This is a genomic window from Pseudonocardia sp. CA-142604, assembly GCF_050948475.1.
GTDB classification, from domain to species: domain Bacteria; phylum Actinomycetota; class Actinomycetes; order Mycobacteriales; family Pseudonocardiaceae; genus Pseudonocardia; species Pseudonocardia alaniniphila.
Genome location: NZ_CP192045.1, coordinates 6074168 through 6460000, shown reverse-complemented (window position 1 = coordinate 6460000; position 385833 = coordinate 6074168). Strand labels below are relative to the sequence as shown.

The 385833-nt window shown below is 69.7% G+C and carries 335 protein-coding genes, 2 rRNA genes and 1 pseudogene (2 of these 338 only partly in view); 164 read left to right on the top strand and 174 right to left on the bottom strand.

The window, feature by feature from the left end; all coding sequences use genetic code 11:
• Together ACQPZQ_RS29280 and rrf are read left to right on the top strand one after the other, a co-directional pair.
• Positions 1-1889: ribosomal RNA gene (locus ACQPZQ_RS29280) — 23S ribosomal RNA — on the top strand; it begins 1227 nt to the left of the window's first position.
• Between the two features lie 110 nt (positions 1890-1999).
• Positions 2000-2116: ribosomal RNA gene (gene rrf, locus ACQPZQ_RS29275) — 5S ribosomal RNA — on the top strand.
• Between the two features lie 91 nt (positions 2117-2207).
• On the opposite strand, the gene ACQPZQ_RS29270 is transcribed toward rrf, so the two are convergent.
• From ACQPZQ_RS29270 to ACQPZQ_RS29260, 3 genes are all read right to left on the bottom strand, one after another.
• Positions 2208-2693: a glutathione peroxidase gene (locus ACQPZQ_RS29270; protein WP_433286017.1), complete on the bottom strand. Its 486-nt coding sequence runs from the start codon at positions 2691-2693 to the stop codon at positions 2208-2210.
• A 488-nt stretch (positions 2694-3181) separates the two neighbouring features.
• Positions 3182-5092 carry an APC family permease gene (locus ACQPZQ_RS29265; RefSeq protein ID WP_433286016.1) on the bottom strand — a complete coding sequence of 637 codons (1911 nt, stop codon included), beginning with the start codon at positions 5090-5092 and terminating at the stop codon, positions 3182-3184.
• 287 nt (positions 5093-5379) lie between these two features.
• On the bottom strand, positions 5380-6942 hold the full coding sequence (locus ACQPZQ_RS29260) for a Na+/H+ antiporter (RefSeq protein WP_433286013.1): 1563 nt from the start codon (positions 6940-6942) through the stop codon (positions 5380-5382).
• A 448-nt stretch (positions 6943-7390) separates the two neighbouring features.
• Between ACQPZQ_RS29260 and kdpF the strand changes: the two genes are divergently transcribed.
• The 6 genes from kdpF to ACQPZQ_RS29230 all read left to right on the top strand — a co-directional run bounded on the left by kdpF (position 7391) and on the right by ACQPZQ_RS29230 (position 15258).
• Positions 7391-7483, top strand: a complete 93-nt coding sequence (kdpF, locus tag ACQPZQ_RS29255) for a K(+)-transporting ATPase subunit F (RefSeq protein ID WP_433286012.1) — start codon at positions 7391-7393, stop codon at positions 7481-7483.
• Entirely contained in the window at positions 7483-9156 is a 1674-nt protein-coding gene (kdpA, locus tag ACQPZQ_RS29250) for a potassium-transporting ATPase subunit KdpA (protein ID WP_433286010.1), read from the top strand. Before kdpF ends, kdpA begins: the two co-directional genes overlap by 1 nt.
• Before the next feature lie 85 nt (positions 9157-9241).
• Entirely contained in the window at positions 9242-11332 is a 2091-nt protein-coding gene (gene kdpB / locus ACQPZQ_RS29245; RefSeq protein ID WP_433286008.1) for a potassium-transporting ATPase subunit KdpB, read from the top strand.
• Between the two features lie 5 nt (positions 11333-11337).
• A complete protein-coding gene (locus tag ACQPZQ_RS29240) occupies positions 11338-11955 on the top strand; it encodes a potassium-transporting ATPase subunit C (protein ID WP_433286006.1) in 618 nt (205 codons plus the stop codon).
• Positions 11956-12028: 73 nt separating this feature from the next.
• Complete coding sequence (locus tag ACQPZQ_RS29235) at positions 12029-14557, top strand: DUF4118 domain-containing protein (RefSeq protein WP_433286003.1); 2529 nt, start codon at positions 12029-12031, stop codon at positions 14555-14557.
• On the top strand, positions 14554-15258 hold the full coding sequence (locus tag ACQPZQ_RS29230) for a response regulator (RefSeq protein ID WP_433286001.1): 705 nt from the start codon (positions 14554-14556) through the stop codon (positions 15256-15258). The genes ACQPZQ_RS29235 and ACQPZQ_RS29230 overlap by 4 nt, the downstream gene beginning before the upstream one ends.
• Here ACQPZQ_RS29230 and ACQPZQ_RS29225 read toward each other — a convergent pair.
• The 4 genes from ACQPZQ_RS29225 to ACQPZQ_RS29210 all read right to left on the bottom strand — a co-directional run bounded on the left by ACQPZQ_RS29225 (position 15234) and on the right by ACQPZQ_RS29210 (position 17687).
• A complete protein-coding gene (locus ACQPZQ_RS29225; RefSeq protein WP_433285999.1) occupies positions 15234-16133 on the bottom strand; it encodes an alpha/beta fold hydrolase in 900 nt (299 codons plus the stop codon). The genes ACQPZQ_RS29230 and ACQPZQ_RS29225 overlap by 25 nt on opposite strands.
• A gap of 208 nt (positions 16134-16341) precedes the next feature.
• Complete coding sequence (locus tag ACQPZQ_RS29220; RefSeq protein WP_241034089.1) at positions 16342-16548, bottom strand: helix-turn-helix domain-containing protein; 207 nt, start codon at positions 16546-16548, stop codon at positions 16342-16344.
• On the bottom strand, positions 16548-17027 hold the full coding sequence (locus ACQPZQ_RS29215; protein ID WP_433285997.1) for a DUF2975 domain-containing protein: 480 nt from the start codon (positions 17025-17027) through the stop codon (positions 16548-16550). The genes ACQPZQ_RS29220 and ACQPZQ_RS29215 overlap by 1 nt, the downstream gene beginning before the upstream one ends.
• A gap of 114 nt (positions 17028-17141) precedes the next feature.
• Positions 17142-17687, bottom strand: a complete 546-nt coding sequence (locus ACQPZQ_RS29210) for a methylated-DNA--[protein]-cysteine S-methyltransferase (protein WP_433285995.1) — start codon at positions 17685-17687, stop codon at positions 17142-17144.
• Positions 17688-17881: 194 nt separating this feature from the next.
• On the opposite strand from ACQPZQ_RS29210, the gene ACQPZQ_RS29205 reads away from it, so the two are divergent.
• A complete protein-coding gene (locus tag ACQPZQ_RS29205; protein WP_433285993.1) occupies positions 17882-18592 on the top strand; it encodes an RNA polymerase sigma factor in 711 nt (236 codons plus the stop codon).
• The gene (locus ACQPZQ_RS29200) at positions 18589-19383 is read left to right on the top strand and encodes a methylated-DNA--[protein]-cysteine S-methyltransferase (protein WP_433285992.1); all 795 of its coding nucleotides are present in this window, start codon (positions 18589-18591) and stop codon (positions 19381-19383) included. Before ACQPZQ_RS29205 ends, ACQPZQ_RS29200 begins: the two co-directional genes overlap by 4 nt.
• A gap of 83 nt (positions 19384-19466) precedes the next feature.
• On the opposite strand, the gene ACQPZQ_RS29195 is transcribed toward ACQPZQ_RS29200, so the two are convergent.
• The 4 genes from ACQPZQ_RS29195 to ACQPZQ_RS29180 form a co-directional block, all read right to left on the bottom strand.
• Positions 19467-20108, bottom strand: a complete 642-nt coding sequence (locus tag ACQPZQ_RS29195) for an SGNH/GDSL hydrolase family protein (RefSeq protein WP_433285990.1) — start codon at positions 20106-20108, stop codon at positions 19467-19469.
• A 320-nt stretch (positions 20109-20428) separates the two neighbouring features.
• Positions 20429-21772, bottom strand: a complete 1344-nt coding sequence (locus ACQPZQ_RS29190; protein WP_433285988.1) for an MFS transporter — start codon at positions 21770-21772, stop codon at positions 20429-20431.
• 40 nt (positions 21773-21812) lie between these two features.
• A complete protein-coding gene (locus ACQPZQ_RS29185; protein WP_433285986.1) occupies positions 21813-23231 on the bottom strand; it encodes a PfkB family carbohydrate kinase in 1419 nt (472 codons plus the stop codon).
• Positions 23228-24211, bottom strand: a complete 984-nt coding sequence (locus tag ACQPZQ_RS29180; protein WP_433285984.1) for a LacI family DNA-binding transcriptional regulator — start codon at positions 24209-24211, stop codon at positions 23228-23230. Before ACQPZQ_RS29180 ends, ACQPZQ_RS29185 begins: the two co-directional genes overlap by 4 nt.
• A gap of 195 nt (positions 24212-24406) precedes the next feature.
• Here ACQPZQ_RS29180 and ACQPZQ_RS29175 point away from each other — a divergent pair, with 195 nt between their 5' ends.
• Positions 24407-25339, top strand: coding sequence for a LysR family transcriptional regulator (locus tag ACQPZQ_RS29175; RefSeq protein ID WP_241034094.1), 933 nt, complete (start codon positions 24407-24409; stop codon positions 25337-25339).
• A 17-nt stretch (positions 25340-25356) separates the two neighbouring features.
• Here the strand turns inward: ACQPZQ_RS29175 and ACQPZQ_RS29170 are convergent, their stop codons facing one another.
• Positions 25357-26946, bottom strand: coding sequence for a FadD7 family fatty acid--CoA ligase (locus tag ACQPZQ_RS29170; protein WP_433285982.1), 1590 nt, complete (start codon positions 26944-26946; stop codon positions 25357-25359).
• Positions 26947-27214: 268 nt separating this feature from the next.
• Between ACQPZQ_RS29170 and oxc the strand changes: the two genes are divergently transcribed.
• The 6 genes from oxc to ACQPZQ_RS29140 all read left to right on the top strand — a co-directional run bounded on the left by oxc (position 27215) and on the right by ACQPZQ_RS29140 (position 34671).
• Complete coding sequence (oxc, locus tag ACQPZQ_RS29165; RefSeq protein ID WP_433285980.1) at positions 27215-28960, top strand: oxalyl-CoA decarboxylase; 1746 nt, start codon at positions 27215-27217, stop codon at positions 28958-28960.
• A 741-nt stretch (positions 28961-29701) separates the two neighbouring features.
• Positions 29702-30778, top strand: a complete 1077-nt coding sequence (locus ACQPZQ_RS29160; RefSeq protein ID WP_433285978.1) for a Gfo/Idh/MocA family protein — start codon at positions 29702-29704, stop codon at positions 30776-30778.
• Positions 30775-31773 carry an SDR family NAD(P)-dependent oxidoreductase gene (locus tag ACQPZQ_RS29155; RefSeq protein WP_433285976.1) on the top strand — a complete coding sequence of 333 codons (999 nt, stop codon included), beginning with the start codon at positions 30775-30777 and terminating at the stop codon, positions 31771-31773. Before ACQPZQ_RS29160 ends, ACQPZQ_RS29155 begins: the two co-directional genes overlap by 4 nt.
• 33 nt (positions 31774-31806) lie before the next feature.
• Positions 31807-32943: a DegT/DnrJ/EryC1/StrS family aminotransferase gene (locus ACQPZQ_RS29150; RefSeq protein WP_433285974.1), complete on the top strand. Its 1137-nt coding sequence runs from the start codon at positions 31807-31809 to the stop codon at positions 32941-32943.
• A gap of 31 nt (positions 32944-32974) precedes the next feature.
• Entirely contained in the window at positions 32975-34102 is a 1128-nt protein-coding gene (locus ACQPZQ_RS29145; RefSeq protein ID WP_433285972.1) for a DegT/DnrJ/EryC1/StrS family aminotransferase, read from the top strand.
• Positions 34099-34671 carry an acyltransferase gene (locus ACQPZQ_RS29140; protein ID WP_241034101.1) on the top strand — a complete coding sequence of 191 codons (573 nt, stop codon included), beginning with the start codon at positions 34099-34101 and terminating at the stop codon, positions 34669-34671. Before ACQPZQ_RS29145 ends, ACQPZQ_RS29140 begins: the two co-directional genes overlap by 4 nt.
• Here the strand turns inward: ACQPZQ_RS29140 and ACQPZQ_RS29135 are convergent.
• The 3 genes from ACQPZQ_RS29135 to ACQPZQ_RS29125 form a co-directional block, all read right to left on the bottom strand.
• Complete coding sequence (locus ACQPZQ_RS29135) at positions 34565-35983, bottom strand: glycosyltransferase (RefSeq protein ID WP_433285971.1); 1419 nt, start codon at positions 35981-35983, stop codon at positions 34565-34567. The two genes, ACQPZQ_RS29140 and ACQPZQ_RS29135, sit on opposite strands and share 107 nt — an antisense overlap.
• A complete protein-coding gene (locus ACQPZQ_RS29130) occupies positions 35980-37353 on the bottom strand; it encodes a lipopolysaccharide biosynthesis protein (RefSeq protein WP_433285970.1) in 1374 nt (457 codons plus the stop codon). Before ACQPZQ_RS29130 ends, ACQPZQ_RS29135 begins: the two co-directional genes overlap by 4 nt.
• 257 nt (positions 37354-37610) lie before the next feature.
• Entirely contained in the window at positions 37611-39137 is a 1527-nt protein-coding gene (locus ACQPZQ_RS29125) for an ArnT family glycosyltransferase (protein ID WP_433285968.1), read from the bottom strand.
• Between the two features lie 261 nt (positions 39138-39398).
• On the opposite strand from ACQPZQ_RS29125, the gene ACQPZQ_RS29120 reads away from it, so the two are divergent.
• Positions 39399-40259 carry a polysaccharide deacetylase family protein gene (locus ACQPZQ_RS29120; RefSeq protein WP_433285966.1) on the top strand — a complete coding sequence of 287 codons (861 nt, stop codon included), beginning with the start codon at positions 39399-39401 and terminating at the stop codon, positions 40257-40259.
• On the opposite strand, the gene ACQPZQ_RS29115 is transcribed toward ACQPZQ_RS29120, so the two are convergent.
• The 5 genes from ACQPZQ_RS29115 to ACQPZQ_RS29095 all read right to left on the bottom strand — a co-directional run bounded on the left by ACQPZQ_RS29115 (position 40232) and on the right by ACQPZQ_RS29095 (position 47493).
• Positions 40232-41695: a glycosyltransferase gene (locus ACQPZQ_RS29115; protein WP_433285964.1), complete on the bottom strand. Its 1464-nt coding sequence runs from the start codon at positions 41693-41695 to the stop codon at positions 40232-40234. The two genes, ACQPZQ_RS29120 and ACQPZQ_RS29115, sit on opposite strands and share 28 nt — an antisense overlap.
• Before the next feature lie 586 nt (positions 41696-42281).
• The gene (locus tag ACQPZQ_RS29110; protein WP_433285962.1) at positions 42282-43055 is read right to left on the bottom strand and encodes a DUF2470 domain-containing protein; all 774 of its coding nucleotides are present in this window, start codon (positions 43053-43055) and stop codon (positions 42282-42284) included.
• Positions 43056-43251: 196 nt separating this feature from the next.
• Positions 43252-44646, bottom strand: coding sequence for an amidohydrolase family protein (locus tag ACQPZQ_RS29105; protein ID WP_433285960.1), 1395 nt, complete (start codon positions 44644-44646; stop codon positions 43252-43254).
• Between the two features lie 39 nt (positions 44647-44685).
• On the bottom strand, positions 44686-46086 hold the full coding sequence (locus ACQPZQ_RS29100) for a purine-cytosine permease family protein (protein ID WP_433285958.1): 1401 nt from the start codon (positions 46084-46086) through the stop codon (positions 44686-44688).
• A gap of 276 nt (positions 46087-46362) precedes the next feature.
• Complete coding sequence (locus ACQPZQ_RS29095; protein WP_433285956.1) at positions 46363-47493, bottom strand: LLM class flavin-dependent oxidoreductase; 1131 nt, start codon at positions 47491-47493, stop codon at positions 46363-46365.
• Between the two features lie 202 nt (positions 47494-47695).
• Between ACQPZQ_RS29095 and ACQPZQ_RS29090 the strand changes: the two genes are divergently transcribed.
• Together ACQPZQ_RS29090 and ACQPZQ_RS29085 are read left to right on the top strand one after the other, a co-directional pair.
• On the top strand, positions 47696-49252 hold the full coding sequence (locus ACQPZQ_RS29090) for a GMC family oxidoreductase (protein WP_433285954.1): 1557 nt from the start codon (positions 47696-47698) through the stop codon (positions 49250-49252).
• A 73-nt stretch (positions 49253-49325) separates the two neighbouring features.
• A complete protein-coding gene (locus tag ACQPZQ_RS29085) occupies positions 49326-50585 on the top strand; it encodes a Zn-dependent hydrolase (RefSeq protein WP_433285953.1) in 1260 nt (419 codons plus the stop codon).
• Positions 50586-50678: 93 nt separating this feature from the next.
• On the opposite strand, the gene ACQPZQ_RS29080 is transcribed toward ACQPZQ_RS29085, so the two are convergent.
• From ACQPZQ_RS29080 to ACQPZQ_RS29070, 3 genes are all read right to left on the bottom strand, one after another.
• A complete protein-coding gene (locus ACQPZQ_RS29080) occupies positions 50679-50942 on the bottom strand; it encodes a hypothetical protein (protein ID WP_433285952.1) in 264 nt (87 codons plus the stop codon).
• A gap of 208 nt (positions 50943-51150) precedes the next feature.
• A complete protein-coding gene (locus ACQPZQ_RS29075) occupies positions 51151-51309 on the bottom strand; it encodes a hypothetical protein (RefSeq protein WP_433285949.1) in 159 nt (52 codons plus the stop codon).
• Positions 51310-51493: 184 nt separating this feature from the next.
• Positions 51494-54013: a DUF4118 domain-containing protein gene (locus ACQPZQ_RS29070; protein ID WP_433285947.1), complete on the bottom strand. Its 2520-nt coding sequence runs from the start codon at positions 54011-54013 to the stop codon at positions 51494-51496.
• Between the two features lie 277 nt (positions 54014-54290).
• On the opposite strand from ACQPZQ_RS29070, the gene ACQPZQ_RS29065 reads away from it, so the two are divergent.
• Positions 54291-55031 (top strand): hypothetical protein, encoded by a 741-nt coding sequence (locus ACQPZQ_RS29065; protein WP_433285945.1) that lies wholly within the window; start codon positions 54291-54293, stop codon positions 55029-55031.
• Between the two features lie 4 nt (positions 55032-55035).
• On the opposite strand, the gene ACQPZQ_RS29060 is transcribed toward ACQPZQ_RS29065, so the two are convergent.
• Positions 55036-56319 (bottom strand): MFS transporter, encoded by a 1284-nt coding sequence (locus tag ACQPZQ_RS29060; RefSeq protein WP_433285943.1) that lies wholly within the window; start codon positions 56317-56319, stop codon positions 55036-55038.
• Between the two features lie 137 nt (positions 56320-56456).
• A complete protein-coding gene (locus tag ACQPZQ_RS29055) occupies positions 56457-59258 on the bottom strand; it encodes a helix-turn-helix transcriptional regulator (RefSeq protein ID WP_433285941.1) in 2802 nt (933 codons plus the stop codon).
• A gap of 469 nt (positions 59259-59727) precedes the next feature.
• Here ACQPZQ_RS29055 and ACQPZQ_RS29050 point away from each other — a divergent pair, with 469 nt between their 5' ends.
• From ACQPZQ_RS29050 to ACQPZQ_RS29025, 6 genes are all read left to right on the top strand, one after another.
• Positions 59728-60453, top strand: a complete 726-nt coding sequence (locus ACQPZQ_RS29050) for a LamB/YcsF family protein (protein ID WP_433285939.1) — start codon at positions 59728-59730, stop codon at positions 60451-60453.
• A 10-nt stretch (positions 60454-60463) separates the two neighbouring features.
• On the top strand, positions 60464-60724 hold the full coding sequence (locus ACQPZQ_RS29045; protein WP_433285937.1) for an acetyl-CoA carboxylase: 261 nt from the start codon (positions 60464-60466) through the stop codon (positions 60722-60724).
• Positions 60721-62079 carry an acetyl-CoA carboxylase biotin carboxylase subunit gene (locus tag ACQPZQ_RS29040; RefSeq protein ID WP_433285935.1) on the top strand — a complete coding sequence of 453 codons (1359 nt, stop codon included), beginning with the start codon at positions 60721-60723 and terminating at the stop codon, positions 62077-62079. Before ACQPZQ_RS29045 ends, ACQPZQ_RS29040 begins: the two co-directional genes overlap by 4 nt.
• Before the next feature lie 13 nt (positions 62080-62092).
• On the top strand, positions 62093-62983 hold the full coding sequence (locus tag ACQPZQ_RS29035) for a 5-oxoprolinase subunit B family protein (protein WP_433285933.1): 891 nt from the start codon (positions 62093-62095) through the stop codon (positions 62981-62983).
• Positions 62980-63957 (top strand): biotin-dependent carboxyltransferase family protein, encoded by a 978-nt coding sequence (locus ACQPZQ_RS29030; protein ID WP_433285931.1) that lies wholly within the window; start codon positions 62980-62982, stop codon positions 63955-63957. Before ACQPZQ_RS29035 ends, ACQPZQ_RS29030 begins: the two co-directional genes overlap by 4 nt.
• Positions 63958-64036: 79 nt before the next feature.
• On the top strand, positions 64037-64432 hold the full coding sequence (locus ACQPZQ_RS29025) for a DUF5313 family protein (protein WP_433285929.1): 396 nt from the start codon (positions 64037-64039) through the stop codon (positions 64430-64432).
• Positions 64433-64442: 10 nt separating this feature from the next.
• Here ACQPZQ_RS29025 and ACQPZQ_RS29020 read toward each other — a convergent pair whose 3' ends face one another.
• On the bottom strand, positions 64443-64823 hold the full coding sequence (locus ACQPZQ_RS29020; protein WP_433285927.1) for a hypothetical protein: 381 nt from the start codon (positions 64821-64823) through the stop codon (positions 64443-64445).
• A 676-nt stretch (positions 64824-65499) separates the two neighbouring features.
• On the opposite strand from ACQPZQ_RS29020, the gene ACQPZQ_RS29015 reads away from it, so the two are divergent.
• The 3 genes from ACQPZQ_RS29015 (at position 65500) to ACQPZQ_RS29005 (ending at position 68614) form a co-directional block, all read left to right on the top strand.
• On the top strand, positions 65500-66696 hold the full coding sequence (locus ACQPZQ_RS29015; protein WP_433285925.1) for a nitroreductase family protein: 1197 nt from the start codon (positions 65500-65502) through the stop codon (positions 66694-66696).
• 20 nt (positions 66697-66716) lie between these two features.
• Complete coding sequence (locus tag ACQPZQ_RS29010) at positions 66717-67625, top strand: GNAT family N-acetyltransferase (protein WP_433285923.1); 909 nt, start codon at positions 66717-66719, stop codon at positions 67623-67625.
• Positions 67626-67792: 167 nt separating this feature from the next.
• Complete coding sequence (locus ACQPZQ_RS29005; protein ID WP_433285921.1) at positions 67793-68614, top strand: helix-turn-helix domain-containing protein; 822 nt, start codon at positions 67793-67795, stop codon at positions 68612-68614.
• Positions 68615-68622: 8 nt separating this feature from the next.
• Here ACQPZQ_RS29005 and ACQPZQ_RS29000 read toward each other — a convergent pair whose 3' ends face one another.
• Positions 68623-69456 (bottom strand): mycofactocin-coupled SDR family oxidoreductase, encoded by an 834-nt coding sequence (locus ACQPZQ_RS29000; protein ID WP_433285919.1) that lies wholly within the window; start codon positions 69454-69456, stop codon positions 68623-68625.
• Between the two features lie 156 nt (positions 69457-69612).
• On the opposite strand from ACQPZQ_RS29000, the gene ACQPZQ_RS28995 reads away from it, so the two are divergent.
• On the top strand, positions 69613-70059 hold the full coding sequence (locus ACQPZQ_RS28995; protein ID WP_433285918.1) for an ester cyclase: 447 nt from the start codon (positions 69613-69615) through the stop codon (positions 70057-70059).
• 4 nt (positions 70060-70063) lie between these two features.
• Here the strand turns inward: ACQPZQ_RS28995 and ACQPZQ_RS28990 are convergent, their stop codons facing one another.
• The gene (locus tag ACQPZQ_RS28990) at positions 70064-70684 is read right to left on the bottom strand and encodes a TetR/AcrR family transcriptional regulator (protein ID WP_433285916.1); all 621 of its coding nucleotides are present in this window, start codon (positions 70682-70684) and stop codon (positions 70064-70066) included.
• A 209-nt stretch (positions 70685-70893) separates the two neighbouring features.
• Here ACQPZQ_RS28990 and ACQPZQ_RS28985 point away from each other — a divergent pair, with 209 nt between their 5' ends.
• Positions 70894-71742, top strand: coding sequence for a helix-turn-helix transcriptional regulator (locus ACQPZQ_RS28985; protein ID WP_433285914.1), 849 nt, complete (start codon positions 70894-70896; stop codon positions 71740-71742).
• A 25-nt stretch (positions 71743-71767) separates the two neighbouring features.
• Here the strand turns inward: ACQPZQ_RS28985 and ACQPZQ_RS28980 are convergent, their stop codons facing one another.
• Positions 71768-72703 (bottom strand): alpha/beta hydrolase, encoded by a 936-nt coding sequence (locus ACQPZQ_RS28980; protein WP_433285912.1) that lies wholly within the window; start codon positions 72701-72703, stop codon positions 71768-71770.
• A gap of 36 nt (positions 72704-72739) precedes the next feature.
• A complete protein-coding gene (locus ACQPZQ_RS28975; protein WP_433285910.1) occupies positions 72740-74236 on the bottom strand; it encodes a flavin-containing monooxygenase in 1497 nt (498 codons plus the stop codon).
• A 224-nt stretch (positions 74237-74460) separates the two neighbouring features.
• Here ACQPZQ_RS28975 and ACQPZQ_RS28970 point away from each other — a divergent pair, with 224 nt between their 5' ends.
• A complete protein-coding gene (locus ACQPZQ_RS28970; protein ID WP_433285908.1) occupies positions 74461-75204 on the top strand; it encodes a dienelactone hydrolase family protein in 744 nt (247 codons plus the stop codon).
• A 60-nt stretch (positions 75205-75264) separates the two neighbouring features.
• Here ACQPZQ_RS28970 and ACQPZQ_RS28965 read toward each other — a convergent pair whose 3' ends face one another.
• From ACQPZQ_RS28965 to ACQPZQ_RS28940, 6 genes are all read right to left on the bottom strand, one after another.
• On the bottom strand, positions 75265-75696 hold the full coding sequence (locus tag ACQPZQ_RS28965; protein WP_433285906.1) for a PPOX class F420-dependent oxidoreductase: 432 nt from the start codon (positions 75694-75696) through the stop codon (positions 75265-75267).
• A 69-nt stretch (positions 75697-75765) separates the two neighbouring features.
• On the bottom strand, positions 75766-76569 hold the full coding sequence (locus ACQPZQ_RS28960) for a family 1 encapsulin nanocompartment shell protein (RefSeq protein WP_433285904.1): 804 nt from the start codon (positions 76567-76569) through the stop codon (positions 75766-75768).
• Complete coding sequence (locus ACQPZQ_RS28955) at positions 76566-77549, bottom strand: Dyp-type peroxidase (protein ID WP_433285902.1); 984 nt, start codon at positions 77547-77549, stop codon at positions 76566-76568. The genes ACQPZQ_RS28960 and ACQPZQ_RS28955 overlap by 4 nt, the downstream gene beginning before the upstream one ends.
• Before the next feature lie 301 nt (positions 77550-77850).
• Positions 77851-79380: a heparan-alpha-glucosaminide N-acetyltransferase domain-containing protein gene (locus tag ACQPZQ_RS28950; RefSeq protein WP_433285900.1), complete on the bottom strand. Its 1530-nt coding sequence runs from the start codon at positions 79378-79380 to the stop codon at positions 77851-77853.
• Positions 79381-79579: 199 nt separating this feature from the next.
• On the bottom strand, positions 79580-80866 hold the full coding sequence (locus tag ACQPZQ_RS28945; RefSeq protein ID WP_433285898.1) for an MFS transporter: 1287 nt from the start codon (positions 80864-80866) through the stop codon (positions 79580-79582).
• 11 nt (positions 80867-80877) lie between these two features.
• Positions 80878-82278, bottom strand: coding sequence for an MBL fold metallo-hydrolase (locus tag ACQPZQ_RS28940; RefSeq protein WP_433285896.1), 1401 nt, complete (start codon positions 82276-82278; stop codon positions 80878-80880).
• 405 nt (positions 82279-82683) lie between these two features.
• Between ACQPZQ_RS28940 and ACQPZQ_RS28935 the strand changes: the two genes are divergently transcribed.
• Entirely contained in the window at positions 82684-83349 is a 666-nt protein-coding gene (locus ACQPZQ_RS28935) for a metalloregulator ArsR/SmtB family transcription factor (protein ID WP_433285895.1), read from the top strand.
• Between the two features lie 125 nt (positions 83350-83474).
• Positions 83475-84422, top strand: coding sequence for an endonuclease/exonuclease/phosphatase family protein (locus ACQPZQ_RS28930; protein ID WP_433285893.1), 948 nt, complete (start codon positions 83475-83477; stop codon positions 84420-84422).
• Positions 84423-84450: 28 nt separating this feature from the next.
• Here ACQPZQ_RS28930 and ACQPZQ_RS28925 read toward each other — a convergent pair whose 3' ends face one another.
• Complete coding sequence (locus tag ACQPZQ_RS28925) at positions 84451-85491, bottom strand: PucR family transcriptional regulator (RefSeq protein ID WP_433285891.1); 1041 nt, start codon at positions 85489-85491, stop codon at positions 84451-84453.
• Between the two features lie 95 nt (positions 85492-85586).
• Here ACQPZQ_RS28925 and ACQPZQ_RS28920 point away from each other — a divergent pair, with 95 nt between their 5' ends.
• From ACQPZQ_RS28920 to proS, 4 genes are all read left to right on the top strand, one after another.
• Positions 85587-86483 carry an alpha/beta hydrolase gene (locus tag ACQPZQ_RS28920; RefSeq protein ID WP_433285889.1) on the top strand — a complete coding sequence of 299 codons (897 nt, stop codon included), beginning with the start codon at positions 85587-85589 and terminating at the stop codon, positions 86481-86483.
• 189 nt (positions 86484-86672) lie between these two features.
• Entirely contained in the window at positions 86673-88511 is a 1839-nt protein-coding gene (locus ACQPZQ_RS28915; RefSeq protein ID WP_433285887.1) for an ABC transporter ATP-binding protein, read from the top strand.
• Positions 88508-90235 carry an ABC transporter ATP-binding protein gene (locus tag ACQPZQ_RS28910; protein WP_433285885.1) on the top strand — a complete coding sequence of 576 codons (1728 nt, stop codon included), beginning with the start codon at positions 88508-88510 and terminating at the stop codon, positions 90233-90235. Before ACQPZQ_RS28915 ends, ACQPZQ_RS28910 begins: the two co-directional genes overlap by 4 nt.
• A gap of 169 nt (positions 90236-90404) precedes the next feature.
• Complete coding sequence (gene proS, locus ACQPZQ_RS28905; protein WP_433285883.1) at positions 90405-91823, top strand: proline--tRNA ligase; 1419 nt, start codon at positions 90405-90407, stop codon at positions 91821-91823.
• A gap of 79 nt (positions 91824-91902) precedes the next feature.
• On the opposite strand, the gene ACQPZQ_RS28900 is transcribed toward proS, so the two are convergent.
• Positions 91903-92760 (bottom strand): SDR family NAD(P)-dependent oxidoreductase, encoded by an 858-nt coding sequence (locus tag ACQPZQ_RS28900; protein ID WP_433285881.1) that lies wholly within the window; start codon positions 92758-92760, stop codon positions 91903-91905.
• Between the two features lie 110 nt (positions 92761-92870).
• Between ACQPZQ_RS28900 and ACQPZQ_RS28895 the strand changes: the two genes are divergently transcribed.
• Positions 92871-93467 (top strand): CGNR zinc finger domain-containing protein, encoded by a 597-nt coding sequence (locus ACQPZQ_RS28895; protein WP_433285879.1) that lies wholly within the window; start codon positions 92871-92873, stop codon positions 93465-93467.
• Between the two features lie 22 nt (positions 93468-93489).
• Here ACQPZQ_RS28895 and ACQPZQ_RS28890 read toward each other — a convergent pair whose 3' ends face one another.
• From ACQPZQ_RS28890 to ACQPZQ_RS28880, 3 genes are all read right to left on the bottom strand, one after another.
• On the bottom strand, positions 93490-94488 hold the full coding sequence (locus tag ACQPZQ_RS28890) for an LLM class flavin-dependent oxidoreductase (protein ID WP_433285877.1): 999 nt from the start codon (positions 94486-94488) through the stop codon (positions 93490-93492).
• A gap of 101 nt (positions 94489-94589) precedes the next feature.
• The gene (locus tag ACQPZQ_RS28885; protein WP_433285876.1) at positions 94590-95534 is read right to left on the bottom strand and encodes an MBL fold metallo-hydrolase; all 945 of its coding nucleotides are present in this window, start codon (positions 95532-95534) and stop codon (positions 94590-94592) included.
• The gene (locus tag ACQPZQ_RS28880; protein ID WP_433285874.1) at positions 95531-96484 is read right to left on the bottom strand and encodes a fumarylacetoacetate hydrolase family protein; all 954 of its coding nucleotides are present in this window, start codon (positions 96482-96484) and stop codon (positions 95531-95533) included. Before ACQPZQ_RS28880 ends, ACQPZQ_RS28885 begins: the two co-directional genes overlap by 4 nt.
• A gap of 173 nt (positions 96485-96657) precedes the next feature.
• Here ACQPZQ_RS28880 and ACQPZQ_RS28875 point away from each other — a divergent pair, with 173 nt between their 5' ends.
• Entirely contained in the window at positions 96658-97407 is a 750-nt protein-coding gene (locus ACQPZQ_RS28875; protein WP_433285872.1) for a hypothetical protein, read from the top strand.
• Positions 97408-97452: 45 nt separating this feature from the next.
• On the opposite strand, the gene nthA (ACQPZQ_RS28870) is transcribed toward ACQPZQ_RS28875, so the two are convergent.
• Genes nthA (ACQPZQ_RS28870) through ACQPZQ_RS28860 form a run of 3 tightly spaced genes read right to left on the bottom strand, consistent with a single transcriptional unit; the run spans position 97453 to position 99692 of the window.
• Positions 97453-98046, bottom strand: a complete 594-nt coding sequence (gene nthA, locus ACQPZQ_RS28870; RefSeq protein WP_433285870.1) for a nitrile hydratase subunit alpha — start codon at positions 98044-98046, stop codon at positions 97453-97455.
• Positions 98043-98708, bottom strand: a complete 666-nt coding sequence (gene nthB, locus ACQPZQ_RS28865) for a nitrile hydratase subunit beta (protein ID WP_433285868.1) — start codon at positions 98706-98708, stop codon at positions 98043-98045. Before nthB (ACQPZQ_RS28865) ends, nthA (ACQPZQ_RS28870) begins: the two co-directional genes overlap by 4 nt.
• Positions 98709-98765: 57 nt before the next feature.
• Positions 98766-99692: an NmrA family NAD(P)-binding protein gene (locus ACQPZQ_RS28860; protein WP_433285866.1), complete on the bottom strand. Its 927-nt coding sequence runs from the start codon at positions 99690-99692 to the stop codon at positions 98766-98768.
• A 139-nt stretch (positions 99693-99831) separates the two neighbouring features.
• On the opposite strand from ACQPZQ_RS28860, the gene ACQPZQ_RS28855 reads away from it, so the two are divergent.
• The gene (locus ACQPZQ_RS28855) at positions 99832-100278 is read left to right on the top strand and encodes a winged helix-turn-helix transcriptional regulator (RefSeq protein WP_433285864.1); all 447 of its coding nucleotides are present in this window, start codon (positions 99832-99834) and stop codon (positions 100276-100278) included.
• Between the two features lie 48 nt (positions 100279-100326).
• Here the strand turns inward: ACQPZQ_RS28855 and ACQPZQ_RS28850 are convergent, their stop codons facing one another.
• Together ACQPZQ_RS28850 and ACQPZQ_RS28845 are read right to left on the bottom strand one after the other, a co-directional pair.
• The gene (locus ACQPZQ_RS28850; RefSeq protein ID WP_433285862.1) at positions 100327-101547 is read right to left on the bottom strand and encodes a globin domain-containing protein; all 1221 of its coding nucleotides are present in this window, start codon (positions 101545-101547) and stop codon (positions 100327-100329) included.
• Between the two features lie 82 nt (positions 101548-101629).
• Positions 101630-102340, bottom strand: coding sequence for a helix-turn-helix transcriptional regulator (locus ACQPZQ_RS28845; protein WP_433285860.1), 711 nt, complete (start codon positions 102338-102340; stop codon positions 101630-101632).
• An 83-nt stretch (positions 102341-102423) separates the two neighbouring features.
• Between ACQPZQ_RS28845 and thpR the strand changes: the two genes are divergently transcribed.
• The gene (gene thpR, locus ACQPZQ_RS28840; RefSeq protein WP_433285858.1) at positions 102424-102975 is read left to right on the top strand and encodes an RNA 2',3'-cyclic phosphodiesterase; all 552 of its coding nucleotides are present in this window, start codon (positions 102424-102426) and stop codon (positions 102973-102975) included.
• Between the two features lie 35 nt (positions 102976-103010).
• On the opposite strand, the gene ACQPZQ_RS28835 is transcribed toward thpR, so the two are convergent.
• Positions 103011-104513, bottom strand: a complete 1503-nt coding sequence (locus tag ACQPZQ_RS28835; protein WP_433285855.1) for an amino acid permease — start codon at positions 104511-104513, stop codon at positions 103011-103013.
• A 539-nt stretch (positions 104514-105052) separates the two neighbouring features.
• Between ACQPZQ_RS28835 and ACQPZQ_RS28830 the strand changes: the two genes are divergently transcribed.
• Positions 105053-105898 carry an SDR family NAD(P)-dependent oxidoreductase gene (locus ACQPZQ_RS28830; protein WP_433285853.1) on the top strand — a complete coding sequence of 282 codons (846 nt, stop codon included), beginning with the start codon at positions 105053-105055 and terminating at the stop codon, positions 105896-105898.
• Between the two features lie 25 nt (positions 105899-105923).
• Here ACQPZQ_RS28830 and ACQPZQ_RS28825 read toward each other — a convergent pair whose 3' ends face one another.
• Together ACQPZQ_RS28825 and ACQPZQ_RS28820 are read right to left on the bottom strand one after the other, a co-directional pair.
• The gene (locus tag ACQPZQ_RS28825; RefSeq protein WP_433285851.1) at positions 105924-106808 is read right to left on the bottom strand and encodes a DMT family transporter; all 885 of its coding nucleotides are present in this window, start codon (positions 106806-106808) and stop codon (positions 105924-105926) included.
• Positions 106809-107024: 216 nt separating this feature from the next.
• Complete coding sequence (locus ACQPZQ_RS28820) at positions 107025-110276, bottom strand: BTAD domain-containing putative transcriptional regulator (protein ID WP_433285849.1); 3252 nt, start codon at positions 110274-110276, stop codon at positions 107025-107027.
• Between the two features lie 107 nt (positions 110277-110383).
• On the opposite strand from ACQPZQ_RS28820, the gene ACQPZQ_RS28815 reads away from it, so the two are divergent.
• The 3 genes from ACQPZQ_RS28815 (at position 110384) to ACQPZQ_RS28805 (ending at position 113715) form a co-directional block, all read left to right on the top strand.
• On the top strand, positions 110384-110962 hold the full coding sequence (locus tag ACQPZQ_RS28815; protein WP_433285847.1) for a dihydrofolate reductase family protein: 579 nt from the start codon (positions 110384-110386) through the stop codon (positions 110960-110962).
• A gap of 445 nt (positions 110963-111407) precedes the next feature.
• Positions 111408-112598 (top strand): heparan-alpha-glucosaminide N-acetyltransferase domain-containing protein, encoded by a 1191-nt coding sequence (locus ACQPZQ_RS28810; protein ID WP_433285845.1) that lies wholly within the window; start codon positions 111408-111410, stop codon positions 112596-112598.
• Positions 112534-113715, top strand: coding sequence for an acyl-CoA dehydrogenase family protein (locus tag ACQPZQ_RS28805; RefSeq protein ID WP_433285843.1), 1182 nt, complete (start codon positions 112534-112536; stop codon positions 113713-113715). The genes ACQPZQ_RS28810 and ACQPZQ_RS28805 overlap by 65 nt, the downstream gene beginning before the upstream one ends.
• Positions 113716-113810: 95 nt before the next feature.
• Here ACQPZQ_RS28805 and ACQPZQ_RS28800 read toward each other — a convergent pair whose 3' ends face one another.
• Positions 113811-114968: a macrolide family glycosyltransferase gene (locus tag ACQPZQ_RS28800; RefSeq protein ID WP_433299406.1), complete on the bottom strand. Its 1158-nt coding sequence runs from the start codon at positions 114966-114968 to the stop codon at positions 113811-113813.
• Positions 114969-115182: 214 nt separating this feature from the next.
• Here ACQPZQ_RS28800 and ACQPZQ_RS28795 point away from each other — a divergent pair, with 214 nt between their 5' ends.
• From ACQPZQ_RS28795 to ACQPZQ_RS28785, 3 genes are all read left to right on the top strand, one after another.
• Complete coding sequence (locus tag ACQPZQ_RS28795) at positions 115183-115938, top strand: IclR family transcriptional regulator (protein ID WP_433285841.1); 756 nt, start codon at positions 115183-115185, stop codon at positions 115936-115938.
• A gap of 225 nt (positions 115939-116163) precedes the next feature.
• Complete coding sequence (locus ACQPZQ_RS28790) at positions 116164-117846, top strand: alpha-keto acid decarboxylase family protein (RefSeq protein WP_433285839.1); 1683 nt, start codon at positions 116164-116166, stop codon at positions 117844-117846.
• A gap of 351 nt (positions 117847-118197) precedes the next feature.
• Entirely contained in the window at positions 118198-118809 is a 612-nt protein-coding gene (locus ACQPZQ_RS28785) for a VC0807 family protein (protein WP_433285837.1), read from the top strand.
• 3 nt (positions 118810-118812) lie between these two features.
• On the opposite strand, the gene ACQPZQ_RS28780 is transcribed toward ACQPZQ_RS28785, so the two are convergent.
• A complete protein-coding gene (locus tag ACQPZQ_RS28780) occupies positions 118813-119361 on the bottom strand; it encodes a MarR family winged helix-turn-helix transcriptional regulator (protein WP_433285835.1) in 549 nt (182 codons plus the stop codon).
• A gap of 113 nt (positions 119362-119474) precedes the next feature.
• Here ACQPZQ_RS28780 and ACQPZQ_RS28775 point away from each other — a divergent pair, with 113 nt between their 5' ends.
• Together ACQPZQ_RS28775 and ACQPZQ_RS28770 are read left to right on the top strand one after the other, a co-directional pair.
• Complete coding sequence (locus ACQPZQ_RS28775; RefSeq protein WP_433285833.1) at positions 119475-120695, top strand: cytochrome P450; 1221 nt, start codon at positions 119475-119477, stop codon at positions 120693-120695.
• Positions 120696-120932: 237 nt separating this feature from the next.
• A complete protein-coding gene (locus ACQPZQ_RS28770) occupies positions 120933-122447 on the top strand; it encodes an FAD-dependent oxidoreductase (protein ID WP_433285831.1) in 1515 nt (504 codons plus the stop codon).
• Here ACQPZQ_RS28770 and ACQPZQ_RS28765 read toward each other — a convergent pair.
• The 3 genes from ACQPZQ_RS28765 to ACQPZQ_RS28755 form a co-directional block, all read right to left on the bottom strand.
• Positions 122397-123284, bottom strand: a complete 888-nt coding sequence (locus ACQPZQ_RS28765; RefSeq protein WP_433284948.1) for an IS3 family transposase — start codon at positions 123282-123284, stop codon at positions 122397-122399. The two genes, ACQPZQ_RS28770 and ACQPZQ_RS28765, sit on opposite strands and share 51 nt — an antisense overlap.
• Positions 123281-123565, bottom strand: a complete 285-nt coding sequence (locus ACQPZQ_RS28760) for a transposase (protein WP_433284946.1) — start codon at positions 123563-123565, stop codon at positions 123281-123283. The genes ACQPZQ_RS28765 and ACQPZQ_RS28760 overlap by 4 nt, the downstream gene beginning before the upstream one ends.
• A 136-nt stretch (positions 123566-123701) precedes the next feature.
• Positions 123702-124436, bottom strand: coding sequence for an IclR family transcriptional regulator domain-containing protein (locus tag ACQPZQ_RS28755; RefSeq protein ID WP_433285829.1), 735 nt, complete (start codon positions 124434-124436; stop codon positions 123702-123704).
• Positions 124437-124579: 143 nt separating this feature from the next.
• Between ACQPZQ_RS28755 and ACQPZQ_RS28750 the strand changes: the two genes are divergently transcribed.
• The 6 genes from ACQPZQ_RS28750 (at position 124580) to ACQPZQ_RS28725 (ending at position 130539) form a co-directional block, all read left to right on the top strand.
• A complete protein-coding gene (locus ACQPZQ_RS28750) occupies positions 124580-125845 on the top strand; it encodes an aromatic ring-hydroxylating dioxygenase subunit alpha (RefSeq protein WP_433285828.1) in 1266 nt (421 codons plus the stop codon).
• The gene (locus ACQPZQ_RS28745) at positions 125842-126318 is read left to right on the top strand and encodes an aromatic-ring-hydroxylating dioxygenase subunit beta (protein ID WP_433285826.1); all 477 of its coding nucleotides are present in this window, start codon (positions 125842-125844) and stop codon (positions 126316-126318) included. The genes ACQPZQ_RS28750 and ACQPZQ_RS28745 overlap by 4 nt, the downstream gene beginning before the upstream one ends.
• Entirely contained in the window at positions 126315-127307 is a 993-nt protein-coding gene (locus ACQPZQ_RS28740) for a PdxA family dehydrogenase (protein ID WP_433285824.1), read from the top strand. Before ACQPZQ_RS28745 ends, ACQPZQ_RS28740 begins: the two co-directional genes overlap by 4 nt.
• The gene (locus ACQPZQ_RS28735) at positions 127304-128314 is read left to right on the top strand and encodes a 2Fe-2S iron-sulfur cluster-binding protein (RefSeq protein ID WP_433285822.1); all 1011 of its coding nucleotides are present in this window, start codon (positions 127304-127306) and stop codon (positions 128312-128314) included. Before ACQPZQ_RS28740 ends, ACQPZQ_RS28735 begins: the two co-directional genes overlap by 4 nt.
• A gap of 54 nt (positions 128315-128368) precedes the next feature.
• Entirely contained in the window at positions 128369-129739 is a 1371-nt protein-coding gene (locus ACQPZQ_RS28730; protein WP_433285820.1) for an MFS transporter, read from the top strand.
• Positions 129740-129930: 191 nt separating this feature from the next.
• A complete protein-coding gene (locus tag ACQPZQ_RS28725; RefSeq protein WP_433285818.1) occupies positions 129931-130539 on the top strand; it encodes a CBS domain-containing protein in 609 nt (202 codons plus the stop codon).
• A gap of 130 nt (positions 130540-130669) precedes the next feature.
• Here the strand turns inward: ACQPZQ_RS28725 and ACQPZQ_RS28720 are convergent, their stop codons facing one another.
• The 8 genes from ACQPZQ_RS28720 to ACQPZQ_RS28685 form a co-directional block, all read right to left on the bottom strand.
• On the bottom strand, positions 130670-131605 hold the full coding sequence (locus ACQPZQ_RS28720; RefSeq protein WP_433285816.1) for a hypothetical protein: 936 nt from the start codon (positions 131603-131605) through the stop codon (positions 130670-130672).
• Positions 131598-132215: an RNA polymerase sigma factor gene (locus tag ACQPZQ_RS28715; RefSeq protein ID WP_433285814.1), complete on the bottom strand. Its 618-nt coding sequence runs from the start codon at positions 132213-132215 to the stop codon at positions 131598-131600. The genes ACQPZQ_RS28720 and ACQPZQ_RS28715 overlap by 8 nt, the downstream gene beginning before the upstream one ends.
• Before the next feature lie 162 nt (positions 132216-132377).
• Positions 132378-134012, bottom strand: coding sequence for an MDR family MFS transporter (locus ACQPZQ_RS28710; protein WP_433285812.1), 1635 nt, complete (start codon positions 134010-134012; stop codon positions 132378-132380).
• Positions 134013-134061: 49 nt separating this feature from the next.
• A complete protein-coding gene (locus ACQPZQ_RS28705) occupies positions 134062-134547 on the bottom strand; it encodes a MarR family winged helix-turn-helix transcriptional regulator (protein WP_433285810.1) in 486 nt (161 codons plus the stop codon).
• Positions 134548-134630: 83 nt separating this feature from the next.
• Positions 134631-135809, bottom strand: coding sequence for a pre-mycofactocin synthase MftD (gene mftD, locus ACQPZQ_RS28700; protein ID WP_433285808.1), 1179 nt, complete (start codon positions 135807-135809; stop codon positions 134631-134633).
• A gap of 1 nt (position 135810) precedes the next feature.
• Positions 135811-136626, bottom strand: coding sequence for a mycofactocin-coupled SDR family oxidoreductase (locus ACQPZQ_RS28695; RefSeq protein ID WP_433285806.1), 816 nt, complete (start codon positions 136624-136626; stop codon positions 135811-135813).
• A 133-nt stretch (positions 136627-136759) separates the two neighbouring features.
• Positions 136760-138988: a sensor histidine kinase gene (locus tag ACQPZQ_RS28690; protein ID WP_433285804.1), complete on the bottom strand. Its 2229-nt coding sequence runs from the start codon at positions 138986-138988 to the stop codon at positions 136760-136762.
• Positions 138976-140358 (bottom strand): hypothetical protein, encoded by a 1383-nt coding sequence (locus tag ACQPZQ_RS28685; RefSeq protein WP_433285802.1) that lies wholly within the window; start codon positions 140356-140358, stop codon positions 138976-138978. Before ACQPZQ_RS28685 ends, ACQPZQ_RS28690 begins: the two co-directional genes overlap by 13 nt.
• 196 nt (positions 140359-140554) lie before the next feature.
• Here ACQPZQ_RS28685 and ACQPZQ_RS28680 point away from each other — a divergent pair, with 196 nt between their 5' ends.
• Both ACQPZQ_RS28680 and ACQPZQ_RS28675 read left to right on the top strand, forming a co-directional pair.
• A complete protein-coding gene (locus tag ACQPZQ_RS28680) occupies positions 140555-140761 on the top strand; it encodes a hypothetical protein (protein ID WP_433285800.1) in 207 nt (68 codons plus the stop codon).
• 41 nt (positions 140762-140802) lie between these two features.
• A complete protein-coding gene (locus tag ACQPZQ_RS28675) occupies positions 140803-142101 on the top strand; it encodes a hypothetical protein (RefSeq protein WP_433285798.1) in 1299 nt (432 codons plus the stop codon).
• A 45-nt stretch (positions 142102-142146) separates the two neighbouring features.
• On the opposite strand, the gene ACQPZQ_RS28670 is transcribed toward ACQPZQ_RS28675, so the two are convergent.
• The 3 genes from ACQPZQ_RS28670 to ACQPZQ_RS28660 form a co-directional block, all read right to left on the bottom strand.
• Positions 142147-142785, bottom strand: a complete 639-nt coding sequence (locus ACQPZQ_RS28670; protein WP_433285796.1) for an HD domain-containing protein — start codon at positions 142783-142785, stop codon at positions 142147-142149.
• Positions 142786-142816: 31 nt separating this feature from the next.
• Positions 142817-144295: a catalase gene (locus tag ACQPZQ_RS28665; protein WP_433285793.1), complete on the bottom strand. Its 1479-nt coding sequence runs from the start codon at positions 144293-144295 to the stop codon at positions 142817-142819.
• A gap of 295 nt (positions 144296-144590) precedes the next feature.
• On the bottom strand, positions 144591-145238 hold the full coding sequence (locus ACQPZQ_RS28660) for a response regulator (protein WP_433299404.1): 648 nt from the start codon (positions 145236-145238) through the stop codon (positions 144591-144593).
• Between the two features lie 784 nt (positions 145239-146022).
• On the opposite strand from ACQPZQ_RS28660, the gene ACQPZQ_RS28655 reads away from it, so the two are divergent.
• A complete protein-coding gene (locus ACQPZQ_RS28655; RefSeq protein WP_433285791.1) occupies positions 146023-148767 on the top strand; it encodes an AAA family ATPase in 2745 nt (914 codons plus the stop codon).
• A 79-nt stretch (positions 148768-148846) separates the two neighbouring features.
• Here ACQPZQ_RS28655 and ACQPZQ_RS28650 read toward each other — a convergent pair whose 3' ends face one another.
• The 3 genes from ACQPZQ_RS28650 to ACQPZQ_RS28640 all read right to left on the bottom strand — a co-directional run bounded on the left by ACQPZQ_RS28650 (position 148847) and on the right by ACQPZQ_RS28640 (position 150299).
• The gene (locus tag ACQPZQ_RS28650) at positions 148847-149026 is read right to left on the bottom strand and encodes a DUF7455 domain-containing protein (protein WP_241034194.1); all 180 of its coding nucleotides are present in this window, start codon (positions 149024-149026) and stop codon (positions 148847-148849) included.
• A 4-nt stretch (positions 149027-149030) separates the two neighbouring features.
• On the bottom strand, positions 149031-149267 hold the full coding sequence (locus ACQPZQ_RS28645) for a hypothetical protein (protein ID WP_433285788.1): 237 nt from the start codon (positions 149265-149267) through the stop codon (positions 149031-149033).
• A gap of 282 nt (positions 149268-149549) precedes the next feature.
• Complete coding sequence (locus ACQPZQ_RS28640; protein WP_433285786.1) at positions 149550-150299, bottom strand: hypothetical protein; 750 nt, start codon at positions 150297-150299, stop codon at positions 149550-149552.
• 161 nt (positions 150300-150460) lie between these two features.
• On the opposite strand from ACQPZQ_RS28640, the gene ACQPZQ_RS28635 reads away from it, so the two are divergent.
• Entirely contained in the window at positions 150461-150865 is a 405-nt protein-coding gene (locus ACQPZQ_RS28635; protein WP_433285784.1) for a response regulator, read from the top strand.
• Positions 150866-150995: 130 nt separating this feature from the next.
• The gene (locus tag ACQPZQ_RS28630; RefSeq protein WP_433285782.1) at positions 150996-152975 is read left to right on the top strand and encodes a GAF domain-containing protein; all 1980 of its coding nucleotides are present in this window, start codon (positions 150996-150998) and stop codon (positions 152973-152975) included.
• Between the two features lie 9 nt (positions 152976-152984).
• Here the strand turns inward: ACQPZQ_RS28630 and ACQPZQ_RS28625 are convergent, their stop codons facing one another.
• Entirely contained in the window at positions 152985-153638 is a 654-nt protein-coding gene (locus ACQPZQ_RS28625; RefSeq protein ID WP_241034199.1) for a response regulator transcription factor, read from the bottom strand.
• A gap of 151 nt (positions 153639-153789) precedes the next feature.
• Positions 153790-155850, bottom strand: coding sequence for a phosphocholine-specific phospholipase C (locus ACQPZQ_RS28620; RefSeq protein ID WP_433285780.1), 2061 nt, complete (start codon positions 155848-155850; stop codon positions 153790-153792).
• Between the two features lie 304 nt (positions 155851-156154).
• Here ACQPZQ_RS28620 and ACQPZQ_RS28615 point away from each other — a divergent pair, with 304 nt between their 5' ends.
• Positions 156155-156532, top strand: a complete 378-nt coding sequence (locus ACQPZQ_RS28615) for a cupin domain-containing protein (protein ID WP_241034201.1) — start codon at positions 156155-156157, stop codon at positions 156530-156532.
• Between the two features lie 378 nt (positions 156533-156910).
• On the opposite strand, the gene ACQPZQ_RS28610 is transcribed toward ACQPZQ_RS28615, so the two are convergent.
• Positions 156911-158020 (bottom strand): YibE/F family protein, encoded by a 1110-nt coding sequence (locus ACQPZQ_RS28610; RefSeq protein ID WP_433285778.1) that lies wholly within the window; start codon positions 158018-158020, stop codon positions 156911-156913.
• Between the two features lie 274 nt (positions 158021-158294).
• Positions 158295-159698: a DHA2 family efflux MFS transporter permease subunit gene (locus tag ACQPZQ_RS28605; protein WP_433299402.1), complete on the bottom strand. Its 1404-nt coding sequence runs from the start codon at positions 159696-159698 to the stop codon at positions 158295-158297.
• Between the two features lie 1662 nt (positions 159699-161360).
• Here ACQPZQ_RS28605 and ACQPZQ_RS28600 point away from each other — a divergent pair.
• Positions 161361-161720: a DoxX family protein gene (locus tag ACQPZQ_RS28600; protein WP_433285776.1), complete on the top strand. Its 360-nt coding sequence runs from the start codon at positions 161361-161363 to the stop codon at positions 161718-161720.
• Positions 161721-161744: 24 nt separating this feature from the next.
• On the opposite strand, the gene ACQPZQ_RS28595 is transcribed toward ACQPZQ_RS28600, so the two are convergent.
• The gene (locus ACQPZQ_RS28595) at positions 161745-163082 is read right to left on the bottom strand and encodes an MFS transporter (protein WP_433285774.1); all 1338 of its coding nucleotides are present in this window, start codon (positions 163080-163082) and stop codon (positions 161745-161747) included.
• Positions 163083-163226: 144 nt separating this feature from the next.
• Positions 163227-163871, bottom strand: a complete 645-nt coding sequence (locus ACQPZQ_RS28590; protein ID WP_433299400.1) for a TetR/AcrR family transcriptional regulator — start codon at positions 163869-163871, stop codon at positions 163227-163229.
• A 134-nt stretch (positions 163872-164005) separates the two neighbouring features.
• On the opposite strand from ACQPZQ_RS28590, the gene ACQPZQ_RS28585 reads away from it, so the two are divergent.
• Together ACQPZQ_RS28585 and ACQPZQ_RS28580 are read left to right on the top strand one after the other, a co-directional pair.
• The gene (locus tag ACQPZQ_RS28585; RefSeq protein ID WP_433285771.1) at positions 164006-164863 is read left to right on the top strand and encodes a shikimate dehydrogenase; all 858 of its coding nucleotides are present in this window, start codon (positions 164006-164008) and stop codon (positions 164861-164863) included.
• Positions 164847-166718: a TIM barrel protein gene (locus ACQPZQ_RS28580; protein WP_433285769.1), complete on the top strand. Its 1872-nt coding sequence runs from the start codon at positions 164847-164849 to the stop codon at positions 166716-166718. The genes ACQPZQ_RS28585 and ACQPZQ_RS28580 overlap by 17 nt, the downstream gene beginning before the upstream one ends.
• A 14-nt stretch (positions 166719-166732) precedes the next feature.
• Here the strand turns inward: ACQPZQ_RS28580 and ACQPZQ_RS28575 are convergent, their stop codons facing one another.
• On the bottom strand, positions 166733-167521 hold the full coding sequence (locus ACQPZQ_RS28575; protein ID WP_433285767.1) for a helix-turn-helix domain-containing protein: 789 nt from the start codon (positions 167519-167521) through the stop codon (positions 166733-166735).
• A 196-nt stretch (positions 167522-167717) separates the two neighbouring features.
• Here ACQPZQ_RS28575 and ACQPZQ_RS28570 point away from each other — a divergent pair, with 196 nt between their 5' ends.
• Entirely contained in the window at positions 167718-168794 is a 1077-nt protein-coding gene (locus ACQPZQ_RS28570) for an SDR family oxidoreductase (protein ID WP_433285765.1), read from the top strand.
• A 405-nt stretch (positions 168795-169199) separates the two neighbouring features.
• Here the strand turns inward: ACQPZQ_RS28570 and ACQPZQ_RS28565 are convergent, their stop codons facing one another.
• Complete coding sequence (locus ACQPZQ_RS28565; protein WP_433285763.1) at positions 169200-171872, bottom strand: ATP-binding protein; 2673 nt, start codon at positions 171870-171872, stop codon at positions 169200-169202.
• Between the two features lie 92 nt (positions 171873-171964).
• A complete protein-coding gene (locus tag ACQPZQ_RS28560; protein ID WP_433285761.1) occupies positions 171965-172933 on the bottom strand; it encodes an alpha/beta fold hydrolase in 969 nt (322 codons plus the stop codon).
• A gap of 167 nt (positions 172934-173100) precedes the next feature.
• On the opposite strand from ACQPZQ_RS28560, the gene ACQPZQ_RS28555 reads away from it, so the two are divergent.
• The 13 genes from ACQPZQ_RS28555 (at position 173101) to ACQPZQ_RS28495 (ending at position 184101) form a co-directional block, all read left to right on the top strand.
• The gene (locus ACQPZQ_RS28555) at positions 173101-173574 is read left to right on the top strand and encodes a GNAT family N-acetyltransferase (RefSeq protein ID WP_433285759.1); all 474 of its coding nucleotides are present in this window, start codon (positions 173101-173103) and stop codon (positions 173572-173574) included.
• A gap of 76 nt (positions 173575-173650) precedes the next feature.
• Entirely contained in the window at positions 173651-174400 is a 750-nt protein-coding gene (locus tag ACQPZQ_RS28550) for a GntR family transcriptional regulator (protein ID WP_433285757.1), read from the top strand.
• 128 nt (positions 174401-174528) lie between these two features.
• Positions 174529-175518 carry a phosphate/phosphite/phosphonate ABC transporter substrate-binding protein gene (locus tag ACQPZQ_RS28545; protein ID WP_433285755.1) on the top strand — a complete coding sequence of 330 codons (990 nt, stop codon included), beginning with the start codon at positions 174529-174531 and terminating at the stop codon, positions 175516-175518.
• Positions 175519-175604: 86 nt separating this feature from the next.
• Positions 175605-176441, top strand: coding sequence for a phosphonate ABC transporter ATP-binding protein (gene phnC, locus ACQPZQ_RS28540; RefSeq protein ID WP_433285753.1), 837 nt, complete (start codon positions 175605-175607; stop codon positions 176439-176441).
• The gene (gene phnE, locus ACQPZQ_RS28535; protein ID WP_433285751.1) at positions 176438-177256 is read left to right on the top strand and encodes a phosphonate ABC transporter, permease protein PhnE; all 819 of its coding nucleotides are present in this window, start codon (positions 176438-176440) and stop codon (positions 177254-177256) included. The genes phnC and phnE overlap by 4 nt, the downstream gene beginning before the upstream one ends.
• Positions 177253-177708, top strand: a complete 456-nt coding sequence (locus tag ACQPZQ_RS28530; protein ID WP_433285749.1) for a phosphonate C-P lyase system protein PhnG — start codon at positions 177253-177255, stop codon at positions 177706-177708. Before phnE ends, ACQPZQ_RS28530 begins: the two co-directional genes overlap by 4 nt.
• Before the next feature lie 159 nt (positions 177709-177867).
• A complete protein-coding gene (gene phnH / locus ACQPZQ_RS28525) occupies positions 177868-178530 on the top strand; it encodes a phosphonate C-P lyase system protein PhnH (RefSeq protein ID WP_433285747.1) in 663 nt (220 codons plus the stop codon).
• A gap of 1 nt (position 178531) precedes the next feature.
• Positions 178532-179620 (top strand): carbon-phosphorus lyase complex subunit PhnI, encoded by a 1089-nt coding sequence (locus tag ACQPZQ_RS28520; RefSeq protein ID WP_433285745.1) that lies wholly within the window; start codon positions 178532-178534, stop codon positions 179618-179620.
• Positions 179617-180516 carry an alpha-D-ribose 1-methylphosphonate 5-phosphate C-P-lyase PhnJ gene (locus ACQPZQ_RS28515; RefSeq protein WP_433285743.1) on the top strand — a complete coding sequence of 300 codons (900 nt, stop codon included), beginning with the start codon at positions 179617-179619 and terminating at the stop codon, positions 180514-180516. The genes ACQPZQ_RS28520 and ACQPZQ_RS28515 overlap by 4 nt, the downstream gene beginning before the upstream one ends.
• The gene (locus tag ACQPZQ_RS28510; RefSeq protein WP_433285741.1) at positions 180513-181370 is read left to right on the top strand and encodes an ATP-binding cassette domain-containing protein; all 858 of its coding nucleotides are present in this window, start codon (positions 180513-180515) and stop codon (positions 181368-181370) included. The genes ACQPZQ_RS28515 and ACQPZQ_RS28510 overlap by 4 nt, the downstream gene beginning before the upstream one ends.
• A gap of 11 nt (positions 181371-181381) precedes the next feature.
• Positions 181382-182122, top strand: a complete 741-nt coding sequence (locus tag ACQPZQ_RS28505) for an ATP-binding cassette domain-containing protein (protein WP_433285739.1) — start codon at positions 181382-181384, stop codon at positions 182120-182122.
• A gap of 40 nt (positions 182123-182162) precedes the next feature.
• Positions 182163-183359: an alpha-D-ribose 1-methylphosphonate 5-triphosphate diphosphatase gene (locus ACQPZQ_RS28500; protein WP_433285737.1), complete on the top strand. Its 1197-nt coding sequence runs from the start codon at positions 182163-182165 to the stop codon at positions 183357-183359.
• Positions 183360-183465: 106 nt separating this feature from the next.
• Positions 183466-184101 carry an NUDIX domain-containing protein gene (locus tag ACQPZQ_RS28495; protein WP_433285735.1) on the top strand — a complete coding sequence of 212 codons (636 nt, stop codon included), beginning with the start codon at positions 183466-183468 and terminating at the stop codon, positions 184099-184101.
• Here the strand turns inward: ACQPZQ_RS28495 and ACQPZQ_RS28490 are convergent.
• Entirely contained in the window at positions 184098-184970 is an 873-nt protein-coding gene (locus ACQPZQ_RS28490) for a helix-turn-helix transcriptional regulator (RefSeq protein WP_433285733.1), read from the bottom strand. The genes ACQPZQ_RS28495 and ACQPZQ_RS28490 overlap by 4 nt on opposite strands.
• 122 nt (positions 184971-185092) lie before the next feature.
• On the opposite strand from ACQPZQ_RS28490, the pseudogene ACQPZQ_RS28485 reads away from it, so the two are divergent.
• Positions 185093-186301 (top strand): annotated as a pseudogene (locus ACQPZQ_RS28485) (MFS transporter); the annotation flags it as partial.
• Between the two features lie 189 nt (positions 186302-186490).
• On the opposite strand, the gene ACQPZQ_RS28480 reads toward ACQPZQ_RS28485, so the two are convergent.
• A complete protein-coding gene (locus ACQPZQ_RS28480; protein ID WP_433285731.1) occupies positions 186491-187288 on the bottom strand; it encodes a helix-turn-helix domain-containing protein in 798 nt (265 codons plus the stop codon).
• A gap of 103 nt (positions 187289-187391) precedes the next feature.
• On the opposite strand from ACQPZQ_RS28480, the gene ACQPZQ_RS28475 reads away from it, so the two are divergent.
• The 7 genes from ACQPZQ_RS28475 to ACQPZQ_RS28445 all read left to right on the top strand — a co-directional run bounded on the left by ACQPZQ_RS28475 (position 187392) and on the right by ACQPZQ_RS28445 (position 194121).
• Complete coding sequence (locus ACQPZQ_RS28475; RefSeq protein ID WP_433285729.1) at positions 187392-188267, top strand: phytanoyl-CoA dioxygenase family protein; 876 nt, start codon at positions 187392-187394, stop codon at positions 188265-188267.
• Complete coding sequence (locus ACQPZQ_RS28470; RefSeq protein WP_433285727.1) at positions 188264-188569, top strand: hypothetical protein; 306 nt, start codon at positions 188264-188266, stop codon at positions 188567-188569. The genes ACQPZQ_RS28475 and ACQPZQ_RS28470 overlap by 4 nt, the downstream gene beginning before the upstream one ends.
• A gap of 342 nt (positions 188570-188911) precedes the next feature.
• On the top strand, positions 188912-190171 hold the full coding sequence (locus tag ACQPZQ_RS28465) for an ABC transporter substrate-binding protein (RefSeq protein WP_433285725.1): 1260 nt from the start codon (positions 188912-188914) through the stop codon (positions 190169-190171).
• Between the two features lie 67 nt (positions 190172-190238).
• A complete protein-coding gene (locus tag ACQPZQ_RS28460; protein WP_433285723.1) occupies positions 190239-191168 on the top strand; it encodes a carbohydrate ABC transporter permease in 930 nt (309 codons plus the stop codon).
• Positions 191158-192063 (top strand): carbohydrate ABC transporter permease, encoded by a 906-nt coding sequence (locus tag ACQPZQ_RS28455; RefSeq protein ID WP_433285721.1) that lies wholly within the window; start codon positions 191158-191160, stop codon positions 192061-192063. Before ACQPZQ_RS28460 ends, ACQPZQ_RS28455 begins: the two co-directional genes overlap by 11 nt.
• Before the next feature lie 26 nt (positions 192064-192089).
• Positions 192090-193451 (top strand): alpha-L-fucosidase, encoded by a 1362-nt coding sequence (locus ACQPZQ_RS28450; protein ID WP_433285719.1) that lies wholly within the window; start codon positions 192090-192092, stop codon positions 193449-193451.
• Between the two features lie 4 nt (positions 193452-193455).
• Positions 193456-194121: a FadR/GntR family transcriptional regulator gene (locus ACQPZQ_RS28445; RefSeq protein ID WP_433285717.1), complete on the top strand. Its 666-nt coding sequence runs from the start codon at positions 193456-193458 to the stop codon at positions 194119-194121.
• A 74-nt stretch (positions 194122-194195) separates the two neighbouring features.
• On the opposite strand, the gene katG is transcribed toward ACQPZQ_RS28445, so the two are convergent.
• The 13 genes from katG to ACQPZQ_RS28380 form a co-directional block, all read right to left on the bottom strand.
• Positions 194196-196418, bottom strand: a complete 2223-nt coding sequence (gene katG, locus ACQPZQ_RS28440; RefSeq protein WP_433299398.1) for a catalase/peroxidase HPI — start codon at positions 196416-196418, stop codon at positions 194196-194198.
• A gap of 163 nt (positions 196419-196581) precedes the next feature.
• Entirely contained in the window at positions 196582-197715 is a 1134-nt protein-coding gene (gene pqqE, locus ACQPZQ_RS28435; protein ID WP_433299396.1) for a pyrroloquinoline quinone biosynthesis protein PqqE, read from the bottom strand.
• 10 nt (positions 197716-197725) lie between these two features.
• A complete protein-coding gene (gene pqqD, locus ACQPZQ_RS28430) occupies positions 197726-198046 on the bottom strand; it encodes a pyrroloquinoline quinone biosynthesis peptide chaperone PqqD (protein ID WP_433285716.1) in 321 nt (106 codons plus the stop codon).
• A gap of 5 nt (positions 198047-198051) precedes the next feature.
• Positions 198052-198756, bottom strand: coding sequence for a pyrroloquinoline-quinone synthase PqqC (gene pqqC / locus ACQPZQ_RS28425; RefSeq protein WP_433285714.1), 705 nt, complete (start codon positions 198754-198756; stop codon positions 198052-198054).
• Positions 198757-198761: 5 nt separating this feature from the next.
• The gene (gene pqqB, locus ACQPZQ_RS28420) at positions 198762-199652 is read right to left on the bottom strand and encodes a pyrroloquinoline quinone biosynthesis protein PqqB (protein WP_433299394.1); all 891 of its coding nucleotides are present in this window, start codon (positions 199650-199652) and stop codon (positions 198762-198764) included.
• Positions 199653-199807: 155 nt separating this feature from the next.
• Positions 199808-199903 carry a pyrroloquinoline quinone precursor peptide PqqA gene (gene pqqA / locus ACQPZQ_RS28415; protein WP_241034237.1) on the bottom strand — a complete coding sequence of 32 codons (96 nt, stop codon included), beginning with the start codon at positions 199901-199903 and terminating at the stop codon, positions 199808-199810.
• Between the two features lie 53 nt (positions 199904-199956).
• Positions 199957-201651, bottom strand: a complete 1695-nt coding sequence (locus ACQPZQ_RS28410; RefSeq protein ID WP_433285712.1) for a PQQ-dependent dehydrogenase, methanol/ethanol family — start codon at positions 201649-201651, stop codon at positions 199957-199959.
• 13 nt (positions 201652-201664) lie between these two features.
• Positions 201665-202129, bottom strand: coding sequence for an MSMEG_3727 family PQQ-associated protein (locus ACQPZQ_RS28405; protein ID WP_433285710.1), 465 nt, complete (start codon positions 202127-202129; stop codon positions 201665-201667).
• Positions 202130-202418: 289 nt separating this feature from the next.
• Entirely contained in the window at positions 202419-203282 is an 864-nt protein-coding gene (locus ACQPZQ_RS28400) for an IniB N-terminal domain-containing protein (RefSeq protein ID WP_433285708.1), read from the bottom strand.
• Positions 203283-203496: 214 nt separating this feature from the next.
• Positions 203497-204333 (bottom strand): hypothetical protein, encoded by an 837-nt coding sequence (locus tag ACQPZQ_RS28395; RefSeq protein WP_433285705.1) that lies wholly within the window; start codon positions 204331-204333, stop codon positions 203497-203499.
• A gap of 498 nt (positions 204334-204831) precedes the next feature.
• Positions 204832-205461 (bottom strand): nitrile hydratase subunit alpha, encoded by a 630-nt coding sequence (gene nthA / locus ACQPZQ_RS28390; protein ID WP_433285703.1) that lies wholly within the window; start codon positions 205459-205461, stop codon positions 204832-204834.
• The gene (gene nthB, locus ACQPZQ_RS28385; RefSeq protein WP_433285702.1) at positions 205458-206126 is read right to left on the bottom strand and encodes a nitrile hydratase subunit beta; all 669 of its coding nucleotides are present in this window, start codon (positions 206124-206126) and stop codon (positions 205458-205460) included. The genes nthA (ACQPZQ_RS28390) and nthB (ACQPZQ_RS28385) overlap by 4 nt, the downstream gene beginning before the upstream one ends.
• A gap of 42 nt (positions 206127-206168) precedes the next feature.
• Positions 206169-207263 (bottom strand): LLM class flavin-dependent oxidoreductase, encoded by a 1095-nt coding sequence (locus ACQPZQ_RS28380; RefSeq protein WP_433285700.1) that lies wholly within the window; start codon positions 207261-207263, stop codon positions 206169-206171.
• 322 nt (positions 207264-207585) lie between these two features.
• Here ACQPZQ_RS28380 and ACQPZQ_RS28375 point away from each other — a divergent pair, with 322 nt between their 5' ends.
• Entirely contained in the window at positions 207586-208431 is an 846-nt protein-coding gene (locus ACQPZQ_RS28375; protein WP_433285698.1) for an LLM class flavin-dependent oxidoreductase, read from the top strand.
• Positions 208432-208443: 12 nt separating this feature from the next.
• Here the strand turns inward: ACQPZQ_RS28375 and ACQPZQ_RS28370 are convergent, their stop codons facing one another.
• The 6 genes from ACQPZQ_RS28370 to ACQPZQ_RS28345 form a co-directional block, all read right to left on the bottom strand.
• Positions 208444-209787, bottom strand: a complete 1344-nt coding sequence (locus ACQPZQ_RS28370; RefSeq protein ID WP_433285696.1) for a multidrug effflux MFS transporter — start codon at positions 209785-209787, stop codon at positions 208444-208446.
• Between the two features lie 266 nt (positions 209788-210053).
• Entirely contained in the window at positions 210054-211016 is a 963-nt protein-coding gene (locus ACQPZQ_RS28365) for a VWA domain-containing protein (protein WP_433285694.1), read from the bottom strand.
• Between the two features lie 20 nt (positions 211017-211036).
• Positions 211037-211969 (bottom strand): AAA family ATPase, encoded by a 933-nt coding sequence (locus ACQPZQ_RS28360; RefSeq protein ID WP_433285692.1) that lies wholly within the window; start codon positions 211967-211969, stop codon positions 211037-211039.
• The gene (locus ACQPZQ_RS28355; RefSeq protein ID WP_433285690.1) at positions 211966-212775 is read right to left on the bottom strand and encodes a mycofactocin-coupled SDR family oxidoreductase; all 810 of its coding nucleotides are present in this window, start codon (positions 212773-212775) and stop codon (positions 211966-211968) included. The genes ACQPZQ_RS28360 and ACQPZQ_RS28355 overlap by 4 nt, the downstream gene beginning before the upstream one ends.
• A gap of 28 nt (positions 212776-212803) precedes the next feature.
• Positions 212804-213640: a mycofactocin-coupled SDR family oxidoreductase gene (locus ACQPZQ_RS28350; protein WP_433285688.1), complete on the bottom strand. Its 837-nt coding sequence runs from the start codon at positions 213638-213640 to the stop codon at positions 212804-212806.
• Positions 213641-213681: 41 nt separating this feature from the next.
• Positions 213682-214509 carry a mycofactocin-coupled SDR family oxidoreductase gene (locus ACQPZQ_RS28345; protein WP_433285686.1) on the bottom strand — a complete coding sequence of 276 codons (828 nt, stop codon included), beginning with the start codon at positions 214507-214509 and terminating at the stop codon, positions 213682-213684.
• A gap of 151 nt (positions 214510-214660) precedes the next feature.
• Between ACQPZQ_RS28345 and ACQPZQ_RS28340 the strand changes: the two genes are divergently transcribed.
• Entirely contained in the window at positions 214661-215350 is a 690-nt protein-coding gene (locus ACQPZQ_RS28340) for a MerR family DNA-binding transcriptional regulator (protein WP_433285684.1), read from the top strand.
• 79 nt (positions 215351-215429) lie between these two features.
• Here the strand turns inward: ACQPZQ_RS28340 and ACQPZQ_RS28335 are convergent, their stop codons facing one another.
• The gene (locus tag ACQPZQ_RS28335; RefSeq protein WP_433285682.1) at positions 215430-216110 is read right to left on the bottom strand and encodes a TetR/AcrR family transcriptional regulator; all 681 of its coding nucleotides are present in this window, start codon (positions 216108-216110) and stop codon (positions 215430-215432) included.
• Positions 216111-216885: 775 nt separating this feature from the next.
• Here ACQPZQ_RS28335 and ACQPZQ_RS28330 point away from each other — a divergent pair.
• The 10 genes from ACQPZQ_RS28330 (at position 216886) to ACQPZQ_RS28285 (ending at position 228326) form a co-directional block, all read left to right on the top strand.
• Positions 216886-218400: an APC family permease gene (locus ACQPZQ_RS28330; protein ID WP_433285680.1), complete on the top strand. Its 1515-nt coding sequence runs from the start codon at positions 216886-216888 to the stop codon at positions 218398-218400.
• 51 nt (positions 218401-218451) lie between these two features.
• Entirely contained in the window at positions 218452-219084 is a 633-nt protein-coding gene (locus ACQPZQ_RS28325; protein ID WP_433285678.1) for a GNAT family N-acetyltransferase, read from the top strand.
• Between the two features lie 26 nt (positions 219085-219110).
• Positions 219111-219527: an ester cyclase gene (locus tag ACQPZQ_RS28320; RefSeq protein WP_433285676.1), complete on the top strand. Its 417-nt coding sequence runs from the start codon at positions 219111-219113 to the stop codon at positions 219525-219527.
• Positions 219528-219697: 170 nt separating this feature from the next.
• Positions 219698-220144, top strand: coding sequence for a hypothetical protein (locus tag ACQPZQ_RS28315; RefSeq protein WP_433285674.1), 447 nt, complete (start codon positions 219698-219700; stop codon positions 220142-220144).
• A 664-nt stretch (positions 220145-220808) separates the two neighbouring features.
• Positions 220809-223205 carry a sensor histidine kinase gene (locus tag ACQPZQ_RS28310; protein ID WP_433285672.1) on the top strand — a complete coding sequence of 799 codons (2397 nt, stop codon included), beginning with the start codon at positions 220809-220811 and terminating at the stop codon, positions 223203-223205.
• A gap of 61 nt (positions 223206-223266) precedes the next feature.
• A complete protein-coding gene (locus ACQPZQ_RS28305) occupies positions 223267-223692 on the top strand; it encodes a roadblock/LC7 domain-containing protein (RefSeq protein ID WP_433285669.1) in 426 nt (141 codons plus the stop codon).
• On the top strand, positions 223689-224066 hold the full coding sequence (locus ACQPZQ_RS28300) for a DUF742 domain-containing protein (protein ID WP_433285667.1): 378 nt from the start codon (positions 223689-223691) through the stop codon (positions 224064-224066). Before ACQPZQ_RS28305 ends, ACQPZQ_RS28300 begins: the two co-directional genes overlap by 4 nt.
• The gene (locus tag ACQPZQ_RS28295) at positions 224047-224628 is read left to right on the top strand and encodes a GTP-binding protein (protein WP_433285665.1); all 582 of its coding nucleotides are present in this window, start codon (positions 224047-224049) and stop codon (positions 224626-224628) included. Before ACQPZQ_RS28300 ends, ACQPZQ_RS28295 begins: the two co-directional genes overlap by 20 nt.
• Before the next feature lie 518 nt (positions 224629-225146).
• On the top strand, positions 225147-227069 hold the full coding sequence (locus ACQPZQ_RS28290; RefSeq protein WP_433285664.1) for a hypothetical protein: 1923 nt from the start codon (positions 225147-225149) through the stop codon (positions 227067-227069).
• A 186-nt stretch (positions 227070-227255) separates the two neighbouring features.
• Positions 227256-228326, top strand: a complete 1071-nt coding sequence (locus ACQPZQ_RS28285) for a carbon-nitrogen hydrolase family protein (protein WP_433285662.1) — start codon at positions 227256-227258, stop codon at positions 228324-228326.
• Between the two features lie 177 nt (positions 228327-228503).
• Here ACQPZQ_RS28285 and ACQPZQ_RS28280 read toward each other — a convergent pair whose 3' ends face one another.
• From ACQPZQ_RS28280 to ACQPZQ_RS28195, 18 genes are all read right to left on the bottom strand, one after another.
• On the bottom strand, positions 228504-229535 hold the full coding sequence (locus ACQPZQ_RS28280; protein WP_433285660.1) for a helix-turn-helix domain-containing protein: 1032 nt from the start codon (positions 229533-229535) through the stop codon (positions 228504-228506).
• 216 nt (positions 229536-229751) lie between these two features.
• Positions 229752-230303, bottom strand: a complete 552-nt coding sequence (locus ACQPZQ_RS28275) for a DUF2165 domain-containing protein (RefSeq protein WP_433285658.1) — start codon at positions 230301-230303, stop codon at positions 229752-229754.
• A complete protein-coding gene (locus ACQPZQ_RS28270; RefSeq protein ID WP_433285656.1) occupies positions 230300-232855 on the bottom strand; it encodes a Pls/PosA family non-ribosomal peptide synthetase in 2556 nt (851 codons plus the stop codon). The genes ACQPZQ_RS28275 and ACQPZQ_RS28270 overlap by 4 nt, the downstream gene beginning before the upstream one ends.
• Positions 232856-233517: 662 nt before the next feature.
• Positions 233518-233727 carry a hypothetical protein gene (locus ACQPZQ_RS28265; protein ID WP_433285654.1) on the bottom strand — a complete coding sequence of 70 codons (210 nt, stop codon included), beginning with the start codon at positions 233725-233727 and terminating at the stop codon, positions 233518-233520.
• Positions 233724-234221: an acetyl-CoA carboxylase biotin carboxyl carrier protein gene (locus ACQPZQ_RS28260; RefSeq protein ID WP_433285653.1), complete on the bottom strand. Its 498-nt coding sequence runs from the start codon at positions 234219-234221 to the stop codon at positions 233724-233726. The genes ACQPZQ_RS28265 and ACQPZQ_RS28260 overlap by 4 nt, the downstream gene beginning before the upstream one ends.
• A gap of 1 nt (position 234222) precedes the next feature.
• The gene (locus ACQPZQ_RS28255; protein WP_433285651.1) at positions 234223-235758 is read right to left on the bottom strand and encodes a hypothetical protein; all 1536 of its coding nucleotides are present in this window, start codon (positions 235756-235758) and stop codon (positions 234223-234225) included.
• Positions 235755-237158 carry a 3-oxoacid CoA-transferase gene (locus ACQPZQ_RS28250; RefSeq protein ID WP_433285649.1) on the bottom strand — a complete coding sequence of 468 codons (1404 nt, stop codon included), beginning with the start codon at positions 237156-237158 and terminating at the stop codon, positions 235755-235757. The genes ACQPZQ_RS28255 and ACQPZQ_RS28250 overlap by 4 nt, the downstream gene beginning before the upstream one ends.
• A gap of 107 nt (positions 237159-237265) precedes the next feature.
• Positions 237266-238843: an ABC transporter substrate-binding protein gene (locus tag ACQPZQ_RS28245; RefSeq protein WP_433285647.1), complete on the bottom strand. Its 1578-nt coding sequence runs from the start codon at positions 238841-238843 to the stop codon at positions 237266-237268.
• Positions 238844-239145: 302 nt separating this feature from the next.
• Positions 239146-240537, bottom strand: a complete 1392-nt coding sequence (locus ACQPZQ_RS28240; RefSeq protein ID WP_433285645.1) for an FAD/NAD(P)-binding protein — start codon at positions 240535-240537, stop codon at positions 239146-239148.
• 370 nt (positions 240538-240907) lie between these two features.
• Positions 240908-241891: a 2,3-diaminopropionate biosynthesis protein SbnA gene (gene sbnA, locus ACQPZQ_RS28235; RefSeq protein WP_433285643.1), complete on the bottom strand. Its 984-nt coding sequence runs from the start codon at positions 241889-241891 to the stop codon at positions 240908-240910.
• A 1817-nt stretch (positions 241892-243708) separates the two neighbouring features.
• On the bottom strand, positions 243709-244371 hold the full coding sequence (locus ACQPZQ_RS28230; protein WP_433285641.1) for a class I SAM-dependent methyltransferase: 663 nt from the start codon (positions 244369-244371) through the stop codon (positions 243709-243711).
• A gap of 210 nt (positions 244372-244581) precedes the next feature.
• On the bottom strand, positions 244582-245850 hold the full coding sequence (locus ACQPZQ_RS28225; RefSeq protein WP_433285639.1) for an MFS transporter: 1269 nt from the start codon (positions 245848-245850) through the stop codon (positions 244582-244584).
• 95 nt (positions 245851-245945) lie between these two features.
• Positions 245946-246386 carry a RidA family protein gene (locus ACQPZQ_RS28220; RefSeq protein WP_433285637.1) on the bottom strand — a complete coding sequence of 147 codons (441 nt, stop codon included), beginning with the start codon at positions 246384-246386 and terminating at the stop codon, positions 245946-245948.
• Positions 246387-246430: 44 nt separating this feature from the next.
• Positions 246431-247309, bottom strand: a complete 879-nt coding sequence (locus tag ACQPZQ_RS28215; protein ID WP_433285635.1) for a fumarylacetoacetate hydrolase family protein — start codon at positions 247307-247309, stop codon at positions 246431-246433.
• On the bottom strand, positions 247306-247977 hold the full coding sequence (locus ACQPZQ_RS28210; RefSeq protein ID WP_433285633.1) for a cyclase family protein: 672 nt from the start codon (positions 247975-247977) through the stop codon (positions 247306-247308). Before ACQPZQ_RS28210 ends, ACQPZQ_RS28215 begins: the two co-directional genes overlap by 4 nt.
• Positions 247978-248089: 112 nt before the next feature.
• Positions 248090-248794 carry a GntR family transcriptional regulator gene (locus tag ACQPZQ_RS28205; RefSeq protein WP_433285631.1) on the bottom strand — a complete coding sequence of 235 codons (705 nt, stop codon included), beginning with the start codon at positions 248792-248794 and terminating at the stop codon, positions 248090-248092.
• A gap of 149 nt (positions 248795-248943) precedes the next feature.
• Positions 248944-249954 (bottom strand): amidohydrolase family protein, encoded by a 1011-nt coding sequence (locus tag ACQPZQ_RS28200; protein ID WP_433285629.1) that lies wholly within the window; start codon positions 249952-249954, stop codon positions 248944-248946.
• Between the two features lie 26 nt (positions 249955-249980).
• Positions 249981-251273 carry an MFS transporter gene (locus tag ACQPZQ_RS28195; protein WP_433285627.1) on the bottom strand — a complete coding sequence of 431 codons (1293 nt, stop codon included), beginning with the start codon at positions 251271-251273 and terminating at the stop codon, positions 249981-249983.
• Between the two features lie 859 nt (positions 251274-252132).
• On the opposite strand from ACQPZQ_RS28195, the gene ACQPZQ_RS28190 reads away from it, so the two are divergent.
• Positions 252133-252423: a hypothetical protein gene (locus tag ACQPZQ_RS28190; protein WP_433285625.1), complete on the top strand. Its 291-nt coding sequence runs from the start codon at positions 252133-252135 to the stop codon at positions 252421-252423.
• A gap of 23 nt (positions 252424-252446) precedes the next feature.
• Here the strand turns inward: ACQPZQ_RS28190 and ACQPZQ_RS28185 are convergent, their stop codons facing one another.
• Both ACQPZQ_RS28185 and ACQPZQ_RS28180 read right to left on the bottom strand, forming a co-directional pair.
• Entirely contained in the window at positions 252447-253517 is a 1071-nt protein-coding gene (locus ACQPZQ_RS28185; protein ID WP_433285624.1) for a 2,3-butanediol dehydrogenase, read from the bottom strand.
• Between the two features lie 121 nt (positions 253518-253638).
• Complete coding sequence (locus tag ACQPZQ_RS28180) at positions 253639-254022, bottom strand: DUF302 domain-containing protein (RefSeq protein WP_433285622.1); 384 nt, start codon at positions 254020-254022, stop codon at positions 253639-253641.
• A 367-nt stretch (positions 254023-254389) separates the two neighbouring features.
• Between ACQPZQ_RS28180 and ACQPZQ_RS28175 the strand changes: the two genes are divergently transcribed.
• Complete coding sequence (locus ACQPZQ_RS28175) at positions 254390-255940, top strand: helix-turn-helix domain-containing protein (protein WP_433285620.1); 1551 nt, start codon at positions 254390-254392, stop codon at positions 255938-255940.
• 105 nt (positions 255941-256045) lie between these two features.
• Positions 256046-256687, top strand: a complete 642-nt coding sequence (locus ACQPZQ_RS28170) for a DUF4331 family protein (RefSeq protein WP_433285618.1) — start codon at positions 256046-256048, stop codon at positions 256685-256687.
• 130 nt (positions 256688-256817) lie between these two features.
• Here the strand turns inward: ACQPZQ_RS28170 and ACQPZQ_RS28165 are convergent, their stop codons facing one another.
• From ACQPZQ_RS28165 to ACQPZQ_RS28155, 3 genes are all read right to left on the bottom strand, one after another.
• A complete protein-coding gene (locus tag ACQPZQ_RS28165; protein ID WP_433285616.1) occupies positions 256818-259817 on the bottom strand; it encodes a Pls/PosA family non-ribosomal peptide synthetase in 3000 nt (999 codons plus the stop codon).
• 1013 nt (positions 259818-260830) lie between these two features.
• Positions 260831-261241, bottom strand: coding sequence for a hypothetical protein (locus tag ACQPZQ_RS28160; protein ID WP_433285614.1), 411 nt, complete (start codon positions 261239-261241; stop codon positions 260831-260833).
• A gap of 297 nt (positions 261242-261538) precedes the next feature.
• Positions 261539-262369: an enoyl-CoA hydratase/isomerase family protein gene (locus ACQPZQ_RS28155; protein ID WP_433285612.1), complete on the bottom strand. Its 831-nt coding sequence runs from the start codon at positions 262367-262369 to the stop codon at positions 261539-261541.
• Between the two features lie 114 nt (positions 262370-262483).
• Between ACQPZQ_RS28155 and ACQPZQ_RS28150 the strand changes: the two genes are divergently transcribed.
• The gene (locus tag ACQPZQ_RS28150; RefSeq protein ID WP_433285609.1) at positions 262484-263041 is read left to right on the top strand and encodes a hypothetical protein; all 558 of its coding nucleotides are present in this window, start codon (positions 262484-262486) and stop codon (positions 263039-263041) included.
• Between the two features lie 12 nt (positions 263042-263053).
• Here the strand turns inward: ACQPZQ_RS28150 and ACQPZQ_RS28145 are convergent, their stop codons facing one another.
• From ACQPZQ_RS28145 to ACQPZQ_RS28125, 5 genes are all read right to left on the bottom strand, one after another.
• On the bottom strand, positions 263054-263365 hold the full coding sequence (locus ACQPZQ_RS28145; protein ID WP_433285607.1) for a PadR family transcriptional regulator: 312 nt from the start codon (positions 263363-263365) through the stop codon (positions 263054-263056).
• Positions 263366-263469: 104 nt separating this feature from the next.
• Entirely contained in the window at positions 263470-264897 is a 1428-nt protein-coding gene (locus ACQPZQ_RS28140) for a DHA2 family efflux MFS transporter permease subunit (protein ID WP_433285605.1), read from the bottom strand.
• A 135-nt stretch (positions 264898-265032) separates the two neighbouring features.
• On the bottom strand, positions 265033-265806 hold the full coding sequence (locus ACQPZQ_RS28135) for a GNAT family N-acetyltransferase (protein WP_433285603.1): 774 nt from the start codon (positions 265804-265806) through the stop codon (positions 265033-265035).
• 41 nt (positions 265807-265847) lie between these two features.
• A complete protein-coding gene (locus ACQPZQ_RS28130) occupies positions 265848-266876 on the bottom strand; it encodes a HoxN/HupN/NixA family nickel/cobalt transporter (RefSeq protein ID WP_433285601.1) in 1029 nt (342 codons plus the stop codon).
• Between the two features lie 209 nt (positions 266877-267085).
• Complete coding sequence (locus ACQPZQ_RS28125; RefSeq protein ID WP_433285599.1) at positions 267086-267511, bottom strand: MarR family winged helix-turn-helix transcriptional regulator; 426 nt, start codon at positions 267509-267511, stop codon at positions 267086-267088.
• 80 nt (positions 267512-267591) lie between these two features.
• Between ACQPZQ_RS28125 and ACQPZQ_RS28120 the strand changes: the two genes are divergently transcribed.
• On the top strand, positions 267592-269397 hold the full coding sequence (locus ACQPZQ_RS28120; protein ID WP_433285597.1) for an ABC transporter ATP-binding protein: 1806 nt from the start codon (positions 267592-267594) through the stop codon (positions 269395-269397).
• A gap of 1774 nt (positions 269398-271171) precedes the next feature.
• Here the strand turns inward: ACQPZQ_RS28120 and ACQPZQ_RS28115 are convergent.
• Positions 271172-274720, bottom strand: coding sequence for an indolepyruvate ferredoxin oxidoreductase family protein (locus tag ACQPZQ_RS28115; RefSeq protein WP_433285595.1), 3549 nt, complete (start codon positions 274718-274720; stop codon positions 271172-271174).
• A 119-nt stretch (positions 274721-274839) separates the two neighbouring features.
• Here ACQPZQ_RS28115 and ACQPZQ_RS28110 point away from each other — a divergent pair, with 119 nt between their 5' ends.
• Entirely contained in the window at positions 274840-276054 is a 1215-nt protein-coding gene (locus ACQPZQ_RS28110) for a PucR family transcriptional regulator (RefSeq protein WP_433285593.1), read from the top strand.
• A gap of 27 nt (positions 276055-276081) precedes the next feature.
• Here the strand turns inward: ACQPZQ_RS28110 and ACQPZQ_RS28105 are convergent, their stop codons facing one another.
• The 8 genes from ACQPZQ_RS28105 to ACQPZQ_RS28070 all read right to left on the bottom strand — a co-directional run bounded on the left by ACQPZQ_RS28105 (position 276082) and on the right by ACQPZQ_RS28070 (position 285376).
• A complete protein-coding gene (locus ACQPZQ_RS28105) occupies positions 276082-276741 on the bottom strand; it encodes a methionine ABC transporter permease (RefSeq protein ID WP_433285591.1) in 660 nt (219 codons plus the stop codon).
• A 34-nt stretch (positions 276742-276775) separates the two neighbouring features.
• Positions 276776-277744 carry a methionine ABC transporter ATP-binding protein gene (locus tag ACQPZQ_RS28100; protein WP_433285589.1) on the bottom strand — a complete coding sequence of 323 codons (969 nt, stop codon included), beginning with the start codon at positions 277742-277744 and terminating at the stop codon, positions 276776-276778.
• Positions 277745-277818: 74 nt separating this feature from the next.
• Positions 277819-278712, bottom strand: a complete 894-nt coding sequence (locus ACQPZQ_RS28095) for a MetQ/NlpA family ABC transporter substrate-binding protein (protein ID WP_433285587.1) — start codon at positions 278710-278712, stop codon at positions 277819-277821.
• A gap of 287 nt (positions 278713-278999) precedes the next feature.
• Complete coding sequence (locus tag ACQPZQ_RS28090; protein WP_433285585.1) at positions 279000-280625, bottom strand: ABC transporter substrate-binding protein; 1626 nt, start codon at positions 280623-280625, stop codon at positions 279000-279002.
• A gap of 234 nt (positions 280626-280859) precedes the next feature.
• The gene (locus tag ACQPZQ_RS28085) at positions 280860-280988 is read right to left on the bottom strand and encodes a hypothetical protein (RefSeq protein ID WP_433285583.1); all 129 of its coding nucleotides are present in this window, start codon (positions 280986-280988) and stop codon (positions 280860-280862) included.
• 93 nt (positions 280989-281081) lie between these two features.
• Positions 281082-282617 carry a PEP-utilizing enzyme gene (locus ACQPZQ_RS28080; protein WP_433285581.1) on the bottom strand — a complete coding sequence of 512 codons (1536 nt, stop codon included), beginning with the start codon at positions 282615-282617 and terminating at the stop codon, positions 281082-281084.
• 487 nt (positions 282618-283104) lie between these two features.
• Positions 283105-284193: a TerC family protein gene (locus ACQPZQ_RS28075; protein WP_433285578.1), complete on the bottom strand. Its 1089-nt coding sequence runs from the start codon at positions 284191-284193 to the stop codon at positions 283105-283107.
• A 319-nt stretch (positions 284194-284512) separates the two neighbouring features.
• Positions 284513-285376 (bottom strand): alpha/beta fold hydrolase, encoded by an 864-nt coding sequence (locus ACQPZQ_RS28070; protein WP_433285576.1) that lies wholly within the window; start codon positions 285374-285376, stop codon positions 284513-284515.
• 539 nt (positions 285377-285915) lie between these two features.
• On the opposite strand from ACQPZQ_RS28070, the gene ACQPZQ_RS28065 reads away from it, so the two are divergent.
• Positions 285916-286095, top strand: coding sequence for a hypothetical protein (locus ACQPZQ_RS28065; RefSeq protein ID WP_241034478.1), 180 nt, complete (start codon positions 285916-285918; stop codon positions 286093-286095).
• A 126-nt stretch (positions 286096-286221) separates the two neighbouring features.
• Complete coding sequence (locus ACQPZQ_RS28060; RefSeq protein ID WP_433285574.1) at positions 286222-287571, top strand: MFS transporter; 1350 nt, start codon at positions 286222-286224, stop codon at positions 287569-287571.
• Between the two features lie 24 nt (positions 287572-287595).
• On the opposite strand, the gene ACQPZQ_RS28055 is transcribed toward ACQPZQ_RS28060, so the two are convergent.
• Positions 287596-288015: a DUF5313 family protein gene (locus ACQPZQ_RS28055; protein ID WP_433285572.1), complete on the bottom strand. Its 420-nt coding sequence runs from the start codon at positions 288013-288015 to the stop codon at positions 287596-287598.
• A gap of 58 nt (positions 288016-288073) precedes the next feature.
• Here ACQPZQ_RS28055 and ACQPZQ_RS28050 point away from each other — a divergent pair, with 58 nt between their 5' ends.
• From ACQPZQ_RS28050 to ACQPZQ_RS28040, 3 genes are read left to right on the top strand one after another with little or no spacing between them, the layout of a single operon-like run.
• A complete protein-coding gene (locus ACQPZQ_RS28050; RefSeq protein ID WP_433285570.1) occupies positions 288074-288553 on the top strand; it encodes a MarR family winged helix-turn-helix transcriptional regulator in 480 nt (159 codons plus the stop codon).
• Positions 288554-288596: 43 nt separating this feature from the next.
• Positions 288597-289358, top strand: a complete 762-nt coding sequence (locus tag ACQPZQ_RS28045; RefSeq protein WP_433285568.1) for an SDR family NAD(P)-dependent oxidoreductase — start codon at positions 288597-288599, stop codon at positions 289356-289358.
• A gap of 14 nt (positions 289359-289372) precedes the next feature.
• Positions 289373-289744 carry a MerR family transcriptional regulator gene (locus tag ACQPZQ_RS28040; RefSeq protein ID WP_433285566.1) on the top strand — a complete coding sequence of 124 codons (372 nt, stop codon included), beginning with the start codon at positions 289373-289375 and terminating at the stop codon, positions 289742-289744.
• Between the two features lie 20 nt (positions 289745-289764).
• Here the strand turns inward: ACQPZQ_RS28040 and ACQPZQ_RS28035 are convergent, their stop codons facing one another.
• Positions 289765-290124 carry an ArsR/SmtB family transcription factor gene (locus ACQPZQ_RS28035; RefSeq protein WP_433285564.1) on the bottom strand — a complete coding sequence of 120 codons (360 nt, stop codon included), beginning with the start codon at positions 290122-290124 and terminating at the stop codon, positions 289765-289767.
• Between the two features lie 267 nt (positions 290125-290391).
• Here ACQPZQ_RS28035 and ACQPZQ_RS28030 point away from each other — a divergent pair, with 267 nt between their 5' ends.
• Positions 290392-291621: a sodium:proton exchanger gene (locus tag ACQPZQ_RS28030; protein WP_433285562.1), complete on the top strand. Its 1230-nt coding sequence runs from the start codon at positions 290392-290394 to the stop codon at positions 291619-291621.
• 9 nt (positions 291622-291630) lie between these two features.
• Here the strand turns inward: ACQPZQ_RS28030 and ACQPZQ_RS28025 are convergent, their stop codons facing one another.
• Positions 291631-292032, bottom strand: coding sequence for a GlcG/HbpS family heme-binding protein (locus tag ACQPZQ_RS28025; protein ID WP_433285560.1), 402 nt, complete (start codon positions 292030-292032; stop codon positions 291631-291633).
• A gap of 275 nt (positions 292033-292307) precedes the next feature.
• Here ACQPZQ_RS28025 and ACQPZQ_RS28020 point away from each other — a divergent pair, with 275 nt between their 5' ends.
• The 6 genes from ACQPZQ_RS28020 to ACQPZQ_RS27995 all read left to right on the top strand — a co-directional run bounded on the left by ACQPZQ_RS28020 (position 292308) and on the right by ACQPZQ_RS27995 (position 298139).
• Positions 292308-292793 (top strand): diol dehydratase small subunit, encoded by a 486-nt coding sequence (locus ACQPZQ_RS28020; RefSeq protein ID WP_433285558.1) that lies wholly within the window; start codon positions 292308-292310, stop codon positions 292791-292793.
• Between the two features lie 2 nt (positions 292794-292795).
• Positions 292796-294505: a propanediol/glycerol family dehydratase large subunit gene (locus tag ACQPZQ_RS28015; protein ID WP_433285556.1), complete on the top strand. Its 1710-nt coding sequence runs from the start codon at positions 292796-292798 to the stop codon at positions 294503-294505.
• The gene (locus tag ACQPZQ_RS28010) at positions 294502-295086 is read left to right on the top strand and encodes a propanediol/glycerol family dehydratase medium subunit (RefSeq protein ID WP_433285554.1); all 585 of its coding nucleotides are present in this window, start codon (positions 294502-294504) and stop codon (positions 295084-295086) included. The genes ACQPZQ_RS28015 and ACQPZQ_RS28010 overlap by 4 nt, the downstream gene beginning before the upstream one ends.
• 29 nt (positions 295087-295115) lie before the next feature.
• Positions 295116-296981, top strand: a complete 1866-nt coding sequence (locus ACQPZQ_RS28005) for a diol dehydratase reactivase subunit alpha (protein ID WP_433285552.1) — start codon at positions 295116-295118, stop codon at positions 296979-296981.
• Positions 296978-297367, top strand: a complete 390-nt coding sequence (locus tag ACQPZQ_RS28000) for a glycerol dehydratase reactivase beta/small subunit family protein (protein WP_433285550.1) — start codon at positions 296978-296980, stop codon at positions 297365-297367. The genes ACQPZQ_RS28005 and ACQPZQ_RS28000 overlap by 4 nt, the downstream gene beginning before the upstream one ends.
• Positions 297368-297611: 244 nt before the next feature.
• Complete coding sequence (locus ACQPZQ_RS27995) at positions 297612-298139, top strand: sigma-70 family RNA polymerase sigma factor (protein ID WP_433285548.1); 528 nt, start codon at positions 297612-297614, stop codon at positions 298137-298139.
• Positions 298140-298170: 31 nt separating this feature from the next.
• On the opposite strand, the gene ACQPZQ_RS27990 is transcribed toward ACQPZQ_RS27995, so the two are convergent.
• From ACQPZQ_RS27990 to ACQPZQ_RS27960, 7 genes are all read right to left on the bottom strand, one after another.
• A complete protein-coding gene (locus tag ACQPZQ_RS27990) occupies positions 298171-298341 on the bottom strand; it encodes a hypothetical protein (protein WP_241034492.1) in 171 nt (56 codons plus the stop codon).
• A 21-nt stretch (positions 298342-298362) separates the two neighbouring features.
• Complete coding sequence (locus ACQPZQ_RS27985; protein ID WP_433285546.1) at positions 298363-299130, bottom strand: GAF domain-containing protein; 768 nt, start codon at positions 299128-299130, stop codon at positions 298363-298365.
• An 84-nt stretch (positions 299131-299214) separates the two neighbouring features.
• Positions 299215-300159, bottom strand: coding sequence for an LLM class flavin-dependent oxidoreductase (locus ACQPZQ_RS27980; RefSeq protein WP_433285544.1), 945 nt, complete (start codon positions 300157-300159; stop codon positions 299215-299217).
• A gap of 100 nt (positions 300160-300259) precedes the next feature.
• Positions 300260-300493 (bottom strand): ferredoxin, encoded by a 234-nt coding sequence (locus tag ACQPZQ_RS27975; protein ID WP_433285542.1) that lies wholly within the window; start codon positions 300491-300493, stop codon positions 300260-300262.
• Positions 300490-301797: an NADH-ubiquinone oxidoreductase-F iron-sulfur binding region domain-containing protein gene (locus ACQPZQ_RS27970; RefSeq protein WP_433285540.1), complete on the bottom strand. Its 1308-nt coding sequence runs from the start codon at positions 301795-301797 to the stop codon at positions 300490-300492. Before ACQPZQ_RS27970 ends, ACQPZQ_RS27975 begins: the two co-directional genes overlap by 4 nt.
• Entirely contained in the window at positions 301794-302429 is a 636-nt protein-coding gene (locus tag ACQPZQ_RS27965; protein WP_433285537.1) for a ferric reductase-like transmembrane domain-containing protein, read from the bottom strand. Before ACQPZQ_RS27965 ends, ACQPZQ_RS27970 begins: the two co-directional genes overlap by 4 nt.
• A gap of 747 nt (positions 302430-303176) precedes the next feature.
• A complete protein-coding gene (locus tag ACQPZQ_RS27960; protein ID WP_433285535.1) occupies positions 303177-305294 on the bottom strand; it encodes a glycoside hydrolase family 172 protein in 2118 nt (705 codons plus the stop codon).
• Positions 305295-305814: 520 nt separating this feature from the next.
• Here ACQPZQ_RS27960 and ACQPZQ_RS27955 point away from each other — a divergent pair.
• Entirely contained in the window at positions 305815-306513 is a 699-nt protein-coding gene (locus ACQPZQ_RS27955; protein ID WP_433285533.1) for a DUF998 domain-containing protein, read from the top strand.
• A 12-nt stretch (positions 306514-306525) separates the two neighbouring features.
• Here the strand turns inward: ACQPZQ_RS27955 and ACQPZQ_RS27950 are convergent, their stop codons facing one another.
• Entirely contained in the window at positions 306526-307563 is a 1038-nt protein-coding gene (locus ACQPZQ_RS27950; protein ID WP_433285531.1) for a Rieske 2Fe-2S domain-containing protein, read from the bottom strand.
• Between the two features lie 266 nt (positions 307564-307829).
• On the opposite strand from ACQPZQ_RS27950, the gene ACQPZQ_RS27945 reads away from it, so the two are divergent.
• Positions 307830-308738, top strand: coding sequence for a universal stress protein (locus ACQPZQ_RS27945; protein ID WP_433285529.1), 909 nt, complete (start codon positions 307830-307832; stop codon positions 308736-308738).
• Between the two features lie 56 nt (positions 308739-308794).
• Positions 308795-309364, top strand: coding sequence for an Rv1733c family protein (locus tag ACQPZQ_RS27940; RefSeq protein WP_433285527.1), 570 nt, complete (start codon positions 308795-308797; stop codon positions 309362-309364).
• 45 nt (positions 309365-309409) lie between these two features.
• On the opposite strand, the gene ACQPZQ_RS27935 is transcribed toward ACQPZQ_RS27940, so the two are convergent.
• The 7 genes from ACQPZQ_RS27935 to ACQPZQ_RS27905 all read right to left on the bottom strand — a co-directional run bounded on the left by ACQPZQ_RS27935 (position 309410) and on the right by ACQPZQ_RS27905 (position 315562).
• The gene (locus tag ACQPZQ_RS27935; protein WP_433285525.1) at positions 309410-309670 is read right to left on the bottom strand and encodes a DUF1876 domain-containing protein; all 261 of its coding nucleotides are present in this window, start codon (positions 309668-309670) and stop codon (positions 309410-309412) included.
• A 41-nt stretch (positions 309671-309711) separates the two neighbouring features.
• Entirely contained in the window at positions 309712-310185 is a 474-nt protein-coding gene (locus ACQPZQ_RS27930) for an Hsp20/alpha crystallin family protein (protein WP_433285523.1), read from the bottom strand.
• 128 nt (positions 310186-310313) lie between these two features.
• Positions 310314-311297, bottom strand: coding sequence for an Acg family FMN-binding oxidoreductase (locus ACQPZQ_RS27925; RefSeq protein WP_433285521.1), 984 nt, complete (start codon positions 311295-311297; stop codon positions 310314-310316).
• A gap of 377 nt (positions 311298-311674) precedes the next feature.
• Positions 311675-312325 (bottom strand): response regulator, encoded by a 651-nt coding sequence (locus tag ACQPZQ_RS27920; protein ID WP_433285519.1) that lies wholly within the window; start codon positions 312323-312325, stop codon positions 311675-311677.
• Positions 312326-312441: 116 nt separating this feature from the next.
• Positions 312442-313161: a type 1 glutamine amidotransferase gene (locus tag ACQPZQ_RS27915; RefSeq protein ID WP_433285517.1), complete on the bottom strand. Its 720-nt coding sequence runs from the start codon at positions 313159-313161 to the stop codon at positions 312442-312444.
• A gap of 133 nt (positions 313162-313294) precedes the next feature.
• The gene (locus tag ACQPZQ_RS27910; protein ID WP_433285515.1) at positions 313295-314857 is read right to left on the bottom strand and encodes an acetyl-CoA acetyltransferase; all 1563 of its coding nucleotides are present in this window, start codon (positions 314855-314857) and stop codon (positions 313295-313297) included.
• Between the two features lie 99 nt (positions 314858-314956).
• Complete coding sequence (locus ACQPZQ_RS27905; protein ID WP_433285513.1) at positions 314957-315562, bottom strand: TetR/AcrR family transcriptional regulator; 606 nt, start codon at positions 315560-315562, stop codon at positions 314957-314959.
• A gap of 193 nt (positions 315563-315755) precedes the next feature.
• On the opposite strand from ACQPZQ_RS27905, the gene ACQPZQ_RS27900 reads away from it, so the two are divergent.
• From ACQPZQ_RS27900 to ACQPZQ_RS27890, 3 genes are all read left to right on the top strand, one after another.
• Entirely contained in the window at positions 315756-316484 is a 729-nt protein-coding gene (locus ACQPZQ_RS27900) for an enoyl-CoA hydratase (RefSeq protein ID WP_433285511.1), read from the top strand.
• A 398-nt stretch (positions 316485-316882) separates the two neighbouring features.
• Entirely contained in the window at positions 316883-317410 is a 528-nt protein-coding gene (locus tag ACQPZQ_RS27895; RefSeq protein ID WP_433285509.1) for a DUF308 domain-containing protein, read from the top strand.
• Positions 317411-317550: 140 nt separating this feature from the next.
• Entirely contained in the window at positions 317551-318627 is a 1077-nt protein-coding gene (locus ACQPZQ_RS27890; RefSeq protein ID WP_433285507.1) for a class I SAM-dependent methyltransferase, read from the top strand.
• A gap of 23 nt (positions 318628-318650) precedes the next feature.
• On the opposite strand, the gene ACQPZQ_RS27885 is transcribed toward ACQPZQ_RS27890, so the two are convergent.
• Complete coding sequence (locus tag ACQPZQ_RS27885; protein WP_433285505.1) at positions 318651-319235, bottom strand: TetR/AcrR family transcriptional regulator; 585 nt, start codon at positions 319233-319235, stop codon at positions 318651-318653.
• 59 nt (positions 319236-319294) lie between these two features.
• Between ACQPZQ_RS27885 and ACQPZQ_RS27880 the strand changes: the two genes are divergently transcribed.
• Positions 319295-320818 carry an MFS transporter gene (locus ACQPZQ_RS27880; RefSeq protein ID WP_433285503.1) on the top strand — a complete coding sequence of 508 codons (1524 nt, stop codon included), beginning with the start codon at positions 319295-319297 and terminating at the stop codon, positions 320816-320818.
• 52 nt (positions 320819-320870) lie between these two features.
• On the opposite strand, the gene ACQPZQ_RS27875 is transcribed toward ACQPZQ_RS27880, so the two are convergent.
• Together ACQPZQ_RS27875 and ACQPZQ_RS27870 are read right to left on the bottom strand one after the other, a co-directional pair.
• Positions 320871-322058, bottom strand: a complete 1188-nt coding sequence (locus ACQPZQ_RS27875) for a cytochrome d ubiquinol oxidase subunit II (RefSeq protein ID WP_433285501.1) — start codon at positions 322056-322058, stop codon at positions 320871-320873.
• A 73-nt stretch (positions 322059-322131) separates the two neighbouring features.
• Positions 322132-323526: a cytochrome ubiquinol oxidase subunit I gene (locus ACQPZQ_RS27870; RefSeq protein ID WP_433285499.1), complete on the bottom strand. Its 1395-nt coding sequence runs from the start codon at positions 323524-323526 to the stop codon at positions 322132-322134.
• Between the two features lie 72 nt (positions 323527-323598).
• Here ACQPZQ_RS27870 and ACQPZQ_RS27865 point away from each other — a divergent pair, with 72 nt between their 5' ends.
• Both ACQPZQ_RS27865 and ACQPZQ_RS27860 read left to right on the top strand, forming a co-directional pair.
• On the top strand, positions 323599-323790 hold the full coding sequence (locus ACQPZQ_RS27865; protein WP_433285497.1) for a hypothetical protein: 192 nt from the start codon (positions 323599-323601) through the stop codon (positions 323788-323790).
• 323 nt (positions 323791-324113) lie between these two features.
• On the top strand, positions 324114-325172 hold the full coding sequence (locus ACQPZQ_RS27860; RefSeq protein WP_433285495.1) for a glycoside hydrolase family 172 protein: 1059 nt from the start codon (positions 324114-324116) through the stop codon (positions 325170-325172).
• 19 nt (positions 325173-325191) lie between these two features.
• Here ACQPZQ_RS27860 and ACQPZQ_RS27855 read toward each other — a convergent pair whose 3' ends face one another.
• Positions 325192-325809: a TetR/AcrR family transcriptional regulator gene (locus tag ACQPZQ_RS27855; RefSeq protein WP_433285494.1), complete on the bottom strand. Its 618-nt coding sequence runs from the start codon at positions 325807-325809 to the stop codon at positions 325192-325194.
• A gap of 217 nt (positions 325810-326026) precedes the next feature.
• Between ACQPZQ_RS27855 and ACQPZQ_RS27850 the strand changes: the two genes are divergently transcribed.
• Positions 326027-326533, top strand: a complete 507-nt coding sequence (locus ACQPZQ_RS27850) for a sigma factor-like helix-turn-helix DNA-binding protein (protein WP_433285492.1) — start codon at positions 326027-326029, stop codon at positions 326531-326533.
• A gap of 24 nt (positions 326534-326557) precedes the next feature.
• On the opposite strand, the gene ACQPZQ_RS27845 is transcribed toward ACQPZQ_RS27850, so the two are convergent.
• Positions 326558-327109, bottom strand: a complete 552-nt coding sequence (locus tag ACQPZQ_RS27845) for a TetR/AcrR family transcriptional regulator (RefSeq protein ID WP_433285490.1) — start codon at positions 327107-327109, stop codon at positions 326558-326560.
• 135 nt (positions 327110-327244) lie between these two features.
• Here ACQPZQ_RS27845 and ACQPZQ_RS27840 point away from each other — a divergent pair, with 135 nt between their 5' ends.
• The 4 genes from ACQPZQ_RS27840 to ACQPZQ_RS27825 all read left to right on the top strand — a co-directional run bounded on the left by ACQPZQ_RS27840 (position 327245) and on the right by ACQPZQ_RS27825 (position 332436).
• Positions 327245-328084, top strand: coding sequence for an oxidoreductase (locus ACQPZQ_RS27840; protein WP_433285488.1), 840 nt, complete (start codon positions 327245-327247; stop codon positions 328082-328084).
• 338 nt (positions 328085-328422) lie between these two features.
• Positions 328423-329940: an amidase gene (locus ACQPZQ_RS27835; protein WP_433285486.1), complete on the top strand. Its 1518-nt coding sequence runs from the start codon at positions 328423-328425 to the stop codon at positions 329938-329940.
• Positions 329941-330026: 86 nt separating this feature from the next.
• Positions 330027-331364, top strand: a complete 1338-nt coding sequence (locus ACQPZQ_RS27830) for a cytosine permease (protein ID WP_433285484.1) — start codon at positions 330027-330029, stop codon at positions 331362-331364.
• A gap of 46 nt (positions 331365-331410) precedes the next feature.
• Positions 331411-332436, top strand: a complete 1026-nt coding sequence (locus ACQPZQ_RS27825; RefSeq protein WP_433285482.1) for a formamidase — start codon at positions 331411-331413, stop codon at positions 332434-332436.
• A gap of 22 nt (positions 332437-332458) precedes the next feature.
• Here the strand turns inward: ACQPZQ_RS27825 and ACQPZQ_RS27820 are convergent, their stop codons facing one another.
• The gene (locus ACQPZQ_RS27820) at positions 332459-333286 is read right to left on the bottom strand and encodes an LLM class F420-dependent oxidoreductase (RefSeq protein WP_433285480.1); all 828 of its coding nucleotides are present in this window, start codon (positions 333284-333286) and stop codon (positions 332459-332461) included.
• 382 nt (positions 333287-333668) lie between these two features.
• Here ACQPZQ_RS27820 and ACQPZQ_RS27815 point away from each other — a divergent pair, with 382 nt between their 5' ends.
• Positions 333669-335291 carry an ABC transporter substrate-binding protein gene (locus tag ACQPZQ_RS27815; protein WP_433285478.1) on the top strand — a complete coding sequence of 541 codons (1623 nt, stop codon included), beginning with the start codon at positions 333669-333671 and terminating at the stop codon, positions 335289-335291.
• A 16-nt stretch (positions 335292-335307) separates the two neighbouring features.
• Entirely contained in the window at positions 335308-336231 is a 924-nt protein-coding gene (locus ACQPZQ_RS27810; protein ID WP_433285476.1) for an SMP-30/gluconolactonase/LRE family protein, read from the top strand.
• A 21-nt stretch (positions 336232-336252) separates the two neighbouring features.
• Here the strand turns inward: ACQPZQ_RS27810 and ACQPZQ_RS27805 are convergent, their stop codons facing one another.
• A complete protein-coding gene (locus ACQPZQ_RS27805) occupies positions 336253-336690 on the bottom strand; it encodes a hypothetical protein (RefSeq protein WP_433285474.1) in 438 nt (145 codons plus the stop codon).
• Positions 336691-336758: 68 nt separating this feature from the next.
• A complete protein-coding gene (locus tag ACQPZQ_RS27800) occupies positions 336759-337865 on the bottom strand; it encodes a cobalamin-independent methionine synthase II family protein (RefSeq protein WP_433285472.1) in 1107 nt (368 codons plus the stop codon).
• Positions 337866-338065: 200 nt separating this feature from the next.
• Between ACQPZQ_RS27800 and ACQPZQ_RS27795 the strand changes: the two genes are divergently transcribed.
• Together ACQPZQ_RS27795 and ACQPZQ_RS27790 are read left to right on the top strand one after the other, a co-directional pair.
• Positions 338066-338662 carry a hypothetical protein gene (locus ACQPZQ_RS27795; RefSeq protein WP_433285470.1) on the top strand — a complete coding sequence of 199 codons (597 nt, stop codon included), beginning with the start codon at positions 338066-338068 and terminating at the stop codon, positions 338660-338662.
• 395 nt (positions 338663-339057) lie between these two features.
• Positions 339058-340032 carry an amidohydrolase family protein gene (locus ACQPZQ_RS27790; RefSeq protein ID WP_433285468.1) on the top strand — a complete coding sequence of 325 codons (975 nt, stop codon included), beginning with the start codon at positions 339058-339060 and terminating at the stop codon, positions 340030-340032.
• 36 nt (positions 340033-340068) lie between these two features.
• On the opposite strand, the gene ACQPZQ_RS27785 is transcribed toward ACQPZQ_RS27790, so the two are convergent.
• The 3 genes from ACQPZQ_RS27785 to ACQPZQ_RS27775 all read right to left on the bottom strand — a co-directional run bounded on the left by ACQPZQ_RS27785 (position 340069) and on the right by ACQPZQ_RS27775 (position 343739).
• Complete coding sequence (locus tag ACQPZQ_RS27785; protein WP_433285466.1) at positions 340069-341688, bottom strand: ABC transporter substrate-binding protein; 1620 nt, start codon at positions 341686-341688, stop codon at positions 340069-340071.
• Between the two features lie 153 nt (positions 341689-341841).
• Positions 341842-342366 (bottom strand): VOC family protein, encoded by a 525-nt coding sequence (locus ACQPZQ_RS27780; protein WP_433285464.1) that lies wholly within the window; start codon positions 342364-342366, stop codon positions 341842-341844.
• Between the two features lie 5 nt (positions 342367-342371).
• The gene (locus ACQPZQ_RS27775) at positions 342372-343739 is read right to left on the bottom strand and encodes a Rieske 2Fe-2S domain-containing protein (RefSeq protein ID WP_433285462.1); all 1368 of its coding nucleotides are present in this window, start codon (positions 343737-343739) and stop codon (positions 342372-342374) included.
• Positions 343740-343960: 221 nt separating this feature from the next.
• Here ACQPZQ_RS27775 and ACQPZQ_RS27770 point away from each other — a divergent pair, with 221 nt between their 5' ends.
• The 7 genes from ACQPZQ_RS27770 (at position 343961) to ACQPZQ_RS27740 (ending at position 351178) form a co-directional block, all read left to right on the top strand.
• On the top strand, positions 343961-345007 hold the full coding sequence (locus ACQPZQ_RS27770) for a LysR substrate-binding domain-containing protein (RefSeq protein WP_433285460.1): 1047 nt from the start codon (positions 343961-343963) through the stop codon (positions 345005-345007).
• Between the two features lie 61 nt (positions 345008-345068).
• Positions 345069-345566 carry a Rieske (2Fe-2S) protein gene (locus ACQPZQ_RS27765; RefSeq protein ID WP_433285458.1) on the top strand — a complete coding sequence of 166 codons (498 nt, stop codon included), beginning with the start codon at positions 345069-345071 and terminating at the stop codon, positions 345564-345566.
• Complete coding sequence (locus ACQPZQ_RS27760; RefSeq protein ID WP_433285456.1) at positions 345563-346678, top strand: amidohydrolase family protein; 1116 nt, start codon at positions 345563-345565, stop codon at positions 346676-346678. The genes ACQPZQ_RS27765 and ACQPZQ_RS27760 overlap by 4 nt, the downstream gene beginning before the upstream one ends.
• Positions 346675-347748: an amidohydrolase family protein gene (locus ACQPZQ_RS27755; RefSeq protein WP_433285454.1), complete on the top strand. Its 1074-nt coding sequence runs from the start codon at positions 346675-346677 to the stop codon at positions 347746-347748. The genes ACQPZQ_RS27760 and ACQPZQ_RS27755 overlap by 4 nt, the downstream gene beginning before the upstream one ends.
• Positions 347748-348620: an alpha/beta fold hydrolase gene (locus ACQPZQ_RS27750; protein ID WP_433299392.1), complete on the top strand. Its 873-nt coding sequence runs from the start codon at positions 347748-347750 to the stop codon at positions 348618-348620. The genes ACQPZQ_RS27755 and ACQPZQ_RS27750 overlap by 1 nt, the downstream gene beginning before the upstream one ends.
• A gap of 69 nt (positions 348621-348689) precedes the next feature.
• A complete protein-coding gene (locus ACQPZQ_RS27745) occupies positions 348690-349715 on the top strand; it encodes a LysR substrate-binding domain-containing protein (RefSeq protein ID WP_433285452.1) in 1026 nt (341 codons plus the stop codon).
• Positions 349712-351178, top strand: a complete 1467-nt coding sequence (locus ACQPZQ_RS27740; RefSeq protein ID WP_433285450.1) for an aldehyde dehydrogenase family protein — start codon at positions 349712-349714, stop codon at positions 351176-351178. Before ACQPZQ_RS27745 ends, ACQPZQ_RS27740 begins: the two co-directional genes overlap by 4 nt.
• 47 nt (positions 351179-351225) lie before the next feature.
• On the opposite strand, the gene ACQPZQ_RS27735 is transcribed toward ACQPZQ_RS27740, so the two are convergent.
• Positions 351226-352530 carry an MFS transporter gene (locus tag ACQPZQ_RS27735; protein WP_433285449.1) on the bottom strand — a complete coding sequence of 435 codons (1305 nt, stop codon included), beginning with the start codon at positions 352528-352530 and terminating at the stop codon, positions 351226-351228.
• 330 nt (positions 352531-352860) lie between these two features.
• Between ACQPZQ_RS27735 and ACQPZQ_RS27730 the strand changes: the two genes are divergently transcribed.
• The 8 genes from ACQPZQ_RS27730 to ACQPZQ_RS27695 are packed head-to-tail and all read left to right on the top strand — an operon-like array spanning position 352861 to position 361153.
• Positions 352861-353970: an NDMA-dependent alcohol dehydrogenase gene (locus tag ACQPZQ_RS27730; RefSeq protein WP_433285447.1), complete on the top strand. Its 1110-nt coding sequence runs from the start codon at positions 352861-352863 to the stop codon at positions 353968-353970.
• A 5-nt stretch (positions 353971-353975) separates the two neighbouring features.
• Entirely contained in the window at positions 353976-354965 is a 990-nt protein-coding gene (locus ACQPZQ_RS27725; protein ID WP_433285444.1) for an LLM class F420-dependent oxidoreductase, read from the top strand.
• On the top strand, positions 354962-356098 hold the full coding sequence (locus ACQPZQ_RS27720) for an NDMA-dependent alcohol dehydrogenase (RefSeq protein WP_433285443.1): 1137 nt from the start codon (positions 354962-354964) through the stop codon (positions 356096-356098). Before ACQPZQ_RS27725 ends, ACQPZQ_RS27720 begins: the two co-directional genes overlap by 4 nt.
• 8 nt (positions 356099-356106) lie before the next feature.
• Positions 356107-357396 (top strand): phenylacetate--CoA ligase family protein, encoded by a 1290-nt coding sequence (locus ACQPZQ_RS27715; protein WP_433285441.1) that lies wholly within the window; start codon positions 356107-356109, stop codon positions 357394-357396.
• Positions 357397-357410: 14 nt separating this feature from the next.
• Positions 357411-357962, top strand: a complete 552-nt coding sequence (locus ACQPZQ_RS27710) for a UGSC family (seleno)protein (RefSeq protein WP_433285440.1) — start codon at positions 357411-357413, stop codon at positions 357960-357962.
• On the top strand, positions 357959-359035 hold the full coding sequence (locus tag ACQPZQ_RS27705) for a hypothetical protein (RefSeq protein ID WP_433285438.1): 1077 nt from the start codon (positions 357959-357961) through the stop codon (positions 359033-359035). Before ACQPZQ_RS27710 ends, ACQPZQ_RS27705 begins: the two co-directional genes overlap by 4 nt.
• Positions 359035-360141 carry a zinc-dependent alcohol dehydrogenase gene (locus tag ACQPZQ_RS27700; protein WP_433285436.1) on the top strand — a complete coding sequence of 369 codons (1107 nt, stop codon included), beginning with the start codon at positions 359035-359037 and terminating at the stop codon, positions 360139-360141. Before ACQPZQ_RS27705 ends, ACQPZQ_RS27700 begins: the two co-directional genes overlap by 1 nt.
• Before the next feature lie 10 nt (positions 360142-360151).
• Positions 360152-361153 carry an amidohydrolase family protein gene (locus tag ACQPZQ_RS27695; RefSeq protein ID WP_433285434.1) on the top strand — a complete coding sequence of 334 codons (1002 nt, stop codon included), beginning with the start codon at positions 360152-360154 and terminating at the stop codon, positions 361151-361153.
• A gap of 7 nt (positions 361154-361160) precedes the next feature.
• On the opposite strand, the gene ACQPZQ_RS27690 is transcribed toward ACQPZQ_RS27695, so the two are convergent.
• Genes ACQPZQ_RS27690 through ACQPZQ_RS27680 form a run of 3 tightly spaced genes read right to left on the bottom strand, consistent with a single transcriptional unit; the run spans position 361161 to position 363964 of the window.
• Positions 361161-361949 (bottom strand): IclR family transcriptional regulator, encoded by a 789-nt coding sequence (locus ACQPZQ_RS27690; RefSeq protein WP_433285432.1) that lies wholly within the window; start codon positions 361947-361949, stop codon positions 361161-361163.
• Between the two features lie 54 nt (positions 361950-362003).
• Entirely contained in the window at positions 362004-362681 is a 678-nt protein-coding gene (locus ACQPZQ_RS27685) for a response regulator (protein ID WP_433285430.1), read from the bottom strand.
• Positions 362681-363964: a GAF domain-containing sensor histidine kinase gene (locus ACQPZQ_RS27680; protein WP_433299390.1), complete on the bottom strand. Its 1284-nt coding sequence runs from the start codon at positions 363962-363964 to the stop codon at positions 362681-362683. The genes ACQPZQ_RS27685 and ACQPZQ_RS27680 overlap by 1 nt, the downstream gene beginning before the upstream one ends.
• 465 nt (positions 363965-364429) lie before the next feature.
• Between ACQPZQ_RS27680 and ACQPZQ_RS27675 the strand changes: the two genes are divergently transcribed.
• The 10 genes from ACQPZQ_RS27675 to ACQPZQ_RS27630 all read left to right on the top strand — a co-directional run bounded on the left by ACQPZQ_RS27675 (position 364430) and on the right by ACQPZQ_RS27630 (position 376331).
• Positions 364430-366040 (top strand): ABC transporter substrate-binding protein, encoded by a 1611-nt coding sequence (locus ACQPZQ_RS27675; RefSeq protein ID WP_433285428.1) that lies wholly within the window; start codon positions 364430-364432, stop codon positions 366038-366040.
• Positions 366037-367050 (top strand): ABC transporter permease, encoded by a 1014-nt coding sequence (locus tag ACQPZQ_RS27670; protein WP_433285426.1) that lies wholly within the window; start codon positions 366037-366039, stop codon positions 367048-367050. The genes ACQPZQ_RS27675 and ACQPZQ_RS27670 overlap by 4 nt, the downstream gene beginning before the upstream one ends.
• Entirely contained in the window at positions 367037-367912 is an 876-nt protein-coding gene (locus ACQPZQ_RS27665) for an ABC transporter permease (RefSeq protein ID WP_433285424.1), read from the top strand. The genes ACQPZQ_RS27670 and ACQPZQ_RS27665 overlap by 14 nt, the downstream gene beginning before the upstream one ends.
• Complete coding sequence (locus ACQPZQ_RS27660; protein ID WP_433285422.1) at positions 367909-368985, top strand: ABC transporter ATP-binding protein; 1077 nt, start codon at positions 367909-367911, stop codon at positions 368983-368985. Before ACQPZQ_RS27665 ends, ACQPZQ_RS27660 begins: the two co-directional genes overlap by 4 nt.
• Positions 368982-370004 (top strand): ABC transporter ATP-binding protein, encoded by a 1023-nt coding sequence (locus tag ACQPZQ_RS27655; protein ID WP_433285420.1) that lies wholly within the window; start codon positions 368982-368984, stop codon positions 370002-370004. The genes ACQPZQ_RS27660 and ACQPZQ_RS27655 overlap by 4 nt, the downstream gene beginning before the upstream one ends.
• Positions 370005-370019: 15 nt before the next feature.
• Positions 370020-371258 carry an acyl-CoA dehydrogenase family protein gene (locus tag ACQPZQ_RS27650; RefSeq protein WP_433285417.1) on the top strand — a complete coding sequence of 413 codons (1239 nt, stop codon included), beginning with the start codon at positions 370020-370022 and terminating at the stop codon, positions 371256-371258.
• Between the two features lie 13 nt (positions 371259-371271).
• Positions 371272-372315 carry an alpha/beta hydrolase gene (locus ACQPZQ_RS27645; protein ID WP_433285415.1) on the top strand — a complete coding sequence of 348 codons (1044 nt, stop codon included), beginning with the start codon at positions 371272-371274 and terminating at the stop codon, positions 372313-372315.
• Positions 372316-372531: 216 nt separating this feature from the next.
• Positions 372532-372807, top strand: coding sequence for a muconolactone Delta-isomerase family protein (locus ACQPZQ_RS27640; RefSeq protein ID WP_433285414.1), 276 nt, complete (start codon positions 372532-372534; stop codon positions 372805-372807).
• 79 nt (positions 372808-372886) lie between these two features.
• Positions 372887-374521, top strand: a complete 1635-nt coding sequence (locus ACQPZQ_RS27635; protein WP_433285412.1) for an ABC transporter substrate-binding protein — start codon at positions 372887-372889, stop codon at positions 374519-374521.
• Positions 374522-374759: 238 nt separating this feature from the next.
• Positions 374760-376331, top strand: a complete 1572-nt coding sequence (locus tag ACQPZQ_RS27630; protein WP_433285410.1) for a GMC family oxidoreductase — start codon at positions 374760-374762, stop codon at positions 376329-376331.
• 6 nt (positions 376332-376337) lie between these two features.
• Here the strand turns inward: ACQPZQ_RS27630 and ACQPZQ_RS27625 are convergent, their stop codons facing one another.
• Positions 376338-380024 (bottom strand): SpoIIE family protein phosphatase, encoded by a 3687-nt coding sequence (locus tag ACQPZQ_RS27625; RefSeq protein ID WP_433285408.1) that lies wholly within the window; start codon positions 380022-380024, stop codon positions 376338-376340.
• Between the two features lie 179 nt (positions 380025-380203).
• Here ACQPZQ_RS27625 and ACQPZQ_RS27620 point away from each other — a divergent pair, with 179 nt between their 5' ends.
• Positions 380204-380773 carry a hypothetical protein gene (locus ACQPZQ_RS27620; protein ID WP_433285406.1) on the top strand — a complete coding sequence of 190 codons (570 nt, stop codon included), beginning with the start codon at positions 380204-380206 and terminating at the stop codon, positions 380771-380773.
• Positions 380774-380906: 133 nt separating this feature from the next.
• Entirely contained in the window at positions 380907-382793 is a 1887-nt protein-coding gene (locus tag ACQPZQ_RS27615; protein ID WP_433285404.1) for a chloride channel protein, read from the top strand.
• Between the two features lie 19 nt (positions 382794-382812).
• On the opposite strand, the gene ACQPZQ_RS27610 is transcribed toward ACQPZQ_RS27615, so the two are convergent.
• The 4 genes from ACQPZQ_RS27610 to ACQPZQ_RS27595 form a co-directional block, all read right to left on the bottom strand.
• Positions 382813-383316 carry a MarR family winged helix-turn-helix transcriptional regulator gene (locus tag ACQPZQ_RS27610; RefSeq protein ID WP_433285402.1) on the bottom strand — a complete coding sequence of 168 codons (504 nt, stop codon included), beginning with the start codon at positions 383314-383316 and terminating at the stop codon, positions 382813-382815.
• Positions 383317-383353: 37 nt separating this feature from the next.
• Complete coding sequence (locus ACQPZQ_RS27605) at positions 383354-384829, bottom strand: xylulokinase (RefSeq protein ID WP_433285400.1); 1476 nt, start codon at positions 384827-384829, stop codon at positions 383354-383356.
• A gap of 43 nt (positions 384830-384872) precedes the next feature.
• On the bottom strand, positions 384873-385658 hold the full coding sequence (gene trpC, locus ACQPZQ_RS27600; RefSeq protein WP_433285398.1) for an indole-3-glycerol phosphate synthase TrpC: 786 nt from the start codon (positions 385656-385658) through the stop codon (positions 384873-384875).
• 111 nt (positions 385659-385769) lie between these two features.
• Positions 385770-385833, bottom strand: partial view of a TetR/AcrR family transcriptional regulator gene (locus tag ACQPZQ_RS27595; protein WP_433285396.1) — the final stretch only. The gene runs 566 nt beyond the window's last position; the window shows 64 of its 630 coding nt (coding positions 567-630); the start codon falls outside the window, past its right edge; it ends in the stop codon at positions 385770-385772.

Below are 385833 nucleotides of genomic sequence, written 5' to 3'. Positions count from 1 at the left end.
CACCGCCGAAGCCGTGGCAATGCCACTAGAGATCCGCCTGGTTCTTTTCGAGGAGCTGGGTGTAGTCGTGGTGTTGGGTAGGGGAGCGTCGTGCATCCGGTGAAGCGGCCGAGTGATTGAGTCGTGGAGGGTGTGCGAGTGAGAATGCAGGCATGAGTAGCGAATGCAGAGTGAGAACCTCTGCCGCCGAATGACCAAGGGTTCCTGGGCCAGGTTAATCCGCCCAGGGTGAGCCGGGACCTAAGGCGAGGCCGACAGGCGTAGTCGATGGACAACGGGTTGATATTCCCGTGCCCGTGACAGTGCGTCCGTGCTGAGGCCGGTGATGCTGACCATCCGAACTCGCTTGGAGTCCTTCGGGAGTCCTTGTCGGGGGAGCGTGGGACCCGATCCGGTAGTAGGCAAGCGATGGGGTGACGCAGGAGGGTAGTCCCGCCAGTGAATGGTAGTACTGGTGTAAGCCCGTAGCCCGACATCTAGGTAAATCCGGGTGTCATGCAGGGTGAGAGGTGACGCGTAGCCGATTGAGGCGAAGTAGGATGATCCCATGCTGCCGAGAAAAGCCTCTAGCGAGTGCTGTTGTGGCCCGTACCCTAAACCGACACAGGTGGTCAGGTAGAGAATACCGAGGCGATCGAGTGAACTGTGGTTAAGGAACTCGGCAAAATACCTCCGTAACTTCGGGAGAAGGAGGGCCGTCTGGTTTGAAGCTCTTCGCGGGCTAGGGCTGGGCGGCCGCAGAGACCAGGCCCAAGCGACTGTTTACTAAAAACACAGGTCCGTGCGAAGTCGCAAGACGATGTATACGGACTGACGCCTGCCCGGTGCTGGAACGTTAAGAGGACCTGTTAGCTCTTCGGGGCGAAGCGGAGAATTTAAGCGCCAGTAAACGGCGGTGGTAACTATAACCATCCTAAGGTAGCGAAATTCCTTGTCGGGTAAGTTCCGACCTGCACGAATGGCGTAACGACTTGGGCGCTGTCTCGACCACAGACTCGGCGAAATTGCACTACGAGTAAAGATGCTCGTTACGCGCGGCAGGACGGAAAGACCCCGGGACCTTTACTATAGCTTGGTATTGGTGCTCGGTTCGGCTTGTGTAGGATAGGTGGGAGACTGTGAAGCGGCCACGCCAGTGGTTGTGGAGTCGTTGTTGAAATACCACTCTGGTCGAATTGGGTGTCTCAACCTCGGGCCATGATCTGGTTCAGGGACAGTGCCTGGTGGGTAGTTTAACTGGGGCGGTTGCCTCCCAAAATGTAACGGAGGCGCCCAAAGGTTCCCTCAGCCTGGTTGGCAATCAGGTGTTGAGTGTAAGTGCACAAGGGAGCTTGACTGTGAGACTGACAGGTCGAGCAGGGACGAAAGTCGGGACTAGTGATCCGGCACCTCCTGGTGGAAGGGGTGTCGCTCAACGGATAAAAGGTACCCCGGGGATAACAGGCTGATCTTGCCCAAGAGTCCATATCGACGGCATGGTTTGGCACCTCGATGTCGGCTCGTCGCATCCTGGGGCTGGAGTAGGTCCCAAGGGTTGGGCTGTTCGCCCATTAAAGCGGTACGCGAGCTGGGTTTAGAACGTCGTGAGACAGTTCGGTCCCTATCCGCCGCGCGCGTAGGAGACTTGAGGAAGGCTGTCCCTAGTACGAGAGGACCGGGACGGACGAACCTCTGGTGTGCCAGTTGTCCCGCCAGGGGCACGGCTGGTTGGCTATGTTCGGAAGGGATAACCGCTGAAGGCATCTAAGCGGGAAGCTCGTTCCAAGATGAGGTCTCCCACCACCTTGCGTGGTTAAGGCCCCCAGCAGACCACTGGGTTGATAGGCCAGAGATGGAAGCCCTGTGAGGGGTGGAGTTGACTGGTACTAATAGGCCGAGGGCTTGTTCATGACAAGTTGTTTGCATCCACTGTGCGACCCTGAACACACAAAACACATTGTGTGGTCGGGGTGCGGAACTCTCGCATCCACTGTTTGTTCGGCCATAAGTTGATAGTGTTGTCGGTGGTTGTGGCGGAGGGGAAACGCCCGGTCCCATCCCGAACCCGGAAGCTAAGCCCTCCAGCGCCGATGGTACTGCACTCGTTAGGGTGTGGGAGAGTAGGTCGTCGCCGACATTCAACGTTTGTTGTGGGCCCCCGCCGGAAGGCGGGGGCCTACTTTTTTATGCATTTTTGAGCCAGGAGCCGCGTGGCGGTCAGCCGGCCCCTACGGCAGGGCGGCCTCGATCGCCTCGGTGATCTCCGGCGAGGTCGGCTCGGTGCGCGGACGGAACCGGCGCAGCACGATGCCGTCGGTCCCGAGGAGGAACTTCTCGAAGTTCCACTGCACGTCGCCAGCCGCGCCCTCGGCGTCGGGGGTGGTGGTGAGCTCGCCGTAGAGCGGGTGGCGCGTGTCGCCGTTGACGTCGATCTTCTCGGTGAGCGGGAAGGTCACGCCGTACGTGGCGGAGCAGAAGGTCGCGATCTCTTCGGCGGTGCCGGGCTCCTGGCCGCCGAACTGGTTGCACGGCACGCCGAGCACGATGAAGCCCTTCTCGGCGTAGCGCTCCTGGAGCTCCTCCAGCCCGGTGTACTGCGGGGTCAGCCCGCACTTCGAGGCGACGTTGACCACCAGCACGGCGCGGCCGCGCAGCGCCTCGAGATCGAAGGGCTCGCCGTTGAGCGCGGCGATCGGGGTGTCGTAGAGAGCCATGATCCTGAGCCTACGACCGGGCGCAGCGCTGCCGCCAAGGACGACCTTCCGGTCACAACGGCATCGCGAGGAGCTGCCCGCTGCGTAGGTTGGAGCTGCCGGGTGGGCCGTCCCGGCGATCACCGGGGCCGTTCATTGTCGAGCACGGGCCGGCGCCGAGGCGAGGGGACGGTGATGTGCCCGCCGTGAGTACCCGCGTTATCTCCGATCGAGATCCGAGACGGCCCCGGTCGCCGTACCCGGATACCGCGACTGCTTCTCTGGGGCACGTCGTCGAATGCGAAATGGAGATCGGAGTCACGCCCGGCCGGTTCTCGCAGGAAGGGCAGCGCCCGGCCAGCACGAGGATCGCCCACCCGTCGGCGCGCGGCACGAGGAGCAGGTAGAGGAACAGCGGTACCCCCGGCGTAGGCGGGAATGCGCCCAGCCGGGAAGAAGGCGTCTTCCGCGGATGAGCCATTCCTCGGCGCCGATCCCGTGGCGGTGGGTCACACGGTCTGCGTGGGTACGAGGGATCGGTTCTCGGTGGGGGTGTGCGCCGGTTCGCCGTGCCGCCGAGGAAGCAGCCGGAACCGCAGCCGGCAGACGACGGCGTCGGTATGCCGCTCGGCATAGCGGGCAACCACGGCGCCCCGCCGGTTGAACAGGACCCGCTGCCACCAGTGGTCGGGAGCGACCTCACCGACGAGCAGCAGCGCGCGTTCCCCCGCGGGCTCGGAGACGCTGCGCAGGTAGCGCGCGATCGCCGGCCCGAGCACACGGCTCGGCCTACCGCGTTCGTCGACGGCGGGGAGCAGGACCAGGGGGACGTCGGGGCGCCACTCCTGCCAGCGATCCTGGAATGCGTCGGCTTCCGTGCGGTCCTCGCTCTCCTCACCGAGCACCACGTGCACGGCGACCGTCCGGCCGCCCATCGACAGTGCCGCCGACAGGCTCTCCTCGGCCAGCCTGCTGATGCCGACCACGGGCACCACGACCACGGAGGGCGTGGGCCTGGGTGGCTGCGGGCACCGGTCGACCTCGAGCACGTGACCGATCCGGGCGTAGGAGTGCCGCACACCGACGAACAGCAGCACGAGGAGCGGGATCACCAGCACGATCAGCCACGCCCCCGCGGTGAACTTCTCCGCAGTGAGGACGATCGCCGCTGCCCCGGTCAGCGTGACGCCCAGCACGCTCAGCGCGGCTTTCCGGCGCCACTGCGGGCCGCGGTGCGTCCACCAGTGCCGCAGCATGCCGGCCTGGCAGAGCGAGAATCCGACGAAGACTCCGATGGCGAACAGCGGCACGAGCACGGCGACCTGGCCGGCGGAGAACAGGAGCAGCGCGGCCGACAACACAGCCAGCACGACGATCGACGCGCGGTAGACCTGCCGGTCACCCCGCAGACCGAACACGTGGGGCAGGGCTCCGTCGGCGGCCAGCCGTGCGGCGAGCACCGGGAGTCCGCCGAAGGAGGTGTTGGCGGCGAGCCCGAGCAGTACGACCGTGGCCAGCTGCACCACCACGTACAACGGGCCCGTCCCGATCGAGCCCTCGGCCAGCAGCGACAGCAGCGTGCGGTCCGTCACCGGACCCGCGTGGAACATCTCGACCAGTACGGCGAGCCCGATCAGCAAGGTGCCGAGAATGAGCCCGAGCCCCGCCTCTGCCCGCCGTGCCCGAGCACGGCCCGGGGAGCGGAACGACGGGGTGGCGTTCGCGATCGCCTCCACTCCGGTGAGGGCGGAACATCCGTTCGCGAACGCGGCGAGGACCAGCAGGATCCCGACGGCCTGCGGCGTGATCACCGGATCCGCCGGCGGCAGCGGCGCCATCGGGCCACCGCGCACCAGGCCCACGACGATGAGCACCACCAGCGATCCGACGAAGACCAGGGCGGGTAGCGCGAAGAGCTTCCCGCCGGTGACCACACCGCGCAGGTTCACGCCGGTCACCAGCAGCAGGACCGCGATGCACAGCTCCACGGTCCACGGCAGCAACTCGGGGAACGCGGACGTCAGCGCGGCCACCCCGGCGGCGACGGAGACGGCTACGTTGAGCACGTAGTCGACCACCAGCGACGCTGCAGCCACCAGGCCTGCCCGGCGTCCCAGGTTGTCGCGGGCGACGGTGTAAGCGCCGCCGCCGTCGGGATACGCGGCGATGACCTGCCGGTAGCAGACGACGAGCACGGCCAGCAGCCCGACGATCACGAGTGTGACCGGCACCGTGAGCCCGATCCCCGCAGCGCCCGCCACGCCCAGGGCGAGCACGATCGACTCGGGGCCGTACGCGCAGGACGCCAGCGCGTCCAGCCCGAGCGCGGCGATGCCGGTCGTCGCGGTGAGCCGGTGGCGGTCCTCTGCGACGGGCCGCACCGGCCGTACGCGCCGGAGACCGGCGGCGACCTGGGTCATCAGGAGCTTCTTCCCGCGGCAGAGAAAGCCGCCGTCATACCTGCGGAGGCGGCTGCACCCCGCGGCGGTGATCTTCCGACCACGGCCGATATCGGGCCGCTGTTCCTCACGACTTCTTGACGAGTGACGCAGCACACCCGGATGACTCATCGCGCACAGTGTCGTGGACCGCGGCCGCGGATCCCGTCATGAACCGGGAGTGAAGAGCCCGTCAAGACCGACCGCGTCGGCGACAAAGCGGACTTGGAGAGGCTGCCGCCGCTCCGGACAGCGCGGAAGACTGCTCTTCATGGGTCGTCGGACAGGCCGGCCTGCTCCAGGTCGAGGATGCGGTGGATACGGCGTCGGGTGCTGTCGCTGACGGCGCCCTGCTCATACAAGCGCTCGAGCTCGGCCGCTTCGACGTTCAGCAGGTCCTGGCGAAGGTGCCGGTACGCGATGGACGCCGCCGTCTCCACGGGATCCTCGCTACCGTGGGCCACGACCCGGGCGAGCCTGGCCTTCCAGCTTTGCCGGAGCTCCTGGATGGTGAACTCGGGTGCGGTCTCGGAGTCCTGGATGTCGTCGAGATAGTTCAGCGCCGCCTCGGCGAGCTGTGCACGGGCGGTGGCTTGTTCGTGGCTGAGATGGGTGGCCGTCAGCGCGATTCCGGTGCTGTTGACCAGCGGTGCGAGGGTGAAGCCCTGCACGATCAACGTGATCACGATGACCGCAATGGTGAGCACGAGAACCAGGTCGCGTTCGGCCTGCCCGACCGGGGAGCCCTCGGCCAGGGGAATCGACAGGGCGGCGGCGAGGGGGACGACCCCTCGTGCTCCGGCCCACGACACCACGACGGGCGCTCTCCAGGACAGCGCGCCGTCCGAGTTGTGCCGGGACAGCGCGGCGAGGGGGAAGATCCACAGCACCCGGACGACGACCAGCGTCGCGGCGATCGCCAGGGCCTGAAGGGGCCACTGGGACTGGCTCCCCGCGAGCCTGCTCACCAGCCCGGGTAGCTGCAGACCGATCAACCCGAAGATCACGCTCTCGAGTACGAAGACGATGGTCTGGAAGACGGCGTTCAGTTGCAGACGGATCCGGGCAGTGGTCAGCTTCCGTGCCTGCGTGCCGAGGATGACGCTGGTCACCACCACGGCGGTCACTCCGGACGCCGATATCGACTCGGCCGCCACGTAGGCGAGGTAGGGCGTCAGCAGACAGACAATCGTTTCGAGCACCGGGTCCGTCGTCCGGCGCCGGATCACGTAGGCGCCCAGCGCCACCAGACCCCCGACGAGAACGCCGCCACCGGCGAGCAGTGCGAAGGTGCCGGCGGTTGAGGCCCACGTGATCGATCCCGCAGCCACTGCCGCCGTCAGCGCGACCCGGAACAGCAGCAGGCTGGTGGCGTCGTTGAACAGGCTCTCCGCCAGTACCAGGGCCTGGATCCGGGGCGGGAGCGCGAGCCGTCGGCCCAGCGCGTTGACCGCCACCGGGTCGGTGCTGGCGAGGACCGCACCCAGCACGAACGCCATGCCGAACGGCAGTGGCGTCAGCAGGACCGTCAGGAACGCCACGGCCGCGGCGGAGACCGCGACCAGGCCGATCGACAGGACGGTGACGGACCGCCACACCGACCGAAGCTCGCGCCAGGGCAGTTCCTCGCCCGCGGCGAAGAGCAAGGGCGGCAGGACGACCAGGCTGACCAGCTCCGGCGTGACCTCGACGGCCGGGACGCCCGGGAGCAGGCCGATGACGACACCCGCCACGACCAGCAAGGACGGTGCGGGGAGCTGAAGGCGTCTGGCGAAGGTGGCCACCACGGTGGCAAGGGCGACCAGGAACAGGACTGTCTCGACGCTGTGCATCGACGGCGCGGGCCTCCTCGGCAGTTTGCGACACCACTGCCGACCAGACTTCCCGGCGCTCCGAGGGCAGCCTACGTGCGCGAGCCGGCGAGCGTGAACGTTTTTCCGGGTGCGCGTACGCGGATGGCGCGCAGATCGGGCCTCCGCCTAAGTCAAGGAAGAGCCATCTATCCATAAAGGACTGAACGCGTCGAGATGCCTGGTCCGGGGTGCGGTACGCGGCACGGCCGTCAAGGTTGCATCAAGGTCAACGGTCGATCGCGTCAAGACCGTGTTGACCTGTGTTACTCCTGGGCGCGGGCACACGACACTCCCGGCGGCCCGAGTCTGCCGCATGGGCGGGCCACGTTCACGTAAAAGGGGTTTTGATGGCCGACGTGGCCTTCGTGGTTCTGGTGATAGCCGGATTCGCGACGCTGGCTTTGATCCTGAGGGGGTTGGAGTCGCTGTGAACACGGTCTCCTACATAGTGGGCGGGCTTGTCGCACTCGGCTTGCTCGTCTACCTGTTCATCGCCTTGCTGCGACCGGAGCGCTTCTGATGTCGTCGACCGTTGCCGGCCTGATCCAGGTCGGCGCAATTCTGCTGGTCCTCGCACTGCTGTGGAAGCCCCTCGGCGACTACATGGCGCGGGTGTTCACGAGCGAGAACCACTGGCGTATCGAGGCCGCCTTCTACCGCCTCTTCCGGGTCGACGCCGCCACGGAACAGCGCTGGAGCACCTACGCAGCCGGTGTGCTGGGCTTCTCTTTCGTCAGCGTAATTCTGCTGTACCTGCTGCAGCGGATCCAGCCGCTGCTGCCGCTCGGATTCGACCGGGGCGTCGACGGCAACACCGTGCCGGCCGCGATGGCGTTCAACACCGCGGTCTCGTTCGTGACGAACACGAACTGGCAGTCCTACGTGCCGGAGACGGTGCTCGGTCACACGGTGCAGATGGCCGGGCTGACCGTGCAGAACGTCGTGTCGGCCTCGGTCGGGATCGCGGTTGCGATCGCGCTGATCCGCGGGTTCGTCCGCCACAGCACTGACCGGTTGGGCAATTTCTGGGTCGACCTGACCCGCACGGTCGTGCGCATCATGCTGCCGATCTCGTTCATTGCCGCGATCGTTCTCATGGCGATGGGCGTGGTGATGTCGCTCCGGTCCGGTATCGACGTCGTTTCCGTGGACGGCTCGACGCACACGCTTCCGCTGGCACCCGCGGCCTCTCAGGAAGCCATCAAGGAGCTCGGGACGAACGGCGGCGGGATCTTCAACGCCAACTCCGCGCACCCGTTCGAGAACCCGAACGCGCTGAGCAACTTCTTCGAGTATTTCCTCGAACTCGTGATCCCCGTGGCTCTCACCCGAACGTTCGGGACGATGGTCCGCAACACCCGCCAAGGTGTCGTACTCGCTGTGGTCATGGGTGTCATCTGGCTGGCGTTCGTCGCCCTGGCCTGGCTGTCCGAGGCCAACCCGAACGGCCCCGCGGCCATCGCGGCTGGTGGGGCGATGGAGGGCAAGGAGGTCCGGCTCGGGATCCCCAGCTCGATCCTCTTCGCGGTCTCGACGACCGGAACGTCGACCGGCGCCGTCAGCTCGATGCACGACAGCTACACCGGCGGAGCCGGCGGGATCACGCTGCTGAACATGCTGCTCGGTGAGGTCGCGCCCGGTGGGACCGGTACGGGTCTGTACGGCATCCTGGTGCTGGCGATCATCGCGGTGTTCCTGGCCGGGCTGATGGTCGGGCGCACCCCGGAGTACCTGGGGAAGAAGCTCGGCCGGGTGCAGGTGACAGCGGCCTCGATCTCGATTCTTGCGATGCCGGCGCTCGTGCTGATCGGCACCGGCCTGGCGATCGCGCTGCCGAGCACGCTGGACGCTCTCAACAACGATGGTTCGCACGGTTTCTCCGAGGTGTTGTACGCCTACACGTCGGCGTCGAACAACAACGGCAGTGCGTTCGCCGGAATCACCGTGACCAGTGACTTCTTCCAGTCCACGCTGGGGCTGGCGATGCTGTTCGGCCGTTTCGTGCCGATCCTCGCGGTGCTCGCGCTGGCCGGTTCGCTGGCGAAGCAGAAGCGGGTGGAGGCCAGTGCGGGCACGCTGCCGACGGACGGTGCTCTGTTCGGCGTCCTGGTCGGCGGCACGATCATCCTGGTCGCCGCCCTCACGTTCTTCCCGGCCCTGGCGCTCGGGCCCATCGCGGAGGCCCTCTCATGAGGACGGGCATCCGTGAGCGCACGTTCTTGTCCCCCATCACAGCCGCGGCACAACGGCGGCACACGAGCGTCAGCGAGGAGCGGGCGTGAGTCTCGAAGTCAAGGAGCGTGAGCGTCCGGCCGCGCCGGCCCCCGTAGCGGGCCAGGCGGTCAAGGCGGGCGCGTTCAGCCCGAGTCAGCTGTGGGAGTCGTTGCCGGAGGCGTTGCGCAAGCTGGACCCGCGTACGCAGTTGCGCAACCCGGTCATGTTCGTGGTGTGGGTCGGGTCCGTTGTCGTGACGGTGATGGCGATCATCCAGCCGTCGGTGTTCGCGTGGTGGATCGCGGTGTGGCTGTGGTTCACGGTGTTGTTCGCGAACCTGGCCGAGGCGGTGGCGGAGGGTCGGGGTAAGGCGCAGGCGGAGTCGCTGCGGCGTACGAAGAAGGAGACGGTCGCGCGGCGGCTGGGTTCGCATGGTGCGGAGGAGTCGGTGCCGGGCACCGAGTTGCGTATCGGTGACCTGGTGGTGGTCGAGGCGGGGGAGACGATCCCGGGTGACGGGGATGTCGTCGAGGGCATCGCGACGGTGGATGAGTCGGCGATCACGGGTGAGTCGGCCCCGGTGATCCGGGAGGCCGGTGGTGACCGCAGTTCGGTAACGGGTGGCACCACGGTGTTGTCGGACCGGGTGGTCGTGAAGATCACGACGAAGCCGGGTGAGTCGTTCGTGGACCGGATGATCGCGCTGGTCGAGGGTGCCTCGCGGCAGAAGACGCCGAATGAGATCGCGTTGACGATCCTGCTGGCGGTGCTGACGATCATCTTCCTGCTGGCCGTGGTGGCGGTGGCCCCGATGTCCACGTATGCCGGGGTGAACCAGTCGCTGATCGTGCTGACCGCGCTGTTGGTGTGTCTGATCCCGACGACGATCGGTGCGTTGCTCTCGGCGATCGGTATCGCGGGGATGGACCGGTTGGTGCAGCGCAACGTGCTGGCCACCTCCGGTCGTGCGGTCGAGGCGGCGGGCGATATCGACACGCTGTTGTTGGACAAGACGGGCACGATCACCTTCGGCAACCGGCAGGCGACGGAGTTGATCCCGGTGTCGGGCGTGCAGGTCGAGGATCTGGCGGCCGCGGCTCGGCTGTCGAGCTTGGCGGACCTGACGCCGGAAGGGCGCAGCATCGTCGAGCTGTGTGCCCGGGAGTACGGGCTGCCCGCCGAGGCGACTGCCGACGAGGCGGTGGCGGAGTTCGTGCCGTTCACCGCCCAGACCCGCATGTCGGGTGTGGATCTGACCGGCCGCTCCGTCCGCAAGGGCGCGGCGTCCGCTGTGGCCCAGTGGGCGGGCGGCAACGACAACTTCGAGGTGGAGGCGATCGTCGCCGAGATCTCCGACGGCGGTGGCACCCCGCTGGTGGTGGCCGACGCGAGCTCCCCCGACGGCAGCGGGTCCGCCCGGGTGCTGGGTGTGATCCGGTTGTCGGACGTGGTGAAGCCCGGTATGCGTGCCCGGTTCAGCGAGTTGCGGGCGATGGGTATTCGGACGGTGATGATCACGGGTGACAACCCGCGGACGGCGCGGGCGATCGCGGCCGAGGCGGGGGTGGATGACCATCTGGCCGAGGCGACGCCCGAGGACAAGATGGCGTTGATCCGTCAGGAGCAGGAGGGTGGGCGGCTGGTCGCGATGACCGGTGACGGCACCAACGACGCGCCGGCGCTCGCGCAGGCCGATGTCGGGGTGGCGATGAACACCGGGACGGCCGCGGCCAAGGAGGCCGGGAACATGGTCGACCTGGACTCCGACCCGACCAAGCTGATCGAGATCGTGGAGATCGGCAAGCAGCTGCTGATCACCCGTGGCGCGCTGACCACGTTCAGCATCGCCAACGACCTCGCGAAGTACTTCGCGATCCTCCCGGCGATGTTCGTCGTGGTGTATCCCTCGCTTGGGCTGCTGAACATCATGCAGCTCTCGACGCCGGAGTCCGCGATCCTTTCGGCGGTCATCTTCAACGCCCTGATCATCGTGGCGCTGATCCCGCTCGCTCTGCGGGGCGTCCGGTATCGGCCCACCAGCGCGGCCCACTTGTTGCGGCGAAACCTGCTGATCTACGGCCTGGGCGGTGTGGTCACACCGTTCCTCGGGATCTTCGTCATCGACCTGCTCGTCCGTCTGATTCCAGGGATCTGAGGTTCATGCTCACCACGCTGTGGCGCCAGACCGCCACCGGGCTGCGGGTCCTGATCGCGTTCACCATCCTCTGCGGGATCATCTACCCGCTGGTGGTGTACGGGATCGGACGCATCCCCGGACTCTCCGCCAACGCCGAGGGCTCGATCATCTACTCCGCCGATGGCACGCCTGTCGGGTCGTCGCTCATCGGCATCGACCCGGTGCCCGCGGACCCGGCCGCCGACCCCTACTTCCACACCCGGCCGGCAGCTTCGGCCGAGGACGTGCTCGGGCCGGGCGACACCACCACCTCCGGTGGTTCCAACAAGGGCGGGTTCGACCAGGACCTGCTCGACACCATCAACCAGCGGCGTGACCTGATCGCGCAGCGGGAGGGCGTGAACCCGGCGCTCGTACCGCCGGACGCGGTGACCGCGTCCAGCTCCGGACTCGACCCGCACATCAGCCCCGAGTACGCCGAGTTGCAGGCCGCTCGCGTGGCCCAGGTGACCGGGTTGTCGCAGGACGAGGTCCGTGACCTCATCGCGAAGGCGAGCACCGGACGGATCCTCGGCTTCCTCGGGGAGCCGACGGTCAACGTCACCGAGCTGAACCTCGCGGTGCAGGAGGCGGCCCGCTGAGTGATCCCTCCGTGCGCGGAGACCGCTACGGCGGTCTCCGCGCACGCCGTGCATGCCGGCGAGGACAGCGGATATGACAACACGACGCGGTGACCTGCGGATCTACCTCGGTGCGGCTCCCGGGGTCGGCAAGACGTACGCGATGCTCGGTGAGGCACGCCGCCGCCTCGAACGGGGCACCGACGTGGTCGTCGGGCTGGTGGAGACCCACGGCCGGACGAAGACGGCCGAGTTGCTCGCCGGCCTGGACGTCGTGCCGCGCCGGCCGGTGGGTGGCCATCCGGGCCTCGACGAGCTCGACCTCGACGGCGTGCTGGCACGTGCGCCCGAGGTCGTTCTGGTCGACGAGCTGGCCCACACCAACGCCCCGGGATCGCGCCACGCCAAGCGCTGGGAGGACGTCGAGGAGCTCCTCGAGGCCGGGATCGACGTCCTGACGACCGTCAACATCCAGCATCTCGAGTCGCTCAACGATGTCGTGGAGCGGATCACGGGCATTCGTCCACGAGAGACGGTGCCCGACGACGAGGTGCGCAGGGCCGATCAGATCGAGCTGGTCGACATCACGCCGGAGGCCCTTCGCAGGCGGATGGCGCACGGCAATGTCTACCCGGCGGAGAAGGTGGACGCGGCGCTCGCCAACTTCTTCCAGCCGAGCAACCTGACCGCGTTGCGGGAGCTGGCCCTGCTCTGGGTGGCTGACGAGGTCGACGTGGCTTTGCAGCGCTACCGCCGCGACAAGGCGGTGACGGAGACCTGGGAGACCAGGGAGCGGGTGGTCGTCGCGCTCACGGGCGACAAGGAGAGCGAGACGGTGCTCCGCCGGGCCGCCCGCATCGCGAAGCGCTCCGGCACGGCCGACCTGCTCGCCGTGCACGTGCTGCGCGGCGACGGACTCGCCGGCCCCCCTGCCGGGGCCGTCCCCCGCTTGCGCGGGCTCGCCGACGACATCGGGGCGAGCTTCCACACGGTCGTGGGCGGGGAGGACGTGCCGACCGCACTGCTGGACTTCGCCCGCGGCGCCAACGCCACCCAGTTGGTGCTGGGCACATCGCGGCGCTCCCGGATCGCCCGCATCTTCGACGAGGGGATCGGCTCGCGGGTTATCCAGGAGTCCGGCTCGATCGACGTCCACATGGTCACCCACGCCGGGGCGGGGCGCGGCGTGCACCTGCCGGCCTTCCACACCGTCCTGTCGCCGACCCGTCTGACGGCGGGCTGGGTGCTCGCGCTCCTGCTCCCGAGCCTCGCGACCGTCGCAGGGGCGATGCTGCAGGGAGTGCTCGGGATGGCGAGCGACGTCGTGATGTTCTTCCTGGCGACGGTCCTCGTGGCGTTGGTCGGCGGGCTGGGCCCCGCCCTTCTCGCGGCGGTGCTGGGCGGGCTCATGCTGAACTTCTTCCTCACACCGCCGCTGTACTCCCTCACCATCGGCGAGACCGAGAACCTGGTCACCGTGCTGGCGATGATGCTGGTCGGCGCGCTCGTGGCGCTCGTCGTCGACCGGGCGGCCCGGCGCGCGCAGCAGGCCGCGCGGGCGCGTGCCGAGGGCGCGCTGCTCGCGTCGTTCGCCCGCACCGTGCTCACCCGGACCGAACCGCTGCCTCGCCTGCTGGAGAAGGTGCGTGAGGCGTTCGGCCTGCACTCGGTGGCGATCCTGGAGCGCACCGGCCCGGACGACTGGCGGTGTGTCACGTCGTCGGGCCGGAACGGGTGCATGACACCGGAGGAGGCGGACGTCGACGTGGAGGTCGAGGAGAACCTGCACCTCATCGGTAGCGGGCGCTCCCTCGCGGCAGCGGACCGCAGGCTGCTGGAGGTGGTCGGAAGCCAGGCGCTCCTCGCGCTACGGAGTCAGCGGGCATCGGCGGCCGCCGAGGAGTCACGCAGTCGCGCCGAGGCGACGGAGCCGCACAGCGCGCTGCTCTCGGCGGTCGGTCACGACCTGCGTAGCCCCCTGACCTCGATCAAGGCGGCGACGGGCAGCCTGCTCGACCCGGATCTCGAACTGCCTCGAGCCGATCAGCGCGAGCTGATGACCACCATCGACGAGTCGGCCGACCGGCTCACCGGGCTCGTCGACAACCTGCTCGACTCTTCCCGCCTCGCCTCCGCCGCGGTCACACCGCTGCTCACGGCCGTCGGCTACTACGAGGTCGCGAGCCGGGCCCTCGTCGGGTTGAAAGGAATGGGCCGGGTGAAGGTCGACATCGACGAGACGCTGCCTGATGTCCTCGCCGACCCCGGGCTGCTCGAACGCGTGGTCGCGAACGTCGTCGACAACGCGCTTCGCTACGCGGGCGACGCGCCGATCGTGCTCCGGGCGAGTGCGTACGCCCGCCGGGTCGAACTGCGTATCGCCGACTCGGGGCCGGGGGTGCCGAAGAAGTCGAGGGACGCGCTGTTCGCGCCGTTCAAACGGGTGGGCGGGGCGTGGCCGAGTGACCGGGACGGCGCCACCGGTGTGGGCCTCGGGCTGTCGGTGGCCCGTGGCCTCACGACGATCATGGGAGGGACGTTGACTGCAGAGGACACACCCGGCGGCGGCCTGACGGTCGTCGTCTCGTTGCCCGAGTTCGAGGGCGGGGACCGGTGTCAGTGACCGCGCGCAGAATCCTGGTGGTCGACGACGACCTCCAGATCCTCCGCGCGCTGCGGATCAACCTCACGGCGCACGGCTACCACGTGATCGTCGCGCCTGACGGCAGATCCGCGCTGCGGGCCGCGGCCGACGCCCATCCCGACGTCGTCGTGCTCGACCTCGGGCTGCCCGACATGGACGGAACCGAGGTGATCGCGGGCCTCCGCGGCTGGACCAGGATGCCGATCATCGTGCTGACGGCACGGCACGCCTCCGGCGCAATGGTGAAAGCGCTGGACGCGGGCGCTGATGACTACGTCACCAAACCGTTCGGGATGGCCGAGCTGCTGGCCCGGCTTCGTGCCGCGGTACGCCGGTCGGCTGTGTGGAGCGCCGACAGCGGCGCGGCCTCGGAGCCCGTGGTCGAGACCGCTGCCTTCACAGTGGACCTCGCGGCCAAGAAGGTCATCCGTGACGGCGGGAACGTGCGGCTGACCCCGACCGAATGGGGTGTGCTGGAACTGCTGGTGCGCCACCGCGGCAAGCTCGTCGGGCAGCGGGAGCTTCTGCGGACGGTCTGGGGCCCCAGCCACGGCACTGAGACCAACTACCTGCGGGTCTACATGGCCCAACTGCGCCGCAAGCTGGAACCGGATCCCGCGCACCCCCGCTATCTGATCACCGAAGCCGGAATGGGTTACCGCTTCGAGCCCGAACGCTGAGGAGAGCTCTCGGCGAGGGCGCGGCCGAGGAAGCCGCGGATGTATCCGGTCACCGTGTCGAGGGCGCTTTCGAGCAGGAAGTGCCCTCCTCGGACGAGGTGGATCTCGGCGTCGGGAAGGTCGCGCCTGAAGGCCGTTGCGCCGTCGGGACCGAAGATCTCGTCGCCTGCGCCCCAGACCGCCAGCGTGGGCACCTGGCTCGTGCGGAAGAACTCCTGAACAGCGGGGTAGAGCGGCGGGTTGGTGGCGTAGTCGCGGAAGAGGTCGAGCTGGATCCGGTCGTTCCCGGGGCGGAGCAGTCCGGAGTGGTCGAGGAGCCAGGTGTCGGGGTCGACCAGGTCGGGCTCGGGCACGCCGGTGAGGTACTGCCAGCGGATGGCGTCGAGCTCGAATGCACCGCGGAGGGGCCGCTCGGTGTCGGGGCCGGGGTCCTGTGCGTACGCCCAGATCGGTGCCCAGAAGGCGGGGACGAAGCCGTCGTCGTAGGCGTTCCCGCTCTGACTGATGATGGTCTGCACTCTGCTGGGTTGGCGCAGTGCCAGGCGCCAGCCGATGGGCGCGCCGTAGTCCTGCACGTACATGGTGAATCGGTCGACGCCGAGTTGGTCGAGCAGGCCCTGGGTGACGTCGGTGAGTGCGTCGAACGTGTAGGTGAACTCGTCCGCCGGTGGCGTGGCCGAATGCCCGAAGCCGAGATGGTCGGGCGCGATGAGGTGATAGCGGTCGGCGAGTGCGGGAATGAGGTTGCGGAACATGCGTGAGCTGGTGGGAAAGCCGTGCAGGAGCAGGACCACTGGTGCGTCGGCGGCGCCGGCTTCCCGGTAGAAGACCTCGTGGCCGTTCACGGTCATGGTGCGGTGATGCACGTCGATCATGGCTGGTTGCCTCCTTTGACGTGATGGCTGCGTCGCGGGCGGCGATGTGACCGTCAAAGGCGATGTGGCTGCCCGGCGCGCCGGGCGGCGAATGTGAGCGTCCGGATCGAGCGGGCTCGGTGCGACGACGCCCGCGCCCGTGCCACGGTAGGCGCGGGCGCGGATGATCGCCACGTCGAGTGCAGCGTGGTGGGTCAGGGTGCGGTCGTCATGCCTCGACCCATTCGAGCAGATCGCCGGGCTGGCATTCGAGTACCCGGCACATGGCTTCCAGCGTGCTGAAGCGCACAGCCTTGGCGCGGCCGTTCTTCAGAACCGCCACGTTCGCGGGCGTGAGCCCGACGCGCTCGGCGAATTCACCGACGCTCATCTTGCGTTTGGCCAGTTCGACGTCGATGCGCACCACGATCGGCATCAGATGACCGATTCCATGTCGGTGCGCAATGTGGTGGCTTGCCGTAGCAATGCACGCATCACCACCATCAGGAGTCCGATCACAGCGACGCCGATCAACATCAGCAACAACACCATCGGCATTCCGGGGTCGTCCGCCTGCAAACCGACCCAGACGAATACACCCAGCAGTACCACCCACGCGGCAACGATGGCCCACACGATCACATCCACCCACACCAACGACGCCTTGGTGAAGATGCGGTCGTTCTTGACCATGGTGAGCAACTTCCAGGTGGCCACGATCACCACTTGGACACACAGCACCCAGAACACCGCCAGGGCTGTCAGCGGCCACCTCAGATGCGCATCGCGCGGGGACTCCTGCGCCATGTGTGCGATGCCTCCGGGCAGCGAGAGGGTCTGGAAGACGAGCAGGATCCCGAACAACAGCACGAGGAATACCCGGAGCGGGGTTACCGCTCGGTGCTCTGCGATCATGCATCGAGTATCGCTTGCTATCTATCGACTGTCAATCGACGCCTATCGATGCACGGCGTCCCCAGCGAGTGATCCCCGGAGTAGGGGACAGGTGACGATCGCGGCGAGAGCCGGTCAGCCTCGGTCGGCGAAGGACAGGGCGAGCTGTGCCGGTCGGCGGCCGCGGCTCTCCAGGTCGAGCAGGGCCCGTTTGACTCCGACGCCGCCTGCGTAGCCGGTGAGATTGCCGTCGGCGCCGACGACACGGTGGCAGGCCACCAGGATCGGCACGGGGTTTCGGGCCATGGCGACGCCGACACGGCGAGGGCCGTCCCCGGTGAGGCCGACGGCTGCGGCCAGGGCTCCGTAGGTGGTGGTCTCACCGTGCTCGACGCCATGGGCGAGGGCCTCGAGTACAGCGCGGCGCTCGGGGTCGAGCCTGTTCAGGTCGATCGGCACCGTGAAGCGGGTGCGCGTTCCGGCGAAGTACTCGTCGAGTTGGCGCCGTGCCTGGTCGAGCCACTGCCACGCTCTACCGGACCCCGCTTCACGCACTGAAGGCGCGTCGGTGGCCGTCGCGCGGAACCGTACGCGGGTGATCCCGGCGTCCGACGCGGACAGGGAGAGCCGGCCGATCGGAGTGTCGTGGACGACCGTCGGGTGCGCTGCTGGGGTGGACATGATCGTCTCCTTCCGGGGGCCGGGAGTGCTCCCGGCTTCGAAGATGCAGAACCCCGAAGCGCCGCAGCGGTTGCAGACGGGTCGATGCGGGCCCGATGGTGTGCCGACGGGTTTCGAGATGGCCCGGCCGGGAGGCGGCCGCGATTTTTCGGGCGTCGCTGCAACCGTTGCCGTGAGGCGGTGTTCTGTCAGACATGGTCGAAGACAACGACGGCGGGACGGCCTCGGCCGGTTCTCCCGACGACGGCTCGGTCGAAGACCACCTGTCCCGCGACCTGGTCGCCGATCTCGACGCCGGGTTCGCCGAACTCGTGCGCATGCACGGTGACCTCGTGTTCTCCGTCGCCCACAACCTGACACGCGGGACGGCCGACGCGGAGGACCTCGCGGCCGACACCCTGCTGCGGGCGTACCGGGCGCTGCGGGGCTACAGCGCCCAGCGGATCCGCGACCTGTCGGTACGCCCGTGGCTGATGACCATCCTGAGGAACGCCGCGCGCAACCGCGCTCGGGATGCCGCCCGCCGGCCCGCTCCGCCGCCGATGTCGGAGCCGCGTGACGCGTCGGACTCCGCGGCGGGGCCCGCTGAGCAGGCAGAGCGGGCGGAGACCAGGCGCGAGCTGGGTAGTGCGTTGGCCGAGCTGCCCGAGGTGCAGCGCACGGCGGTTGTCCTCCGCCATGTCGTCGGCCTGCCCACCGGGGAGGTCGCGCAGGTGCTGGGCTGCAAGGACGGAACGGCCAAATCGCACATCTCACGGGGACTACAGCGACTCCGAGCACTGCTCACCGAGACCATGACCGTCCCGGGCCCGCGCCGCGGCACCGACGCGCTGCCCAGGGTGGTTCCCGTGACCGTCAACCGCACGGCACAGCCGGTGCTCGCATCGGGGGAGAGACGTCGATGACCACCAATGACTCGCGATTCGACAGCGACCGACAGATCATCAGCGCGCTCGGTTCGCTGGCTGCGTCCGCGCCCGTGACGCTGCCCGACAGGGTCTTCGCCCGCTGGGCGAGCGCACCGAGCCGGCTCGGCGAGGTATTCGTCGCGTTCACGGGCGCAGGCGTGCAGTTCGTCTGCCCGTCGGAGTCGGTGCACGGCGACGTCGAGGAGTTCGCGCAGGAGTATCGGGCGCGCTTCGCCCGGCCGTTGCAGCAGGCCAGGACGGTGCCTGCCGGCGTACTGCCGGCGCTGCACGGCCGTACGGCCCGCAACCTGCGCCTCGACCTGGCCGGGCTGACGGCGTTCGAGCAGGCCGTGCTCAGCGCGACCCGCCGTATCCCGGCGGGACAGACGCGCCCCTACAACTGGGTGGCTCGCGAGGCCGGCAGCCCGAGGGCGGTCCGTGCCGTGGGAAGCGTCCTGGCCCGCAATCCGGTGCCACTGCTGGTGCCGTGCCACCGCGTCGTGCGCGCCGATGGTGCGATCGGGCAGTACCTCTTCGGGTCCGTGCACAAGGAGGAACTGCTACGCGGTGAGGCAGTCAACCTCGACGAGATCCGGTCCCTCGCCCGCGATGGCGTGCACTACCTGGCCAGCGACACCACCGGAATCGTCTGCTTCCCGAGCTGCAGTGACGCCCGCCGGATCACTCCGGCCCACCGGCAGGGCTTCACCACCCTCGCCGGTGCTGTGGCCGCCGGCTACCGGCCGTGCCGCACGTGCCGGCCCGGGGTGGCGGAGCTCGGTGCCTGAGGGCACGTCCACCCCGGACGGTCAGCGCGCCTCCATGCTGCTCGGTCGTGACGGCCGCCGCCCAGTGCTCGGCGGGATCTCGGTCAGTGCCGGCCCGCCACGAAGGAGCGGATCTCCCTGTCCCACACCGCCGCGATCTTGCGGTAGCCGTTCCTGTTCGGATGCAAGCCGTCGGAGAGGTCGCCGGGCCCGAGCAGCGTGGACGTGTCGACGAAGGTCATCGGCTGGCCTCGGCTCTCGTGCCGGGCCACCACCGCGGCGGCCAGCCGCTCGTACTCGGCGCGGGCCTGGGGATGATCGTGCAGCGGCGCCCACACACCGGCCACGAACACTGCCGCGTGCGACACGCCGTGGATGGTGTCCAGCAGCCTGTCGAGACGTGCGGCCGTGACCCGAGCGCTCACACCGCTGTTCAGGTCGTTGGTGGCGACCTGCAGAAGCACCACATCCGGGCGCTGCGCCCTCATCCACCCGGCGACCAGCGGCTGCATCTGCACCAGCGTCCATCCGGGATGACCCTCGTGGTGGCGGTCGGGCACCGACGGAGGACCCGTCTGCTGCGAACCCACCATCACGAACGCGATCCCGTCGCGGGCCAGGAGCGACTCGAGCGGGCCACGGAATCCGGCCGTGCCGGGACTGCCCACGCCCACCGTGCTGGAGTTGCCCAGAGCCATGATCCGCAACGGATGGGTGGCGACACCTGCGGTCGTGGCCGCACCCACGACCGCATCGTGCCCCGCAGCGTCGTGCGTCGCCGCGTCGAACATGACGGCGAACCCCACTGCAGCGGCCAGAACGGCAGCGAGGGCCGGCAGTGCACGACGGCCTGCTCGGGGCTCTCGCGGGTGGCCTCGTCGTCGCATGTCGCACCCATCAGCTCGAACACGTGCCACGGAAGTCGTCAGGGTCGATCATGCCGTTTCCGGGGCCGATGGTGCCCCCACCACCAGCGGCGTGGAAATGTTCGTTGCCTCGTCGTGGAGCCGTCGACATGGACGTGCCCGATGTCCGATGCGAGAAGTGGCCACGACCGCTCATCTCGTCAGGAGTGCTCGGGTGTTCGGGCATCCTCGTCGCGCAGCAGCGCCGCGACCTCCGCCCGCTCACGCGGCCCCCACGTCTCACGGGTCAGCAGGATGCCGATCAGGCCGACGACCGCGGCCCCGACGTACAGCAGCGCCGCGCCGGGCCAGCCGATGGCGCCGACCGCCACCGCTGCGAGCAGTGGCGCGAAGCCGCCCAGCGATGCGGCTACCTGGTAGCCGATCGATGCGCCCGAGGTGCGGGTGCTCGTGCGGAACTGTTCGGTGAGCAGCGAGCCCTGGGTGCCGGTCAGTGAGGCGTGGATGAGCCCGATGCCGATCACGAACACCGCCACGACCATGACGGGGTTGCCGCCTTCGGTCAAGGCGAACATCGGGAACCCGAACAGCATCGCGGCGATGCAGGCGACGATGTAGATCGGGCGCCGTCCGATGCGGTCGGTCAGGCTTCCCGCCGCGAACGTGACCCCGATGGCCACGATGCTCGCGGCCGTGATGGCGCCGAGCGCGACGGACCGCACGTCAGGATGCTGGGTGCTGATGTGGCTGAGCAGGAAGGTCGCGGTGGAGTAGTAGGCGAAGGACTCCACGATCCTCAGCGCGATGACGCGCAGAATGCCCCGCCAGTCGCGGCGCAGCACGGTGAGGAGCGGGTTCTTCTCGGTCCTGCCGGCTGCCTTCGCCTCCTCGAACTCCGGCGACTCACTGAGTCGGGCACGCACGATCAGGCCGGCGATCACGAGCACGGCGCTGACGAGGAACGGCACCCGCCACTTCCAGTCGCCCTCCAGGTTGGCGCTGAAGAAGAACATCGCGCTCGACAGGGCGATGCCGAGCGGGTTGCCGGCCTGGGGGATCGCGGCGTACATGCCGCGGCGGTTCCACGGGGCGTGCTCGTAGGCCATCGTCACCGCGCCGCCCCACTCCGCGCCGAAGGCCAGGCCTTGGACCATCCGGATCAGCACGAGAAGGATCGGTGCCAGCACACCGACCTGGGCATAGGTGGGCAGGACGCCGATCAGGAACGTCGCCCCGCCCATCACCAGCATGGCCGCGACCAGCACCGGCTTCCGGCCGAACCGGTCGCCGAGGTATCCGCCCAAGGCTCCGCCCAGCGGTCGCATCAGGAAGCCGACGGCCAGCGTGGCGAAGGACAGCAGCGTGCCGACGACGGGGTCGGTCTCCGGGAAGAACACCGCGCCGAAGTAGAGCGCGGACGCCGTTCCGTAGGCGATGAAATCGTAGTTCTCGACGCTCGTGCCGACCGCTGCGGCCAGTGCCGTCTTCCTGCGGTCGGGCGTGCCCCGCACCGAGGCGCGGACGGGTCGGGCGGTGTCGGTCATCGGGGAATCTCCGGCGATTCGCAGTGTCGTGTCATCGGGGTCAGCGCAGCATGTCGGCGCTGCGTTGCTCCAGGGCGCGCAGCTTCGCCACCCGCCGGACGGTGTCCACATCGTCGTCGAAGGTGGCCGAGAGGAAGCGGTCCACGATCTCCCCGACCAGGGCGCGGGGGACGAGCCACGCGCCCATGGCGATCGCGTTCGCGTCGTCGTGCTCGACCGCCTGGTGGGCGGAGTACGGCTCGTGTGCGAGCGCGCACCGGATCCCGGCGATCTTGTTGGCCGCCATGATGGCCCCGGCGCCCGACCCGCAGACGAGGATGGCGCGGTCCACGCGGCCGTCGAGGACGGGCTCGCACGTCGCCGCGGTGATGTCGGGGAAGTCGACGGGCTCCTCGCTGTCGGTCCCGCAATCCAGGACCTCGTGTCCGAGGCGTTCAATCGCAGCACGGACGAAGCCTTTGAGCGGGAACCCCGCGTGGTCGGCCCCGAGTGCAACCTTCATCGGATCGTCCTTTCTGTCGATGCGGCCCGGACCGCGGCTGTCCTCCACGGCGGATCGGGAGGGGATGGCGGAGGCTGAGCCCGGCCGTGTCACGGCGAGGGTGGCTGCCGCTGTGGCGAGCTCGATCCGTTCGACGACGGACGCTTCCCCGCCCATCGCCCACTGCGCGCAGATGTAGCCGACGAACGTGTCGCCGGCCCCTGTGGTGTCGACGACGTGCACCGCCGGAGCCGGGACGGTGCCGGTCTCCGCGCCTATCGCGAAGTGCGTGCCTGCGGCGCCGCGGGTGCAGATGACGCCCGCTCCGACGACGCCCCGCACGGCCGCCACGACTGCCGGGACGGTGCTTCCCTCGACGCCGAGGTGCCGGGCGATCACGCCGAGCTCCCCTTCGTTGACGACGAGCAGGTCGACGTCGTCGAGGATCTCGGCGCGTCCGGCCGGGGCCGGGGCGGCGTTCCACACGACCCGGGCGCCGTGATCACGGGCCGCGCGGGCGGCCGCGGCGGTGGCCTCGACGGAGATCTCGTTCTGGAGGACGAGGACGTCCGAGGGCCCGAGACCAGCGAGTGCGCGCTCGACGGCGTCGCCGCGCACCTCGCCGTTGGCCCCCGCCGAGAGGACGATGGAGTTCTCCCCGCGGGCGTCCACGGTGACGACGGCGCGGCCGGTCGCGACGCCTTCGAGCAGACGCACCCCGCTCACGTCGACGCCGCGGGCTGCGAGGTCGTCGAGGATCCGGGGGCCGGCATCGTGGGCACCGACCGCGCCCACCATCCGCGTCGGTGCTCCCGCCGCCGCGGCCGCGACGGCCTGGTTCGCACCCTTGCCGCCCGTGGACTCGTCGAGGCTCCGTGAGTGCGTGGTCGCCCCCGGCGCGGGCAGCTCCTCGACGCGCAGGACCAGGTCGAGATTGATGCTGCCGACCACGACGACGGTCCCCGCCGCTGTGCTCACGATCCGGCTCCGCGGCGGTCGACGAGCCGCGTCGGCACGGTGACCGACACGGGCCGGCCGCCCTCGACGGCATCGAGCAGGGCCGCCATTCCCTCCCGGCCCATCGCCGTCGCGTCGTTCGCGATCGCCGAGACGGGTGGGGTCAGCTCCTCGAACCACGCCAGGTCGTCGAAGGACATCAACTCGATCTTGTCGCGGACGCCGTGGCGCCGAAGTGCCGCGAGTGCCCCGAGGGCCATGAGCCCGTCGGCGGCGAGCACCGCGGTCGGCGCGGACCCGGAGGCGAGCATGCGGTCGACCGCGGCCGCCCCGCTCTCGGCGCGGAAGTCCCCCTCCTGCACGAGGCTCTCGTCGTCGGGCAGCCCGAGCTCTGCGCGCAGGTGCACGAAGGCGTCCAGCCGGTCGATCGCGGTCGACACGGGCGCCGGCCCGCCGACGTAGCCGATCCGCCGGTGACCCCGCGCCACGAGGTACTCCAGGGCGGAGCGCATTCCGCCCACGTTGTCGGAGGTGACGCTCGGGACGTCGAGACCGGGCAGGACACGGTCGACGAAGACGACCGGCAGCCCGGTGCCGATGAGCCGGTCGAGATGGACGCGGTCCTTCGACTGGGGCGCCATGAGCACGCCGTCGACCCGCTGCGCCGAGAAGGTGCGCAGGTAGAGCTGCTCCTGCGCGGCGTCCTCGTCAGCGTTGGCGAGCATCACGACGTAGCCACGGCGCAGCGCCTCCTGCTCGGCCGCGTGGGCGAGCTCGGCGAAGAAGGGGTTGCGCACGTCGGAGATCAGGATGCCGACGACGTCGGTCTTGGCTCGGCGCAGCGAGCCTGCACGTGCGTTCGGCAGGTACCCGAGCTGGGCCACGGCGGCGGCGACCCGTTGCCGCGACTCGGCCGAGGTCGCCGGGCTGCCGGCGAGGACCCGTGACACCGTGCCGAGGGAAACGCCGGCGAGCGCCGCGACGTCCCGGATGGTCGTCATGCACATCCCTTCCTGGAACCGGTTCCATGGAACCGGTTCCAGCGATGCTGGGGCATGCTCTCCTCGAAGTCAACGAATCGGGAGCCAGGAGGCGGTGACATCGTCTGCTGCGTTCACAGGATGATTGACGGTGGGCCAGGACAACCGAGCTGTGCGGCCTGGTACGGCGTGGTGCCCAGGCAGAAAGGAGTCCTCGTGCTGTTCCGCCAGCTGGAGTATTTCGTGGCGGTGGCGAGGGAGAGGCACTTCGCCCGGGCGGCGGAAGCCTGCTACGTGTCGCAGCCTGCGCTCTCGGCGGCCATCGCCAAGCTCGAGCGGGAGCTGAACGTCACGCTGATCAACCGTGGCCACAACTACGAGGGCCTCACCCCGGAGGGCGAACGGCTCGTCGTGTGGGCCAAACGGATCCTCGCCGAGCAGGACGCGTTCAAGGCCGAGGTGGCCGCCGTTCAGTCGGGCATCACCGGGACGTTGCGGCTGGGGACGGAACCCACGGCGTCGACGACTCTGGCGCTTCCCGTGGCCGCATTCTGTGCGGCGCACCCGCTGGCCAAGGTGCAGGTCAGCTCGCGGTTGGCGACGTCGGACCTGCACCGTCAGCTGCGCGAGTACGAGTTGGACGCCGCGATCGCCCACTTCGCTCCCGACGACCGGGAGAGCCTGCAGGTGGTGCCGCTGTACGAGGAGAGGTACGTGGTGTTGGTGTCGGCCGACCAGCTGGTGCCCCCGACCGACACCATGACGTGGGCCGACGCGGCCCAGTTGCCGCTCGCGTTGCTGACGCCGGACATGAGGAACCGCCAGGTCATCGACAGCGCATTCACCGACAGCGGGGTCGAGGTGACCCCGCAGGTGGAGACGGACTCGGTCGCTTCCCTCTATGCGCACGTCGGCGCAGGCGGGTGGGCGAGCATCGTGCCGCACACGTGGTTGCGTGCGATGCCGGTGATCGGCAGGACGAGAGCCGTCCGCCTGGTCGACCCGGTCGTCAGGGCGCAGGTCTCGGTGGCGATTCACGCGGCGACCCCTGGTTCGGTTGCGGCTCGGGCGTTCGTGAAGGCGGCAACGAGCTTGTCGCTTGCCGAGTTGTTCGACCAGCCGTTGCCGAACGAGCACCGCGTGATGTGAGACCGGACCCCGCGGTCTCAGCGTGCGTACCGGGCCTCCACCGCGCGCCGGTCGAGCCCTCCTTCGGCGGTACGAGGCAGGGCGTCGACGACCTCGAGCCGGTCGGGCACCTCGGCGGCGGACAGCCGGTGACGGCAGTACTGCAGGATCTGTTCGGCCCCGATGCCCTCACCTTCACACACGACCACGGCGGCGCCGACCCGTTGCCCCACGGTCGCGTCGGGAATGGCGAACACGGCCGCCTCGGTGACACCGGGACACCCGGTGAGGACGTCCTCGACGTGCTCGGGCGAGATCGTCTCGCCGTCGCGGTTGATGAGGCTGTTGATGCGTCCGGTGAGGAACAGGTAGCCGTCCTCGTCCAGCGAGCCCAGGTCGCCGGTGCGGAACCAACCGTCGGGAAAGCTGTGCGCCGTACCGGCCGGGTCGGCGAGGTAGCCGCGGGCCACCGTGGGGCCGTGCACCCACACCTCGCCCTGCGCTCCGGCCGGGCAGGTGTGCCCGTTCTGGTCCACGACACGAAGGTCCACTCCGGTCGGCCGGCCGGCCGACCCGTGCTTCAGCGGTCCCTCGTGCGGCAGTGGCTCGCTGGCCGCCATGTGTGTGGACTCGGTCATCGCGTACGCCGACAGCATCGGCGCACCGAGCGTGCGCTCCAGCGCCCGCTGGGTGGCCGCGTTGAGGGGTGCACCGCAACTGCGCACGAACGTCAGGGGCACGGCCTGCGGTCCTGGGTACTCGTGCGCCGACCTGTCGAGAAGGACCTCGTGGACGGTCGGGACCGCGGTGAACCACGTGGCGGCCACGGCCCGCATGTCGTCCCAGAACGTGGGTGCCGAGAACCGTCCCTGCTCGGGTAGCAACACACATCCGCCGCTGGCCAGCGAGGCGAGGAGCGCCGCGAACAACCCGTGGCTGTGGAAGAACGGCATCACCGCGACCGTCGCGTCACCCGGTCCGAGCTCGTAGGTGGCACAGATGCTCTGCACGGAGGCGGCGACGTTGGCGTGCGTCAGCGGGACCATCTTGGCCTGGTCGCTGGTCCCCACCGTGAACAGGACGAGGGCGTCGTCGGCCGAGAGTTCGTGGCCCCCGCCCCGGACCCGTCGCACCACACGCGCGCCGGTGTCGAGCACGGCCGTTGCCGTGCCGGCGGGGGAGATGCGCAGTTCCAGACTCCATGCCGGGACGTCGGGCTGGGCGATCGGGCGGGCCTCGGCCGGTGGTGGACCGAGGAGCACCGCCTGTGCCCCCAGCGCCTCGAGCCGGGCCGACATCTGTGATGCGGGCAACGCGGGGTCCACCGGAGCGACCACCAGCCCGGCCCGCGCCGATGCCAGGAGCGCGACGACGAACTCGGCGGTGTTGGCGCCGACGAGCCCGATCGCGTCTCCGCGGTGCAGCCCGGTGTCGGCGAGTCGGGTGGCGACATCATCGACCACGGTGGCGAGGGCGTGGTAGGACAGGTGGATCCGGTCCCCGGTGACGACGAGCGCCCTGGCACGAGGACGATGGCGCACGTGACGGTCGAGCAGATCGGTGAGGCCCGCGATCGCCGGCGTGCGGTATCGGTCCGCGTCGCGCACCGATGCCGTCGGAGCGGCCATGACCAGCACCTCCTCACGCCAGGTCCGCGAAAGCCGTCACGGGCGAGCCTGCGTGGGCGCGGAGCGCCCGTCCAATACGCACCGGCGACCGGCCGATAGCGAGCGTCTATCAAGGAAGCCGTACCCCCGCGGGACCAGCGACGATCATGAATCGATAGATGTTGTTTATCAGCTGGTCGGCTATAGGTCTTGGACGCGGGGACGCGCGCTGCGGAAAGTGATCCGCAGCATCGGAACAGGCCTAACTACCCAAGGAGGACCTCGGACAATGACCGCCCCTTCAGAGCTGGAGACCGCGGTGAACACCGACGTTCCGGCCGAGCCCACCGACGGGTATCACCTGGTGGTCGACGCGCTCAAGCTCAACGACGTGCGGACCATCTACGGAGTGGTCGGCATCCCGATCACCGACCTGGCCCGCCTCGCCCAGGCCGAGGGCATCCGCTACGTCGGCTTCCGGCACGAGAGCAACGCAGGACACGCGGCGGCGATCGCCGGTTACCTGACCAAGAAACCAGGCGTATGCCTGACGGTGTCCGCGCCGGGCTTCCTCAACGGGCTCGTCGCGCTCGCGAACGCCACCACCAACTGCTTCCCGATGGTCCAGATCTCCGGATCGAGCGAGCGGCACGTCGTCGACCTGAAGCAGGGCGACTACGAGGAGATGGACCAGCTCGCCGCTGCGCAGCAGTTCTGTAAGGCCGCGTACCGGGTGAGCCGCGTGGAGGACATCGGCCGAGGCATCGCCCGCGCGCTGCGCACCGCGATCTCCGGTCGTCCCGGCGGTGTCTACCTCGACATCCCGGCCGCGGTGCTCGGCTCCATCATCGACGCGGACAAGGGCGCCAAGACGCTGAGCCGTCTCGTCGACCCCGCGCCGCGCCAGCTGCCCGCGCCCGACGCGGTGGACCGTGCGATCGAGATCCTCGCGGGTGCCGAGCGGCCGCTGGTGGTGCTCGGTAAGGGCGCCGCGTACTCGCAGGCCGACGACCAGATCCGCGAGTTCATCGAGTCCACCGGCATCCCGTACGTGCCGATGTCCATGGCGAAGGGCCTGCTGCCCGACGACCACCCGCAGTCCGCGGCCACCGCCCGATCGCTGGCCCTGAAGAAGGCCGACGTCGTCATGCTCGTCGGTGCCCGGCTGAACTGGCTGCTCAACCACGGCCAGGCCCCGCAGTGGAACCCCGACGCCAAGTTCGTCCAGGTGGACATCGAGGCGACGGAGATGGACAGCAACCAGCCCATCGCCGCCCCGCTCGTCGGGGACATCGAGTCGGTGTTCGAGGCGCTCGCCGAGCGGACCAAGCCCGGCCAGATCTCGGCTCCCACCGCCTGGCGTGAGGAGCTGGCGGCGCGCTCGGCCCAGAACGTCGCCAAGATGGCGGAGCGCCTCAAGGTCGACAAGCACCCGATGCAGTTCATGGGTGCCCTGAAGGCCATCCGGGACGTCGTGCACGAGCGCCCGGAGACCTACATCGTCAACGAGGGCGCCAACGCTCTGGACCTCGCCCGCAACGTGATCGACATGCACGTGCCGCGCCACCGCCTCGACAGCGGCACCTGGGGCGTCATGGGCATCGGCATGGGCTACGCGATCGCCGCCGCCGTCGAGACCGGAGACCCCGTGGTGGCCGTCGAGGGCGACAGCGCGTTCGGGTTCAGCGGCATGGAGCTCGAGACGATCTGCCGCTACAAGCTGCCGGTCGTCACGGTCATCATGAACAACGGTGGTGTCTACCGCGGCGATGACGTCAACCCCCTGGGCGACGGCCCGGCGCCGACGACCCTGATGTCCGAGGCCCGCCACGACCTGATGATCGAGGCGTTCGGTGGCAAGGGATACCGCGCGACCACGCCCGCCGAGGTCACCGCGGCCCTCACCGAGGCGCTTGCCTCGGGCGGCCCGGCGCTCATCGACTGTGTGATCGACCCCTCGGCCGGCACGGAGAGCGGCAACATCGGGCACCTCAACCCGAAGGGCATCGGCAACTTCACCGGAAAGAAGAAGTAAGCGGCTCCATCGCGGGCCGCTCGACGGCCCGCTGATCGACGTCGACTCCGGTCCAGGCCGCTCGTCTGGACCGGAGTCGACGTCTTCACGGTCGAGCGCAACTGACATCGTCGACACAGGCCCAGCCGACGGCCGCCCGCCACGTCCGGGTGCTGATGCTCGCTCCAGCCGGCCGGGCCACACGCCGGCGATCTTCCTGATCTTTCGATCAATCGCGGCGGGCGTTGCCACCAGCCGCCCGCTACCCGGCGCAGCCGGTCCGGTGCAATCGTGATGAGTATGCGGAAAGTAACGGTTCCGCGATCACGGCGATAGGCTCAATGTGCGCGCAACGGCCATGAACGAGCGGCGATCCAACCGAACCCGGGTGCCGATCCGATCGTGTGCCGTCGCACGTGTCCTGTCATGAACCACGCTCTGATTCCTGCATCCGCACCGCGGTGCCCGGAGATCGGCGTCGTCCGGCGCCTGCACCCCGCTCCGGCCCTGCGGACCTGGGTCCGGCAGTCGGAGGGACGAGGCAGGGTCCGTCCCTGTTGACGTCGAGCCACCCGCTGCCCCCGGCCGGGACGCACGTTCGGGCATCGCCCCCCGTGAGAGTTCGTGCAGAGGCAGCCCGATGCGGCGCGTGCACATCGGGCGTGGGCGACTGCCGGGCGACCAGCGTCACGGCAACGGATCATGACGTGGCTCGTTGCTGCTGTAGCGATTGGCGCAAAGGTTGCGCCGGAGGAGGAACGCGTGGAGAACCGTCCTATCGGGCTCGCCGTCATCGGGGCCGGGTACTGGGGTCCCAACCTCGTACGTAACGCTCAGGCGACTGCAGGGTTCCAGCTGCAGTACCTGTGCGACGTCGACATCGAGCGAGCCCACCGAGTGCTCGGGCGGTACTCCACCGTCCGCGCCTCCGCCTCGCTCGACGAGGTGCTCGCCGACCCGGCGGTGGACGCGGTGGCTGTCGCGACGCCTGCCGCCACCCACCACGCAGTGGTGATGGCAGCGATCGAGGCGGGTAAGCACGTCCTGGTCGAGAAGCCGCTCGCCGCGAGCTTCGTGGAGGGCCGGGAGCTCGTCGAGGCCGCCGAGGAGCGCGGACTCGTCCTGATGCTCGATCACACCTACTGCTACACGCCCTCGGCCCAGTACCTGCGGGACCTGATCCGCGGCGGCGGGCTGGGAACCCTGCAGTACCTCGACTCCGTGCGCATCAACCTCGGCCTCGTGCAGCACGATGTCGACGTGCTGTGGGACCTCGCTCCCCACGACCTATCGATCTTCCTGTCGATCCTCCCCGATGACGTCACGCCGGTCGCGGTCTCGGCTCAGGGTTCGGACCCGGTCGGTGCCGGCCGCGCGTGTCTGGCGCATCTCAACGTGCAGATGAACACGGGCGCGATGGCCCACATCCACGTCAACTGGCTGTCCCCGACGAAGATCCGCACCATCGTGATCGGTGGTTCTGCGCGCACCGTGGTGTGGGACGACCTCAACCCGCTGCAGCGGCTGTCGGTGTACGACCGGGGGGTCGACCGCGCGGATCCGGCCGAGCTGGGCCGCGACGACCGCGCCGCCACGATCGTCTCCTACCGCACGGGCGATATGGTCGCGCCGGCGCTGAAGGACAAGGAAGCGCTGCGCTCGGTGATGGAGGAGTTCGCCGCCTCGATCACGGAGCAGCGTGCGCCGCTCACCGACGGCCGGTCCGGACTCCAGGTGCTGGCCCTGCTGGAGGCCGCCACGGCGAGCCTGCAGCAGGGTGGTGTATTCATGCCCGTCCTGACCGACCACACGCGCTCCCCCCAGGAGATCTCCCTGTGAGCACCAGCACCGGCCAGCCCCTGGCCGCGCAGCGCATCCTCGTCACCGGCGGTGCCGGCACGATCGGCTCCCACGTCGTCGACCTGCTTCTGGAGGCCGACGCCGCAGAGGTCGTCGTCCTCGACAACTTCGCGCGCGGGCGGATGGAGAACCTCGCCGAGGCGGAGGCCGTCGGCGGCGATCGCCTCACCGTCGTGACCGGCGACATCAACGACCCGGCACTCGTGCGTGATGTCATCTCGGGCATCGACGTGGTGTTCCACCTCGCTGCGCTGCGCATCACCCAGTGCGCCGAGCAGCCGCGGCTCGCGCTCGAGTCCCTTGTCGACGGCACCTTCACCGTGATCGAGGCCGCCGTGGCGGCCGACGTCAAGAAGGTCATCACCTCCTCGTCCGCGTCGGTGTACGGGCTGGCCGAGTCGTTCCCGACCACCGAACGGCACCACCCCTACAACAACGACACCTTCTACGGCGCCGCCAAGGCGTTCAACGAGGGCATGCTGCGCAGCTTCCACGCCATGAACGGGCTGGACTACGTGGCGCTGCGCTACTTCAACGTCTACGGCCCCCGGATGGACACCCACGGGCTCTACACCGAGGTCCTGATCCGGTGGATGGAGCGGATCTCCCGCGGCGAGCCTCCGCTGATCTTCGGCGACGGCGCGGCGACGATGGACTTCGTGCACGTCCGCGACATCGCCCGGGCCAACCTGCTCGCCGCGCGGGCGGACGTCACCGACACGGTCTACAACATCGCCACCAGCACGGAGACCAGCCTCAAGGGCCTGGCCGACGCCCTGCTCGCCGTCATGGATTCCGACCTGAAGGCCGTGCACGGTCCGGAGCGCGCGGTCAACGGGGTCACCCGGCGTCTCGCGGACATCTCCGCCGCCGCCAGGGACCTGGGCTGGACCCCCGAGATCGGTCTCTCGGACGGCCTGGATGATCTTGTCACCTGGTGGCGCCACGCCGCTCAGCCGGCAGTCGCAGGCTGAGCCGATGCGCCCCCGCTTGCAGAGAGGTGACCAATGATCCCCGTGATGCGTCCGCTCCTCGGTGAGGAGGAGGCCCAGGCCGTCGCCGACGTCGTTCGGTCCGGCTGGGTCGCCCAAGGGCCGCGGGTGGCGGAGTTCGAGAAGGAGTTCGCCGCGTCCGTCGGTGCGGCGCACGGTGTCGCGACGTCGTCGTGCACCACGGCGCTGCACCTCGCGCTGTACGTGCTCGGCGTCGGACCGGGCGACGAGGTGATCGTCCCGTCGCTGTCGTTCATCGCCTCGACCAACGCGGTGCGGTACTGCGGCGCGGTGCCCGTCTTCGCCGACGTCGACCCGCTGACCGGGAACATGACCGCCGACACGGTGTCCGCGGTGATCACCCCGCGTACCCGTGCCGTGATGGTGGTGCATCAGGCAGGCGTGCCCGCCGACGTGCCCGCCATCCGTGCGGTGTGCGGGGAGATCCCCCTGGTTGAGGACGCCGCCTGCGCGGCGGGCTCCACATTGGGCGGACGGCCGGTCGGCCACGGCGCCCTGATGGCGGCCTGGTCGTTCCACCCCCGCAAGCTGATCACCACCGGCGAAGGCGGGATGATCACCACCGACGACGCCGAGCGGGCAGCGAGGCTGCGGCGGCTGCGTGAACACGGGATGAGCGTGTCCGCGGCGGACCGGCACGCGTCCGGTCGCAACACGGTGGAGGAGTACGGGGAGACCGCGTTCAACTACCGGCTCACCGACATGCAGGCAGCGATGGGCCTGGTCCAGCTGCGGCGCCTGCCCGCCATCGTCGCCCACCGCAGGGAGCGCGCCGACCGCTACCGGGCCCTGCTGGCCCCGCTCGGGCTGCGCACGGTGTGCGACCCCGAGGGAGGCACGACCAACGTGCAGTCCTTCTGGGTGGAGCTCCCCGACGCGGCACCGCCTGTCAGCGAGGTGCTCGCAGCGCTGTCCCAGGCAGGTGTGTCGGCGCGCCGGGGGATCATGGCCGCCCACCTGGAGCCCGCGTACGCGGGGCATCCGCACGGGCCGCTGCCCGTCACCGAGCACCTGACCGCTCGGACGCTGATCCTTCCGCTCCACCACGACCTGTCCGACGCCGATCAGGACGTCGTCGTCGCGGCCCTCGCCGCGGCGATCGGCCTGCAGAGCGCCGTGCCGTCCCACTGATGACACATCCGACTACGCCCGAGGAACACTCGTGACCAGTACCCTCCCCACCACAGACCCGGTGCCGCTGCTGGACCTGGCGTCCGCCCACGCCGAGGTGGCCGACGAGATCGCCGCCGGCTGGGCCGACGTCCTGGCGCACACCGCGTTCGTCGGGGGCCCACGCGTGGCCTCGTTCGAGTCGGACTACGCCACGTGGTCCGGCATCCGGCACTGCGTGGGTGTCGGCAACGGCACCGACGCGCTGGAGCTGGCGCTGCGAGCGCTCGGCGTCCGTCAGGGCGACGAGTGCATCCTGCCGGCCAACACCTTCATCGCCACGGCCGAAGCGGTCGTCCGGGCGGGTGCCACGCCGGTCCTCGTGGACTGTGCCAAGGACACCTCGCTCATCGACGTCGACGCCACGGCCGCTGCGGTCACCGAGCGCACGCGCGTCGTCCTGCCCGTGCACCTCTACGGGCAGACGGCTCCGGTCGAGCAGCTGCGGGCGGTGCTTCCCGACGGTGTCGCGATTCTGGAGGACGCCGCGCAGTCGCAGGGCGCGCGGCGCAACGGGGTGGCCGCAGGCAAGCTCGGCGACATCGCGGCCACGAGCTTCTACCCCGGGAAGAACCTCGGTGCCTACGGCGACGCAGGCGCGGTGCTGACCGACCGCGACGACCTCGCCGAGGCCGTCCATCTGCTGCGTGATCACGGCTCGCCCCGCAAGTACGAGCACAGCGTGCTCGGGTTCAACAGCAGGCTCGACGCCCTGCAGGCCGTCGTCCTGTCGGCGAAGCTGCGCAGGCTCGACGCCTGGAACGTCGCACGTCGCGCCGCCGCCGCTCGCTACGGCGAGCTGCTGGCCGATGTGGACGGAGTGGTCACGCCGGTAGTGGCCGAGGGCAACGAGCCGGTCTGGCACCTGTACGTGGTGCGCGTGCCCGATCGCGCGCGGGTGCTCGCAGAGCTCTACGAGGCCAAGATCGGTGCCGGCATCCACTACCCCGTGCCGGTGCACCGCACCGAGGCCTTCGCGTACCTCGGCCATGACCTCGGCACCTTCCCGGTCACCGAGCAGCTCGCCGACGAGATCATCTCCCTGCCGATGTTCCCCGCGATCACCGCGGCGCAGCAGGAGCGCGTGGTGTCCGTCCTCGCGGCGGCGGTCCGGCGGTGACCCTCGCCGAGGAGGGCGTCCGCGTCCACCCGCACGGGCTCTGCGAGAGCACCGACGTGGGCGCGGGCACCCGCGTCTGGGCTTTCGCGCACGTCCTCGCCGGTGCGCGCGTCGGGCGTGACTGCAACATCTGCGACGGCGCGTTCGTCGAGGACGGAGCCGTGCTCGGCGACCGGGTGACGGTCAAGAACGGCACCCTCGTCTTCTCGGGCGTGACGTGTGAGGACGAGGTGTTCCTCGGTCCGAACGTGCTGTTCACCAACGATCTGCGGCCGCGAGCGGCGATCCGGCGTGGCGCCGACGAACTGCTTCCCACCACCGTGCGCCGCGGAGCCTCGCTCGGCGCCGGAGTCGTGGTCGTCTGCGGCATCGAGATCGGGGAGAGCGCGTTCGCTGCCGCAGGAGCCGTGGTCACGCGGGACGTTCCCGCGCACGCCTTCGTTGCCGGAAACCCGGCCCGTATCAAGGGTTGGGTCTGTGCGTGCGGGGAGCGACTGGGAGACGACTTGGCCTGCCCCGCATGCGGGACGCCGCACGAACGTGCGGGATCGGGCCTGCGTCGCCGCTGACGAAGCGGACCGGCTCGGGGTCGAACCACTCGGGCACACCGGAGACGAACCCGGGCCGGATCCGTTCAGCGCTGTTGAAGTAGTCCTCCTGCGCAGTGCCGCGGCGCCGGTTCACGGCGCGTTCGGCTACCCACGTGCCCACCGCGCTGGCCGTGCGGGCCACCTCGGCGAGCGACGGCGGCTGGTACTCGGCGAGGACCTTGTCGTACCAGTCCAGCTGCACCTGGGTGGCGTGCTCGAGGCTGTAGAACTGCCGCACGAGCGCCAGCGCGAAGTCGCCGTTCTCCTTGCGGAGCGCTTCGTCGCCGAGCAGTTGGTCGAGCTGCTCGACCAGGGTGTCCTCGCCGGTTCCGCCGTCGCCGATGCCGTAGAAGCCGCGCCACCGGAACTCGCGGGAGGACTCCTCGTCGAGGATGCGGAAGAAGCCGTGCTCGCCCTGCACCACGCAAGGCTTGCCGAAGGCCATGGCGCGCAGGAGCGAGCCGCCCATGCCCAGCATGACGTCGGAAGCGGCGTAGGCCGAGCGTGGGTCCGGACGCTGACCGGTCAGCACCACCACCTCGCGGCCGAAGCGGGTGTTGGTCTGGTCGGCGAGTGCCCGTAGATCGGGCATCGCCGGGCCGTCGCCCACGAGGACCAGACGCATCCGGTGGCGCGGTGCGACCCGGCCGGCCGCCCGGATCGCGGTCTCCAAGCCCTCCTGCTTGAGGACGCGGGCGAAGCGGCTCACGACCACCACGAGCAGCTCGTCGTCCTCGACGCCGATCTCGGCGCGGAAATCGTCGCCGGGATAGTCAGGGGTCTGCCCGACGCAGTCGGTGGGGATCTCCAGCACGCCGACCGCCCCGCTCCGCTGCCGGACGGCCGCGGCGATCACGGGGTTGCAGACCTGCAGGGGCACCGTCCCAGGCATGAAGTCCGGCACCGACATGCTGTTGATCGTCATCGTCATCGGGATGCCCTCGCTGCGGTGCGGCCCGAAGAAGGTGAGCAGCGACGGGGTGAGCTCGTACGCGTGCAGGATGTCCGGCCGGAACATGCGAGTGAGCTCGGAGAGCCTGCGGTAGGACGCCGCGGCTCGCTCCATGGTGTCGAGCTGGACGTGCATGTGGCGCACGCCGCGGTCGCGCAGGACGTCGACCAGTGCGCCGTCGGGTCCGGCGACGAGCACGTCGTGGCCCCGGTCGGCGGCCGCGCACGCGAGGTCGACGGCGTTCATCTGGCTGCCACCGAGGTCGAGCTGGTGGACGGCGACGAGGATGCGTAGCGGGCGAGCTACCTGCTCGCTGTTCACCGACGTAGTCGGGTTCACGTAATTCCTTCCGCTCTGACCCTGCCCAGCGGCTCGGTCACCGGTTCGGACTCAAGTTCTGGCTGCGCACCGTGATCGGCGTCGGCACGAAACGCGCGGATCAGGGGCACCGCGGCGATGGCGCACCCCACCACCTCTGCGCACAGGTACGCAACACCCACCCCGTCGACTCCCAGCGGCCTGACGAGGACCAGGGCGAGGACGACGACGATCACGGCGCTCAGCGTCTGCAGGACCACGACCCGGCCCATCTGCTGCTTCACCCGGGAGACCGAGATGTACATGCCGTGCACGATCGTGAAGGGCAGTGCGGCGGCCATGAGTCGCAGCAGGGACGTGCCCTCCTCGGCGTAGGTGTCGCCCAGCAGGGAGAGCAGCCATGGAGCGCCGATCAGCAGGAAGGGCGTGCCGGTGAACCCGATGAGCCACGAGAGCCGCCACGCGCGGCGCATCAGCGCAGGCCCCTGCCGGACGTCGTTCGACGCCTCCGTGATGTAGGACGAGGCGATGTTCCACAGCAGGACCGTGACGGCCTCGCTGATCAACCAGGGGAGGGCGTAGTAGGCGTTGGCCTCGGTGCCGAGCAGCGACACCACGATCAGCGGCATGCACAGCGGCACGATCACGGATGTGGCGCCCGTGGCGTACTCGCCGAGGAAGAGAGCGCCGAGGGCACGCCTGCTCGGCAGTGCGACGGCGCCCTCCTTGGAGCTGCGCCGGGGCAACACCCGCAGCAGGAGAGTCGGAGTGATGACCAGCACGGCGAGCGCTGCGGGCGTCGCCCACGCGAGCACGATGCCGTTGCGCATCGCGGTGACGGCGAACATCGCGACCAGGCCCAGCTTCACGCCCGAGAACAGGAACTGCTCGATCGGGACCCAGCGGGCTGCCTGCAGGCCGATCAGGGCCCAGTCCTGCAGCGCGAACAGGGCCAGTACGACGACGAGCAGCGGGAACGCGGAGCGCTCGGCCCCGGAGCCGAAGAGCGTGTCGTCGGCGAAGAAGAGCGCGAAGCCGCTACCGAGCACGGCGGCGATGAGGGCCGTCACCCCGTATCCCGCCAGCACCATCCTGCGTGACCGTCGGCCCGCCGATCCGAGGAATCGGGTGAAGAGCAGGCCGGTGCCGAGGCTGGCCACCACGCTCATCATCATCGCCGTGTTGATCAGCGCTGACGCGCGGCCGACCTCTTCAGCGGGGTAGCGCGCAGCGACTCCCCAGAAGACGAGGCCGAACAGCGCGGTCATCCCCGACGTGGCCATCAGCGCGACGGCGTTCAGCTCGAGCCCGCCGGGGAGCGGGATGCGCCGGCCACGCCGACGGTGCTGACCGCCGGGCAGGGGCTCGTCGGACCTGGGCCGGACCGCCATGAGGCGGACGGTGGCTTCCAGGTCGGGCCGACCGGGAGGGGCGGCGCTACTGCCTTGCGTCATGCCAGCTGGACTCTCCGGAACCGTGGCCGCGACCTCTGGCCGCTACCGGTTCCCGACCTCGCCGACACCGCTGCGGCAGGGGCGTACGGGCCTGACTGCGCTGTGCCTACATCGACGAGTTGGTTGTCGTCGAGGAGCACCGCGCGATCGTACAACCCCCCCGAATGACCGGATCATCCTGCTCCGGAGGCTCGTCAGGAGGCGGTGCCCGGCTGATCGAGAGCCCACACGTCGCACCCGTCGGACTGGCTGGAACGGACCTGCGTGGCGTTCGCGGCGAGCCAGTGCGACAGCACGCCGCCGGCGGGGACGAGATCGTCGTCGGGTGCCACGTAGAACCTCGCGCCCTCCTGCCGGAACTCCGCGAGACGAGAGGGGTCCTGCTGGTCGGCCGGGAGGCTCCACCCCTTCCGATCGGCGAGGTAGAAGATCACCGGCTCCTGGAAGTTGTTGGTCACGCCGTTCTCCGTGCTCAGGCTGGTCGTGCCGACCACGACGAGCTGGTCCGGCGCGGAGACCGCCGTCAGGCCGTCGGCGCACGTGCCGAAGGTGCCCGTCGTGGAGGTCATCGATCCGATGAGGACGTTGACCGACTGCGCGGCGAGCGCGACGACCGCAAGCCCGGAGACGACCGCGAACACGACCGACGACAGCCGCGGGCGCAACCACTCCGCCGCCGTGGCGAGGCCGAGACCGACGCAGATCGCGGCGTAGGGCAGCGAATAGACGTGGTACTGGATTCCCAGGTCGGAGCTGCTGTAGCGGCCGACGGCGAAGTAGTAGACGACGAGTGCGCCGGCGCCCGCCACCACGAGCGGGAATGCCGCCGTCCGTCGCCGCCACAGCCATGCCGCTCCGAGGACGGCCAGCGGGATGCCGACCACGCCGTAGATGAAGATCGCCTCGGTCTTGAGGTTGCCGAGGTAGAAGGCGGGGGAGAGCCACAGCTCGAAGCTGCCCCACTTGCTGTCGCCGCCGGAGATCACGCCGAAGGTGTTGCCGTACGCGGCGTGCAGCTGGGAGGCGTGCCACAGCCACAGCGCGGGGGCCACGAGGGCCGCGACACCGGCCACGTACACGGACTGTCGCCGGAGCCGCGAGGGCGCCGCAAGGACCAGCCAGATTCCCATGACCAGTCCGATGTGGAGGGACGTCGGCTTGACCAACGCTGCGGCCGAGGTGGCGGCAGCGGCGCCCACCAGCCAGATCCCACGGTCCTCTTGCACCCAGCGGCAGAACGCGAGCAGCGCCAGGAGGTAGAAGGCCAGCACCGTCGCCTCCGGCATGAAGGCGGTGCCGTAGCGCATGAAGGCCGGGGAGACGGCGAAGGCGACCAGTGCCCAGCGGGCTGCGCCGATCGGCAGCAGCCGCCGCGCCAGTCCCCAGAAGGCCGCTGTTGCGATCAGCATGAACGCGAGGGAGACCAGCCGGCCCAGCCACTCGTGCTCTCCGAAGACCTGATACAGAGCCGCCGAGAGCCACGGCATGAGTGGGAACTCGGTCTCGACGTACCCGGGACCTGAGCCGCCCCAGTTGATCTGCGGGAAGAACAGGTTCATCCCGCCTGTCGCGAAGTTCCGTGCCATCGACGCGGTGTCGGACTGCCGCCAGATGTCGCCCGGGTAGGCCATCGGACCGAACGCGCGCACCACCGACAGCACCGTGACGACGGCGACCACGGCCAGCGCCCACTTGCCGAGCGGCTCCCGTCCGGGCGGCAACGGAGCACGTTGGGCGGTCTGGGGTAGCTGGGCGGTTAGCACATAGGAAGGATCTTCATCCTTCGCTGTGGGGACGCTGAGCGAAGGCTCTGGGTTCTCAGTGCATCTTCAGCTTCGCCCCGTACCTGCTCCAGTGGCGGCCACGCCCGGACCCGGTCCGGCCGGGCCATAGGCTGCGGCGCGCAGAGCCGGTACCGAACCCGACCGGCCCCGCTGGACGTCCTGGAGCGACGGCCCGGAAATAGGAGAGGTGACTGCGACATGAATGCGGACTCGGCCGATGGGGCGTCGACCAGCAAGGCCCGGATCGGTGCCGCGTCGATCCGCCAGGCGCTCGCCGGCACGAGGGCGGCCCAGGTCGCGTACGGCTGTGCGGTGACCGGGCGCCTCGGCGTCGAGCGCTGGGCGCTCAGCAGGCGACGGCTCGAGTGGGCGCCGGTGGCACGACGCGGCCGCATCCTCGCCTACCACTCGATCGGAACACCGTCGTGGGGCGTGAACGACGTCCGCCCGCGCGACTTCGAACGGCACCTCCAGTTGGCGGCCGACGACGGCTGGACCTTCGCGACTCCGGCCGAGGTGATGGCCGATCCCGAGAAGCAGCAGTTGGCGCTCACGTTCGACGACGGCGTCACGAGCGTTCTGGAGAACGCCGCTCCGGTGCTGCGCCATCACGGCATCCCCGCCACGATGTTCGTGGTCAGCGGGTGGGCCGACGGGAAGCACCCTGACCAGTACCAGCACGTGCTGGACTGGAAGGGCGTCAGCGCGCTCCAGGAGTACGGCATCAGCCTCGCGAGCCACTCCGCCACCCACCCCGACTTCGGCAGGCTCGGAGCGGCCGAGGCGCGCGAGGAACTGGAGGTGTCGCGGCAGCGGATGGAGCAGATGCTCGGGCTGACCGTCGACGAGTTCGCGATCCCGTTCGGTCAGTCGCGTAACTGGACGGACGCGGCGCGGATCGCTGCCGAGGGTGCGGGGTACAAGGTCGTGTACGCGCAGGCCGTCGAGACCCGACCGGCCGGCACCGTTCCGCGGACGTTCATCACCCGCATCGACACCCCTCGGCTGTTCCGCGCCGCGCTCGCCGGCAGCTACGACCGCTGGGAAGAGTGGTACTGAGAGTCAGGCCACCAGACCTTCTTGAGGCGCCGGGCCCGGCGCAGGCCGATCAGGTAGGTCGCCGGGCCCTGGATCATCCCGAGCGCCTCCTGGAGACGCAGCCCTCGCGGGTACGGCGCCGCCGCGACCGAGTCCTTCGACCCCGTGCGGAACTCGGGGCCGAACACGTGGCGGACGCCGGCGGCTGCCTTCTTCAGAAGAAGGGCGCGTTCGTGCGGACGTGTGAGCAGCCGCTTGGCGAGCAGCGCGGTCAGCCCCCGCCCGTAACCGCGCATCTGCGCCTGCAGCCCGGCTCCGTCCGCCCGGTGGCGGTGGAAGGAGAACGCCGCAGGCTGGTACACGAGCGTGCCCCGGAGGGTGAGCACGTCCAGGAACAGGTCCAGATCCTCACCACCGGCGGCAGGGCTTCCCGCGCCGAGTGCCTCGTCGAACTCCCAGCCCGGCGGGAGCGCGCTCTTCCGCAGCGCCATGCTCGCGCCGGTGCCGTAGCTGCCCAGCTCGTACGGGAACAGCGGGGACGAGGTGGGTGACGCGGTGAGGTGGTAGACGCGCCGCTCGGTGCCCCGGCCGAACCCGGCTGCGCATTCGAACCACCACTGCCACAACGACTCGAGTTCGGCGGGCTCGACGAGCCCTGTCACACACGTGACCGCCGGATCCGCGAACTCGGCGCTGATGCGGCTGAGCCACGACGGCTGGACCATGACGTCGTCGTCGGTGAACGCGATGATGTCGCCCTTGGCGGCATACAGACCCCGGTTGCGCGCGTACGACAGACCAGGGCGATGTTCGGGCACGAGCCGGATGCGCGGCTCGTCGGCGTAGCGCTCGGAGATGAGGTCCGCCGTCCGCGGGTCGCTGGGCGAGTTGTCCACCACGACGATCTCGAAGTCGGGGTGGTCGGACTCCAGCAGGGCGTCGAGGGCGAGCGGGAGGGACGCCGGACGTCCACGCGTGGCGAGCACGACACTCGCCCGAGCCTCGGGGATCGTGGACGGGACAACGGCGCAGGGGCCGGCGAACCCGAGCAGCAATGCTTCGGGATCGACCTTCGCGCCTGCTGATCCCAGCTCGACGCCGTCACGGATCAGGTGAGCCCTGACGTGGTCCTCGAGCTCAGCGCAGATCACCTCGGCGAGCGTGGCCGGTGCGATCCGATCGGATTCGAAGTCGAGCCAGACCACGCCGATCGGGACGTCGTGCAACAGCACCAGCACCCGCACCCCGCAGTAGGGAATGCCGCTCTTCGACGGGAGGCGCTTGACCCCGGTCAGAGGTTCGGCGAGGTCGACGGTGACGACCTGGATCGGCTGGAAGGCCCCGTCGGCCGCCGGGGGCGTGCCGGGTTGTGTCCGGCGACCGTCACGGACGGAGGTTACCGACATCAGCTGGGCGGGCTTCGATGGTGCGGCAGCGGATTCGGGCTGGGTGCTCATGGCGGATTCCTCGATGGCGGGCCGGACGGTGAGCGAGCCGGACGGGGAGCGGGGGCCGGCGTCGAGCGGGCCGGACGGGGAGCGGTGGACTGGGGACGGGCCATCTCGCCGGGCGGGGAGCGAACCGGACGATCTGGCCGGAGGGCGACGGGACGACGATCTAGCCGGACGGGGACCGCGCGGGGCGGTCCGGAGCTGGGACGCGTGTCGCCGCGCCGCACCTGCGTGCACAAGGAGTGTCCACTACACCCACAGCTCCTTCTTCCGAGTGATACTTGACCATCGTGCCGTATGTGCGTGTGTTGGCATACCGACCGGTTCCGACCCGCCCTTGTGCCACCGGGGTGACCCCCGGTCACGGGGAGTGAAACCCGGCTATCCGGACTTTCGCTGACCGACTGCTCGGCGTTACCGCGGATCGAGTCCTGCCGCGCTCTGACAGCCGATCCCCCGGCGGGGTCGGGCCACAGCCGTTGCATCGCTCGAAATCAGCGGGACAACGATCGAGCGCGACGTCGAGATGCTGTGGTTCAACCTTCCAGCGTGGACGGTCGCGCTGACCGGTGCCCGGGCCTCGCCGACGCGCTCAGCCGGTGCGCTGGTCTCCGCTGAACGGGCACTCCGTCACCTGCGCGGCCCGGCGTTGGAGCCCCCTCATGGCCGTGGGCAGCTCCGCCGGGCCGCGCAGGGGCGCCGGGAAGTTCAGTCGGGCGCGCCGGGTATCGGCCGGGCAGTCGATGCGGAACGTGACCCCGAACCGGTCGACGCGGATGGGCGCCACCGCGTGTGCGCCCTGAAGCACAGCGGGGTCGAGCAGGTGGGCGAGCTGCACCACCTGTTCGGGATGCGCAGTCAGCAGGTGCTCGACGACCCCGTCGCTCTCGGCGGCCAGGGGGTCCGGGGTGGCGCGGGCGTAGGCGTCGGGATCGACCGGTTCGCCGTCGAGGCGCAGCTGGGCAACCGTGATCCGGAGGATCAGGGACGCGTCGGGCCGCAGCACTGTCTCGGCCGACCTATCCCAGTAGGCCGCGAGGAGCACTTCGAGTGCGGCACGGACGTCGTCGGCGACCTCGATGGTGCCGTGCAAGGTCACGGAGTCGAGAAGCCGGTCCGGGCCGGGTACTCCGCTCACCAGGGCGCTGCGCACCGTGCCGGGCACGATCTGACCGGCCACGCGCTCCGCGAGCGGTCCGTTCTCGTTCACCAGCAGCACGAGGGAGCCATCGGTGTCGACCGCGAGGGCGTCGAGTACGACACGCAGATCGGCTCCCACCTCGATCACGGAAGTCACGGCGTGCGACAGCACGGTGCGGGCGCGCTCGGCGGGGTCGGGGCCCGGCTGGACGGCTGGCGAGATCACGCAACTCCTCCGTGAATTAGGATCGCCTAACCTTAGCTGCCCGCCGTGAGATCGCAAGCGTTGCGATCGCCCGGGTCGTGACCGCGTCGGGGATGCCTACTGCTCCACCTCCGAGTACATGCTGAGCATGTTGCCGTCAGGATCTGTGAAGTCGAACTAGTCCACGGCCTACAGGAGTTGCCGCCGTGACGACCGGTCAGCGCGGCTCCGAGCTGCCACGCGCGGGCAGCCGGCCTCGCCCGCTGCGCCCCGTGACCTTCCCTCCCGAGACGACGATCTCCCCGCGGCTGAGGACGTCGCGGGGCCATCCGCGCACGGAGGTGCCGTCGTAGGGGGAGTAACCCGCACGGCTCTCGCCGCGGCTCCCGTCGACGACCCGCGTCTCGTCGGGGTCCCAGATCACGAGGTCGGCGTCGGACCCCGGAGCGATCGTTCCCTTGCGGGGGTACAGACCGAAGAGGCGGGCCGGGTTGGTTGCCGTGAGCTCCACGAAGCGCGCCAACGAGACGCGGCCGGTGAGCACGCCTTCCGAGAAGAGCATGGGTCGCACGGTCTCGAGGTCGGCGACACCGGGCCGGAGCTGCTCCAGCGAGGCTCCTGCTTCGAGCTTCTGTTCGAGCGTCCAGGGAGCGTGGTCCGTCGCCACGGTGTCGACGGTGCCGAACCGCAGGCCGGCCCAGAGGGCGTCGACGTCGTCCTGGCGCCGCAGCGGTGGCTGGCCGATGTACTTCGCCCCGTCCTCCCGCTGCAGGAGATCTTCGGTGAGGTAGAGGTAGAGCGGCCGCGTCTCGACGTAGACCGGCACACCACGGGCGCGGGCGGCGGAGCAGGCGGTGAGGGCCCGCCGGCTGGAGAGGTGCACGACGTAGATGGGCGTGTTCGAGACCTCGGCGAAGGCGATGAGCTGGGCGACCGCGGCCTCCTCCGCCGCGTCGGGGCGCGACTCGCCGAAGTGGCGGAAGTCTGCCAGCCCGCGCTCGAACAGCGAGGCCGTGCAGTGCCCGATCAGCTCGTCGTCCTCGCAGTGGACCAGGGTGAGGAAGCCGCGGCTGCCGGCTTCGGCCATGAAGCGGTAGTACTGGCGGCGCCGGGTCTGGAAGGCGCCGAGCGTGGCGAAGACCTTGATGCTGGTCTGGCCCAGCTCCTGGAGCGCCGCCAGCTCGCCGGGGTCGAGGTGTTGTTCCTCGGTCACCACGGGGTGCAGCAGGACGTCGACGACGGCCTGAGCCCGCACGTCCTCGGCCACCCGCCTGCACGCGTCGGCCAGTGCCTCGCCGGGGCGCGGGAAGGTGATGTTGCCGACCGTGGTGACCCCGCCCGCGGCGGCTGCCCTGGTGCCGCTCTCGAAATCGTCGACCCAGGGGTACGAGCCGTCGGCCAGTTCGGCGGGCGAGAGGTGTACGTGCCCGTCGATCCCGCCGGGGAGCACCAGGCACCCCTGTGCGTCGATCACGTGGGGCGCATCGATCGGGGAGGACGAGATGGCGGTGACGATCCCGCCGGTGATCGCGATGTCCGCGCGAACCACCGAGCCGTCGATGACGACGTCGCCGCCTCGGATCGTGGTGTCAACGTTCGTTGCGGTGCTCATCGCCTTTACCTTTCTCCTCCTGTGCCGCGGCGGCTCGGGTCAGGGCCGGACTGCGGCGCCTGCGTCCTCGGCGGCCGCGGCGCGCGCCGGTGCCGAGATCGGCTCGGCTGCCACACGCGCCCATTCGAACCGCGTGACGAGCAGTCGTGTGATCACGACGAACACCAGCCCGGTCAGGATCGGGGTGACGAGACATCGCAGCACCGCCTCCGGTAGGAGGAAGTACAAGCCTGCTCCGATTGCGGTGGACAGGACCGCCACCGGGTTGGTGCCACGCAGATACCAGTACCGGCCCCCGTGTACGAAGAGTTGCGGCACGTCGATACGCCACCGTTTGACCACGACGTAGTCGGCGACCAGCACTCCCGCGATCGGGGCGAACAGGCAACCGATGGCCACACCGGAGATGGTGTTGAACCCGTCGATGATCGCGGGGAACGCGGAGATGGCGATGCCGATGGCGCTCGCGACCACGGTGGACCAGAACCGTCCCAGCCTCGGGATCATGTTCACGATCGCGAGGCCGCCCGTATAGAGGTTCAGGACGTTGATCGTCCAGTTGTCGAGCACCACCACGATCAGGAGCGCGACGAACACCACGCCCGACGTGGTGATCCCCGAGATCACGTCGAAGGGGTTGGAGACCGTGCCCAGCGTGGCCGCCGCCCCGTACGCCCCGAGCACCGCCGACAGCAGAGCCCCGAGGATCGCGGCCGCCATCGTGCCGATCCACATGTCGGCACGTGTGCGGGAGTAGCGGCAGAAGTCGGCTGCGTCGGTCACCATCGTCAGCCATGCCGCTGCCACGGAGTTCGCCCACACGGCGATCCCGATCCAGCCCAGCGTCGACGAGCCGTTGAACGAGAAGACCTCGCTCGGGTGGAAGCCCGGAGCGTCATGCGATACGAGCAGGTACAGCGAGAATCCGAGGACGATGACCTTCAGTGGTAATGCAATGCGAGAAAGGTGTTTCAGTGGGCCGTAGCCCATGGTGGCGATGAGCACTTGGAACGCGGCGAAGACGAGGCTCGTCGGCACGAGGGGGAGCGAGATCCCCAGCCATGCATGAAGGACCGCGACGATCGCCAGTGCGCCGGCGATCGTCTGGAAGGCGAACTGGAATGTCGTGACGGCCACCCGCAGCAGGGACGCTATCCAGCGGGAACCGATCACCCCGTACGTCATCCGGGTGCTCACCTGGCCCGGGACGCCGTAGTCGACGCCGATCGTCGCCACGATGATGTAGGGCACGAACGCCACGGCGATGCCCAGCGTGACAGCGATGACCGCGCCCCAGAACGACAGACCGCCGGCGACGGCGAGACCGCCGATCAGAATCATCCCGGGGTTCACCAGGAAGTTGAATACGATCGAGAATATGTCGCTCCAGTGGGTGGTGCGCGCTTCTTCGGGAACCGGTTCGATTCCGCGTTGCTCCACGCCTCGCGGCTGGCGGAATCGTGGCCGCAACGACTCCTCGAAACGATCGGTATTCACCAATGAAGACCTCCGGGCGAGTCGGCTGTGGGCCGGTCGGACTCGTTCTCAGAAGGGCTCCGCCGGAGCCGATTGTCTTCGTTACCCTTGGTCAACTACATCGGGGTTGTCAAGGATCTCGGGCGAAATGACTGAATTGTCCGGTGGGTTGCGGTGCCGACTCCGCATGCCGGCCGGGGCGATGGTGGGGGGCGTGGTTCCCGTGCCGTCGGGTTTCGGCTACGCCAGCGGCTCAAGGGCGTGCAGCCGCGGCAGCACGTCCTTTCCGATCCGCTCGAACGATCGCAGCATCAGAGCGTGGTCGCCCACGATGTGCCGTACGAGCGCGTGGTCGAAGCCGATGGCGCGGTACTCCTCGAGTTGCTGCACCACCGACTCGGCGGATCCGACGAGCAGCCGATCCATGCCTCCGCCGCGGTAGCCCTCCGCGAGGATCCGATTCACCACGCTTTCCGCCTCGCGGTCTGATTCGCCGACGTAGATGTCACGGCGAAGCACGGGCAGCGGCGTGCGCCCATGGCGGACGGCCGCCTCCCGATATGCGTCCAACTGCTCCGCGAGCTCCGCGCGGGTCGAGTTCTGGCCGGCCAGCCAGCCGTCGCCGAGCCGCCCGGCCCGCTCGGCGGCGGCACGCACCGTGCCTGCGAGCCAGAGCGAGACGGGCACACGCGGTAGCGGCCCGGTCTGCACGTGGCTCAGCCGGTGGTAGCGGCCCTTCATGGTCACCGGCTCGCCGGTCAGCAGGGCTCGCAACGCGGCGACGAACTCCTCGGTGCGGCCCACGCGGGTGCGCTCGGCCATGCCGAAGGCGGCGAACCGGCCCTTGCCTTGCCCGAGCGCCAGAATGACCACCAGTGGCGCTTCGGAGAATGCGGCGATCGTGCCGATCTGCTCTGCCGACAGGATCGGATCGTAGAACGGGGCCAGCAGCACCGCCCCGAGCGTCATGTTTCCCGTTACGGGCATCAGGCGGGCAAGCGTGGGAACCGGGGAGAAGGCATTGGCGTAAGCCGGCGGAACGGCATGACTGTCGCCGACGACCAACATGTCCAGGCCCGCATCGTGGGCCGCGGTTGCGACAGCGAGCAGGTTCGTTGCCTGTTCGCGGGTGGACATCGCCCCCATGGGCCGTTCGATGAAGCCGCCGGGCGGTAATGCCGCGAGTGCAACCCGAAAATGTTCGAAGGTTTCCGGCGACGTGGGAAAGACGAACCGGAGTGATGTTCCGAGCTTCATCGAAGCCCCCTGGGCGGAAGATTCGTATCCGTTTGAATCCAGAACAGTATCCATATGTTTTTGGTGCTGCAATGTGACCGGTGCCACGACGACGTGCTCCGCGGGGCGGGTCACGCAGAGTCAGTCGTCACCGACCGGTCGTCACTAGGGCCCGATAACTCTGTTCGTCAACAGTTTCGGGAGGTTCCGGTGCTATGGCTAGGCTGCCCGACAGGCCGGTTCTGAGTACAGCTGGCGTGCGCTGGACGCTCAGTTTACGACAATGTTGACTGCTGATGCCTTGTCGCGCTCCGGTCGATTCTGCGACGGTGAGATCATGAACCGTCGATGGGAAGTGCCGGCCTACGACTACCTTGTTGTGGGAGCCGGAACGGCCGGTTGCGTGCTCGCTTCCCGATTGTCGGAGAACGAGGACACCCGGGTTCTTCTGCTCGAGGCGGGGGCGCGGGAGCCGTTGGAGGCGATGGCGGCTCCGACGTCCTGGTTCACGCTGCTCGGGACCTCGGCCGACTGGGCCACGACGTCCGTCGTCCAGGAATTCACCGGTGAGCCACACCTGCTGTCGCGGGGCCGCTGTCTCGGCGGATCATCGAGCATCAACGGATTGAACTTCCTGCGCGGGCATCGCTCGAGCTACGACGCGTGGGAGGCAGCCGGGGCCACGGGGTGGCGGTTCGCCGACCTTCTTCCCTACTTCCGACGCACCGAGCGCGCCGAGAAACGTGATCCTCGGACCCGGGGCACGGACGGGCCGATGACCGTGTCTGTGTCGGCCGAGCGCAATCCGGTTCTTGCCGCGTGCGTCGCAGCCGCTATCCAGGTGGGGCACCCGCCGGCCGACGACGTGAGCAGCGGGCTGGAGGAGGGGTTCGGCTGGTGCGACAACACCATTGTGGACGGGGTCCGGCAGAGCGTTGCCGACGCCTACCTGCGGCCGGTCCTGGATCGGCCGAACCTGGACGTCGTCACTGACGCCCTGGTGCATCGGCTCCGGCTGGAAGGCGGTCGGTGCACCGGGGTCGACTACTCGGTCGGCAACACGATGATCTCCGCGGAGTGCTCCCGAGAGGTGGTGCTCACCGCGGGCACGATCGGTTCGGCGCAGCTGTTGCTGCTCTCGGGTATCGGGCAGGCGGAGCATCTCCGGGAGGTCGGCGTCGACGTCGTGCACGACCTGCCCGGGGTCGGCGCGAACCTGCACGACCACCCGTTGGCGATGGTGACCTACAGCGCGAAGCGCTCGGTGCAGGCGATGCCCGGCAACCCGCCGAGTGAGGCGCTCGGACTGGTGCGCAGCGCTCTCGCTCTCGATGCCCCTGATCTGCAGATCCTCTTCGTCAGCGTGCCCATCCGCCCCCCTGCCCTCCCCGGGCCTGCCGTCGGCTACACGATCGCCTTCTCCGCGATCACCCCGCACAGCCGTGGGTCGCTTCGGCTGACGAGCGCGGATGCCACGGTCGCGCCGCTGGTGGATCCGAACTACCTCGCCGACGATCACGACGTCGCGACGATAACCGACGGCCTGCGGCTCGCCCGCGAGATCGGAAACGCCGAGTTTCTCGCGCCGTGGCGTGGCGAAGAGGTGCCTGCCGCTCCGGATGCCGGCGACCTCGCTGCTGTGCACTCCTATCTGGCGGCGAGCCTGATGCCCTACTTCCACTACGTCGGGACCTGCCGGATGGGCGTCGACGAGATGGCCGTCGTCGATCCGGAGCTTCGGGTGCGCGGGATCGACGGGCTCCGGGTCGCCGACGCGTCGGTGATGCCGTCGATCGTCTCCGCCAACACCAACGCCACGGTCTGCGCCATCGCCGAACGAGCGGTCGACTTGATCACCGGTCGTGATCCGGTCAAGGTGCTGATGTCGCCATGATCAGCGTATATACGGGTTGCACCCGTCGGCGCGCGGAGTCGGGCGTCGACGACCAGACCACTCAGGAGCGTGCATGACCAGTTCCGGGACTCCCGTGCCCACCGTCTCGGCGGCGCGGTTGCGTCGCGACCTCGAGCATGTCGCCGGCTACGGCGCCACGGCGAGCGGCGGCGTCAGCCGAACGAGCTTCTCCGAGGCTGATCGGCAGGTGCGGGCCTGGCTCGTCAACGAGTGCGAGCAGGCCGGGCTGGCGCTGCGCACCGACGGCATCGGCAATGTCTTCATACGGCTGGAGGCTCGGGACGCGGCCGTCGGCACGGCCCCGGTCTGGGCGGGCTCGCATCTGGACAGCGTGCCCGAAGGCGGCCGCTTCGACGGTGCGCTCGGGTCGCTGGCCGCGCTGGAGGTGGTGCGCAGGCTGGCCGAGGAGGACGTGCCCCTGCGGCGTCCGGTCGAGGCCGTGGTCTTCGCCGACGAAGAAGGCTGCTACCACCACCTGCTCGGCTCGACGGCCGTGGCGCACGGCTTCACAGCGGACGAGCTCGCCCGCCTGAGCGGGCGCGACGGCGACCTGCTGGTCGACGCGCTGGCGGGCATGGGCTGGGACCCTGCCGCGGCGACCGGGACGGCGGTGCGCCCCGGGGACGTCCACGCCTACGTCGAGCTGCACATCGAGCAGGGCTCGGTGCTCGAGTCGGCCGGAGCCGGGATCGGGGTGGTCACGGCGATCGTGGGGATGGGAGGTGGCCACATCGAGTTCCGCGGCCGCCAGGACCACGCCGGCACCACACCGATGCCGCTGCGGCGCGACGCGCTGCGCGGCGCCGGTGATCTGGTGGTGCGCCTGCCGGAGGCGGCCCGGTCGGTCAGCGAGACCGCCGTCGCCACGTGCGGCATCCTCCACGTGGAGCCCGGCGGGGCGAACGTCGTGCCGGGCCTCGCCCGCGTCCAGCTGGACTTCCGCGACTCCGATCGCAATCGGATCCTCGAGTTGGAGGAGGCCATCGTGGCCGCGGCGCGTGACGTCGCCGACCGCCATGGCCTGGAGATGAGCTACACCCGCGAGAGCATCACGGACCCGGTGCCGCTGAACCCGCGGATGCAGGATCTCGTGGCGACGGTGGCGGCTGACCAGGGCAGGAAGACCCTGAACCTGCCGTCCGGTGCCGGGCACGATGCACAGAACGTGGCGAGGCTCGCGCCCACGGGCATGATCTTCGTGCCGAGCGTCGACGGGCGAAGCCACTCGCCGGCCGAGCTGACCACCTGGGAGGACGTCGAGGCCGGGGCGAACGTGCTCCTGGCGACGGTCCACGCACTCGCCACCGAGTAGCTTCCCGCCGCGACCGAGCCCGGGCCACCTCGGTGAGGCGGCCCGGGCACGTCGGATATGCGTACCGCGAGGCAGCGCCCTGCCTCGACCGTGTCAGCGTCCGGTCGTCCCCTGCGGTCGCGCCGGTGCGGCGACAGCTGCGATGTCGATCTTCAGCTCGCGGAACGCGTCGATGTAGATCGCTACCTGCAGGGTCTCGTGGGGGGCGAGGATGACCGGCAGATCGGCGCCGATCAGGGGGAAGCAGCGAACCCGCAGCAGGTGGGGGCCTGCCTCCACCGGCATGCGCGTCGTCGCGCCGACGTGTAGGTCCGCGGCTCGCTCGTCATCGACGTACACGTGGAGCCGCCGGGCCACGCCCGCCGTCAGTCCCAGAGGCCGGTGCAGGACGAATTCAGCTGTCCGCTCCCTGGATGGAGCAGAGTCGGCACACATGGAAATTCACCTCTCGGACCGTCACGCGCGTTCTCGCGCTCCGGACAGCGTCTCGCCGCCGGCAGCGACTGAGTACCTTCCTTGACGTCGTTCAAACGGATCCTGCCCGAAACCAGACGACGTGGTGCTATCAGGGTCTGGTCGGCGCCCGATGGCTGCCGGCTCCCACCTGCAGCGGGTGCTTGCGTCGTCTCCCGCGCCGTTCACGCAGGACCGCACGAGCGCTGAGGACCGCGATGGTCGAGTAGCCGCTGAGCAGCACGGCGAGGAGAACGTGCGAGCTGGTCATGGGTGGCTCCCGTGGTAATGCGGCCAGAGGTCGGCGTGAATCGGCCCTGGGCGAGCCGCCGGCGTCCGCCAGGTGAGGGTGCGCGGCGGGGCCTGGCGCCCGGAAGGCGCATCGGCAGCATGTTGACGCCCGAGGTGGAGATCCCTGCGCGTTCTTGACGTCCGATCAGACCGATGGGAGCGGATTACGAGGTCAAGGCTGCGGGATGCGGGGCGGCGGGCAGGCTGATCACGATGGTGAGCCCACCGCCCGGTGTGTCCTCCGCGGTGATGGTGCCGCCCATGGCCTCGGTGAAGCCGCGCGCCACGCTCAGCCCGAGGCCGAGCCCGCTGTTCCCGCGGTCGCCGAGGCGCTGGAACGGGGAGAACATCCGGTTGAGCCGGTCGGCGGGCACCCCGGGACCGGAGTCGACGACGCGTAGCTCGACCATGTCGGCATACTTGCTCGCCCGTAGCTTGACGGGGGCGCCGGCGCCGTGGCGCAGCGCGTTGTCCACGACGTTGACGACGACCCGTTCGAGCAGGCCGGGGTCGGCGAGCACCGCAGGGAGCCGCTCGTCGATCTCGAGCCCGACGCGCTCCGTCGGCCGGTACGTCGGGTCGAGTCCACGCATCGCCAGCAGCGCCACCTCGTCGAGCCCGACCGGACGCAGCTCCGGTGCCACGGCCCCGGTCGCGATGCGCGAGGAGTCGAGCAGGTTGTTCACCACCGCGGTGAGCCGGTCGGCCGATTCCTCGATCGTTGCCGCGAGCTCCGAGCTGTCGTGCTCGGACAGCCGGAGATCGCGGTCACGCAAGCTGTTGGCCGACGCCTTGATCGATGCCAGCGGAGTGCGCAGATCATGGCCGAGGGCGGACAGCAGTGCGCTGCGCAGCTCGGTCGCGTCGGCCCGTCGGTGCGCCTCGGCCACCTCGCGCGTGGCCTGCTGGTTGCGCAGGGCGAGCAGCGCCTGACCGCCGACCGCTTCGAGTAAGCGCTGGTCAGCGGCAGGCAGCGGGGTGCCGCGGCCGACGAGGTGCACGTCGGGTTCGACCGCCACGTCGACGTCGGCCTGCTCGGGGCGCGCGCAGTCCGGCGGGCCGGAACATGCGGACGTCGTCCAGTGCCCGTCCTGGCGTTCGAGGATCGCCACCGTCGTCAGCCCGAACGCCTCGCGCAGCTTGTCCAGCAGCCGCGGGAGCGGTTCGGGGCGGGTGAGCACCGTGCGTGAGAGCGACGCGAGCAGCGCCGCCTCGGACCCTGCGGCGGCGGCTTGCTGGGCGCGCCGCGCGGCCCGGTCGACGACGAGGGCCACCAGTACCGCGACCAGAACCATCGCCACCAGGGTGATCACGTTCTCCCGTTCGGCGATCGTGAGCGTGTACAGCGGCGGGGTGAGGAAGAAGTTGAGCAGCAGGGCACCCGCACCGGCCGCGAACAGGGCGGGGCCGAGCCCGCCGACGAGCGCGACGACCACCGTGGCGAGGAAGAACAACACGACGTCGGTGGACAGGCCGAACACACCCTGGCCGAGTATTCCGGCCGCGGTTGCGGCCACCGGCAGGACCAAGCCGAGTGCCCATCCCGTGGCGCGGCGGGTGAGGGAGACGGCGCTGAACCGGTGGGGCAGCCGGATGCCTCGGCCGGCCTCGGGGTGGTTGACCATGTGGACGTCGATCTGCCCCGAGCGCTGCACCACGCGCGTGCCGATGCCCTCGATCAGCAGGCGGGCCGCGCGGGACCGGCGGGAGGTGCCCAGCACGAGCTGGGTGGCGTCGACGCCGCGGGCGAAGTCGAGCAGAGCTGCAGGCACGTCGTCACCGACCACGGTGTGGAACGAGGCTCCGACGTCCTCGGCGAGGCGGCGCAGGTTCGCGAGTGCGCTGACCGGTGCGGTGACCAGCCCGTCGCCGCGCAGGACGTGCACCGCGAACAGGTCGGCCGAGCTGGAGCGCTTGGCGATACGGGCGGCCCGGCGCAGCACGGTCTCGCTCTCCGGCCCGCCGGTCAACGCCACCACGACCCGCTCGCGGGTCTCCCAGACGTCGCTCACGTGCTGGTCGGTGCGGTAGCGCTGCAGTGCGACCTCGACCTCGTCGGCCACCCACAGCAGTGCCATCTCGCGCAGCGCCGTGAGGTTGCGGGGCTGGAAGTAGTTGGCCATCGCCGCGTCGACCTTCTCGGCCGGGTAGACGTTGCCGTGCGCCAACCGGCGCCGCAGTGCCTCGGGGGTGATGTCCACGAGCTCGACCTGCTCGGCGCGGCGTACGACCTCGTCGGGCACGGTCTCCCGCTGGTGCACGCCGGTGATCCGCTCGATCACGTCGTTGAGCGACTCCAGGTGCTGAATGTTGAGCGTCGTGAGCACGGTGATGCCGGCGTCGAGAATCTCCTCCACGTCCTGCCAGCGCTTCGCGTTCCGCGAACCGGGTGCATTGGTGTGCGCCAGCTCGTCCACGAGCACGACCTGCGGCGCCCGGGCGAGCACGGCATCGACGTCGAGCTCGGTGAGGACGACACCGCGGTGCGTGAGCCGGCGGCGGGGGAGTACTTCCAGTCCCTCGATCAAGGCGGCGGTCTTCGAGCGCCCGTGGGGCTCGACCAGGCCCACGACGACGACGGTGCCGCGCCCCGCGCGACGGTGGGCCTCACCGAGCATCGCGTAGGTCTTGCCGACGCCGGGCGCCGCCCCGAGGTAGATCCTCAGCTCGCCGCGCGTACCCATGACTTCACCTCGACTGCTCTCTTGCTCGCGATCACCTCGCGCCCGATGGCAGCGAAGTCGAGGGTTCGACAGCATGCGACTGCCGGAGTCTCCGGGAAAGGAACTTTGACGATTTCCTAACGACGCCACGGTTTAGGGGCGATCGGGTCAGTGGGCTACCCCGCCTGGCCGGTTGATCAGCCCAGGTTCGAGGAAGTTCGTCAAGATTCGGGCGTGCGGGGTCCGGAGAGCGCTTGTACTCCGGTTTAGCCGGGGAGAGCGCGGGGAGGCTGCGGTTGTGAGTATTCGACCGGCCGACCCGACCGTGCCGTGGGGCTCGTTGACAGCTGCGCTGGGAGCGGGTCGACGCGTGGACCGGGTCGAGCTGAAGACCATCCTGGACGTCGAGCTCGAACAGGCCCTGTCCGTGCTCGACGTGAGAGTTGATCGGCCGCAGCTCCGGCTCGTCCACTACCTGGACACGCCGGACCTCGCGCTGCACCGGCGCGGCATCATCGTGCGGACCCGCGTGACCGACGGCGTCGACGAGGATGTCGTCGTGAAGCTGCGCCACACGGAGCCGCAGGTCAGAAGGCGTGTTCGAGGCCTTGAACTGGAGCTGGACGTTCTCCCCGATGTGGCGATCTGGTCGGCGTCGATCAAGCGGCGCCTGCGCGCCGGGATGGTGCTGGACTCGATCGGACGGCGGCACCCCGCCCAGCGCCTGCTCTCGAGGAGGCAACGCGCGCTCCTTCGCGCCGCTGCCGGCGATGGATTCCACATCGATGATCTGGTGGTTCTCGGTCCGGTGAACGTGGTGCGGTTGACCTCGGGGAAGTTCGAGAATCGCATCGACGTGGAGTCGTGGATCTATCCGGACGGTTCGCACGTCGTCGAGCTGTCGGTGAAATGCCGCCCGACCCGCTCTCACCGAGTAGCCGCAGGCCTGCGCGAGCTCATCGCCGACCGGCGGATCGTGATGTCACGGCAGCAGACGACCAAGACACAGGTATTGATGCAGCATCTCGCGTCGCGGTAGCCGGCTAGGGGCCGTCGGGGGCGTGAGCCGCGCTGCGCGCCGGAGCGGACCCGACGGCGTTCAGCTCGCGGCTGCGGGTCTCCGGCGAGAACACGACCGTGACCACCGTGATCGCGATCAGCACGATCACCCACCAGTAGAAGGCCGCGGTGGCGTCGTGCTGTCCCAGGTAGGCCTGCAGGTAGGGCGCGGTGCCGCCGAATGCTGCGACCGTCAGCGAGTAGGGGATGGCCAGGCCCAGCGCGCGGATGCCGGTGGGGAAGAGCTCGGCGAACAGGGCCGGGAGGATGGAGAGGGTGCCGCCGATCAGCACGGTTGCGACGGCCGCTGCCACGAAGAGCTGCCATGCCTGGCCCTGGATCAGCCCTTGCAGGGGGAAGAGCAACACGGCGGACGAGATCATGCTGACCAGCAGTATCGGGCGGCGCCCGACGCGGTCGGCGGCTGCTCCCCACAACGGCAGGCTCACGGCGAACGGCACGGTGGCGGCGGCGGTTGCCCAGAGGGCGGCGGCTGGGTTCGTGTGTCGTTGCTCGATGGCGAACGGCAGGACGGCCGCGCCCCATGTGTAGAAGGCCACGGTCACGCCTGCGGTGAGGCCGATCACCTGGAGCAGAAGCACAGGCCGGGCGCACATCTGCCGCCACGGTGAGGTGCGCCGGCCCGGGGTGGCAGTACTGGTGAAGATCGGCGTCTCGTCCAGTCGTCTTCGCATGACGGTGCCGAACAGCCCGAGGACGCCGCCCAGCAGGAACGGGATCCGCCAGCCGAAGGTCACCATGTCGGAGCGGCTGAGCAGCGTGGCGAGAACCGCGCCCAGAGCGGTGGCGAAGAGGCCACCGAGCGAGCCGGAGACGTAGTTCAGGCTGGACCACCGGCCGCGCCGGGACGCAGGCGAGACCTCGGCGAGGTAGGTCTGTGCCGCCGGCAGCTCACCGCCCTGGGCGAATCCCTGGATGAGCCTGGCCAGGAGCAGGACGATCGGTGCACCGATGCCGATCGTGGTGGCCGTCGGGCTGACCCCGATGATCAGGCTGCCCGCTGCGGCGGTGACGACGGAGAGAGTCATGGCGGGTTGCCGTCCGACCTGGTCGGCCATCCACCCGAAGAAGAGGCCGCCGAAGGGGCGGGCGACGAACCCCACGGCGAAGACGGCCAGCGTGCTGATCAGGTCGCTTCCTGCGTCACCGCTGGCGAAGAACTGTGAGGCGAAGAATACGGAAAATGTGGCGTAGATGCCCAGGTCGTACACCTCGATGGCAATGCCTGCGCCGACCGTCGCCAACATGCCGAGTCGGCCGAATGCCGGGCTCGGCCGACACCTCGAAACTCCCATGACGCCATCCCCCTCGAGTCCGTCGAACGGCCCCACTTCATCAGGCGGAATAGTCGCTGTCGATGCCGGGGCGCAAGCGCGCAGATATGTCAATTCGTCCGTTTCCGTTCCGCGGCCATTCGGACCAGCTCCATTCTGGAGTTGATCCCGAGCTTGCCGAAGATGTGCCGGAGGTGGGCGTTGACCGTGTGGGGAGAAATGAACAGCGCTGTGGCCACCTCGCGGTTGGTCGCGCCTTCGACGACCAGTCGCAGCACTGCCGACTCGGATGTGGTCAGCTCGGGCCAGGCCGAACGCTGCTCACGGCCTGCCGAGCGCCGCACCCCGTGGGTCCGGAGCAGTTTGCGCACGCGGGCCGCGTCACGGTGGGCGTCCGCACGGAGGTAGAGCGTGAGTGCCCGATCCAGGTGGGCAACGGCCACCTGGGCGTCGGTGAGACCGGAGAGACGGCCGGCGTCCTCCAGCGCTGCGGCGCGCACGAGCGGTCGCGGGTCGTGCTCGTGCAGGAGCGCAGCTTCCACCGCGAGGTCGGCCCGCTGGTCGAGGACAGCGCGTGCGTGGAGGGCGGAGGCGCGCAGGAACGGGAACCCGGGCCGGGATCGGGCGACTGACTCGACGTTGTGCACCACGGACTCGGCGTCGCTGTGCCGTTCGGCCCGCAGCAGTAGCGCAACCAGAGCCGGGGCATCGGACGCTGACCGCGGATCACCGACCGGCAGCATGCCGGATGCCAGCGGGTCGATGTCGGCCACGTCGACCACGCAGGCGCCGGGCCTGTCGGCCGCGTCATCGAGCCTGGCGCGCAGCGCTCGACCCAGGCGGCGGGTCGGCGCGACGGGCGATTCGACGAGACGGAGCGTGAGACGGCGAGCCAGAGCGAGGTCTGCCGCGAGGCCGGTGTGCAGTGCGACCCCGCCCAGCACATGGGCGGTCACGCCCTCGAGGTAGCCGCCGGTGACCTTGTCGTCGCCGTCGATCTCCGCCATCTCCAGCAACGCTTCGGCCTCCGCCTGCGCGTCTCCGAGGCGTCCTGCAGCGAACAGCGCGCGGCTGCGGAGCATGGACCACACGCGGGAGTGCGTCGGGCTCGCTTCGTCGGTCGCGACCTTGATGCCGTGGTCGATCACCGCGAGCGCATCGTCCAGGCGCAGCGCGCAGGTCAAAACGAGGGCCCGCCAGGCGGAGGCTCTGTTGAGCGAGCCGCTCGGGAGATCGGTCCGACCGTCCGGCCGCACCGTGTCGTCGACGATCGCCGTCGCCTCATGAAAAGCCCCCCGCGCGATGAGCTGCATCGCCAGCGCCTGCCGGGCGAGATCTCTCGTGTCCGCATCGACGTCGACCCAAGTGGCACGGGCGACGGCGTGCCTCGCCGCTTCCATCGCCTCGACCCGATCGTCGGTGAGCTCGAGGGAGAAGGAGAGGAGCGCGAGTGCCTCGGTCTCGAGGGTTGGCGACAGGTTCCGGCGGCGCAGGCAGGAGCGGGCCTGTTCCGCGCTGACGACGGGGGTGTACGGAAGCGTGGCCGCCCCGAGGTCGAGTCGCGTCCTCACCTCTGTGGCGGTGGCCGCCAACTCGCGCGCGTGCGTGACCAGCAGCCTCTGCGCCTCTGCGAGGTGCGCTGCGCGAAGGAGGAGGTCGATCGTCTCGCTGACGACCCGCGGGCGGGACGGATCGCCCTGCGGCATCAGGTCCAGCGCGCGCCTGCTCAGTGGCACCGCGACCGACGGCGACGAGCGCCCGATCGACCGGCTCGCCTCTACGAGGAGCTCGACGGCGGCCGGGTCGCCGGGAGCCGCGAGCTCCATGACCAGCGGTGCCACGTCGGCCGGTGCGGCCCCGTGGCGCACCATCACCTCGACGGCCCGGCGTTGCAGCGCGGTGGTGATGGAGCTGGGCAACATCGTCCGTACCGCCTCGCGGACGAGGTCGTGGCGGAAGCTCAGACGCCCTGACTCGTCGACGATCAGGCCGGCTGTGATCGCGTTGCGCAGAACCGGCATCAGGTCGGTGGCAGGGCGGTCGAGCATGTCTGCGAGCTCGTCGAGCGAGAACCAGCGGCCCAGGACGGAGGCCATCTCCAGGACTGCATGGGCCTCGTGCGGCAGCCGGTTGAGATGGTCCTCGATCGATCCGACGAAGCGGCGGGGCAGGATCGCTCCGGCGAGAGCGACGACGTCGTCGCGCTTCTCCACCAACGACTCCTCGGCGAGCCCTCGCAGTAGCTCGACGAGCATGAAGGGGTTCCCGCGGACCCGATCCAGAAGCTGGAGGAGGGCCGTGTCCGGGCGCCCGTTCAGCGTGTCGGCGGCAATGGCGGCGACCGCTGCGGACGCCAGCGGACCGAGGGTCATCCGGGAGGAGCCGGGTCCGGCGACGTGGGTGACCCACTCCGCGAGCGATCTCCCGCCTTCGTCCCGGCGGAAGGCCAGCAGCCACAGGATTCTGTGTGAGCTCAGCATCTTCGACACCCAGGCCACCATTGTCAGCGTGGACTCGTCGGCCCAGTGGAGGTCGTCGAGCGCGATCATCACCGGACGGCGGATCGCCTCGGCCTCGAGAAGCTGGGTGATCTCCCACAGCAGCCAGAGCCGCTGCGCGGGTTCGTGCTCGGCCAGACAATCGCGCAATGAGCCGAACACAGCCCCCGCGCGGGGCGCCAGGGCGCTGAGCAGCACACTCAGGGGGACGGTTCGGGACGCCGGGCTGCCTCCGCCGGAGAGGATCTCGATCTCCCTCTCCCGGGCCTCCGCGGCCGCGGCGGCGAGCAGGCTGGTCTTGCCGATGCCGGCCTCGCCGTCGATGAGGATCACGCCGCCGCGCCCCCGCACGAGCTGGTCGAACGCCTGGCGGAGGGCAGCGAGCTCCGTCTCCCTGCCGTGGAGGACGACCACGGGAGAGCACGATCGAGCTCCGTGTGCGTCTGCCCCTGCCATCGCCACCTCCCCTCGGCACTCACGACAAGCGGTCGGCGCCGGTTCTTCCGCCCTGGTCGTGCGTCACACCGGCAGGGCGCTCGACTCGATGGTGGCGGAGCCGTGCGATGCGCGCGGCTTCCGGCGGCTGGCAGCCTCGGGCGTCCGGTGCTGGTACGACCTCGCGAGGGGGGAGGTCGTACCAGCACCCGTTCACGCTGCAGATGCTGCAGGTCGGCTCGCCGAGGCTCCGGCGGTGATCGGAGCGCGAGTCGAGTTCCCGGGTGGTGCGCACGGAGGCCGCGCGGTGCATCGGCCGGCGACCTGATCTTTCGTGCCGTTCGTGGCGATGTCTGCCCGACTGTGACGCGTGGGGCCCGCAGCGGGTGTGGCGGGGCTCCGCGCAGTGGGCAAGGATGGCGGAACTGCCTGAAGGGAGGAGGTCGGCATGGTGGACATCAACTGCGACATGGGCGAGGCATTCAGCATCTATCGCTGCGGCGACGACGAGGGCTTGATGCCGTGGATCACCGTCGCCAACGTGGCCTGCGGCTTCCACGCCTCGGACCCGCGCGTGATGCAGCAGACCGTGGCGCTGGCCAAGGAGCACGGCGTCCGGGTCGGAGCCCATCCGTCGCTGCCCGACCGCGAGGGCTTCGGCCGCCGTGAGATGAAGCTGGAGCGCGACGAGCTCACCGCGGCCGTCGTCTACCAGGTCGGCGCCTTGTCAGGCTTCCTACGCGGCCAGGGCATGGAGCTCAACCACATCAAGGCCCACGGCTCCCTGTACGGGATGGCGGCGCGTGACCCGGAGGTCGCCGAGGCTCTCGCCGACGCCGCCGACGTCTTCGGCGTGCCGCTCATGGGCATGGCGGGCACGGTGCACGAGCAGGTCTGGGGTGCGCGGAGTGCGGGGTTCATCTCCGAGTACTACGCCGACCTCGACTACCGCCCCGACGGCTCGCTGATCATCACGCGCGTGCACCAGCCGTTCGACCCGGCCGCGTCGGCGCGGGGAGCGGTGCGCGCGGTGACCGACGGGGTCGCCACGGCCGTCGACGGCTCCGAGATCCCGGTGCGTGCCGACTGCGTCTGCGTGCACTCCGACACCCCGAACGCCGTGGACGTCGCCAAGGCCGTCCACGAAGCTCTGCGCCCGCACATGTCAGCCTGAGAGGAGCCCCATGGCCCGGCACGAGGTCGTCTCGCCGATCCCCGGCGTGTTCTACCGGAGGCCCGACCCGGAGAGCGACCCGTTCGCCGCCGAGGGCCAGACCGTCGGCGAGGACGACACCGTCTGCCTCGTCGAGGTCATGAAGTCCTTCCACCAGGTGTCCGCGGGTGCGGCGGGCACGGTCGTGGAGTTCCTGGTGGAGAACGAGGACGTGGTCGACGCCGGCCAGCCGGTCGCGATCATCGAGGCATCCGCGGACGGGCAGGGGTGAAGCGCCTGCTCGTCGCCAACCGCGGCGAGATCGCGGTCCGCATCGTTCGTGCAGCCCGTGACCTGGGTATCTCCACCGTGGCTGTGCACAGCACGGCCGACGCGCAGGCCCCACACGTCCGGCTGGCCGATGCCGCCGTCGAGATCGGACCGCCGCCTGCCGGTAAGAGCTACCTGCTCGCCGACGCCATCCTCGACGCCGCCCGGGAGACCGGCTCCGACGCCGTGCACCCCGGCTACGGGTTCCTCTCCGAGCGGGCGTCGTTCGCCGCAGCGGTCGCCGACGCGGGCCTCGCCTTCGTCGGCCCGTCGGCCGCGGTGATCGAGCAGATGGGCGACAAGGTGCGGGCCCGCCAGGTGGCCGCTGCGGCGGGTGTCCCGACGGTGCCCGGCACGCCGGGCGGCGTCGCGGACGTCGACGCCGCGGCCAAGGCGGCCGCCGAGATCGGCTATCCGATCATGCTCAAGGCCGCGGCGGGCGGTGGTGGACGTGGCATCCGTGTCGTCACGGACGAGGTAGGGCTGCGCTCGGCGTTCCCCGCTGCGTCGAAGGAGGCAGCCAGCGCCTTCGGCGACGGTGCGATGTACCTCGAGCGGTTCCTCCGTCGCGCCCGGCACGTCGAGGTGCAGGTGCTCGGCGACGGACAGGACGTCGTGCATCTGTTCGAACGCGAGTGCTCGCTCCAACGCCGCAGGCAGAAGGTCGTGGAGGAGGCCGTCGCCCCCGGTATCGACGACGGCGTGCGGCAGGCCATGACCGCCGCGGCCGTGCGGCTCGCCCGGGAGGTCGGCTACAGCAGCGCGGGCACCGCCGAGTTCCTCGTCGACGACGAGACGGGCGAGTTCTTCTTCATCGAGATGAACACCCGCATCCAGGTGGAACACCCGACCACCGAGCTGATCACCGGCATCGACATCGTGGCCGAGCAGCTCCGGATAGCGGCGGGGGAGCCGCTGCGATTCGCGCAGGGCGCGATCGTCGCGCGCGGCTCGGCGATCGAGTTCCGGGTGTGCGCCGAGGACCCCGAGAAGGACTTCATGCCCTCGCCGGGCAAGATCGAACGGCTGGTGCTTCCGGCAGGGCCCTGGGTTCGCGTCGACACCTGGCTGGAGCCTGGTGGCACGGTTCCACCCTTCTACGACTCGCTGCTCGCGAAGGTCGTCGTCTGGGGAGAGGACCGGGAGACGGCGATCCGGCGCGGGCGACGCGCGTTGGGGGAGTTCGCCGTGGAGGGAGTGCCGACCACCGCTGCGCTGGGCGCGGAGATCCTCGGGCAGGACTGGTTCGCCGCGGCGGATTTCCACACCGGCGCGCTGGAGCACTGGTTGGGCGAACGGAAAGAGGCAGCGACGTGAAAGAGGCGGCGACGTGACGGTGACGAACGTGCAGGCCGCCCGCTACAGCTGGGGCGGCGACGAGTTCGTGTTCGTGGAGCTGGCCGAGGAGATGAGTCTCCAGACCAACTTCCGCGTCATGGCCATCACGAAGGCATTGCGCGAGAACCACCCCGAGGGCGTGCTGGAGATCTGCCCGGCCAATGCGTCCTACCAGGTTCGCTACGACCCGGACGTGCTCGAGCCACACAAGCTGCTGGGGCTGCTTCAGGATCTGGAGAAGCAGGTCGGCGACGCGCACGACATCGCGCTCCCCACCCGGGTCGTCGAGATCCCGGTCTTCTATCGGGACCCGTGGACCACGGAGACGCTCATGCGTTTCCGCGACCGCCACCAGGATCCCGACGCCACCGACATCGAGTACGCCGCACGGATCAACGGCTACGCATCGGTGGAGGAGTTCATCGACGCCCACGCCGGCTCGCCGTGGTTCGTCTCCATGGTCGGGTTCGTGGCGGGCCTGCCGTTCAAGTTCCAGATGGTGCCTCGGGAACGGGCGATCATCGTGCCCAAGTACCTGCGCCCGCGTACCGACACCCCGAAGCAGACCGTCGGCTACGGCGGCTGCTTCGCCTGCATCTACTCGGTGCGCGGCGCGGGCGGCTACCAGATGTTCGGCATCACCCCGGCTCCGATCTACGACCCCACCCAGCAGCTGCCCGACTTCACCGACTTCATGGTGTTCTTCCGGCCCGGTGACATCGTGAAGTACACCCCGATCGACCGCGAGCAGTACGACACCCACGTCGCCGAGGTCGAGGCGGGGACGTTCCGGATCCGGACGGCCCCGGCTGAGTTCGCGCTGCAGGAGTTCCTCGACGACCCCGACGGCTACAACGCCCGGCTGCTGGAGGTGCTGCGGTGATCGAGGTACGCAAGCCCGGCCTGTCCACGACCGTCCAGGACGCCGGCCGTACCGGGTACTACGACGTCGGCATCCCGCCGTCGGGGGCGCTCGACCAGTACTCCCTGCGGGCCGCCAACCTGCTCGTCGGCAACCCGGCGGGTGCCGCGGCCCTGGAGATCGTCTACATGGGGCCGGAGCTCGCATTCGAGGAGTCGGCGGTCGTCGCGGTGGCGGGCGCGAGCATGACACCGCGGGTGGGCGGCGAGGAGCGGCTCCTGTGGGAGTCCTTCCCCGTGGCCGCGGGCGACGTGCTCGACTTCGGCTACCTGACGGCGGGCGCGCGCGCCTACCTCGCCGTCTCGGGCGGAATCGACGTGCCCCAGGTACTCGGCAGCCGCTCCACCTACGGCCTCGGTGCCCTCGGCGGTTTCGCGGGGCGCCCCCTGCAGACCGGCGACAAGCTCCCCGTCGGCTCGTCATCCGGTGCGAAGCCCGGCCGCAGCGTGCCGCTCGACCTGCGGCCGTCCTACTCCAAGGACGTCGAGGTCCGCGTGATGATGGGCCTCTACGATCACCGCCTCACCGCCGCGGGACGGGAGAGCTTCCTCGGCACCACATGGACGCTCACACCGGTGGCCGACCGCATCGGCTTCCGCTACAAGGGCGCCGAGCTGGAGACCGTCGAGCGCGAAGCGCCGTTCGGTGCGGGGCAGGACCCGTCCAACATCGTGGACGCGCCGTATCCGATCGGTTCGATCCAGGTGCCCGGCAGTGTCGAGCCGATCATCCTGCATCGCGACGCGGTCTCGGGCGGTGGCTACATGATGGTCGCCACCGTCCTGTCCGGTGACCTCGACATGGTCGCGCAGTCGGCGCCCAACACCCGCACCCGGTTCGTCGCGGTCGATCTGGACGGCGCCCTGGCCGCGCGGGCCGACTACCGAGCCCGCACCGGCCGGTTGGTGGAGGCCCTTTCGTCGAGCCCGGGATGAGGCTGCGCCGGTCGCGGCACGCATCGCGACGCGATCTCGGGTGGCGGTCACATGCCGGTCGCCTGCCTACCGTGGCGCCATGACACCACGGCGGCCGGGTGTGGCGCGCTGGCTCTGGTACGCGCTCGGCGGCGGTCTCCCGCCCCGCTACCGCACCTGGGTGCTCCATGACGCCACCTGCCGGACCTGGCAGCTGCGGCACTTCGCCCGTGCCTTCGTCCAGATGAGCCTCGTGGCCGTCCCGGTCCTGCTGATCGTGCCCGGACCGCTGTGGATCCGGTTGGTCGGGATCCTCCTGGGCTGGTTGGTGGCGCTGCAGTACGCCCTGTTCAACATGCAGGAGTCCGTGGAACACCGGGTCCGTAAGGCCGGCTACCCGCCCGGCTACGCGCAGGCGGTACGGGACGACTCCACCTCGGATGAGCGCGCTGCGGCCGCGGCGCGGTACGCGGCACGCTATCGCCCGGGAGCATGACCCGGGCGAGTCACGCTACGAGTCGGGGGCGGGCCTTCTTGCTGCTGACGTGGCTGAGGCTGGCACGGCAGGCCGCCAACAGCCGGGCGGTAGCCGCGCTGCCGCCCTGGTTGCAGCGTGGGCATCGCATGGTCACCGTTCGCGCGAGTTCGTCGACGGCGACGGTCATCTCCGTCTCACAGTCGCGACACCAGCGGTGTCGCGTCACCGGGTTGACGTGCAGCGGTGACGATACGCACTGGTGGATCCACCGGCCGTGAACATGGCACGTGAGCCGGTTGTCGGGGTCGAGCCGGCCGGCGTCCTCGCCCTCGTCCTCTGCGGCCAGCCAGTGCGCCAAGGCGTGGTCGGTCGAGCCGCGCGCCTGGCTCCGGGTTTGCTGCTGGCTCATGCCGCCGACCTCCCCACCTTCTCCGGCCGTCCGCGCGAGGTGCGTGACGGGTCTCTGCTCTGCAGGAGCAGCATCGCGAGCGCGCGTGCCCCGCGCATCACCGCCAGCGGACGTCATCCTCGGGTGCTGCCGGGAGTCTTCGAGGTGATGCTGGCAGGTATCGGGTGGGCTTCCATTTCTTGCTGATCGCGGCGTGGGTAGCGCCGTTCTCCGCGATGTTCAGCCGGGCCGGCCCACGCTATGCCTCGGAAAGATGCGTTCGAGCAGATATGGTCACAGACGCATTCATCCTGCCCGGCCCCAGTGGGTCGTCGCCCGGATGGTGGCGACCCACTGGTCCATCAGTCCTCTGGTTCGGGTGATACCGGACATCATTCGGCGATCCTGCCGCCTGTTACTTTCACTACTAGGTGCCCCGCCGCCTTTGCTGTCGGAGATACCAAAAGGAAGTATGTAGACGTGTCGCCGTTCGAATCATGTCGTCCTTCGGATTGAGATGGCACTGCCTCCACTGAGCTGTCTTCGAGCGCCGTCACCGGGTTTGTAGGGGGTACCCGGTGATGGGCGAGTCGGCTGCCATCACGATCGTTGTCGACGGCCGGGCGCAGCGAGGCGTCGTACCGAGCGCGATATGCGGGACGGTCCTGCCCACGACGGATATGGAAGAGCGACCAACGTGAGTGAATTCGATGTCGGGCAGGTCGACGAGCTTCTCAGTACCACTCGGGCTGTGCGCAAGCGCCTCGATCTCGAAAGGGCGGTGCCCGACGAGATCCTGCTGCGCATGATCGACGTGGCGGAGCAGGCGCCATCCGGGGCGAATCAGGAGAGCCGCCGTTGGCTGATCGTCCGGGACCCGGACCTGAAAAGGAAGATTGCCGAACAGTACTGGGAAGCGGGCATCGCGCAACTCAACCAACTGGCGGCGAGGGCCGACGAACGTGGTGCACGGGTGGTCCGATCTGCTGTCCACCTGGCTGAGAAGCTGGAACGTGTGCCCGTGCTGGTCATTGCATCCATCTACGGGGCGCACGACGGCAGCGGCGGGCCGGGCCTGTTCGACTCGGTCATCCAGGCTGCATGGAGCTTCTGTCTTGCCGCCAGGTCGCGCGAGATCGGTACCGCATGGACGACGATGCATCTACAGCGCGCCGCCCAGGTCGCCGAGTTGCTCGGCATCCCTGGCGGCGTCACGCAGGTGGTTCTGTTCCCGGTCGCGTACAGCACGGGCGGCGGTTTCCATCGGGCCCCGCGCCGCCCGGCCGCCGATGTCACCTACTTCGATCATTGGGGCTTCACCGACCTGAAGATTCCCCTCGCACAGCGTGCCCACCCGGGCGAAGGGCGCGGAGTGAGCCTCGACGTCGACATCGATGCCACACCAGGGCGACTGTGGGACCTGGTCGCCGACATCACCCTGCCCGGAAAGTTCAGCGAGGAAGCGGTCACCGCGAGTTGGGACCATGGTCAGCGTCCGGGGCCGGGAAGTACGTTCCGCGGATTCAACATGACGTACGACACCGGTCACCCGGCGATCAACGACCTGTTCAGCGCGTCTGCCGGCCCCATGACCTGGGAGACCCCGTGCCATGTCGTTCGCTGGGAGCCCGGCCGTGCTTTCGCCTACAACGTGGGCCCGACAGCGGAGAAGCCATGGGCGCAATGGCGCTTCACGCTCCAACCGCTCGTCGCCGCAGGCACCAGGCTGTGTCATTCGATGGTGATGTGTGCCAACGATTCGGGCACCTCCGTCGCTGCCGGGCTGAATCCCGATCAGGCCGAGGCGATCATCACAGGCCGTTTACTCCGCGTCCGCGAGAACCTTCGCCTCACGCTGGACGGCATCAAGCGCCTCGCGGAAGCGGGCCGGTGAATACGCACGTGATACGACCGATGCAGCTCGACGATCTCGGCGCGGTCGTCGAGCTATTGCTGGAGACGAGTGTTCTTGGTATACGCCCCCGGCTGGTCGACCGGCTGACCGCGGGCGATGCCGAGAAGGCGGACATCGCGATCGTGGTGGAACGAGACGGCGTGGTGATCGGTGCGGCCGAGCTGGCGGCCGAACCGGCTTTTCCGGGCACGGTCTCCGGCCTCGTCGCCGTGGCGGAAGCAGAGCGGGGCCGCGGTATCGGCGCAGAGCTTGCCGGCATGCTGCTCGAACACCTCGAGCAGCAGAGTGATGCGGAATCGGCCATGTGTGCGATCCGCGATGATCTCCCCGGTGGTCGCGAGTTCGCTGAGCGGTTCGGATTCGTCGTGACGAACCACAGCTCGGTCTGGCGGCATGACCTGTCCGATCAGCTGTCGGAGTTGCTGGACCGCACGGCGTATGCGGTGGATCTCGCTCAAGTCCAGATCAGGTTCGTCGAACCGGTGGCAGAGAGGACGGCCGTCACGGAGTTCATTCGCACGTGCATGGCCGGCCTTGCCGTTCCGAGTGAGAACGTCCATGGCTTCGATCCGGGGGAAGCCTCCCACTTGATTCCTGACAGCGCTCGCGTTGTTCTGGCAGAGGCGCGGGAAGGGTTCAATCGGGCGTGTGGCGTCACGATCCTGGCGCCTGGGACCAACATCGATGCCTGGCACATCGCTTTCATCGGTGTGGATCCCGGGTGCCGGCGTCGAGGCGTGGCGGAAGCGTTGCTGTCCGCGTCGCTGCTGGATGCCTGGCAGATGGGAGTCCGGGAGGTCACGCTCGTCAACGACGATTCGAACGAAGCAATGGTGCGCCTGTGTCACAGGCTGGGAATGAAGAGGACCGCCGGGTACTGGAGCTTGGCGCGCCGGCGGGATCTGTGAGACCAACGCCCGGCGCGACTGCCCGATTCACGTGCTGAACGTTCGGGGGAGGAGAAAATGAGCACCGATCCTCGCGAGGGTGACCGGCTGTGCCCGCCTCGGGATCACCTTGCAGGGCGACGATGAGGCCCGCTCGAGGTAGCTACCGCCAGGTCGGAGGCGAACTGGTGGACGCGACCGTGGCGGGCGCGCGGCACGCCCGGATGGAACTGTTGAGTCGCCGCTCGGACGGCACCATCACGTGGCGATTCCGCCAACCGTCGCACGTGCTCATCTGGCTGCGTGAGGGCGTCCACGGGTTGCGGGTGAACGTCGCGGGCCACGGTGTCGAAGCGGCCGTCTCGGCAACCGATCGTCTCCTGTGCTTCGTCCCCTCCGGGACCGGAGTCGTCGGAGAGTTCTCGGTGGATGCGATCTGCCACTACGCGATCGTGTTTCTCAGTCCGGTGCCGCTGGCGACTCGGGGCGTCGAGGTGCCGACCAGGCCCATGATGGCCTTCGAGCACGAGGCGATGACCAGTGGTCTCCGTGATCTCGCCGAGCTGATTCCGTGCCCCGATGATCTGTTCGCACTGTGCCTCGATGGCTGGGCGATGCAGTCGCTGGCCCAGCTCTCCCTACTGGCGGGCACCACCGATCGGTCAACCGGCGGCACCGAGGGTCTTCCCGCAGCCAGCCTGCGTCGGGTCCAGGAGCACATCAGAACCGAGCTCGCCCGGCGGGTCACGATCGACGAGCTCGCCGGAATCGCCGGGTTCAGTCAACGGCACTTCATCCGCGCGTTCCAGCGCAGCGTCGGACAGACCCCGTTGCGTTATGTGCGCACGCTTCGACTGGAGGAAGCCACCCGTCGTATCGCGCAGGGCGAAAGCAGTATCACGTCGATCGCGATCGAGTGCGGTTTCAGTCACGTTCAGCATCTGAGCACCAGTTTCCGGCAGGCCACGGGTATGAGTCCATCGCAGTACCGGCGTCGCCACTGCGCGTGAGACGTGCATCAGGCGATGCAGAATCCGGCGTCGATCTTCAGTTCCAGCCCGGTGACGTACCGCGACTCGTCCGAGGCCAGGAACAGAACCGCGTTGCTCACGTCCTCGGCGTCGATCCACGGCGTGTACATCGGGTTCATGCAGGCGAAGCTCGCGGCCGCGCTCTGCCGCGTCGGTGCGTCGAGATGGGCCAGGAAATGCTTGTACGACGCCGCGTTGTGCACCATGGGCGTGTCGACGATGCTCGGGTTGACCGTGTTGACGCGTATTCGGTCCGGCGCCAGTTCGAGGGCGAGCGCACGCATCAGCCCGCTGACGCCGGCTTTGGCGGCAACGTAGTGCGCCAGATTGGGCAACGCGCGTATGCCCAGGGCGGAACTGGTCAGGATGATCGATCCGCCGTTGCCGCCGGCCCGGATGTGAGCGAGGCCTGCCTTGGCCGTGAGATACGCGCCGGTGAGGTTCACATCGATCATGTCCTGCCAGGTTTCTGCGGCCAGTGTGTCGGACGGCCCTGCGGACAGGATTCCTGCGTTGGCCACGACGATGTCGAGTCTGCCGAGGTCGGCGACGGTCTCGTCGAGCATGCCCTGGAGCGCGCCGAAGTCACGAACGTCCACCCGCCGCCCGAACGCCCTGCGACCGAGCGCCTTCACACCGTTGACGGTCTCCTCGAGGTCGGACGCGTCGGCCAGCGCGTAGGGAACCGAGCGGATCGATGCACACAGATCCACAGCGATGACGTCGGCGCCCTCATCTGCCAATCGAAGGGCGTGTGCGCGCCCCTGACCGCGGGCAGCCCCGGTAACGAGGGCAACTTTTCCCTCAACTCGTCCGGCCACGATCGTCTCTCCCTCGGTTCCCCACACTTCGGTGAAGGATGGATCAGTGCCGTTCTTCGCGCTTCCGCGGGAAAGCCATCGCGTGCACCGGAGTGCCGACCTACCCCGAAACGACCTGGGAAGTGCAGCGGGCCGGTGCACACTGGGGGAGTGGCCATGAGCGATGATGGAGCGAGCGAGGCGGCCAAGGCCGTTGTTCGCAGGAACACCGAGGAAGTGCAGAACAAAGGTGACTTCGACGTCTTCGACGAGCTGTTCGCCGACGACTTCGTCGACCACACGCCGCAACAGAACACCTCGCCCGACAAGCCAGGGGTGCGAATCCTCTACAGCGTGCTCCGGGCAGCATTCGCCGACTTCCATGCCGTCATCCACTGGCAGACAGCGGAAGGCAGCCTCGTGACCACGTACAAGACGTACCACGGAACGCATCGGGGTGAGTTCCTCGGCGTGGCGCCGACCGGCCGCAAAGTGCAGTTCGAGAGCGTGGACGCCATGCGGGTGGTCGATGGGAAGATCACCGAACACTGGGGGGTGGGAAACCTGCTCTCCCTCATGTGGCAGCTCGGCAACCCGCCCGGCTCGGACCAGCCGGAACGATGAAGCCTCAGAGCAGTGCTCGGCTCGCGGCGTTGCGGAGCCACTGTTCGGTTCTGGGATAGGTCCACCCGTTGTCGTCCACGAACGTGAAGTAGCCGGCGTAGCCGAAGTAGAACCACAGGATGTCGAGGGCCTCGTCGGTATCGACGTCCTCGCGGAGGGCGCCGAGATGGGCGAGGCGTTCCGCCACCGCGGCGAGGAAGCCGCGGTAGCGGGCGGTGCCGGTGGCGAGGCCGTCGGCCGCCGTCGGGTCGTGTGGTGCGGCGGCGAGCGCCACCCGCATGATGTCGCCGTAGTCCTGGCGCATCTCGCGGGAGAGCGTCGCCAGGAAGTGCAGGAGATCCGCAGGGTCGTCGAAGTGGTCGATCCGATCGCGAGCGACAGTCACCTCGGGTGCCACGGACCATACGTCGATCAGCGTGCGGAGCAGCCCTTGCTTGCCGCCGGTGACGGCGTAGACGGTGGCCGGGGAGACGCGAGCGGTGGCCGCGATCTCGTCCACCGTGGTCGCGAAGTAGCCCTTCTGTCCGAACAGCAGGCGCGCGGCGTCCACGATCGCGCGCTTGGTCGCCTCGGCGTACTCCTCCCGGCGGCTGACCTTCCGGCCGTCGCCGGGGTTCTCGTTCACGTGATCAGCTTAGCTCTCTAGTGGCTGGAGCCACACTCTAGTGAGTACAGTCGTTCTCGGATTGTAAGAGTTCCGGTCTACCGGTGGGAGGGGGTAGGAGATGGGTGTAGGTGAGGCGGCGGTAGCCGTGGCACGGGATCTCGAGGAGCGGCTTGGACCGGACCGGGTTGGCGGGGTCCGGGCAGCACCTGTTGGGAGTCCGAGACCCCGTGAACAGTGAGACGCAACGCCACCGCGCGCTGGGGGAGTTCCTCAAGGCCAGCAGACGCCGGCTCGCCCGCGACGACGTGGGCCTGCCCCCGATCAGAGGGAGAAGCGACGTCGGGCTGCGCAGAGAGGAGGTAGCCGTCCTCTCCGGCGTTAGTGTCACGTGGTACGTGTGGCTCGAACAGGGACGCCGGACCCAACCGTCCCGAAGCGTGCTGGATGCGCTTGCGCGCACCCTTCGCATGTCGGCCTCGGAGCACTCGTACGTGCTGTCCTTAGCCGGGTATGCGGACTCACCGCCCCACGCAGAACGGATTTCGTCGACTGTCCCGACTCACGTCCGCCGGCTGCTCGACATGCTTGGCGGCCTTCCGGCGTATGTGGCCTCCATTGATTGGCAACTGCTGGGCTGGACCGATGCCTACGCGGCCCTCTACCCGGCCGTGGCCACCGTCCCTGAGGCGGACCGGAACTTGTTGTGGCTCATGTTCACCGATCGTTCGATCCGAGAACTGTGCTCCGACTGGGAGTTCGTCAGTCGGTGTCTCCTCGCCGAGTTCCGCGCCGAAGCCGGTCCCAGCCTGTTCGAACCGCCCACTTCCGACCTGGTCGAGAGGCTCATCCTGGCCAGCCCGGCGTTCCGCGCCGCCTGGGAGGAGCACGATCTCGCCGGGTTCACCCATCCCGAACGCCTGATCCACCACCCGATCGGCGACCTGTACCTGGAACGCCACCGATTGAGATTCTCCAACCCGGCCGACCTGCACATGGTGATCTTCACGCCCGTGCAGTCAACGGCCACCTGCGCACTACTGCGTGAGATGGCCGCCGCGGGTGATGGATGCGCGTGACTGTGCTGACGGCGAAGCCGGTGGCTCAGCCGCGGAGGATCTCGCCGAACCGCGCGCAACTCTCGTCGATGGCTGTCTGTGCGGAAGGCGAGATGGCTCCCATGTCGAAGAAGCCGTGGATCATCCCGTCGTACAGCCGCACCTCGGCCTCCACTCCCGCAGCGCGCAGCGCCGTGCCGTAGGCCTCGCCCTCGTCGCGCAGCGGGTCGAACTCCGCGGTGACGATCACCGCCGGCGGCAACCCGGCGAGGTCGGTTGCGTGCAGCGGCGACAGTCGCGGGTCCTTCGCATCGTCCCAGGTGCCTGCGTAGTGGCCGTAGAACCAATCCATGCTCGGCTGCTCGAGCATGTAGCCCCTGGCGTTCTGCACCCGCGACGGGTACTCGCCTTCGGCGTCGACGGCCGGGTAGATCAGGAACTGCCCGACCAGCGGTGTGCCGTCGGAGTGCAACTGCTGGGCCACGGCAGCGGCGAGGTTGCCGCCCGCGCTGTCCCCCGCGACGGCCAGGCGCTCGTTGCCGCCGAGCTCGCCGAGGTGCCCGGCGACCCAGCGGGCCGCGGCCACAGCGTCGTCCGCCGCAGCGGGGAAGGGGTGCTCGGGCGCCAGGCGGTAGTCGACGGCGACGACGACGGCCCGGCTGCCCCGGCAGACGGTGCGGGCCATGTTGTCGTGGGTGTCGAGATCGCCGATGACCCAGCCGCCGCCGTGGAAGAACGCGACGGTCGGGAACGGGCCCTCCCCCTCGGGGCGGTAGATGCGGGCCTTCAGCTCGCTTGCTGCTCCCGGAACCGTGATGTCCTCGATGCTGCCGACGGGGACGACATGCTCGGGCTTGCGTGCTCCGTGGGTCAGCTCCAGGTACTGGGCGCGCCCGGCCTCGGGCGTCCCCTCGTACAGGGGAGGGGCGCCTGCCTCGGCGAGCTGGGCGAGCATTGCGGCGATGGGCGGATCGACGGGCACGGGATCTCCTGTCTTGCAGGTATGGAGTTCGAAGGGTCAGCTGTAGGCGAGCGACCCGTCGTCGAGGTCGGCGGCAGGGAGTATCTGGCGCTCTTCCGCGTATTCGTGCAGGTGCGTCCACGGCTCGCGGTCGCCCTGCTTGTACATCAGGTGCTGGGAGCGCATGACGTACCCGGCATTGAAGTTCTCCGGGTCGATCCATGGGAGCAGCGGCATGTCGGCGTCCTGCGGCCGCAGGGTCGGCACCACCACCGTGGCGTTCTTGTCCGCCACGTGGGCGAGAAGCCGGCAGACGAACTCGCTCACCAGGTCGGCGCGCAGCGTCCAGCTGGCCCGGAAGTAGCCGAACACGTAGGCCATGTTGGGCACGCCGCTGATCATGATCCCGCGGTAGGTGACGCGCTGCGTGAAGTCGACCGGCTCGTCGTCGACGGTGAACGCGATGTCGCCGAAGACGGATAGGTCGAAGCCGGTGGCCGTGATGACGATGTCGGCCTCGATCTCCTCCCCGGAGGCGACCCGGATACCGGTCTCGGTGAACGTCTCGATGGTGTCGGTGACCACCGACGCCTTGCCCTCGCGCAGGGCGGCGAACAGGTCGCCTTCCGGGACCACCGCGAGACGCTGTTGCCACGGCCGGTACCGGGGGTTGAAGTGCTTCTCGATGTCGAATCCCTCGGGCAGGAGCGGGCGCATCTCCTCGATGAGGAACTTGCGCAGCTCGTCGGGCGCCTCGAAGGACATCCGGGTGAGCTCGTTGAGCTGCGCGACGTGGGCACGCCGCAGGATCTCGTGGGTCCACTCCTCGGGGACGTCGAGCGCCCGGAGGGTGACGGCCAGTTCGTGCGTCTGGGGGCGGGAGATGAAGAACGTCGGTGACCGCTGCAGCATCGTGACGTGCTTGGCGGTCTGCGCGATGGCCGGGATCAGCGTGGCCGCGGTGGCCCCGGAGCCGATGACCACGACCCGTTTGCCCGCGTAGTCGAGGTCGTCCGGCCACTGCTGGGGGTGCACGACGAGGCCCTGGTAGCGGTCCGTGCCCGGCCAGTCGGGCGTGTAGCCCTGCTGCTGGCGGTAGTAGCCCTGGCACATCCAGAGGAAGTCGGTGGTGAAGCGCAGCTGCTCACCCGTGTCGACCCGCGTGACCTCGACCGTCCAGCGGCGGTCAGCGGTGGACCAGCGCGCGGAGGTGACGCGGTGCCGGTAGCGGATGGCGCCGGCCAGGCCGTTCTCGTCGATGACCTCGTCGAGATAGGAGAGGATCTCCTCCGCGCTGGCGATCGAGGGGCCGCGCCACGGCTTGAAGCCGTAGCCGAAGGTGAACAGGTCGCTGTCGGATCGGGCGCCGGGATAGCGGTGGGTCCACCAGGTGCCGCCGTGGCCGTCCAATGCGTCGAGGACCACGAACGACCGGCCGGGGAACCGGTCTTTCAGGTGGTAGGCGGCCCCGATGCCGGAGATCCCGGCGCCGACGATGAGGACGTCGACATGCTCGGTCGCCGTTGCGGTGGCTGCGGGTTCGGTCATCGTCATGCCAGAGCCTCCACTGTGTGTCCTACATCACTGACCGTACCCACGGTGCCATCAAAGCGACATAACGCTGCTCCAGTTCGACGGTCCGCGCGCTGTGAATCGAATCACGTTCTAGATTGGCGATCGGTCGGCGTGGTGGCCGACGGCTGATCACTTGAGCGTGGTGTGGTCGGCGTAGAGCATGACCTTCGACCCGATCGCAGACGTGAGACCTGGGAGCCCGCATGCCCCGCACGGAGATCACCATCCCCACCCCCGACGGCGACTGTCCCGCCACCTTGCACGTGCCGGACGGGGGCGGCCCCGCGCCCGCGGTGATCTTCTACGCGGACGCCGGTGGGGTGCGCGAGACCATGCGAGCCATGGCCGACCGCCTGGCCGCATCCGGATACGTCACCCTGCTGCCGGACTTCTACTACCGGTCCGGCGACTGGACGCCGTTCGATCTGGCCACGGTGTTCTCGGACCCGACCGAGCGGGCGCGCCTGATGAAGATGGTGCAGAGCCTGGACGCGGACGCTATCGCCCGTGACGCCGGCGCGTTCCTGGACTTCCTGGTCGGCCGCCCCGAGGTGTCCGGGACGACGGTGGGGACCACCGGGTACTGCATGGGCGGCCGCACCTCGCTGATCGTGGCCGGACGGCATCCGGAGCGCGTGGGCGCGGCGGCCTCGTTCCACGGCGGCCGGCTCGCCGCCACCGAGGATCCGGACAGCCCGTACCTGCTGGCCGACCGCCTCCGCGCCGCGGTGTACGTGGCGGCCGCGCAGAACGACGACTCGTTCCCGGCCGAGCAGTTCGAGCGGCTGAAGGGAGCCTTCGAGTCGGCGGGGGTCCGCTACACGATGGAGGAGTACCCGGCCGCCCACGGCTTCGCGGTGCCGGACAACCCCACCCACGACCCGAGCGCAGAGGAACGCCACTGGACAGCCCTGACAGCGCTGTTAGCAGCAAACCTCAGAAGCTGAGCGTTGCGGAGCCGTAGTGCTGTCGGGCGGGCGCCCACGACAGCGCTACGGCTCCACAGTTCAGCGGATCTGGGCTCCGTACGTCTTCTCCACCTGCAGTTTCATCAGCACTCTGCGGTCTTCCACCATGACCGCGCGGTACTCGTCCCAGTCCGGGTGCTCGCCCGCGGCCTTGCGGTAGTAGTCCACCAGTGCCTCGACCTCTGGGCCGTGGGGGTCGGTTCCCGGGCCGATGAGTGTGGCCGTGCCGTCGGCGGTGGCCCACGACCAGCCGTCCTGGCTGGTCACCTCGAGCGCGGCCCGTGGGTCCCGGCGCAGGTTCGCGGTCTTGGCACGTCCTTCGGTCATCGACACGTAGATCACGCCGGCGTCCCGGTCGTAGAACGGCGTGACGGGGGAGAGCTGAGGACGACCGTCCGACTTGATGGTGGCGAGGACACCGAGCCGGCTTTCGGCGAGCAGCGCGTGCGGGTCGAATTGGGTGGCGGTCATGCTCGGCAAACCCGTGATCGGATGTGAGCTATTCCTCAGCCGGAATCTTTGACCGTCCTCGACGGGTGATCACGTCGTCCGGGGGACGAACGGCACGGCGGCCTCCGCCGTGTAGTCGAGGAAGGTGAAGGCCTCCTCGACGTACAGCCGCACGGTGGTTTCGGTGTGGCTGAGGAAGCCGACCGAGACGTCCTGGACGAGGTGCAGCGCGAAGTCACCCCCGCGTGCGCTGAGCACGAGGGGCGAGTCGAGTGCGCGGGCCGGGAGGACGTCGCCGTCGAGGAGCCGGCGAAGGTGTTCCGTGACCGGGAGGCCGTGCTCGGTGCTGGCGGTGACCCGCACCCACTCCTCCTCGCCCAGGAGCAGGGCGTACCTGCCGGCCACACCGGCGTCGCGGAGCAGGGCGAGCGCGCGGGCCACCGCGTCCGGGTAGGAGGTCACCTCCGTCGGCGACGGGACGGTGCGTTCCCGGCTCGTCTCGCGTACGCCGGTGATTCCCGCCGCTGGGTAGCCCTCGACGATGGCACGGTCCTCGGCGAGCCCGAGGGCGACGGCTGCGTCACTGGCAGCGGTCCAGTCCCCGTCCTGCGATCCGCGCTCGACGTCGTCGATGTCGGAGCGGTCGAGCTCGAACTCGACACGCAGCTCCACCACGGGCACCGCCAGCCGTTGCCGCGCGCGGACGGCGCCGCCCGGTGACTCGACCGCTCGCAGGTGCCCGGTGCTGATCGCCGCGGTCGTCGCGTCCGCGTCCACGACGTCGACCACCCGGCGGCAGGCGACGGTGCTGGTGAACGCCTGTGCAACGGCTTCGTCGATCTCCTGCCAGGCGGCGTCGGAGATCGGGGCCAGGTCGCGATGCAGGTTGTTCACGGCAGTGTCCGTCCTTTGAGGGATCCGATGGTGAGCGACGTCGATGGCGGCGACTCCGCGAGCTGATCGAGCAACGGCACCGACGGTGCGAGGAAGAGCGACCCCGTGACGGCACGGGAGAAGTCGAGGATGCGGTCGTAGGTGCCGGGTGGGTCGCCGAGGAACATGTTCCGGAGCATCTGTTCGAGCACGTCGGGGTCGGAGGCGTAGCCGATGAAGTACGTGCCGAACTCCCCGGCGGCCGGGCTGCCGAACGGCATGTTGTCGCGAACGATCTTGCGCTCCCGGCCGTCCGCATCGGTGATCGTGGTGAGCACCTTGTGTGCGCTGGCGGGGGCCACGTCGTCGTCGAGTTCGACGTTGGAGAGCTTCGTCCGGCCGATGACCCGTTCCTGCGCCCCGACGTCCAGCGCGTCCCATGCGTCGAGGTCGTGCAGGTACTTCTGCACCATGACGTAGCTCGATCCCGCGAATACCGGGTCGTCCTCGCCCACGATCGCCGCGCTCGTCGCGGCCTCGCCGGTCGGGTTCTCGGTGCCGTCGACGAAGCCGAGGAGGTCGCGGTTGTCGAAGTAGCGGAACGCCTGCACCTCGTCGACGGCGGTGACGGCACCGCGCAGCGCCGCGAGGATCTGTGTGCTGAGCTCGAAGCAGAGGTCCTGCCGCCGGGCCCGGACGTGGAACAGCACGTCGCCGGGGGTGGCGATGGCGTCGTGGCGGTGCCCCCGGATGGCCTGGAACGGGTGCAGTGCCGTGGGAGCGGTGATTCCGAACAGGTCGGGCCAGACGCGGGCGCCGAACCCGACCACACAGGAGAGGCCCGCGTCGAGGTCGCGGAAGCCGACCGTGCGGACCAGGCCGGGCAGGTCGGCGCAGAACTCACGGACACGGGTGCGGCTCGCCTGATCCGGATGCACCGTCACGACGAGGAACACCGCCGAACGGGACAGCGGCGCGAGCACGGCCTGCGGTTCCGTCATCGGGTTGCCCGCACTGAGCCCTCGGGGACGCGGGGCGGGGCTGGGTGCGTGCCCACGCTGACACACCCCTCCAGGTCCGCGATGTGCTCGCTCATCCGGTGTCCTCTCTCGCATCCACAGCGGCGTGACATTCCACAGTGGCCGCAGAAGCGTCCGCCGGACATCGCACGAACGTGCGATCACCAGCCATGGGCGGCAGTCCGGCCAACCGCAGCGGAAGGCCACGAAGCTCCAGCACAAGCGGGTCGGGCAGGGGTGTCAAGCGCATCCGACGTGATGTAATCGGCACCCGTCCGGATCGTCAGTCCTCCTCGTCGACCGTGTCGCCGGCCGCCTCGTCCTCCTCCAGGGCGGTCTCCTCGTCAGGCTGCGGTGCGGCGGCCTCCGCATCGATGGCGGGCCCGGGCGGGGCGGTGGGCACTGGCGTAACAGCCGCGGCTGGTACCGGTTCGGCGTTCGCGACGGGCGCCACGGCCTCGTCCTGGTGTGCTCCGATGCGGCTACCGCCCACCAAAGCGAGGAGCAGTAGCCCGGCGCAGGCCAGGGGGACGAGGAACTGGGCCGCGCCTCTGGCGGTTCGCCGCCGCGCCGATGTGCCTCTGATGGCGCCTCGGCGACCGAGCCGAGCCGCGAGGTGCCGGCGTGTTGCGCCGGCCGCTGCGGCCACGATTCGCTCGAGCGGCCCCTGCCCGATCCATCGTCGCCACACCACCGCGAACGCCATCGCGCCCAGCACCATGACGAGGTATAGCGCGGCAGGCTGGTCCCGCAGCACGCCGGTGGCGAGCAGCACCAGGTGCGCCGAGTACAGCGTGAGGGCCATCGCGCCGGCGGCAGCCACCGGCGACAGCGCGCGGGCCACGACGGGCACGCGGGTCAGCAGCAGCGCCGCGCCGAGCATCGCACCGGCCGAGCCGAGGGTGTGCAGCAGGTCGACCGGTGTGTGTGAGTGCGGGGCCGGGAGCGCCAGGTACCACCACGAGATCGGCGACTGGGCTTCGGCAAGGAGAACCTGCGCCTCCCACAGCAGCGTGCTGACATCGGATGCCGCGGTGGAGAGCAAGGCGTCGAGCCCGCCGAGGGGGTACAGCAGCAGCGCGGACGCCGAACGGGCCGCGACGGCAAGGGCGACCCCGCCCCCGAGTAACCACCATCCGACTCGCCGGGAGGTCAGGTCGAGGCGCCCGATCGCGAGCCCCGCACAGAGGTAGGCGAGGTAGACCAGGAGCGGATACTCGCCGGTGACGAGCAGTTGGACGAGCAACCCGAGCGGATCCTGCACGAGAACGCCGAAGCTGGGGTCGAGTTCGGTGCGGGCGTAGGGCAGCCCCAGGGGTGCCGTCGCCACCAGCACGACCGGCCCCAGGACGATCAGCCCGGCGGCCACCCCGGCCAGTACCCGCGGGGGAAGCCCGATCAGCGGAATCGCGAGCAGGAACAGCAGGGCGTAGAAGGGGAGGATCCCTTCGACGTTGGTCAACGGCGCGAGCACTCCCAACGCCAGACCGATCGCCCCGATGAGCAGGGCCCGCACCACGAGCCCGCCCGCCACGGCGGTGCGCTCAACTCCCTGCACAACGTGCCTGCCGCCGGATATGAACGCCAGGCCGACGCCGGCGATGAGGACGAAGGTGGCCGCGGACCGCCCGGCGGCGACGACCGTGGCGGTGGTGGGATCGCCCTTCTCGTTGACGACGGCGACGACGTGCGTGGCCAGCATCCCGAACAAGGCGACGCCGCGGGCGACGTCCACCCCGATCACGCGCGACGAGCGCGGCACCGAGTCGGTGGCTTGTCGGATCGGGCGTGCGACCTGCGTCAATGGGGTCATCGAGGATTCCTCAGTCATCGTGGCGCAGCGGAGATCGGAGCGTCAGGTGGCCGGGGCATCGACCAGTGGTTCGCCGGTTCCGGCGGGCTTCTCAGTAGGTGAGCATCCGTCCTGGGCAGCGGTCGGAACCATCGAGCGCTCCCCCCGATCGCCGGGTGTGGACCCCCGGTTCAGGTAGGGAAGGACCCAGCGCAGGCGGTCAGTGCCGAACGCCCACGGGTTTCGGTGCCCGTCGTGGATGGGTCTCGCGTGTGCCGATCTGGCACCACAGGCCCGAGGCGGCGGTGAGTCCTGCTGCGACGAGGACAGCCGTGCCGAGCGAGGTGAAGGTGGCCGTGATGCCGCCGACCAGCGCGCCGACGGCGTAGCCGAGGTCTCGCCAGAAGCGGTAGCCGCCCAGCGCTGCAGAACGGGCCCTGGGGTCGACGCTGTCGCTGATCGCGGCGAGCAGGGCGGGGTAGACCAGAGCAGTGCCGACGCCGAGAAGGAACGAACCGGCGATCCCGGCGAGAAACGCCTCGGAGAGCCCGACGACGATGACGACGAGGCCGATCGCCTGGATCAACATGCCTGCGACGATCGGCGGTTTGCGTCCGATGCGGTCGGCGAGCAGTCCGGTGGCGATCATGCCGGCGGCCCACATGAACGGGTAGACGGCCTTGATGACGCCGACTCCGCTGAGTGAGACACCGGACTGGATGAGCAGGACGGGGAGCAGCACCCAGACGAGCCCGTCGTTGAGGTTGTTGACCAACCCGGCCTGGCTGATCGAGGCGAGGCTACGGTTGCGCCAGGTGACCTCGGCGAACATCTGCCGCATGCCCGGGGCCGGAGCCGTCTCGTCGGACGGATGGTGATGGGCTGCCTCGAGACGGGCGTGTGCTGCGGTGTCACGGACCAGCGTGATCGACAGGGCGAGCCCGGCAACGGCGTAGGCGACGCCGAGGAGTTCGGGAGCGGGTCGCAGGCCGTAGGCGGTGGCGAGGTAGCCGGTGGCGAGGGCGGTGATCGCGACGCCGAGGTAGCCGGCCGTCTCGTTGATGCCCAGGGCGAGGCCGCGCCGCGCAGGGCCGATGAGATCGATCTTCATGTTGACGGTCATCGACCAGGTCAGGCCCTGGTTGATGCCGAGCAGGATGTTCGCGCCGATCACCCATCCCCACGACGGGGCGTAGGCGAGCATGAGGGGGACGGGCAGCCCGACGACCCAACCGGCGATGAGCACGGTCTTGCGGGTGTAGCGGCCGACGATCGCGCCGCCGACGAGGTTCGTGATCGCCTTGGTGACCCCGAAGGCCACCACGAAGAGGGCGATGCTGAGGTCGCCGAGCCCGAACGCCTGCGATCCGACGAGCGGGGTGACGGTGCGTTCGAGCCCGACCATGCCGCCGACCAGCACGTTGACCAGCGCGAGCAGCGCGAACTGAGGCAGATTCTCGCGAAGCCCGAGCCGGACCGGCCTGTCGGTGGTGCGGTCGGGGCCCATGGCGAGCTCGTTCACGGACCCTGGACGAGATCGCCGCCTGTGGCGTCGGACCAGTCGTCGGGCCCGCCCTGCAGCACGGCCACCTCGTGGTGCCCGGCGCGTTCGAGCAGGCTCGCCGCGCCGGCCGCGCGTTCGCCGTGTCCACACATCACCACGGTCGGCACGTCGGTCAGTGCGGCCGTGACGTGGGTGAGCGAGCCGAGTTCGACGTGCACGGCGCCGGGCAGGTGCCCGGAGGTGAACTCCGCCTCCTGACGGACGTCGAGCACCCGGTGCTGCTGGTCGATCTCGGCGGGGCCGAGCAGGCGGATGCCAGTGGTGGGGAGTCCGGCAGCGGCCCAGGCGTCGGTTCCGCCTGCCAGCTCTCCGACGAGCCGCTCGACGCCGATGTTGAGGGCCTGCCAGATCAGCTCGACGAGGTCCTGGTCGGGGTCGCGCACCACGACGATGGGGACGTCGGCGGCGACCATCCAGCCCAGCCAGGTCGCGAACTGGGCGCGCAGCGGGATCGACACCGCCCCCTGGATGTGGGCGCGTGCGTAGTCGGCAACGGGCCGAACGTCGACCAGCACCGCACCAGCGGCCCGCCGCCGTCGCACGTCCGATACCGAGAGCTGGGGGAGCCGGCCTGCCGTGGTGGGGTCCAGCAGCGTGGGCCCGCGCCGGTTGACCTCGGCCAGCCGCAGGAAGTACGGAGGGTGGCTGCCCAACGATCCGAGCAACTGCTCGACGAACCGGTCCTCGTCGTCGATCCGCAGCAGCGGGTTGCTCGCCAGCTCGCGCCCGATCGTGGAGGTCCGCTCGGCGCCCGGCGGCGCGGAGCAGAACGAACCGGCGCCATGCGTCGGCCACACCGCCGTCGGGTCGGGCAGCTGCGCCAGCCGCTGCAGCGACCGGAACTGGGCCCGGGCCAGCTCTTCGGTCCGCTCGGGTCCGAGCAGGTCGGTGCGGGCCGCGGAGCCCACGATCAGCGATCCGCCGGTGAACACCCCGACCGGGGAGCCGCCGTCGCTGACGAGGAACGAGAGGTGCTCGTCGGTGTGCCCGGGGGTGCCCATGGCCGTCAGCACCAGCCCGCCGAGATCGACCTCGTCCCCGTCCGTCAGGCCGCGGTGGTCGAACTGGCGGCCCCCGGCTGCCGACGCCAGCACCTGCGCGCCGTCGTCGTAGGCCAGTTGCCGGGCGCCGGAGAGGAAATCGGCGTGCAGGTGCGTGTCGGCGGCGAACCGGATGCGCAGGCCCGCCTTGCCGATCGCCGCCCGGACCGCACGCAGATCACGCGGCGGATCCACCACGAGCGCGCCGCCGTCGCCGAGGTCCACCACGTAGGTCGAGTTGCCCAACCCGGTATCGACGAGCGGGAGCACCGCCTCCGGGGCACCCGCCACAGTCACGTCGTTCGAGTCACGCATGCGATCACCTCGGAGCGTGGGCGAGGAAGGGGAATCCGTAGACGGCGAACGCCCGGGCGTTCGTCTCTCCGTGGGTGGCCGCGACGGTGTCCCACGCGGCACCTACGTGCACATCGGTGAAACCTGCTTGTTCGGGAATCGCCTGCCGGCCCGCACGGGGCAGCCCACCGGCGATTCAACCGGTCCAGAGGTCGATGTCGTGCATCGCCTCGACCTGCTTCAGCCCGAGCTCTGCGGCGGTGGCATGGGACTGCAGCACGCCGGGAGCGACCGCTGTATCCCCCATCGATGCGCCTACCTTCCCGGATCTTCAAGCGATGATTTGAGAATGCGCGGCCGGCGGCGCCGTTGTCAAGTAATCGTGTGAACTTGACAGGAAGGCGTGCCGGGATCGACGATCGCGGCATGGGCGACCGCTTGGCGAAGGACGCACTGTTCGCCGCGTTCGCTGAGGTGGCCGCGGCGCTGGGATCCGGCAGGCGGGCAGAGATCGTGGACCTCCTGGCTCAGGGCGAGCGCTCGGTCGAGGAGATCGCAGGCGAGATCGGCCAGAGCGTCGCGAACACCTCCCACCACCTGCGCACCTTGGCTCGCGCCGGGCTCGTCGACACCCGCCGGGACGGCACGCGCATCTACTACGCGCTGGGCGGCGAGCACGTTCAGGACATGTGGGCGGCCGTTCGTGCCGTCGCCGAGGAACGGACGGCCGGGCTGGACCGGCTCGCGCTGGCCTACCTCGGTGATCGCAGCGAGCTCGAGGCCGTGGACCGGGCCACGCTGGTCGAGCGGATGAACCACGGCGGCGTGCTCGTGCTGGACGTCCGCCCGGCCGCCGAATACGCCGCGGGCCACATCGCGGGCGCCTGTTCCGTGCCGGTCGACGAGCTGCACCGCTGGCTGCGCGGCCTGCCCGATGACCTGGAGATCGTCGCCTACTGCCGGGGGCCGTACTGCGTCTACGCGGACGAGGCGGTGCGCGCGTTGCGCGAGCGCGGATATCGCGCCGCGCGGCTCGAAGACGGGTTTCCCGAATGGAGACGCGCAGGGCTCCCCGTCGCCGTCGGCCACTGAGCGGCCCCGCGGGGGAGGAGTACAGGCCGCAGGGTGTTCATGCCGCGTTCAGCCGGTGTCGGGGCGGCGCGCGGCACTCTCGTCAGTAGCGATCAGAGCTGGCGGAGTGATGGGGGCGCGCGCTCATGGTGCGGATCGGGACCTGGAACCTCGAGAACTTCTTCCGCCCCGGCGGTCCTGCCGGCCCGACGACACAGGATGCCTACGACGCCAAACTCTCGGCGCTGGCACAGACCATCACCGAGCTGGCACCCGATGTGCTCGCCGTCCAGGAGGTCGGTGAACCGGCCGCCCTGCAGGATCTGGCCAACAAGCTCGCCGGGTACGCCCACCTGGCCACCGCCGACCCCGATGAGCGCGGGATCCGTGTCGGGTTCCTCTCGAAGCTCGAGCTCCGCGACACCCACCAGGTGACCACGTTTCCCGCACCGCTGCGCCCCATCCAGGTCGACGACACCGCAGACGCGGTGGACGCGATGGGCCGACCCGCCCTCGTCGGCGCGGTCACCACCGCTGCGGGCACATCCATCACCCTCATCACCTGCCACCTGAAGTCGAAGCTGCTGACCTTCCCCGGCGGCGCCTTCTCCACCAGGGACGAAGGGCTGCGCGCCCGTTACGGCGCTTACGCCCTGGGTCGTCGCGCCGCGGAAGCCACCACCGTTCGCGATGCGGCCACCCAGCTTCTCGACGGGAAGGGCGAGGAGCGGGCGCTGATGGTGCTGGGTGACCTCAACGACGAGCCCGGTGCCGCCACCACACAGATCCTGTACGGGCCGCCCGGCTCCGAGATCGGCACGCGTGGCTATGACACCCCGGACCAGGGCGACGGTGCGCGGCTGTGGAACCTCTCGGCGCGCATCCAACCAGCGGACAACCGCTACTCGCGTATCTACCGCGGCACCAAGGAGCTGATCGACCACGTCCTGGCCAGCCACCTCGTCGCCCATCACGTCGACGACGGCGACCTGACCGCCGGCCCCGCTCCGGACTCCATCGACGACGACCCCAACAGCCGCCGTGACACGCCCGCCTCCGACCACCGCCCGCTCATCGCCACCATCGATCTCTGATCGCCGGAAGGCCTGACGAGTCGGTACCTCAGCAGTCGTCGTCGAGCAGCCGCCATGCGGTGAGGGCGAGCCGGGCCCGTGTCAGTCCGGTGGGCTCGGCGAGTTCGATGCCCAGGGTCTTTCCGATCTGTTCCAGCCGTCGGGCGACGCTGCTGTGGTGCAGGTGGAGAAGGTCAGCGGCCTGGCGTTGCGAGCCGGTCGCGCAATAGGCGTCCAAAGTGTCCAGATCTTCCGCGTTGACGGCCATTCGGGTGATCGCCGCCACGTCCGCGTTGTTCCGCGCGGCGTCCTGAGGCACGTGCGCGAGCAGCGCCAACGCCCCCAGTCCGTCGAAGTGGACGATCGGCTGTCTCGCGGTGGTGAAGCGCAGCGCGATGCGGGCTTCCCGCCACGAGCGGGCGGGGCTCTCGGCGGCGCCGATGCCCGCGCGCACACCCGACGGAAACCCGGTCGAGTCCGTTGTGGTGGCCAGGAGGACGCCCACGTCGGCAAGCGGTGCCGCTTTCACCGGGCGGCTCGGGCAGACCAGTCGGCCGACCTGTTCGAGTGGAAGCTGCGACCGCACGGCGACCACGTGGACGGGAAGGTCGGCGGCGAAACCCAGTAGGCGCAGCGCCCGAGCTCTGGCCCCCTCGTCGCTCTCAGAGCTGATCACCAGCTCGACGAGAGCGGGGTCGGCCATCGTGGTGCGGGCCGGGCCGTATTTCTCGATGACCGCCGCGGCGGCGATGGCGAGCCGGTCCAGCACCACCTCGTCGAGCGGGCTGGGCGGGCCGGGGCGTTCCAGCCACACCGTGCCGATCTCCTCCTCGTCGAGTGTGATCGGCGCGGAGGTGGACGCCGGTGCCGCTGGGGCCGACGTTTCCGTGCCGTCGGGCGAGACGCGGATCGCCCGCCCCGTGCCGCGGAGCCGAATCCCGGCCACGCACTCGGCAAGGCCTGCCGAGGCGCGGGCGAGCGCGGGGAGATCCACCCGCCTGCGCATCAGCGTGTCGTAGAACATCACGACCCGGATCGCACCTTCGACCTGCGAATCCAGCTGCGACAGCCGTTCGGCCAGTGCCTCCATGGCAGGAGGCTATGCGCCGCCCGGTGCGTGATCCAGGCGATATGCCCGACGGATGGCGGATGATCTTCTGATGATCGATCGCGAGGATCGTCGGCATGGATCCCGAACTGGAAGCATTCATCCCGTTGTTCCCCCGTGCCGACCTGACCGACCCGGTCACGGCGCGTAAGAGCTTCGCCGGTCTGGCCGCCGCGGTGCCGGCGCCCGACACCGCAGGCATGGAGATCGAGGACCGCGCGGTGCCCGCCGATCCAGGTGTCCCGGTTCGGATCTATCGCCCGCACGGCGCCCAGGCCGCCATCGTCTGGCTGCACGGCGGCGGATTCGTCATGGGTGATGTGGACACCGAGCACCCGTGGGCCGCCCGCATCGCCGGCCTGTCCGGCGTCATCGTGATCTCGGTGGGCTACCGGCTGGCTCCCGAGCATCCGTTCCCTGCCGCCCTGGACGACGCCTACGCCGTGCTGGTCTGGGCGGCCGAGCACGCCGCTGAGCTCGGCATCGACCCGTCGCGGATCGCGGTCGGAGGCCACAGTTCGGGCGCGGGGCTCGCGGCCGCGGTGGCGTTGCGGGCGCGTGACCAGCAAGGGCCGCCGATCTGCTTTCAACTGCTCAACCAGCCGGGGCTCGACGACCGGCAGGAGACGTGGTCGGCGCGCACCTTCACCGAGACGCCCTGGCTGACTCGGGACAAGGTCGCCGATGGGTGGCGGCACTACCTGGGCTCGGCGCCCGCATCGCCGTACGCCGCTGCGGCCCGGGCCGACGACCTGTCCGGCCTGCCGCCTGCCCACATCGCCACCGCGGAGTTCTGTCCGAACCGCGACGAGGACATCACCTACGCAGTGCGCCTGCTCCAGGCGGGCGTGTCGGTCGAGCTGCACCAGTGGCCCGGCACCTTCCACGGGTCGCAGGCGATCCTGTCCGCCGAGGTGTCCCAGCGGCAGAACGCCGAACTCGCCGCAGCCCTGCGCCGTGCACTGGCCGAGTGAGGTCGCCGGTCACGGTCACGGCAGCGCGCACTGCGGCTGACCGGAACATTTGTCCAAGCGATCGGCGCGCACCGGCCGCGACAGTGGCCTCATGACACTGCCCCTGGACGACGGCAACGCACTGTCCTCATCCACCATCGGCGCGGTCGGGTGCCTGGTCGTGCCGAGATCGACGAAGACGAGAGAGCGATGAACGCCACCGACCTCGCCGAGGCGAGGGAGCAGTCCACACCCCCATCGGATTCCCATTCCTCCGCGGCGCAGAGCATGGGAGCGCTGCTGCGCCCCTATCTCCCGAATCTCGCCGCCGTTGTCATCCTGCAGATCATCGGTGCGGTCGCGGGGCTGGCGCCATTGCTGGCCGTGGTCGAATTGGGTCGTACTCTGTTGTCGCCCGGCCCGATCGATCACGGTCACGTCTGGTTCGTCGTGATCGCCGGTGTGATCGGCCTGTTCGTCCGGCTGCTGTTCACGGCCGCATCGTCCGGGGTCGGCCATCTTCTCGACGGTCGGGCGCAACTGTCGTTCCGTCGGCAACTCGCCGCCCGGCTGGGGCGCGTGCCGATCGGCTGGTTCTCCCGGCGCCGGACGGGCGAGTTGGCGAAGATCGTGGGCGACGACGTGAGTGCCGTGCACCCGTTCATCGCCCACACGCCCGGCGAGCTCGTCTCCGCCTTCGTGGTGCCGCTGGTATCACTGATCTACCTGTTCACCATCGACTGGCGGCTCACGCTGATCACGCTGATTCCGATCGTGCTGGCAGTGGCGCTGGTCCCCCTGATGATGACCCCCGACCGGCTGCGCGAGCAGACCGATTTCGACGGGGCCATGGCACGGATTGCGAACTCGGTCGTCGAGTTCGTTCAGGGCATCGCGGTGGTCAAGGCGTTCGGCGGAGGCGAGCGCGCCCACCGTAAATTCCGCACGGCCGTCGACGACTTCGTCGGCTCCTTCTACCGGATGGTGCGCGGTCTTTCCGCGATCGCTGCCGGAATGCAGACGGCGCTGTCACCGCCGTTCGTTCTGCTCGTCGTGCTGATCGGCGGTGCGGCTCTGATCACGACCGGTGGCATGGCGCCGGCCGACCTGCTGCCCTTCCTGCTGCTCGGACTGGGGCTGACCGCTCCGGTGGCGGTCCTCGGCCACGGCTTCGACGATCTGCAGAACGCCCGGCGCGCGGTCGGCCGGATCCGGGACGTGCTCGCGGTGCCGTCTCTGCCTGAGCCCGTGCACCCGGTCGCGCCACAGGGTCACCGGGTGGAACTGCGTGACGTTCGATTCGGCTACGTCGCCGATCACGAGGTGCTGCGCGGGATCGACCTGGTGCTCGAGCCGGGCACGCTCACCGCGATCGTCGGGCCGTCGGGAAGCGGAAAGTCCACGCTGGTTCAGCTGTTGCCGCGGTTCTTCGACCCGACCGACGGTTCGATCGCGCTCGGCGGTGTCGATCTGCGCGAGCTCGGCAGCCGGGACCTCTACCGGATGGTGTCCTTCGTCTTCCAGGACGTTCGCCTGCTGCGTGCGTCGGTCGCGGACAACATCGCGCTGGCGGTGCCGCACGCCGATCTCGACGATGTGGTTCGCGCCGCCCGGCAGGCGAACATTCATGACCGCATTCTCGAGCTGCCGCGCGGATACGAAACGGTGATCGGTGAGGAGGTCGGGCTGTCCGGTGGCGAGGCACAGCGGATCTCGATCGCACGCGCATTGCTCGCCGACACACCCGTTCTCGTACTCGACGAGGCGACCGCCTTCGTCGACCCCGAGACCGAGCAGGCGGTGCGCCGGGCCCTGACGACGCTGGGGGGCGATCGGACGGTTCTGGTCATCGCCCATCGTCTGGAGACGGTCGCCGACGCCGACACCGTCGTGGTGCTGGAGAACGGGTCGATCGTCGAGCGCGGCAAGCCCGCCGAGCTGCTGGAACGGAACGGAAAGTTCGCCGAGTTCTGGCGGTCCCACCGATCGGCGGTCGCCGACGAGATCGAAACCCGCGTCGGCGTACTGCAAGGAGACGAGCTCCGATGATTCGCATGCTGCTGCGTGTACTGGGGCACGAGTACGCCCGGCCGGTGCGTCGCACCGTGGCCCTGATGACGACGACCGCGATAGTCGAGGGTCTGTCCTATGCATTGCTGGTTCCGGTGTTGCGGGCACTGTTCGGGAGCGATCCCGCGGATGCGCAGCCCTGGCTGATCGCGTTCGGGGCCGCGGTCGCGGTGTACGCGGTGCTGCGCTATGTCAGCGATCTGTCCGGATTCCGTGTCGGGACCACTCTGTTGCACGGCATGTATCAGCGTCTCGGCGATCATCTGGCCCGACTGCCCATCGGCTGGTACAGCGCGGGCCGCGTCGGGAAGGTGTCCGTCCTGGCCAGCACCGGTGTCCTGCAGGCGATGAGCGCGATCGCGCATCTGCTGGCACCGTTGATCTCCGCCAGCGTGACGCCCCTGACGATCGTCGTCGTGATGCTCGCCTTCAACTGGCAGATGGGGCTGGCCGCCCTGGTTGCCGTACCGGTCGTGGCGGCGGTCCAGATCTGGGCGGGACGCTCGATGGACGCCGCCGACGTCGATCGCGCCGAACGCGACCATGAGGCCACCGGGCGGGTCATCGAGTATCTCCAGGCCCAGCCGGTGCTGCGAGCCGGCGGCCGGACCGTCGAACGCTTCGCGTACCTCGACGACTCGTTGCGGGAAGTTCAGCGCGCGTCCCGCCGTTCCACGCTGTCGGCGCTGCCCGGTGTACTGGGCTTGGCGCTCACGGTGCAGGCGGTGTTCACCGTGTTGTTGGTCCTGGGCGCCTACCTCGCACTCGGCGGGAACGTCGGTGTGGCGGAGGTCTTGGCGATCCTGGTGCTGGCCGCTCGCTGTGCGGATCCGCTGTTGTCGCTGTCGGATATCGGCGGCCAACTCCGCGGCGCACGTTCGGAGTTGGTGAGGCTCGACACGGTGTTGCGCACCGAGCCGCTGCCGGAGGCTCGCGAACCGATCCACCCGGTAGGCCATGACCTGGAGTTCGAGTCCGTCGCTTTCCGGCACGGCGATCGCATGGTGATGGACGACGTGTCGTTGTCCGTGCCGGAGGGACAGCGGCTTGCCGTTGTCGGACCGTCGGGTGCGGGTAAGAGCACATTGCTTCAGTTGCTCGCGCGGTTCTACGACGTTGACGCGGGCGTGGTGCGTGTGGGCGGTGTGGACGTGCGCGCGATCAACACCGACGTGTTGATGGCGCAGATCGCAATCGTCTTCCAGGACGTCTATCTCTTCGAGGGCACGATCGAGGAGAACGTGCGTCTCGGTCGTCCCGATGCCGAGGAATCCGAGGTGCGGGCGGCGGCCACCGCGGCGCGCTTGGACGAGGTGATCGAGCGACTGCCCGGCGGATGGGCGACGAATGTCGGCGAGGGCGGCGCGCTGTTGTCGGGAGGTGAGCGCCAGCGTGTCTCGATCGCGCGAGCGCTCTTGAAGAATGCGCCCATCGTGCTGCTGGACGAGGTGACCTCCGCGCTGGACCCGGTCAACGAGTCGGCCGTCCACGACGGTATCGAGCGACTGATGGCGGGCCGGACGGTGGTGATGGTGGCGCATCGGATGCGCACCGTCCGACGCGCCGATCGCGTCGTCTTTCTGGATGGCGGCCGGATTGTGGAGGAAGGCAGCCACGACGAACTGTTGGTCCGGGGCGGCCGTTACGCGGATTATTGGCGAATTTCCATGACCCCGGCAGGTCGGGTCGAAAAGGTTCAGTGACGCCCCCTCGGCGGAGCTCGACCGGCTGTGCTGCGCCGCCGGTCGGGCGAACGTCCGGGCCCCTGCGGGTCGTCGTCGGATAAGGGGTTGCCCCGCTCGGCTAGCGTCGCTGCTGTCCGTCAGCCCGCATTCCACGACGTGCCATCGGCACGCAAGAAGAGGCAGCACCGTGGCCAAAGCCGTACTCACCCCGCAGGCGGAGAACTTTCCCGCCTGGTATCAGGACGTCGTTGCTCGCGCCGAGTTGGCCGAGAACGGTCCGGCGCGGGGGACCATGGTGATTCGACCGTGGGGCTACGCGATCTGGGAGCTCATGCAGGCCGACATGGACAGGCGGATCAAGGAAACCGGCGCCCAGAACGCCGCGTTTCCGCTGTTCATCCCCATGAGCTTCCTGGAGAAGGAGAAGCAGCACGTCGAGGGCTTCTCCCCGGAGCTGGCCGTGGTCACCCACGGTGGCGGGGAGCAGCTCGCCGAACCGCTCGTGGTGCGTCCCACCTCCGAGACGGTCATCAACCACTACTTCGCCAAGTGGATCCAGTCCCACCGGGACCTTCCGCTGATGCTCAACCTCTGGAACAACGTGGTCCGGTGGGAGCTTCGGCCGCGCCTGTTCCTGCGCACCACCGAGTTCCTGTGGCAGGAGGGGCACACCGCCCATGCCACCTATGAGGATGCGGTCGAGGAAACCGAGCGCATGCTGGAGGTCTACCGGCGCTTCATGGAGGAGTCGCTGGCGATCTCGCTCGTGGTGGGAGAGAAATCGCCGGGGGAGCGCTTCGCCGGCGCCGAGCACACCTTCACCTGCGAGGCGTTGATGCGCGACGGCAAGGCGTTGCAGATGGGGACCAGCCACAACCTGGGCCACAACTTCGCGCGCGCCTTCGACATCCAGTACCTGGACGCGGGCGGCGAGCGCCGGTACGCCGCCACCACGTCGTGGGGAACGTCCACCCGGATGATCGGCGGAATGATCATGGTCCACGGCGACGACCACGGGCTGCGCCTGCCCCCGGCGATCGCGCCGCACCAGGTGGTGGTCATGCAGCTGGACGAGGGGAGCGAGGTCGCGGAGGCGGCCACGCGTGTCGAGGCGGAGTTGCGTGCCGCCGGCGTCCGCGCGCATCTCGACGCCCGCACCCACACCTCGTTCGGACGCCGCTCCGTCGACTGGGAGCTGAAGGGCGTGCCCGTCCGGATCGAGCTGGGCGCGCGGGAGCTGGCCTCCGGCCAGGCCACACTGGTCCGCCGCGACAACCGCAGCAAGAGCTCCGTTCCGCTGGACGGCGCCGCGCGTGCCGCCGCGAGCCTCCTCGGCGAGATCCAGCGGACGCTGTTCGCGGAATCGCGCGCGTTCCGCGAGGAGCACACCTACCCGGTCACCGACTTCGACGAGTTCACGCAGCGCGTCGGCGACGGCGGGCTCTTCCTCGCCGCCTGGTCGGGCACCGAGGAGTCGGAGCAGGCGCTCGGCGAGGCCACCAGCGCCACGATCCGCTGCATCGTCGACGCCGACCCGCCCGCGCCCACCTGCCTCATCACTGGCATGCCCGCCAAGCACACCGTGTTGATCGGCCGCGCCTACTGACGTCGACCGCACACACCTCCTGGCCACCGCACACATGGCAGAACGTGTGTGCGGTGGCCACCAGATATGTGCGGCGAGGTCAGGCGGCCGGGGTGTCCACGGCGTTCGTCACCTCGGCCCACGTGCCGAGCTCGTCCAGACGGGACTGCAGTGCGGCGCGCATGTCGCGGGCCGCGGCGCTGCCGGTGGCCAGCCGCAACGGAGGCTGTTCGGCGTCGACGGCGGCCAGGATGGCGGTGGCGACCCGCTCGGGCGCGTTGAACGCCTCGGCAGGCAGCGCATCGATGGCCCGCTGTACTTCGCGGACGGTCTGGTCGTAGTCGCTGTCGGTGGTGGCGACGTCGAGGTTGGACAGGAAGGCGGTCGCGGTGGGACCGGGCTCGACGAGGGTGACCTTGATCCCCAGCGGCGCGACCTCGCCGACGAGCGCGTCGGTGAGGCCCTCGACGGCGTACTTGGTGGCGGCGAGCATGCCGACGCCGGGGTGGGCGGTCTGCCCGTAGTACGAGGAGCCCTGCAGCAGGTGACCCGAGCGCTGCTTGCGCAAGACGGGCAGGGTTGCGCGCAACACGTTGAGCACACCGAAGACGTTCGTGTCGAAGATCGCGCGGGCTTGGGCGTCGCTGGCTTCCTCGACGGCCCCGAACAGGCCGAAGCCTGCGTTGTTGGCGACCACGTCGATCCGGCCGAACCGATCGAGGGTGTGTTGCACCGCGGCGCGCACGGATTCCGCGTCACGGACGTCGGTGTCGATGACCAGTACGCGTTCGGCGTGTTCGGTGGCGAGGTCGCTGAACTGCCCGGTGCGGCGAGCCAGCACCGTGACGTTGTCCCCGCGCCCGAGCGCGGCGGTGGCCAGGGCTCGGCCGATGCCGGAGGTGGCGCCGGTGATGAACCAGGTGCGGACGGTGCCGGTGGCGGCTGCTGGTGAAGTCATGGTTAGGACCGTAAGCAAGTTGCCAGTAACGGGCAAGGTGTAGTTGTGAGCGTCACTCGTTTGCTCGTAACGTATTGGAGGTATCGTTGGCTTCTCGTGAGGAGGCAACAGTGAAGACCGATAACGATCGCAGCCCGACGGCGCCTCCGCCCTCGGCGGCCCTGGTGTTGGAGTTCGTCAACACGCACGCCGACGGCGGCGGCCGGATCGAGCAGTTCGACGACGCGGCCGGGCTGCGCGGGTGGCTCGACCGGGTCGAGCTCCCCGAGGAGCTGGAGGGTGACCTGGAGGTCACCGGCGCTGACGCGGCGAGCGCCCGCGAGCTGCGGGACGCACTGGTGACGCTGCTTCTCGCGCACTCCGGGGAGGCAAGCAGCCTCGGCGAGCCGCTCGCCGAGGCCGAGAGCTACCTGCAGCGGGTGGCGAGTCGTTACCCGCTGACGAGCGTGATAGGCGCCGAGGGAGTCACGTTGCGGGCCGATCAGACCGGCGTACCCGGGGTGCTCGCCTCGGTGCTGGCCGGCATCACCGAGCTCGCCCAGTCCGGGGCCTGGCCCCGGGTCAAGGCGTGCCGCAACCCGCCGTGTCACTTCGGGTTCTTCGACCGCACCCGCAACTCCTCGGCCGGCTTCTGCAGCCCGGGGTGTGCCTCGCAGGCGTCGATGCGCGCCTACCGGCAGCGCAAGAAGAACGCGGCAGCCCGGTAACCGCCCGACCCGGAGTCGGTGCTCAGGCGCCCGCGCCCTGCATCACGCCGGCCGTCAGCTCGGCCGAGCGAAGCCGGTTGTCGATGTCCTGCGAATGGTGCGCGATGATCAGCTCGTCGGCCTGCGTCGACTCGGCGAAGTCCTCGAGGAAGCGGCCGACCTGCGGCGGGGTGCCTGCCACGGTGTACTTCATCATGTTCGCGATCTGCTGCCCGTTGGGCGTCGTCAGAAAGGCGTCGATCTGGGCGTCGGTGTAGTCCGGGGTGCCCGGTGCGCGCGAGAGCATCCCCCGCACGCGTGCGCGGCGCACCGTCTCGAACTGCTTCTGCGCGTCGTCCTCGTCGTCGGCGGCGATGACGTTCGCACCGACCATGACGTAGGGCTCGGCGAGCTGCTCCGACGGCTGGAACTCCCGCCGGTAGGTGGCGACGGCGTCGAACAGCGCGTCGGGCGCGAAATGCGAGGCGAAGGCGTACGGCAGGCCCAGTGCGGCAGCGAGCTGGGCTCCGAAGAGCGACGACCCCAGGATGTACAACGGCACGTTCGTGCCCGCCCCGGGCACGGCCTGCACCCCCGGTACACGGGACTGGCCCTGCAGGTAGCCCTGCAGCTCCACCACGTCCTGGGGGAATCGGTCGGACGACGTCACGTCGCGCCGCATCGCGCGCATGGTCACCTGGTCGCTACCCGGAGCACGGCCGAGGCCGAGGTCGATGCGGCCCGGATAGATCGTCGCCAGGGTGCCGAACTGTTCGGCGATCGTCAGCGGAGCGTGGTTGGGCAGCATGACGCCGCCCGCGCCGAGCCGGATCGTGGACGTGTGCGCGGCCACGTACCCGATCAGGACACTCGTGGCCGACGACGCGATCGTCGGCATGTTGTGGTGCTCGGCGTACCAGACTCGGCGGTAGCCCAGCCGCTCAGCGGCCTGGGCGAGCCTCACGCTCCCCTCGAAGCTCTCGCGCGCCGTCTGCCCGGGCGCAACGGGTGCAAGATCGAGGATGGAGAGCGTCACGGGCATCAGTCGGGCCTTCGATTCGTCGGGAGCCGGGAGGACTCGGATGAGTCGCTCGTCAGTGAGTAACCCGTGGGAAGCGGGGTTCGTTCCCGTCCGTGTTCCGCTCAGGCTCTGCAGGTCAGGGGCTTCCCACCGTTGTAGGTGACCATGTCGGACAGAGCGGCGATGACGTCGATCGGTCCGCCGCGCTCCACCCCCGCGAGCTCGGCGTAGGCGCGATGCAGGTTGCCGACGATCCGCTCCGCGTCCGGCCAGTCGGCGAACCGGCCGAGGTCGGTGTCCTGTGCCGCCCGCAGTGGGGTGACGCCTGCGGCCCGGCCGCGCTCGGCGATGTCGAGCACGAACCGCAGGTAGTCGAGACTCGCGTCGAGCGGCGCCCGGTCGTGGAAGACGGGGCCGTGACCGGGGATCGTCGTGGTTGCACCGAGCGGGGCGACGACGGTCTCCAGGACGTCGATCGCTCCGGCCACCGAGCCCATGAGCAGGAACGGCGTGCCGCCGTTGAAGATCAGGTCGCCGCAGAACAGCGTGGAGCGCTCGGGGAACCAGACCAGCGAGTCGTTGGTGGTGTGCGCGGGGCTGCCGACGTGCCGGACTTCTGCGCGCAGGTCTCCGACGTGCAGCGTGACGCCCTCGGTGAAGGTGAGGAACGGCGGGTCGAGCGGCAACGAGCCCCAGTCGGGGTTCTCCCAGAACGGCATCTCACGGGGCGGGCCGAACGCGATCATCTCCTCGCGGGCGCGCTCGTGCGCGACGATCGTGGCGGAGCCGAACAGTGCGTTGCCCCAGGTGTGGTCGCCGTGGTGGTGGGTGTTGACCAGCGTGCGGACGGGTGCCGAGGTCACCGAGGAGATGGTGTCGACGAGCGCGCGCGTGCGGCGTTCGGTGGAGCAGGAGTCGACCGCGACGACGCCCTGCGGCCCCACGGCGAAGCCCGTGTTGTTGATCCACCAGGTGCCGTCCGGCTGGACGTAGGCATAGATCCCGTCCGACACCTCCTGCAACGTGGGCGGAGCGGGGACGGTGATGTCGTGCGTCTGGGAACTCACGGGCTCTCCTTCCGGAGCGGGTGGACGGGTGCTCCCTCGACCACCGGAGCGTCGATCGCACCGAGCCCGTCGACCTCGAGACGGACGCGGTCGCCCGGCACGAGGTACGGGTAGGCGTCGGCGCCGTGCACGCGGGAGAGCTCGAGGATGCAACCGGTGCCGACCGTACCGCTGCCGATCAGGTCGCCGGGCATCACGCGGGTGCCGCGCGAGGCGTAGGCGATCATCTCGCCGAAGGTCCAGTACAGGGCGTCGAGACGCCCGTCGCTGTACGGCTTCCCGTTCACCGACGCGGTCATCCCGGCCGCTGCGGGAAGTTCGTCCGGGGTGAGCATCCAGGGCCCACAGCTCGACGCCGAGTCCTTGCCCTTCGCAGGCCCGAGGTTCAGCTTCATCTCCTCGCCCTGCAGGTCGCGGGCGCTCCAGTCGCAGAAGAGCACGTACCCCGCGATGTGTGTGACGGCTGCGTCCGGCGTGAGGTCGGAGCCCTCCCGGCCGATGACAGCGGCCACCTCCAGTTCGTAGTCGAAGGCGTGGCTGCCGGGTGAGATCGCGACGGGGTCGTGGGCGCCGCGCAGAGCGGCCGGGTTGGTGAAGTAGAAGACGGGCTGGGAGTACCAGAGTGGGTCGACCTGCAGGCCGATCGCGGCACTGGCCGTGACGACGTGTTCCTCGAATGCCATGAAGTCGCGGATCGACGGCGGGCGCGGGACGGGCGGCAGCAGCGTGACGGTCGCGGGATCGACGCCCGGCTCCCGGAGCGCTGTCTCCGCGGCCGCACGGAGCCGGGTGCCGTCGTCGCCGAGCAGTTCGACCAGGCTCGTGCCCGCCGGCACGGGATGCAGACGGTCCTCGTGCCAGACGGCGGTACGGACGACGCCGTCGGCCCCGGTGTAGCTGCTCCAGCGCATCGGGTGCTCCTCGAAGTCGGGATCATGGCGTGGCGTCATGATCCTCCCGCGGGACCGCCGACGAATCATGACGCCTGATCTCATGCTCGCACGACGGTCTGGCGTGACAAATCGCCACGAGCGTCAGCAAAGTCTCCAGAACGGCGCGGACTGCTCGAATTCCCCGCTGCTAAGATCTCGTCCTTCGGCCATACTGGGAAAATGAATAGCGCATGCGCGGTATCGGCGGTGTCGTGATGGAGACGCTCGTCGACGAAATCGGCCCCGATATCTACCGGCTTTCCACCTACGTCGAGCAGGCAAACCTCGTGTTCAACCAGTACCTACTGGTCGCCGAGGAGCCACTGCTGTTCCATTGTGGAGCGCGGCAGCTCTTTCCGCTGGTCCGCTCGGCGGTCGATCGTGTGATCCCGGCCGAGAGCCTGCGATGGATCAGCTTCGGTCATGTCGAGTCCGACGAATGCGGTTCGATGAACGAGTGGCTGGCGGTGGCGCCCCGCGCCGAGGTCATGTACGGGCCTCTCGGTGTGATGTTGTCGCTCAACGATCTCGCCGACCGGCCACCGCGTGTCGTGGCCGACGGTGAGTCGGTCGACCTGGGCGGCAAGAGCGTCCGATGGATCGACACGTCGCACGTGCCCCACGGCTGGGAGGCGGGCATCCTGTTCGAGGAACGCAGCGAAACCCTCTTGTGCGGCGATCTCTTCACGGCCTCCGGCAGGCAACCGGCGTTGTCCGAATCGGACATCGTCGAACCCGCGATGGCTGCCGAGGCGAAGTACCACTACACGGCCCTCACCCCGAATACCGCCCCGACCGTCCGGCGGCTCGCCGACATGGCGCCGTCAACTCTGGCGCTGATGCACGGTCCGGCCTTCTCCGGTGATGCCCCCGGGGCGTTGGCGGGGCTGGCGCAGTTCTACGACGAGGAGTTGCACGCTGCGATCGACAGAGCAGGCTGATCGCCTGGCAAGGTCAGTGCCCGTGTGGGTGGTCGTGACCGGCGCTCACGGCGCCTCCACCTTGGCGACGCCGACCATGGCGTCTCGTGTCACGAGCCGGGCGAGCTGTTCCTCGGAGAGGTTCTCCGTGCCGGCGGGTCGTTCCGGCAGCACCAGCCAGCGCACCTCGCTGCTGGAGTCGTGAACGGTGATCTGGACGTCGTCGGCGAGGTCGAGGCCCATCTCCGAGAGCACGGTGCGCGGTTCCTTGACGATGCGTGCGCGGTAGGCGGGGTCCTTGTACCAGCTCGGGGGCAGGCCGAGCACCGACCAGGGGTAGCAGGAGCAGAGCGTGCAGACCACGACGTTGTGGACGGTCGGAGTGTTCTCGACGACGACGATGTGCTCGCCCTGGCGTCCGATGAAGCCGAGTTCGTCGATGGCGGCGGTGCTGTCGCCGAGCAGCCACTGCCGATAGTCCGGGTCGGTCCAGGCCTTCGCGACGACCTTCGCCCCGTTGAGTGGGCCGATGTTGACCTCGTACTCGGTGATGAGACCGTCCATCACGGCCGGGTCGATCAGGCCGCGTTCGGTGAGCAGTTGTTCGAGGGCCTCGGTGCGCAGCGCCGCGGGAACGGGCGCGGTGGTTCCGCTGGTCATGGCGTCTTTTCCAGATAGCTCTCGTAGAGCTCGATCGTGACGGCGAAGGGCTCGGCGCCGGTGCCCCACAGCTCGTGGGAGTCGAACTGCACCGTGTAGACGTGCTGGGGGTTCTCGCCCGTGAAGTGCGCGTTCGTGTCGGGCAACAGCGCGCTGGGCTGGATGAGCTGGACGGTTCCGGTGTGTCCGCGGACGTAGCCGGCCAGCCTGGTGTGCCCGGCGGGTGAGATGTTCTTGGCGCGCACCCGCTCACCCACCGCGAAGGCCGGCGGAGTGTCCACAGGGCGCAGCGAGCCCGGGGCCGTGGGTGTGTAGTCGGGCTTGGCGGGCCGGGGGATCGGTGGTTCCTCGACGTGTTCACCGCGCAGGTTGCGGGCGCGGGCGTCGAGCGCGCCGGGCGCAAGGATCGCACTGTCGGTGAGCATCGACTCGGAGGCGTTGAGCCAGCGACCGAAGTAGCCCTGGTCCAGGTACGCGGAACGGTTCAGGCGCTCGACCGCGTGCCGGAAGGCGTCGACGTTGAATCCCGACACCCCCTGCGACAACAGCGCCAACGCGAACGCCCGGCCCTGCCAGGGCTCGGCGAAGACCTGCTCGTCACGGTTCGGCGGATGGGTCGGCCCCCAGCCCGGGGTACCACCCATGTCGGCAATTCCATCCATGACGCCACCTCTCGACATTTTGTGAGCCGATGGAATTCGCAGGAAGATTTCCGATGTCTATTTCTCGGAACCGGGATCGGGCATGAAGTGCTGACGGTTTCGCTCGATGAAGTCGTCGAGCGTGACGGCGGGACGTCCGGTCAGTCGCTGGATGTCGTCCGTCACCAGGTGGGTGTTGTGCCGGCGCAGCGCGATGCTCTGGGCGGACAGGTGCGCGGCAGCTGTGGGATCGGCCTGCCCTGCGGCCGTGGCGTTCGCGATCAGCTCGCGCCATTCCTCCGGTGGGATGGGCTGGTAGTGGACGGGACGGCCGGTGGCCTTGCTGACGGTCTCGGCGATGGCGGCGTGACTGGCGCGCTGCGCTCCGCCCACCACGGTGGTGCGGTCGGTGACCGAACCCGGATCGGCCAGGAGCGCTGCACCCATCGCGCCGACGTCCGACGCGGCGATCCAGGAGGGTTCGAAATCACCAAATGAGTTGCGGATCTGGCCGAGCTCGCGGATCTGGCTCCCGTGCAGGGCGAGCAGGTTCTCCATGAAGAAGGCCGCGACCCTCAAATGGGTGCCTCCATATCCCGCCCACTCGAAGATCCGTTCGGTCACCCATTGGGCCCGTCCCTGTGGGCTGAGGCTGGCAGGGAAGGCTGCATCCAAGGACAGATCGACGACTCGCTGCAGACCCTGCTCGTGCCCTGCGGCTGCGAAAAGCCCGGCGGCTTCGGCGATTCCCGTGCGAACGGGGTAGGAGAAGTACGCGGCCTCAATCCCGTCCAGCGCTGCGAGGATACTGGTGTAGTCGGCGAAGTCGCCGACCACGACCTCGATTCCCATGCCGAGTAGTTCTTCGGATCGCTCATCGAGCCGGCGAACCATGGCTCTGACGGGTATTCCTCGGCCGAGCAGTTCGCCGGCAACGTGGCGGCCGGTGCCGCCCATGCGTCCGGTTGCTCCGGTTACCAGAATCGGTGGTTTCACACTTGTCATGACATGCAATGTATCTCCCTCGTGTCTTGTCTGCCCGGGATGAGTAGATCGTCACGACCGGGCAAGTGGTAGTAAACTGAAACCAGGTTAGGCCAAGGTGGTTTTGATTCGCAACCACGCTGAGGAGGAGGGGTCGCCGGTGAGCGCGAAGACGTGGACGAGCCCGGGCTGTCCGGTGGCGCGTGCTGTCGACATCGTGGGCGACAAGTGGTCGCTGTTGATCATCCGTGACGCCTTCGACGGCATCCGGCGCTTCAGCCAGTTCCAGCGCAACCTGGGAGTGGCGAGGAACATCCTCAGCGGGCGTCTGCAGAACCTGGTGGAGGCCGGTGTGCTGAGCGTGCAGCCGGCCTCGGATGGCAGCAGCTACCGGGAGTACGTGCTGACCGAGAAGGGGCAGGAGCTGTTCGATCTCGTGATCAGCCTGCGTCAGTGGGGTCAGGACCACGCCTACGAGCCGGGGGAGAAGCACGCCCGGCTGGTCGACGTGGCGACCGACGAGCCGGTGCCGAGGCTTGTCTACACCGCACCCGACGGCTCCCGGGTGCGTGCGAGCGACACGCGGGTGCGCAAAGCCGGCGAGTGAGCCTCGGCGCCGGCCAAGTCGGGCAGAGGTGGCTGCGCCGGGCTCCGGTCAGGCCGCCTGGGTGGGTGTCCATTGGTCGGCGCCGAAGACTTCGTAGCGGATCTGTTCGGTCGGCAGGCCGCGTTGGCGCAGGTTGCTGCGGATGGTTTGCATGAAGGGAACAGGCCCGCAGAGGTAGGCCTCGGTGTCGGGGCGGATGGGGATGTCGTCGGGTTGGACGTGGCCGGTGTGGAGTTCGATGCCGGCGGGTGCGGGCTCGGTGGTGGGGTGGGCGTACCAGACGAGGTGGCGGAAAGAACGCAGGCGGGCGCCGCTGGTGATGATGTCGGCGCGCAAGGGGTGGCGGGTGGCGTCGTTCTCGGCGTGAACGGCGACGACGTCGCGCGTGGGTTGGGTGCGCGCGATGTGGTCGAGGATGGCGGCGATGGGGGTGATGCCGACCCCGGCGCTGATCAGGACGAGCGGGTGGGTGCCCGGGCGCAGGGTCAGGTCGCCGTAGGGGGCGCTGAGTCGCAGCTGGTCGCCCTCGTGGACGTGGTCGTGCAGGTAGCACGAGACCAGGCCGGCGGGGGTGCCGGGAGTGGCGGGGCGGGCACGGCGGACGGTGATGCGCAGCGCTCCACCCGATGGGGCTTGGGAGAGCGAGTACTGGCGCAGCTGGCGCCCGATCCCGGGCAGGTCGACGGCCACGCTGACGTACTGGCCGGGAGTGAAGGCGGGTGCGGGCTGGTCGTCGGTGGGGGTGAGGACGAAGGAGACGGTGTCGTCGGCCTCGTCGTGGCGGTGCGCCACGGTGAACTCCCGCCAGGGCTGCTCCGAGGTGACCCCGGCTTCGGCGTAGAGGCGGGCTTCGCGCCCGATGAGGCGGACGGCGAACAGCCAGTACAGCTCGTCCCAGGCGGCGGCGATGTCGGGGGTGACCGCGTCGCCGAGGACGGTGGCGACGGCGTGGAGCAGGTAGTGCCCGACGACGGTGTACTGCTCCGGGCGGATGCCCAGAGAGGCGTGGCGCTGGGCGATGCGTTCGACCATGACGTCGATCGGGAGGCCTTCCCCGGCTCCGATCTGGGTGGCGGCGAATGCGGCGACGGCGCCGGCGAGGGCTTGGCGTTGGGCGCCGGTGGCTTGGGCGCTGCGGGAGAACACGTCGAGCAGTTCGGGGTGTTCGGTGAGCATGGTGTCGTAGAAGACACCGGTGATGGTCTCCAGGTGCTGGCGCACGACGGGCAGGGTGGCCCGCACGATTTCTTCGTTGGCCGCGGACAACATGACTTCCTCCATGAATGCGCAAGGGGGATCGCCGGTTCGCCTCGGGTGTCCGGCGAACCGTTCTGGAACGAGAAGAGCGGGGTTAGTTGCGGGGGATCAGGTCGGCGATGCAGATCCCGGGTCGGGCGAAAGGTGTGAGGGTGGTGGTGAGGCCGCCGTCGGCGGCGCCCTCGACGGTGGCGTCGAGAAGGCCGCGGTGCACGCCGCAGACCACGCCGGGGTGACGGCGGGCGACGTCGAGGAACGGACAGGCGTGCAGTTCGATCCGGCTACCGGTGGGGGCGGGCACCGCTACGGGTTCGAAGCCCAGTTCGGTGAACAGCGCCACCGCCCGATCCGTCGCCACTGACAACGAGGACGGCACCGCAGACGCCTCAGGGGTGGGAGAGTCGGGCACCTCGGGAGCGGCGGGGTCGGACACCGTTGTGGCCCACGCGCGCCCGGCCTGCTCAGGCAGGTTGTCGTGCCCGCCCTCCTGCTCTAGTCGCCCGGCCAGGATCTCGGCGAGCAACTGGTAGCCACCGGCCTGCACGCCCGGAGTCACGGACGCGTACAACGCCTGCGGGCGTCCCGGGCCCGAACGGGTCCCGGTGCGCTGGGCCACGAACCCGGCCTCGATGAGCACGTTGAGGTGGAACCGCACTGTGTTGACGTGCAGGCCGGTGCGCTGGGCCAGCGCCCGCGCGTCCACCGGTGTCGCGGACTCCCGCAGCGCGGCCAGCAACTGGCGCCGGCTGGCCACCGCGAGCGCGTCGTGGGCGGTCGGCGGGGCTGGGGGCGTCTGCTCGGGCACGATCTTGAATATAGACGATGCTGATCGTTTATACTCTGTGAGGACGGCGACAGCTTCGGCCGAGCAGCTGCGAGGATGTGACCGTGCGCTTGTTCGTCGCACTGACGCCGTCGGCCGACGCGGTCACCGAGTTGTGGACCGCGAGCGAGGCCCTGCGTGCTGAACAACCAGGGCTGCGATGGGCCCTCCCGGATCAGTGGCACCTCACTCTGGCTTTCCTCGGTGAGGTCGGAGAAGTGGCGACGTCGGACCTGGCGGAGCGGCTGGGGCGCGTTGCCGCTCGACATCCTCCGCTCGTGTTGTCACTGGGTGGCGCGGGGCGTTTCGGGAATCGGGTCCTCTGGATCAGGGTGCGAGGTGACACCGATCGGCTGCGCTGTCTGGCCGCATCCGTGCGCGCGTCGGCCCGGCGTGCTCGATTGTCCGTCGAGGACCGGCCGTATCGGCCACACCTCACGCTGGCCCGGGCGCGGGACGGGGCTGACCTGCAGCCCGCCGTTGTGGCGCTGGGCGGGTTCGAGGGCCGGGCGTGGACCGTCGACGAGCTGCATCTGGTGTGCAGCCACCTGGGTGCCGGACCGGGCGGCACAGCCCGGCACGAGACCCACGCATCCTGGCCCCTACGCGGGCGCTAGTGGAACGCCCGGGCCGATCACGACCTGCGGCATCGTCATGCGTCGTCCGGACGACCGGCCGCTGCCTCGGGCTCTTCAGCGCCACCGCGGGATGCGCCGCGTCCCGACAGCGCGATCTCGTCGCGCAGCGGGTCATTGCTCGTGGAGTCACCGCGGCGGGAGGCCGTGACGAAGTAGGCGATGACGAGCAGTACGAAGAACGGAATCCCGACCTTCCAGGCGATCTGCAGGCCGTCGATGAACGCGGTGGAGACGAGTACCGCGCCGAGGAACAGGAACGCGAGGCCGGTGGTGACGGGCGCTCCCCACATGCGGGCGGGGGAGTCGGGTAGCCCGTGCTGTCGGCGCAGCAGCCGGAACCGTGCGTGGGACGCCAGGATCATCATCCATACGACCAGCGCGCCGAACACCGATATGCCGAAGAGGGCGAGGTAGGCGTCAGCTCCCTGGTTGACCGAGAGTGCGGCGGCGATCGCGAGGCCCGCCGTGGACAGCACCAGGGCGTTTCGAGGCGCTCCCGATCGGCTGACCTTTCCGAGCGCGGCGGGTGCGTAGCCGTGGCCGGCCAGGCTGTGGAGCATGCGCGTCGTCAGATAGAGGTTGGTGTTGGCGCTGGACAGGGCGGCGGTCAGGATCACGAAGTTCATGAGCGAGGCGCCGCCGGGCACCTGGGCGGCGTCGAGTACCCGGACGAACGGGCTGGCGTCGAGGCTGCCGCCCTGTGCTGTCTGCGACCACGGCGCGATGGTCAGCACCACGGCGATGGCGAGGACGTAGAAGATGGCGAGCCGGACCACCATCTGACGTGCGGCTCGCGGGACGTCCCGGGTCGGGTTCTCCGCCTCGGCAGCGGTGACGGACACGACCTCCGTGCCGATGAAGCTGAAGACGACGAACACCATCGCGAGGAAGACCCCGCTGAGGCCCATGGGGAAGAACCCGCCGTCGGACGTGAGGTTGTCCACGCCGGTCGCGGGCGCACCCGGCAGTCCAACGGTGATGAGCAGGATGCCGAGCAGGATGAACACGACGATCGCCGAGACCTTGATCATCGACAGCCAGTACTCGAACTCACCGAAGAAGCGCACGGTGGCGGCGTTGACGACGATCAGCGCTACGGAGAACACGACGACGGCGAGCCACAGGGGCACCGTCGGCCACCAGTACTGCACGTAGATCCCGGCGGCGATCACCTCACCGCCCACGGCGATCACCTGGATCGTCCAGTACGTCCAGCGGGTGACGAAGCCGGCCCATCGGCCCAGGTAGGAATGCGCGATGGTGCCGAAAGCCCCCGCCGTGGGGTGCACCGTGACCATCTCGGCCAACGCCCAGGCGATCACCAGCGCAACCAGCGCAACCACGACGAAGGCGATGATCGTCGCCGGTCCCGCCTGCGAGATCGCCAGCGCGGACCCGAGGAAGAGGCCCGTGCCGATCGCTCCTCCGAGCCCGATCATCGTCAGCTGCCGGCCGGTCAGCCGGCGATGCAACTGGTGCTCGGCAGCGCCTGTCGTGACGCCGTCGGGCTCAGCCATTGCGTCCTGATTCCACGGCATGGCCTTCGTGGACGCGAGGCCGTGGTCGACCGGGATGCTGTCGGTGCGTGCCGGCGTCGTCGCCCGGTGATCCGTGGTGCGCGGTCGCGGTCATCCGGCTTCTCCTCGCCACCGGGTACCCGGCCCCGGCCACTCCACGGACCTTAAGGACGGGTTCAATGAAGGTCAACAATCTTCAACGACGTTGACAGCGACGCACGTGGGGGCACGCTGTTGATGACGCTCGCCGCCCGACGGGGGGACGCTCAGGCCCCAGCGGTCCACGAGCCGGATGCGTCGCTCCGCCGGGAAGAAATGGCCTGCGGGATACGCAACGTCAGCGCGGTGAGCCGCGTCCGAGCCATTCGAGTGCGAGACGGGTCGACCGAATCGGGGAATTCGGTCTCGGTCGGTGTCATCGGTGCCGGGTGGCGGTTGCTGTCGCCGCCAACGGGTGAATACGTCGAAGATCTGTCGATTCTCAGCGTCCTTTCAGTTCTCAGCTTCCATTCAGGACGCCTTCAATACGGTCCCCGACCATGTCCACTGCACTCATAACAGGTGGCAATACAGGGCTCGGCGCGGCATTCGCTCAGCGGCTGGCGGCCCAAGGCCACAACCTCGTACTGGTCGCGCGGAACCGCGAGCGGCTGGAGGGCGTGGCGGGCCGAATCCGCGCCGAACACCGCGTCGAGGTCGAGGTGCTGTCCATGGATCTGGCGGTGCCGGCCGAGCGCGCGATCGTGGAGAGGAGGTTGAACGGCTCAGTGGGTGGCCCGGTGGATATTCTGGTCAACAACGCAGGCGTGAGCACCCACGAATTGTTCGACCGCGCCACTCCCGCTGGGCTCCAATCCGAGATCGACGTCAACATCACCGCGGTGCTGCAGCTGACCCGCGCCGCGCTACCCGGCATGCTCGGCCGTGGCCAGGGCATTGTCATCAACGTCGGCAGTTTCGCGGGCTATCTGGGCAACCCCGGTTCGGCCTACAGCGCCAGCAAGGCGTGGGTCATGAGCTTCACGGATTCCATCGCCGCGTCGCTGGTCGGTACCGGCGTACAGGCGATTGCGATCTGCGCCGGTCAGATGCGCACCGGCCGGCACATCCGCGCGGGACGGCCGGTCGGATCCGCGAAGTCGCCGCTGTGGTTGGAGCCCGCTGACGTCGTCGACCGCTGCCTGAGTGACCTGCGTAAGCAACGGACGCTCAGCGTCCCGGGCGCGACGTATCGCACCGCTGTGAACCTGCTCGAGCTACCGCGCCGGTCCCTGCGCACGGTGGCCCGGCTGGCCGGCCACGGTCGTGAGCAGCAGGCGATCCGAGTGCGCGCTCCGAAGGAGCCCGAGTCGCCGACCGTGATCTTGCCGTCCGTGCATCGGTGACTCGTGCACCCGTTGGGCGTGGCGGTCATGCTGCCGAACGGGCGGCCTCCGGGCCCGCGAGGGACGCGCGTGCTGCGGTCGCGTGCGGCGCGATCACGCTCCGCGGGGACAGCAGGACGACGCCGACGGCCGTGGCGAGGACTCCCGCGAGGCCGATCACGAGATGGAGCGGCGTGGTGGAGATCGGCTCGCCGAGGGCCAGAACGGCCACCATGCCCGCGGCCAGCGGATCGACGAGCGTCAGCGTGGCGAGCGGAGCGCCGAGACCGCCGTCGCGGTATGCGTGCTGGGTGAGGACCACTCCGGCGGCGGCCGCCAACAGGCCCGCGCCGATGACGGTCGGCGCGGTATGGCCGAGCCACACGGCCTTCGCCGTGCCCGAGGTGAATCCGAAGCACAGCGCGGCGGCCACCGCGTAGAGGACCGGCGCCGCACGAGGCAGCATGTGCCTGATCGTGATGGCACCCGTGGCCAGTACGACGGCCAGCACTGCCACGGCGGCGGCGACGACCCAGTACCCCAGCACCGGCGAGACCGATGCTGAGTGGCGGGGGATCGCGGACAGCGCCGCAGGCAGGCCGAACACGATGCATGCGGCGCCGAGCAACGTCGGACGGTCGGGGGTCGTTCTGGTCATCCGAGCGTGGATCACCAGGGCGAACACCAGTGCCGTGACCCCGAGCGGCTGCACCAGGAGTAGAGCGCCGGAACCCAGCGCGGCGAGGTGCAGAAGGGCCCCGAGGCAGCTTGCCGCGATCGCGGTCCACCAACCGCGTCGCCGCACCAGCCGGGCAACCAGGCGGAGACCTCCCGACTGGTGGTCGGCGACCTCCCGATGCTGGAGCACCGCGGATGCGGAATAGCAGACGGCGGAGGCCAGGGCGAGGGCGACCGCGAGGAGGATCTGCACGAAGACGACGTTACTGACCCGCCGCTTCGGTGCGGCCATTCCGAAGGCAAGATATCGACAAAATCAGCGTCCACGGTGGGCGTGTCGAGGGCGGTTCGTCGAGTCTGCGGCCGTATTCGCACAATGTCGCGATCCTCGCAGCCACCGCGGCGACATTGCGACGGTGCACCTTTCGCGCCTCCATCCGGAGCAACGGCTCCCTCCGCGCGCCGCTCCTCATGCCCTCCCAGCGGGCAGTGGTGACACGGCGACCAGGGCCCGCACGTCGTCACGTGTGAGCCGGGCTCCGCGGGTGTGTTCGGCGGCGAAACGCTGCTCACCCAGCGCCGCCCGCACGAGTGTGGTGATCCGATCGATGTCGGCCCGTTCGGCGGGCGCTGCGGACTGCCCGTTCGCGCCACGCATCGTGTCGGCCGTGCCCAGGAGCCGAGCGGCCCGGTCGTGGTGCCCGGCGACGGCCATCGCGCCCGCCAGCCCGTCCACCGCGATCGTGAAGTCGCGGCCCGTGGTGAATCGCGCCGCCAGATCGAGGACCTCGAGGTGCGATGCGACCGCGCCTGCCGCATCGCCACGCTGCTCGGCGACGAAACCGAGTTCGGCCATGACCATGGGCAGGTGCGGGGGTGGGTTCTGCGCGGCGTCCTCGTGCGGGGTCAGGCTCAGCAGCCCGTGCAGATGGGTCTCCGCGAGATCGAGGCGGCCGTCTCGGCGAGCGGCGAAGGCGAGTCCGAGCATGGCGAAGATCCGCCCGGGCCTGTGCCCCTGTGCGACGGCCAGCCGCAGCGCCTGCTCGCAATGCACCACTGCCGTCGCGTGGTCACCCCGTTGCAGCGCGATCCAGCCGAGCCAGCCCAACCGGCCGGCGACCTCCGCCTGCAGACCCAGCTCCTCGGCGAGTCGCAGTCCCTCGCGGTGCTCCCGCTCTGCCCGATCATGGTCGCCGGTCATCTCGGCCAGCGCACCGAGCCAGCTGGTGGCCTCCAACCTCCCCCAGCGGTCGCCGACCCCCCCGAACAGCTCGGCGCTCCGCTCGGCCTCGCGTTCGAGGGCCACCACGTCGGCGCGGATGTGTGCGAGCTTCGCCCGGCAGGCGAGCGCCGCCGCCGTTCCCCACCGGTCGCCGAGCTCCTCGAAGACGGGCAGCGCCCGGTCCATCAGCTCCTCGGCCACGGCCAGGTCGCCGAGGTCGATCCCGGCGTAGGCCAGGAACCACTCGGCACGGGCCCGGCCTGCCGGATCCCCGGCGTCCTCGTACAGGTCCAGCGCGGCGCGGCGGCGCTCGTCCCGGTCGGCGAGGTCGCCGTGGAGAAATCCGATACCGGTGTGCCAGGCCAGGACACTGGCTCGAAGTGCGGTCGCCGCGGAGTCCGCGCCGGGGACGCCCAGCGCCGCGGCCAGCCACCGCCGGGCCTCCGGGACCCTGCCACGGAGGAACCAGTACCAGGTCGACGCGTTGACGAGTCGCAGAGCGCCCTCGGCGTCGCCGTCCCGGACAGCTGTGGTGAGAGCGGACCGCAGGTTGGCCGTCTCGGCATCCAGGCGCCGGAGCCACCGCCGCTGGTCGGAGCCGTACAGCTCGGGCTCCGCCCGCTCGACGAGATCGATGTAGAAGTGCTGGTGCCGCAACCGGACGTGCTGGGTCTCCTCCGCATCCCGCAGCCGGTCGAGGCAGTAGGCAGCCACCGACTCCAGCAGCTTGTACCGCGGCCCGTCCGGGCCGGCGGCGACGACCACCAGTGACCGGTCGACGAGGCGGACGAGCTGGTCGAGCACGCTCAGCTCGACGTCTGCGCAGACGTACTCGGCGGCCTCCAGCGTGCAGCCGTCGGCATGTACCGCCAGGCGACGCAGCACGGTCTGCTCCGGAGCGGTCAGGAGGTCCCAACTCCAGTCGATCATCGCCAGCAGGGTCTGCTGGCGCGGCGGTGCGCCCCGGTGACCCGTGGCCAGCAGCCGGAACCGGTCGTCGAGCCGGTCCACGAGCCCCTGGACGCCGAGCGCCCGCACGCGCGTCGCCGCCAGCTCGAGGGCGAGGGGGATGCCGTCGAGCCTGCGGCAGAGCACCCCGACGGCGGGAGCGGTCTCCGCATCGAGCGTGAACCCCCTGGCTGCGGCGGATGCACGGGCGACGAACAGCTGTACGGCGCCGGTCCGCCCCAGTTCCGGGAGCTTCGCAGCGCGGTCGGGCACGTCGAGCGGCGGAACGTTCCACACGACTTCGCCTGCGAGCCCGAGCGGCTCCTGGCTCGTCACCAGCAGTCGTAGACCCGGAACGGTGCGCAGCAGCTGCTCGGCCAGCGTGGCGACCGGTTCGACGAGGTGCTCGCAGTTGTCCAGCACCATCAGCAGCCGGCGGGGACGCAGTGCCTCCGTGAGCCGCTCGACCGCGGACACCGGCGCGGCCGACTCGGCTCCGGCCCGGACATCCAGCACGGTCATGATCGTCTCGGCGAGCAGCGGCACCACGTCCTGGTCCGCGACCGGGTCGAGCGCGGCCAGTTCGACGAGCCACGCTCCGTCCGGGAACGCGTCGTTCAGCCGTCGCGCCACCTGGATCGCGAGCCGGGTCTTGCCGACTCCGCCCGGGCCGGTGAGCGTCACCAGCCGGTCGGAGTCGAGCCGACTGCACACGTCGGCGACGGCGGCCTCCCGCCCGATCAGATCGGTGAGAGGTTCGGGCAGCCTCGTTTCCGGGTGAGGGGATGGCGGCGCCTGGGTGGCGGGCGCGGCCAGCGCCGGATCCTGGGTCAGGATCGCGCGCTGGAGGGCGGTCAGCTCGGCGCCGGGGTCGAGGCCCAACTCGTCGGCGAGCAGCACCCGCAGCTCGTCGTAGCTCGCGAGGGCTTCGCCCGGCCGTCCCGCGCGGTAGAGGGCGCGCATGTGTGCCGAGCGCAGCCGCTCCCGCATGGGGTGCTCGGCCAGCAGCGCGCTGAGCTCGACCACCATCGCGGCGTGCTCGCCCAGGTCGAGGCGGGCCTCCGCGCGCTCCTCCTGTGCCGTGAGTCGCTGCTCGGCCAGGCCCGCGGCCGCCGCCGCGACGAACGGCTCGTCCGCGAAGTCGGCGAACGCGGGCCCGCGCCAGATCGCCAGCGCGTCCGCCAGCACGGTTGCCCTCGTCCGCTGGTCCGATGTGCCTGCGGCGTCCGCGAGCAACGACCGGAACGTGCCGGCGTCGGTCGTGCCCCGGATCAGGTACCCGGCAGGAGTGTGGACGACCAGGTCCCGGCAGCCGGGCTCGGCGTCCTCCAGTGCCCTTCTGAGCTGCGAGACCTTCACCGACAGGGCAGCCGTCGGGTTGGCGGGCGGTCGCTCGCCCCACAGATCGTCGATCAACCGGTCGGAGGGCACCGGGCGTCCGTCATGGACGAGCAGGTCGGCCAGCAGGGCGCGAACTTTCAGTCCCGGGATCGCGACGGGCAGGTCATCGGCCGTCCACGCCGCCACGGGCCCGAGTACCCCGAATCGCACGGCCGACACCGTAACGGCCTTCTCAGGCAGGCCGTAAACCGGCGAGAAGGTTTCTGTAAGAGATCGTCGGCAGACTGCGGCACACACCGACCGACAGGAGCACGACCATGCGAAAGATCATCGCTTCGACCCACACCACCCTCGACGGCTACATCGACAACCCGCACCTGTGGTCGATGCAGTACATGAACGACGAGGCCCAGGCCTACGCGATGGAGCTCACCCTCGGTGCCGACGCCCTGCTACTCGGGCGGGTCACGTACGAGGGCATGGCGCAGGCCTGGCCTGCGATGGGCGGGAACCCCTACGCCAACCACGTCAACAGCATCGCCAAGTACGCGGTCTCCTCGACCCTGGACCCCTCGGCCCTGACCGCATGGGACAACTCGACCCTCATCCCGGGCGACGACCTCGTCGCCGAGGTGACGAAGCTGAAGGAGCAGCCCGGCAAGAACATCCTGATCTGGGGCTGCGGGCGGCTCACAGATGCGCTCATGGAGCACGGCCTGCTCGACGAGTACCGGCTCTGGGTCTCCCCCGTCATTCGCGGCGAGGGAGAGCGCTTGTTCCGCGACGGCGTCGCCGCCACTCTCGAACTGGCCGGGACGACCCAGTTCCGCAGCGGCAGCGTCGTGCTCGCCTATCGCCCGGTGAACGCGAACGCCGAGCCGGTGGCCGCGGGCTGAGGACGGACCCGCGATCGGCGTAGTCACCTGCCGACGATGTCGGCACTGCTGCGGCGTCTTACGGTTCTTCCGGTCGGCCCCCCTCATGATGGTCGCGGTGTCCGGGGGAATCCTCCGATCATTGAAGCTGTATATTGGGTCATCGAGGATCCGTAAGCGCCGCAAGGCGGACAATAATTCCGCGCTTGGTTTCGGTGATAGTGCCGGCACTGTCTTCACGTCCGGATGATCTGAAGCGAATTATCGGGAGCGTGTCAGGATCTCGCGTGTCCAAAAATGGTCGTCGATCACGAACGCCTAGCGGGATCCGGCGATCAGAACCCTCGTGGCGGCGGCACGGGAGGAAACCCCCTTCAATTCCGGCCATTTCGAGGGCGCGCGGGTGACCGGACGGTTGTCCGGAACGACGCGCCGCGGACTCGCACAACGAACCCGGATCGCGGGCGTGGACCTGGCCAGAGGGCTCGCGCTGCTCGGCATGATGGCCGCGCACGTGTTCGACGCCGCCGAGCCGTCGACCGTCACCACCGCGGCCGCTGATTGGTCGGTCACGACTTTTGCGCTGGTAGCGGGGGTGAGCCTGGCGCTCATGTTCCGTGGCAAGCGGGCGCGCCGAGAACGCGCAGCGGTTCGTGCCGGCATCGCGGTACACGCCGTGCTGGTCGCGGTGATCGGTCTGGCGCTCGGGTTCACCGGTCGTGCGGACATCGTCCTTCCCTGCTTCGCCGTGCTCTTCCTGCTCGCGATTCCGCTACTCGGGTTGCGGCCATGGACGCTGACGCGCATCGCGGCCGTGTCGTTGCTCGTCGCCCCACCGATGATCACGGCGACGCTCGCAGGCGCCGTCCCGGGGCCGGTCGACAACCCGACATTCGCCACCCTGGTCACGGATCCGGCCGGGCTGGCCATCGGGTTGTTCGTGACCGGCTTCTACCCCGTGATCGCCTACCTTGCCTATATCTGTGCCGGGCTCGCCATCGGCCGCATGGATCTGTTGTCCGTCCAGGTCGCATACCGGCTGCTTCTCGCAGGGCTCGGAACCGTGGCCGTGGGGATGTTGTGGTTGATGCTGCCACTACCGCATCCGCGGGGCTGGATGGTTCTCATCCACGATGTACACGGTCTCGGTGCGGCGATCGCGGTCGTCGGCGCGTCGCTGCTCGTGGTGCACGTGCCGGTGATCGCACGCCTGCTGTGGCCGATCAGGACAGCGGGAGCGATGCCGCTGACGCTCTACTCCGCACACGTGCTGGTGCTGGTCCCGGGTGTGCTGGAGCACGAACCCGCCGTGCTGTTCCTGTCGCTGATCGCCGGCGGGCTCCTGTTCGAGGTGGTGTGGCGGGCGCTGGCGAGGCAGCAGCAAGGCCCGCTGGAATGGCTGGTCGGGGCGGCCTCGCGCAGGGTGCGCCGTGCCGTCCGCGGGCCGCGAGGCGCGGCGGGGCCGGCCTCACACGCCGATCACGGTGAGTCGAGGCAGCCGACGCGGCGGCAGGGCTGCCGGCCGGCGAGCACAGTCGTCGCCGGCTCGGCTCGCCCTCGCCCCCGGTTCCCGCACAAGGAAGGAACGATCGATGACGACAGCCCCCTGGGTGCACGGCCGTGCCGGCGACGCCGATCTGGTGGTCGCCGCTCATGAGCTCCAGCCACTGCTGCGTCAGAACAGCGCCGCCAACGAAGCCGCGGGGCAGCTCACCGACGCGGTGGTCGATGCCCTGCACGACAAGGACCTCTTCGGCATGTGGGTCCCTGCCTCGCTCGGCGGCGTCGAGCTCGATCCCGTCTCGTCGCTGGAGGTCGTGCAGGCCCTCAGCGAGGCCGACCCGTCCACCGGCTGGGTGGTCACGACCACTGCGTTGGCCACGGGTACCGGCGGTGCCTACCTGGGTGACGCGGCGGTGGCGGAGATGTTCCGGGGGCGGCGTTTCCCGGTGGTGGCAGGTCAGGGCACCCGGCCGGGAAAGGCGGTGCGGGACGGTGAGGGCTACCGGCTCTCGGGGGCGTGGAGCTTCGCGTCGGGCATCAAGCACGCGCAGTGGATCCACACGCTCGGGATCGTGGAGGAGAGCGGCGAGCCGCTGATCTTCGTGCTGCCGGTCGACAAGGCCGAGCTGATCGACAACTGGGACGTGCTGGGCCTCAAGGCCACCGGCAGCATCGACTACACGATCGAGGACGTCTACGTCCCGGCCGTGTTCACCCACTCCGGACCCACCGAGACGCCGGTGCGCGGCGGCTCGCTGTTCACCCTCGGGATCACGCATATCGCGTTGATCGGCCATTCGGCGTGGGCGCTCGGGGTGTCGCGCCGGATGCTCGACGAGTTGTGCGCGCTGGTCCGTTCGAAGTCCGGTCGGCCGGGCACGATGGCGGCACATCAGGGCTTCCAGGCGATCTACGGTGAGGCCGAGGCCCGCTGGCACGCGGCCCGCTCCTTCGTCTACGAGACGTGGCGCGGTGCGAGCGAGACGATCAACTCCGGCGCGGCACTCAGCGTCGAGCAGAAGACGTTGCTGCGGCTTGCTCTGTACAACGCCACGTGGGCGGCGGAGGCGATCAGCGTCGTGGTCTACCGGGCGGGGGGCACCACCGCGTTGCGGTCGGGGGTGATGCAGCGCTACTTCCGGGACATGCACGCCGGAACGCAGCACGTCACCTCCGCCCCGGGTGTCATCGAGGCCTGCGGGCGCTATCTGGGCGGCCTGGCGCCTGCGCACGACTGGCTGCACATGGACCTGGTGCCGAAGGCGAGCTGACGGCCGTCTGCACGTCGGGCGGCTCGTGCCCTGACCATCGAGCATGGTCAGGGCACGAGCGTTGGCGCGGCCGGATGGGAGGCCGCGGCGTGAGATCAGATCCGGGCCTTCGCCAACTCGGCCTCCACGATGTCGGCCGCGGCGCCGGCACCGCCTGCCGCGCGCAACTCGTCGCGGAGCACCGCGAGGCGATCCCAGACGTCGATCGAACCCACGAGTGAGAGCAGCGCCTCCCGCATCGCCTCGGGAGTGGCGGACTCCGCCGGGATGGACACGCCGACCCCGAGCTGTTCGAGCATTGCCGCGTTCCCGAACTGGTCGACGGCCTGCGGCACGGCGATCATCGGAACTCCGTGGTACAGCCCTTCGGAACACCCGCCCATCCCCGCGTGCGTCACGAAGGCCCGCGCGCGGGCGAGCACTGCGACCTGCGGGACCCAGCGATGCAACTCGACGTTCGGAGGCAGCGGGCCGATCGTGGCCGGGTCGACATGGGAGCCGATCGCGATCACGACCTGCCAGGGCAGCGGACCGAACGCCGCGACGCAGTCGCGGTAGAACGCCGCTCGGTCCGTGTAGGCGGAGCCGAGCGAGACCAGCAGGACGGGCTTGTCCGACTCCGGCCAGTCCTCCTGCCGGCGCCGGTCCAGCGAGGGCCCGACGAAGGTGTAGACGTCGTCGTCGACGCGGTCGGCGTTGGGCTGCATCGCCCGCGGGATCAACACGATGCAGCGCGGCGGGCGACCGCTGAACGTGTCGACGTCGAGGTCGATCCCCAGCTCGGCGAGCCAGTGCGCGAACCGCGCCTGATAGCGCTCGTACTCCGGCTCGCCCAGGAACGTCAGCACGTCGGCCATGTCCTCCTCGTAGCCGCGCCAGGCCACGAGCGAGGGGGAGAGCTGCACGAGTGGGAGGCCCCAGCGGTGAGCCAGGGCCCGGCCCGGGTAGCCCGCGATGTCGTAGAGGACGACGTCCGGCCGGTCGTCGGTGAGCGCCGCCTCCAGCTGCGGCAACACGCGAACCGCGTCCTCGAAGAAGATCGACATGCCTTCGATGGGGTCGCTGGGCCACTGCTGGCCGCGCGTCTCGTCGGGCAGGCCCGAGGTGTAGACGAGTGGGGTGGCGCCCGTCGAGCGGACGGTGGCGGCGAAGGACTCGGGGATCGCGTAGGTGACGCGGTGGCCGCGGTCGACGAGCTCCGCGATGACCGGCAGGTTCGGGTTCACGTGGCCGTGTGCGCCGACGCTCACCATCAGGATGTGGGACACGAGGATTCTCCAGGTCTGCTATTCGGACGAGGGCAGGACGCAGACCCGCTCGGCGTGCGGGCGGGTGCGGCGGGAAGCCCGCTCAGCCGTACAGCTGCTTCTGGATCACGGCCGGGACTGTAGCGGAGCCGGAGAGGACGTCGAACCGAATTACCGGACCATCCGGGCGAACGAGATCAGCCGAGGTGTAGTGCAGCACGTGGCGGATGGCGCCGTGCTGCGTGTGCGCAGGGTAGGGGGCCAGTCGCACTATTATCACAATGTGACCAACGATTTCCTGCTCGACGGGATGAGCGCATCGTCTGGCTCGCCGGCCGAAGCGCGGGGAACCGGAGTCGGCGTGCTGGATCGCGTGGTGGCGATTCTGGACGCGGTCGAGACCACGCCGTTGAGGTCGAGTGAGCTGGCGCGGCACGTGGGGCTGTCGGTTCCGACGGCGCATCGGCTGGTGCGCGCCATGGTCGTGCACGGGCTCCTGCGGCGCGATGCCGAGGGGCGCCATTGGCTGGGCCAGCGGTTCCCCTCGTCACCGCTGGTGCGCACGGCCGAGCCCGTCCTGGTCGCGCTGGCTCGACAGACGGGTGAGTCGTGCCAGTTGTGGGTGCGGCGTGGAGTTCGACGGCTGTGCGTGGTGTCGATCGAGGCCGACAAGGAACTGAGGGCGTCGTTGCCTGTTTCGGCTCTTCTGCCCATTTCCGTGGGGGGATCGGCGGCCTTTGCCCTTGAAGCACCCGCTCCGGCGCCCGATCATCCCGGGTGGTTCGAGTCGGTGGCCGGACGGATAGCGGGCGTGTGTTCGGTGAGCGCCCCGGTGCGGCAGAACGGCGAGGTGCTCGCCGCCGTCTGCGTGTCTGCGCCGATAGCCCGAGCCGTCGAGGGGCCCGGGGTCCGGTTCGGGGATTCCGTAGTGGCAGCGGCGGCACAACTCGAAGGCGCCCTGCGCCACGGCCGGTGAGCAGGATCGCGGCCGTGCCCGCGTAATCCGCAGAGGCGCAGCAATCGGGAATCCGCCGCGTTTCGCCGTTTCCATCTGATTCCGAACCGCCATTGTCTGCGGTCTCTTGCTGGCCCTCGCATGCGCGCCTACCATCAGGATTTGGAGTCAATTCATCAAATAGTGAGAACGATGCCGCAGGTGCCTGCTGATCGGCCGCCCGAGAGGGGGCCTCGAGGAGCGAGTGTGACCACGGAACCTTCTGCCCGGGCGACGAATGCGCCGACCGTGGCCGAGTACCTGCTGTCCCGGCTCGTGGCTGCGGGTGCCAGGCACGTCTTCGGCGTTCCCGGCGACTTCAATCTCCGTCTGCTCGACGCCGTCGTGGATCACCCGGATCTGGAATGGGTGGGCACCGCCAACGAGCTCAACGGGGCCTATGCGGCCGACGGGTACGCCCGCGTCGGCGGTCTCGGCGTCGTGCTGACGACGTACGGGGTCGGCGAGTTGTCTGCTCTCAACGGCCTGGCCGGTAGCTTCGCCGAAGCGGTGCCGGTCCTGCACATCGTCGGATCACCGGCCACGGCGGTGCGGCAGGCCGGTGCCCCGGTGCACCACAGCCTCCTCGACGGGGACATGGACCACTTCGTCCGGGCCCTCGACGAGGTGACGTGTGCTTCGGCGGTGCTGACCGCGGAGACCGCCGCCATGGAGATCGACCGGGTGCTCTCCGTGGTGCTCGAGCGGAAGCGCCCGGGCAGCATCAGCGTGCCTGCTGATCTCGTCGACACGCCGATCACGCTCACCGCGAGCACCCCGTCCGCGGGTGCGCACCTGGCGGCGCCCGTGTCGGCTCTCGCGGAGTCCGCCACCGCGATGCTCGAATCGGCGAGGAGCGTGGTCGTGCTGGTGGACCACCTCGCCCGCCACGGTGTCACCGCCGAACTCGAGGCGCTGGTGGGCGTCGAGAACGTGGCTTCGGCGGTCACGGTGGCGGCCAAGGGCCTGATCGACGAGAGCGCGCCGGGCTTTCTGGGGGTCTACGTCGGAGGGCTCAGCGACGAGGCCGTGCGCTCCGCCGTGGAGGACGCCGACGTCGTCATCGGCGTGGGGCTGTGGTGGGCCGATCTGAGCTCGGGCGGGTTCACCGTGAAGCTGGATCCGGCACGGCTGATCGACGTGCAGCCTGCCCGGGTCGACGTCGCCGGTGAGATCGTCGACGGGCTCCCGATGGCGAACGCGCTCGCCACGCTCGGGGAGATCCTCGCCGACCGTGCTCCGCTGCCCGTGCGGGAGGCGCTCCCGGCGCCGTTCGTGGAGGAGCCGTCGTTGTGCGGTGCTCTCACGCAATCGGTGTTCTGGGAACGAATTCAGCGCTTCCTGCGCCCTGGCGACATCGTCGTGGTCGACCAGGGAACCTCGTCCTACGGGCTGGCGCCGTTGCGCCTCCCGCCCGGTGTCGACGTGATCGCGCAGTCGTTGTGGGCATCGATCGGGTATGCCCTGCCCGCCGCCCTGGGCGCTCAGCTCGCTGCCGGCGGGAAACGGCGCCTCGTGCTCGTGACCGGCGACGGCGCGGCGCAGATGACCATCCAGGAACTCGGCACGTTCATCCGGCGAGGCCTCGACCCGGTCGTGATCGTGCTCAACAACGACGGCTACACGGTCGAGCGGACCATCCGCGGACCGAACGCCGTGTACAACGACGTGGCCCACTGGAACTGGACGGCCCTGCCAGCGGCGTTCGGCGCCCCGGACGGGACGTCTGTGCATCGGGTCGGGACCACGTCGGAGCTCGACAAGGCCTTGGTCGCCTGCGAGGGGGCCGCAGGCGCTCTCGCCTTCGTCGAGGTCGTACTCGATCGTTTCGACGTACCCGATCTGCTCTGCCGGGCCACCGAAGCGGTGGCGAGACAGAACGGGGCGTGACAGGCGCTGCTTCCCCGGCTTTCCCCATAACCGGCATCGCCGTGGGACGTGCTCATGCGACCAGTCTCTCCGGTCGGCGCTGACTTGCCAGGGGTGACAGCGGGCCCCCGTTCCGCGGATTGGTCCCGTTCATCACCGATCGTGCAGCGTGCGACGCCGGGTTCCGGCTGCGAAGCAGCCCGTGCCGCCGGGTCGCCCGTGATGGCGGGTGCAGCGGCGAAAATGTGTCGCCCGGTGTGCAACCGAAACTCGCAGCGGTCCGTGTACTACGAGGGCGGCCCGTTGCGATCAGAGGAGTGCAGCCGGATGGTGGAGCACCGCACGACGATTCACCTTCCTCCGATCAGGGAGATGCTCAGGCAGGCGGGGCGGCCGCTGGTGGAGTTCACGCTCGTACCGCTGGCTCTGTTCTGGGTGCTGCTCAGCGAGGTCGGGTTCAACGCGGGGTTGATCGCGGGCTTGGGGTGGGCCGGGCTGGCGATCGGCAGGCGGCTGGTCGCGGGGCAGAAGCTGCCGACGATCCTGTTGATCACCACGACGCTGCTGGTGGTGCGTACGGTGGTCGGGCTGGAGACGGGTAGCGCGTTCCTCTACTTCCTGCAGCCCACGGTGCAGAACTTCGTCTTCTCGCTGATGCTGCTGGTGACGATCGGGCTCGACCGTCCGTTGCTGGCGAAGCTCGCCGACGACTTCTGTGCCCTGCCGAAGGGCATCAGCGGGCACCCGGGGATCAAGCAGTTCTTCAAGCGCGTCTCGTTGCTGTGGGCGCTGGTGTTCCTGATCAACGGCGTGACCACGATCGTCGTGCTGGCCACACAGACAGTCGGGAACTTCCTGCTCGTGTCGACCGCAGGCTCGTACTCGGTGGTGGCGATGGGCATCGCGCTGTCGGTCTGGTGGTTCCGCCGGGTACTGGCCGGGAACGGCATCCACCTGCGCATCGGGCAGGCCGCAGTCGTCTGACGTTCACCGCGTGGCGGGGCCTGGTTCGCTCAGTGCCGGGCGCGGCCACGGTCGCCCGTTCACGCGCTCGATGCCGGTGTTGAACCGCTTCAGGCAGGCGGCGAAGGTGGCGATGTCCTCGGGGTCCCAGTCGGTCATCACCTCTTCCATCCGTCGCACGAGTGCGCTGCGCTCCTGCTCGAGCCGGCGCTCGCCCTCGGCGGTGATGCGGAACTTGCGGGCCATCCCGCCGTCCGGGTCGGAGATGCGTTCCACCAGCCCGGCACGCAGCACGGCGGAGGTCTGGCGGTTGAGCGTCGAGGGATCCAGCCCGAACGCGTCGCTGAGCTGCCCGATGGACATCGGGCCTTCCACCCGGATGCGGCTGAGCAGGATGTACGCGCTGCGCTCCATGGTCCTGCCGCCCTGTCCGGTGGGCGGGGCCGCCAGGTGCAGGTGCCTCCCGAGCAGCATGGTCTCGTACTCCACCAGGTGCGCCGGTCTGTCGATCTCAGGTGTCACGTCCGGTCCTCCCGCCGTCAGCTCTCCCGTCGCGACGGGTCCGTGATGCATGGCAACAACCATATGCATCACGCACTCCTTATGCACGATGCATAACGTGTGTACGGTGCACATATCCATCGGTGTCGAGCCGGTGGTGCATGGAGAGGCCTGGAGGAACAGCGATGAGCGGCGCAGTGAGCTCGGTCGAGGAGAACCCTGCCGAGATTCCCGACTACCCCATGACCAGGGCGGCCGAGTGCCCGTTCGACCCACCGCCCACGCTGAAGGCGCTGCAGCAGGAGTGTCCGATGGCGAGGGTGCGGCTGTGGGACGGCAGCACGCCGTGGCTGGTCACCAGGTACGCCGACCAGCGGGCGGTGCTGGCCAACCGCAAGGTCAGCGCCGAGATGCATCGGCCGGGCTACCCGCGCCAGGCTCCCGGTAACGGCACCCTCAGCTTCATCGGCATGGACGACCCCGAGCACGCGCGGCTGCGACGGATGGTGAGTGCGGCATTCTCCGTCAAGCGGGTGGCGGCGATGCGGCCTGCGGTGCAGAAGATCGTGGACGAGGCGATCGACACGATGCTCGCCGGCCCCACGCCCGTCGATCTGGTCGAGGCGTTCGCGCTCCCCGTGCCCTCGCTGGTGATCTGCGATCTCCTCGACGTGCCTTACGACGACCACGACTTCTTCCAGAGCATCACCCGGACCCTGGTGAACCGGGGCTCCACGCCCGAGCAGCGGGGCGCCGCGCACGGGCAGCTCGCCGGCTACCTGGACGCGCTGGTAGGCGCCAAACTTGCCGACCGCGGTGACGACCTGCTGTCCGGGCTCGCGGCGCGGATCGAGGCGGGCGAGCTGACCAGGCAGGAAGCGACCGCGACGGCGGTGCTCCTGCTGATCGCCGGCCACGAGACCACCGCGAACATGATCGCCCTCAGCACGATCGCCCTGCTGGAACACCCCGACCAGCTCGACATCCTCCGCGAGACGGATGACCCGAAGGTCGTGGCGAGTGCGGTCGAGGAGCTGCTTCGCTACCTCAACATCACCCACGGCGGCCGCCGTCGCGTGGCTCTGGAGGACATCGAAGTGGCCGGGCAGCACATCCCGGCCGGCACGGGCCTGATCATGCCGAACGACATCGGCAACCGGGATCCTGAGGCATTCGCCGACCCCGACCGGCTGGACATCGGCCGCGACGCGCGCCACCACGTGGCGTTCGGGTTCGGGGTGCACCAGTGCCTCGGCCAGCCGCTCGCCCGGATGGAGCTGCAGGTCGTCTACAGCACCCTCTACCGGCGAATTCCCACCCTGCGCCTGGCCGTGGAACGCGAGCAGCTCCGGTTCAAGACGGACGGCTTCGTCTACGGCGTCTACGAGCTGCCGGTGACCTGGTGATGGGCCCCGGCGATCCGACCGACCGCGTTCGGGTTCCATTCCGGATATAGGCGGACGAAATGGGGTGGCCTGCGTGTGAACAGTCACAGCGGTGCCCGGCCACTGTCGCGCTGCACGCCCTGATCCTCACCTACCCTGAGATATCTCGGGCGCGCGAATTGCGGCTGCGGTGGGAAATGGTTCTGTCGACGCAGTGATCCCGGGCGAATTGTTTCTCGTCCTCGTCCGGAGGCCGGAATGCGCACAGGACCGCGGCAGGTGTTCGCGCAGCTCAGCTCGACGTGTCCACCGGCGCACCCCGTCCAGCTGGTCGACACCGCCGTGGTCCTCGGGGGGAGCGTGGCCGGGCTGCTCGCTGCGCGTGTGCTGGCCGATCACGCCCGGTCGGTGCTGATCATCGAACGCGACGCACCGACCGGTGGAGGCCGCCGGGGCGTGCCACACGGATTGCAGATACACCTCGTGCTCGCGGGTGGCAGGGTCCAGATCGAGCGGTGGTTCCCGGGTTTCGGTGAGCAGGCGGCCGCATTGGGCGCCGTGCTCGTCGATCCGGCGCACTCCGCCGCCTTCTCGGACGGTCAGCGCCGGGTCAACGCTCAGCACGACGTGGTCCTGAGCTGCAGTCGGCCGTTCCTGGAGAACCAGCTCCGCGTTCGCGCACTGGCGCTGCCCAACGTCCGACTCCTGACTGGCCAGGCCTGCGGGCTGGACATCGATGCCACCGCCGTGACGGGTGTGCGATACCGGCGGGACGGGGTCGAGCACGCCCAGCCCGCAGGCCTGGTGGTGGACGCGATGGGCCGGGCCAGCAGGCTCAGCGACTGGCTGGAGCACGCCGGATGGCAACGGCCACCGCTGCGGCGGGTGCCGACCGACGTCGACTACGCCACCGGATTCTTCAGCAGGAAGCCCGGCCTCCCGGACGTCGCCAACGTGATCGCCCGCCACCGCCCCGGCAGCCCCGTGTCGCGGGTCGGTATCGCCTCGCTCAAGGCGATCGAGGACGACCGGTGGCAGATCACGCTCGCCTGCTCCGGCGAGCACCGGACCGGCCGTGACGACCAGGAGTTCGTGGCGCTCTGCAAGTCGGAACTGCCGTCGTTCTTCGGCGAGGCCGTGAATGGTGAACCGGTCGGGCCGATCGAGACCTTTCACCATTCGGACAGCCGTCGTCGCGACTTCTGTGCCGACTCCATGCCTGCCCGGCTGGTCGGCGTCGGGGACGCAGTGGCCTCGTTCAACCCGGTTTACGGGCAGGGGCTGTCGGCGGCGGCGCTGCACGCGTCCTGTCTGGCGGCATATCTCCAGTCGAGCCCCCGCCTGAGCGTGCCGGCGCGGTCGTTCTTCGCGATGCAGAAGGTGGTCGTCGATGCGGCGTGGGAGATCTCGACCGCCGCGGACAAGGCCCGCCACCACCTCGACGGATCGGCGTCATGGCGGGAGCGGCTCGGACGCTGGATCCGGGCCGAGGTGCAGACCGCGTCGGCGACCGACGTGGTGGTGGCGCGGCGCTTCCGCGCGGTCACGGTCATGCTGGAACACCCCGCGGCCCTGTACGCCCCGCGCCTCGTGGCCCGAGCGGCGCTGGTCAACGTACGCAACCGGCTGGCGGACCGGCCCCGCGGTCGACGGCACACACCGGGTGGCCACGGCACACATGGCACAATGGGCTTGCCTGGGTTTCGTGGACACGTCGGTGTGTCAGGCCGCGGGTGCGGCGTGGGTGTGGGCTTGTTCGTAGTCGTTGGGTGAGTGGTAGTCCAGCGCGGAGTGGCGGCGGCGGGGGTTGTACCAGGTTTCGATCCACTCGAAGATTGCCTGTTCGAGGTGGCGGCGGTGGTGCCAGGGTCGGCGGTCGAGCAGTTCGGTTTGCAGGGTGGCGAAGAAGCTCTCGGCCAGGGCGTTGTCGTAGCAGTCCCCGACGGTGCCCATGGAGGCGTGCAGGCCGGCGGCGGCGAGCTGGGTGGTGAAGGCCCACGAGGTGTATTGGGCGCCGTGGTCGGAGTGGAACACGGTGCGTCCCGGGGTGGGGTGGCGGCGCTGGCAGGCCATGGTCAAGGCGTCGGTGATCAGCTCGGTGCGGGCGTGTTCGGCGATCGAGTAGCCGATGACCCGGCGGGAGTAGACGTCGAGGATGACCGCGCAGTAGACCCAGCCCTCGCCGGTGAGGTGCTGGGTGATGTCGGAGACCCAGAGCTGGTCGGGTGCGGCGGCGGTGAAGTCGCGTTCGACCAGGTCGGGGGCCGGGGTGGCGTGTGGGTCGCGGATGGTGCTGGGCCGGTGGCGGCGCGCCGCGGTGGCGCCGGTCAGGCCGCGGGTGCGCATGAGCCGGGCGACCCGGGCCCGGCCGATGCGCAGCCCGTGCTGGTGGCGGAGCTCGGCGTGGACCCGGGGCGAGCCGTAGGTGCGGCCGGAGCGGGCGTGCACGGTGCTGATGATCTCGGTGAGCTCGCGGTCGGCGCGGCGGCGTGGCGGGCTGGGCCGGTCCCGCCAGGCGTAGTAGCCGCTGGTCGAGACCCGCAGCACCCGGCAGGCCACCGCGACCGGAATGCGGTCGAGGGCCAGCTCGCGGACCACCGGGTAGATCATTTTGGGTGGATCTCCCGGGCGAAGAATGCCGCGGCCCGGCGCAGGATCTCGTTCTCGGTCTCCAGTCGGAACTTCTCCCGCCGCAACTCGGCCAGCTCGGAGCGGTCCTGGCTGCTCAGTCCGGGTTTGCGGCCCTCGTCGATGTCGGACTGGGTGATCCAGTTCCGCAGCGCCGAGGGCGAGACCCCCAGCTCCCGGGCCACCTGGGTCACCGACTTGTCGCTCTCCCGAGCCATCTGTACGGCGCGGCGCTTGAACTCCGGCGGGAACGGTGCAGGCATCCGAACTCCTTCCGTGCTGACCATCGTCAGCCACAGACAGGTGTCCGCGAAACCGAGGCAACCCCAACAACGTCTGTGCGGCGGCCACCAGATCTGTGCCGTGACTCGGATGGGGGCGGGGGCGGGGGCGGGGGCGTCAGAGCATTCGGCCCAGACGCGCTGAGTGTGCCGCGAGTACCGGCACGAAGTCGCGGTGCATCTCCTCGGCGCTCACCCGGGCGCTGGACGCGCTGACGCTCATCGCCGCGACCGTCCGCCCGCGTGCATCGAGCACCGGGACGGCGACCGCGCGCATCCCCAGCTCGAGCTCCTCGTCGCTGGTGCCGTAACCGTCGACCCGGGCTGAGCGCACCAGGCGGGTGAGCTCGTCCGGGTCGATGACGGTGCGGATCGTGCGCCGCTCCCGGCCGCCGCGGGCGAGGTAGCTCGCCACCTCCTCGTCGCCGAGGCCGGCGAGCAGCACCCGGCCCGTGGCCGAGCAGTGGGCGGGAAGCCGGGCGCCGATGCGGACGCCGGTCAAGACGATCCGCTCCGCCTCGGCACGCGCGACGAAGACGGACCAGCCGTCCTCCCACACCGCGAGGGACACCGACTCGTTCAGCGTGTCGCGCGCGGCCACGAGGTGGGGGTTGGCCAGCGCCGGAAGGGACGCGGTGTCGAGGTAGGCGCTGCCGAGCCGCAGCATGCGTGGGGTCGGACGGAAGTACTTGCCGTCGTGATCCAGATAACCGAGATCGGTCAGCGTGAGCAGGCAGCGTCGCGCCGCGGCGCGCGTCACGTCGGTCAGCCGCGCTGCATCGGCCACCGTGAGCGGCGAGGACGTCCTCCCGAACGCTTCGATCACGGCGAGCCCCTTGGCGAGGCCTGCCATTCCCTCGGGTGCTCGCCCGGCGCCTGCGTTCTTGACATCGCCGGAGTCGCTTGCCTCTACTGTTCGAGAAACCACCACAGCGTTCGTTATACGAACATGGATGGCGCCGGTCAAGGCGCCGCGCCTTGAAGAGGAGGTGCGCTGTGTCCACCACCGCAGCGCTGCCGGACTGGCCCGAGACCCTCACCCGGGTTCCGTACTGGGTCTTCCAGCGCGAGGACGTCTACGCGGCGGAGCAGGAGAAGCTGTTCCGTGGACCGTGCTGGAACTACGTCTGCCTGGAGGCGGAGGTCGCCTCACCCGGGCAGTACCGCACGAGCTACCTCGGTGACCTGCCGGTGATCGTCGCTCGCGACCAGGACGGCGAGCTCTACGCCTTCGAGAACCGCTGTGCGCACCGCGGGGCTCTGCTCGCCCTCGACAACCGGGGCACGGCCAAGGACTTCACCTGCGTCTACCACGCGTGGACCTACAACCTGCAGGGCGATCTCACCGGCGTCGCGTTCGAGGGTGGCATCAAGGGCAAGGGCGGGATGCCGGAGTCGTTCTGCAAGTCCGACCACGCACCGCGCAAGCTGCGCCTGGCCGTGGTGCACGGACTCGTCTTCGGCAGCCTCTCCGACGACGTCGACGACATCGAGGACTACCTCGGTGACGAGATCATGGATCGCATCGAGCGGGTGCTGGGCGGGCGCACGCCCGTGGTGATCGGGCGCTACACCCAGATGCTGCCCAACAACTGGAAGCTCTACGTGGAGAACGTCAAGGACTCCTACCACGCGAGCATCCTGCATCTGTTCTTCACGACGTTCGAGCTCAACCGGCTCTCGCAACGTGGCGGGATCATCGTCAGCGAGAACGGTGGCCACCACGTCAGCTATTCGGCGATCGACCGCGACGCCGAGCGCGACGCCTCCTACGCCGAGCAGAACATCCGCTCCGAGAGCGGCTTCCGGCTGGCCGATCCTTCGTTGCTGGACGGCTTCAGCGAGGTCGGCGACGACACCACTCTCCAGATCCTGTCGACGTTCCCGGCGTTCGTTCTGCAGCAGATCCAGAACTCGGTGGCGGTGCGCCAGATCCTGCCGCGCGCCGTCGACCGGACCGAGCTGAACTGGACCCTGCTCGGTTTCGCCGAGGACACGCCCGAGCAGCACACCGCGCGCCTCAAGCAGTCGAACCTCGTCGGATCCGCAGGCTACGTGTCCATGGAGGACGGCTGTGTGGGCGGCTTCGTGCAACGCGGGGTGGCCGGCGCGAGCGACCAGGCTGCCGTCGTCGAGATGGGAGGGGCGTCGGCGACGTCGAGCGAGAGCCGGGTGACCGAGGCGTCGATCCGGGGGTTCTGGAAGGCCTACCTGGCAGCCATGGATCTCAGCGCAGGGATCCGCGACGGGCTGCCGGCATGACCGACGCCTTCCGGGCCATCGCGCAGGCGCAGGCCGCCTACGCCCGCTGCATCGACGCCGATCGTCTCGAGGAATGGCCGGACTTCTTCACGGAGAAGTGCTTCTACACCGTCACCACCGCAGACAATCACCGCGAAGGGCTTCCGGCGGGGCTGATCTGGGCCGACAGCCGCGGAATGCTCGTCGACCGCGTCACGGCGCTGCGCGAGGCGAACATCTACGAGCGGCACTCCTACCGCCACATCCTCGGCCAGCCCTTCCTCGTCGATGACGGCCCCGACGACGCCGGCGAGGTGCGCAGCGAGACGCCGTTTCTCGTCGTGCGGATCATGCGTGACGGCGCCAGCGACCTCTTCGCCTCCGGCCGCTACCTCGACCGGTACGCGTTCGACGGTGATCGGCCGGCGCTGTCCGAGCGGGTGGTGGTCTGCGACAGCTCGCGTATCGACACTCTCCTGGCGCTCCCGCTGTGAGCCGCGTACTGCTCAGCGTCGGCGACCCGAACGGGATCGGTCCCGAGATCGCGGTGAAGGCCGCCGTCGCGCTCGCGGGTGAGCCGCACCTCGCCCCCGTGCTCGTCGCGGACCCGTACGTCGTCGAACCGTGGGTGCAGCAGTCCGGGCGGCGGCTGCGCGAGATCGATGGTCCGGCCGTCCCCGTCCCCGTCGCCGACGCGGTCGACGTCCTGGCGGTCGAGGCGCTTCCCGACGGTGAGCTGCTCCCCGGCACGGTCAGCGCGGAGGCGGGCGCCGCAACCGTCGCTTACCTCCGCGCGGCCGTCGGCGCGGTGCAGGCGGGGATCGGGCGGGCGATCGTGGCCTGCCCGCACTCGGAGACCGCGGTGAACGCGGCGGGCATCCCCTTCGGGGGTTACCCGGGGCTGCTCGCCGACCTGGCGTGCGTGCCGAAGGACCACGTCTTCCTGATGCTGATCGGCGGTGGTCTGCGGATCGTGCACGCGACCCTGCACGAGCGGCTGGGCGACGCGATCGATCGACTCACTCCCGAGCTGGTCGCGGCTGCCGCGAGCGCCGCTGTCGGCTACCTGGAGGGGGCCGGGGTCGTCAGCCCGCGGATCGGCGTCTTCGGCATCAACCCGCACGCCGGGGAGAGTGGCCTGTTCGGCCGCGACGACGACCGCATCACGGCCCCGGCGGTGGCCGCGCTCCGTGACCGGGCGATCGATGCGGTGGGGCCGCTCGGAGCCGACCTGATGCTCGGCCCCGACCGGCGCTCCGAGTTCGACGGTTTCGTCGCGATGTACCACGACCAGGGCCACGTCCCCGTCAAGCTCCTGGCGGGCCGCACCGCGTCGGCGCTGGCCGTCGGCGCCGGCATCATCTTCTCCAGTGTCGGTCACGGCGCTGCGTTCGACATCGCGGGCAGGGGCGTCGCCGATCCCGATGCGGTGCTGCGCGCCGTGCGGCTGGTCGGAGGCCGGGTCGTGGAGGTCCCGGCGTGAGCCACGACGTGCGGGTCGCCGGAAGCGAGATCGTCTTCGAGTGCGAGCCCGGCGAGACCGTGCTCGACGCGGCCGAGCGCGCGGGCTACGCGATGCCCTACTCCTGCCGCAAAGGTGTGTGCTCGACGTGCGAGGGCGGTCTCACCGCTGGTACGTGCGAGGTCAGGGGTCGTGGCACGGTCGAAGGCCCCGCGACGGGCGTGCTCCTGTGCCAGGCCCGGCCGGTCTCGGGCGTCGAGATCGCCCCGCCGCGCATCGTCAGGAGCGAGCCTCCTGCCCGGCGAGTCGTCGAGGCCAAGGTCCACAAGATCACGACGGCCGCGCCTGACGTCGCTACGGTCGCCCTGCGTTTTCCGGCGGGAGTCCGCGTCAAGTTCCGGGCGGGGCAGTACCTGACCGTGCGCCTGCCGGACGGCGACACCCGCAACTACTCGATGGCGAACCCGCCCCACCAGAACGACGGGGCACTGCTGCACGTCCGTCGTGTGCCGCGCGGCCGGTTCTCCGGTGAGCTGCTCGACGGGCTCACGAAGGGCGACACCCTCACCGTCGAGTTGCCGTTCGGCGAGTTCGCCCTCGACCACGACTCCGACCGGCCGGTGGTGCTCGTCGCGACCGGCACCGGATTCGCTCCGGTGAAGTCGATGGTCGAGGACCAGGTCAAGCGGAGCGGCGACCGGCGCCTGCACCTCTACTGGGGCGCCCGATCCCGCGAGGATCTCTACCTCGCCGAGCTGCCCGACCGGTGGGCGGAGAAGCACGACTGGTTCTCCTTCACCCCGGTGCTCTCCCGTCCCGATCCGGCGTGGCCCGGGCGGTCCGGGTACGTGCACCGCGCGGTGCTCGCCGACCACGCCGACCTCGGATCCCACGACGTCTACGCGTGCGGCAACCCCGATATGACGGCCGCAGCACGTGCGGATTTCGTCGCAGCCGGGCTCGATCCCGGTCGCTTCTTCTGCGACGCGTTCGTCGCCTCCGGCGACGCCCAGCCCGTCGCCGGCTGATTCCCGTTCCCACCACATCCAGGGGTCCGCCATGACCCCGGAGCGAGGTCAACGATGTCCCTCGACCCATCCACCCTGCGGCTGCCCGGCTTCGTCGACGAGCGCCGCGTGAGCCGGTTCCAGTACGGAGTGATCAGCCTGTGCGGGTTGGTCATGTTCCTCGACGGGTTCGACACCCAGGCCATCAGCTACATGGCTCCGCACATCGCCAAGGAGTGGGGCCTACCCACGGCGGTGCTCGGCCCGATCTTCTCCTCCGCCCTGGTCGGGCTGATGATCGGCTACCTCGTGCTGTCGCCGCTGTCGGACCGGTTCGGCCACAAGCGCGTCATCGTCGTGGCCGTGGCCGGGTTCGCGGTGTGCACGCTCGTGGCGGTCTGGTCCGCCGGCGTCACCGAGCTGATCGTCCTGCGGTTCCTCACCGGGCTCGGTCTCGGCGCCGCCGCGCCGAGCTGTGTCGCGATGACCGGCGAGTTCAGCCCGAAGCGCCTGCGCGCGACCTTCGTCCTGGCCATCTACTGCGGGTTCTCACTCGGCTTCGTCGTCGCGGGTCTGGTCGCGGGCTGGCTGATCCCGATCCATGGTTGGCGCTCGGTGTTCTGGGTCGGGGCGATCGCCCCGCTCGTCCTCCTGCCGCTGCTGCTGCGCTTCCTGCCCGAGTCGCCGGTCTTCATGCTCCGCCGCGGCCAGGACCCGCAGCGTGTCCACCGGATCTTCCGGCGCATCGATCCCACGCTCGCACCGACGGAGGCGCCGCGGTTCGACGTCGCCGGTGAGGACTCCGGGAAGCGCGCCGCTCTGAGCAGCCTGTTCACCCGGGACCGTGTGCTCGGCACCGCCCTGCTCTGGTTCGTCTTCGCGATCAACCTCGCCGAGTTCTACGCCATGCAGAGCTGGTTGCCGACGATCCTTCAGGGGCTCGACTACGACATGAGCGTGGTGGTCACCACCACGACGCTCACCACCGTGGGCGGCATCGCCGCGGCGTTCATCACCGGGCCCGCGATGGACAGGATCGGCGCCTACCGCACGCTGGGCGTGTTCTATCTCGCGGGAGCCGTGTTCGTCGCCGCGACCGGTATCGCGTTCGGCGCCCCGCTGTGGGTGCTGATGATCGCGAACTTCCTCGCCGGCTGCGCGATCAGCGGTGGGCAGAAGAGCCTGATCGCGCTCGCCGCGGTGTTCTACCCGGCCTCGATGCGGTCCACCGGGGTCGGCTGGGCGCTCGGGATCGGCCGCATCGGGGGGATCCTCGGCCCGATCATCATCGGCGCGGCGCTCTCGGCCGAGTGGTCGGCAGGCGCGGTCTTCTACGCGATGGCCGTCCCGGTGCTGGCGTCCGGGCTGGCGGTGCTGGTGCTGGACCGCCGCTACGGCACCAAAGAAGCCGAACCGACGCACGAGCCGGCCACGGCGGGAGCGTGATCGACGGCACAGAGCGTCGGGCTTCCGCGCACATGGCCGAACGTGTGTGCGGAGGCCGGTCGGTGTGTGCGGTCGGCGAACGACCTGGTGGAGCAGGGTCATTGGTCCGTGTACCGGGAGCCCCACGCCTCCGTGTGGGCAGGGCGAGTCGCGCCTAGCGTCCGAATCGAGGCGATTCCCAGGAGGCGACAATGCGCATTCGCGAGATCATGTCCAGCCCAGCCGTCGTCGTCCCACCGGAGATGCCGGTGAAGGACGCCGCGGCACTGCTCGCCTCGCACAGCTTCACATGCCTGCCCGTGGTGGCCGGGGATGGTCGCCTGGTCGGCGTCGTGGGCGAAGCGGAACTCCTGGAGAACCGCTTCCCGCCCGACCCGCGGCTTCCCCTGGACAAGCGTGCGGACCGGGATCCCGGCGACGTGGTTGCGGATGTGATGGAGCGCGACGTGCTCACGGCGCATCCGCAGGAGGGCGTCGCGGACCTGCTGACCGTGCTCCGGTCGGCGAACGTCAGGTCCCTCCCCGTCGTCGAGGACGGCGTGGTGATCGGCGTGATCACCTACCGGGACCTCGTGCGCGCGCTCGCCCGTGACGACGGCCTGATCGAGGCCGACGTGCGGCGCAGGCTCAACCTGTGCGGAGGGGTGGGCCGCTGGCGGGCGACGGTGCGGGACGGCGAGGTGACGATCTTCGACGAGCGCAGGGACCCCTCCGACCGGAACGCGGCGGTTCGCGTGGCCGAGTCGGTCATCGGGGTCACCCGATGCCGAGTCGTGGAGACGTCGACTCTCGGTGGGTGACGCCGACCCGGTGACACTGCGCCTCGCCGGGACGCGGGCCGGGCGCGGGTTCTACGACTCCTCGCACGTACTCGGTGGTGGGTCGGCTGATCGTGCTCCGCGCCGAACGGCCGAGCCGGTCAGCAGCATGTCACTGCTGTGATGACTTCGCCCCGTTCGAGGCGTCGTGCTCCGACGGGTCCGGCTTCTGCGCCTTGTCGATCTTGTCGCCCTCGTCGTCCGCCCTCCCGGGACCCCCGGCGGAGCGGTCGGACCGCGAGGGGTCGTGTGCCTGCCCGGGAGCGCTACCCGAGTGGCCCGGGGCCGTACCGGAGCCGTCGGATGCGGCGGAGTCGGATGCGGTGCCCGTATGGCCTGGCGCCGACTCGGATCTGCCCGGAGCGTTGCCGGACTGCCCGGACGCTGAAGTGCTGTGCATGTCGGCGCAGTAGGCCGCAACGGCGTCGGGGTCTCCCGCGGCGTCGACCAGCGCGGTGAACGCTTGGCTCTCCGCGGCCTTGCCGGCGTCGTCGGCTGCGGCGGTGGTCCAGGCGTGGCAGAGGCCGGCCAGGGATGGCCCGGTTGCGGGGTCGCTCTGTCCGCCCGCTTGTCCGGCTGCGCCTGCCGGCCGGTCGGAGCCGTCCGGCCGGGCCGTCTCGGCGGGCGCGGACGGGCGTCCCTCGGTGCTGGTGTGCGCGCCGGCAGCGGGTCGGTCCTCGGGAACTCCCGTGGACTGCGCGGCGAGGGCTATACCCCCTGTCGCGCCGGCCACCAGGGCGATCGCGGCGATGGCCTTGGCTGCCAGGATCTTGGAAAGGACTGTGCTGAGCATCGATGTTCTCCGAGGCAGGTGGCTGGGAAGCGACGCGGTTCTCGGTGCGTCGACGAAGGCCGCCAGTGCGGCGCCTTCGCCTGCAAGCTCGCTCGACGTGCCGGGGCCCGCGGCGACGTCGAGCAGGTGACGGAGCTCGGCAGGCCCGTCGCCGCCGTCGAGCAGTCGTTCGGTGGCGGTGCGGGTCAGCCGGACCGGATCGGAGGTGCGCACCTCGTGCCGTCCAGCGCCGTGGCCTCCTGAACCGTTACGCATGCTCGTCACCTGCTGACCACCGGTCCGTCTCCAACCGGCGCGCGAGGCGCCGGAGGCCGCGGTGCGCAGCGACCCGTACGGTGCCGGGGCGCTTGCCGAGCACCCGGGCCGCCGCCGGGGCGTCGAGCCCGACCACCGCGCGCAGCAGGACGGCCTCGGCCTCGGCCTGTGGCAGAGCCAGAATGTGCTCCATCGCCCAACGGGTGGACAGCGCCTCCATCCCCGCGTCGTACGGCTGCCGCGGTTCGGGCACGGCGGCGAGAACGGCGATATCGGCCGGCGACGCGGGACGCCTGGTTCGCGTGCGCGCCGCATCCATCGCCCGGTTGCGGCAGATCGTGCTCACCCAGCCGCGGAACCCGTCGAGATCACCGACGAAGCCTCGCAGGTCGCGCGTGACCTGCAGCCATGTCTCGGCCGTCACGTCCTCGGCCTCGCCGCCCACCAGCACGGTGGCGTAGCGCAGCAGCCGAGGCTGGAGATCCCTGTACAGAACCACGAACCCCGCCTCGTCACCGCGACGGGCCGCATGCAGCGCCTCGTCCAGGTCGGGTTCGGCAGGGTCCGGTTGGGGCCCGGGCGGGGCCATTTCGCCCGCGGCAGCGCGCACGCGTCCTCCACGTCGGTCGGGGACGGAAGGTGCGGAGCAATGGGGGAGCGCAACCGCTGACCGTCCGCCCCCTCAGCGCCGTGGACGCCGAGACCGTTACGCGGCCGGTCCGGCCATTTCGATCGAGGCTCGCGGGCCTGCCGGCGCAGCCAAGCGCCCGGCCTACGCGGCCCCGGCCTCGCGGACGGCCTCGCGCTGCATCTCGATGCCGGTCTTGGTCCGCAGCGGGACCTCCTTGATGGCGAGCACCGCAATCAGGGTGAGCACCGACAGAACGGCTGCGACCAGGAAGATCTGCGACGTGGCGTCGCCGTAGGCGGCCCTGACGATGTCGGCGAGGGCGTCCGGCAGTTCGTTGAGGCTCCCGATCCCGACGCTGCTGGCGTCGCCACCGGCCGGGACCGGTACACCGGCCGTGGTGATGCCGAGCACGGTCAGGTCGGTCACTCGCGCTGCGAGCACGGCTCCCAGCACCGACACACCCACCGTCCCGCCCAGCGAGCGGAAGAAGGAGACCGTCGAGGTGGCCGCACCGAGATCGGTGCCGGCCACCGTGTTCTGCACGGCGAGCACGAGGTTCTGCATCGTCATGCCCATTCCGGTACCGAGCAGGAAGAGGTAGACGCTGAGCAGAACCATGTTCGTCGCGTGGTCGGTGGTGGCGAGCAGTCCGAAGCCCGCGACCATGAGGATCGAGCCGCCGACGAGGAAGCCCTTCCACCGTCCGAGCCGGGTGATGAGCCGGCCGGACAGCGTGGACGAGAGCGTGGAGCCGATGATCATCGGGAGCGTGAGCAGCCCGGCGGCGGTGGGGGAGTAGCCGCGGGCGATCTGGAAGTACTGGCCGAGGAAGACGGCGCTGCCGAAGAGCGCCACCCCGACGGCGATGCTGCCGACGGTCGCCAGCGTGGTGGTGCGGTCGCGGAACAGCCGCAACGGGATGATCGGCTCCTTCACCTTCGTCTCGACGAACACGGCTGCGGCCAGCAGGGCGACACCGATCCCGGCGAGCAGCAGCGACGTTCTCGACCCCCACGCGAACTCGGTGCCCGCGAGTGTCACCCAGATCAGCAGGTCACAGACACCGCCGGCGATGAGGGCCGCGCCGACGTAGTCGATGTGGACGGGGCGCTTGATCACCGGGATGTTGAGGGTGCGCTGGACCACGATGAGCGACACCAGCGCGAGCGGGGCGCCGACGAAGAAGCACCAGCGCCAGCCGAGCCAGCTCGTGTCGACGATGACGCCGCCGATCAGTGGTCCGGCCACCGTGGCGACGGACATCACGCCTGCGATCGGCCCGGTGTAGCGGCCACGCTCCCGGGGGCTGATCATCGCCGCGATGGCGATGACCACCAGCGCCTGCAGCCCGCCGAGCCCCAGGCCCTGCACGGTCCGCCACGCGATCAGGGTGTCGACCGACTGCGACAGACCGGCGAGCACCGAGCCCACCGTGAAGATCAGGATGGCGAGCTGGACCAGCAGCTTCTTGCTGAACAGGTCGGCGAGCTTGCCCCAGATCGGGGTGCTGGCTGTGGACGACAGCAGGGTCGCGGTGATCACCCAGGTGTACTGGTGCTGCGTCCCGTGCAGATCGGTGATGATCGTCGGCAGCGCGTTCGACACGATCGTCGAGGACAGGAACGCGGTGAACATCGCCAGCAGCATCCCGGAGAGTGCTTCCAGGGTCTGCCGGTGCGTCATCCGGTCGCTGTCCTCGGCGGATGACGGTTCCGCTGGATCGCGGGGTAGGGCAGTGGGCTGGGTGTCGGACACCCCGTCGGTAGACGTGGCCAAGGTCGTTCTCCTCGTACTTCGAGTGTTCGGCGAGCGGCCGCCGGTCGCGTCAGCGCGCGGCGGGCGTCGTCGGGTGGGGGAGTGTCGGGCGGGACGGGGCCGGCGCCGACTGCCGAAGATCGTCGGCGAGCCGATGGAGCGACGTCACCAGATGGTGGGCGTCGTCGTCGTCCCAGTCCTCGAGCGCCTGTGCGACCCATCCGATCCACTCGCCCCGGTACCGGGCGATGGCATCGCGTCCTGCGTCCGTGATGCCCAGAAGCTGTGCCCGGCCGTCGACCGGGTCGGGCCGGCGGGCCACGAAGCCCGAGCGCGCAAGCGTCGCGACCTGCCGGCTCACCACCGACGGGTCGACGCAGAGGCGTTCGGCCAGCTCGCCCATGCGCTGCTCCCCGTGCCGGTCGAGAGCGACGAGCGTGGTGACGGACGCGCCGGGCAGATCACCGAACAGCGCAGCTTGTCTGGCGCCCCGTCCTGTACGGACGATCGTCCGCAGCGCCTCGATGAGATCCGCGGCGGTCGTCGACGCGATCACTGTCCCCCTCCATGGTTGATACATGCAAACTAACTCAAGTTAGTTGTATGTAGCAACCTTCAAAAGTGTGGTTCTGACGAGCCCTACTTCTGCACGGCCCGCGTGAAGCCCTCGGGGACGACGAGGTCGTCGGGGCTGAGCTCGTGGATCGAGGTTCGGCCCAGGCCGAGGAGGGTCTCGTCGATTCCGCTGCGGAGGATGGCGAGGACGTTGGCGACGCCCTTCTCGCCGCCTGCGGCCATGCCCCACAGGTAGGCGCGTCCGATCATGACGGCGCGGGCGCCGAGTGCGAGGGCTTTGACGACGTCGCTGCCGCGGCGGATGCCGCCGTCGAGGAGGATCTCGATCTGGTTGCCGACGGCGTCGGCGACGGCGGGCAGCAGCCGGATCGTGGCCGGGGTGGAGTCGAGGTTGTTGCCGCCGTGGTTGGACACCGAGATCGCGGTGGCGCCGATGTCGACCGCGCGACGGGCGTCGTCGGGGTGGGTGATGCCTTTGAGCATGAACGGCCCGCCCCACTGCTCGCGCAGCCAGGCGAGGTCCTGCCAGGTCGGCAGGGGAGTGGACATCCACTGTCCGTAGGCGCCGAAGAATGTGGGCACCTGTTCGCCGGGTGCGACGAGGTTGGGCACGCCGAGGTCGGGCAGCTTGCCGTGCTTGAGCCACTGCAGCAGGTAGGCGGGCTTGAGCGCCACCTGCGGGGCGTAGCGCGCCATCGCCTTGAGATCGAGCTTGTCGGGGATGAAGGGGCTGCCCCAGTCGCGGCGTGAGTCGAACACCCAGTCGAGCGTGACGATCAAGCCCTTCGCGCCTGCGGTGCGGGCGCGTTCGGCGCGGGCGAGGATGGCGTCGCGATCGCCGACCCAGTAGGTCTGGAAGAAGAGCTTGTCGTTCGCGGCGGCGACCTCCTCCACGGGCTTGGACGCGAACGAGGACAGGCCCATCGCGGTGCCCGCGCCCGCGGCCGCGCGGGCCACGGCGACCTCGCCGTCGGGGTCGACGGCCTGCACTCCGGTGGGGGAGATCAGCACGGGAAAGCTGACCTCTTGGCCCATCACGGTGGTGGCGAGCTCGCGGGCCGCGGGCAGGTCGGCGACGTGCGGACGGAAGCCCAGCTCGGCGAAGGCGGCGACGTTGTCGTCCATCGTGACGCCGGCTTCGGCGCCCGCCACGAGTGCGAGGTAGACGCCCTTGGGCAGTCGCCGCTTCGCGCGCCGCTGCGCTTCCGCGACCGTCTCGAACCAGTCCCTCGTGCTGGCCATCTCAGAACTCCGTCACGCCGGCGTCGGGCGCGATCTCGTGCGCCGTGACGTACTTCGACTCGTCGGAGGCGAGGAACAGCACGGTGTCGGCGACGTCCTCGGGTTCCGTGCCCTCGACGGGCAGGAGGTTCGTGAACATCCCGCCTAGGCGGGGGTCGCCCGCGATCACCCTGCCGAGCACGGCCTGCATGTCTCCGGAGCCCATCGGGGTGTTCACGCCGGTCGGGTGCACGCTGTTGACCCGGATGTGGTGCTGGGCCAGTTCGGCGGCGAACGCCTTGGCCATGCCGCGCACGGCGAACTTGCTGGTGGTGTAGGGGACCATGAACGGCTGCACCTTCAGGCCTGCGGCCGAGCTGATCAGGATGACGGAGCCGCCGCCCGCGGTGACGAGGTGCGGGGCGCCCGCCATGACGGTGTTCCACACGCCGGTGACGTTGGTGCTGATCGTGTCGTCGAAGATCGCCGGGGTGACCTCGTTCCACGGCGCCGGGATGCAGATCCCGGCGTTGGCCACCACGATGTCGAGCCGTCCCAGCTCGGCGACCGCGTCGTCCACGGCCGTGCGCAGGGCGCCCAGGTCGCGGACGTCCAGCTGGCCGGTGATCACCCGGCGGTCGTGCTTCTCGACCAGGCGGGCGGTCTCGTCGAGGTCCGCGGGCGTCGCCGAGTCGTAGGCGACGCCGGGCAGCGGCGCGCACACGTCGATCGCGATGATGTCGGCGCCCTCGTGAGCCAGTCGCACGGCGTGCGCCCTGCCCTGCCCTCGTGCGGCGCCCGTGATCAGCGCGACCTTGCCTGCGACGCGTCCTGACATCGTCTCTCGCTCCCTCGGGTCGGTGGCTGACGCCTGCACAAGCGTGGCACCGCAGCGCTACCGCGCCTTTTTGGCATCGAGTGCCACTATAGGGACGACTGTCCGATGTGCACCCACCGACACGGAAATGTGATCAGTGCCGGGAATGACGTCGCATCTCCGACTCGGACAGGCCCGACCGGTCGGCAGGCAGTGGCACGCAGCCCTCGACCGCCGTGCCGGCCCCCGGCCGCGAACGCACCTCGACCCGGCCGCCGACCGCGCGCATCCGGGCCTGCACGTTGCCCAGCCCGCGGCCCGGCGAACCGGACCTCGCACCCTGGTCGTATCCCGGGCCCTCGTCGCGCACGGTGAAGCACAGCCGACCGTCGACCGTCGCCAGGCGCACCAGGACGTCCGCGCCCGGCGCGTGTTTGCAGGCGTTGTTGACCGACTCCAGGCAGCAGAAGTACACGGCGGCCTCGACGGGGGCGGGGAACCGACGGCCGGCGTCGAGGCCTGCGACGTCCAGCACGACCGGCGGCACGCTCAGAAGCTCGCGCTCCAGCGCCGCCACCAGACCGCGTTCCGCCAAGACCGGTGACGACACGCCGGTTGCCGTGGCGGCGAGCACCGCCTCCGTACTCCCGATCTGCTCGGCGATCTGGTCGAGCCGGTTGCGTGCCTGCTCGAACTGCGCCGTCTCGACCTGGTGCTCGGCCAGGCCGAGGGTCAGACGCAGGGACACCAGACGATGCTGCGCGCCGTCGTGCAGGTCACGCTCGATCCGGCGTCGTTCGCTGTCCATCTCCGCGATCGTCCGGCGCCGCGACACCGCGATGTCCTCGGCGCGCGCGAGCACCGCCCGGAGCTGGCGGTCGAGCGCGATCCCGGCCCGGTTCGCCTGCATCACCACCCCGAGGCTGTCGGCGATGTCCGTCAGCAGGCGCCTGCGTTGCGCGTACAGGCCGACGACCGCGCCGCGGTCCACGGCGATCGACCCGATGCGCTCCTCGCCGTGATGTACGGGCACCTCGATGAGGTCGTCGATGCCCGGGTCGGTGCCGGCCTCGGCCCACGAGTAGGTGCGGTCGCGCAGCCCGGGCCGGATCACGGTCAGCCGGCACATGGTCGCCCCCAGGCCCCGTGCGACGGCCTCCGCGACCCGTGCCAGATCCGGTCCGTCCCGTGGGGTGGAGCGCGACAGCTCCGTGATTCCGGCGAGCACGTTGTAGGGGGTCGGCCGGGTTCCGTACAGCAGCCGGTCGACCAACCTCTCGGCGCGAACGTGCACGGGGAGGAACGACAGCGCTTCCAAGGCCGTTGCGAGCACCGCGACCACGACGACACCGCCGATGATGCCGGCGCTGACCATGACCCCGGCGATCACGCCGGCGATCGCCTCGACGACCGCGAACTCGCCGCCGACCAGCGCCACCACCAACGTCGCGGCCAGCCACAGGCTCAGCACGCGCTCCGCGGTCCACAGGCCGGTCCGTCGGGTGACCACCAGTACCGCTGCAGCGACCGCGGACGACGCGAACCGTGCGAACCAGAACAGCAGCGCTGTCGGCTGCTCGATCCCGCCTGCCGCCTGCGCCGTCTGATCGTGGACGAGGGGGCCGGTCCACCCGAGCTCCCACCACATCTGAGTGATCAACCCCAGCACGGCGGCCACCGGGAGCACGGCTGCCACCACGGTGAACAGCAGCCGGGCCTGGGTGCGCTGCTCGGAGGTCAGACCGGTGCCGACACGGTGTCGCGGTGTCACGGCCAGCGCGATCACCGGGACGAGGAATCCGAAGAAGACCACGCAGCCGAGCGTGCGCGGCAGCAGGGCGGTTCCGATGCTGACGAGCAGGAGCACGCCCAGACCTGTGGCGATCAGGCCCCGGCGCAGTCCGGAACCGGCCAGCGGGAGCTGCCCCGAGGGGAAGAGCAGCAAGGCCAGGACGTAGGACGCGCACGCGATAGCAGGCAGGACCACGAGGTACAGGCCCTCGACGGGCAGGCCCGTCGTCGCCTGGAGCGCGACCGCTCCCGCGTACGCCTGCAGGTTGAACGCGCCGGCCGACGCGATCATGGCGACGGCCAGCAGCCGGATGGGCCGGCCGTGACGATGTGAGGCCAGCAGAACTGCGGCGACGATGAGGTTGAGCACGCTGAACGAGTAGTCCAGGAGAGCCTGATCGAGCGGTTCGCTGAACGGCTTCGCTTCGAGCACGGCCCGGGCCCAGCCATCACCGCGCGCCGCGGCGTCGGCGAGCAGTACGAGGGCACCGCCCACGAGAAGGCTGATCGAGAGGACGACGCACGCCACGAGCACCACCGCGTACCCCACGGTGGCGGGCCGGGACGGGCCGAGCTCTCTCACCGCATCCACGCCTCCACGGAGGCCTGCCCGACCTGAGGCTCGAGCCGGTCGGGCAACCAGGCGTCGAGGATGACCACGCGCGCCGTCCCGTGCGCCGCCGCGCCGTCCGAGCCCGCGGTGGACGTGGTCGTATCGGCTTCGGCGGCGTGATCGATCAGTTCGAGCTCCCCTCCCAGCGCCGCGAGTCGCTCGGCGTCGCCGGCGAGCGCGTCACGCACCTGCTGGGCAGCGACGACGGGCGTCGTGTCCTCGACATGCACGCTCAACCGGCCGTCGGCATGTTCGAGGTGCACCAGCAGCTCGTGCTCGGCGGGACGGCCTGCGAGCTGCTGGATCGCCGAGGCGGTGAGGTAGTAGATCCCGGACTCGACCTCCCAGCTCAGCCGCCTGCCGAGGTCGCCGGTCAGCCGCACCGCCCGTGGCAGGTCCGCGGCCAGCTCCTCGAGAGCCGCCATCGGGCCCTGGTCGCGCAGAACCGCCGGGTAGACGCCACGGGCGATCACCCGGAACCGGTCGATCAGATCCTCGAGCCCGACGCGGGCCCGCTTCAGGGCATCCATCGCCGTTCCTGCCCGTTCCCGCCCCGGGGTGAGGACGGACCGCGCCCCGACCACCTCGTCCCGCAGTGCCGCGAGCCGATCGACGGTCGCGTACCCGAGCTCCACGACCAACCGGCGTCGTTCGATCTCGCGGGCGTGAGCGAGACGTTGCTGGGACGCCTCGAGCTCGGTGGCCAGGTCGTCGGCCCGGCGGATCCGTTCCGCCAGCTCGGCGTTGAGCGCGACGCTGCGCAGCAGCAGACCTGCCCCGTTCGCCACGTCGTGCATCAGCCTCTTGTCCTCCGGGGTGATCGCGGCGTCCGGCTTCCCGATGGCCAGCACCGCGCGCAGCACCGGCCCGTCGAGCACCGGCACGACGTAGTCGGTGTCAGGTCGGCTGAGCAGGACCGCGAGGCTCTCGACGGTCGGTGGTGCGGTGTCGTGGGGAGGCTGGGCCGCCGCGCTGACGAGGCGGTCGTCGACGGCCAGCCATACGACGGTCCGGCTCGCCCCGGTGCCGCTCGCCACCACCTCCGTGAGCCCGGGAAGGGCCTGCTCGAGGGAGCCCGCGCGGATACGTGCCGCAGCCGCCGCCAGCGCGGAATACGGAGTCACCTCGCGGTGGTGGGTCAACCGGCCGACCAGACGGTCGACCCGCGGCCGCACCAGCCCGAGACCCACCACGCACAGCGCGGCTGCCACGAAGGGCAGCAGCACGGCGAACGACGCGGCGGATCCGAGCACCGTGCCGCCACCCCGCACCACGACCGTCAGGACCACGGCCACACAAATGCTCACCAGCAGCGGCCGCGCCAGCTGCGCCACAATCGTCCGGTTCATCCCGCACCACCGGTCTCAGCCGGATCCGTCCGGCTGCTACACGCTAAACGCCCTTGTGGCCGTGGCCAAGGATGCTGCGGAAAGTAGGGTTTGCCCCCTCTGGCATGGGGTTCTCCCGAGTCGTTCGGGGGTGTACTCCATCGCGGCGTCGACGCCGAGCGGGCACCCTCATCTCGGAATGAACACAGGAGACGCCATGGCGAAGAACCTGAGCTCCGCCGAGCTCGACGCCGAGCACGTCGAGCTGCTGCCTGCCCGCACTCTCGTGACGACCTTGCTCATCCCGGCCCCGACGACCGGCACCGGCGTCGTCAGCGCGCTCAGCAGCGGCGTCGACAGCGCTGCTCAGACGCCGTGCAATGACGTTCCGTGGTGGTCTCCGAAGCCGCCGGGCTGCAAGTGATGACGTCTCGGACGACCCCCGGGCGTCCGAGGAGACCCCCGATGAGCCCCACCGACAGCGCACTCGTCGCTCGCGCATCGACCGCCCCCCGACCGGCCGATGGCACCGAGTTGATCGGGCAGTACTCCGGCTCGGGCTTCACCGAACCCCGTTACCTGGCCTGCCGCGGCGACGGGCAGGTCGTGCAGCTCTCCGAGCGGGTGTTCCGGCTGGCCAGGCTGGTGGACGGGCGCCGCGATCTCGACGAGCTGGCCGCGGCGCTCGGCGCCGAGATCGACCGGACGGTCACCGCGACGCAGGTGGCGTTCCTGCTCGACAACAGGCTCCGCGCGGCCGGTCTCGTCGCCTCCGACGCCGGGCCGTCGCTCCCGGCCTGTCCGGATCCGTTGCTGATGCTCAGGCATCGGGCGCGGCTCGTGCCCGGACGCCTCGTGTGGGCGATCGCCGGGGTGCTCGGGCCCCTCTTCGCCTCCCCGGTCGTGGCCCTGATGCTCGCCGGGTTCGTCGCCGTCGACGTCCTCATCCTCGCCGGTGGTGGCTTCAGGCAGATCCTGCCGGCCGTCCGGGCGTTCAGCGACCAGCCTGCGCTGACGGTCCCGGTGCTGGCGGTGATCCTCGCCGTGGCCGCGTTCCACGAGTGCGGCCACGCCGCCGCGTGCCGCTACGGCGGTGCCCGGCCCGGAGCGATGGGCATCGGGCTGTACCTGGTCTGGCCGGTGTTCTTCAGCACGGTCACCGACGCCTATCGCCTCGGCCGAGCGGCGCGGCTGCGCGTCGATCTGGGCGGGGTGTACTTCAACGCCGTCGCCATGACCGTGATCGGCGTGGCGTACCTGACCACCGGTTCACCATGGCTGCTGGTCGTGTTGGTGGCCCTGCACATCGAGACGATGTGGCAGTTCCTGCCCTCGGTGCGACTTGACGGCTACTACATCCTCGCCGACCTCGTCGGCGTCCCCGATCTGTTCGCCCGCCTCGGCCCGATCCTCCGCAGCGTGCTGCCCGGAGGCGGCGACCACCCACGGGTGGCCGAGCTGACACCGGTGACCCGCCGCGTCGTCGCCTGTTGGGCGGCGCTGACCATGGCGTTCCTGGGTTGCTGGAGCGTCATGGTCGTCGTGCTCGCGCCGCAGGTCCTGCCCGTCGTGTGGGCAGCGCTGCTCGGGCACCTCGGGACGACGGCCAGCGCAGTCCAGGCCGCGGACGTCGCCGCCGCCGCGCTCGGCGCTACCCAGCTGGCGCTGCTCGTCCTGCCCTACGCCGGCCTCACCCTGATCGCCGTCACCCTCGGACGCCGACTCTGGAGCACCGGCTTCCTCGGCGGATGGCGGCGCCCGTAGTGCGCAGGTTGCGGCCGCAGTTCTGTCGCGGTGTGTGGTCGACCCTCACTCGGGCCAATCGGAACTCATGATGATGTCGACGAAGTCCTCACGGACGAAGCCGGGCACGAAATGTGCGAGCACATCGTCGTTCATGGTGCCGAACGTGCTGGAGGGGCGATCCTTCATGCCGTCGGTGAAGGCGCGCAGGATTTCGCGTTTGAAGTTCGGCCGAGGATGCGCCTCGACCACCTCGGCGATGTTCTCAGGGCTGATCTCGTCGAGGTCCCAACCCAGGACGTCGGTCTCCACCCCTGCGCTGACGAGCGAGGTCTCAGGTTCGAGATGGTTCGGGACGCCAGGCGTGGTGTGGAGGGCGATACCCAGCCAGACGGCGCGGGCATCGGCCGAGCTGTGCCCGTGGTCGAGCAGGAAGTCCCGGGCCAGGTCGGCGCCGTCCACCTCGAAGCGCTGGTCGGTGCTCCGATAGCGCTCGGTCAGCCCGAGGTCGTGGAACATCGCACCGACGTAGAGCAACTCGGGGTCCACCTCGAGCTTGCGATGCCGGCCCTTCAGGCTGCCGAACAGGTACACGCGCCGGCAGTGGTTGAACAGCAGCGGTGAGCCGGCCTCGCGAACCAGGTCGGTGGCCCCACGGACCAGAGCCGTATCCGGGATGGTGACGTCCGCGATCGTTTCGTTCATCGATTGACCTTTCGTCGTCTTCCTCTCTGGATCAGTCGAGGGCCGCGATGGCTTCGGCGACGCCGGTGCCGTAGTCGGGGTCGGCTTTGGTGCAGTGGTCGATCCAGCGTTGTTTGATCTCGGTGGGGACGCCGATCATGGCGCGTGCGGTGTTCTGGCACAGTGCTTGTTGCTGGTCTGGGTTCATCTTTCGGTAGAGGTTGCCGGGCTGGCTGTAGTAGTCGTGGTCGTCTTGTCGGAAGTCCCAGTGGTCGGCGACTGCGCCGATGGGCTCTGGTGGGTTGCGGTAGCCGGGTTGTTCCTGCCACACCCCGTAGCTGTTGGGTTCGTAGTGCAGGGTGCTGCCGTAGTTGCCGTCGACGCGCATGGGGCCGTCGCGGTGGTAGCTGTTCACGGGTGCTCGTGGGGTGTTGACCGGGATCTGGTGGTGGTTGACGCCGAGGCGGTAGCGCTGGGTGTCGCCGTAGGAGAAGAGTCGTCCTTGCAGCATCTTGTCGGGTGAGAAGCTGATTCCGGGGACGACGGCGGCGGGGTTGAACGCGGCTTGTTCGACGTCGGCGAAGTAGTTGTCGGGGTTGCGGTTGAGTTCCCATTCGCCGATCTCGATCAGTGGGTAGTCGCTCTTCGGCCAGATCTTGGTGAGGTCGAAGGGGTGGTAGGGCACGGTCGCGGCGTCGGCTTCGGGCATGATCTGGACGCACAGTTTCCAGCGTGGGAACTCACCGCGTTCGATGGCCTCGTAGAGATCGCGTTGTGAGCTCTCGCGGTCTCCGGCGATGACGGCGGCGGCTTCGGCGTCGGTGAGGTTTTTGATTCCTTGTTGTACGCGGTGGTGGAACTTGACCCAGAATCGTTCGTTGTCGGCGTTGATGAAGCTGAAGGTGTGTGATCCGAAGCCGTGCATGAAGCGGTAGGAGGCGGGGATGCCCCGGTCGCTCATGATCATGGTCACGACGTGTAGTGACTCGGGCAGGGAGCTCCAGAAGTCCCATTGGTTCTTCGGGCTGCGCATGTTGGTGCGTGGGTCGCGTTTGATCGCGTGGTTGAGGTCGGGGAACTTGAGGGGGTCGCGGAAGAAGAACACCGGGACGTCGTTGCCGACGAGGTCCCAGTTGCCCTCCTCGGTGTAGAACTTCGCGGCGAATCCGCGGATGTCGCGGTCGGCGTCGGCGGCTCCGCGTTCGCCGGCGACGATCGAGAACCGGACGAACATCTCGGTGGTCTTGCCGACCTGTGCGAAGAGTTTCGCTTTGCTGTAGCGGGTGATGTCGTTGGTGACGGTGAAGGTGCCGAATGCTCCGGAGCCTTTGGCGTGCATGCGGCGCTCGGGGATGACCTCGCGGTCGAAATGGGCGAGTTTCTCCAGGAACCAGATGTCTTGCAGGAGCATCGGGCCGCGGGGGCCGGCTGTCTCGACGTTCTGGTTGTCGGGCACGGGCGCGCCTGCGGCGGTGGTCAGCTTGCGTTCGACCGGCCGGCCGTTGCCGGTGGTCGCATCGTCGTCGGGCATGGGCCTCTCCGTGTGTTCTCGTGGCTGGGTGGGTCAGATCGGAATCACCGGTGGCGGCGTGCGGCGCGGGTCGAGGAGGCTCGAGATCGATCGGTGCACCGATCGTCAACCTCCTTCTCCGGAGCGTCGACACATACCTCGCCGTGGGAGACCAGTCTTCGGCCGGTGGGTGCTCCGGCGCCCCCGGGTGAGTCCCGGGGTTCTCACCGCCGGCCACGGGAAAAGTCCGGGGTGGCGCACCCCCGGGAGTGGTGGGCGGCGCGGCGCACGGGTCCGCCCGGTTCGAGTTGCCGGGTCAGCTCTGGAGGTACCTGAGCACTGCGAGCACCCGCCGGTGCTGTGCGGCGTCCGACTGACGCAGGCCGAGCTTGCTGAAGATGCTCGTCACGTGCCGTTCGACCGCAGGCACCGAGACGACGAGATTGGCGGCGATGCCGGCGTTCGAGCGTCCTTCGGCCATCAGGGCGAGCACGTCGCGCTCGCGCGGAGTCAGATCGTCGAACGGGCTGCTGACGCGCTTGCGGATGACCAGCCGTTCGATGACGTCCGGGTCCAGGGCCGACTCGCCGGCAGCGACGCGGCACACCGCGTCGACCAGGATCTGGGGACAGGCGACCTTCTCCTTGAGCAGGTATCCCACGCCCTCCGGCCGTTCGCCGACGAGCTCGCGGGCGTAGTGGGCCTCGAGGAACTGCGAGAGCACGACGACGCCGATGTCCGGCATCGTTGCGCGGATCTCCAGTGCGGCGCGGAGCCCGTCATCCTCGAGGTCAGGGGGCATGCGGATGTCGGCGATCACGACGTCCGGATGGTGCGTGCGAGCCGCGTCGAGCAGGTCCGGTGCGTCGACGGCCACGCCCACCACGTCGACGCCGGCGCGTTCGAGCACGCGCACGATGCCCTCTCGGACCAGCGCCTGGTCCTCACCGACGACGACGCGCAGATGTCCGGTCATCGGCCGGGCTCGGAGTGTCCGACGGGCCGGTCGGCGGGGTGAACGGCCGGACCGTTCGGCCGGGCTGAAGCGTGACCGTGGCACCGGCGGTACGGGCACGGGTGCCCTCCCTCCTCACGCACGCCCACCTCCCGGTTACCGCGGTTCCTCCCTCTGAAATCGGAGCATATCGTCCGGTTACCTGCAGCCTTCCGTTCTCGGAACGTCGGTACGCGCACACTGACGCCGGGCCCACCGGGGATCGGTGATCCCGGACATCGCCCACACATCTGCGATCTTCATCATCGAGGCCGGCGAACCGAGTTGGAAATCCCGCAGCCGGTGTGGATCATCACCCACAACGCTCCCGAGGAGTCGCCGGCGCGGATCGCCGGTTTTGTCCATCACTGTGGGGATCGCCCTACGGGTGAGGGTCGGCCTGCCTCACGGAACATTTGAGCTAGCTCAATGGACATGGGTGCCGGCTGCGGCTGAGGATAGCGGGGTGAGAAACGAGTGACCGCCCAGGCGCCACCGTGTATCGGTCGCGGCATTGTCCATGGACGACATACCGTCGATTTCACTCATCAGCACGAGGTCGGTGGCCCGGGCCGGACACTCCGCTCGTGCTGTTGCACCGCTCCCCGAGTGCGGCTGCCACATTCTCGGCGTCACGCTGGAACGCCCACGGAATCTGCTGGCAGGCATCGCCACCCGCTCGCTCGAACGAGGGCACGTTCGAGACGTGAGGGTGGTAGGTAGGGAACTCGTCGGGGTGAGGCGGAGACTCGTGATGGATGGCGCGATCGGCCGCAGCCACCAGCGCTCGCTGCGGGGCCGGCGCAGCGAGTGCGTAGTGCTTGATCGACTGCTCGAGGCCGTGCTGGCAGGTGAGAGCCGGGCTCTGGTGGTGCGCGGCGAGCCGGGCGTGGGTAAGACCACGCTGCTGGAGTACGTCGTCGAGCGAGCGCCCGGCCGGGTGGCGCGTGCTGCAGGAATCCAGTCCGAGATGGAGCTGGCCTTCGCCGGCCTTCACCAGCTGTGCACGCCGATGCTCGACCGGCTCGACCGCCTTCCCTTGCCCCAGCGCGACGCGCTGCGCACGGCCTTGGGCCTCAGTGCCGGGAACCCGCCGGACTGCTTCCTGGTGGGACTGGCTGTGCTGGGCCTGCTGGCCGAGGTCGCCGATGGACAGCCGCTGATCTGTGTGGTGGATGACGCCCAGTGGCTCGACCACGCCTCGGCGCAGGCGCTGGCGTTCGCCGCCCGCCGCCTGATGGCGGAGTCCGTGGGGGTTGTCTTCGCGGCGCGTGACGGCGAGGCGGCGGAGCTGGCGGGTGTGGCGCAGCTGGTGGTCGCCGGGTTGCCCGATGCCGATGCGCGGGAGCTGTTGTGCTCGACGTTGCGCGGGCCGCTGGACGAGCGTGTGCGTGACCGGATCGTGGCCGAGACCAGGGGTAATCCGCTGGCGTTGCTGGAGCTGCCGCGTGGGTTGACACCGGCGGAGCTGGCAGGCGGTGTCGTCGTGAGTGGCACCGGCACGCTCGCCGGGCAGATCGAGGAGAACTACCGGCGACGGCTCGCGGCTCTCCCGGCCGAGACGCAGCGGCTGGCGCTGGTCGCCGCTGCCGAACCGCTGGGCGACCCCGTGCTGCTGTGGCGCGCCGTCTCCCTGCTCGACATCAGCGTCGCCGCGGCCGCTCCGGCGGCATCGGCCGGGTTGCTCAGGATCGGCAGGCGAGTGCGATTTCATCACCCCCTCGTTCGTTCGGCCAGTTATCGGGTGGCGTCCCCGGAGGAACGGCGGATCGCACACCGTGCGCTGGCGGAGGCCACCGATCCGGAGGCCGATTTCGATCGTCGTGCCTGGCATGCCGCGCAGGCCACAGCGGGACCGGACGAGGAGGTCGCGGCCGACCTGGAGCACTCGGCGGGGCGCGCGCAGGCACGTGGCGGGCTCGCCGCAGCAGCCGCGTACCTGGAACGGGCCGCGGAACTGACCGCCGACCCGGACTGCCGGGTGCAGCGTGCGCTGGCCGCGGCGGAGGCCACGCATCTGGCGGGGGTGCCCGACGCGGCACTCAAGCTGCTGTCTCTGGCCGAGGCGTGCTCGCTGACCAAGCTCCAGCGCGCCCGGGTGGACCTGCAACGCGCCCAGATCGCCTTCACCCTCAACCGCGGCAGAGAAGCCCCGCCCCTGCTGCTGCAGGCCGCCAAGCAACTCGAGCAACTCGACGTCGAACTCGCCGGTGAGACCTACCTGGACGCCCTGCTGGCGGCGATGTTCGCCGGCGCGCTCGCCGGCGGCGTCAGCGTGCAGGAAGCCGCCCACGCCGCCCGTGCCGCGTCTCCGACGACGCGGACCGCACGCGCGCCCGATCTGCTCCTCGAGGGCTTGGCGCTGCGGTTCAACGACGGTTACACCCCAGCCGTCCCGACGCTGAAGCGGGCGCTCCGCGCGTTCCGCGGCAACGGCCTGTCCGCGCAGGAGGGTTTGCGCTGGCTCTGGCACGCCTGCGTCACCGCGGCCCACCTCTGGGACTACGACACCTGGGAACTGCTCGCCACCCGCTTCGTGCGCACCGCACGGGAGGCAGGCGCCTTGACGATGCTTCCCCTCGCGCTCGGCCAACGCATCGGTGTGCACGTCTTCCTCGGTGAACTTGCCGAGGCCGCTTCACTGCACGACGAGCTGAGCTCGGTCACCGACGCGACCGGGCATCCCCCACCACCACTCGCCGCGTTGCTGATCGCGGCCTGGCGCGGTCGCGAAGCCGAGGCCTGCGCGCTGATCGAGGCGACCACCACGGAGGTGCTGCAACGCGGGGAGGGCGACGGGCTGATCAAGGCCCAGTGGGCCGCCGCGATGCTGTACAACAGCCTCAGCCGCTACGAGGACGCGCTCACCTCCGCAGAGCAGGCCGGCAGCCAGCCGCCGGTGCTGGGAGTCGCCCCGTGGGCGGCGTTGGCCGAGCTCGTGGAAGCGGCCACGCGCTGCGGGATGTCCGACCGTGCTGCTGAGGCGTTCGGTCAGCTCGCCGACGTCACGCGGGCGAGCGGCACCGACTGGGCGCTGGGGGTCGAAGCCCGCTCCCGAGCCCTGCTCAGCTCCGGTCAGGACGCCGAGAGCGCCTACTGCGAGGCGATCGACCGGCTGGACCGCACCCGCGTCCGCGGCGAGCTCGCCCGCGCCCACCTCCTCTACGGCGAATGGCTCCGCCGGGAGGGCCGACGGCTCAGCGCACGCGAGCAGCTACGCGCCGCCCACGAGATGTTCGCCGCCATGGGCGCCGAGGCGTTCGCCCAGCGTGCGGCTTCCGAGCTGCGGGCCACCGGTGACTCCCCACGTAAGCGCACGGTCGAGAGCAGCACGGAGCTCACGCCCCAGGAAGCGCAGATTGCGGGGCTGGTCCGTGAGGGACTCTCGAACCCCGAGATCGGTGCCCGGCTGTTCATCAGCCCACGCACTGTCGAGTGGCACCTGAGCCGGATCTTCTCCAAGCTCGACATCACCTCACGCAGGCAGCTCCGCCGCTGACGGCGGTCGCGGTGCCGGGCCCGAACATGACGCGAGCCCGGTCGCGGGAGGAGACCGGGCTCAACGGATGGGGCGATCCTCAGGGATCGATACTCAGCTCCGCGCCGATCTCGCGCAGCCGGGGCTCGTGCTGACGGGCGTGGTGCCTGCAGAAGAGGAGCTCGTTGCCGGCCGGGAGCAGCGCGCGCATCCGCGCGGCGGCGCTGCAGCGGTCGCAGCGGTCGAAGCGGGTCAGAACGGGGAAGTCCTGGATCGTCATGTCGTCACGCCGCCTCGAGCAGGGCCGCGCCGGAAGCTGTGAGCCGGGCCGGTCCGTGGTGCGAACCGGCGGCGATCAGACCGGCGGCGGTGAGCCGAGGACCGGTGAACTGGTCGCTGAGGAACCGCCCGTCCACGACCAGCGCGCCGCCCGTGTCGTCGGAGATCTCGCAGCGACCCGCGGCGACGGCGCGGAGAACGGCGCGGTCGCGGTAGCTGAGGGGGTTGGCGGTGGTGATCATCGTCGTTCTCCTTCCGGCTCTGTCGTTCCTGTGACCCTTGAAGGATCCGTCGCGGGCCCTGTCTCCTGCCATCCCGCTGCCCCCCGAACCACTGGAGCGAACCCGCCAACCATCAGTGGGGGTTGCCCCCCACCCGCACCGACTGCTGCCGGAACGGGCGGCTCGCAGGGTGGGAGGGGCGACTCGCGGGGGCACCCGCGAGTCGCCCGGCGAAGTACGCCTGGCGTACGACGAAACCGGCCTCGGCGAGGAGGCCGGTCTTGCACCGGGGAAGGAGCGCAGCTAGCGCTGCATGCGCGCGGCGGCGGCGAGGACGGCCGCCGCGTGCGCCCGGGCGTCGTCCGGGCTGTTCACGGTGCGGCACGGGATCACGAGGATCCGCGCACCGAGGAGGTGGACCCCTCCGGCCCAGGTCACCTTGTAGGGGTCACGCTCGGCGTATCCGGCGGGCCGGATCGGCTCGGGCAGCTCCACGCTCGCGCGCAGCGGCGTCTGCGCCTGCGCAGGCCCCGGACTTGTCGCCGGAACGCTTCGCAGGGTCACCGACTCACGCCGGCTCCCGTACAGCTCGATCGAGCACGGCTGTGCGTTCGCGCTGCGCGCGTTCACCTGGGTGTAGCCGGACGGTGACTCGGCAGGCTCCGTGCCTTGTTCGGTGCCGGTCGTGGTCGAGCGGACGATGGTCGGCCGGAACGGGGACGGGTGGCGCGCGCCCAGGGGCGCCGGCTGACGCTTGTCCGTGGACACCGTCGCCGCGGTCGTGACGGCGTCGATGATCTGGCGGACGATCTCGTTCTTCGCCTCGTCCGTGATGCCGGCCGAGTGCCAGTCGATCGACGAGGCGATCCGGGCGAACTCGTTCCCGTCGTCCTGCTCGGACGGATGGGGAGCAGGGGGGCGGACGAGCCGGTAGCCACGGGCGTCCAACCAGGCAGCCATGTGCGCAGGAGCGCGGGTGGCCGGCGCCTTGCTGGTGCCTGAGGCGAGGAGGAAGTCCGTCATCGCGTTGGCAATCACCGTGGCTGTATCCACGGGATGAGAGTGCGCTTCGCCCGCTCTCATGTCGTCAGGGCCTGCGGGCATCCGCTCTACCGGTTGGCAGGAACCCGCAGTGGGTGTCAGCCCGGCCCGCGGGCCCTCGCCGGGGCCGTGCTGGGCCCCGTCGGGCATCGCTCGTTCCGGCTAGCTGCAATGTGCGACGCGCCGACTACTGCGATGCTGAACATGTGCTGCGACGTTGCCTGATTGTTGACGACAACGAGCGCTTCCTCGAGATCGCCCGTCTCAGCCTTGAACGCCAGGGACTGGAGGTGGTGGGGACCGCGACGACTATCGCCGGGGCCCTGCTGGAGGCGGCCGTGTTGCGCCCGGATGTCGTGCTGGTCGACGTCGCCCTGGGGGAGGAGAGCGGGTTCGAGCTCACCCGGCGGCTGGTCGAGGACTTTCCCGAGCTCCGCGCCCGCGTTGTGCTGATCTCCACGCGTGGCGAGGAGGACCTCGCGGACCTGATTGCGTCCAGCCCTGCGGCCGGATTCCTCTCCAAGTCGCTTCTGTCAGCGAACGCCGTGCTCAACCTGGTGGACGCCGGAGGGCGCTGAGCGGAGGCATGAATGCCACGCGGGCAGCGGCATCTCGGCCTGCATTCGGCGCAGGCGCGCGTGGCGAACCGTGCGCAGGGTCGTCAGAGAGGCGGACCCCGGATTAGCGTCTCGCTGCGGGAGTCGTGAGATGGCACTTGTCCGGATTCGACCGTCCGTTCTCCGTCGGCTGAGCGGTTTGCTCGTCGGCGTTGTACTCGTGGCTGCGATCAGTGGGCTGATCGAGCTGCTCGACGGACACGTTCCCGTCATCAGCCTGCTGATTCTCTACCTGCTGGCGGTCCTTCCGGTCGCCCTCATCTGGGGTTCGACGGCAGCGGTCGCGGTGGCGGTCATCAGTTCCGGGGCCTACCTACTCCTGTTTCTGAAGCCGGCCCGCATCCGGGCCGACGATCCGCAGACCCTGTTGCCACTGGTGATCTTCCTCATCACCGCGGTCGTCGTCGGGCAGCTCGCGGCGCGGGCGCAGCGGCAGGCACGGGAGTCCGCGAGGCTCACCGAGGAGCAGACGGCGTTGCGGCGGGTCGCAACGCTCGTGGCGCAGGCGAGCCCGCCGTCGGAGGTCTTCGAGGCCGTCACGCGCGAGGTCGGCCTGCTGTGCGACGCCGACCTCGCTCGCCTGGAACGCTACAACGACGACGGGACCGTGACCGGTGTCGCCGCCTGGAGCCGGGTGCCGGTGCGGCTTGCCGTGGGCACGCGGTTCGCTCTCGAGGGACTGAGCATCGCCGCGCGGGTGAAGGAGAGCGTCGGTCCGGTCCGCGTGGAAGGCTTCGCAGGCGCCAGCGGCCCGATCGCCGAGGAGGCCCGGCAGCTGAGGATCCGTTCGTCGGTGGGCTCCCCGATCGTGGTCGCCGGGCACCTCTGGGGCGTGATCGCGGCCTCGACGCGCAGCCACGTCCCGTTCCCGGTCAACACCGAGGCACAGATGGCGGACTTCACGGAGCTCGTGGTCACCACGATCGAGAACGCGCAGGGTCGCGCCGAGATCAGCGAGCTCCTGGACAACCAGGCTGCACTGCGGCGGGTCGCGACCCTCGTCGCCCGCGGTGCGCCCACGGCGGAGGTGGTCGCCGAGGTCGGGGAGGAGGTCGGCCGTGTGCTCGGAGCCGAAGCCACGATGATCGTCCGGCTCGATCAGGACGGCCTGGTGACGGTGGTGGGCAGCACCGGTGTGCACGGCGAACGGCTGGCGGAGGGGACCCGGTGGAAGATCGAGCCCCCGCACGCCCTCGCGACCGCGCTGGCCACGGGCGAGCCGGCCATTCTCGACGACATCAGCGAGGTACCCGGCGAGTTCGCGGCGGCTATACGCGATACCGGCATCCGGTCCGCCATCGGCATCCCGATCGTCGTCGGGGGCAAGTCGTGGGGCGCTCTCGCCATCGCCACGCGAAACGCGCACTTCCCCGTCGGCACCGAGCACCGCATGGCGGCCTTCACCGAGCTCGTCGCCATCGCCGTCGCGGACGCGCAGAGCGCGGCGGAGCTCGCTGCCTCCCGAGCCCGGGTCGTCGCCGCGTCGGACGAGGCACGGCGGAAGATCGAGCGGAACCTGCACGACGGTGCGCAGCAGCGGCTCGTCACGCTGGGGCTCGAGCTGAGTCTCTTGCAGGGCTCGGTGCCTCCGGACCTGGACGACCTGCGATCCGGGATCGGCCGGATAGCCGCGGATCTCGCCGAGGTGCTCGACGAGCTGCGCGAGATGTCGCGCGGGATCCACCCGGCGGTCCTCTCCGAGGGAGGGCTCGGATCTGCCCTGCGCGCGCTCGCCCGACGCTCGACGGTGCTCGTCGAGCTCGACGTCCGCACACAGGCCCGCTTTCGCGAGCCGGTCGAGGTCGCGGCGTACTACGTCGTCTCCGAAGCGCTGACGAACATGACGAAGCACGCCGACGCGTCGCGCGTGACGATCCTCCTGGAGGAGCGGTACGGGAGCCTGTGGCTCGAGGTGCAGGACGACGGCGTCGGAGGCGCCGATCCGGCGCGCGGGTCGGGACTCGTCGGCATCCGCGACCGCGTGGAGGCCCTGGGCGGGACGTTCGAGGTCAGCAGCCCGATCGGCGACGGCACGCTGGTGCAGGTGACCCTTCCGATCCTGCCCCGGTGACGGTCGCCGTCAGCGGGCGTCCAGGAACGTCAGTACCGCGAGCACCCGGCGGTGGCTGTCATCGGTCTCGGGCAGGCTCAGTTTTGTCAGGATGCTGCGCACGTGCTTCTCCACCGTGCCCTCGCTGATCCAGAGCCGGCGTGCGATGCCCGCGTTGGAACGGCCTTCCGCCATCAGGGTCAGGACGTCGCGCTCGCGGGCGCTGACCACGGCGAGCGGGTCGTTGCGTTTGCGGGCGGCTACCAGTTCCTGCACGAGGGCAGGGTCGACGACGGAACCGCCGCGGGCGACCCGTTCGAGCGTCTCGATGAACTCGTTCACCTCGGTGACGCGGCTCTTGAGCAGGTAGCCGATGCCCTGGCCGCTGGCGAGCAGCTCCATCGCGTGCTCCACCTCGACATGGGCCGAGAGCACGAGGATCCCGGTGTCCGGCTGCTCCCGGCGGATCTCCCTGGCCGCCTCCAGCCCCTCGTTGGTCTGGGTCGGCGGCATCCTGATGTCGACGACCACGAGTTCGGGTGTCGTCTCGCGGACGAGCTCGAGCAGACGGGTGGCATCACCCGCCTGGCCGACGACCTCGAAGCCCGAGCGTTCGAGCAGGCTTGCCAGGCCCTCACGGAGCAGGACATCGTCCTCGGCGATGACCACACGTAGCTGGGTCATGGCCGCTCGAGCGCTGGTCCTGCGCGGGCGTGGGCGTGCGGATACGGCGCATAGCTCATAGGGGGATTATCCCGACGTCGGGGGCTCGCAGCGAGCCATCGGCACCTCTCGCCCCATTCGGCGGCTTCCTGGAGCACCGGAACCGGCCCTGTCAGCGCGCTCCGATCGCCGGATCGGTCATCGTGGTCCTGCCCGTCTCGACGTGCCCGGCCAGGCGCCGCAGGAAGGTGCCGTCCCCGTCGGAGACCACGGAGAGGTCGTACCAGCCGCCACTGTCCGCAGTGCGCGCCGTGTGGACGACACGCCCACCGCGCGCGATGCGATAGGCGGCGGACTGGTCCGTCTGGTTGACGTCGTTGACCGTGAGCCGGACGGTCCGGGCGCCGCTGTTGGTGAGCACGAGCTGCACCTCCGAGCCTGCCGAGCGGTGGCGCGCGGACACCTCGGGGCCCGCGTTGCTCGTGTGACCGGCCAACCGGCGCAGGAACCCGTTGGGACCGTGCACCGTGAAGTCGTAGGCCCCCCTGTCGGCAGCCGCGATGGTCCAGTCGTCCGACAGCTGCTTGCCGGCGCTGACGGTGTAGGTCCACGGTCCGTTCGTGTCGGTCGTCGATGTGACGTAGAAGCTCGCTCCCGCAGCGCCGTGGTTGGAGAAGGTGAGGTTGAGGCGGCCGCTCGTCAGGCACCCGTCGGCTGCCAGGTCGTAGGGCAGCGGGAGGGCGGGGCGACGGCCGGTCTCCTGCTTGGGCAGCATCGGATTGTCGGGCAGCGTGGGGACGTAGTCCTTGTGCCTGTTCTTGTCCGGTGGGGCGTAGGTGTTGGTCGCCGGGAGGGCCGGCACGCCCGCGTCGGCGCGGGAGAAATCAAAGGCCGAGGTGAGGTCACCGCACACGGTGCGCCTCCACGCGGTGATGTTCGGTTCGCGCACCCCGAAGCGCTGCTCGATGAACCGCAGGACCGAGGTGTGGTCGAACACCTCGGAACAGACCCTGCCACCCCTGCTCCACGGCGAGACGACGAGCATCGGGACGCGCGGACCGAGACCGTAGGGTCCCGGGACCTGGCCCGGCAAGGACGAGCCGAGGAGCTCGTCGCTCACGTCGACGGTCGACTTCCCCTGCGTCGCCGACGACGGCGGGTAGGGCGGCACCATGTGGTCGAAGAAGCCGTCGTTCTCGTCGAAGGGGATGAGCAGCGCCGTCTTGCTCCACACGTCCGAGTCGCGCGTCAACGCGTCCAGCAGCTTCGCGATGTACCAGGCCCCGTAGTTGGGTGGCCAGTTCGGGTGCTCGCTGTAAGCCTCGGGAGCGACGATCCAGGACACCTGCGGAAACGCGCCGGCTGCGATGTCGGCGCTCAGCACGTCGAAGAACCCGTCGCCGTTCTTGGCGTTCGTCCCGGTGCGGGCCTTCTCGTAGAGCGGCTGTCCTGGAACAGCGTTGCGATACTGATTGAAGAACAGCAGCGGGTTGTCGCCGTAGGTGCCCCGGTAGGCGTCGTCGATGTTGCCCCACTTGCCCTCGTCGGTGAGGCCGTCACCGATGTCCTGATAGACCTTCCAGGAGATTCCGGCCGCTTCCAGCCGTTCGGGGTACGTCGTCCAGCCGTAGCCGAGCTCATCATTGGTGACGACCGGACCGCCACCTTTTCCGTCATTACCCACATAGCCGGTCCACAGGTGGTAGCGATTCGGGTCGGTGGGGGCCATCATCGAGCAGTAGTAGGCGTCGCAGATCGTGAACGCGTCGGCGAGTGCATAGTGGAAGGGAATGTCGTCCCGGGTCAGGTAGGCCATCGTCGTGGTGCCCTTGGCGGGCACCCACTCGTCGTACTTCCCCTCGTGCCACGCCGCGTGGGTGCCGTTCCAGCTGTGGTCGAGGTCCTCGATGAACTGCAGCCCGAGGTCCTTGATGGCCGGCCGAAAGGGCAGCACGTCGTCCGAGTTGTGGGGCTGCTGCCACACCGACCGTCCGTCGGGAAGGGTGACGGGGTGGGGGTCTCCGAAGCCGCGCACGCCGCGCATCGACCCGTAATAGTGATCGAAGGAACGGTTCTCCTGCATCAGGATGACGATGTGCTCGACGTCCCGGATACTTTCGGTGCCGTGCTGCGGCTCGATAGCGGCGGCACGGGCGATGCTGTTGGAGAACATGGAGGCGACAGCTGTGCCGCCGGCCAATTGTACGAATCTTCGACGGCTCAAGGCGGTCATCGATTAGGTCTCCCGGGCTCGCATAATAATTCTCGGGATAGCCTCATCAGCGCTCACGGATTTCAGTTGACCGGTCGACGACGGCTGGGCGAACTTCCGGCGACCGGTCGTGTGATGCGTATTAACCGAATGTCCACTCGGGGTGGCTGCGTCTTATCTCCGTTCGGTCCGATCTGTGTGGAGATCGCCGGGCGACATCGGCGATCGCTGGCCACCGGCCGCCGGGAGAGTGAGTCTGTGTACTGCTCATGATCGATGCTGGACACTCGGAGGCCCTCGTTGTCGTCCAGGAAGGCCAGTTGCCATGACCGCACCTGAACTTCGGCCGGTGGATCTGACGGTCGTCGACACCAACACCGCCGAGTGGACGCTGTTCCCGATCCCTCAGATCGGAGTGGAACTGGACGCCCTACCGTTGATCGCGGATCCGGACACGGGCATGCAGGTGTTCAAGATGGTCTACCGCGCTGGTTTCACCAACCCCTGGCACCACCATCCCTGTGCGCATGGCATCTACGTGCTCGACGGCGTCCTCACCACCCACGGAGGGGAGTTCGGGCCGGGCAGCTTCGTGTGGTTTCCCGAGGGCGGGATCATGGAGCACGGGGCTTCTGCGGACGGCGACGTCACCTTTCTCTTCATCACCAACAAGCCGTTCGACATCCACTATGTCGAGCGTTGAGCGCTGAATCGAACCCAGGTGAGGTTGTCAAGACCAACGTGATGTGCCCCATTCGGTCTCGACGGGCGTGTGTCAACCACCGACATTGGTGACGGACCGTCGGGCGTCGAGGCGCGCCGGCGGTTCCATACACTGATCGACCGGATCCCGCTGTGCCCCCGAAGCATGCGCGTGACCTGCAGTCCCGACCTGCTCGAGACCCCGGCTCGAGCCGAAGGAGATCAACCTCGTGCTTGCTGACATCCTCATGCTCGTGCCCGCCTGCATCGCCGGAATCGGCGGAGCGCTGCTCGGCGACAAGCTCGGGCTCTGGATCAAGGGCGCACTCGCCGACCGCGGAAGCCGCTGAGAAGCTGACCGCGGCGGGGCCGTACGCCGTTATCCGGCCACGGCTGACCTGCCCCCGCGGTGGCTGCGGGTGACCACGGCGACGGCGAGCGCGGTGGTGAGTGGAACCGACGCGACGAGTCCGATGCTGCCCACCAGGGTGCGGACGACCTCGGTGGCGATCACCTGTGTCGTCAGCGTGTCGGTGAGTCCGCGTTCGGCCACGCTGAACAGCAGGAGGAGGGGGAGCGCGGCTCCCGCGTAGGCGAGTACGAGGGTGTTGACCGCGGACGCGACGTGGTCGCGGCCGATGCGCATGGCGGCGCCGAAGAGCGCGGTGGGGCGAAGGTAGGGGTCGGCGCGACGTAGTTCCCACACAGCACTGGTCTGGGTCACGGTGACGTCGTCGAGGGCGCCGAGGGCGCCGATCATGAGACCGGCGAGTACGAGCCCGCGCCCGTCGAGGTCGGTGCCGAGCGTGGACGCGAGGTTCGCGGTGTCCTCGTCCCTGCCGGTCAGCGATGTCAGCGCGGCGAACGCCGCACCGAGCACGCCGATGAGCAGCAGGCTGAGCAGCGTCCCGAGCGCGGCGGTCGACGTGCGCGCGGAGAATCCGTGGGTGAGATAGAGGACGCCGAACATGATGGCGCAGCACCCGACGACGGCGACGGCGAGCGGATCGCGGCCTGCGAGGATCGCGGGAAGCATGAAGGCGAGCAGCACCAGGGCTGTGAAGCCCAGCCCGACGAGCGCCGCGAGGCCGCGCCACCGTCCGAGCGCCAGCACGGCAGCGGCGAAGACGAGGGCGAGGACCAGCAGTGGCTGGTCGCGTTGGAAGTCGACGATCTGGTACGAGTCGGGGTCGCCGGGGTTCTCGCCGCTCCAGAGCATGATGACGTCGTCGCCGACACCGAACGGGGCCTTGCCCCGCACGACCGACACCAGCGTGACGATGCTCTGGCCGGCTCGCGGCCCCTCGGACATCTCGGTGGTGAGGGCGAGACAGCCGCTGCCCCCGGGCTGCCCGTCGGTGCAGTCCACCTCGGTCGCCGCGGTGACGTGCGCAGCGATCCGTACGGAGGGGTCCTGCGCCGAGGGCAGTCGGTCCTCGACGGGGTAGAGCACGATCAGGCCGACCACGGTGGCGAGGAGTGCCGGCACGAGCAAGGCTGCGATCGCGAACCGGACGCGTCGGTCGGCGGGCGCGGCGGGTCCGTGCCCGTGTCCGTGTCCGTGTCCTGGTTCGATCCCGCCGCGAGTGCTTCGGCCTCGATGCCGGTGCCGGGCGCCCACGTACTGCGGGGACGGATCCTGAGGGTGCACACGGCGATCCTCCCGCGCCGGTGCCGGCACCCTGCGACCGCCGGGCGCCACCTGTTCGAATCCTGGTGGCTGCCCGGCGGTGCTCAGCTGCGCTGTAGGTCCCCGCCCGTGATCAGGAGGCGGCCGAGGTGGCCGGTGCGGGGGTCGGTTCCGTGGCGGACGAAGGCCGCGCCACCAGGAACGACAGGCCGACGACGACGATCGAGATGACCGCTGCGACCAGGAACGCCGTGTGGGTGCCTGCGGCGTCGATCGCTCCGGTCGGATCCGCGGACCCGACCGTCATCACGGTGATGAACAGAGCCGTGCCGGCTGCGCCTGCCACCTGCTGCAGGGTGGTGACGATCGCGCTGCCGTGGGAGTAGAGCTCGCCGGGCAGCGATCCCAGCGCGTCGGTCATGAGCGGGGTGAACATCAGCGACAGGCCGATCGTGAGCACGACGTGGAACGCGATGATCATCCACAGCTGCGACTCAGCGCCGAGCGTGGTGAACAGCCACAGGGCGACGCACAGCACCACCGCGCCCGGCACGACGAGTGGGCGAGCGCCGAACCGGTCGAAGAGTCGCCCGACCACCGGTCCCAGCAGCCCCATGACCAGTCCGCCCGGAAGCAGCGCCAGGCCGGTGGCGAGGGTGGTGGCCCCGAGCACGCCCTGCAGGTAGAGCGGCAGCAGGATGAGCGCCCCGAACAGCGCCATCATGCTGATGATCACCAGGATGAGCGCCACGACGAACGGGCGGTGCGAGAAGGGGCGCAGGTCGAGCAGGGCCCGGTTGTCAGCCTGCAGCCGGAGCTGGCGTGCCACGAAGACGACCAGCGCGATCGCCCCGATCACGATCGGGATCCACGGCGTGATCCTCGCTTCACCGCGCAGAGCCTCGCCGATGCTGCTGAACCCGTAGAGCAGACCGCTGAAGGCCACGGCCGAGATCAGGGCCGAGGCCACGTCGAGGGGCACCCGGCGGGTGTCGGCTGGAATGCGCAAGCGGGCGGCGCCGATGGCAAGGGCGATCGCCGCGATGGGGAGCACGATCCAGAACATCCAGCGCCACCCGAGCGCGCCCAGGATCAACCCCGACACGGTGGGGCCGATCGCCGGAGCGACCGCGATGACGATCGTGATGGTGCCCATCGTGCGGCCTCGTCGATCGGCCGGCACCAGCCGCATCACCGTGGTGATCAGCAACGGCACCATGACGGCCGTGCCCGTGGCCTGCACGACCCGGCCGACCAGGAGCACTCCGAAACCCGGGGCGAGCGCTGCGATCAGGATGCCCGTGGTGAACAGCGACATCGCCGCGAGATAGATCGACCGCGGAGGAAATCGCTGGAGCAGGTATCCGGTGGTCGGGATGACCACGGCCATTGTGAGAAGGAATCCGCTGGTGAGCCATTGCGCGGTGCTCGCGCCGATCTGGAGGTCGGCCATGAGCGCCGGCAGTGCAACGCTCATGATCGTCTCGTTGAGGATCATGGCGAATGCGGATCCCACCAGCAGGGCGACCACGACCATGGCGCCAGGTGGCGGATTGGCGGACTCCACTGTCGATATCGGGGTCGCGTCCGAGGATGCGGCCGCTTCGCCCCCCGTCGGGCCGTGCTCTTCGGCAGTCACGCTTTCTCCGTTCACGTCGGTGTCCCCCCTGGCCGCCGGCGTCCCCTGGTGGCGGTACTACTGAGAATAGAACTGTCAGCGATCGGGCCGTCGCGGTGTGTGCCTGGTTGGGGAGCCGGGCGCGCCACGCCTCGCGGGAGCACAACCTAGAGGTCGCGCGTCGTCGATTCATCTCAATAACGCGTCTGTTCGCGCCGACCACATTGCGCTCCGCAGTGATTCCGCGGACGGCGAACGGCGGCCGGTCGGCCGGGCTCCGCTGACGAGGGCGCGGTGCGTCGATCAACATTTCGGGCCCCGCAGCAGTAGATGACCCGGTTCTCGACCCCGAACCGGTGATCATGCGGAACCAGCACCCCGTCGACCTGGATCCCGGCCCGACGGCTCCACCTTCCGGAAACCCGCGCGATCATCGCCCGGCGGGCCGGACCGCACGGGCGATCACCGACAAAGCCGACGCGTCCTGTCCCCGGGCGCGCCGGCCGGCGTGCTCGCCCGCTTCGGCGACCCCGTGACCATCGACCACATCGGCCCGGCTGGACGCATCCCGGTCGACAGTCCGGCCACGCGCTACCTCACGTCGTGCCGGGCACCTCGTGATCAAGCCTTCGGTCCGGTGGCAGCACACGGCCCGGCCGCATCCCGACTCCGCCCCGGCCGTCCGGTGCCCGAGATCGGCGCAACCCGCTGTCCCGGCCGATGCCGAGGCGACGATTGCCCCTGGATCTGGCTTCTGGCCGGCGGCCTGCGCGGGCGTTGATCAATCTTTCGGGCCCTGCGGCAGGGCATGACCCGGCTGCCGCTTCCGAACCGATGATCAAGTGGAATCAGTACCCGTGACCCCGGCCTTGGCGGTCCACCGTCCGGAAATCGCGGCAATCTGTTGTCCGAGGTGGGCCGAGTTGACCTTCGCCCCCGGACCTGGCATCTGGTCGCCTTGGCGGCGTTGATCAATCTTTCGGGCCCTGCGGCAGGGCATGACCCGGTTCCCGGCCCCCAACTGATGATCATGCAGAACCGCTGCCCCGACCCTGGCCTTGGCGGTCGAGCGTCAGGAGTCGGCGGGCGCTCTGTCGCCCGGGGTGGCGCCGAGGTGACGATTGCCCCGGGACCTTGCTTCTCGCCGGCGGCCTGCGCGGGCGTTGATCAACATTTCGGGCCCTGCGGCAGGGTATGACCCGGTTCCCGGCCCCCAACTGATGATCATGCGCTGCCCCGACCCGTCAGAAATCGGCGGCGACCCGTCGCCCGCAGGGGATGCCGAGCCGGGGGTCGCCGCCCTGTCCGAGGTGTGGTCGGGGAACTCTTATTCATCACTTCGGGTCCTGCAGCAGGGCATGACCCGGTTCTCGACCCCGAAACGGTGATCATGGGGTAGGAGAGGGTGGCGGAGTACGCCACCGGGTGCCACCACGGGTCGAGTCCGAGGCTCGGTTCGGGGAGCCCGGTGGATCACACCTCGGCCACGGATCACCCCGGTGCTTCGACGTTCCGGCGCGCCGGTCTAGGTTCTTGAATGTTCAAGTTCGGCGCCGCCGGGCTGCTCACGATGGAGTCCTGATGAACGTTGTCGGCTGGGTCCTGCAGATCGTGCTCGCCGTGGCCTTCCTGGCCTCGGGCGGGATGAAGGTGGCGAAGCCGAAGCCGGCGCTGGTGTCCGCCGGCATGGGCTGGGCCGAGGACTTCTCCGACGGCGCGATCAAGGCGATCGGTCTGATCGAGGTGATCGGCGCCGTCGGACTGATCCTCCCCTGGCTTCTGGGCGTGGCGCCCGCCCTCACCCCGCTCGCAGCGGTCGGGCTCGCGCTCGTGATGGCGGGCGCCGTGGTGGTCCACATCCGCCGCAAGGAGCAGTTCGCCCCCGCGTTGGTGTTGGGCCTGTTGTCCCTCGTCCTCGCGGTGATCCGCTTCGCCTCCTAGTGCCGACGGCCGGCGACCGCACGATCAGGCCGTCCGGACGCCTGGTGCCGCTGCCTCGGCCCGCTTCCGGCCGAGTTCGTGCATGGGGGTCTGGTAGGTCTCCCTCGCCGTCGCGGCTGCGAGGGCGGAGAGGACGCAGAGGACCGCGGTGAACACCGCGACCGGAACCCAGCCCGAGGTGCTCCCTCCGGCGAGGCCCGCGGCCACGGTGGGCGCGAAGCCGCCGATCGCGAAGCCGATCTGCGTGCCGATGGCCGTGCCCGACAGCCGGACCTGCGCAGGGAACATCTCGCCGTAGAAGGCGGGCCATACGCCGTTCGCCGCGCTGTAGACGATTCCGGAGAGCAGCACGCCGATGAGGAACACCAGCACGTACGAGCCGGTGGTGATCGACCAGAGGTAGCCGGCGGTGAGCACGGCGCTGCCCAGTGCGCCCGCGATGAACACGGGCTTTCGGCCGATCCGGTCGGCGAGCGAGGCCAGCAACGGGATCGCTGCCAAGGCCACGACGTTGGCGAGGATCGCCACCCACAGCATCGCGGAGCGGTCCAGTCCGGCGGTGTCCACGGCGAACGACAGCGCGAAGACGCCGAAGATCGTGCTGACGGCAGCAACGGTGGCGGCCACGACGACGCGCAGCACGTCGGCCCAGTGGTCGCGCAACAGCACCGCGAGCGGCATCTCGGCGCGGGTGTTGCGCTCGACCTCGGCGGCGAAGACCGGTGTCTCGTCGAGCGTGCGCCGGATGACGTAGGCGACGGCGACGACGATCGCCGACAGCCAGAACGGCACCCGCCACCCCCACGACAGGAGCATGTCCTCGGGCATCGCGGCGACGGGCAGGAACACCGCGGTTGCCAGGATCGACCCGGCCTGGGTGCCGCTGAGGGTGAAACTGGTGAAGAACGCCCGCCGGTGCGCGGGAGCATGCTCGAGGCTCATCGAGTTGGCCCCCGCCTGCTCTCCGCCGGCCGAGATCCCCTGCATCAGGCGCAGCACCACCAGCAGCACGGGCGCGAGTGTGCCGATCTGCTCGTAGTCGGGCAGGCAGCCGACGAGGAACGTCGAGACGCCCATCAGCAGGATCGTGAACACCAGCACCCGCTTGCGCCCGAAACGGTCTCCCACGTGGCCGAGCACGATCGCGCCGACGGGCCGGGCGACGTATCCGACGCCGAAGGTGGCCAGCGCGAGCAGCGTGCCGGTCGCGGGAGCCGACGACGGGAAGAAGATCTTCCCGAAGACCAAGGCCGCGGCCGTGCCGTAGATGAAGAAGTCGTAGTACTCGAGCGCGCTGCCGATCCAGGCGGCCAGGGCCGCCTTTCGGGGCTTGCCCGTGGCCGGTGCGGAGTCAGACGTCACGGAGGGCTCCCTGAGGGATGCGTCGTTGCAGGACAGGGGCGGGGGACCGCTATGGACCGAACGGTTATGTACCGTTTAGTGATGTACCGGATGGTGAGTTAGCGTCCCGTGCCTGTCAAGGGCTGCGACGAGCGGAGGCGGGCGTCAGCGCGCGGTGAGGTGGTCCAGCACCACGTCGGCCAGCAGCTTCCGGTAGTGCTCCCGGCGGGAGGGGTCGAGCATGTCGCGCCGGAAGATCGCGCTCCATGTGTGCCGATTGGCCGTCCGGAAGACGCAGAACGAGCTGATCAGCATGTGCACGTCCAGCGCGTCGACGTCGTCGCGAAACACCCCGGCGGCGCGGCCTCGTTCGAGAATGCTGGTCAGGACGTCGAGCGCCGGGCCGGCCAACCCTTCGAGGTCCAGCGACTTCCTCAGGTGCTCGGCCCGGTGGATGTTCTCGATGCTGACGAGACGGATGAAGTCCGGGTGGGACTCGTGGTGGTCGAACGTCAACTCGGTGAGCTGGCGCAGTGCGGCCTCCGGAGGGAGGTGCTCGACGTCGACCTCCTGTTCGAGGCTGCGGATGCCGGCGTAGGCGCGCTCGAGCACCGCGAGGTAGAGCCCTTCCTTGCTGCCGAAGTAGTAGTAGAGCATTCGCTTCGTCGTGCTGGTCTTCGCTGCGATCTCGTCGACCCTGGCGCCTGCGTAGCCGTGGTCGGCGAACTCGCGGGTGGCGACGTCGAGGATCTCCGCGCGAGTGCGGTCGGCGTCCCGGATGCGTTCCTCCGACGGGACAGACGATGTCACCACCGAGAACCCTCCTGACCAGCTGTTGACGGAGCCCTGACTCTAGGCCGCCCGGCCGGAGCCGCGTTGCCCCTTCCCGTGGACGCGCCCGGCAGGTACAACTAACGAACCAGTACGTTCAGAAAAGGGGCCCAGTGGATTACACGGTGGGACTGGTCGGCGCCGGAATCGGGCCCTCCCTGAGCCCTGCCCTGCACGAGCGTGAAGCGCGGCGGCTCGGCCTGCGCTATCGGTACGTGCGGCTCGATCTCGACGTGCTCGGCGTGCCTCCCGAGTGCGCAGGCGACGTCCTCGCTCGCGCGCAGGCGGAGGGCTTCCGCGGCGTGAACGTCACGCATCCCTGCAAGCAGCAGGTGCTTGCCCACCTCGACGACATCTCTCCGGACGCCGCGGCGATCGGCGCCGTCAACACCGTCGTGTTCACCGACGGGCGCGCGGTCGGCTACAACACCGATCGGTCCGGCTTCGCCCGCGGCCTGACCACCGGACTGCCGGGGAGCTGCCTCGACCGGGTCGTCCTGCTCGGGGCAGGAGGCGCAGGCGCGGCAGCGGCATACGCGCTGCGCGACCTGGGAACGACGGACCTCGTCATCGTCGACACGGACGCCGCCGCGGCCGCCCGGCTCGCCGGGAAGCTGGACGCCGATCACGGGACGCCGGCCGAGCTGTCACGGTTGCTGGCGCGCGTCGACGGTCTGGTGCACGCCACGCCCACGGGCATGGCGGCCCATCCCGGCCTGCCGTTGCCCGAGAACCTGCTGGCACCGCACCTCTGGGTCGCCGAGATCGTCTATCGGCCGCTCGACACCGCGTTGCTGCAAGCAGCCAGGAGCCGCGGCTGCGACACGCTCGACGGCGGTCGCATGGCCGTGTACCAGGCCGTCGACGCGTTCGCGCTCTTCACCGGAATCACGCCTGACGCCGACCGCATGATCCGGCATTTCGCCGAGCTCGTCGGCAGCGAGGAGGACAACCGTGCGCCCAGCCGATGAGCCTGCCGCCCGCCTCGGAATCGCCACGGTCTGCCTCTCCGGCACGCTCGAGGACAAGCTCGCCGCCGCGGCCGCAGCGGGCTTCGACGGCGTTGAGATCTTCGAGCCGGATCTCCTCGCCTCCCCGCTCTCGCCCGCCGAGATCCGGCTGCGCTGCGCGGACTCCGGCCTCTCGATCGACCTCTACCAGCCGTTCCGTGATCTCGATTCGGTCGACGCCGACCGGTTCGCGGCGAACCTGCGACGTGCCGAGCACAAGTTCGCCGTCATGCAGCAGCTCGGAACCGACACTGTGCTCGTCTGTTCCGCGGTCGCCCCCGACGCCGTCGCCGATCTGGACCAGCTCGCCGCCCAGATGCACGCCCTCGCCGAGCGTGCCGCCCGCCACGGGCTGCGGATCGCCTACGAAGCGCTGGCCTGGGGCACGCACATCAACACCTACGAGCAGTCGTGGGAGGTGGTGCGCCGCGGGGACCACCCCGCGCTCGGGCTCTGCCTCGACAGCTTCCACATCCTCTCCCGTGGCTCGGATCCCGCGGCAGTGCTCGGCATACCGGGGGAGAAGCTCTTCTTCCTCCAGCTCGCCGACGCACCGCGGCTGCGGATGGACGTGCTGCAGTGGAGCCGCCACCACCGGCTCTTCCCCGGCCAGGGCGCATTCGACCTGCCGGCCTTCCTCGAACCCGTGCTCACCGCCGGCTACATCGGCCCGCTCTCGCTCGAAGTGTTCAACGACGTCTATCGCCAGTCCGACCCGCGCCGGACGGCCGTGGACGCCATGCGCTCCCTTCTCGCCCTGCGCGAGCAGGTCGCCCGCCGCGCGGCGGTTCCCGCCCTGACCACCGCGGTGCCGCCCGCCCCGCCCGCACTCGCCGGCCACGCCTTCACCGAACTCGCGGTCGACGACACGTCCGGCCCGCGGATCGCGGAGGCCCTGCGCGCTCTCGGGTTCGCCCGTACCGGGAGGCATCGCACGAAGCCCGTGAACCTGTGGGAACAGGGCACCGCACGGGTTCTGCTCAACGCCGGTGCGCCCCACCCCGGAGCGGGGAACGTCGCAGTGGCCGCGCTCGCCGTCGAATCGACCGATCCGCCCCTGTCGGCTGCACGCGCCGCCGCGTTGTGCGCTCCGATCCTGCCGCGCGACCGCGGGCCGGCGGAGGCCGATCTCGCCGCCGTTGCCGCGCCGGACGGAACGTCGGTGTTCTTCTGCCGGACCGACGCCACCGGCGGCTGGCTCGCCGACTTCGACCGCACCCCCACCGCGGACGGCGGCCTGATCAGCGGCACGGACCACGTCGCCCTCGCGCAGCCCTACGACCACTTCGACGAGGCAGCGCTCTTCTACCGCGCCGTACTGGGCATGGACCCCGAGCCGACGAGCGAGATCGCGGCGCCGTTCGGGCTGGTCCGGGACCGGACGGTGACGGCGGGCGGGGTCCGTCTCGTGCTCACGGCAAGCCTGCTGCGGCGAGGCGAGTGGGCACCGGGCGTGTCCGACCCGCAGTACATCGCGTTCGCCACCCCCGACGCCCTCGCCGCGGCACGGGCGGCCCGCGCGGCAGGCGCCCCGATCCTCGACATCCCCGGCAACTACTACGAGGACCTGGACGCGCGCTACGCGCTCGAGCCCGATCTCCTCCACGAGATGCGGGCGCTCGGCGTGATGTACGACCGGACCCCGGAGGGGGAGTACCGCCACTTCGCCACCGAGGTCCTCGGCGGCCGGGTGTTCTTGCAGGTGGTGCAGCGTTCGCCCGGCTACGAGGGTCACGGTGAACCGGATTCGCCGGTGCGCATGGCGGCGCACCGCAGGCGCAGACTGGGAAGATCACCCGCGCTCGCCGCGGGCTGACCTCCGGGGCGGTCTCAGTAGCCGGTGTGGTTGCGGCCGTGGACGAACCAGATCGCTTCGACGGGGACCTCGCCGTTGTTGGTGAGACGGTGGGGCGTGGAGGAGTCGAAGGAGATGGCGTCGCCGGGGCCGATGCGATAGGCCTCGAACCCGAGGGAGACGTCGAGCGTGCCGCTGATGATGTAGCCGTACTCGATGCCCGAGTGGCGGGTGAGGTGCTCGCCGTGCACAGAGCTGCCGCCGACCTCGTAGCGCACGAACAGAAAGTCCACGTCCGACTCGTGTGCGGTGGACAGCTGGTCCCAGGCCACTCCGGAGTCGAGCACCAGTTGCCGGCGGTCGCCGGGTTGCACGACCGGGCCTGTCGCGCGCTGCGTCGGTTCATCCAGTTCGGCGAGGGCGCTACGGAAGTTGTGGGTGGGGTGGCCTGCCCCTGTGGTGTCGGTGCGGTTGCGGGGCCGGGCCGCCTCACCTGCTCCGACGTTGCTGAAGAGCTCGTCGATCGAGAGGTCGAGCGCGCTGCAGATCGCGTACAGCGTGTCGACCGACGGGCGGGACTTTCCGTTCTCGATCTGCGAGACGAGCGAGGCCGACACTCCGAGATCACGTGCGAACTGGCGCAGGGTCAGTCCGGCGGCCAGCCGTTGTGCGCGCAGCCGCTCGCCCACGCCGATGATGTCGCTCCGCCCGATGATGTCGCTCCGCCCGGTGGGTGTGGTCGCACGTGACGCTCCCCGGGCGCCGGTCGAGCGCCGCCGACGCGGTGCGCCCGAGTCCTCCGGGGAGCCGCTCGTCGCTGTCACGGATGCACCTCTGCTCGCTTTCGGGGCATTTGGGGGTGGTGTGGATCGCGCGTTCAGCATATGTGAACAGTGATCTGCGTGACAGTGGCCTGCATGAAACACCTCACTCGGCCGCGGAATGCCGCATCTGTTCAGTAATGCTTGACGCGGTGCTGGGGGGCCTCCGGATCAACGTACGGGAAGGTGGAGACGCAACGTGATCGACGACAGACGTGCGCTCGTAGTCGGAGTCACGGGGATCTCGGGTAACAACACCGCCCGGCAGTTGCTCGCCGAGGGGTGGGAGGTGCACGGGCTTTCCCGCAGCGGAACCGTGCCGGAATCGGCGATTCACCCGGTGGCCGCGGATCTGCTGGACGCCGCCGCCACGCAGCGGGCGATGGCCGAGGTGCGACCCACGCACGTCTTCTACTGCACGTGGCAGCGGCGGCCGACCGAAGCGGAGAACTGCGAGGTGAACGCCGCCATGATGACCAATCTGCTCGACCCCCTCATCCCGTCGGGTGATCTGGAGCACGTCGCACTGGTCACCGGCCTCAAGCACTACCTCGGCCCGTTCGAGGCGTATGCGCAGACGCCGATGGAGACCCCGTTCCGCGAGGAACTGCCGCGGCTGCCCAACCTGAACTTCTACTACGCCCAGGAGGACGTCCTGTTCGACGCCGCCGAACGCGGCGGCTTCACCTGGTCCGTGCACCGGCCCCACACCCTGATCGGCTGGGCGCTGGGCAATGCGATGAACATGGGCGTGACCCTGGCCGTCTACGGGGCCTTGAGCCGGGAGACCGGCGAGCCCTTCGTCTTCCCCGGCTCGCCGGAGCAGTTCAACGGGGTCACCGACGTGACCGACGCCCGGCTGCTGGCCAAGCAGCTGGTGTGGGCCGCGAGCACACCTGAGGCCTGGAACCAGGCGTTCAACACCGTGAACGGTGACGTGTTCCGCTGGCGGCAGCTGTGGCCGGTGGTGGCCGGGGGCCTGGGCGTGCCTGCGGCGCCGTACCCGGGGCACGCCCAGCCGCTGGCCGAGCGGTTCGCCGACGCGGCCCAGGTGTGGGATCGCATCGTCGCGAAGCACGATCTGGTGCCCACCAAGCTGGAGGAGCTCGCGTCCTGGTGGCACACCGACGGCGACCTGGGCCGCCCGACCGAGACCTTCGCGGACATGAGCAAGAGCAGGGCGTTCGGCTTCACCGCCGCCCAGGACACCCGCCGGTCCTTCCTCGACCTCTTCGAGCGGCTGCGCGCGAACCGGATCATCCCGCCGCTTGGCTGAGCCGGCTGCGGTGGTCAGAGGGTATGGAAGCGCCCGGTCCGCAGATCATGAAGCACGTCGACCGAACCCGCTTGCGCGAATGCTCGTAGGTGAGAACCGCCGACGTCCCGCCGCCAATGGCGGACGTCACCCGGGAGCCGGACATCGGTCGTGGAACGGGCGTCCCTGCTGTGATCCGGGCAGGTGCGCCGCCCACTGCGCGCCGTCGACGTGGCGGCGACCGCGACCGATCGGCGATGCAGGTCACACGGGTGCGGGGAGGGGCCGCTGTCGTGCCAGTGAAGCCGCCAGGGTGGCGTACCGGTACGAGACCTGCCCTTGCCGCGGCACCGTGTGTCGCAGGGCCGCGGTCGACGCGGCGGTCACACCTCGACGACGCTCCCCGGCGCCGAGTGGTGATGAGGCTCAGCGGAGGAGTTGCTTGCGGGAGGTGATCTGAAGCTTGCTGAAGATCCTTCTCAGGTGCCACTCGACCGTGCGGGGGCTGAGGAACAGCCGGGCTCCCACCTCCGAGTTCGACAGTCCCTCCCGGACGAGCCGCACGATCTGCGCCTCCTGCGCGGTCATCTCGCCGCTGGTCTCGGCGGTGCGGCTGCTGAGGCGCTGACCGGTGGCCTGCAACTCGCGGGACGCCCGCTCCACGAACGCCTCCATCCCCATCGCGGTGAACATCTCGTGCGCGGTGCCGAGCTGCTCACGTGCGTCGTGGCGGCGACGCTCGCGGCGTAACCACTCGCCGTAGAGCAGGTGGGTGCGGGCGAGCTCACCCCGAACGCGGGTGCGCCCGAGCCGGTCGATCGCCTCAGCGTAAAGACGCTCGGCCGTCTCGTCCTCGCTCACCAGCGCTCGCGAGCGGGCCTCGACTCCCAGCGCCCACTCGGTGCCGCTGGCGCGGGTCGCCTCCGAGAGCCGCGTGAGCGCCGCGGTGGCGCGCTCGCGCATCCCGCTACGGGCGGCCGCTTCGACGAGCTCGACCAGTACCCCCGGCGGTGCCAGGTCCGTCCCCGCCGGTTGGTCGCCGGCCTGCTCGGCCGCTGTCAGCGCGTCCTGCGACCGCCCGAGGCTGTTTGCGAGCAAGGCCCTCGCCCACCCGGTGATACTCAGCCCGACTTCCTCGCCCCGCTGCTCCAGCTGCCTGGTGGCGGCGGTCATCACCTCCACGGCCTCGGCTTCCCGGCCCTGCCAGGCGGCGAGCAGCACGGCTCCGTAGGGCACGACGGGGTTTCCGGTCGCTTCGCTGATCACCTCCACCTCGTCGGTCAGCGATGCGGCAGCGCTCAGCTCTCCGAGGAAGGAATGCACGACGATCCGCAGGCTGAGGGCGAGGGGGAGCACGGTGAGCGCGCCGGCGTCTCGGGCCAGCCCGACGTATCGGGTGGCGAGGACCTCCCAGCTCTCGTCGTCCCACAGGTCCCGGGCGGTGACGCAGGCGAGCCACCCCCAACGCAGCCCCACCGCCCCCGAGAGGCCCGGGCCGCGGAGGGCTCGCAGCGCCTGCTTCAGCATCGGCGCGCCCGCCGCGTATCCGTCGGCGAACCGTGTTGCGGCGCCTTCCAGGAGAAGGTCCGTCGCATCCGGATGTCCAGGCGCTGGGGGAGCGGCGCGTGCTGCCTCCGCTGCTTCACCGACACACGTGCCTGCGAGCCACGCCGCGGACAAGGCGTCCAGATGGGTCTCGCGTGCCAGCCTCGCGTCGAGTGGCTCGAGTTGCTTCGCCGCGCTCAGCAGCAGCGGGGGAGCGTCGCGGCCGCGTCGCACGGCGAACGCGATCTGGGCACGCAGCTGATCCGCCAGGGCGTGCTGAAGCTTGTCCAGCGGGCCCGCCATCGCCAGTGACAGCAGGCGCCTCGCCGCGTCGGGGGCGCCCGCCTGGTGCTTGGCCTGCGCAGCGGCCAGCGCGCGTTCGGCCCGGCGCACCGGGTCCTCCGTCAGCTCGGCAGACCGCTCCAGGAAGGCAGCCGCCGCGGCCAGCCCCCCGCGGGCGCTCGCCCGGGCGGCCGAGCGCTCGAGCTCCGTCGCGACGTCGTCGTCGGGTTCGCTCGTCGCCTGTGCGGCGTGCCAAGCGCGGCGATCGGGGTCCGCGTCGGGGTCGGTGACCGCCGCCAGCACGTGGTGCGCATTCCGGCGCTCCTCCGGCGAGGCGGCCCGGTAGACCGCGGAGCGGACCAGTGGATGCCGGAACCGCACTTGTGCACCGATCTGCAGCAGTCCAGCCGTTGTAGCAGGCGTCATCGCCTCGACCCCGATCCCGAGCCGCTCGGCCGCCCTCCAGACCAGCATCGGCTCTCCCAGGGGCTCCGCCGCCGCAACCAGCAACAGCCTTCGCGTCTCGGTCGGGAGCATCGACAGCCGCTGCCGGTAGCTCTCCTCGATCCGACTCGTGAGGTCCTTCGCGTCCGGCAAACCGAACCCACCAGCCAGTTCCGCCGCCGTCAGCCCCCGGGGCAGCTCCAGCAGCGCCAGTGGGTTGCCCCGGGTCTCTGCGACGATCCGATCGAGCACCTCTTCGTCCACCCGCCCGGGCAGCGCCGCGCCCAGCAGCGCTCGTGCTTCATCATCGGGCAGACCAGCGACCGTCAGCTCCGGAAGGCCCGTCAGCTCGGGTGCCTCGTCGGGCTCGCGGACGCCGAAGACGATCGCCACCGACTCCGACCCCAGCCGGCGGGCGGCGAAACCCAGTGCCTGCGCTGACGCACGATCGAGCCATTGCCCGTCATCCACGACACAGACCAGCGGCCGCTCTCGTGCGGCCTCGGCGAACAGGCCCAGCACCGCGAGGCCGACGAGAAATCGATTCGGTGCTTCTCCGCCACTCAGCCCGACCGCCGTGCGCAGCGCATCACGCTGATGATCGGGCAAGCCGCCTGCCGACTCCAGAATCGGTGCGCACAACTGGTGCAAACCGGCGAACGCCAGCTCCATCTCCGACTGCACTCCAGCTGCGCGCAGCACCCGCATCCCCGACGCCCGCTCGACCATGTGGTCCAGCAACGCCGTCTTGCCCACGCCCGGCTCACCGCGCATCACCAGCGCGCCGCTGCCGCCCCGCCGGATGGCGTCGAGCAGCCGATCGAGCACCTCACTCTCACTGCAGCGGTCGCGTAACACCAGGCCACACCACCACCGGCGTCGGCCATCGTCGAGCCCTGCAGGGGAAATGTGGGGCTTGTCTACCGTGGGTACCGGCGTCGGTAGCGGCCCGTGCTCTCCCCGGTTCTCCCCGGTGACCGGAGCCTCCGGTCTGCACACCGCCGTCCGGCGGTATGACGCCCGACCGTGCGGCGCAGGAAGGAGCGGATCAGCTCGCTGATCTCGTCGCCGTGGGTCTCCAGAGCGAAGTGTCCGGCATCCAGGAGGTGCATCTCGGCGGCGGGGAGATCGCGCAGGTAGGCCTCCGCACCGGCGGCGCCGAAGATGTCGTCGTTCTTGCCCCACGTGATGAGCGTCGGTGGTCGGTGGGTGCGGAAGTACTCCTGGAAGCTGGGGTAGATCTCGAGGTTGAACTGGTAGTCCCAGAACAGCTCGAGCTGAATCTCCTTGTTTCCCGGCCGGTCCATGCCCGCTTGGGCCAACAGCCAGGTCTCGGGGGCGATCCGGTCCAGCCGGTCCGTGGGAACTCCGTGCGTGTACTGCCAGCGAGTGACGTCGAGCGTCAGCAGCTCCCGCACGAGCGGCTCGTTCGCGGCCCGGTCGGTGGCGTGAGCGAACAGGATCTCCCAGAACGGGGTGAAGCCATCGACGTAGGCGTTGCCGCTCTGCGTGATCAGGGCGGTGACCCTGTCGGGCTGGCGGCCGGCGATCCGCAGGCCGATCGGGGCGCCATAGTCGTGGATGTAGAGGCAGAACCGCGCTATGCCCAAGTGGTCGAGCAGGCGCTGCGTGATCTCGGTGAGTTTGTCGAAGCTGTACTCGAACTCGGTGACAGCCGGCATGGCCGAGCGGCCGAAGCCGACGTGGTCCGGTGCGATCAGGTGGTATTCGTCAGCCAGCGCCTCGATGAGATTGCGGAACATGTGCGAGCTGCTCGGGAAGCCGTGCAGCAGCACGAGTGTGGGCCGGTCGGGGTGGCCCGCCTCGCGGTAGAAGATCTCCAGTCCGTCTATCGTGGCGGTCCTGTAGCGGGTGCCGAATGTCGACATGGGTTCTCCCATTCGGGGGTCATGGGGGCCGATGGCCGCAACACCGTCTCGTCGTGAGGGCGTCCACGAACCAGTGGCGGACACTGGCAACGCCACGTGCGCAGCTCGCGGCGTGAGACCGTGTCCTGGAGAGCGGGGTTCCGCTGCCGGATACGGGAGGTCGCGGCATGACGACTTCAGGCGTGCACCTTCGGGAGATCACCGACGACAACCGCGACGCGGTCTGCGCGCTGCGGGTCCGACGCGACCAGGAGCAGTTCGTCGCCTCGGTCGCCACCTCGCTCGACGACGCCGCCGACGAGCCCGAGGAGAATCCCTGGTACCGGGCTGTGTACAGCGGCGACGAGCCGGTCGGCTTCGTCATGCTCTCGTGGAACGTTCCCGACGATCGTTCCGGGTTCGGGAAGTACTACCTGTGGCGGCTGCTCATCGACGAGCGCCACCAGGGGCGCGGGATCGGCTGGGAGGTGCTGACGCAGGTCGTCGACCTGGTTCGAGCCGACGGCGCCACCGAGCTGTACACCAGCTACGAGCCGGGCGAGGGCGAACCATGGCCCTTCTACCAGCGGTTCGGTTTCGTGCCCACGGGCGAGGTCGACGACGACGAGATCGTCCTGCGTCTCACGCTGTCCGCTCGGTGAGCCCGCCGGACGGTGGATCCGACGTCCGAGAAATGTGGCAGGGTTCGTTGACCTGAGTCATCTAGAGTTCCGCCGCGTGAGCGAGGACAGTTCCGCCGTAGAGGTAGGCCAGCCGCGATGGCACCAGGTGATGACGGAGCTCAGTTCGGCGATCGCCGCCGGCTCCTTCGCGCCCGGCGAACGGCTGCCGACGGAAGCCGAGCTCGCCGAGCGGTTCAAGGTGAACCGGCTGACGGTCCGCCAGGCGCTGGCCGAACTCGCGCGGGCGGGCACGATCAAGACGGTCCACGGGCGCGGCTCCTTCGTCGCCGAGCTCCCGTACCGCTTCCGGCTGCGCGCCACGACGCCGAGCATCGTCGCGCAGATGCGGGGCACCTCCACGGTGATCACGCAGGACCTGCTGCGGCACGCGGTGGTGCCGCGCTCTGACCTGCCCGATCCTCCCGCGCTGCCCGACGACGAGCTGTTGCGGCTGGACACGCTCATGTCGGTGGACGGCGAGGCGTGGTCGCGGGACACGACATGGCTCTCGGCGAAGCGGTTCGGGGGCGTGCCCGCCGTCTGGACGCCCCAGACGTCGCTCACCGGCCTCCTGCTGGGCGCCTACGGAATCGTGCTGCGCCGATCGTGGCGTCGCCACTCGGCCGAGCCGGCGAGCCCGCAGGACGCGGCTGCCCTCGGCGTGCCACTCGGCGCGCCTCTCCTGGTGCTGGTCGGCGCCAACACCGACCCCGCGGGTGTCCCGCTGAGCCAGGTGCATCGCCGCTCGCGGGGGGACCGCGTCGAGTACGTGGTCGACTTCGACGCGGAGGATCAAGACGTATAGATATCAGTTGGTCGGTTGGCGTCGTTCATGAAGGAGTGAGCTAGCAGTCATGGTGTCGACCTACCGTCCGGAAGCGATCGTCGGCCTCGGCGCGCACCCGCGTGCCCGGCGATCGCCCGGAGGACACCATGCGCCCACGATCGCGCAACCGCTCCCGACTCCTACTCGCTGTGGCCGCAGCCGCCGTGGTCGCCGTGCTCGCCGCGTGCGGTGGCACGGGTAGCTCCCCGGCTGCACCCGGCGCTCTTCCCGATCGCGCTCCGAACGCGAAGGACGTGGTCCCGGGCCAGTTCTACCGCCCGACCACCCTGCACATCGCCACCATCTCGGGTGCCGACGAAGAAGCCACCACGGCCCGCTACACGGCACTCGTCGACTACCTCGGCAAGAAGCTCGGGATGAAGACCGAGTTCGTCCAGACCACCGACTACAGCTCGGTGATCGAGGCCATGCGCGCCGGCCGCGTCGACATCGCCCTCTACGGCCCCTTCTCCTACGTCATCGCGGCCAGCGAGGCCAACGCCGTGCCGCTGGTGGCCGTGCCGAACCAGGACACGGGCGAGCTCGGCTACCACAGCCTGATCATCACGAACGTCAAGTCCGGGCTGAACACGCTGCAGGACCTCAAGGGCCACTCGATGGCCTTCGCCGACCCGGCCTCGACCTCGGGCTTCCTGTTCCCGAAGCTGATCCTCGCCAACGCGGGCATCACGGACCCCGACCACTACTTCTCGACGACCAGCTTCTCCGGTGGCCATGACGCGTCGCTGGTGGCCGTTGCGCACAACCAGGTCGACGCCGCGGGCGTCTGCGACAGCTGCATCGCCCGCTACTACCAACAGGGCCTCGCCGACCCGTCGCAGATCAAGGTGATCGCCACGTCGGACGAGATCCCGCCGAGCCCGGTTGCGGCGCGCGGCGACCTCGACCCGGCCCTGCGGCAGCAGATCATCGACCTCTACGTCGGCCTGCAGAAGGACGCCCCCGAGGTGATGATGCAGACCGAGGGTGAGAAGACGCCGCCCAAGTACCCCTACGCGCCGATCACGGACGACAAGTACCAGGTGATCCGTGACCTCGCGGACAAGCTGCACGTCGACCTCAAAGAACTGGGCTGAGAGATATATAGATGTCTCGCACCCCGTCGTCTCGTGTTTCCGTGAACGATCCCGCCACGACGTCTCCCGTACCTAGCGTCGTCGCCATGAACCAGGGAGGAACGCCCGTCAGTGTGCGGGCCCTCCGCAAGACCTACGGCACCACCAAGGCCCTCGACGATGTCGGCTTCGAGCTGCCCGGGGGTGAGTTCGTCGCGGTGCTCGGCCCGTCCGGTGCCGGCAAGACGACCCTCCTGCGCTCTCTGACCGGGATGGTGCGCCCCGAATCCGGCAGCATCTTCATCGGCGACCAGGAACTGACCGCGCTGCGCGGCTCCGCCCGCCGTGCCGCGCAGAACGAGATCGGAATGGTCTACCAGCAGTTCAACCTGGTCGGGCGGCTGCGGGTGATCACGAACGTCCTGCTGGGCAGGCTCCCGCAGTTGTCCGCGTCGGCCTGGCTGACCGGACGGTTCCCCGCCGACGCCGTCGAGACCGCCTATCGCTGCCTCGAGCGGGTGGACCTGCTCGACCGCGCTCACCAGCGCGCCGACACCCTCTCCGGTGGTCAGCAGCAGCGGGTCGCGCTTGCCAGGGCGATGTGCCAGGAACCGCGCCTGCTGCTCGCCGACGAGCCCGTGGCCAGCGTCGACCCCAAGCTGGCCGAGCGGATCCTGAGCTACCTGCGCGAGGTGAACAAGGAGCAGGGCATCACGACGCTCGTGAACCTGCACACCGTGGCCATGGCCTCGCGGTTCGCCGACCGGGTCATCGGGATCAACGCCGGACGTGTCGTCGTCGACGGCCCGGCGTCGCTCCTCGACGACCCCGCGACCTTGCAGCGGATCTACGCCGGCACGACCGACGAGGAGGAACTCGTCGTCGCGCTGCCGGACTGGATGGACGCCAAGAGGGCCAGGCCCGCCTTCGGGGGCGCGGTATGAGTGCGCCCCCCACCGTCTCGGCTGCGGTGGCCTCCCGCGCGCTGCCGCTCGCGCCCCGCCGCTTCACCGCGCTGCGCACCGTCGCCATCGTCTGCGGCGTGGCCGTGCTGGTCTGGGCCTTCACCGGCACCGGGTTCTCACCGGTCGAGCTGGCCGAGGGGTTGCCGAACCTCTTCGACCTGATCGGCCGGATGCTGCCGCCCGACATCACGATCTTCCCCAGCCTGATCGAGCCTGCGCTGGAGACCGTCCGGATGGCGATCGTCGGCACGGCGTGTGCCGCGGTCGTGTCGCTGCCGCTTGGATTTCTGGCGGCCCGGAACGTGACCCCACACCCCGCGGTGCGAGCAGTCATCCGGCCGATTCTGAATGCGCTCCGCACGATTCCCGAGCTGATCTTCGCCCTCCTCTTCGTGGCGGCTGTCGGGCTCGGTCCGTTCGCCGGCGTGATGGCGCTGATCCTGGGCAACCTCGGCTTCCTGGGCAAGATCTACTCCGAGACGCTCGAGAGCGTCGACCCCCGGCCGGTGGACGCGCTCTCCGGCCTGGGCGCCACCCGCGCGCAGACCGCCTGGTACGCGGTGGTCCCGCAAGCCGTGCCGATCATGGCCAGCTTCGTGATCTACCTGCTGGAGATCAACTTCCGCGCCGCGACGATTCTCGGCGTCGTCGGTGCCGGCGGAATCGGGTTCGAGTTGACGGCCGCGATCCGGCTGTTCCAGTACCAGAACATGGCGATGATCCTCATCACGATCGGGGTCTGCGTCGCCTTCTTCGACTTCATATCCGCCTATCTGAGGAAACGACTGCTGTGACGCCACCCCCAACCCTGATCGCGGAACCGCCGTCCACCGAGGAGCGCGCCTCACTCCTCGCCGACGCCGCACCCGCGGAGCTGGTCGCGCTCGCCGACCGCATCACCGCTGCGGCGGATGTCCGAGTGGAGGCCCAGCCGCAGGTCGGCATGGTTGTTCTGGAGGTCCGCGAGCCGGTCGCCGGCGAACGGTTCCACCTCACCGAAGTGCTGGTCACCGAGGCCCGCGTCACCGTCGACGGGGCCCCCGGCTGGTCGATGCGCACCGGCGACGACCGGCTCGCTGCACTCGCCGCCGCCGTCTGTGACGGTGCCGTCGAGGCCGGGCACGCCCTGGCGGACGACGTCGTGCGGCTGTGTGCCACCACCGCCGCTGCGCACGCCGCCGAGCAGGCCGCCGAACAGGCCAGGGTGGCGGCGACGGCGGTCACGTTCGAGGAGCTGGACCGATGAGCGAGCTTGCGAGCGAGTCATCGACACAGCGCCTGCGCGAAGCGCCGGCCGAGGGCAGCGAGGGCGAGCGATGAGCGAGCTTGCGAGCGAATCAGTGTCACAGCGCCTGCGCACGGTGACGTCTTCCGAAGCGCCGGCCGAGGGCAGCGAGGGCGAGCGATGAGCGCCCAGACTCCCACCGGCCGGCTGCGGGCCCTCGACCACACCGACTCGCAGGCCACGTTCCGTGTGCTGCTCGACGCGCTCTCCCGGCCCGGCACCGTGCACCGCCTCCCCGAGGGCGTCGTGGACGTCGACGTGCCCGCGGCCGTGCTCGTCCCGCTGGCGCTGGCCGACCTCGAAGTGGACCTCGCCGTGCTGGAGCCCGCCGGGCCCGACTGGGCCGCCGCGCTGCGCGAGGCCACGGGGGCCCGGCCGGCCGCACCCGAGCGTGCCGACCTCGTGCTGGCCCTGCGCCCGCCGCGCCCCGACGAGATCCGCGGCCTGCGTCGTGGTACCCCTGACCGGCCGGACCTCGCCTGCCGCCTGGTGCTGGCCTGCGACCGCATCGACACAGGCGCTGCCGACGGCACGGGCTCCGCTGCGCATCTCGACCTCAGCGGACCCGGCGTCGACGGCCACGCGGCGCTCGCCGTGTCCGGAGTGCCGCTGGAGACGCTCGAGGCGCTCGTCGCGGTCAACCGCAGGTTCCCGCTCGGCGTGGACACCTACGTCGTCGACACCGAGGGCCGGGTCGCGGGCCTTCCCCGCAGCACCGCCGTCCGGATCACCTCCGGTGCGGGCACATGGGCCGCTGCTCCAACCACAGCAGGGAGGGACTGACGTGGGGTACGCCGCCGTCAAGGGTGGACTGGACGCGATCCTGGCCGCCGAGGACCTGGTCGCCCGGATGCGGGTGGACGACGCGAGCCCCTGGGTGAGCGAGGAGCAGCTGATCGGCAGGCTCCGGCTCGCCGTCGACCGTGTGCAGGGCGAGGGCGGTCTCGCATCAGCCGAGCTCGCGGCGCGGGCGATCAGGCAGGCCGAGGGCGACCTCATCGAGGCCTCGCTGCTGGTGCGCTCCTACCGCAGCACCCTGCCCCGGCTCGGCTACACCGTGCCGACCCCGACCTCGGAGATGGAGGCGGTGCGCCGGATCGTCCCGGCGTTCCGCGAGCCTCCCGGGCGCCAGCTGCTCGGCCGCACGCTCGACTACACCGAGCGCCTGGTCGACTTCCGGGACGAGGCCGCCGCGCGTGCCGCACTGGGCGAGCCCCCGGCGACCCCGCAGGAGATTCCGGCCGACGGTCGACCGGGCGGAGCCTCGGCGGAGCACGCATTGACTCAGCCGCGGCTGGCTGAGCTCCTCGCCGCACGCGGGCTGCTCGCCGACCGCCGCGTGGACGGCGACCCCGAGCCGGTAGACATCACCCGCGACCCGGTGACCGTGCCGGCCCCGCGGTCGGCCCGGCTCGCCGTGATGGCCCGCGGGGAGACCGGCGCGCTGGTGAACCTCTGGTACCAGGGCGTGATGGGTGACCGGCGCGGCGCCGAGGACATCACGCTCGGCGAGGTCCGCGTCGGAAAGCTGCCCGTGACCGTCCGGCACCCGCGCACCGGTGGAGCCGTCCGCGTCGGGTCGGTGCAGGTCACCGAGGTCGAGGCGATGTCCAACCTCAACCGCCCCGACGAGAACACCGCCGTCTTCGACATCGGCTACGGCCTGGTGCTCGGCCACAACGAGCGCAAGGCGATCGCGATGGCCGTGCTCGACATCGCGATGCACCGCGACCGGGCCCGCACGGGCCTGGAGCAGAACGTCATCGCCACCTGCGACGGCACCGACGCCAGCGGGTTCCTCGAGCACCTCAAGCTCCCCCACTACGTGACGTTCGGCTCGCAGCTCGAACGCAAGGAGGCGATGCGCCGGTGACCATCCAGGAGATGAGTACCGAGGTGCCTGCCGCCCGCTCCACCACCGACCTGCTGGACGAGGCCGACCGCTACAGCTTCGCCTTCCTCGACGAGCTGTCCAAGCGCGCCATCCGGCGGGCGATCCTGTCCGCCGTCGCCGTGCCCGGCTACCAGGTGCCGTTCGCCAGCCGGGACATGCCGGTGGCCCGCGGATGGGGCTCGGGCGGGCTGCAGATCACCCTCGGCATCGTCGGGCCCGACGACGTGGTGAAGGTGATCGACCAGGGCGACGACGCGGGCGTCAACGCCGCGAACCTGCGCAGGCTGATCCAGCGGACAACGGGCGTGACCACCACGCTGGACCGCCGCGAGGCCACGATCGTCCAGTCCCGCCACCGGATCCCCGAGGAGGGCATGCCCGACGGGCAGGTCCTCGTGCTGCAGGTGCCCGTGCCGGAGGCGCTCCGCGGGATCGAGCGCAGGCAGTCGGAGCTGCGGCGGATGCACGCCGAGGCCGACTACTCACGGATGTGGGTGGCGCTCTACGAGGACTACGTGCGCCACGGGGCGATCACGAAGTCGACCGGTTACCCGGTGCTCGTGAACGGCCGGTACGTGATGCAGACCAGCCCGATCCCGCGCTGGGACGTGCCACGGCTGCACCACCACGAGGGCCTGGCGCTGTTCGGCGCCGGACGCGAGAAGCGGATCTACGCGGTGCCGCCGTTCACCGATGTGGTGCCACTGACCTTCGAGGACATCCCGTTCGAGGTCGAGCGCATCCCCGGCGCGGTGTGCGCGCGCTGCGGCAGCACCGAGAGCTACCTGAGCGAGATTCCCCAACAGGACGCGCCGTCGCGCTGGGTCTGCAGCGACACCGACTGGTGCGACCGCCGTACGGAGGGTCAGTCATGAGCCGGGCCCAGGAGGCGGCCCAGAAGGCGGCGCTGCGGGTGGAAGGGCTGGGGAAGATCTTCGGCCCTGGTTGCCCGGAGTGCGTCGCCGCAACCGGGCCGGAGCTGGCCCGCGAGCTGTGTGCGGTGTGCGGGTCGATCGTGGCCTGCTGGGACGTGAGCTTCGAGGTCGCCGCGGGGGAGTCCCTCGGCATCGTCGGCGAGTCGGGTTCCGGCAAGTCGACGGCACTGCGCTGCCTCGCGGGGGACCAGGTCCCCACGGCGGGCCACGCCTACGTCCGCAGCGTCGAGGGCGGCACCGCCGACCTCTTCACGCTGCCCGCGGCCGACCGCAGGCGCGTCGGCGTCGAGGACGTCGGCATGGTCTACCAGGATCCGGCCGAAGGCCTGAGCCTCGACATCACCGCGGGTGGCAACGTCGTCGACCGGCTCGCGGCCGCCGGCTGGCGGCACTTCGGCCGGATGCGCGAGCGGCTTCTCGAGCTGCTCGCTCGCACCGAGGTGCCGACCGAGCGCGTCGACCACGTCGTGCGCACGTTCTCCGGCGGCATGCGCCAGCGCGTGCAGATCGCGAAGGTGCTCGCCAACCGGCCCGGCGTGCTCCTGCTCGACGAGCCCACCACCGGGCTCGACGCGTCGGTGGCGGCCGGGGTGCTCGACCTCATCCGCGACCTGCAGGAGGAGCTGGACCTCGCCGTGGTGGTCGTCAGCCACGACTTCCGCGTGATCGAGATGCTCACCCGGCGCGTGCTCGTGATGCAGCACGGCCGCGTGGTCGAGCAGGGCCTCACCGACCAGCTGCTCGAGGACCCCCAGCACCCATACAGCCAGCGGCTCGTCGCCGCGGCCCGATGAAGGGAACCCAGGTGACCCCTGTTCTCGACGTCCGCGGCCTCGCCAAGTCCTTCATCCTCCACGGCATCGGCGGCCGCGTCGTGCACGCCTTCTCCGGCGTCGACCTCACCGTCGCGCCCGGGGAGCTCGTTGCGCTGGCGGGCCGGTCGGGTGCCGGCAAGTCCTCGGTGATCAAGGCCGTGTATCGGACGTACCGGCCGACCGCGGGCTCGGTCATGTTCGCCCCCTCGACGGGGGAGCCCGTCGACCTCGCCGCACTGCCCGACGCCGATGTCGCCGACCTGCGGGAACGCGAGATCGGCTACGTCTCGCAGTTCCTGCGTGCCGAGCCCCGGCGCGGTGTGCTCGACGTGGTGGCGCGCGCAGGCGTGCGCCGTGGCATGGAGCCGGGCCGGGCCCGGGAGGCGGCCGCCGACGTGCTGGCTGCGCTCCGCCTCGACCGCGAGCTGTGGCAGACCTACCCGACGTTGCTGTCGGGTGGCGAGCAGCAGCGGGTCAACCTCGCGTCGGCGCTGCTCGCCCCGCCGCGGTTGCTGCTGCTCGACGAGCCCGTCTCGGCGCTGGACCCGGCCAACCGGGAAGCCGTGCTGTCGATGATCTCCACGCTCGTCGCGGGAGGCACCGCGGTGCTGACGATCCTGCACGACCACGAGGCGATCCGACGGCTCGCCAACCAGGTGGTGCTGATGGCCGACGGTCGCGTCGTCGACGCAGGGGACCCGGCCGAGGTGCTCGCGGAGGTGGCGCCATGACCGGCCGCCTCGCGTCCGCCGGGATCGACGGAGCCGCACGATGAGCCTGGCGATGGACCGGATGAGCACCACGGTCGGCACCTTCGCGGTCCGTGACGTTCGCGCGGTGCTGCCCGACCGCGTGCTCGACGGTGCGGTGGTCGTCTGCGAGAACGGGGTGATCACCGAGGTCAAGGAGGGTGGGGCGGCCCCCGTCGGCGCCATCGACGGCATGGGATCGCTGCTGATCCCCGGCATCGTCGACGTGCACTCGGACGCGCTCGAGGTGGAGGTCAACCCCCGCCCCGGCACGTCGTTCCCGATCGACTTCGCCCTCGGGGCGTTCGAGGCGCGTGTGCGGGCGGCGGGCGTGACCACCGTCTTCCACGGCGTGGGCTTCTACGACACCGGGGGCGGGCGCCACACGGGCCGGACGCTCGAGCAGGCCCGGTCGGTGTGCGCGGTGCTGCGGATCCGGATGGAGTCCGGCCGCGCCGGTGTCGCGCACCACGTGCTGCACCGCATGGACGTCCGCAGCCCGCTCGCTCTCGACGTGCTGCTCGAGTGCCTTCCCGCGCAGGCACCGGGGGTTCCTGCCCCGATGGTCTCGGTGGAGGACCACACGCCGGGCCAGGGCCAGTTCCGCGACATCGACCGCTTCGTCGCCGCCCGCGCGGCGGAGCAGCCGGGGAAGACGCGCGAGGAGATCGAAAAGCTCGTCCGCGACCGCATCACCGGCCGCGATGCGCTGCTGGTGAACCGCGACCGCAACGTGGAGCGGCTCGGGGATCTGGCCGCGTCCGGTCGCATCCGGCTGCTGGCCCACGACGTGGTGTCGGCCGAGGAGATCGCGGACGTCCGCACGCGCGGCGCCCGCGTGGCCGAGTTCCCGACCACTCTGGAGGCGGCGCGGGCCGCCCGCGAGGCCGGGATGCCCGTGGTGATGGGGGCACCGAACGTCCTGCGCGGCGGCTCGCACTCCGGCAACATCGGCGCGCGCGACGTTGCCGCCGCCGATCTGGTCGACGCCCTGGCCAGCGACTATGCACCGCCCGCTCTGCTCGCCGCGGCGATTCGGCTCGCAGCCGACGGCGTCCTTCCGCTGACCGACGCCGTCGGGCTCGTCACGGCGGGTCCCGCTCGCACTGCCGGTCTGCTCGACCGCGGGACGATCGCGCCCGGGCAGCGCGGCGACCTCGTGTTGGTCGACGACTCCGGACGCTGGCCGGAGGTGCTGCTCGTACAGACGGCCAACTGACGCCCTCCGAGGGCTTTTCTCTCCTCCAAACGGGCTTCCTGCCGCCTGACGGGTGGGTCTGCAGCAGCGAACGGGTAACCGTGAGCCGCGAGCCGAGGAGGAGACGATGGGCGGAGCCGGAGAGAAGTCTGCGCAGAACAACGGTCCGCCGCAGCGGGAGCGCGACGGACGGATCTCCACCGGCGACGGGGCCGACACCCGGCCTTCGAACGACGGGTGTCGGCGCCCGGCCCGACCCGTGAGCGACGCGGTGAGTCCTCACCGGGTGGGGACTCGGCTGGAGTACTTCCACGATCCCGCAGCGCCCCGGCCCACCGTCCTGGTGCCGGTGGCGTTCGCCGTCGTGCGGGACGACCGCGGCCGGGTCCTGCTGTGCCGCCGCGCTGACACCGGCAACTGGGAGATACCCGGCGGTTCGGTGGCCCCAGGTGAGTCGGCACTGGATGCGGTGCAGCGCGAGGTCGAGGAGGAGACCGGGGTGCTGATCGCCGTCACCGGGGCCTCCGGGATCTACACCGACCCGGAGTACGTGATCGCCTACCCGACGGGGGAGGTGCGCCAGCAGTTCGCGGTGTGCTTCCACGCCCGCCCGACGGCCGGTGCCATCCGGCCGGAATGCCAGGAAACGGCGCAGGTGGGCTGGATACGCCCCGATCAGCTCGACCGCTTCCCGATCCACCCCGGGGTCCGGGTGCGGTTGGACGAGGCGATCACCGATCCCGACCACGTCCACGTGGCCTAGGCCGACCAGGACTCCGACACCCGGCCGAGGGCACAGAAGTCGGCGCTGCCCTTGGCGGCGCTGTAGACCACCAGCCGGTGGTGGCAGGTCGCCGGAATGTCGAGCACGCGGTAGTCGAGATCGAGTCGACCGATCCTCGGGTGCTCGAACACCTTCCGCCCGCTGTGACACGGGCGCACGTTCCTGCGCTCCCAGCGTTGCGTGAAGTCCGCTGATTCCTCGCTGAGGTCGGCGACGAGCGACCGCAACCCCGGGTCGTCGGGCCGGTATCCGACTGTCGCCCGCAGATGTGCGACCGCGTCGTCGACGATCTCTTCCCAGTACGGGAACAGCCGTCTCGCCGCGGGGTTCACGAAGAGGTAGCGGACGTTGTTCGGACGAATGTCGTCGGGCCCGTGCCCGGTGGTGCCGGCGTCTTCGAGGAAGTGGCCGACGAACAGCGCAGCCGCGGCAGCGTTCCACGCGAGGACGTCCCCGACGCGGTCGATGACATACGCCGCCGACGGTGGTGCGACGAGGTCGAGCACGTCTCGGGCCTGCTGGAGGTGCTCGGCGGACACGGCGGTCGGGCGCCGGTTATGGCTGGGATCGGCCAGGGCGTGCAGATGGGCCTGCTCGTCGTCGTCGAGGCACAGAGCCCGCGCGAGCGCGTCGAGCACGCCGGCTGATGGTGGGCCGCCGCGGCCCTGTTCGAGGCGCACGTAATAGCCGAGGCTCACGCCGGCGGCGTCGGCGACCTCCTCGCGGCGCAAGCCCGGCGTGCGTCGGGGACCAGAACGGTCGATACCGGCCTCGACCGGCTCGAGGCGGCCGCGACGACCGCGCAGGAACGTGCCCAGCTCCCGCAGCTGGGCGTTCAGTGTCGCCATGTCCTCACCTCTCGTCGTCCGGGCGAACGGAGCGGGCCACTCCCGGATTCCGGATCAGGGTGACCATGTCCTGGTCACCCTGATCGCTGGCCGCCGCCGCGACCGGCTCGCAGGCTGGTGTCGTGTCCGATGATCTACCCGACGCCACCGACGGCGGTGCCGCGCACCGCGGCTCGGCCGGTCTGACCCTGGTCGCCGCCGCACTGGGATTCTTCGTACTGACGCTCGACACGCAGGTCGTGACAGTTGCCATGCCCGTGATCGGGACCGAGCTGAACGGCGACATCACCGCGCTGCAGTGGGTGGTCAGCGGCTACACGCTGATGCTGGCCGCGCTGCTGCTGTCGGCCGGGTCGCTGTCCGACCGGATCGGAGCAGGCAAGGCCTTCGCAATCGGGCTGGCGGCGTTCACCGTGGCTTCTGCGGCGTGCAGCGTTGCACCCGGCCTGGGAGTGCTGGTGGCGGCCCGGTTCCTGCAGGGCGCCGCCGGTGCTGTCGTGCTGCCGGCGTCACTGGCACTCGTACGGCAGGCATATCCGACGGCCGCCGCCAGAGCTCGGGCCGTGGCTGCGTGGACGGCCGTCGGCGGTGCGGCGATGGCCGCAGGTCCACTCGTCGGCGGGCTGCTGACCAGCACGCTCGGGTGGCGGTCGGTGTTCTACGTCAACCTCCCGATCGGGCTGGTGGCACTGATCGCGCTGATCCGGGGGCCTCGTTCGATTCCTCGCCCGACGCCGTTCGACCTTCCCGGCCAGCTGTCCGCAGCGCTGGCGCTCGCAGCCATCACGTATGCCGTGATCGGGGGCAGTGCGGCCGCGCTGGCGGCGTTCTGCGTGATCTCCGCCGTCTTCGTGGTCGTCGAGCAGCGATCCACGCACCCGATGGTCCCGCCGCGGTTGGTCCGTCGTCCCACAGTGGCGGTACCGACTGCCACGGGGCTCGCCCTCAACTTCGCCTTCTACGGCGCGGTCTTCCTGCTGGCCCTCTACTTCGAGCAGGTCCGCGGCTTGTCCGCGCTGGAGACCGGGCTGATGTTCCTGCCGATGACGGCACTGATCACCATGGTGAACCTGCTCGCGGGACGTCTCACCACCCGGTACGGGCCGCGGCTTCCGATGGCCGTCGGTCAGGTGGTGCTCGCCGGCGGAGCATGTGGGCTGCTCGCACTCCAGCACGACACCCCGCTCGTCGTGCAGGCAGCCGTCCTGCTGCCCTTCGGCCTCGGCGCCGGACTCGCCGTGCCCGCGTTGACCGCGGCGCTGCTCGAGTCCGTCGACGCGGACCGGGCCGGGCTCGCCGCAGGACTGCTCAACGCAGGTCGGCAGTTCGGCGGGGCGCTCGGCGTGGCCCTGTTCGGCAGCCTCGCCGGTGGGGCGGTCCTCACGGGGCTGCACACGGGCGCCCTCGTCGCCGCGACGGTGCTCGTGGTGACGACGGTCGCCACCGTGGTGTTCGTCCGCCCCCGGATGACGGTTCCCGGACCGCAGGACGAGCCTTTCGCCCGGAGCGGGGTCCCGGTGTCAGGTACCCGCGCGGATCGCCCGGGGGGAGCGGCCGAGCTCGCGGCGGCACGCCTTGTTGAACGCCTGCAGGTCGGTGATGCCGATGGAGGCGGCGATGGCGGGGATGGACATCGTGGTGGCGGTCAGCAGGTGGCGCGCCCTGGCCATCCGCCGCTGCCGGATGTAGCCGACCACCGGGACGCCGGTCTCGGCCCGGAAGAGCCGGGTCAGGTGGTTGTGCGACACGCCGGCCGCACGGGCGATCTCGGGGACGGCCAGCGGCTGCGCGAGGTTGGCCTCGATGTGGGCGATGGCGGAGGCGACGGCCGGGTGCCTCGCGCTGGCCGCGTGCCGCGTGCTGCTCGTGGCCGGCTCCGGAAGCTGGGCGACGCGCCAGAGCGCCGTCCAGACCTCGGCTGCCACTCGGGGTGACGCGCCGGGCGACGCCTCGATCGCGGAACGGAGGAGCTCCGACAGCCCGGCGGCCGCCGGACCGGCGTCCTGGACGACGGGCACCGACACGGCCTGGCCACGTGATGGGGTGCGGAAATGGGCGAAGAGGTGCTCCGACCGGCCCGTGTAGTCGAAGCGGACCTCGACTCCCGGCGGAACCAGGCTGACCGAACCGGGGTGGACGGGGTAGCTGCGCCCGCCGATGGTCAGCTTCGCCGAGTAGCCGTAGACGTGCAGTTGCCACAGGTCGGGCAGCCGGAAGACGTCGTGCAGGCTGCGGACCCCGTGCACGCCCACGCCGACGTTCACCGGCCCCGGCGGTTCGCCCAGGCGGAGCGGGACGCGCTCCACCCGGGCGATCATGGTGAAAAATTACCACCAGTGGCGAACCAGACCCACGCGCTGCGCGTTGATCCCTTCCTACGCTCGCCGAACGCAGACCAGTCGTCGGCGGCGAAGGAGAGACATGTCCCGTCCCCACCGCAAACACCTGCTCACGTCCGTACAGATGGCCCGGTTCGTCGCGCACGGCTCGTTGCGCATGGATGCCGTCGTGCCGGCGGAGATGAACGCCCAGGCCGTCGAGGTGCTGCGGGAGGGAATCCCGGCAGCGCCGTACGGGGCGTCGCTCGCCGAGGCGTTCGAGGAAGGGTCGTTCGCCCGGCGGCTGGTCGGGTTGCCCGAGATCGCCGGGGCGATCTACAGCCTCGTCGGGCCGGACCCCACCGTGGACCACCACGCCGTGCACATCCGCAGAGCACGAGAGGGCACGGCGCAGAACCTGCACGGCGACGCGATCATCGACGTGCGGCCCGATGCCTTCGACGTGCAGCTCATGTACTACCCGCAGGAGGTCACGCTGGACATGGGCGGCACGCTGTCCGTGCCGGGCAGCCATCTTCGCCGCACCAACGAGTCGGACACCGGCCGCTACCAGAACCTGCGTGGCCAGAGCCGGCTCACCTGCCTGGCAGGCACGGTCGTGTTCCTCCACCACGGCATCTGGCACGGCGGTCGGCGCAACGACAGTGACGTCGACCGGTACATGTTCAAGATCCGCTTCAACCCCACGGTCCGGCAGTTGCGGCTGTGGAACACCGACGATCTGTACGACCCGGCGGTCGCCACCGAGCTCGGCAGGCTCTTCCCCTGGTACGAGCACGCCACCGGGCGGCTGGAGATCTACAACCGGGTGAAGCTGTGGCAGGCCCTCGTGGGGGACGACAGCTACGACCCGGACTACTGGGTCACCCGGGTCACGAACCGGCCCACCCGCGTGGTGGCGCAGCGCAGCCTCAATCCGCACGCCCGTCAGCCCACCGCGGTGGGGGAGACGGCATGACCAGCACCCAGGGGACCGACCAGCAGCGAGCCTCGGAGTCCCTGCGTCAGCAGGTGCTGGTTCTCTACCTGTCGTCCTCGGCGCTGGACTCGGCTGTCGTCGGCTGGTCGGTCTACGACGGCACCGGTCGGACGAACCCGACCACGGGGGACAGCGACACGCCGCCCTACGAGAGCGGGCTGGATGCGCTGAGGGATGGCTGGCGGTTGATCCAGGCCGCGCAGCTCCTGCCGCCACAGCCGGGGCACGAGTACGACGTCTCCTTCCTCAAGCACGAGTTCTTCTTCGAGAAGCTGGTGTGACCTCCGCTGGAGGCGAGATGTCCCGAAGCCCTCCGGACCGATCCACGCTGCAACATCGGATGTATCGAACATTCCGTGTTGTGCGACTTCATGGTGCCGTGATCTCGGGAAATCCGGGGGATCGGCGCCTCTCGGCGAGCTGAGCACCACGTGGGCGATTGGCGTGCCGGAAATAGTCCCTGATAGAGAGCCTGTGGAAGCGATCTCCTGATCGGCGGGGTTGCGTGCGAAGGCGCACGGAGGGCGTGCGCGGCAAATATGTCTCGCCCTCTTGACGAGTAGGGCTGGCGACCGTCATTGTCCCCGGAACATCGGATGTCTCCATCAGCGTCGAGGAGCACCATGACGGTTCACACCACGTGGAAGCGGGCCGTAGGGGCCGCAGCTGCCGTGACTCTCGCCCTGGCTGTCGCCGCGTGCGGCTCGAACGGTGGCGGTGGCAGCACCACCACCGCGGACGGCCGCAGCAGTCTCGTCTGGAACATGTGGAGCGGGTCCACCGCCGAGGTCGAAGCCTGGAACCACCTCGGTGGAATGGTGACCGCGGCCCATCCCGACATTCAGCTCGAGTTCCAGACGAGCAGCTTCAATGACTACTGGACGAAGCTGGCCGCGCAGGCGAGCGGTGGAGACACCGGCTGCATCCTGGGCGTCCAGTCACTGCGGGCGCGCAGCATCGCGCCGCTGCTGGTCCCGCTCGACGACATGCTCGCCGGCGCGGGCGTCAACCCGGCCGACTTCGACCAGTCGATCTGGAGGGGCCTGCAGGTGGACGGCGAGCAGCTCGCCATCCCCTACGACTTCGGGCCCCTGGTCATGTTCTTCAACGTCGACCGGTTCCGGGAGGCCGGCGTGCCGGTGCCGTCGGTCGACTGGACGGTGGAGGACTTCCTCTCCGCGGCCCAGTCGCTGACCACGGGCGGCAAGTACGGGTTCGCGCTCTACCCCACGATCGACACCGTCATCCCGTGGTCGCTCTCCCTGAAGGGCACCGACCCCGTCACACCCGACGGGAAGATGGACCTCACGCAGCAGGGCTTCGTCGAAGCGGTGCAGTGGTACACCGACTTGGTCAACAAGCTGCACGTCGCGCCGCAGGTCGCGGCCACCAGCGACCCGACGCCCGCCCTCAGCACCTTCATCGCAGGCGACGCCGCCATGGTCGTCGACGGTCCGTGGCAGCTGGTGAACCTCCAGAAGCAAGCGGCCTTCGAGGTCGGTGTGCTGCCGATCCCCGCGGGCGACAGCGGCTCGCACAGCCAGGTCGCAGGCTCGGGCTTCGGGATCTCCCAGACGTGCGCGGACCCGGAGAAGGCGATGCAGGCCATTGCCGTTCTCACCGGGCCCGAGGCACTCGGGTACCTCGCCGATCAGGGACGCGCGTACCCGTCCCGCATCGCTGCGCAGGACGCGTGGTTCAAGCCGGAGCTGGCGGGCGCGAAGGAAGGCCTGAAGGCGGCGATCGACAACAGCGTGAGCTCTCCGGCGACGGAGAACTACACCCAGGTCTCGCAGCTCTTCACCCAGTACGGCGTGCAGGCGGTGAACGGCCAGCAGAGCGTGCCGGACTTCCTGAACACGGTGCAGCAGCAGACCGGATGACACCACGACCGGAGCGGACACGCCGCTGCCCGGCAGGGGCGGCGTGTCCGCGGGGAGGCGGTTGCACATGACGATGTCGGTCCCTGCCCCGCCCGCCGAGCTCCGGCGGGACGCCGGGCGCGGAGTGCGACGAGGTGACGGGCGGGCAGCACTGGGATTCCTCGCCCCGAGCACCACGGGGTTCCTGCTGTTCACCCTGATCCCGCTGGTGGGGTCACTGGCGATCAGCTTCTTCGCCTGGCCGGTGCTCGGGAGGCGCCGGTTCGTCGGCCTGGAGAACTTCACGGACCTGCTCGGCGACCCGATCTTCCACCAGATCATGCTGAACACGCTGATCTTCGTGGTGGTGTACGTCCCGCTGAACATCGTCGTGTCGCTCGGGCTGGCGCTGTGGATCTCGCCGCGCATCCGCGGGCGAGGGCTCTACCGGCTGCTCTTCTTCATCCCCACCGTCACGCCGATGATCGCCAACGCCCTGGTGTGGCGGCTGCTGTACCAACCGGGCGGCGTGATCGACCAGACGGTCCAGACCGTGTTCGGTGTCCCGGCGCCGAACTTCCTGGGCGACACCCGCTGGGCGATGGCAGCGGTGATCCTGATGTCGGTCTGGCAGGGCTTCGGCTACAACATGCTGGTCTTCTCGGCCGGACTCGACGCGATCCCGCAGAGCATCCAGGATGCGGCCGCGATCGACGGGGCCGGGCCGCTGCGCCGGTTCTGGAGCATCACGCTGCCGATGCTCTCGCCGTCGATGTTCTTCGCGATGATCATGACGCTGATCACCTCGTTCCAGGTGTTCGTCCAGCCCTACGTCCTCACACGCGGCGGGCCCGGCGTGACCACGGAGACGATGGTCCTGCACCTCTATCGGCAGGGGTTCGAGCAGTTCGACCTCGGCACCGCGTCGACGATCGGCTGGTTCCTCTTCATGATCATCATGCTCGTGACCGCGCTGCAGTTCCTGGGCCAGAAGCGGTGGGTGCACTATGACGGCTGAGACGCTCCCCCCGGGCCCGGCCGGGCTCGCCGAGGTGGACGCCGGCCGACGACCTGCCCGTACTCCACGCAGGCGCATGACCCCGCGGGCCGTGGTGTCGCAGGTGCTCCTGACCGCTGTTCTCGTGCTCTTCCTGATGCCGTTCGTCTGGATGATCGCGAGCGCGCTCAAGCCGCCGGCCGAGGTGTTCGGCAGCGGCGCGGGGCTGATCGGGTCGGAGATCCGGTGGTCCAACTTCGCCGAGGCGTGGAGCTACCTGCCGTTCGGCAGGTTCATGCTCAACGGGCTGTTCGTCGCGGTCACGGGCACGGTCGTCGTCTGCGTGACGTCGGTGCTGTCGGCGTACGCGTTCGCCCGGCTGCGCTTCCGGTTCCGCGACCGTCTCTTCCTGGTCTACCTCGGCACGCTGATGGTGCCGCAGGAGGTCACCGTCGTCCCGATGTTCATCCTCATGCAGCAGTTCGGGTGGGTGGACAGCTACGCGGCACTGATCCTCCCGTGGGCCTTCACCGCGTTCGGCACGTTCCTGCTGCGCCAGTTCTTCCTCTCGATCCCGAGCGAGCTCGAGGAAGCCGCGACGATCGACGGCGCCGGGAAGCTGCGGATCCTCCTGCAGGTGGTCGTGCCGATCGCCAAGCCCGCCGTGGCCGTTCTGGCCGCGTTCACGTTCATCAACTACTGGAACAGCTTCCTCTGGCCGCTGATCGTGGTGAACAGCCGCGAGATGGCCACGGTGCCGCTGGGGCTGAACCTGTTCCTCAGCCAGAACGGCAACCAGTGGCACCTGCTGATGGCCGCCTCGGCCATCTCGATGCTGCCGACCGTCGTCATGGTCGTGTTGCTGCAGCGCCACCTCGTCCGGGGCATCGCCCTGTCCGGCCTCGGCGGCCGATGACCGACACCCGCATGCGAAGGAGTCCCATGGCCACGCCCGTCGAGACCGGCAACCGGATCGAGACCGTCGACTGGAGCCGGCTGGCACGCCCGCTGCCCGGCTGGTTCTCCGACGCCAAGCTCGGCATCTTCATCCACTGGGGCGCGTACTCCGTGCCTGCGTGGGCAGAACCGACCGGTGAGCTCGGAGCGGTCGACGAGGCGACCTGGTTCGCGCACAACGCCTACGCCGAGTGGTACTGGAACACCATCCGGTTCGCCGACAGCCCGGCCCGCCTCCACCACCGGCAGACCTACGGAGATGCCCCGTACGACGACTTCCTCGACGCCTGGCGCGCCGAGCAGTTCGACCCGCAGGACTGGTGCGCCCTCTTCGCGCGGGCGGGCGCCCGCTACGTCGTCCCCACGACGAAGCATCACGACGGCATCGCCCTGTGGGACGCGCCCGGCACCGGCTCGCGCAACACCGTCCACAGAGGTCCGCGCCGCAACCTGATCGGCGACCTGGAGTCAGCCGTGCGAGCCGCCGGAATGCGGTTCGGCGTCTACTACTCGGGCGGCCTGGACTGGAGCACCAGCGACTTCCCGGTCATCGACACCGACGCGAACGTCCGGGCACTGCGGCCCAATGACGCCGCTTACGCCGCCTACGCCCACCTGCACGTCCGTGACCTGATCGACCGTTTCCGGCCGGACGTGCTCTGGAACGACATCGAGTGGCCCGACTTCGGCAAGCACAGTGGTCCTCTGGGCCTGTTCGAGCTGTTCCAGCACTACTACGCGACCGTTCCGGACGGCGTCGTCAACGACCGGTGGGGCGACACGCACCGCGACTACCGCACGAGCGAGTACCAGCACCACCTCGATGCGGAGGGCTCACCGGCCTGGCAGAACTGCCGCGGGATCGGTCTGTCGTTCGGCTACAACCAGGTCGAGGACGACCGGCATCTGATGAGCGGCCCGCAGCTGGTGCGCCACCTCGTCGACGTCGTCTCCCGGGGTGGCAACCTCCTGCTCAACGTCGGCCCGACGGCGAGCGGCCTCATCCCCGACGGCCAGCGCCGGACCCTGGAGTCGCTCGCCGGCTGGATGGCCGTGAACTCGGGGGTGGTGCACGGCTCACGTCCCCTCGACGGCGAGATCGCGGATCCGTCCGACACGCCCTGGATCCGCTGGACCCGCACGGACGCCCAGGTCTGGGCGGTGGTCGACGCGCCGGGCGGCGCCGCCGTCACCCTGCCCGCCCGCCCCGGTCGCCTTGATCTCGCGTCCGCCGCCCTCGCCGACGGCACACCGGTATCGGCAAGGGCTGACGGCGGTGGCCTCACGGTGGACCTTCCCGTCCGCACGGCCGAGACACCCGTGGCGGTCGGGTTCGCCGCCTCCTGAGCGCGTGGCGGTCACCGACGAGGCGATCCTCAGAATCAAGGCGATGATCCGGTCCGGGGAGCTGCAGCCGGGGGACCGGCTGCCCCCGGAGAAGGAGCTGAGCGACGCGCTCGGGCTCTCGCGCAGCTCGCTGCGCGAGGCGGTCAAGGCACTCGAGGTCATCCGCGTGCTCGACGTGCGCCAGGGCGACGGCACCTACGTCACGAGCCTGACCCCGGATCTGCTGCTCGACGCGATGTCGTTCCTGGTGGACATCCATCAGGACTCGTCGGCGCTGGAGCTGTTCGAGGTGCGCCGCATCCTGGAGCCCGCGGCCATGACGCTGGCAGCGCGCCGCGCGAAACCGTCGGACGTCGAGCACCTGCTCGGGTTGCTCGCCCAGGTGCACGGCACGACGTCGGTGGACGACCTCGTGGACCACGACCGCGTCTTCCACCGCTACATCGCGGAGCTGACCGGCAACGCTTACCTGGTCGGCCTCCTGGAGACGGTGTCGAGCGGCACGCTGCTGGCGCGCGTGTGGCGCGGGCTCACTGAGGAGGGCGCAGTGGAACGCACGCTCACCGAGCACCACGCCATCGTCGACGCGCTAGGCAAGGGCGACGCGGCCCTGGCGGCGGCGCAGCTCAGCGTCCACATCGACGGAGTCGCCCGCTGGCTTCGTGGCTGACGGCACACACCGCTTGGCCACGGCACACATGTCCGAACGTGTGCACGGTGACCAGGAGGTGTGTGCGGCCAAGCTCAGGCCAGGTCGTACCTGTCGAGGTTCATGACCTTGTCCCATGCGGCCACGAAGTCCTGCACGAACTTCTCCCGCGCGTCGTCACTCGCGTAGACCTCCGCGACGGCCCGCAGTTCGGAGTTCGAGCCGAAGACGAGGTCGACGCGGCTGCCGGTCCACCGGATCTCGCCGGTGGCGCGGTCGCGGCCCTCGAAGGTCTCCGAGGTCTTGGATGTCGGCTTCCACTCCGTGCCCATGTCGAGCAGGTTCACGAAGAAGTCGTTGGTCAGCGACCCGGGCGACGAGGTGAAGACGCCCAGCGGGGACCGCCCGGAGTTCGCGCCCAGCACACGTAGGCCACCTACGAGGACGGTCATCTCGGGCGCGCTCAGGTTCAGCAGGTTCGCGCGGTCGACCAGCAGGTGCTCCGACGGCAGCCGGTTGCCCTTCCCGAGATAGTTGCGGAACCCGTCCGCCGTCGGCTCGAGCGCGGCGAAGGACTCCACGTCGGTCTGCTCCTGGGAGGCGTCCATGCGTCCCGGGGTGAACGGGACCCGGACGTCGTGGCCTGCGTTCTCGGCCGCCTGCTCGACGGCGGCGCACCCGCCGAGCACGATCAGGTCGGCCAGCGAGATCTTCTTGCCCCCGGTCCGGGAGCTGTTGAAATCCTCCTGGATCCCCTCCAGGGTGCGCAGCACCTGCGCCAGCTCGTCTGGGTCGTTGACCTGCCAATCCCGCTGGGGTTCGAGGCGGATGCGTGCCCCGTTCGCCCCACCGCGCTTGTCGCTGATGCGGAACGTCGAGGCCGACGCCCACGCGGTGGAGACGAGTTGGGAGACGGTCAGCCCGGAGTCGAGGACCTGTCTCTCGAGGGCGGCGATGTCCTCCTCCCCGACCAGCTCATGGTCTACGGCGGGGATCGGGTCCTGCCAGATCAGCCTCTCTTTCGGGACCAGCGGACCGAGATAGCGCTGGATGGGGCCCATGTCGATGTGCGTCAGCTTGAACCAGACGCGGGCGAACGCGTCCGCCAACTGGTCCGGGTTCTCCAGGAAGCGCCGCGCGATCGGCTCGTAGACGGGGTCGAACCGCAGCGCGAGGTCCGTCGTCAGGATCGTCGGGGCGTGTGTCGTCGACGGGTCGTGGGGGTCCGGTACGGTGCCGGCCCCGCCACCGTCCCTGGGGATCCACTGCCACAGACCGGCGGGGCTCAGCTCCAGGTCCCACTCGAAGCCGAACAAGGTCTCGAAGTAGCTGTTGTCCCAGGTCGTCGGGGTAGGTGTCCACGTACCCTCGAGCCCGCTGGAGATGGTGTCGCCGCCCTTCCCGGTGCCGTAGCTGTTCCTCCAGCCCAGGCCCTGCTCCTCGATGGAGGCGCCCTCGGGTTCGGGCCCGAGGTATCTTTCCGGGTCGGCCGCGCCGTGGGTCTTGCCGAACGTGTGCCCGCCCGCGATCAGCGCGACGGTCTCCTCGTCGTTCGTCCCCATGCGCCGGAACGTCTCGCGGATGTCCCGGGCCGACGTGTAGGGGTCCGGGACCGTGTTCGGGCCCTCCGGATTGACGTAGATGAGGCCCATCTGGTCGGCGGCCAGCGGCTGTGCCAGCTCGCGGATGCCGGTGTGGCGCTGGTCGCCGAGCCAGATGCGCTCCGGGCCCCAGTAGACGTCCTCGTCCGGCTCCCAGACGTCCTCCCGGCCACCGGCGTAGCCGAAGGTCGTGAAGCCCATCGACTCCAGGGCACGGTTCCCGGCGAAGACCATCAGGTCGGCCCAGGAGATCTTGCGGCCGTACTTCTGCTTCACCGGCCAGAGCAGCCGGCGTGCCTTGTCGAGGTTGCGGTTGTCCGGCCAGCTGTTCAGCGGGGCGAAGCGCTGCATGCCGGTGGCCGGGCCACCTCGGCCGTCGCCGATGCGGTACGTCCCGGCGCAGTGCCACACCATCCGGATCACGAGCGGGCCGTAGTGGCCGAAGTCGGCGGGCCACCACTCCTGCGAGGTCGTCAGCACCTCGTCGACGTCCTTCGCCAGGGCGTCGAGGTCGACGGTCATGAACTCCGCGGCGTAGTCGAAGGCCTCGCCCATGGGGTCGGCGACGGCGGTGTGCTTCCGGAGGATCGACAGGTCGAGCCGGTTAGGCCACCAGTCACGGTTGCTCGCGCTCCCGGTCGGGCGACTGTCACCACCGGCCGCGGCGTGGATGCCGAGGCCCAGGCTCTTGTCGTATGTCCGGTATACGTCCGTCATGGTGGGGAACCGCCCTTGGCCCATCCCGACGCCGACGGCATGCGCGTGGTCCGTGTCGGTCACCGCTCTCCGCGGCCGGGCCTACAGCGGACTGGGCGCTGCGTCGGGTCGTCCTACCTCGTCATTCGTTCAGGCTCGCTCGTCACGGACCTGCACTACCAGCCTAAATACCCTGCCGCGCCGCGTCACGTCGAGCACGATCTCCTCCGCTCCCGCGAACCGCGTGCGGGCGGGCGATCAGCGGAAGGTCGTCGGGCCGCGAGTCGGCGTTGGCGGCCTCGACGGCCCGGGCCACCAGGTCGTGGTCGGGCGACAGATGGCAGACCGGGTCGGTACGGGCGGCGTCGCCGGTGAGCTGGAACGCCTGGCAGCGGCATCCGCCGAAGTCCAGCTCCCGCCGGTCGCAGTTGCGGCAGGGATCCGGCATCCAGTCCGTGCCGCGGAACGCGGTCATCACGGGGGACTCGGTCCAGATCCGCTCCAGTGTGTCTTCGCGCACGCTGGCCCGCGGCAACGGCAGGGACTGTGCAGCCGGGCAGGGCAGGACGTCACCGTTCGGCGTCACGGTCAGCTGCCGGGAGGCCCAGCCACCCATGCAGGGCTTCGGATACCGGCTGTAGTAGTCGGGGATGACGTAGATGACGTCCATGCGGTCCCGCAACCGCTCGCGAGCGGCCCGCACTACCACCTCGGCCGCCTCGAGCTGCGTGCGGCTCGGCAGCAGCGCGTCACGGTTGCGCCAGGCCCAGCCGTAGTACTGGGTGTTGGCCAGCTCCACCCGGTCGGCGCCGACCTCCTCGGCCAGCCCCAGCACGTCGGCGACGCGATCGATGTTCTGCCGGTGCAGCACCACGTTCATGGTGAGTGGCCAACCCAGCTCCTTGACCACGCCCATGGCCTCGATCTTGCGCTGGAAGGACGGCGTGCCGGCGATCCGGTCGGACACGGCAGGCTCGTCGGCCTGGATGCTGACCTGCACGTGGTCGAGGCCGGCGGCCCGCAGCTGCTCGGCCTTCGAACGAGAGAAGCCGAGGGCGCTGGTCACGAGGTTGGAGTACAGACCGAGGTCGTGAGCGACCGCCACGATCTCCACCAGGTCGCGCCGCAGCAGCGGCTCCCCGCCGGACAGGTGACACTGCAGAACTCCCAGGTCACGGGCCTCCGTCAGCACCCGCCGCCACTCGTCCGTGGTCAGCTCGTCGGAGTAATCGGCCATGTTCAGCGGGTTGGAGCAGTACGCGCAGGCCAGCGGGCAGCGGTACGTGAGCTCGGCCAGCAGTCCGAAGGGACTGGTCATCTCACCTGCGTCAGCCATCGGACAGCTCCACGCAGCGCCGGGCGACGAGCTGGGCCAGATACCGCCGCACCTCATCGTCGGGGACGGTCTGGTACCGCGCGCCCAGCTCGGCCACGATCTCGGCCACGGTGTGCCGCCCGTCGCACAGCTCGAGGATGTCGGCGCCGCTGCTGTTCAGCACCACCACCGTCTCGGGGAGCAGCAGGATGGGCTTCTTCCGGGTCGGGCAGAAGCCCATCCGGACATGGCGCGCCAACCGCGGCCGGTCCGAGCCGGACACGGCGCGGGTCACGGTTCCGGTCCGTGCCGTTCCGGTCTGGGTCGGGTCCATGGTGATCACTCCGGATAGGCCTGGTCGATGGCGTCCATCAGGCTCCACAGGACGTCGCACTTGAACGACAACGCGTCGACGGCGCGCGCCTGGGACTCGGCGGTCAGGCAGTGCGCTGTGACCACCTCGAGGGCGTGCTCGCAGTCGCGGGGGGCCTGCTCGAGGCGGGCGCGGAAGTAGGCGAGGCCCTCGGAGTCGATCCACGGGTACCACCGCTCGAACGCGGCAAGCCGCTCCGCCATCAGGTCGGGGGCGAACAGCTCGGTGAGCGAGGACGCCACCGCCTCCACCCACGGACGGGTCCGCGTGAAGTTCACGTAGGCGTCGACCGCGAACCGCACTCCGGGGACCAGGTGCCGGTGGTCGCGGATCTCCTCGCGGGTCAGCCCGGCGGCCTCGCCGAGGCGCAGCCACGCCTCGATACCGCCCTCCCCGGGGTGTTGGCCGTCGTGGTCGATGATGCGGCGGATCCAGCGCCGGCGGACCTCGACGTCGGGGCAGTTGGAGAGGATCGCCCCGTCCTTACGGGGGATGTTCTCCTGGTAGTAGAAGCGGTTGGCCACCCAGCCCTGGAGCTGCCGGCGGCTCAGCCGACCGGCGTTCATCCGGACGTGGAACGGGTGCTGGTCGTGGTAGCGCCGTGAGTGGGCCCGCAACGTCGCGACGAAGTCGTCGGCGTCGGTTCTCGGTGTCCTGGTTGTCGTCGTCATGGGCCCTATACCTCGACCTCGAGGCCGTCCGTGGCCACCTGCATACCGCTGTCCTCCACAATGCGCCGCTCGGGCGCGTCTTCAAGCAGGATCGGGTTGGTGTTGTTCATGTGAACGAAGATCGTGCGGCCCACGCCCAGCGACCGGAGCTGCGCCAGGCTGCCGTCCGGGCCGTCGATGGGCAGGTGGCCCATCTCCCGGGACGTCTTGCCGGCCAGGCCGAGCCGTACCAGCTCGTCGTCGCGCCAGCAGGTGCCGTCGATCAGCAGGCAGTCGCAGCCCGCGATCTCCGCGCGGAGCGCCGGCGTCAGCGACTGCACCCCCGGCAGGTACACGAGCGTGCCCCCGCTGCGTTCGTCGGTCAGCCGGTAGCCGACGACGCGGCCGTGGTCCACTCCGGCTCCGAACCGGGCCCGCTTGGTGGTGGGCACGTCGAACGCCCGGCAGGACAGCCCGTCGGCCGGGGCGAAGTCGCTGCCCGGGATCACCGCCTGCCACTCGACCGCGCAGTAGCGCTCGAGCGTGCGCAGGATCCCCGAGCCGTCGGACAGTGTCTTGTGCACCGCAGGCGTGGCATGAAGCCGCAGGGCGCGGGCCTCGCGTAGCAGAAGCAGGCCCAACGTGTGGTCCAGCTCGGCGTCGGTGAGCAGCACCGCCTCCACCGGGGTCGTCCGGTCGTCGCGCGGGTGCAGGCCGGGGAAGGCCTCGATCTGGGCGCGGACGTCGGGCGAAGCGTTGACGAGGAACCAGCGCTCGCCGTTGTCGACGCTCACCGCGACCGACGACTGGGTGCGCGGCGGAGCCGCCCCGCGGCGAACAGCGGCGCACACACCGCAGCCACAGTTCCACTGCGGAGAGCCGCCCCCCGCTGCCGAGCCCAGCACCCGCAGCAACATCGTTGTCACTCCTCTTCCACCGAGGAGCCGCCAGCCCGACGGCGTCGGCTTCTCGGACATGCGGGCCTTCGGCCCGGGCCGGCCATCCGTGGTCGTCCCGGGCCGCCGGAGGGCGCCGGACCCGGTCGTCAGGTCCGGCGCCGCCCCACGTCCCCCTAGTCGTCCAACTGGGCGATGTACATCGTCACCTCGGGCGCGACGCCGATCTCCTCGAACTCCGGCGTCTCCCACACAGCAAGCTGAGACTCCACGGATTCACCTCCTCTCCGCCTGATTCCGGCAGGCTCCCGTCACGGCCCTACGGCTAATCCGGGAGTGCGAAGACGATCAGGGCGCTTCCGTGGCCCGCGCCGAGCATGCCGGGGAGGAATCCCTCGGCCCACCCGCCCCAGCCGACCGGCACGGCGACGTACTGCTTGCCGTCGACCATGTAGGTGCTCGGGCTGCTGTGGTGGCCACTTCCGCATTGGAACTGCCACAGCAACTCACCGGTGCGGGCGTCGAGTGCGTTGAACTCGCCGGAGGGCTCGCCGGCGAACACCAGGTCGCCGCCCGTGGCCATCACCGAGGCGCACATCGGAAGCTCGTTGCGGAAGCGCCACTTCTCCTCGCCGTTGGCGTCGAACGCGCTGATGGACCCCGCCATGTCCTCGATGTCCACCTGCACACCCGCGCCCCAGTACGGGATGCTCTCCTTGAATTCCCGGCGCCGCCGGGTGGCCGTTGCGCCGGTGTCCTGCACCGGCACATAGAAGAGCTCGGTCTTCGGGCTGTAGGCCGCGTGGGTCCATTCCTTCGCGCCGGCCGGACCCGGGTAGAAGTGGACCGGTTCCCCCTCCTTGTCGGGGTAGACCCTGGCCGTCACCTGGCCGTCCCGCGTGATCGCTCCCCAGGTGATGCGGTCGACGAAGGGGGTGATCTGGACCAACTGGCCGTTCGTGCGGTCGAGGACGAAGAAGTATCCGTTCTTGTCGAAGTGGCCGAGCAACTTGCGCCCGCCCGACTCGAACAAGATGCACTCCGAGATGCTGTCGTAGTCCCACACGTCGTGCGGGGTGCACTGGTAGTGCCACTGGATCTGGCCGCTGTCCGCGTCGACGGCGACGATGCTGTCCGTGAAGAGGTTGTCGCCCTCGCGGACCTCGCCGTCGAAGTCGGGCGCCGGGTTGCCGGTGCCGATGTAGAGCAGGTTCGTCTCCGGGTCGAAGGTGCCGGTGACCCAGCAGTTCGCGCCACCACGCGCCCAGGCCTCGCCGTCGGCGGGCCAGGTCTCCGAGCCGGGCTCCCCGGGCTTCGGCACCATGTAGCAACGCCAGCGGTGTTCCCCGCTCTCGACGTCGAACGCGTCGAGGTGACCGCGCACGCCGAACTCACCGCCGGAACTCCCGACGATGACCATGTCCTTCACGACCAGTGGTGCGACCGTGGCGCTTTCCCCGGCCCGCACGTCTCCGTAGGTCTTGTCCCACACCCGCTTGCCGCTGGTGGCGTCGAGCGCGAGAACGTGGGCATTCGCCGTGACGAAGAAGACCTTTCCTTGAGCCACCGCGACCCCACGGTTCACGTTCCCGCAGCACAGGGACACGTCGTAGGGAATTGCGTGCTTGTACCGCCAGATCTCCACGCCCGTCTTCGCGTCGAGGGCCCATACCCAGCCGTCCCAACCGGAGACGAACATGATCCCGTCGACGACGATCGGCGTGGCCTCGAACGAATAGGTCGACGCACCCGCGATCATGCCGCTCGTGCCGGCCTGGAAGATCCACGCGGGACGGAGATTCTTGACGTTCTCCGTGTTGATCTGGTCCAGCGGGCTGTACCGCTGTCCGTTGTAGGCGCCGTAGTACGTGAGCCAGTTCTCGGGCTCCGAGCGTGCGTTGCGAATGCGCTCGTAGTCGACACCGGCGACCACGGGTGGCGCGATCTCTCCACCAGCGACCTTGCCGCTCAGCAATCCTTGGTCGATGGCTTCCCCTGCGTCTACGTATTCAACTGTCACCGACTGCTCCTTTCTACGGGCGCGGCTGTTCGGGGCGATCGAGGCGAGCTTCCGGCGGAACTTCCCCCAGCACGACGATGGCGCCGGTCAGTCCCCGGCCTTCGTCGTTGCCTGTGGGTGAGCTGTACCAGTAGTAGCCCGGGCCGTCGAGGTTGAGGCGCGCCCGCCCTCGTGAATGGTTCACCAGCCAGATGAATTTCCTGTCGCCATTGCTCGGCAATAGCGCACAGTGTGTGTTCAGGTCGTCGTTGATGAGCTCGAGTTCGAGGTCGCCGCCGTGGGGCATGACCAGGATCGACGGATCCCAGCACAGCTCATCGGGATTGATTCGAATTGTGGCCTGCATGGTGCCGTCGGATCGCTCGGTGGCCTGTCCGATGTTTCCGGTGGCCAACAGTCGACCCAAAGTCGCCTTGTTCTGTCCAGTCAATCCGAGCTTGTCGAGCAGGTCGGATCGATCCCCCGCAGTGGTCGTCATACCTCCACCTCCCGGCGCTCCAAATTTAAATTGTGAACGCTATCACAGCAATATATATCGGTCAACCCCCTGAAGGTCTTTTCAATTGCTTAGTCGGGTGACGTTCCCGATGGTCGAGTACGGGATGCACGCGACGGCTGCAAAGATCAATCATGGGGCCTGAAATGATCAATTAAACGATCAATCGGTGCTGCTCTACTGCATAAGTCGGTGGTCTACTCCGCCAATCCGCGGACGGTCATCCACTAGGTGACGGAACCAAGCGAGGCCGGCCGCCCGATGAACATGGTCAGGAGTCGATCCCCAGGCCGTTGTGGCTCTGGACGTCGGTGTGCGTGGTGTCGTGCGAGTCGATGTCGACATCGGTGTCCGCCTCGTTGAACGAGTCCGACGCGGCGTCGTTGTCGGTGGTGAAGGAGCCGTCGAACTCGGTGGAGCTCCTGGTCGACGCGTCGGTGTCGTTGAACGAGCCGTTGGCGTCGTAGTCGCCGGTGGCGGTGTCGCCGACGGAGAGGGCGCCGCCGTGGTTGACGCCGACGTCATTCAGCGCGGACCTGTCGGCGTCGCCGTCGCCGAACGCGAGGGTGTTGTCGTCGCCGCTGACCGCGTCGTTGCCGTCGCCGACGAGGTTGTCGTCGCCGCTGAGGTTGCCCTGGCCGACCTGGTTGTCGTCGCCGGTGACGATCTTGGAGTCCTGGATGTCGCCGTTGGCCGCGACGGCGCCGTCGCCGGTGGCGGCGGTGGAGTCGATGTCGATGTCCTGGTCGAAGTCGCCGCCCCCGGTGTCGATCTGCTGGTCGACCGAGTTGTCGATGACGGTGTCTCGGTTGTCGACGTAGTTGTTGGTGACGTAGGTGTTGAGGTAGCGGACGGCGGCTTCGTGATCGCTCTCGCCGTCGTGCTTCTGAGGGGCGGGCGGCGGCGGGGCGATGTGGCCCTGGGCGCTGGTGTGGCTCGCGCCGGCGGTGTAGTCGCGGTCGAGGTCGGCTTCCTGGTCGTCCTGGAGCAGGACGAGGGCATCGCGCACGTCGGCGGCCGAGAGGGCGCCACAGGTGGCGAGGTAGCCGTTGGGGTCGTCATTGAAGGCGGCCTTGGCCTCGGGGTCGCGCAAGAGGTCGAGCAGCAGATCGAGCAGCGAGGTCGAGGTGGTCATCTCGGGTCATCTCCCAAGTGGTTCGGCGGTTGCCGGTCGTCCTGGCGTTGCGGAGACGGTCGGGGTGCTGCGCCGTCCGGGCCATCGGGGATCGTCCGGTCCCGAGGCCGGGTCTCTCCGCGTTGTCAGGAGACGGAACCCCCACCAGTGCCAGCGGCGGCCCGCCCCCGCACCGCAGGAGCGGGCCGCCCTGGAAACGCGTACCCGCCGCCGGTCAGCTGTCGATGTCGAGGTCGTTGTGGCTCTGGTTGTCGGTGTGCGAGTGATTGTGCGAGTCGATGTTGTTGTCCGTGGAGAACTCGTTGAACGAGTCGTCCGCGCTGTCGTTGTCGGTGTTGAAGGAGTCATCGAACTCGGTGGAGTTCCTGGTCGACGCGTCGACGTCGTTGAACGAGCCGTTCGCGTCGTAGTCGCCGGTGGCGATAGCGCCGACGGAGAGGGCGCCGCCGTGGCTGATGCCGACGTCCTCCAGGGCCGACTTGTTGGCGTCGCCGTCGCCGAAGGCGATGGTGTTGCCGTCACCGCCAACGGCGGCGTTGCCGTTCCCGACGACGTTGTTGTCGCCGCTGAGGTTGCCGGCGCCGACCTGGTTCTCGTCGCCACTGACCACGGCGGAGTCCGTGATTCCGTCGTCGGCGACGACGGCGCCGTTGCCTGATGCGCCGAGCGCGTCGACGTCGACGTCCTGGTCGAAGATGCCGCTGTTGCGCACGTTCTGATCGAGGAAGTGGCCCGCGTCGGAGTCACGGTCGGAGTCGTAGTCGTTGCTCACGTACCGGTTGATGTATTCGACAGCAGCCTCGTGCTCGCTGCCCGCGTAACTCACGGGCACCGGCGGCGTCGTGAACTGTGCATCGAAGTGGCCGGCGGTGTACTGCGCGGTCTCGTTGTCCTCGATCAGCACGAGGGCATCGCGAACGTCTGCGGGGCTGAGGTTGTCGAGCCCGTACTGGCTCAGCGTCGCCTCGGGGTTCGCGGCGTACAGATCACGCGCCTGCTCGTTCACCGTAAGCTCCCGGAGGAACTCGAGCAGCGTCATGGGCTGGGCCATTCTGATCATCTCCGATGTTCGTGATGTTGTGTTCGGACTGACCGGTGTTCAGGTGAAAGCTATGGGCGGTGCGCCGGCGAACCATCGGGGATCCGCCTGGCTTTCCGTTGGGGTCGGGTGACGGGGCATGGGGGATTTCAGTAAATGTATAGGGGATTCGCCTTGTTTTGCAGTATGACCCGTTCGAGGGTTAACGGACCAGCAAATTACAGCGAGCGTGAGCCGGCGGAACCCGGTTCAGCGAAAGGGTTCGAAATATCGGGTGACATGAACACGAAGGGCTATCCCGCCGACATCGATCGGAGGATACGTGGCGTCACCTCGTCGTGAGGTGCGATGACGGCGAGTCCGACCGTGTGGGTCACTCGATCGCCGTGGCCGGGCAGGAACATCGGGGCTCAGGCGGCCCGGTCGGCCGGTTGGTTCGTCACCCTCGTAGCCGGCTGTCACCCGTTCCGGGGTCGCTCGCGCCGTGACACGTTACGCGGAGCGGAGCGCCTACCGCGTGGCCAGCTTGGCCACGCCGATCATCGCGTCCCGGGTGACCAGCTGCGTCAGCTGCTCCTCGGAGAGGTCCGCGGTGCCGGCAGGACGTTCGGGCAGCACCAGCCAGCGCACCTCGCTGCTGGAGTCGCGCACGATGATCTGCACGTCGTCGGCGAGCTCCAGGCCCATCTCCGACAGCACCGTGCGCGGCTCCCTCACCACCCGCGCGCGGTAGGCGGGGTCCTTGTACCAGCTGGGCGGCAGCCCGAGCACCGCCCACGGGTAGCACGAGCACAGCGTGCAGACCACCACGTTGTGAACCGTCGGGGTGTTCTCGACGACGACGATGTGCTTGTCCTGGGTGCCTGACAGGCCGAGCTCCGCGATGGCGTCGGTGCCGTTGTCGAGCAGCCGCTGCCGGAAATCCGGATCGGTCCAGGCCTTGGCGACCACCTTGGCGCCGTTGAGCGGGCCGATGTTGGTCTCGTAGTCGGTGATGATCTTGTCCAGCACGGTCGATTCGATCAGGCCGCGCTCGGTGAGCAGCTGCTCGATGGCCTCGGCGCGCAGCGCAGCCGGAAAGCGCCCGGCGGTTCCGGGATTGCCGTGCGCTCGGTCGGATTCATGCGCAAGCTCGCTCATGCGGCCTTCTCCAGGTAGCTCTCGTACAGCTCGATGGTGACAACGAAGGATTCGGCGTCGGCACCCCACAGCTCGTGCGAGTCGAACCGCACCGAATACACGTGCTGCGGGTTCTCGCCCTGGAAGTGCGCGTGCGTGTCCGGCAGCACGGCGGCCGGCTGGATGAGCTCGACCACCCCGATGCGCCCGCGCACGTAGCCCGCCAGTCTGGTGTGCCCGGCAGGCGCCATGTCCTTGGCGCGCACCCGCTCACCGACGGCGAAGGCGGGCGCGGAGTCCACGGCACGCCGCCATCCCGCGTCGGTCGGCGTGTAGTCGGGCAGGACGGGCTCGGGGATCGGCGGTTCCTCGACCTGCTCGCCGTTCAGGTTTCGGATACGGGCCTCGACGGCGCCGGGCGCCAGGATCGCGCACTCGGTGAGTATCAGCTCCGATGCGCTGAGCCAGCGACCGTAGTAGCCCTCGTCCAGATAGGCGGCCCGATCCAGCCGCTCGATCGCATGTCGGAACGCATCCAGGTTGTACCCGGTCATCACGCCCCGCGACAGCAACGCCATCGCGAACGCTCGACCGTGCCAGGGTTCTGCGAAGACCGGCTCGTCGTCGCGCGGCGGGTGCAGGGCGCCCCACCCCTGGGTGCCTCCCATGTCCGCGATCCCGTCCATGACTCCACCTCCCGTAGATCCACGACGACGGTCAGGCGCTCATCATGATTGCCCGTCGCGGGCGCGACCGGAAACGTTGGGCAGCACCTCGTTCAGCAGCAGGTGCGTCACGTCCGCCTGTTCCTCCTCGGTCGCGCCGCGGATCCGGGTGTTGAACACGATCCGGCGAAGGCCCAGCGACATCAACTCGCGCAACCGCTCGATGCAGTGCTCCGGCGGGCCGGCGATGCCGAAGCGGTCGACCAGTTCGTCGTTCATGGAGGCCGCGTGGCTGCTGTGGGTCTCCCCGTGCCGGGTCATGTCGTAGGAGGTTCTGGCCATGTCGAACTGCGCCCGCGTCTGGTCGTCCACCCCGGCGATCGGCTTGCGCGACTGCATCACCGACCAGCGCCCGGCCAGCGCCACACCCCCGGCTGCCAGCCGGCGTGCAACGGCGGCGTCCTGATGCGGCACCACGGTGACCATCGCGGAGCAGCTGAACGGTGTGCCGGCGAGACCGGCCTCGGCGCGAGCCGTGGTGACCATGTCCAGCATCGCGCGCAGCCGTCCGCTCTCCGCGCCGACGCCGAACGTGACGCCGTCCGCGAGCTCTGCGGCCAGCCGGACGACCTTCGGGCCGGACCCTGCCACGTCGACGGGCACCTTCGGTTGCGTGCCCGGCAGCCACCGGATCCGGCTGGACCGGGGCACTCGCTCGTAGCCCAGAGTGCCGAGCGGTGGCAGGTCGGTGAGGCCGTCGGTGTCGAAGGGAACGTCCTCGCCGCGCAGGTAGCCCTGCAGCTGCTGCAGGTAGCGGGCGAAGCGGGGGAGCGGTGCCGGGGCGTGGCCGAGGTAGGCGAGCGCGGAGTCGCCGCGGCCGATACCGAGCAGCACTCGTCCCTTCGAGACCTCCTGCAGGCTGGCAGCAGCGTCGGCGGTGACCGCGGCGTGGCGGGTGACGGGGTTCGTGACCGCCGTGCCCAGCTTCAGCCGCTCGGTCTCGGTGGCCGCCACCGTCAACGCGACCCAGCACTCCATCCAGAGGTTCTGCGAGTCGGTGATGAACATGCCGTCGAAGCCGGCGTCCTCGGCCTGGTGCGCCTGCTGTGCGATCTCCTCCACGCGCGCGTTCCACGCCGACGTCCAGATCTCAGTCATCACTGCCCGTTCTCGTCGGCCCGGCGTGCGTCGTGGCCGATCCGCGCTCTGCAGGCTTGCGGAATATGGCCCCGCGTCGACTCGGGACGAAATTCCATCGGCATATCACAAATCGCGCGTTCCTGGACGCATTCGTTATTTCGCATTCTTTTGCATACAGTTGCACCGTACGACCGGGCGAATATGCTGTCAAGGCTTCGAATCGCCGCTCCGGCGGCCACGTACGGGCCACGGCGACGTGGCACGCCGAAAGAGGAGGCCGGGTCCCATATCCCCCACCAGCGCACATCACGACAGCACGGCAGAGCGGATCGGCATCGTCGTGCGTGACCAGCCGGGCGAACGAGTTGCGGAGATCGCACGGCTGGCCGAGTCGGCAGGCTTCACCGACCTGTTCCTCCCGGAGATGGGCTACGCGGCCACCACGAGGATCACCGGGCGCGACCCGTTCATCGCCTCCGCCACCGCCCTGGCCGCAACCACCCGGCTGCGGGTCGGACCCGGTGTCGCGATCACCCCGGTTCGCGCTGCCCGGGCGATGGCGCTGCTCGCGGCGAACTGCCAGGAGGACTCGGGCGGCCGGTTCGTGCTCGGCTGCGGCATTTCGCATCGAGGCGCGCTCGCCGCCATCGGCGTGCCGTTCCCGGACTCTCCGATGGCCCACATGACGGCCTACCTCGCGGAGCTGCGCGAACTCTCGCAGAAGGACCTGACCTTCGGTAACGGGTTCCCGGTGCTGCTCGGCGCTCTCGGTCCGCGAATGCTGCGGCTGGCCGCCACGGCCGCGGACGGTGCCGTCCTGAACTGGCTGACCCCCGAGCACGCCGAGACCACAAGCCGCGTGATGGCCGAGGCAGCCGCCGAGATCGGCAACGTCCGTCCGGAGACGGCGCTCTACATCCGGGTCGGCGAGCCGGAGGCCGTGCTCGCCGAGGCGGACGCCTACCTCACGCGTTTCCCCAACTACCGCAGGCACCTCGACCGTCAGGGCCTTCGGACGGCCGAGGAGGTGGCCCGGCGCACCGCCGTCAGCGACCTCCGGCCGCCCGCCGTGCGCACTGCGATCGCCGGGTACCGGGCAGCGGGGATCTCCGTGCCGTGCCTGTCCCCGTCCGGGATGTCGATCGACCAGATCCGTGACCTCCTCGAGAGCCTGGCCGTCCGCTGATCGGTGCGCCGATCATGACGTGGGGTTCGCCTCGCTTCCCTTCGCGCAGACGTGGCGATCCACGAGCTGGGCGGCAGGGGACACGCAGGTTCTCTCCGCCATCAGTGCAGCGGACGGTTGCCGCCGGAACCCACGACGGCCGGGGACGCCGGCGGGAGCGAGGGTAGCGGCGCGGCGACCGACAAGCCGGGCCACGATCTGCGTCACCACAGCCCCGGCGAGGCACACGACGATCACGGTGGCCATCGGGGGAGTGCCGGCGATCACCGGGATCGTGCCCACCAGCGGAGCGCTGAACGCGGCGAAGCCGAACTGGGCCACCCCGAGGATCGCCGATGCCCGCCCTGCCGCGGCACGTTCCACCGACATGCCGACGGCGACGGCGTTCGGCATGACGAAGCCCCAGCAGCTGATGAAGAGGAACAGCGCCGGGAGCACGGCGGGCAACGGTGCTTCGGCGCGCAGCAGCGCGGCGAACACCAGCGCGAAGACGAGCATCACCGGCACCGACACGGACAGCACCTGGCGCGAGGACCAGCGGCGCAGTACGAACCGGTTGACGTTGTTCGCGATCACCAGCCCGAGGGCGTCCAGCGCGAATACCGCACCGTAGGCGGCCGGGCTCAGCCCGCGCTCGTCCTGGAGGAAGAACGAGAGTCCGGCAAGGTGGGCGATCATGGCCGCACCGCACAGGCCGAGCACGAGCGCGCTGACGAAGACCTCGCGCCTGCGCAGCAGCACCCAGAGGCTCAGGTGGGCGGTGGGCTCCGGCTGCGGGCGTCCGGCTTCGGTCACGGCGCGGTCCACACCGCCGATCCAGCGCGGATGCGTCTCCGGGAGGAGCAGGACGACCGCGGCGAGCCCGATGACCCCCAGGATCAAGGTGACCCCGAAGATCCAGCGCCACGACAGCCCCGACTCGAGCAGCCCCGCTCCGGCGATCGGCGCGACCATGGGCGCGATGGCCGTCGCGGCGGTGAGCAGGGAGTAGAACCGGGCGAGCTGGGTTCCGGAGTGCACGTCGCGAGCGATCGCCCGTGCGATCGCGATGCCGGTGGCGGCGGCGAAGCCCTGCACGAAGCGGGCGGCGATCAGCAGCTCGATCGTCCAGGCGCTCGCGCAGAGCACGGATCCGACCACGTACCCGGACAGGCCGACGAGGAGGGGACGGCGCCGGCCGTATCTGTCGCTGATCGGGCCGACGAGGAGCTGGCCGAGCGCCAGGCCGATCAACGTGGTGGCCAGCGTGGCCTGCACGGCTCCGGCCGAGGTCGCGAAGTCCTTCTGGATGGCGGGGAAGGCCGGGCTGTAGGCGTCCATCGAGAACGGGCCGAGCCAGGTGAGGAGGACTGCCACCGGCAGGATCCGGCGAAGCAGTCGGTGGGGCAGGACGGCCGACCCGGTTGCGGGGGTCGCCGAGTGATCGTGTCGACTCTGCGTGGTCAAGCACACACCCGATCTGCCGGCGCCTGATCGAATGTTGATCAAGCGGGATTCAGTTAGGGACAACAAGTAATAATCCGACCAGCAGCCTGAAGGACCTATGGATGCGGTACAGGATTTCCATCACACAACGGATCAATACTGTTCATGACGCGAGATAAGCGCCGCGCATGACGTGCTCAACCCAGCAGGCGGTTGACGGCGGGCGCGACGTCGCGGTGGGTCGCGACCGGGGCGAGGCGGCCACGTCCGAGACGGGCGATGTCGGCGCCGAGCGAGGTGTCGTGCTCGCCGTCGATCTCGAGCAGCACGTGCAGCTCGGGGAAGCGGCGTGCGGTCAGCCGGGGGTCGGGCCCGGCGTTGTGCACGGCGTCGGTGAGCAGCACGGCGGTGCGCCTGCGTGCCGACGAGCGGTGCAGCTCCGCGTGGGCCACCGCCAGCGCGAACTGCACGTTGGTGAGCCCGCGCGCCGGAATGCGCAGCAGCTGGTCCAGCAGCCGCGAGGCGGGAACGTGCGCGCCGAGGGGCTTCAGCAGCGCGGCGTCGGACCAGAACGCCACGAGGGCGAGCCGGCTGCCCTGCGCCGACAGGTCCGCCGAGAGGGCCGCGACGGTCGCGGCGGCGATCCGGACCTTCTCACCCCGCATGGAGCCGGACACGTCCACGACGAGCACGACGTCTCGCCGGGACTGCATCCGCTCACGCACGATGATGTCCGTGTCCTCGGGCACCGGACGCTCGGTGAGCACCTCGATGGTGCGGTCGAGGTCGATGTCGTCGGATCGGTACCGGTACGGCACGGACGAGAGCCGTCCGGAACCGCGTTCGGGGCGGTCGGCGCGTGGGCGCCGTCGGATCGCGAGCCTGCGCCCGATCCGCTGCGCCATCGCCGCGATCTCGGGGTCGGGAGCCACGTCCTCGAGCAGCTCGCCGACGTCACGCAGCTCCGCGCGCTGACCGGTGACCAGTGCGCCCTGGCCACCCGCCGGACCGGTTGCCGCGCCGTTCCCGCGGCTGTCCCCGTCGTCGACGACGAACGGGGCTCCCGTCCCCGTGCGGAACAGGGCGGGGGCGGCTGTCAGTTGCTTCGGCTTCCTGCGCAGGGGCGCGAGGCCGCGTGGAGGCCCGTCGGATCCGGGCATCCGGACGGCGTTGTCGACGTCTACGCGATGGGGACCCGGCGCTGCACGCCGGGGCGCGAGAAAAAATGGTTCTCCCAGATCTCGGTGATCACCTGCTCCGGTGTGGCCTCGCTGGCCTCGTCGACGGCGATCCGCGCCGACAGTGCGAGCAGCGCGGCGTCGAGCACGACACGCGGCCGATCAATCGCATCTGCTGTGCCGTAGCTGCCGAGCGCTGCGAGCTCGACGGCGATCGCGACCAGGTCGATCGCGCCCCGCACGCTGGACCCGCGGCGCAGGTCCGGGTGGGCGCGCGTGGCGCGGGTGAGTGCGACGCCGTCGGCGATGAGCCGGTCGTCGTCGCAGCCCGTGCGCACCGCGACGATGGCCCGCTCGTCGGCCTCGTCCTGGTATCCCACGGCGAGACGGCACCAGCGGTCGTAGACGGAGTCGGAGATCCGGGCCGTGCCGATGTCGTCGAAGGGGTTCATCGACGCGAGCACCCGGAACGTGGGCAGCCCCGTGATCAGCCCCACCCGCGGAACGGTGACCTCGCGCTCTGCCATCGCGGCGAGCAGCACGTTGAGCGTGTCCTCGGGGGCGCGGTTGAGCTCCTCGATGTAGAGGAACCCGCCGCTCTGCATCGCCTCGACGAGCGGGCCCGGCACGAAGTTCTCCGCCGAGTAGTCCTCCCGCAGCACGCGCGCGGGGTTGTGGTGGCCCACGAGACGGGCGGGCGTCAGCTCGGCGTTGCCCTCCACCAGCACGAACGGCACGCCCCACTGACCGGTGATCGCGCGCAGCAGCGTGGACTTCGACGTGCCCGGCGGGCCTTCCAGCAGGATGTCGCGCCCCGCCGTCACCGCGGCCAGCACGAGATCGAGTTCGCGTCGCCTGCCCACCACCCCGCGCGCGATCGCATCGCGTCGCGATCCGTTCGCGCTCGGGGTGGCAGGTGCTGCTGGAGTGGTCACCGCTGGAGGAACCCGGCGTCCACCGGCAGCGAGACGCCCGTGACGTAGCGGGCCTCCTCGGAGGCGAGCCACACGATGGCATTCGAGATGTCCACCGGCTCGACCATCCCCACCGGCAATGCGTTCTGCAGGTTGATCGCGCCGTCATCACTCGACAGCACCTCGGCCATGAAGTCGTTGACGATCATCGGGGTGTTCACCCCCGTCGGGTGCACGGTGTTGACCCGGATGGAATGCGGGGCCAGCTCGTTGGCGAGGGTGCGCATCAGGCCGACGACGCCGTGCTTGGCCGATACGTAGTGGGCAGTGCCCGGCATCCCCTTGACCCCCGCGGTCGAGCTCGTGATCACGATCGAGCCTCCGTTGCCCGCCTCGATCATCGAGGGTACGGCCGCCTTCACGGTCTTCCACACGCCCGTGAGGTTGACCGCGATCATCTCCTCCCACTGGTCCTCGGTCATCGTCCAGGTGTTCTCGGCGAACCCGGCGATGCCGGCGTTGGCGCAGACCACGTCGAGGCGGCCGAACTCGCCGACCCCCTCGTCGACCAGGGCCTGCAGGGCTGCCGAGTCGCGTACGTCCGCCTCGCGCGTCAGGATCCGGCGGTCGAGGTCTTCGACGAGCTTCGCCGTCTGCTCGAGATCCTCCGAGACCGCCATCGGGTAGGGCACGGTGTCGAGCTGGTGGCAGATGTCGAACGCGATGATGTCCGCGCCCTCCTGCGCCAATCGCACGGCGTGCGAGCGGCCCTGCCCACGTGCCGCACCCGAGACGAGAGCGACCTTGCCCTCGAGACGTCCTGCCATGATTCGTGCTCCTCTTCGTCGAGTCTGATCAGCCGGCGTTCCGGGCGTTCATGCCGGCGGCGACCGCGACGGTCTCGCCGGTGATGTAGCGGGCCTCGTCCGAGCACAGGAAGGCCATCGCGTTCGAGATGTCGACGGTCTCGACCCACGGGATCGGAATCGAGTTCAGGCTCTGGAAGGCCGGGGCGGCGTCCTCACGGGAGGGACCTGCCACGTCGGGGACGAACAGCTTGTAGGCCGCCTCGTTCTGGATCATCGTCGTGTCGACGCCGGTGGGGCAGACGGCGTTGACCGTGATGCCGTTCCCGGCGACCTCCTGGGCGAGCGACTTGACGAGCCCGATGACCCCCCACTTCGTGGCGCAGTAGTGGGCGATGTTGGGCGATCCCGTCTTCCCGGCCATCGAGGATGTCGCGACGATCCGGCCGTAGTTCTGTTCGAGCATCGCGGGCAGCACCGCGCGCATGGCGTGGAAGACCCCGGTCAGGTTCGTGTCGATCATCTCCTGCCACTTCCGGTCGTCCATGTCCGCGACAGTGGAGAAGGAGAAGATCCCGGCGTTGGCCAGGAGGAAGTCGATGCGGCCGAGCTCGGTGCGGGTCTGCTCGGCGAACGAGTCGATCTGCCCGCGGTCCCGCACGTCGGCGGTGACCCCGAGGCAGCGGCGGTCGAGATCCTCGACGAGCCGCACGGTCTCCTGCAGGTCGTCAGGCTTCGACATCGGGTACGGCACCGAGTCGAGCTGGGAGGCGATGTCGCAGAACGCGACGTCGGCCCCCTCCCGCGCGAACGTCAGCGCGTGGGACCGCCCCTGTCCGCGTGCGCCTCCGGTGATCAGCACGACCTTGCCGTCGAACTTGCCCATCGCTCCTCCTCGAGTTCGTGGGTACTGCGGGTGGGGACCGGTCAGCGGGCCAGTGCACCCCCGTCGACCGCGAGGCAGTGGCCCGTGACGTGGCGAGCGGAGTCGGAGAGCAGCCACAGCAGCGCCCCGGTGACCTCGGCGGGCGCGATGACCTCGACCAGGAGCTGGTCGTGCAGCCAGCGCTTGTGCACGTCGTCGGGGGTGAGGCCGAGCTCGTCGGCGAGCCCGGCGAGCATCGGTGAGTCGACGGCGCCGGGCAGGATCGCGTTCACGGTGACGCCGTCGTTCGCCAGTTCGATCGCCATCGCCCGCGTGAGCCCGACGACGCCGTGCTTGGCGGCCACGTAGTGCGCGAACTCCGGCACCGCGCGCACCCCGCCCGTCGAGGCGATGTTGACGATGCGGCCCCGCGGCGAGCGCCGCAGCAGCTCCGCGGCGGCCTTCGTGGTGCGCCAGACCCCGGAGAGGTTCGTGTCGACGACCGCTGTCCACTGCTGCTCGGAGAGCTCCCAGAAGGGCGCGCTCGTCAGGACCGCCGCGTTGTTGACCAGCACGTCCAGGCGCCCGAAGGCCTTCTCGACGGCGGCGACGGCCGCGGTGACCTCACCGGGGTCGCGCACGTCTGCCACGAGCGGCACGGCACGGCCGCCGAGCCGCTCGACGTCAGCGACCACCTCGTCGAGCTCGGCCCGAGTGGCGAGCGGATAGCTCGGGACGTCGAGGTCACGGCAGACGTCGAGAGCGGCGATCGTGGCTCCGGCTTCGGCCAGGGCGAGGCAGTGCGAGCGGCCCTGGCCGCGGCCCGCGCCGGTGACGAGCGCGACCTGGCCGGTGAGATCCGGCAACGATGCGGTCCGCGGGTCGCGCACCGGCACCTCCCCCCGAACCGTCCGGAAACGTCCAGAACTGACGACGGATCCGGCGGACGCCGACGTTGACCGTCCGTGGCTGGAGGTGTACCACTCGATCGATCAGCTCCTCAAATCATCTTCGCGCGATTCGGTCGTTTCGGGAGGATCGGTGACGATCGAACGCCGGCTCACCGTGAGCGAGGCGAGTCGCGCGCTGGGGATGAGTCGCACCACGCTTCTTGCGGCAGAGGACGCCGGCCTCCTGACGCCGTTGCGAACGCCGGGGGGTCACCGGCGCTACGACCCGGCCGAGCTGCGGCGCTACGCCGACCGGGCGGGTGCCGGACAGGCCGGATGGGTTGACGCCGCGGTGCCGGAACCACGCCCGCCCGACGAGAGTGGGACGGCCGACATCGCCGCCGCCGTGCGTGCCGCCGTCAGGCCGCTCGTGCAGGTGCTGGACGCCGACACCGCAGGCCTCTACCTCCTGCACGACGGCGAGTTGCGCTTCACCGCCGGGTTCGGCGTGCCGCGCTGGCTGGCCGAACGACTCACATCCGGCCCACCGCCCGCACCCGTGGTGCAGGCGTTCCGGACGCGGCGGCCGTGCCTCTTCGACCCCGCGGCGATCCGGTTCCCCGAGCCACGGGCGGTCGGCCAGGGCCTCACGGTGGCACTCCAGGGCGACGGGAGCGCCGTCGGAGCGATGTTCGTCGTCACCCGGCACGACCTGCTGCCCGGGGAACTGCGCGTCGTCGACGCGTTTCGCGACGTGCTCGCCATGCTGGTGGAGGACCAGCGACGCATCGTCGACCTCGAACACCGGCTCGCCCGGATCGCCGCGATCATCGAGCTCTGATCGTGTGGGGCGATGGCGTCGGGCCAGCGACGACCGGATCGTCGGCCGGCCGGCCGGCGCTGCCGCTTGCCCGTGCCGATCATCGCTCAGGCTCGGGGTTGTGCGCAGCCGCGCCCGCCTCGATCGCCTCGACCTCGATGGCCCCCCGCACGAGGTCGTGCAAGAGCGCCATCTGTGCCGTCAGGCGGTCGAGGTCGTATCCAGCCGTGATCACCGCCCCCCACGTGTAGGAAATCGTGGCGTGGGCGAGGCGCAACGCGGTGGCCGCCGGGTCCGGCACCCCGCGCAGCGTTGCGACGGGCTCGATGACGGTGCAAAGAATCGATGCGGCGAGTTCGACAGCCGCATGGGCGTGAGCGGCGATGCTCGAATCCGGCGGCTGTTGGAGCGTCGTGATCATGATGCGGATGATATTGACATTTGCAATCAACAGCTTCGGTGCCTGTTCGAAATAGCGCCGCAAACGTAATTCCGGCTCCGCTTCGTCCGTGGCGGCATCGGCCATCGCGGCGAAGTGGCGGCGGGTCCCCCGGTCGAGGACCTCCGCGAGGATTCCTGCCTTGTTGCCGAAATGATGGTAGACGGACCCGACCGGAAGTCCGGATTCCTTGCAAATCGCAGAGATCGGCGTGGCGGTGTAGCCGTTTTCTCCCATCAACTCCTCGGCGGCATCCAGGATCAGGTCGCGCGAGGACATCGCCGGCTCCGAATCATGCGGCTCTGCGCTATTGGCACGGAGACGCTCGACCTGTCCTCGCATGGGCCTGACTTTACCCACGTCCGCTCGCCCCGCAATGCGACGAGGGGCGCCGTCGTGCGGGATGGCGCACGTGATCCGTTTCGCTGCCCGACAGTGCCGACGAGACCTTGGCGGAGCCCCCCGCGGCCGGGAAGTCCCGAAACGGCGGCAACCGCCGCCCGCTGAGCGGCACGGGCGTGGCAACGCAGTTCAGCACGCGGCCCGCCTCCTCGCCGGCCTCCGCGACGCCGGTCTGCCGCGCATGTTCCAGGGCCGCGCCGGGGACAGCCGGACGCATGATCGACATTTTTGTTGCGGACCCTTTCCTCGCGAAATGCACCGGATGTACGATCTGAGGCCTTACGCGTCTAATGAGGGAACACCCCATCGCCGAGTCGGAATTCCTGTCGACCGAGGTTGCCAAGCTGGACCATCAAAATGTAGCTTCCCACTAGAGCGAGCGTTCTAGTGGATGGATGAAGGAGGCTTGAGCGGCGGGTGAGAAGGTGATCAGCGGCTCCATCGGTCCAGCCCTCCGATCAAGAACCTCCACCCGGAACCCCTCGTCGAGGTCGGCCGCCCGGGATGGGAACAGCCGCTTCCCTGCGCGATTCACCTGTCGGACGACGAAGGGGATTCTTCCTTTGATGCGCGGCCGCCGAGGCGGGTCTCGCAATCTGCGCCATACCGGCTGGAAAGCCTCTTCCATGTGAAGGTCGCACGCCCGACCGTGCCGTTGCAGAACCAGGGGCCGCATCCGCGACCTCCCCAAGCCTCATACCTCTCGGAGAAGCCGTTGTCCATCATCGGGTCCCGCGGATCTGGTCAGGTCTCGACCGCACTGGCCAAGGACCGCCTCGGGGTCGTTGCCGTCGTGTTCTTCGTGATGTCGGCGTCCGCGCCGCTCACCGTCGTCGCCGGTGTCGTACCTACCGGTATCGCGGTCACCGGCCTGCTCGGTATCTCTGTCGCGTTTCTCGCAGTCGCCGTGGTTCTCGCGGTCTTCTCCGTCGGCTACGTGGCCATGGCTCGGCACATCGCCAACACCGGCGCGTTCTACGCGTTCATCTCCTGCGGCATCGGCCGTCCGGTCGGTGTCGGTGCGTCCTGGGTCGCTCTGGTCGCCTACAACATGTTCCAGTGCGCCTCGTACGGCGGTTTCGGTGCTATCGCTGCTCCACTCCTCGCGGAGCGGCTCGGGCTGCACGTCGAGTGGTGGGTTGTCGCTCTGATCGGCTGGGTGGTCGTCGCGGTGCTCGGCGTCCGTGACATCGCGGTCAGCGGAAGGGTCCTGGCCGCCCTGCTCGCAGCCGAGATCCTTCTCGTCGTCGTGTTCGGCTTCGCCGACATCTTCGTCTCGGGATTCAATGCGTCGTCCGCGCCGCTCAACGTGGGAAGCCTGGTCGGCCCGGGGGCTGGCGCGCTGCTGGTCATGGCCGTCGCGGGCTTCGTCGGTTTCGAACAGTCGGTGGTGTACGCGGAGGAGTCGCGCGACCCGCGCCGGACGGTTCCCCGCGCTACCTACCTCGCCATCGCGCTGATCGCCGTGCTTTACGCGTTCGCATCGTGGGCGATGATCTCCGCGGCCGGCGGCAATGTGCTGGACCGGGCCGTGCAGGAGGGTCCGGATCTGTTCTTCGACGTCGCCTCGGCGCGGGTCGGCGACGTCGCACTCCTGCTGGGCCACGTCCTGTTCCTGACCTCATTGCTTGCTGCGATGATCTCGTTCCACAACATCAGCGCCCGCTACACGTTCTCCCTCGGTCGCGAAAGGGTGCTGCCGCGCCTGTTCGGCCGAACGGTGCCCGGCACCGGCGCACCCAAAAACGGCTCACTCGCCCAGTCCGCGGTCGGCCTGATCGTCATCGCCCTGTACGCGCTGGCCGGGTGGGATCCCCTGATCCAGCTCTTCTTCTGGGGCGGAACCGGCGGCAGCATCGGCGTGCTGCTGCTCATCGCGCTCACCGCGATCGCGATCATCGGCTATTTCGCCCGCAACCCCAACGGTGAAGATGCCTGGCACCGGCTCGGTGCCCCGATCATCGCAACGGTGTTGTTGCTGATCACGGCTTACCTGGCACTGACGAACATCGCAACGCTGTTCGGTGTCGAACCCGGCTCGAAGCCGACCTGGGTCGTCCCGCTGACGTTCGGCGTGGTCGCACTGGCCGGGGTGGGGTGGGCGCTCGTGCTGCGCGCACGCCGTCCGCGGCTCTACTTCGATATCGGGCTCGGGGCGAACGGAGCATCCAAACGGGGTGCTGCCCGTTCTGTCGGCTCCGGCACCGTCGTGACCAAAATCCCGTGGTAACCGAATCCCCCGGGGACCGAGAGCCCGGGTGCCCGACAACGAGGAGCAGACATGAACGTGCGCCCGGCCCACGAGGACGAGTCGATCGACGTCGGCCGCCTCATCTCGTACTCGTTCGACCAGCTCGCCGCCAACGCCTTTCTGACGCCCGATCCGGCACGACGGCGAGACGTCAACGCCGAATACTTCACCCTCCTCACCGAGCACGCCCTCGCCCATGGGAGCGTCGACGTGATCGACGATGCGTACGGGCCGGAACTTGCTGCGGCCGCCGTCTGGTTCGATCGCACTCACGACATACCAGAGATTCCGGACTACGACGCCCGGCTGGCCGCGCTGGCCGGCCCGTTCCTCGATCGTTTCCGAACACTCGACACACTGTTCGACATTCACCACCCGAGCGAGCCGCACTGGCATCTCGCATTCATAGCCGTGCATCCGCAGCGCCAGGGCCGTGGCCTGGGTGGCGAGCTGATGAACCGCACGCACGCGAAACTCGACTCGGGCGGCATCCCCGAGTACCTCGAGGCGACCAACGAGGCGAACATCCGGCTGTACAAGCGGCACGGCTACACGGAGATGAAGCCGTTCGATTTTCCGCTACCGGACGACACCCGCTTCTTTCGCATGTGGCGTCCAGCAGGACGCACCACCGCGAATAGTCGCGGACCAATACATCTTTAACCTGCGACCAGTGAAAGGGATGGACCATGACATCAATACGAGTCACTGCCGAACGATTCTTCGACGCTTGTGACACCGGGAAGGGCTGGAAGGCGTGCGAGCAGTACTGTCACCCGGGCGCAACCTTCTCCGCCCAGGCCGACTACCTGAGCAGTATGGAAACGCTGGAGGCTTACGTCGAGTTCATGAAGGGCCTGTTCGCAGTATTGCCCGATGGCAACCCCGAGGTGCGGTCGCTCGCAGTCGACGAGACGCGCAACAACGTGGCGGTGTTCGGCATCTTCCATGGAACACACACCGGCGAGGGTGGCCCGGTACCGCCGACCGGAAAGACCACAAACGCTGAATACGTCTATGTCATGGACTTCGACGGCGACAAGATCCGACACATGACCAAGATCTGGAACGACGGGATCACCATGCGGCAGCTCGGGTGGACTTAGCATGAGGTGGCAAGAGTCTCGAGTTACCCGTTGACACGCACCTTCTGCGAATCGTGACGGTAGGTGCGGTCGAGGGGGCCGCACCTACCATCGTCATCGGCTCGCGTAGGATGCGGCGCCGCACGTGAGCTTCGCAAATCGCGATGGTTCGCTGTGTGTGGGAGCCGTCAGTGGCAGCCCGCTTGCGGACCTCAATCGAACAGAACGAGCTCACCATCGAACGGCTCGATACGGATATCGGGGCGATCGAGGCATCGATCGCTCGGCGACGCGTCACCCGCGCCGAGCACTTCCGCATGGTCATCGACGGTCGCGCCTACGATGATCGCGGCGAGGCCGGGCAGGCGTTACGGGACCGGCTCGCCGTCCCCGGGGAGATCATCGACCAACCAGCCGCTCCTTCCAGCACTATCGAGGGCGTTGCCGAGCTCGGCGAGCTCACCTTTGACGCCACGATTTGGCACTCAAGGATGTGCGACGGCTACGACTCAGGATCGCCGGGATCCGGGGCTCCTTCGAAGGTGTCAGCGGCTCGCGCACCGAGCTGCTCGAATCCACGCCGACCTCGCTGCCCATCCGCATGGAGAACCGCCTCGAAGCGCTCGAGGGGGACCTGAGGTCGGCCAGGGAGGCGCTGCAGACCTGCCGGGACGAGATCGAAGCGCCCATAAGCAGATCGCGCAGCCATTCGCGTACGGCGACGCCGGACCCTGCCGCTCCCACAAGACGGACCGCCCCCGCGACTCAGACAGGCGGAACGGCTGGCGGAACTACACGAGCTCACCGACCACGTCCGCGAACTCGTCGGCGACGAGCCGCTGTGGCCCGGCCGAAATCTCGTGGATCCGCCTACCTCGCCCGCGCGCATGCCGTACCAGCCGCGAATGAACCACCAGCTGTAACCGGCATTCGATGTCCACCGGTCCCTCCCAGGGAGGTAGCCGTCGAGCCCCACCGCGGGGGCGGGGCGACACCGCTTGCCAGATGTGATCAAATCGCCCATCCGGGTGACCCTGAGCGAAGAGGAACGATGAGCGTGGAACGACGGCGAGGACGCCGCGCTCGGCTCGGCATTGCTGTGGCTCTGACGGCGATCGTCGTCGCCGCGATCGCAGCCCTCGCCACGGCGCCTGCGGCCGCGGCATCTGCCGCCAGGTGCGGCACACCGTCTCAGACCTGCCCCTGGCACCCGGTGACCACGTGATCGCGGGAACGCTGTGCGCGCCACCCGACGCCGCGACCGTGCAGCTTGGGCCCCTACTCTCCTTCAGGAGTTGAACCGTGCACCCACGCAAGGACGAGGACACGGACGTCCGGGCCGATTTCACGTACGAACGGGATCATCCGTCTGCGAAGGCGGTCCGTAAACGGCTGTACTGGGTCGTCGGCATTCCGAGCGTGACGCTGCTGGTGCTGTGGGTCGCGGTGTCGTCCTACTTCGTTGTCGGCGGCGTCTACGTCCGAGCCGTCGCGGCGTCGGTGCGCGAGGTGTCGATCCCCGCCGTCACTGCCCTGGCCGAGCTCCAGAAGGAACGACAGCTCGCCCTGCAGTACCTCGATAATCCGTCGTTGGCGCAATCCGGGCTGGCTGTACAGCAGCAGACGACAGACCAGAAAGTCGAAGCGCTGGAGGCCGCTTTCGCAGCAACAATCTCGAACGCGCCCGACGAGATCGCGAGCCAGGCCAACGCGCTGAGGGGCAAGCTCGAGCAGTTACCGGCGCTGCGCACACAGATTATCGTCCGCAGCATCGACCGGACGCAGGTGAGCGGCTACTACAACGGTGTGTTGGATGCGGCGATGGGCCTGTTCGACACCCAGGCACGCGTCGTGCCGGATACCCAGGCCGCGCTGGGTGGCATCGTCGCCACGTCGGTCTTCCGCGCCGCTGAGATGTTGTCGCGCGAGACGTCGATCGTCTCCGCCGCCTTCGCGACCGGAACGTTCAGCTCCGAGGACTTCGTCCGGTTCAGCCAACTGCCCGGTTTCTACCGCGCGCAGCTGGCTGCGGCCACGCCCTTCCTCTATCCGGAGGGCCACGGCGACTATGAGGCCCTGACCACCAGCGCCGTCTGGCAGCGGCTGCAGAGCGCGGAAGGCGCGCTGGTGACGTATGGGCCGTGGTCTGGACGTGATCGGGAGAGCCCGCCGGTGACCGCGGCCGACTGGCAGACAATGACGGACGAGGTCACCGCGCGCCTGACCGCCATCGCCGTCGATCACGCTGACAGGGTCTCCGCGGCTGCCATCGAGTCCGGCGACTCACAGTTGCTCAACGCGATCGTCGGCAGCATCCTCGCGCTGCTCGCGTCGATCGCCGCGATCGTCGTCGCCGTGCGGGTGTCGCGTTCGCTTGTCGACCGGACGTCGGTGATGGCGCGCCTGGCCCGGCTGCGCGATGACTCGCTCGATCTCGCCCACAACCGGCTGCCCACGATCGTGGCGCGCCTGAAGAACGGCGAACCCGTCGAGCTGACGGATGAGCTCCCCCAGCTCGACCAGGGCCGGGACGAGATCGGGCAGGTCGCCCAGGCGTTCAACGCCGCCCAGGAGGCTGCGGTCAACGCCGCGATGAGCGAGGCCAAGGCGCGTAGTGGTCTGCGCAATGTGTTCCTCGGCATCGCGCACCGCAACCAGATCCTGGTCCACCGGCAGCTGCAGATCATCGGTGGACTGGAGCGCGACGAGGCGAACGAGACCACGCTCGGCGAGCTGTTCAAGCTCGACCACCTTGCCACCCGGGCCCGCCGCACCACGGAGAACTTGATCATCCTCGGTGGCGAGCAGCCGGGTCGACGCTGGCGCAAGCCGATCCCGCTGATGCAGGTGCTGCGCAGCGCCGTGTCGGAGACCAAGGAGTACGCACGGGTCCAGCTCGAACGGGTCCCGGACATCGCGGTGGCTGGGGCGGTGGTGGCCGATGTCGTGCACATGATCGCCGAGTTGGTCGACAACGCGACGTCGTTCTCACCGGACGGCTCACCGGTCACGGTGACCAGCACCCTCGTCGCCCGTGGGGTCGTGGTCGAGGTGTCAGATCAGGGGCTCGGCATGAAAGACGACGCGCGCCGGCGGGCCAACGAGATGATGACCGCCGCGCCCGAGTTCGACGCGATGGCATTGCGGGCCGACTCCTCCCTGGGCTTGTTCGTGGTCGCGCGCCTGGCATCCAGGCTCGGAATCGCCGTCACCTTCGACCCGTCCCGGTTCGGCGGTCTCCGGGCTACCGTGCTCATCCCCGACCAGCATCTGCACATACACCAGGATGCGGAGGAGGCCGCACACGCGACCCGGGCCGACGCCGCACCACGGCAGGAGGCCCCGACGATCATGCAACCCGCACCGGCGAACCTCAGGCCCTGGCCGACCCCAGCTGCCCCCGAGCCCCGGCCGTTCGCGCCTCCGCCACCGACCCCGCCCGCGCCCTCGCCTGCCGTGGACCCCGTCAGCCCCGCTGCGCTGCCTGCCATCGGTGCTCCCGAGCAGGCGCTCCACCGGCGTGACGACCGGCCGCGACTGCCGCAGCGCAAGCCCCAGGAACACCTTGCCGCCGAGCTCAAGGAGGAACCTGACGACGACAGCCAGCAGCAGGTCCCTCGCGGGGATCGCAGCGCACGCACCCTGGCGGCGTTCCACGAGGGCAGCCTCCGGGGCCGCGCGAGCGCCAGCGACTCGTAGAGCTCCGGCGACTCGCAGTCCGCCACGCATCAGGAACCGAGCACACAGGAAGCCAAGGGGTATGAACGCACACCGCAACGTCGGACTCGACCTGAACTGGCTGCTCGACGACGTCGTGAATCGTGTCGTGGGCGCGCAGGGCGCCATCGTGCTGTCAGCTGACGGGCTACTGGTCGGCAGCTCGGCCAGCATGAGCAAGGACGACTCGGACCAGCTGTCCGCGATCGCCTCCAGCCTGGAGAGCCTCGCCAAGGGAGTCAGCCGCCGGTTCTCCCGGGGCCCGGTGGTACAGAACATGATCGAGATGGAGCGTGGCTACCTGTTCGTCCTGGCAGCCGGGCGCGGAGCCTGCCTCGCATTGCTGGCGGACGAGACCGTGAACGTCGCGGACATCGGATACGAGATGAACCGCCTGGTCAAGCAGGTGGGTGACTATCTCGCGGCCGCACCGCGCAACCGTGCGCAGTTCCCTTCGGACCTCACGTGAACGGTGATGGCCGCGGCGGCTGGTACGACGAGTCCGCAGGCCCTCTGGTCCGGCCGTACGCGATCACGAACGGTCGAACCTCGAGCGGCACCGCGCCACTCGACCTGTCAACCCAGGTGATGGCCCTGCGATCCGGGCAGGAGCCGACCGGCGTGAGCCCCGAGCACCTCGAGGTCATGCGGCTCAGCCGCACCCCGATGTCCATCGCCGAGATCGCGGCTCACCTGCAACTCCCGCTCGGGGTCGTCCGTGTGATTGTCGGCGATCTGATCGGGCGGGGCCTGGTCATCACGCGTTCCCCTTCCCAACGTCCGGCGGACCGACCGGACCTCGAAACGCTCCAGGCGGTTTACGATGCCCTCCTCAAGCTCTAATGGTGTGGACTTCCTTCCCACCCCGGTCAAAATCATCATCGCCGGCGGGTTCGGGACAGGGAAGACCACCATGGTCGGCTCGGTCAGCGATATCCCGCCGCTGACCACCGAGGAGGTGCTCACCGAGGCCGGCGCGGGCATCGACGACCTGACCGGCGTCGATCGGAAGCGCACGACGACGGTCGCGCTCGACTTCGGTCGGATCACGATCTCGCACCGGCACGTGCTGTATCTGTTCGGCACCCCGGGCCAGGAGCGCTTCTGGTTCATGTGGAACGACCTGGCGCGCGGCGCGATCGGGACCGTCGTGCTCGTCGACACCCGGCGCTTGGAGACCAGTTTCGCTGCGATCGACTTCTTCGAGCGGCGGGGAATCCCGTTCATCGTTACGGCGAACTGCTTCGACGGCGCCCCGCGCTACACCGTGGAGGAGATCCGCGCGGCGCTGTCCATCCCGGACGGGGTGCCCGTCATGCTGGGCGACGCCCGCAACCGCGACTCCAGCAAACTCGCCCTGGTCCGCCTCGTGAAGCACGCGATGGCCACGGTCTCCCGGGCATGATCCACATCAGCTCTGTCGCCGAACGGGGACACGCCGATACGATCGGCCGATGATCGGTCACTCCCAGTGGTTGCCTGGTCGTCCGAGAGACTGGTCCGAACGACACCCGGGGCCGCGCCTGCTAGTGGACTGCTGGGTACGGGGTACGGGGCCCGCCCGATTGTTCGCCGTAGCCGGCCAGCCGGGCTGGCCGGTGCACCACCTCCGGGATACTCACCGGCTCTTCGGGGCGCCTCCTGCGACGACCCAGGAGTCTCCAGGAGACCACCGCCAAGGACCAGCCACCCGCAATGGCCACGCAGAAGGGGCACACGACTCGTAATCGTAAGTCGCTCGCGTATGTCCCTGTCAAGGTTTTCGGTGCCGCCAGTCGAACTTCAGCGTAGAGGGGCCTCGTTGTGAGCACCGTTTCACCGGCAACCAGATCTGAGACCACACTTCCCCGACCCTCCGGCGTTCGTGGCCCCGTCACTCGTCGCCGCCTCATCCGCGCCGGCTTCGTCATCACGCTTGTTGCGGTGGCGGGGCTGCTGGCTTTCCTGTTCGGCGGGTCGGCCGCCGTGCGCGCTGCCGGTCTTTCGTTCATCTTTCCCGGCGCCGGAATCTTCTACAGTTTGCCGCCATTCCCCGGATGGTCGTGGGACCTCGTCTGGTGGCTGACGCAGATCCCGGCAGGTCTGTTGGTGGTCTACGCCAGCCTGCAATGGGGGCTGCGGCGGATTCTTGCGCGCGGTGACTACCTCGCTCTTCCGGCGATCCTCGCTTCCTCTGCTGTCGTGGCGGCGATACTCGCCGCTGTCCACGCCGGCCACGCCGGCCACACCGGTCACGCGATGCAGACCTGGACATCAGTGGTTGCGGTGGTGCTCGCCGCCGGCATACCGGTGGCACTGACGGGACGCGAATGGGGGCGCGCCCGGGCCGCTCGCGCCCGTGGCGACGAACGTGCGGCCGTTCTGGCCTCGGCGGCTGCGGCTGGGGCCCCGCCGGGGCCTTCCGGCGACACCCACACCCAGCCAGTGCCACTTCCCGCCACGCCCTGGGCGCTCGAGCGGCCCGACGCACACACATTGGCCGACGAACAGGATCGGCTGCGCGTGGCCGCCTGGGCGGAAACGCTGGCGCTGCAGCCACCCGGTTCGTGGAACGGCTTCGGAGGCTTCGCCGACGAGTACCTGCTTCCCGCGATGAGATACCGCATCTGGGCACTGGCGGTCAGTTTGTCCTTCCTGCACTACAGTCACACCCCGGCATACGCGGGGTATCGACAGGAAGCCATCAAATCGCTGATCATCCGCTACACCGACCGACAGGTGTGGCAGTACTGGATGAAAGAGAACCGATGGGGAATGCTCAGCAATAACCCGGACCCCATCGGCACACCGAAGAACATCATGTTCACCGGTTACCTGCTGCTCGCGCTGTCGATGTACGCGCGCGCCACCGGCGACAATGAGACGTTCAACCAGCCAGGCGCCCTGAAGTTCCAGTGGAGCCCCGACACCGAATTCTCCTACAGCCACGCCGACATCGCGCAGCGGGTGGCGGCGAACTTCGAACAGTCGGACATGTGTTTGTGGGACTGCGAACCGGGACTCACCTTCCCGTTCTGCAACTCGGTGGCCCTGGCAGGTCTGCAGATGTGGGACAGCCTGATGGGATCGGGGCGTGCACGTACCATCGCGCCAGTGTTTCTCCGGCGCTTGCGCGAGGAGTTCACCGCCCCGGACGGGGACATCATCACGCTGCAGGCCAGCCGGTTCGGCATGTCTGCCCGAGCCGCCCGCGGGCTGACCAACACCGCCCAGATCGCCGCCCTGCTCAGCCCGTTCGATACCGGTCTGGAATGGCGGACCTGGCAACTACTGGTCGCTGAAGAGCTGGAATCCGGCCGCTACCGGCGGCCCGGACCGGGTAGTCCCACGCCCACTGATGCCGACTGGGGTACCGGCGAAGGCAACAAGGCCAACGCGCTGGCCTGGATGATGTTCCTGGCCCGGCAGCGGGGTGAGGACGGCTGGTATCGATCGCTGCGTGAGGCCGCAGGCGAGTTCGAGACGCCGGAAGCCCTGCAGCCTTTCGGGGTGTCCGTGCACGCCACCGGCGTGCTGGGGCTGGGCATGGTGGGACGGGAAGACGCCTGGGGCGCCATGGTGGCCGGCCCGGCCCAGCCCAGTGTCAGTGGACCGCGGCTTGCCGAAGCACCCCACCCCGACGTGGCGGTTGCCACTGCTGTCAGCAGGGGCAAAGCCCACGACACCGTGCTGTACCCCGGCCGCGCGTCCGGGCGCTACAGCCTGGGATTCGACAGGCTCACCCCGGGTGGCCGCTACATCGTCTCTGGAGCCGTCAATCCGAGCGTGACGGCGAACGTGAGTGGGCGCGCCACTGTCGAGGTCGATCTCACCGGGCGCACTCTCCTGCGACTTCGACCCGTCTGACCCATCCCCCCAGACCACCGGAACCGTCCCAGGCTCTTCTCCAGGCCTGGGCGGTTCCGCGTGTGGTCGGCGTCGGGACTCGTGCACTCGACGACAAGATCCCGTGCACTCGCACACCTGGCCGGCGCCGGTCCACGGCTAGCGTCTCGCAGTGCCCTTTCGGGACGAAGAGAGCGAGCGGGGTCGATGACCACCACTTTCGTTGCAGCCGCCGTTCAGGCCGAACCGGTGTGGCTCGATGCGGATGCGAGCATCGATAAAGCCATCGCGCTGATCAGTGAGGCCGCCGCCGTCGGCGCGTCGCTCGTCGCGTTTCCCGAGGTGTGGATTCCGGGTTACCCCGCTTGGATATGGATCGGCAACCCGTTGTGGGGTGCGCAGTTCATTCGGGCGTACCACGAGAACTCCATCGTCGTGGGAGACGCTCGGTTCGAGCGTCTCCGAAAGGCCGCCGCGGATAACTCGATCAGCGTCGTCATCGGTGCGAGCGAACGCGCGGGTGGTTCCATCTACATGGGACAGTTCCTGTTCGATCGTGACGGGCAGGTGATCGCGACCCGCCGCAAGCTCAAGCCGACCGGCGCGGAACGTGCGGTCTTCGGCGAGGGCGACGGGTCCGATCTCGTCGTCCGCGACGTACCGGGCATCGGCCGGCTCGGCGCGCTCAACTGCTGGGAGCACCTCCAGCCGCTCGTCAAGTACGCGATGTACGGCATGGACGAGCAGGTCCACGTGGCCGGCTGGCCGAACCTCGCCGAACCGGAGTTGGTGTACGCGCTCAGCCACGAGGCCAACCTGCGGGCGAGTCAGATCTACGCCCTGGAGGGTGGCTGTTTCGTGGTGGCCTCGACGACCATGCTCGGTGAGCAAGGGCTCGACCTGTTCGCCCAGGGCGACCCCGAGAAGATCAAGCTGCTGTGCGGGGGCAGCCGGGGATACGCCCAGATCTTCGCCCCCGACGGCCGCCCGATCGGCCGGACACTGAGTCCCGAGCACGAGGGCCTGGCGCTCGCCGAGATCGATCTCGGCATGCTGCCCTTGGCGAAGTCACTGCTCGACCCCGCAGGGCACTACCAGCGCGCCGACGTGCTGCAGCTGCGCCTCAACACCTCACCCCGGCGCCCGGTCGTCCCCATGAACGAGATCCCTCAGCCAGCGGTCGACCGCCCCGCGGACGAGGAGCGGTCCGACGACGGTGCCCGACCCGGCACCGCCGACCTGGCGAACCACTACTCCGGCACCCAGAGCCTGGGGTAACCGACGGGAGGTTGACCATGCATACACCCCAGGCAACCACCGAACGAGCAGAGAGATCAGCGCGAAAGGCGTGCCCGAAATGCGGGGAAGGCGTCATATGGATGAACACCCTGCATACATGGATCCACAAGCATACAGGCCTAGAAGTATGTGCCAGGTGACGGGTTGGTGGGATCCTCACGGTTTCCGGTCATGATAAGCGGGCGTCGGTTTCGGCGGCCTTGTGGTCGAAGTATGCAGCTTCCCGCTAGTGGCCCTTGCTCGCCATTCACGCGGATTTGTCCCGTAGGCGCGCGTGAACACCTTGCTGAAGTGGGCGGCGTCGGTGAACCCGCAGTGTCGGGCCACAGCCTCGATCGTCAGGTGTGCGGCGTGGGGGCGGTGCAGCTCACGGGCCGCTGCCTGCAGGCGGAGGCGGCGCAGCGCCCCACCGAACGTGGTGCCGGCCTCGGCGTAGAGCTTGTGCAGGTACCGGACGGAGATGTTGTGCGCTGCCGCCACGCTACGTGGCCCGAGATCGGGATCGGCGAGTTGCTCCTCAACGAAACGTTGGATACGCGCTCGCAGCATTTCCCGGACCGCCGACGGGCCGCTCGTGTTACCAGCAGCACGAGCACGGCGCTCGATGATGGCCGCACTGAAAAGCTCGACCACGGCGTCGGCGAGCTCGTACTCGCCCGGACCCGTGTAGTTCTCCGCGTCGGTGGCCAGGCTGGTGAGCAGTGGCACCAGGAGTCGCCCGATCCCGGTACCCGCAGGAATCACGTTCGCCCGCGCATCGTCGAGCAGTGCCTCGGGTGAGGCGAGCAAGGCACGCGGGATCCTCACCAACGACTGGCGAAACGGGCCTTCGTAGAACAGCGAGTACGGCCGTGTCGTCTGGTAACAGACGATGTCCCCCGGGTTCAGCAGCGCCTCGCGTCCGTCCTGCACCAGCAGACACGACCCGCTCCGTTGCACGTCGACGATCACGTAGTCGCCGGAGGCGTCCTCGGCGAGCCGCCTGTCGCGCACCACCCGGCCCGCGCCGGCCCGCAAGTCGCACACCCGCAGGTCCCCGACGTCGTGGCTGCGCATCGTCGCGCTCGACAAGCTCCCGTCGCCACCGGCCACGATCTCCACCGGAACGAACGACGCCGCAGCGGCCGACCGCCAGACGTCCAGCCGATCCTCGGCAGGTATCTGCCGGAGATCCAGCGAGAGTTGCATCGTGGCTCCGAATGCACAGGGGTCTGAGCAGGGGCGGCGGGCAGTCGATCTTACTTACGGACTCCGTCCGGATGCGAGGTGCCAGCCGGAACAGAAGAAGGCGCTGCCGGCGCGATCAGGTCCCGGCTACAACGATCGCAGCTCCCTGCGAAGGATCGGTCGCCCTTCGTGCCCACGACGAGCGCTCGATGCGAGTTCCGCAGGTCCTCCGGAGCGTCAGCCCCCGGCCTCCCAGTGCCGGGACGGCAGCTGCACCAGCACCAGCGCGAACGCGGCGAGGATCGTGTTCTGCAGGGCGGGCTGCAACCCGTTCCATTCCGTGGACTCCCACATCGCGAACCACTCGCCGCCGACGGCGATGAACCCACCCGCGAACAGCACGACGATCATGAGCAGGCCGAAGGTCGCGATCCGTCGCGCGCGTTCGAAGCTGCTGCCGCGGCGGAACGCGAGCCCCCACAAGACCACGGCGTACACCAGAACGGCTGTCGTCAGCGCTTCCCAGATGATCACGCAGACGTACACCGCGTCCTGCAGCGCCGGGTTCGTGATCGCCCGCCACGTGACGTGGGGATCGTGGAACGTCGTGTCCATTGCGAGAACGTGCTGGACGAACTCGCGGTTCGTGCCGAAGTCGGTGATATTGCCGAACACGACCAGCAGCATGTACAGGGCGAGCACCGACGTCATCACGGTGGCCGCCACGGGCAGGGTGCCGAGCCCTGACAGCGGTGGCCACCGCGATGAGCGGCGCGGAACGTTGTTCACCAGCGGGCGTCACCCAGCTTCACGAGGGGCCGGGTGCGGTCGTCGATGAGGGCCGTGGCCGGGTTGCCCGCCCACCGGGCGTGGGGTGGGACTTCCTCGCCCTTCATGAGGAACGAACTGGTCTCGAGCACCGAGTCGTCGGCCATCGTCACGCCGTAGTGGACGAACGCACCGACCGCGAGCGTGCACCGGGCCCCGAGCGTGATGTGGTCGGACTTGAAGGTGCCGTCCTCCTGGGAGTGGCACTGGAGGGTGGTCGAAGCGTTGAGCGTGCAGTCGTCGCCGATATGAGCGAGCGTCCGCTCCGTCAGCATGGCCCCGTCGTCGAAGACCCGCCGTCCGATCTTCACGCCGAGCAGCCGCCAGGCCAGGTTCTTGAACGGGGTGCCGTTCAGGATCAGGAGATAGGCCTGTGCCGGGATCTTCCAGTACCGCTCGTGGCGCCAGAACGCGCGGTCGTGGATCGAGCAGTACAACGGCTCCAGGTCCTGGAAGCGCTTGACGAGCCGCTCGGCCAGCGTCCAGTACACGATGCTGAACAGGACGGAGGCGACGCTCGCCAGCGCGATCGCAATGTTGTCCCACCCGTAGTAGAGCACCGCAGCGAACGAGTCGAGCATCAGGACCCCGAAGAAGAAGGCCCAGCGTGACAGCAGGTACAGCGCCATCGTGACGAGGTTGTGCCTGTTCTTGGCTTTGAGACGGCGGCGCAGTTCGACCCGGGTGATGTCGTGCAGTCGGGTGTCGCGCTCCACCGATCGCGGGATCTCGAAGCTGGGCGCCCCCAGCAGCCCGGTCCCTTCCCGGACCTTGCCACCGACGGGGACCATGACCTTCGTCGCGAGAAGGCAGTTGTCGCCTGCGGTGCTCTGCGCAGGGTAGGCGATCTGGTTCCCGAGGAAACTGTGCCCGCCGATCGTCGCCCGGGACAGCTTGAAGGACGTGCTCGAGAAGTCGGCATTGATGATCGAAAGCCCGTCGGCGACCATCGTTCCGCTGCCGATCGTGGTCAGATACGGGTTCTCGTGCCGCACGTCCGTGCCGAAGTTCGAGCCACTCTGCACCACGGTGGAAAGGTCGTACCCGACCCACTGCAGGTAGTTGACGATGTAGGAGCTGTCGCCGAAGAGCCACACCAGGAACCGGATGTTGGTCATGCGCGCGATCGCCTTGTGGATTCCGTAGTGGAAGCCGTACAGCGGGTACACCGTGTCGGGCTTGATCGCGCGGTTCAGCAGACGGGGGACGGTGCCGACGAAGAGCAGGCCGACCACGACGTACGCGGCGAAGAGCACCGCGGAGATCAGCAGCACGTTCTCGTAGAACGCCCAGGTGGTGAACGCGAGGGGTCCCGGGTTCACGAGTTCGTTGAGCTGCGGGATCCCGACGAGCAGCAACACCAGGCCGCCGACCAGCACCGGCACGACCAGTACGAGCACGGTCAGCAGTTGCGTGATGCCGAACATCGTGGCCCGCAGGGCGGCTCCCGGGGCCGCGTCGACCACGCGGTAGTCCACCTCGGCGCGCTGCGCGGGCGACCCGTGCCAGCTCTCGCCCGCGGGCACGGCCTGCCTGCGGTGCAGGGAGGAGGCATGACCGAGCTGGGACCCGTCGCCCATCGAGGTGTCGATGTCGATCACGGTCATCTCGCCGACGAACACGTCCTTCCCGAGGGTGACCGGGCCCGTCTGGATCATCCCGTCGTGGGCCCGGTAGCAGGAGATGAAGGAGTCCTTGCGGATGACCGTGCCCGCGCCGATGGTGAGCAGGTCGGTGCACACCGGGAAGTTCCGGGAGAAGATCGCGACGCCGGGGCCGATCTTCGCGCCGAGAGCCCTCAGATAGAAGTTGAGGATCGGCGACGCCGTGCTCGACCGCGCTCGGCCGCCGATCAGCAGGAGCAGCGGGTTCGACCGCACCAGCGTCTTGACGATCCAGAAGCGGACGTAGGCGAGGCTCCAGACGCGGAACTCCTGTGGCTTCCACCGTCCGATGAGCACCCACTTCGCCACGATCGGAAGGACGCACAGAGCGACCACGCTCACGTCGCCGAAGATGATCGACCGCAGGTAGACATCGCCCACACCGGAGCCTGCGGAGATCCAGTCGTAGCCGAAGTTCGCGATGTATCCGGCGAGGTAGGAGTAGGCGAGGAAGATCAGCAGCTGCAACGCTCCGCAGAGGACGTACTGCCGGGAGTTCGCTCGCGGCGGGGCAGGTGCAGGCGTCGACTCCTCGGCCGGCGCCTGCCGCGGTGCCGGCACCGCGGCTCGGGCGGGAGCCGGAGCGGGGGCAGGCGCGGGAACGGCGTCTCTGAACGCCGTGGCGAGGCTTCTGACCGTGGGGTGCCGGTAGATGTCCTTCATGGACACCGCCGGCAGATCAGGTCGTTTCCTGATCCGGGCACAGAACCGGGCCATCACCATCGAGTCGGCGCCCAGGTCGTCGAAGAAGTTGCTGTCGACGGGCACCTGCTCGATGTGTGCGATGTCGGCCAGAAGTTCGGCGAACTTCCGTTCGGTGTCGAACGCCGGCCGCGGCGAAATAGTCATCAGGGGTGCTGTGACTGCCGCCCAATCCTGAGTCGAGTCTCCCACGGACGTGAGCTCCTTAAATCAAGGCTGTAATCCATGGCGCGTTACGGGCGCGGGAGAGGTCCGCGCCGAACTGCATGGCGGTGCGTCCGCGCACCGATGTAAAGCAGTGCGCAGCTGGAAAACTGGCCTGTCATGATGCGGGGTGGCCAGCGGACGAGTGAAGGTGGGAAAGAAGGCCGGTTGGCCGTCCGTACTGTGATCGTGCGGCACTGAACTCGGGGGCCGACGATGTGTGAACTCAGTGCATGCCGCGCCGATCAGGCCGACGACAGGGTGAGATCAGTGGGGCATCCGTGGTGGATTACCAGCAGATCTCGCGTCGTGGCCGTGGTGGACGGGATGCATGTACGCATGGCGGTGGTCGGTGCCGGGGATCAGATGTGCATGCAAACAACGCTCCACCACGATAAGTTGAAGTGCCAAGTGTCGGTTCCGTCTCTGGCTCCGGCTCGTTATGTCGCGGGCGAAGCCTAGCTCGCCCATTGGCAATGCGCCACAAGGCCGGGTGAATTGTCGGAATTTGAATATACGTCCAGTTGCACATCAAGTGTGGGGACGTTTACCGACGAATCTGCCAGGGTGACCGCGCGCCGAGGCGGGCGGCGCGTAAACCGATACTACGGTGCGAAACCGTGAATACGGAGCGCTTCGGTGAAGTCTGGTGCGAGATTGTCACGATCGGCGGGAATGCCCTGGTTGATCTCGCTGCCGTGCTCCAGATCGATCACAGCGGGTGATCGTGGTCCGCCAACCTCTGTTGAACGGACGGCAACCGAGCGCGGCAGATGATCGAGCGTCCTGCCCGTGGAGAGATGGAACACGTTCATCGCAGCGCAGGCTCGACGCGGTACATCACCTGGCCGAACTCCACGAGCTGAGCATCCTGCACACAGACCTCGACGACCGTGCCGCGCACGCCGGCCGACACGGCGTGAAAGGTCTTCATCACCTCGACGAGCGCGACGGTGGTGTCCTCCTCGACCAGCGCGCCGACCGTCACGAACGGTGGCTTCCCCGGCTCGGACTGCGCGTAGAAGATCCCCATGGTCGGGGCGGTGATCTCCACCGCGCCGGCTGTGGGCGCGACCACTGGAGCCACCGCGTCGAGGGGCGTCGGCGCGGGCGCGGCAGGGAGCACCTGTGGCGCTGGCGTCGTGACGGGCGCGGCGGGGGCGCTGCCGACCGACGGCGGCTCACCCTTGCCGATCGTGACCTTCATGTCGCCGACCTGTAGCTCCAGATAGTCGAACGACGAGCCGTCCAGCGTCTCGACCAACCGGACGACCTGCTCGACGTCCGAGTCGCTCAGAGAATCGGTCATGTCAGCTCCCCTGCGTGGTGGCGGCAGCGCCGGCCCGGTTCTGGACGGTGATCGTGTCGCTGCCGCGCTGGACGCGCACGTATCTGATCCCACTGCTCTGTGTGAGCCGCTCGACCAGCGTGATCAGCGGCATCCCGGTGGAGGAGTAGCGCCGCGGCGCCCCCGCGGCGCGCATGGCGTCGATCTCGGAGGTGCCCTGCATGATCACGCGCAGCAGCAGTTCGTCGTCGGACAGACCGGGCGCGCCGATGCTCTGCCGCACGTCATGGAGGGACACGTCCTCGATGGGCCGTTCGTCGAGGATCGCCAGCTCCTGGGCCCTGGGCATGGCGAGGAAGCGGTCCTTGAGGTTCTGGTCCATCCAGGTGTAGCCGGAGTCCTCGCCGTAGCGGCCCGCGGCGAACCGCACCAGCTCGTCGATGACGACGCCGTAGCGCTCACCGGAGGCGACGTTGATCGCCGCCTGCGTGGCGACGTACTGCGAGAACGGCGTGATCATGATGGGGAAACCGAGGTCCTCGCGGACCTGGACACATTCCTCGAGCACCTCGTCGAGCCGGTGGTCCATCCGGATCTCGGCGAGCTGGAACCGCAGGTTGGAGATCACGCCGCCCGGGATCTGGTGGCGGTAGTGGTTGAGGTCGTGGGTCAGGGGCACGCCGACGGGCAGCGCGTCCTGCTTCGCGAACTCCAGCAGCCGTCCCGAGATCGAGGCGAGCAGCTCCTCGTCGACCGTCGGGGTGAAGCCCATGAGCCGTGCGTTGCGGGCGACGTCGAGCACCGACGGCTGCGCCGAGCCGTTGGCCAGCGGTGGGATGCCGCAGTGCAGCGTGCGCACGCCGAGCTTGAGCGCCTCCAGGTACACCAGCGGCGCGAGTCCGGTGGTGCAGTGCGAGTGCAGCTCGACGGGGATGCCGCCCGCCTCCCTGAGCACCACCGGGAGCAGCGTCCGAATCCGGTCGACGGTGAGCAGGCCACCGGCGTCCTTGAGGTAGATGACGTCGGGGCGGTACGCCGCGGCGCGGCGGGCGGTGTCGGCGAAGTGCTCGTCGGTGTGCCGCGGCGAGATCGTGTAGCAGACGGCGATCGCGACCTGGAGTCCCAGCTCGCGTGCCAGCGGCATCATCCTGGGGAACTGCCGTGAGAGCTGGTCGGCGGTGTTGGCCATGAACTGGCCGCGGTTGAGCACCCCGATCTCGGCGAGCCTGCGAGAGAAGAACTCGCCGAGCACCGGGGGAGTGGGCGTGCCGAAGCCGTTGAGGCTGCCGCCCGCACCGCCCATGCACGACTTGGGTGTCCGGGAGATCCTGCGCGCGAGCATGCGCATGGTCTCCCAGGGGTCCTCCTTGAGGTCGCGCACCATCTTCTTGAAGAAGATCGCGTTGGCGGGCACCTCGATCACGTCGAACCCGGCGTTGTCGAGATCGCCTGCGAGGGCCTCCATCATCCCGTGGCGGATCCCCATCGCCCACAGGCTCTGCGACCCGTCACGAAACGTGGTGTCGAGGAATCGGACCTCCTGCGTGGATGCGCTCACCAGGCGTCCTGCATGACACCGACGGAGTCGGCGACATCCACCCGCATGTCGGTGAGTCCGAGCACCTCGTCGACCGTGAAGCCCCTGGCGACCTCATCGAGCCGGAAGCGCCCGCTCGGCATGCGGGTGAACAGCGCGAGATCGGTGGCGACGACGTCGACGCAGCCCGGTGCGGTGACGGGGTACGAGCACTCCTCGACGAGCTTCGGGCGGCCCTTGCTGTCGAGATGTTCGAGGGTGGCGATCACTCTCCTGGCGCCGACCGCGAGGTCCATCGCCCCGCCGATCCCCCCGCCCGGACGGCCCGGCACCGCCCAGTTCGCGAGGTCGCCCTGCCCGCTGACCTGGTACGCGCCGAGCACCACCGCGTCCAGCCTTCCGGACCGGGCGATCTCGAAGGAGGTGACGCTGTCGAAGAACGACGCTCCCGGCTCCAGCGTGATGAAGTTGCCGCCTGCGTCGTGATGGTCGGGATCCCGCTCGCCGTTCGTGACGAACCCGCCGTACTTCAGCACACCGTTCTCGCCGTGCAGGACGACGTTGCGGCCGCCAAGGAAGTTGGCCACCAGGTTGGGCAGCCCCGCGCCCAGGTTGATGATGCTCCCGGGTTCCACGAGCATCGCGACGCGGTGGCCGATCTCCTCGCGGGTCAGGCCCGGCTTGTCCGCGTACAACCGGCCGCTCTGGGCCGAGCGGGCCGCGCGGCGCGGGAGGTTGCCGACGTCGATGTGGATGGTTCCGACGACCACCCTCGTGACGAACACCCCGGGCAGGTCGATGTCCTGCGGGGCGATCTCGCCGACCTCCACGATCTCGTCGACCTCGATGATCGCCACCCGGGCGGCCTTGGCGAAGCTGTCGTTGAAGTTGCGGCTCGCCCCGCGGAACTGCACGTTGCCCATGCGGTCGGCGCGCCAGGCGCGCAACAGGGCGTAGTCGGTGCGGATGCCGTGTTCGAGCAGGTGCGGACGCCCGTCGAAGTCGCGCACCTCCTTCCCCTCGCCGACGAGGGTGCCGGCTCCGGCGGGGGTGAAGAAGGCCGCGATGCCCGCGCCTCCCGCTCGCATCCGCTCCACGAGGGTGCCCTGGGGGACGATCTCGAACTCGAGCTCGCCGGCGAGGATCTGCTCCTCGGAGATGGTGACGGGGCCGGGACGCGACGAGAACGAGGCCACCAGCTTGGCCAGCTGCCCGTTCTCGGCCAGCAGCTGCGCGGTCGGCTGCCCGGGCACCCCGAGCCCGTTGCAGTAGACGGTCAGCCGCCGGGCACCCTGGTCCCGCAACGCCGTGATCAGGCTCGACGGGAAGCGATGCGTGACCCCGAACCCCGCGATGGCGACGCTGGACCCGTCGGGGATGTCGGCGACGGCAGCGGCCGGTGAATCGAAAACCTTGTCCACACTTCTCTCCTGGAATGTCGTTCCGGGCACCTAGTGCCAAGGAAACGAGGTCGTCTTACCCGCCGCCTGGACACCGGATCCGGGCAAGGAACCCCGTTTCCGCGACACTAGGAGGACTTCCAGGTGCCTCCCCAGAACAGCTCGCTGGACAGGTACCGGGACACGCCCTTCACGTTCGGCCTGGCGATCGCGGCCTTCGCCGCTCTGGCCATCCAGGCCACGGCCAGGTCGTCGTTGAGGAGCTCCTGCGCCTTCTGGTAGGCCGCTACCCGCTCCGCCGGGTCGGTGGTGCTCGTGGCCTCGTCGAGCGCGGCGTCGACCTCGGGGTTCGAGTACTTGCCGTAGTTGTTGATCCCGCCCGTGTGGAACTGGTTGTACATGAACGGGTAGGGGTTCTCGTACGGCCCGCTGATCCAGTGCAGCATCTGGAAGTTGCCGCCCTGCACCACCGTGGTGATCACGGTGGCGATGTCGTCGAGCTGCAGCTTCACGTTCAGCCCGACCGCTGCCCACTGTGCCTGCAGGAATGTCGCGAACTGGACGTTGTTGGGCGAGGTGGCGTCCTGGAACGTGAAGTCCGGGTTGCCGCCGGAGGCGCGGTAGTCGGCGATCAGCTGCTTCGCCTTCTCCGGGTCGTAGGTCGGGTAGGAGTCGGCTGCCTTCCGGCTGAAGTACTGGTCGCCCTCGGCGAAGGCGGTGGTCGCCAGGTCGCCGGCGTCGCGGTACTGGGTGGCGTTGAGTGCCCTCGGGTCGATCGCCCGGATCACGGCCTCACGCATGCGCGGGTCGTCGAAAGGCTTCTTGGAGAAGTTGAAGTACAGGAACTCGCCGTCGCCGCCCGGGCCGTAGTACGTCTCGAGGTTCGGGTCCAGCGACGAGCGCTGGGCCTCGGTGAAGAAGCCACCGATGTTGAGGTCGATGTCGCCGTTGGCGACCGACGCGTAGCGCGTCTCGGTGTCGGGGAGCGGCCGGAACTCGATGCCGTCGAGGTAGGGCTTGCCCTTGTCCCAGTAGTTGTCGAACTTCGTGACGACGATCTTGTTGTTCGGGATCCACTCGACGAAGCTGAACGGCCCGGCGCCCACGGGGTGGCGCCCGTAGTCCTCGCCCCACTTCTGCACGGCCGTCGGCGAGGCGATCGTGCCGAGGTTGCCCGAGGAGAACGGCAGCGCGAACGACACGGGGAACGAGCCGGTGGGTCGCTTGAGCACGAACTCGACGGTCAGCGGATCGACGGCCGTCATCGAGTCGATGGGTTCGGTGTAGAGGTGTCCGAGCGCCGTGGCCTTGTCGCGCTGGCGGGCGACGTTGAAGATCACCGCGTCGGCGTCGAGCGGCGTGCCGTCCTGGAAGGTCACTCCCTCGCGCAGCCCGAGCAACCAGGTCTTGCCGTTGTCCGGCGTGGTCATCGACTTGGCCAGGTACGGCTGCGGGTCGCCCTTGCTGTCCATCTTGAGCAGCGAGTCGTAGACCGCCGACGCGATGAGGTTGGACCCGACGGTCGGGTCGAAGGACCGGGCCTCGGTGTACATCCCGACGATGAGGGTTCCCCCGCTGGTCGGGGTGCCCTCGGTGGCGGGGTCACCCCCGAACGGCTGGGACGCGTCCAGTCCGGCGGTGACGGTGTCGGGCCGTTCGCCTGTCTCGCCACACGCGGTGCCTATCAAGGAGAGAGCCAGAAGCACTGCCAGACCGTGCAGTGCACGAACGCGCCTCGTTTGCGATCTCACGGACCACATCACCCCGCTCGAGCTGTCCCATACAACGCCGTAGTGGACCAACCCCGACGAACTCGGCAGCTGCAGCCAGACGGGTGCCCGTGGCCTGGGCAATCAACTGGGGGAGCTACGACTTCGACGCGTTTACCGGCTCGGTGAACCGATCGTGACCATAACAGGCAGCGAGATTGTTCACAATCATGTTGCCAATACATACGAGCGCCGGCCCGAGTCCGATGATCGACCCGGGCCGGCGCGGTACGTGGTCGTCAGGCGGCCTGCGCCGAGACGAGGTGCTGGGCGAGCTGGGCGGCCTGATCCCGGATCTCCGGGACGGCGAGCGACTCCCACAACGCGCCCTTCCTGGGCGGGCCGACGGCGTACATCCCGGCGACGACGGCGCCGGTGTCGTCGAGGAGCCGGCCGCCGGGTGTGCAGGCCAGACCCAAGCCGAGTGGGTCGGGGGCGACGGTGCCGCGGTCGACCAGCCGGCGCAGGAGCGGGTCGACGGTCCGTGTGACGTCGTTCAGCGGGCCGGTGCAGTTGACGACGGCGTCGGCGTCGAGCGCGACACCGTCCAGTCCGACCCGGCAACGGGAGCCGAGATCCTCCACCGACTGGAGGCCGCCGCCGTGCACAGAGAGCCGGCCGGCGGCACGGTAGGAGCGGATCCGGGCCGCAGGCGCAGGAGCCATCCGGTGCCGGCGCACGTCCCAGTCGCGGGAGTGGGCGGCGAGGAACCGGCGGCGCTCGTCGAGGTCGAGGCGAGTCCACATCCACTGGGTGCAGCTCCGCAGGCCGTCGATGACCGCGCGCCAGTTCACGCCCTGGCGTGCGGCGACCTCGATCTGGTTGCCGACCAGCTCGGCGAGCCCGTCCGCCGTCAGCGGTCCCAACGGCGGGATGGGGGAGACCCAGTCGGTCAGGGCCTGCGAGAGGTGCGTGCGCGGCAGTTCACCGTGGCGGCTGACCATCACCACCCGGCGCCGAGGGGTGTCGTCCAGGAGCGTGATCGCGGCATCGACCGCGGTCAGCCCGCTGCCGACGAGCACGACCGTGGCGTCGTCGGGCAACGCGGTGAGCGCGTCGAGGTCCCACGGGTTGCGCACGTGCCACGCGGCGTCCGGGAGCGGCCCGGCCGCGGTGGCCAGCTGCCGGGGTGCCGGGTTGCCGTAGGCGAACACGACCGAGGAGGCGCGCGTGGTGGTGTCCCCGGCGGTGAGCGTGAAGCCGCCCCCGTCGGCGACGACATCCTCCACGCGCTCCGTGACCACCCGCAGCCGACCGTCGTCGAACTGTGAGACCAGGCTCCGCAGGTACTGGCCGAACACCATCCGCGGCACGAAATCGGTCGGCTCCACCGCATAGCCCGCCTGTCGGGCCCACTCCACGAAATGACTCGGCTCCTCGGGGAACGCGCTCATCACCTGAGCCCGCACATTGAGCAGATGTCGCGGATCCGTGGTGCTGTACGCCGCCCCGAGATGGCGCCTGCTCGCCTCGGACTCGAACACCACCACCCGCAGATTCGCGTCGGCTCGCAGCAGGTGCACTGCGGTCAACGTCCCGCTCGCACCTCCGCCGATGACTGCGATGTCTGTCCGGAAATCACCCCGAACGCCGGATTCTGCGTCTCCGACGATCCCCACCGCTCGACTCATGTCGCCCCCTCAGGATCCCGCAACAGCTAATGACCGTACATTACGGTGGGTGCTCTCAATATGTGAACGAGAGGCTGGTCACGGCCTTGTGTTAGCTCCCGCAACAGGGGATTTGACCGTCTGTGGCTCGACCGGACAGACGCCGTCGATGGGCCGGATCGCCGGAGCGCGGCCCGCGGGAGCCGCTGGTGGCCGGGTGTCTCCCCAGTGTGCGTCCGGCCGGAGAACTCGTGCGACGCCCCGAGCGTCGTGGCCTGGGTCTCTTCTGCTGTTCCCGAAACTGCTGGGCCCCGAGAGAGCAGAAACTGCGCAGTCGGGAGTCAATCCCTCACTGCGCAGAAACGGCTTGAATGTGCCGAAAAAGTGCTGGTCAGGCTGCTGGCGGAACAGTGGCCAGCTTGTCGGAGAGCACGTCCTCGCCGTAGAGGTCGTGCACCCAGTTGGTCTGGTAGACGGTGTCGAGGTAGCGCTCGCCCAGGTCGGGGGCGAGGGTCACCGAGGTCAGGTCGGGCGAGCCGTGCTGCTCCAGCCAGCGCACCGCGCCGCTGACGGCCGTGCCGGTGGAGCCGCCGAACAGGAACCCGCGGCGGGCCAGCTTGTGGCACGTCCGGATCGTGTCGGCCTCCTCGACGTGCACGACCTCGTCCACGTACGAGTCGTCGAGCAGCGGGGGACGAACGCTCGTGCCCAGCCCGGGGATCATGCGGCGCGCGGCGGGGGTACCGAAGGTCACCGAGCCGACGCTGTCCACGGCCACGATCCGGACCGACGGGTGGTGCTCCTTGAAGAAGCGCGAGCAGCCCATGAGGGTGCCGGTGGTGCCGGCCCCGATGAACAGCACGTCGAGGTTCGGGAACTGGCGAGCGATGGCCGGCCCCGTCCTACGGTAATGGGACTGCGCGTTGCCCGGGTTGGTGTACTGGTTGAGCCACACGTAACGATCGTCGGACGCGCACATCGCGCGGACGTAATCGATTCGCGCGCCCAGCAAGCCGCCTGAGGGCGACGGCTCGGTAACGATGTGCACCCGGCTGCCCAGCGCCTCCATCAGGCGCCTGGTGGTCAGGTTGCAGCGCGAGTCGGTGACACACAGGAATCCGTAGCCCTTGCTCGCCGCGATCATGCTGAGCGCCACGCCTAGGTTCCCCGACGACGACTCGATCAGCACGGAACCTGGCCTGAGCAGGCCTTTCCGCTCGGCGGCCTCGACCATCTCGGTCGCAGCCTTGAGTTTGATCGAGCCGGCGAAGTTGAAGCCCTCGCACTTCAGGAACAACGACTGCCCGAACATCGAATGGAGGTCGATGTAGAGCTCGTCCTCGTTGAACTCGTGAGGTGCAGAAATGATCGGCATAACGTCCTCCGCGACGCAGAAGCACTGGCGGGGGCCGGTGCGGTGATGGTCTTTTCTCGGTTCGGGATCCTGGTCCCGGCTGGCTTTCTTGCTCGTTCGAAGACTGCCGTCCGCAATGCCCCGGAACCATCGGGGCGCCCCCCGTCCTGGGAGGGAGCCCCCCCAAGTCCACGTGGGGTAGACCCCCGCTCCGGACCCGGCCGTGAGGCCCGGTAACTCCTGGTCAGCGGGCTCAGGGGAGTGCGATCTGCGGCGTGAGCTGGGGTTTCGCAGGGCTCGCCGCCTGATTGCACCGAGGGTTCGGTTCGGCGTCGGCGGTCGAGCGGTGGGGGCCGCCCCGGTACTGCTCAGGGCGGGTATGCGAGGGGCTGCTGGCGCCCGGTGGATCGCCGGTGCTGCCACGGTCGTCCGTCCCCAGCGACGGCCGGCGTCTCGGGCTTCCAGGCTGCGGATGCCGTACCGGGTCAGGACCAGCCCGCTCCTCGACGCCGCCGCAGCGCCGACTCTGGGGAAAGGTCAGCAGCCCGCGGTGGCAGTCACGTGGCGGCAGGAGCTGCCGCAGACCACAGCTTCAAGAGTGGGCAGCTGAGCGCCGCCACCCGCCGAGGAGGCCTGGCCGCAGGGTCGCATCCGGTCTTGATCATCGGTTCGGTACCGGCAGCCGTCCCTGACACGGCTGCCGGCCCCCGTTTGGTGATCAAGTCGTGTCAGCGGAGGGGGCCGCTCGGCGCGGGGGCTGGGTCGCCGGGGCTGTCCGGGCCTTGATCATCAATTCGGGCCTGTCAGCCGTGCCCGGCTCTGCTGCCGACCCCCGTTTGGTGATCAAGGTGCGGCATCGGGGCAGCCTCCCGGCGTGCGGGCCGATCGGCGTCGGCCTGGACTTGATGATCCGGGCCCGGCCGTTGAGCCGTGCTCGGCACAGCTGCTCGTCCCCGTTTGGTGATCAAGCCCGCGGCGTCCGAGGGGCGGCCGCCTGGCGCGGGGGTCGGTCGGGGTTCCGGCTTGATCATCGGGCCACCAGCTGCACTCGGCACGGCTGTTCGCCCGCGTTCGGCGATCGAGATCGGGCAGCCGAGGGGTGGCCACCGGCTGAGACCTGGGCTGCCGGGGCGGCCCGGGCCTTGATCATCGGTTTGGGCCCTGCGGCCGTGGCCGGCCCTGCTGCCGGTCCCCATTTGGTGATCAAGGCGCGGTGTTCGAGTGGCGGGCGCCCGGTAAGGGCCCGATCGGTGCCAGCCCGGCCTTGATCATCGGATTGGGGCGCTCAGCAGCACAGGACACGGTTGCTCGTCCCAGTTTGGTGATCAAGCTGCATCAGCCGAGGGGTAGCCGCCCGGCGCGGGGGCTGGGCCGCCGGGGCCGTCTGGGCTTTGATCATTGGTTTGGGCCCTGCGGCCGTGCCCGGCCCTGCTGCGGGTCCCCGAATGGTGATCAAGCTGTGTCAGCGGAGGGGCCGCCCGGCGTGAGGCTGGGTATCGGGCGGTCCGGGTCTTGATCATCGGTCTTGGCCCGCGGGCCGCGCAGGATACGGCGGTCCGCCCCCGTTTGGTGATCAAGCCGTGTCGGCGGAGAGGTGCCGCCCGGCATGGGGGGCGGGCCGCCGGGGTTCCCCGGGCCTTGATCATCGGTTTGGGCCCGTCAGCCGTGCTCGACCCTGCTACCGACCCCGGTTTGGTGATCAAGGTGCGGCTTGGGGCAGCAGCCCGGCGTGCGGGCCGATCGGTTCCGGCCAGGACTTGATCATTGTCGGGTCTCTCAGCCGAACCCGACACGGCTGTCGTCCCGTTCGCCGATCAAGGTCCGGCGCCGAGGGCCGACTATGCCGTGGCCAGCTGGGCCGTACCCAGCACGTGGGGGGTGGAGGGTTGGGTGAACCGGATGTCCGGGAACCGGAGCCTGCGCAGCTCGGTGACCTCGAACCCGGCCGTGGAGATCGTGCCGACCGGGTCGGTGGCGGTGTGGCAACCGCCCGCGATCCGTGGCCAGAAGGTGGCGTCGACGATCTTCTGCACGGCCCGCAAACCGGGCGTGGGGGCGATGGTGTGCTCGAGGAACCGCAAGCTCCCGTTCGGGCGCAGCACCCGGCGGACCTCGGCCATTGCGGCGGCACGGTCGGGCAGCGAGCACATCACCAGGCATAGCACCACGGCGTCCACGCTGTCGTCCGCCAGCGGTACCTGCTCGGCACGCCCGGGCGTGACGGTCACCGGCACCGGCGCCGTGGCGGCGGCGCCTTCGGCGTGGGTGCGCAGGTAGGGCTCTGGTTCGACCGCGACCACCTCGCTGACGGTGCGCGGGTAGTGAGCGAAGTTCAGGCCGTTTCCGGCACCCAGCTCCACCACGCGCCCGGACAGGCCCGCGAGCAGCTCGGAACGCAGGCCGGACATGCCCTCGGCCTCCATCCGCCGGCTCATTCGCGCGTAGATCCAGCTGAACAGGGGGTGGCGCAGGTCGGACGGCGAGGAGTTCGCAGCGGTCATGGCGTGGGTGTCCTTTCGCGCAGCAGGCCCCGCCGCCGCTGCACGGCGGTGGCCGGGACAGCAGCGACGATGACGAACCGGACCATGAAGAACGATCTCCCTTTCGGCACGGCGATGGCAAGACGTCGTCGGCAACGTTCTCCGACGATTACTCCGTGCCTCGCGCCTTCCGCCGGCGCCCGTCGAAGCTGCTTCAGCGTGGTCCCGGCATCATGAGCCCGCAGCCACCGACGTCCGCGCAGGCAGCACCGTGCTGAATCCCGATGGTTGCAGGAGCAGCGCCAACACGGTCGCGACGGCGGAGCCGAGCACGATCTGGATGAGGGCAGCGGCACCCCAGGACCAGGACTGCGCGAGCGAGCTGAAGAGAAGGCCCGCGAACGCGGCCGGGATGTAGATGCTGGTGACGAAGATCCCCGCTGTGAGTCCCGCGCGGCGGCCCTCGACCGACTTGACCAGGAATCCCGCGAGCAGGACGAACGCGCCTGCACTGAAGGCGATGCCGAACATCAAGGCGAATACGACCTGCCACACCATGTTGCCGGGACCGAGGAACACGGCTGCGCCGGCGACGCCCGTGAGCGCGAAGGATGCGGGCAGCACGATCCGCGGGGAGAGTCGGTCGCCGAGATGTCCGCCGTAGAAGGAGAGCAGCGCGCCGGCACCTGAAATCCCGGCCACCAACCCGGCTTGCGCGGCCGTGTAATGCAGGGCGGTCTGCATGAACGTCCCGTACATGCCCAGGAAGCCGAAGTCGACCAGGCCACCGATCACGGTCATGACGACCAGCAGGACGGTGTTGCGGTTGAGCAGCGTGTCGGCGCCCCCGACGACCCGATGGCTGTTCTGGGCGTGCGCCCGTCGTTCCGTCAGCCACGGCCGCGCGAACACGGCGACGGCCACGGCCACGATGCCGCCCAGCACCGCGAAGACGATCTCCGGCAGGCGCCATTGGCCGGTGCGGGTCAGGAGTGCTCCGCCGAGTGTCGGACCGATCAGCGCGCCGAGGGCGAAACAGATGTTGATCGTGCCGATCGCCATCCCACGTCGTGCCGGGAACGCCGTGGCCGCGATCGCGATCAGAGCGGTGAACTGCATCGACTCGCCGACGCCCGAGAGCACCCGCCACAGGGTCATGTCCCAGAGCCCGAACGAGAGCGTGGTCAGCCCGGTGGCGGCGGAGAAGATCGCTGTTCCGGCGAAGACCGTCCACTTACGGCTCACGCGGTCGATGAGGTATCCGGACGGCAGGCCCAGCACACCGATGCCCAGCGCGAAGATGGTGGACTGCAGCCCGGCCTCCGTCGTGCTGAATCCGTAGTCGTTGCGCACCGCCACCAGGAGCACCGGGAAGACCTGCCGGTCCATGGCGTTCACCAGGTACGCGAGCAGGAGGAGAACGAATATCGCGCCGGCGGCGTAGCTGCGTGCTGCGCCGCCCCGGCCGCTCGTCGTGTCGGATTCGACGGTGTTGCTCACCTCGAACACCTCCTTACGATTCCCTGCGCGATCGACGAGGCGTACCGACGACGAGCTCGTCGCGGGGAAATGTGGGCGCGTGCGGGATGCGGTGGCTAGAAGAGGTCGCGTGTCTCGAGTGGCCCGTCGCCGACCACGGCCGTTGCGTCGATCTCGATGAGCAGGCCCGTGCCCACCAGCGCGTTCACTCCGACATGTGTCCGGGCCGGCCGATGGTCACCGAAGAACTCGACGTAGGCCCGGTTGACCTCGTCCTGCTGGTCCATTCGCGTGTTGTAGATGACGACCTTCACGATGTCGGTGACGGCAGCGTCCGCTGCATCGAGGGCGATACGGAGGTTGTGCAACGCGCGAACGGTCTGGTCGTAGAGCCCGGCCGGTACGCGGAGCTCGTCCTCGTCGTGCGGATGCTTGTGAACGAGGGGAAAGGCCGTCGCCCCGGAGATCTGCACGGTGCGCGGATTCGCGCCGGTGCTGACGGCGATGCTGAACGGCATCTCGTTGGGGTCGGCACCGCCGGTGATGATGGTCGTCATCGCACTCTCCACGGATCGAGGTGGACGGAAGGAGCCGCCCTGCGTCAGGGAACCGGGACCACGGTGTTGGTGAGCGTTCCGATGCCCTCGACCTCGACCTCGACGACGTCACCCGCAGCCAGGTAGCGAGGGGTGTCCATGCCCCAGGCGACGCCGGACGGCGTGCCGGTCGCGATGATGTCTCCGGGCTGCAGCGTGAGCGCCTGGCTGATGTTGCTGACCAGCAAGGGGATCCCGAAGAGCAGGTTGCGCGTGTTGTCGTGCTGCCGTACCTCGCCGTTGACCCGGGTGGTGAGGTCGAGCGCCTCCGGCTCCTTGATCTCGTCGGCGGTGACGATCCACGGCCCGCACGGCGCGTAGCTGTCGGCCGACTTGCCTCGGAACCACTGCAGATGAGCCTGCTGAACATCGCGTGCGGTGACGTCGTTGACGATCGTGTAGCCGAAGATGTGGTCGAAGACGGCGTCCGCCGGGATCGACTTGCCACCGCGGCCGATGACGATCGCGAGCTCGCCCTCGTAGTCGAGCGCCTTGGTGAACTCGGGATCCTGGATGATGTTGCCGCCGTCGCCGACGAGAGCGCTGGCGGGCTTGGTGAACCACACCGGCTGCTCCGGCACGGAGAAGTCGGTGCGACCTTCGGCGCGCGCCCCCTCGGCGACGTGTTCACGGTAGTTCTTGCCGACACACAGCACGTTCTTCGGCGGGTGGGGTATCGGGGCGTGCAACGTCGCCGAAGCGCGCGGCACCGATTCGCCTCGCTCGAGCGCGACGAGCTCGTCGGAGGTGAGCGGCGTGCCGATGACACTGAGCGCGTCGACTGCCGATTCGCGGCCCGGCAGCGTCCGGACGGGAGCCAGGCCGCTCTCGAACACCACGGCGGCCGAGGTGGTGCCCGACCAGCCGATGGTCGCGATTCTCACGAGTCCTCCAGGATGGCGAACAGCCGGGCCGGGGACCCATCGCAGTCGGCGAGCTTGTAGAACGCGGCGTAGATGGTGGCGTCGGTGTTCCTGAGCAGGTGGAGCTGGGTGGCGTGCTCGACGAGGTACACGCCGCCACCGAGCAGGATCCGGTGCACGACGAACTCCTCCGAGGTGAAGTCCGTCTTCCTGGCGCACTCCTCCTCGAAGAAGTCGAAGACGACCGCGGTGGGCTTCTTCGTCAGCAACCATTGCGCGCCGCTCTCGGCGAGGTAGGGCGACTCGGTGTAGTACCGGGGGAAGGTGCCCCACATCCGGTCGGTCCAGCCGGTGGCCAGCACGGCGACATCGCCCTCCCGGATACCGGGGTTGGCCGTCTCGAGGTCGTCCCAGGTGACCGGCTCGCTCGGCTTCTTGTCGAGCTCGAAGAGCGCGACCGGTCCGGACAGGTCCTGCAGAGAGGCGTCGCTCGTGGTCGACCCGTCTTCGTAGCAGTGCAGGGGAGTGTCGATATGCGTGCCCGTGTGGACGCTCGCGTGAATGGAGCTCACCTGCCAGAAGCCCGGCCCTCGGTGGAAACGCTCGATTCCCACTTTGACGTTGGTCGACGGGGGTCCGACTGTTTCGGTGGAGACCTCGACGCTGAGATCGATCATCTTTCCCGGCATGTGGCATCCTTTGCTGTCAGAGTTGGTATACCAAGTGTATCTACTATTTATGAACCGCTGCCCGAAATGGGCGAAGTGCTAGGTTCTCTTCAGGAGCGGCGGCTGGCGGAGTTCAGACGATCGCGCTCGGCGTGGCGTCGTGATGGGCCACATAGACCTCACAGGCTCGCTCGATGTGCCGCCGAGCGATCGCCGCTGCGCCGACAGCGTCGCCCTCGGTGATCAGCCGCACGAGCTCGTCGTGGTGCAGATGAATCTCCGCCACCCACGCGTCGTCGTCGACGATGTTGCTCAGGGCGGAGATGGCGATGCGGCTCCACAGCCGGTCCAATGAGTCCTGGAGGAACGGATTCGCGGACAGAACGCCGATGTACTCGTGGAACTGGTGGTTCACTTCCGAGACGCCCGCCAGATCCCGCTTGGCTGCGCGGTCCTTGATCGCATCCGCGCGTCGACGGAGTTCGGTGAGCTGGGAACGGGTGAGCTCGCCCTCGGCGCAACGAGTGGCCGCCAGCTCGGCGGCGAGTGCCTCCAGCACGGCCCGCACCCGGTAGACGTTGCCCACTTCGGCGGCCGAGATCGTGGCGGCCGCGAGACCGCCGTGGGCGGAGACCGGACCCAGAAGGCCTTCGTTCTGCAGCCGCTTGAGCGCTTCCCGAACCGGTGTTCTGCCCATTCCCAGCTGGTCGCCGAGCTGACGCTCGAACCACACGGCGTCATTGTTGGCGCGGCTGCGCAGGACCAGGCCGTAGATCGCTCGGTAAGCAATATCTGCCTGACTCTCGACCCCTTGGCCGGCCGCCGATCTCGGGCTCATGGCGAGAAGTATACCCAGTGCACCGCGAATATCTTTGCACCGCTTTTGGTGTCGGCGGACGGCCAACGGAGCAAACGCGGGGCGCCTTGCGATCTCACGGGCAAAGCCCGGCTGCGCCGATCCGCCGGTGGGGAGCAGGATGTTCGGACTCATCGGTGTGGCTCTACGTATTCGAGTCGGCAGCTGAGGCTGCGTGCGGTCCCGGCGATGGACGCCAATGCGTCCTCACCGAGCGTTTCGGCGACCATCGAGCGGACGGCAGGGGGCTCCATGTCGAAGGGGTAGTCGGTACCGAGCACGAGCCGGCCCACCCCGACGATCGACGCGAGCGCGCTGAGCACGGCGGGGCTGTAGACGACGGTGTCGAAGAAGAACCTGTCGAGGTATTCCTCGGGTCGGCGGAGCAGGTCCGGCGCGACCCCGCGTGCCGCCCGGCCGTGCGACAGCCGCCCGACGGCATAGGGCAGATATCCGCCTCCGTGTACCAGCACGAAACGGAGCGCGGGGTGGCGATCGAGTACGCCCCCGAAGATGAGCGAGCTGGCCGCGATCGTCGTGTCGAACGGGTTGCCGAGGAAGTTCGCGAACTCGTGGGTGCGCAGTCGATCCACTGCCGCGACATTGACCGGATGCAGCTCGACGGGCGCGTCCAATCGCTCACTGGCCTGCCAGAACGGTGTCAACCGCTCGTCGTCCAGGTACCGGCCGTTGATGTTGGTGCCGATCATGCTGCCCACCGCGCCCAGCCGAGTCACGGCGTCCTCGAGCACGTCCGCCGCGGCGTCGCCCCAGGGGAGTGGCACGCTGGCGAAGAAGCCGAAACGATCGGGCCGGGACGAGACGGCCTCTGCCATCCCCTCGTTGATGCTCCTGTGGAAATCGGCCGCCAGCTCCTCCGGCAGGTCGTAGCCGAACATGTCGATCCACGTCGAGAGCACCTGGACGTCGATCCCGCACTCGTCGAGATGGCGGAGCCGGTCGTCGAGATCCGCCATTGCCGGCTGCATCGTGCGCGTGGTGCCGGTCGGGAAGGTGAACCGCGGCCCGCTCTCCTCGTCGGAGACCGACACTGCCGGCGCGAAGTCGCCCGCCCGGATGCGGGCGATGGTGGCGGGCGCCAGATAGTGCGCGTGGAGATCGCGGAATTCGGTGGTTTCCATGTTCTGCCCTCCTGGGGTGTGGCCCGTCAACCCGTGGTCGCTGTTCGGGTCGCCAGGTGCGTCCGGGCCGCCGGCTCGGGAAGCCGGGCGAAAGCCATCAGGATCGCTCCGATCAGCGGGAACAGCATGAGCTGAACGACCGTGGCGCCCGCCCACCCGGTGCTCTTCACGAGCTCCGCGAACAGGTAACCGGCGAACGCGGAGGGCAGGAAGAAGCAGGTCACGAAGGCGCCGGACGCACGCCCGACCAACGACGGGCGAACCGAGCGTTGCAACGCCGCGTAGAGGTTGACGTAGACGAACCCACTTCCGAACGCTCCCTCGAGGAACGACAGGGCCGTCTGTTCCGCCACGGTGTTGGCGGCCATGAACATCAGCGCTCCGACGATGATCGCGCACAGAAAGGAGAGCTGGATGATGATGCGGTTCCCGTAGCGGTCGCCGAGATAGCCCGCCGGGATGCTCGCGACGAGCGAGCCGATGCCGAACATCGACGCCGCGAGCCCGGCGTCGTTCACGCTCAGACCGAGCTCGCTCTGCAGGAACGTCGGGTACAGCCCGAGGTAGGAGTACAGCGAGAGCCCTGCTGCGGCACATGTGAGGCAGAGGATGACGCTGTTGCGATTGCGCAGCGTCGCAGGCAGCTGCGACCTCTCGGCGCTGGTGGCCGGTGGCGCGCGCCCGGTGTCCTTGGCCTCGGTGAAGCCCTTGTCGACCACCAGCAGGATGCCGAGGACGAAGAGGAAGCCGACGACGCCGAAGACGTAGAGCGGCAGGCTCCAACTCCCGCTGGCGGTGAACAGCCGTGCACCGATCAGCGGTCCGAGGGCGCCCCCGATCCCGTAGGAGACGTTCAACGCACCGAGCGCGAGCGACCTGCGGGTGTAGAAGTAGGCGCCGACCGCGGAGAAGAGCGCAGCGTTCTGCAGGGACTCGCCCACCCCGGACAGCGTGCGGTACGCCGCCATGTCGGCGAATCCGAAGGCCAGCGGGGTGAGGATCGTGAAGGCCGAATAGATCGCGATCCCGAACACCATCATGCTCTTGCGGCTCAGACGATCCGCGAGCCGGCCGGCGGGGATGCCGCCCAGGCCGATGCCGAGAGTGAAGATCGTGGCGAGGAATCCGCCCTCGGTCAGGGAGAAACCGTAGTGCTGGGTGATCGAGCTGAGCAGGACCGGGAACACCTGCCGATCGGCGGCGTTGATCGCGTAGGAGGCGGCGAGGAGCGCGAGCACCACGATCGCGGTGACGGTGAGGCGCTGAGATCGTTGCCGTCCACTCGACGTCCCCACGGTCTCCGGTACAGCCTGGCTCATGTCCACTCCTCGGCACTGTGGGCGGAACCCGGGTCGTCCGGACTGCTGACCGGGCGCCCGCGGCGTCTGGCGGGCGGTGGGGGCTGACCGCATCGGCGGACGCACTGAAAAGCGACGGTATACCGAGTACTCCAGCCGGTACAACGATCCGGTTGACAGTTTTACTGGCTGGAAATTTATGTCAGATGCATTGCGGACGATGTCCGGATCGATCGCCGTCGTGCCGCCGAGTGGAGAAATTATGTTTCACCCGTTCGGTCGGATATCCGAGGTCGTCGTGGATCAATCCGATAGACGTTGTTTGTCTGGTTTGTTCCGCCACTGGTCGCCAGATCGAGTGTCTCTTCAGCGTGCTCACAGGTGCGACGTTCCACACTTCCAAGCAGCCCCGGTCCGATCGCTTCGGGTCGGCCCGGGACAGCGGAAGCGAGGTCTCTGACCGGCGGTTCGTGACCGTCGGCGGGACGCGATCGTGAGGAGGTGAGGCGCGTGCCGAGGCAGCAGCACCGCATCCGTCGCCCGATGGACAGTTGGGCGACCGACGTGCGTCACCGGCCGGCGTCTGGTCAATGGCTCAATCTGACGGCGGCGTACCGCGCAAACGGTGACAACTGACGGGAATGACACGATGGATATTCGTTTTGACGTGTTCAATCTCATCTTCCGGGATGCGCTGCTGAGAGCGCTCCTCGTGAACCACGCAAATCGGGTCGACAGCGGACATGCCTCGGAGCGGGCTGGTGCCGGAATGTGCTACGTCTCCTTGAGGTGGGCTGACAACGATGGTGCGCGCGCTGCTGAGGGCTCCCAGCTGCTGACGGCCCAGGCGCACATGCCCCGGCACAGGTCGGATGACCATGTGTATCTCGATGTCGTCCTGGAGCGGCTGCGAGCGGCGTTGCCGGTCGGTGCGGCGAGCGACTCGTTCACGATCCGGTGCCGGGAGTCCTCCCCGGAGGTCATGGACAGCGGCGCCGGCACGATCTTCAAGACCACCACGTTCGAGATCGCTCCCGCGTCCCCCCAATGCGCGGGCAGGATCCTGCTCGACCTTCCGTCGTGGACCGGCCGCGCCGAGGCCCTCGCAGCCGGTGTCACCACGCCCCGTGGCCTCGTCGCGGCGAGTTCCGGGTCACCCAGCCTGAACTGATCACCCGCCGCCGACGACCCCTGCTACGACAGCATCTCCTTGGGGGAGACGAGGATCTTCACGTTCTCCTCCTTGTTGTCGATCAGCTGACGGAACCCGCCGGCAACCAGGTCGTCCAACCCGATCCGACCGGTGATGAACTGCTCCGCATCGACCTTCCCGTCCCGGAGCAGGGCGATGACGTCGGAGTGATCGCCGCAGTAGGCCAGCGAGCCGAGGAGCCGCACCTCGCTCATGACCAAGGCGTTCATGGCCACCCGCGGCACGTGCCCCCAGATCGCGACATTCACGACCGTGCCCCCCGGCCGGACCGAGCCGATCGCCGATGCGAGTACGGCGTCGATCCCGGCGCACTCGAACGCGACGTCGACGCCCGTCCCCCCGGTGAGGTCCCGGATGGCCGCAGCAGCGTCGTCCGTCGTCGGGTCGATGACGACGTGAGCACCTGCGCCGGGAGCCTTCGCCTTCCGGGCCGCCGCGGGTTCGACGACGATGACTGTGCCGGCCCCGGCGGCGCACAGGGCCGCTGCCGTGACGAGCCCGATCGGCCCGGCTCCGAACACTGCAGCGGTGCCGCCCTCGCGTAGGCCGGAGAGCCGCACGGCGTGGTAGCCGACGGCCAGCGGCTCGACGAGCGCCCCGACGTCGGTCGGCAGGTGGCCGAGGGGATGGATCCACCGGGCGTCGACGACGCATCGCTCGGCGAACCCACCCTGGTCACCCGACAGCCCGACGAAGCCCAGGCTGCGACAGATGTTGTAGCGCCCGGCCTTGCATGCCGCGCACGTGCCGCACACCCAGTAGGGCTCGACGGCGACCCGGTCACCCTCGGAGATACCCGTGACGCCCGGCCCGACGGCCGAGACCACGCCGGCGAACTCATGGCCCATGACGATGGGCATCTCGGCGCCCGTGATCGGATGCGGTGTGCCCTTCCTCGGGATGAAGATCGGACCTTCGAGGAACTCGTGAAGGTCGCTGCCGCAGATTCCGCACCAGTCGACCGACACCTCCACCTGCCCGGGCAGGACCTGTGGGTCCGGTACGTCGTCGATGCGGATGTCGCCTGGACCGTGGAACCGTGCAGCGCGCACGTGACCTCCTTGTGCAACGGGCGCCGGCAAATCGGCCGGTGTGACGCCGGCCTCGGTTCGAGTCAACCCACCCCGGAGGCACGAGGCAATCGTGCAACGGGTTGCACCGGTGGCCTGCCCGTCACGGAGCGACGACGGCCGCGACGACCGACGCCACGGTCTCGGCCAGGGGCGCGGCCGCGGCTGCGGGCAGTCCGTGCTGCTCGGCCGTCGTGACTGGATCGGTGTAGACGAGCTCGACGCGACCGGCTCGCTCGCGCACGAGCAGGCGCAGCGGCAGGTCCAGGGCCAGGTCGGGCGCCTCGAGCATCAGAGGTGTGCCCCCACGCGGACTGCCGAACAGCACCACCAGCGTGGGGGGCATCTCCAGACCCACCGACCGGGCGCCGGCCGCGTGGTCGATGCGTGCGAAGGGCCCCAGCCCGCGCCGGGCGAGCTCGGCGTCCAGGCGCGCCACGGTCTGCTCGTAGTCGTGTCCGCTTGTCGTCGTCCGTCGTTCAGTCATGCGGACAGCATCGTCGTCCGCCGCACCGCCTGCCGAATTGGTCACCACTCTGGAAGAAGTGGACCTCCCCTCGGCGTTCTGGTTCACAGATATCATTGATCTCACCCCCGCGCCGAGTACACGGGAGAATGTGACATTGGAGATCGAATGGGTGGCAAGCGCAAGGACGGGCGATTCCCGGCCGGTTCTTCGCTGATCTTGGTAACGACCTGGGCGGCGGTTGCTCCGGATCGAGCCGGGAGCGCTCCCCACGACAAACCCGCCGCGCTGCCCTTCGACGATCGCGGCGGCGCTGCCGCCCGCTGGAAGATCCCCCCGATTTCCCGGGCGATCCGCCCGGGACCGCCCCGCTGAGAATGGTGTGGGAATGCAGAGACCGCCCCGTGCGGAGTTGGAGCCAGGGTCCACCGCGTCCTCCCCGGAGCGGGATCCACAGCGTGCGGCCGACGTGCAGGCGATGCACCACCTGTGTCGGCGCGCCGACGGTGGCGCGGCTCTGGTGCGCTGGCTGGCGCAGCGCACGGGGTGTTGGGCCGGGCTGCTGGACCGGTCGGGCGGGGTGCTCGTCGGCGCACTGCCTGCCCTCGAACCCGCGGCCGCCTCGCTCGTCGCCGATGCCCTCGACGACATGTTCGGGCGTGGTCTCAGAACCTTCGTCGCCGACGGTGAGACGCACGCCGCGATACTCCTGGCCGTTGACGTGCCGGCCGGTGTGCAGGGCCCGGTCCTCGCGTTCGTCGGCGCGGATTCCGTGCCACGGTCCTTGGCGGCCGACGCCGCGGTGCTGCTCGGTACGTGCTGGTGGGCGGGGGAGACCCAGCGCCTCCGCACTCAGGTTGACGACGCCGATGCGCGTTGCCGCGAGGCCGTCCTGCATCTGGTGATGTCACGACACATCTCGACGGCCGTGCAGATCGCATCGGCGTTGCGTCCACCGCTCCCCGACCCGTTGCGGGTCTACGTCTTCGAGTGCGGTGCCGAAGAGCGCGACGAGGTGGTGCGCCGCTCCATCGAACTGGCCGGGAGAAGTGCGTTCATCGTGCGGTGCCCCGTCTACCGACGCCACGTGATCGTCCTGGCTGCTGTGCGCAACAGCCGTCGGCCGCCCGGCACCCGGCCGATCGAGGTTGCGGTCGCGGAGGACATCGTCGGCTGCATCGCAGGAGCGGGTGACGTGGTGGCGCTGCGCGACACCGCTGTCGGCTACGAACAGGCGATCCATGCGCTCTCCGTCGCCCGTGGGCGAGCGGAGCGGTGGGCCCGGTTCGACGCGAAACTGGATCTACCCACGATCGTCGGTCTGGAAGGCCTGCGATGGGCGAGCGCGCTGCTGCACCCCCTGATCACCTATGTTCCTGCCCGTTCGACGGACCCGGACGCCCAGGAGCTGACGGCCACCGCCCAGTCGTGGCTGTTGTTCTCGATGGCGGCCACGCGACACCTCAAGATTCACCGGAACACGTTGTCGGCTCGGCTGCAGCGGATCGAGGAGCTACTCAGGCTCGACCTCGCCCGCGCGGATCATCAGGCCCTGCTGGACCTCGCGCTGCGGATCAGGGCGACGCCGTGCTCCACCGACACGCTCCGGCCGGCCGACCCGGACACGGTCGTCCCACTCGACGAGCTGATGCGGGCCCCCGCCGTCCAGCAGTGGGCGCAGACCACGCTCCGTCCGGTTCGTGCTGCCGCGGACTCGTCTCCGCTGGAGTCGACCCTTCGAGCTTGGCTGAGCAGCAACTCGCGGCTGAGCGTCGCCGCGGAGGAGCTCGGCATCTCGGTGTCCGGTGCGCGCAAGCGAGTCAGCAGGCTGGAACAGGTGCTGCGACGGTCACTGCTGCACGGCCCCAGCGCGCGGCACGACCTGTGGCTGGCGATGCACGCAGCTGATCTCGGCTCGCCAGTGGAAGCGCGCACTTGACGATTGGTTCCGTTACCTGTTCGCGCCGTCGATGTGCAAACTGATCCTCGCCGGTCCGGGTGACCCACATCTAGCGTGGCGGCACGGGCAGTGTGAGGAGGCCGCATGTCGCAGCAGCTCGACTGGGAACTCGCCTGGCATGACCCGCGCCTGGACATTTGCGATGTCTATCTGTTTCGGGGCACCGTGGGCACGGTTCTCGTCATGGACGTCGATCCGTTGTCCGGTTACCACGGCTTCCGTCCCCAAGGGCTGTATGAGTTCAAGCTCGATCTCGACGACGACGGGGTCGAGGACGTCACGTTCTCCTTCACCTTCGACGAGGCGGATGCCGAACGCCGGCAGCGTTGGGTTCTTCGCCGGTTCGATCGGGCCGAAGCGCGAGGCGTCGTACTTCTCACGGGTGTCACGGGGGAGATCTGCGCCGACGGCGGCACGGTGCGAGCCCTCGCCGGACCGGCGGCGGATCCGTCTTCCATGATGGACGCTCGCATCGCCGCGGCGCGGACGACGGTCTCGGGCCTCGGGCGCGTCGCGGTCGAGGACTTCGTCCTCGAAGAGGCGGCGGGTCTGCTCGGCGGCACCGACGTCGGAGCGATCGTGATCGAGCTCGCCGACGAGATCCTGGCGACCCGCACCGTCGGCTTCTGGGGCGCGACCCTGATCGACACCGACTCCGGTCCGTTCGTCATGTCGATGAGCGCCGCCCTCCAGCGTGGGAGTGAATGCGGGCTCGGCGTCCGGTAGCCCGTCAACCGCGAGTGCCCCGCCATCTGGGGCCAGGAGCTCGAAATCCTGGTCCCGATGGCGGGGCACTGTCGGTTGCGCGGTCACCCACCTGACGGGTCGTGCGGTGCGGCCACCGCTGGTCACCTCGTCATGCAGCCTGGGCGAAACCCTCCTGAAGCTCGATGGCCGGGTTTCCGCCCCATCGCGAGTGCGGCGAGACGTCCTCGCCCTTCATGAGGTACGAGTCCGGCTCGAGCTCTGAGCCATCTCCCAGCGTCGCGCCGTACATGACGAACGCACCGACGCCCAGGGTGGAGCCCGAGCCGATCGTGATGCGGTCGGACTTGAACGTGCCGTCCTCCTGGGAGTGGCACTGGATCTTCGAATGCACGTTGAGGGTGACGTCGTCGCCGATCGTCACCAGCGACCTCTCCGGCAGCCCACAGCCGTCGTCGAACAGCCGCTTGCCGACCCGCACACCCAGCAGCCGCCAGATCATGCTCTTGAAGGGAGTGCCGTCGAACGCTCGGAGGAAGTAGCCCATCGCAGGCACCTTCCAGAAACGCTCGTGCCACCAGAAGTGCGGGTCGTAGATCGAGCAGTACCGGGGTTGCAGCTTGCGGAACCCGGTGACGGCCCGTTCGACCAGAACGAAGTACAGAACGCTCAGCATGAGCAGGATGTCGGCCGGCAGGTCCACCCACGCGCCGTACGTGTGGTAAAGCTCGTCGGCGGCCAGGAACAGTACGACGACGCCGAAGAAGTAGCCCCACCGCGCGAGCAGGTACAACCCCATGGTCCGCAGGTTGTGCTTGTTCTTGGCGGCGAGGCGGCGGCGCAGCGTGCGCCCCCTCCGCAGGTTGTCGAACCTGGTGTCGCGGTGGACCGACCGTGGGATCTCGAAGCTGGGCGAGCCCAGCAGCCCGACGTTCTCCCGAACGGGTCCGTCGATGGGCACCATCGCCTTCGAGGCCACGAGGCAGTTCTCACCCAGGCGGCTCTGCGCGGGATAGGAGACGTTGTTGCCGAGGAAGGTGTGCGCACCGATCGTCGCCCGGGAGACGCGGAAGGACGTGCTCGTGAAGTCGGCATTGATGACCGACAGCCCGTCGGCCACCATCGCTGCCGGGCCGACGGAGAACATGTACGGAGTCTCGTGCTTCACTTCCAGGCCGAAGTTGGATCCGGTCTGTTCCTTCCGGGACACGTCTCCGCCGAGCCGATTCAGGTAGTTGACGATGTAGGAGCTGTCACCGAACAGGTACGTGAAGAAGCGCAGGTTGGTCAGCCGCGTGATCGCCCGGTGCAGCGAGTGGTGGAAGCCGTGCAGGGGATAGACCTTGTCCGGCTTGATGAAGAGGCCGAGCAGGCGCGGAACGGTGGTCACGATGAGGAACCCCGCGAGCACGAGGCCGAAGAAGATGATGAAGGACGCGGCCAGGGCGTAGAGGTAGAACTCCCAGTCCGTCAGGTCCAGCGCGTTCGCGCCCAGGAACACCGCCAGCCGCGGGATGGCGACGAGCACGAGCGCGACACCGCCGATCGTCACCGGTAGGCGCACGAGCAGGAGACTCAGCAGCTGAAGGACCGTGGAGACGAACTTTCGCAGCGCGCCGACCCGGGCCCGCTGCTCGATCGTCTGGTAGTTCACCTCGGTGCGCCGTCCGGGAGACCCGTGCCAGCGTTCGCCGTCCGGTACGGACTGCCCGGTGTGCAGCGAGGAGGAATTGCCGAGCTGGGTGTCGTCGCCCATTGCCGTACCGATATCGAGCACCGTGGCCTCGCCGACGTACACGTTCTTGCCAAGGGTGACACGGCCGGTCTCGATGAGGCCGGCGCGGCCGCGATAGCAGCTGAAGAACGAGTCCTTCCGGATCACGGTGTCGTCGCCGATGGTCAGCAGATCGGTGCACACGGGCACGTCCCGGGAAAGGATCAACACCCTCCGCCCGATGTGCGCGCCGAGCGCTCTCAAATACAACAGATAGAGCGGCGAGCCGACGAACATGATCATCGGGCTCACGCGGACGAGCATCTTCACGGTCCAGAAGCGGACGTAGCTCAGGCTCCAGATGCGGATCTGCCGGGGCTTCCACCGACCGACGAGCAGCCATTTCGCCACAATCGGAAGGAGGGAGAGACCGATGAAGATCGCTGCTCCGAACACGAGCGACCGCAGGTAGACGTGGGAGAGGCTGGAGGCTTCGGAGACCCAGTCGTACCCCTGCTCGAGAACGACGGCGACGAGGAAGGCGTACCCGACGTAGACCAGCAGCTGCAGTATTCCGCAGAGGATGTACTCGAACCGGTTGGCCCGTGCTGCCACCTCGGGTAACGCCGTAGTCGGCAACTCGGCGGCGGCGGGCTCGGGTGCCGCGAGCGTTGCTGCGAGGCTTCTGAGGGTGGGGTGTGCGTAGACGTCCTGGATCGACACGGTCGGCAGATCGGGCCGTTTCCTGACTCGTGCGCAGAAGCGGGCCATGAGGAGTGAGTCGGCGCCGAGGTCGTCGAAGAAGTTGCTGTCGGCGGGCACGTGCTCGACGCCGACGATCTCGGCCAGAACGTCCGCGAGGACTTTCTCGGTACCGGGGTCGCCGGGAGCCTGCACGGGTTTGGTGAGCGTTGTCGCGAGGCTTCTGAGGGTGGGGTGTGCGTAGACGTCCTGGATCGACACGGTCGGCAGATCGGGCCGTTTCCTGACTCGTGCGCAGAAGCGGGCCATGAGGAGTGAGTCGGCGCCGAGGTCGTCGAAGAAGTTGCTGTCGACGGAGACGTGTTCGGTGCCGACGATCTCGGCCAGGATCTCCGCGAGAGCTGTCTCGGTACCGAGATCTGCAGGAGCCGTCACCGGTTCCCCGAGTGCCGTTGCCAGGCCGCCGATCGTCGGATGCCGGTAGACGTCCTTCATCGACACCGTCGGCAGGTCCGGCCGCTTCCTGACTCGTGCGCAGAACTGGGCCATGAGGAGTGAGTCGGCGCCGAGGTCGTCGAAGAAGTTGCTATGGACGGAGAGGCTCTCGGTGCCGATGATCTCCGCCAGTAACTCGGCGAGCTTCCGCTCGGTGCCCGTTGCCGGGCGGACGTACTCGACTTGCGTCGTTGAGAGATCAACTACATGAGCGCTGGGACTCTCGACAAGTTCTCCCACGAATGTGAGCTCCTTCAATCGAGGTGGTCATGGTCATGCGCGTGCGGGGCCGCGCGGCGGCGTGTGCTGAATCGCATGAGGAGAATCTGCGGAGCCGTAGCGACTACGGAGATCGGGGACGGTGACCAGCCTGGATCGAAGAGTCGCCGATCCCCGGACAGGTGGCTATGCGCCACCGGGGAACCGGCCTGGCTAGGTCGTCGAGCGAAGGCATCGCTGGTCTTGCTCCTCACGTCGCGGCACGCTGGGGGGCGCCCAGATACCCGATGGCGTGCTTGGGGCGACGTTGGCACTGCACGGGGTACTGCTGGCTGGGATGAATCCAGCGTAACCGCGCTCGGCGCAAGGGTGTCAAGCGAGTGACGATGCTTTCAGAACATAAGTAGCGCCCCTGGATCGACCGAGATCATCGGGTGGTGGCGGTATGGGGAAGCCTTTGTTGGCGGGGCGGGAGATGCACGCCCGTCAGGCGGCGGGCTGGGCGTCACAACCTCTGTACCAGGAAAAACCTGGTGCAGTGTCGCGGCTGGAGGCGCGGGCGAAGCCGACCTTGAGGCTCGTCACAGAAATACCGGCTTACTGTGGAAGCCTCGTGTTGCTGGACAACCGATCAACGCCGACTGTCACCTCGGCCGGTGACCCGATGCCCTTGCAGGTTTGTTCGTCGGCAGTCCGGTCGCAAATATTTGCGGGGAAGCGACTGCCCATCGGAACCTTGCGTCTCGGCCCGAAGAGTAATGCGTAAGCAATGCCTGGGCGCTGGATTTTACTCAGGCCTGAGAAAGTAGGCATACGCTGCGCGCATGATTGCTGCGAGTCCGGGCGCGGATGTACGCAGCAAACGAAGCATACTGAAGGTCATCCATCCCGACCGCACTTTGCGGGCGTCATCACGGTCTCCCTCGTCACGTGAGACGTGGACCGCAGGGGCGAATGGTGATCTGGTGCCGGCGCCGAACCCATGCGTGCGCTCGTTCTCGCTGTGTCGGGGGATGGCGGCCGGCCTACCGGGATCAGCGATGCGTGCACATCGTGAAGGGGCGCCGGCTCGAGGAGATCCGGATTTGCCGTGCGGACGCCGGCCCGTTCCCCGTCCACGGCACGCGCAACCGATTCAGGACGACCCCCGCGTCGGCAGCAGCGGCCGCGAATACCTCTGCGAACTGGTCGCGGGCGGCGACGAGGATGACCGGACGTCCAGGATGAACGAGGGCGGCGTAGCCGGGCAGTCGTCCGTCCTGCACAGCCGCGATCACCTTGTCCAGTACCGGGGCACGACCGACCGCCGGATGCCCGTCAACTGCGCGGATTCGCCCGTCGTGCCCCCGGACGAGAACCGCGATGTGGCGCAGCTGAGGCAGTGCCGCTGCGGCTGCTCCGGCCGCGGCCAACTGCGCATCCTCAGGAAAGCTGAGGAAGAGCACGTTATCCCCCGTGTAGCACATACTGATCACCGATCATCATATGGACGGTGTAGCCGGCGGCAGTGTGGTCGATGCCGGACTGCTCTTATTTCACGATCACGCGACCGGTGTCGCCGGTACCCGACACCTCACGTTTCCACCGTGCTGGATGAAGGCGCCGGAAGGAAAGGGAAGCGTGGCCAATCACACAATTGACACGCACGACGCTGATTCGTTACGGCACCGCGCAGCGCCTGGTGTGCCGTCGCAGCACGCCGGCGCACTGCGACGGCACCCGACCGGCTGCGACCTCGCTGGTTACGCAGGTGAGGCGTCAGGCCGGGCGAGCTCCGTGCCGAAGTTCAGCTCGAACTCGCTGCGTTGTTGCATACCGCGGGCGAGCAGGTGGGCCACCCGTGCTCGGCCGGCGGGTGAGACGGCGAGCCGCCGGAACTCGCGGGCCGATTCGTTGATGTCCTCTGCCGACACGGGCTCGGCGCGTTGGGTGATGATTCTCTTTGCGGTGCTGAGGGCGTCGCGATCAAATCCGGCTATACGGGTGGCAATCGTGTCGACCACGTCGTAGAGATCGACGTCCGCGACGGCGCGGTTGATCCAGCCGTACCGCTCGGCGGTGACGGCGTCGAAGTCGTCGGCGGCCAGGACGATCTCGAGGGCCCGGGAGCGGCCGACGAGGCGGGGGAGCGCCTCCAGTGCGCCCCCGCCGGGGACCAGTGCGGCCCCGACCTCGGGCTGGCCGAGGATCGCTCGCTCGCGGCTGGCGAAGCGCAGGTCGCAGGCCAGCACGAACTCGCTGCCCACGCCGCGGGCGCGGCCGCGGATCGCGGCGATGCTGACGAAGGGTGCGTGGGCCAGCCGGACCACGATGTCGGTCCAGGCCGGCAGCCCCGTGGGCCCAGGGCCGGGCATCTCCGCCGCGCGGACGACGTCGAAGTGGGAGATGAAGTAGTCCTCGTCGGCGCTGTTGAACACCACGACCTTGACGGCCTCGTCCGTCTCGAGGGCGGCCAGCAGATCCCGCAGGGCCAGTACGACCTCGGGGTCGAGGAGGTTCAGCGGCGGGTTGTCGAAGGTGACGGTCCAGTACGCGGCGGACTTGCGCTCGATCTGCAGGGGTGTCTCATTCATGATCGTCCCATCGTCGAGGTTCTGAGTATAAAATATAAATTCAGTATCCCGAGTCTACTGCTGTGCCCCGGATGGACGAGGAGTAGCCGGGACGGGAACGGGAAGTCTCCGGCTATGAGACGCACCCTGCTGGCCGGGCTGGCTGCGGGCGCTGCCGGAACCGCCGCATTGGACGCGGTCAGCTACCTCGACATGCTGCTGCGCGCCCGACCGGCGAGTACCACGCCGGAGGAGACCGCGCGCCGCGCCGAGGATGCCCTTCACCTGAGGCTGTCCGAGGAAGGCCCCGACAGCGACGCTGCGGCCAACCGTCGCACGGCTCTCGGTGCGTTGCTGGGCATCACGGCAGGCCTCGCCACAGGCGTCGCGTACGGGCTCGTGCGCCCCCACCTGGGTCGCGTGCCGCTCGCCGCGCTGGGCGCCGGTGCGGGGCTCGTCGCCAACGTCGGCACCACCGGACCGATGGTGTTGCTCGGCGTCACCGATCCGCGTACCTGGTCGGCGAGTTCGTGGCTCTCCGACTTCTTCCCGCATCTTGCCTACGGCATGACGACGGCAGGAGCGTTCGAGCTGATGTGGCGACGGCCGGAGCCTCGGCGCCTCGCCTTCGCGCCGAGGTCAGGCGCAAGGGCTCTGGCGCGCGCGTGCCGGAGCGTTGCGCGTACAGCGTGATGTCACTCCGCGTCAGGCCGCAGACCTTCGCACCACGCCCTGCACCCCGTTCACGAACGACTCCCATGCCTTGCGCTTGGTGGCCAGTGAGCGGCGGCCGGAGTCGGTGAGCTCGTAGCGGCGTCGGGCCGTGTCGGCCAGTTGGACGAGCCGGTTGCGCTCGAGGTGGTGCAGGGCGGCGTACACCAGCTGGGAGGAGGGGGTGAACCTCCCGCCGGACCGTTCGCGTAGTTCGCGCATGACGGCTGTGGCATCGCCCGGTTCGTCACGGATCACGGCGAGCAACAGCAGGTCCAGATGGGCCCGCACGTGCGACTCAAGCATCTCAACCTCCCCGTCGGGGTACGAGGTCCGGAACTTCCCGGCGCGGGGCGAATGTGAACATGCCGAGGGCTGCGAGTACGCGATCGGACTCCCATGTCCCGGGATCACGCTCCACGGACACGGGGCCGACGTGCTGGTTCCTCGACGAGGGGCAGGGCCGGGCGGTCGGCCGTCGCGCGTGCCGTGTTCCGGCCGACGCCGAGGCTCGCGATCGCCGCGCCTACGGCGAAGACAGCGCCGACGGCCCACCCGGCGAGGTAGCCGTGCACGTTGCCGCTCACGGGGCCCAGGAGCGTCACGAGGACGGCGATGCCGAGCGCCGATCCCACCTGACGGCCGGAGTTGAGGAACGCGGAGCCGGTGCCCGAGCGTCCCTCGGGAAGTGCGGTGACACCGGCCGCGATGAGCGTGCCGAGTGCCAGCCCGACGCCGATGCCGCTGGCGAGCATGCTCGGCAGCAGATCGTGCAGGTATGACGGCTCCGGACCGGCGACGAGGACGCGCCACAACTGCGACACCGCGAGGAACAGGCTGCCCAGTACCGCTACCGGGGCAGGCCCGAGCCGGTGGACGAGCCGCGTGGTCAGTGCTGTAGCGATCGGCACCATCGCGGGGCCGGGGGCCATCGCGAGCCCGGTCTGTAGCGGGCTGTAGTGCCAGACGTCCTGGCACCACAGCGAGTTGGACAGCAGCATGATCCCGAAAGAGACGCTGAACAGGACCATCGCCACGTTGGCCGTCGCGAAGCGGCGTACCCGCAGCAGGGAAAGCTCCAGCAGCGGCGCCGGATGGTGACGGCACCGCAGCACGAACATGAGGGTCCCGGCAACCGCGACGACCAGCACCCCGATGGTGCGCGGATCCGTCCAGCCCCACGTGGGGGCCTGCACCAGTGCGCCGGTCAGCGCCCCCATGCCCACCACGAGCAGGACGCTTCCGAGCAGGTCGGGCACGGGCTCGTCGGCGCGGCCGCGGTCGTGCGCCAGCGCTCGGCGCCCGAGCACCCATGCCAACACCCCGACGGGGAGGTTCACCACGAACACCCACCGCCAGCTCAGGTCGACCAGCAGTCCACCAAGGAGCGGGCCGGCCACTGCGGCGAGCCCTCCGGCTGCTGACCAGCCTCGGGTTGCTGTCATCCGGCGTCCGGCGTCGACCGCACCGAGCAGCAGTGCGAGCGAGGTCGGCAGCAGCGCGGCGGCTCCGGCCGCCTGTACGGCACGCGCCACCACGAGCACCGGGACACTCGGGGCCACGGCGCAGACCAGCGATGCGATCGTGAAGACCGCGATGCCGCCGAGGAACACCCGCCGGTGTCCGAAGCGGTCGCCGAGCCGCCCGGCGGGGATCAGTAGTGCCGCGAGCGTGACCGCGTAGGCGTTGAGCACCCAGGACAGGTCCGCGAGCGACCCTCCGAGCGAACGCTGCATACCGACGAGCGCGACGTTGACGATCCAGAGGTCCAGGTTCGCCATGAAGGTCGCCGCGATCGCCACCACGACGACGCTGATGAGCTGTGCGCGCCTACCCACGAGGCGATCCGGCTCGCTGATAACGTGCATACCGAAAGCCAGGCATGGTCAGAACGATAGCAACTGAGTTGCTTTATGCAACGTAGCTGACGGCGGATGTGTGCGGCCACACTCCCGTCGAAACGGAGGGTCGGCTCAGGTGGCGGTGCGGTAGTGAAAACCGCACATCTCTCGGAAACCGGTCCGCTCGTACAGCCGTAGCGCTGGAAGGTTGGCGCGTTCGACCTGGAGATACATGCCGTCGGCATCGTGCGTACCGGCCCAGCCGGCCAGTGCGGCGAGCACATCGCGGGCCGCGCCTCTTCCTCGTGCCCGCGGAAGTGTGGCCATGCCGAACACTCCCGCCCAGCCTGTGTCGGCGACCGCACGCCCCACGGCGACGACGTCGTCTCCGCTCATCGCGCAGGCGTAGGCCCCTGGCGGTTCCACGCGGGCGAGCATGTCCCATTCGGCACGGGAGTCGCCGTGGTCGGACGCGGCGCACCAGATCTCGAACCATGCGCGCGTCGGGCTGTCGTCCAACCGAACCCGCAGCGAACGCGTCGGCACCTGTTCCAGGACGCGAGCGGTCGACGCCACCTGCAACGACACCGCGCTCTGGCGGCGGTATCCGCGCTCTGCCAGCACGGCATCGAGCCCGTCCGGACATGCCGGCGGGCTGATCTGGAACCGCGCGGTCGCGCCGTGACGGGCGTAGAAGTTCTCGGCCTCGACGACCCTGTGCACGAGTCTGCCCGGCTCGGCGTCACCGTGTGGCAGCACCGTGCCTGCCCACCAGGAGCAGTTGGGCGCATGGCGCAGCCACCATCCGTCGACATCCTCGACGTGCTCTGCCGGAAGAGCGCGGGCTGCTCGCTCTTGCAGGCCCCGCACCGTTTCCGGGCTGTTCGCGGCAGGTGGCGCCGACACGGACTCCCCTCCACCCGTGTGGCCCCATCGCACCGGTGGAGCTAGGTGGCCTCATCGCTGGCGTGCGCCGCGGCACTCTCCCAGCGCTCCTCGATCTTCCCGTACCGCCAGATGGCCACTGCAATCGCCCAGACGACGACGAAGCCGCCGACGATGACGAATCCGGCGGTGTTGAGATCGAAGTCGTTGGTGAAGTCCCAGATTCCGCCGGTCAGGTCGAACTCCTGGCCCAGCAGCCCCAGCAGTTCGATGCTGCCGATGAAGAATGCGAGCGCCACGGACAGAGCCGTGATCACGATGTTGTAGAAGACCTTGCGGACCGGCCGGGCGAACGCCCAACCGTAGGCGACCTGCATGAAAGCGCCGTCGACCGAGTCGAGGAGAGTCATCCCTGCGGTGAACAGGATCGGCAGGCACAGAACGGCGTACCAGGGCAGCCCGACGGTCGCCGCGCCCGCGGTGGCGGAGAGCAGCGCCACCTCCGTGGCGGTGTCGAATCCGAGCCCGAAGACGATCCCGACGGGGTACATCTTCCATTCCTTGTCGATCGTGCGCATCCAGCGGCCGAAGAACCGGTACATGAGTCCCCGGTTCTCGAGTTGGGCCTCGAGTTCCTCCTCGCGGTAGGTGCCCCGGCGCATGGCGAAGAAGAGCTTGAGGATGCCGACGAGGATCACGATGTTGAGGACGGCGATCAGGTAGAGGAAGCCGCCGCCCAGGATCGTGCCGATGAGCCCGCCGAGGGAGTGCAGGCCACCGTGCTCGTCGGTGACGGCCTTGAACACCGTCTTCGCCGCGATGGTGAGCCCCACGCCGATGACGCAGACGATGGTGGAGTGGCCGAGGGCGAACCAGAATCCGACCGATACGGGGCGCCTGCCCTCGTTCATCAGCTTTCGTGTCGTGTTGTCGATCGCTGATATGTGGTCGGCGTCGAAAGCGTGGCGCATTCCGAGGGTGTAGGCCGTGACGGCCGCGCCGATGCCGAGAAGCGGAAGATGCTGGGGCGCCACCAGGACGGCGAACATGCCCCAGCCGACGACGTGCAGGGCCACGATGACGATTCCCATCGCGGAAAGGCTGCGTCGCTGCGCGTCGGTTGTGCGTGAGAGGAGCTGTCCGATGCCCGTTGTCCGGCTCGACAGATCGGCCACGTGGATACCTCCGGTCGCTTCGACTGATCGATCGAAACTACCGCCACATTTGATGATCTGTACAGATGAACGTACAACGCTATCGGCGCAATACGTGCAAAAGGAATAAGACTCCGATCCGGCCGTCAGTTCCTGAGGTTCCGCAGGATTCGTGTCAGGGAGGCGCGGTCGGCGTCGTCGAGGCGCGCGAAGAACTCCTCGGCCTCGGCGGCCCGCGCGGCACGGACACCGGCGGACACCTGGGCGCCTCGGTCGGTGAGCGCGACGAGGGTGGCGCGGCGGTCGCAAGGGTCGGGGCGGCGCTCGACCAGGCCGTCCTTCTCCAGGGCGTCCACCACCTCCGTGGCGGAGCGCGCCGCGATGCGCAGGTGCTCGGAGAGGGTGCCGAGTCGCACCGGCCCGTGCCTGGTGAGGACGCCGAGTGCTCGAGCCTCCGACGGTGAGACGTCCCACGGAGCCAGTGCGCGCTGGGCCTGGTGTCGCAACTGCCGCGCCACCCCGCGGAAGGCCTCGGCGAGCGTCTCCTCGGGTTCGTCGGACTCCTCGAGCATCGGAATACCCTAGCAACCTGTATGGTTGTTCCCTCATGTTGAGGTAACCTCAGCAAGAATCGACGAAGGGAACACACGACTTGGGGACCGACATCTCGACGGACAAGCTGCTCCGATCCGGCCGACGCACGAACACGGCCGCGGAGAAGGCGCAGGCACAAGACGTGTCCATGCGTCGGATCGCGCGGCTCTTCGTCCCGCACCGCTGGGCCATCGCCACCGTCACCGCGATCATCGTGATCTCGTCCGTGGTCGCGATGGCAACGCCCTTCCTGCTGCGTGCCGTCATCGACGTTGCCCTGCCGCAGCGGAACCTGAAGCTCCTCGTCTGGCTCGTCGTCGGCATGGTCGCCGTCGCCGCCGTGACGGCTGCACTCGGCGTGGTGCAGACGTGGATCTCCACCGGTGTCGGCCAGAAGGTCATGCACCGGCTGCGCACGGACGTCTTCTCCCACCTGCAACGCCAGTCGCTGGCGTTCTTCACCCGCACCCGCACGGGCGAGGTCCAGTCGCGGATCACCAACGACATCGGCGGCATGCAGACCGTCGTCACCTCGACGGCCACCTCGCTCGCCTCGAACCTCACAACCGTCGTGGCCACCCTGGTCGCCATGCTCGCCCTGAGCTGGGAGCTCACGCTCGTCTCGCTGCTGGTGCTGCCGCCGTCGATCTGGCTGACCAGGCGGGTGGCGAGGATGCGCCGCGTGCTCACCGCGGCGCAGCAACGTGAGCTGGCCGACCTGAACGTCATCATCGAGGAGGGGCTGTCGATCAGCGCGGTGCAGCTCACGAAGACGATGGGCACCGGGCCCGCGCTCGTCGAGCGGTTCACCACCTCGTCCGAACGACTCGTCGATCTCGAACTGCGCGCCCAGCTGGCCGGTCGCTGGCGGATGGCCGCCACCACCGTCGTCTTCGCCGCGATCCCCGCGATCATCTACCTCAGCGCCGGTTTGCCCTTCACTGCCGGCGCGATGACGATCGGGACGCTCGTCGCCTTCACCGCGCTGCAGGCCGGGCTCTTCCGGCCGATCCTCGGCCTGCTGAACGTCGGCGTGTCGCTGATCAGCTCGCTGGCGCTGTTCGCCCGGATCTTCGAGTACCTCGACCTGCTGGTGGAGGTCGACGACCCCGACTCGCCGGTCGACATCGAACCGGCCCGGGTCGAGGGTCACGTCCGTGCCGAGGACGTCACCTTCACCTACCCCGGCAGCGAGGTCGCCGCCGTCGCCGGGATCTCGCTGGACGTCCCGGCCGGCTCCAGCCTCGCCCTCGTGGGGGAGACCGGATCGGGCAAGAGCACGTTCGCCGCTCTGGTCGCCCGGCTCTACGACCCCGACGCCGGCCGCATCACGATCGACGGCGTCGACCTGCGCGACATGCGCCTCGCCGACCTCGCCCGGATCGTCGGCGTTGTGAGCCAGGAGACCTACCTGCTGCACACCACCGTCCGGGAGAACCTGCGCTACGCCCGCCCGGATGCCACGGACGCCGAGATCGAGGCGGCCGCTCGCGCTGCGCAGATCCACGACCTGATCGCGGGCCTGCCCGAGGGGTACGACACGGTCGTGGGGTCGCGCGGCCACCGTTTCTCCGGCGGGGAGAAGCAGCGCATCGCGATCGCGCGCACCCTGCTGCGCGACCCGCGGGTACTGGTGCTCGACGAGGCGACCAGCGCCCTCGACACCGAGACCGAACGCGCCGTGCAGCGCGCCCTCGACGAGCTCAGCCGTGGCCGCACGACGATCACCATCGCCCACCGGCTCTCCACGGTGCGGGATGCCGACCAGATCGTGGTGATCGACCACGGCCGGATGATCGAGTCGGGCACCCACGACAGCCTCGTCGCCCGCCGCGGCCGCTACGCCAGCCTCGCGGCTGCTTGACCAGCGACAATCCGGCTCGTCAGCAGCAAGTCAGGCGCTGCACCTGCGTCTGTCTTCGAGCGGCACGTTCCGGGGTCGCGCGACCAGGCACCTTCTTGCATCTCGCCGAAACGGGGAGCCGTCGCTGGGGGCACAACCAGGATCGACGGGCATCGCGGGGGAGTGGGACCCCCTGAACCCCCCTGACACCCCCGGGACGGAATAGCCGCCGCCCCCGGACACCGGGCCTTCAGGCCATTTCCGGCAGAGTTATCCCTGGAACGCGAGTTTCTGGTCGTAGATCACCGAGATTCAGGTTGTTCACCCTCGCGTCGTATGACCCGCCGACAGTCGGCCGGCAGATGGTGGCCCCGGGCTTTCTCCGCCGCCCCAGGCGTGCTCGGCGAGCATGTCGGCCGGCTACGGTGATCCCTCCCGCGCTCGCGCGGCCTCACCCCCTTCGATGATGATCACTGTTGGGCCGCGCAGCCGTGTCCCGCCCGGTTGTCGGTCCCGATTTACCGATCATGGTCGGAGCGCTCCGCCTGCCCCGAGGAAGATCACTGTTTCGGGCCGCACGACGGTGTCCAGCATGGTTGCCGCTCCCGAACTGCCGATCATGCACCGGCTCGCGGCTGTCGGGGATCGTCAGTGGGGCCGCACCGCCGCGTGCCGCCCGGATGGGCTCGGGCGGCCGCTCGGCAGAGGTGGGGGTCGGCTGCCCCGCCTGCCCTGAAGGCGTGATCGTCATTTGGGGCCGCGTAGCCGTGTATTGCGCGGTTTTCGACCCCGATTTGCTGATCATGGTCGGTGTGTCGGACCGGCCGCGTGGCATGGCGGGGCCGGCCTGCCCGATGATCAACTTTTGGGGCCGCGCAGCCGCGTCCAGCACGGTTGCCGGTCCCCAACTGCTGATCATGCGCGGTGCGGGGGTCGTCGCCCGGCGCGGCGGCGGCTTGCCGCCGGGTGCCGTTCGGGGTCGCGCTGGTGTGCCGGTGGGTTGGTCCGCCTCAACCTGCTGATGATGGGCGGGCGCGGGCTGCCTTCGTGCCGGGGTGGGCGCCGGGCCGGCCCGTGAGGCTTGATCAACGTTTGGGGCCGCGTTGCCGTGTATTGCGCGGTCTTCGACCCCGATTTGCTGATCATGGTCGGGTGCTGGGGCCGGCCGCGCGGCATGGCGGGGCCGGGCTACCCGATGATCAACGTTTGGGGCCGCGCAGCGGGGTGCAGGACGGTTGCCGGTCCCCAACTGCTGATCATGCGCGGGAAGGGCGGCGTCGGTCGGCGCGGCGGCGGCTTGCCGCCGAGTGCCGTTCGGGATCGCGCTGGTGTGCCGCCGGATTGGTCCGTGTCAATCTGCTGGCGGGTTGCCTTCCTGTTGGGTAGGGCCCCGCCCGCCCTGAGGCTTGATCGTCGTTTGGGGCCGCGTTGCCGTGTATTGCGCGGTTCTCGACCCCGATTTGCTGATCATGGTCGGGTGTCGGGCTGGCCGCGTGGCATGGCGGGGCCGGCCTGCCCGATGATCAACGTTTGGGGCCGCGCAGCCGCGTCCAGCACGGTTGTCGGCCCCGATCTGATGATCATGGTCGGGCCGCCGACCTGTCGCTCGAGGATGATCGTCGTTTGAGGCCGCACACCCGGGTCCCGGCACGGTTGCCGGCCCCAATCTGCCGATCATGCATGGGTTGTCCGGCGAGCACCTGACGGTGATGGGTTGCCGCGCCGACCCGCTGATCATGGACGGCGCGGGCAGCCTCGTGCTGAGGCGAGGGCCGACCCGCCCGCCTGATCGTCGTCAGAGGCCGCGCAGCGGTATGCCGCCCGGTTGCCCGTCCCCAACAGCTGACTCGCTCTGCAACTGGTCCTGCAGCGACCCGAGTCGCTCGCGGTAGCGGGCGACGTTGCGCAGCTTGACGTCCTCGTAGCCGCGCACCTCGTCGGGCAGGTTCGCGATCTCCACGGCCAGCGGGAGGGTGTCGGGTTCGACCACGTCGAGCAGGCGCTCGACCACGTGGCGGTACTCGACGATCAGCTCCCGCTCGACACGGCGCACCGCGGCCCGGCCGAAGATGTCCAGCGGCGTGCCCCGCACCCGGCGCAGCGCCACCAGCAGCCGGAACACCGGCGTGAACCAGGGGCCGAGGCTGATCTTCTTGCGCATCCCCATGGCGCGCAGCACGGGTGGGTGCAGCCGGTAGGACTTCTTCGCCCCTGCACCGAACCGGGCGGCGACCGCTGCGTCGACCGCGGGGTCGAGCGAGAGCCGGGCGACCTCGTACTCGTCCTTGTACGCCATCAGTTTGTACAGCTGGCGTGCGACTGCCTCGGTGAGCGCGGTGGATCCGGGCACCCGCCGGGACTCGACATCGAGGGTTCGGGAGATGAACGAGGTGTAGGCCGCGGCATAGGCCGCGTTCTGGTAGTCGACGAGGTCGGGCACCCGGATCTCCAGCAGCCGGGCGAGCTCCGAACCCTCGGGCGCGGCCACGGAGGAGATCAGCTCGCGGGCGCGGGCGGGCGCCGGCGCCGGTGCGGGCGACTCCCCGCGCAGCCCGGCGACCGTCGCCTGGAACGCAGCCGGATCGGCCACGAACTGCCGTCCCCGCCGGAAGGCCTGCACGTTCTGCCGCGTGCGCACCCCGTTGACGCCGATCGCCTCCTCGACGGCCTCCGCCGGCAACGGCAACGCGCCCGCCTGGAGGGCCGCCCCGACGAGCAGCATGGTGGCGAACTGATCGTCACCGAAAAGAGTCTCGGCCAGTCTGCGGGCGTCGAGGAACACTGCCTCCTCGCCGCGGGTGGCCCGCCGGATCCGATCGTTGACGTCCGCGATGTCGGGGAAGGCCACCGCCGTGTCGGTGACCATCGGGCCCGTGGGCACCTGTGCGGTCGACACGACGGCGACGGTGCGCGACGGGCTGGTCGCGACAAGGTTCTTCGGGTCGGCCGCGACGAGCAGGTCGGCCGCCAGGTAGAGGTCGACCTCGCCCCTGGCGGCCTTGCTCGCCCCGTCCACACCCTCGTCGCTGATCTTGATGTCGCCGATGACCGCGCCGCCCTTCTGCGCCATCCCGGTCTGGTCGAGGGAGCTGACCTGCCGCCCGGCGATGGTGGCCGCGACCCCCAGGATCTGCGACGTCGTCACGACTCCGGATCCGCCGACGCCGAGGATTCGCGTGGTGTGCCGGTCGGCCGGTACGACCAGGCGCGGCGCGGGCAACGCACCGGCGTCGAGGTCCGGCGCGGTGGTGCTCGTGCGCCCGCCGGGCGGGGGCACGATCGTGAGGAACGACGGACAGTCGCCGTCGAGGCACGAGTAGTCCTTGTTGCAGGAGGACTGGTCGATGCGGGTCTTGCGGCCGAACTCCGTGCGCACCGGCTGCACCGACAAGCAGTTCGAGGCCACCCCGCAGTCGCCGCACCCCTCGCAGACCCGTTCGTTGATCATCACGCGCTGCACAGGGTCGGGGGCGAGCCCACGCTTGCGCTTGCGGCGCAGCTCGGTGGCGCATTCCTGGTCGTGCACGAGCACGGTGACGCCCTCGACCTTGGCGAGGGTCTCCTGGGCCTCCAGCAGCCGGTCGCGGTGCCAGACCTCGACGCCTGCCGGCAACCCCGCGCGCCGGTAGTTCTCGGGCCGCTCGGTCGTGATGATCATCTTCCGCACGCCCTCGGCGGCGAGGGCGCGCGTGATCTCGGGAACGCTCATCACGCCCACGGCCTGCTGGCCGCCGGTCATCGCGACAGCGGAGTTGTAGAGCAGCTTGTAGGTGATGTTGACGCCGGCAGCGATCGCGGCGCGGACGGCCAGGCTGCCGGAGTGGTGGAACGTGCCGTCGCCGATGTTCTGCAGCAGGTGGGTGCGGGTCAGGAAGGGGGCCATGCCGATCCACTGGGCGCCCTCGCCACCCATCTGCGTCAGTCCCGCGACGTCGCCGACCTGCGCCGGCGGCATCAGCAGCACCATCGCGTGGCAGCCGATGCCGGCGCCGACCAGGGAGCCTTCCGGCACCTTCGTGGAGCTGTTGTGCGGGCACCCCGAGCAGAAGTACGGCGTGCGCGGGACCAGCGGGAGCTCGATCACGTTCCGCGCCGGCTGCTGCGCCGCGCGCCACGCGGTGACCGTGGGGAAGTCGCCGTGCTCGTCGAACCGCTCGGCCAGCGCGGAGGCCACGGTGTCGGCGTCGAGCTCACCCTCGCTGGGCAGCAAGGGGAGGCCGGCGCTCGCGTACTTGCCGGTCACGGCGGGCGCGTCCGCGCGTCCGTAGAGGAGGTCCTTGATCGCGATCTCGAGGAACGAGCGCTTCTCCTCGACCACGACGATCTCGCGCAGGCCGCGCGCGAACTCGGTGACCACGGTCGGCTCCAGCGGGTGGACCATCCCCAGCTGCAGAAGCCGCACGCCCCGCCGTTCCAGCTCCGCGTCGTCCAGGCCCAGGATGTGCAGCGCCTGGCGCAGGTCGAGGAACGTCTTGCCCGGCGCGACGATCCCGATGCGGTCGGACGGCCCCGACCGCACGATCCGGTTGAGCCCGTTGAGGGCGGCGTAGCGGCGCGCGACCTCCAGCCGGATGCCGTTGCGGCTGCGTTCCAGCGGCGTGAGCGCGGGTTGCATCAGCCGCGTGGTCACCTCGTGGACGAACGGGCGTCCGTCCACCTCGAGCTCGGGGAGCACCGGCACGACACGGTCCGGGTGCACCTGCACGGTCGCGGCGCCGTCGGCGATGTTGGTGGCGATCTTGAAGCCGACCCACAGCCCCGATGCCCGCGACATCGCGACGGCGTGCAGGCCGAGGTCGAGTACTTGCTGCGGGTCGGCGGGGTACAGGGTGGGCATGCCGAGGTCGGCGAGCAGCTGCTCCGAGGCGCCGGGGACGGTGGAGGACTTCGCACTCGGGTCGTCGCCGACGAACGCGACGGCCCCGCCGAGGTGATGAGTGCCTGCCAGGTTCGCGTGACGCAGTGCGTCGGTGGCCCGGTCCAGGCCGGGCGACTTGCCGTACCAGAAGCCCGTGACACCGTCGACGCGCCGGTCGGGCGACCCCGCGGCGAGCTGGGTGCCCTGCACGGCGGTGGCCGCCAGCTCCTCGTTCACCGCCGGCCGGAACACGACGTCGTGCGCGTCGAGCAGCTCGCGGTGCCGGTTCAGCTCCAAGTCGTAGCCGCCGAGCGGGGATCCCTCGTAACCGGAGATGAAGACCGCGGTACGGCGGCCCGCCCGCTGGTCCGCGCGGCGCACGTCCAGCGGCAGGCGCGCCAGGGCGTGGATGCCGGTGAGGTGGATCAGGCCGTCGTCCAGCTCGTAGCGATCGTCCAGCAGCGAGCGCGTGGTGGGTGCTGCCACAGCTGCGTCTCCTTGAGTTATTCGGGCTTGTCACGATGGTGACGGGACAACGGTCCCAGGGACATGGGGCAGATCCAGAAACTTGCGGTCGAATCCCGTGCTATCCACGAAGGATGGGGATGGACGGGCGAGCGGCGACCACCGAGGCGCACCTGCGCGCAATGGCCGAGCGGCTCGACGAGCTGGCGCCGATGATCACCGCGCGGATACGCGCCGAGGTGCCCGACTACGCGGTCCTGCCAGTGGTCGAACACCTACATGACGTGGATTCGCAGATCAAGGGCGTCGTCGACGGGCTGCTGGCCAGGCAGCCTCCTCCTGCCGAGGCGATCGAGCGAGCACGGAAGGTGGGCAGGCGCCGGGCCGCCCGCAACTTGCCGCTGCCCAGCGTCGTCGAGGCCTACCACATCGCCTACCGCGAACTGTGGAACGAACTGCTCGGCCGGGCCCAGGCCGAGGGCCCGGAACAGGCCGGTGCTCTCGTCGGCGAGGTTGCTCTGTTGTGGAACTGGTTCCATCGGCTCAGCGCCACCGTGGCCGAGTCCCACACGGAGGAGACCCGGCTGCGGGCCACCACACGCGCGGCACTGCAGCGGCGGTTCGTGGGGATGCTGCGTGGATCGTCGCGTGGGGCGGAGGAGCAGGGCGCGCTCGCGCGACAGCTCGGATTCGACCCCGACGAGGAGTTCGTCCTCGCCCGGGCCGACGAGATTCCCGAGACCCGGGTCGAGGAGCTGGACAACCGGTTGGCGGAGGTGGCCGGCACCGTGCAGTGCTCATGGGACGCGGGCTCCGTGGTCGTCATGGCCCAGGGCTGCAGCGACACCGACCTGCTCGACGCCGTGCACGCCGTGATCTCGGACGCCCGCGTCGCGGTGGGCCTGCCGCGACGTGGCGTCGACGGAGCACGCCTCAGCCTGCTCGACGCGGACGACGCGTTGCTGCGTTCCCGGGCGGTCGGTGCCGACGTGCGTTTCGCCGACGACTGGCTGCTCGCGACGCTCGGGGCGAGCAGCCACCGTCTGGAAGCCCTGCTGTCGCGGGGCGCAGGCGTCGCCCGCGCCAACCCGGCTCTCGCGGCGACCGTGCAGGCTTTTGCCGATGGCCGCAGCTCCGTCACCTCGTGCGCGCGGATCCTGCAGATCCATCCCAACAGCGCCAAGTACCGCCTGGACCGCTGGCGGGCACTCACCGGGTGGGACCCGCAGACGTTCCCCGGCCTCGTGTCGTCACTGGTGTGCCTGGGTCTGTTCGCCCCATCCGAGGCGCGCGCCTCTGCAGCGGAGGACTGTTCACCAGCTCGTCGGACGAACGGCACGTCGGTCCCGACCTGACGGGCGAGGGCCGCTCGTCCGACGAGCTCACCGGTGCAGAGCGCGGCGCGCCAGCCAGTTTCCGAGCAGCTGTGCCACCTGCACGATCACGATGATGATCACCACCGTGACCAGGGTGACCGGCCAGTTGAACTGCTGGTAGCCGTACGTGATGGCGAAGTTGCCCAACCCGCCCCCGCCGACGTAGCCGGCCATCGCCGACATGTCGACCACCGCCACGAAGATGAACGTGTAGCCCAGGATCAGCGGGCCCAGCGCCTCGGGCACCAGCACGCTCCAGATGATCCGGAACCGGCTCGCGCCCATGGAGCGGGCGGCTTCGATCACTCCCGGGTCGACCGAGACGAGGTTCTGCTCGACGATCCGGCCGATGAAGAACGTGGCCATCGCCGACATCGGGAACAGCACCGAGCGCGTGCCGATCGTGGTGCCCATCACGAGCAGTGTCAGCGGCCCGACCGCGGTGATGAAGATGATGAACGGGATCGGCCGGATGATGTTGACCAGCACGTTGAGCACGTGGAATGCGGGCGCGTTCTGCAATAGCCTGCCGCGGCGGGTGGCGTAGAGGGCCACACCGAGCGCGAGCCCGAGCAGCCCGGCGATGAGCATCGTCCAGAAGACCATGTAGACGGTCTGCTGGAACGAGAGCCAGAGCACGGGGGCGAGCTGTCCCCAGTCGGTCATGACGCCGCCTCCGCGGGAGGAAGTGCGTCGGCGGTCACGATGCCGCCTCCGCCCGGATCTCCTCGACGCGGGTGTGTGCGGCGAGGTCGGCGACGAGCGCGTCGATTGCGTCGTTGTCGCCGGTGAGTTCGAAGGTGATGCTCCCGAACGGCTTCTCGGCCAGCTCGCGGATCCCGCCGTAGACGATCGTGCTGTGTACGTCGCTGGCGGCGAGCGCGCTGGACAAGGCGGCACGCGCACCGGGATCGTCGCGCACCCAGACGGTGACCATCCGACCGTCGAAGTGCTCCCGCAGCCGGGCGAGGGTCTCCTCGGACGGGCGGTCGTGCAGCACGCTGTGCACGAACCGCCGGGTGGCCTCCTGCTGCGGGTCGGCGAACACGTCGTAGACCGGGCCGTGTTCGATCACCTGGCCCTGCTCCATCACCGCGACCTTGTCGCAGATGGAGCTGACCACCTCCATCTCGTGGGTGATCACCACGATGGTCGTGCCGAGCTCCCGGTTGATCCGCTTGAGCAGGGCGAGGACGTCGAGGGTGGTCTCGGGGTCCAGCGCGCTGGTTGCCTCGTCGGCGAGCAGGATCCGCGGCGAGGTGGCCAGCGCACGCGCGATGCCGACCCGCTGTTTCTGCCCGCCGGAGAGCTGGTCGGGGAACTGGCGGGCCTTGTCGGAGATCCCCACGAACTCCAGCAGCTCGGCCACCCGCTGCCGGCGCCGCTCGCGCGGCCATCCGGCGATCCGCAGCGGATAGCCGACGTTGCCCGACACAGTGCGTGAGGAGAACAGGTTGAACTGCTGGAAGATCATCCCGACCTCGCTGCGCAGCTCCTGCAGCCCGCGCTCTCCGAGCTCACCGGTCACGCGCCCGCCCACGCTGACGGTGCCCGCGGTCGGCAGCTCGAGGGCGTTGATCATCCGGACCAGCGTGCTCTTGCCCGCCCCCGAGTAGCCGATGACACCGGTGATCTCGCCGTCCTCGATGTCGAGGTCGACATGATCCACGGCAAGCACACCTGATCCCCGCGGCCCCGGGAACTCCTTCGCGGCGCCCCGGAAGCTGATCACTGGAGCCACGATCAGCTGCCGATCTTGCGGATGTTGTCCTCGATCCGGACCGTCTCGGCCTGCAGGTCCGCGGCGTCGTTGTTCTTGAAGATCGTGTCATCGCCCAGATCGGCGCGAATCGCCGCCTCCACCTCGGGGCTGTGGTAGATCGCCACGAGCTGCTGGTAGGTGGGGTTGTCCTTGTCGGCCGCGCGGGCGACGAAGGTGTTGATGTAGGGCTTGGACGCGTCACTGTTCGGGTCGTCGGCGAAGATCCGCTTGTCCTTGCCCAGCTTCGCGGCGGTGGCGTAGTTGTTGTTGACGATCGCGCCGTCGACGCCGGCCAGGTTCGCAGCGGTCTGCGCGGCGTCCACCGGCAGCACCGTGACCTTCGACGTGGCCTGGTCGATGTCGTTGACGGTGGAGAGCGAGTTGCCTCCGCCGCGGAGGCTGATGAGCTTGGCTGCCTGCAGCACCAGCAGCGATCGGGCCTCGTTGGTGGGGTCGTTGGGGATCGCGATCTGGCCGCCCTGCGGGATCTGGTCCACCGAGGTGTGCTTGAGGGAGTACAGCGGCAGCGGATAGACGGCGGTGGCGCCGATCGGCACCAGCGTGTCGCTGTTCTTGACGTTGTAGTTCGCGAGGTACTGCAGGTGCTGGAACTGGTTGAGCTGCAGCTGGTTCTGGGAGAGCGCGGGGTTGGGCTGGTTGTAGTCGGTGAAGTTCACGAACTGCACCGTGATGCCCGCGCCCGCGGCCTTGTCCTTGAAGACGTTCCAGTAGTTCTCGCTGGCGTCGGCCACGCCGATGGTGATGACCGGGGTGCCGCCGGATCCGGCGGCCGGAGTCGAGCCCGGTGCGGCGCAGGCAGCGGCCAGGATGAGCGCAGGCAGGAGCAGGAGCAGCGCTCGTCGAGCACGTGGCATGTCGGGGAATCCTTTCGGCGCGCGGGCCGCTCACTCGCGGCCGCGCGGAAGTACCGGTGATCCGGGCGGTGGCGCCCGGAGAGTCGTGAAGGTGGGCGGGCTCTCGGCCCCGACTGTCCGGAGCGGGAGGCGCCGGGCCTGTGGTCAGCGGGAGCGAGAGCCCCGGCGACAGCCGTGGCAGCGACAGGGCGGACGAACGGCCGCGACGCAGGCGGCACGCGGCGCGCCGACCAGGGCGTCACGCCCTTCGTTCGCTTCCCCCACGAGGGTGAATTTATCAGGACGGGTTACGGGGTCTTCCAGGCGTCGTAGAGCTGGATACGCGAGGAGGCGTCGAAGCGGACCCCGTGGACATCGGCGCCGACGCCCAGCACGGTGGTGAGCTCGACGACCGGCACGGTGTAGTAGTTCTGCAGGAGCAGCTGCTGGGCCTGGCCCACCAAGCCGGTCCGCTTCGCCGGGTCGGCCTCGGCGGCCTGGGCGGCGAGCAGCTCGTCGAGTGGGCCGGGTGAGAGCCGGTAGAAGTTGTTGCCGGTCGTCGCGAACTGGGAGCGCAGGATGTCCGGGTCGGCGCGGGTGAGGTTCCCCCAGGTCGCGACGAAGTTCCCGCTCTGCTGCACGGGCGTCGCGTCGGTGATCGGGCGCTCGTCGAGCTGCAGGTCGATGCCGACGGCCTTGAGCTGCTGCTGGATGAGCTCCAGCGCCGGCCTGTTGGTGCCGGCGTTGGAGAACCAGGTCAGCGGGATCGTCAATGCCTGGCCGGCCTTGGCGCGGATGCCGTCGGGGCCGGAAGCCCACCCGTCGGCGTCGAGGACGGCGGCGGCCTTGGCGGGGTCGAAGCCCAGCAGCGCGGACTCGTCCTGGTAGGAGGGCGTGCTGGACGCGAGCACGCTGGTGGCCGGCTTGGTCTGGGACGTGAACACGGCACCCACGAGCTCGGGCCGATTGATCGCCAGCGAGATCGCCTGCCGCACGGCGGGGTCGGAGACGATCGGCTTGCTGAGGTTGAAGCTGATCCCGAACGGGATGCCGGGGTTGGCCCGGGCCGGCAGCTGGATGCCCACGGCTGTCAGCGGGGCCTCGTCCTGCTGCCCGATGCTGCCGACGGCGTCGACCTCACCCGACTGCAGGCTGCCGGTCCGCACACCCGACTCGGGGACCACGCGGAACTCGATCCCGTCCAGGTACGCCTCGCCGGTGTGCGCCGACAGCGCCGAGCCCCAGTTGTAGCCCGCGCGCTTGGTGAGGACGGTCGACTGGTTGAGCGCGTAGCTCTGCACGACGTAGGGACCCGACCCGATCACGGCGGCGCAGCGCTCGTCGTCCGTCTTCGCCACGGTGGCGGGGGAGAGGATGCCGAGGCTGTGGGTGGAGCTGCCCTGCAGGAACTGGACGTTCGGCGCGCTGAAGGTCACCGTGAACCTGGTCGGGCTCTCGACGGTGGTGCCCTGGTAGTTCGCCAGGTAGCCCTTCGGGAGGCTGCCGCGGGCGCCGAGCTGGGGCACCTTGTCGAAGTTCGCCTTGACCGCGGCGGCATCCAGGGGCGTGCCGTCGCTGAAGGTCACACCGGGCCGCAGGTCGAACGTGTACGCGGTGGCGTCGGCGTTGATCTGCCAGCCGGTGGCGAGCCACGGCACGATCTCGCCGGTGTCGGGGTTCTGGTCGGTGAGCGAGTCGACGATCTGGCGCAGGGAGTAGATGGAGTCGTTGCTGGTGACCTGCTGCGGATCGAGGCACCCCTGGTCGCTGCTGACCGCGAACGCGAGCGTGCCGCCGGGCTGCGGGGGCCCGGCGTCCGCGGCCGGCTGGGCGGACGTGCCCCCGGAACCGCACGCGGCCAGGCCGAGGACCACGACGATGCCGAGCAGGGCTGCCGGGAGCCGCCGTCGGAAGGGGACAGGGAGCGATCTCATGGACGGTGTCCTTCGGGGAGGCTGGGGGTTGGTGCAGAAGGGCCCGCGAACGTCGGGGGGCGCCTCGCGGAGTTGCCTCGCCGAGGCGTGGTTCGCCGGCCCGCGTTCGCGGCGGGGCAGGGAAGTCAGCGGTCCTGAGCCGGGTCAGGCCTCGCCGTCGCTGACCGCGGATCGTCCGCCGTCAGCAGCAGGACGGCGGCCGGCGCAGGGCGCGCTGCGCCGTGGGTTCCGCCGTCACTGCTCGTCGTAGGCGTGCCCGCGGCGCGATGGCCAGAAGACCTCGAGGTCCGGCCGCAGGCTCCCCGACATCGACACCTCGTCCGCGGAGCGGAGGGGCCGAGGCCCCGGCACTGCCGATGTCATGCATGCATGCTGCGTTCCGAGCACCCCGAGAAACAACCCGGTGTCCGGGTTGTGGAAACGCGGATCGAATGTCCGGACTCGGGCCCGTCAGTGTCAAACGTGGATCCGGGCGGAGCCCGAGGGGGGCGTTCCGAGCGACTCGCGCCGCACGCCGAGCGCCTCGAACAGATCCTTCTCGTCCAGCGGCGCGCATTCGGTGACCGGGATGCCGCAGGCCGCGAGGAACTGCTCCACCGCCTCCGGCGTTTCCGCCGCCAGACCGAGGCTCGCCTGAGCGGCACCGGGCCAGAAGGTGAACTGGAGCCGCACGTCGTCGACGTCCGCGGTTTCGATCCGCCGCTGCCAGGCCGGCTGCTCGGTGTGGTGCAGGCCGCGCAGCAGGTTCACCCCGATTCCTGCCGTGTCCACGTCCACGCGGACGTCCTCGTCGAAGCGGAACGGGCGGTCGGGCAGCAGGTTGGTGCGCGTGAACTGGACCCGGGAGCCCGCCCCTGTGGTCTGCACCAGCGTGCCGATGCGGCACCCCGAATGGTCGGCGTCGTCGAAGGGAAGGATCTCCTGCACCCGATCCCGAATCTCGACGCCCCGGGCCCGCAGATGTGACCGTACGACGTCCTGGAACACCGGATCGACGAGCACCGTCTTGTACAGGCCCTTGTAGTGAAATCCCGACGCACCACGGATGCCGGCGTGCCGCACCCCGGCGAAGATCGCTTTCTTCCGCTCGACCAAGGGAAGGGCGAGCAGGGGCGTGACGCGCCCGTCCACCGCGTCCACGAGTAGGGGCATGCCGTCGAGTTCGCGGCCCGGGGTCGAGACGTTCGCGACCACGGCGGGAATCCCGAGTTCGCGCGTCAGCCGGGCCGAGTGGGAGAGGGCGTTTCCCGTGCGAACGATGAGTGCCGCCGCCTCGCTGAGCCGCCCCAGCTCGGCGGCTGTCGGCATCGTGTCCAGCACGACGACCCAGCCGCGGACGGGCATCCCGTCGCCCGCCGCCGTCGCCGGACCGATCCCGTAACCGGGAGAGACCACGACGTCGACGGGCCGGGCACCGCACGTGTCGGGGCGTGCCGCGGGAAGGGGCCTGGTCACGGGCGGAGTGACGATGTCGCGGGACTGGAACACGTACAACCGGCCGTCGTGAACACCCCACTCCACCTCCTGCGGACCGCCGAACTCCTTCTCCAGCAGGTGCCCGAGAGCTTTCAGGGCCGCCGGAAGATCCTCATCCGTCACCGCCCAGTTCGCCGGGGTGGGCGCCGGGGCGCCTGCCCGGGGAAGCGTGTAGCGCTCTTTCGCGCCCAGCCCCCCGACGACGCGCGTGTCGGGTCCGTCGGCGAACTCCACCAGCATGGTGGGGCTCTCGGCGATCGGGTTCCTGGTGGACAGCACGCCCGCGACCGCACAGGGCACCATGCGTTGGACGACCACATGCATCGGTGCGCGCGTGCTGGCGCCGTGCAGGGCCTGATAGGCGATCGCCGACAGGACCTCGTCGGCGGTGTGGAGATCGGCGTACGACCCGTGCGCGCCGCCGGGAAGAATGTCCTTGTCGGCGGAAGAGCTGCGCACCATGACAGGCACCCCGGAAAACACGGTGTCCATCAGCTCGCGCACATCTGCGGCCACGATCTCAGAATGGGTTGTGGCGTAGTGTTCGTCATTGAGAACGTAGGCTTCGGGAACCGGGAGACCGGCGTTGAGCATCGTGCGTAATCGCTCCCCCGTGATGCCGACGTCCAGCGGGCATGCCTGTAACGCAAGCAGCAACTCCACGATCGACAGCCTCTCTAGCAGGGCCTGGTGCCGGATTGGCGCTGTGCCGCGCCACTATCCGGGGAAACGGAATTCCTGCAGAGACTGTTCACGCGTATGACCCGCGACATAGGGGGGATCCCGGCGCGTTGATCACTGTTCACATTACGCGGCGATCACCTCAGGCATCACCGGGGGCCCGAAAAACGGCACGGGGATTGATCTTCCACGTTCTGCGCGCGGCGCCCCAGGGGTGCTTCGCGCCGCACGGGCCGAAGCGGACCTGGAGCGAGAACATCCCCCGATGCCCGTTGCGGGGACGAGCATCGGGGGATGGGGCAGGCTCCCGTCGGGGCGGGCCTCAGTCGCCGGCGACGCTACGCCCGCTCTTGGGCGTGGGCGCCTGGTCGTGGTCGGAACGCTCGTCGTCGGAGTGGTTGTGGTCCGAGTGGTCGTTGTCGACCGCGGTCGGCGGCGCGTGGACGACCGACGGGTCGCGCTTGGCCTTCACCAGGCTCGCGATGGTGGTGATGACCAGGACGCCGACGATCACGCTGAGCGAGAGTTCGATGCCGACGGTGGGGACCGGCACGGGCTCGCCGCCGTTGATGAACGGCAGGTTGTTCTCGTGCAGCGCCTCGAGCACCAGCTTCACGCCGATGAAGGCGAGGATCACCGAGAGCCCGTAGGACAGGTAGACCAGTCGGTTGAGCAGCCCGCCCAGCAGGAAGAACAGCTGTCGCAGACCCATCAGCGCGAACGCGTTGGCCGTGAAGACGAGGTAGGGCTCCTGCGTGAGGCCGAAGATCGCGGGGATCGAGTCGAGGGCGAACAGCAGGTCGGTGAAGCCGATCGCCAGCATCACCATGAGCATCGGCGTGAGCAGGCGCTTGCCGTTGACCCTCGCGAACAGCTTGGTGCCGTGGAAATCGTCGGTGACCGGCAGGTACTTGCGCAGCAGCCGCACCGGGGCAGGCTCGCCGTCGTCGTGCTCGGTGCCCTGGCGCGCCAGGTTGACCGCTGTGACCACGAGGATGACCGCGAAGAGGTAGAAGATCCAGCTGAAGGCCGCGATGGCGGCAGCACCGATGGCGATGAAGATGCCGCGCATGATCAGCGCGATCACGATTCCCACCAGTAGCACCCGGTGTTGGTGCACCGACGGCACGCTGAACGCCGCCATGATGACCACGAACACGAACAGGTTGTCGACCGAGAGTGAGTACTCGGTGATGTAGCCGGCGAAGAACTCCCCGGCGAAGGCGCCGCCGGCGAAGAACCAGATCCCTATACCGAAGAGCACGGCGAGTGCCACGTAGAAGAGCACCCAGCGGGTGGCCTCCTTCATCGTGACGGTGTGTGGTTTGTGGTCGACCAGGAACAGATCGGCGAGGATGATGGCCACCAAGCCGCCGATGGTGGCGAGCCACAGCCAGGTAGGCACGTTCACTGAGGGGACCTCCGGGGGTCGCTCGGGCAACGCGGAACGGCCCGAGGTCTCTCCCATCGGCCCTGGGTGAGGTGGTGCGGGCCGATCGATGGCGCCGGGTCCCGATGGCGGTGGGCTCCGTGCTGACGACGCCACCGCGAGCGGGATACTCCCCTACGGTGCTGGCAACATTCCATCATGATCCGAACCGGTCGGCACAGGCGGAGTGACGTTGGACACGTCACATTTGAGCAAGTTGCCCGGATCGAGGGTATCTGCTGCGGGCACTAAGTCGCAGCGGCAGACGTTCCCCCGCCTGCGGCCGGCTCCGGTGCAGAGCTCAGCCCAGGAAGGTGTTGACCTCCGCGGCGAACTCCGTGGGGTACTGGAAGAGGAACCCGTGGCCAGCGTTCGGGTAGATCGAGAGGGTGGCGTTCTGCAGGTTCGATGCCAGTAGCCTGCTGTTCCTCGTCGGTATGAGGATGTCGCAGTCGCCGTTCGCCACCAGCGTGGGCCGCTCGATCCCGGCGAGCCGGTGCAGGCGGGTCGGGTCCGGGATCCCCCAGGCGGTGATCGCGTCGAGCTGGGCGTCACGGGTCTGGAGGCTGGTCGGTTCGTCCCGGTCCTGCGTCCGGCTGCAGATGCGGTCGATCGCGTCCCAGCCCTTGCCGACGCTCGTCGGAGTCCGCTCGAAGAAGAGGTAGAGGAAGTCCTCGCCCGTTGGCTCGTCGGGTGTCGCCGCGTCCAGGACGTCCGGGGTGAAGCCGTGCATCTGCTCGCCGCCCTGCGGGCCGGTGCCGGCCAGCACGAGGCGGCGCACGAGTTGCGGCCGGATGAGGGTGAGTTTCTGGGCGACGAAGCCACCTAGGCAGAACCCGAGGATGTCGAGTGTGCGCAGGCCGAGGGCGTCGACGAAGGCGAGTGCGTCGCGCGCCATCGCCGTGACGCTGCTCGGTGTCCGTCCTGAGGAGCCGCCCACGCCGGTGTTGTCGAGCAGGATCACTTCACGTTCGGCCGCGATCGCGTCGATGAGCAGTGGATCCCAGTTGTCGAGGTTGCCGCGGAAGTGCTGCAGGAACAGCAGTGGTGTCGTCTCGGGCCCGGTGCTGCCGAAGCGGCGGTAGGCGTACGTGATCCCGTTGCCGGCCTCGATGTGGAGGTTGGGGGCGGTGACCTGTCTCGGAGTGGTCGTGGGTGTGGACATCGCGCGGGCCGTCACGCCGCCGGCACGGCTGCGACGTAGGGATCGAGCCGGTCATCGCTGCGGTACGGACCGGCTTCCGGATGGTGCGACACGGGCAGGGGTGCTCCTTCGGGGAACGGGCTGACGCGAGGTCGGCCGACATCGGCGTCTCATCCCCACTGTCATGCCGCAAGGCCCGGGACGACACCCGGGAACGCCCGTGACAACTCCCTGGCGGGTGTGGTCTCGACCTCTACTGGGTGGGTCCTCGCCGCCTGGCTCCGTCACTGCGTCCGGAATATCGGATTTGCGCACATCCGATGCCACTCTGAGGTGAAGCGCGCGGCCACGGCGCGCTGAGCCGGGGTTCCGGCAGGGGGCTACCTCGCCGTGACGACGCCTGTTCCGCCCGTGTCCTGATGGCGCTGCCCCGGGACAGGACCCAGGGGTCTCACGGGTGCGGTTCCCGGTGGCGATGCGTGACAGTTGTCCCCGATGTCAGCGACGGAGGGTGCGCTTCCGGCCCTGTGGCCCGTGCGCTCACCCCATGGGAGGCAGTCATGCCAGTCGACGAGACCTGGACCGGAGGATGGATCGTCGTGGACCAGGACGGCCACGAGCTCACTCGTGACCCCCTGTCCGGGGAACGGTTCACCGAGGCGACCGCGAACCAGGAAGCCGCCGCATCACGCTTCGCGGGGGTCGACGCGCGCGCTGTCTTCCGGCAAGCGGCCGCCTGAGACACCCGGCGGGCACGCCGCCGGCCCCCTGGCACGTTTCGCGCCGACCGTGATCGTCGCGCATGCGGGTTAGCATCCCGCGAGGTCCGGGCACGAGGCCGGGCGTTGACGACGGGGGAGACTGCGATGGCGCAGGACACGGTCGCGGACGCGATCGACGACGGCTCCGGCAATCTGGTCGACAAGCGCAACCTGCGCACGGCCGCCTGGGGCGGACTCATCGGAACCGCCCTCGAGCAGTACGACTTCGTCATCTACGGCACTGCCACCGCGATCATCTTCAACCGCATCTTCTTCCCCGACGCCGACCCCGCCATCGCCGTGATCGCCGGATTCGCCACCTACGCGGTCGGGTTTCTCGCCCGGCCCCTCGGAGGCCTCTTCTTCTCCCGCTACGGCGACCGGCTGGGCCGGAAGTTCGTGCTCGTCGCCACCCTGTTCCTCATGGGCATCTCGACGTTCCTCATCGGTGCCCTGCCGAGCTACGAACAAGCCGGTCTGCTCGCGCCCGCCCTGCTGGTCGTCCTGCGACTGCTCCAAGGGTTCGGGGCCGGCGCCGAGCAGGCGGGCGGGGTGGTGCTGCTCACCGAGGTCGCCCCGCGCGAGCGGCGGGGCCGCTACGCATCGCTCGTGTTCGTCGGCGCGTCCGCAGGTACAGCGCTCGGTGCCGTCATCTGGATCCTCGCGCAGTTGTTGCCCGACGAGCAGTTGCTCGCATGGGGGTGGCGGCTCGTGTTCTTCTCGAGCGCGTTCGTGACGCTCGCCGCGTACATCCTGCGCAGGCGACTGCGTGATGCCCCGGTCTTCGAGCAGGCGAAACGGGAGCGGGACCAGGAGCGCACCGTCACCGAGTCACCGATCAAGAGCGTGTTCACGGTGGGCCGACGGCCGTTCTTCCGCACGTTCGCCCTCAACATCGGCGGCAACACCCAGTCCTACGTGTTCCAGGTCTTCATGGGGAGCTATCTGATCCAGACCGTGGGCGTCGACGAGCGGCTGGTGCCGCAGGCGCTGCTGGTCGGCGCGCTCTTCGGATGCGTCTCCGCGTTCGTGACGGGTGTGCTCACCGACCGGTACGGACGCAAGCCGGTGATCATCGCTGTGGCCGCGTTCCTCGTGCTGTTCCCGGCACCCGCGTTCCTGATGCTGGACACCGGCAACACTGCGCTCGTCGTGCTCGTGATCGTGCTCGGGTTCGTCTTCGCCGCGTACGGCACGGTCGGCTCGCAGGCCGCCGCCTTCGCCGAGCTCTCGGGCTCGCGGTACCGCTACGCGGGCGTCGCGCTCGGGCGCGAGTTCTCCGCGGTGCTCGGGGGTGGCATCGCACCCCTCCTATCGGGAGTGCTCGTCCAGCTGTTCGCCGGGTGGATCGGTGTTGTGGTGTACATGACCGCGATCATGCTCGTCACCCTCGTCACCGCCGTCCGGATGCCGGAGACACGCGGTCGGGACCTGAGGCTCGAGGCGGACGCCTGACGCCTGCGCGGCCGCGGCGTCCGGTCAGCCGCCGCCGCTGCCTTGACCCGAGCGCCAGCGCTGCTCGTAGCGACGCTCCTGCTCCTCGCGCTCGGCGGCCCCGTGCATGCCCCGGATTCGGCCCGCGGTGCCCCGCGGGTAGCCGGCCTTGACGGCGCGGTGCTCGGTGGTCTCGTAGACGTAGGCCCCCGAGTAGAAGTACCCGAGCAGGAGCCCGGCGAGAACGGCGCACCCCCTCACCCAGGCCGGGCCCGGGATCAGCAGGTAGAGAACCACGGCGATCGGGAGCAACTGCACCGTTGCGCGGATCATGTGCCGCAGCACCCACGTGCGCGCGGTCACGTCGTGCAGGACCCACTCCCGGTACTCGGGCGGCAGACCGCGCCCGAAGGCGTACAGCAGCCAACGCACCGGGCCTGGGCGACGCGGTGAGGTCTCGCTCATTTTGCGCCCCAATGCTTTGTGTCCAAATCGAACCTGTTTTCGACGGTACCCTGGGCGCGTGCCCGGAGGATCCACAGGTGACGCATCAGACGTCGTAGAGCTCGTCGACCCCCTGCAGCTCGACCGCCAGGTCTGTTTCGCCCTATCCGTGGCCGCTCGCACCGTGGTGTCGCTCTACCGCCCCCTGCTCGAGCCGATGGGCCTGACCCATCCCCAGTACCTCGTGATGCTCGCGCTCTGGGAGCGCTCGCCCCGGTCGGTCAAGGACCTCAGCTCGGCGCTCGCCCTCGACCCGGGGACGTTGTCGCCGCTGCTGAAGCGGCTGGAGGCTGCGGGCCTCGTGATGCGCGGTCGCGCGCCGGCCGACGAGCGAACCCTCGCCGTGACCCTGACGGATGCCGGGCGCCGGCTGCGGGCCGACGCGGAGCGCGTTCCGCCCGCGATCGTGGCGAGGCTCGGGATGGAGATCTCGGAGCTGGAGGATCTGCACGGCGTCCTCACCCGGGTGATCGCGGCGGCTCGGGACCCCCAGGAGTAGCGCTTGACCCTGCCACCTGCGGCAGGGTTCGACGATCAGCGATATGCACAGCAGCAACGAGGAGCGCAGCGGCAGGGTCGTCGTCGTCACCGGGGCGGGAACGGGCATCGGGCGGGCCACCGCCCGGGCGTTCGCGGCCGAGGGTGCGCTGGTGACGGCCGTGGGACGGCGGGTAGAGCCGCTCCGGGAGACCGCCGCGGGATCAGGCCGGATCACCACGCTGGTCGCCGACATCACCGCGGACGGCGAGCCAGAACGGATCGTTTCGGCGGTGTCGGACGCGCACGGCAGGCTGGACGTGCTGGTGAACAACGCCGGCATCGTGCGCGGCGGAGCCCTCGGTGCGCTCGAGCCCGAGTCGATCGACGCGCAGATCGCCACCAACGTGGTGGCGCCCGTCCTGCTCACGCAGGCGGCGCTACCTGCACTGGAGAAGACCCGCGGGGTGGTCGTGAACGTCAGCACGTCGGTGGGGCAGCGCGCATTTCCGGGCAGCTCCGTCTACGCGGCGACCAAGGCCGCGCTGGACCTGCTGACGCGCACCTGGGCGGTCGAGCTCGCACCCCGCGGGATCCGGGTGGTCGCGGTGGCGCCAGGGGCCATCGACACCCCGATCGGCGAACACCAGGGACTGACACCGGAACGACGGGCCGCAGTTCGCCAGTGGCAGTTGACGCACACGCCGCTCGGCCGCATCGGGCGCCCGGAGGATGTGGCGTGGACGATCACCCAGCTGGCGGCGCCGGAAGCATCGTTCGTCACGGGGGTCGTGCTCCCGGTCGACGGGGGAGCGGCCGTGGCCTGACTACTGTCGCCGGGGTGCGGATCGGCGAACTGGCGACGATGACGGGGGCGACCGTGCGGGCGCTGCGGCATTACGAACAGGCCGGGCTGATCGTCTCGGAACGGGCGCACAACGGCTATCGGATCTACGACGAGTCAGCGGCGGTGCGGGTGCGCAACATCCGCCTTCTGCTGGCAGCGGGGCTCACGCTCGACGACGTGCAGGCCTTCCGTGCCTGCTTGGACGGGGATGTGGCGGCGGTCCCACCGTCCGTCGAAGGCTTGCGGATCGCGGCGAGGCGGCTGGCCGTGATCGACCAGCGCATCGCCGCGCAGGCCGAGGTCAGGGACAGGCTGGCGGCCGCGTTGCGGCTGGCCGGGGCCGATCGGGACCGCCCGGTGGCCTGAGCGGCTCGTCCGGCCCCGCCTCACGGGTCGGGCGCGAGCGTCCCGTCCGCCGCGATGTGGCTGAAGATCTGCTCGATCATCGCGAGGACGTGTGGGTCGTCCACCGCGTAGTACGTGTGCCTGCCCTCGCGGCGGGCCGAGATGACCCCGGCGAGCCGCAACTTGCCGAGGTGCTGGCTGGTGGTGGCGATGCTCAGCCCGACCCGGCCTGCCAGGGTGCCCACGTCGAACGTCTCGTGTGCCATCAGCCATGCCAGATGCAAGCGTGCCGGGCTGCTGAGCAGGGCGAATGTCGCCGCAGCCGACCGCAGCTGTGGCTGGGTCGGTTCCACGGCGTGGCTCGAAGGCCCTGGAGCGCTCGCCGCGGGCAGGTTCGCCATGGAGGAATCCTCTCGCCCCGGTGCCGTCGCCGCCAGCCGCATCCTCCTTCGTCAGTTGCGCAATCGACGAAACGTATGTAAGGGTATGCGCACTGAAGGGGAGTAGTCCGGCAGACCTGATCGTCGACATGCTGAGGACCCCGTGGTCCTCCGGCGACAGGGCCCGCGAGTAGCGGGTGGACGAGACCTTCGGCCAGTCGAGTCGTCTGGCCGGAGTGTCCCCCGAGGCCCTCCGGTCACGGCGACGCGCCGTCCCGGAAGGTCGTCATGGACTACAAGTTGGTGCGCCCCTTTGCGCTGTGCCTGCTGCTCACGCTCCCCGCCCTGGTGGTGCGCCTGGGTGGCATGGAGCTACCACCGGCGCTCGGGTTGGCGGTGTTCGGTGCCGCCGTGGTGGCGGCGTCGTTCCTGCTGGCCTGGGGCGCCGAAGCCGCGCGTGTGGACATCTCGGGTGCCCTGGCGATCGCGGTGCTGGCCGTGATCGCCGTGCTGCCGGAGTACGCGGTGGATCTCTACTTCGCCTACACCGCTGGTAGCGATCCGAGCTACGTGCCGTACGCGGCCGCGAACATGACCGGATCGAACCGCCTGTTGCTCGGGCTGGGCTGGTCGGTCGTGGTGATCATCGCGCTGTTCGTGGCCTCGCGCCGCTCGGGCCGGAAGGTCCGCGAGCTCCTCCTGGCGCCTGGGCACCGCGTCGAGCTGGGCTTTCTCGCGATCGCCTCGGTCGTGGCGTTCATCGTGCCGCTCTTCGGGCAGATCCACCTCGTCCTGGGCTTCGCGCTGCTCGGGCTGTTCGCGTTCTACCTCTGGAAGGTCTCCCGGGCGGAGGCCGAGGAGCCGGAGCTCGTCGGGCCGGCCGCCCGGGTCGGGGCCCTCCCGGCACGGGTGCGGCGGCCCCTGGTGCTCGGGTTGTTCCTCTACGCCGCCACCGTCATCCTCGCCTCCGCCGAACCGTTCGCGCACTCGCTGATCGGGACCGGCGCCGAGTTCGGTGTCGACGAGTTCCTGCTGGTGCAGTGGCTGGCCCCGCTGGCGTCCGAGGCGCCGGAGTTCATCGTGGCGATCCTCTTCGCGGTGCACGGCCGGGGCAACGACGCGATCGGCACGCTGATCTCGAGCAAGATCAACCAGTGGACGCTCCTCGTCGGGAGCCTGCCCATCGCCTACCTGCTCGGCGGCGGTCCCACCGCACTCGTACTCGACAGCCGCCAGATCGAGGAGTTCCTGCTCACCGCGACGCAGACGCTGCTCGGGGTCGCCGCGTTGCTGGCGCTGCGGTTTCCCCGCTGGCTGGCCTTCACGCTGCTCGGCCTGTTCGCGTTGCAGTTCGTCTTTCCGGGCCAGCAGGCTCGCTACGTCCTCTGCGCCGTCTACGCGGTGCTGGCGGCCGCCGCGCTCATCCGCAACCGGCGCCACATCCTGTTCACGCTCGCCGCGCCCTTCCGGAGCGGCGAGACGAAGGTGGCGAGCGACGTCGAGCAGCTCACGCGGTGACCCGGCGGGTCAGCTGAACGCCTTGGCCGCCGCGGACGCCACCGTCACGTCCTCGTCCACGGTGCCGGCGCTCACGCCCACTGCGCCGACGAGCTCGCCGCCGCGGTACAGGGGGATGCCACCGCCGAACGTCACCATCCCGCCTGCGGTCTGCTCCAGCCCGTAGAGCTCGGCCCCCGGCTGCACCAAGGGGGCCAGCTCATCGGTCCGGCGGTTCATCAGAATGGCGGTGAGCGCCTTGCGTTGTGAGATGTCGATGCTCGCGCGGATGGCGCCGTCCTGGCGGCCGAATGCCAGCAGGTGGCCACCTCCGTCCACTACTGCGACGTTCATCGGTTGTCCGATTTCCTCGGCCTTCTTGAGTCCGGCTTCGAGGACTTTCTGCGCATCGGCGAACGTCAGCACACTCATGATCGGCTCGTCCTTTCATGGTCGTTCCTGGTATCGAACCCGGCTGGGTGCGGGGGCCCGGGATTCGACCCAACCCCAATCGCGCCCGAAGCGATAGGCCCGCGATCAGCGAACACTGTCCCCTCCTCACCCAGAGGTGAGGTACAGCCGGGTGTTTCGCCCGCACGCGTTCTTGCTCGGCACGCCGTCGACCGCTTGTTTGCCGGTCGTCGTCGGCGGGTCGTAAGCATGGCGCCCTTGACCTGCGGGACAACGATGGCGCAACGTGTTTCCCGGTGACGGTCGGGGCATCGGGGCCGCCGCTCCGGCCAGTGATGAGAGGTGATCGCGTGGAAATCCCCGCGAAACTCCAGAAAAGCGACTATCCGCTGTCGATGAACCGTCCGGAGCTGATCCGGACGCCGACCGGCAAGCCCCTCGCCGAGGTGACGATGGCGGCGGTCGTCGCGGGCGATCTCACCAATGAGGATCTCCGGATCAGCGCGGAGACGCTACAGCTACAGGGTGAGATCTCCGACGCCGCCGGCCGACCGCAGCTGGCGAACAACATGCGCCGGGCCGCCGAGATGACCGCGATTCCGGACGCGGAGGTTCTGGAGATCTACAACGCTTTGCGTCCGCGGGCATCGAGCCGGGAGCGGCTCGATGCGATCGCCGACCGGCTCGAGTCGCACTATTCGGCGCCCGTCAACGCGGCGCTGGTCCGCGAGGCGGCGCAGGTCTACGCGGCGCGCAACCTGCTCGCCCGTGAGGAGGACTGACGATGACGGCCACCGCACCGAAACCCACGGTCACGAAGGTCTCCAAGCGGACCGAGATGTTGGAGAGCCGTCCGGTCAACCTGGACGGCTTCGTCGAGGAATGGCCCGAAAAGGGCCTCGTCGCGATGGAGAGCGAGTTCGACCCGAAGCCGAGCATCCGGGTCGAGGACGGCGTCATCGTCGAGCTCGACGGCAAGGCCCGCGCCGACTTCGACTTCATGGACACCTTCATCGCGAACCACTCGATCGACGTCGCGTCGGCAGTCGAGGCCAACGCCATCCCCTCCGACGAGATCGCCCGGATGTTGCTCGACCCCAGGGTCAGCCGGGCGGCCGTGCTCGAGGTGACGCGTGGCCTGACCCCGGCGAAGCTGCTCGAGGTCGTCAAGCTGATGAACGTCGTCGAGATCATGATGGCGATGCAGAAGATGCGCTCCCGGCGCACGCCCGCCAACCAGGCGCACTCCACCAGCGCGCGGGACAACCCGATCCAGGTCGCCGCGGACGCCGCCGAGGCCGCCCTGCGCGGCTTCGCCGAGCTGGAGACCACCCTCGGCGTGGTGCGTTACGCGCCGCTGGTCGCGATCGCGCTGCAGATCGGGGCGCAGACCGGACGCGGCGGCGTGATCACCCAGTGCGCCCTGGAGGAGGCCACCGAGCTGGAGCTGGGGATGCGCGGCATCACCGGCTACGCGGAGACGATCTCGGTGTACGGCACCGAGTCGGTGTTCGTCGACGGTGACGACACGCCGTGGTCGAAGGCGTTCCTCGCCTCGGCATACGCCTCGCGCGGGATCAAGATGCGCTTCACCTCGGGCACCGGCTCCGAGGTACAAATGGGCAACGCCGAGGGCAAGTCCATGCTGTACCTGGAGATCCGCTGCATCCTGATGGCCAAGGGTGCGGGCGTGCAGGGCCTGCAGAACGGCTCGATCAGCTGCATCGGCGTGCCGGGCGCGGTGCCCGGCGGCATCCGTGCGGTGGCGGCCGAGAACCTGATCGCCTGCATGGTCGACCTGGAGTGCGCGGCCGGCAACGACCAGTCGTTCTCGCACTCGGCGATGCGCCGCACCAGCAGGCTGATGCCGCAGATGATGTCCGGCCAGGACCTGATCTGCTCGGGCTTCTCCGGTGTGCCGAACTCGGACAACATGTTCGCCGGGTCGAACCTCGACGTCGAGGACTACGACGACTGGAACACCATCCAGCGCGACCTGCAGATCGACGGAGGCCTCCGGCACGTCCGCGAGGACGAGATCCTGCAGGTCCGCAACAAGGCGGCCAGGGCTCTGCAGGCCGTGTTCGCCGAGCTGGACCTGCCCCGGATCACCGACGACGAGGTGGAGGCCGGGACCTACGCGAACTCCAGCGCCGACTACCCGTTCCGGGACGTGCTGGAGGACCTCAAGGGTGCCCAGTCGGTGATGGACCGCGGGATCACGGGTCTGGACCTGGTGCGGATCCTCGAACGCACCGGCTTCGCGGACGTGGCGGACAGCTATCTGCAGGTGCTGCGCCAGCGCGTCTCGGGGGACCTGCTGCAGACCGCCGCGATCCTGACTCCGGAGTTCGTGCCGCTGTCGGCGATCAACGACGCGAACGACTATGCGGGCCCGGGCACGGGATACCGGCTCGGCGGGCAGCGTTGGGAAGACCTGAAGAGATTGCGCCACGTCACCAGCGCGAGCAACCCGGAGACGGAGGTCTCGTGAACAGCCCCTCGGCCACCCGTACCTTGTCCCTTCGCGAGATCGGGCAGGCCCAGCGTGGCACCCGGGAGGACGAGGTCGTGATCGCGGTGTCACCGGCCTTCGCCTCGACGTTCACCAAGACCATCGTCGCCGTCCCGCACTCGGAAGTGCTGCGCCAACTGCTGGCCGGCGTCGAGGAGCAGGGCATGCACGCCCGGGTCATCCGGGTGTGGGACACCGCGGACCTCGCCGCGATCTCGCACCTCGGAGCGCGGTTGTCCGGCTCGGGTATCGCGGTGGGCATCCTGTCCCGCGGCACGACCATGATCCACCAGAAGGATCTGGCGCGCCTGTCCAACCTGGAGCTGTTCCCGCAGTCCCCGCTGCTCGACGCCGAGGTGTTCCGGCGGATCGGCAGCAACGCGGCGCAGTACGCCAAGGGCGAGTCGCCGGAGCCGGTGCCGACGCGCAACGACCAGATGGCCCGCCCGCGGTGGCAGGCCAAGGCGGCGTTGCTGCACCTGAAGGAGTTCGACTGCATCGTGCCCGACCGCAAACCGGTCGAGGTCGAGCCGGCGTTCGAGCTGAGCAACACAGGTTGAGCCGCGCCGACCGGGAAGGACGTGGGGCGGTGCGGCTCGTCGTCGGCGTGGACATCGGCAACTCCACCACCGAGGCGTGCGTCGCGGACGTCGACCAATCCGGTGGCGTGACGTACCTCGGCACCGCCCTGACCCACACCACCGGGGTCAAGGGCACACCGGAGAACACCGCCGGAGCCGTGTCGGCGGTACGCCGGGCCCTGGAGCGGGCGCGCCGCGACCCCGCGGACCTCGACACCGTGCTGCTCAACGAGGCCACGCCCGTGATCAGCGGGCTCGCCACGGAGACCATCACCGAGACGATCATCACCGAGTCCACGATGATCGGGCACAACCCGACGACGCCGGGCGGGGAGGGTCTCGGGGTCGGGACGACGGTCCCGATCAGCGAGCTGAGCGGTGCGGCCCATGACGGGCCGGTGGTCGTCGTGGTGCCGTTCGGGTGGGACTTCGACGACATCGCCGCCACGCTCAACACCGCGATCAGCTCCGGTGCCGAGATCGTGGCAGCGGTGCTCGGCCACGACGACGCGGTGCTCGTGGCCAACCGGTTGGAACGACGGATCCCGATCGTCGACGAGGTGGCCGCGGTGGACCGGGTACCGCTCGGGATGCTCGCCGCGGTCGAGGTGGCGGCGCCCGGCCAGACCATCCGCACGCTGTCGAACTCCTACGGCCTCGCCACCGTCTTCGACCTGGACCCGGACCAGACGCGCAAGGTCGCGCCGGTGGCACGCGCGTTGACCGGCAACCGGTCGGCCGTGGTGGTCCGCACGCCCAGCGGTGACGTGACCGACCGGCGGATCCCGGTGGGGCTGCTCGAGCTGACCGGGGCGGGCAAGACCCTGCGGGTGGACCTCGACGCCGGTGCCGAGCAGATCATGTCCGAGTTGGCACGGGTGCAGCCGCTCGAGGATGCGACGGGCGAGCCCGGCACGCACGTCGGTGGGATGCTCGCGCAGGTCCGCGACACGATGACCGACGTGACCGGGCAGCCGGCGTCGGAGGTCCGGATCGGGGACGTTCTCGCCGTCGACACCTTCGTGCCCGCCGAGGTGCGGGGCGGGCTGGCCGGTGAGATCGCGCTGGAGAACGCCGTCGCCCTTGCGGCGATGGTGAGCACCAGCGGCAGCCGCATGCAGGTGGTCGCCGACGACGTGGCCGCCGCCCTGGGCTGCGCGGCCCGCATCGGCGGCGTCGAGGGCGAGATGGCGGTGCGCGGCGCCCTCACCACGCCCGGGGTGGACAAACCCGTCGTGGTGCTCGACATGGGCGGGGGCTCCACGGACGCGGCCCTGCTCACGCGCGACGGAACGGTCGGCGCGGTCCACGTCGCCGGGGCGGGGGAGCTGGTCACCAGGCTGATCGACTCCGAGCTGGCACTGGACAATCGGGAGGTCGCGGAATCGGTCAAGTGGTTTCCGCTCGGGAAGGTGGAGAGCTTCTTCCACATCCGCCACGAGGACGGCACGGTGCAGTTCTTCACCACGCCACTGCCACCGACCGTGTTCGCCCGGGTCGTGGCGATGACGCCCGAAGGCCCCGTACCGATCGCCACCCGGCACTCGGTGGATCACGTGCGGCGGGTGCGGCGGGAGGCCAAGCGGCGGGTGTTCGTGGTGAACGCGTTGCGGGCGCTGCGTCAGATCGCCCCGCAGGGAAACCTGCGGATGCTCGAGTTCGTGGTGCTGCTCGGCGGCTCGGCGCTGGACTTCGAGATCCCGGACATGATCGCCGACGCGCTCGCCGGGCACGGGATCGTCTGCGGCACGGGCAACGTGCACGGGACGGAGGGCCCCCGCAACGCCGTGGCGTCGGGGCTCGTGGACGCGTTCGCCGCCGAGGTCGCCGGTGCGTCCAGGGCGACCGCTGCGAGGGAGAGCAGGGCGTCATGAAGTGCAGTGGGCCGCCGTCAGGCGTCACGGAGAACGCGGAGATCCCCTCGGTCGTCGTGCTCCGGCCGGCCGAGGCCGGGGCTCAGGTGCTGCGCGAGGTGTGCGCGGGCATCGAGGAGGAAGGCGTGCCGACGCGCGTGGTCATGCCCTCCGGTGACACCGACGCCGACATCGAGACCGTGCTGCTGGCGCACGCTGCCGCTCAGGAGTCGCGGCTGGATGTCGGCGTCGCGCTGGGTGTGGGGGCCGTGGTGGTACACCACGCGAAGCTGCCGGAGCGCTCCCCGGCACAGGTGGTGCCCGCCGAGGCCGGCACCGTCGGCTGGCGCGGCGCCGGCCGGGCGGCGGCGAGAATTGTGAAGGGTCTGCCCTACGGCGAGGTCTGAGCGCCGGGACCGTGAATCGGGCGCCGGCGCGGTGTCGCCGATCCGCCCCGCGTATCCCTGGTGCACCTGGCCAGGGATATGACCCGGGACCGTACCCGGACGCGATCAGAGCGTTGCCGAACAACGATATGTACGTGCTCTCGAGACGGAGGATGCCCCGTGGCTGTGGGGCGGACCTCGGGCGATGCTCCGTTGCCGCACCCGGTGCCACCTGGTTGCCATCCGGGAACAGCGACGAGCGCTGATGGTGACCACTCTGCCCGACTGTCAGGAATCGACCGAGGCGTTCGTCCGTGGCTTGTACGACGACGCGTTCCGCCCGCTCCTCCGGTTCGTGGTGCTGCTGACCGGTAACCGCGAACGGGCCGAAGAAGTCGTTCAGGAGACGATGGTGCGGGCCTGGCGGCAACACGCCACGGGGTTCGAATCCGGAAGACCGCACGGTTGGTTGTACACGGTCGCCCGCAACCTGGTGACCGACCTACGCCGCTACGACGCCATCCGCCCCGTGATCGTGCACGACGAGGTCGCTCTGAAAAGGGCGCCCGAATCCGACCAGTTCGAGAAGGCGGTGCACCGCCGGGTCGTCGCCGACGCCCTCAACCAGCTCAGGCCCAAACATCGCGACGTCCTGATCGCGATCTACTACCAGGACTGCTCCCTGGCCGAAGCCGCCCACCGGCTCGGCATCCCGGTCGGGACCGTGAAGTCACGCAGCTACCACGCCCTGCGCGAGTTGCGGGTCGTGCTCGAGCAATCAGGAGCGCTGTAACGAGGGCCGCTCCGAACTGCGGGCCTGCCGGCTAGACGCGGCGTGCCCGGAGCCGGGCGGCGAGGAAGCGCCTGGCATGTGCGTGGGCTTCCTTGCGGGCATCCGCGTAGTACCCAGTGGGATCGCGCAGGATGCGGGCGAGCCGCAGCCGTTGCGTCTCGTCGCCGTTTCCGTTGCCGTTGCAGCTGATCCCCTCGTCCACGTGCCCAGGATAGCCCCGCAATCAGGCGGCGAGGGCGATCGCGAGCAGCCGGGCGAAGACCCGGACCGCGGCGACGTCGGCCTCGGTGAGATCGCCGACGTGGAGTCCGTCGATCGTCAGGACCCCGAACTCGCGTTCCTCGGTGGCGACGGGCACCGCGATGAACGTGCGGTAGTCGTGGCCCCCGGGTTGCCAGCCGGAGGGCGGACGCGCCCTGGCGTCCTGGCAGAACAGGTCCTCGCGCTGCCTGAGCAGCTGGAACGCCTGGTCGCCGAGCGGAGTGCCCGCGACGAACGTGGTGCGCGGAGCCGAGGCGCGGCCGTGGAACCCGGCCGGAACGAGCCGGGGCGGGTGGTCCTCGACGAGGGCGAAGTAGCAGGCACGCAGGCGGTCGCTGCCGAGCACCTCGGCGGCCGCCGCGAGGACGACCGCCTTCGCCTGGCCCTGCAGTTCGAGCAGTTCGCGGCCGCGGGTCCAGCGTGGGCGGTCGGTGATCCTGCCGATGAGGTAGGTGAGGGGATCGAGAGCGTCGTCCAGGACCAGCTGCATCCGCGCGGCGGCGTCCTCGGCGATCTGTACGGCGGTGGCGGCGCGGACGCGGGCCCGGCGCTCCGCCCACAGCGGCAGGCCGACGGCCAGTGCGGTGAGGGCAGCCCCTGCTCCGGCGGTGACTCCGAAGGACCAGCCGGATAGGCCGTTGAGCACGGCACCGATCACCCACGCCGCCGTCGCCGCGGTGACGGCCAGGGGCCGGGCCACCTTGCCGACCCGCTCGGAGATCACGCCCATCGTGATCGCAGCGTATCCAGCAGGACCGACCGTGAGCGGAGAACCGTGGCCGAGCGCACCGCCCGGCTTACCGTGATCGGTCGATCAGGCCTGCCCGGTCGCCGGGGTGGTCGACAGCTCGGGCATCACCTCGGCGGCCAGGCGTTCCATCTGCTCCGCGTCGTCGAAGAGCGGGTTCAGGTGGATCAGCTCGGCGCCGGCCTCGGCCACCTCACGCAATCCCCGGACACAGTCGGCAGGCGGCCCCCACACCGCCGTGGAGACGAGATCGTTGCGCCCGGCGTGGGAGTAGAGCTGGCCGAGCGCGTCGGACAGCCGTGCCTCGGCGCGGGCCGCGTCGTCGTCGACCGCGATGTACACGCGCTTGGCGATCGGGAATCCGGTGCTGTCACGACCCATGTCGGACAGCGCCCCGCGTACGACCTTCACCTGGTCGGCGAACTGCGCCGTGGTGGACGAGCCGGCGCCGAAGAAGCCGTCACCGAGCCGGACCGCCCGGCGTAGCGCGTCCGGATGCGCGGCTCCGAACCAGATCGGCGGGTGCGGCTTCTGGAGCGGTTTCGGCTCCATCGTGGCGCCGTCCGCCTGGTAGAAGCGTCCGGAGAAGCTGACGCGGGGCTCGGTCCACAGATCCTTCATCAGGCGCAGGCCCTCGGTGAACCGGGTGACCAGCCCCTCGGGATCCACCCCGAACGTGGCGAAGCTCCGGTGGCGCCCACCGGTGCCGACGCCCACCTCGATGCGCCCGCCGCTGAGCTGGTCGAGCGAGCTCAGGCTCTTGGCCAGCTGAACCGGGTTGTGCAGCGGCGTGACGAACACCGCGCACCCCAGCCGGAGCCGCTGCGTGCACGCGGCCGCGTAGGTCATCGTCTCGATGGCGCTCAGGCGGGGCGCGGACCCCAGGACCTGCTCCTGCGTCCAGGCGCTGTCGAACCCGAGCTCCTCCACCCGCGCGAGGTGGGCCTGCAGCGCACCCGTGTCGTATTTTCCGCCGTGAACGGTCTGTGGGATGGATATCGCGAATCGCACCTCTGCAGCGTAGTTACCGGACGCGCCACGGTTCGGAATCGGGCGAATGCCCCTCAGGGAGGAAATGGACTCTCGTGACATATGCCTGCCATCGCCCTGCTCATGAGGTGCGGTTCTCTCCGTCGAGGCGACGTAGCCGGAGCGCGAGAGTGGGGCACGCGCTCGCCGCGGCCCGTGCCTGCGCCCGGAGCGACGGCGGCACCTCCCGCGATGCGAGATGCGGGTAGCCCCATTCGTCGAGCAGGACCTGCTCGGGGAGTAGTTCGGCGCAGAGTCCGTGCCCGCGGCACATGATGGGATCCACGTCGAGGGCGAGCCGGGTGTCGTCCCTCATCGCTCTCCCTCTCCACGACGGGCCGGAACGGGCACCGGCATCCACGGCGCGGCGTCCACCCACGGGCACGGGCGGCCGGCGACGTGGTCGGCGATGTCGTCAGCGAAAGCGCGCAGAGCCGAGGCGGCGAACCGGGTGGTGCCGTCAGGATGCGCGCACGCGCCGCGGCCCTCGATCATCCCCAGCCGGTTGTGTAGACGGTCGAGCGTGGCCCCCGACGGGTCGGCACCACGGACGAGGTCGTCCACGTCGTCGGCGATCGCCGGCAGACCGAACATGCACGGCCCGCACTGCCCTGCCGACTCCACCGCGAGGTAACGCAGGGTGCGGGCGGTCTCGGCGAGGCCGCAGGCGCGTTCCGGCAGAGCGACGAGCGCTGCTGTGCCCATCACCGCTCCTGCTGCCCGGCAGTCCTCGTGCGCGAGCGGCAGCGCTCGCGCCTGCCGGATCGCCATCCAGCTGCCGCCCAGGCCGCCGATCTGCACCGCCTGCAACGGCTCGGACTCGCCTCCGGCCTCGGCCAGCACGGCGCCGACCGGCGTGCCGAGCTCGACCTCGTACACACCGGGTCTGCGCACCGCGCCCCCCACCGTGACGAGGGTGGTGCCCGGAGACTGCGCCGTGCCCGCCGCCCGGAACCAGCTCGCGCCGAAGCGCGTGATCAGCGCCAGGTGAGCCAGCGTCTCTACGTTGTCGACCAGCGTCGGACGGCCACCGACCCCTCGCTCCGCCGGACGGGGCGGGGTGACGGTGGGCCGGGCGTCGCCGCTGTTGAGGAAGTTGACCAGCGCCGACTCTTCACTGGCCACGTAGCGTCGCGGCACCTCCACCGCGCGGATCGTGACGTTCTCGTCGTGGCGTGCGTCGAGGGCCGCGTGCATCGAGTCTGCGTGTGCGTCTCCGTCGCCCACGCAGATCGCCGCCTCGTCCGCGCCGACGGCGTGGCAGGCGAGCAGGACACCGTCGATGACCAGATGCGGGGCGAACTCGAGCAGCTTCGCGTCCTTCGCGGTGACGGGGTCACCGTCGCAGCCGTTCGCGACCACGATCGGACGGCCCCGCCCGGATGCGACCGTCCTCAGCTTGCGGCTCATCGGGAAGCCCGCACCGCCTCGGCCGCGCAGCCCCGACCGGTCGACCGCATCGATCAGCTCCACCGGCCCACCGGCGCCGGTCGGGAGCGGTCCGAAACGGGCCAGGTGGTCGGCCAACCCGGCAGGGGAGCCGCTCTCGGCCGAGCCGGCCAGCAGCCGCACGCTCCCGGCCGGCGGATCCGGTAGGGGCACGGACGTCGCCGCGGTCATCGCTGACCCGCCTGTGCGGCCCGTCGCGCGTCACGGTCGGCATCGACGGTCAGGCATCGCCGCGTGATCGCCGCCGCGACCGCCACCGCACACCCGAGGTAGACGGCCATCACCCAGCCGCGCGTCATGTCGGTCGTGCCGAGACCCAGCCCGTGCGCGAGTGCGAGCGGCCAGCTCGCGTACGCCGCCACGTGCACGGCGCGCCACGAGCGGAAGCCGATCCTGAGCCGCAGCAAGCCGGTGACGATCGCGGCGAGCAGGAGTTCGAGCGCCACGGTTCCCATCCCGAGCCAGATCGGATGGGGGGCGGTGGAGTAGGGCACCACGGCGACGGGCCAGGAGAGCCCGGAGCCGGGTTTGCCGATGGCGACGACGATGTGCACGACGAGGAAGGCGATCGCCAGCAGCGACGCGTTGCGGTGCACGGCGTGCACCGCGAACCGCGGCCACTTCGCACTCGACACCCGTCCGGAATGCAGGGTGCCGAGCACCACCGTGGCCGTCAGCAGGAGCATCGCGACGAGCCCCATGGCGTGACCGGCAGCCGTGAACCCGTCCTCGACGGCGACCGCGACCGTCGGGCGTGTGCCGGTGGCGCCGAACCAGGGGGGAGCCGGGATGTCCACGTTCATCGGCGAGAAGTCCTCGTGATGATCCCCGCCGCTGTGCCCGGGCCCGCTGCTGCGGTTGAGGGGTCGTCGATCTGTACCTCGACCCGTCGGAGCGAGAACGGTGGCCTCGCGGACGCGTGCGTCTGTGTGAGCACGACCCAGAAGAGGATTGCCAGCACTGCGCCGACGACCGCACCCAAGACGGTGGCGATGACGACGAGCGTCCGTGCCCGTGCGCGACGGAGGGTGCGACTGCGCAGGGACGGATCCGAAGGTGGTGGCTCGTCGTGGCGACGGCTCGCTCGCGATTTCGGGGAGCGCGGTTCGGTGCCGTTGTATAGGAGACCGGCCGGACGGGGAGCTGACACCGCTCGATCTAGACCCGGGGAGCCTTCGCGCTACTACACATATCTCGAAGCTCCTTTCGTGGATTCAACAACGTCCGCGAGGTTAGCAACGGGTGGCCGGTGTCGAAAGACTCGGACTGACTTGATCATTCAAGCCCGGCAATGTTTGCGGATTCGGAGGTAAAGTATCCATGATTTGGGTCGGAAGTGGACTTTGCGGCAGCGCGGGCCGATTCGCCCGAAGTGGGCGTCGCCGTTGAATCGATCAGCTAGGTCGCCGACGAGGCCGGAATCCGCTCGGACTACCACGTCGGCTTCAGCTGGGCGCTGATCGGTCGCACCCCCGGGCGTGGGCACCACCGGCGCCCGCCGTGTTCATCGGGTTCTGCCAGCGCCTGCTGTATGACGCCGACAGTCCCGTCTACCTGGCGGTGGCCTGGGTCCGGCCGTACCAGTACGCGGTGCTGGAGTAGTCGGCCGACACGTCGTTCACCGGTCCGTGCTCGATGCCGAAGCTGATGGTGTTGTGGAACGGCACCGCCTCGGCCAGCCACAGCCGGAAAGCCGAGGTGCAGTCGGTGTTCGCGGCGCAGCCGGTGGGCGGCGTGAGGTGCGCGGTGTTGCCGTGCAGCGGCGTGTTGTACGTGCCGCGGTTGAAGTACCAGCCGCTTTCGTAGTAGTCCTCGGTGCCGGTGCCGTGGATCTGCGGTGACTGCGAGCCGTCGGTGTAGACCCGCTCGTCACCTTCGAGGTGGTCGCGGGCAACCGGACCCTGCATGTCCACGGTGTTCCCGACGAACTTGCCGCTTCCGGTAGCCGTCAGATACGGCCAGTCCCGCTTCGGCGTTGTGGAACCGGCGTGCGAGCTGGTCCGGAAGTAACCGATGCGGCCGGCGGCCAGCTCCGCGGCCAGCCGGGCATCGGGTGCCTGGCTCACCTGCGCTTGCGCCCCGGACACCGCGATCGAGGATCCGTTGAACAGCGTGACGGTGGCGCCCCGCAGGTAGGGCATCGGCCACCAGGCCGAGTACCAGCCGCCCGGTCGGACGTCCATGCCGAACATCAGTGAGGCCACCGGCTGCACCCCGAAACCGCTGCCGAAGAACTCGCCGACCGGCGAGTCGACCAGGGTCTGCCCGTCGACGCTGATCCGCAGCCGCACGCCATGCAACAGCTGCTGCGCGGTGTGCAGGTCGGCCAGTTGCGCGGCGCTGAGCGGCTCCTGGTAGGTGCGCACGCCCGACCAGGTCTGGCCGGCGATCAGGTAGGCGTGCGCGGTCTCGTCGGCCGCGTTGCCGACGTCGACCTCGTCGGTGGGCCGTGATGTCCCGTTGACCACGCTGTCTACCCAGTAGCGAAACTCTGTGAAGCCCCGGTCCAAGGACGCGAATGTGTTCTTGATGGTGATCTGCGACCTGCCGGCGGTCACGGTCGCCGGTAACCTGACCGACTGCTCGGCCCAGTCGCCGGTGACCGGAGCGGGCGGGGTGATCGCAGAGGGCCAGTGCGCCCTGCCGGCGCGCTGTGCCAGCTCGGCCGCGGAAACCCCGTTGGCTGCCCAACTGGCCACCACGGTCCCGTCCACCGCCACGGTGGCCACCTGGTTGGCGATGCCCGGGTCGACTCGCCTGGTGAGCACGACCCCGTTGTTGTTCGGGTCGATCTTGACGGTGAACGTGCTGGAACCGCCCTTGCCGAAGGCCCGGCCGTAGTCAGTCACCGCCCTCGGCGCGACGTGATGTGCCTGCGGCAGTCGCAGCCGGACCGCGGTCAGCTCGCCCGGACCGCGTGCGGTGCCGATGGTCTGGGTGGCGCCGGGCGCCAGCCCGACCGGGGTCGTGCTGGTGGTCCCGGCGGGCAGCGGTGGTTTCGGGTCGCGGGTACCGGCCGCGCGCAGCATTGCCAGCACGTCGGTCGCCCGGTCGCTCGGGTCGAATGTGGACACTGCGCTCGCGTCCGCGAACGTCCGGTAGGTGACGTGGTAGTAGAAGGACGAGCTGTCCGTTGTGATCAACATGTGAGACGTGAACGGCATCGGCACCGCGATGTAGACCCCACCCGAGCTCTGGTCGGCGTTGGCCACCAGCGGGTACACGAACGGCGCGCCCAGCTTGCCGTTCACTACATCCTGCAGCGGTGCGTGCATGATCTGCCGGCCGTCCAGGGTGATCGTGATGTTGCCGACGCTGGCCACGTTGCCGCCGGCCCAGGTGAACCAGATCGAATCCACCTCCCCCGGGCCGGAGTGCTCCGCGACGACGCACTGGGTAGCCCGGGTGCGCAGCCTGTGCGACGCGGGGCCGTCGAATCGCACCGGCTCGGCGCCGGTGCCGATCAGCCGCAGGCACTGGTTGGGGTTGGACCACCAGTCGGTGTTACCGCCGGTGCGGTCGGAACTGGAGAACTGGCTGGTGCGCACGCCGGTGGTCAGTTCCGGTAGCCGGTCCAATCGCCGGTAGACGTCCCAGCCGACCGGACCCTTGTCCGGCGCCGCCGTCGGGTGCGACGACGGCTGGGCGGCGACAGGCTGGGCCGCCATGGTCCCGGTGACGATCGCGATGAATAGCGCTAACAGTACGATCAGGTCCCGGCGGACGCGAAGCATGAGCCGCTCCATGCGGTGGGGATAACCATGGCGAGCTTTCCATCGATGGCCATGGGGCGCCAGTAACGGGGTGTCGCGCCGTCGTAGTCGACGCCCAGCAACCCGCAGATCCACGTACCTTTACATGCGAGAAGGACCATTCTCTCAACTGGTAACCGGGGGACTATAGCCATTGCCTCGTATAAACGCGGCAACATGACGCTGTGAACGGGCGCGGTGAGCGCGCCGGAACCTGTGCCCGCAGCACGATGAAAAGCCTGGTCGATCCGGAGATTCTCATGATCCGCACGGCCGGGTCGCCGGATCACGCATTGATCGTCGACGGCGGGGCCGTGGTCGGCCGCATTCTCGCAACAGGGTGTCGCGCCTGCGGTGGGACGGGTACCGGAGGCGCGGCGCCGGCGGAAGGATGTTGCCCGGCCGGTGTCCCGGCGAGCCCCCAGAGGAGCGTGACATGGACCCGTCGTGGTTCACCCCCAACCGGAACGCCGTGCTGTCGTACATGAGCCTGCGCAGGAGCGTGGGTGCGATCGGTGTGGCCCTGCCACCCGTCCTGGCCATCGGTGCGGCAGTCCTCTTCGACGTGGGCCTGCTGTCGTCGGTGAGTGCCTACTACTACACGGGGATGCGCGGCGTGCTCGTCGGGAGCCTCTGCGCGATCGGGGTCTTCCTGCTGTCCTACCGCTTCGGCAAGGCGGACGACCTGCTCGGCGATGTCGCAGGCATCGCGGCCATCGGTCTCGCTCTGTTCCCGACCGCGCCGGAGGGGGGCGGGACGGGCTGGGTGCAGGTCGTCGGCGTGGTACACCTCGTGTTCGCCGCGGTGTTCTTCATCGCGCTGGCGATCTTCTCGCTGTTCCTCTTCACGAGGACCGACGGCGACATGACCCCGCGGAAGATCGTGCGCAACGTCGTCTATCGCGTCTGCGGGTGGGTGATCGTCGCCTGCCTGGTGCTCGCGGTGCTCACCGACCTGTTCGTCGGTGACGCCGTGAAGGTCGAGTACCGGCCGCTGTTCTGGCTGGAGACGGTGGCCGTCCTCGCGTTCGGGGTGTCCTGGCTGGTCAAGGGGGAGGCGCTGCTCGGTGACCGGCCACCGGAGGACGGCTGGGGCCGGCGGGAGGCCGCTCAGGTGTACGAGGGCCCGGCCTGAGCGGCCCGTCCGTTACGCGCGGGCGCTCACGGGCTCTGCAGGCACCGCCGACCTGGCCTTGCGGATCTCCTGGACGACGTACTTGGTGGCGCTGCGGTAGTTCAGCGTGTAGACGTCCGCGGCGCACGAGACCTCCTGCACCTGGTTCGCCAGCGGTACCTCCTTGGGGTCGAGTCCCTCCAGGATCGGGGTGTCCTCGTCGAAGACCTTCGTCTCGATCGCGAGAACCTCCTCCACCGTGCCGCCGGTGAAGTCCTTGTCGGTGGCGACGGCCCAGAAGATCACGCACTCGTCGTGGCTGACTGGCGAGGGGAAGTCGACGAGGTAGCGCTTGCCGATCTCGGGCCCGAAGTCGTAGAGGATCGTGGCGATGCCGGGGGCGTAGGTGTGATAGTGCATCCACGAGTCGCCGGTGTCGGAGAAGTCCGATCCGGCGACCTGCTCGTAGAAGAACGAGGCACGCACCTCTCTACCGTCGCGCTGCACGTCGAGATCGGCGACCACCGGGTTCACCTCGCCCATCGACTCCGCGTGCACGAACGGGAAGTGCGCCATGTCCCGGAAGTTCTCCACCGCAGCCATGAAGCCGCACTTGGCGGGGATCGGGGTCGCCGCGCGCCAGTCGAGGGTGAGGTCCGCGATCTCCGGAGGGTCCGGCAGGTCGAAGACCGGTTCGCCCAGGCACGTCCACACATGTCCGAAGCGCTCGATGACGGGGTAGCTGCCCACCCTGGCCTTCGGCGGGATGCGTACCCCGTCCCGGAGCGCGGGAATGTGCGAGCAGACGCCGGTGGCGCCGTCGAACTCCCAGCCGTGGTAGGGACACTGCAGGCCGTCTCCGCGCACCGTGCCCGCAGCCAGGTCGGCGCCACGGTGGATACAGCGGCGATCGAGGACCCGGGCCTGGCCGTCGGAATCGCGGAAGACGACGAGCCGCGTGCCGAGCAGTTGGGCCGGCTGCGGTACGTCGATGTCCTGCGAGCGGGCGACCACGAACCAGACGTGCTGGTAGGCCTCGTGCAGTGCTTCCGGGGAGTAAGAGTCGTTCACGTGATCTCCGGTCGATAGCAGTCGTCAACCGCTGATCCAACCAGGATGTTGATCATCGTGCGTGGTTCGGGCGAAATGGGCAGGTCGGCCCCGAGGTTCTCCTGGCCGCTCCGAGTGGTCGCTTCGTCATCGCCGATCTGGGCGATATATCCGTTATGTCCGGCACGTGCTCCTGAGGTCCGAAGACCCTCCAGTCAGGGCCGGGAGCCACTGCCCGAAGTCGGTCAGCCGGGACACGCTCGGGGACGACCGATCGAGGAGGGGACATGGCGGATGGGCGGCACCATGGCCGGACGGTGGTCGTCGGGGTCGACGGGTCGGAGAGCGCGCTGGAGGCGGTGCGGTGGGGCGCTGCCGAGGCGGCCCGTCGGAACGTGACGTTGAGGCTGGTCACGGCGATGGCCTGGAACCAGGACCATGTGATCGGGCGGGTCGGCCTCGGGGGCGACTACCGCGACATCATGCTCGGGGCCGCGAGACGTCAGCTGGCCGAGGCTGCGGGGGTCGCGGAGGAGGCCGCCGCGGGGAGGCCTGTGGAGCAGCAGCTCGTCGTGGGGTTCCCGGTTCCGGTGTTGCGGGAGGAGTCGCGGCGGGCACACATGATCGTTCTCGGTGACCGTGGCCACGGGGGCGTGAGTGGTCTGCTGGTCGGTTCGGTCTCCGTCGCCCTGGCCGCGCAGGCGGAGTGTCCGGTGGTCCTGGTCCGCCAGGAGGAGGGCCGGACGGCGGACGAGGGGTCGCGTCCGGTCGTCGTGGGCGTGGACGGGTCGGAGATCAGCGAGGCTGCGCTGGCCTTCGCCTTCATGGCGGCCAGCACGCGGGGTGTCCCGCTGGTCGCCGTGCACGCGTGGTGGGACCTGGTGATGGACCCGGGGATGGCTGCGCTGCTGTTCGACTGGGAGGCGGTCGAGGCGGATGAGAACGAGGTGCTGGCGGAGCGGCTGGCGGGATGGAGCGAGAAGTACCCGGACGTGCGGGTGCATCGGGTGGTCACGCACGACCGCCCGGCCCACGCTCTGATCGAGGAGTCGCGGCAGGCGCAGCTGGTCGTGGTCGGTTCCCGTGGCCGGGGTGCGGCGGCGGGTCTGCTGCTCGGCTCGGTCAGCCACGCGGTGCTGCACCGGGCGCGCTGCTCGGTGGCAGTGGTGCGGCCCCTCGACGAGAAGGAGAACTGATCAGCGCGGTCGCGACGCGGAGGAGCTGAGACGGAGAAGGGGGCGAGGTGGTCGCGGTGCCCGGTGAGCAGGAAGAGCACCACGCCGCGGTCAGGAGGCTGCCCCGCCGGGCGACGGACCTCATCGAGGACGTCGTGGTGTGGGTGCTGCTCTCCGCGTCCCTGCTGCTCGTCGCGGCCGCCCTGATCGCCGGCGTCGGCGCGCACAGCCGGGTGAACGAGCGCATTCACACCCAGTCGCAGGACCGGACCATGCTGCCTGCCACTGTGCTCGCGCAGGCACCCGTGGTGCCCCTCGACCCGGGAAGCCGGATCGCTGTCGAGGTGGAGTGGGTCGGTCTCGACGGTGTTCGGCGGACGGGCCTCGTGCCCGTGACGGCCGCGACGCCCGCCGGCTCCGAGGTGCCGGTGTGGGTGGACCGCACCGGCGCGGCCGTGGATCCGCCCCCGGCGAGTGTGGACGCGGTGGCGGCAGGAATCTTCACCGGCATCGCCGTGCTGGCCGTCGGGGCGTCCGTGCTCGGAGTGGTGTGGTTGCTGGTGCGGCGCGGGATCGACGCGGTCAACGCCCGGCGATGGGCGCGCGAGTGGGCCGACATCGGACCGGAGTGGACCGGACACCGGTAGCGGGCCACCCGCACGTGCAGGCGGCCTGAGATCGTCGACGAGGCGTCAGACCCGCAGGTCGCGTCCCATGTTCCTGCTGATGTCGAGGGTGGCGTCCCTGAGCAGACGGTCGCTGAGGTCGGCGAGTGCCCGTGCGACGGCGAGCTCGTCGCCGATCTCGGGCACGTCGTGGTCGCTCGGGTTGCACCGAGCCAGCCCGGTGCCGACCAGCCGATCGCTCTCCGGGGTGTGCAGGCGGGCCGTCGCGCGGGTGTTCCCGTCCTGCTCGTCGATCGTGATGTCGATGTTCCAGCGCTTCTCGATCATGTCGTGTTCCTGGTGTGTGCCCGGCGAGGCGTGTCCGATCGTCAGCTCTTGCTGATCTCGATCTTCTTCCGCTCGCCGGTGGTGGCCTTCGGGATCGGGATGCGGATCTCGAGGATCCCGTCCTTGTAGGTGGCGGTGATGTCGGAATCGGTCACGCCGTCGGGAAGGGGCAACGTGCGGCCGAACCTGCCGTAGCGCAGCTCGTGACGCAGGTAGCCCTTGTCCTCGGTCGTCTCCTCGACGCGCCGTTCGGCGTTGATCCGCAGCACCCCGCCGCCGACGGTGAGGTCGACGTCCTTCTCCGGGTCGATCCCGGGCAGTTCAGCGCGGATGACCTCGGTGTCGCCCTCTCGGAACTGGTCGACACGGATCGCGTCCTCGACGAGCCAGTCCACGCCCACGCCGAAGGGTCGACGGCCCGGCAGCCCGCGCATCCACTCGTCCAGGAACCGGTCCATCCGGTTGAGGCGGTTGGCGACATCGCCGCCTCGGTCGCGCCGCATCAAGCTGCTCATCTGCGGCTCCTCTCCATGCTGACGGCCATGGTCCGGGTGCCGGTCAACCCTGCTCGCTCGACGAACCCCCGTGCAGAGTCCTTCGGCCCGTTGCCAGGGGACTCGCGAACTTGCCGGGCGTGCGGACCTCAGTCGGGCAGAAGGACCGAGCGGAGCGCGCGCCGTGGCGTCACCGGCAGCTCGTCGGCTCCGGCAGCCGGCAGGCCGACCCGGACCACGAGCTGCGGGTACTCGGGCATGCGCAGCACCTCGGTGCGTATCCGGTGCCGGCACGAGTCGATCTCGAGTGCCTGGCTGAGCGGGGTGGTGGCCAATCCCATCCGGGTCGCCGCGAGCAGCACCGCGCTCGTGGCCTCACCAGCACGGATGTGGTCCAACACCGTGTCGGTCGCGGTGGCCACGACCAGGAACTCCGCGGCGTCGTCCGGAGTACGCCCCGGCGACAGCGGCGGCTGGGCGAGGGTGGCGGGTCCGAAGCGCCGCAGCCCGGTCGGTCGCGCGCCGCAGACGGGAGCCGCCACCGCGTCGGCGGGGATACCGTCGTGGCTGCCGGGAAGACGGTGGGTCCACAGCCGCAGTTCGGACGCGTAGCCCGGTTCATTGCGCTGTTGTTCGTTCGCCTCGGTGAGTGTGGCGACCAACTGCTCGCGGGCGTGCGGCTCGGTCACCGGCACGAGCAGGCCACCGGCGTGCCCGGCGTGCTCCTGCAAGGCTTCCACCTGGTCGGGAGACACCGGGTCGTCGCTCATGCGGCGCCGGTCGGTCTGCCGCGCGGCAATGGCGGGGTAGAGCGAGGCGGTGAGTGCGTCCGGCGCCGAAGCGCGGTTGACGGCGATCGTGGCGATGTGGTCGCAGTCCTCCGGGTCAGGGAGGCGCGTCACGTCGGTCCCGACGCCGCGGGCGGCGAGTGCGACGAGGAGGTGATGCAGTGCGGCGCCGCAGCTCAGGACGAGTTCACGCTGCTCGGGATCGGTCACGTAGAGGTGGCGGTCCTCGTCCGCGTACAGCTGCACCGAGTCGCGGAGAATGCGCCATTTCCAGGGTTGGCTGTTCTGAACCGACGGTGCGCGCAGGGCGTCCGTGACCGCCCCGGCCAGGTCAGGATCGCTCATCGCACGCCCTCGCTGTGCTCGGCCGGCGCGGGCGCTGTGACATTGATTCGCTCGCAAGCTCGCTCATGGCACGCCCTCGCTGTGCTCGGCCGGCGCTTCGCGCGGGCGCTGTGACATTGATTCGCTCGCAAGCTCGCTCATGGCACGCCCTCGCTGTGCTCGGCCGGCGCTTCGCGCGGGCGCTGTGACATTGATTTTGCTCGCAAGCTCGCTCATCGCTGCTCGCCTGTCATCGCACTTCCCCGGTGCACGGGCTTTCTCCGAGCCTGCCCCTCGTTACCTGCTCGGACGAGTGCCACTCGTTCCCCGCTGGCGGGCCGTTGGTCCTGGGATCGCCGCGTTAGGTGCTTCCGCAGCGGGCAGAGCCACGCGGGTCGTCAGGTTCCGCTGCCCCGGCGGTGTTCCGTGGCGTAGACGGCGGCTTCGGTGCGGCGGGAGAAGCCGAGCTTGTGCAGCAGCGAGGAGACGTAGTTCTTGACCGTCTTCTCGGCGAGGTACATCTCGGCGCCGATCTGGCGGTTGGTGAGGCCGTCGGCGATGTAACCGAGGATGCGTCGTTCCTGGGGGCTGAGTGACTCGTAGCGGGGATCGGGGGGCTCCTCGCCCTTGCGCAGGCGCTCCAGCACGACGGCGGTGGCCTTCGGGTCGAGGAGGGAGCCACCGTCGGCGATGGTGCGCACGGCTCCGATGAGGTCGATGCCGGTGACCTGTTTCAGCAGGTAGCCGGAGGCTCCGGCCATGATGGCCCCGAAGAGGGCCTCGTCGTCCGAGTACGAGGTGAGCATCAGGCAGGCCGGAGGCGGCACCACCGTGGAGCGGATCTCGCGGCAGACGGTGACGCCCTCGCCGTCGGGGAGGCGGACGTCGAGGATCGCCACGTCGGGTCGCAGGGCGGGGATCCGGGCCAGGGCCTGGGCCGCGCTGCCGGCCTCGCCGACGACCTGGATGTCGTCCTCGGACTCGAGTAACTGGGCGATGCCACGCCGGACGATCTCGTGGTCGTCGAGCAGGAACACGGAGATGCTCACGGCAACCGGCCTCTCGTCGGCCTCACTCCTCGCAGATTCGCACCGAACGTACCGGCGCTCCGCAGGTTCTGCCGCCCGCGAACGACCCCGGACCCGCGGGCCCTTCGCCCCTGCCGTCAGGACACGGATCCGCCGAAGAACGACGCGTACAGGCGGAAGGCGGCGTCGCGGGCTGCGGTGCTGCGCCGTTCGGACTCGTCGAGGATGCGGCGGGCGTCCTCGGCGTCCATCGCCGGCCGATCCTGCCGCAACGTTTTGTCCAGCCACAGCTTGATGTGCGCGGGTGAGACCTCGGGGTGGAACTGCAGAGCCAGGTGCGGCCCGTGGCGGAACGCGTGCACGCAGTTGCTCGTCGCGGCGAGCACCGTGCTGCCGGGCGGCGGCTCGAACTCGTCGTAGTGCCACGCGAGCCACGTGCCGAGCACGACGGCGTCGGCCGGATCCGCAGCGGCACCGTTCCGTCCAGAATCCGGCAGGGCTGCGACGTCGACCCAGCCGATCTCGGTGACGCTGGCCTTCGTGACCCGACCGCCCAGCACGTCGGCGATCAGTTGCCCGCCGAAGCACAGCCCGAGAACCGGTGTGCCGATCGCCATGGCCTGCGCCAGGAAGGCCTTCTCGGCGGGCAGCCAGGCCACCGTGGGGTCGTACGCGGCCTCCTCGCTGCCCAGCACCACGATCGCGCGGCGCGGCGTGACCGGTGGCAGCGAACCGGCGGAGACGTCGACGAGCTCCCACGGTATTCCGTGCTCGTCGAGCCACGTCACGAGGTTGCCCGGGCCACCGTCGTCCTGGTGCTGGAGGAGAAGGACGGTCTGCGGGTCGGGCTCAGGCATCGTTGCTCCGGGGCGGGCGGCGCTGCGGCGGGTGTCGATGTTCACGGTTGCGGTCTCCCCGCCGCAGCGCGAGACACATCGACCGTGATGTGCCTCTCTCATCCTCGCGCCACCCGGCTGGGTGCGGGGTCCGTTACAGCTGTTTCCGGAGAGAACTGAACCGGTTGCCGCAGTCGTACGACCGGACGTGGACGGGCTTTCCGACCGGTTCACCGACGGTCAGCAGGTCGATTGCCGTGTCGTCGCCGTCGGCGTTCCTGGCGAGGAAGCGGGCGCCGCCGTCGTCGAGCCGCCCGACGACGATTCCGGTGCGGGCGCCCTCGCGGGTGTGGGTGACCGTGCAGGTCTCGATCGTCGCCCGGCCGTCGGCGTGCACCACGTGTTCGGGCGCGGGCCACGCGTCGATCTCGGCCTGGATCTCGGCGCTGCGGTCCGGCCGCCACTCCACCGGAGCCGTGGAGTAGATCCCGGCCGAGTACTTGGTCATCGTGCCGCCGTTGGCACCGACGAACCCGAAAGCTCCCGGCAGGGCGCGCATCCGCTGCACCGTCTCGGCGATCGCGTGCATCGAGTAGTTGTTGCCTGCACCGCCGAAGAAGGGCAGGCCACCCGTGACGGTGAGACCTCGCGGGTCGGTGGGGCCGATGCCCAGGCCGTCGCAGATGTTCGACACCGCGACCGGGAAACAGCTGTAGAGGTCGAACGTTGTGACCTGGTCGGGGCCGATTCCGGCGACGTCGAGCGCGTGTTGTGCCGCGAGCACCGACGCCGGTGACGCGCTGAGGTCGACGCGTTCGAACAGGTCCCGTTCGCGCAGGTCGGCATGGCCGTGCAGGAACACCCAGCGCTCCCGGGGCACGCCCAGCCGCCGCGCCGATGCCACCGACATCAGCAGCACCGCCGCGCCCTGGTTCACCTGGTCACGCGCCACGAGGTAACGGGTGTACGGGTCGGCGATCGGCCGGTTGGCGGCGGAGGGCGTGGCGAGCTCCTCGGCGGTGCGCACGGTGGGGGCCGCGGCGTGTGGATTCGCGGCGGCGACCTCGGTGAACGGGGCGAAGAGCCGCCCCATCCCGAGTGCGTACTCCTCGCGGGTCTGTCCCAGCCGGGCTCGGCGGGCCGTCTCGACCAGCGCGAATCGACTCGGCATGCCCACCAGCCCGTGGTCGGTCTGGTGTCGCGACAGGATGCCCCGGAGGCCGAATCCGCGGTCCTCGAGATCCCCGTCGACGTGCTCGGTGAAGTCCGGACGATCCGCGGCGGTGCGCAGGTGGCGGGCGGTCGAGATCGCCTCCGAACCGAACAGCAGCGCCACCTCCGACCGGCCCGCGGCGATCGTGGCCGCCAGTTCGGTGACCAGGTGCTGGGGGGATTGACCCCCCACGACTTCGAGGATCGCGCGAGCAGGTGAGGCACCGATGCGGGAGGCGACCGATCGCGGGTAGTTGTCGGACCTGCCCAGGGGAGCGCGGACACCGGGGATCGAGTTCTCGATCTGCCGTACCCCGGCGACCGTGTCGACCGCGGCCGCCACCGCGACAGGATCCGACGCCGTGTCGGTGAGGGCCTCGGTCACCGCCGCGGCGGCGAGTTCCACGGCGGAACGCCGTCGGTAACCGGGGTCGTCGAGGCGTTCGGAGGCCTGTCCGACCCCGACCAGGACGGGTGTGCGGGGGTCGAGCTCACGCGTGGTCATGAGTGGGCGGCTCCAGCCGGACGGGACCCTTCCTAGACGTATCTCGTCTGAATTGGCGGTGACCATAGCCGCGCTGCCGGATCGACGGAAACGCGGGTGTCAGGATCCGGCGTCGACGCTGCGCAGGAGGAAGTCCACGAGGCTCTCCGCGTACCGCGGGGCGTCCGTGAGGAGACGGTGGCGCAGGTGCGGCGGTGTGGCGACCACGTGCATCACGACCCCGCCGCACAGGGCGTCGAGCAGCAGGGTGACGGAGGTGCCGTCGCTGACCTCCCCGCGCCGGATGGCGCGGCGGACCATGGCGCGAGCGGCGAGCACCTGCGACTCCTGCAGTGTTGCCCAGCGGTTCGCCACGCCGGGGATCTCCGAGGCCTCCACGCTCATCCGCAGCACGGCCTGGCGGCATTCGCCCAGGTAGAGGTCCAGTAGCTGGCGGGCCAGGTGGACGAGGTCCCCGCGCAGGGTGCCGGTGTCGGCATCGGTGAGGTCGACGACCTGGGTCTCGAGGGCGTCGGAGAGCAGGCGTTCCTTCGTGGGCCACCGCAGGTAGATCGACGCCTTCCCGGCACCGGCCTGCCGGGCCACGGCCTCCACGCTGAAGCCGGCCCAGCCGGCCCGGCCGAACAGTTCCACCGCGGCGAGCGCGATCCGCCGGTCGAGCGCGGGATCGCGCGGCCTGCCGACCGCGGGGCCCGATGTCGGCATACTGCGGCTCCACTGTGGACGAGGTGGCTGGGGACACCTTCTGGACGGTGGTCGTCACCATAACGCCGCGGACGGAACAGGGCCCGCCTCACGCGGGTGGGCGGGGCGTGGGGCAGGGTGGGCGGGGGGACCGGGTGGGCGGGGACTGCGCTCACCCCTCCGATCACCTCGACGCCGTGCGGAAGGCGCTCCATTGATCGTCCGGACAGACCATGGGCGGGTCGCGGTGCTGACCCTCGACCGCCCGCAGAAACGCAACGCGCTGACCGCCGAGCTGTGCGACATGCTCCGCGACTCGGTCCGCGGCGCCGTCGCCGACGGGGCGAGGGCGCTCGTGCTCACCGGCAGCGGCACGAGCTTCTGCTCGGGCGCCGACCTCGACGACGTCTACACCGCCGACTTCCGCGACGCGCACTACGCGATGCTGCACGCGGTGGTCGACGCGCCGGTGCCTGTGGTCGCCGCCGTGAACGGACCGGCGATCGGCGCGGGCACGCAGCTTGCGATCGCCGCGGACCTGCGGGTCGTCGCGCCGGCAGCGGTCTTCGGAGTCCCGACCGCGAAGATCGGCCTCGCGGTGGACCCGTGGACCATCCGGCGGTTGTCGGTGCTGGCAGGCAACGGCACGGCACGGGCACTCCTGCTCGGATGTGCACAGCTCGACGCCGACGCCGCGCGGGCCTGCGGGCTGGCCGAGCGTGCCGGGTCGGGTGCCGATGCGATCACCTGGGCGACGGAGATCGCCGAGCTCGCCCCGCTCACCCTCGCCTACTCCAAGCGCGTGCTCAACGACATCGTCGAGCCGGCGAGCGACACTGCGGAGCTCGAGGCCGCGTTCGCGGCCTGCTGGGAGAGCGAAGACCGCGCCGAGGGTCGCCGGGCCCGGCAGGAGAAGCGTCGTCCCGAGTTCCGCGGAAGGTAGGCGCCCGGAGCTGGACCGTCGTGTCCTGCTGCAGGCCGGGATCGGCTGATCCGCCGCGGTGACGTACACCGGCGGCGTCACCTCACGGTCGCCGAGCCGGTCAGCGGGCACATACGGTCACCGTTGTGCCGGCCGGAGAAACGACGCACGGAACAGACACCGTGCCCACAGTGAGGCGCCTTCATCTCCCCAGGGGCGCGCTGACCGGCTCACGGCGAGCCCGCACGCCGGGCTCGCAATAACAGTTATCGGCAAATCCGGGCCGAGAGGCCGGGTCGGCTTCGCGGCGCAGACCGTCGACGCCGGTGCGCGGCACATTCTCGCCCTCCATGGAAGGCATCGTGGTGAATTCGCATCCCCGCACCTCCTTGTCCGCGACGGCTCGCGGGCGGAGTGGTGTGTCCTCCCTGCTCCTGCTGTACGTGATCCGCGGGCTGATCGCAATCTTGTGGGCCGTCGGGTTCGCAACCGTCCTCGACTCTCTCGCGGTCGGCACGATCATCCTGCTGGTCGTCTATCCACTTATCGATGCGGTCGCCGTTTTTATTGATTTTCGCGATCGGTCCGGCATGCCCGGACGGGCTCTGCAGCTGTTCAACATCGCAGTCAGCACTCTCGCTGCGGTCGCTCTGGCGATAGCCGGGAACATCGACGTGCCTTCCGTGCTGCTGGTGTTCGGCGGCTGGGCCATCGTCTCCGGCGTGGCGCAGTTGGTCGCGGCGCTGCACCGGCACCGCCCTGAGATGGGTAGACAGTGGTCGCTGCTGCTGGCCGGAGCGCTGTCCGTCCTCGCGGGCGGCGGCTTCGGCGTCACCGCGATCGGCGACGATCCGCGGCTGGACGCCATCGTCATGTACGCGCTGGCCGGCGGAGCGTTCTTCGTCATCCAGGCCGGTCTGTTGTACTGGCGCCTTCGCAAGCCGTGAGTGCCGAGAATCGCGAACAATGGTGCATTCCTCGTGATGGAGGGAAGTGGCCGCGCTGGTGCTGAAACGGCTCGATCGGGATCATTGATGTGGTGCAGGTAACCCAATGGTCACGATTTTCGGCGTGTAGAAAATCAAGTATGACCAAGAGTCTCGACGTGGATCGTGGACGGCAGACCGAGTTCGCTCAGCACCTCTTCGGCGTATACACCAACGGGTTGCTCACCTACATGATCGATCTCGGGTACCGCACCGGCCTGTTCGAGGCCGCGGCGCAGGGTCCGGCGACCGCACAGCAGCTGGCCGACCGGGCGGGCCTGCAGGAGCGCTATGTACGTGAATGGCTCGGGTCGATCGTGGCCAACGGGATCATGACCTACGACGCGGCAACGCGCGAATACACCATTCCGGCCGAACACGCAGCAGGCCTCACCGGCAACGGCTCCGCGAACATGGCGCCACTCGCGGGAATGGTCACGAGCCTGGGCAAGCACCTCGGCGAGCTCGAGCACGCGTTCCGGGCGGGCGGCGGCGTCCCGTACTCGGTGTTCCGCCCGGAGTTCACCGACAAGATGGACCAGCTCAGCCGCAGGCCGGTCGACGAGATGCTGCTCGACAGGTGGCTGCCGGCGGCGCCCGGGTTGAGGGAGCGGCTCGCCGCGGGCGTCCGGGTCGCCGACATCGGCACCGGCACCGGGCATGCGCTGGTGGTGCTGGGAAAGGCGTTCCCCGCCTCGACGTTCGTCGGCTACGACATCGCCGAGGACGCCCTCGACCGGGGCAGGGTCGAAGCCGCGGAGGCGAAGCTCTCCAACGTCACGTTCGAGGTGGCCGACGTCGCCGAGCTGAAACCGGCGCAGCCGTTCGATGTGATCTTCGCCTTCGACTCGGTACACGACCAGGCCGCGCCGGCGGCGGTGTTGCGCGCGGCCCACGACGCGCTCGTCCCGGGCGGCACCTTCTTCATGCTGGACCTGGCCCTGTCGAGCAACCTGGAGGACAACATCGGTAACCCCCACGCGCGGTGGATCTACTCGACCAGCACCCTGCACTGCATGACCGTCTCGCTCGCGGTGGGTGGTGCCGGGCTCGGCGGTGCGTGGGGCGAGCAGACGGCCCGACGGATGCTCGGCGAGGCCGGGTTCGGCGAGGTCGTCACCCATCCGGCGCCGGGGAACGAGCGGAACATGATCTACGTGACGCACCGGCCTGCCTGAGGCTCATCAGGTCGAGGGGAGCGTCAGTCCTTCTCGGCCGAGCCGAGCGGGGCGAGGGCGCGCAGGGCGGCGGCGAGGTCGCCGCCGGACGGCGCGCGCTCCGGGTCGAGCAGTGTCTGCAGCACCAGCCCGTTGACCAGGGAGAGGGCCAGGGAGCCGAGCTGTAGCGCCGTCCGTTCGTCGATCTCGTCCTCGGCGACGTCGAGGATCAGTGCGGCGACCGAACGGCGGCCGCGGTCGTACGCATCGGCGATCTGGTCCCGCAGCTCCGGTGTGTGCTCGGCGCGCGCATAGGCCTGCACGCTCGCGACCGCCGTGGACCGGTCCCTGGTCAGCGCGGCCACGACTCCGTCGAGGAACGCCTCCAGGCGGTCGACGGGATTGTTGCGCGTGCCGGACCGGAGGGCGTGCGCGATCTCGTCGTCCCAGTCGTCGAACGAGTCGATGATCGCCGCGTTCAGCAGGGCGTCCTTCGACCCGAAGTGGTAGCCGATCGACGCCAGGTTGGTGCCGGAGGCGGCGACGATGTCGCGTGCCGTGGTGGCGGCGAAGCCCTTCTCGGCGAGGCAGCGCTTCGCACCGGCGAGCAGGTCCTCGCGGTGTCCCATGGCGCGATCCTAGAGTCCTGGACGGACGTGCGTTCTATACATATGTCTTATACGTACGTATGATCGCCGTCATGAACGACGCCCGCCGGGCCTGGCTCGGGCTCGCCGTCCTGGTGCTTCCCGCCCTGCTCGCCTCCATGGACCTGTCCGTGCTGTTCATGGCGGCGCCCTGGCTCAGCGCCGACCTCGCCCCCAGTGGCACACAGCTGTTGTGGATCATGGATGTCTACGGGTTCCTCATCGCCGGGCTCCTGATCACGATGGGCTCGCTGGGCGACCGGATCGGGCGGCGCCGGCTGTTGCTGCTCGGCGCGGGGGCGTTCGGTGGGGCGTCCGTCCTCGCTGCGTACGCGTCCACGCCCGAGATGCTGATCGCGGCGCGTGCGCTGCTCGGTGTCGGTGGCGCGGTGCTCGCCCCGTCCACTCTGGCGCTGATCCGCTCGATGTTCCCCGATGACCGCAGCCGTCGCGCCGCGATCGGCATCTGGACCGGAGCGTTCACCGGTGGGGTCGCCATCGGCCCCATCGTGGGCGGGCTGCTGCTCGAGCAGTTCTGGTGGGGCTCGGTGTTCCTGATCAACGTGCCCGTGATGCTGCTGCTCCTCGTGGTGGGGCCGGTGCTGTTGCCGGAGTCGCGTGACCCGCGTCCGGGTGGGTTCGACGTGGTCTCCGCGCTGCTCTCGCTGGCCGCCGTGCTCCCGGTGGTCTACGGGGTGAAGGAGATGGCGGCGCACGCCTTCGGGGTGGCCCCGGCGCTGGCCGTGCTCGGCGGCTGCCTCGTCGCCGTGCTGTTCGTCCGCAGGCAGCTCCGGCTGGCCGATCCGATGATCGACATCCGGCTCCTGCGCAGCCGCGGATTCGGTGCCGCTCTCGGTGCCCAGACGATGATCGTCCTCGGCAGCGCCGGGATGGGTTACCTCGCGGTGCAGTTCCTGCAACTCGTGTTGGGGCTTCGTCCGTTCGTCGCCGCGCTGTGGATGCTGCCGACCATCGCGGGCACCGTGATCGGCATCGGGCTGGCCACCGCCCTCGTGCGCACGGTGCGTCCCGCGCTCGTCGTCGGCGCGGGAACCGCAGTGGCGGCCGCGGGGTTCGCGCTGGTCGGCATGGTCGGCACCGAATCGTCGGTGCTCGCGGTGATGTCCGCGTACACGGTGCTCACCTTCGGCACCGGGATGGTCGCGCCACTGGCCATCGACCTGATCGTGACGACCGCGCCGCCGGAGCGGGCCGGCGCGGCCGCAGCCGTCGGCGAGACGGGAGCGGAGTTCGGCGGAGCGGTCGGCATCGCGGTGCTCGGCACGGTCGCCACCGCCGTCTACCGCGACGAGATCACGGGCGCCCTCCCTGCTGCGCTCCCGCCGGACGTGGCGGAGGCGGCGACCGGAACGCTCGGCGGCGCCGTGGCTGCGGCGGGGCAACTCCCGGACCCCGCACCGGTGCTGGCGATCGCGGGTGACGCGTTCGTCTCCGGGTTCACCACCGCGGCGATGCTGGCCGCAACACTGCTGACCGTCGTGGCCGTCGTGGTCACGGTCCGGCTCTGGAGTGTTCGTCAGGGCGAGATGCCGGTGCCCGTCTGACGGCGTCCGTCCGGTCGGCCTGACCAGGACTGTTCCCGGATGAGCCGCCACCTCAGCCGCGGCGGTTCCGCCGGCGCTCCAGTAACTGCCGGACGAGCTCTGTGGCCACCGTCGCGATGAGCACCGTTGCCACGACCTTGTGCTCACGCTGCACGGGAGCGGGGCTCGGCGGAGCCGTCAGCGGCTCGCCGGGGGCGGCAGTGGCCAGGTGGAGGTCCTCGTGCGTCTTGCTCTCATGGAGCCGTCCGTGCTGCTGCAGCCAGTAGAGCCAGCCGAAGCCGGGGAACACGAGCACCACGGCCAGGCCCGTGACGGCCAGTTCGGTCCACAGCGTGGCTGATGGTGCGGCGCCCTGCAGCAGTGTCATCGACCCGGGCAGCAGCCAGGGGTACTGCGCCCATCCCCACCCGGCCACAACTGCGGCGACCGCCAGGCTGGCGCAGATGCGCAGGACATGGGGGCTGCGCCGCAGGGCCACCAGCACGAGCGCGGCGATCCCCGCTACCACCGACACGGCGAGAAGTGGGAGCGCCGGTCCGACGAGCCGGTCGAACACGTACGGGGCGCTCGTGCGCATCAACAGCAGGTTGACCGCGGCGAGCACGCCGGTGGCGAGGCCGGCGGCGAGTGCGCGGTGGGAGAAGTAGCGGGCCATGGCGGGATCGTCGCGGTGTTCGGAGTCGACGACGAGGTAGATCGCTCCGATGTAGGCGCAGGTGGCGACGAACAGCCCGCCGGTCACCAACGCGGTGGTGCTGGTCCAGGCCCCGGGGACCTCCCCGGCCGGCCTGGGCGGGACCGCACCGGTGGCCACTGCCCCGATGACGGTGCCGAGGAAGAACGGTGCCATCAGTGAGGAGATCGCGAAGATAGCGCCGTTGAGCCGTTGCAGGTGCAGGCGTTGGGCTTCGTGGCGGAAGGCGAAACCGATGCCGCGGAAGAAGATTCCGAGCAGAGCCAGCGCGATCGGGACGAACAGTGCGGTCATGATCGCGGCGAAGGCGGGTGGGAAGGCGGTCCAGAGGATGACGAGCACGAAGATGCTCCAGACGTGGTTGCCTTCCCAGACCGGTGTCACGGAGATGTCGATGGCCTCCCGTGGGCGTGCTCCGCGTTGGTCGCCGCCGGCGAGCAGGTCCCAGATGCCGCCGCCGAAGTCGGCGCCGGCGAACAGGGCGTAGGCCGCGATCGCGACGAAGAGCAGGACCGCGACGGCGAACAGTTCCGGTGACGGGGTCACGTGTCCTCCTCGCCGGCGCTCGTCGGCCGCGTTCCCCGGAGTGCTGTGTTCGATGGTGAGCTCGCGAGCTCGCTCACGACCGGACCTCCTGCTCGTGTTCGGCGGGTGGGCCGTAGGGGGTGGCCTGGTCCTCCACGAGCCGTGGGTCCCCGGCGCTGCGCCAGCGGCGTCCCATCTCCCAGGGCACCACGATGCACACGGCCGTGAGCACCAGGTAGATCACGATCGTCAGGGCCAGTGTGATCGGCACGCCGCTGGCCGGGGTGACCGCGTCACGGGTCAGCAGCACCCCGTAGACCGTCCAGGGTTGGCGGCCGACCTCGGTGACGATCCACCCGAACTCCATCGCGAGCACCGCGCCGACCCCGGAGAGTGCGGCGGGAACGAGGAACCAGCGGGTACGCGGAACCCGGCGGTGAAACCACCACACCCAGCCCTGCCACGCCCCCAGCACGACCAGCAGCGTGCCGATCGCGACCATGCCGGTGAAGGACAGATGGATCAGGTTGGGCAACGGGGCGCGCAGCTCGGGGGGAAAGTCCTCCCATCCGATCACCCGCGTGTTCGGGGAGAACCCGACCAGGATCGAATCCAGTGACGGGATCCCGACGCCGAAGTAGACCTGCCCGTTCCAGTAGATCCCGCCGAGCCATTCGGTGACGTGTGTGCCGGTGCGGTCCACCAGTTCCATCGCCGCGAACTTCGCCGGCTGATGCTGGGCCACCATCCGGGCGGCGATGTCACCGACCACGACCTGGATCGGCGCGGCGATCGCGGCGACCGAGAAGGGGATCAGGAACCCCAGCCGGTGGTAGCGGTCCCACCGCCCGCGCAGCATCCCCACCGCATACACCCCGGCCACGAGGAAACCGGTGACCATGTACGCGGCCAGGATCATGTGCGGCACTTCGTACGAGGTGGCCCGGTTGAAGATCACCGACCACGGGTCGACCGAGGTGATCTGCCCGTTGGTCAGGACGAACCCGCTGGGCTGGTTCATCCACGAGTTCGCCGCCACCACCGACAACGCCCCGAAGAGACCCGCCACCACCATCGGCATCCCGCTCCACCAGTGCACCCACGGCGAGAGCCCACGCCAGCCGTACAGGTAGATCGCGGTGAAGATGGCCTCGACGAAGAAGAACACCCCCTCCAAGCTGAACGGGATCCCGAACGCGGCACCGAAACGCCCCATCAGCCCCGGCCACAACAACCCCAGCTCATACGACAGCACCGTGCCCGACACCGCGCCGACCGCGAAGATCACCGCCATCACCTTCGACCACCGCCGTGCCAGCACCAGGGCCACCGCATCACCACGCCGCAACCCCAGCCAGTGCGCGATCAGGACGACAGCGGGGAAGGCGACCCCGAAACAGGCGAAGATGATGTGGAAACCCAGCGACGCCCCCATCTGGCTGCGCGCCGGGATGTCGCCATCGGCCAGCACGAGCGCGTAGGAAGTCATGACGGCCCTCCTGCCAGCGGCGTTTCGGCGCGCATACTGCGAGAGGGGGAGGGCAACGCAGGAACCGGAGGTGTGAACCTGATGGTCGCAGCGGGGTTGGTGGTCTTGTTCGGTGTCGGCATCGGGGCCCTCGGTCTCGTCGAAGACGACCTGTACGTGATCGGTCTCGTGATCATGTTGATCGGCGCGATCGGCGTGCTGGTGCGCATCACCGACTGGCTCAGCAGCGGTGCCTCCGGCCTCGGCAGACGCGCCCCGAGATAGGACGTCAGGCGCGTTCCGCCGCGGCGGCGATCAGCCGGCATGGCGGGACGGGAGGTCGCCTGCGCGCTGCGCCGCCACGCTGCTACTGATCACCATCCGGCTCTCGTCAGCACCGTTGCTCTGGGCCCGAGTCATCGCATTCACCCTCCTGTCCCGTCTGTTGTGCCGGCGCCCGTGCCGGCCCGCCTCCACCATTAGCCACTGTGAGGACGTATGGCTCCCTCCGGCGGGGGGATGTTCGGCATATTCGGAACAACACGAACAAATCACCCAGCCCCGCGTGGTGATGGCGTCCCTCGTGGCCGATCGGGGAGTGTGTCGTCATGCCTGATCACGACGTCGCCCGTCTTCGCGCGGTCTCCACCCGCTCGATCAGCCCGGAGAACCCCACGGGAGCACCCGGACAGGGTGGGCGAGCCACCGAGGGCACCGGAGCGGTGCCGGGCCGCGAGCTCGGTCAGGGCTGGAAGATCTCGCCGAGCATCGAGATCGGAGCCCACTCCACGATCGACCTCGCCGCCATCGAGGGGCCCGGCCGCATCACCCACATCTGGATGACGACCCACCCGGACAACTGGAGAAGCCTGCTCCTGCGCGCCTACTGGGACGGCGCGGCCAGGCCGGCCGTCGAGGTGCCGGTGGGTGACTTCTTCGGCCAGGGCTGGGGACGGTTCGCGCAGCTCAGCTCGTCGATGATCGCGGTGAACCCGCACGGCGGGCTCAACAGCTACTGGCCCATGCCGTTCCGCTCGGCAGCCCGGCTGACCATCGAGAACCTGGCCGCCGCGCCCGCCGTCGTCTACTACCAGGTCACCTTCGACGTCGGGACCGACGAGACCGACAGCGGATACCTGCACGCACAGTGGCGCCGTTCCGACCCGCTGTCGTCAGGCTCGGTCCACCCGCTGCTGAGCGGCGTGCGTGGCTCCGGTCAGTACGTCGGCACCTACCTCGCCTGGGGTGTCAACTCGCGGGGATGGTGGGGGGAGGGGGAGATCAAGTACTACCTCGACGACGACCGTGACTTCCCGACCATCTGCGGTACCGGAACCGAGGACTACTTCGGCGGCGCGTGGAACTTCGACGTCCCCGGCCAGGGGTACACGAGCTACACCACCCCCTACCTGGGCCTGCACCAGATCATCCGGCCCGACGGGCTGTACGAGAGTCAGCAACGCTTCGGGATGTACCGCTGGCACGTGCCCGACCCCATTCGCTTCGCGTCGGCGATACGGGTGGACATCCAGGCGCTGGGATGGCGAGCAGGCCACCGCTACCTGCCCTTGCACGACGACATCGCGTCGACGGCGCTGTTCTATCTCGACGCGCCAGGCGGAACGCGGCGCCCGACACCCACACTCGACGAACTCGAGACGCTCTGACCGAACGGTCCTCATGGAGTCATCCCGCGCTGCGGGCGGGTGAGGCGCCCAGGATCCGCAGGCTGAATGCCGTGTATCGGTCGATGATCTGGTCGAGGGAGAGCGGGCCGCTTCGCCGGAACCATTCACGCACACCGTTGAGCATGTCGAGCAGGGCCATGGTCGTGAGCGGGATATCGACGATGTGGAATTCCTTGGCGTCATTTCCCTGGCTGATCACGTCCAGAACGGCGTCGTGGTATTCGGTCTGCAGCCTGATCGCGTCGCGCCGCTGCTCCTGATCGAGGCCATAGCGGATGGGATTCCCGACGACCAGCTCGGGTCGCCGGTCGTCACTGATCGTGAGGTGCAGCCGCACCGTCTCGCGGATTCTCTCGGTCGGCGTGCGGGATGTGTCCCGGAGCACCACTGTGGTCTCGGCCACGAAGTCTCTCATGAAGTTCACAGCTATCGCGTGCAGCACTTCTTGTTTGTTGGTGAAGTGGTGGTAGAGCGTTGAGGAAGAGATACCGACCGCGTCGGCGATGTCACGGATCGAGGTCGCGGCGAAGCCACGTTCGTAGAACAGCACGCTTGCCCGCTCCATGATCTTGCCGCGCAGCACCGGACCCTCGTCGAGGCTGCGCTTCCTGGCCATGTCCAACTCCTCTGGGTCGTGATCTCTGCGTGTAACGCCCGATTTGCCCTGGTTGACGCTTCAACGAGGCAGGGCCTAGCGTACGTGTCGATCGGCCGATCGACACGAGAGGCCGGGCAGGGGGAAACGGGGGTGGCCCCCTGCGGATCGAGGCCCCAGCGTCGGGCTCCCTCGGTCGTTCTCACTGACGTGGAGAAATCTCGGGAAGGGTGTGGCTATGGCTGGCCGGGGGGCTCGTCGCCGCGCAGATGTTGCGGGCGAGGTGTTGGTCCGCAGACTCTACGAGGAGCACGGGAAGTCGATTTTGGCCTATGCCATACGACTCGCCGGTGACCGTTCTGTTGCCGAAGATGTCGTGCAGGAAACACTGATCCGCGCATGGCGTCACGGTGCAGATTCAAGCGGGCAGAGTGTCGGTCGCGCCTGGTTGTTCATGGTCGTGCGGGATGTAGTGGCCGAACGGACCCGGGAAACCGGTCAGGTCCACGCCGACCGCGCGATGGATTCGATGCAGGTGTTGCAGGCGATGGACTCGTTGTCGCCGGAGCGGCGTGCGGTTCTCGCGGATGTGTACATCCACGGCAGCAGTGTCGGAGAAGCGGCGGAGAAGCTCGGCATCCCGCCGGACACGGTGAAGTCGCGCACGTACAACGCGCTGAAGTCCTTGCGCAAGCTGCTCGGAGAGCGCGAACGCGCGGACGGCCTCGTGGTGCACACGACCTGACGTCCGGAGTTGTACGTCGCCGATTCAGTGCCGGCCGACCCCGTCGAGGAACGTGGCGACGACGAGGTCGGCGGCCTGCGGCGGATCGAGCCGGGGGAAATCGTGGGCGACCGAGTCGACGAGTTGATCCAGCACTCTGCGGGTCCAGCCCTCCGCTAGGTCGGCGCGGAGCAGCCCCTCGGCGGTCGCCCGATCCAGGAACACATCGAGCCGCCGGCTCTGTGTCTCCCGGCGCTCGTTCGCGACGGGATCCGCGCGCATCATCCGCCGCACGTCGAGCGGCCACTCCCGGCTGACCGGCACGATGCCCTCCACGTAGCGGTGCAGCGCCACCGCCACCGGCGCCTCCTCGAGCCGGGCCGCGTCGAGCACCTGCTCCGCGGAGTCGAGCTTCGCCTGGAAGACGGCGGCGAGCAGGGCCTCCCGTGTGGCGAAGCGCCGGTAGACCGTGCGCCGGTCCACCCCCGCCGTCGTGGCGATCGTGGCCATGCTCACCGTCGGATCCCCGGCGAGCAGTCGTGCTCCCGTGCGCAGCACGGCGTTCAGGTTGCGTGTGGCGTCCGCTCTCATGGTCATTCAACCGTACTTCGTGTGCGGCACCTCACCACTCACATTCGGCGTCATCGCGGCGGTCACCCGTCATAGTGCTACGTGCATGTGACACTTATGCGAGATGGTTTCACCCGACGTGAGGAAGAAGAGGAAGCGGACATGACCAGGACCTGGCTGATCACCGGTAGCTCGCGCGGCTTCGGCCGTGAGCTGGCGACGGCGGCGCTGGAGCACGGGGACCAGGTGGTCGCCACCGCCCGAAGGCCCGAGCAGGTCGCCGACCTGGCAGAGAGCTACGGCGAGCGCGTGCGCACGTACGCGCTGGACGTCACCGACGCGGAAGCGGCACGAGCGGCCGTCCGGTTCGCCGTGGACGAGTTCGGCGGTCTGGACGTCGTCGCCAACAACGCGGGCTACGCGAACTCCTCGCCGATCGAGGAGACCTCGGACGAGGACTTCCGTGCGCAGGTCGAAGCCAACTTCTTCGGCGTCGTGAACGTCACGAAGGCCGCTCTCCCGGTGCTGCGCGCGCAGCGCTCCGGCCACTTCGTGCAGTTCTCCTCCGTGGGTGGCCGCGTGGGCGGGTCGCCGGGCGCCGCCGCGTACCAGGCGGCGAAGTTCGCCGTCGAGGGCTTCTCGGAGGTGCTGAACAACGAGGTCGGACCGCTCGGCATCAAGGTCACCATCGTCGAGCCCGGAGCGTTCCGCACCGATTGGGCGGGTTCGTCCATGACGGTTGCGCCGGTCGGGCCGGACTACGAGCAGACCGTCGGTGCGATGAACCGCCGTCGCGCCGGCTTCGACCGGACCGCTCCGGGCGACCCCGCCCGGGCGGCGCGGATCATCCTCGACGTCGTGGACCTGGAGGAGCCACCGTTGCGCCTGCTGCTCGGTGCCGGAGCGGTGGAGGCGGCCGAGAGGTCCTCGCGCGCCCGGGCCGCGGAGGCGGAGCAGTGGGCGGACGTGAGCCGCTCGGCCGATTTCCCGCCTGGCGAGTAGCTGCCGGGTTTGCGCACGTCGCGGTGGTACGGCTCGTGGTGAGCAGGTATGCGCCGTCCGCGCCGTCCGGTCATCGAGCCGAAACCGAGGGGTACAGGACGGACATCTGGGCTCCGTAGCGTCGTGGACTGCGGAGACCCCGCCGCACCGAGTGCGGAACTCCGCGCGCTCGACCTCGCATCGGCCGACCCGGGCCGACAGGGGCGACGCACGCCCGGCACCGGCGCCCGGCATCCACCCCAACCACCCCTGCGCGGTCGACGGCCGCCTGCGGTCGGGCGCGCGGAGGCTCGCCTTCCCGGTGTGCCCGGCGCCTGCCTGACGAGAGGGAGCCGACCTTGTCCTACGAGGAACTCACCACCACTGCCTTCCACGAGCAGGTGCTCGCCGGAACCACGACGAGCGCCGACCTCGTGAGCTGGTACCTGCAGCGGATCGCCGAGCTCGACTCCGCAGGGCCGCGCATCGGCTCCGTCGTCACCGTCAACCCGCTGGCACTCGCGGAGGCCGAGGCGCTCGACGCGGCGTTCGCGGCCACGGGGGAGCTGCAGGGCCCGCTGCACGGCGTTCCCGTGCTCATCAAGGACCAGGCGGAGACGGCCGGGATACCGACGTCGTTCGGGTCGGCGCTGTTCGCCGACTACGTCCCGGAGCGCGACGCGACGGTCGTGGCCAGGCTGCGCGAGGCCGGCGCGGTCGTGCTCGCCAAGACGACCATGTGCGACTTCGCCGCCGGCTGGTTCTCGTTCTCCTCGCGCAGCGACCACACGAAGAACCCGTACGCCCTGGACCGCGAGGCGGGCGGGTCGAGCGCCGGCACGGGCGCGGCGCTGACCGCGAACCTGGGGCTCGTCGGCGTCGGGGAGGACACGGGCGGCTCCGTCCGCGTCCCCGGCTCCTTCACCAACCTCTTCGGGCTGCGCCCGACCACCGGGCTCGTCAGCCGCACCGGGTTCTCGCCGCTCGTGCACTTCCAGGACACGCCCGGGCCGATGGGCCGGACGGTGGGTGACGTCGCCGTTCTCCTCGATGCCATGGTCGGGCACGATCCGGCCGACCCCTTCACGGCGGTAGCGGCCCGGGTCCCGGGCCGCCAGGGCAGCTACGTCGCCGCTCTGGAGGGAGCCACGCTCGCCGGAGCACGCGTGGGCGTACTGACGGACGCGTTCGGCTCCTCGCCGGAGGCGGAGCCGGTCTCCGCGCTGGTGCTCGCCGCGATCGACGAGCTGCGCTCCGCCGGGGCGGACGTCGAAAGCGTGCAACTGCCCGGGCTCCGGGACTGGATCAGGCAGACGGCGTTCTACGCGACGCAGTCCAAGGAGGACATCACCTCGTTCCTCGCGGCCCGTCCCGCGGCTCCGGTGCGCAGCTTCGACGAGATCTTCGCCAGCGGGGTGTTCCACCCGCTGACCGATCTGTTCGCCACTGCCGCGGAGGGGCCGCGGGTGGCGGCAGACGCCCCGGACTACCACCGGATGCGCGTGCGTCAGGAGGAGTTCCGGCGCGTCCTGCTCCACGCGATGGCCACCGCCGACGTCGACGTCCTCGTCTTCCCGACGGTGCAGGTGCCACCCCCGACGCGGCAGGAGCTCGCGGACCTTCGCTGGACCGCGGAGACGTTCCCCACGAACACCGTGATCGCCTCCCAGAGCGGCCTGCCGGCGATGACCGTGCCGGCGGGGATGACCGACGACGGCCTGCCGGTGGGCATGGACGTGGTCGGGCGCCCGCTCGCCGAGCCCCAGCTGCTGAGGTTCGCCCTGGCCTGGGAACAGCACGCCCGGCCCCGGCGGCCACCGGTGCTGTCCCACGCCGTTTCCGAAACCCCGGCGGCGGAGACGGTCGGCGCCCGCTGAGTCTCGGCGCCCCCGGGTCGTCCGCTCCCCGCACCCGTCCCGACAGTCCACGGCCGAACCGGCCGCATCGATCGGAGGACCGCTCCGTGAGTACCACCAGCCAGCGGGACCAGGAGGTCCCCGAGCACCACGCGCTCGAATCCGAGTTCGAGCACGAGCCCGTGCCGCTGTCGCAACGGCGATCGCTCGGTTCCGTATCGGCCGTGTGGTTCGGCTTCCCGATGATCATCACCAACGCCGTGTTCGGTGGGGCGACGGTCTACGGCCTCGGGTTCTGGCGCGGGATCGGCGCGATCATCGTCGGCAACATCATCCTGATGCTCTACGTCGGCACGCTGAGCTATGTGGCGGGCAAGACCGGCAAGAACTTCGCGTTGACGGCCGCCCAGACGTTCGGCCGCCACGGCGCGACCATCGCGGCGGGCTTCCTGTCCACCGTGGTGATCGGGTGGTTCGCGTTCCAGACCGGGCTCACCGGGTCGACCCTGCACACGTCTCTCGGCTGGAACGAGACGTGGATGATCCTGGTCGCCGGGGTGCTCTATATCGCCATCACCTTCATCGGCATCCGGGCGCTGACGGTCATCGGCCTCATCGCCGCGCCGATGTTCGTGGTGCTCGCCGTGGTCGCCCTCGTGCTCGCCGCCCGAGAGGGAGGACTGTCGGGGATCACCAGCTACCAGGGCGGGGGCCCGGGCGCCACGGTGTTCAGCTTCGGCGCCGCGGTCACGATCACCATCGCGGGCTTCGCCGACTCCGGGACGATGACCGCGGACTTCACCCGCTGGTCGCGCAACGGGCGCGAGGCGGTGATGGCGGCCTTCACCGCCTTCCCGGTGGCCAACTTCATCTCCCTGCTCGTCGGCGGGATCGTCGTCGCCGCGGGCAAGGCCGTGGATCCGGCAGCCAACGGCGGTGACTTCCTGCCGGTCCTGACCAGCCACGGCCCCGTGCTCTCCGCGATCGCGGTGGTGTTCGTCTTCGCCAACCTGGGCTCGGTCTGCTGCCACTGCCTCTACAACGGTGCGGTCGGGTGGAGCCAGCTCGTCGGCGGCCGAATGCGGGTGCTCACGATCGTCCTCGGGATCGTGGGGCTCGTGGCCGCACTCGCCGGCGTGTGGAGCTACTTCTCCGACTGGCTCAACCTCCTCGGCATCTTCGTTCCGCCGATCGGCGCGATCCTCATCGTCGACCAGGTACTGCGGCGAGGCTCCAGCCTGCGTGCCGCGCGGCTGTGGCGGCCCGCTCCGTTCGCGGCCTGGGCGATCGCCTCGATCGGCTCGTACGCGGTGCACGTCATGGCCCCTCAGCTCAGCGAGGCCGTCGCCGGGATCGTGCTCGGGGGCGTGGCCTACACGCTGATCGACGCGCTGAGCCCCACACCGGCCCAGGAGCCGGAGCCCGCGTCCGTCCCGGCCGGCTGATGGACGCAACGCCGCTGGGTGGGCTGCCGGGACGGGGAGCGATGTCGTGAGTGGACTCGGTGGGTTGAACCCGTCGCCGGGCGGGATGGTGCTGGGTCTTGTGCAGGCTCCCGTGCCGACCGTCGCGGAGCCGCCGGACGTGGCCGCGGCTGTGGACCGGATCGCCGGCACCGTCATCGGCGCGTGCCGCGCGCTTCCCGTCCCCGATCTGCTGGTCTTCCCCGAGTACAGCCTGCACGGGCTGGACCCTGCGACCTGGCTCGACGACCGCCTGCTGTGCGATGTCGAGGGGCCGGAGGTCGCGAAGCTGCGCGGGGCATGCGCGGAGGCGAGGATCTGGGGCTGTTTCTCGATCATGGAACGCAACCCGGGCCGCGCCCCGTTCAACACCGGCATCATCGTGGACGACACCGGCGAGCTGCGGCTGCACTACCGCAAGCTGCACCCGTGGGTACCGGCCGAACCCTGGCATCCCGGCGACCTCGGGATCCCGGTGTGCGACGGACCCGCAGGCTCCCGGCTCGGCCTGATCATCTGCCACGACGGGATGCTGCCGGAGGTCGCGCGCGAGGCTGCCTACCGTGGTGCGAACGTCATCCTGCGCACCGCCGGCTACACCTATCCGATCCAGCAGGCCTGGCGATTCACCAACCAGGCCAATGCCTTCTGCAACCTCGCCTACACGGCGTCGGTCTGCCTCGCGGGCCCGGACGCGGCGGGGATCCACTCGCAGGGCGAGGCCATGGTCTGCGACGTCGACGGCACCGTGCTCGAGCAAGGCGACGGAACTCCCGGACGGATCGTCACCGCCGAGGTGGTGCCGTCCCGCGCCGACGAGGTCCGGCGTGGCTGGGGCGTGGAGAACAACATCTACCAGCTGGGCCACCGGGGCTACAGCGCCGTCGAGGGAGGCGCCACCGACTGCCCGTACACCTATATGCGGGATCTCGCGGCGGGGAGCTACCGCCTGCCATGGGAGGACGAGGTGCGCCACACCGACGGCACCGGGGCCGGCCTCGGGACCCCCGCCGACGTGCGCGCGGCGGCCCGCCCGGCGGGCGGCGAGGGATGAGGCGCCCGCCGGGCGGACCCGTTCAGCCGAGCTTCGCGACGAGCTGGGCGAGCTGGTCCAGGTGCCCGAGGGTCTCCTGCTCGGGTGCCGTCGGCAGATGCAGCGTGACGCGTTCGACGCCCAGCTCCTCGTAGCCCGCGAGCTTCTCCGGCTCGTTGGGGCCGATGTGCGTGGCCGAGACCACGACGTCGGCGCCGGCGAGGTCGCGGAGCTTCGCGAGCTGTGGCGCGAGAGCCTCCGGCGACGGCGAGTTGGGGAACCATCGGGCGCCGAACCGGGCGATGCGACGGAAGTTGGCTTCACCGCCGCCGACGTAGATCGGCGGATGGGGCTTCTGGACGGGCTTGGGCCAGGAGAAGATCGGGTCGAAGTTCACGAACTCGCCGTGGAACTCGGCCTGCTCCTCGGTCCAGATGCGCTGCATGGCCTCGAGGTTCTCGTCCATGCGCCGGCCACGGGTGGTGGGGTCGGTGCCGTGGTTCTCCATCTCCTCGCGGTTCCAGCCCACGCCGACGCCGAAGGCGAAGCGGCCGCCGGAGACCAGGTCGAGGGAGGCGACCTCCTTCGCCGTGCTGATCGGGTCGCGCTGGGCCAGCAGGGCGATCCCCGTGCCCACGACGAGTCGCGAGGTGGCCGCCGCGGCCGCGGTCAACGCGACGAAGGGGTCCAGGGCCCGGTAGTAGACCCTCGGCAGCTCACCTCCGGACGGGTACGGGCTGCGCCGCGAAGCCGGGATGTGGCTGTGCTCCGCCACGAACAGCGCGTCGAAGCCGCGCTCTTCGACCGCTCGGCCCAGAGCGCCCGGCGCAATGCCTTCGTCCGTGACGAAGCAGCCGATCCCGAACTTCATGGTGGTCCTTCCTGTCGAGGCGTCGGCGGGTTCGTCGCCCACCGACGGATACGTCCACCTCTACACCTCGCGGCCCGTCCGGCGCGGGCGGCGTGATCAACGTTGCGCTGACCACGCACACCTCGTGGCCACCGTGCACAGGTCATGACCTGTGCACGGTGGCCAACTCGTGTGCGCGGTGCGGGTGCAGGCCATCCGGACCTCGCACGGATCGGCACGTCATCGTGCGCGGAGACGGTGGTTCCGAGCCGCCGGCCGGTCGGAGCATGTGTGATGCGGGCGACACCGCATGTCCTCGGGTCGGCGGCGTACGCCCCGGCGCCGACCTGAGGACGCCGGTCGCGCGTCGGCCTGTCGCCGCCGACTCAACGAGGAGTGAACGATGCGGTTGTCCCTTCGCCGTGCACGGTCGAGCGTCATCGTCACCGCCGTGCTGCTGTGCGCTGCGCTGCTGGCCGCCTGTGGCCAGGCGCCGGGCGCCGGTCCCGGCGCGCCTCTGACGGTCCGAACGCTCGACCCCTACGGCGGGGACCGGGCTGCGGAGGGTTCGCCGCAGACCGGTGGCACTCTCGTCATCGGCAACGACCGGGAGATCATCAGCTTCGACCCGACACGGCAGAACTCCAACCTCGCCGCCACGATGGTCTACGACTCGCTGTTCAAGCTGATGCCCGACGGCACGGCGCAGCCCTACCTCGCCGCGTCGATGACCAGCCCCGACGGCGGCGTGACGTGGCGGATGGGCCTGCGCGACGGGGTGCGGTTCTCCGACGGCACACCGCTCGACGCCAACGCGGTGATCGTCAACACCCAGCGCCACATCGACAAGGCGGCCTCGCCCGCGCACGCGTTCGCGCTGCGGATCACGGCCATGCGCGCGATCGACCCGCTCACGGTGGAGTTCGTCCTCGACGGCCCGATGGGTGACTTTCCCGTGGTGTTCGCCCAGCCGATGTCACAGGGCACCCTTGGCATGATCGTCTCGCCCGCCGCGCTGGCGCAGTACGGCGACGACATCGCGAGCCACCCCGTCGGGGCCGGTCCGTTCATGCTGTCCAACTGGGTGCGCGACAACAAGATGGAGCTGGTCCGCAACCCGGACTACTGGCAGAAGGGCATGCCCTACCTGGACGGTGTCGAGATCCGGCCCCTGCCCGACACCGAGAGCCGCTACGCCACCATGGCCAACGGCGACGTCGACGCGATCAACGGCGGATTCAACACCGAGCTCGTACGGGCCTTCGCCAACTCGAACCTGCGCGTCTACTTCGGACCGGGCAACGGCGGCGTCCTCAACTACTTCAACTTCACCCGAGCGCCCTTCAACGACAAGCGGATGCGCGAGGCCGCCGTGGCCGCGATGGATCCGAACGCGCTCGGTGCCGCGTTCTTCAGCAACCAGCTGATCAGGGCCGAGAGCCTGTTCGACGAGACCAGCCCGTACCACACGCAGCAGGCCACCGATGCCTGGCCGAAGTACGACGTCGCACGCGCGAAGCAGCTGGTCGACGAGTACCGGGCGTCGGGCGGAAACCCCGACTTCGTCTACACCACCGACCGCAGCTCGGTGCCGCTCGGTGAGTTCGTGCAGGCGTCGATGGCCGCGGTGGGCGTGAAGGTCGAGGTGCGTTACTTCGACCTCGCGGAGTACGCGGGCCGCGTCCTGCAGGGCGGCGACTTCGACATGGCGAGCCAGATCGCGGCGTTCGACTACCCGTTCCCCGGCATCAGCCGCGTGTACACCACCGGTGGCTCGTCGAACTTCGGGAAGTACCAGAACCCGCAGGTGGACCAGCTGGTGCTGGACGCGAGCGCCACGCAGGACGCCGCGCGGCGTACGTCGGACTACCAGCAGATCGAGCTGCTGCTCAACCAGGACGTCGCCGTGCAATGGCTGAGCCGCAGCTACCTCTCGACGATCACGAAGCCGCAGGTGAAGGGGATCGACCGGTACATCACCCGCGACCTCTTCGTGGCCGGCACGTGGATCGACCGTACGCAGTGACAGGCAGGAGACAGGAATGACGCTCACCACGGTGGCCGAGGGACTGGAATTCCCGGAAGGGCCGATCGCGCTCGACGACGGTTCGGTGCTGCTCGTCGAGATCAAGCGCGGCACGCTCACCCGGGTGGCCCCGGACGGCAAGACGTCGGTGGTGGCCGAGACCGGCGGCGGGCCGAACGGCGCCGCGATCGGTCCTGACGGGGCGGTCTACGTGGCCAACAACGGAGGGTTCTCCTGGACCACCCGGCGCGGGCTCACGGCGCCGGGGCCGCAGCCCGCGGAGTACATCGGCGGCCGCATCCAGCGCGTCACCCTGGACGGTGAGGTCAGCGACCTCTACACGCACGTCGACGGCCATGGCCTGCGCGGGCCCAACGATCTGGTGTTCGACGCCCACGGCGGATTCTGGTTCACCGACATGGGCAAGACCCGCAAGCGCGAGACCGACCTCGGCGGGCTCTACTACGCCACCGCCGACGGGTCGCGGATCGTCGAGGTGGTCCACCCGCTCAACGCGCCCAACGGCGTGGGCCTGTCCCCGGACGGCTCGCGGGTCTATGTCGCCGAGACCATCACGGGCCGGCTCTGGTGGTGGGACATCGCCGCACCCGGGCAGGTGCGGCCGAACCCGGACTCCTGGGCGCCGCACGGCGGCACGCTGCTGCACGGGTTCCCGGGCCTGCAGTGGCTGGACTCGCTGGCGGTGGACGCCGAGGGCAACGTCTGCGTCGCCACCCTCTACTCCGGCCGCGTCAGCGTGGTCTCGCCGGAGGGTGATCTCCTGGAGACCGTGCCGGTGCCGGACGACGACATCTTCGTCACCAACGTCTGCTTCGGCGGCCCGGACCTGCGCACGGCCTACATCACGTCATCGGGCCACGGGATCCTCTACTCGACCCCGTGGCCGCGGCCGGGTCTGCGCCTGAACCACACGGCGTGACCGTCCGGGTGGCCCCGGAGCTCAGGGAACGAGCTGGCGGGTGATCGTCGGATCGGTGATGGCCGTGTCGTCGGCCAGCAGGAACGCCTTCGACAGGATGAGTGACAGCACGCCGCCCTCCTCCTCGAAGGGCAGGAACACCTGCCCGCCCGAGCGGTCGGGCCCCGGCACGATGCAGAGGTAGGCGTCGTTCGGCTCCATGAGGATGTTGCCCGACCCCAGATGGATCTTGTACGTCCGCAGCTCGCCCCGCACCCGCAGGAACCGGTCGGCCAGCTCCACGCGGTCGGCGATCGTGAGCCGGGGCAGCAGCCGGGCCAGCGCGTCGCGCCGCGTCCGCGCGGTCTCGGTGAGCTCACCGAACCCGTACGCATGCCAGTAGTCCTCGTGCCCGGTGACCGCCATCTCGTCGAGCCCGACCGACGCGACGCCCACGGCGAGGTCGGCGTCGCGCAGCACCTCTGACAGAACCAGCGGCGGCAGTCCGTGCGGATCAATGCATACCAGCCGTCACGCATCGTGGTGCGTCAGTTCTTCCACACCTGATCGGCGGCCTGCACCACGAGCCCGATCTTCGCGGCCTGGACGTCCTCGGTGAGCTCGGGGTGCGCATCGACCATCGAGGCGAACCCGCACTGGGTGGACACCGCGAGCTGTTCGAGGGGGACGAAGGCGGCCGCCTCCTGGATCCGTTCGACGATCTCGTCCACCGGCTCCACCACGGCCGTCTTCGTGGAGACGAGGCCGAGCACCACGGTCTTGCCGGCGGGCGCGGCCGCGAGCGGTTCGAACGTGCCCGACCGCTCGTCGTCGTACTCAAGCAGGAACCGGTCGAAGCCCGAGCAGCGGCGGAACAGCGCTTCGGCGACGGCGTCGTAGCCGCCCGCCGCCATCCAGCGGCCGTTGCGGTTGCCCCGGCACAGGTGGATGGCGAACGTGACCCCGGGGGCGCCCGCGACGGAGTTGATCAGGTCGAGGCCCTCGGTCAGGATGCGCTCCACCGAGATGCCCTGCCGCTCGTACCACTCCCTGGTCTCCTGCTGCACCAGCGTGGCGATCTCGGGAGCGTCGATCTGCACGTAGGTGCAGCCGAGCCGCACGAGCTCCTGCACCTCGGTGCGGATGATGTCGGCGGCCGCGGCCGCCATCGCGAACACGTCGCTGTACGCGGCGGTGGAGTGCTGGGGCGACCAGCGCAGGAGCATCATCAACGGGCTGGGGAGCGTCACCTTCAGGCGGCGCCGTGCGCGGGCGCGGGCATAGCTGAACTCCTCGGTGACCGACGAGCGGCGCAGGCGCAGCGCACCGGTGACGACGAGCGGGAGATCCTCCTCGATCGGGCCGTCGTCGGTGTACCAGATGCGCTTGACGCCCGGGACGTGCTCGAGACCCTCGACGGACTCCGTGAGCGGGCCGGTGAAGATCCCGCGCCGCATCTCGCCGTCGGTCAGCACGCCCAGCCCACTACCCTCCTGCAGCGCGATGGCCTGGTCGACCGCGCGGTCCTCGATTCCCTTGAACTCGGCCGCGCTGATCGTCCCGTCCGCGACGGCCCGCCGGGCGGCGACCAGGTGCCGGGGGCGCAGCAGGGACCCGACGACCTCGGCACGGATGTGTTCGGTTCCGTTCGGCACGACATCAACTCCTCGGGGGATTTTCGCCGGCACCTTCGTGGTGCCGCCGCGATCGACGTTAGTCACCACGCATGGGTACGGACATCGGTCGACGCATGAACGCGAGGCCATCCTGCGGACGTCAGCGGCCGAGCGACACCACGAGGCGCGGCGTCGACGGTTCGAGGTCACAAACCGCACGAGCATTCCGTCGTCATCGCATGCGCATCGAGAAGCTGCTCCGGCCGGCCGGCCTGATCGCGGTGGCGGCCGGCCTGGTCTTTCAGGTCGCCGAGCCCGTGCGTCCCCGGACGATCACCCTGGTCGTCGCGGTCGGGGCCGTCGCACTCGGCCTGGTGTCGCTCGCGCCGGGGCGAGGCCGCCCGCTGGTGATCGCCCGGTGGGTGATGGCGGTGCTGCTCGCGCTCGACTTCGGCGGGGCGGTCGCCGACCGGTTCGGCGTGCTCGGCGGGCCGGGGGTCGCCGGAGTGACCTGGGGCGATTGGGACCACTTCGTGGCGTCCACCGGGCAACTGCTGCCCTGGGCGCCGCGCCCACTGGTCGTCGCCGCCGCGCTGGGCGCCACCGTGGTGGAGTCCGTCCTCACCGTCTGGCTGCTCTCCGGGTGGTGGCGGCGCACGGCCGGGGTGGTCGCCGCCGGGCTGCTCGCCGTCTTCCTTGTGTCGATGCTGTCGACCGTGGGGACGGCGAGGGTGGCGATGAATGCGGTGCCGCTGCTTGTCGGAGGAGCTCTGCTGCTGGCCGCGCAGCAGCCGCTCCACCGGGCTTCGCGATCGTCGCGAGGTAGCTGCGGCTGAGCCAGCACGCCACGAGGTCACGGATCACCTGGAGCTCGACCTGCTGGTACGCGCGGTTGCGCTCTGGCTGTTGTACAGGCTCGCACTGAGCGCGTTCATGTCCGGCGCCCGGACCTCCACCACTCCTCGCTCAACCCGGCCGATCTCCTGATAGAGGCGGACGGGATCGACGCTGGCCTGGATCTTTCGCCGGCTGCAGGTCCCGACCGTCTCGGTCGGGAACGCGTCTCGTCGCCTCCGCCGAGGATCTCCACCCGGATGGTGTTGGGACGTAGGCGGATTTCCGTACTACCTCTTGCGGGCTGACGCGGTCAATGCGCGGCATCATTCAAAAGAAGACCATGCCTGGGAGGAGAGATCGTCGTCCACGGCGAACGGATGAGAAGGAGCAGTCGATGCGACGCGTCGCGCTTGAAGAGGCCTGCTGGTTCACCGAGCTGACCACGCCTTGGCGCTTCACGACCCGGCCATTGTCCCGGCCGAAGATCCTGGACCGATACGTGTCCAGATTGGCGGATTTCACCGAGTTTCGGCTGCCGGAGATGGACCTGAACGGCATCGACGTGCACGTGCTGTCACTGGGCGCGCCCGGGCTGCAGACCCAGCCGGATACGGACGTCGCCGTCCGGGACGCGCGCCTGGCCAACGATCTGCTGGCCGAGACCGTCGGGAGGCATCCCACCAGATTCGCCGGTCTGGCCGCGGTGCCGTTACAGGACCCCGACGCCGCCGCCGCGGAACTCCGCCGGGCAGTCGGCGAGCTCGGGATGTGCGGAGTGCTGGTCAACGACCACACGCTGGGGCACTACCTGGACGAGGAACAGTACGGGGGATTCTGGGCCGAACTGGAGGAGCTCGATGTGCCGCTCTACCTTCATCCGGGGGCGGAACCGGAGTGGTCGATGCTCGACGGGTACCCGGAGCTGAACGGCGCCACGTTCAGCTGGGCGGCCTCGACCGGTGGCCATGCGATGCGGTTGGTCTACGGCGGCGTTTTCGACCGATTTCCCCGGGCCACGGTGATTCTCGGGCACATGGGCGAGTTCCTGCCGTACCAGCTGACGCGGTTCGACTCGCGCTACCGCTTCTTCGGCGAGAATCGCAGGCTGGAGCGCCGACCGTCGGAATATTTCGGCGAGAACATCAAGATCACCACCTCTGGTGTGTTCTCGCACGCCGCACTCATCGCGGCGATTCAGGCGATCGGCGTGGACAACGTGATGTTCTCCATCGACTACCCCTTCGAGTCGACCGAGGAGGCCGTGCGTTTCCTGGACGGCGCGCCGCTGTCACCAACCGACCTGCGGCGCCTCGCCCACGGCAACGCCGACCGTCTCCTCCGGCTGCCGTGCCCGACCTCGAACGCGTAGGACGGCCGGTACCAGCGGCGCCCAGCGCCCCGCCCGTTACTGCGACGGGCGGTCCAGCCACACCGTGGCGTAGAACATGTCTCGCGACGTGTACCGGTCGATGCCCTTCACCTGCGGTTTCGCGATGGTCGCCAGATAGCTGCGGCTGAGCCAGCAGGCCACGAGATCGCGGTTCACCTGCAGTTCCACCTGCTGGTACGCCTTGGTCCGTTCCGCCTCGTCGCTGGTGCTCGCAGCGGTTGCGAGCAGCTTGTCGACCTCGGGGTTGGAGTACTTCCCGTAGTTGGTGTTTCCGCCGGTCTGCACCAGGCGGGAGGCACCGGGGAAGGGCGCGTCGAACGCGCTCACCGTGGTGGTGAGGTCGAAGTCCCCGCTCTGCACCACCTGCGACGAGTACTGCGCCAGGTCGTAGAACTGCAGCTTCACGGTGATGCCGACGGCCGCCATCTGCGCCTGCAGGAACTCGCCGAACTGGGTGCGCGCGGTGGTCGTCTTGAGCGTGAAGTCGGGGTTCCCGCCGCTCGCGCGGTACTCCGCGATGAGCTGCTTCGCACGTTCCGGGTCGTAGGTCGGCCACTCCTGCGACGCCGCCTCCGTGTGGTCGGGGCTGTCGGTGTCGAACAGGCTGGTGGCCGTCACGATCTGGTTGTTGTAGAGGCTCGCGCTCAGCGCCTTCATGTCGAGCGCGCGGACCACCGCCTCACGCATGCGCCGGTCGTCGAACGGCGCGCGGGCGAAGTTGAAGTAGAGGTACTCGCCCGCGTTCCCCGGTCCGTAGTAGACGGAGAGGGCGGGGTCCTGGAAGGCGCGCACCAGCTCCTGGTTGTAGGCCGCGAAGATCAGGTCGACGTCACCGTTCTGGATCGACGCGTAGCGCGACTCGGTGTCGGGGAGCGGGCGGAACTCGAGCTGGTCGAGGTAGGGCTGGTCGGGCTGCCAGTAGTTCGGGTTGCGCTCCAGCACGAGGTGCGAGTCCGGGATCCACTCGACGAATCGGAACGGCCCCGCACCGACGGGGTGGCGGCCGATGTCGTCGCCGTACTGCTGCAGCGCGGCGGGCGAGATGATCACGCCGAGCGTGCCGTAGGTGATCGACTGGGCGAACACCACCGGGAACGAGCCGAGCGGGCTCTTCAGCGTGAACTCGACCGTCAGTGGGTCGAGCGCGCGCATCGAGGCGATCTGCTCCGCGTACGGGTGGGCGGGGGAGGCGGCCTTGTCGATGTGGCGCTGCACGTTGACCAGCACGGCGTCGGCGTCGAGCGGTGTGCCGTCGCTGAACTTCACATCGGGACGCAGCCCCAGCCGCCAGGTCAGTCCGCCGTCCGGGCTGTCCATCGACTTCGCGAGGTAGGGCTGCGCCGTGCCGTCCGGCGTCAGCTTCATGAGGGAGTCGTAGACGGCGAACGTGGCCATGTTGGCGTTCTGGACCGTCGGGTCGAAGCTGACGATCTCCCGATCCATGCCGAGCCGCAGAGTGCCCCCGTGCTTGGGTGCACCCTCGCTCGCGATGTCACCGCCCCAGGCGTTGACCGACCGGATATCGGCCCGCGTGGCCGCCGGATCGGCGGCTCCGCAGCCGGACGCGACCACGACGATCCCGAGGATCGCCGCGATCGCACCCACCAGACGTGCGCGACGGCGTTGCCACCGCATGATGTCCCACTCCTCGTCGAGTCGGTGTCGCTCAGGGCCCGCGACCGGCGGGTACGGCAGGCGGGTGGCGGCCTGTGGTGAGGGCTGCCCCGATCAGGACAGGGCTGATCAGGGCAGTACCGATCGGGGCGGTACCGATCGGGGCAGTACCGATCAGGGAAGGGCAGCAGCGGGCGAGGAGACGCCGACACCCCCTCGTGTGCCGGCCCCGTACCTCGCCTTCTCCTTCTGCAGGTCCAGCGGCACGCCGCGGCGGGTGCGCTGTTCGAACGCTGCGTCGTCGAGCAGGTCGGCCGGCACCAGCCACGCGACCTCGAACTCCAGCCCGTCAGGGTCGCGGGCGTAGACGCTCTTGGTGGTGCCGTGGTCGGTGGCACCGACATAGGCGCCGATGCTCATCAGACGCTGGGCGAGCTCCTCGAGCTCGGCCAGCGTGCTGATCTCCCACCCGAGGTGGTACAGGCCCACGGTGCCGCGTCCCGCCGGGTTGTCGGCCGCCTCCCCGATGGCGAACAGACCGATGTCGTGGTCGTTCGTCGAGTCCGGCGCCTGCATGAAAGCGGCCTGCCCCGGTCGCTCCATCTGCACGCTGAAGCCGAGCACGTCCCGGTAGAACGCGACGCTGCGGTTGACGTCGCGTACGAACACGACGGCGTGGTTGAGCCTGTTGATCGCCATACGGGTCAGTCTCCGGCAGCCGGCTGCGGGCTGCGGTCCTCGCTGGCGCGCAGCGCCTCCTCGGCCTCCTGCACCGCGGGGTCGTCGTCGGTGCCGAGGTAGCGCCAGTCCTCACCCTCTTCGAGGATCTTGTCGGCGCCCCGGATCTTCCGGAAGTCGGCGTCGGGGCCGGAGAGCGCGAGCAGCGGCGCGTCGCTGTTCTCTTCGAGCGACTTGGCGGAGCGGATGAGCTGGTTGCGCATCCGGATGATCGCCTTGTCGATCGTGCCGAGACGCTCCTGCGAGCGGTCGTAGATCGGGCCCATCGACTCGGTGACCATGAGGTCCTGGCTGACGAAGTCCTTGACCCCGCTGAACGTGGTGGTGCGCTGCACCTCGCGGTCGATGTTGTAGTCGGCCTCGGCGAGGTAGTTGCGCGGGGTGATGCCGCCCACCCGGCGGGTGAAGGGGGTCTCGAAGGGGCCGAAGCTGAACAGCGGCGCGCCGCCGTGCCCCTGGGGGTTGGACGGGACCGTGGCCTCGAAGTTGTAGCGCCAGCAGTTGTTGTCGTCGATCGGGACGACCATCAGGTGGCGGGTGTTGTAGGGCACCGCCGCGATGATCGTGCTGTAGGGGAAGACATACTCGGTGATCCGGACGTTGGTGTGGCCGTTGGGCGTCTCGCGCAGACCGGCGTAGCGGAAGCCGTACCAGGTCTCCTCGATCTCGAGCTGCGGCGCGCGGTCGTGCATCCAGAACTTCCAGGTCATCTTGTTCGACGGGTAGCCCGGCTTGTCGGACCCGTCGTCCTCGATGTCGGCGGCGCCGTCCCACGAGTGCAGCCACGAGATGTGGGCGGTGTCGACGTTGCCCTCCATCGTCTGGATCCAGTTGCAGTACGACTGCAGCTTGGTGGCGAGGTGGTTCTTCTCGGGCAGGGACTCCGTGCCGAAGTCGCGGAAGGGCGTGATGGTCTCCGCCGGGCCCATGTAGGTCCACGCGATGCCACCGGACTCGTGCACCGGGTAGGCCCTGGCGCGCACGCGGTCCTTGAAGCTGCTGCTCGGCGGCTCGCTCGGCATGTCGACGCACGCGCCGTCGGCGTCGAACTTCCACCCGTGGTACGGGCAGCGCAGTCCGCACTCCTCGTTGCGTCCGAAGTAGAGGGACGCACCGCGGTGCGGGCAGTTCTCCTGGATCAGGCCGACCTTGCCGTTGGTGTCGCGGAATGCGACAAGGTTCTCGCCGAGCAGCCGCACCCGCACCGGATCGCAGTCGGGCCCGGGCAGCTCGCTCGACAGCAGCGCCGGTGTCCAGTAGCGCCGCAGCACCTCGCCCATCGGGCTGCCCGGGCCGACCCGGGTGAGGATCTCGTTGTCCTGCTGGGACAGCATTGTCCGACCTCCCTGTCCGCGCCGCCGGCCTGCTCCGATTCGCAGTGCCGAGGTGTGCGGGTGCCTTGTTCCGGACCGACTTGTCACGTGGACCGACGTGAGTGCGCTACTCGTGGGAGCACGCGCACCGAGCCACCGTGGATCGCGTCGCAGCGAGATTAACCGCGGTGCTCGACAGGGCGGAAACAATGATTGTTTCTGTCCTCGCATCAGCACTGCTGATGGTTGACTCGCAGCGGGGGCTGGTGATCGGCGGTCGCGTGCCCTTCGATGGGGTCGTGAAGTCCGCGACGTCGCGCCTGGCCGGTCTGGACCTCAACCTCCTCATCGTGCTGCGCGAGCTGCTGCGGGAGCGCAACGTCACGCGGGCGGCGGAGCGGGTGGGGGTGACCCAGCCTGCGGCGAGTGCCGCCCTCGCCCGGCTGCGCCGGTATTTCGACGACGACCTGCTGGTCCGCCGCAACGGCCGCTACGAGCTGTCGGCGCTTGCAGTCCAGCTCGACGCGCAGGTCGAGTCGGTCTATGAGGGCGTCGAGCGGCTGCTCGCCACGGGCTCGCGCTTCGACGCCACCACCTCGCGGCGCGAGTTCACGATCGTGATCTCCGACTACGCGGTGGCGGTGCTCGGCAGGCCGCTCACGGCGGCGATGAGCGCGGAGTCGGAGCACGCGCGGCTGAACGTCGTGCTCGTCCGGGAGTCCCTCGCCGCGAACATCGGGCACACCATCCGCGCTGTTGATTGTGTCGTCTCGCAGCCGACGAGCCGGTTCCGGATCCCCGAGATGCGCTCGGCGCCGCTGTTCACCGACCGCTGGGTGTGCGTCGTGGCCGCGGACAACGGGCGGTTCGGGGCGGAGATCGCCGATCTCGCCGAACTGAGGGACGCGACGTGGGTCGTGCCCTACCACCATGACTCCGACTTCCCGTCGGTCGTGCCGGTGAGCAGGCAGCTCGCGCGGCTCGGGGTGCGGCCGCAGGTCGCCGTGCGGGTGGACAGCTTCCAGGCGGTGCCCCACCTGGTGGCATCGACCGACCACGTCGCCCTCGTGCAGGAGCGGCTCGCCCGGGACTGCGCGCGGTACCTTCCGCTGCGGATCCTGGCGTGCCCGAAGCCGCTCGAGCCGCTGGAGGTGCGCCTGTGGTGGCACGAGCGGTACGACGAGGATCTCGGCCACCGCTGGTTCCGCCGCCTCGTCATCGAGGCGGCCCGCGGCGGTAGCCCGTCCCCGGGCGCACCGATCGTCGACACAGGGCATCAACACGATTGATGGCCTGCATGCCGTTTTTCTGTTTCCGCGCGGACGGTGCCGATGCCTAGCGTCAGGAGCCGTGAGGATCGTGGTGTCGCGCGTTGACGAGTTCCCGCCGGGCGAACGCCGGATCGTGCAGGCCGGACGGCGCTCGATCGGTGTGTTCCGGGTCGGCGACAGCTTCTATGCGATCAACAACTACTGCCCCCACCAGGGCGGCCCGCTGTGTCTGGGCCGCACGAAGCCGTGGGTCAGCTCGACCGGCCCCGGCGACTACGCGATGGCCGAGCAGGAGGCACTGGTCGCCTGCCCGTGGCACGGCTGGGAGTACGACCTCGCCACCGGCCAGTCCTTCCTCGGACCGGGCGAACCCCCCGCCCGGACGTACGAGGTGTCGGTCGAGGCGGGCGGGACCGACGCTGCACCCGTATCCAGCGGGACCGGGCCGCCGACCGGGGGGCGGCAGCCCGGTCCCTTCGTCGCCGAGACGTTCCCGGTGCACGTCGAGGACGCCTATGTCGTGGTCGACACGAGCCCGCGCGCGCCTGCCGCGGGCACACCCGGAGGTGAGCGATGACCAGCACGGCACTGCCCGCCCAGGTCGGCCGCACGGCGACCCGGGCCGGGCACACGATCGTCGACAGCGACATCCACCCGCACGCGCCTGCCCCGCAGATCCGCGCGCGGCTCGCGCAGCGGCACCAGGAGCGGTGGGACATGTTCGCCAGCCGCGTGCCCGGGCCGCCCGAGATCTATCCGCGCGTCCGCAACTCCGGCTTCCGGCTCGACTCGTGGCCCGAGGGCGGCTTCCCGGGCAGCGACCTGCAGATGGTGCGCGACCAGCTGCTCGACGAGTACGAGGTCGACCACGGGATCCTGATCCCGCTCCAGGGACACAGCTGGGGCGTGGAGGAGCCCGAGTACGCGGCCGCGCTGTGCCACGCGCTCAACGACTGGCAGGCCGACGAGTGGCTCTCTCCCGAGCCGCGCCTGCGCAGCTCGATCGCGATCTCGCACGAGGCCCCCGACCTCGCCGCCGAGGAGATCCGGCTGCGCGCCGGCGACCCGCGGTTCGTCCAGGTGCTGTTGTCGACCGGCGGCGAGCACGGGTTCGGGCGCAGGCACTACTGGCCGATCTACGAGGCGGCCGCGGAGGCCGGGCTGCCGATCGCGGCGCACACCGGCGGCCTGGAGCAGCACCGCGGCGCGGGCTGGCCGTCGTTCTACCTCGAGGAACACGTGTGGAACGGCAACACGATGGCCTCGCTGATGATGAGCATGCTCTGCGAAGGGGTCTTCGAGCGGTTCCCGTCCTTGCAGGTGGCCTGCATCGAAGGCGGGATCGCCTGGGCCGGGCCGCTGATGTGGTCTCTCGACGACGCCTGGACGCAGCTGCGCGCCGACGTGCCGCACCTGCGCAAGCCGCCGTCGGAGTACATCCGCGAGCACTTCTGGTTCACCACCCAGCCCATCGAGGAACCGGACGACCCCACGCATCTGGAGATCGCGCTGGCGCACATCGGGATGGACGACCGGATCATGTTCGCGTCCGACTACCCGCACTGGGACTTCGACTCGCCGCGGCAGGCCCCGCGGCTGTTCCCGGCGGCGTTGCGCCGTTCGATCATGGGGTCCAACGCCTGCCGGCTCTACGGCCTGCCCGAGCGGGAGCAGGAGGAGTCGCGATGACCGCCGCACCGGCCACGACGAGCACCGTCGACACCGATGTGCACTGCGCACCCGCCACGCTCGGCGAGCTCCTGCCCTACCTCGAGCCGTACTGGCGCACGTACATCCAGGACGGTGGGGTGTTCCTCTCGCCGACCCAGGGTGGTGCGTACCCGCCGAAGGCGCCTACCAGCGCGACTCCTGCCGCCCGCGCAGCCGGTGCGTTCCCGGCCACCACGGTCGACGAGCTGCGCACCGGACTGCTCGACCCCGCCGGCGTGCACACCGCGCTGCTGAACTGCACCACCTCGTTCCACTGCAACCGCAACCCGTACTACGAGGCCGCGCTCACACGGGCGATCAACGACTGGCTGGTGGCGGAGTGGCTCGACCGGGACGACCGGCTGCGGGCGAGCATGGTCGTGCCGACGCTCGACACCGAGGCCGCGGTGGCCGAGATCGAGCGGATCGGCAGCCATCCCGGGATCGTGCAGGTCCTGCTGCCAGTCCGCACGGACGTCCCGTGGGGCAACAAGCGCAACCACCCGATGCTGCAGGCGGCCGCGGCCCACGACCTCGTGGTCGGCCTGCACGCGTGGGGCCGGATCGGCAACGCGCCGAACTCGACCGGGATCACGCACACCTACCTCGAGGACTACCTCGGCAACTCCCAGATCATCGTGCAGGCGCAGGTGACGAGCCTGGTCACCGAGGGCGTCTTCGCGCGGGTGCCGCGGCTGCGCGTGGTGCTGGCCGAGTGCGGGTTCTCCTGGCTGCCGACGCTGCTGTGGCGCTTCGACAAGGACTGGAAGGGCGTCTGGCGCGAGGTGCCGTGGCTCGACGAGCGGCCCTCGGAGGTGGTGCGCCGGCACATGCGGCTGACGACGTCACCCGCGCATCTGCCGCGCGACCCCGGTCAGGTCCGGCAGGCGCTGGACCTGCTCGACGCGGGCACGATGCTCGTGTACGCCAGCGACCACCCGCACGACCACGGCGACGGCGGTGAGCGACTGCTCGCCGCGCTGACCGACGACGAGCGGGAGCGCGTGCTCGGGGGCAACGCGAGCGACTGGTACCGGCTCGACCGGTGATCTTCGACGGCTGGGCGAGCACCGACGTCACCACCCCGGCGGGGGCGCGCATCCGGGTGCGCACCGCCGGAAGCGGACCGCCGGTGCTGCTGCTGCACGGCTACCCGCAGACCTCGGCCATGTGGCATCACGTTGCACCGGGGCTCGCCGAGGACCACACGGTGGTCGCTGCCGATCTGCGCGGCTACGGCGACAGCATCGCGCCGCCCGGCGCGGCCGACGACCCCGCGGCCTTCGGCAAGCGCGCCATGGCCGCCGATCAGCTCGCGGTGATGGCCGCGCTGGGGTTCGCGCAGTTCGCCGTGGTGGGGCATGACCGGGGCGCGCGCTGCGCCTACCGCCTCGCCCTCGACCACCCGGAGGCGGTGACGGCGCTCGCCGTCCTCGACATCCTGCCGACCGCCGACGTGTTCGCGAGCGTCGATGCCGCGTTCGCCCGCTCGGCGTGGCACTGGTTCTTCCTCGCGCAGCCCGGGGACCTGCCCGAGCGTCTCATCGCGGCCGATCCGGACGCGTTCTTTCTCCGCGGCACCGACGGCGTCTTCTCCGACGAAGCACGGGCCGCCTACCGCGCGGCGTACCGGCGGCCCGAGGTCGTCCATGCGATGTGCCAGGACTACCGGGCGGGCGCGACCGTCGACGTCGCGGACGACGAGGCCGATCGGGGCAGGCGGCAGGTATCGTGCCCGACTCTCGTGCTCTGGGGGCGCCGTGGCCCGCTCGGCCGCGTGCCCGACGTGCTCGACGTGTGGCGGCGCTGGGCCCCGCAGGCGGCGGGGGAGCAGCTGGACTGCGGGCACTACCTCGCCGAGGAGCGCCCGGCCGCGACGCTCGCCGCGGTGCGCGACCTCCTGCGGTCGTCTTGTCGATAGGTCATCCGTCGCGTTGACCCGGCGCGGTTCGGCGTCGTTAATGGTGGACGTGGGCAGAGGAGCCGGGCGATGACGCGTGCACCGGTGTCCTTGGCCAACCTCGACCTGAACCTGCTGGTGTTCCTGCGCGAGCTGCTGCGCGAGCGGAACGTGACGCGGGCGGCGCAGCGGATCGGGGTCACTCAGTCCGCGGCAAGCGCTGCGCTCTCCCGCCTGCGCCGCCACTTCGGTGACGAGCTGCTCGTGCGCAACCGCGGCGGCTATCTCCTCTCGCCGCTCGCGGTGCAGCTGGCCGACCAGGTCGAGCCGGTGTGCACGAGCATGGAACGGCTGTTCTCCACGAGCCCGGAGTTCCGCCCCGAGGAGTCCGACCGGGAGTTCACGCTGCTCGTGCCCGACTACGTGCTCGCTGCGTTCGGGGAGCGGCTCTCAAGAGAGCTGTACGCGGCTGCTCCCCGGGCCCGCCTGCACGTCCAGGTCGTGAAGCAGGCTCTACCTGCCGACATCGTGGACACGCTGCGGGTGCTGGACGGGATCGTCTCGGCCCCCGGCATCGCACTGCGCGCGCCCGGCATCCGCAGTATGGAGCTCTTCCGGGACCGCTGGGTGTGCGTGGTGGCGGCCGACAACCCGGTGGTCGACGGGGCAGGCGGGAGCCTCGCGCTGGCCGACCTCCAGCGGCTCCCGTGGGTCGTCCCGCACCACCCCGACGGCGGTTACCCGGCGACCTTTCCGCTCGCCCCGCTGATCGCCCGACTGAACGACCCCCCGCGCGTGGCCGTCCGGGTGGACAGCTACCAGGCCACCCCGTACTTCGTCGCGGGCACCGACCGCGTGGCCGTGATGCAACGGCGGCTCGCCGCGCTGTTCGCCGACCGGCCCGACCTGCGCGTGCTGGAGTGCCCGGGCGAACCGCCACCGATCGTCGAGACGCTGTGGTGGCACGAGAAGCACGACGAGGACGACGCGCACCGCTGGTTCCGCGAGGTCACGGCGCGCGCGGCGCGGGAGCCCGAGCCCGTCGCCCGCGCCTCCCGGCCCGACCACTTCACCCTCGAGTCGCCCAGCGCGGCGCCGGAACGGAGGAGCTCGTGACCCAGGTGATCGAACCGACCGCCCACGTGCAGACGGACCTGTACGTGGACGGCGCGACGGTGCCCGCCGAGCAGACGCTGCGCGTGGCCGACCCGGCCCAGCCCTCGACGACGGTCGGGTACGCCGCGGCCGCCACCCGCCGGCAGGCACTCGACGCCGTGGCCGCCGCGGACCGGGCCTTCCCGGCGTGGGCGGCGCTCACAGCGGGCGAACGCGCGGAGCTGATCCGCGGCGCGATCCGTGGGCTCGCCGAGCACCGCGGCGCCGACGCGGAGATCCTGACCAGGGAGAACGGGAAGATCCTGCAGGAGTCCACGATCGACCTGATCGTGTTCGACCACCGCGTCGAGCTGGCCGTCGCGGCCGTCGACCAGGTGGGCACGACCGCCAAGCTCGCCGGGCCGCCGTACGACACGGAGGTCGGGTACGTCCCGCTCGGTGTCGTCACGATCATCGTGCCGTTCAACTGGCCGCTGGCGATCCTCGCCGCGTCGCTCCCGCAGGCCCTGCTGACCGGCAACACGGTCGTCGTCAAGCCGCCGCCGTCCGCACCGCTCGCGACCACACGGGTCGTGCAGCGGGTCGCCGCGGCGCTGCCGCCCGGCGTGCTCAACGTGGTGACGGGCGACGACGCGGAGATCGGTGCGGCGCTCGTGAGCGACGAGCGCGTCGCCAAGGTCTGCTTCACGGGCAGCCCGGCCGGTGGCAGGCGGATCATGGCGATGGCGGCGGAGACGCTCACGCGGGTGGCGTTGGAGCTGGGCGGCAACGATCCGGCACTGGTGCTCGACGACGCCGTCCTGGACGACGCGGCGCTCGACCGGCTCGTCTCCGGCACGTTCGACTCGACCGGTCAGATCTGTATGGCGATCAAGCGGCTGTACGTGCACAGGTCGCGCTACGCCGAGGTGGTGGAGGGCATGTCGGCGCGGCTCGCGAACCAGGTGCTCGGCCACGGCCTCGACCCCGCCACCACGATGGGACCGCTGCACACGGCGCGACAGCGCGACTTCGTGGCCGAACTGGTGGCGCAGGCCCGCGTGGCGGGTGCCGAGGTGCGCGAGTTCGGCAGCGCCCCGGATGACCGCTTCTCGTACGGGCACTTCCTGCGCCCGAGCCTGGTGCTCGACCCGCCATCGGACGCCCGGGTGGTGACGGAGGAGCAGTTCGGTCCGACCCTGCCGATCATCCCGTTCGACACCGACGACGAGGCGATCGCCGCCGCCAACGACACGTGGGCGGGGCTCTGCTCGTCGGTGTGGACGTCCGACCGGAACCGCGCCGCCCGGGTGGCCGCCCGCCTGCGCAGCGGCTACACGTTCGTCGACGCGCACGGGGCGCCGTGGCTCGACGAGCGGGCTCCGTTCGGCGGGCTCAAGGGCAGCGGCATGGGACGGGAGATGGGTGTGGAGGGCCTGCGCGAGTTCATGGACACCCACTCGGTGGCGTTCCCCAGCGGGTGAGGGATCCGTGGGGGCCGGCGGCGTCCGGCCCCCACGGATCCTTCATCTCAGTCCTGGACCACGCCCGCCGCCGGCTCCGCACCGGCTGCGGCCTGCGCCGGAACCCGGATGACCAGCGCCGCCACCAGGCTCGCCGCGCAGAGCAGCGCGAGGTAGAGCGCGATCGGCACCCAGGACCCGGTGGCCGCGAGGAGACCCACGGCCGCGAGCGGGGTGACGGCGCCACCGACCATGCCGCCGAGCTGGTAGGCGATCGACGCCCCGCTGTAGCGCACGCGGGCGTCGAAGAGCTCGGTGAACAGCCCGCCCTGTGCCCCCGCCATGATCGCCTGGACCACGCCCGCGACCATGAACGCCAGGAGCGCCGCAGCCGCGCTGCCCGTGTTGACCAGCAGGAAGAGCGGGAAGGCCCACGCCACGGCCGTCGCGGCGCCGATCACGTACACGCGCTTGGCGCCCCACCGGTCGGCGCAGAGCGCCGCGACGTAGATCCCCGCGATCCACAGCACGGTGGAGAGCAGGATCAGCGTGAGCAGGGTGGTGCGGTCGAAGCCGACCACGCTCGTGCCGTAGTTCAGCATGTAGACCATCACCGTGTAGCCGACCGCGGGCGGCGCGATGGCCGCCACGCTGGCCAGCAGGACCGTGCCCGGGCGCTCCCGGAACAGCGTGGCCACGGGCAGCCTGGTGACCTGCTGCTTCTCCTGCACGTTCCGGAACTCCGGGCTCTCGGAGAGCTTGCGGCGCACCACCATCCCGACGATCAGCAGCGCGATGCTGAGCAGGAACGGGATCCGCCACCCCCACGCGGCGAAGTCCTCGTCGGGGAGGCCGGCGATGGCGAGGAAGGCCAGGTTCGACGTGAGCAGGCCGATGGGGACACCGAACTGGGCGAAGCTGCCGAACAGCGCGCGCTGCCGCGGCGAGGCGTGCTCGGTGGCGACGAGGACCGCGCCGCCCCACTCACCGCCCACGCCGAAGCCCTGCACCAGCCGCAGGAGGATCAGCAGGAGCGGGGCCGCCACACCGATCGCCGCGTACGTCGGGAGCACGCCGATCAGGAACGTGGAGAGTCCGGTCATCATCAGGGTGAGCACCAGCATGGCCTTGCGGCCGATGCGGTCACCGAAGTGGCCGATCACGGCACCGCCGAGCGGGCGGGCGATGAACCCGACGGCGAACGTGCCGAACGCCGCGAGCGTGCCGGCGAGGGGCGAGAACGACGGGTAGAAGAGCGCTCCGAACACGAGCGCCGAGGCCGTCCCGAAGATGTAGTAGTCGTACCACTCGATCGAGGTACCGACACAGCTGGCGAGCAGCAGTGATCTCCTGCTGGGGGTCGGGTTGGCCACAATGCACCTTCCGCGCGGGGGTCGAGGATGTCGGTGAGGAGTAAATAGCCCACCGGCGCAGTCGTCGTCGGACCGTTGCCTCCGTACGAATGGGACGGATGTCGCACATCCGCACTGAAGCGGGCAACGGCGGTTTCGTGAGCCGGAAGGGCAGATTACGGACGCGAGATCCCTTCCGGGACGCGAAAGCCGTATGGCCGCCGTCACATCGCGCGGCGCATCGTGAGTGTTCGCAGCGGACGCACGGTCGCGGTGCCTGCGACCACGGCGTCCACTGCGGACACCCGGCTTGCCGCATCGTGCGGCCCCGCGCAGACCCCTGGAGCCGAAATGAGCATGACGACGCGCGCCGCGATCTGTCGCGAGGCGGGCAGACCGTGGGAGATCGCCGAGCTGGAGCTGGACGAGCCACGCGCGAACGAGGTGCGGATCCGCATCGAGGTCGCCGGGCTGTGCCACTCCGACGACCACGTCCAGAAGGGCGCTGCGCGGATGCGCTTCCCGGTGGTCGGCGGCCACGAGGGAGCGGGCGTCGTCGAGGCCGTGGGTGACGGCGTCACGCGGGTCGCCGTGGGGGACCACGTGGTGTGCGCCTTCATCCCGGCCTGCGGCACCTGCCGCTACTGCTCCACCGGCCGCCAGAACCTCTGCGACGCCGGGAAGAACGCGTCCACGGGCGAGTTCGCCGACGGGACCTTCCGGTTCCACCTCGATGGCGAGGACGTCGGCGGGATGTGCGTGCTCGGCACGTTCTCCCAGCACCTGGTCGTCTCCGAGTTCTCCTGCATCCCGATCCCGGAGGACATCCCGTTCGACGTCGCCGCTCTCGTGGGGTGCGGCGTGCCGACCGGATGGGGATCGGCGGTGCACGCGGCGGGCGTACGGCCGGGGCAGACCGTGGTGATCTACGGCTCGGGCGGCGTCGGTAGCAACGCGGTGCAGGGCGCCCGGTACGCCGGGGCGAAGAACGTGGTGGTCGTCGACCCGGTGGCGTTCAAGCGGGACATGGCCAAGGTGTTCGGGGCCACCCACACCTTCGCCGACGCCGCCGCGGCGCGCGAGTTCGTCGTCGAGACCACGTGGGGCGAGCTCGCCGACCACGCGATCATCACGGTGGGCGTGCTGCACGACGAGGTCATCGACCAGGCGATTCAGGTGGTCGGCAAGAGCGGCCAGGTGACGATCACCGCGGTCGGCAACGGATCGATCGACCACAATCCCGGCCCGTTCATCGGCTTCCAGCGCCGGGTGCAGGGCGCGATCTTCGGCGGCTGCAACCCGCTCTTCGACGTCCCCCGGCTGCTGGGGCTCTACCGGTCCGGTGACCTCAAGCTCGACGAGCTGATCACCCGCCGGTACCGGCTGGAGGAGATCAACGAGGGCTACCAGGACATGCTGGACGGCAAGAACGTCCGCGGCGTGATCCTCCTCGAGCACTGAGCGCCATGGCCGACCACGAGGGTGTGCGGCTGCGTGTGCTGATGGAGCCGCGTCACGGCTCGCGCTACGAGGAGATCCTGGCGCTGGCGTTGGCCACCGAGCACGCGGGGTTCGACGCGTTCTTCCGCTCCGACCACCTGCTCGGCGTCGACCCGAACGACCCCACCTACCGCCCGACCGACTGCTGGACCACGCTCGGCGGCCTGGCTCGTGAGACGTCGCGAGTGCGGCTGGGGGCGCTGGTCGGAGCGGCGACGTTCCGCGCGCCCGGCCTGCTCGCCACGATCGTCGCCTCGGTCGACGAGATGAGCGGCGGCCGGGTGGAGCTGGGGCTGGGCACCGGGTGGTTCGCCCGTGAGCACGCGGCCTTCGGCATCCCGTTCCCGCCGACCGGCGAGCGGTTCGACCGGCTGGAGGAGCAGCTGGCGATCATCACGGGCCTGTGGGGCACGCCGACCGGCGACGACGAGGGGTTCTCCTTCGAGGGCTCGCACTACCGCGTCGATGCCAACCGCACCCCGCCGCGTCCGGCCCGGAAACCGCACCCGCCGATCATCATCGGCGGCACCGGACCGCGGCGCACCCCGGCCATCGCCGCGCGCTACGCCGACGAGTTCAACGGGGCGCTGACGATCGGGGACGCCACCGGCGAGCAACTGCGGGAGCGCTTCGCGGTGTTCGCGCGGGCGTGCGAGGCGATCGGCCGTGATCCGGACGAGGCCCGCCGCTCCGCGGTGCTGCCCGTCGCCTGTGGCGTGACGCCGGCGCAGGCGCAGCGGCGGGCTGCCGTGATGGGTTCGGAGCTGATGCGCTCGACCGCCGCCATCGGCTCACCGGCCGAGGTCACCGAGCGGATCGCCGCGCTGGCCGCCGCCGGAGCGGACACCGTCTACCTGCACATCTACGACATCCACGACCTGGACCACATCGCACTGATCGGCGCTGAGGTCCTCCCGCACGTCACGAGCACACCGGAGAGGACGGGCGCCCGATGACACCGAGCAACCAGGGCAGCATCACCACCCGCGCCGCGATCGCGCGGCAGCCGCACAGCGGCTGGGAGCTCACCGAGCTGACCCTCGACGCCCCGAAGTCGCACGAGGTCCGCGTCCGCTTCCATGCCGCGGGCCTGTGCCACTCCGACGATCACATCACCCAGGGCGACGCGCCGGTGCGGTTCCCGATCGTCGGCGGCCACGAGGGCGCAGGCGTGGTCGAGTCGGTGGGTCCGGACGTGCGCCGGGTCAAGCCCGGCGACCGGATCGTCTGCTCCTACATCCCGGCGTGCGGCGCGTGCCGGCCGTGCTCGACGGGCCACCAGAACATGTGCGTCAAGGGCCTGAACGCGGGCACCGGCATGTTCCTCGACGGCACCTTCCGGTTCCACCGCGGCGAGGAGGACCTGGGCGGGTTCTGCACGGTCGGCTCGTTCTCGCAGTACGCGGTGGTGTCGGAGTGGGCCTGCATCCCGCTGCCGGACGACATCCCGTTCGAGATCGGCGCGCTGGTGGGCTGCGGGGTGCCCACGGGCTGGGGCTCCGCCGTGTACGCGGCGGGCGTGCGGGCGGGCGACACCGTCGTGATCTACGGCGCCGGCGGCGTCGGGAGCAACGCGGTGCAGGGCGCCCGCTATGCCGGGGCGAAGAACGTGGTGGTGGTGGACCCGGTCGCGTTCAAGCGGGACATGGCGAAGGTCTTCGGTGCCACCCATACCTTCGCCGACGCCCGCGAGGCGCACGACTTCGTGGTGGACACGACGTGGGGGCAGCTCGCCGACCACGCGATCTGCACGCCGGGCGTGCTCACCGCCGAGATCGTGGACGCCGCGATGCAGGTGGTCGGCAAGGCAGGGAAGGTGACGATCACCGCGGCGGGCAAGCTCGGCGAGCGCGCGGTCAAGGTGCACGCCGGCCTCATGATCATGTACCAGCGGCAGGTGCGCGGAGCCCTGTTCGGTGACTGCAACCCGCTCTACGACGTGCCGAGGCTGCTGCGGCTCTACCGGTCCGGTGACCTCAAGCTCGACGAGCTGATCACCCGCCGCTACACGCTCGAGGAGCTGAACGCGGGCTACCAGGACATGAACGACGGCAAGAACATCCGCGGCGTCCTCGTCCACGAGCGCTGAGGAGCACCGTGGTGCCACCGAGCTTCACCGCGCCCGAGGACCGCGAGGCCGTCACCGAGGTGCTGCGCGCGCAGCTGGAGGGGCTGGCCGCCCGGTCGCCGTTCTACGCGGGCCTGTTCGCGGAGCACGGCGTCACGGCTGCCGCGTTCGCGTCCCTCGACGACTTGCGCAAGCTGCCGTTCACGACCAAGCAGATGCTGCGCGACTCCCAGGCCGCGGCGCCGCCGCTGGGCCGCCACGCGGGCGTGGACATGACCGAGGTCATCCGCGTGCACGCCTCCACCGGCACCACCGGGCGTCCCAGCTGGGTGGGCGTGACCCGCCGGGACGCGGCCGCGTGGACGGACATGGTGGCCCGCGCGTTCCGCACGATGGGTGCTGCGCGTGAGGACGTGGTGCTGCACGCGGCCGGTCTCACGCTCTTCGTCGGCGGCCTCCCGATCCGCGACGCGCTGGAGCGGATCGGGGCCACACTGATCCCGATCGGGACGGGCGCCTCGGAGAAGGCGGTGCTCGCGCTGGAGACCCTCGGGGTCACGGCGCTGCACTCCACGCCGTCCTATGCGCGCTACCTCGCCGACCACCTGCGGGCACAGGGCCGCGACCCGAAGGAGTTCGGCCTGCGCAAGATCTTCGTCGGCGGCGAGCCGGGCGGGGGAGAGCCCGCGTTCCGGGCGCACGTCGAGCAGGAGTGGGGAGCACCGGTCACGGAGGGCCTGGGCAACGCCGACATGGCGCCGGTGCTCTTCGGCGAGGCACCGGGCAGCGGGGGAATGCGGTTCACCGGCGGCCGGCACGTGGTCGTCGAGCTGGTCGATCCCGAGACCGGCGAACCCGTCGACCCGGAACAGGGTGCGACCGGCGAGCTCGTCTACACGTCGGTCGACCGCGAGTGCTGTCCGCTGGTGCGCTTCCGCACCCGCGACCGCGTGGTCGTCACCGGGATCTCCGGCAGCGGGGAGCCGCTGATCCGCTGCGTCGGGCGCACGGACGACATGCTCATCGTGCTCGGGGTGAACGTGTTCCCCTCCGCCGTGCGCGACCTCGTGCAGACGCTGCACCCGCGCACCACCGGGGCGGTGCAGATCGTGCTCCCGCAGCAGGGCCCGCGGGTCGAGCCCCCGCTGCAGGTGGAGGCCGAGTGGGGCGAGCACGGTTCCGACCACGAACAGCTCGGCCGGGAGATCGAGTCGCTGATCCGATCGCGGCTCTCGGTGCGGGCCGCGGTGACGCTCGTCCCGCCCGGGTCGATCGAGCGTTCCCAGATGAAGTCCCGCCTGACCCGCCTGGCGAACTGACGACGGAGGCGCACGTGCCGAACGCGATCCTCGACCCCACCGGGCGCGCACCCGCACCCGCGGCCACCTCCGCGGCAGCCCCGCGGGCGGCACGTCGTCCCGACCTCGCGGGTGCGCGGGTGGGCCTGCTCGAGAACACCAAGCAGAACGCCGCGCTGCTGCTCCAGGAGGTCGCGAACCTGCTCGTGACCGAGCACGGGGCGGCCGGCGTGGCGCTGATGCGCACCAAACAGGCCTTCGCCCTGCCCGCGTCCGACGAGCTCGTGGCCGAGTACGCGGCGGCCTGCGACGTGGTGGTCACCGGGGTCGGTGACTGCGGCTCGTGCAGCGCGTCCGCCGTGGCCGACGGGGTGCTCTTCGAGGCTGCAGGCCTGCCCGCGGCCGTGATCTGCAGCGATGCGTTCGTCGCCACCGCGGACGCGATGGCGGCGCTGCGCGGTGCGCCCGGCTACCGGTACGTCACCACCGAGCACCCGGTGGCCGTGCTGACGCCGCAGCAGGTGCAGGAGCGCGCGAAGCACGTCGTCTCCGGGGTGGTCGTGATCTTGACGGAGGCGCGCTCGTGAGCAGCGCGAACACTCTTGGGCTGGATCCCGACGCCGCGCAGGCGGCGATCGAGCACTGCTACGAGCAGGGCTGGTCCGACGGGCTGCCGCTGGTCCCGGCGTCGCGCCCGCTGGTGGACCGCTTCCTCGCCACCGTCCCGCGGCAGGCGGACGAGGTGATCGGCGTGCTCCCGCAGCTCGACCGCGCGGTCACGGTCGAGCTGGCGGCGATCAACGCGGCGATGGCGGGCTGTCGTCCTGAGTACTTCCCCGTGGTGCTCGCCGCATGGGACGCCCTGGTGCGCGAACGCTCCACGGGCGGCGGCGGCTGGCAGTCCACGAGCGGTCCCGCCCCGCTGATCGTCGTGAACGGTCCGGTGCGGGACGAGCTCGGCTTCAACCGCACGGGCGGGGTGTTCGGCCCTGGGTTCCGGGCGAACGCGACGGTCGCGCGAGCGATCGGGCTGATCGTCCGCAACGTCTACGGGATCCACCCGCACGTCCTGGAGCAGGCCACCCAGGGGCTGCCGGGGCGGTGGTCGATCTGCGTGGCCGAGAACGAGGAGGAGAGCCCCTGGGAGCCGCTGTCGGCCGAGGGCGGGATCCCCGCGGGCACCTCGGCCGTGTCGGCCACCCTGCTGCGCACCTGCGAGTTCGTCGACAACCGGCACACGGGCAGCGCGGAGCAACTGCTCACCGACTTCGCCGACACGATCTCCCGCAGCGGCGCGTGGATCTTCCGGCACGCCTCGGCCGGCATCGTCTTCTGCCCGGAACATGCGCAGCTGCTCGCCGGCGCAGGCTTCGACCGCGCGCAGGTGCGAACGTGGCTCGCCGAGCACTGCGGGCGCACCGTGAGCGATCTCGCGCGCGTCGGGAAGGACGGGCTCGGCGACAACGGCGTGCGGCACGCGAGTGGGGAACGCCCGGAGGGGTTCGACCGCCTGCTGCCCTCGGCCGATCGCGAGCACCTGCTCATCGCGGTGGCCGGCGCGCGCAACGCCGGGATCTCCATGGTCGTGCGGCTCTTCTCTGGCTGGTCAGGGGCTGCGGTGCCGGTGGCGGCGCGCACCCTCGTAGGAAGGAGCAGTTGATGGCTGACACCGTCCGCGCCGCCGTGCAGGTCGGCCCCCGCAACATCGAGATCCGCGAGTTCCCGCGGCCGGTGATCGGCCCCGACGACGGGCTCCTGCGCGTGGAGGCCAACGGCATCTGCGGCAGCGACGTCGAGGCCTACCGGGGCCACCTGAAGATGGGCCGCGGTGGTGCGGTGGTGCCGGGGCACGAGCCGCTCGGGATCATCGAGGAGATCGGCGAGCGCGCCGCGGAGCGCTGGGGTGTGCAGCCCGGCGACCGGGTGGCCCTGGAGGTGATCGTGCCGTGCAGGTCCTGCCACGACTGCCTCACCGGGCGCTACCAGGCCTGCCGCAACCGCCGCTACGGCCACGGGGTCACCGGCGTCGACGTGGCGCCGAGCCTGTGGGGCGGGCTCGCCGAGCACCTCTACCTCACGCCGGGTGCGGTGCTGCACAAGGTCGACAAGACGCTGCCCGCCGAGCTCGCGGTGATGTTCAACCCGCTCGGCGCCGGCGTGCGCTGGGCGCTGCACCTCGGCGGCGTCGGCATCGGCGACACCGTGCTCGTGCTCGGCGCCGGCCAGCGGGGGATCGCCGCGGTGGTCGCCGCGCGTGCCGCGGGCGCCGGCACCGTCATCGTCACCGGTCTGGAGGCCGACGCCCACAAGCTCGCCCTCGCCCGCGAGTTCGGGGCCGACCACACGGTCGTCGTCGACGGCGACGGGGCGCAGGACGTCGTCGAGCGCGTCCGGGAGATCACCGACGGCGCGATGGCCGACGTCGTGCTGGAGCTGACCCCGATGGCCACCGAGCCGGTGACGCACGCGCTGCAGGCGGTCAAGCACGCCGGGCGGGTCGTGCTCGCCGGGCTGAAGGGCGGGCGCGAGGTGCCGCTGCGGACCGACCTGATCATCAACAAGGCGATCAACGTGGTCGGGGCCTACGGCGTCGACGCCCGCGGTTACGCGGAGGCGATCGCGATCATCGAGTCCCGCCGCTTCCCGCTGGAGAAGCTGCACACTCACACCTTCGGGCTCGACGACACCGCGCTCGCCATGGAAACCCTCGCAGGCGAGGTGCCGGGCGAAGCAGCGGTGCACGTCTCGGTCCACCCCAACCGCTAGGAGCGCCAGCGTGCTCGTCGACGCCCACGCCCACCTGCTGCCCCGTGACTACCCGTCCGACGCCCCGGAGTGCTTCCCGCGGATGGAGCCGATCGACGGCGACACCGCGCGCACGCTGCTGTTCGGGGCGGTGCGCTTCCGGGCCCGTGACGTGTTCTTCGACGCCGAGCGGCGTATCGCTGCACAGGACGCGTCGGGCGTCGACGTCGAGGTGGTCACGCCGATGCCGCCGTTGCTGCGCTACGACCTTCCCGCTGCCGAGGGGCTCTCACTCGCCCGGTACGTCAACGAGTTCGCGGCCACGTTGTGCAGTGCGGACCGCACGCGGCTCGTCGGGTTCGGCATGGTGCCGATGCAGGACCCGGACGCCGCCACGGCGGAGCTGGCGGCGATCCAGGAACAGGGCCTGCACGGCGTGGAGATCGCCTCGAACGTGCTCGGCGTCTCCATCGGTGACGAGCGGTTCCTGCCGTTCTTCGCCGAGGCGGAGCGCCTCGACCTGCCCGTGTTCGTGCACGCCATGCCCGCCATGACCGACCGGCTGCCGGCGTCGGCGATGGGGACCTACGTCGTGGGTCTCGAAGGGGCGCTTGCCGCCGCGTCGATGATCGCCGGGGGGACCGCGGGCAAGTGCCCGGACCTGCGGATCTCCTTCAGTCACGCGGCGGGTGGGTTCCCCCTGATGCTGCCGCGGGCGCAGTACTTCTGGGGCGGGGCGTGGAACGAGGAGCCCGTCGTGCCCGAACGCGCGATCGCGTACGACGACGGCCCCTCGCCGATCGAGTACGCCCGCCGCTTCTACTACGACTCACTCGTCTTCGACCGCCGCGCGATCCGGTACCTGATCGACCTGCTCGGCCACGACCGGCTGCTGGTCGGCTCCGACTTCCCGGCCATGCCCCGCGAGGACCCCGCGGGCCGGACGCTGCTCGGGATGGACCTGCCGGCAGAGGTCCTGGACGCGATCACCGCCGGGAACGCCCTGCGCTGGCTGGGCCTGCCCCCACCATGAACACGGGTCAGGCCGTCAGGGACGCCGAGATCGAGCGGGAGGCCTCCGTCAGGACGGCCGCCAGCTCCCTCGGGCGGGCGTCGTCGGCCTCGACCACCACGGAGATGGCGGCGGCGACCTCCCCGCGCCTGCCCAGCACCGGCACCGCGACCACGATGTCGGGAACGGTGATCTGGCCCCTGGCCACCGCCACCCCGGTCTTGCGCACCAGCGCGAGGCGGCGGCGGAGCTCGTCGGGGTCGACGACGGTCAGCGGGCTGAACCGGGTGAGCGGCGCGCTCAGCACCTGCTCCTGCAGTTCGCGGTCGGCGTGGGCGAGCAGCACGAGTCCGGTGCCGGTGGCGTGCATCGGCCAGCGGTCACCGACATGACTGTCCACGGGTTTACGCACGCGCGCGCGGATCGCCTCGATGTAGACGACCTCCAGTCCGTCGCGCACGCCGAGGTGGACGTTGCCGAGGGTGGTCTGGTGCAGGTCCTCGAGGTAGGGGAACGCGGCGTCGCGCAGCCCGAGCCCGCGTGGCGCGAGCGCGGAGAGCTCGAGCAGCCGCAGCCCCACGGAGTAGCGACCGCCGTCGTCACGCTCCAGCGCGCCCCAGGTGAGCAGCTCACGGACCAGCCGGTGCGCGGTCGGCAGCGTCAGCCCGGCACGGCGGGAGATCTCGCTGAGTGTGAGTGTCCGATGGGCGGGCCCGAACGCGTCCAGGACGGCGAGCACGCGTCCCGCGGCCGTCCTCCGCACTCCACCGTCGTCGACGGGGGAACGGGTGGGCCGATGTTCCCCGGTCACGGTCATGTCGCACCTTCCCCCAGCACACACCACTGTGGACAGACGGGTCGCGAGCTCGCGCTACGAGCTCGGCGGCGGGATGAGCCCCTCCCTGATGGCCACCAGCGCCGCCTGCGTGCGCGAGGAGAGCTGCAGCTTCGTGAGCACGTGGCTCACGTGCGTGCGAGCCGTGCGGTCGCTGATGTAGAGCTCGGCGGCGATCTGCCGGTTGGACAGGCCGCGCGCGACGAGTGCGAGAACCGTGCGTTCGCGGGCGGTGAGGGAGGCCAGCCCGGTGGGCGGGGACACCAGCTGGCGGGTCAGCCGGCCGGCCACGGCAGGGTCGAGATGCACCTCGCCCCGGGCGGCCGCGCGGATCGCGGCGGCCACCTCGTCGGGGTCGGCGTCCTTGAGCAGATAGCCCGCCGCACCTGCCTGCAGCGCCGCGTACACCCGCTCGACCTCACCGAAGCTCGTCAACATCACGACCCGGACGTCCGGATAGGACGCGAGGATCTCCCCGATCGCACTGATCCCGTCCATCTCCGGCATCAGCACGTCCATGAGCACGACCTTCGGCAGCCGGTTCTCCGTCGCCAACCGCCGGAGCTGGACGAGCGCGTCCCGGCCGTTGACCGCCTCCGCGACGGCCTCGATCCCGTCGGCGCTCTCCAGGTAGGCCGCGAGCCCGCGGCGCACGACGGCGTGGTCGTCGACGACGAGCACGCCGATCACCTCCTGGCCGGCCACGGACGGCATCACAGGGCACCGTCCGGCAGCGCCACGGGAATCATGACCTCGACCCGGCAGCCCGGTGCGGTGTCGCGGATCTCCATGCGTCCTCCCCATCCGCGGGCCCTCGTCTGCATGGAGACCAGCCCGATCGCCCCGGCCCGCGGTTCCCTGCCGTCCAGCCCGATGCCGTCGTCGGCCACGTCCACGAGAAGCCGGTCGCTCCCGCGGTCGCCGGCGGTGCGGACCCGGATCCGCACCCGTGTCGCTCGCGCATGCTTCACCACGTTGTGCAGTGCCTCCTGAACGATCCGGTACAGGTCCTCCTGCAGCTCGACCGGCAGCATCTCGAGCTTCTCCGCCGTCTCGACGTCGATGTGGAGTCCCGAGAGCGACTGCACCGACGCGGCGTGGTCCCGGACGGCCCCGGCGAGGCCACGCTCGACCAGCTCCACCGGATGCAGCTGGCTGACGAGGCTCCGCAGGTCGGCGAGTGCGTTCTGGGCGAGTCCGAGCAGCTCGTCGGCGACCGACTGCACCCGCTCGGGGCTGCTCACCCGGCCGGACGTGACCTGCGATCGCAGGGCCTTGGCGTGCATCCGCATCGAGAAGACCTGCTGCACCACCGAGTCGTGCAGCTCACGCGCGAGGCGGGCGCGCTCGGCGAGCTGGGCGTCGTGACGGGAGCGGGCGAGCAGCTCGGCGGAGTCGACGGCCATGGCCGCCTGATCCGCCATCGCGTCGAGGAACTCCAGATCGGCGCACCCCGGCACCTCTCCGGGTTCGTAGTACGCGTTGAGCACACCGAGGGCCCGCCCGCGGACGACGAGCGGGACCGCGACGAAGCAGTCCCACCGCGGAGCGCCCATGATCGCGTGCAGTGGGGCCCAGGCGGGATCCGCGAGCACCGCCGCCTTGCGGTGGGGGATCATGATGCGCCGGCGCGCCCGGAACGCCTCGACGAACATCATCCGGGCTCCGAGCCTGCGGCATTCCTCCAGCCGGTCGGCGAAGTCCTCGGCGTCGGTGAACCCGGCCTTGCCCACCACCCGCATGGTGCCGCCCTCCACCCGGAGGATCTGCACGGCGGCGATGTGCTCGGCCTGCACGACCTCGCGGGCCACGACGTCGAGGGTGACGCGCAGCGATGCGGTGTCGGCCACGCTCGACGCGGCGCGGGCGATCGCCGCCAGCCGCCGTTGCCCCCGGCGGTCGTCCTCCGACGGCCGGTCCTGCAGAGGGTCGCCACAGACGGGACAGCCCGCGGGCCGGACCTCGCGGCCTGCTCCGCACGCGACTGCCTGCTGCATCACGCCGACTCCTTCGTCGAGGCGCTCGTCACCCATTCGGAACCAGTCTCACCAGCGGAACCAAACGTCACAAGACTCACGCTCCTGTTCGCGGACGTCGGCCGGGATCGGCACCGTGGACCGAGACAAAAGACGTAGCCTGCCTCACCAGCGGTGGCGCGTTCCGTCGGCCCGCGAGCCCGACGGCGTCGACCGGTCGAACTTTGTCTTTCGCCGAGTGAAAGCCGCCTGCACGAGATCCTGGTCCTCACCGGACGCTGTGTCGGATGTAGTGAGCCCGATCACCCCCGACGTCGAAGCCCCCATCCCCCGACGCACCGACTCCGACTCATTCACCTCGATCCTGTCGGCCCCGACCAGCCATCCCCGCAGCGATGCCGACGCATCCCGGCGGTGGTTCCCGACCCGTGCCTCGTGAAGCGGCGCCGGGCGGCGCCGAAGCACGCAACGAAGCGGGAGGTCCTTGTGAGACCGAAGTTGCAGCACTTGTCCCTCCTTCTCGCCGCGCTCCTACTCATCGCGGCATGCGGGGGCGGCGGCGGGACAGCGGGCGGCACAGCTGCGCCGGCCGGGCCACCGCAGCGTGGCGGCGAGCTCACCGTGCTCGAGAGCTCGTCCTTCGCCGGTGGTTGGCCATCCGGGCTCGACCCCGCGACGAACACGACGGGCGGCGCGAACATCTCGCAGATGAGCGCCATCTACGGCGGTCTGTTCCTCCTCACGGCGAACGAGGACGGGTCCGATCCGCGCGTCGTGCCGAACCAGGCCGAGGGCTACGAGCTGCTCGACGAGGGACGCACGGTCCGGATCACGCTCCGCGAAGGCATCCGCTTCAGCGACGGCACGCCGTTGGACGCGCAGGCCGTGGTCTTCAACCTGCAGCGGGCCATGGCCTCGCCGTGCTCGTGCAAACCGACATGGCCGCTCGCCGACGGCGGGATCATCGCGGAGGACGCGCGCACCGTCGTGCTGAAGTTCACCCGCCCCTACGCCGCTGTGATCAACTCGTTCCCGGTGGCGAACACCAACTGGATCGCCTCTCCCACCGCGCTGCAGCAGATGGGCGAGGAGCAGTTCCGGATCACCCCGGTGGGCGCCGGGCCGTTCACGGTGGTGTCCAACCAGCTCAGCTCGCTCCTGGTGCTGCAGCGCAACCCCACCTACTTCAAGCCCGACCGGCCCTACCTGGACAAGCTGACCTTCCAGTCCATCGGCGGGGACCAGCCCGCGTACCAGGCGCTGCTCGCCGGGCAGGCACAGGCCTACGAGGGCCTCGGGACCACTCCACTGCTGGAGCAGGCGCAGTCCGGCGGGCGGCTGACCGTCACGGTCCAGCCCCCGACCTCGCCCTACGTGATCCAGCTCAACACGAAGACCGCCCCGTTCAACGACCAGCGGGCCCGCGAGGCCATCTACCGCGCCACCGACTTCGCGGCCATAGCCAAGGGTCTCTTCCAGGGGCTCTACCCCGTGAGCCAGTCGTTCACCGGGCCCGGCGGCCTCTTCCACACCGAGACCGTGGACGGTTACCCGACATACGACCCCGAGCAGGCCAAGCAGCTCGTGAGCCAGCTCGGCGGCCTGACCGTGGAACTCGGGACGCTGAACGGCTACGTGGCCCAGCAGGTGATGACGGCGCTGCAGACCCAGTGGCAGGCCGCGGGCATCACCGTCAACACCAAGACCTACGAGCTGTCCACGCTGGTCCAGCAGTTCAACTCGGGTCAGTGGCAGTCGATGCTGCAGACCGCGGGAGCGTGGGACCCGGCGTCCGGCGTCGGAGTGGGCTTCCGGTTCGCCTCGACCTCACCCTTCAGCGGCGTCGCCGACCCGCAGCTCGACCAGTTGCTCGACGGGGCCGCGGCCACGGTCGACCCCGCCGAGCGGCAGCGGCTCTACAGCGAGGCCGGGAAGTACATCAGCGACAACGCCTACGCCCCGTTCGGGCTGGCGTTCGCGGCTGCGAACCTCGCCACCCCCGGCGTGTACGGGCCCGGCCTGACCACGAAGATCCCGCCGATCGTCGTCAACGCCGGAATCATCTGGGACGAGGTCTGGCGGGTGCAGCAGCAGTGACGGCATCCGTGGACGCCGGCCGGCACCGCGCCGGCGCCGGCTTCCTCACCTCGCCGGGGATGCGGCTGGTGGGCAAGCGGCTGCTGCTGGCCGTGCCGATCGTGCTCGGGGTCAGCATCCTGACGTTCTGGGTGCTCAACCTGATCCCGGGCAGCGCGGCGCAGCAGCTGCTCGGGCCGGAGGCCACCCCGGAGCAGGTGCGGGCGCTGGAGCTGGAGCTGGGCCTGGACCGGCCCGCCGTGCTGCGGTACCTGGACTGGCTCGGTGGAGCGGTCACGGGGGACCTCGGGCAGTCCCTCGTGAGCCGGCAGCCGGTGACCGGCCTGCTGGGCGAGCGGCTGGCCGTCAGCGGTGAGCTCGCAGCGCTGGCGTTCCTCATCTCGTTGGGACTCGCGGTGCCCACCGCTCTGCTGGCCGCGTACCGGCCCAACCGGCTGTTCGACCGGCTCAGCATGGTCGTGAGCATCACGGGGCTCTCGGTGGCCAACTACGTGCTGGCGCTGCTGCTCGTGCTGATCTTCGCGGTGCAGATGGCGGTGTTCCCGGCGATCGGGTTCGTGCCGCTGTCGCAGGGACTGGGGGAGAACCTGCAGTCCATGGCGCTGCCCGCGGCGGCCATCGCGTTCCCGCTGTACTGCTTCTACACGCGGTTCCTGCGCGGCGATCTCGTCGACCAGCTCCAAGGCGAGGACTACGTCACCACGGCACGGGCGAAGGGCATCGGGCCGTGGCAGGTGCTCGTGCGCCACGCGTTCCGCAACTCGGCGTTCGGGCTGATCACCGTGGTCGGCCTGAACCTCGGGACCCTCATCGGCGGGACGGTGATCGTCGAGCAGATCTTCGCCCTCCCGGGGATGGGGCAGCTGATGCTGCAGGCGATCAACACCCGCGACTTCGTCGTCGTGCAGGCGTGCGTGGTGGTGTTCGCGGTGGCGGCCGTGCTGGCCAACCTGCTGGCCGACCTGCTCTACGCCGTACTCGACCCGAGGATCCGCTATGGCAGTCGTTGACGCCGGGCCCGCGCTCGTCGAACACGCGGAGGCCCCAGCCGCCCGGACCCGGGGCTGGGTGGGATCGCTCGGGTTGGTGCTGCCGGCCGCGGTCGTCGCGCTGATCGCGCTGGCCTGCTTCGTGGGCCCACTGGTGCTGCCCGTGCCGCCGCCGATCGGGGGCAGCGTGCTGGAGTCCTACCTCCCGGCGTTCTCTCCGGGGCACCTGCTCGGCACCGACCCGAACGGCAACGACATCCTCTCCCGGATCCTGTCCGGGGGCCGCTCGTCGCTGATCGTGGCGGTGGCGGTGAACCTGCTCGGGCTGCTGGTCGGCGGCACGCTCGGCGCCCTGTCCGGCTTCGTGGGCGGCGTGGTGGACACGGTGATCATGCGCGTGCTGGACGTGCTGATCGCGTTCCCGTCTCTGGTGCTCACCCTCGCGGTGGCGCAGAGCCTGGGGCCGAGCCAGACCAACACGATCCTGGCCTTGGCGTTCTTCAGCATCCCGGCGTTCGCGCGGATCTCCCGGGCGGCGACGCTGCGGCTGCGGGAGCTTCCGTTCATGGCGTCCGCCGTGCTCTGCGGCACGCCGGGATGGCGGATCCTGCTGCGGCACGTCGCCCCGAACATCGCCCCGCAGCTGATCACGTTCGGGATGCTCGGGATGGGCATCGTGATCGTGATCGAGGGCGCGCTGAGCTTCCTCGGGCTGGGCATTCCGCCGCCCGCCCCGAGCTGGGGGAACATGATCTCGCAGGGCCAGCAGAGCATCTCCGCCACGCCGATGCTGGTCGTCTGGCCCTCGGCGGTCCTGTTCGTCACGGTGCTGGCGTTCAACCTGCTCGGTGAGAACCTCCGCGTGCGATGGAGCGGCCGATGAGCCTCACGGATGACGACGTCCTCGCCGCGGAGCCCGGAGCGGGGCCGTCCCGTACCGGTCCCGTGCCCGACGGTGAGCCGCTGCTGGAGGTACAGGACCTGCGGGTGCGCTTCTCCCGCGCCGGGCGCCATGTACACGCCGTCAACGGCCTGTCCTACCGGCTCGCGCCCGGCCGGATGCTCGCGATCATCGGGGAGTCCGGTTCCGGCAAGAGCGTCAGCTCGCGCGCGCTCATGGGGCTGCTCCCCTCCACCGCGGCCGTCACGGGCTCTGCGCGGTTCGCCGGCACCGAGCTCGTCGGGATGCCGGAGGCGCAGATGCGCCGGCGGCGGGGCGCCGACATCGCCATGGTGTTCCAGGACCCTGCCCGCTCGCTCAACCCGACGATGCGGATCGGCACGCAGGTCGTCGAGGCGGTGCGCGCGCATTCGGACATGGACCGCCACGCCGCCCGGCGGCGGGCCGTCGAGCTGCTGTCGCTGGTGCGGCTGCCGGTACCGGAACAACGGTTCGCCGAGTACCCGCACCAGCTCTCGGGCGGCATGCGGCAGCGGGTGATGATCGCGATCGCGCTCGCGGGCGAACCCCGGCTGCTCATCGCCGACGAGGCGACCACGGCGCTCGACGTGACCACGCAGGCGCAGATCATGGAGCTGCTCGTGGAGCTGCAGCACCGGCTCGGCATGGCAGTGATCATGATCAGCCACGACCTCGGTCTGGCCGCGAGCTACGCCCAGGACGTCCTCGTGATGTACGCGGGGCGGGGTGTCGAGCACGCCTCGGCGGAGACGCTCTTCTCGCGCGTCCGGATGCCCTACACCCGCGCGCTGCTGGGAGCGATCCCGCTGCTGGAGCGGGAGTCGCACGCACTGCTGCCGGTGGTGCCCGGCCAGCCGCCCGACCTGTCGGCGCTGCCGGCCGGCTGCCCGTTCGCGCCGCGCTGCGAGTTCGCCGACGAGCAGTGCGGCGAGGACCCTCCGTTCGCCGAGCACGAGCCGGGCCACCGGTGGGCGTGCTGGCACCCGGTGCCCGACGCGGTGGCCGACTCAGGGCCGAGAGGAGACCGGTCATGACCGCACTCGACGAGCGCCCGGCACAGGGCGAGCCCCTGCTACGCGCCCGCGGAATCGTGCAGCAGTTCCCGGTACGCGGCGCCGGGGGGATCAAGGGCGGCGTCGTGCACGCCGTGTCGGACGTGTCGTTCGAGGTGCGGGCAGGCGAGACGCTCGGCGTGGTGGGGGAGACCGGCTCCGGCAAGTCCACGCTCGCCCGGTCGGTCATCCAGGCGCCGCGCCCCCAGTCCGGGGAGGTGCATTTCCGCGGGACCGACCTCATGCGGCTGCGCCGCCGTGACCTGGTCGAGGCCCGCAGGCACATGCAGATGGTCTTCCAGGACCCGTTCGGCTCGCTGAACCCGCGGTGGCGGGTGACGGATCTGGTCGAGGAGCCCCTCGTCGGCTACGGCGTGCGGGGGTCCGCGCAGCGGGAGGCCCGGGTCCGGGAGCTGCTCGACATGGTCGGGCTCGACCCGTCGGTGTACGGGAAGCGGCGGCCGCACGAGCTGTCGGGCGGGCAATGCCAGCGCGTGGCGATCGCCCGGGCCATCGCGTTGCACCCCGCCCTGGTGATCTGCGACGAAGCGGTGTCCTCGCTCGACGTGCTGATCCAGGCGCAGGTGCTCAACCTGTTCGAGCGGCTGCGCACCGAGCTGGGACTGTCCTACCTGTTCATCTCCCACGACCTGGCGCTGGTCAAGCAGGTGAGCGACCGGGTGGCGGTGATGCACCTCGGGCAGCTCGCCGAGGTCGGGCCGGCGGACGAGCTGTACCGGCGACCGCTGCACCCCTACACGGCGGCGCTCCTCGACTCGATCCCCGGCCTCGACCCCGAGACCGGACGCGCCCGCCGTCCCCGTCCCCTGGAGGGGGAGGCGCCCTCACCGCTCAACCCGCCCAGCGGGTGCCGGTTCCGCACGCGCTGCCCGCTGGCCCGGCCGCGGTGCGCCGAGGAGGAGCCGGTGTTGCGCGAGCACGCCCCCGACCACCAGGTCGCCTGCCACTTCCCGCTCGACGCCGCCACGCGGGCCTCCTGATCGCGAAGGAGCACCATGTCCAGCACCACCGCTCTCACCCCGCCCACCGGTGTCGACCCGACGCCGGCGTCGCTGATCCAGCGCGTCGTCGAGCTGCGTCCCGCCCTGGTCGCCGCACAGGCCGAGGTCGAGGAACGCACGTACTACTCGCAGGAGATGCACGAGACCTTCCGGGAGGCCGGGCTCTACCGCGTGATGCAGCCACGGCGCTACGGCGGCCTGGAATGCGACTACATCACCTTCACCCGGCTGCAGATCGAGATGGCGCGCGGGTGCGTCTCCACGGCGTGGTGCTGGGCACTGGCGTCCAGCCACGCCGTGCAGATCGCCTCGTACTTCCCGGAGGCCGCGCAGGAGGCCGTCTTCGGTGACGGCGACTTCCGGTGCGCGTCGGTGGCGGCGCCCGACGCCACGGCCGTGCGGCTGGAGTCGGGGTGGCGGCTGGACGGAACCGTCCGCTATTGCTCGGGGATCCCGTACTCCACGCACTTCATGGGCCAGGCACTGATCGCGGGGCTGCCGCCTGCGGAGGCGGCCGAGCGGATGCTGCTCTACGTCGCGCCGCGCAGCGAGTGGACCATGCTCGACGACTGGGGCTCCAGCACGGGGCTGCGCGGCAGCGGGTCACACAGCATCCGGCTGGAGGACGCCCGGATCCCGGCGGAGTTCGTGCTCGAGAACACGAACATGATCAGCGTCGACGTCTCCGGCGGAACGCCCGGTCTGGCCCTGCACGGCAACCCGATGTACACGGGGCGGGCGCTCGCGCCGTTCACGATGTCGGTGGCCGCACAGATGATCGGCGCGGGCTACAACGCGCTCGACGAGTTCGAGCACCAGATGCGCACCCGCAAGACCAGCATGCCCCCGATGGTGCCCCGGCTGACCGACCCCGATCACCAGCGCTGGTACGGCGGAGCGCTCGGCAAGCTCGCGACGGCCGAGGCCGCGGTGCTGCGCTGCGCGGAGGAGCACATGGAGCTGTGCGAGCGCACCGCCGCGGGCGGCAAGCCCTACGGCGAGGAGGAGGAGCAGCGGCTCGGGGTCATCGCGCGCGAGGCGATCGTGCAGGTATGGGAGGCGGTCGACCAGCAGCTGTTCCGCAACGTCGGATCGAGCGCGATGAACGCGGGCCAGCGCTTCGAACGGCTCTACCGCGACATGGCGATGATCGCAAGCCACCGCAACACCGGCTTCCGCGACCTGATGTTCCGCAGGCTCGCCCAGCTGCACCTCGGGGTCGATGCGACCTGAGAAGGAGCGAGCGATGAGCGAGCTTGTGAGCGAATCGATGTCAGCGGGCTCGGGCCGGGTGGCGCCGGCGCCGGCGCCGGACGGCGAGCTCGTCACGTCCCGGCGCGGCTTCTTCTGGGTGGGGACGGAGCGGGTGCGACACCCGGCGGGCCTCGTGCCGCGCGGGCCGATGTTCGTCGCCTGGGAGGCGCCGGAGCAGGTGACCAGGCCGTACCCGCTGGTGCTGGTGCACGGCGGTGGCGGCCAGGGCACCGACTGGATGGGCACCCCCGACGGGCGCAGCGGCTGGTCGACCATGCTGGTTCGCAGCGGCCACGTCGTGTACGTCGTGGACCGGCCCGGCCACGGCCGCTCGCCCTATCACCCCGACGTGCTCGGGGCGATGGGCCCGCCGTTCTCCTACGAGCGGGCGAAGGAGATCTTCGCCCCGGACTCCCACGCGAGCCTGCACACGCAGTGGCCGGGCAGCCGGGATCTCGACGACCCGCTGTTCGACCAGGTACTCGCCCCGACCGGACCGATGCCCGCCGACATGGCGGCCGCCCACCGGCTCGACGCCGACCGACTCGTGCAGCTGCTCGAACGCGTCGGGCCCGCGGTGCTCGTCACGCACTCCGCGGGTGCGCCCGGCGGCTGGCTGGCCGCCGACGCGCGTCCCGACCTGGTGGTCGCGCTGCTCGCGCTGGAACCGATCGGGCCGCCGTTCCTGAGGCTCCCGGACGGCGGGTCGTTGCTGCCCTGGGGCCTCACGGCGGCGCCGCCGGCCTTCGACCCGCCCGCCGCCGACCCGTCCGAACTCGCCGTGGGATCCCACCGGCTCCCCGGCCTCGCCCGCGTCCCGATCGGCGTGTTCTCGGCAGGCGCCTCGCCGTTCGACGCCTTCGCCGGCGACGTCGCGGAGTTCCTCCGCGCTGCGGGCTGTCGAGCGGAGTGGGTGCGCCTCGCCGACCACGGCGTACCCGGAAACGGGCACGCCGTGATGTTCGAGCGCAACTCCGCGGAGGCGCTCGCGGTGCTCGTGCGGTGGCTGGACGAGGTGATCACGCAGCAGCGATGATCGTCATCGTCGCGCCTGGACCGGGACATCCGACGTATGCCGTCCGGGACCGCCGGCCGGACGGATGAGGTCATCGGCACGGTTCGGCGCGGCTGCCACCCGCCCTAGCGTGAGTTCCGCGGTCCCTGTGGCCGCCGTTCCCCGAGGAGTTCCTGTGAGGCACGTACAGATCGGCCGGTACCCGGCAGTGTGGTCGGTTCCTGCGGGAGGTGCGTGATGGAGTTCCTCGTACACGCCCGCAACAAGCTGCCGCGGGACTTCCCCGCCGAGCGCCGCGCCGAGATGCGCACGCTCGAGCGTGCCGTCGCGGGCCGGTGGCGCACCGAGGGGATGTTGCAGCGGCTGTGGCGGGTGCCCGGACGGACCGACTGGGTCGGGCTCTTCACCGCCGACGACGCCACCGTGTTGCACGACGCGCTCACGACGCTCCCGATGTGGCCGTGGCTCGAGATCACCGTGCAACCGCTGGCGACCCACCCCCAGGAACGGTGATCACACCGCCCGGGCCTGACGCGGCGACGGTCTCGGGCGACGACATCGATCCGGCCGACGAGCTCGACGAGGAGATCGTGTGACCACCACCGAGACCCGCCGACCCCGCACCCGTCTGCTGGCGGCGCTCGCGGCGACGCTGTCCGCACTGGTACTCGCTGCGTGCGGCGCCGCACCGGGAGCCGACACAACGGCCGCCGCAGGCGGGATCCGCACCGTCAACCCGTACGGGGGTGACCCCGCCACGGAGGGGACCCCGAAGCGTGGCGGGGTGCTGATCATGGGCACCGACCGCGAGGTCGTCGGGTTCGACCCGACCGTGCAGAACACCAACCAGGCCGCGCTGGCGGTCTACGACTCGCTGATGAAGCTCAAGCCCGACGGCTCGGCCGAGCCGTACATGGCGAAGTCGATGGACAGCACGGACGGCGGGCGGACCTGGCGGATGGGTCTGCGGGAGGGCGTGACCTTCTCCGACGGCACGCCGCTGGACGCGCAGGCCGTGATCGTCAACGTGCAGCGGCACATCGACAAGGCGTCGTCCCCGGGACACCGGTTCACGGAGCCGATCGAGTCGATGACCGCCGTCGACCCGCTCACCGTGGAGTTCCGGCTGAAGTCGCCGTTCGGACTGTTCCCGACGGCGTTCGCGGGCAGCTTCACCACCGGCAGTCTCGGCCAGATCATCTCGCCTGCCGCGCTGCAGAAGTACGGCGACCAGATCGCGAACAACCCCGTCGGCGCTGGTCCGTTCGTCCTCGGCAACTGGACGCGCGACTCCCGGATGGAGCTGACGCGCAACCCGAACTACTGGCAGGAGGGCATGCCCTATCTGGACGGGCTGCAGTTCCGGCCGCTTCCCGACACCGAGAGCCGGTACGCCTCACTGGAGAACGGGGACGTCGACCTGATCTTCGGCGGCTACCACACCGAGCTGCTGCGCGGGTCGGAGAACCCGAACCTGACCGTCTACTACGGATCCGGGCACGGCGCGGAGTGGCTCTACTTCAACCACGAGAAGCCGCCGTTCAACGACCACCGGATGCGCGAGGCCCTGGTGCGCGGGATCGACACCCAGGCGCTCGCGGCCACCCAGTACCGCGGGCGGATGGAACCGGCGCACGGATACTTCGGTGACAACAGCGAATACCAGACGCCGGAGGCGGCCGCCGCGTACCCGTCCTACGACCCCGAACGTGCGAAGCAGCTCGTGGCCGAGTACGTGGCCGAGGGCGGGAGCACGACGGTGGTCTACAAGACGACCAACGCCCCGAACCGCATGGCGTTCGCCGAGTTCCTGCAAGCGCAGATGGCCGCCATCGGCATCACCGTGCAGCCGCAGTTCTTCGACCTGGCCCAGTACTCCTCGAGCGTCGTGCAGAGCCGCGACTTCCAGCTGGCCGGCACCGTCGGCGGGCCGGTGGACTCGCCGTACCCGGCGGCGCAGAACGTCCTGCGGACCGGCGGCAACCAGAACTACGGCGGCTACACCAACCCCGAGGTGGACGCACTGCTCGACAGGGCCGCCGCCACCACCGACGACGCCGAGCGCACCCGCCTCTACCAACAGGTGCAGCTGGTGACCAACCAGGACATCTCGATGGCCTACACCAGCCGCGGCTATCTCTCGACGATCGCGAAGCCGGAGGTGAAGGGAGTCGTGCGGTACCTGACCCGTGACATGTTCTTCGGTACCACCTGGCTGGACCGCTGACGGGGACAGTCGCCCGAAGGGCGCAATTTCCGTAGAAGTCCGCCAGGTATCCCGAATAGCACGAATCGGAGCACAAGAACAGCGAATATCGAGTCCTCGACCGAGAGTCGTGCGTTATCCTGCTGCCCCGGGCTCAGGCTCGGGGCAGCGCTCTCGTATGAAGGACATGATGCCCAGGACGGTTCGGACAAGCCTCCGCGATACCCGCGATTTCATTCCCCGGCTGAATACAGGACCGATGACCCGGCGCAATCTGCTCAAGCTGTTCGGTGTCTCGGCAGGAGCGTTCGGCATCGGTTCTCACATTCGCGGTGGTTCGAGCCGCCCGCTCGCGTACGACTACGTCATCGTCGGTGCGGGCTCGGCGGGCTGCACACTGGCGGCGCGGCTTCTCGCGGATACCCGGGCCAGCGTCCTGCTGATCGAGGCCGGCGGCTCCAACAACCGGCCCGACGTGCGGGACTTCACGAGGTCGGAGAGCCTGACGGCGCCGGGCGCCACGACCGACTGGCCGTTCGAGTCGGAGCCGCAGCGTGCGCTGCTGGGCAGGCGGCAGTCGTTCGCGTGCGGCAGGCTGGAGGGTGGCAGCAGCTCGGTCAACGGGATGGTCTGGGTCCGCGGCAACCCCGCCGACTACGACGGCTGGGCCGCAGGCGGCTGCCCGGGCTGGGACTACCGCAGTGTGCTCCCGTCGCTCGCGGCATTGACCGGGCCGATCCGGCCGTCGAATGAGCTGCCGAGGCGGAACGCCCTGTCCCACGTCGTCGTGAAAGCGGCAATCGATGCCGGTTATCCGTTCAACGCGGACTACAACGGCAAGAGTCAGTTCGGGGTTGCCTACACGCAGCTCAACGTGGTGAACGGGATCCGGCAGGACGCCTTCAGCACGTTCCTGACGCCGTATCTGACCGATCCGCGTCTGACGGTGATGACGGACGCGCTCGTCACCCGCCTCGCATTCGACCGCGGGAAGACGATCGACCGTGTGCTCATCGACGCGGGTGGTCACGAGATCGCGGTCACCGCGAACCGGGAGGTGATCGTCAGCGCGGGGTCGGTCAACACGGCGCGGCTGCTGCAGCTCTCCGGCATCGGTGCGGCGGCCGATCTGGAGCCGCTCGGCATCGCGGTCGTCGAGGATCTGCCGGGTGTCGGGCAGAACCTGCACGACCACCTGATCTCCGTGGTCTCGAAGAGGCTCCGCACCCCCGAGCCACCCAGCCACGTCACGGCGATGGACGTCAACGTGTTCACCGGCAACGGCAGAGTGCCGGGCGCGCCCCGGTTCCAGTTCCAGGTCTACTACACGCGCATGGCGCGGGTCCCGTATCCGGCCGAGTCACTGCCGATCGGCGTGATGAACCTGCACCCCACGAGCCGCGGCTATGTCCGGCTGCGATCGGCGGATCCACGGATGCCGCCGATCATCCAGCCCAACTTCCTGCAGACGTCCGAGGATTTCGATACGGCGCTGGAGGGCTACGAGCTGGCGCGTGAGCTGATCAACGCGAAGGCGCTGCGCGACCGTGTGGTCGACGACGGTGCCGTGCCCCCGGCGGACCTCAGGACGAAGCAGCAGGTGGTCGCGGCGATGCGGACGTACTCCGAGTCCAACTACCACGCTGTCGGCACCTGCCGCATGGGCACGGACGCCCTCGCGGTGGTCGATCCGCAGCTGCGCGTGCGCGGTGTGACGGGCCTGCGCCTGGCGAGCGCAGCGATCATGCCGGCCATCACCTCGGGCAATACGAACGCGCCGTCGATGATGATCGGCGACCGCTGCGGCCGCCTGATCCTGGACACCGGCTGACCCGGCTCACGCCTCGGTCGGCGCCGCCGTGACCACGGGCAGTGCGTCAGCGAGACCGGTGAGTTCCAGCACCCGGGCGGGCGCAGACCCGGAAGCCACGACGATCGAGAGCCCGTCACCGGCGATCGCGCTCGCCTCGGCGAGCACGGCGACACCCGCGCTGCTGAGGTACCCGACGCCGGTGAGGTCGAGGACGAGCGGGCCCGTGAGCCCGGCTGCCTCGAACAGGGCCTCCCCGACCGTTCCCCGGCCGGCCAGGTCCATATCGCCGAGAACGGCGAGCACGCGCTCCCCGTCCGGGCCGTGCCGCTCCTCGACGCTCGCAGGCTCAGGAGCCCGGGCGGTGGAATATGCCGGGGGCCGCAGCGGACCGGGTGCGGCCGACGGCGGCGGGGCGGGCAACCGGAAGCTCACACGGGTGCCGCTGTTTCCCCGGTCGATCACGAACTCCTCGACGAGCCCATCGATGACCCGCAGGCCGTGCCCGCGGTGGCCGTTGTCGGCCGGGACCGGCCGCCAGCGGCCCTGGTCGTGCACGTGCACCTCGACAGCGCCGTCGTCGGCGCGGGCCACGGTGTACTCGAAGTGGCCGCCGCCCTCCGGGTAGGCGTGCTCGGCGGCGTTGGCGCCCGCCTCGCTGACCGCGAGCTCGAGGTCCTCGGTGGTCTCCTCGGGGAGCCCGGCCGTGGACGCCCACTCGCTCACCGAGCGGCGGAGCGGGCTCATGCTGCTGGCCGTGGCCGTCAGCCGCCGGTGCAGCGGTGCCGGAATGGCCCGCACCACGAGCAGCGCGACGTCGTCGGCCGGGCCCTCCTCACCCAGCACGGCCTCGACCAGTCCTCGTGCCAGCTCGTCCGGGCCGTGGTCGGCGAGGCGTTCGGCGGCCTGCTGCAGCCGATCGAGCCCGGTGTCGACCACCTCGTCACGGCGTTCGACGAGCCCGTCGGTGTAGAGGATCACCGACGCGCCGGGCGCCACCATGGCGCTCCGCTCCCGGTACGGCGGGCGTCCGCGCACACCGAGCACCGCGCTGGCGCCGGTGTCGAGGAACCGCGCGCCCGCGTCGTCGACGAGCAGGACGGGTGGGTGCCCGGCCAGTGCCCAGCGCAGCTCTCCGGTGGCCCAGTCGAACGTGAGGCAGGCGCAGGTGCTGCCGGCCGAGCCCGGGACCCGGTCGGCGAACCGGTCGAGCCGTTCGAGCGCGGCGGCGGGGGAATGCCCGTCGAGCAGTTGCGTGGCGAGCGCGCTGCGCAGCTGACCCATGACGGCCGCCGCCGCCGGGCCGTGGCCCACGACGTCGCCGACGACCAGCGCGACACGGGTGCCGTCGAGCGGAAGCATGTCGTACCAGTCGCCGCCGGAGAGGGAGTGCTCGGCGGCGGGCATGTACTGCGCCGCGGCGGCCAGCCGGGCCAGTGTGGGCAGCTCGCGAGGAAGCAGGCTGCGCTGCAGCACGTCGGCGACCTCGTGCTCCGCCTGGTGCAGGCGGGCCCGGTCGAGCGCCTGCGCGCACTGTCCGGCGACGGTGAGCACGGCGCCGCGCTGCTCGGCGGGCAGTTCGGGGACGGCGCCGTCCTTCGGAGCGAACCACAGCCCGACGGCCCCGATCGTCCGGTCCGACAGCACCAGGGGAACGGCGATCGGGCTGCCGCTCCATTCCGCTACACCCGTGCGGACGACCGTGGCGAGTGCGTCAGGGGCGTCCAGCGCCACCGCGGCCGCTGCGATCGCCTCGGGTCCGCGCCCGGCGATCGGCACCAGGTGCGCCCCCTCGTGCAGGACGAGGACCGCCGACTCGGCGCCGAGCCCGATCGCGTGGTCGAGCACCACGTCGGCGACCTCGGCGGGCCTGGTGGCCCCCGACAGCGCAGCCACGATGGAGCTGAGCTCCTCGGCGGCCCGCCGGGCCACCCGTTCGGCGTGCAGCAGGCCTGCGCGGTACAGGGCTTGGGCACATTGTTCGGCGAGGGACTCGGCGGTGGCCCGCTCGATGGCGCCCAGCACGCGTCCGGGCGGGAGGGCGAGGGTCACGAGACCGAGACAGTGCCCGGCGGTGGACAGCGGCAGGCAGGCCAGCGCGTCGAAGCCGAACCGCTGCAGCTCCTCCCGCAGGCCGGGGTCGTGGCCCGCCCATGCGGTGTCCCCGTCCAGCCAGAGGGGCCTGCCGCCGGTGGCGGCGTCGATCACCGGACCGGCGGCATCGGTGCCCGGCTCGCTCCATCTCCGGACGAGCTCCGGCGGCCAGTCCGCCACGGCGAGCGCCTCGAGGTCGCCGGCTCCACGCACCTTCCAGGCAGCCACCGAACGCCCGCCCACCAGCTGGCTGAGCTGCTCGACGACAGCCGCCCCGACCTGCGCCGGGGTAGCCGCGGCGGAGAGGGCTGCGGTGGCCCGCTGCAGCAACTGCAACTGCCGGTTGGTCTCCTGCTCGCGCCGCAGCAGACGCTCGCGCTCCGCCTCAGCGCTGCGGCGCTCCGTGATGTCGCGCCCGATCGCCTGCAGCCGCCCGTCCGTCGCCGAGCGCATGCTCAGCTCCACGGGCACCGTGCCGCCGTCCTTGCGGCGCATCTCCCACACCTCGGTGACGGAGGCGCCGGCGTGCAGCTTGGCGACGAGGGCGTCGAGCCGCGGGACGTCCTCGGGACGGACGACGTCCGCCGCGCCGAGGGTCAGTAGCTCCTCCCGGGAGTGACCGAGCAGCGCGCAGGCGGCTTCGTTGACGTCGATGAAGTGCAGAGTGTCGTCGGCGAGCCAGATCGCGTCGCCCGCCCGCTCGACGATCAGCCGGAAGTGCTCCTCGCTCTCGCGCACCGCGCCGAGGGCGTGCGCGCGCTGCAGTGACTCCCAGCACCGGCCGACGACCGTGGTGAGCAGGTCGATCTCGGAGTCCGACCACAACCGCGGGGTCCGATGCTGCACGGCCATCGCGGCGACGAAGCGGCCGGATTTCTGCAGCGGCACCCAGATCACCGCGGTGAAACCGGCGCGGTGATGGGCCCGGCGCTGCTCGGGCAGCACCCGCGGATCGGTCTCCGCGTCGGCCAGCACGTACGGGACGCCCGCCCGCATGCACCGCAGCGCGTCGGCGCTGAAGTCCGACATGGCCATCCGGCCCGTCAGCTCGGGCAGCCCCCTGGCGTAGCTACCGGTGATCGTGAAGTGGTTCTCGTCGGGCTCGGCCTCGGCGTAGACGCTGCGGTCGACCTCCATGTGCTCGCCGAGGAGCCGCGCGACCGTCGCCATGATCTCGTCGGGATCCTCCAGCGGCTGGAGCGCGCGCTCGAGGCAGGCGAGGAAACGGTCGCGGGACCCGTCGCCGCGCGGAACCGCGGACTCGACGACGGGATCGATCGCGACGACCGAACCGGTGATCATCCCGTCCTCGACCAGGGGCTCGATCCGGCAGCGGACGTCGACGGTGGTGCCGTCCGGGCGGAGGATCTGCTCGGCCGCCGAGTCGAGCGCGGTACTGGCGGGCCGGAAGGGGCAGCTGGGGACCTCGTGGCCTCCGGCCTCGTGCATGACGGCGTGGAGGTCGGCACCGAGTAGCTCGGGCACGGACCTGCCGAGCAGCGCCGCCGCCACCGGGTTGACCTCGCGGACGAGCCCCGACTCGTCGAGCACGACGACCCCGATCGGCACGGCGTGCAGCACTGGGTCCGTGTGATGGCGCCGCCCGCTCAGCTGATCCACCGGGCGGATGGTACCGGCCGGGCAAGGTCGTTCTGGCTCGTGAAGCGCCGGGCGGCAGGTGTCGAGACGCGATTCGCCCGTCCGTGCAGGGCACACGCGGGCGCCGGGCCTCATCCGCCGCGGGCGATGCGGCGCCGCGCACCGGCCGGTCACGGTGGGCCGCGGGCGAAGGAGGGTCGATGGGCGAGGCATCGGGAGGTCGCGACGACCTGCAGGCACGCTCGCCCATCGCGGCCTGGATCGTGCGGGCCGCGGCGCTGCACCGGAACCGATGGTCCGACGAGCACGAGCTCGCCTACGCCATCCACGGCACCGTCGTCGGTGCGGCCGTGATGATGGCGGCGAGCCTGCACGGCACGCTCGGCGACATCCTAGTGGCGGTCCTGGTCACCCTGTTCGTCTACTGGGTGGCCGAGCGGTACGCGCACCTGCTCGCCGCCGGTGTGCGCGGGCGGCCGGAGGGGTGGCGGGCCACCCGTGCTGCCATCGGGCGTGAGCTGCGTGCTGGCTGGCCGATGGTCGAGGCTGCCTACCTGCCCCTGGTGGTCCTGATCGTGGTCGAGCTGTTCACCGACTGGCTCGAACTCGCGGTGTACGCCTCACTCGCGACGTCGACGGTGCTGCTCGTCGCACTCGGGCATCTCGCGGCCCGGCGGGCGGGCGCGAGCAGCCTCGGTGCACTCGGGTGGGCCGCGGCCAGCGGCGTTCTCGGCGTCGTCACCATGTGCCTGAAGCTGCTGCTGCACTGAAATCCTGTTCATCCATTTTCTGTCGATAGCCGCGAAATGCGTGATCTCGTGCTCGTCCGGAACAGGCCGTACGAAGTGATTGGCCTAACGCAATCGTTGCGGTACTGCGACGAAATCGCCGAGCATGGCCGCTATGGAGCACGAAGCCGGAGCCCGGCGTGACCTACCGACGGTCGTCCGGGGGAGAGCGACCCATCTCGGTGACTTCACGCTGAACCGCCGGGTGCTGGTGACCGCTGCGCTGGCCCTTCCCATCGGCGCGATCGGCGCGGTGGCGGCGTGGGTGCTCCAGATGCTCATCGGGCTGATCACGAACGTGGTCTTCTACCAGCGGGTGGAGACCACCCTGGTCGCTCCGGGAGCCGCGGCGCACCCGGCGATCCTGATCCTCGCCGCGCCCGTCGTCGGTGGTCTCGTGGTCGGTCTGATGGCGCGCTACGGCTCCGAGAAGATCCGCGGGCACGGCATGCCGGAGGCGATCGAGGCCATCGTCATGCGGCGCAGCCGGGTGGAGCCGCGGGTCGCGGTGCTCAAGCCCGTGTCGGCGGCGGTGAGCATCGGCACCGGCGGCCCGTTCGGCGCCGAGGGGCCGATCATCATGACCGGAGGTGCGCTCGGCTCGATCCTCGCCCAGCACCTGCACCTCACCGCCGACGAGCGCAAGGCGTTGATGGTCGGGGGCGCGGCCGCCGGGATGGCGGCCACGTTCAACGCCCCGATGGCCTCGGTCCTCCTGGCGGTGGAGCTGCTGCTGTTCGAATGGCGGCCGCGCAGCTTCGTGCCTGTCGTGGCGGCCGTGGCCGTGGCGACGGTCGTGCGCGCGGCTTTGCTCGGAGGCGGTCCGATCTTCCCGGTCGACGCCCTGACGACTGCCCCGACGCCGCTGACCGACCTGCTCTGCGTCGGCGCCGGGGTGATCGGCGGGCTGCTGGCCGTGGCGCTGACCGCGCTGGTGTACCTGTCCGAGGACGGGTTCATGCGGCTGCCGATCCACTGGATGTGGTGGCCCGCGATCGGTGGCCTCGTGATCGGGATCGGCGGGCTGATCGAGCCCCGGGCGCTCGGCGTCGGCTACGACGTGATCGACGAGCTGTTGACGGGCCGGGCGACGCTGTCGCTCATCGTCGGGATCCTCGTCGTGAAGGCACTGATCTGGGGGCTGTCGCTCGGCTCGGGCACGTCCGGTGGGGTGCTCGCGCCGATCTTCATGATCGGCGGGGCGATCGGCGCGCTGGAGGGTCACCTCTTCCCGGCCGTCGGGCCGGGGTTCTGGTCGATCGTCGGGCTGGCCGCGGTCGTCGGCGGAGTGATGCGCTGCCCGCTGACCGGGGTGGTCTTCGCGCTCGAACTCACCCGGGACTGGCCCGCGCTGCTGCCGCTGCTGATCGCCTCGGTGTCGGCCTATGCGGTGTCGGCGCTGATCCTGCGCCGCTCGGTGCTGACGGAGCGGATCGCCCGCCGTGGCTTCCACCTGTCTCGCGAGTACGACGTGGATCCGCTGGCGGTGCTGTTCATCGACGAGGTGATGCACGCGTCCCCGGCGACGTTGCGCCGCGAGGATTCGCTGCCGCTCGCCACTCCGGCGCTCGCCGCCGTGGTGCCCCGCCGCGCGTCGTGCGACCAGCCGGCTGCAGCGCGCGCTCCGCTGCAGCGGCTGTTCCCGGTGCTCGACGGCGGGGGGCGGCTCGTGGGGGTGGCGCCGCGGCAGTCACTGGTCACCCCGGTCCCCGGCGCGCACACGACAGGAGACGTGATGATCGGCACGCCGGTGGTCGTGCACGCCGACGACACGTTGCGCGAGGTCGCCTCGCTGTTCGCGCAGACGGCCGTCAGCGCGGCACCCGTGGTCGCTCGGGACGACCCCGGCCGCCTCCTGGGCCTGGTCACCGTCGAACAGCTCCTGGACGGCCGGCTGCGCGACTTCGCCGAGGAACACCACCGGGAACGCTCACTGGGCCTGCGGAGCCGCCGCACCCGCGAGGTGGTTGCGGGTGGCGCCGGTCGAGACGCCTCGCGTTAGGGGCGCGCTGAACACCCTCCTAAGCCGTGGAGGTCGTCCAGCCGAGTGCCCAGACGTCGGTCGCAGGCACCTCGCCGCCTGCCGCGGCGAACGACTCCAGCACGGGGGCGAGGGTCCGGCGCTGCTCATCCGGCATACGAGCGAGGATCTCGGCGATCGCGGTCCGGCGGTCGTCCATGACCCGCCGCACGAGGGCGCGGCCTTCCGAGGTGAGATCGAGCGTGAGGTTGCGCCGGTCCCCCGGGTCGTCGCGTCGATCCAGCAGCCCGGCGCCGACCAGCCGGTCGCAGGCGCGGGTGGCGTTCGAGGGATGCACGCCGAGCGCGCGAGCCACGGCGCCGAGGTTCACCGGCCCGGTGCTGGCCACCATCACGAGCACCCGGAACTGGGGGAGCGTGATCTGGCCGTCGAGGCCGGCGACCGATCGCGCGCTGAGCGCGACCAGGACACGGGTGGCCGCCATCACGGCATCGACCTCGTCGGGATGGATGTCCTCCTGCTCCTCTGCCACCCCTTGCGCCATGTGTTCCAGTGTGCCTCAACGTGCGGTTGGGGCTCCGTCAGCCGACCGCCGTGCGCCACACGTCGAGCGCGGAGTGGATCTCGGCGAGCGCGCGGTGCGAGGCCGTGTAGACCTCGTACAGCGAGTCGAGGCGCCGGGCGTTCGCGGGGATCGGCGTGAAGACCCGATCGGCCTCCACCGCCTTGTCCGCCGCCGTCTCGACGTCCGGGTGGACACCGGCGCCGACGGCGCCGAGGAGTGCGGCGCCCAGCACCGCGCTGTCGTGCACCCGCAGCCGCTGGACGGGACGGCCGAGCACGTCCGCGTGGATCTGGGCCCACAGGTCGCTGCGTGCTCCGCCGCCCGAGAGCACGACCCGGGACAGGGGCAGGGCACACGCCTCCTCCACACCGCTGAACACGTGGCGGGCCGACATCGCGACGCCCTCGAGGACCGCACGTGACATCTCGTCCCTCGTGGTGGCCGAGCTGAGCCCGAGGAAGCTCCCGCGGACGCTGGCGTCCCACAGCGGTGCCCGCTCACCCATCAGATGCGGCGTGAAGACCACCCCCGCGGAGCCTGCGGACGCCCCCGCCGCCTGGGCCAGCACCGTGTCGATGTCCAGACCGCAGGCCTGGCTCCACCAGCGCAGCGAGTCGCCGGCCGCCTGGGTGGGACCCGCGTGCACGTACAGCCCGGCGTGTGGCGGGAACGTGGCGATGCCGCGCGTGGGGACGGCCCGTGCCGAGGCGCCGGCGGCCACCAACGAGGTACCGATCGTGATCATGGCCCGGCCGGCCTGCGTGGTCGCGGTGCCGACGATGTCGCCGAAGGTGTCCATCGTCCCGACCACGACGGCCGCGGCCCCGATCCCCAGCTGTGGATCCGTCACCGGCCCGAGCGGGGCGGTCGACTCGGCGATCGGCGGCAGCCGCTCGGCCAGCCCGTCGACGAGGTCGACCGCCTGCGGCAGATAACGCGTGCCGGTGCGGTCGGCCAGGCGGACGGCTGCCCGGCCGTCGGTCCGGATCGCACCGGTGAGCTTCGCCGCGACGAAGTCCTTCGGGCTCAGGATCCACCGTGTACGGGCCCATTCCCGCGGTGCGTTGCGGGCGTACCAGAGCGCCCGCGACGCGGTGAAGGAGGCGTCGAGGGTGATCGGCGCGCCCCAGAGCCGGACCTTCACCGGCGGTGCGAACCGTGCGTCGATCTCCGCGGCGATCTCGCTGCCGCGCTGGTCCTGCCAGATGATGGCGGGGGAGAGCGGCTGCAGGTGCTCGTCGACGAAGACGTGGGTGTTGACCTGGCCGACCATTCCGATCGACCGCACCGTCGACCCGGCCGGGAGCGCGGACACCACCGCGCTGATGCCGTCGACGCAGCTGCGCCACCAGTCGAGCGGATCCTGTTCGGCCCACCCCGGGCAGGGCCGCGCGATGACGCAGCCGGTCCGGTGCTGCCGCAGCAGCGTGCCGTCCGGTCCGAACGCGGCGACCTTGACCGAGGTGGTGCCGATGTCGACGCCGAGGATCACGTCCTCAGGCGCGTGCGACGATCCCGCGCTCGATGAGGCGGAGTCAGCCGGCGGCACTGATGAATTCGCCGACAGCGGATCGTGGGTCACCGGAGCGCACCAGCGCCTCCCCGACCAGCACGACGTCGGCACCCCAGCGGCGGTACTCCGCGACGTCGGCCGCCTCCGCGACGCCGGACTCGGCCACGCGGACTGCCCCCTCCGGCACCTGGGGCGCCAGCTTGGCGAACACACCGCGGTCCACGGACAGCGTGGTGAGGTCGCGGGCGTTGATCCCGATGAGGTCGGCGCCGACCTGCGCCGCCCGCTCGAGCTCCTCCTCGGTGTGCACCTCGACCAGCGGTGTCAGCCGAAGCTCGCGCGCCAGGCCCAGCAGGTCCTCCAGGAGGCCGCCCGGAAGCGAGACGACCATGAGCAGCGCCAGGTCGGCGCCCCAGGCCCGGGCCTCCCAGAGCTGGTACGGGGTGACGATGAAGTCCTTGCGCAGCACCGGGATGTCCACGGCGGCCCGCACCGCCGCCAGGTCCTCGAGCGAGCCACCGAACCGGCGGCGTTCGGTCAGCACGCTGATCGCCGACGCACCACCTGCGGCGTACTCACCCGCCAGCGACGCCGGGTCCGGGATGTCGGCGAGCGCACCCTTGCTCGGGCTGCTGCGCTTCACCTCGGCGATGATGGAGACCTTCGAGGAACGGAATGCAGGCATCGGGTCCAGCGTGTCGGGCGCGCTGTCCAGTACGCGAGCCTTCAGCTCGTCGAGCGACACCTCCTGCTGCCGCCCGGCAAGGTCCTCCCGAACGCCGTCCAAAATGCCGTCAAGGACGCTCAAAACTACCCCTCTCGCGTTACGTGATGTCAGTTCATTCGAGAGTAGCCATATGGTGAGCAGGGAGTGAGCGCGATTTCGTCACACGCGAAGATTCTTTGAATCGGTCGATCATCACCTTACCGCGCGATTCATCGGTTCGCCCCGGATCTCGCCCGTCAGGAGGCGGAACAGCTCC

Bases quoted from the DNA above. Each gene is read 5' to 3' on its own strand.
- ACQPZQ_RS29270 (WP_433286017.1), bottom strand. From the start codon at position 2,693: ATGGCTCTCTACGACACCCCGATCGCCGCGCTCAACGGCGAGCCCTTC.
- ACQPZQ_RS29265 (WP_433286016.1), bottom strand. From the start codon at position 5,092: ATGACCCAGGTCGCCGCCGGTCTCCGGCGCGTACGGCCGGTGCGGCCC.
- ACQPZQ_RS29260 (WP_433286013.1), bottom strand. From the start codon at position 6,942: ATGCACAGCGTCGAGACAGTCCTGTTCCTGGTCGCCCTTGCCACCGTG.
- kdpA (WP_433286010.1), top strand. From the start codon at position 7,483: ATGTCGTCGACCGTTGCCGGCCTGATCCAGGTCGGCGCAATTCTGCTG.
- ACQPZQ_RS29240 (WP_433286006.1), top strand. From the start codon at position 11,338: ATGCTCACCACGCTGTGGCGCCAGACCGCCACCGGGCTGCGGGTCCTG.
- ACQPZQ_RS29235 (WP_433286003.1), top strand. From the start codon at position 12,029: ATGACAACACGACGCGGTGACCTGCGGATCTACCTCGGTGCGGCTCCC.
- ACQPZQ_RS29225 (WP_433285999.1), bottom strand. From the start codon at position 16,133: ATGATCGACGTGCATCACCGCACCATGACCGTGAACGGCCACGAGGTC.
- ACQPZQ_RS29220 (WP_241034089.1), bottom strand. From the start codon at position 16,548: ATGCCGATCGTGGTGCGCATCGACGTCGAACTGGCCAAACGCAAGATG.
- ACQPZQ_RS29215 (WP_433285997.1), bottom strand. From the start codon at position 17,027: ATGATCGCAGAGCACCGAGCGGTAACCCCGCTCCGGGTATTCCTCGTG.
- ACQPZQ_RS29210 (WP_433285995.1), bottom strand. From the start codon at position 17,687: ATGTCCACCCCAGCAGCGCACCCGACGGTCGTCCACGACACTCCGATC.
- ACQPZQ_RS29205 (WP_433285993.1), top strand. From the start codon at position 17,882: ATGGTCGAAGACAACGACGGCGGGACGGCCTCGGCCGGTTCTCCCGAC.
- ACQPZQ_RS29200 (WP_433285992.1), top strand. From the start codon at position 18,589: ATGACCACCAATGACTCGCGATTCGACAGCGACCGACAGATCATCAGC.
- ACQPZQ_RS29190 (WP_433285988.1), bottom strand. From the start codon at position 21,772: ATGACCGACACCGCCCGACCCGTCCGCGCCTCGGTGCGGGGCACGCCC.
- ACQPZQ_RS29180 (WP_433285984.1), bottom strand. From the start codon at position 24,211: ATGACGACCATCCGGGACGTCGCGGCGCTCGCCGGCGTTTCCCTCGGC.
- ACQPZQ_RS29170 (WP_433285982.1), bottom strand. From the start codon at position 26,946: ATGGCCGCTCCGACGGCATCGGTGCGCGACGCGGACCGATACCGCACG.
- oxc (WP_433285980.1), top strand. From the start codon at position 27,215: ATGACCGCCCCTTCAGAGCTGGAGACCGCGGTGAACACCGACGTTCCG.
- ACQPZQ_RS29150 (WP_433285974.1), top strand. From the start codon at position 31,807: ATGATCCCCGTGATGCGTCCGCTCCTCGGTGAGGAGGAGGCCCAGGCC.
- ACQPZQ_RS29130 (WP_433285970.1), bottom strand. From the start codon at position 37,353: ATGGCGGTCCGGCCCAGGTCCGACGAGCCCCTGCCCGGCGGTCAGCAC.
- ACQPZQ_RS29120 (WP_433285966.1), top strand. From the start codon at position 39,399: ATGAATGCGGACTCGGCCGATGGGGCGTCGACCAGCAAGGCCCGGATC.
- ACQPZQ_RS29115 (WP_433285964.1), bottom strand. From the start codon at position 41,695: ATGAGCACCCAGCCCGAATCCGCTGCCGCACCATCGAAGCCCGCCCAG.
- ACQPZQ_RS29105 (WP_433285960.1), bottom strand. From the start codon at position 44,646: ATGAGCACCGCAACGAACGTTGACACCACGATCCGAGGCGGCGACGTC.
- ACQPZQ_RS29090 (WP_433285954.1), top strand. From the start codon at position 47,696: ATGAACCGTCGATGGGAAGTGCCGGCCTACGACTACCTTGTTGTGGGA.
- ACQPZQ_RS29085 (WP_433285953.1), top strand. From the start codon at position 49,326: ATGACCAGTTCCGGGACTCCCGTGCCCACCGTCTCGGCGGCGCGGTTG.
- ACQPZQ_RS29075 (WP_433285949.1), bottom strand. From the start codon at position 51,309: ATGACCAGCTCGCACGTTCTCCTCGCCGTGCTGCTCAGCGGCTACTCG.
- ACQPZQ_RS29070 (WP_433285947.1), bottom strand. From the start codon at position 54,013: ATGGGTACGCGCGGCGAGCTGAGGATCTACCTCGGGGCGGCGCCCGGC.
- ACQPZQ_RS29060 (WP_433285943.1), bottom strand. From the start codon at position 56,319: ATGTTGGCGACGGTCGGCGCAGGCATTGCCATCGAGGTGTACGACCTG.
- ACQPZQ_RS29050 (WP_433285939.1), top strand. From the start codon at position 59,728: ATGGTGGACATCAACTGCGACATGGGCGAGGCATTCAGCATCTATCGC.
- ACQPZQ_RS29045 (WP_433285937.1), top strand. From the start codon at position 60,464: ATGGCCCGGCACGAGGTCGTCTCGCCGATCCCCGGCGTGTTCTACCGG.
- ACQPZQ_RS29025 (WP_433285929.1), top strand. From the start codon at position 64,037: ATGACACCACGGCGGCCGGGTGTGGCGCGCTGGCTCTGGTACGCGCTC.
- ACQPZQ_RS29020 (WP_433285927.1), bottom strand. From the start codon at position 64,823: ATGAGCCAGCAGCAAACCCGGAGCCAGGCGCGCGGCTCGACCGACCAC.
- ACQPZQ_RS29010 (WP_433285923.1), top strand. From the start codon at position 66,717: ATGCAGCTCGACGATCTCGGCGCGGTCGTCGAGCTATTGCTGGAGACG.
- ACQPZQ_RS28995 (WP_433285918.1), top strand. From the start codon at position 69,613: ATGAGCGATGATGGAGCGAGCGAGGCGGCCAAGGCCGTTGTTCGCAGG.
- ACQPZQ_RS28975 (WP_433285910.1), bottom strand. From the start codon at position 74,236: ATGACGATGACCGAACCCGCAGCCACCGCAACGGCGACCGAGCATGTC.
- ACQPZQ_RS28970 (WP_433285908.1), top strand. From the start codon at position 74,461: ATGCCCCGCACGGAGATCACCATCCCCACCCCCGACGGCGACTGTCCC.
- ACQPZQ_RS28965 (WP_433285906.1), bottom strand. From the start codon at position 75,696: ATGACCGCCACCCAATTCGACCCGCACGCGCTGCTCGCCGAAAGCCGG.
- ACQPZQ_RS28955 (WP_433285902.1), bottom strand. From the start codon at position 77,549: ATGACGGAACCGCAGGCCGTGCTCGCGCCGCTGTCCCGTTCGGCGGTG.
- ACQPZQ_RS28950 (WP_433285900.1), bottom strand. From the start codon at position 79,380: ATGACCCCATTGACGCAGGTCGCACGCCCGATCCGACAAGCCACCGAC.
- ACQPZQ_RS28945 (WP_433285898.1), bottom strand. From the start codon at position 80,866: ATGGGCCCCGACCGCACCACCGACAGGCCGGTCCGGCTCGGGCTTCGC.
- ACQPZQ_RS28940 (WP_433285896.1), bottom strand. From the start codon at position 82,278: ATGCGTGACTCGAACGACGTGACTGTGGCGGGTGCCCCGGAGGCGGTG.
- ACQPZQ_RS28935 (WP_433285895.1), top strand. From the start codon at position 82,684: ATGGGCGACCGCTTGGCGAAGGACGCACTGTTCGCCGCGTTCGCTGAG.
- ACQPZQ_RS28930 (WP_433285893.1), top strand. From the start codon at position 83,475: ATGGTGCGGATCGGGACCTGGAACCTCGAGAACTTCTTCCGCCCCGGC.
- ACQPZQ_RS28925 (WP_433285891.1), bottom strand. From the start codon at position 85,491: ATGGAGGCACTGGCCGAACGGCTGTCGCAGCTGGATTCGCAGGTCGAA.
- ACQPZQ_RS28920 (WP_433285889.1), top strand. From the start codon at position 85,587: ATGGATCCCGAACTGGAAGCATTCATCCCGTTGTTCCCCCGTGCCGAC.
- ACQPZQ_RS28915 (WP_433285887.1), top strand. From the start codon at position 86,673: ATGAACGCCACCGACCTCGCCGAGGCGAGGGAGCAGTCCACACCCCCA.
- ACQPZQ_RS28910 (WP_433285885.1), top strand. From the start codon at position 88,508: ATGATTCGCATGCTGCTGCGTGTACTGGGGCACGAGTACGCCCGGCCG.
- ACQPZQ_RS28900 (WP_433285881.1), bottom strand. From the start codon at position 92,760: ATGACTTCACCAGCAGCCGCCACCGGCACCGTCCGCACCTGGTTCATC.
- ACQPZQ_RS28890 (WP_433285877.1), bottom strand. From the start codon at position 94,488: ATGCCCGTGACGCTCTCCATCCTCGATCTTGCACCCGTTGCGCCCGGG.
- ACQPZQ_RS28880 (WP_433285874.1), bottom strand. From the start codon at position 96,484: ATGACGCCACGCCATGATCCCGACTTCGAGGAGCACCCGATGCGCTGG.
- ACQPZQ_RS28875 (WP_433285872.1), top strand. From the start codon at position 96,658: ATGCGCGGTATCGGCGGTGTCGTGATGGAGACGCTCGTCGACGAAATC.
- nthA (WP_433285870.1), bottom strand. From the start codon at position 98,046: ATGACCAGCGGAACCACCGCGCCCGTTCCCGCGGCGCTGCGCACCGAG.
- nthB (WP_433285868.1), bottom strand. From the start codon at position 98,708: ATGGATGGAATTGCCGACATGGGTGGTACCCCGGGCTGGGGGCCGACC.
- ACQPZQ_RS28860 (WP_433285866.1), bottom strand. From the start codon at position 99,692: ATGACAAGTGTGAAACCACCGATTCTGGTAACCGGAGCAACCGGACGC.
- ACQPZQ_RS28850 (WP_433285862.1), bottom strand. From the start codon at position 101,547: ATGTTGTCCGCGGCCAACGAAGAAATCGTGCGGGCCACCCTGCCCGTC.
- ACQPZQ_RS28835 (WP_433285855.1), bottom strand. From the start codon at position 104,513: ATGGCTGAGCCCGACGGCGTCACGACAGGCGCTGCCGAGCACCAGTTG.
- ACQPZQ_RS28830 (WP_433285853.1), top strand. From the start codon at position 105,053: ATGTCCACTGCACTCATAACAGGTGGCAATACAGGGCTCGGCGCGGCA.
- ACQPZQ_RS28815 (WP_433285847.1), top strand. From the start codon at position 110,384: ATGCGAAAGATCATCGCTTCGACCCACACCACCCTCGACGGCTACATC.
- ACQPZQ_RS28805 (WP_433285843.1), top strand. From the start codon at position 112,534: ATGACGACAGCCCCCTGGGTGCACGGCCGTGCCGGCGACGCCGATCTG.
- ACQPZQ_RS28800 (WP_433299406.1), bottom strand. From the start codon at position 114,968: ATGGTGAGCGTCGGCGCACACGGCCACGTGAACCCGAACCTGCCGGTC.
- ACQPZQ_RS28785 (WP_433285837.1), top strand. From the start codon at position 118,198: ATGCTCAGGCAGGCGGGGCGGCCGCTGGTGGAGTTCACGCTCGTACCG.
- ACQPZQ_RS28780 (WP_433285835.1), bottom strand. From the start codon at position 119,361: ATGCATCACGGACCCGTCGCGACGGGAGAGCTGACGGCGGGAGGACCG.
- ACQPZQ_RS28775 (WP_433285833.1), top strand. From the start codon at position 119,475: ATGAGCGGCGCAGTGAGCTCGGTCGAGGAGAACCCTGCCGAGATTCCC.
- ACQPZQ_RS28770 (WP_433285831.1), top strand. From the start codon at position 120,933: ATGCGCACAGGACCGCGGCAGGTGTTCGCGCAGCTCAGCTCGACGTGT.
- ACQPZQ_RS28765 (WP_433284948.1), bottom strand. From the start codon at position 123,284: ATGATCTACCCGGTGGTCCGCGAGCTGGCCCTCGACCGCATTCCGGTC.
- ACQPZQ_RS28760 (WP_433284946.1), bottom strand. From the start codon at position 123,565: ATGCCTGCACCGTTCCCGCCGGAGTTCAAGCGCCGCGCCGTACAGATG.
- ACQPZQ_RS28755 (WP_433285829.1), bottom strand. From the start codon at position 124,436: ATGGCAGGCCTCGCCAAGGGGCTCGCCGTGATCGAAGCGTTCGGGAGG.
- ACQPZQ_RS28745 (WP_433285826.1), top strand. From the start codon at position 125,842: ATGACCGACGCCTTCCGGGCCATCGCGCAGGCGCAGGCCGCCTACGCC.
- ACQPZQ_RS28730 (WP_433285820.1), top strand. From the start codon at position 128,369: ATGTCCCTCGACCCATCCACCCTGCGGCTGCCCGGCTTCGTCGACGAG.
- ACQPZQ_RS28725 (WP_433285818.1), top strand. From the start codon at position 129,931: ATGCGCATTCGCGAGATCATGTCCAGCCCAGCCGTCGTCGTCCCACCG.
- ACQPZQ_RS28720 (WP_433285816.1), bottom strand. From the start codon at position 131,605: ATGCGTAACGGTTCAGGAGGCCACGGCGCTGGACGGCACGAGGTGCGC.
- mftD (WP_433285808.1), bottom strand. From the start codon at position 135,809: ATGGCCAGCACGAGGGACTGGTTCGAGACGGTCGCGGAAGCGCAGCGG.
- ACQPZQ_RS28695 (WP_433285806.1), bottom strand. From the start codon at position 136,626: ATGTCAGGACGCGTCGCAGGCAAGGTCGCGCTGATCACGGGCGCCGCA.
- ACQPZQ_RS28685 (WP_433285802.1), bottom strand. From the start codon at position 140,358: ATGAACCGGACGATTGTGGCGCAGCTGGCGCGGCCGCTGCTGGTGAGC.
- ACQPZQ_RS28680 (WP_433285800.1), top strand. From the start codon at position 140,555: ATGGCGAAGAACCTGAGCTCCGCCGAGCTCGACGCCGAGCACGTCGAG.
- ACQPZQ_RS28675 (WP_433285798.1), top strand. From the start codon at position 140,803: ATGAGCCCCACCGACAGCGCACTCGTCGCTCGCGCATCGACCGCCCCC.
- ACQPZQ_RS28670 (WP_433285796.1), bottom strand. From the start codon at position 142,785: ATGAACGAAACGATCGCGGACGTCACCATCCCGGATACGGCTCTGGTC.
- ACQPZQ_RS28665 (WP_433285793.1), bottom strand. From the start codon at position 144,295: ATGCCCGACGACGATGCGACCACCGGCAACGGCCGGCCGGTCGAACGC.
- ACQPZQ_RS28655 (WP_433285791.1), top strand. From the start codon at position 146,023: ATGGATGGCGCGATCGGCCGCAGCCACCAGCGCTCGCTGCGGGGCCGG.
- ACQPZQ_RS28650 (WP_241034194.1), bottom strand. From the start codon at position 149,026: ATGACGATCCAGGACTTCCCCGTTCTGACCCGCTTCGACCGCTGCGAC.
- ACQPZQ_RS28645 (WP_433285788.1), bottom strand. From the start codon at position 149,267: ATGATCACCACCGCCAACCCCCTCAGCTACCGCGACCGCGCCGTTCTC.
- ACQPZQ_RS28630 (WP_433285782.1), top strand. From the start codon at position 150,996: ATGGCACTTGTCCGGATTCGACCGTCCGTTCTCCGTCGGCTGAGCGGT.
- ACQPZQ_RS28625 (WP_241034199.1), bottom strand. From the start codon at position 153,638: ATGACCCAGCTACGTGTGGTCATCGCCGAGGACGATGTCCTGCTCCGT.
- ACQPZQ_RS28620 (WP_433285780.1), bottom strand. From the start codon at position 155,850: ATGACCGCCTTGAGCCGTCGAAGATTCGTACAATTGGCCGGCGGCACA.
- ACQPZQ_RS28615 (WP_241034201.1), top strand. From the start codon at position 156,155: ATGACCGCACCTGAACTTCGGCCGGTGGATCTGACGGTCGTCGACACC.
- ACQPZQ_RS28605 (WP_433299402.1), bottom strand. From the start codon at position 159,698: ATGGTCGTGGTCGCCCTGCTGGTGGGATCCGCATTCGCCATGATCCTC.
- ACQPZQ_RS28600 (WP_433285776.1), top strand. From the start codon at position 161,361: ATGAACGTTGTCGGCTGGGTCCTGCAGATCGTGCTCGCCGTGGCCTTC.
- ACQPZQ_RS28560 (WP_433285761.1), bottom strand. From the start codon at position 172,933: ATGTCGACATTCGGCACCCGCTACAGGACCGCCACGATAGACGGACTG.
- ACQPZQ_RS28555 (WP_433285759.1), top strand. From the start codon at position 173,101: ATGACGACTTCAGGCGTGCACCTTCGGGAGATCACCGACGACAACCGC.
- ACQPZQ_RS28545 (WP_433285755.1), top strand. From the start codon at position 174,529: ATGCGCCCACGATCGCGCAACCGCTCCCGACTCCTACTCGCTGTGGCC.
- phnC (WP_433285753.1), top strand. From the start codon at position 175,605: ATGAACCAGGGAGGAACGCCCGTCAGTGTGCGGGCCCTCCGCAAGACC.
- phnE (WP_433285751.1), top strand. From the start codon at position 176,438: ATGAGTGCGCCCCCCACCGTCTCGGCTGCGGTGGCCTCCCGCGCGCTG.
- phnH (WP_433285747.1), top strand. From the start codon at position 177,868: ATGAGCGCCCAGACTCCCACCGGCCGGCTGCGGGCCCTCGACCACACC.
- ACQPZQ_RS28510 (WP_433285741.1), top strand. From the start codon at position 180,513: ATGAGCCGGGCCCAGGAGGCGGCCCAGAAGGCGGCGCTGCGGGTGGAA.
- ACQPZQ_RS28500 (WP_433285737.1), top strand. From the start codon at position 182,163: ATGAGCCTGGCGATGGACCGGATGAGCACCACGGTCGGCACCTTCGCG.
- ACQPZQ_RS28495 (WP_433285735.1), top strand. From the start codon at position 183,466: ATGGGCGGAGCCGGAGAGAAGTCTGCGCAGAACAACGGTCCGCCGCAG.
- ACQPZQ_RS28490 (WP_433285733.1), bottom strand. From the start codon at position 184,970: ATGGCGACACTGAACGCCCAGCTGCGGGAGCTGGGCACGTTCCTGCGC.
- ACQPZQ_RS28480 (WP_433285731.1), bottom strand. From the start codon at position 187,288: ATGATCGCCCGGGTGGAGCGCGTCCCGCTCCGCCTGGGCGAACCGCCG.
- ACQPZQ_RS28475 (WP_433285729.1), top strand. From the start codon at position 187,392: ATGTCCCGTCCCCACCGCAAACACCTGCTCACGTCCGTACAGATGGCC.
- ACQPZQ_RS28470 (WP_433285727.1), top strand. From the start codon at position 188,264: ATGACCAGCACCCAGGGGACCGACCAGCAGCGAGCCTCGGAGTCCCTG.
- ACQPZQ_RS28465 (WP_433285725.1), top strand. From the start codon at position 188,912: ATGACGGTTCACACCACGTGGAAGCGGGCCGTAGGGGCCGCAGCTGCC.
- ACQPZQ_RS28460 (WP_433285723.1), top strand. From the start codon at position 190,239: ATGACGATGTCGGTCCCTGCCCCGCCCGCCGAGCTCCGGCGGGACGCC.
- ACQPZQ_RS28455 (WP_433285721.1), top strand. From the start codon at position 191,158: ATGACGGCTGAGACGCTCCCCCCGGGCCCGGCCGGGCTCGCCGAGGTG.
- ACQPZQ_RS28450 (WP_433285719.1), top strand. From the start codon at position 192,090: ATGGCCACGCCCGTCGAGACCGGCAACCGGATCGAGACCGTCGACTGG.
- katG (WP_433299398.1), bottom strand. From the start codon at position 196,418: ATGACGGACGTATACCGGACATACGACAAGAGCCTGGGCCTCGGCATC.
- pqqE (WP_433299396.1), bottom strand. From the start codon at position 197,715: ATGACCAGTCCCTTCGGACTGCTGGCCGAGCTCACGTACCGCTGCCCG.
- pqqD (WP_433285716.1), bottom strand. From the start codon at position 198,046: ATGGACCCGACCCAGACCGGAACGGCACGGACCGGAACCGTGACCCGC.
- pqqC (WP_433285714.1), bottom strand. From the start codon at position 198,756: ATGACGACGACAACCAGGACACCGAGAACCGACGCCGACGACTTCGTC.
- pqqB (WP_433299394.1), bottom strand. From the start codon at position 199,652: ATGTTGCTGCGGGTGCTGGGCTCGGCAGCGGGGGGCGGCTCTCCGCAG.
- ACQPZQ_RS28405 (WP_433285710.1), bottom strand. From the start codon at position 202,129: ATGACGACCACTGCGGGGGATCGATCCGACCTGCTCGACAAGCTCGGA.
- ACQPZQ_RS28400 (WP_433285708.1), bottom strand. From the start codon at position 203,282: ATGACCACCTCGACCTCGCTGCTCGATCTGCTGCTCGACCTCTTGCGC.
- ACQPZQ_RS28395 (WP_433285705.1), bottom strand. From the start codon at position 204,333: ATGGCCCAGCCCATGACGCTGCTCGAGTTCCTCCGGGAGCTTACGGTG.
- nthA (WP_433285703.1), bottom strand. From the start codon at position 205,461: ATGAGCGAGCTTGCGCATGAATCCGACCGAGCGCACGGCAATCCCGGA.
- nthB (WP_433285702.1), bottom strand. From the start codon at position 206,126: ATGGACGGGATCGCGGACATGGGAGGCACCCAGGGGTGGGGCGCCCTG.
- ACQPZQ_RS28380 (WP_433285700.1), bottom strand. From the start codon at position 207,263: ATGACTGAGATCTGGACGTCGGCGTGGAACGCGCGCGTGGAGGAGATC.
- ACQPZQ_RS28365 (WP_433285694.1), bottom strand. From the start codon at position 211,016: ATGCCCGGATCCGACGGGCCTCCACGCGGCCTCGCGCCCCTGCGCAGG.
- ACQPZQ_RS28355 (WP_433285690.1), bottom strand. From the start codon at position 212,775: ATGGCAGGACGTCTCGAGGGCAAGGTCGCTCTCGTCTCGGGTGCGGCA.
- ACQPZQ_RS28350 (WP_433285688.1), bottom strand. From the start codon at position 213,640: ATGGGCAAGTTCGACGGCAAGGTCGTGCTGATCACCGGAGGCGCACGC.
- ACQPZQ_RS28335 (WP_433285682.1), bottom strand. From the start codon at position 216,110: ATGCGAGGACAGGTCGAGCGTCTCCGTGCCAATAGCGCAGAGCCGCAT.
- ACQPZQ_RS28325 (WP_433285678.1), top strand. From the start codon at position 218,452: ATGAACGTGCGCCCGGCCCACGAGGACGAGTCGATCGACGTCGGCCGC.
- ACQPZQ_RS28320 (WP_433285676.1), top strand. From the start codon at position 219,111: ATGACATCAATACGAGTCACTGCCGAACGATTCTTCGACGCTTGTGAC.
- ACQPZQ_RS28305 (WP_433285669.1), top strand. From the start codon at position 223,267: ATGAACGCACACCGCAACGTCGGACTCGACCTGAACTGGCTGCTCGAC.
- ACQPZQ_RS28295 (WP_433285665.1), top strand. From the start codon at position 224,047: ATGCCCTCCTCAAGCTCTAATGGTGTGGACTTCCTTCCCACCCCGGTC.
- ACQPZQ_RS28285 (WP_433285662.1), top strand. From the start codon at position 227,256: ATGACCACCACTTTCGTTGCAGCCGCCGTTCAGGCCGAACCGGTGTGG.
- ACQPZQ_RS28280 (WP_433285660.1), bottom strand. From the start codon at position 229,535: ATGCAACTCTCGCTGGATCTCCGGCAGATACCTGCCGAGGATCGGCTG.
- ACQPZQ_RS28270 (WP_433285656.1), bottom strand. From the start codon at position 232,855: ATGACTATTTCGCCGCGGCCGGCGTTCGACACCGAACGGAAGTTCGCC.
- ACQPZQ_RS28265 (WP_433285654.1), bottom strand. From the start codon at position 233,727: ATGAACGTGTTCCATCTCTCCACGGGCAGGACGCTCGATCATCTGCCG.
- ACQPZQ_RS28260 (WP_433285653.1), bottom strand. From the start codon at position 234,221: ATGACCGATTCTCTGAGCGACTCGGACGTCGAGCAGGTCGTCCGGTTG.
- ACQPZQ_RS28240 (WP_433285645.1), bottom strand. From the start codon at position 240,537: ATGAGTCGAGCGGTGGGGATCGTCGGAGACGCAGAATCCGGCGTTCGG.
- sbnA (WP_433285643.1), bottom strand. From the start codon at position 241,891: ATGCCGATCATTTCTGCACCTCACGAGTTCAACGAGGACGAGCTCTAC.
- ACQPZQ_RS28230 (WP_433285641.1), bottom strand. From the start codon at position 244,371: ATGACCGCTGCGAACTCCTCGCCGTCCGACCTGCGCCACCCCCTGTTC.
- ACQPZQ_RS28220 (WP_433285637.1), bottom strand. From the start codon at position 246,386: ATGACGACCATCATCACCGGCGGTGCCGACCCCAACGAGATGCCGTTC.
- ACQPZQ_RS28210 (WP_433285633.1), bottom strand. From the start codon at position 247,977: ATGCCGGGAAAGATGATCGATCTCAGCGTCGAGGTCTCCACCGAAACA.
- ACQPZQ_RS28205 (WP_433285631.1), bottom strand. From the start codon at position 248,794: ATGAGCCCGAGATCGGCGGCCGGCCAAGGGGTCGAGAGTCAGGCAGAT.
- ACQPZQ_RS28200 (WP_433285629.1), bottom strand. From the start codon at position 249,954: ATGGAAACCACCGAATTCCGCGATCTCCACGCGCACTATCTGGCGCCC.
- ACQPZQ_RS28195 (WP_433285627.1), bottom strand. From the start codon at position 251,273: ATGAGCCAGGCTGTACCGGAGACCGTGGGGACGTCGAGTGGACGGCAA.
- ACQPZQ_RS28180 (WP_433285622.1), bottom strand. From the start codon at position 254,022: ATGACTGAACGACGGACGACGACAAGCGGACACGACTACGAGCAGACC.
- ACQPZQ_RS28175 (WP_433285620.1), top strand. From the start codon at position 254,390: ATGCAGAGACCGCCCCGTGCGGAGTTGGAGCCAGGGTCCACCGCGTCC.
- ACQPZQ_RS28170 (WP_433285618.1), top strand. From the start codon at position 256,046: ATGTCGCAGCAGCTCGACTGGGAACTCGCCTGGCATGACCCGCGCCTG.
- ACQPZQ_RS28155 (WP_433285612.1), bottom strand. From the start codon at position 262,369: ATGAATGAGACACCCCTGCAGATCGAGCGCAAGTCCGCCGCGTACTGG.
- ACQPZQ_RS28150 (WP_433285609.1), top strand. From the start codon at position 262,484: ATGAGACGCACCCTGCTGGCCGGGCTGGCTGCGGGCGCTGCCGGAACC.
- ACQPZQ_RS28145 (WP_433285607.1), bottom strand. From the start codon at position 263,365: ATGCTTGAGTCGCACGTGCGGGCCCATCTGGACCTGCTGTTGCTCGCC.
- ACQPZQ_RS28130 (WP_433285601.1), bottom strand. From the start codon at position 266,876: ATGGGAATCGTCATCGTGGCCCTGCACGTCGTCGGCTGGGGCATGTTC.
- ACQPZQ_RS28125 (WP_433285599.1), bottom strand. From the start codon at position 267,511: ATGCTCGAGGAGTCCGACGAACCCGAGGAGACGCTCGCCGAGGCCTTC.
- ACQPZQ_RS28110 (WP_433285593.1), top strand. From the start codon at position 274,840: ATGGACGGGCGAGCGGCGACCACCGAGGCGCACCTGCGCGCAATGGCC.
- ACQPZQ_RS28105 (WP_433285591.1), bottom strand. From the start codon at position 276,741: ATGACCGACTGGGGACAGCTCGCCCCCGTGCTCTGGCTCTCGTTCCAG.
- ACQPZQ_RS28095 (WP_433285587.1), bottom strand. From the start codon at position 278,712: ATGCCACGTGCTCGACGAGCGCTGCTCCTGCTCCTGCCTGCGCTCATC.
- ACQPZQ_RS28090 (WP_433285585.1), bottom strand. From the start codon at position 280,625: ATGAGATCGCTCCCTGTCCCCTTCCGACGGCGGCTCCCGGCAGCCCTG.
- ACQPZQ_RS28085 (WP_433285583.1), bottom strand. From the start codon at position 280,988: ATGACATCGGCAGTGCCGGGGCCTCGGCCCCTCCGCTCCGCGGACGAG.
- ACQPZQ_RS28070 (WP_433285576.1), bottom strand. From the start codon at position 285,376: ATGTCCACACCCACGACCACTCCGAGACAGGTCACCGCCCCCAACCTC.
- ACQPZQ_RS28065 (WP_241034478.1), top strand. From the start codon at position 285,916: ATGCCAGTCGACGAGACCTGGACCGGAGGATGGATCGTCGTGGACCAG.
- ACQPZQ_RS28060 (WP_433285574.1), top strand. From the start codon at position 286,222: ATGGCGCAGGACACGGTCGCGGACGCGATCGACGACGGCTCCGGCAAT.
- ACQPZQ_RS28055 (WP_433285572.1), bottom strand. From the start codon at position 288,015: ATGAGCGAGACCTCACCGCGTCGCCCAGGCCCGGTGCGTTGGCTGCTG.
- ACQPZQ_RS28045 (WP_433285568.1), top strand. From the start codon at position 288,597: ATGCACAGCAGCAACGAGGAGCGCAGCGGCAGGGTCGTCGTCGTCACC.
- ACQPZQ_RS28035 (WP_433285564.1), bottom strand. From the start codon at position 290,124: ATGGCGAACCTGCCCGCGGCGAGCGCTCCAGGGCCTTCGAGCCACGCC.
- ACQPZQ_RS28030 (WP_433285562.1), top strand. From the start codon at position 290,392: ATGGACTACAAGTTGGTGCGCCCCTTTGCGCTGTGCCTGCTGCTCACG.
- ACQPZQ_RS28025 (WP_433285560.1), bottom strand. From the start codon at position 292,032: ATGAGTGTGCTGACGTTCGCCGATGCGCAGAAAGTCCTCGAAGCCGGA.
- ACQPZQ_RS28015 (WP_433285556.1), top strand. From the start codon at position 292,796: ATGACGGCCACCGCACCGAAACCCACGGTCACGAAGGTCTCCAAGCGG.
- ACQPZQ_RS28000 (WP_433285550.1), top strand. From the start codon at position 296,978: ATGAAGTGCAGTGGGCCGCCGTCAGGCGTCACGGAGAACGCGGAGATC.
- ACQPZQ_RS27995 (WP_433285548.1), top strand. From the start codon at position 297,612: ATGGTGACCACTCTGCCCGACTGTCAGGAATCGACCGAGGCGTTCGTC.
- ACQPZQ_RS27985 (WP_433285546.1), bottom strand. From the start codon at position 299,130: ATGGGCGTGATCTCCGAGCGGGTCGGCAAGGTGGCCCGGCCCCTGGCC.
- ACQPZQ_RS27975 (WP_433285542.1), bottom strand. From the start codon at position 300,493: ATGAGGGACGACACCCGGCTCGCCCTCGACGTGGATCCCATCATGTGC.
- ACQPZQ_RS27970 (WP_433285540.1), bottom strand. From the start codon at position 301,797: ATGACCGCGGCGACGTCCGTGCCCCTACCGGATCCGCCGGCCGGGAGC.
- ACQPZQ_RS27965 (WP_433285537.1), bottom strand. From the start codon at position 302,429: ATGAACGTGGACATCCCGGCTCCCCCCTGGTTCGGCGCCACCGGCACA.
- ACQPZQ_RS27960 (WP_433285535.1), bottom strand. From the start codon at position 305,294: ATGGCGGCCCAGCCTGTCGCCGCCCAGCCGTCGTCGCACCCGACGGCG.
- ACQPZQ_RS27955 (WP_433285533.1), top strand. From the start codon at position 305,815: ATGGACCCGTCGTGGTTCACCCCCAACCGGAACGCCGTGCTGTCGTAC.
- ACQPZQ_RS27945 (WP_433285529.1), top strand. From the start codon at position 307,830: ATGGCGGATGGGCGGCACCATGGCCGGACGGTGGTCGTCGGGGTCGAC.
- ACQPZQ_RS27935 (WP_433285525.1), bottom strand. From the start codon at position 309,670: ATGATCGAGAAGCGCTGGAACATCGACATCACGATCGACGAGCAGGAC.
- ACQPZQ_RS27930 (WP_433285523.1), bottom strand. From the start codon at position 310,185: ATGAGCAGCTTGATGCGGCGCGACCGAGGCGGCGATGTCGCCAACCGC.
- ACQPZQ_RS27925 (WP_433285521.1), bottom strand. From the start codon at position 311,297: ATGAGCGATCCTGACCTGGCCGGGGCGGTCACGGACGCCCTGCGCGCA.
- ACQPZQ_RS27915 (WP_433285517.1), bottom strand. From the start codon at position 313,161: ATGCCTGAGCCCGACCCGCAGACCGTCCTTCTCCTCCAGCACCAGGAC.
- ACQPZQ_RS27910 (WP_433285515.1), bottom strand. From the start codon at position 314,857: ATGACCACGCGTGAGCTCGACCCCCGCACACCCGTCCTGGTCGGGGTC.
- ACQPZQ_RS27905 (WP_433285513.1), bottom strand. From the start codon at position 315,562: ATGCCGACATCGGGCCCCGCGGTCGGCAGGCCGCGCGATCCCGCGCTC.
- ACQPZQ_RS27890 (WP_433285507.1), top strand. From the start codon at position 317,551: ATGACCAAGAGTCTCGACGTGGATCGTGGACGGCAGACCGAGTTCGCT.
- ACQPZQ_RS27885 (WP_433285505.1), bottom strand. From the start codon at position 319,235: ATGGGACACCGCGAGGACCTGCTCGCCGGTGCGAAGCGCTGCCTCGCC.
- ACQPZQ_RS27880 (WP_433285503.1), top strand. From the start codon at position 319,295: ATGATCGCCGTCATGAACGACGCCCGCCGGGCCTGGCTCGGGCTCGCC.
- ACQPZQ_RS27870 (WP_433285499.1), bottom strand. From the start codon at position 323,526: ATGACTTCCTACGCGCTCGTGCTGGCCGATGGCGACATCCCGGCGCGC.
- ACQPZQ_RS27860 (WP_433285495.1), top strand. From the start codon at position 324,114: ATGCCTGATCACGACGTCGCCCGTCTTCGCGCGGTCTCCACCCGCTCG.
- ACQPZQ_RS27855 (WP_433285494.1), bottom strand. From the start codon at position 325,809: ATGGCCAGGAAGCGCAGCCTCGACGAGGGTCCGGTGCTGCGCGGCAAG.
- ACQPZQ_RS27850 (WP_433285492.1), top strand. From the start codon at position 326,027: ATGGCTGGCCGGGGGGCTCGTCGCCGCGCAGATGTTGCGGGCGAGGTG.
- ACQPZQ_RS27845 (WP_433285490.1), bottom strand. From the start codon at position 327,109: ATGACCATGAGAGCGGACGCCACACGCAACCTGAACGCCGTGCTGCGC.
- ACQPZQ_RS27840 (WP_433285488.1), top strand. From the start codon at position 327,245: ATGACCAGGACCTGGCTGATCACCGGTAGCTCGCGCGGCTTCGGCCGT.
- ACQPZQ_RS27820 (WP_433285480.1), bottom strand. From the start codon at position 333,286: ATGAAGTTCGGGATCGGCTGCTTCGTCACGGACGAAGGCATTGCGCCG.
- ACQPZQ_RS27815 (WP_433285478.1), top strand. From the start codon at position 333,669: ATGCGGTTGTCCCTTCGCCGTGCACGGTCGAGCGTCATCGTCACCGCC.
- ACQPZQ_RS27810 (WP_433285476.1), top strand. From the start codon at position 335,308: ATGACGCTCACCACGGTGGCCGAGGGACTGGAATTCCCGGAAGGGCCG.
- ACQPZQ_RS27795 (WP_433285470.1), top strand. From the start codon at position 338,066: ATGCGCATCGAGAAGCTGCTCCGGCCGGCCGGCCTGATCGCGGTGGCG.
- ACQPZQ_RS27790 (WP_433285468.1), top strand. From the start codon at position 339,058: ATGCGACGCGTCGCGCTTGAAGAGGCCTGCTGGTTCACCGAGCTGACC.
- ACQPZQ_RS27785 (WP_433285466.1), bottom strand. From the start codon at position 341,688: ATGCGGTGGCAACGCCGTCGCGCACGTCTGGTGGGTGCGATCGCGGCG.
- ACQPZQ_RS27780 (WP_433285464.1), bottom strand. From the start codon at position 342,366: ATGGCGATCAACAGGCTCAACCACGCCGTCGTGTTCGTACGCGACGTC.
- ACQPZQ_RS27775 (WP_433285462.1), bottom strand. From the start codon at position 343,739: ATGCTGTCCCAGCAGGACAACGAGATCCTCACCCGGGTCGGCCCGGGC.
- ACQPZQ_RS27770 (WP_433285460.1), top strand. From the start codon at position 343,961: ATGGTTGACTCGCAGCGGGGGCTGGTGATCGGCGGTCGCGTGCCCTTC.
- ACQPZQ_RS27760 (WP_433285456.1), top strand. From the start codon at position 345,563: ATGACCAGCACGGCACTGCCCGCCCAGGTCGGCCGCACGGCGACCCGG.
- ACQPZQ_RS27755 (WP_433285454.1), top strand. From the start codon at position 346,675: ATGACCGCCGCACCGGCCACGACGAGCACCGTCGACACCGATGTGCAC.
- ACQPZQ_RS27745 (WP_433285452.1), top strand. From the start codon at position 348,690: ATGACGCGTGCACCGGTGTCCTTGGCCAACCTCGACCTGAACCTGCTG.
- ACQPZQ_RS27730 (WP_433285447.1), top strand. From the start codon at position 352,861: ATGAGCATGACGACGCGCGCCGCGATCTGTCGCGAGGCGGGCAGACCG.
- ACQPZQ_RS27725 (WP_433285444.1), top strand. From the start codon at position 353,976: ATGGCCGACCACGAGGGTGTGCGGCTGCGTGTGCTGATGGAGCCGCGT.
- ACQPZQ_RS27720 (WP_433285443.1), top strand. From the start codon at position 354,962: ATGACACCGAGCAACCAGGGCAGCATCACCACCCGCGCCGCGATCGCG.
- ACQPZQ_RS27700 (WP_433285436.1), top strand. From the start codon at position 359,035: ATGGCTGACACCGTCCGCGCCGCCGTGCAGGTCGGCCCCCGCAACATC.
- ACQPZQ_RS27690 (WP_433285432.1), bottom strand. From the start codon at position 361,949: ATGACCGTGACCGGGGAACATCGGCCCACCCGTTCCCCCGTCGACGAC.
- ACQPZQ_RS27685 (WP_433285430.1), bottom strand. From the start codon at position 362,681: ATGCCGTCCGTGGCCGGCCAGGAGGTGATCGGCGTGCTCGTCGTCGAC.
- ACQPZQ_RS27680 (WP_433299390.1), bottom strand. From the start codon at position 363,964: ATGCAGCAGGCAGTCGCGTGCGGAGCAGGCCGCGAGGTCCGGCCCGCG.
- ACQPZQ_RS27665 (WP_433285424.1), top strand. From the start codon at position 367,037: ATGGCAGTCGTTGACGCCGGGCCCGCGCTCGTCGAACACGCGGAGGCC.
- ACQPZQ_RS27660 (WP_433285422.1), top strand. From the start codon at position 367,909: ATGAGCCTCACGGATGACGACGTCCTCGCCGCGGAGCCCGGAGCGGGG.
- ACQPZQ_RS27655 (WP_433285420.1), top strand. From the start codon at position 368,982: ATGACCGCACTCGACGAGCGCCCGGCACAGGGCGAGCCCCTGCTACGC.
- ACQPZQ_RS27650 (WP_433285417.1), top strand. From the start codon at position 370,020: ATGTCCAGCACCACCGCTCTCACCCCGCCCACCGGTGTCGACCCGACG.
- ACQPZQ_RS27645 (WP_433285415.1), top strand. From the start codon at position 371,272: ATGAGCGAGCTTGTGAGCGAATCGATGTCAGCGGGCTCGGGCCGGGTG.
- ACQPZQ_RS27640 (WP_433285414.1), top strand. From the start codon at position 372,532: ATGGAGTTCCTCGTACACGCCCGCAACAAGCTGCCGCGGGACTTCCCC.
- ACQPZQ_RS27630 (WP_433285410.1), top strand. From the start codon at position 374,760: ATGACCCGGCGCAATCTGCTCAAGCTGTTCGGTGTCTCGGCAGGAGCG.
- ACQPZQ_RS27620 (WP_433285406.1), top strand. From the start codon at position 380,204: ATGGGCGAGGCATCGGGAGGTCGCGACGACCTGCAGGCACGCTCGCCC.
- ACQPZQ_RS27615 (WP_433285404.1), top strand. From the start codon at position 380,907: ATGGAGCACGAAGCCGGAGCCCGGCGTGACCTACCGACGGTCGTCCGG.
- ACQPZQ_RS27610 (WP_433285402.1), bottom strand. From the start codon at position 383,316: ATGGCGCAAGGGGTGGCAGAGGAGCAGGAGGACATCCATCCCGACGAG.